431 protein-coding genes, 4 tRNA genes, 1 pseudogene, 1 CRISPR repeat array, 3 riboswitches and 1 other annotated feature (2 of these 441 only partly in view) are annotated in these 461,373 nt (G+C 49.0%); of the genes and pseudogenes, 107 read left to right on the top strand and 329 right to left on the bottom strand.

Annotated features, from left to right (window positions below; translation table 11 throughout):
• From CGC65_RS03360 to CGC65_RS03185, 37 genes are all read right to left on the bottom strand, one after another.
• Positions 1–705: the 5' portion of an ABC transporter substrate-binding protein gene (locus CGC65_RS03360; RefSeq protein WP_002568343.1), read on the bottom strand. 696 nt of this gene lie to the left of the window's left edge; the window shows 705 of its 1,401 coding nt (coding positions 1–705); it begins with the start codon at positions 703–705; its stop codon lies beyond the left edge, outside the window.
• A 274-nt stretch (positions 706–979) separates the two neighbouring features.
• The gene (locus tag CGC65_RS03355) at positions 980–1,570 is read right to left on the bottom strand and encodes a DUF3841 domain-containing protein (protein ID WP_002568344.1); all 591 of its coding nucleotides are present in this window, start codon (positions 1,568–1,570) and stop codon (positions 980–982) included.
• Entirely contained in the window at positions 1,546–2,103 is a 558-nt protein-coding gene (locus CGC65_RS03350) for a DUF3841 domain-containing protein (RefSeq protein ID WP_002568345.1), read from the bottom strand. The genes CGC65_RS03355 and CGC65_RS03350 overlap by 25 nt, the downstream gene beginning before the upstream one ends.
• A gap of 36 nt (positions 2,104–2,139) precedes the next feature.
• Positions 2,140–3,018, bottom strand: a complete 879-nt coding sequence (locus CGC65_RS03345) for a helix-turn-helix domain-containing protein (protein WP_002568346.1) — start codon at positions 3,016–3,018, stop codon at positions 2,140–2,142.
• Positions 3,019–3,261: 243 nt separating this feature from the next.
• On the bottom strand, positions 3,262–4,248 hold the full coding sequence (locus CGC65_RS03340) for a DUF4825 domain-containing protein (protein WP_002568347.1): 987 nt from the start codon (positions 4,246–4,248) through the stop codon (positions 3,262–3,264).
• Positions 4,245–4,724 (bottom strand): RNA polymerase sigma factor, encoded by a 480-nt coding sequence (locus CGC65_RS03335; protein ID WP_002568348.1) that lies wholly within the window; start codon positions 4,722–4,724, stop codon positions 4,245–4,247. The genes CGC65_RS03340 and CGC65_RS03335 overlap by 4 nt, the downstream gene beginning before the upstream one ends.
• A 429-nt stretch (positions 4,725–5,153) precedes the next feature.
• Positions 5,154–6,230, bottom strand: coding sequence for a peptide chain release factor 1 (gene prfA, locus CGC65_RS03330; protein WP_002568349.1), 1,077 nt, complete (start codon positions 6,228–6,230; stop codon positions 5,154–5,156).
• A gap of 142 nt (positions 6,231–6,372) precedes the next feature.
• A complete protein-coding gene (gene prmC / locus CGC65_RS03325; RefSeq protein ID WP_002568350.1) occupies positions 6,373–7,236 on the bottom strand; it encodes a peptide chain release factor N(5)-glutamine methyltransferase in 864 nt (287 codons plus the stop codon).
• Complete coding sequence (locus CGC65_RS03320) at positions 7,190–8,359, bottom strand: DUF1385 domain-containing protein (RefSeq protein WP_002568351.1); 1,170 nt, start codon at positions 8,357–8,359, stop codon at positions 7,190–7,192. Before CGC65_RS03320 ends, prmC begins: the two co-directional genes overlap by 47 nt.
• Before the next feature lie 24 nt (positions 8,360–8,383).
• Positions 8,384–8,590: a 50S ribosomal protein L31 gene (gene rpmE, locus CGC65_RS03315; RefSeq protein WP_002568352.1), complete on the bottom strand. Its 207-nt coding sequence runs from the start codon at positions 8,588–8,590 to the stop codon at positions 8,384–8,386.
• A 288-nt stretch (positions 8,591–8,878) separates the two neighbouring features.
• Positions 8,879–9,451, bottom strand: coding sequence for a peptidylprolyl isomerase (locus CGC65_RS03310; RefSeq protein ID WP_002568353.1), 573 nt, complete (start codon positions 9,449–9,451; stop codon positions 8,879–8,881).
• A gap of 22 nt (positions 9,452–9,473) precedes the next feature.
• Positions 9,474–10,565 (bottom strand): M24 family metallopeptidase, encoded by a 1,092-nt coding sequence (locus tag CGC65_RS03305; protein WP_002568354.1) that lies wholly within the window; start codon positions 10,563–10,565, stop codon positions 9,474–9,476.
• 17 nt (positions 10,566–10,582) lie between these two features.
• On the bottom strand, positions 10,583–11,419 hold the full coding sequence (locus CGC65_RS03300; protein ID WP_002568355.1) for an ABC transporter permease: 837 nt from the start codon (positions 11,417–11,419) through the stop codon (positions 10,583–10,585).
• Positions 11,419–12,438 (bottom strand): ABC transporter permease, encoded by a 1,020-nt coding sequence (locus CGC65_RS03295; protein ID WP_002568356.1) that lies wholly within the window; start codon positions 12,436–12,438, stop codon positions 11,419–11,421. The genes CGC65_RS03300 and CGC65_RS03295 overlap by 1 nt, the downstream gene beginning before the upstream one ends.
• A 242-nt stretch (positions 12,439–12,680) precedes the next feature.
• Complete coding sequence (locus CGC65_RS03290) at positions 12,681–14,315, bottom strand: ABC transporter substrate-binding protein (protein ID WP_002568357.1); 1,635 nt, start codon at positions 14,313–14,315, stop codon at positions 12,681–12,683.
• A 127-nt stretch (positions 14,316–14,442) separates the two neighbouring features.
• The gene (locus CGC65_RS03285) at positions 14,443–15,450 is read right to left on the bottom strand and encodes an ABC transporter ATP-binding protein (RefSeq protein WP_002568358.1); all 1,008 of its coding nucleotides are present in this window, start codon (positions 15,448–15,450) and stop codon (positions 14,443–14,445) included.
• 3 nt (positions 15,451–15,453) lie between these two features.
• Positions 15,454–16,452, bottom strand: a complete 999-nt coding sequence (locus tag CGC65_RS03280) for an ABC transporter ATP-binding protein (protein WP_002568359.1) — start codon at positions 16,450–16,452, stop codon at positions 15,454–15,456.
• A gap of 231 nt (positions 16,453–16,683) precedes the next feature.
• Positions 16,684–17,517 (bottom strand): 4Fe-4S binding protein, encoded by an 834-nt coding sequence (locus tag CGC65_RS03275; protein ID WP_002568360.1) that lies wholly within the window; start codon positions 17,515–17,517, stop codon positions 16,684–16,686.
• A gap of 43 nt (positions 17,518–17,560) precedes the next feature.
• On the bottom strand, positions 17,561–17,710 hold the full coding sequence (locus CGC65_RS31195; RefSeq protein ID WP_002568361.1) for a CD1871A family CXXC motif-containing protein: 150 nt from the start codon (positions 17,708–17,710) through the stop codon (positions 17,561–17,563).
• Positions 17,711–17,728: 18 nt separating this feature from the next.
• Positions 17,729–18,535: a TlpA family protein disulfide reductase gene (locus CGC65_RS03270; protein WP_002568362.1), complete on the bottom strand. Its 807-nt coding sequence runs from the start codon at positions 18,533–18,535 to the stop codon at positions 17,729–17,731.
• 163 nt (positions 18,536–18,698) lie between these two features.
• Positions 18,699–19,382: a V-type ATP synthase subunit D gene (locus CGC65_RS03265; RefSeq protein WP_002568363.1), complete on the bottom strand. Its 684-nt coding sequence runs from the start codon at positions 19,380–19,382 to the stop codon at positions 18,699–18,701.
• A gap of 108 nt (positions 19,383–19,490) precedes the next feature.
• A complete protein-coding gene (locus tag CGC65_RS03260) occupies positions 19,491–20,864 on the bottom strand; it encodes a V-type ATP synthase subunit B (RefSeq protein WP_002568364.1) in 1,374 nt (457 codons plus the stop codon).
• On the bottom strand, positions 20,864–22,639 hold the full coding sequence (locus CGC65_RS03255) for a V-type ATP synthase subunit A (RefSeq protein ID WP_002568365.1): 1,776 nt from the start codon (positions 22,637–22,639) through the stop codon (positions 20,864–20,866). Before CGC65_RS03255 ends, CGC65_RS03260 begins: the two co-directional genes overlap by 1 nt.
• Positions 22,640–22,654: 15 nt before the next feature.
• Positions 22,655–22,975, bottom strand: coding sequence for a V-type ATP synthase subunit F (locus tag CGC65_RS03250; protein ID WP_002568366.1), 321 nt, complete (start codon positions 22,973–22,975; stop codon positions 22,655–22,657).
• Positions 22,968–23,936: a V-type ATPase subunit gene (locus CGC65_RS03245; RefSeq protein ID WP_002568367.1), complete on the bottom strand. Its 969-nt coding sequence runs from the start codon at positions 23,934–23,936 to the stop codon at positions 22,968–22,970. The genes CGC65_RS03250 and CGC65_RS03245 overlap by 8 nt, the downstream gene beginning before the upstream one ends.
• Positions 23,937–23,957: 21 nt before the next feature.
• Positions 23,958–24,551 (bottom strand): V-type ATP synthase subunit E, encoded by a 594-nt coding sequence (locus tag CGC65_RS03240; protein WP_007037626.1) that lies wholly within the window; start codon positions 24,549–24,551, stop codon positions 23,958–23,960.
• 42 nt (positions 24,552–24,593) lie between these two features.
• A complete protein-coding gene (locus CGC65_RS03235) occupies positions 24,594–25,076 on the bottom strand; it encodes a V-type ATP synthase subunit K (protein ID WP_002568369.1) in 483 nt (160 codons plus the stop codon).
• Positions 25,077–25,078: 2 nt separating this feature from the next.
• Entirely contained in the window at positions 25,079–27,094 is a 2,016-nt protein-coding gene (locus CGC65_RS03230; RefSeq protein ID WP_002568370.1) for a V-type ATP synthase subunit I, read from the bottom strand.
• An 18-nt stretch (positions 27,095–27,112) separates the two neighbouring features.
• Complete coding sequence (locus tag CGC65_RS03225; RefSeq protein ID WP_235622263.1) at positions 27,113–27,421, bottom strand: hypothetical protein; 309 nt, start codon at positions 27,419–27,421, stop codon at positions 27,113–27,115.
• A 480-nt stretch (positions 27,422–27,901) separates the two neighbouring features.
• A complete protein-coding gene (locus CGC65_RS03220; RefSeq protein WP_002568372.1) occupies positions 27,902–30,955 on the bottom strand; it encodes an efflux RND transporter permease subunit in 3,054 nt (1,017 codons plus the stop codon).
• A 14-nt stretch (positions 30,956–30,969) separates the two neighbouring features.
• Positions 30,970–32,148 carry an efflux RND transporter periplasmic adaptor subunit gene (locus CGC65_RS03215; protein WP_002568373.1) on the bottom strand — a complete coding sequence of 393 codons (1,179 nt, stop codon included), beginning with the start codon at positions 32,146–32,148 and terminating at the stop codon, positions 30,970–30,972.
• Between the two features lie 231 nt (positions 32,149–32,379).
• Positions 32,380–33,273 carry a LysR family transcriptional regulator gene (locus CGC65_RS03210; RefSeq protein ID WP_002568374.1) on the bottom strand — a complete coding sequence of 298 codons (894 nt, stop codon included), beginning with the start codon at positions 33,271–33,273 and terminating at the stop codon, positions 32,380–32,382.
• Positions 33,274–33,306: 33 nt separating this feature from the next.
• Positions 33,307–34,260, bottom strand: a complete 954-nt coding sequence (locus CGC65_RS03205) for an ABC transporter permease (RefSeq protein ID WP_002568375.1) — start codon at positions 34,258–34,260, stop codon at positions 33,307–33,309.
• A 41-nt stretch (positions 34,261–34,301) separates the two neighbouring features.
• A complete protein-coding gene (locus CGC65_RS03200) occupies positions 34,302–35,249 on the bottom strand; it encodes an ABC transporter permease (protein ID WP_002568376.1) in 948 nt (315 codons plus the stop codon).
• Positions 35,246–36,265, bottom strand: a complete 1,020-nt coding sequence (locus CGC65_RS03195; protein ID WP_007037622.1) for an ABC transporter ATP-binding protein — start codon at positions 36,263–36,265, stop codon at positions 35,246–35,248. The genes CGC65_RS03200 and CGC65_RS03195 overlap by 4 nt, the downstream gene beginning before the upstream one ends.
• Complete coding sequence (locus CGC65_RS03190; protein WP_002568378.1) at positions 36,258–37,238, bottom strand: ABC transporter ATP-binding protein; 981 nt, start codon at positions 37,236–37,238, stop codon at positions 36,258–36,260. Before CGC65_RS03190 ends, CGC65_RS03195 begins: the two co-directional genes overlap by 8 nt.
• Positions 37,239–37,377: 139 nt before the next feature.
• Positions 37,378–39,063: an ABC transporter substrate-binding protein gene (locus CGC65_RS03185; protein ID WP_002568379.1), complete on the bottom strand. Its 1,686-nt coding sequence runs from the start codon at positions 39,061–39,063 to the stop codon at positions 37,378–37,380.
• A gap of 200 nt (positions 39,064–39,263) precedes the next feature.
• On the opposite strand from CGC65_RS03185, the gene citC reads away from it, so the two are divergent.
• Positions 39,264–40,328, top strand: coding sequence for a [citrate (pro-3S)-lyase] ligase (citC, locus tag CGC65_RS03180; RefSeq protein ID WP_002568380.1), 1,065 nt, complete (start codon positions 39,264–39,266; stop codon positions 40,326–40,328).
• Positions 40,329–40,409: 81 nt separating this feature from the next.
• Positions 40,410–40,751 (top strand): cyclic-di-AMP receptor, encoded by a 342-nt coding sequence (locus tag CGC65_RS03175; RefSeq protein ID WP_002568381.1) that lies wholly within the window; start codon positions 40,410–40,412, stop codon positions 40,749–40,751.
• A gap of 110 nt (positions 40,752–40,861) precedes the next feature.
• Here the strand turns inward: CGC65_RS03175 and rpsR are convergent, their stop codons facing one another.
• From rpsR to CGC65_RS03110, 13 genes are all read right to left on the bottom strand, one after another.
• The gene (rpsR, locus tag CGC65_RS03170; RefSeq protein WP_002568382.1) at positions 40,862–41,131 is read right to left on the bottom strand and encodes a 30S ribosomal protein S18; all 270 of its coding nucleotides are present in this window, start codon (positions 41,129–41,131) and stop codon (positions 40,862–40,864) included.
• A gap of 37 nt (positions 41,132–41,168) precedes the next feature.
• Entirely contained in the window at positions 41,169–41,633 is a 465-nt protein-coding gene (locus tag CGC65_RS03165) for a single-stranded DNA-binding protein (protein ID WP_002568383.1), read from the bottom strand.
• 49 nt (positions 41,634–41,682) lie between these two features.
• Positions 41,683–41,970 (bottom strand): 30S ribosomal protein S6, encoded by a 288-nt coding sequence (gene rpsF / locus CGC65_RS03160; protein ID WP_002568384.1) that lies wholly within the window; start codon positions 41,968–41,970, stop codon positions 41,683–41,685.
• A 168-nt stretch (positions 41,971–42,138) separates the two neighbouring features.
• On the bottom strand, positions 42,139–42,342 hold the full coding sequence (locus CGC65_RS03155) for a DUF951 domain-containing protein (RefSeq protein ID WP_002568385.1): 204 nt from the start codon (positions 42,340–42,342) through the stop codon (positions 42,139–42,141).
• Positions 42,343–42,383: 41 nt separating this feature from the next.
• A complete protein-coding gene (locus CGC65_RS03150; protein WP_002568386.1) occupies positions 42,384–43,376 on the bottom strand; it encodes an aldo/keto reductase in 993 nt (330 codons plus the stop codon).
• A gap of 18 nt (positions 43,377–43,394) precedes the next feature.
• A complete protein-coding gene (locus CGC65_RS03145) occupies positions 43,395–44,117 on the bottom strand; it encodes an NAD-dependent protein deacylase (RefSeq protein ID WP_002568387.1) in 723 nt (240 codons plus the stop codon).
• A gap of 88 nt (positions 44,118–44,205) precedes the next feature.
• Positions 44,206–45,333 (bottom strand): GNAT family N-acetyltransferase, encoded by a 1,128-nt coding sequence (locus CGC65_RS03140; RefSeq protein WP_002568388.1) that lies wholly within the window; start codon positions 45,331–45,333, stop codon positions 44,206–44,208.
• Positions 45,330–46,241, bottom strand: a complete 912-nt coding sequence (locus CGC65_RS03135) for a DUF2156 domain-containing protein (RefSeq protein ID WP_002568389.1) — start codon at positions 46,239–46,241, stop codon at positions 45,330–45,332. The genes CGC65_RS03140 and CGC65_RS03135 overlap by 4 nt, the downstream gene beginning before the upstream one ends.
• 174 nt (positions 46,242–46,415) lie before the next feature.
• Positions 46,416–48,029: a DUF3794 and LysM peptidoglycan-binding domain-containing protein gene (locus tag CGC65_RS03130; protein ID WP_002568390.1), complete on the bottom strand. Its 1,614-nt coding sequence runs from the start codon at positions 48,027–48,029 to the stop codon at positions 46,416–46,418.
• Positions 48,030–48,101: 72 nt separating this feature from the next.
• A complete protein-coding gene (locus tag CGC65_RS03125; protein WP_002568391.1) occupies positions 48,102–48,974 on the bottom strand; it encodes a tRNA 2-thiocytidine(32) synthetase TtcA in 873 nt (290 codons plus the stop codon).
• 26 nt (positions 48,975–49,000) lie between these two features.
• Complete coding sequence (gene cysE, locus CGC65_RS03120; RefSeq protein WP_002568392.1) at positions 49,001–49,651, bottom strand: serine O-acetyltransferase; 651 nt, start codon at positions 49,649–49,651, stop codon at positions 49,001–49,003.
• Between the two features lie 179 nt (positions 49,652–49,830).
• Positions 49,831–50,256, bottom strand: coding sequence for a protease complex subunit PrcB family protein (locus CGC65_RS03115; RefSeq protein ID WP_002568393.1), 426 nt, complete (start codon positions 50,254–50,256; stop codon positions 49,831–49,833).
• Between the two features lie 126 nt (positions 50,257–50,382).
• A complete protein-coding gene (locus CGC65_RS03110; RefSeq protein WP_080548717.1) occupies positions 50,383–51,423 on the bottom strand; it encodes a branched-chain amino acid aminotransferase in 1,041 nt (346 codons plus the stop codon).
• 218 nt (positions 51,424–51,641) lie between these two features.
• Here CGC65_RS03110 and CGC65_RS03105 point away from each other — a divergent pair, with 218 nt between their 5' ends.
• Entirely contained in the window at positions 51,642–52,235 is a 594-nt protein-coding gene (locus tag CGC65_RS03105) for a TetR/AcrR family transcriptional regulator (RefSeq protein ID WP_002568395.1), read from the top strand.
• A 233-nt stretch (positions 52,236–52,468) separates the two neighbouring features.
• Positions 52,469–54,004 (top strand): sodium/proline symporter, encoded by a 1,536-nt coding sequence (locus CGC65_RS03100; protein WP_002568396.1) that lies wholly within the window; start codon positions 52,469–52,471, stop codon positions 54,002–54,004.
• Between the two features lie 132 nt (positions 54,005–54,136).
• Here CGC65_RS03100 and spoIIID read toward each other — a convergent pair whose 3' ends face one another.
• From spoIIID to CGC65_RS03035, 13 genes are all read right to left on the bottom strand, one after another.
• Positions 54,137–54,412, bottom strand: a complete 276-nt coding sequence (gene spoIIID / locus CGC65_RS03095; protein WP_002568397.1) for a sporulation transcriptional regulator SpoIIID — start codon at positions 54,410–54,412, stop codon at positions 54,137–54,139.
• A gap of 145 nt (positions 54,413–54,557) precedes the next feature.
• Entirely contained in the window at positions 54,558–56,435 is a 1,878-nt protein-coding gene (gene phnW, locus CGC65_RS32770; RefSeq protein WP_002568398.1) for a 2-aminoethylphosphonate--pyruvate transaminase, read from the bottom strand.
• A gap of 98 nt (positions 56,436–56,533) precedes the next feature.
• Positions 56,534–59,161, bottom strand: coding sequence for an extracellular solute-binding protein (locus CGC65_RS03085; protein WP_002568399.1), 2,628 nt, complete (start codon positions 59,159–59,161; stop codon positions 56,534–56,536).
• A 22-nt stretch (positions 59,162–59,183) separates the two neighbouring features.
• A complete protein-coding gene (locus tag CGC65_RS03080; protein ID WP_002568400.1) occupies positions 59,184–59,969 on the bottom strand; it encodes an ABC transporter ATP-binding protein in 786 nt (261 codons plus the stop codon).
• Positions 59,970–60,198: 229 nt separating this feature from the next.
• Positions 60,199–61,107 (bottom strand): MurR/RpiR family transcriptional regulator, encoded by a 909-nt coding sequence (locus tag CGC65_RS03075; protein ID WP_002568401.1) that lies wholly within the window; start codon positions 61,105–61,107, stop codon positions 60,199–60,201.
• Positions 61,108–61,457: 350 nt separating this feature from the next.
• A complete protein-coding gene (locus CGC65_RS03070; RefSeq protein WP_002568402.1) occupies positions 61,458–62,876 on the bottom strand; it encodes a four-carbon acid sugar kinase family protein in 1,419 nt (472 codons plus the stop codon).
• 18 nt (positions 62,877–62,894) lie between these two features.
• The gene (locus CGC65_RS03065) at positions 62,895–63,707 is read right to left on the bottom strand and encodes a beta-keto acid cleavage family enzyme (RefSeq protein ID WP_002568403.1); all 813 of its coding nucleotides are present in this window, start codon (positions 63,705–63,707) and stop codon (positions 62,895–62,897) included.
• A 32-nt stretch (positions 63,708–63,739) separates the two neighbouring features.
• Positions 63,740–64,093, bottom strand: coding sequence for a cupin domain-containing protein (locus tag CGC65_RS03060; protein WP_002568404.1), 354 nt, complete (start codon positions 64,091–64,093; stop codon positions 63,740–63,742).
• Between the two features lie 100 nt (positions 64,094–64,193).
• On the bottom strand, positions 64,194–64,931 hold the full coding sequence (locus CGC65_RS03055) for a FadR/GntR family transcriptional regulator (protein WP_002568406.1): 738 nt from the start codon (positions 64,929–64,931) through the stop codon (positions 64,194–64,196).
• Between the two features lie 164 nt (positions 64,932–65,095).
• Positions 65,096–66,367: a TRAP transporter large permease gene (locus CGC65_RS03050; protein ID WP_002568407.1), complete on the bottom strand. Its 1,272-nt coding sequence runs from the start codon at positions 66,365–66,367 to the stop codon at positions 65,096–65,098.
• Position 66,368: 1 nt separating this feature from the next.
• Entirely contained in the window at positions 66,369–66,851 is a 483-nt protein-coding gene (locus tag CGC65_RS03045; protein ID WP_002568408.1) for a TRAP transporter small permease, read from the bottom strand.
• Between the two features lie 10 nt (positions 66,852–66,861).
• Positions 66,862–67,881 carry a DctP family TRAP transporter solute-binding subunit gene (locus CGC65_RS03040; protein ID WP_002568409.1) on the bottom strand — a complete coding sequence of 340 codons (1,020 nt, stop codon included), beginning with the start codon at positions 67,879–67,881 and terminating at the stop codon, positions 66,862–66,864.
• Positions 67,882–68,034: 153 nt separating this feature from the next.
• A complete protein-coding gene (locus tag CGC65_RS03035; RefSeq protein ID WP_002568410.1) occupies positions 68,035–68,706 on the bottom strand; it encodes an aspartate/glutamate racemase family protein in 672 nt (223 codons plus the stop codon).
• A 190-nt stretch (positions 68,707–68,896) separates the two neighbouring features.
• On the opposite strand from CGC65_RS03035, the gene CGC65_RS03030 reads away from it, so the two are divergent.
• From CGC65_RS03030 to CGC65_RS03020, 3 genes are all read left to right on the top strand, one after another.
• Entirely contained in the window at positions 68,897–69,148 is a 252-nt protein-coding gene (locus tag CGC65_RS03030; protein ID WP_002568411.1) for a GntR family transcriptional regulator, read from the top strand.
• Between the two features lie 234 nt (positions 69,149–69,382).
• Complete coding sequence (locus CGC65_RS03025; protein ID WP_002568412.1) at positions 69,383–70,351, top strand: SIS domain-containing protein; 969 nt, start codon at positions 69,383–69,385, stop codon at positions 70,349–70,351.
• 72 nt (positions 70,352–70,423) lie between these two features.
• Positions 70,424–71,302, top strand: a complete 879-nt coding sequence (locus tag CGC65_RS03020) for a YitT family protein (RefSeq protein ID WP_002568413.1) — start codon at positions 70,424–70,426, stop codon at positions 71,300–71,302.
• On the opposite strand, the gene CGC65_RS03015 is transcribed toward CGC65_RS03020, so the two are convergent.
• The 17 genes from CGC65_RS03015 to CGC65_RS02935 form a co-directional block, all read right to left on the bottom strand.
• On the bottom strand, positions 71,299–72,108 hold the full coding sequence (locus CGC65_RS03015; RefSeq protein WP_002568414.1) for a histidinol-phosphatase HisJ family protein: 810 nt from the start codon (positions 72,106–72,108) through the stop codon (positions 71,299–71,301). The genes CGC65_RS03020 and CGC65_RS03015 overlap by 4 nt on opposite strands.
• Positions 72,109–72,220: 112 nt before the next feature.
• Positions 72,221–73,045, bottom strand: coding sequence for a carbohydrate ABC transporter permease (locus CGC65_RS03010; protein ID WP_002568415.1), 825 nt, complete (start codon positions 73,043–73,045; stop codon positions 72,221–72,223).
• Positions 73,046–73,058: 13 nt separating this feature from the next.
• Complete coding sequence (locus tag CGC65_RS03005; protein WP_002568416.1) at positions 73,059–73,934, bottom strand: carbohydrate ABC transporter permease; 876 nt, start codon at positions 73,932–73,934, stop codon at positions 73,059–73,061.
• Between the two features lie 61 nt (positions 73,935–73,995).
• The gene (locus CGC65_RS03000) at positions 73,996–75,369 is read right to left on the bottom strand and encodes an ABC transporter substrate-binding protein (RefSeq protein WP_002568417.1); all 1,374 of its coding nucleotides are present in this window, start codon (positions 75,367–75,369) and stop codon (positions 73,996–73,998) included.
• A 44-nt stretch (positions 75,370–75,413) separates the two neighbouring features.
• The gene (locus tag CGC65_RS02995; protein ID WP_002568418.1) at positions 75,414–76,313 is read right to left on the bottom strand and encodes a PfkB family carbohydrate kinase; all 900 of its coding nucleotides are present in this window, start codon (positions 76,311–76,313) and stop codon (positions 75,414–75,416) included.
• 216 nt (positions 76,314–76,529) lie between these two features.
• The gene (locus CGC65_RS02990) at positions 76,530–77,366 is read right to left on the bottom strand and encodes a sugar phosphate isomerase/epimerase family protein (RefSeq protein WP_002568419.1); all 837 of its coding nucleotides are present in this window, start codon (positions 77,364–77,366) and stop codon (positions 76,530–76,532) included.
• A 17-nt stretch (positions 77,367–77,383) separates the two neighbouring features.
• The gene (locus CGC65_RS02985) at positions 77,384–78,106 is read right to left on the bottom strand and encodes a GntR family transcriptional regulator (protein ID WP_002568420.1); all 723 of its coding nucleotides are present in this window, start codon (positions 78,104–78,106) and stop codon (positions 77,384–77,386) included.
• 171 nt (positions 78,107–78,277) lie between these two features.
• Complete coding sequence (locus CGC65_RS02980; RefSeq protein ID WP_002568421.1) at positions 78,278–79,273, bottom strand: SIS domain-containing protein; 996 nt, start codon at positions 79,271–79,273, stop codon at positions 78,278–78,280.
• 205 nt (positions 79,274–79,478) lie between these two features.
• Positions 79,479–80,321, bottom strand: coding sequence for a class II fructose-bisphosphate aldolase (locus CGC65_RS02975; protein WP_002568422.1), 843 nt, complete (start codon positions 80,319–80,321; stop codon positions 79,479–79,481).
• A gap of 12 nt (positions 80,322–80,333) precedes the next feature.
• Positions 80,334–80,654, bottom strand: coding sequence for a hypothetical protein (locus CGC65_RS02970; RefSeq protein WP_002568423.1), 321 nt, complete (start codon positions 80,652–80,654; stop codon positions 80,334–80,336).
• A 72-nt stretch (positions 80,655–80,726) separates the two neighbouring features.
• On the bottom strand, positions 80,727–81,725 hold the full coding sequence (locus CGC65_RS02965) for a dihydroxyacetone kinase subunit DhaK (protein ID WP_002568424.1): 999 nt from the start codon (positions 81,723–81,725) through the stop codon (positions 80,727–80,729).
• A gap of 130 nt (positions 81,726–81,855) precedes the next feature.
• Positions 81,856–82,476: a DAK2 domain-containing protein gene (locus CGC65_RS02960; RefSeq protein WP_002568425.1), complete on the bottom strand. Its 621-nt coding sequence runs from the start codon at positions 82,474–82,476 to the stop codon at positions 81,856–81,858.
• A gap of 173 nt (positions 82,477–82,649) precedes the next feature.
• Entirely contained in the window at positions 82,650–83,579 is a 930-nt protein-coding gene (locus CGC65_RS02955) for a sugar-binding transcriptional regulator (RefSeq protein ID WP_002568426.1), read from the bottom strand.
• Between the two features lie 39 nt (positions 83,580–83,618).
• Positions 83,619–83,792: a hypothetical protein gene (locus CGC65_RS02950; protein WP_002568427.1), complete on the bottom strand. Its 174-nt coding sequence runs from the start codon at positions 83,790–83,792 to the stop codon at positions 83,619–83,621.
• Between the two features lie 22 nt (positions 83,793–83,814).
• Positions 83,815–85,587 (bottom strand): IS1096 element passenger TnpR family protein, encoded by a 1,773-nt coding sequence (locus CGC65_RS02945; RefSeq protein ID WP_002568428.1) that lies wholly within the window; start codon positions 85,585–85,587, stop codon positions 83,815–83,817.
• Positions 85,584–85,970 carry a ribosomal maturation YjgA family protein gene (locus CGC65_RS02940; protein ID WP_002568429.1) on the bottom strand — a complete coding sequence of 129 codons (387 nt, stop codon included), beginning with the start codon at positions 85,968–85,970 and terminating at the stop codon, positions 85,584–85,586. Before CGC65_RS02940 ends, CGC65_RS02945 begins: the two co-directional genes overlap by 4 nt.
• 11 nt (positions 85,971–85,981) lie before the next feature.
• Positions 85,982–87,388, bottom strand: a complete 1,407-nt coding sequence (locus CGC65_RS02935) for a deoxyguanosinetriphosphate triphosphohydrolase (RefSeq protein ID WP_002568430.1) — start codon at positions 87,386–87,388, stop codon at positions 85,982–85,984.
• A gap of 285 nt (positions 87,389–87,673) precedes the next feature.
• Positions 87,674–87,792: riboswitch (FMN riboswitch) on the top strand.
• Between the two features lie 149 nt (positions 87,793–87,941).
• Here CGC65_RS02935 and CGC65_RS02930 point away from each other — a divergent pair.
• Both CGC65_RS02930 and CGC65_RS02925 read left to right on the top strand, forming a co-directional pair.
• Entirely contained in the window at positions 87,942–88,550 is a 609-nt protein-coding gene (locus tag CGC65_RS02930) for an ECF transporter S component (protein WP_002568431.1), read from the top strand.
• Between the two features lie 38 nt (positions 88,551–88,588).
• Entirely contained in the window at positions 88,589–89,392 is an 804-nt protein-coding gene (locus CGC65_RS02925; protein WP_002568432.1) for a creatininase family protein, read from the top strand.
• Between the two features lie 214 nt (positions 89,393–89,606).
• Positions 89,607–90,449: a CRISPR direct-repeat array (repeat unit 33 nt; unit sequence ATTTCAACCCACTCCGCCCGCGAGGACGGAGAC).
• A 210-nt stretch (positions 90,450–90,659) separates the two neighbouring features.
• On the opposite strand, the gene cas2 is transcribed toward CGC65_RS02925, so the two are convergent.
• The 8 genes from cas2 to CGC65_RS02885 all read right to left on the bottom strand — a co-directional run bounded on the left by cas2 (position 90,660) and on the right by CGC65_RS02885 (position 98,543).
• Complete coding sequence (gene cas2, locus CGC65_RS02920) at positions 90,660–90,950, bottom strand: CRISPR-associated endonuclease Cas2 (protein WP_002568434.1); 291 nt, start codon at positions 90,948–90,950, stop codon at positions 90,660–90,662.
• A 38-nt stretch (positions 90,951–90,988) separates the two neighbouring features.
• Positions 90,989–92,020, bottom strand: a complete 1,032-nt coding sequence (gene cas1c / locus CGC65_RS02915; protein ID WP_002568435.1) for a type I-C CRISPR-associated endonuclease Cas1c — start codon at positions 92,018–92,020, stop codon at positions 90,989–90,991.
• On the bottom strand, positions 92,017–92,679 hold the full coding sequence (cas4, locus tag CGC65_RS02910; RefSeq protein WP_002568436.1) for a CRISPR-associated protein Cas4: 663 nt from the start codon (positions 92,677–92,679) through the stop codon (positions 92,017–92,019). The genes cas1c and cas4 overlap by 4 nt, the downstream gene beginning before the upstream one ends.
• Positions 92,679–93,569 (bottom strand): type I-C CRISPR-associated protein Cas7/Csd2, encoded by an 891-nt coding sequence (cas7c, locus tag CGC65_RS02905; RefSeq protein WP_002568437.1) that lies wholly within the window; start codon positions 93,567–93,569, stop codon positions 92,679–92,681. Before cas7c ends, cas4 begins: the two co-directional genes overlap by 1 nt.
• 1 nt (position 93,570) lies before the next feature.
• Positions 93,571–95,346, bottom strand: coding sequence for a type I-C CRISPR-associated protein Cas8c/Csd1 (cas8c, locus tag CGC65_RS02900; protein ID WP_002568438.1), 1,776 nt, complete (start codon positions 95,344–95,346; stop codon positions 93,571–93,573).
• Positions 95,343–96,002, bottom strand: coding sequence for a type I-C CRISPR-associated protein Cas5c (gene cas5c / locus CGC65_RS02895; RefSeq protein WP_002568439.1), 660 nt, complete (start codon positions 96,000–96,002; stop codon positions 95,343–95,345). The genes cas8c and cas5c overlap by 4 nt, the downstream gene beginning before the upstream one ends.
• A gap of 43 nt (positions 96,003–96,045) precedes the next feature.
• On the bottom strand, positions 96,046–98,223 hold the full coding sequence (locus tag CGC65_RS02890) for a CRISPR-associated helicase/endonuclease Cas3 (protein ID WP_002568440.1): 2,178 nt from the start codon (positions 98,221–98,223) through the stop codon (positions 96,046–96,048).
• Positions 98,224–98,363: 140 nt separating this feature from the next.
• Positions 98,364–98,543 carry a hypothetical protein gene (locus CGC65_RS02885; protein ID WP_002568441.1) on the bottom strand — a complete coding sequence of 60 codons (180 nt, stop codon included), beginning with the start codon at positions 98,541–98,543 and terminating at the stop codon, positions 98,364–98,366.
• A 229-nt stretch (positions 98,544–98,772) separates the two neighbouring features.
• Between CGC65_RS02885 and CGC65_RS02880 the strand changes: the two genes are divergently transcribed.
• From CGC65_RS02880 to rpiA, 5 genes are all read left to right on the top strand, one after another.
• The gene (locus tag CGC65_RS02880) at positions 98,773–100,260 is read left to right on the top strand and encodes an aldehyde dehydrogenase family protein (RefSeq protein ID WP_002568442.1); all 1,488 of its coding nucleotides are present in this window, start codon (positions 98,773–98,775) and stop codon (positions 100,258–100,260) included.
• A gap of 308 nt (positions 100,261–100,568) precedes the next feature.
• A complete protein-coding gene (locus tag CGC65_RS02875; RefSeq protein ID WP_002568443.1) occupies positions 100,569–101,663 on the top strand; it encodes a lactonase family protein in 1,095 nt (364 codons plus the stop codon).
• 28 nt (positions 101,664–101,691) lie between these two features.
• Complete coding sequence (gene gndA / locus CGC65_RS02870; protein WP_002568444.1) at positions 101,692–103,116, top strand: NADP-dependent phosphogluconate dehydrogenase; 1,425 nt, start codon at positions 101,692–101,694, stop codon at positions 103,114–103,116.
• On the top strand, positions 103,100–104,494 hold the full coding sequence (gene zwf / locus CGC65_RS02865; RefSeq protein ID WP_002568445.1) for a glucose-6-phosphate dehydrogenase: 1,395 nt from the start codon (positions 103,100–103,102) through the stop codon (positions 104,492–104,494). The genes gndA and zwf overlap by 17 nt, the downstream gene beginning before the upstream one ends.
• 75 nt (positions 104,495–104,569) lie before the next feature.
• Complete coding sequence (gene rpiA / locus CGC65_RS02860; RefSeq protein ID WP_002568446.1) at positions 104,570–105,250, top strand: ribose-5-phosphate isomerase RpiA; 681 nt, start codon at positions 104,570–104,572, stop codon at positions 105,248–105,250.
• Between the two features lie 153 nt (positions 105,251–105,403).
• Here the strand turns inward: rpiA and CGC65_RS02855 are convergent, their stop codons facing one another.
• From CGC65_RS02855 to CGC65_RS02830, 6 genes are all read right to left on the bottom strand, one after another.
• Positions 105,404–106,636 carry a dicarboxylate/amino acid:cation symporter gene (locus tag CGC65_RS02855; RefSeq protein WP_002568447.1) on the bottom strand — a complete coding sequence of 411 codons (1,233 nt, stop codon included), beginning with the start codon at positions 106,634–106,636 and terminating at the stop codon, positions 105,404–105,406.
• A gap of 15 nt (positions 106,637–106,651) precedes the next feature.
• Entirely contained in the window at positions 106,652–107,689 is a 1,038-nt protein-coding gene (locus CGC65_RS02850; RefSeq protein WP_002568448.1) for a threonine aldolase family protein, read from the bottom strand.
• 846 nt (positions 107,690–108,535) lie between these two features.
• Positions 108,536–110,482: a sigma-54-dependent Fis family transcriptional regulator gene (locus CGC65_RS02845; protein WP_002568450.1), complete on the bottom strand. Its 1,947-nt coding sequence runs from the start codon at positions 110,480–110,482 to the stop codon at positions 108,536–108,538.
• A 34-nt stretch (positions 110,483–110,516) separates the two neighbouring features.
• Positions 110,517–110,918, bottom strand: coding sequence for a (deoxy)nucleoside triphosphate pyrophosphohydrolase (locus CGC65_RS02840; protein WP_002578923.1), 402 nt, complete (start codon positions 110,916–110,918; stop codon positions 110,517–110,519).
• Positions 110,919–110,979: 61 nt separating this feature from the next.
• On the bottom strand, positions 110,980–111,204 hold the full coding sequence (locus CGC65_RS02835; protein WP_002568452.1) for a helix-turn-helix domain-containing protein: 225 nt from the start codon (positions 111,202–111,204) through the stop codon (positions 110,980–110,982).
• Positions 111,205–111,458: 254 nt separating this feature from the next.
• Positions 111,459–111,998, bottom strand: a complete 540-nt coding sequence (locus tag CGC65_RS02830) for a flavodoxin family protein (protein ID WP_002568453.1) — start codon at positions 111,996–111,998, stop codon at positions 111,459–111,461.
• A gap of 205 nt (positions 111,999–112,203) precedes the next feature.
• On the opposite strand from CGC65_RS02830, the gene CGC65_RS02825 reads away from it, so the two are divergent.
• Positions 112,204–113,544: an IS30 family transposase gene (locus CGC65_RS02825; protein ID WP_002564285.1), complete on the top strand. Its 1,341-nt coding sequence runs from the start codon at positions 112,204–112,206 to the stop codon at positions 113,542–113,544.
• Between the two features lie 275 nt (positions 113,545–113,819).
• On the opposite strand, the gene CGC65_RS02820 is transcribed toward CGC65_RS02825, so the two are convergent.
• Positions 113,820–114,590 carry an arginase family protein gene (locus CGC65_RS02820; RefSeq protein ID WP_002566102.1) on the bottom strand — a complete coding sequence of 257 codons (771 nt, stop codon included), beginning with the start codon at positions 114,588–114,590 and terminating at the stop codon, positions 113,820–113,822.
• A gap of 273 nt (positions 114,591–114,863) precedes the next feature.
• Between CGC65_RS02820 and CGC65_RS02815 the strand changes: the two genes are divergently transcribed.
• The gene (locus CGC65_RS02815; RefSeq protein ID WP_002566103.1) at positions 114,864–115,493 is read left to right on the top strand and encodes a flavin reductase; all 630 of its coding nucleotides are present in this window, start codon (positions 114,864–114,866) and stop codon (positions 115,491–115,493) included.
• A gap of 107 nt (positions 115,494–115,600) precedes the next feature.
• On the opposite strand, the gene CGC65_RS02810 is transcribed toward CGC65_RS02815, so the two are convergent.
• Both CGC65_RS02810 and CGC65_RS02805 read right to left on the bottom strand, forming a co-directional pair.
• Entirely contained in the window at positions 115,601–116,317 is a 717-nt protein-coding gene (locus tag CGC65_RS02810) for a SanA/YdcF family protein (RefSeq protein WP_002566104.1), read from the bottom strand.
• 104 nt (positions 116,318–116,421) lie between these two features.
• Positions 116,422–116,790, bottom strand: a complete 369-nt coding sequence (locus tag CGC65_RS02805) for a RidA family protein (protein ID WP_002566105.1) — start codon at positions 116,788–116,790, stop codon at positions 116,422–116,424.
• A gap of 377 nt (positions 116,791–117,167) precedes the next feature.
• Here CGC65_RS02805 and CGC65_RS02800 point away from each other — a divergent pair, with 377 nt between their 5' ends.
• Genes CGC65_RS02800 through CGC65_RS02770 form a run of 7 tightly spaced genes read left to right on the top strand, consistent with a single transcriptional unit; the run spans position 117,168 to position 123,055 of the window.
• Positions 117,168–118,328, top strand: a complete 1,161-nt coding sequence (locus CGC65_RS02800) for a MalY/PatB family protein (protein WP_002566106.1) — start codon at positions 117,168–117,170, stop codon at positions 118,326–118,328.
• A gap of 13 nt (positions 118,329–118,341) precedes the next feature.
• Positions 118,342–119,265, top strand: a complete 924-nt coding sequence (locus tag CGC65_RS02795) for a transporter substrate-binding domain-containing protein (RefSeq protein WP_002566107.1) — start codon at positions 118,342–118,344, stop codon at positions 119,263–119,265.
• A gap of 21 nt (positions 119,266–119,286) precedes the next feature.
• A complete protein-coding gene (locus CGC65_RS02790) occupies positions 119,287–119,991 on the top strand; it encodes an amino acid ABC transporter permease (RefSeq protein WP_002566108.1) in 705 nt (234 codons plus the stop codon).
• Between the two features lie 11 nt (positions 119,992–120,002).
• Positions 120,003–120,734, top strand: a complete 732-nt coding sequence (locus CGC65_RS02785; RefSeq protein WP_002566109.1) for an amino acid ABC transporter ATP-binding protein — start codon at positions 120,003–120,005, stop codon at positions 120,732–120,734.
• 13 nt (positions 120,735–120,747) lie between these two features.
• Positions 120,748–121,671 carry a ribokinase gene (locus CGC65_RS02780; protein WP_002566110.1) on the top strand — a complete coding sequence of 308 codons (924 nt, stop codon included), beginning with the start codon at positions 120,748–120,750 and terminating at the stop codon, positions 121,669–121,671.
• A 42-nt stretch (positions 121,672–121,713) separates the two neighbouring features.
• The gene (locus CGC65_RS02775) at positions 121,714–122,223 is read left to right on the top strand and encodes a MarR family winged helix-turn-helix transcriptional regulator (RefSeq protein ID WP_002566111.1); all 510 of its coding nucleotides are present in this window, start codon (positions 121,714–121,716) and stop codon (positions 122,221–122,223) included.
• 7 nt (positions 122,224–122,230) lie between these two features.
• On the top strand, positions 122,231–123,055 hold the full coding sequence (locus CGC65_RS02770; RefSeq protein WP_002566112.1) for a BtpA/SgcQ family protein: 825 nt from the start codon (positions 122,231–122,233) through the stop codon (positions 123,053–123,055).
• A gap of 110 nt (positions 123,056–123,165) precedes the next feature.
• Here the strand turns inward: CGC65_RS02770 and CGC65_RS02765 are convergent, their stop codons facing one another.
• From CGC65_RS02765 to rbsD, 8 genes are all read right to left on the bottom strand, one after another.
• Positions 123,166–124,476 (bottom strand): CCA tRNA nucleotidyltransferase, encoded by a 1,311-nt coding sequence (locus CGC65_RS02765; RefSeq protein ID WP_002566113.1) that lies wholly within the window; start codon positions 124,474–124,476, stop codon positions 123,166–123,168.
• Positions 124,477–124,667: 191 nt separating this feature from the next.
• Positions 124,668–126,107, bottom strand: coding sequence for a proline--tRNA ligase (gene proS / locus CGC65_RS02760; protein WP_002566114.1), 1,440 nt, complete (start codon positions 126,105–126,107; stop codon positions 124,668–124,670).
• Between the two features lie 89 nt (positions 126,108–126,196).
• Positions 126,197–126,415: a binding site (T-box leader), on the bottom strand.
• Between the two features lie 146 nt (positions 126,416–126,561).
• On the bottom strand, positions 126,562–126,798 hold the full coding sequence (locus CGC65_RS02755; protein ID WP_002566115.1) for a hypothetical protein: 237 nt from the start codon (positions 126,796–126,798) through the stop codon (positions 126,562–126,564).
• Between the two features lie 133 nt (positions 126,799–126,931).
• On the bottom strand, positions 126,932–128,041 hold the full coding sequence (locus tag CGC65_RS02750; protein ID WP_002566116.1) for an AI-2E family transporter: 1,110 nt from the start codon (positions 128,039–128,041) through the stop codon (positions 126,932–126,934).
• A 70-nt stretch (positions 128,042–128,111) separates the two neighbouring features.
• Positions 128,112–129,152, bottom strand: a complete 1,041-nt coding sequence (locus CGC65_RS02745) for a substrate-binding domain-containing protein (protein ID WP_002566117.1) — start codon at positions 129,150–129,152, stop codon at positions 128,112–128,114.
• Positions 129,153–129,316: 164 nt separating this feature from the next.
• Positions 129,317–130,303 carry an ABC transporter permease gene (locus tag CGC65_RS02740; RefSeq protein ID WP_002566118.1) on the bottom strand — a complete coding sequence of 329 codons (987 nt, stop codon included), beginning with the start codon at positions 130,301–130,303 and terminating at the stop codon, positions 129,317–129,319.
• Positions 130,272–131,774: a sugar ABC transporter ATP-binding protein gene (locus tag CGC65_RS02735; protein WP_002566119.1), complete on the bottom strand. Its 1,503-nt coding sequence runs from the start codon at positions 131,772–131,774 to the stop codon at positions 130,272–130,274. Before CGC65_RS02735 ends, CGC65_RS02740 begins: the two co-directional genes overlap by 32 nt.
• Before the next feature lie 56 nt (positions 131,775–131,830).
• Positions 131,831–132,229 (bottom strand): D-ribose pyranase, encoded by a 399-nt coding sequence (gene rbsD / locus CGC65_RS02730; RefSeq protein WP_002566120.1) that lies wholly within the window; start codon positions 132,227–132,229, stop codon positions 131,831–131,833.
• Positions 132,230–132,267: 38 nt separating this feature from the next.
• Between rbsD and CGC65_RS30840 the strand changes: the two genes are divergently transcribed.
• Positions 132,268–132,456, top strand: coding sequence for a hypothetical protein (locus tag CGC65_RS30840; RefSeq protein WP_128132581.1), 189 nt, complete (start codon positions 132,268–132,270; stop codon positions 132,454–132,456).
• A 37-nt stretch (positions 132,457–132,493) separates the two neighbouring features.
• On the opposite strand, the gene rbsK is transcribed toward CGC65_RS30840, so the two are convergent.
• The 8 genes from rbsK to CGC65_RS02690 form a co-directional block, all read right to left on the bottom strand.
• Positions 132,494–133,444 (bottom strand): ribokinase, encoded by a 951-nt coding sequence (rbsK, locus tag CGC65_RS02725; protein ID WP_002566121.1) that lies wholly within the window; start codon positions 133,442–133,444, stop codon positions 132,494–132,496.
• A gap of 146 nt (positions 133,445–133,590) precedes the next feature.
• Positions 133,591–134,226, bottom strand: coding sequence for a deoxyribose-phosphate aldolase (gene deoC, locus CGC65_RS02720; RefSeq protein ID WP_002566122.1), 636 nt, complete (start codon positions 134,224–134,226; stop codon positions 133,591–133,593).
• Between the two features lie 155 nt (positions 134,227–134,381).
• Entirely contained in the window at positions 134,382–135,404 is a 1,023-nt protein-coding gene (locus tag CGC65_RS02715; protein ID WP_002566123.1) for a LacI family DNA-binding transcriptional regulator, read from the bottom strand.
• A gap of 381 nt (positions 135,405–135,785) precedes the next feature.
• The gene (locus CGC65_RS02710; protein ID WP_002566124.1) at positions 135,786–137,147 is read right to left on the bottom strand and encodes a GntP family permease; all 1,362 of its coding nucleotides are present in this window, start codon (positions 137,145–137,147) and stop codon (positions 135,786–135,788) included.
• A 134-nt stretch (positions 137,148–137,281) separates the two neighbouring features.
• Positions 137,282–139,003: a dihydroxy-acid dehydratase gene (gene ilvD / locus CGC65_RS02705; protein ID WP_002566125.1), complete on the bottom strand. Its 1,722-nt coding sequence runs from the start codon at positions 139,001–139,003 to the stop codon at positions 137,282–137,284.
• Between the two features lie 520 nt (positions 139,004–139,523).
• Positions 139,524–140,246: a FadR/GntR family transcriptional regulator gene (locus CGC65_RS02700; RefSeq protein WP_002566126.1), complete on the bottom strand. Its 723-nt coding sequence runs from the start codon at positions 140,244–140,246 to the stop codon at positions 139,524–139,526.
• 184 nt (positions 140,247–140,430) lie between these two features.
• A complete protein-coding gene (locus CGC65_RS02695; RefSeq protein ID WP_002566127.1) occupies positions 140,431–140,820 on the bottom strand; it encodes a VOC family protein in 390 nt (129 codons plus the stop codon).
• A 162-nt stretch (positions 140,821–140,982) separates the two neighbouring features.
• Positions 140,983–142,344, bottom strand: a complete 1,362-nt coding sequence (locus CGC65_RS02690) for an alanine/glycine:cation symporter family protein (RefSeq protein WP_002566128.1) — start codon at positions 142,342–142,344, stop codon at positions 140,983–140,985.
• 747 nt (positions 142,345–143,091) lie between these two features.
• On the opposite strand from CGC65_RS02690, the gene CGC65_RS02685 reads away from it, so the two are divergent.
• Complete coding sequence (locus tag CGC65_RS02685; RefSeq protein WP_002566129.1) at positions 143,092–143,472, top strand: TnpV protein; 381 nt, start codon at positions 143,092–143,094, stop codon at positions 143,470–143,472.
• A gap of 96 nt (positions 143,473–143,568) precedes the next feature.
• On the opposite strand, the gene tnpC is transcribed toward CGC65_RS02685, so the two are convergent.
• From tnpC to CGC65_RS02620, 13 genes are all read right to left on the bottom strand, one after another.
• Positions 143,569–145,218 (bottom strand): IS66 family transposase, encoded by a 1,650-nt coding sequence (tnpC, locus tag CGC65_RS02680; RefSeq protein ID WP_002566130.1) that lies wholly within the window; start codon positions 145,216–145,218, stop codon positions 143,569–143,571.
• Positions 145,219–145,285: 67 nt separating this feature from the next.
• The gene (tnpB, locus tag CGC65_RS02675) at positions 145,286–145,645 is read right to left on the bottom strand and encodes an IS66 family insertion sequence element accessory protein TnpB (protein WP_002566131.1); all 360 of its coding nucleotides are present in this window, start codon (positions 145,643–145,645) and stop codon (positions 145,286–145,288) included.
• A complete protein-coding gene (gene tnpA / locus CGC65_RS02670; RefSeq protein ID WP_002566132.1) occupies positions 145,635–145,988 on the bottom strand; it encodes an IS66 family insertion sequence element accessory protein TnpA in 354 nt (117 codons plus the stop codon). Before tnpA ends, tnpB begins: the two co-directional genes overlap by 11 nt.
• A gap of 248 nt (positions 145,989–146,236) precedes the next feature.
• Complete coding sequence (locus CGC65_RS02665; protein ID WP_002566133.1) at positions 146,237–149,383, bottom strand: type III restriction-modification system endonuclease; 3,147 nt, start codon at positions 149,381–149,383, stop codon at positions 146,237–146,239.
• Positions 149,380–150,678, bottom strand: a complete 1,299-nt coding sequence (locus CGC65_RS02660) for an AbiJ-related protein (protein WP_002566134.1) — start codon at positions 150,676–150,678, stop codon at positions 149,380–149,382. Before CGC65_RS02660 ends, CGC65_RS02665 begins: the two co-directional genes overlap by 4 nt.
• The gene (locus CGC65_RS02655) at positions 150,679–152,706 is read right to left on the bottom strand and encodes a site-specific DNA-methyltransferase (RefSeq protein ID WP_002566135.1); all 2,028 of its coding nucleotides are present in this window, start codon (positions 152,704–152,706) and stop codon (positions 150,679–150,681) included.
• Entirely contained in the window at positions 152,699–153,574 is an 876-nt protein-coding gene (locus tag CGC65_RS02650) for a toll/interleukin-1 receptor domain-containing protein (RefSeq protein ID WP_002566136.1), read from the bottom strand. The genes CGC65_RS02655 and CGC65_RS02650 overlap by 8 nt, the downstream gene beginning before the upstream one ends.
• A gap of 18 nt (positions 153,575–153,592) precedes the next feature.
• Entirely contained in the window at positions 153,593–154,192 is a 600-nt protein-coding gene (locus CGC65_RS02645; RefSeq protein ID WP_002566137.1) for a DUF4391 domain-containing protein, read from the bottom strand.
• Positions 154,193–154,213: 21 nt separating this feature from the next.
• Positions 154,214–157,450: a helicase-related protein gene (locus tag CGC65_RS02640; protein ID WP_002566138.1), complete on the bottom strand. Its 3,237-nt coding sequence runs from the start codon at positions 157,448–157,450 to the stop codon at positions 154,214–154,216.
• 64 nt (positions 157,451–157,514) lie between these two features.
• Positions 157,515–157,724: a helix-turn-helix domain-containing protein gene (locus tag CGC65_RS02635; RefSeq protein ID WP_002566139.1), complete on the bottom strand. Its 210-nt coding sequence runs from the start codon at positions 157,722–157,724 to the stop codon at positions 157,515–157,517.
• Between the two features lie 488 nt (positions 157,725–158,212).
• A complete protein-coding gene (locus CGC65_RS02630; RefSeq protein WP_007036141.1) occupies positions 158,213–158,467 on the bottom strand; it encodes a hypothetical protein in 255 nt (84 codons plus the stop codon).
• Positions 158,468–158,560: 93 nt separating this feature from the next.
• Entirely contained in the window at positions 158,561–159,721 is a 1,161-nt protein-coding gene (locus tag CGC65_RS02625; RefSeq protein WP_002566140.1) for a helicase RepA family protein, read from the bottom strand.
• Entirely contained in the window at positions 159,721–159,915 is a 195-nt protein-coding gene (locus CGC65_RS02620; RefSeq protein WP_002566141.1) for a hypothetical protein, read from the bottom strand. The genes CGC65_RS02625 and CGC65_RS02620 overlap by 1 nt, the downstream gene beginning before the upstream one ends.
• A gap of 193 nt (positions 159,916–160,108) precedes the next feature.
• On the opposite strand from CGC65_RS02620, the gene CGC65_RS02615 reads away from it, so the two are divergent.
• The 20 genes from CGC65_RS02615 to CGC65_RS02510 all read left to right on the top strand — a co-directional run bounded on the left by CGC65_RS02615 (position 160,109) and on the right by CGC65_RS02510 (position 178,939).
• Complete coding sequence (locus tag CGC65_RS02615; protein WP_002566142.1) at positions 160,109–160,708, top strand: helix-turn-helix domain-containing protein; 600 nt, start codon at positions 160,109–160,111, stop codon at positions 160,706–160,708.
• A gap of 36 nt (positions 160,709–160,744) precedes the next feature.
• Entirely contained in the window at positions 160,745–161,845 is a 1,101-nt protein-coding gene (locus CGC65_RS02610; RefSeq protein WP_002566143.1) for a tyrosine-type recombinase/integrase, read from the top strand.
• Positions 161,846–162,272: 427 nt separating this feature from the next.
• Positions 162,273–162,587, top strand: a complete 315-nt coding sequence (locus tag CGC65_RS02605; protein WP_002566144.1) for a YdcP family protein — start codon at positions 162,273–162,275, stop codon at positions 162,585–162,587.
• 21 nt (positions 162,588–162,608) lie between these two features.
• Complete coding sequence (locus CGC65_RS02600; RefSeq protein ID WP_002566145.1) at positions 162,609–162,986, top strand: YdcP family protein; 378 nt, start codon at positions 162,609–162,611, stop codon at positions 162,984–162,986.
• Positions 162,987–162,990: 4 nt separating this feature from the next.
• Entirely contained in the window at positions 162,991–163,230 is a 240-nt protein-coding gene (locus tag CGC65_RS02595; RefSeq protein ID WP_002566146.1) for a hypothetical protein, read from the top strand.
• 31 nt (positions 163,231–163,261) lie between these two features.
• Entirely contained in the window at positions 163,262–164,659 is a 1,398-nt protein-coding gene (locus CGC65_RS02590; RefSeq protein WP_002566147.1) for an FtsK/SpoIIIE domain-containing protein, read from the top strand.
• A 151-nt stretch (positions 164,660–164,810) separates the two neighbouring features.
• Positions 164,811–166,034, top strand: coding sequence for a MobT family relaxase (gene mobT / locus CGC65_RS02585; RefSeq protein WP_003524072.1), 1,224 nt, complete (start codon positions 164,811–164,813; stop codon positions 166,032–166,034).
• Between the two features lie 51 nt (positions 166,035–166,085).
• Entirely contained in the window at positions 166,086–166,307 is a 222-nt protein-coding gene (locus CGC65_RS02580; protein ID WP_002566149.1) for a hypothetical protein, read from the top strand.
• 129 nt (positions 166,308–166,436) lie between these two features.
• The gene (locus tag CGC65_RS02575; protein WP_007036144.1) at positions 166,437–166,931 is read left to right on the top strand and encodes an antirestriction protein ArdA; all 495 of its coding nucleotides are present in this window, start codon (positions 166,437–166,439) and stop codon (positions 166,929–166,931) included.
• 25 nt (positions 166,932–166,956) lie between these two features.
• Positions 166,957–167,445: an antirestriction protein ArdA gene (locus tag CGC65_RS02570; RefSeq protein ID WP_038286771.1), complete on the top strand. Its 489-nt coding sequence runs from the start codon at positions 166,957–166,959 to the stop codon at positions 167,443–167,445.
• Positions 167,446–167,534: 89 nt separating this feature from the next.
• Positions 167,535–167,927: a conjugal transfer protein gene (locus CGC65_RS02565; RefSeq protein WP_002566152.1), complete on the top strand. Its 393-nt coding sequence runs from the start codon at positions 167,535–167,537 to the stop codon at positions 167,925–167,927.
• Positions 167,911–170,364 carry a conjugal transfer ATPase TcpF gene (gene tcpF / locus CGC65_RS02560; protein ID WP_002566153.1) on the top strand — a complete coding sequence of 818 codons (2,454 nt, stop codon included), beginning with the start codon at positions 167,911–167,913 and terminating at the stop codon, positions 170,362–170,364. Before CGC65_RS02565 ends, tcpF begins: the two co-directional genes overlap by 17 nt.
• The gene (locus CGC65_RS02555; RefSeq protein WP_007036146.1) at positions 170,361–172,691 is read left to right on the top strand and encodes a CD3337/EF1877 family mobilome membrane protein; all 2,331 of its coding nucleotides are present in this window, start codon (positions 170,361–170,363) and stop codon (positions 172,689–172,691) included. The genes tcpF and CGC65_RS02555 overlap by 4 nt, the downstream gene beginning before the upstream one ends.
• Entirely contained in the window at positions 172,688–173,692 is a 1,005-nt protein-coding gene (locus CGC65_RS02550) for a bifunctional lytic transglycosylase/C40 family peptidase (protein ID WP_002566155.1), read from the top strand. The genes CGC65_RS02555 and CGC65_RS02550 overlap by 4 nt, the downstream gene beginning before the upstream one ends.
• A 15-nt stretch (positions 173,693–173,707) precedes the next feature.
• Positions 173,708–174,631, top strand: a complete 924-nt coding sequence (locus tag CGC65_RS02545; protein ID WP_002566156.1) for a conjugal transfer protein — start codon at positions 173,708–173,710, stop codon at positions 174,629–174,631.
• Between the two features lie 220 nt (positions 174,632–174,851).
• Complete coding sequence (locus CGC65_RS02540; RefSeq protein ID WP_002566157.1) at positions 174,852–175,550, top strand: hypothetical protein; 699 nt, start codon at positions 174,852–174,854, stop codon at positions 175,548–175,550.
• A 744-nt stretch (positions 175,551–176,294) separates the two neighbouring features.
• The gene (locus tag CGC65_RS02530; protein ID WP_002566159.1) at positions 176,295–176,717 is read left to right on the top strand and encodes an RNA polymerase sigma factor; all 423 of its coding nucleotides are present in this window, start codon (positions 176,295–176,297) and stop codon (positions 176,715–176,717) included.
• Entirely contained in the window at positions 176,714–176,953 is a 240-nt protein-coding gene (locus CGC65_RS02525; protein ID WP_002566160.1) for a helix-turn-helix domain-containing protein, read from the top strand. Before CGC65_RS02530 ends, CGC65_RS02525 begins: the two co-directional genes overlap by 4 nt.
• Before the next feature lie 570 nt (positions 176,954–177,523).
• Positions 177,524–177,718: a DUF3173 domain-containing protein gene (locus CGC65_RS02515; RefSeq protein WP_002566161.1), complete on the top strand. Its 195-nt coding sequence runs from the start codon at positions 177,524–177,526 to the stop codon at positions 177,716–177,718.
• Positions 177,719–177,754: 36 nt separating this feature from the next.
• Complete coding sequence (locus tag CGC65_RS02510; protein WP_002566162.1) at positions 177,755–178,939, top strand: site-specific integrase; 1,185 nt, start codon at positions 177,755–177,757, stop codon at positions 178,937–178,939.
• 80 nt (positions 178,940–179,019) lie between these two features.
• Here CGC65_RS02510 and guaA read toward each other — a convergent pair whose 3' ends face one another.
• From guaA to CGC65_RS02475, 7 genes are all read right to left on the bottom strand, one after another.
• Positions 179,020–180,321, bottom strand: a complete 1,302-nt coding sequence (guaA, locus tag CGC65_RS02505; RefSeq protein WP_007035618.1) for a glutamine-hydrolyzing GMP synthase — start codon at positions 180,319–180,321, stop codon at positions 179,020–179,022.
• Between the two features lie 159 nt (positions 180,322–180,480).
• The gene (locus CGC65_RS02500) at positions 180,481–181,077 is read right to left on the bottom strand and encodes a cytidylate kinase-like family protein (protein ID WP_002566192.1); all 597 of its coding nucleotides are present in this window, start codon (positions 181,075–181,077) and stop codon (positions 180,481–180,483) included.
• 226 nt (positions 181,078–181,303) lie between these two features.
• On the bottom strand, positions 181,304–183,913 hold the full coding sequence (locus CGC65_RS02495) for a cation-translocating P-type ATPase (protein WP_002566193.1): 2,610 nt from the start codon (positions 183,911–183,913) through the stop codon (positions 181,304–181,306).
• A 363-nt stretch (positions 183,914–184,276) separates the two neighbouring features.
• Positions 184,277–185,728 (bottom strand): hypothetical protein, encoded by a 1,452-nt coding sequence (locus CGC65_RS31615; RefSeq protein WP_002566194.1) that lies wholly within the window; start codon positions 185,726–185,728, stop codon positions 184,277–184,279.
• A gap of 100 nt (positions 185,729–185,828) precedes the next feature.
• On the bottom strand, positions 185,829–186,269 hold the full coding sequence (locus tag CGC65_RS02485) for a SufE family protein (RefSeq protein WP_002566195.1): 441 nt from the start codon (positions 186,267–186,269) through the stop codon (positions 185,829–185,831).
• A complete protein-coding gene (locus CGC65_RS02480) occupies positions 186,269–187,555 on the bottom strand; it encodes an aminotransferase class V-fold PLP-dependent enzyme (RefSeq protein WP_002566196.1) in 1,287 nt (428 codons plus the stop codon). The genes CGC65_RS02485 and CGC65_RS02480 overlap by 1 nt, the downstream gene beginning before the upstream one ends.
• A gap of 1 nt (position 187,556) precedes the next feature.
• Positions 187,557–187,970: a hypothetical protein gene (locus CGC65_RS02475; RefSeq protein WP_002566197.1), complete on the bottom strand. Its 414-nt coding sequence runs from the start codon at positions 187,968–187,970 to the stop codon at positions 187,557–187,559.
• A 187-nt stretch (positions 187,971–188,157) separates the two neighbouring features.
• Here CGC65_RS02475 and CGC65_RS02470 point away from each other — a divergent pair, with 187 nt between their 5' ends.
• Entirely contained in the window at positions 188,158–189,045 is an 888-nt protein-coding gene (locus tag CGC65_RS02470) for an AraC family transcriptional regulator (protein WP_002566198.1), read from the top strand.
• A 23-nt stretch (positions 189,046–189,068) separates the two neighbouring features.
• Here CGC65_RS02470 and CGC65_RS02465 read toward each other — a convergent pair whose 3' ends face one another.
• From CGC65_RS02465 to CGC65_RS02440, 6 genes are read right to left on the bottom strand one after another with little or no spacing between them, the layout of a single operon-like run.
• Positions 189,069–189,986 carry a class II fructose-bisphosphate aldolase gene (locus CGC65_RS02465; protein ID WP_002566199.1) on the bottom strand — a complete coding sequence of 306 codons (918 nt, stop codon included), beginning with the start codon at positions 189,984–189,986 and terminating at the stop codon, positions 189,069–189,071.
• A gap of 19 nt (positions 189,987–190,005) precedes the next feature.
• Positions 190,006–190,878: a class II fructose-bisphosphate aldolase gene (locus tag CGC65_RS02460; protein ID WP_002566200.1), complete on the bottom strand. Its 873-nt coding sequence runs from the start codon at positions 190,876–190,878 to the stop codon at positions 190,006–190,008.
• A gap of 34 nt (positions 190,879–190,912) precedes the next feature.
• Positions 190,913–192,001 (bottom strand): PTS fructose transporter subunit IIC, encoded by a 1,089-nt coding sequence (locus CGC65_RS02455; protein WP_002566201.1) that lies wholly within the window; start codon positions 191,999–192,001, stop codon positions 190,913–190,915.
• A gap of 4 nt (positions 192,002–192,005) precedes the next feature.
• Positions 192,006–192,335, bottom strand: a complete 330-nt coding sequence (locus CGC65_RS02450) for a PTS fructose transporter subunit IIB (RefSeq protein WP_002566202.1) — start codon at positions 192,333–192,335, stop codon at positions 192,006–192,008.
• A gap of 37 nt (positions 192,336–192,372) precedes the next feature.
• Positions 192,373–192,819 carry a PTS sugar transporter subunit IIA gene (locus CGC65_RS02445; protein ID WP_002566203.1) on the bottom strand — a complete coding sequence of 149 codons (447 nt, stop codon included), beginning with the start codon at positions 192,817–192,819 and terminating at the stop codon, positions 192,373–192,375.
• Positions 192,816–194,819 (bottom strand): BglG family transcription antiterminator, encoded by a 2,004-nt coding sequence (locus CGC65_RS02440; protein WP_235622139.1) that lies wholly within the window; start codon positions 194,817–194,819, stop codon positions 192,816–192,818. Before CGC65_RS02440 ends, CGC65_RS02445 begins: the two co-directional genes overlap by 4 nt.
• 296 nt (positions 194,820–195,115) lie before the next feature.
• Here CGC65_RS02440 and CGC65_RS02435 point away from each other — a divergent pair, with 296 nt between their 5' ends.
• On the top strand, positions 195,116–195,997 hold the full coding sequence (locus tag CGC65_RS02435; RefSeq protein ID WP_227179555.1) for an AraC family transcriptional regulator: 882 nt from the start codon (positions 195,116–195,118) through the stop codon (positions 195,995–195,997).
• Between the two features lie 98 nt (positions 195,998–196,095).
• On the opposite strand, the gene CGC65_RS02430 is transcribed toward CGC65_RS02435, so the two are convergent.
• The 6 genes from CGC65_RS02430 to CGC65_RS02405 are packed head-to-tail and all read right to left on the bottom strand — an operon-like array spanning position 196,096 to position 202,308.
• Positions 196,096–197,013 (bottom strand): class II fructose-bisphosphate aldolase, encoded by a 918-nt coding sequence (locus tag CGC65_RS02430; RefSeq protein WP_002566206.1) that lies wholly within the window; start codon positions 197,011–197,013, stop codon positions 196,096–196,098.
• 20 nt (positions 197,014–197,033) lie between these two features.
• Positions 197,034–198,071: an NAD(P)-dependent alcohol dehydrogenase gene (locus CGC65_RS02425; RefSeq protein ID WP_002566207.1), complete on the bottom strand. Its 1,038-nt coding sequence runs from the start codon at positions 198,069–198,071 to the stop codon at positions 197,034–197,036.
• Between the two features lie 2 nt (positions 198,072–198,073).
• Entirely contained in the window at positions 198,074–198,904 is an 831-nt protein-coding gene (locus CGC65_RS02420; protein ID WP_002566208.1) for a carbohydrate ABC transporter permease, read from the bottom strand.
• Entirely contained in the window at positions 198,891–199,808 is a 918-nt protein-coding gene (locus tag CGC65_RS02415) for a carbohydrate ABC transporter permease (protein WP_002566209.1), read from the bottom strand. The genes CGC65_RS02420 and CGC65_RS02415 overlap by 14 nt, the downstream gene beginning before the upstream one ends.
• A 26-nt stretch (positions 199,809–199,834) precedes the next feature.
• Positions 199,835–201,184, bottom strand: a complete 1,350-nt coding sequence (locus CGC65_RS02410) for an ABC transporter substrate-binding protein (protein ID WP_002566210.1) — start codon at positions 201,182–201,184, stop codon at positions 199,835–199,837.
• Between the two features lie 32 nt (positions 201,185–201,216).
• Positions 201,217–202,308 (bottom strand): carbohydrate kinase family protein, encoded by a 1,092-nt coding sequence (locus CGC65_RS02405; RefSeq protein ID WP_002566211.1) that lies wholly within the window; start codon positions 202,306–202,308, stop codon positions 201,217–201,219.
• 1,140 nt (positions 202,309–203,448) lie between these two features.
• Here CGC65_RS02405 and CGC65_RS02395 point away from each other — a divergent pair.
• Positions 203,449–204,690 (top strand): annotated as a pseudogene (locus CGC65_RS02395) (IS256 family transposase).
• Between the two features lie 206 nt (positions 204,691–204,896).
• Here CGC65_RS02395 and CGC65_RS02390 read toward each other — a convergent pair.
• The 32 genes from CGC65_RS02390 to metG form a co-directional block, all read right to left on the bottom strand.
• Positions 204,897–206,450 carry a response regulator transcription factor gene (locus CGC65_RS02390; protein WP_002566213.1) on the bottom strand — a complete coding sequence of 518 codons (1,554 nt, stop codon included), beginning with the start codon at positions 206,448–206,450 and terminating at the stop codon, positions 204,897–204,899.
• Positions 206,443–208,197, bottom strand: coding sequence for a cache domain-containing sensor histidine kinase (locus CGC65_RS02385; protein ID WP_002578458.1), 1,755 nt, complete (start codon positions 208,195–208,197; stop codon positions 206,443–206,445). The genes CGC65_RS02390 and CGC65_RS02385 overlap by 8 nt, the downstream gene beginning before the upstream one ends.
• Before the next feature lie 102 nt (positions 208,198–208,299).
• Complete coding sequence (locus CGC65_RS02380) at positions 208,300–209,277, bottom strand: family 43 glycosylhydrolase (RefSeq protein ID WP_002566215.1); 978 nt, start codon at positions 209,275–209,277, stop codon at positions 208,300–208,302.
• Positions 209,271–210,248, bottom strand: coding sequence for an ABC transporter permease (locus tag CGC65_RS02375; RefSeq protein ID WP_002566216.1), 978 nt, complete (start codon positions 210,246–210,248; stop codon positions 209,271–209,273). The genes CGC65_RS02380 and CGC65_RS02375 overlap by 7 nt, the downstream gene beginning before the upstream one ends.
• A complete protein-coding gene (locus CGC65_RS02370) occupies positions 210,224–211,204 on the bottom strand; it encodes an ABC transporter permease (protein ID WP_002566217.1) in 981 nt (326 codons plus the stop codon). Before CGC65_RS02370 ends, CGC65_RS02375 begins: the two co-directional genes overlap by 25 nt.
• Positions 211,197–212,732: a sugar ABC transporter ATP-binding protein gene (locus CGC65_RS02365; protein WP_002566218.1), complete on the bottom strand. Its 1,536-nt coding sequence runs from the start codon at positions 212,730–212,732 to the stop codon at positions 211,197–211,199. The genes CGC65_RS02370 and CGC65_RS02365 overlap by 8 nt, the downstream gene beginning before the upstream one ends.
• A 28-nt stretch (positions 212,733–212,760) precedes the next feature.
• Positions 212,761–213,843 (bottom strand): ABC transporter substrate-binding protein, encoded by a 1,083-nt coding sequence (locus tag CGC65_RS02360; RefSeq protein WP_002566219.1) that lies wholly within the window; start codon positions 213,841–213,843, stop codon positions 212,761–212,763.
• A 213-nt stretch (positions 213,844–214,056) separates the two neighbouring features.
• Positions 214,057–214,431: a DUF5655 domain-containing protein gene (locus CGC65_RS02355; RefSeq protein ID WP_002566220.1), complete on the bottom strand. Its 375-nt coding sequence runs from the start codon at positions 214,429–214,431 to the stop codon at positions 214,057–214,059.
• Positions 214,432–214,633: 202 nt separating this feature from the next.
• Entirely contained in the window at positions 214,634–215,407 is a 774-nt protein-coding gene (trpA, locus tag CGC65_RS02350; RefSeq protein WP_002566221.1) for a tryptophan synthase subunit alpha, read from the bottom strand.
• Positions 215,400–216,584 (bottom strand): tryptophan synthase subunit beta, encoded by a 1,185-nt coding sequence (trpB, locus tag CGC65_RS02345; protein WP_002566222.1) that lies wholly within the window; start codon positions 216,582–216,584, stop codon positions 215,400–215,402. The genes trpA and trpB overlap by 8 nt, the downstream gene beginning before the upstream one ends.
• 27 nt (positions 216,585–216,611) lie before the next feature.
• Complete coding sequence (locus CGC65_RS02340; protein ID WP_038282534.1) at positions 216,612–217,232, bottom strand: phosphoribosylanthranilate isomerase; 621 nt, start codon at positions 217,230–217,232, stop codon at positions 216,612–216,614.
• A gap of 86 nt (positions 217,233–217,318) precedes the next feature.
• Positions 217,319–218,149: an indole-3-glycerol phosphate synthase TrpC gene (gene trpC, locus CGC65_RS02335; protein WP_002566224.1), complete on the bottom strand. Its 831-nt coding sequence runs from the start codon at positions 218,147–218,149 to the stop codon at positions 217,319–217,321.
• Complete coding sequence (trpD, locus tag CGC65_RS02330; protein WP_002566225.1) at positions 218,146–219,180, bottom strand: anthranilate phosphoribosyltransferase; 1,035 nt, start codon at positions 219,178–219,180, stop codon at positions 218,146–218,148. The genes trpC and trpD overlap by 4 nt, the downstream gene beginning before the upstream one ends.
• Positions 219,181–219,240: 60 nt before the next feature.
• Positions 219,241–219,873 (bottom strand): anthranilate synthase component II, encoded by a 633-nt coding sequence (locus tag CGC65_RS02325; RefSeq protein ID WP_002566226.1) that lies wholly within the window; start codon positions 219,871–219,873, stop codon positions 219,241–219,243.
• Entirely contained in the window at positions 219,870–221,438 is a 1,569-nt protein-coding gene (locus CGC65_RS02320) for an anthranilate synthase component I (protein WP_002566227.1), read from the bottom strand. Before CGC65_RS02320 ends, CGC65_RS02325 begins: the two co-directional genes overlap by 4 nt.
• Positions 221,439–222,012: 574 nt before the next feature.
• Positions 222,013–222,693: a thiamine phosphate synthase gene (thiE, locus tag CGC65_RS02315; protein ID WP_007035637.1), complete on the bottom strand. Its 681-nt coding sequence runs from the start codon at positions 222,691–222,693 to the stop codon at positions 222,013–222,015.
• Positions 222,680–223,519, bottom strand: a complete 840-nt coding sequence (thiM, locus tag CGC65_RS02310; protein WP_002566229.1) for a hydroxyethylthiazole kinase — start codon at positions 223,517–223,519, stop codon at positions 222,680–222,682. Before thiM ends, thiE begins: the two co-directional genes overlap by 14 nt.
• Before the next feature lie 23 nt (positions 223,520–223,542).
• On the bottom strand, positions 223,543–224,079 hold the full coding sequence (gene thiW / locus CGC65_RS02305; protein WP_002566230.1) for an energy coupling factor transporter S component ThiW: 537 nt from the start codon (positions 224,077–224,079) through the stop codon (positions 223,543–223,545).
• 196 nt (positions 224,080–224,275) lie between these two features.
• Positions 224,276–224,385: riboswitch (TPP riboswitch) on the bottom strand.
• 149 nt (positions 224,386–224,534) lie between these two features.
• Positions 224,535–225,386 carry a Cof-type HAD-IIB family hydrolase gene (locus tag CGC65_RS02300; RefSeq protein WP_002566231.1) on the bottom strand — a complete coding sequence of 284 codons (852 nt, stop codon included), beginning with the start codon at positions 225,384–225,386 and terminating at the stop codon, positions 224,535–224,537.
• 28 nt (positions 225,387–225,414) lie between these two features.
• On the bottom strand, positions 225,415–226,155 hold the full coding sequence (locus tag CGC65_RS02295; protein WP_002566232.1) for a glycerophosphodiester phosphodiesterase: 741 nt from the start codon (positions 226,153–226,155) through the stop codon (positions 225,415–225,417).
• A 28-nt stretch (positions 226,156–226,183) separates the two neighbouring features.
• Positions 226,184–227,629, bottom strand: a complete 1,446-nt coding sequence (locus tag CGC65_RS02290; protein WP_002566233.1) for an ABC transporter substrate-binding protein — start codon at positions 227,627–227,629, stop codon at positions 226,184–226,186.
• Positions 227,630–227,723: 94 nt separating this feature from the next.
• The gene (locus CGC65_RS02285; RefSeq protein ID WP_002566234.1) at positions 227,724–228,635 is read right to left on the bottom strand and encodes a carbohydrate ABC transporter permease; all 912 of its coding nucleotides are present in this window, start codon (positions 228,633–228,635) and stop codon (positions 227,724–227,726) included.
• Positions 228,635–229,501 (bottom strand): carbohydrate ABC transporter permease, encoded by an 867-nt coding sequence (locus CGC65_RS02280; RefSeq protein ID WP_002566235.1) that lies wholly within the window; start codon positions 229,499–229,501, stop codon positions 228,635–228,637. The genes CGC65_RS02285 and CGC65_RS02280 overlap by 1 nt, the downstream gene beginning before the upstream one ends.
• An 8-nt stretch (positions 229,502–229,509) precedes the next feature.
• Complete coding sequence (locus CGC65_RS02275) at positions 229,510–230,649, bottom strand: ABC transporter ATP-binding protein (RefSeq protein WP_002566236.1); 1,140 nt, start codon at positions 230,647–230,649, stop codon at positions 229,510–229,512.
• Between the two features lie 279 nt (positions 230,650–230,928).
• Positions 230,929–231,309, bottom strand: a complete 381-nt coding sequence (locus CGC65_RS02270) for a hypothetical protein (RefSeq protein ID WP_038282530.1) — start codon at positions 231,307–231,309, stop codon at positions 230,929–230,931.
• A gap of 207 nt (positions 231,310–231,516) precedes the next feature.
• Positions 231,517–231,915, bottom strand: coding sequence for a zinc ribbon domain-containing protein (locus tag CGC65_RS02265; RefSeq protein ID WP_002566238.1), 399 nt, complete (start codon positions 231,913–231,915; stop codon positions 231,517–231,519).
• Positions 231,916–232,018: 103 nt separating this feature from the next.
• Positions 232,019–233,803: an oleate hydratase gene (locus CGC65_RS02260; RefSeq protein ID WP_002566239.1), complete on the bottom strand. Its 1,785-nt coding sequence runs from the start codon at positions 233,801–233,803 to the stop codon at positions 232,019–232,021.
• Positions 233,804–233,940: 137 nt separating this feature from the next.
• Entirely contained in the window at positions 233,941–234,819 is an 879-nt protein-coding gene (rsmA, locus tag CGC65_RS02255; protein WP_002566240.1) for a 16S rRNA (adenine(1518)-N(6)/adenine(1519)-N(6))-dimethyltransferase RsmA, read from the bottom strand.
• A gap of 171 nt (positions 234,820–234,990) precedes the next feature.
• On the bottom strand, positions 234,991–235,755 hold the full coding sequence (locus tag CGC65_RS02250; protein ID WP_002566241.1) for a TatD family hydrolase: 765 nt from the start codon (positions 235,753–235,755) through the stop codon (positions 234,991–234,993).
• A 4-nt stretch (positions 235,756–235,759) separates the two neighbouring features.
• Positions 235,760–236,533, bottom strand: coding sequence for a TraX family protein (locus tag CGC65_RS02245; protein ID WP_002566242.1), 774 nt, complete (start codon positions 236,531–236,533; stop codon positions 235,760–235,762).
• A 155-nt stretch (positions 236,534–236,688) separates the two neighbouring features.
• Complete coding sequence (locus CGC65_RS02240) at positions 236,689–238,038, bottom strand: glycosyltransferase family 4 protein (protein ID WP_002566243.1); 1,350 nt, start codon at positions 238,036–238,038, stop codon at positions 236,689–236,691.
• 170 nt (positions 238,039–238,208) lie between these two features.
• A complete protein-coding gene (gene metG, locus CGC65_RS02235) occupies positions 238,209–240,203 on the bottom strand; it encodes a methionine--tRNA ligase (protein ID WP_038282468.1) in 1,995 nt (664 codons plus the stop codon).
• Positions 240,204–240,477: 274 nt separating this feature from the next.
• Between metG and CGC65_RS02230 the strand changes: the two genes are divergently transcribed.
• Entirely contained in the window at positions 240,478–242,352 is a 1,875-nt protein-coding gene (locus CGC65_RS02230) for a DUF885 domain-containing protein (protein ID WP_002566245.1), read from the top strand.
• Positions 242,353–242,488: 136 nt separating this feature from the next.
• Here the strand turns inward: CGC65_RS02230 and CGC65_RS02225 are convergent, their stop codons facing one another.
• The 66 genes from CGC65_RS02225 to CGC65_RS01890 all read right to left on the bottom strand — a co-directional run bounded on the left by CGC65_RS02225 (position 242,489) and on the right by CGC65_RS01890 (position 307,104).
• Complete coding sequence (locus tag CGC65_RS02225; protein WP_002566246.1) at positions 242,489–243,421, bottom strand: cell division protein FtsX; 933 nt, start codon at positions 243,419–243,421, stop codon at positions 242,489–242,491.
• Entirely contained in the window at positions 243,411–244,142 is a 732-nt protein-coding gene (gene ftsE, locus CGC65_RS02220; RefSeq protein ID WP_002566247.1) for a cell division ATP-binding protein FtsE, read from the bottom strand. Before ftsE ends, CGC65_RS02225 begins: the two co-directional genes overlap by 11 nt.
• The gene (flhB, locus tag CGC65_RS02215; RefSeq protein WP_002566248.1) at positions 244,143–245,204 is read right to left on the bottom strand and encodes a flagellar biosynthesis protein FlhB; all 1,062 of its coding nucleotides are present in this window, start codon (positions 245,202–245,204) and stop codon (positions 244,143–244,145) included. It abuts the gene before it with no gap.
• 82 nt (positions 245,205–245,286) lie between these two features.
• Complete coding sequence (locus tag CGC65_RS02210) at positions 245,287–246,066, bottom strand: flagellar biosynthetic protein FliR (protein WP_002566249.1); 780 nt, start codon at positions 246,064–246,066, stop codon at positions 245,287–245,289.
• Positions 246,067–246,081: 15 nt separating this feature from the next.
• A complete protein-coding gene (gene fliQ, locus CGC65_RS02205) occupies positions 246,082–246,345 on the bottom strand; it encodes a flagellar biosynthesis protein FliQ (RefSeq protein ID WP_002566250.1) in 264 nt (87 codons plus the stop codon).
• Positions 246,346–246,363: 18 nt separating this feature from the next.
• Positions 246,364–247,140 carry a flagellar type III secretion system pore protein FliP gene (gene fliP, locus CGC65_RS02200; RefSeq protein ID WP_002566251.1) on the bottom strand — a complete coding sequence of 259 codons (777 nt, stop codon included), beginning with the start codon at positions 247,138–247,140 and terminating at the stop codon, positions 246,364–246,366.
• Complete coding sequence (locus CGC65_RS02195; RefSeq protein ID WP_002566252.1) at positions 247,133–247,510, bottom strand: FliO/MopB family protein; 378 nt, start codon at positions 247,508–247,510, stop codon at positions 247,133–247,135. The genes fliP and CGC65_RS02195 overlap by 8 nt, the downstream gene beginning before the upstream one ends.
• 1 nt (position 247,511) lies before the next feature.
• Positions 247,512–248,483, bottom strand: a complete 972-nt coding sequence (locus tag CGC65_RS02190) for a FliM/FliN family flagellar motor switch protein (protein ID WP_002566253.1) — start codon at positions 248,481–248,483, stop codon at positions 247,512–247,514.
• Positions 248,484–248,498: 15 nt separating this feature from the next.
• On the bottom strand, positions 248,499–249,389 hold the full coding sequence (locus CGC65_RS02185) for a flagellar motor switch protein FliM (RefSeq protein ID WP_002566254.1): 891 nt from the start codon (positions 249,387–249,389) through the stop codon (positions 248,499–248,501).
• On the bottom strand, positions 249,382–250,227 hold the full coding sequence (locus CGC65_RS02180) for an OmpA/MotB family protein (protein WP_002566255.1): 846 nt from the start codon (positions 250,225–250,227) through the stop codon (positions 249,382–249,384). The genes CGC65_RS02185 and CGC65_RS02180 overlap by 8 nt, the downstream gene beginning before the upstream one ends.
• Complete coding sequence (gene flgC, locus CGC65_RS02175; protein ID WP_002566256.1) at positions 250,228–250,662, bottom strand: flagellar basal body rod protein FlgC; 435 nt, start codon at positions 250,660–250,662, stop codon at positions 250,228–250,230.
• 11 nt (positions 250,663–250,673) lie between these two features.
• Positions 250,674–251,030: a flagellar basal body rod protein FlgB gene (gene flgB / locus CGC65_RS02170; RefSeq protein ID WP_002566257.1), complete on the bottom strand. Its 357-nt coding sequence runs from the start codon at positions 251,028–251,030 to the stop codon at positions 250,674–250,676.
• A gap of 21 nt (positions 251,031–251,051) precedes the next feature.
• On the bottom strand, positions 251,052–251,432 hold the full coding sequence (gene fliS, locus CGC65_RS02165; RefSeq protein ID WP_002566258.1) for a flagellar export chaperone FliS: 381 nt from the start codon (positions 251,430–251,432) through the stop codon (positions 251,052–251,054).
• Positions 251,433–251,448: 16 nt separating this feature from the next.
• On the bottom strand, positions 251,449–254,355 hold the full coding sequence (fliD, locus tag CGC65_RS02160) for a flagellar filament capping protein FliD (RefSeq protein WP_002566259.1): 2,907 nt from the start codon (positions 254,353–254,355) through the stop codon (positions 251,449–251,451).
• Between the two features lie 11 nt (positions 254,356–254,366).
• Positions 254,367–254,843 (bottom strand): hypothetical protein, encoded by a 477-nt coding sequence (locus tag CGC65_RS02155; RefSeq protein WP_002566260.1) that lies wholly within the window; start codon positions 254,841–254,843, stop codon positions 254,367–254,369.
• Complete coding sequence (csrA, locus tag CGC65_RS02150) at positions 254,830–255,108, bottom strand: carbon storage regulator CsrA (RefSeq protein WP_002566261.1); 279 nt, start codon at positions 255,106–255,108, stop codon at positions 254,830–254,832. Before csrA ends, CGC65_RS02155 begins: the two co-directional genes overlap by 14 nt.
• Entirely contained in the window at positions 255,102–255,548 is a 447-nt protein-coding gene (fliW, locus tag CGC65_RS02145) for a flagellar assembly protein FliW (protein ID WP_002566262.1), read from the bottom strand. Before fliW ends, csrA begins: the two co-directional genes overlap by 7 nt.
• Positions 255,549–255,597: 49 nt before the next feature.
• The gene (locus CGC65_RS02140; protein ID WP_002566263.1) at positions 255,598–256,197 is read right to left on the bottom strand and encodes a DUF6470 family protein; all 600 of its coding nucleotides are present in this window, start codon (positions 256,195–256,197) and stop codon (positions 255,598–255,600) included.
• A gap of 21 nt (positions 256,198–256,218) precedes the next feature.
• A complete protein-coding gene (locus CGC65_RS02135) occupies positions 256,219–257,202 on the bottom strand; it encodes a flagellin N-terminal helical domain-containing protein (protein ID WP_002566264.1) in 984 nt (327 codons plus the stop codon).
• A gap of 10 nt (positions 257,203–257,212) precedes the next feature.
• A complete protein-coding gene (gene flgK / locus CGC65_RS02130) occupies positions 257,213–258,682 on the bottom strand; it encodes a flagellar hook-associated protein FlgK (RefSeq protein ID WP_002566265.1) in 1,470 nt (489 codons plus the stop codon).
• Positions 258,683–258,709: 27 nt separating this feature from the next.
• Complete coding sequence (gene flgN / locus CGC65_RS02125; RefSeq protein WP_002566266.1) at positions 258,710–259,156, bottom strand: flagellar export chaperone FlgN; 447 nt, start codon at positions 259,154–259,156, stop codon at positions 258,710–258,712.
• Positions 259,157–259,168: 12 nt separating this feature from the next.
• A complete protein-coding gene (gene flgM, locus CGC65_RS02120; RefSeq protein WP_002566267.1) occupies positions 259,169–259,471 on the bottom strand; it encodes a flagellar biosynthesis anti-sigma factor FlgM in 303 nt (100 codons plus the stop codon).
• Between the two features lie 402 nt (positions 259,472–259,873).
• On the bottom strand, positions 259,874–260,392 hold the full coding sequence (locus tag CGC65_RS02115; protein WP_002566268.1) for a late competence development ComFB family protein: 519 nt from the start codon (positions 260,390–260,392) through the stop codon (positions 259,874–259,876).
• A complete protein-coding gene (locus CGC65_RS02110) occupies positions 260,385–261,155 on the bottom strand; it encodes a ParA family protein (protein WP_002566269.1) in 771 nt (256 codons plus the stop codon). Before CGC65_RS02110 ends, CGC65_RS02115 begins: the two co-directional genes overlap by 8 nt.
• Before the next feature lie 219 nt (positions 261,156–261,374).
• Positions 261,375–262,880: a flagellin N-terminal helical domain-containing protein gene (locus CGC65_RS02105; RefSeq protein ID WP_002566270.1), complete on the bottom strand. Its 1,506-nt coding sequence runs from the start codon at positions 262,878–262,880 to the stop codon at positions 261,375–261,377.
• A 207-nt stretch (positions 262,881–263,087) separates the two neighbouring features.
• On the bottom strand, positions 263,088–264,014 hold the full coding sequence (locus CGC65_RS02100) for a M15 family metallopeptidase (RefSeq protein WP_002566271.1): 927 nt from the start codon (positions 264,012–264,014) through the stop codon (positions 263,088–263,090).
• A 44-nt stretch (positions 264,015–264,058) separates the two neighbouring features.
• On the bottom strand, positions 264,059–264,709 hold the full coding sequence (locus CGC65_RS02095) for a flagellar brake protein (protein ID WP_002566272.1): 651 nt from the start codon (positions 264,707–264,709) through the stop codon (positions 264,059–264,061).
• Between the two features lie 18 nt (positions 264,710–264,727).
• A complete protein-coding gene (locus CGC65_RS02090) occupies positions 264,728–265,120 on the bottom strand; it encodes an EscU/YscU/HrcU family type III secretion system export apparatus switch protein (protein ID WP_002566273.1) in 393 nt (130 codons plus the stop codon).
• Positions 265,107–266,507 (bottom strand): hypothetical protein, encoded by a 1,401-nt coding sequence (locus CGC65_RS02085; RefSeq protein ID WP_002566274.1) that lies wholly within the window; start codon positions 266,505–266,507, stop codon positions 265,107–265,109. Before CGC65_RS02085 ends, CGC65_RS02090 begins: the two co-directional genes overlap by 14 nt.
• Positions 266,507–268,267, bottom strand: coding sequence for a DUF342 domain-containing protein (locus CGC65_RS02080; protein ID WP_039896755.1), 1,761 nt, complete (start codon positions 268,265–268,267; stop codon positions 266,507–266,509). The genes CGC65_RS02085 and CGC65_RS02080 overlap by 1 nt, the downstream gene beginning before the upstream one ends.
• 51 nt (positions 268,268–268,318) lie before the next feature.
• On the bottom strand, positions 268,319–269,086 hold the full coding sequence (locus CGC65_RS02075) for a flagellar hook-basal body protein (RefSeq protein ID WP_002566276.1): 768 nt from the start codon (positions 269,084–269,086) through the stop codon (positions 268,319–268,321).
• Between the two features lie 13 nt (positions 269,087–269,099).
• On the bottom strand, positions 269,100–269,840 hold the full coding sequence (locus tag CGC65_RS02070; RefSeq protein ID WP_002566277.1) for a flagellar hook-basal body protein: 741 nt from the start codon (positions 269,838–269,840) through the stop codon (positions 269,100–269,102).
• Positions 269,841–269,844: 4 nt separating this feature from the next.
• Positions 269,845–270,621 (bottom strand): sigma-70 family RNA polymerase sigma factor, encoded by a 777-nt coding sequence (locus CGC65_RS02065; RefSeq protein ID WP_002566278.1) that lies wholly within the window; start codon positions 270,619–270,621, stop codon positions 269,845–269,847.
• Between the two features lie 6 nt (positions 270,622–270,627).
• A complete protein-coding gene (gene flhA / locus CGC65_RS02060; RefSeq protein ID WP_002566279.1) occupies positions 270,628–272,682 on the bottom strand; it encodes a flagellar biosynthesis protein FlhA in 2,055 nt (684 codons plus the stop codon).
• Positions 272,683–272,684: 2 nt separating this feature from the next.
• Positions 272,685–273,791: a flagellar motor switch protein FliN gene (gene fliN / locus CGC65_RS02055; RefSeq protein WP_002566280.1), complete on the bottom strand. Its 1,107-nt coding sequence runs from the start codon at positions 273,789–273,791 to the stop codon at positions 272,685–272,687.
• Positions 273,792–273,803: 12 nt separating this feature from the next.
• Positions 273,804–274,688, bottom strand: a complete 885-nt coding sequence (locus tag CGC65_RS02050) for a motility protein A (RefSeq protein WP_002566281.1) — start codon at positions 274,686–274,688, stop codon at positions 273,804–273,806.
• A 38-nt stretch (positions 274,689–274,726) separates the two neighbouring features.
• A complete protein-coding gene (locus CGC65_RS02045) occupies positions 274,727–274,933 on the bottom strand; it encodes a flagellar FlbD family protein (RefSeq protein ID WP_002566282.1) in 207 nt (68 codons plus the stop codon).
• Positions 274,934–274,953: 20 nt separating this feature from the next.
• Entirely contained in the window at positions 274,954–276,639 is a 1,686-nt protein-coding gene (locus tag CGC65_RS02040) for a flagellar hook protein FlgE (protein ID WP_002566283.1), read from the bottom strand.
• 70 nt (positions 276,640–276,709) lie between these two features.
• Positions 276,710–277,105: a TIGR02530 family flagellar biosynthesis protein gene (locus CGC65_RS02035; RefSeq protein ID WP_002566284.1), complete on the bottom strand. Its 396-nt coding sequence runs from the start codon at positions 277,103–277,105 to the stop codon at positions 276,710–276,712.
• Between the two features lie 82 nt (positions 277,106–277,187).
• A complete protein-coding gene (locus CGC65_RS02030) occupies positions 277,188–277,889 on the bottom strand; it encodes a flagellar hook assembly protein FlgD (protein ID WP_002566285.1) in 702 nt (233 codons plus the stop codon).
• Positions 277,890–277,920: 31 nt separating this feature from the next.
• Positions 277,921–279,345, bottom strand: a complete 1,425-nt coding sequence (locus CGC65_RS02025; protein WP_002566286.1) for a flagellar hook-length control protein FliK — start codon at positions 279,343–279,345, stop codon at positions 277,921–277,923.
• 32 nt (positions 279,346–279,377) lie between these two features.
• The gene (fliJ, locus tag CGC65_RS02020; RefSeq protein WP_002566287.1) at positions 279,378–279,827 is read right to left on the bottom strand and encodes a flagellar export protein FliJ; all 450 of its coding nucleotides are present in this window, start codon (positions 279,825–279,827) and stop codon (positions 279,378–279,380) included.
• A gap of 10 nt (positions 279,828–279,837) precedes the next feature.
• Positions 279,838–281,142: a flagellar protein export ATPase FliI gene (fliI, locus tag CGC65_RS02015; protein WP_002566288.1), complete on the bottom strand. Its 1,305-nt coding sequence runs from the start codon at positions 281,140–281,142 to the stop codon at positions 279,838–279,840.
• A 12-nt stretch (positions 281,143–281,154) separates the two neighbouring features.
• Complete coding sequence (locus CGC65_RS02010) at positions 281,155–281,961, bottom strand: FliH/SctL family protein (protein WP_002566289.1); 807 nt, start codon at positions 281,959–281,961, stop codon at positions 281,155–281,157.
• Complete coding sequence (gene fliG, locus CGC65_RS02005; RefSeq protein WP_002566290.1) at positions 281,954–282,961, bottom strand: flagellar motor switch protein FliG; 1,008 nt, start codon at positions 282,959–282,961, stop codon at positions 281,954–281,956. The genes CGC65_RS02010 and fliG overlap by 8 nt, the downstream gene beginning before the upstream one ends.
• A gap of 1 nt (position 282,962) precedes the next feature.
• Positions 282,963–284,570, bottom strand: coding sequence for a flagellar basal-body MS-ring/collar protein FliF (gene fliF / locus CGC65_RS02000; RefSeq protein WP_002566291.1), 1,608 nt, complete (start codon positions 284,568–284,570; stop codon positions 282,963–282,965).
• A 29-nt stretch (positions 284,571–284,599) separates the two neighbouring features.
• Positions 284,600–284,905 (bottom strand): flagellar hook-basal body complex protein FliE, encoded by a 306-nt coding sequence (locus CGC65_RS01995; protein ID WP_002566292.1) that lies wholly within the window; start codon positions 284,903–284,905, stop codon positions 284,600–284,602.
• Between the two features lie 444 nt (positions 284,906–285,349).
• Positions 285,350–286,558 (bottom strand): N-acetylmuramoyl-L-alanine amidase family protein, encoded by a 1,209-nt coding sequence (locus tag CGC65_RS01985; RefSeq protein WP_002566293.1) that lies wholly within the window; start codon positions 286,556–286,558, stop codon positions 285,350–285,352.
• Between the two features lie 22 nt (positions 286,559–286,580).
• Entirely contained in the window at positions 286,581–287,801 is a 1,221-nt protein-coding gene (locus tag CGC65_RS01980) for an N-acetylmuramoyl-L-alanine amidase family protein (RefSeq protein ID WP_002566294.1), read from the bottom strand.
• A gap of 29 nt (positions 287,802–287,830) precedes the next feature.
• Positions 287,831–289,066: a C40 family peptidase gene (locus CGC65_RS01975; RefSeq protein ID WP_002566295.1), complete on the bottom strand. Its 1,236-nt coding sequence runs from the start codon at positions 289,064–289,066 to the stop codon at positions 287,831–287,833.
• 194 nt (positions 289,067–289,260) lie between these two features.
• Positions 289,261–290,778 carry a xylulokinase gene (xylB, locus tag CGC65_RS01970; protein WP_002566296.1) on the bottom strand — a complete coding sequence of 506 codons (1,518 nt, stop codon included), beginning with the start codon at positions 290,776–290,778 and terminating at the stop codon, positions 289,261–289,263.
• Positions 290,779–290,788: 10 nt separating this feature from the next.
• A complete protein-coding gene (locus CGC65_RS01965; RefSeq protein WP_002566297.1) occupies positions 290,789–291,649 on the bottom strand; it encodes a MurR/RpiR family transcriptional regulator in 861 nt (286 codons plus the stop codon).
• 101 nt (positions 291,650–291,750) lie between these two features.
• Entirely contained in the window at positions 291,751–293,061 is a 1,311-nt protein-coding gene (locus tag CGC65_RS01955) for a glycine/betaine/sarcosine/D-proline family reductase selenoprotein B (protein ID WP_227179513.1), read from the bottom strand.
• An 11-nt stretch (positions 293,062–293,072) separates the two neighbouring features.
• Positions 293,073–294,377, bottom strand: a complete 1,305-nt coding sequence (locus CGC65_RS01950) for a glycine/sarcosine/betaine reductase component B subunit (protein WP_002566300.1) — start codon at positions 294,375–294,377, stop codon at positions 293,073–293,075.
• A gap of 18 nt (positions 294,378–294,395) precedes the next feature.
• Positions 294,396–295,679, bottom strand: a complete 1,284-nt coding sequence (locus tag CGC65_RS01945) for a TRAP transporter large permease (RefSeq protein WP_002566301.1) — start codon at positions 295,677–295,679, stop codon at positions 294,396–294,398.
• Complete coding sequence (locus tag CGC65_RS01940; RefSeq protein WP_002566302.1) at positions 295,680–296,171, bottom strand: TRAP transporter small permease; 492 nt, start codon at positions 296,169–296,171, stop codon at positions 295,680–295,682. It lies immediately after the preceding gene.
• Positions 296,172–296,247: 76 nt separating this feature from the next.
• The gene (locus CGC65_RS01935) at positions 296,248–297,330 is read right to left on the bottom strand and encodes a TRAP transporter substrate-binding protein (RefSeq protein WP_002566303.1); all 1,083 of its coding nucleotides are present in this window, start codon (positions 297,328–297,330) and stop codon (positions 296,248–296,250) included.
• Between the two features lie 49 nt (positions 297,331–297,379).
• Positions 297,380–298,486, bottom strand: coding sequence for a glycerol dehydrogenase (locus tag CGC65_RS01930; RefSeq protein ID WP_002566304.1), 1,107 nt, complete (start codon positions 298,484–298,486; stop codon positions 297,380–297,382).
• Positions 298,487–298,860: 374 nt separating this feature from the next.
• The gene (spoVT, locus tag CGC65_RS01925) at positions 298,861–299,409 is read right to left on the bottom strand and encodes a stage V sporulation protein T (RefSeq protein WP_002566305.1); all 549 of its coding nucleotides are present in this window, start codon (positions 299,407–299,409) and stop codon (positions 298,861–298,863) included.
• A gap of 107 nt (positions 299,410–299,516) precedes the next feature.
• Entirely contained in the window at positions 299,517–300,590 is a 1,074-nt protein-coding gene (gene hydE / locus CGC65_RS01920) for a [FeFe] hydrogenase H-cluster radical SAM maturase HydE (RefSeq protein ID WP_002566306.1), read from the bottom strand.
• On the bottom strand, positions 300,590–301,399 hold the full coding sequence (locus CGC65_RS01915; protein WP_002566307.1) for an ABC transporter ATP-binding protein: 810 nt from the start codon (positions 301,397–301,399) through the stop codon (positions 300,590–300,592). The genes hydE and CGC65_RS01915 overlap by 1 nt, the downstream gene beginning before the upstream one ends.
• Positions 301,396–302,415: a FecCD family ABC transporter permease gene (locus tag CGC65_RS01910; protein ID WP_002566308.1), complete on the bottom strand. Its 1,020-nt coding sequence runs from the start codon at positions 302,413–302,415 to the stop codon at positions 301,396–301,398. The genes CGC65_RS01915 and CGC65_RS01910 overlap by 4 nt, the downstream gene beginning before the upstream one ends.
• Positions 302,416–302,460: 45 nt before the next feature.
• A complete protein-coding gene (locus CGC65_RS01905) occupies positions 302,461–303,693 on the bottom strand; it encodes an ABC transporter substrate-binding protein (RefSeq protein ID WP_002566309.1) in 1,233 nt (410 codons plus the stop codon).
• Between the two features lie 72 nt (positions 303,694–303,765).
• Positions 303,766–305,001, bottom strand: coding sequence for a nitrogenase component 1 (locus tag CGC65_RS01900; protein WP_002566310.1), 1,236 nt, complete (start codon positions 304,999–305,001; stop codon positions 303,766–303,768).
• Positions 304,983–306,332 carry a nitrogenase component 1 gene (locus CGC65_RS01895; protein WP_002566311.1) on the bottom strand — a complete coding sequence of 450 codons (1,350 nt, stop codon included), beginning with the start codon at positions 306,330–306,332 and terminating at the stop codon, positions 304,983–304,985. The genes CGC65_RS01900 and CGC65_RS01895 overlap by 19 nt, the downstream gene beginning before the upstream one ends.
• The gene (locus tag CGC65_RS01890; protein WP_002566312.1) at positions 306,325–307,104 is read right to left on the bottom strand and encodes a nucleotide-binding protein; all 780 of its coding nucleotides are present in this window, start codon (positions 307,102–307,104) and stop codon (positions 306,325–306,327) included. Before CGC65_RS01890 ends, CGC65_RS01895 begins: the two co-directional genes overlap by 8 nt.
• Before the next feature lie 432 nt (positions 307,105–307,536).
• Here CGC65_RS01890 and CGC65_RS01885 point away from each other — a divergent pair, with 432 nt between their 5' ends.
• Together CGC65_RS01885 and CGC65_RS01880 are read left to right on the top strand one after the other, a co-directional pair.
• Entirely contained in the window at positions 307,537–307,788 is a 252-nt protein-coding gene (locus CGC65_RS01885) for a TM1266 family iron-only hydrogenase system putative regulator (RefSeq protein ID WP_002566313.1), read from the top strand.
• 17 nt (positions 307,789–307,805) lie between these two features.
• Positions 307,806–308,123: a DUF1622 domain-containing protein gene (locus tag CGC65_RS01880; RefSeq protein ID WP_002566314.1), complete on the top strand. Its 318-nt coding sequence runs from the start codon at positions 307,806–307,808 to the stop codon at positions 308,121–308,123.
• Between the two features lie 84 nt (positions 308,124–308,207).
• Here CGC65_RS01880 and mfd read toward each other — a convergent pair whose 3' ends face one another.
• From mfd to CGC65_RS01865, 3 genes are all read right to left on the bottom strand, one after another.
• A complete protein-coding gene (gene mfd / locus CGC65_RS01875; RefSeq protein WP_002566315.1) occupies positions 308,208–311,810 on the bottom strand; it encodes a transcription-repair coupling factor in 3,603 nt (1,200 codons plus the stop codon).
• Between the two features lie 19 nt (positions 311,811–311,829).
• Positions 311,830–312,480 (bottom strand): aminoacyl-tRNA hydrolase, encoded by a 651-nt coding sequence (gene pth, locus CGC65_RS01870; RefSeq protein WP_038282527.1) that lies wholly within the window; start codon positions 312,478–312,480, stop codon positions 311,830–311,832.
• Between the two features lie 219 nt (positions 312,481–312,699).
• The gene (locus CGC65_RS01865; protein WP_002566317.1) at positions 312,700–313,413 is read right to left on the bottom strand and encodes a biosynthetic peptidoglycan transglycosylase; all 714 of its coding nucleotides are present in this window, start codon (positions 313,411–313,413) and stop codon (positions 312,700–312,702) included.
• A gap of 284 nt (positions 313,414–313,697) precedes the next feature.
• A riboswitch (purine riboswitch) is annotated at positions 313,698–313,793 on the top strand.
• Positions 313,794–313,851: 58 nt separating this feature from the next.
• Between CGC65_RS01865 and CGC65_RS01860 the strand changes: the two genes are divergently transcribed.
• Positions 313,852–315,264 (top strand): NAD(P)/FAD-dependent oxidoreductase, encoded by a 1,413-nt coding sequence (locus CGC65_RS01860; protein ID WP_002566318.1) that lies wholly within the window; start codon positions 313,852–313,854, stop codon positions 315,262–315,264.
• Positions 315,265–315,331: 67 nt separating this feature from the next.
• On the opposite strand, the gene CGC65_RS01855 is transcribed toward CGC65_RS01860, so the two are convergent.
• Positions 315,332–316,246, bottom strand: a complete 915-nt coding sequence (locus CGC65_RS01855; RefSeq protein WP_002566319.1) for a hypothetical protein — start codon at positions 316,244–316,246, stop codon at positions 315,332–315,334.
• Positions 316,247–316,632: 386 nt separating this feature from the next.
• On the opposite strand from CGC65_RS01855, the gene CGC65_RS01850 reads away from it, so the two are divergent.
• A complete protein-coding gene (locus tag CGC65_RS01850) occupies positions 316,633–317,814 on the top strand; it encodes an ISL3 family transposase (protein WP_002578456.1) in 1,182 nt (393 codons plus the stop codon).
• Between the two features lie 208 nt (positions 317,815–318,022).
• On the opposite strand, the gene spoVG is transcribed toward CGC65_RS01850, so the two are convergent.
• The 3 genes from spoVG to CGC65_RS01830 all read right to left on the bottom strand — a co-directional run bounded on the left by spoVG (position 318,023) and on the right by CGC65_RS01830 (position 320,780).
• Positions 318,023–318,310 (bottom strand): septation regulator SpoVG, encoded by a 288-nt coding sequence (gene spoVG / locus CGC65_RS01840; RefSeq protein ID WP_002566320.1) that lies wholly within the window; start codon positions 318,308–318,310, stop codon positions 318,023–318,025.
• A 77-nt stretch (positions 318,311–318,387) separates the two neighbouring features.
• A complete protein-coding gene (glgD, locus tag CGC65_RS01835; RefSeq protein WP_002566321.1) occupies positions 318,388–319,509 on the bottom strand; it encodes a glucose-1-phosphate adenylyltransferase subunit GlgD in 1,122 nt (373 codons plus the stop codon).
• Positions 319,506–320,780 (bottom strand): glucose-1-phosphate adenylyltransferase, encoded by a 1,275-nt coding sequence (locus CGC65_RS01830; RefSeq protein WP_002566322.1) that lies wholly within the window; start codon positions 320,778–320,780, stop codon positions 319,506–319,508. The genes glgD and CGC65_RS01830 overlap by 4 nt, the downstream gene beginning before the upstream one ends.
• A gap of 585 nt (positions 320,781–321,365) precedes the next feature.
• Here CGC65_RS01830 and asnS point away from each other — a divergent pair.
• The 3 genes from asnS (at position 321,366) to CGC65_RS01815 (ending at position 326,009) form a co-directional block, all read left to right on the top strand.
• The gene (gene asnS / locus CGC65_RS01825) at positions 321,366–322,757 is read left to right on the top strand and encodes an asparagine--tRNA ligase (RefSeq protein WP_002566323.1); all 1,392 of its coding nucleotides are present in this window, start codon (positions 321,366–321,368) and stop codon (positions 322,755–322,757) included.
• Positions 322,758–323,068: 311 nt separating this feature from the next.
• Entirely contained in the window at positions 323,069–324,139 is a 1,071-nt protein-coding gene (locus tag CGC65_RS01820) for a metallophosphoesterase family protein (RefSeq protein WP_002566324.1), read from the top strand.
• A 4-nt stretch (positions 324,140–324,143) separates the two neighbouring features.
• The gene (locus CGC65_RS01815; RefSeq protein WP_002566325.1) at positions 324,144–326,009 is read left to right on the top strand and encodes an ATP-binding protein; all 1,866 of its coding nucleotides are present in this window, start codon (positions 324,144–324,146) and stop codon (positions 326,007–326,009) included.
• Positions 326,010–326,120: 111 nt separating this feature from the next.
• Here the strand turns inward: CGC65_RS01815 and CGC65_RS01810 are convergent, their stop codons facing one another.
• The 6 genes from CGC65_RS01810 to CGC65_RS01785 form a co-directional block, all read right to left on the bottom strand.
• Entirely contained in the window at positions 326,121–326,477 is a 357-nt protein-coding gene (locus tag CGC65_RS01810; RefSeq protein ID WP_002566326.1) for a RidA family protein, read from the bottom strand.
• Between the two features lie 62 nt (positions 326,478–326,539).
• Positions 326,540–328,216 (bottom strand): ABC transporter substrate-binding protein, encoded by a 1,677-nt coding sequence (locus CGC65_RS01805; protein ID WP_002566327.1) that lies wholly within the window; start codon positions 328,214–328,216, stop codon positions 326,540–326,542.
• A gap of 51 nt (positions 328,217–328,267) precedes the next feature.
• Entirely contained in the window at positions 328,268–329,209 is a 942-nt protein-coding gene (locus tag CGC65_RS01800; protein WP_002566328.1) for an ABC transporter ATP-binding protein, read from the bottom strand.
• A complete protein-coding gene (locus CGC65_RS01795; RefSeq protein WP_002566329.1) occupies positions 329,206–330,195 on the bottom strand; it encodes an ABC transporter ATP-binding protein in 990 nt (329 codons plus the stop codon). The genes CGC65_RS01800 and CGC65_RS01795 overlap by 4 nt, the downstream gene beginning before the upstream one ends.
• A gap of 31 nt (positions 330,196–330,226) precedes the next feature.
• Complete coding sequence (locus CGC65_RS01790; protein ID WP_002566330.1) at positions 330,227–331,120, bottom strand: ABC transporter permease; 894 nt, start codon at positions 331,118–331,120, stop codon at positions 330,227–330,229.
• A gap of 41 nt (positions 331,121–331,161) precedes the next feature.
• Complete coding sequence (locus CGC65_RS01785; RefSeq protein WP_002566331.1) at positions 331,162–332,133, bottom strand: ABC transporter permease; 972 nt, start codon at positions 332,131–332,133, stop codon at positions 331,162–331,164.
• Between the two features lie 251 nt (positions 332,134–332,384).
• On the opposite strand from CGC65_RS01785, the gene CGC65_RS01780 reads away from it, so the two are divergent.
• The 6 genes from CGC65_RS01780 (at position 332,385) to CGC65_RS01755 (ending at position 341,473) form a co-directional block, all read left to right on the top strand.
• A complete protein-coding gene (locus tag CGC65_RS01780) occupies positions 332,385–334,220 on the top strand; it encodes a sensor histidine kinase (RefSeq protein WP_002566332.1) in 1,836 nt (611 codons plus the stop codon).
• Positions 334,213–335,325, top strand: a complete 1,113-nt coding sequence (locus CGC65_RS01775) for a response regulator transcription factor (RefSeq protein ID WP_002566333.1) — start codon at positions 334,213–334,215, stop codon at positions 335,323–335,325. The genes CGC65_RS01780 and CGC65_RS01775 overlap by 8 nt, the downstream gene beginning before the upstream one ends.
• A gap of 175 nt (positions 335,326–335,500) precedes the next feature.
• Positions 335,501–336,304, top strand: a complete 804-nt coding sequence (locus tag CGC65_RS01770) for a tetratricopeptide repeat protein (RefSeq protein WP_002566334.1) — start codon at positions 335,501–335,503, stop codon at positions 336,302–336,304.
• Between the two features lie 150 nt (positions 336,305–336,454).
• Complete coding sequence (locus CGC65_RS01765) at positions 336,455–338,419, top strand: S9 family peptidase (RefSeq protein ID WP_002566335.1); 1,965 nt, start codon at positions 336,455–336,457, stop codon at positions 338,417–338,419.
• Entirely contained in the window at positions 338,416–340,251 is a 1,836-nt protein-coding gene (locus CGC65_RS01760; protein ID WP_002566336.1) for a S9 family peptidase, read from the top strand. Before CGC65_RS01765 ends, CGC65_RS01760 begins: the two co-directional genes overlap by 4 nt.
• Before the next feature lie 61 nt (positions 340,252–340,312).
• A complete protein-coding gene (locus CGC65_RS01755; RefSeq protein ID WP_002566337.1) occupies positions 340,313–341,473 on the top strand; it encodes an amidohydrolase in 1,161 nt (386 codons plus the stop codon).
• Between the two features lie 116 nt (positions 341,474–341,589).
• Here CGC65_RS01755 and CGC65_RS01750 read toward each other — a convergent pair whose 3' ends face one another.
• Both CGC65_RS01750 and CGC65_RS01745 read right to left on the bottom strand, forming a co-directional pair.
• On the bottom strand, positions 341,590–342,690 hold the full coding sequence (locus CGC65_RS01750; protein ID WP_002566338.1) for a hypothetical protein: 1,101 nt from the start codon (positions 342,688–342,690) through the stop codon (positions 341,590–341,592).
• Positions 342,691–342,928: 238 nt separating this feature from the next.
• Positions 342,929–344,329 (bottom strand): family 4 glycosyl hydrolase, encoded by a 1,401-nt coding sequence (locus CGC65_RS01745; RefSeq protein ID WP_002566339.1) that lies wholly within the window; start codon positions 344,327–344,329, stop codon positions 342,929–342,931.
• A gap of 238 nt (positions 344,330–344,567) precedes the next feature.
• Here CGC65_RS01745 and CGC65_RS01740 point away from each other — a divergent pair, with 238 nt between their 5' ends.
• Both CGC65_RS01740 and CGC65_RS01735 read left to right on the top strand, forming a co-directional pair.
• Positions 344,568–345,425 (top strand): helix-turn-helix domain-containing protein, encoded by an 858-nt coding sequence (locus tag CGC65_RS01740; protein ID WP_002566340.1) that lies wholly within the window; start codon positions 344,568–344,570, stop codon positions 345,423–345,425.
• Between the two features lie 83 nt (positions 345,426–345,508).
• Positions 345,509–345,775, top strand: coding sequence for a hypothetical protein (locus tag CGC65_RS01735; protein ID WP_002566341.1), 267 nt, complete (start codon positions 345,509–345,511; stop codon positions 345,773–345,775).
• A gap of 25 nt (positions 345,776–345,800) precedes the next feature.
• Here the strand turns inward: CGC65_RS01735 and CGC65_RS01730 are convergent, their stop codons facing one another.
• The 6 genes from CGC65_RS01730 to CGC65_RS01705 all read right to left on the bottom strand — a co-directional run bounded on the left by CGC65_RS01730 (position 345,801) and on the right by CGC65_RS01705 (position 352,745).
• Positions 345,801–346,751 (bottom strand): ABC transporter ATP-binding protein, encoded by a 951-nt coding sequence (locus CGC65_RS01730; protein ID WP_002566342.1) that lies wholly within the window; start codon positions 346,749–346,751, stop codon positions 345,801–345,803.
• Positions 346,748–347,728 carry an ABC transporter ATP-binding protein gene (locus CGC65_RS01725; RefSeq protein ID WP_002566343.1) on the bottom strand — a complete coding sequence of 327 codons (981 nt, stop codon included), beginning with the start codon at positions 347,726–347,728 and terminating at the stop codon, positions 346,748–346,750. The genes CGC65_RS01730 and CGC65_RS01725 overlap by 4 nt, the downstream gene beginning before the upstream one ends.
• Before the next feature lie 62 nt (positions 347,729–347,790).
• Positions 347,791–349,149, bottom strand: a complete 1,359-nt coding sequence (locus tag CGC65_RS01720; RefSeq protein ID WP_002566344.1) for a M20/M25/M40 family metallo-hydrolase — start codon at positions 349,147–349,149, stop codon at positions 347,791–347,793.
• A gap of 30 nt (positions 349,150–349,179) precedes the next feature.
• Complete coding sequence (locus tag CGC65_RS01715; protein WP_002566345.1) at positions 349,180–350,094, bottom strand: ABC transporter permease; 915 nt, start codon at positions 350,092–350,094, stop codon at positions 349,180–349,182.
• Positions 350,095–350,108: 14 nt separating this feature from the next.
• Positions 350,109–351,029, bottom strand: coding sequence for an ABC transporter permease (locus CGC65_RS01710; protein WP_007035986.1), 921 nt, complete (start codon positions 351,027–351,029; stop codon positions 350,109–350,111).
• Between the two features lie 108 nt (positions 351,030–351,137).
• Positions 351,138–352,745, bottom strand: coding sequence for a glutathione ABC transporter substrate-binding protein (locus tag CGC65_RS01705; protein WP_002566347.1), 1,608 nt, complete (start codon positions 352,743–352,745; stop codon positions 351,138–351,140).
• Between the two features lie 242 nt (positions 352,746–352,987).
• Between CGC65_RS01705 and CGC65_RS01700 the strand changes: the two genes are divergently transcribed.
• From CGC65_RS01700 to CGC65_RS01690, 3 genes are all read left to right on the top strand, one after another.
• Positions 352,988–354,907 (top strand): sigma 54-interacting transcriptional regulator, encoded by a 1,920-nt coding sequence (locus CGC65_RS01700; protein WP_002566348.1) that lies wholly within the window; start codon positions 352,988–352,990, stop codon positions 354,905–354,907.
• A gap of 52 nt (positions 354,908–354,959) precedes the next feature.
• Positions 354,960–355,787 carry a MerR family transcriptional regulator gene (locus CGC65_RS01695; protein ID WP_002566349.1) on the top strand — a complete coding sequence of 276 codons (828 nt, stop codon included), beginning with the start codon at positions 354,960–354,962 and terminating at the stop codon, positions 355,785–355,787.
• A gap of 116 nt (positions 355,788–355,903) precedes the next feature.
• Complete coding sequence (locus CGC65_RS01690; RefSeq protein WP_002566350.1) at positions 355,904–357,274, top strand: MATE family efflux transporter; 1,371 nt, start codon at positions 355,904–355,906, stop codon at positions 357,272–357,274.
• 197 nt (positions 357,275–357,471) lie between these two features.
• On the opposite strand, the gene CGC65_RS01685 is transcribed toward CGC65_RS01690, so the two are convergent.
• From CGC65_RS01685 to CGC65_RS01670, 4 genes are all read right to left on the bottom strand, one after another.
• Positions 357,472–358,821, bottom strand: a complete 1,350-nt coding sequence (locus CGC65_RS01685; protein ID WP_002566351.1) for a glucose-6-phosphate isomerase — start codon at positions 358,819–358,821, stop codon at positions 357,472–357,474.
• Positions 358,822–358,976: 155 nt separating this feature from the next.
• Positions 358,977–359,726, bottom strand: coding sequence for a hypothetical protein (locus CGC65_RS01680; protein WP_002566352.1), 750 nt, complete (start codon positions 359,724–359,726; stop codon positions 358,977–358,979).
• Between the two features lie 236 nt (positions 359,727–359,962).
• Positions 359,963–361,135 carry a PLD nuclease N-terminal domain-containing protein gene (locus CGC65_RS01675; RefSeq protein WP_002566353.1) on the bottom strand — a complete coding sequence of 391 codons (1,173 nt, stop codon included), beginning with the start codon at positions 361,133–361,135 and terminating at the stop codon, positions 359,963–359,965.
• Between the two features lie 232 nt (positions 361,136–361,367).
• Positions 361,368–362,060, bottom strand: a complete 693-nt coding sequence (locus tag CGC65_RS01670; protein WP_002566354.1) for a 5'-methylthioadenosine/adenosylhomocysteine nucleosidase — start codon at positions 362,058–362,060, stop codon at positions 361,368–361,370.
• Positions 362,061–362,204: 144 nt separating this feature from the next.
• On the opposite strand from CGC65_RS01670, the gene CGC65_RS01665 reads away from it, so the two are divergent.
• Positions 362,205–362,447, top strand: a complete 243-nt coding sequence (locus CGC65_RS01665; protein WP_002566355.1) for a TIGR03905 family TSCPD domain-containing protein — start codon at positions 362,205–362,207, stop codon at positions 362,445–362,447.
• A 133-nt stretch (positions 362,448–362,580) separates the two neighbouring features.
• Here CGC65_RS01665 and CGC65_RS01660 read toward each other — a convergent pair whose 3' ends face one another.
• On the bottom strand, positions 362,581–363,099 hold the full coding sequence (locus CGC65_RS01660) for a hypothetical protein (RefSeq protein ID WP_002566356.1): 519 nt from the start codon (positions 363,097–363,099) through the stop codon (positions 362,581–362,583).
• 20 nt (positions 363,100–363,119) lie between these two features.
• The gene (locus tag CGC65_RS01655) at positions 363,120–363,890 is read right to left on the bottom strand and encodes a DUF4367 domain-containing protein (protein WP_002566357.1); all 771 of its coding nucleotides are present in this window, start codon (positions 363,888–363,890) and stop codon (positions 363,120–363,122) included.
• 176 nt (positions 363,891–364,066) lie between these two features.
• On the opposite strand from CGC65_RS01655, the gene CGC65_RS01650 reads away from it, so the two are divergent.
• Complete coding sequence (locus tag CGC65_RS01650) at positions 364,067–365,131, top strand: undecaprenyldiphospho-muramoylpentapeptide beta-N-acetylglucosaminyltransferase (protein ID WP_002566358.1); 1,065 nt, start codon at positions 364,067–364,069, stop codon at positions 365,129–365,131.
• A gap of 2 nt (positions 365,132–365,133) precedes the next feature.
• On the opposite strand, the gene CGC65_RS01645 is transcribed toward CGC65_RS01650, so the two are convergent.
• The 14 genes from CGC65_RS01645 to CGC65_RS01580 all read right to left on the bottom strand — a co-directional run bounded on the left by CGC65_RS01645 (position 365,134) and on the right by CGC65_RS01580 (position 377,685).
• Entirely contained in the window at positions 365,134–365,685 is a 552-nt protein-coding gene (locus CGC65_RS01645) for an RNA polymerase sigma factor (RefSeq protein ID WP_002566359.1), read from the bottom strand.
• Between the two features lie 5 nt (positions 365,686–365,690).
• Positions 365,691–366,107 carry an HIT family protein gene (locus CGC65_RS01640; RefSeq protein WP_002566360.1) on the bottom strand — a complete coding sequence of 139 codons (417 nt, stop codon included), beginning with the start codon at positions 366,105–366,107 and terminating at the stop codon, positions 365,691–365,693.
• A 42-nt stretch (positions 366,108–366,149) separates the two neighbouring features.
• Positions 366,150–366,770, bottom strand: a complete 621-nt coding sequence (locus tag CGC65_RS01635) for a rhomboid family intramembrane serine protease (protein ID WP_002566361.1) — start codon at positions 366,768–366,770, stop codon at positions 366,150–366,152.
• 182 nt (positions 366,771–366,952) lie between these two features.
• On the bottom strand, positions 366,953–368,491 hold the full coding sequence (locus tag CGC65_RS01630; RefSeq protein ID WP_002566362.1) for a DUF6382 domain-containing protein: 1,539 nt from the start codon (positions 368,489–368,491) through the stop codon (positions 366,953–366,955).
• Entirely contained in the window at positions 368,481–368,873 is a 393-nt protein-coding gene (locus CGC65_RS01625) for a hypothetical protein (protein ID WP_002566363.1), read from the bottom strand. The genes CGC65_RS01630 and CGC65_RS01625 overlap by 11 nt, the downstream gene beginning before the upstream one ends.
• Positions 368,870–369,421, bottom strand: a complete 552-nt coding sequence (locus CGC65_RS01620; RefSeq protein ID WP_002566364.1) for a hypothetical protein — start codon at positions 369,419–369,421, stop codon at positions 368,870–368,872. The genes CGC65_RS01625 and CGC65_RS01620 overlap by 4 nt, the downstream gene beginning before the upstream one ends.
• A gap of 21 nt (positions 369,422–369,442) precedes the next feature.
• Positions 369,443–370,438, bottom strand: a complete 996-nt coding sequence (locus CGC65_RS01615) for a hypothetical protein (RefSeq protein ID WP_038282457.1) — start codon at positions 370,436–370,438, stop codon at positions 369,443–369,445.
• A gap of 45 nt (positions 370,439–370,483) precedes the next feature.
• Positions 370,484–372,481, bottom strand: coding sequence for a DUF5702 domain-containing protein (locus tag CGC65_RS01610; protein ID WP_002566366.1), 1,998 nt, complete (start codon positions 372,479–372,481; stop codon positions 370,484–370,486).
• Complete coding sequence (locus CGC65_RS01605) at positions 372,481–372,660, bottom strand: Flp1 family type IVb pilin (RefSeq protein ID WP_002566367.1); 180 nt, start codon at positions 372,658–372,660, stop codon at positions 372,481–372,483. The genes CGC65_RS01610 and CGC65_RS01605 overlap by 1 nt, the downstream gene beginning before the upstream one ends.
• Positions 372,661–372,678: 18 nt before the next feature.
• Complete coding sequence (locus CGC65_RS01600; protein WP_007035992.1) at positions 372,679–373,959, bottom strand: hypothetical protein; 1,281 nt, start codon at positions 373,957–373,959, stop codon at positions 372,679–372,681.
• A gap of 7 nt (positions 373,960–373,966) precedes the next feature.
• Positions 373,967–374,704, bottom strand: coding sequence for a type II secretion system F family protein (locus CGC65_RS01595; RefSeq protein ID WP_002566369.1), 738 nt, complete (start codon positions 374,702–374,704; stop codon positions 373,967–373,969).
• Between the two features lie 61 nt (positions 374,705–374,765).
• Complete coding sequence (locus CGC65_RS01590; RefSeq protein ID WP_002566370.1) at positions 374,766–375,962, bottom strand: CpaF family protein; 1,197 nt, start codon at positions 375,960–375,962, stop codon at positions 374,766–374,768.
• A gap of 77 nt (positions 375,963–376,039) precedes the next feature.
• The gene (locus CGC65_RS01585) at positions 376,040–377,044 is read right to left on the bottom strand and encodes a P-loop NTPase family protein (protein WP_002566371.1); all 1,005 of its coding nucleotides are present in this window, start codon (positions 377,042–377,044) and stop codon (positions 376,040–376,042) included.
• 56 nt (positions 377,045–377,100) lie between these two features.
• On the bottom strand, positions 377,101–377,685 hold the full coding sequence (locus CGC65_RS01580; protein ID WP_002566372.1) for a prepilin peptidase: 585 nt from the start codon (positions 377,683–377,685) through the stop codon (positions 377,101–377,103).
• A 295-nt stretch (positions 377,686–377,980) separates the two neighbouring features.
• Between CGC65_RS01580 and CGC65_RS01575 the strand changes: the two genes are divergently transcribed.
• The 5 genes from CGC65_RS01575 (at position 377,981) to CGC65_RS01555 (ending at position 382,933) form a co-directional block, all read left to right on the top strand.
• Positions 377,981–378,334 carry an ArsR/SmtB family transcription factor gene (locus tag CGC65_RS01575; protein WP_002566373.1) on the top strand — a complete coding sequence of 118 codons (354 nt, stop codon included), beginning with the start codon at positions 377,981–377,983 and terminating at the stop codon, positions 378,332–378,334.
• Positions 378,335–378,428: 94 nt separating this feature from the next.
• Positions 378,429–378,683, top strand: coding sequence for a YaaL family protein (locus CGC65_RS01570; RefSeq protein WP_002566374.1), 255 nt, complete (start codon positions 378,429–378,431; stop codon positions 378,681–378,683).
• 68 nt (positions 378,684–378,751) lie between these two features.
• Positions 378,752–380,092, top strand: a complete 1,341-nt coding sequence (locus CGC65_RS01565; protein WP_002566375.1) for an alpha-amylase family glycosyl hydrolase — start codon at positions 378,752–378,754, stop codon at positions 380,090–380,092.
• A 1-nt stretch (position 380,093) separates the two neighbouring features.
• Positions 380,094–382,022: a 1,4-alpha-glucan branching protein GlgB gene (gene glgB, locus CGC65_RS01560; RefSeq protein ID WP_002566376.1), complete on the top strand. Its 1,929-nt coding sequence runs from the start codon at positions 380,094–380,096 to the stop codon at positions 382,020–382,022.
• A gap of 161 nt (positions 382,023–382,183) precedes the next feature.
• On the top strand, positions 382,184–382,933 hold the full coding sequence (locus CGC65_RS01555; protein ID WP_002566377.1) for a phosphotransferase family protein: 750 nt from the start codon (positions 382,184–382,186) through the stop codon (positions 382,931–382,933).
• 183 nt (positions 382,934–383,116) lie between these two features.
• Here the strand turns inward: CGC65_RS01555 and CGC65_RS01550 are convergent, their stop codons facing one another.
• The 7 genes from CGC65_RS01550 to CGC65_RS01520 form a co-directional block, all read right to left on the bottom strand.
• Positions 383,117–385,489: a sensor histidine kinase gene (locus CGC65_RS01550; RefSeq protein ID WP_002566378.1), complete on the bottom strand. Its 2,373-nt coding sequence runs from the start codon at positions 385,487–385,489 to the stop codon at positions 383,117–383,119.
• A gap of 8 nt (positions 385,490–385,497) precedes the next feature.
• Entirely contained in the window at positions 385,498–386,193 is a 696-nt protein-coding gene (locus tag CGC65_RS01545; RefSeq protein WP_002566379.1) for a response regulator transcription factor, read from the bottom strand.
• A 43-nt stretch (positions 386,194–386,236) separates the two neighbouring features.
• Positions 386,237–387,838 (bottom strand): C40 family peptidase, encoded by a 1,602-nt coding sequence (locus tag CGC65_RS01540; RefSeq protein ID WP_002566380.1) that lies wholly within the window; start codon positions 387,836–387,838, stop codon positions 386,237–386,239.
• 228 nt (positions 387,839–388,066) lie between these two features.
• On the bottom strand, positions 388,067–388,735 hold the full coding sequence (locus tag CGC65_RS01535) for a MerR family transcriptional regulator (protein WP_002566381.1): 669 nt from the start codon (positions 388,733–388,735) through the stop codon (positions 388,067–388,069).
• 93 nt (positions 388,736–388,828) lie between these two features.
• Positions 388,829–390,187 carry a replicative DNA helicase gene (gene dnaB / locus CGC65_RS01530; RefSeq protein ID WP_002566382.1) on the bottom strand — a complete coding sequence of 453 codons (1,359 nt, stop codon included), beginning with the start codon at positions 390,185–390,187 and terminating at the stop codon, positions 388,829–388,831.
• Positions 390,188–390,258: 71 nt separating this feature from the next.
• A complete protein-coding gene (rplI, locus tag CGC65_RS01525; protein ID WP_002566383.1) occupies positions 390,259–390,705 on the bottom strand; it encodes a 50S ribosomal protein L9 in 447 nt (148 codons plus the stop codon).
• 44 nt (positions 390,706–390,749) lie between these two features.
• Positions 390,750–392,798, bottom strand: coding sequence for a DHH family phosphoesterase (locus tag CGC65_RS01520; protein ID WP_002566384.1), 2,049 nt, complete (start codon positions 392,796–392,798; stop codon positions 390,750–390,752).
• A 270-nt stretch (positions 392,799–393,068) separates the two neighbouring features.
• Here CGC65_RS01520 and CGC65_RS01515 point away from each other — a divergent pair, with 270 nt between their 5' ends.
• Positions 393,069–393,413 (top strand): DUF4234 domain-containing protein, encoded by a 345-nt coding sequence (locus tag CGC65_RS01515; protein ID WP_002566385.1) that lies wholly within the window; start codon positions 393,069–393,071, stop codon positions 393,411–393,413.
• Positions 393,406–393,801 (top strand): DUF2752 domain-containing protein, encoded by a 396-nt coding sequence (locus CGC65_RS01510; RefSeq protein ID WP_002566386.1) that lies wholly within the window; start codon positions 393,406–393,408, stop codon positions 393,799–393,801. The genes CGC65_RS01515 and CGC65_RS01510 overlap by 8 nt, the downstream gene beginning before the upstream one ends.
• 10 nt (positions 393,802–393,811) lie before the next feature.
• Here CGC65_RS01510 and CGC65_RS01505 read toward each other — a convergent pair whose 3' ends face one another.
• The 5 genes from CGC65_RS01505 to CGC65_RS01485 are packed head-to-tail and all read right to left on the bottom strand — an operon-like array spanning position 393,812 to position 398,727.
• Entirely contained in the window at positions 393,812–394,645 is an 834-nt protein-coding gene (locus CGC65_RS01505; protein WP_002566387.1) for a carbohydrate ABC transporter permease, read from the bottom strand.
• The gene (locus CGC65_RS01500; RefSeq protein ID WP_002566388.1) at positions 394,642–395,535 is read right to left on the bottom strand and encodes a carbohydrate ABC transporter permease; all 894 of its coding nucleotides are present in this window, start codon (positions 395,533–395,535) and stop codon (positions 394,642–394,644) included. The genes CGC65_RS01505 and CGC65_RS01500 overlap by 4 nt, the downstream gene beginning before the upstream one ends.
• Positions 395,536–395,592: 57 nt before the next feature.
• Positions 395,593–396,915 carry an ABC transporter substrate-binding protein gene (locus CGC65_RS01495; RefSeq protein ID WP_002566389.1) on the bottom strand — a complete coding sequence of 441 codons (1,323 nt, stop codon included), beginning with the start codon at positions 396,913–396,915 and terminating at the stop codon, positions 395,593–395,595.
• 21 nt (positions 396,916–396,936) lie between these two features.
• Positions 396,937–397,668, bottom strand: a complete 732-nt coding sequence (locus CGC65_RS01490; protein ID WP_002566390.1) for a 6-phosphogluconolactonase — start codon at positions 397,666–397,668, stop codon at positions 396,937–396,939.
• A 6-nt stretch (positions 397,669–397,674) separates the two neighbouring features.
• Positions 397,675–398,727, bottom strand: coding sequence for a LacI family DNA-binding transcriptional regulator (locus CGC65_RS01485; protein WP_002566391.1), 1,053 nt, complete (start codon positions 398,725–398,727; stop codon positions 397,675–397,677).
• Positions 398,728–399,092: 365 nt separating this feature from the next.
• Here CGC65_RS01485 and CGC65_RS01480 point away from each other — a divergent pair.
• A tRNA-Tyr gene (locus tag CGC65_RS01480) sits at positions 399,093–399,174 on the top strand.
• Positions 399,175–399,276: 102 nt separating this feature from the next.
• A tRNA-Leu gene (locus tag CGC65_RS01475) sits at positions 399,277–399,360 on the top strand.
• A gap of 204 nt (positions 399,361–399,564) precedes the next feature.
• Here the strand turns inward: CGC65_RS01475 and CGC65_RS01470 are convergent.
• The 21 genes from CGC65_RS01470 to CGC65_RS01370 form a co-directional block, all read right to left on the bottom strand.
• Positions 399,565–401,688 carry a glycoside hydrolase family 13 protein gene (locus CGC65_RS01470; protein WP_002566392.1) on the bottom strand — a complete coding sequence of 708 codons (2,124 nt, stop codon included), beginning with the start codon at positions 401,686–401,688 and terminating at the stop codon, positions 399,565–399,567.
• Between the two features lie 399 nt (positions 401,689–402,087).
• The gene (gene ftsH / locus CGC65_RS01465; protein ID WP_002566393.1) at positions 402,088–403,902 is read right to left on the bottom strand and encodes an ATP-dependent zinc metalloprotease FtsH; all 1,815 of its coding nucleotides are present in this window, start codon (positions 403,900–403,902) and stop codon (positions 402,088–402,090) included.
• A gap of 22 nt (positions 403,903–403,924) precedes the next feature.
• Entirely contained in the window at positions 403,925–404,458 is a 534-nt protein-coding gene (gene hpt / locus CGC65_RS01460) for a hypoxanthine phosphoribosyltransferase (protein ID WP_002566394.1), read from the bottom strand.
• 20 nt (positions 404,459–404,478) lie between these two features.
• The gene (gene tilS, locus CGC65_RS01455; protein WP_002566395.1) at positions 404,479–405,918 is read right to left on the bottom strand and encodes a tRNA lysidine(34) synthetase TilS; all 1,440 of its coding nucleotides are present in this window, start codon (positions 405,916–405,918) and stop codon (positions 404,479–404,481) included.
• A 90-nt stretch (positions 405,919–406,008) separates the two neighbouring features.
• A complete protein-coding gene (locus tag CGC65_RS01450) occupies positions 406,009–407,427 on the bottom strand; it encodes a SpoIIE family protein phosphatase (RefSeq protein ID WP_002566396.1) in 1,419 nt (472 codons plus the stop codon).
• 104 nt (positions 407,428–407,531) lie between these two features.
• Positions 407,532–407,849: a septum formation initiator family protein gene (locus CGC65_RS01445; RefSeq protein WP_002571091.1), complete on the bottom strand. Its 318-nt coding sequence runs from the start codon at positions 407,847–407,849 to the stop codon at positions 407,532–407,534.
• Between the two features lie 4 nt (positions 407,850–407,853).
• Positions 407,854–408,234, bottom strand: coding sequence for a spore cortex biosynthesis protein YabQ (gene yabQ / locus CGC65_RS01440; protein ID WP_002566398.1), 381 nt, complete (start codon positions 408,232–408,234; stop codon positions 407,854–407,856).
• An 8-nt stretch (positions 408,235–408,242) separates the two neighbouring features.
• A complete protein-coding gene (gene yabP / locus CGC65_RS01435; protein ID WP_002566399.1) occupies positions 408,243–408,530 on the bottom strand; it encodes a sporulation protein YabP in 288 nt (95 codons plus the stop codon).
• 112 nt (positions 408,531–408,642) lie between these two features.
• Positions 408,643–408,882 carry an RNA-binding S4 domain-containing protein gene (locus tag CGC65_RS01430; protein WP_002566400.1) on the bottom strand — a complete coding sequence of 80 codons (240 nt, stop codon included), beginning with the start codon at positions 408,880–408,882 and terminating at the stop codon, positions 408,643–408,645.
• 3 nt (positions 408,883–408,885) lie between these two features.
• A complete protein-coding gene (locus CGC65_RS01425; protein ID WP_002566401.1) occupies positions 408,886–409,161 on the bottom strand; it encodes an HU family DNA-binding protein in 276 nt (91 codons plus the stop codon).
• A 100-nt stretch (positions 409,162–409,261) separates the two neighbouring features.
• A complete protein-coding gene (locus CGC65_RS01420; protein ID WP_002566402.1) occupies positions 409,262–409,642 on the bottom strand; it encodes a MazG family protein in 381 nt (126 codons plus the stop codon).
• Between the two features lie 9 nt (positions 409,643–409,651).
• Positions 409,652–410,272 carry a V-type ATP synthase subunit D gene (locus tag CGC65_RS01415; protein ID WP_002566403.1) on the bottom strand — a complete coding sequence of 207 codons (621 nt, stop codon included), beginning with the start codon at positions 410,270–410,272 and terminating at the stop codon, positions 409,652–409,654.
• Between the two features lie 5 nt (positions 410,273–410,277).
• Entirely contained in the window at positions 410,278–411,669 is a 1,392-nt protein-coding gene (locus tag CGC65_RS01410) for a V-type ATP synthase subunit B (protein ID WP_002566404.1), read from the bottom strand.
• A gap of 15 nt (positions 411,670–411,684) precedes the next feature.
• Positions 411,685–413,451 (bottom strand): V-type ATP synthase subunit A, encoded by a 1,767-nt coding sequence (locus CGC65_RS01405; protein WP_002566405.1) that lies wholly within the window; start codon positions 413,449–413,451, stop codon positions 411,685–411,687.
• Positions 413,444–414,037, bottom strand: coding sequence for a V-type ATP synthase subunit E (locus tag CGC65_RS01400; RefSeq protein WP_002566406.1), 594 nt, complete (start codon positions 414,035–414,037; stop codon positions 413,444–413,446). Before CGC65_RS01400 ends, CGC65_RS01405 begins: the two co-directional genes overlap by 8 nt.
• A gap of 26 nt (positions 414,038–414,063) precedes the next feature.
• Positions 414,064–414,372 (bottom strand): V-type ATP synthase subunit F, encoded by a 309-nt coding sequence (locus CGC65_RS01395; RefSeq protein WP_002566407.1) that lies wholly within the window; start codon positions 414,370–414,372, stop codon positions 414,064–414,066.
• A gap of 4 nt (positions 414,373–414,376) precedes the next feature.
• Positions 414,377–414,811, bottom strand: a complete 435-nt coding sequence (locus CGC65_RS01390; protein WP_002566408.1) for an ATP synthase subunit C — start codon at positions 414,809–414,811, stop codon at positions 414,377–414,379.
• Between the two features lie 31 nt (positions 414,812–414,842).
• Positions 414,843–416,783, bottom strand: coding sequence for a V-type ATP synthase subunit I (locus tag CGC65_RS01385; protein ID WP_002566409.1), 1,941 nt, complete (start codon positions 416,781–416,783; stop codon positions 414,843–414,845).
• Positions 416,784–416,800: 17 nt separating this feature from the next.
• On the bottom strand, positions 416,801–417,820 hold the full coding sequence (locus CGC65_RS01380; RefSeq protein WP_002566410.1) for a V0D/AC39 family V-type ATPase subunit: 1,020 nt from the start codon (positions 417,818–417,820) through the stop codon (positions 416,801–416,803).
• A gap of 4 nt (positions 417,821–417,824) precedes the next feature.
• Positions 417,825–418,136 carry an SPFH domain-containing protein gene (locus CGC65_RS01375; protein WP_002566411.1) on the bottom strand — a complete coding sequence of 104 codons (312 nt, stop codon included), beginning with the start codon at positions 418,134–418,136 and terminating at the stop codon, positions 417,825–417,827.
• 202 nt (positions 418,137–418,338) lie between these two features.
• Positions 418,339–419,334 carry an SH3 domain-containing protein gene (locus CGC65_RS01370; RefSeq protein ID WP_002566412.1) on the bottom strand — a complete coding sequence of 332 codons (996 nt, stop codon included), beginning with the start codon at positions 419,332–419,334 and terminating at the stop codon, positions 418,339–418,341.
• A gap of 185 nt (positions 419,335–419,519) precedes the next feature.
• On the opposite strand from CGC65_RS01370, the gene trmB reads away from it, so the two are divergent.
• From trmB to CGC65_RS01360, 3 genes are all read left to right on the top strand, one after another.
• Positions 419,520–420,182 (top strand): tRNA (guanosine(46)-N7)-methyltransferase TrmB, encoded by a 663-nt coding sequence (gene trmB / locus CGC65_RS01365; RefSeq protein WP_002566413.1) that lies wholly within the window; start codon positions 419,520–419,522, stop codon positions 420,180–420,182.
• 36 nt (positions 420,183–420,218) lie between these two features.
• The gene (locus tag CGC65_RS31190) at positions 420,219–420,380 is read left to right on the top strand and encodes a hypothetical protein (protein ID WP_002566414.1); all 162 of its coding nucleotides are present in this window, start codon (positions 420,219–420,221) and stop codon (positions 420,378–420,380) included.
• 217 nt (positions 420,381–420,597) lie between these two features.
• Positions 420,598–420,670, top strand: a tRNA-Lys gene (locus tag CGC65_RS01360).
• A 72-nt stretch (positions 420,671–420,742) separates the two neighbouring features.
• Here the strand turns inward: CGC65_RS01360 and CGC65_RS01355 are convergent.
• Positions 420,743–422,395, bottom strand: a complete 1,653-nt coding sequence (locus tag CGC65_RS01355; protein ID WP_002566415.1) for a sigma-54-dependent Fis family transcriptional regulator — start codon at positions 422,393–422,395, stop codon at positions 420,743–420,745.
• A gap of 168 nt (positions 422,396–422,563) precedes the next feature.
• On the opposite strand from CGC65_RS01355, the gene CGC65_RS01350 reads away from it, so the two are divergent.
• From CGC65_RS01350 to CGC65_RS01300, 11 genes are all read left to right on the top strand, one after another.
• Entirely contained in the window at positions 422,564–423,433 is an 870-nt protein-coding gene (locus CGC65_RS01350) for a phosphorylase family protein (RefSeq protein ID WP_002566416.1), read from the top strand.
• A gap of 27 nt (positions 423,434–423,460) precedes the next feature.
• Entirely contained in the window at positions 423,461–424,585 is a 1,125-nt protein-coding gene (locus CGC65_RS01345) for a BMP family lipoprotein (protein ID WP_002566417.1), read from the top strand.
• A gap of 62 nt (positions 424,586–424,647) precedes the next feature.
• Entirely contained in the window at positions 424,648–426,174 is a 1,527-nt protein-coding gene (locus tag CGC65_RS01340; RefSeq protein WP_007036005.1) for an ABC transporter ATP-binding protein, read from the top strand.
• Positions 426,167–427,216 carry an ABC transporter permease gene (locus tag CGC65_RS01335; protein WP_002566419.1) on the top strand — a complete coding sequence of 350 codons (1,050 nt, stop codon included), beginning with the start codon at positions 426,167–426,169 and terminating at the stop codon, positions 427,214–427,216. Before CGC65_RS01340 ends, CGC65_RS01335 begins: the two co-directional genes overlap by 8 nt.
• Entirely contained in the window at positions 427,213–428,133 is a 921-nt protein-coding gene (locus CGC65_RS01330) for an ABC transporter permease (protein WP_002566420.1), read from the top strand. Before CGC65_RS01335 ends, CGC65_RS01330 begins: the two co-directional genes overlap by 4 nt.
• 2 nt (positions 428,134–428,135) lie before the next feature.
• The gene (locus CGC65_RS01325) at positions 428,136–428,681 is read left to right on the top strand and encodes a V4R domain-containing protein (RefSeq protein WP_002566421.1); all 546 of its coding nucleotides are present in this window, start codon (positions 428,136–428,138) and stop codon (positions 428,679–428,681) included.
• Positions 428,682–428,897: 216 nt separating this feature from the next.
• Positions 428,898–428,970, top strand: a tRNA-Lys gene (locus tag CGC65_RS01320).
• Between the two features lie 94 nt (positions 428,971–429,064).
• Positions 429,065–429,760, top strand: coding sequence for a TIGR01906 family membrane protein (locus tag CGC65_RS01315; protein ID WP_002566422.1), 696 nt, complete (start codon positions 429,065–429,067; stop codon positions 429,758–429,760).
• Between the two features lie 101 nt (positions 429,761–429,861).
• Positions 429,862–431,496 carry a D-alanyl-D-alanine carboxypeptidase family protein gene (locus CGC65_RS01310; protein WP_002566423.1) on the top strand — a complete coding sequence of 545 codons (1,635 nt, stop codon included), beginning with the start codon at positions 429,862–429,864 and terminating at the stop codon, positions 431,494–431,496.
• A gap of 85 nt (positions 431,497–431,581) precedes the next feature.
• Positions 431,582–432,691 (top strand): sensor histidine kinase, encoded by a 1,110-nt coding sequence (locus CGC65_RS01305; protein ID WP_002566424.1) that lies wholly within the window; start codon positions 431,582–431,584, stop codon positions 432,689–432,691.
• Between the two features lie 3 nt (positions 432,692–432,694).
• Positions 432,695–433,387 carry a response regulator gene (locus tag CGC65_RS01300; RefSeq protein ID WP_002566425.1) on the top strand — a complete coding sequence of 231 codons (693 nt, stop codon included), beginning with the start codon at positions 432,695–432,697 and terminating at the stop codon, positions 433,385–433,387.
• Positions 433,388–433,454: 67 nt separating this feature from the next.
• Here CGC65_RS01300 and CGC65_RS01295 read toward each other — a convergent pair whose 3' ends face one another.
• From CGC65_RS01295 to CGC65_RS01255, 9 genes are all read right to left on the bottom strand, one after another.
• On the bottom strand, positions 433,455–434,090 hold the full coding sequence (locus CGC65_RS01295) for a dihydroxyacetone kinase subunit L (RefSeq protein ID WP_002566426.1): 636 nt from the start codon (positions 434,088–434,090) through the stop codon (positions 433,455–433,457).
• Positions 434,091–434,128: 38 nt separating this feature from the next.
• Entirely contained in the window at positions 434,129–435,124 is a 996-nt protein-coding gene (locus CGC65_RS01290; protein ID WP_002566427.1) for a dihydroxyacetone kinase subunit DhaK, read from the bottom strand.
• Positions 435,125–435,142: 18 nt separating this feature from the next.
• Positions 435,143–435,796 carry a class II aldolase/adducin family protein gene (locus tag CGC65_RS01285; RefSeq protein WP_002566428.1) on the bottom strand — a complete coding sequence of 218 codons (654 nt, stop codon included), beginning with the start codon at positions 435,794–435,796 and terminating at the stop codon, positions 435,143–435,145.
• Between the two features lie 22 nt (positions 435,797–435,818).
• Entirely contained in the window at positions 435,819–436,262 is a 444-nt protein-coding gene (locus tag CGC65_RS01280; RefSeq protein WP_002566429.1) for an RbsD/FucU family protein, read from the bottom strand.
• A gap of 4 nt (positions 436,263–436,266) precedes the next feature.
• On the bottom strand, positions 436,267–437,367 hold the full coding sequence (gene mtnA, locus CGC65_RS01275) for an S-methyl-5-thioribose-1-phosphate isomerase (protein WP_002566430.1): 1,101 nt from the start codon (positions 437,365–437,367) through the stop codon (positions 436,267–436,269).
• A gap of 60 nt (positions 437,368–437,427) precedes the next feature.
• A complete protein-coding gene (gene mtnK, locus CGC65_RS01270; RefSeq protein ID WP_002566431.1) occupies positions 437,428–438,651 on the bottom strand; it encodes an S-methyl-5-thioribose kinase in 1,224 nt (407 codons plus the stop codon).
• A 17-nt stretch (positions 438,652–438,668) separates the two neighbouring features.
• A complete protein-coding gene (locus CGC65_RS01265) occupies positions 438,669–439,646 on the bottom strand; it encodes an ABC transporter permease (protein WP_002566432.1) in 978 nt (325 codons plus the stop codon).
• Between the two features lie 23 nt (positions 439,647–439,669).
• Complete coding sequence (locus CGC65_RS01260; protein ID WP_002566433.1) at positions 439,670–441,205, bottom strand: sugar ABC transporter ATP-binding protein; 1,536 nt, start codon at positions 441,203–441,205, stop codon at positions 439,670–439,672.
• Between the two features lie 126 nt (positions 441,206–441,331).
• Entirely contained in the window at positions 441,332–442,564 is a 1,233-nt protein-coding gene (locus CGC65_RS01255) for a substrate-binding domain-containing protein (RefSeq protein WP_002566434.1), read from the bottom strand.
• Between the two features lie 315 nt (positions 442,565–442,879).
• Here CGC65_RS01255 and CGC65_RS01250 point away from each other — a divergent pair, with 315 nt between their 5' ends.
• Positions 442,880–443,926, top strand: coding sequence for a LacI family DNA-binding transcriptional regulator (locus CGC65_RS01250; RefSeq protein ID WP_080548675.1), 1,047 nt, complete (start codon positions 442,880–442,882; stop codon positions 443,924–443,926).
• An 80-nt stretch (positions 443,927–444,006) separates the two neighbouring features.
• Here CGC65_RS01250 and CGC65_RS01245 read toward each other — a convergent pair whose 3' ends face one another.
• On the bottom strand, positions 444,007–445,020 hold the full coding sequence (locus tag CGC65_RS01245) for a 3'-5' exonuclease (RefSeq protein ID WP_002566436.1): 1,014 nt from the start codon (positions 445,018–445,020) through the stop codon (positions 444,007–444,009).
• A 299-nt stretch (positions 445,021–445,319) separates the two neighbouring features.
• Between CGC65_RS01245 and CGC65_RS01240 the strand changes: the two genes are divergently transcribed.
• Genes CGC65_RS01240 through CGC65_RS01225 form a run of 4 tightly spaced genes read left to right on the top strand, consistent with a single transcriptional unit; the run spans position 445,320 to position 449,006 of the window.
• Entirely contained in the window at positions 445,320–445,949 is a 630-nt protein-coding gene (locus CGC65_RS01240; RefSeq protein WP_002566437.1) for a hotdog family protein, read from the top strand.
• A gap of 2 nt (positions 445,950–445,951) precedes the next feature.
• Positions 445,952–446,503: a biotin transporter BioY gene (locus CGC65_RS01235; protein WP_002566438.1), complete on the top strand. Its 552-nt coding sequence runs from the start codon at positions 445,952–445,954 to the stop codon at positions 446,501–446,503.
• A 10-nt stretch (positions 446,504–446,513) separates the two neighbouring features.
• Positions 446,514–447,707, top strand: coding sequence for an acetyl-CoA C-acyltransferase (locus CGC65_RS01230; RefSeq protein WP_002566439.1), 1,194 nt, complete (start codon positions 446,514–446,516; stop codon positions 447,705–447,707).
• 45 nt (positions 447,708–447,752) lie between these two features.
• Positions 447,753–449,006, top strand: coding sequence for an AMP-binding protein (locus CGC65_RS01225; protein WP_002566440.1), 1,254 nt, complete (start codon positions 447,753–447,755; stop codon positions 449,004–449,006).
• A 4-nt stretch (positions 449,007–449,010) separates the two neighbouring features.
• On the opposite strand, the gene CGC65_RS01220 is transcribed toward CGC65_RS01225, so the two are convergent.
• Positions 449,011–450,096 (bottom strand): C45 family autoproteolytic acyltransferase/hydolase, encoded by a 1,086-nt coding sequence (locus CGC65_RS01220; RefSeq protein WP_002566441.1) that lies wholly within the window; start codon positions 450,094–450,096, stop codon positions 449,011–449,013.
• A 182-nt stretch (positions 450,097–450,278) separates the two neighbouring features.
• Between CGC65_RS01220 and CGC65_RS01215 the strand changes: the two genes are divergently transcribed.
• The 10 genes from CGC65_RS01215 to CGC65_RS01165 all read left to right on the top strand — a co-directional run.
• Positions 450,279–451,460 carry an ISL3 family transposase gene (locus CGC65_RS01215; protein ID WP_002578311.1) on the top strand — a complete coding sequence of 394 codons (1,182 nt, stop codon included), beginning with the start codon at positions 450,279–450,281 and terminating at the stop codon, positions 451,458–451,460.
• Positions 451,461–451,834: 374 nt separating this feature from the next.
• On the top strand, positions 451,835–453,073 hold the full coding sequence (locus CGC65_RS01205; protein ID WP_022272315.1) for a MarR family transcriptional regulator: 1,239 nt from the start codon (positions 451,835–451,837) through the stop codon (positions 453,071–453,073).
• Positions 453,054–453,587, top strand: a complete 534-nt coding sequence (locus CGC65_RS01200; protein ID WP_007037845.1) for a hypothetical protein — start codon at positions 453,054–453,056, stop codon at positions 453,585–453,587. The genes CGC65_RS01205 and CGC65_RS01200 overlap by 20 nt, the downstream gene beginning before the upstream one ends.
• A gap of 267 nt (positions 453,588–453,854) precedes the next feature.
• Positions 453,855–454,262: a hypothetical protein gene (locus CGC65_RS01195; RefSeq protein ID WP_007037846.1), complete on the top strand. Its 408-nt coding sequence runs from the start codon at positions 453,855–453,857 to the stop codon at positions 454,260–454,262.
• Positions 454,263–454,286: 24 nt separating this feature from the next.
• Positions 454,287–454,997 carry a hypothetical protein gene (locus CGC65_RS01190; RefSeq protein ID WP_007037847.1) on the top strand — a complete coding sequence of 237 codons (711 nt, stop codon included), beginning with the start codon at positions 454,287–454,289 and terminating at the stop codon, positions 454,995–454,997.
• A gap of 9 nt (positions 454,998–455,006) precedes the next feature.
• Positions 455,007–455,921 carry a type 1 periplasmic-binding domain-containing protein gene (locus CGC65_RS01185; RefSeq protein WP_007037848.1) on the top strand — a complete coding sequence of 305 codons (915 nt, stop codon included), beginning with the start codon at positions 455,007–455,009 and terminating at the stop codon, positions 455,919–455,921.
• A complete protein-coding gene (locus CGC65_RS01180; protein WP_007037849.1) occupies positions 455,918–457,054 on the top strand; it encodes a C40 family peptidase in 1,137 nt (378 codons plus the stop codon). Before CGC65_RS01185 ends, CGC65_RS01180 begins: the two co-directional genes overlap by 4 nt.
• Before the next feature lie 53 nt (positions 457,055–457,107).
• Complete coding sequence (locus CGC65_RS01175) at positions 457,108–460,074, top strand: VirB4 family type IV secretion system protein (protein WP_007037850.1); 2,967 nt, start codon at positions 457,108–457,110, stop codon at positions 460,072–460,074.
• A 102-nt stretch (positions 460,075–460,176) separates the two neighbouring features.
• Positions 460,177–460,734: a DUF5697 family protein gene (locus CGC65_RS01170; protein WP_022272113.1), complete on the top strand. Its 558-nt coding sequence runs from the start codon at positions 460,177–460,179 to the stop codon at positions 460,732–460,734.
• On the top strand, positions 460,703–461,373 hold the 5' portion of the coding sequence (locus CGC65_RS01165) for a DUF6100 family protein (protein WP_022272114.1). 7 nt of this gene lie beyond the right edge of the window; the window shows 671 of its 678 coding nt (coding positions 1–671); its start codon is at positions 460,703–460,705; its stop codon lies beyond the right edge, outside the window. The genes CGC65_RS01170 and CGC65_RS01165 overlap by 32 nt, the downstream gene beginning before the upstream one ends.

Raw genomic sequence — 461,373 nt, 5'->3', positions numbered from 1 at the left:
TCTCACATAGAAATCCAGGAAAAAGGTTGCCTGGAAGTCATTTGTCCCGCATGGGAAGGACAGTCCGTAGACGCCGTCCTTTGTAAGGGCCTTGGCTGTGTCGTAAAGCTCGTCCCAGGTCTTTGGAACCTCCAGACCGTTTTTCTCCAGCAGGTCCTTCCTGATCCACATCACATGGGCGTGTCTGTAAAGGGGAACAGAATAGTTATTGCCGTCCATGGTGCCCTCGGATATGGCTGCCTCTGCGAATTTGTCACGGCCGATGTCGTCAATCAGGTCATTGATGGGCGTCAGGGCATCTGCGTTAATCATCTCCGCAACCTGTGCCGGAAGGGCGGTGCTCATATCAGGTACATTGCCGGATGCAAGCCCGGTGGTCCACTTGGTATAAAAGTCATTCCATGAGAATGTCTCAATATTGATTTTCACATCCGGGTTTTCTTCCATAAATTTGTCTGCCGCCTTCTGGATGGTCTCCAGTCTTGGCCCCTGGGTAAATGAATGCCAGAACGTAATCTCACCTGAAAGCGCTCCCTCTGTTCCGCTGCCGCTTCCGTCCTGGCTCCCCGTATCCTGTGCCTGGGACTGGCTTCCTGCTTCTTTGGAACCGGAAGCCTCTGTGGATGAACCGGAACTGCCGCATCCGGCCAACAGTGCTGCTGCAAGTGCTGCCGCAAGAATAAAGCTTACATGACTCTTTTTCATATCATTTCTCCTTTTTCTGAATTATTTCCGTCCGTCATTCTGCTGTTTCTATAGGTATTATATTGATTTTCTTTATGCATTTCAACATTCTGGACAACTTATAATAGCACAAAACAACCACTATACTATTTTTTTATCCAGTTTTGGTTTTGAGCAGGCAGGGACCTGTCCCCGTATCTTTGGGAGACAGGAAAAGGACAGGGCCGGAACCTGATTCCGGATACCTGTCCTTTTGTATCTGATGTTTCTTATCTCTGCTCCCTGCTTCTTATTTTCACTCTCCTGCTGTTTCCGTCACAATCCATTCCTTCTTAATCTGCCACAGGGCCGCCTGGACACTTTTGGCCCCGGATTCCTCCCCTGCCCGAATCTGCTCATGATGACGAAACAGCCTGGGCCAGCTGCCCATGATTTTCTGTTTCAGCTCCGGATAAAAACCAGTGAGAACCGCGTCCATCTCCCTGACCCCCCGCTGCTTTAAATACGCCTGGAAAGCCAGCTCATCCGCCTCATCTTCGCCCAGGTATTTAAGGCACAGAATCTTATTCCAGTCATACATGTCAAAAAACACAGCCTCATTCCTGGGAACACAGAGCGTCAGTGTCCTGGTTCCGGCCGACTGGTCCAGGCTGTACAGGTTCATAAAGGACCAATAGGGAAATTCCGCCCCCTCAGGTTTGGGAACCAGCTTCGCTGCCTCCTTCACGAACCATCTGTAGACAGTCAGGAAAATAGGGCCGCTTTCCCCATATTTTCTGCGCACATACTCCTCACGTGAAAAACAGCGGCCGTCCCTCTCTATGGCCTTTAATACAGCATCTGCCTGTGCCGCGTATAAAATCACCTTATCACCTGTGTCACCCATTCTTTTCTTATCTCCCATATATTTCCATATTTTGAGTCATTCCCTAAAATCACACTGTCATCAAAAAGCCGGTCCCAGCTGGCAATAATTTCCCTCTTAAGATGGGGATAGAACTGGGACATGTATGCCTTGGCATCGCTTACCCCGTACTGCTCCATCATATCCTGATGGCGTCTGGCATCCGCCTTATCCTTTGGTATGTAGGAGTAATTGAGGATGCTTCCCCATTTTTCTATATTGACAGAGGTAATACGGTCCGGTTCCAGGGTCAGCTCCAGTATAACGGCGCCCGGACTGGGAAGCATGACCGCCTCACTGGTAAATGAAACCCATACCGGATACTCCACATCCCCGGGCTTCCTGGCCGCGTCCGGACTGTGCCTTACCAGCCAGTCATATACCTCCAGCACCAGTCCCGCATGCTCCTGCAGGTCACTGCGGATATATTCCCGCCTGGCAATGTACCTGCCATTTTCATTCAGCTCCTTCAGCACATTTTCATGCTGCTTTGTCCATACCTTGATTTGTTCCATCCCGCCATCCATCCTCTCTCTATTGTTTTGTCACCCCTACTCCTGCGACATCTTCCTGTACCGTCCCGGCGTCATCCCAAACGCCTGCCTGAATACCCGTGTAAAATGGTTGGCATCCTCGAACCCCACATCGTGGGCAATACAGTTCACAGGATCATTGGAAACCAGCAGAAGCCTGGCTGCCGTGGTCAGACGCACCTGGCGTATAAACTCTGTGGCGGTCTTCCCTGTGGCCTCCTTAAACAGACGCCGGAAAGTAGTCTCAGCCACTTCCGCCATACCGCTTAATTTATCTGAGGTATATTCCTCTGTGGGATTTAACATGATATAGTCAATAACGGTCTGTATCCTGGGGTCTGTCTGCACCGTGGATTTCTTCACCCTTTTTCGTATCTGCTCCAGGTTGTACTCCAGGCCGTTGATCTCCGCCTTCACATCATCCGGCTCATCGGAGTTCAGAATGTCAATCAGGCTGGCGATCAGAGTGTCAAGGGCTCCTCTTACGTGAAAGGATTTTGACTTTTTGTCCGTGCGCACCCACTTATAGATATCGCTGAAATAAGGTTCGATTCCCTCCCCCACATCCATCACCAGGGGAAAGTTATAGTACTCCCTGAGGAAATTGGCCCCCTCGTAGAACACGGATGTGGTAAAACGGATGCTGTAAAACGCAAACGTATCCTCCAGCGCCTTACATGACAGCCAGCAGCCCTCCGGTATATAGGACACCTGTCCCTTCCTCACAATGACCGTCTCCCCGTCTACCACAAACTCAGCGCTTCCGTCAATGATATAGCGCAGCATATTGTACGGTATGGCGCTCTCCGGGTACGTCCAGGTACGTCCGAAGGAGTATTTATCTATATACAGAAAATTAAACCGGATGGTATTCATGAATGAGGAAAGCGACTGCATGATGTGCACCCCCCTTTTAACAGTATTGCCTTATTACTTCCGGCCCACCGGCACTTCCGGTTTCGTAATCTTAATCTGCCCGCCGTCCGGACCTTTATATTTTGATTGTATCAAATCACGCCCCCAATAGCCAGACCCTTGACAGAAAATTTTATCCGATGGGATTTTATACGCATATTTGTCCACACAGGCCGCCGCATTCCCTTCCTGCCTCTTCCCGGCCTCTTTCCGGCTGTTTGCCTCTCACCGCCCGATTCCCAGCTGTTTAATCAGCTGTTCAATCCCCTCAGGACTGTCCGCAAATGTTTTCACCGGCGCCCCAACCATTTCACCGCACTCCTCCACCGTAATGGTGCCATGGCGCAGGACAGGCCCCTGTTCCAGCTCCACGGTGTAGTTCCAGCTGACCTGTCCCAGGTTATCGGTCAGGGCAATGAGCACACAGGCATATGCTTTCATCCGCTCCTCAAACACAGCTGAATTGGACGTGCTCTCCTCAAAGTTAAGCGTCCAGCCATAGGGCTCACCGGAGGTCTGGAGCTCATTCTTAAAGCTTCCCAATTCTCTTGATATTCCCAATGTGCCTGAGAGCCTTCCGTCTGCCGAGGCATCGCCTATATACGGATTCCTGGCCCTGTACAGTTCATTGGCCAGGCTGCTGATCAGGTCTCCGTTACTCTTAATCGTAATACCCTGGATATTCAAATCCATTCCACCGCCGGGAAGCGCCAGTTCCAGGTTAAATGTGCCGCTTCTGTTCCAGAATGACGGCAGACAGGAATAGATGACCAGCCTCTTTGCCCCGTCCTCCTGCACCAGCTTATATCCCCTGTAAACAGCGGCTGAATCTGCCATGACTCCTCCCACATTCACCTGTTCCCCATTGACATCGGTGTAGGTGAGCACATATGACTCCGTGGGATATCCTATTACAAACAGCTTCATAAAAAGTGCTGCCGCCATAAACAGGAACACCCCTGCTGCCGCCAGAACCACGTTCCTTACATTCTTTCTTCTTACCTTTTTCAGATAATCAATTTCCGGCGGTTCTCCTGCTGTTTGGGAAGCATCCCCTTCCATCTCTGCCTTCATCCGCTCATACATTTCCCTGCAGGTCTCACATTCCTCCAGATGGCTGCGGATTTCCCGGTCCGTTGTTTCAGACGTCAGGCCGTCCGCATACATAGGCATTAAATCCTGAATAATCTCACATGGTATTCTGTGGTTCATAGTTTTCCTGCCTCCTTCACGACTCTCTCTTTCCCGCGGTAATAGGTCACCCTTGCCCAGTTCTCGCTGCGCCCCATGATTTCCCCAATCTGCCCGAAAGTAAGGTTTCCCACCAGCCTGAGGTACATAACCTCCCTCATGGGGTCCTCCAGGCCGTGAACCAGCTTCAGTATCTGCACATTGTCCCATAAACAAAGAGCCCGGGACTCTGCGGATTCCACAGATACCTGTTCAGCCTCATCCAGGGGCACATGGTCTTTCTGCCTTCGCAGATAATCACGCCACAGATTCTTGGCAATTGCGCAGAGCCAGGTGGATATGCTGCTTTCTCCCTTATACCCGCCGATGTGTTTCACAGCCTGGTAAAAGGTCTCCTGGGTCAGTTCCTCTGCCAGGCCGGGGTCCCGGGTCCTGGTTAAGAGAAAACCATATATCATTTTTCCGTGTTTCATATAAATTTCTTCCATGGAATCCATATACGCATTTCCTCCTTCTGTTAATTAGTGTCCCGTACCCAGGATTCGTTACAGAAAAATAATAATAAAACAGACCCGGCCAGAACCAGGAATATAATATCCCGGATATCTGGCTGGGTCCTGATTGCTTTGAGCCCATTGCCCCGTTTTTATGTTCTGAAGCCCTATTGAGGATTTTTCTCTCAGGCCTTGGGTATATCCAGTGTCTGTCCCTCATATATCAGGTTCGGATTCTTCACTGAGCCGGAATTAAGCTGGTAAATAAGCTCCCATTTCAGAGGATCTCCCAGGGCTGCTGTGGTTTTTGCAAAACTGGAATGCCTCGCTGGGGGAAGATGGTTTCTCCACGTCAATCTGATAGTAGAGCGGCTCAAATATTGCTCCGTCCACCCGCACTTCCTCTTGGCTGTCATCCACCAGAAACAGACACTAAACAGCCTCGTTCATCCTTGCCAGCTTTGCAGCCTGGTCTGCCGCAATCAGATTATCCAATAGCTCCTGAATATCCCCGTTCATAATAGAATCAATCTTATACAGTGTCAGCTTGATTCTGTGGTCCGTCACGCGGCCCTGAGGGAAGTTGTAGGTACGTATCTTCTCAGAGCGGTCACCGGTACCGATCTGGCTGCGGCGCTCCTCTGCCTCTGAGCTCTGGCGTTTTTCCAGCTCAATGTCGTACAGCTTGGAACGCAGCAGGCGGAATGCCTTTTCCTTGTTCTGAAGCTGGGATTTCTCTGTCTGGCTGTAAATAACGATTCCCGTAGGCATATGGGTCAGACGAACCGCGGAGTCTGTTGTGTTGACGCACTGTCCGCCGTTGCCCGATGCGCGCATAACGTCGATACGGCAGTCGTTCATGTCAATCTGCACGTCCACTTCCTCGGCCTCAGGCATAACGGCCACAGTGGCAGTGGATGTATGGATGCGGCCGCCGGATTCTGTCTCAGGCACACGCTGGACGCGGTGCACGCCGCTCTCATATTTAAGCTTGGAGTACGCGCCCTTGCCCGTAACCATGGCAACCACTTCCTTGAAACCGCCGATGCCGTTTTCATTAAGGCTGACAATCTCCACCTTCCATCTCTGGCTGTCCGCATAGTTTGAATACATGCGGTAAAGTTCGGCCGCAAACAGAGCTGCCTCGTCTCCGCCTGCGCCTGCCCGGATTTCCAGAATAATGTTCTTGTCATCGTTAGGGTCCTTTGGAAGCAGGAGAATCTTAAGTTCATGCTCCAGGTCCTCAATCCGCTTTCTGGCATCGGACAGCTCTTCCTTGGCCATCTCCCGCATCTCCTCGTCGCTCTCTTCCTCCAGAAGGGCCAGGCTGTCCTCCACATCCTGCTTTGCCTGCTTGTACTGCTTATAGGCCTCCACAATAGGAGCCAGGTCAGCCTGCTCCTTCATGAGCCTGGTAAAACGCTTGGTATCCTGGGTCACATCCGGGTCACCCAGCATAAGCATCAGTTCTTCATAATGAATCAACATATCATCCAGCTTATCAAACATATCTATCTCCTGCTCCTGCGATTATTCCAATTCCAACCACTACATTAACCTGTTACCTGTGTTTCTCCCGGTCCGGCATCCCGGTCCGCGCCAGCCGGGCGTTTATGTCTAAGCGTTTATGTCCGCCCTCTCACCCCCGGCCTCACCGCCTGGCCCTCACCACCCGGTCCTGTCCTGCCAGATCCTGAAATGTCCTCACATCCCTGTATCCCCCGGACCGGAACAATCCTTCCACTGCCTCTGACTGGTCATATCCAATCTCCATATAGATACTTCCGCCCTCCGCCAGATGATTCCGGGCCTCTTCTGCCAGGATTCGATAAAAGGTCAGCCCGTCATCACTTCCGTCCAGGGCAATCCTGGGCTCATGGTCCCTTACCTCCGGAGCAAGGCCCTCTATGACCCGGCTGGGGATATAAGGCGGGTTTGAGACAATGACATCAAAGGTCCTGTCCGTCTCCAGAGCGCTGAACATATTGCTCTCAAACAATTCAAATCCGCCCTCGTATCCGCCCAAAAGCCTGTCACGGTTTCCGGCTGCCACCTTAAGGGCCTCGGCCGACACATCCAGGGCAGCCACATGACGGTATCTGCCCATGAGCGCCAGGCTGATGGCAATGCACCCGGAACCGGTGCACATGTCCAGTACGCGTTTTTCCCTGTCATTCTGTTCCTCCAGGACCAGCTCCACCAGTGTCTCCGTGTCCTGCCTTGGTATCAGCACATGTTCATTTACAAGGAACTCAAATCCCATGAACTCCTGCGTTCCGGTCAGGTGCTGGAGAGGGGTCCGGCCTGCCCTGGCTTCTATGAGCCTCATAAATTCCCGGCATTTTCCCTCTGTCTCCTCATCCTTCCCCAGCTCCCTGGCCTTCAGGGCCAGAAAAGACGCCAGATTCAGATGAAATACCTCCAGAAGCAGATACCTGGCATCCAGCTGCGGATCCGGCACCCCGGCCTTATTCAGTTCCTGAACACCCTGCCACAACAGCTGCTGCATGGTCATGTTTTACTGCTCCTTCACTGTCATTGCCTTTACCATTTCTGCTGACTTTATCATTTTCACTGCTTTCATCATTTCCATTTCCGCCATCATAGTGCCTGCTTTTCTGCCATCCCGGAAAATTCTCATCCAGATAAGCCCGCCAGTCAAACACTGTCTCCACTGCCGCGATAGCCACCTCTATCATGCTGTCATCCGGCTCCGTGGTTGTCAGTCCCTGCATCCACATGCCGGGACGGCTGAGCACATTCACCAGCCGTGAGTCATGGCGTCCCGCAAAACGCAGGAACTCATAGGACACGCCCGCGATCACAGGTATCAGCACAATCCGGCTCACCACACGCAGCCAGACCGTATCCACCCGTATCACCATAAAAAACAGGATGCTGATAACCATGACAATCATAATAAAGCTGGTACCGCACCGTTTATGCTCCTTGGAACTTGCCCTTACATTGTCCACTGTAAGCTCCAGCCCGTGCTCGATACAGTTGATGCACTTATGCTCTGAACCGTGGTACATAAAGGTCCTCCTGATATCCTCCATACGGGATACCAGCTTGATATAGGCTATGAAAATGACGATTCGTATTACGCCCTCCAGTATGGCCATCACTGTGTCGGAATGGATGAATCCTCTGCATATATTGGCGATAAACAGGGGAAGCACCATGAAAATGCCAATTGCCATAACAAAGGAAAATACCATAACCACTGTCATGAGCGCGCTCTCCAGCTTCTCGCCGAAAACCTTATCCAGCCACGCCTCAAATTTACCGGGCTCTGCCTCCTCGTCGTCCTCAAAAAAACTGCAGGACCAGGTGAGGGCCCTCATGCCCACTACCATGGAATCTATAAAACTGAAAATACCTCTTACAAAGGGAAGACCTAATACTTTATGCTTCTTGGTCATACTCAAATAGGTATCCTTTTTCACCTCAATATCCCCGTCCGGCTTGCGGACCGCAATGGCGTAGTCATTGCCGTTCTGCATCATGATGCCCTCGATTACGGCCTGACCACCAATTCCTGAATATTTCATTCCTTTAACCTTTCTGCTGTACGAAAAAGAAACCCTCTTTCCATGATTTCCCATGAATTCAGAAAGGGCTGAGCCTGCTCCCAAGCTCAACCCTCATCTCTTTGCTTATTAGTTAGCATTCATGCCATATTTACGATTGAACTTATCAATACGTCCACGAGCCTGAGCAGCCTTCTGCTGTCCGGTGTAGAATGAATGGCACTTGGAACAAACCTCAACGTGGATGTCCTGCTTTGTTGAACCTGTTACGAACTCATTACCACAGTTGCAGACAACCTTTGCCTGGTAATAGCTTGGATGGATTCCTTCTTTCATGATTTTCACCTCTCTGATATTATTTGCGGTTTCCGACCGCGGCCTGTGTATGCCAATCTGTCTCTGTACATTACAGGCAGCCGGCCGTATGCCGTCACCAGAACGCACAGATATCAGCAATAACTAAGTTAAACGCGCCCTCACCGTAAGGTTCTGACTCACGCGAACGCTAAAACTGCCGTCAATTCAGACAGCTTACATAGTATATCATAGAACCCCGGGACTTGCAAGATATTTTTTTGAAAATGTGGACAAATATCTAACTGGATATGGGGTCAGGATATAGGGTTACTTCCAGCACTCCGGAAGCTCAGGTTCCCGTACCCTCACCGGCTCAGGATAAATCTCACCATGCAGTTCCAGCTCCACCCGCTCAATAATTTCCGGCTTCACCGGACGGTTGACCTCCACACCTTCTATGGGGAAATCCGTCACAGGCACTGTCTCTACCTTTTCCAGCCTGTATAACTCATCCATGCCCTCCAGAACACGGCCGAACACAGGATAAATGCCCCTGTGGTCCGGACAGTCCCTGAGGGGGAAGAAAAACTCGCAGCCTGCCAGTCCTGCCTCACCGTAGCCGCCCATGCACACGGCTCCGGGATGGGAGTCCAGGGGTACCACGTCCGGGTTCAGTTCAAACTCATTGGGAATCAGATACCGGCATTCCTTCTTTCCAAAGGCCGTGTAGCTGACATCCACCCAGTTTCCCGGCACAATCCGCTCAATGGCATGGTGGTCCAGGTATCCCCTGGAGGCTGTATAGATAAAGCTGTTCACTGTATTGGGCGCTGACTCCGGCAAAAGCTCTATGACAATGTTCCTGCCGTTGGCCATATGTAATGTTGCGATTGGATTCATATATCCTCCTATATAACCTCTGTTAGCCGGTTACGGATGAACCGATTATCTCAAATTCCTTGGAATAGTGGTTGAGCACCTCGCATCCATCCTCTGTCACCAGCACCAGATCCTCCACACGGACGCCGGTATCCCCGGGCAGATAGATTCCCGGTTCAATGGAAAATATCATTCCCGGCTCCGCTTTCTGGGTATTCACAGAGGACACGTCTCCGAATTCATGCTCTCCCAGACCGATGAAATGCCCCAGCCTGTGGGTAAAGAAAGGTCCGTATCCCTGTTCAGCGATCAGGTCCCTGGCCGCCCCGTCCAGCTCGCACAGAGGTACGCCCGGACGTATCTTTGAGATAGCTGTCTCATTGGCACTGCGGACAATCTCATAAATACGGCGGTGCTCGTCACTGGCTTTGCGGAAGTAAAAGGTACGGGTCATATCGGAACAGTACCCGTCCTTGATGCAGCCCACGTCAAAAAGCACTGAATCACCCGGCTTTATAACGGTGCCGTCCGGTCCATGATGAGGGTCCGCCGCGTTGGCTCCAAAGGCCACCAGCGGTTCAAAGGAAAAACCGTCCGCCCCCAGGTCCATATATATCTTAAGCATCTGGTCTGCAACCTGACGCTCCGTGACGCCTTCATGAATCAGCGTTTTGAACACTGCCATGGCCTTATCATTGATGTCAGAGGCAGTGCGCATCTTATCCTGCTCCTCCTCATCCTTAACACCCCTTGTCCTGTCCACGGCAATGGAGGAATTTACAAAACCGGCAGCAGCCTCCATCTCCATAAGGGGCAGCAGAAACCGGGCCTTTAAATCCTTATCAACGCCCAGCGGGCTCTCCTTATCCAGATAGCCTGCCACGATTTCCGCCGCCGGGTCTGTATCCGAATACCACACCTTCTCCACACCCACATCCTCAGGCACGGTAAACAGCTTATTCAGAAAATACACATGTTTCCCGTCCTCCCTCAGGTAAAGGGCATAAAACCGTTCAAATGGCTCCACATACACGCCTGTGAGATAGTAAATGGACATGGGGTCCACAATCAGCATCTGTCTCAGCCCCATTTCCTTCAGGGCTTCCATGATACGCTCCGCTCTCTTCTGCTTCATGATAATATCCTCCTCTTCTAAAACTGCTTTCTCAGCTTGGGGTCCAGCAAATCCCGAAGACCGTCGCCGATAAAATTAGCGCCTACAGCCATTGTAAAGATCGCCAGTCCCGGAAAGCCGGCCACCCAGAACTTATTGAAATAGTCAGCTCCATCCGAGACCATCATACCCCACTCCGGCGTTGGCGGTGCAGAGCCCAGTCCCAGAAAGCTTAAGGTGGAGAACATCAGAATCTGGTTTCCGATGTCCGTGGTAGCCATAATCAGAACCGAACTGATGCTGTTGGGTATGACCTCCTTCATCAGGATCCGGATTCTGGAGGCGCCCAGAACCTCGGAAGCCGCCACATATTCATTTTCCTTTACACTCAGCACCACGCTGCGCATCATACGGGCATAGGTGGGCCATGCCACCACAATCAGGGCAAACATGGTGTTAAACAGGTTGGAACCCATAACCGCATTGATAATCATTGCCAGGATCAGGGAGGGGAAGGACAAAATCATCTCTGAAAAACGCATCATCACATTGTCCACCCAGCCGCCCACATAGCCTGCTACGGCTCCATAAAATGTACCGATAAAACCTGCTATGACTACGGTAAGGCAGCCTGCCAGCAGGGAATACCTTCCTCCGTAGAGCACACGGCTGAAAATGTCCCTTCCAAAGTTGTCCGTGCCAAACCAGTGCTCTGAGGACGGAGCCTTTAACCGCTGTCCCAGGTCCTGGACAATCGGGTCATAGGGAGCCAGCGCCGGCGCCAGGATGGCTGCCGCAATCCATGCCAGACAGATAATTACGCCCAGCGTAAACAGGTAATTGGATTTAAATAACCGCTTTATAGACTGTACCATCAGCTGCACCTCACTCTCGGGTCAATGATTCCGTATAATATATCCACCACTGTATTGATGACCATATAATTCAGTGCAATCAGCAGGGCCACCCCGATGATGGACGGGAAATCCACAGAAAGCACGGACTCATAGGCAAACTGCCCCACACCCGGCCAGTTGAAAATGGTTTCCACCAGCACCATGCCGCCTAACAGGTTGCCCAGGCCCAGACCGATGACAGTGAGCACAGGAATCAGGGCGTTTCCAAGGGCGTGGCGGATAATCAGTCCCGGCCTTGACAGGCCCTTGGCCTTTGCCGTACGGATATAGTCTGTAGACATAACGTCCAGAAGATTGGAGCGGGCTGTCCTGGTAATCAGTCCCATGGTAAAGGCCGCAAGCACGGTTCCCGGAAGAATCAGATGGCTGGCAGCGTCCAGTGCCTTGGGGATATTTCCCTCCAGCAGACTGTCAATGACATACATGCCCGTAACCGTGGCCGGCGCCGTAAAGGCGTTGCTCAGGCGGCCCGGACCCGGAAACAGTTTCAGCTTGTAATAGAAGAAATATAATACCAGCAGGGCAAACCAGAAGCTGGGAATGCTTACGCCTGTAACGGATATGGCCCGGACCGTCTGGTCCAGGATGCTGTTGCGCCGGATGGCGGATATAATGCCGAACAGCACCCCTAAAATGGCGGCAATCACAATGGCAAACAAAGCCAGTTCAATGGTGGCCGGGTAACACCTGGCCAGCTCCGACAGCACCGGTTTGTTTGTGCGCATGGAAGTTCCCAGGTCAAACTGTAAAAGATTCTTCATGTACAGGATATACTGCACGGGCAGGGGCTGGTCCAGGCCGTATTTTGCCCGGTAGGCAGCCACGATCTCAGGATCATTTAAGGCTCTCTGGCTCAAGTTAGCCACGGTGGGGTCTCCCGGTATCATTTTCGTCAGTATGAAAACCAGGGTGGCGACACCAAACAGCATGACTACCAGATACACCAGTCTTTTTCCTATAAATTTCAGCTGTTCCATACGATACCTCTCTTTTCTTATGTTTCAATCCATACTATATAAAATTCAATTTTATGTTGTATTCCAGTCTCATACAGATATTCCCGTCAACGGTATCCCCTCCGGGATGGACGTTCACGGCAATACCTGCCGCCGCTTAAACTTCTGACCTGACCGGGGCCGGCGCCAGACAGCACTGTTTACGGAGCCTGCGGGCAGGAAGATATCTGCCTGCCCGCAAAACAGTTCCGTATATAACATTATTACTTCACGTTAATCAGAGTCAGATCCAGGGCATAGGGGTCTGATATGGCCACTCCCTCCAGCCTGGTGTTATAGCCGATATGGGACGGAGCCTGCGCCACCATAATGAAGGGCCCATGCTCGTACATTGCATCCTGGATTTCCTCCAGAACAGCGATACGCGCGTCATTGTCCGTTGCAGACATGGTTTTTTCATACATGGCTGCCAGCTCCGGATCCATGTCGGCGCTCCATCCGGCCCTCTTTCCAACCACTCCGCCCGGAAGGAATTCCAGCTGCACATTGGGGTCGTTATAATCGGTTCCCCAGTACATAACCGTAAAGCCCAGGGTTCCGTCGCGGTAAGCATCGCCGTATCCTGCTGCCCATGGCTGTGAAACAATATTTACATTGATTCCCACCTGTGACAGGTCATCCTTAATCTTCTGGGCCAGGTCTGTCAGGAGAATTCCCTCCATATCCAGGTCTGTCACAGTCAGGTCCACATCAAATCCGTCCGGGTATCCTGCCTCTGCCAGCAACGCCTTTGCTTCCTCCAGATTTGTATAGTCAGCAGGCCTCTCGCCCTTGCTTCCCATGAAACCCACCTGGATGATATCATAAGGAGTGATGGTGCCGCTTCCGCAGATAGTCTGGATACCGGTGTAATCCAGGGCCTTGCGGATGGCATTCTGGACCTGGGGGTTGGACACAGGGCCGCCGTAGGCTTCATCCATGTTCATCATCACAAATCCAACTGTCTTGGTTGCTCCGTTGATAATGGAAATATTCTCAGCGCCTTCCAGCTCGGACATGGTGTCGTCTGTCATGTTCATGGCCACATCAATATCCCCGCCGGACAATGTCATCATCTGTGTGTTGGCATCAGGCTGTATCTTAATAATGAACTTGTCAACATTAGTGGCTTCTCCCCAGTAATTGGGATTCTTTTCCAGAACAACTTCCTGGTCCGGAATATAGCTGGTCATCACATACATGCCGGAACCCGCGCTGGCCGTATCCAGATAAGACTGGGCTGTATCGGCGGATGACGCGTCCTCTGCGTCCGTGCCGCCGTGCTCCTTCACAACCGCGCTGTCCAGAACAGCCGTGGAGCTGTAGGTCAGCTTGGACAGAATAGCGCTGTCAGGCTGGGTCAGATGGAACACCACCGTGTAATCGTCAGGGGCTTCCATGCTCTCAATGGTATCGCAGATAAAGGATGGGTTTCCCTGAAGGTTTTTGCAGCGGTTGATGCTGAAAAGAACATCCGCGCTGGTCATGGAATTGCCGCTGGCAAATGTCACATCCTGTTTCAGCTTAACGGTCAGTGTGAGACCGTCCTCTGAAAATTCATAGGTATCGGCCAGACAAGGCTCCGGCGCGCTGTCATTGCTGTAGAACTTAAACAGGTTCTCGTAACAGGCATTGACAATGAGAGGCGGATACTTCTCATATACATACCCTGGGTCCAGGGTGGAAAATCCGGAGCCCATGGCTACCACAACCGTATTGGAACCGGCTGCCTGTGAAGCCCCCTCAGTGGCGGTGTCTGTCTTGCCGGCCGTTGTGCCGTCTGCGCCATTGCCTCCGCATGCGCTTAAGGCAAATGAAACTGCAAGGCACAGAGCCGCAGTCAATAACTTCTTTTTCATAATAGACCTCCTCTAGGTTTATTGAGATGCCAGTGTTCTGGCAGTGTCTCCATATTACAATCTTTTACTGGTTCCGTGTTTCCTCAGGCCGGTGTCTTCAGACCAGAATCTTCAGGCCGGTGAAGCCCTAATACAGGTGGCAGGCCACAAAATGCCCTTCAGCCACTTCCTTTAACCGGGGCACTTCCTGGCGGCACCTGTCGCAGGCCTTGGGACAGCGTGTATGGAACCGGCAGCCTGAGGGCGGATCCGACGGACTGGGAACCTCCCCCTCCAGATGGATCCGCTCTGTTTTCACACCCTGGTCCACCTGGGGAATGGCTGATAACAGCGCCTCCGTATACGGGTGATAACGCTTTTCATACAGCTTATCATAATCAGCAATCTCCACCATATTACCAAGATACATGACCCCCACCCGGTCGCTGACCTGGTAGACCACGTTCAGATTATGGGAAATGAAGAAATAGGTCAGTCCCAGCTTTTCCTTTAACTCCTGGAGCAGGTTCAGCACCTGGGCCTGAACCGATACATCCAGCGCGGATACTGCCTCATCGCAGATAATGATATCCGGCTCCAGAGCCAGCGCCCTGGCTATGCCGATACGCTGCTTCTGTCCTCCTGACAGCTCATGGGGATACCTGCTCAGACAGTACAAATCCAGTCCCACCAGGTTAAGGAGCTTCATAATGCGGGCCTCCACATCCATCTTCCCCTTCATCCCGTGTATCTCAAAGGGTTCCATCAGAATCTGGCGTACGGTACGCCTGGGATTCAGACAGGCAGAGGGGTCCTGGAATATAATCTGGACTTTCCTGCGCATTTTCTTTAAATCTGCTCCCTTTAGCCCTGCTATGTCCGTTCCGCCCATATAAATGTGGCCCTCCGTTGGTTTCAAGAGGCGGACAAGGGCCCTGCCCAGGGTACTCTTGCCGCAGCCGCTCTCCCCCACCACGCCAAAGGTCTCACCCTTCATGATGTGGAAGCTTACGTCGTCCACCGCCTTCACGGTCCCGGACTTCTTATCCTTTCCCTTAAAATATACCTTTACATGGTCGGCCTTAACCAGCACTTCCCTATTGTTCTTGTCTTCATTTATACTTTCGTTTATGTCTCTGTTCGGATTCTGTGCCATACATTAAGCCTCCTTCCCCGCAGCCTGGTCTTCAAACAGCCAGCAGCGGACCTTCCGCTCCTCTGAAAGCTGCTTCATGGGCGGACTGACTGTCCTGCACCGCTCTGTGGCATGAGGACACCTGGGCCAGAAGCTGCACCCCTTGATCCGCTCCGTGGGGTTGGGCACCATCCCCTCTATGGTGGACAATGGCTTCCTGTCCTTTGTGATGACAGGTATGGCATTCAGCAGCCCAATGGTATATGGATGCTTGGGATCCCGGAACAGTTCCCCGGCCGGCGCCTGCTCCACGATATGGCCCGTATACATGACAATGACCGTATCGCACAGCTCGCTCACCACTCCCAAATCATGGGTAATGAACAAAACCGAGGAGTGAAGCTCCTCGTTCATCTCGCGAATCAAATCCAGAATCTGGGCCTGGATGGTCACATCCAGAGCCGTTGTGGGCTCATCCGCAATCAGTATCTGGGGCTGGCAGGCCAATGCCATGGCAATCATCACACGCTGCCTCATACCTCCCGACATCTGATGGGGATACTCATGGGCCCTTACCTCAGGATTGGCGATTCCCACTGCTTTCATCATGCGGATGGCTTCCTCCATGGCTTCCTTTTTCTTCATGCCCCGGTGCAGACGCAGGGATTCCGCAATCTGTTTACCGCACTTGATAATGGGATTTAAGGAGGTCATTGGTTCCTGGAAAATCATGGAAATTTCATTTCCCCTGATTTTCTGCATATCGCGCTCAGAGGTCTTCACCAAATCCCTTCCAAGGTATAAAATCTCCCCTCCTGTGATCTGTCCCGGAGGGTTGGGAATCAGCTGCATCATTCCCAGAGAAGAAACACTCTTGCCGCTTCCGCTCTCTCCTACGATACCCAGCTTTTCACCCTTATGTAATACATAGCTCAGATGGTCCACCGCCTGAACGGTGCCCTCTGCTGTCCTGAATTCCACACATAAATCTTTTACTTCCAATATGATATCTGTCTGTGTCATTTTATCCGCCCTTTGTTTTATTGCATCAAAGCGTCAATGCGGTGCCAATGTATTCACCCGCAGTTTTCTGCATATATACTCAAAACGATACCACATTTTCGGGGATAATTCAATATATAGATTGACCTGTTTTGCCCGGAAACAGGTCAAAACCAGCATAGAAACGCATAAACAGGACGCTGCCAAGGCTGTTTTAACAGCTTATTTACAGCGTCCTGCTCTTATGCTCTGTTATTTCTTACTCTTCACATCCCAAGGTTTCTTCCAATAAATGGCATCCACATTACATTCTTTCATACATTCGCCGCACTGTATGCATTCCCTGTCTCCCACCTGTCTGACATCCATTTTACAGGTGCGCACACAGCGCCCGCAGTCAACGCAGGTATCCCTGTCAATCCTCACCCCCAGCAAAGCCACAGGGGCAAACAGGGAATAGATGGCCCCCAGAGGACAGAGGATGCGGCAAAAGCTTCTGTACAGAAAACAGGCGCTTACCAGTATGACTGCCAGCACAAGAACCTTCCAGTGAAAGAGGGCCCCTGCCAGACCGCTCAGGGAATCGTCCAGAAGCACCAGGGGAATTCCTCCCTCCAGTGTCCCCGCGGGACATATGTACTTACAAAAGGCAGGAACAGGAAGGCCGGAGGCTGCCTTAAATACCACCGGCAGTATAATGACAAACACTGCCAGGATCACATATTTCACCTTGGACAGCTCCTGTGTGACACGGTTCTTTTTTATCTTGGGAACAGGTATCCTGTAGAGAAGCTCCTGCACCAGGCCAAAGGGACAGAGGAAACCGCATATGGTCCTTCCCATGGTAACCCCAAAGAGCAGGAGAACTCCCAATATATAGAAGGGAAGCTTCCTGTCCATGGCGGACAGGGCATTCTGCAGGGTACCTAAAGGACAGGATCCGACGGCTCCCGGGCATGAATAGCAGTTCAGTCCGGGAACACACAGTCCTTTTGACCTTCCCTTATAGATGGACGCCTCCGCAAATCCCTTCAGGTTCAGATTATATAATAATGCCGCACAAAGCTGTATCAAACGCCGTTTCATTGCTGCTGCCCTCTCATGGTCATAGTCTTCTGCCGCTGCCCTCTTATCCGATTCCGATGCATTCCAGGCACACCCTCACTGCCTTGCGGAAGGCATCCTGGTAACCTCCCTGGGCGGCTCCGGTGCACAGGAATACTATGCCAAGAACAAGAAGGATAACCGCCACCTTATTCTGTCTGCACCAATCCATCATATATCAACGCTCCCTGTCTTACACCCCAAGGGCTTCCTTATATCTCTCATACATCGTGTCCGCATCCAGGGCACCGGTGGATATATGGGTCACCCTGCCCTCCGCGTCCACCACCACTGTATAGGGAATGGAATTCGTGGGATACAGCATGGATATGGAATACTCCTCATCCAGCACTACCGGGAAGGTGTATCCGTTCTCCTCCACAAAATCCTTCACTGTCCCGGCATCATCCCCGCAGTTCACCGCGATAATACCGATTTTGTCCCCAAAATCATCCTTCAGGCGCTCAAAGGCCGGCATCTCCTTGACGCATGGACCGCACCAGGTTGCCCAGAAATTGATGATAACAGGCTTTCCCTGCAGTTCAGACAGCGTAATACTGGTGCCGTCAATAAGCTCCCCTGTAAAATCAGGAGCTTGAACACCCTCCTTAATAGGCATGCCCGGCTTGAACTCAATCACGCCGTCCCCCTGGTCAGCTGCTGCCTCTGCATCTGCCTGGCTGCCGTCTGGGGACGGCTCCCGGCCTGCTTCACCGGCTTCTCCTCCTTCCCGGGTCTTTTCCGGCCCGGATTCATTGTTCCCTGTATCCTTCGGCTTGTCAGTTCCCGTGCCGTTTTTCTCAGTTTCTGCGCTGCTTTCCTCAGCCGCCGTGCCTTCCTTTTCAGTCCCCTGGGCCTGCTCCGTTTTCCGGTCAGCCTTATTCTGGTCTGCCGTCTGGCTGCATCCCGTTATCTGCAAGGCCAGGAAAATGGCCAGCGCCGCGCCTGCAGCACTCCTTTTCACGACCTTTTTATTTCTGTAAAAATGTTCTCTCCTCATGTGTTATTCCTCCCTTTTCAACTATATGGAATAGACAAAGAAACCCAGAGAATGCCACTTGTGCCATTCTCTGGGTTTTACTCTAACATAATTATTATTTTCTGTCCACCCGGCTTTATGGGGTTTGTATGAAAGTTTTATTAAGCTTTCATGAAGATGCCTGCTACACCTCATCTACCACGGGAACCACTTCCCGCTCGCTGTAGTGGTGTGCTTCCTCAAGCATCATATCCTTTACCTTCATAAGCCTTGTCTGGGAGCTTCGCTCATTCTCATCCAGCTTCATGGTGATATAGCGGATGTTTGACTGGGTATCGGGAATCATCACATGCTCCAGCGCGTTTACACGGCGGCGGGTCTTTTCAATCTCCGCTGCCATGAGCTGGCAGGATTTTTCGCACTCAGCCAGACGCAGCATGTCAGGCAGTAAATCTGCCAGACTCTTTACCGCATCATCCAGGTCACTGGAAGTAAATGCAAAGCCGTAGGAATAGATGTCGTTAGGGTCTGAAGTCCTGGTCTTATACTTGAACACAGGAATCTCCACACTCATGACGTTTTTTGTCTCAGTTTCCAGATAGACCTCCTGCTTGGGAGCCATCAGGGCTACGTTCAGGGCCTCATCTGTCATGCCGGAACGTGCCAGCACGAAATTCTGGTTAGCCGCAGCGATGCCTGCCTCCACCTTCTCGCGGAGGGCCTTGTTCTCACGCACCAGGTCCAGGAACTGACGCATCAATTCATCCCGCTTGTCTTTCAGAAGCTTGTGCCCGCGAATGGCTGTTGCCAGCTTTTTCTTAAGGCGGGTAAGCTCCATACGGGTGGGATTTACATGTTTTGCACCCATGTTATGTCAACTTCCTTTCTGCCGGCCGGAAACCTGGGCGCGCATCCATACCGCACATGGCGGCGGGGCTGCACACCCTGGCTGTCCCTGCCGGGCTGTGACTGCCAGTTATTTTGCTTCGTAATACAAATCAAGGAATTTGTCCTTAATACGTTTCAGCTCGCTCCTTGGGAGGATGCGCAGAAGCTTCCAGCCGATTTCCATGGTCTCTTCGATATCACGGTCAGCATAGTAGCCCTGGGATACATACTCCTTCTCGAACTCGTCAGCAAACTTGGCATACAGCTTATCCATATCTGTCAGGGCTGCCTCGCCCAGAATGATCATCAGTTCCTTTGCGTCCTTGCCGCGGGCATAGGCTGCAAAGAGCTGGTTCATGACATCTGCGTGGTCTGCGCGTGTCTTGCCTTCACCGATACCCTTATCCTTAAGACGGGACAGGGATGGCAGTACATCAATAGGAGGTGTTACATTCTTACGGTACAGCTCACGGCTCAGGATAATCTGTCCCTCTGTGATGTAGCCTGTAAGGTCAGGAATCGGATGGGTCTTATCATCCTCAGGCATGGTAAGAATCGGAATCATGGTGATGGAGCCGTTCTTGCCCTTCTGACGTCCGGCTCTCTCATACAGGGAAGCCAGGTCAGTGTACATATATCCCGGATAACCGCGGCGGCCCGGAACTTCCTTACGGGCTGCGGAAATCTCACGCAGAGAGTCTGCGTAGTTGGTAATATCAGTCAGGATAACCAGTACGTGCATGTTCTTTTCAAATGCCAGGTACTCTGCTGCTGTCAGAGCCATACGCGGAGTTGCGATACGCTCTACGGCAGGGTCGTTAGCCAGGTTGATGAACATAACGCTTCGGTCGATAGCGCCTGTCTCGCGGAAGCTCTCCATGAAGAAGTTTGCCTCCTCAAAGGTAATACCCATGGCTGCAAACACAACGGCGAAGGACTCGTCGGTGCCGCGCACCTTTGCCTGACGCGCAATCTGGGCAGCCAGGTTGGCGTGCGGAAGACCGGATGCCGAGAAAATAGGCAGCTTCTGGCCGCGGACCAGGGTGTTCAGACCATCTATGGCGGAAACGCCAGTCTGGATAAACTCCTCAGGATAGCTTCTGGCTGCCGGGTTCATAGGCAGGCCGTTGATATCCATACGCTTCTCAGGCAGGATGTCGGGACCGCCGTCAATGGGCTTGCCCATGCCGTCAAACATACGGCTGAGCATATCCTCAGACACGCCTAACTCCATGGTACGTCCTAAGAAACGCACCTTACTGGAATCCAGGTTGATACCTGTAGACGCCTCGTACAGCTGTACCATGGCATTGCCGCCGTCTATCTCCAATACCTTGCAGCGGCGTCTCTCGCCGTTAACCAGCTCGATTTCTCCCATCTCATCATAGGTTACTCCCTGTACGCCGCGGACCAGCATAATAGGACCTGCTACCTCTTCAATTGTTCTATATTCCTTGGGCATTAGAAGTCCTCCTTTCTGCTCAGCTCACTGTTAATCTCTGACTCCAGGGTCTTGATGACATCCTCGTAAACCTTATCCAGGTCAGCTTCCTCTGTATATTTGAAACGGCCGATAGCCTCGCGCACAGGAAGGCCTACAAGACGCTCGATATTCACGCCCTGTGCCAGAGCCTCCCCTGCCTTGTCATAGTATGCCAGCATCAGCATCATCATCATGTGCTGCTTCTTCAAGGACGTAAATGTATCAATCTCATGGAAGGCGTTCTGGTGAAGGAAGTCCTCACGGATGGAACGGGCTGCTTCCAGTTTTAGGCGGTCAGGTGCGGATAATGCGTCCATACCTACCAGCTGTACGATTTCATTTAACTCAGACTCTTCCTGCAGCAGGCGCATAAGACGGGCGCGCAGCTCGGTCCAGTCGCTCTCCACTTCTGCGTTGAACCATTTTTCCATGGTGTCCACATACAGGGAGTAGCTGGTCAGCCAGTTGATGGCCGGGAAATGTCTCTTATATGCCAGATCCGCATCCAGGGACCAGAATACCTTTACGATACGCAGGGTAGCCTGTGTAACCGGCTCGGAAATATCGCCGCCTGCAGGGGATACTGCTCCGATAACGGAAAGAGCGCCCTCGCGGTTGTCCTGGCCCAGGGAGATAACACGACCGGCACGCTCGTAGAACTGTGCCAGACGGGAACCCAGGTATGCAGGATAACCTTCCTCACCAGGCATCTCCTCCAGACGTCCTGACATCTCTCGAAGAGCCTCGGCCCAACGGGAAGTGGAGTCTGCCATCAGGGCTACGGAATAACCCATGTCGCGGAAATACTCTGCAATGGTGATACCTGTATAGATAGATGCCTCACGGGCAGCAACAGGCATGTCGGAGGTATTGGCAATCAGCACAGTACGCTCCATCAAAGACTTGCCTGTCTTTGGGTCCTTCAGTTCCGGGAACTCGTTCAGAACGTCGGTCATCTCGTTTCCGCGCTCGCCGCAGCCAATGTAAACCACGATATCTGCGTCAGCCCACTTGGCCAGCTGGTGCTGTACAACCGTCTTGCCGGAACCGAAAGGTCCGGGAACAGCCGCAACACCGCCCTTTGCAATTGGGAACAGACAGTCGATAACACGCTGTCCTGTTACAAGAGGCATATCAGGGGACAGCTTTCTCTGATAGGGACGGCCCTTACGTACAGGCCACTTCTGCATCAGTGAAACAGGATGCTCCTGTCCCTTCTCGTCTGTCACAACAGCCACTGTATCAGTAACCGTATACTCTCCGCCGCTGATATAGGTAAGGGTGCCGCTAACGCCAACAGGAATCATGATCTTCTGCTGTACCACATCGGTCTCCTGAACCGTACCGATGATGTCGCCGCCGCCTACCTTGTCGCCCGCATTTGCAGCGGGTACGAAGGTCCACTTCTTCTCACGCTTCAGGGAGGGAACCTCCACGCCGCGGTTTAACAGGTTTCCGCCTGTTTTCTCCATAATGGCATCCAGGGGACGCTGGATACCGTCGTATATACTTCCAATCAGGCCAGGCCCCAGCTCCACGCTCATGGGTACGCCTGTGGATTCCACCGGCTCCCCGGGTCCCAGTCCGGATGTCTCCTCGTATACCTGGACGGAAGCCTTATCGCCATGAATCTCTATAATTTCGCCAATCAGACGCTGTTCGCTGACTCGAACCACGTCGAACATGTTCGCGTCGCGCATGCCTTCTGCGATGACCAGCGGACCGGCTACTTTTTTAATTACGCCTTTGCTCATCTTTTACCTCCATTGTTATTGCCCATTAAATATAATATCCGAGCCAACTGCCTGCTCCACTGACTTCTTAACTGCCAGAATACCTTTTCCCGTATTGCCTGATATGCCGGGAATCAGTATAATGGCCGGAAGGCCAGCCTCACGGTAGCGGTTGATCTCCGGTTCAATCTGAGCGGCCAGGGCCTCTGTAATGTAAATTACTGCATAGCCGCTTTCTGCCAGATCCTTAACCTTCTTTCCTGCCTCCGCCGGGTCTGTCAAAGGAAATGGTTCCAGACCCAGGCTGGCGAAACCGTAGATACTGTCCCGGTCGCCCATAACTGCAATCTTATACATACATCTCCCTTATCCTTTCCCGGATGGACTCCTCGGGAAGATGGTTTAATTTCCCGGAAAGCACAATCCGAACTGATTTAATCTCGTTCTCCCGTGCCAGAATATAAGCTGCCAGCGGACCCAGACCAAAGGCGCTGTACTGCTGGGGCTTAATCTTACGAATCAGCAGATTGTCGCACCACCGCTCAAAAGCTGAAGGTGAACGCCGCAATTCTTCCACTGCATCTGCATAGGCCGTGGTTTCCAGGTATGAACCGATGGAATCCACGCCTTCTATGGCTGCCTGAGCCAGACGGGCAACGTTGATGCTGCCGCATGGTGCCAGCGCCTGTTCCAGGAATGCCCTGTCCTTGCCGGTACGGGATGCCCGCACCGCCGTCTTTATATCTGCCGCCGCAACGGTCAGCTCCGCATAGAGTTCCAGGAACTCATTGCCGGAGGATTTGCCGGCTGCGCAGATTGCATCCAGGGCTGCTTTGTCGATTATGATATCGCAGAGCTGTCCGTCCTGGGTGTGAAGGAGAGCCTTGTAGGCTTCCTCCGCAGGTGTTCTCATGGCCGCTGGAAGATTCTGGAATTCCCTGGTCTGAACTGCTTCACGTATGAGCTTCACATCCACAGTCCCCTGCTCCATAAAGATGCCCGGGTATTCATCACCCATGCGGACCTCCTTGATGGCTGCCTTCAGATTGTGGTAGTCGTTGGCGTACAGGAACACGTCAAATACCGACATATCCTCCACCAGCTCGTTAATCAGCTCCCAGGTCTTCCTCTTCTCAATGGCCAGGATGTCAGCGGCATTTGTCATGCCGTCCTCTCCCCAGCCCTTCTCCATAAGAAGCTGGATACACTCGTCATAGTCTTTTGCAGCCGTCAGCTGCTCTAAAAATGCACCGGATAGCAGGGACAATTCTTTGGAACGGATGCGGGCTACTGCATAAACATACTGTTTGTCTGCCATTTAATTAGTTCCTCCCTACGTTCATGAAAACAGAATCTCCTGCACTTTATCCTGCAATACCTCATGTGCTGCGTCAAAGAGAGCGTCAATGGAACAGTTCTCCTCAATTCCTCCATAAGTAAGCACAAAACCGCCGTCTATATCTCGGGTGTCTCCGGATATGCGCAGCACTGCCCCCTTGTCCTTAAGAGCGGCATTTAACCTGTCCTCAAAGCCTTCGGGCAGGCGTTCCAAGTCCTTCTTTGAGAACAGGAGCTCGCCTTCGCCGGTCTGTGCGGATTTAACTGCAAGTTTCAGAATCATATCAATGTAGGCACCGGTCTCAAGCCCTTTGAGTTCGGCCTTGGCCATCCCAATGGTTGCGCCGATGAGTCTCTGCTTTTCAGCCAGAACAGCACCCCTCTTCTTAAGTTCGGCTGCCGTGCGTCCTCTCTCCAGAATGTTGGCTACCGCCTGTTTGGAGCGCCTCTCAATATCAACGCACTCCCTCTCTGCGTCCGCACGGGCCTGTGCCAGAATCTCATCTGCCTTGGAACGGGCTTCCGCCCTGGTGCGTTCCGCTGCTTTCTGGGACTCTTCTTTAATCTGGCTGATGATCTTATCTAATCCCGCCATGCCATGTTCTCCTTTCCTTAAGTCTCCTATTTGGTATGCTGATTAAATGTTAAGTCCTGCAATACCAAAGATGGAAAGGATGGAGATCAGCAGTGCCAGGATGGCGTAAGTCTCAACCATGGCCGGGAAAATCATAGCTTTACCAAACTGCTCAGGTCTCTTGGCAACCAGGCCGATACTTGCTGCTGCTGCCTTGCCCTGTGATGCGCCGGAAATCCAGCCAACAATACCCATAGGAAGGCATGCTGCCAGGTATAAAGCGCCCTTTACCAAAGAAAGGTCAGCGCTTCCGCCCATAATACCAATCTGTGTCAGTGTGATGAATGCAATCAGCAGACCGTAGATACCCTGTGTACCGGGAAGCAGCTGTAAAACCAGAACCTTACTGAACTTGTTAGGATCCTCTGTAACAACTCCGGCCGCAGCCTGACCTGCAATACCTACTCCAATAGCAGAACCTACTCCTGCAAAAAGTGCTGCGATTGCAGCTCCTAATAATGCTAAAGCAACTCCCATATTTCCCATAACTAAATGTCCTCCTTGACTTTATAATATTTGGTGTGAACGGCAAAGGGCTCAAATTTCCTTCCGCCGCCTTCATAAAACTTTCCAAAAAACTCTACATACTGCAGACGGTTAGTATGGACATATGCGCCCAGGGCATTGATTGCCAGGTTCAGGCTGTGTCCGATTAAGAATACCAGTATGAATATGATTGCTCCGGGAATGGAACCTCCCATCATACTTCCCATCTTGTTAAATACCGTGGATATAACGCTGGTAGCCAGACCCAGGGCCAGAAGTCTGGAATAGGACAGGATGTCGCTCAGGTATGAGCTGACTCCGTATGCCCCGTAAAGACCCTTAAGTATCCTCTTAACCCAGTTTTTGGACTCCCGTCCGCTGGTAAGTACAATACCCACAAAACCAATGGCTGCCGCATAAGCTGCCACGGTGCCAGCAACTGCCGGAAGCGTAAAGGTAAGACCCAGCATCTCGGTAAACATGGACATGGTCAGCAGGTATACAATACCGCCGCCAACCAGCATATACCAGAATATGGCGTCATAAATACCGTCAGCCAGGCTGCCGTTCTTCACACAGGAGTAGAATTTGATTCCAAGTCCAATGAAAAGGTGAAGAATACCAAGTCCGAACGCAAATACCAGAAGCTTCATAGGAAGGCTTACCGGTTCAAACCAGAGAGGAGCAAGCCTGATATCCGGCCGGTTGAAGAATGTGGTCGCGATAACATTAACCGCATCTCCGAAAAAGCTGCCGAACATAAAGCCCCAGAATGTTGTGGAGATACCACAGTACATGAACATCTTCATGAACTTCTTCATTCCGGCTTCCATGTTCTTGAATTTGGTAAGGCAGTATGCGGTACCTGCCACCATGATAAGACCGTAAGCCGCGTCCGAGAGCATGAGCCCGAACTGTACATAGTAGAACAATGCCACTATCATGGACGGGTCAATCTCGCCCTTGGAAGGAACGCTGTAGCTCTCAATAACGCCCTCCACCGGTTCTGCGAACTTATTGTTGTGGAGCAGGATGGGCACATCCTCCTCGTCGCCCGGTTCTGTGTACTCTACAACCACCTCATACTTTTCCTGAAGCAGCTTTTCAAGCTTTGGAGCCGCGTTCTCAGGTACGTATCCGGTTATAAAGAATACGCGTCTTGACTGGGCCAGGCCGTTTAACACACCGTATTTCTCAGCACGCATGGTATAGTAATCCATAACGAACTTTATTAGTTCCCGGTCCGGAGCCATCTCCGCCACAGCCTTTTCCGCTTTCTCAATCTCCGCCTTTTCCTTTGCAAGCTCTTCTTCCAGCTGCTGCTGGCGTTTTGCAGGCACTGCTGAGCTCAGGGGCGGTTTTACAAAATTCATTTTCTTCAGAGCGTCCTCCACTGCTTCCGCATCCGTTTTCGCGCAGACAATGAAAAGACAGGTCTGCTCCTTGGACGCACTTACAATGGTCACGTCAATTGTCTCTGCCTGAGGTGCCAGCTCCCCAAGCTGCTCTGTTACCTGTTCCAGGGTAATTTCATCCTGGATGGAACCGATAAATGCCGCAGTTTTCTTAGTTCCCTTAAAATCAAGGGGCAGGTCAAAGGATCTCCATGGCACCAGTGCTTCCATCTGCTGTTCCAGCTTTGGAACCGCCGCACTGTGCTCGCCTATCTGCTTGGCAAGTTCCTGTAAGCGGTAGGCTTTTTTCATGACCTCGTCGTGTTTGCCTGCATTGGCCTCATATTCGTCCAGGGAAAGCACTTCCCTGCCTTCGAACGAGGATAGCATGCCCTTCTCCTCAGGCGCGTACCTGTCCAGAATATTAATGGCCTGCTCTGCTATATTGGCATTTCGTTCAAATACGGTTTTGGAAGACGTCACGTCCATTCTGCCCAACATGTCATCTTCCTGCAGCACATTGCTGATTTCAAGTACCCCTTGGCGCTGCAGAAGCTCAAGGGTGCCCTTGCGATCCTTTTTCAGACCGCATATCAGCACTTTTTTCATAGGCACTACTGCCAACCTTAAGCGCCTCCCTTCCTATAGCAGTTCTGATAAGATAACTTCAACTGCCTTTTGTTGTTTCTCAGCTACAGCCTTCTGCAATGCTTCCAAATCCTTGCCTTCCTCGGCACCGGCCGCCTGCATCATCCGCTCGCTCTGAGCCTTGGCATCCTCCTCGGCCCCCATGGCGCCTTCTCTGGCAGATTTCGTCATCTCTGCCTTCATCTGCGCCGCCTGAGCCTTTGCCTCTGCCACAATTGCCTCCGCCTCTTTTACTGCTTCCTTCTCGGCTGCTTCCGCGGCCGTTTCTGCCTGACGGATTGCGTCAATCGTCTCCTGGGCCAATCCAAATCCCCCTTTCTGTACCGGAATCCCGTTAGCTATCCTGCCGGAATATATGGTTAGTTTGCGCAGATATGCCTCCGGGAATACGATGGACCATACGTTTGTGTTGCAAAATGACAACTTATCCAGTATTTGTCCATAGCTTTCCTATTTTTTTTGTACAATATGAATAGATTATAACCCATGCATAAAAATTTATCAATCCACTTTCTCAATATTTCATGAAAAAATTTTAGACTTTCTAAATATTTTTGTACAGCATACAAAAAACTTCTATCCATATTTTAATAGCTGCCCCCTTAAACATCACATCCGGCGGGACCTATTTGTTACATTAATAACAAATTTTTTTATTAAAATAGGCTGCAGTCCCAACGCCTTCCATCTGCGTCATAAGCTACAGCCTATTTAATAACATCATATCATTTTATCCTGTTATTTGAAACAGTAATTTTTTAACATCTTTTTAACGCACCCGGACTAATCCGCAATAATCATCCGTTTCTTTCCGCCGCCGTTCATCAGGCTGTAGTATGCAGGAAGCATAAGCAGCGACAGAATGGTGGATGCGGTCAGGCCGCCGATATTAACAAGGGCAAGACCCTGTGTGGTGGAACCGCTGTCGCCCAGAGCAAGGGCCATGGGCACCATGGACACAACCGTGGTCAGGGTGGTCATCAGGATAGGTCTCAGACGGGTAGCGCCCGCTTCCACCAGAGCAGTATTTAAATCCATCTCCCTGCGGTACTGGTTTACCGTATCCACATACAGAATACCGTTATTAACAACCGTACCAACCAGCATCAGGAATCCCAGCAGGGACGTCATGCTGATGGCGCTGTCTGCCAGCCACAAAAGACCAAAGGCACCTATGAGGCAGAACGGAATGGTGGTCATTACCATGATTGAGAACTTGGGCGACTCGAACTGGGCCGCCATGACCACGAATACCAGGAAGATAGCCAGGGCAATGGCCTGGAACAGAGCCGTAAACTCCTCTGTCATGGATTCATCCATCTGGTTCTGGGCAATGGTTACATTTGCATTATCACTTACAGCCGGCTGCACCACCTCGCTTAAAAGCAGGGCCTTTGTGTTTTTATCCGAATTCTCGGTATAGATACCGCTAATAGTGGCGCGGTACTGCTTATCCTGCCTGGTGATGGATGCCGGGCTGTCTGCAAAGTGAATGTCAGCCACATCTGTCAGCGCCACGGAGCTGCCCTTGGGCGTCTGAAGGGTAATTGTCTCAATCTGATCCAGGGTCTTATAGCGCTCCTTAGGATACTCTACCTTTACATCAATATCATTTCCGTCAATATTAAGGGAGGTGGGAGTGGTGCCGCTGAGCATGTTGTTCAGGGTACCGCCAATCTGGGCCGGCGTCAGTCCTGCCGCCCTTGCCTTGATGGGATTCACCGTCACCTTGACAACTGAGGCCGCGTTCTCCAGGTCGGAATGGACCTTGGTCAGCTCCGGACGTTTGCTTAAGTTTTCTGCCAGCTGGTCGCTGACCGCCTTCAGGTCATCGTAATTTGTGCTCTGAAGGTCCACGGAGTATTCATCATCCGAACCCATCATGGCGCTGACCTGTGAGTAGGCTTCCACTGTTATATTGGTATCGGAGATTCCGCCCAGCTGCTGCTTCCAGAGGCGGACCACCTCATCTGTCTCCATCTTTCTGTCCTTCTTAAGGTAAACAGTGATGTTGGGATCCGAGCTCATGCTCAGTCCTGAACTTCCGGCCAGAGTAATATAGGATTCCACATCCCCCTGCTGGGAGATAATATCCTCTATCTGCTTCATGATATGGTCCACTTTATCAATGGTCATACCCGGCTTTACTTCCGCGGTAATGGATATCTGGCCCTGGTCATCCTCAGCCATCATCTCCACACGCAGGAACTTGGCTATGAAGAAGGAGAACAGAAGGAGCGCTACAGATGCCAGCATGACAAGTCCCCTCTTGTTCAGAAGCTTTGTCATGATTCCCCTGTAGGCTTCCTGCATCTTTTCAACAGGTCTGGACAGGGGAGCTGTCTTTTTCTCCACCGGCTTGTAAATCATATAGCACAGAGGCACCACCGTGATAGCCGATATAAGGGATGCCGTCATACAGAACACAATGGTAAAGCCCAGAGGCCGGAACATCTGCCCCGTCATACCACCCAGCATGGCCAGCGGAAGGAATACCACACAGGTGGTCAGCGTGGAACCGATAACTGACTGGTACACCACGCCGGTACCGTTTAAGGCCGCCTTGGAAAATTCCCGGAATCCTGTGTCATCCGTGGCCCTGAAACAGCTCTCAAGCACAACAGTGGAGTTATCCACCATCATACCGACACCCAGCACCAGGGCGCTCAGGGTAATAACATTAAGGCTGAAGCCCATGAGCTGCATCAGTATGAGAGACGACAGGATGGATACGGGTATGGAGCTGCCTACAATCATAGACGCCTTCAGGTCCCCGAAGAACAGCCAAATGATGACCATGGAAATGATAATGGCCAGTACCATTGTCTCGATAACAGAGCTCAGGGACGACATGATGGAATCCTTGTCATCATCTACTATGGTAATCTGCAGGCTTGGATCCTTGGCGGTAAGCTCATTCACCACCCGCTTTACATCTTTTGAGACATTCAGAGTGGCGGCGTCCTGCTGCTTGCTGACAGTCAGGGCCACGATATCCTCGGGAAGTCCGTTCTCAGCCTTATAACGCGCAATACTTTCCACATCATCCGCGCCCATATATACCTTGGCCACATCGCTCAGGTATACGGTCTGGCCACCGGATACGGTCAGCGGAATATCATTGAGACTGTCCATGGTCTCAAAGGGCTGCTCGGTTGACACAGACAGCTTCTGGTCACCCACCTGCGTATCTCCTGCCGGATATGTGATATCCGATCCCGCAATATCGCTGGCAATAGAGCTCATGGATACGCCGTACTGTTTCAGCTTCTCCGGCATCAGCTCCACCTTGATGTATTTCTGGAGTCCGCCGGTGATGGAAACCTCGGCTGCTGTTGACAGCTTCTCAAATTCAGGGACAATCTCATTGTTTACATAATTGTACAGATCGTCGTCCTCACCATGGCTGACCGCCATGATTACATTTGGCTTCAGGCTGGTATTCAGCTCCAGCATGATGGGGTCATCCGCATCCTCAGGAAGCTCTACCTTAGCCAGGTCCATCTGTTTCTTTAAATCATCATACGCATCGTTCATATCCGTGCCGTACTTATATTTCAGCATGACGATGGACATGTTCTCCTTTGACTGGGAGGATATGGTATCCAGACCGCTCAGGGTACTGGCCCTGTCCTCAATCGGTTTGGTGACCAGCTCGCTGACATCGTCAGGGCTGGCGCCGGAGTAAACGGTCATTACAATCATCATGGACATGTTCATATCCGGCATCAGCTCCAGCGGTGATTTCATCACCGAGGATAAGCCGAACACAATCAGACACAGGATTGCGAGAACCGTACTGACCGGCCTTCTTAAGACAAGTTTTGTTAAGCCCATTTTCCTGCCTCCTTCTATTGTGCCTGACTCTGGTCTGCGGCCGGACTTTCAGCTTTGTCTGTCTGATCGGTTTCCTGGATGACCTGCATCTTTATCTGGGCATCGGTTTCCGTTCCATTCATCTCAATGGTTGCCGGCGCCTCGATCTCCAGTGTCACCTTGGTCCCCTCCTTTAATTCGGAGGTCCAGGTGGTGAGGATCTGGTCATCCAGGGTGATTCCTGAAAGCACCGCGATATTCTCACTGTCATAGATACCCACTTCCACGGGTACCTCATGGATGATGCCGTTGTCATATGTATATACGTAGGCATCGCCTGATTTATAATATACACAGTTATTTGGAATCAGAATGGCATTCCTGGCAGATGCAGAAGGCACCCGCAGCTCCACACTGGTTCCGGCCGCCATGGTCTCATTGTCATCCACAGACGCCTTTATCTTGAACAGGCCCACGGATGCCTCAGCCATGTTGCTGACTTCAATGACATTGCCGCCGTATTCGGTTCCTTCCTTGATGACCGTAATGGGATCACCCGGGTTCAGGTGGTTCTTTACCTTCTCAGTCACATAGAAAGTCACATTATTGCCGCTGTCTCCCGCGATAACGCAGAGCTGGTTGGAGTTTCCGACTGTATCATGAACCTCCACATTGAGCTGCTCCACCCGTCCGCTTATAGGGGATGTTACATGGCTGAATTCCATCTGGTTTTCATATGCAATCTTGGCGGACTCATACTGAAGTCTCTTGGCCTCAGCAGCGGTCTGATATCCCTCAAACTCTTTATCAGATACAAAACCTGAGGCATGGAGCGGAGCCATACGGGCCAGGGTAGACTGTGCGTCATCCCATGCCACCTTTGCCGCGTCCATGGAGTTTTTGGATGTGTCCACCTGCTTTGTATCAATCTCCAGCAGCACCTGTCCGGCTGCAACCACATCCCCGGCCTTCACGTTGACAGCTGTCACGTCGCCTCCTGCCTTGGGATATATGTATACAATGTCGGCCGGCTCAATGGTGCCTACCAGGTCTGTTGTCAGTAATATGTCGCCCATATGCGGCGTCTGCACCGTTACCACCGGATCCGGGGTAGGGACAACAGGCTCTTCCTTCTTGAAAACTCGGGCAATCACAATGACTGCTATAATTACAATCACGATTCCCCAGATAATGCGCGTCCTTGCCTTTTTCATCTTCTCCTCTTTCCTTTCATGTCCTTTTTAGTATGAGAATCTGTCATAGCACCGGCGCTGTCCAGTGATGGAATACAGCACCAGAAAAAAACAAGGGAAACGAGCTGCTTTGGTCCACAGCCCTTCCCCAAATTACGGCTTCCTTCTTTTTTACCAACCATCTTGTATTTTAGACAGTTGCCCCCCTTTTTGTCTAACACCAAAATGCGGATAATTAACAACACATTGTTGTTAATTATAATTATTTTTCAAAAATTTAATAAAACTTTCAAGTCTTTTCTCATTTTCTTTACGCCATACAATGATGACGCTGGCATAGGCCTGGTTCCTGGAGTTGGGCATAGGGTGCATAACCAGGCGTTCCCCGTAGTTGTGATAAAATTCTTTAAAGCCGATATGAATCCCTTCATTGGCAATAATTGCCAGCTCCAGGCTGTTGACATTTTCATAATACCGGGCCTTCTGAAGGACGTGCTCCTGCTTGGCAATCAGTTCAAACAGCCGCAGCTCGGCGCCGGCAAAAAAATTCTTGAAGAGACAGAGCATGGTCTCTCCCTTAAAATCCTCCATGACCACATCTTCCTTCTGTGCCAGGGGATTTTTCTTGGACATGACATAGTATAAGGGCAGCTTTTTTATAACCATCAGGCCGCACTTCTCTTTAAGCTGCTCGTAGGAAGGAGTAAAACTTACCGTCATCATCAAATCCGGGTTTCCGTTGGTTATATCTTTTATATTGGTGAATTCATTGATTTCAAATTCCACCTCCGGGTCAAAGGCCATATAATCAGCCAGTATGTTGCCCGCCATCTCTATGATGCCGCTCATGCCCACCACAGACAGATTAATCCTGCGTTTGGCTCTCTCCCCTTCCTCCCTGGCCATATCCACGGAGTCATATATTTCCTTGGGGATATCCTTCCAGCGCCACAAAAGAAGCTCACCGCTGCGGGTCAGCCTCACATCCCTGGTGGTCCTGTCAAAAAGCCGCAGCTCCAGTTCCTTTTCCAGAGATGCTATCTGGCGGCTCAACCCCTGCTGGGATATATACAGATGGTTGGCTGCCTCCGTAAAATTAAGGGTCCTGGCTGCTTCCAGGAAACATTCTATCTGATGGATGGTCATGGATATACTCCTTTTGTGTGCGTTCCAGTATTGTTATAAGCTGTCCGGCGTATCCTGTTTTGCTGCATCCTGTTCTGGCGTATCCTGTTTTGCTCCACCCAGATTCAGAACCGCGGACGGGTCCAGGGCGTCTCTCAGGGCATCGCCCACAAAATTGATGGCAACCACCAGGACCACTATCAGGAGTCCGGGCGGAATCCAGAGCCAGGGCTGCTTTGTCAGCACGGTCAGGGACTGGGCGCTGTTGAGCATATTGCCCAGGCTGGCTGTGGGCGGCTGCACCCCCATGCCCAGAAAGCTTAAGGAAGCCTCATCCAGCATGGACAATGCCATGACCGAGGTGGCGTACACCAGAATGGGCGCAACGGTATTGGGAAGTATCTCTGAAAACAGGATATGTCTGGCAGGCATCCCGGCCACTATGCTGCTCTTGACAAAATTAGTCTCCCGCAGGCTCAGCACATTGCCCCTCACCAGCCGGGCAATGCCGGGCCAGTCCACAAATCCGAGAATCAGTATGATGCTCCAGAGCCCCGGTTCAAAGATGGCTGCCGCCACCAGCACCAGAAGTATATACGGAAAGGACATGACCATGTCTGTAAAACGCATGATGGCTATGTCCAGCCAGCCTCCAAAGTATCCCCCCAGCAGACCCAGGCTGACTCCAATGGCAGTGGATATGGCTGTAGCCAGCACGCCCACCAGCAGAGAAATACGCGTTGCATATAATAAGCGGGAGAACATATCCCGTCCGATCTGGTCTGTTCCCAGCAGGAACCCCGGGCCCGGCGGGGCGCCAAAGGGTCCTGCGATGGCATCCGGGTCATAGGGCGCTATGACAGGCGCCAGGATGGCCGCTGTGCAGATAACTGCCAGCACCACCAGACTGATGCAGGCCAGACGGTGGTGGAGAAACCGCCGCCTGACGGTCTGCCAGTAATTTTCTCTTCCAATGTCCCCATAGGGGTTCTTTCTGTTCATTTTCATTCTATCTATGCTTACTCCTGTCAAGTACTTGCGCCGGTCTGTCAGTCATACTGAATAGCCGGGTTTACAATGGCGTACAGAATATCCGTCACCAGGTTGGCTGCCAGCACCACCACGGCGGAAAGCAGGCAGACGCCCATGATTACCGGGTAATCCCGGTTCAGAATGGCGCTCATGGTCATAAGTCCCAGTCCGGGCCAGGAAAACAGCTGCTCCACAATGACCGCGCCGCCAAACAGCACCGGAATCTGCATGCCGATAACCGTCACAATGGGCACCAGGGCATTGCGCAGGGCGTGCTTATATATGACCATCCTGCGCCCGATTCCCTTGGCCCTGGCTGTGCGCAGATAGTCCTGCTGGAGGATTTCCAGCATGGCGCTGCGGATATACCGGATATTGGTACCTGCCATGGAGACAGACAGCACCAGCACAGGCATCACCATATGGGCCGCCACATCCGCTGCGCCGCCCGCAGTTCCCAGGGTGGTCATGCCTCCGGATGGCAGTATGCCCAGATTCACGGTAAACAGGTACACTAGCAGCAGGGACAGGAAAAATCCCGGTATGCTGCTTCCGAAAAAGGAGGCTGTGACCACAGCGTAATCCCCCTTGGAATACTGGTGGATGGCGCTGTAAATCCCGGCAGGCACCGACATGATAAGACTTACTATCAGCGACACCCCCATCAGAAGGAGGGTTGGTCCCAGATGGCTTCCAATCATGGCGCTGACCGCCTCGTAGGATTTCACGGAGTACCCCATGTTTCCGGATAGAAGCTGCCCAAGCCAGATAAAGTACTGTATATAAAAGGGTTTGTCCAGTCCCATGGCCGCCTCCTTGGCAGCAATGGCTTCCTGGGAAATACGGGCTCCCTGAAGCATTTCCAGGGGACTGCCCGCAAAACACATGATGGCATAGTCAATCATGGTAATGCCAAGCAGGGTGGGAATAGCAATCAGAATACGCTTCAGTATATATTTTGTCATACCTTCCCGTCCTCCTTCTCTAATTCCTTAAACCGGATACAGGCTGTCAGGTGGCTGCTTCCGGGAACCGCCGGCCTCAGCTCCATTTCCCTGCTCATGCACTCCCCCTTACAGTGAGGGCATCTGGGGTGGAAGGGACATCCTGAAGGCGTATTTACATTTGACGCAGTCTCCCCGCCCACAATTCCCTCTGAACGCTTCCTTCGTTTCCTCGGATCAGCGATGGGCACCGCCTCGAACAGAGCCCTGGAATACGGATGAAGAGGGTGGTCAAACAGCTCCTTCCGGTCCGCAATCTCTACCATCTTCCCCAGGTACATGACGGCAATCCGGTCGCTGACATAGTTCACAGCCCCCAGTCCGTGGCCGATAAAGATGCAGGTAAGTCCCAGCTCCTTCTGTAAATCCCTGAGCAGGTTCAGTATCTGGGCCTGGATGGACACATCCAGGGCGCTGACCGGTTCATCGCACACCAGCAGTCTGGGATTCAGGGAAAGGGCCCTGGCAATACCTATGCGCTGCCTCTGTCCGCCGGAGAATTCATGGGGATATCTTCCCAGACAGTTCTTAGGAAGCCCCACCATATCCAGCAGCCTCTCCACATGGGAATACACATCCCCGCGTTTGGCCAGCCCATGATACAGCATGGGCTCTGCCAGTATCTCAAACACATGCTTCCTGGGGTTCAGGGATGAATAGGAATCCTGGAATATCATCTGCAGCTGGGTGCGGAAGGGCTTCATCTGGGCCTGGCTCATATGGCCCAGGTCATGACCGTCGTAGACAACCCGTCCTCCTGTCGGATGTTCCAACCCTACCAGCTGGCGTCCCAGCGTGGATTTACCGCAGCCGGATTCACCCACCAGCCCCAGAGTCTCCCCCTCAAACAGCTGAAAGGAAACCCCGTCCACAGCCCGCACCACACCGGCGGAACGGGAGAACATGCCCGACTTTGCCGTATAATATTTTTTCAGTCCCTCCGCAGAAAGCAGGGGGACCCGGGATGTATCAGCCATCTGCCAGCACCTCCTTCGCCCTGCAGCACCGCACAATGTGGGAGTCCCCCACAGACATCTCCTGCTGCGGCTTCATGCATATCTCTGTCCTGAAGGGACATCTCCTGGCAAAACGGCACCCTCGAATCCGGTCGTAATGCTCCGGCACAATCCCCTCTATGGACTCCAGTCTTCTGTCCTCCTCATCCCTGATGCCGGGTACAGAACGCAGCAATGCTCTGGTATAGGGATGGGCCGGATGGTCAAACAGCTCCAGCACCCGGGCCTGCTCAATGAGCTGCCCCGCATACATCACTAACACCCGGTCTGCCATCTGAGCCACCAGTCCCATGTCATGGGTGATGAGCAGCACCGCCATGCCCATCTCCTCCTTAAGCTCCAGAATCAGGTCCATGATTTGGGCCTGAATCGTCACATCCAGAGCCGTGGTCGGCTCATCGGCAATCAGAAGGGACGGATTACAGGAAAGGGCCATTGCAATCATGACGCGCTGGCGCATGCCTCCCGACAGCAGGTGCGGGTATTTTTTCATCACAGATAGGGTGTCCGGCAGCCCCACCTTCTTAAGAAGGGACAACGCTCTCTCCCGGGCCTCATCTTTTCCCAGCCCCATGTGGGCCCGGATGCTTTCCGTCATCTGGCTCCCGATGGTAAATACTGGGTTCAGGGAAGTGAGAGGGTCCTGGAATATCATGGTCAGCCGGTCTCCCCTGACTCCGTCCAACTCCCGCTCCGTCATGGAGAGCAAATCCCTTCCCTCAAACAGGACCCGGCCGGCCGTCACCTTGCCCCCTTTTCCCAAAAGTCCCATGACAGACAGGGCTGTGACGCTTTTGCCGCAGCCCGACTCCCCTACAATACAGACTATCTCCCCCGAATCCACATGGAATCCCACGTGGTCCACACTGATATTCTTCCCCCCGTCACCGGAAAATTCAACTTCCAGATTTGTGACTTCAAGGATATGTGACATATTGTTTCCTCATTTCTTAATATTAATGGCCCATTTCCCATGAATGAAGATACCCAGAGAGCATATGCCCTCCGGGAATCTGTTCATACGTTCCGATTATGGGGTTGTCCTGCCGGGATACATTCAAATGGAACATATTCTATTGGGATACATCCCACTGCTCCACATGATTGAAGAAGCCATAGACGCTGGGCTTAACCCCGGTCAGGCGCTTATTGGCCGCTGCCATGGTCTTGATAATGTAGGCTGAAAACATGGGTACATCCTCCTGGACGCTCCGGTCTACAATCCCGTACAGCTCCTTCAACTTGTCCTTGTCGTTTGTCAGGGCCACATTTGACAGGGCTTCCTCCACCTCCGGCCTGGTATAGCCGGTCCAGCTGCCCTGGCCGCCTAAGAGCCAGGCAACGTCCGCGTAAGGATCCACCGGAGGATACGTATACTGCACGGACAACACATCAAAATCACCGCTGGAAGCAGTGCTCATCAGCGTATTGATGTCCATGGTCTGGATATCTGCCTTGATGCCCACCGCGGCCCACTGGGCTGCTATAACAGAAGCAGCGTTCACAAAGGTACTGTCGCCTGAGTCAATGCAGAAACGGATGCTTTTGCTCTGGTCCCATCCGCTCTGTGCCAGCAGGCTCTTTGCCTTTTCCGGATCATAGGAAACAGGCACCAGGGTACTGTCAAAATACGGGCTGGCTGATGACAGGAAACCGTCCGCCACTTCTCCGTTTCCCTTTAAGAGCTGCTCCAGAAGCTGGTTCCGGTCCACTGCGTACAGCATGGCCTGACGCACCTTTGTATCGGTGATTCTGGCTGTATTGATGAATACGGACTGGTTGGTAATGGGGTCTCCGTAGGAAACCTCCACGTTCTCCAGCGCCGCCACACTCTCATAGTCCTCCAGGGGAATGGTACTCATGGTGTTCTGGGTAATGTCGATTTCCCCGGACTTAAGCCCGGCATAAAGCTGGCTGCCTTCCACGATTTTTATGTTGAGGCGCTCAATCTTGGGAGCCCCCTTCCAGTAGTCTTTGTTGGCCTCATAAGACACATAGTGGTCCCGATCAAACTCTGTCACCTTATAGGGACCGCTCACCACGTCCGGGCGGCTAAACCATGGGGCTGACGTCAGCGCCTTCTCATCTATATCCCCAATCACATGCTTTGGAAGGGGCATGAGATAGCGGGCATAAGAACTGTTAAAGGTTATGAGCGACATGGGTGCCTTGGTGGTAAAACGCACGGTCTTATCATCCACCCTGGTAATGCCTTCCACATGGTCTGCCCCTTCTTCTACAAACCCGTTGTCGCCCACGCCTTCAAATACATAATACATCATAGCCGGGTTTCCGATGACCGGGCTGCACAGCCTGAGAGCCGTGTACACCACGTCGTCCGCAGTGACCGGAGTCCCGTCGGACCATACGGCCTTATCATCAATGTGCACCAGGAAATTTCTCTCGTCCTCAGCTGTCACGGAATCAGCCAGCATTCCCTCAAATTCCATGTTCTGGTCCAGTTCCACCAGGGGCAGGAACATAAGACCTGTTGCATATTTATTCATCTCCACGCCGTCCATCAGCAGGGGATTCAGCGTATTGAGAGAGCTGGTCACTCCGATATTGACAATCTTCCCGCTGCCAGCGGCCGCTGACTGGGTCTGGCCCGCTGCTGCCTGGCCTGATTCCGCCTGGCCCGACGGCTGGCTGCCGCCTTTGCCCGCACATCCTGCCGATGACAGGACCATGGCCGCAGATAAAGCCAGGGCCAGAAATCTGCCTGCCCTTCTCCCTGCTGTTCCTTTTGTATGTTTCATAAGTTTCCTCCTTAAAACCGGCATCCGTCTCTGCACAGCGCTGCGCCGCGCAGCAAAACCACACTATTCATAGCAAATTAGTATGGTTTTATTTATATCATTACACGCAAAAAATGTCAATAGCTCTGTCCCCCCGGCTTTTAAAATAAAGTGGAAATTTACTCCATACTGCTATAGAATAGGGTTAAAAGGAGTAAGCTATGTCCGACTATTACATATCACAAATCAGACCTGACGACAAGCCAGCCAACCAGCAGCTGGACCTGCTTCTGACATCAGAAGGCATCCGCAGGGACGCCAACCTGGATTACACCTGCGGCATGTTTGATGAGGAAATGAATCTGGTCGCCGCCGGCAGTTGCTTTGGCAATACACTCCGGTGCCTGGCTGTAGGCCGCTGCCACCAGGGTGAAGGTCTCATGAATCAAATCATGACCCATCTTATGGAGATTCAGGTATCCCGCGGTAATACCCATCTGTTTCTGTATACAAAATGCAGCTCTGCCCGGTTCTTTGCAGACCTGGGTTTTTATGAGATTGCCCGGACAGACGGACAGGTTGTTTTTATGGAAAACAGAAAAAACGGATTCTCCTCTTATTTACAGAGACTCTCCAGTGAATCAGGCGAATCAGGAAGGGCATCCTCTCAGGAAAGGTGCGCTGCCCTGGTAATGAACGCAAACCCCTTCACCTTGGGCCATCTGTACCTGACAGAACGGGCCTCAGCGGAAAATGACACGGTCCACCTGTTCATGGTCAGCGAGGACGCAAGCCTAATACCGTTTAAGGTGCGCAGGCGCCTTGTAACAGAGGGAACCTCCCATCTGGACAATATCATATATCATGACAGCGGCCCTTATATTATCAGCAGCGCCACCTTCCCCAGTTACTTCCAAAAGGACATGGACTCTGTCATTGAAAGCCATGCAAAACTGGACCTGGTCATCTTCACGAAAATCGCCCATGCCCTGGGCATTGGCAGGCGCTATGTGGGAGAGGAACCCCACAGCCGGGTAACAGGCATCTATAACCAGATTATGGAAAAAGAGTTGCCAAAAGCCGGAATCCAATGCAGCGTCATCCCCCGCAGGCAGCAGGATGGCGCTGCCATCAGCGCTTCCACGGTCCGCAGGGCCATTAAGGAAAACCATATGGAGCTTCTCCCCTCCCTTGTTCCTCCGTCCACTCTGCGTTACCTGTTAAGCAGAGAGGCTGCTCCTGTCCTTTGTAAAATCCGTGAGGCAAAAGATGTAATACACTACTGATTCTTCTTTTGATCCATGCCTCATTGTGGTACAATGCCTTATTATAGACAAAACTCTCAATGAGGTAACGGAGGTATGCTTATGGATATGAACCTGATGCTGATTATCGTACAGGAGAATGATGCTGAATCACTGGCATCCGCATTTAAGAGAAGCCAGATTCAGGCCACCAGGATAGACGCCAAAGGGCTGGTTTCCAGCAGGAAACTTAATGTATTCCTGGTGGGGACGGAACGGACGGACGAAGTATTGCAGCTGGTGTCTTCCAACTGCAAAGAACGCGCCATGGAGATAGAGGACCAGGAATACAATGGCCATATGTTTGTGGATGTACAGAAAACCATCGTCATTGGCGGCGCTACCATCTTCATCCTGGGGGAGGCCAGGCTGATGAAGGTCAAGGGCGGATGCTGCGGGGATTAAGGGCAGCCGGAAAACATAAGGCAAAAAACACAAACGCAAAAACGGGACTCCATACATCACATATGGAATCCCGTTATCATTTTACCCATCAATCCCTGCTGAACAAAGAATTAATCGCAGGTATATGGCATAAGAGCGATATGACGTGCGCGCTTGATAGCTACAGTCAGGGCTCTCTGGTGCTTTGCACAGTTGCCTGTGATACGGCGGGGAAGGATTTTTCCTCTCTCGGATACGTATCTCTTTAACTTGTTAACATCCTTATAATCAATGGTTCCGTTCTTATCTCCACAGAATACACAAACTTTTTTTCTTCTGCGCATTCCGCCTGGTCTTCTCATCTTAGCGCCATCTGGTCTGTCTGTTTTATTAAATGCCATTGGTGTTGTCCTCCTTTATTATTAACCATGGAACATCCTAGTTAAATGGAAGTCCTTCGTCCTCCACTCCATCAGGAATGTTCATAAACCCATCACCAATCGCACTGGTAGGAGCCGGTCTCTGAGAAGGAGCTGCCTGGGCATATCCTCCCATTTCAGACGCCGCACCCTTACTGTCTGCGAATTCCTGGTCATCCAAAATGACCTCGGTGGTGTATACTTTCTGACCTTCCTTATTTACATAGCTACCTGTCTGGATTCTGCCTGACACAAGCACCCGCATTCCCTGACGGAAATACTTCTCGGCGAACTCGGCAGCGCGGTCAAATGCAACACAGTTGATAAAATCGGCTGTCTGCTGCTCCGCGGAGCTGTCCTGGCCCCTGCGTCCCCTTCTGTCCACTGCAAGGGTGTACCTGGCTATAGCCATGGAACGCTCTCCCTGTGAATATCTGACTTCCGGGTCTCTTGTCAATCTTCCCATTAAGATAACTCTGTTCATACGGTCACACTTCCTTTTTCTCTCCCGCCATAGGCGGTCTGGGTATCCCTTATGCCTCTGCCTTAACGCATAAGTATCTGATCACTGGTTCCATAATACGAATGTGAGCCTCTACTTCATTCGGGCATACAGAATCAGACTCGAACTGGATGAAGTAGTAGTAAGCTTCGTGCATCTTCTGAATTTCATAAGCAAGTCTCTTCTTGCCCCATTCATCTACATTTGTTACAGTGCCGCCGAAACGGGTAATGTAACCCTTTACCTTTTCGATTGCTGCTGCACGCTGCTCGTCTTCCAGCTTCACATTCAGAACAACGGTTAATTCATACTTGTTCATCTTGCTTTACCTCCTTGTGGTCTCTGGCCCCTGCTTTCAGTAACAGGAGCAAGGATATAATATGTCACGGAGTATTATTTTAACAAATTCCCTGGACAAATGCAAGATGTTTTTTTGTTTTCTTTCATTTTTATGACGGATTTCGCGGTATCTCCAGGGGGCGGCTGCTTAGGAATCCTCTTTTGCCTTGGTAAGTCCTCTGGTATTTTTCTCCACCAGCCTGCGGGCAATCATGATTTGATGTCCGCACCCCATGCATCTAAGCCTGAAATCAGCTCCCACCCTGAGGATTTCCCACTGGCTGCTGCCGCAGGGATGGGTCTTTTTGAGCTTTACTATGTCCCCTACTTCATAATTCAACTTTTCATTCATGCCATATCTCCATTTCTGTATATGGGTCTGGCCGCTGCCTGTCACCCTTTCAGTATGCCTTCTATGTCAGCCAGCTCTTCACAGCTGAATGCCGGGCTGTCAAGGGCCTTTGCGTTATCCTCCAGCTGTGCAATACTGCTGGCCCCTATGAGAACGCTGGTGACTTCCTTCCTGCGAAGTACCCAGGCCAGGGCCATCTGGGCCAGGGACTGTCCGCGCTCCCCTGCCATTTTGTTCAGAGCCCTGATTTTTACCAGCTTGTCCTCTGTCAGATATCTGCCGCCCACAGTGGTCCCTTCCTTTGAAGCCCTGGATCCTTCCGGTATCCCATCCAGATATCTGCCCGTCAGGGCGCCCTGTGCCAGGGGGCTGTAGCATATGCAGCCCACGCCCTCACGGTCCAGAAGCTCGAAAAGGCCGTCCTCCGCCCAGCGCTCGAACATATTGTACCGCGGCTGGTGAAGCAGACAGGGGGTTTTGTTCTCCCTCAGTATGCGGATGGCTGCCTCTGCTTCCTCTGCCTGATAATTGGAAATCCCCACATACAGCGCTTTTCCCTGGCGCACCATGTCTGACAGGGCGCCCATGGTCTCCTCCAGGGGTGTCTCAGGGTCAGGACGGTGATGGTAAAATACATCCACATACTCCAGTCCCATACGCTTTAGGCTGGAATCCAGACTGGCCATAAGGTACTTCCTCGATCCCCAGTTGCCGTATGGTCCCGGCCAGAAATCAAACCCTGCCTTTGTGGAGATAAACAGCTCATCCCTGTACCTTCCCAGACCGTCCCGGAGAGCGGAACCAAAATTTTCCTCCGCCTTTCCCACCGCCGGAAATCCATAGTTATTTGCCAGGTCAAAATGGGTGATACCCATATCAAATGCCCTGAAAAGAACAGCCTCCTGTTCCTCCAGGCTCTTTTCCAGTCCAAAATTCTGCCACAGTCCCAGGGATATTCTTGGAAGCAGGACACCGCTTCTGCCGCTGCGTTTATATTCCATGCTGCCGTATCTGTTCTCTGCCGCCTGATACATCTGTGATACCTTCCTTTCCTAATCAACCACAGTCCCAAGGACCTCTCCAATCGGATCGCTGATAACCAGATCCGCCTGGGAATCCCTTGAGGTGGCCGCTTTATTGATGAGCACCAGTTTATGGCCTCTGTAGTAGTCAATCAGTCCTGCCGCAGGATACACCACCAGGGATGTCCCTCCTATGATGAGTATGTCCGCATGTCTGATATAGTCCACGGATTTCTGCAGTGTCCTGTCATCCAGCCCTTCCTCATACAGGACCACGTCGGGTTTAATCACACCGCCGCAGCTGCAATGAGGCACGCCATCGCTCTTTACAACGTAGTCCAGATCATAAAACTGTCCGCATCTGGTACAGTAATTCCTATGTACACTGCCGTGAAGCTCCAGCACCTCCCTGCTTCCCGCCATCTGGTGGAGGCCGTCAATGTTCTGGGTAATGACCGCCTTAAGCTTCCCCCTCTCCTCCAGCCGGGCCAGGGCCTTGTGGGCCTGGTTTGGGACAGCATCGGTAAACAGCATCCTGTCCTTATAAAATCGGTAGAATTCCTCCGGATACCGCATATAAAAGCTATGGCTTATGATGGTCTCAGGCGGGTACTTATACTGCTGGTTATAGAGCCCGTCCACACTGCGGAAATCCGGAATCCCGCTTTCCGTGGATACTCCGGCTCCGCCAAAGAACACAATGTTATCACTGCCGCCAATCCATTCCTTTAACTGCTGCCATTTTTCGTTCATAACATTACCCCTTCCTGCCTCTGCAACCCATGCCTTATCTATAGACTTATCTATAAGCCTTATCTTGCAGCCTTATCTATAGCCTTATCTACACCACCTCATCCAGATACACGCCGTCCAGGACCTGCACATATGCGCACCAGAAGGGCACTCCATTTTGTTCCCCCTCTGCCAGCTCCTCCAGGGCGCTGTATCCAAACAGCCAGGATGCCAGCTGTTCTATGGTAATATCCAAAACCTCCGTGGAAACCAGCGTCCCCGGATAATCCGGCTCCTCTGCGCATTCCCCGGTATGAATCTTTGGCAGGGATACCCCTTTCTTTGTAAGGGAGGATCCGTTTCCGTCAATTTTCCATCTCCACAAACCGCTGTTGCCCGGTATCAGCGGGTCATGGATATTGACCATCACATCCATGGCAGGACAGGGACACCCTTCATCCAGGACAATGGCCTCCATAAAGGAGCGCACATCGGTAATGCGGGCCATGATTGCCGGTCTGGGCGCATGCTGGCCGCTGTCCGGTTCCAGCCATCTGTCCCTGCCCGCATACAGGAACCTCTGCTCCTGCTTCTCACGCCCCCAAAAGGCCTGGAACGCCTGCAATGACCCCGACACATCATACCATCCATATACGCTTCCCGCCTCGCTGTCTAACTCCGACTGAAGCATCTCCATATAATCCCGGTCGCGCAGCGCATAGACCTGGTACCTGGAGGAGAGCCAGTGGTTCATCCATCCGGCCAGCGAGGAACAGAGATTTCCGTCCAGCCGAAGTTCCCGCCTCTGAAGGCATTCCTTTGCCTCAGATCCCAGTCTGTACTGAGGCTGGTCAAATATATACCGGAACCCAAAGGGCCTGTAGATATCCGGCGAGGCCGGCATGAGATAGCAGAAGGGCTTCCTGTCCTGATGCATGTCCCCCAGCATCTTCATGAGCACATCCCTCATATGTCCGCGGTGGCGGCTGTCGGCAGCCGTAGCCACGCCCACGATATAATCCAGCTTCCACATCTTCTTTCCCATATTGATCCTGTATGGGTTCATATGGGCCATGGTGACGATACGGCCTGTGCCGTCCTCCTTCACTAGTACGGAGCTCTGTAGTATTTTTTTATCAAAATAATAGTCTGCAAATTCCCGGGAATCCTCCGGAAACGCTTCCTGCCAAAGGGGCCTGCACGCCCCGAACTCACTTTTCTCCAAATACCGGATCATCGTTCCCTCACCATATATTTTCTTGCAAATCCAATGGGACAATAGCTCATCTTGGCCTTTCTCAGTCCCTCCATGCCCACATCGTCCTCCCTGTTCACCAGTTCAGCCTCAGGAAATTCATTGATTAGGAACTGCTGGTTGATAAACTGGTACAGACCTCTGATTTCAGGGTTGGCCTTCTCAATATGAATGACAGCCATATTCTCACGCACATTCAGGCTTCCAATGGTAAACGCCTCCAGCTGGCCGTCGATATATACCCCGGCCATCCTCACGTAGAGGCTGGAACAATTTTTAAGTATATCGTGGATCCCTGCCACCTCATAATCCAGGGACAGCTCCATGGCGCCCACTTCCTCCTTGTGCTGCCTCCAGCGCTCCATAAACTGCCACACCTCATGACGGTCGGAGCAGCACAGACGCCTGTACTCATACCGGCCTTCATAGGTGCGCTTAAAGCCGTTCAGGTGGTTTCTCTTCTTGACAAACTTCTTTCCCTCCAGCTTTCTCAGCTCCTCGCCGCTGTAGAGGTAGTCCTTTAAATCCACCTGTTCCTCCACCTCAAAAAGGGCCGGATCCAGGTTCAGGCACTGTACCGCTTCCTCATCGGCCAGGGAGATATAAAAAGGCTTGTGAAGCACACCCGAAAAATAATCCACCATCTGCTGAAAAAAGTAAGGCAGGTCCTCCTCCCTGCACAGAGGCATGGCCGTGGAAACCTGGCCGTCCTTTTCCATAAGCCACAAAACAGCTCTTCCCTCGCTCACCGCGCACTGTACATGATAATAGTCCTTCCACAAAAAACTGTCCAGAAACACACTGTCACATGTTTTATTGGGCCTCAGCCCGTAAAAAGGCCGAAGCCTGTCTATATCCCCGGCCACCACCGGCTTAAATTCCAATTCCATAGCATAGCACCTTCTTTTCATTTAACTTCTGATAGTATACCATAAAACCGGGTTCTATAACAGTTTTTTTGCATCACAGGAAAAAGACCTGGAAGCCGTCTTGTTTCCAGATCTCTTTCACTTTCCGGACCTCATTTTTCCAAAGCAGCCGGCCTCTTCCGGCAGGAACCTCCCTTACAGTCCCTGGGCTATCTCTTTCACCAGCAGCAGCCTCTGCCCCGGTTTCACCTGGTCGTCCGCCAGCTCGTTGGTGGATATGATATTGCCCACTGTTGTATGGAATTTTTTTGCGATTTCCCACAGGCTGTCTCCCGGCTGTACGATGTATCCCACGATTCCCGGCAGCTCCTGGAGCTTCTGCAGATCCATGGGATGGATGGCTGCCCCTGTAATCACCGGTTCGCACACCGGCTGCAGAACCAGAAAGTCCAGGGCAATCACTGCCTTCACTTCCACCATGTCCCCGCCCATCATCACGGCGCTGAGCTGTTCCAGCCCTGCATCCAGCTGGTACACGCTGTCCTCCCGGATTCCTCTGGCCTCCGCCACGCAGTGGAAGGGCACCTGCTCCACAGAGGACTGGACCGGTGACGTGTCATCGCTGGTGAGATATAAAAGGGTCACTTCCAGCACACCGTCAATCTCCAGGCAGTCATCCCCGATTTCCACCTCATCCAGTTTGATGGTCCCCTCATTGTGGCAAATCTGGAGAATCCGCTCAGCCTGGGGCAGACTCAGCTTCTCTGCCACCTTGGATTTGCACACATTCCTGGTCAGTATCTGGTCAAAACAGGCGTCTGAACGGTTCAGCTCTATCTCCCGGTTGTTGGAGTACATATCGCTTAAAAGCTCGACCTCCTCCTCCTCGTAGAGCTTGATATCCAGCTCCAGCACCGCGTCCACATCCATTTCCCGCATTTCCCCGTCGTAATCAGGCTTGGCTTCCATGTCCTTATGGGCCAGGCGCACTGTCACCATGGGGATTTGGTCCTCCTTCACATCACCCATTTCCATGTCCCCTGAAAATGGTATGGTCTCCTCCAGCCACTGGACAGGCATATTTTCATCCTCTGCCCCGTAAATAACAAAAACACTGAGTTCGCCGTCCAGATGGAGCCTTCCGTCCAGTGGTTTAGCGGTCACGTCCCGCAGCTTCATTTCCCGCCATAACAGCTGGCCTATGTTGGGCTTGCCTCCGGTAAGGCTCAGTTCCTCCTTAATCCGGTATGTATCCTTGCGCCTGACAGCAATGGCAGCCGCGTTGGCCGTGCGCTTAAGCGTCTCCACCTGCACCTGTCCCGCTCCGTCCGTGTCAGACATGCCGGCCCCTGCGGGACGGCTGTTATTTTCCATGTCCACATCCACAGCAGCTTCCACGTCCCTCAGGGTCTCCACCCGCACCTGAAGGGTAATGATGGCCTGGACTCCCAGCTTCCTGGAATTAATCATATCCGTGTTCAGGTCTTCCAACATCCAGTTAAGCCCCACGTAATCCTTTTCCTCCAGGCCCTGGACATTGACAACCTCCTCAAAGGGAATATTGCCGCCCAGGGTCTGGAGCCCGCCGCTCTCCTTGCGGTACAGCACCTGGAATTCCAGCTTCCCCTTTACCGCCACCTTATCCCCCTGGTTCTTCACTGTCTCAATCTGTATTTCGCCGGTGTCCAGCATGACCTGCTCCATATCATCCAGGGTATCCGGTACAATAAAGTCATCGTCCAGGGTAATCTGCGTGGTCACGTTGCCCTTCCATTGGTTCATATGTATCTGCTTCTTTATCAATTCCATAAAAAACACCTGCCATCTCTCATAGTCTTTTAGAAAAATCTATGCGGACAGCAGGTGATTTATGCTCTTTTTCTATCTTTCATCGTATTCGTCCATAAAGTGGCGGCGCACCCCGTCTTTCACATAGCCAAGGCAGGCATCCAGGTTGATGTTCTCCACGCTTTTCATGATATTGGCGTCTATGAAGGGGCTGGTCTTTCTGAGGGAGCGGATAAGCTCCTTCATCTCCTGGCGCTTGGAGGTGTGCACGATATCAGCCGCCTCCCCTGCCATGCCCCTTGCAGCCTGTTCCTTTGCAATCCGCTCCGTAAACCGGCAGGCACACTGGAGGAAATGCAGACCGTTGTAATCCTTCCAGTCCAGTATATCCTCTTCCTTTACATAGTACAGGGGGCGGATTAACTCCATGCCCTGGAAATTCGTGCTGTGAAGCTTGGGCATCATGGTATTAATCTGGCCTCCGTAAAGGATTCCCATAAGAATAGTCTCAATCACATCGTCAAAATGATGTCCCAGCGCTATCTTATTGCACCCCAGCTCCCTGGCATGGGCGTACAGATACCCTCTTCTCATTCTGGCGCAAAGGTAGCAGGGGGACTGCTCCACGTCCACCACAATGTCAAATATATCCGAGTCAAAGATGCGCACCGGTATATTCATAAGGGCTGCATTATCTTCAATCAGATTCCTGTTGTCCGGATTGTATCCGGGATCCATGACAATGAACTCCAGCTCAAAATCCGTCCGGCTCTGCCGCTTTAACTGCTGGAGGCATTTGGCCAGAAGCATGGAATCCTTTCCGCCGGATATACAGACAGCCACCTTGTCGCCGTCCTTTATCATCTCATAATCCTGAAGCCCCTTCACAAAGGGGCGCCATATTTCCTTGCGGAACTGTTTTATGATACTCCGCTCTATATTTACATGGGGTGCTTCCTGTTTCATTTGCCGTGTATCTTCTCCTGGGTAGGTTATTTTTCAGACCGGGCCTCTTTTAAGGCGCCCTTAAGGAAATCAATCTCCTTCTCCATCTGTTCCATCCGCCGTTTCATTGTCTCGTATTCCTCCAGCGTCAGGCTTTTCTTTTCCTTTGGTATGGTAACCCCATCCTTTTTGATTGGACGGGCAGGTATGCCCACGGCGGTCACATTGTCCTCCAGCGGCTTCAGCAAAACTGCATTGGCTGCAATGGAGCAGTTATCCCCCACCTCAAAGGCGCCCAGAATCTTGGCGCCTGCGCCTACCATCACATTGTTGCCCAGGGTGGGATGGCGTTTGCCCTTCTTGGTTCCCACGCCGCCCAGGGTAACCCCCTGGTAAATGGTGCAGTTATCGCCCACCACTGCGGTCTCTCCGATAACCACTCCGCATCCATGGTCAATCAGGATGCCCCGGCCCAGCCGGGCACCGGGATGAATCTCGATAAGGGTGAAAAAACGGGCAATCTGTGAAATCAGCCTGGCCACAAAAAACATCCTGTGATTATAGAACCAGTGGGCAAACCGGTGCCATATAAGGGCGTGGATTCCCTGGTACAGAAGAAATACCTCCAGGGCGTTGCGGGCAGCGGGGTCACGTTCCTGTACGGCCTTTATGTCAAGCCATATGTCCTTGAATATCATATTTACTCCAGCCTTTCTTTAACAAGTTAATACAACGCTACGGTAATACGACATTTTCCTAAAAAGATTAAATATCGTATAGTATAGCATATGATATTCAAATTAAAAAGAGCTTTTTACAGTTTGCGCCCTGTTTCATACCTCTTTTCAGGCTTTTGCCTCCCCCCGGCCCGGTTATGCTACTGGAATACCACAGGATTTTCCAGATACTCTGTCCTGATTACAATATATGGAAAAGACTGTTCCGCACCGGCATTCTCCCCCTTTTCTGGGCCCTTAAGCTCCGTATTGACCACAATAGAGTTGTCGGTCAGATAGAGCTCATTGACGCTGATGCTGTAGCCGCCTGTGGGCTGTACGCCGTATCCCACCGCTATGTACAGATTCTGTTCATCACTGTATGTGAGCTTAAACGGCTGCTGCTGTTTTTCAGCAATCAGATTCTTAAGCTCATCCGGCACATCCATATCGCCTGCCACTGTGAAATCCAGGTCCCTGACCTTATCCCCGCTGTCCTTTGACGCGGAGCAGCCGGCCAGCCACAGGGTCATGGCAAACAGCATCATGAGCCCAAGGTACACTTTACCCTTAATAGTTCCTTTCATGTTAAAACCTCCCGGAATATATGATACAATTACTATCAATATATTCCGGGAGGCCCTGATTATGCGTTTAAACACATGTTTGCGTATATTCTGACTTTATAATAGTCAAACCGATATTATATGGTGTTATACGATTTTGCGGATCCATCCCTCAGGCGCTTCGATGGTTCCCATCTGAATGCCTGTAAGGGTATCATACAGCTTCTTGGTAACAGGTCCCATGGCGTCCATGCCGCTTGGGAAGCAGATTTCCTTTCCGTGGTCCACAATCCTGCCCACCGGAGAAATGACGGCTGCTGTTCCGCACAGTCCGCACTCTGCGAACTCATCCAGTTCAGAAAGCTTCACAGGCCTCTGGGTTACCTTAAGGCCCAGATAATGCTCTGCCACGTACACAAGAGAGCGTCTTGTGATGGATGGAAGGATGGAATCAGACTTAGGTGTCACCACCTCGCCGTCCTTGGTGACAAACAGGAAATTGGCTCCGCCCGTCTCCTCAATATAGGTTCTGGTACCGGGATCCAGGAACACGTTCTCATCATATCCGGCGGCATGGGCCGTGACAGACGCGTGAAGGCTCATGGCGTAGTTCAGTCCGGCCTTTACGTGGCCTGTACCGTTGGGCGCTGCCCGGTCAAAATCGCTGACGCAAAGAGTCAGAGGTTTGGCTCCGCCCTTAAAGTAAGGGCCTACAGGCGTTCCAAAAAGCCTGAACTGGTACTCCTGGGAGGGCTTAACGCCAATGACAGGGCCTGTGGCAAACATATAGGGCCTGAGGTAGAGGGTGGCTCCGCTTCCGAATGGAGGTACCCAGGCTGCATTGGCCTTCACCACCTGGTCCACTGCCTCCAGGAATCGCTCCTTCGGGAAGGGCGGCATCTCCAGCCTCCTGGCCGAATCCATCATACGCTCCGCGTTCAGATCAGGGCGGAACGTGACAATGCTTCCATCCTCAGTGGTATAAGCCTTAAGTCCTTCAAAAATCTCCTGGCAGTACTGAAGGATGCCCGCGCATTCATTAATCACCACATTGGGGTCAGAGGTCATCCCGCCCTCGTCCCATGCTCCGTCTTTATAATTCGCCACATAGCGCTTGTCCGTCGGCATATAGGAAAATCCGATATTTCCCCAGTCCAGGTCTTTCTTTTCCATAGTCTGTTCCTCCATTCGGGTAGATATAAGATGTATTTTGAACACAATTATAATCGTATTAATCCTCAAAATCAATGGGTTCCTTGCAAATATACTATACAATTCCTGCATATCAGCCATAACCTCAGCCGGAATTCATACATGCAAAAACACTCTCAAGCCGCATTGCGAATCCCGCAAAACTGTGTTAAGTTATAAAATAGGAATAAACCAACACAAGGAGATGTACATACATGGCCAAGAAAAATGCCCGCAACACCCGCGGAAAGATTGTAAATGCAGCATGGCAGCTGTTCTATGAACAGGGCTATGAAGATACCACAGTGGAGGAAATCATAGAACTCTCCCATACATCCAAGGGATCCTTTTACCACTATTTCGACGGAAAGGATGCTCTTTTGAGCACGCTGAGCCTGCTCTTTGATGAAAAATACGAAGAACTCATGGATACCCTTACACCGGAGATGTCGGCCATGGACAAACTTCTCTTTCTAAACAGCGAGCTCTTCGGCATGATTGAAAACAGCATATCCCTGGACCTGCTGGCCCGCCTGCTCTCCACCCAGCTGGTAACCAGCGGTGAAAAGCACCTGCTGGACCACAACCGCACCTACTATAAGCTGCTCCGCAGAATCATCGCCCAGGGCCAGGAATCCGGCGAGCTGAATGCCGAAACCAGTGTCAATGAGATGGTCAAGCTTTACGCCCTGTCGGAACGCGCCCTGTTATACGACTGGTGTCTGTGCGCCGGCGAATACTCCCTGCGCAGGTACAGCGCCTCAGTCATGCCTGCGTTCCTGAGCCATTTCCTGCCGTGGCGGGGATGATTGCAGGGGACCGGAGATGAAGCCTTTATATGTATAAAAAATTTTTCTTATATATTTTTCAATTATCGTCTAGTCTATTTTTATTATAAATACGTTGTTTTATTTATACTTTTTAATAATTAGTCTAGTATGTAGTCTATACTTCGTTCTGTATTGCGTTCCCCTTAACCCCATGCTATAATGTCAGCATTATGTCCGTTTTCCGCAAAGGAACGCATAACAGGAGGGTAAAAATGAGTACTGGACAAATAGGAATCCTGGCAGCCATCATCGTGTATCTGGCAGCCATGGTATATGTAGGTTTTTATTTCAGCAAAAAGGGCGGCGGTGATTCTGCCGACGAATTCTATCTGGGAGGCCGCAAACTTGGGGCGCTGGTAACCGCCATGAGCGCCGAGGCTTCGGATATGAGCAGCTGGCTTCTCATGGGCCTGCCGGGAGTTGCATACCTGACCGGCATCGCGGATGCAGGCTGGACCGCCATTGGTCTGGCTGTTGGTACATATCTCAACTGGCTGATTGTTGCCAAGCGCCTGCGCCGCTATTCCGTAGCGTGCGGGGCCATTACCATACCGGACTTTTTCTCCCGCCGTTACCGGGATGACAGGAACATACTGATGTGTATTGCCGCCATCGTAATTCTGATTTTCTTTATTCCCTACACCGCCTCCGGATTCAAGGCAGTGGGAACCCTGTTCAACAGCCTGTTCGGCGTGAACTATCACGCTGCAATGATAGCAGGCGCAGTGGTTATTATCGGTTACACGGTCATGGGAGGCTTTATGGCAGTATCCACCACGGACCTGATTCAGAGCATCGTCATGAGCATTGCGCTGGTTATCATTGTATTCTTCGGCATCCATGTAGCCGGCGGCTGGGACGCCGTGACAGACAACGCCCGTTCCCTGGCAGGATACCTGAGCATGACCCATGTCCACAACATGGCTGACAACACAGCATCCCCCTATGGCTTCATAACCATACTGTCCACCCTGGCATGGGGATTAGGGTATTTTGGAATGCCCCATATCCTTCTGCGCTTCATGGCCATCAGCCATGAGGATAAGCTTAAGACGTCGCGACGGATTGCGTCCATCTGGGTTGTCATCTCCATGTTTGTGGCCATCCTGATCGGCATCATCGGATACGGCGCCTCTGTGGCAGGCGGGATCCCCATGTTTTCATCCAGCTCTGAATCCGAGACCGTTATCATCCGTCTGGCGGATTTGCTGGGACGCCACGGAATCCTGCTGTCTGTTGTGGCCGGAGTGGTTCTGGCAGGAATCCTGGCCTGTACCATGTCCACGGCTGACTCCCAGCTGCTGACAGCCGCCTCAGGCGTATCCCAGAACCTGCTCCAGGATTTCCTGAAGATTAAAATGGATACAAAAGCGTCCATGACAGCTGCCCGTCTTACCGTAGTGGGCATTGCCCTGGTAGCCATCCTGCTGGCCTGGAATCCGGACAGCTCCGTATTTACCATCGTATCCTTTGCCTGGGCCGGTTTCGGCGCGTCCTTTGGCCCGGTGATGCTCTTTGCCCTGTTCTGGAAACGCAGCAATCTGAACGGCGCCCTGGCAGGCATGATTTGCGGAGGTGTCATGGTATTTGTGTGGAAATACGGCGTGCGCCCCTTAGGCGGCGCCTGGAACATCTATGAACTGCTTCCCGCCTTCATCGTGGCCTGCATTGCCATTGTGGCCGTGTCGCTGATGACAGAAGCGCCATCCAAAGAAATCTGTGATGAATACGATTCTGTGGGAAGATAGGATTGAATGAAATACCAAAACCGCAATTTTCAGATAAGACTGTTTCCATCTGAAAACTGCGGTTTTCTCTTTTCCTATTGCTCTCTCATCTGCGGCTTATCGGCCCGGTGCCGGCTTCTCTCCCGTACTTTCTTAGTCCTCCTGCTTGCTGCAGATTGCCAGCCTGTGCTGGTACTTCTCCCTGGTAGCCAGCCCTCCCCGGATATGGCGCTCTGACTTATTCACATCCAGCACGATTCTGGCCTGGGCCGCCAAGGTGGGATTGATGTGCTCAAGCCTGTCAGTTACATCCTTATGTACCGTGGATTTGCTTATTCCAAACTTCTTCGCCGTCTGCCTTACCGTGGCATTGTGGTCTATGATGTAATTGGCGATGGCTACCGCACGTTCTTCAATATACTCCTTCAAAATGAGTCTCCTGAGGATTTTTTTACATCATATGCAGAAAATCCCGGGATTAGCACACCCTGTACGTTTTCCGGCAGGAATATTTTCCGTCCGCGCATGTCCGCCTCAGGCGGACTGTCCTGTGCCGGCCGGCAGAGTGCAGCTTTTAAATATATTCCAGCACGCCACGTATATCCGTGACCACTGCGTCCGCGCCGGCTTCCAAGTACATCTGCCTTACCTTCCGGCTGCGTTCTTCCTTTTCCTTTGGGGAAAGCGCCTTAAATTCCTCCCTGGACAGTCCCATGGCAGAGCTTCCCTCAATTACTCCAACTGTAAACAGCCCTGCATTTTTACCTTCTCTGATATCTGATACCGTATCGCCCACTTTCATGACCCGTCTTACATCCGTGAGCCCCAGAAACTGCATGTTTCTGAATATCATATAGGGATTGGGTCTGCCCTTGCGGTCCACGGAGTCCGGGCTGAACCAGCAGTCCGGCTTATATCCCTTTGTTGCTGCGGCCGCGGCAACAATCTCCATCATCTCATCGGTATAGCCGGTTGTGGAGCCGATTTTTATTCCCATCCCCCGAAGCGTTTCCACGGTTTCAGTTACATAGGGCTTTACATCTGTAAACCTGGGAACGTTCTCCAGAATTTTCTTCTCGCTTAACTGATACACCTGGTACACATCCTCTTCTGTAAACGGACGGCCGTATATCCGTTCCCACTCCGCTGTAAGGCGCTCCATCTGAAGCATGGTGCGCACATGGTCAATTTTCAGCATTCCCATAGGAGCCCTGACCTCGTCCATGGTGGGAACAATTCCAAATTCCTCAAACGCATCCATGAATGCCTGGACCGGCGCAAAACATCCATAGTCCACCGTGGTGCCTGCCCAGTCAAATATCACCGCATCAAAGGCTGTATGGCTTTTTTCACGCTTTTGTATCTTTTTGTTCAGGAACTCACCAATGATTGCACACAGCCTGCGGATATCTTCCTCGTAGATTTCCCCAATATTGCCGATTCGGAACGTATCCGCATCCGTCACCTTTCCCGGATAAATGGCATATCCCCGCTCCTTGATATAGTGATACATCTCGTCAAAAGAAAACGCATGGTTTTCAGGGTAGAAGAAGGTGGTAATGATTGGTCCCTGATGCCGGCTGTCAATATAAGGACGAATCCCCATCTCAGCCATCAGCTCAATCAGCAGCCTGTTATTGGAAGTATAGCGCTGATGTCTGGCCTCAATTCCGCCCTCTGCTTCCATCTCCCGCATTGCCTGGGCAAATGCCAGAACCACATGGGTTGGGGAGGTAAAACGCCATTTCCCGTCCTTCTCCATTGTCTTCCACTGGTCATATAAATCCAGGGACAGGCTTTTAGCCTTTCCCTCACATGCAGCCAGGCAGTCCCGCCTGCAAATGATAAAGGAAAATCCCGGAACACCCTGGATGCATTTGTTTGCGCTGCTTATGATAAAATCAATTCCCAGCTCTTCCGCCGGGATATCCACGCCGCCGAAGCTGGACATGGCGTCCACGATAAAAGTGCGCCCTGACGCCTTTACCACGCCTGCCACAGAAGCAATGTCATTCAGGATTCCCGATGTGGTCTCACTGTGTACCATGGAAACATGGGTAATCTCCGGATGCTCATTGAGCAGCTTCTGAATTTTATCCGCGGACGGAACCTGGTCATAGGTCTCGCTGTAAAGAATATAAGAAAGACCGGCATGTTCTGCTATATCCGCCATACGTTCTCCATACGCACCGTTTGAGGCAATCAGCAGCCTGTCATCCGCCCCCACAGAGCTGGTAAGCACAGACTCCACCCCAAACGTACCGCTGCCCTGCATCAGCACGCAGGTATAGGTATCTTCAGAAACGCGGGCCAGCTTAAGCAGCCCTGAGCGGATTTCCTGGGTAATCTTTTTGTAATCCTCATCCCAGGTGCAGTGGTCAAACATCATCTCTTTTTTTACAGTGTCCGTAGTGGTCAGCGGACCCGGGGTCAACAGTTTATAATTCGGCATACCTAATTTTCTCCTTGTCTTATCTTTCTCTATTTTTAATGCTTCACTTTATTTCCCGCAGCCTCTCTTAGCAGCCTTTTTGCCGGAGGATTTTTTCCCTATTTGCAGCTTTCAGACAGCTCCTGATGCTTTTTCAGCAAGTCCACGGTCAGCTTTTCCGGAAACACCCTGGGATAAGCGGACTGGTTCTTTGAATTGCTGGTTTCACCCTCATAGATTGGAAGGGGATAGGTGGTCAGCAGCTCCTGACGGCCGTTTTTGATAATACACTCCGCCATTTCCATGGCCAGCTTATTTGTCTTATCTCCCTTGTCAATGACAGCCGCGGACTCAGTCAGAGAAAAATTTCCCTCGGTGGGATCCACATAATCAACAGGAAGCCCTTCTGCCTTATCCGCAACTGCCTGGTGACGCAGGCCGAAACCGACGGCCACCTCGCCGGCACGTACTTTTTTCAGGGGTGCAGAGCCCGAGCTTTCAATATGGGGGCCTGCATTTTGATAGATTCCGCTGAGAACCTCCTTTGCCCCGTCCTCTCCGTATTCGCTGACAATGGCCTGCATTAAAAGCCACGCAGTGGAAGAACTCTTTATATCTGTAACGGAAATCAAATCAGCGTACGCGGGATTTACCAGATCTTTAATACTGGACGGCGTTGGAAGCTGATGTTCCTTCATCATCTCAGTGTTAAGAATAATAGCTCCCTCCTGTCTGGTAACCGGGCTGTAGTAGGCCGGATATTTCTCCAGGGGTTTTGCGTCAAAAGTCAAATCAAGGAACATGTGATTCTGTTCCTGGGCGCTCTCCAGATAGAAGGAACTCATGGTCACCAGGTCAGCCTCGATATCCGTCCCTTCTGCCAGCAATTTGCCTCCCAGCTCCGAGGTGCCAAAGGTCTGGAATAAATATTTTCCCCCGTATCCGTTTCCGTCCAGAGCATGCTTCATTGCCTCCACGGCTTCGTCATCTGCGTTGGAGTAGATAATGACCTGGGCTTCTTTCTTTTGACAGCCGGTTACGGCGGCAGCGGCAGCCAGAACAGCGGCCAGACATCCCATGACAGCAGCTTTTTTCCAATTCTTCATGATTGTTTTTCTCCTTTTGTTTTTGCAGCGGCCTCCTGCCAGATATCCGAACAGTCCCTTTGCCGCCAGGTTCGTTATGAGAATCAGCAGTGACAGCACAAAAATTTCATTAAACTTTGTGTAATACTGCAGTTCCTTAATTTTCGTGGTAATGACCATGGTCCTGGCTCCTGCTATGAAAATAACAGCGCTGACAGTCACCATGGCATTGACAAAATAATAGCCGAACACTTCCAGAAGGGTGCTTACCGCATTGGGCGTCACCACGCGGACAATGGTCTTAAGCCAGCTGTCCCCCATTAAAAGGGCTGTGGTCTCCCAGGACGCATTCATCTTTGCCAGGGAGCTCTTCATCATCAGATAGGGGGTGGAAAAGAAATGCACCACATTACAAATCACTATGATGAAAAAGGTATTCTGAATGGGCGTCCCGGAAAATGTAAGTAAAAACGCAATACCGATTACCATGCCCGGAATGGTGTTCGTGACCAGGGCAATGCTCTCAATAACAGATTTAAGCCGGCTGCTTAACTGGCTGCGTGCCGTGGCCAGCGCAGCTGCGTATGCCACCAGTGAACCGGTGAGCGCCGTAAAAATGGATACCAGGATGGAGTTCTTATACACAGAAAGCAGTCTGGAATCCGTAAACACAGTTTTTATATGCTCCGTGGTAAACTGCCTCCTGTAGGGCCATTCCTCCACCATAGGCACTACGAAAATCACCGCAAATATACACAGTACCGAAGCCAGAATGAGTACGGACGCCGCCCCGCAGCATATGTCGCGGATTCTCCCCTTTCTCAGCTCTATGCCGGAGACCTTGCTGTAGCGTATATTAAACCGTTCCAGAAAATGGAGCAGGGAAATGCTCACCACCGACGGAACCAGCATAAACATAGCCACCACAGCCCCTCTGTTAAAATCCGGTACACTACCCAGCATTTCATTGTAGAGCACTGTTGCCACCACATCATACTGTCCGCCTACAGAAGCCGGTATCCCAAAATCCGTAAAACACAGAAAAAAGCATTGAACGAAGGAAGCGGCCAGGGTGCCGAGCAGAGGCCTGATAACCGTTGCCAAAAAAGTCTTTAACGGACTGTCCCCCATAATCCTTGAGACAATCATGAACTTCTTATCAATAAAACTCATGGTGTTCAGTATCAGCATAAATGAGATAGGCAGCGTGTAGATAACATATCCCAGAAGCAGTCCGCAAAAGCCGTAAATCTCAAACATCTGATGCCCTATCATTCCTGTGATAAACCCCTGCCTGCCAAAGGAATAGATAATGGCAAATCCGTATGTAATGGTGGGAAGAAGCATGGGTACCACTGCCGCCAGGCGTATGAATTTTTTTAGGCCTCCCGGCACATTGGTATAATGTATGGTATAGGCCAGCACAAAAGCCAACGCCGTGGTCAGCACTGCACTGACACAGGATACAAAGATGCTCCGGCCAAAGGCAGCCGCAAATCCCTTTCCTCCCGCCACATCCGCGTAGTGCTCAAGGCTGACGCTGCCTCCTCCTTCAAAGGATTTTCCCAGAAGCAGTACAATGGGAATCAGAAGAAATACCAGGAAAACAATGACTACCATTGCGTAAATCTGTTTGAGCTCCCTCTCTTTAGTCTTTATCATAGATTTCTTTGTCCTCACGCTTTCATGCTGTGCAGCTGATTCTCTGACTGCTGCTCCGTGTCATTTCCCGGCTGAACAGAGTGAAAATATTATTTCTCTTCACCTCAAGCTGATTTAAAATGAAATTCTTAACAAAGCTGTCTGCGGGCTGTCCTATGATTTCCTCCGGCCTGCCGAACTGGGCAATGTTCCCCTCATTGACAATCAGCACCTTGTCCGACAAGGTCAGCGCCTCCTCCGGGTCATGGGTTACAATAATGGTTGTCAGCTTAAACTCCCTGGCAATTTCCTTGATCTTCTCCTTGATAGACTCTTTAATCACACCGTCCAGAGCGCTTAACGGCTCATCTAACAGGAGTATCCTGGGCTTCATCACCATGGTTCTGGCCAGGGCCACACGCTGCTTCTGGCCGCCGGAGAGCTGGTCAATTCCCTTGGCCAGATGTTCCCCCAGCCCCAGAAGATCAATGAGCTCCTGCACCTCCTGTCCGGTGGAAATGTCAGGTTTGTTCCGCAGTCCGTAGGTAATATTTTTATATACATTTAAATTAGGGAACAGTGCGTAATCCTGAAACACAATGTTGAATCCCCGTTCCTCCATGGGAACACGGGTGATGTTGCGGCCTTCAAACCATATTTCACCGCTGTCTGCATCTGTAATACCCAGAATCAGGTTAAGAAGCGTTGTCTTGCCGCAGCCGGATGGTCCCAGAATGGACAGAATTTCTCCACTCTCAATAGACAGGCTGATGTTATCTAAAATTGTAACCCCATCGTAAGATTTCCTGATTTTGTTCAGTTCCAGCATATAATATGCTCCTTTCAAAAATTGCCCCTTGCTGTAATTGTGCCGTTACTCGTTTGTCCCTAACGGACAGTCAAATTAAAACACAACGGCAGACGTAAACTCAACAAAATTCCTGTAATTCTTGTGTAAAGCCCGTGTAAACCCGTTCTGGCGCAAAAAAAGAAGGCTTGTAGATTTTCTACAAACCTTCTGTCCGCCCGGCACTGCCTGATGGAGCAGCAGACCCGCTCTAGTACGTCTGGTTCCGCACAATACGGCTGCTTTCGTCCAGCTTTTTGGTGTATTTTGGATAGTCCCGGAGAATGATCCCCGTGTAAATCATATCTACCACCGCAATCTGGGATGTCCTGGAGAAAATGGCATTGCCGTAGAGCTGCTGCCGGTTGCCGGTGCACAACATGATATCCGCATATTTTCCAATCAGCACATCATCGTAATTCGTCAGCACAATGGTGGAAGCTCCCTTCCGCTTTGCAAGCTTCATCACATCCACTGTGCTCTTTGATGTACCTGAGTACGAAATACCGATTGCCACATCCTGCTCCCCAAGGTTTCCTGCGCTGATCTGCTGAAGATAGACGTCGTTATAGGTCACACAGTTAATCCCCAGATACAGAAGCTTAGTCACCAGGTCATTGGCAACCGTGGCTGAGTTTTCCACATAATATACAGCCACCTGGCCGGCGCTGCAAATCATCCCGGCGGCTTTGATGATTTCCGAAGGTGAAATATGTTTAAGCGCATCGTCCAGATAGGAAATCGTCCTGGTAATCACCTGGCCCGGAACCTCCTCCGGCCTGTCCTCTTCTGATATGCCATAACCGCAGACCAGAGGCGGCGGCACAGCCCCTCCTGACCCGTCCGCCCGGCTGTCCGCCTTTGCATCCGCTTCCATATTGCCTCTGCCGGAGGCTGCCTTCAGCACCGCATACTTAAATTCCCGGAAGCCCCCGAAACCCAGGGCCTTCACAAATCTCATGACCGTGGGCTGGCTGACTCCCGCTGCCTTTGCCATGGGAACCAGGGAAAGCTCCTCCAACTGTCCCGCATATCCCAGATAATAGTCCGCCACCTTCTGTTCCGAAGGCCGTAAATCCGCATATAGCTTCTTTATATTAAATTCAAACGGTTTCGCCATGTCCCATACCTCGGTTTCCAGATTCTCCGGTCTTCAGTTTCAGACTCTTCGGATGCAAATACCAATGCTCTCATGCCATACATACACAGGATATACACGGTACTTTTTCTACAAATATCCGGTTCTGCACGTTTCTGCCAATATGTCAATTCAGCTTCGCACAGATAAAATCCTCTGTCCGGGAAATTGCATTTTTTTCAATACAATGCTGTTCCGGCACGATTTCCCTGCCAAAACAGCATTCTGTTTCTGATATATGAAGTCCTCTGTACTCCCTATTATAGCTTATCTTTGTCTCCCGCACCACAAAAATTGTACTTCAGCCAGGAAACCGGGGGCCAATGCAGGATTTACCCCAACAATATCTCCACCGCCTCCTTAAGCGTCTCCACTTCCCCCACATTACCGGGGAATATGATATAAGGCGTTCCCGGAAAACGGCTCTCCGGACCTGTGCGCCATACCGGTATGCCGGGGCGGATCTGTCCCAGGACCGCTGCACGCTTTACCTGCAAAGCCTTGGTTCCCACATCGCTGGAGGTGATGCCGCCCTTAGCCACCACAAATGCCGGCCTCACCTTCAGCCTGCCCACCAGTGACTGGACTGCGTCGGAAATCCTGACCGACCGCACCAATGCCTCCTCAGGACTGTCATGTTCCAGGGACAGCAGCTTCCTCCTGGTATATACGGCGACCGTCACCCCACGGCCAATCAGCTCCTCTTCCTGGCTTATCACAGAACTGATTTCCTCCTGGAATTTTTCCTCGTCCAGGACCAAATCGGAATTAAACTCAATGAACCTGATTCCCTCAACGGTTTTTAAAGCCTCCAGCTGGCTGGTTGTTTTTTTTGTATGGGATCCCACCACTATGATTCCCCCTGTACCGCAGTTTTCCTGCACCATCTCTTCCCTGGACAGAAGGGGTCTCTCACGGATGGCCCCGAATTCCTTCACAAAGCCTGCGGCTGTGCGGAACATAAACCTGCGCCCCTGGTTCATGGCGTCATAAAGGGCAATGCAGAACACCTTCAGGTCGCAGGCATCCACTGCGTTCACCACGATTTTCCCAAAATCATGGAGCGCCAGCAGTTTATCTGTAATGGAGGCATAATCCAGGCTGCGAAGCTCCTCCAGGGAAACATCCAGCACTTCCCGGGCCGGATATCTTCCCCCTGTCTTTTCCTCCACATATTCCTTTAGATTGGAGCAATGGTACCCAAAGGTCTTATCCTCTGCAAATTCTGTCTCCCCGGCAGGTATCAGCTCATTTCCATACTTTACATAGTGCACATTGCCGATGGTAAAACGCCCGCCCTCCTTAAAATAGGGACAAATGATTTCCCCGTCAACAGCCCGGCCCCTGTGTTTTTCCTCTGCCCGGGCCAGCAGCTCTGTCTCCAAAGGGTAATGTCCCCTCAGTGTGGAATCTCCCCTGCTGACAATCACATAGTCAATTCCTGTTTCCTCCGACACCTTTGCCGCGGTTTCCCCGATTTCCAGGTGGGCCCTGGTGGTCTGTTCCACGGTAAATCCCCTGGAATTCGTCAGTATGTAAAACAGCTTCCCGTCCTCTTCAAAGCCTTTCTTAATACTGTCATAGGACCAATCCGTATACACGGAAACATCATGGACCGTCTGCACGCCGGTGGGATCATCGTCCAGGACTATGATTTTATGTCTGTCCTGCCGGCATTTTTCTTCCAGCAGAGCCTGCACGGCGTCGGTGTCCACCCCGGGATACTGGTCTAATACAGATGCATTCAACATGGTCTGTTCTCCTCTCTCTTATCTTCCGATGCGAAACAGCTCCCTGGCCTCATCCGGCAGCATGGGCTCTTTATCCATGGCCCTGAGAAGCTTCACTGTCTTTTCCACAAGGGGGGCATTGGATGTTACCTGGGTCTGTGCGTCCAGATAATTGCTGTCCTCAAATCCAATTCTTACGGTCCTGGCTCCCATGCCCAGGGCACCGGCCAGCAGCGAAAAATCCTTTCTGTGGGCCTGTGTAATGCCCCACACGGCATTGGAAGGAATCATCTGTATCATGGCAGCCAGGGCCTGGGGCGTTGCCGGGGCTTCTCCCTCATGGCCCAGCACCACACTGAACAGAACCGGATCCGCGAAGTCATACTTCTCCATCAGCCGGGCCATGGTCCAGGTGTGGCCTATTTCAAACGTCTCCACCTCCGGAGTCTTTTTCTGTTTCAGTATTTCCCGGATACAGTACTCCACGTCGTCTATAGGATTGCAGTACACAGCCTTTCCCAGATTAGTGGATCCCACGTTCAAGGAGCAGGCTTCCACCAGCTCAGAATACAGAGGGGCGCAGCGCTCCCGTATGTTCAGGTCCGATACTCCGCCCGTGGACACCTCGATGATGATGTCCGAATCCCGGCGAATCATGGCCAGCGTCTCCTCTAACAGGGACATATCCGGCGTCAGCCGGCCTTCCCTGTCTCTTACATGAAGGTGCACCATGGCAGCCCCTGCCTTATAACACTTATATACATCCTCCGCTATCTTCTCCGGTATGATGACCTTGTCCTCTGCCGATACCGGCGCAACGTTTACCAGAACCTTATTATCCATGTCTGTCATTTATCTAATCTCCCTTTTTACAATTTCTGCATTTACGCAAACAGCACCTGTGCAATCAGCACCAGAGGTTCATCCCCTGTCTGTGCAATCCCATGGCTGTCCCCGGGCTGGGCTGCGATGATGTCCCCTTCCTCCAGATACTGGTCCTGTCCGTTTATAGTGTGAACGGCTTTTCCTCTTACAATAACCATGGTTTCCATTTCCCCCTCATGGGTATGGATGCCGATTGAGACTCCCGGATTCAGCGTATGGCGCACATACGCTCTCCCCTTTCCCATCATTTCCTCCTGGCCTGTGAGAAGCTTCTCCATCCAGACGGTTCCATTTCCGCCCATACAGCCTTCGATCGGCGTTCTTTCCAGCTCATTTTTCATTCTATATATCATAAAAACGCTCCATTCTCTCAAAAAAATAAAGGGGCTGCCGCATCATTGGCTTCAGACATATCATCTGTCCTGTTCCGGTCATCATGCAGCAACCACCTTGCTATTCATCTTTTACTTTTGCCCAGTACTGGTAATGTTCCTCTACAATCGCATAGATGCCGGCCGAATCCCTGTCCTGCAGAAGCTTCACGATTCTGCGGTGCAGGTCCAGGAAGTTTTCCACTTCCCCGTCCAGGAATATCCGGTCTATGGTCACCATACGGGAACGGCGGGTGATTTTGTCCACATAGTTGCAGATGGACTGGAGCATCACATTTTCCGTGATTCCCACAATGGCCATATGGAACTGTACATCCGCCTCATACAGGCTGCGCGCCTGGGGCTTATCCATATGGGCCTGGTACTCCAGCTCCTCCATGGCCTTCTCAATGGCTTCCATCTGAGTCTGCTCCAGGGATTTGGACCTCAGTTTATCCACAGCCAGCTGGAGGAGGCCCACATCAATCACCTTTCTCAGCTCCACAATCTGGCTGGTGGAATCCTTCTGCAGTATGATACCGTAAAGCACCGGATAAATCATCCTGCTGTCATATTCCTGACTCACAAAGGTGCCCTCCGCCCGCTTGATATGTACCACACCATATGCCTCTAACACCTTGATGGCTTCCCGGACCGAATTTCTTCCGGCCCCCATTGACTCCGACAATTCTGCTTCTGTAGGGATTTTGTCCCCTGGGTTTAGCTCTCCATTTATGATAGCATTGGTAATGTTGTCTACAATCTTATTAACAACTGACTGTCCTCCGACAGGTTCCTTTAAAAAACTGGTCTTTTCCATGCTGAACCTCCTTTGCTGCATACACCTGGCAGCCCTGCTTTGGCCGCCTATGTGCAGTGCTTACCGCCTCCGCTCAACCAGACCCGTCAGGGGCCTGGCGTGGCAGTCCACTTATCCATAAGTATACATCATATGTTGGTTCAGCGCAATCTTCTGTTCCCAGGCTAGGAAGGAATCAGGCACAGGGACAATGCCGGTATATATGTAATGCACAGCAGGGCCAGAAGGGACATAAGCAGTAACGGCACCATCTTTCGGCATATTTCCTCAAACTTAACCTTTCCGATATCAGCCGCAACATACAGATTGGGTCCTACCGGCGGCGTTACCTGGCCAATGGACAGGTTCAATACCAGGATGACGCCCAGCTGAATCATGTTGATATCCAGGGCCTTTGCGATAGGCATGATGATGGGAACCAGGATATAGAGGGCGCTTGTATTATCCATAACGCAGCCTGCGCACAGGAATACAATGTTGATGATAACCAGCATGATATACTTGTTATCTGTAAGGGCCAGGGCCATTTCCGTAAGGGAAGCAGCAATCCCCTGCTGAGTCAGTACCCAGGAGAAAATGCCTGCATTCATGATGATGAGAAGAATCATGCCCGTTGTCTTGGCAGTGGAAAACAGTGTCTCCTTAAGCTCCGCCAGGCGCAGCTCCTTATAGATAAAAATTCCCACTATCAGGCTGTAAACAACGGCAACCGCCGCTGCCTCCGTAGGTGTAAAAAGTCCCGAATAAATACCTCCCAGTACAATGACCGGGCTTAAAAGTCCCCATATTGTATCCAGGAACAGCCTGCCGATTTCCTTTAAGGATGCCCTCTGGGTTTCCCCCTTCCATCCGTTCTTCTTGGACTTAATGAACACCATAATACAGAGCATGAAGCCGAATATAAGTCCGGGTATAATACCTGACAGGAACAGGTCTCCAATGGATTCCCCTGTAATCATGCCATAGATAATGAATGTAATACTGGGAGGAATAACCGTTCCCAGGGAGCCCGATATAGCGGAAAGGGCGCTGGAAAATCCTGCGTCATATCCCTGGGCCACCATGGCCGGAATCAGGATGGATCCCATGGCTGCAACGGTTGCTGTGCCGGATCCGGAGATGGCCGCAAAGAACAGGGCTGCCACCACTGCCACATACCCCAGTCCGCCGTGAACCGGTCCGATGATGCTGTCCGCCAGGTTGATAAGGCGTTTGGAAATGCCTCCCTTGTCCATGATTGCGCCTGCAAGGACGAAAAGCGGAATGGTAAGAAGGGAAAATTTCTGAACAGTGGCCTGCATCATGGAAGGAATAACGCCCAGAGGGGCGCCTGAAAATATCAGGGTCAGTGCGCTGGACACGCCCAGCACAATGGCAATGGGAATGCCGAATCCAATCATCACTGCCATGGAACCAAATAGAATCGCTGCCGACATATTAATTTCCCTCCTTTGCTAATCTGATCTCATACTGTACCATACGGGCTATGGAAAAAACCGCTGACAATGGAATGGCGATTCCGATGGTCCACTGAGGCATCTCCAGAACGCCTGTAAGCAGATGATAGTGATACTGCCTGTAAACCATCTGTGCTCCCCATATAATCCAGATTCCATAGTTGGCAGAGCATAAAAGGAGCCTGCAGATACGGTAAACCTTACGTTTAGTTCCGGTGAATTTATCAGTCAGGTAATTAAAGCCCATGTGGGAATCTGTCTTAAACACACTGGCCGCGGCCAGGCAGCAGACCCACACAAACATGGTGGTCACCAGTTCCTGAGTAAATGACATGTTGAACCATGTAATCTTTCTTGAGAACACATTCATAAATGTGACAAAGGTCATAACAAGCAATGCGGCTGAACAGAGATATTCCTCAAAATTCTCCCAGAAGTCCTTTAACAATCCTTTTTCCTTCATAACGCCCCTCCTAATTCTTATAACCGCCGGTAAACAAGTCGATTACATCCTGTCCCACAGATTTTGCATAATCATCATAGATTCCGGCGCAGGCCTTCTGGAACTCCGCCTTCTGCTCCTCTGTCAGCTCTGTGATAACGGTGCCTCCGTCCTTCAGCTTCTGGATAATGACAGCCTCGTTGTCAGCCAGATAATCATTTCCCCAGTCCAGGGCTTCTGCCGCGCACTCCTTTACCAACTCCTGGTCCTCAGGGGACAGCTTGTTCATGGTCTTGCGGCTCATGACCCAGATGGTGGTATCCCTTACCCCGTCCCACAGGGTAACATACTGCTGTACCTCTGCAAATTTAGAAGAGTCAAAAACCGCGATTGGGTTCTCCTGCCCGTCTATGGTCTTCTGCTGAAGGGAGGTGTACACCTCTGAGAAATCCATGGCAGTGGGATTTGCCCCAAAGTAATTCCTGTACAGGTCAATGAAAATATTGGCGCCCGGCACACGGATATTCATGCCCTTCAGGTCCTCAGGCTTTGTGATCTCCTTCTTGCTGTTGGATATCTGTCTGGAACCGGCGTTATTGATGCCCAGCATTTCCATCTCCAGGTCATTGCACCAGCCGTTTACCACCTCATGCACCTTATCGCTGTGGCAGAACGCCAGCAGATCATCTGAATTAGGGAACAGGAACGGCAGCCAGAAGGAATAAAACTTCTTATCATAATTGGCAATGTTTGGCGGTGCGCAGGAGTGGATGTCAATGTTGCCGGCCTGTACCAGCTCGATGGCCTTTGTCAGGTCTCCGCCGGACAGTCCGCAGTTGGAATAAATGCTGACTTCAATCCTTCCGTCACTCCGCTCCTCCACCAGCTTCTTAAACTCCTGGGCAGTCAGGTCGCTGATGGACCCCGGACTCTGTGTATGGGTAAAATGAAGCACTACCTTCTTATCTCCGGCAGAACCGCAGGCCGTCATGGACAAAACCATGGCCGCAGCGCATATGACTGCCGCCGCCTTTTTTAACCTTTTAAACATACTTCCCTCTCCCTTCGTTGCGTGCACCCGGCCTCTGTGCTTTCGCTGCCTGTGCGCGATATGTTCTAACGCAGTACATTTCAAGTAATACATTCTAAGTAATAGATTCTAAGCAATATATTCTAAGCAATACATCCCAAGGAATCCCGTATATTACATTAGTCCCTTCTTAACAAGAGCGTCCTTTAGTGCAGCAGCGCCGAATCTCGGACTGGATAATACTACTTTACCATACTTTTCATGAATATACTCCTCACAGTAGGCCATGGATCCCTGGGCAAAGAGAATTACATCCACCTTGTCCGCAATGGTTCCCGCGTATTCACTCATAAGGGCCTTAAACTGTTCCTGGTCCAGGCCGAAGCCGCCGTCCACCAGCGCGTCCACCAGCTCCACCTGACGGTTCATCTCCCTGGCAACCCTTAAAATAGTGTTCTTTGTGGGATTCAGTGTAGTGGGAAGGGTTGCCATAACCCCGATTCTTTTTCCCTGCCTTACTGCCTCCCGGCACATCTCCTCATCCACACGCACAATGGGGATTCCCGTGTATCTGGCGATATCCTGGGCAGCATCCGCCACCTCGCCTACGGAAGAACAAAGATTTAAAATAGCGTCCGCTCCTTCCGAAACAGCTGTCATATACATGCCCACCAGCCTGGCTGCCGGAGGAGCCGTCACATAACCTGCGTCCCTGACCTCTGCCAGGATGGAAGGATCCTGGTAACTGGCCACCTCAGTCTCCCGGGGAAGGACATCCCCCACTTCCTTTTCTACTAATTCAATCAACTCCGGTGTTGTGCTTGTGTAAACCAATGCTACTTTCATGAATTATCCTCCTGATATACTTCTATTAGAACCAACATCCAACATCCTATGTTTTATGAGATAAATATACTACATCCTACGTTGGTTGTAAATTGTGAAAATGCACATGATTATAACACCTCTTTTATGCAGTTTTACTTATTAAAAATACAAAAAACATGGAAAGAACCTGCAAGTCAGGATCTCTTCCATGTTTTTCATTCTGCATCTCTCCCGCACTCCGGTACGTGAAGCCCTCATTGAACTGAGCAAAGTAGGTTTGGTGGAGATCCAGCCCCAAAGAGGAAGTTGTATCGCAAAGATTGTCTATGAACTGATTGGAGAATCCCGGTTCATGCGCCTGATGCTGGAGAATGCCGTGTTAAAGCTGGCCTGCGAAAGTATTTCACAGGAATATATGGACAAACTAAAAGAATATCTCAGGATGGAGACAATATCCTGAATACTGTGTGAAATAAAGAAGATTTCTCCCCAGGAGATACGGATGAAATATACCGGTATTTCCTGGGGATATTTTTATTTTTTTCCTCCCTTCTATTACATTCAGGTACTGCAAACTATTATAATGTAATAGAACATTATGTTATATTCTTATTGACTATTTTAATATAACGTTATATAATGTATTTATAAGACAAATAAAAACTACATATCTCTCAAAGGAGGCCCTATTTTTATGGAACTAAAAAAAATTATCGAGGAAATCAAAGCAGAGCGCCCGGAAGTCACCTCAGTCATCTTTGTAGGATGCGGCGCATCCCAGGCAGAGCTTTATCCGGCCAAGTACTTCTTAGAGGGCAATGCAAAAAAGCTGAGGACCAGTCTGTACACGGCCAATGAATTTGTACATGCCACTCCTGCGTGCGTGGGCAAAGAAAGTATTATCATTACCTGCTCCCTTGGCGGCAATACCCCCGAGACAGTGGAAGCCTCCAAAAAAGCCATGAATATGGGCGCTAAGGTAATAGCCATCACACATACCCCCGGTTCACCACTGGCTAACAGCGCACACTATGTGGTACTTCACGGATTTGAGAAGAATTATGCGGCCAAACTGGAAAAAATGACCTTCTGTCTGCAGCTGGCAGCTGAAATTCTCAATCAGTATGAAGGGTATGAACATTACCAAGATATGATGACCGGTTTTGCTAAGATCTTTGACTTAATAGAAGACGCAGTTTCCTTCGTAGTCCCTTCCGCAAAAAAGTTTGCAGAAAACTACAAGGATGCTCCTGTTATTTACGTTATGAGCTCCGGAGCTACCCATATGGTGGCCTATTCCTTCTCCATATGCCTTCTGATGGAAATGCAGTGGATCAATTCAGGCTCCTTCCATGACGGCGAATTTTTCCATGGTCCATTTGAAATCGTAGATAAGGATGTGCCCTTCCTTCTCCTGATGAACGACGGCAGTACCAGAGCATTGGATTCCAGAGCCCTGGACTTCCTGAACCGTTTCCAGGCCAAGACCACCCTGATTGATGCAAAGGATTTTGGATTAGGGTCCGTAATACCATCCACGGTCAAAGATTACTTCAACCCGATGCTGATTACCGCAGTGCTGCGGGTTTATGCAGAGCAGCTGGCAATCCTCAGGAATCATCCCTTGACCCAGAGAAGATACATGTGGAAACTGGAATACTAATTATCTTTCACATTCAAAAGGGCTTCCGGCTGCTGATGCTTTGCCGGAAGCCCTTTTTATGGAGGTAGGACTATGTCTAAATTATCCGGAAGGAATACTCTCTTATCCATGGCCGGTGCCACCGCGGGGGTATTCCTTTTTGCATTTTCATTCTGTGTGTTTCTGCGGCCTCTGGGGCTTTACAGCGGAGGTTTCACAGGCATTGCCCAAATCATACATCTGGTCTTTCAGGACATTCTCAAAATCCCGCTTCCCGGAGGAATCGACTGGACCGGAATCATTTTCTGGATGCTTAATATCCCCCTGTTCCTGTTATCCTATGTACTCATCAGCCATAGCTTTTTCTATAAGACAATTGTATGTGTATGCCTGCAGTCCCTCTTCATTGCGTTTATCCCATCGCCGGAGATTCCTGTGTTCACAGATCCACTTGCATCGGTCCTTGTGGGAGGTGCCATATCCGGCTTTGGAGTGGGTCTGACCCTGACCTGCGGCGGTTCAGGCGGCGGTGTGGATATAGTTGGAATCTACTGTACCAAGCGGTTTCCCAGGTTCAGCGTAGGCAGGATATCCATTTTGATTAATGTACTGATTTATCTGTTCTGCGCATTCCGGTACAATCTGGCCACAGCCGCATACTCTGCCCTCTTTGCCATCATTGCAGGGGTAGCCACAGATAAAATTCATTATCAGAACATCAAAGCCTGTGTCACAATCATCTCCCGGCATCCAGACATCCAGAATATAATACTTAACAACCTGCACCGTGGTGTCACAATCTGGAATGCCTCCGGCGGCTATACCGGCCAGTCCACCTATGTCTACATGACTGTCATTTCCAAAAACGAGATAGAACCATTAAGGCAACTGGTCCTCACTGCTGACCATAATGCTTTTATTGCCATCCAGAACAATATAGACGTCACCGGCCACTTTGAGAAGCGTTTTTAGAGAGGCTGGAACAAACACATACGTTTTTCATAGCGGGCGATTCTGTCAAAGCCCGCTTTTTTTACGAGGCCGAGGGCTTCTATGAAACCGCTTCCCACATCTTCCGGGAGATGCGCATCAGAACCAACTGTAATCACAGTGCCTCCAAGCTCTTTGTACAGCTTAAGGCATCTGATTCCAGGCATGGTTTCCCCTGCTCCCTGCCTCAGCCCTGATGTGTTGACCTCAATTCCCTTTCCCCTCTCAATGAGCGCGGTCAATACCTGAACTATCCTGTCCTCATATTTATCATAATCATCCGGAAGTCCCGCTTTCCTGCAATGACGCTTGTACAGATCCAAATGTCCCATACAGTCAAAATCCCCTGTCCGTGCCAGCTTCAGCAGGTGACTGTAATAAGCGTCCGCAATCTGCTGCCCCGTATCCTTCCGAAACTCCATCTGACTTAAGTCAATGTTATCAATCTTGTGCACGGAACCAATGAGATAGTCAAAGGGCCAGCTCTTTATAATGCCGGATGCCTTCTCCGGGTCCAGGTGAAGCTGCCCGAATTCCATAGCGCTGCGGATAATAAGCCGGCCTTCATACATCTGCCTGCATTTATCCAGTTCTTCAAAATAACGGATAAGATATCCCCGGTTAAAATATTTCCCGGTTATCCCGCCTGCGTAAAACTCATAGTGGTCTGTAAATGCGATCTCTTCTATACCCGCAGCCATGGCTGCATTGCACATTTCCTCCATGGTACCCTTGGCATCGGGGGAAATTGTGCTGTGGACGTGATAATCTGCAGTTTTATATTCCATGTTTTTTATTCCCTTTTATATTTAGTGGTCTGTATCATACATGTAATTTCCTGTAACAGTAAACAGGAGGAACCATCCTGTTCCTCCTGCTGATATATGACATTCTAATTATCTATCCCTTGACCGCACCAGAGGTAAGACCCCGGACAAACTGTTTCTGCATACACAGATAAAGTATGATCATTGGAAGGGATGCAATGGTGATGCCTGCCAGCATTACCACATAGTCCGATCTCATATCGCCTTTAAATGTCATCAAACCGATAGGAATGGTCATAATACTCTTACTCTCCAGGAACACATTGGCAAACAGGAACTCGTTCCATACGAAATTCAGGTTCACAATGGCGCAGGATGCAAAAATCGGCTTGCTGATAGGGACTATAATCTTTCTGAATATCTGAAAGCTGTTGTAGCCGTCAATAACTGCCGCTTCCTCCAGTTCCTTTGGTATACACATAAAATAAGCACGCATCAGGAATACGGTAAACGGTATCCTGAATGCCACATAGGGCAGGATAACCGCCCAATATGTATTATACAGGTGTGTGGCCTGAAGTATCTTATACAGAGGAACCAGTGCCACCTGCTCCGAGAGAGCCATGCCTCCTAATGTAATCAGGAATATCAGGTTTCCGAATCTGCTGTTGAATCTGGTTATGCCATAGGCCAGCAGGGAGCTTAGAAACAGAATGGATATAAGTGAAATGGAACTTACAATGACAGAATTTCCAAAGTATTTGTAAAGTCCTTTATTCCATGCTGATATATAGTTGGCAAACTGTACTTTCGCAGGCAGCGCCAGAGAATCGGTAAACAGTTCCACATTGGTCTTCAGCGAATTCATAATCAGCCAGGCTGCCGGCAGTATAATCACAAGCACTAACAGTATGAAGAATATATTCAAAAGTATGGTTACTGCTGTTCGTTTCTTCATATGCCTCTCCTTTCTACACTTCCCCAGACCTGGTGATCTTCATCTGAATCAGCGACAGCACCATGGTTACCATGAATATAAATACGCCGGTTACAGCAGCCATTCCCAAGTCATCGTGAAGGAATGCGTTCTGGTAAAGAAACACCCCCAATACCTGTGTACTGTTTCCTGGCCCTCCTCCTGTGGTGGAATATACCTCGGTAAACAACTTAAACGCTCCGATTACCGTGATGATTGAGCATACCAGAAGCTGCTCCTTTGCAAGAGGCAGTATGATATGGAGTGCACGTTTTACAGGTCCCGCGCCATCAATAGATGCTGCCTCGATATAATCATTGGGCACATTCTGTATGGCCACTACCATGAGAAGAGTGATATATCCGGTAAACTGCCACTGGCTCATGGCTATGATACAGTATATGGCAATCTTGGAATCTCCCAGCCATGAACGAGCCATATCCCCGTGTCCTATAGCTCTCAGAAATGAGTTGAGCATACCCAGGTCCGGCTGATAAATGAATGTAAACAGAATACCAACGGCTGTCAGAGAAATCAGGGCTGGTATATAATATATATTCCTGTACACATTGCGGAAGCGTCCTGTTGCCTTACTCTCAAGAAGAAGCGCGAGCAAAGTTCCGAAACCCACCTGAACAACGAGGGAAATAATACAGTACAGTCCGTTGTTCTTCAGCATGATAGGAAGGGTATCCTTAGTAAAAAAACGGATGTAATTACTGATACCCACAAATTTTGCCGAAGAGGAGTAGGATGACAAGCTGAAAAAGCTGTATACGATATTTGTTATGACCGGTATGTATACAAATACAAGTACCATAATAAGACCGGGAATCATATACAAATAAGGAGTGGATTTCTTCGTTCTCATAGCTTTTACCTACTTTCTTATGTTGCAGGGGGATGTTTCCACATCCCCCTATAGATTACTCTCACTTAGTCTGCCCGGATACAAGACTCTGGGCTTCTTTAGCGACTTTCTGTACTCTTGCCATTGCCTCCGCAGGTGTAATATCTCCATTTGTAAGGTCGGAAGCCGCTGTGAGATATTCATCACATGTTGTTGAATAAAGAGCGTTGTCAAACCATGGTCCCATGATTTTGGCTTCATTTACAACTTTATAACCGTCCAGCAGTTTCGTATCATTGACTCCTTCTGTCACATTTTTTGATGCGTTAAACCAGCCGATGGTCTGTGCCTGCTCCTTGCCCACTTCCGGTCCTAAGAACCATTTCAGAAACTCGATACATTCGTCCGGATACTTTGTTTTGGACGAAACCACAAATCCTTCCGGAACGCCAGTTAATATATCAGGGTTGCCTGGCCCTTCCACTACAGGGAATTTGAACATACCGTAATCCAGATCGGCGTTCAGGTCTGTAATATATGGAATCTCAATGAGTTCTGCATAGTACATAGCGGACTTGCCCATTGCAAAATTAGTTCTGGCCATGTCTGCTGCTGTACCGTTTACTGCATCGTTGCAATAGGGAATCAACTGCTGATAGCATTTTAATGCTTCTTCATAACCAGGATCGGTGAACTCTCCCTGGGCAGGATCAAAATCTTTCTCTCTCACCTCATCGCTTACAAGCATCTGGTTCAAACTGCCAATATAGTGTGCTGCCGGCCACTTTTCCTGATTTCCATAAGATATGGGAGTGACACCAGCCGCTTTCAGCTTATCACACACTTCAATGAGCTCATCCCATGTAGCCGGTGCCTTCAGGCCATTCTCTTCGAATATTTGTGTATTGTAGAAGAAAAGCTTGCAGTCAAGTCTGAATGGAATACCGTATGTAACACCATCCTTCGTATAGTTTACCAGCTGGGACTCCATGAGGGAATCTTTCCACTCCTTATCTGCTTCCAGGTATGGAGTAAGATCCATAATCAGGTTTTCTCTTAAAAACCGCTCCGAAAACTCGCCGCACCAGCTAAAGAAAATATCAGGAGCATCATTACCGCCAACCACTACTTTAATTTTCTCTTTGTATGGATCATTCTGGGCACTCTCAACTACAATGTCAATATCGGGATGCGCTTCCTCATATTCAGCAATCTTGCTTTCAATAAAGCCATTGAACGGTTCATCAGGAAATCTGTGGAAAAACTTTATGGTTTTCTTCGCTCCTGATGTCTGAGCAGCCTGAGTAACACCAGTGTCAGCTCCTGCCTCCGAAGAAGCCGTTGTGTCCTTCTTGTCATTACCGCCGCTGGGGGTAAATCCCGCACAAGCTGTAAGTGACATTGCCATGGTTCCTGCCAACAGGGCAGCCGCCGCTTTCTTAACAAACTTTCTCATAATAAACTCCTTTCGCCTCTTCATAATACTTTTTATATAATGCTTTACTCATTCTGAAACACTTTTCCAAACCCGAAGGATCCATCCTTCTGGCAGTTGCCTGCCGAGTAAACGGCTGCGCGGTACAGACTGGTTCTGACTGCCAAATCCTGATAGTCTGCAGCTGTCACTGTTCCTTTAGTTCCCGATGCTGCCGGGAAGTCCCTGGAGTCCTTCATGGCATCCACATAATTTATCAGGAAGCAGGTAATAAAGGAATCTCCCGCTCCCATGGTATCCACCGCCTCTACCAAACATGGTGACTGTTCATAGAGACGTCCGTCCACCATTACCAGCGCCCCCTTGGCTCCCCTGGTAGCAATAACAATATGTCTGCATCCGAATTTCCGAATCAGAGTCATCTGTTTCTCAATCTCGCTTCTGGGCATATCGCCGCAGGAGATGCTGGCACAGTCAACATATGGCGCACATTGTCTCAAATATTCCTCGTCTGCCCTGTCCGAAAAATCCATGGATACAAAGGATGATGCCTGGCGGAGCAACGGCAGCTCATCTTCTATATAACTGAAGATACTGGTATGTACAATGTCATAGCCGGCTATATAAGCCCTGTCCATTGCAGTCAGTTCCAGAGGATGTTCCCTTGACACTCCGCCTTTGTTTGAGCCGATGAACACCCGGTCCCCGTTGTCCAGACGCACCTCGGCATATCCGTTCTCTCCAGGATAAAAACGGCAGTGGGAGAGCTCCAGCCCAAGACCACGGATCGTATCATATACATGAGCGGCGGCCTCGTCATCTCCGAACACCCCCAGATAACCGGCTTCAATTCCGAACATCTTTGCATAGACTGCAAAATTCAATGCGTTTCCGCCCGGGTACATGGTGCGGATGTGCATATACTTATCCACCACGTTATCGCCCAATCCCAGTACTCTTAACATGTCCTCACCTCTTTGTTGATGTGTTTTAATTATCATGTAATCATTATATGACGTTATGTATATTTTGTAAACATAAAATGTGGTCCCATTCTAATTTTCGTATATTTAGCACATTAATTACGTATATTTTTGTGCTATTTATCCAAAAAAGCGAACTCCAATCGTCTGCACGCAAGGAATCCGCTTTATTAGTATACTTACCACTCACCATGGACTTCAAGTCAATACGTCATATAACCTCTCAACACTTTGTAAAACAGAGGATGTGGGATCCACTCTGTATCTGCCGTCTGTTATCTCCAGAGACAGGTAACCTTTATAAGAATACCGTGAAAACTCTTCCAGATACCCTTTCATATCCAGAACTCCATCCCCCCATGCCAGGTGTCCTCTGGGAGCACCGTCGATAAAATGCACATGGACCAGTTGCTCCCCGAATACCTTCAGGTAATCCTCCGGCCGCTCACCTGCCAATGCCATAGGAATTGTATCAATCATTGCCCCGATTGCCGGATGACTTAAATCCTCCATCATCCTCTTAAGAGTGGGCAGATTGTAGACCAGATTGCTTTCATCCCGGCGCAGCACCTCAAGGGCCAGTTTGATGCCGTAATCCCTGGCCATATCCCCCAGGGACATAAGACCTTCCCTGGCATATTTCCAGGCTTCATTTATATTACTATTATCCAGATATCCCCATCCAGTAGTCACCAGCATCTTATCCGTGCCTAATTCCGCTGCCGCACGCAGATTATCTTCGAAATACTTAAGACTGCGCCGCCTCTGTACCGTTGAGTCTGCCGCTAAATTCACAGGATAAATACATTGTTCGGGGGTATAGCACACCAGTGACAGGCCCCTTTCTTCAATCTGCTTTCTGACACGGCACACATCTGTGTACGTCATATCTTCCAAATGAAAATGCGGAGCTGCTCCCCACAGCTCCACATGCTCTACGCCGGCTCTGGCAGCGTCATCTAAGAATTTCTCCAGTGGATAATAGCCATATTGAATATTCATTACCGATATCTGGGATTTGCTGATTGTTATCATTCTCTATCCGCCTTTTCTCAAGCATTAACCATGACCGTCATCTTATAACGGTCCGGATTAATCACACTTTTACAATTGTGGACAGGATTTCCCTCCCGATCATAGCTGACATCTTTTACATAAAGCAGGGGCTTGTCGAGATCCACGCCCAGATGCTTGTGCTCAATCTCATTGGCCTGGCATATTCCAATCCGCTTAATGCCATTGTCCATAATTGTCCCATTCTCCGCCAATATCTGATAGATGGAGCCTGTGAGATCATGCCCTAAAAGGTATGCGAAACGAGCCGGAAAGTGATTTTCCTCAAGCATAACGGGAATCCCGTCGCAGGTCCGCACCCGCACAATCTTAATAATTTTCTCATGTTCCTGAATCTTCAGTTCCTCTGCGTCCACCATGGTGGCCTCTGCCAGTTCCGCAGACACCAACTGTGCCCCGGCCGTGTTTCCCTCTGCCAGACAGCTCTGAGTAAATCCCATGAAACCATTGATATTACGGCAAAGCTTTTTCTGCGACACAAAAGTTCCTATGCCCTGGCGCTTTACCAATATCTCCTCCTCCACCAATAATTCCACGGCTTTACGCACTGTTATCCTGCTGACGTCATACTCCCTGCTCAACTCTATCTCAGTAGGTATCCTGTCATTTTCTTTTAATTCTCCGTTGAGTATCTGATTCTGGATTACCTCCATCAGCTGCTGATACAAAGGGACGCTTGATTCCTTGTTCAGTTTTCCCATGATTCCGCCTCCATTGATTATGTCTGTATCATTATTATACGATACATGACCATATATAGCTTAAGTATACCATTGGGAAAGTATTCGTGCAACCGTTTCAAACATCCCTTTTCTCCTTGATTTCAATGCATTTTTGGAACTGCCAGCATACATTCTGAAGGGCCTGGTATTTTAGTAATCCAGCCTCCTATAATACCTTCTGATAGCCAAAGGATGCCGCCTGTTATACTCCAAATGCGTGGACACCCTCTGGAACGCAGAGCGCATCATAATCGGGCAGAGCATTCCCCTGAACTCGTCGCTGATCCCCTTAAGCTCAAACTCCTTGCTGTCAAACACAGTCACCTTGGCGCTGATCTTGTGGACAAAATTTTCCACCCTGTCCATAAGCGGACGCGTTTTATCCTCACCCTTAATTAAAATTACAGAGGTATCCCTGTCAATAACCTCCAATGTCCCGTGGAAGAAATTAGAGGCCGATATGGGCCTTGTGCGCATCCACTGCATTTCTTCCATGATACACATGCCATAGCAGACAGCCCAGTCCTCCAGATTGCCGGAACCAACCAGATACTGGATGGGCTCATCCTGATATGCCCTTGCATATTCTGCTGCTTTTTCATCCGCCTTCTTATAAATCTCCACCACATTCTCCGGCATATTCTTAAGTTCCTCAAAAAACTTCTCATACCGTGGAAACTGGCCTGCATGATACATGAAGCGCAGGGTCACGGTATACCAGAAATAATATCCGCCGCCTGTGGTGGTTATAAGATAATCTGATTTTTCATAGAGCGGACTGCCCTCCTTCTCCACATACCCTATAACCGCTGCTCCGATTTCGTGGGCCTTATCCACCGCTGCCACCACTTCCTTTGTATCACCGGAAATACTCTCGATAACTACCACGGAATCTTTGGAAAAATGGGGATTGTCCACCACACAGAAGTCCGCTGCGTTTTCGATGAACAGCGGGATGGTAGAACCTTCTTCCCTTACGATGTGGGCCATCTGGTTGGCATAGAGCACAGTACCCCCGATTCCGATATAGAAGATATTTTTATATCCTCTCTTTACCACCTCATCTACTGCTTTTTCTGTTGCTCCCACAATGCTGAGTCCGTTTTTGTGCTCCTGCAGAACCTTTGCCTCATCAAAATTAAACATAACAGCTCCTCCTTGACGTCATATATTGTTATGTATAACATATCATAACATCATGTAAAATACAAGATGAATTTGCTCATTGTCCATAAAAAATCATTTCAACAGGGCATAATAAAGCATTCATTTGGACATCAAAAAAGAGCTGCCAGCCCTGACACGTCATCACATGACCCGCCGGAACAAAAACAGCTCTCTTATCTCAAACCTACTCTAACGCAAACATAGACATGGCATTCAGCACATCCTGCTCCATTGCATCCACTGCCGCGTTAGCCAAATCATGGAAGTATTTGACTTCCTTCTCCTCCAGCAGTTTCTTCACTGCCTTCACGCCCGCGTTGGACATGTAGGAGAAATAGTTGATTTTACGGATACCGCAGCGGATCGCCCTCTGGGTATCCGCTACGCTGATGCCGGACCCTCCGTGCATAACCAGCGGAAGCCCTGTCAATTCCTTGATTTTCACAATCCGGTCAAAATCCAGCTTTGGCTTGGTTGCATAGAATCCGTGGACGGTTCCCACCGATGCTGCCAGGGCATCTATGCCCGTATCTTTTACATACCTGGCTGCCAGCTCAGGGTCTGTATACGCGTCGCTTACATCATTGATGGCAAAAGTTTTTCCCTCATGTCCCGTGACAATGCCTATCTCAGCCTCCACATCCGCGTTGCAGGCTTTTGCCATGGCCACTACTTCCCTGGTCATTGCCACGTTTTCCTCATAAGCAAGGGAGGAGCCGTCATACATGACAGCGGAAAAACCTAAATCCAGGGCTTTTCTCACATAGTCCAGGTCCTCGCCATGGTCCAGCATAACGCAGACAGGAACCCTGGCCTCCTTCGCCATACGCACCATGATGGGGCCGATGATATGAATGGGCATCTCGCACTCATGAAGCTGCGCGTGCTGGATAATAACTGGTTCTTCACGTTTCTCTGCCGCCCGTATAACCGCCATAAGAATTTCCAGATTCGGCGTGTCAAAGGCACCTATACAGCATTGCTTTTCTTCCGCATACCGCAGAACATGGTTCATATTTACTAACATCCGGCATTCTCCTTACTTTTCCTCATAGAGTTCAACGATGGCATCATCCCAGATTACAAATGCCAGGCGCACGCCAGGGCCGCAGTCAGCCGGCCCGAATATGATCCTCTGAGCCTGGGAGGCATAGTGGTCCAAATCGTCCACCCTGTAAGCCACATGGGGCTGCTTGGAAAGAATCTCCGGGAAGGGTGTTCCCTCCTCGAATTTCAGGTACTCTATCTTAAAATCATAGTCATCCACATTGCTTACCCAGAACTTCATGTCCTCGTTATATGTCATTCCCTCTTTTTTATTTAGGACCGGGATTCCTATATGCATATATTCTGCCGCCATGACCCATATCCTCCTCATCTTTCTCTTAAACTGATTTTTCCTTGTGCCGCCAGTACGTTCATAAACACCCTCTTATTTCTTCATATACGGCGTATTGCACGGTGCATTCCAGTAGTGCAGAAGCTCATCGTCCATCCTTGCCATGAACATCTGGAAGCCGGCCTGCTCCTGTACGGTGAGAAGCTCGCCCACATAATTGGACACAATCTCAATGTTCTTCTCCTTCAGGTAGGATACGCACCTGCGGTAAATGATAAACAGCTCCATCAGTGTGGTGGCGCCGGTTCCGTTGAGAATCAGCATGATTTTCTCGCCTTCCCTGATATCCAGGTCAGCCAGAAGGCCGTCCAGCATGATCTTGGCTGTTTCATCGGCTGACTTCATGGTCTGGCGTCCGCCGCCGCCCTCTCCGTGCTGTCCCATGCCGATTTCCATTTCATCCTCGCCCAGATCCGCGAGCAGGCTTCCGGTTGCCGGATGGGTCGCTCCTGATACAGCTACGGCCAGGGTAGCCATGTTATCTGCAAACCGCTGCGCAATGGCAGCCACTTCCTCCAGGCTCTTTCCCTCGGCAGCCGCTGCTCCTGCTATCTTATAGGTGGGGATACATCCCACCAGGCCTCTCCTGTCATCGGCGTTGGAGCGGGGCGCATTGGCAATATCCTCCTGTGTCACTACCTTGACCACATTTAATCCTTCCTTTGCGCATTTCTTCATGGTCAGGTTGCCGGTAAGCATGTCGCCTGCATGGTTTAAGACTATGTAGAGAACGCCCTTACCCTTGTCTGCCAGCTTTATGGCATCCAGGCAGGCCTGAGGTCCGGGAGCCGCGAAAACATCTCCCACCACGGAGATATCCACCATTCCTTCTCCCACAAATCCGCTGATAGCCGGCTCATGGCCGGATCCGCCCTGAGTCACAATAGTAACCCTGTCGGCTTCAGCCAGCTTATTGTTAATGATCATGCGGTTTTCACCCAGGGTCACCAGCTCCTTGTGTGCCTCGGCAAAGCCTTCTAACAGCTCCGGCGTCAGATTCTCAGGATTGTTTATAAATTTCTTCATCTTCATAATTTTTACCTCTCCCAACTTTATTTTATTGACCGCATCCGTATTCCATTCACTTCCGTATGCCGTCCACTTCCGTTACCTTCTATTTTCGTTACCGTCCACTTCCGTTACCTTCTACTTCTGTAACCGTCTACTTCAGTCCGTCACAAAGTCCTGCAAAAAACAGGGATGTGCTCACCGCACCCGCGTCCGGAGTGCCGATGGTCTTCTCCTTATAGCTTCTCGCCCTGCCATACTTGGACACATACTGTTCGCTTTCCTTTGCGCCCCTGGCCGCTGCCCCCTTGGCCGCCTCCAGCACAGCCATCACATCGTCCTTTGCTTTCTGGGCTGCTTCCACAGCAGGAATCAGGGCATCCATCATGGTCTTGTCCCCCACGCCTGCGTTAGTGATGTCTTCCATGGCCGACAGGCATTCCGTAAACATTTCCTTCAGAGTACCTGCATCAATGGGTTTATTCCCTTCCAGGGGACCTGACAGTCCTCCTATCATGGTTCCGTATAATGGACCTGCGCTTCCTCCTCCGATCTCCATGGTATTGTCTCCCAGGTCCTCCAGAAATGTCTCCACGTCATCGTCATCCCAGCCATCCAGGCTCTTCTCGATCAGACCGGCAATCTTTCCAATGGTAACGCCGTGGTCCCCGTCGCCGAATCTGGAATCAATTTCGCTGAGATAATCCTTGTTCTCATTCCAGACCTGGGCGGCTTTTCTGAACATTTTTGTAATTTCCGGTTTTGAAAGTAACATATGTAACCTCCTCTCATGCATTTTCCCCAAATTACTCATGATTTTAGATTAACATTTGTTAGTTCCTTTGTCAATTATTCATCGCTCCCATCTTTATTTTTTGCCCTAATGCACAAAAAATGCGCAGTCCCTTTAGCAAACTGCGCATTTATGGTTACGTATGTAACCCAATATTATTCTAACGCTTCCCTGACCACATGCTCCGGTGCAATAAAATGTTTCAGGTAACCGGTTTTTAAGGCTGCCCTGAATGCCTTTGGGCTGGTATTGGCAGAACAGATACCCACCACATGCCTTGTCCTGGTCAGAAGCTCCAGTGGAATCTGAATAGCGTAATCCGTATCTGACCGGATGATATGTCCCTGGCTGTCCATAAAATAATTCAGGATCCGCCCCACTGCCTTCTGCCTTATGAGCAGGTCTCCATATCTGGCCTCCGAAGCAAAATCCGGTACCGAAGGAAAATTCCCGATATTGACCAGCGCCACATCCAGTTTTTCCCAGACATGATATATCTCATGGTAGCTGTCCAGCTCTCTGGTCAGTTTCAGCTCCTGCTCAGAAAGCACGCAGGCCGGTGAATAGATAAATCTGGGCTGGGCCCCGCTGTGCTCCGCAATGGAACGCACCAGTTCATTGGAGTGGTAATTCTTAAGCCCCACGCCGCCGTTTCCTATGAGCGGGCAGACAAATGTTCCTATGGGCACCAGCTTCGCCTTCTGCTCCATATGCTTTACAACATCCCCTATGATATGGCCCCATCCAATGCCCAGGCTGGCGCCTCCCAGCTCTGACAGATAAGAGATGGCCGCCTCTGCCACAGCCTCATTGGTAGTCTGGTCATTTGGCCCTCCGGGTACAGCCACACCGTCATAAATCCCAAAGCAGCGTCCCACCAGTTCCATCAGTGACGGCGCGCCGCCGGATTCCCCCTTGGGTGCATTTATCCGGATGGTGACAATGCCCCGGTCCCGCGCTTCCTTCAAAAGCTTGCTGACCATGGGACGGGATATACCGTATCTGTCCGCAATCTCACTCTGGGTCCTGTCCTGCTCATAATACATTCTGGCCACATTGACCAGACGCTCTGTTTTCTTATCCATACTGCCTCTTATTCATATCGCCTGGACCTCTTTGGCATGTCACAAAAGCGTATACTCCAGCATCTCATACGCCAGCCTGCTGCCCTCATTGATATCACCAGGCAGAAGGGCCCTGGCCACGCATTTCTCATCGTCATCTAAAACATCCGTGCGCTTCAGATAAGCGTAATCCCCATCAATCCGTTCCACTCTGTAATCCACACGCTCAAACATGGCTGTATTCCACCTCCGCTTCCTATTTACGGCCGCAGCACTGGCGGTAACGCTTACCGCTGCCGCAGGGACAGGGCGCATCCGGGTCAATGCGGGCTGTCTTGGCGTCCAGCTCCACCCGGTTATAACCACAGCTTCCAACCGTCCTGGTTTCCTTCCATACCTGTTCCATGATTTCATCGAATCCATTCATCTTTTCCTGGGAATCCAGGTTCAGTCCGAAATGCTCCATGATGTCTTCCACTGCTTTTGGCGTTGTCCCCAGCCTTATGTGGTGATGGATGGAGGACGCTGCCTCCTGAGCAGTCTCCTCATCGCAGCCAACCATGGCCAGGAAAAATGCCTTCAGCGGACGGATATGCCTCTTAATCTCCACTGCTCCGGTTCTGGCAATCTCCTTTACCTGGGCGGCAGAAGGTATATAAAACTCCTTGCCCTTCTGATAATTCAAGACATCTTTATAGGCATCTGCCTGAACCAGATCCCAGTCAATCAACCGGCCGTCCCAATAAGCAAAATCAGTCCAGACCCCTTTCATCTCACGGCAAAGGCGGGTGATTTCCCCTGCATCTGCCTCACAGCCAACTGTCTTGCAGATTGTCTCCACCTGACCCGCGTCAGCGGCGCCGTAAAGGTATACTGCCGCCTTACAGCAGGCCCATACCTGGCTGCGGTAATGACGCTCAGACCGGAATTTCTCCGTATTCAGTTCATCATATGCCTCTGCCACATCCGAAGGAACAACTGCTGTGCCCATACTGGTAAACCCGCAGTAACCGCCGTAGTGCAGAAAACGGAGCGCTTCCAGGTCCCCCTGGTATTCCATTCCTCCGGCTGCTGCGGCCTTCTCAAACTCTGCCGCGGTTTCATCGCTTATGGTGCCGAAAAACTGACCCATGCGCCGGGAATCCAGCAGGGCTGCAGCCAGAGCCGGGGCCAGCTTATTCTTTCCCAGCTCATCGCATCCCCCAATATGGTGAACCTTGGCAATGCGCAGAAGCTCGGTCTTTTCAAACCTGGAAAACAGGTCCTCCAGCCTGTGGATTACCCTTGGGGCCGGCCTCTGTGTTTCCGGCTTTTCAGTATCCCGGAGGCCGGTTACCTGCTTGTGGGCTGCATGTTCCCGGGATGCATGTGCCTGTACCAAATGTTCCTGAGCCCCATGTTCCTGAGCCGCGTCCTCCTGTACCCCACGTTCCTGAGCTGCATTTTCCTGCCCGTCTCCCGCTCCGCCTTGTCCGAATGCCGGATGTGCCTTTAAATTGGCATTCACTTTATCCAAATCGTACTCTTCCATTCCCTGCCGGCTGGCCCATTCCTCCATCAAGTCATGCTCCTCAGCTTCAGGGTCAGCCAGCTGGTCCAACAGGTCATAGTAACCGCCTATGCCGCCGCAGTCCTCCGGAATATTGTCTCCCTTATACTTTAACACCTGGGGATAGCTGTATTCATACTCCACTTCCTTTTCCATGAGAATCTGGTGTTCCCATGCATCCCCGAAGTCGTAGGTATATATAAAACGGGGGTTCTCCGTTATGAGCGTTCCAATCTGTGTTCCTTCCTCCAGCACATCGCAGCTGCAAGACTCCATCAGATCGTCTTCCTCTCCCGGATCCCTTATTAGCAGCCCCAGTTTCTTAAACTCAAACTCGTGCAAATGGTAATCATACCAGCCAAAGGCCTCCTGAATCACCTGATGGAGCTGGCAAAACGTAAACTGCTCCGGCACCACCACGCGTCTCCATATAGGCGGTTTACTGCCTTTTATGGTAATTTTCAACTGATAACCTTTCATAAGGCCCTCCTTCGAATTTCAAATATTTGTATAAGCAGGCATCCCGTGCCGTAACAGGCAATATCCTTCCAGTCAAAAACAGAACCCAGGATAATCCTGGCCGCAGTGTTCCCCTGCAGCCCCAGCAGCTCTGCCAGACGGAAATACTGCAGCACCTCTACACATACCGCAAAAAGAAACACATATAACGGCAGCCGCTTCATGCCCCTTGGTACGAACACCCTGACAAAGCAGTACACCAGCACCACCACCAGCATATCCCCTATATAAGGTCTGATAATGCGATCGTGAACATACAGGGCGATAATTAATTCAATTATAAATACAATGATGCTTGCGGCCAGATATCCCCACCTGGCCCTGTATTTTTTCCCGCTATCCATTGGACCTCCATCTACCGTATGCCATTGAGTTCCTGATACATATCCTTGGCAAATGTGTCTGTCATGCCGCAGATATAATCCGTCACCAGCAGCAGACGCAGATACAGCCGTTCCTCCTCATCCCTGTCCCGGGCGCATATAGAATATATCATCTTATAATTGTCAGATATAAGGGAAACCAGCTTTTTCTGCACCTGGGTCATGGGCAGGTCCGTGTCGTAGGGAATCACAGCATCCACAAACCGGTCCAAAAGAAAATCAAATATTGTCTGTGCCGCTATCTCCAGTTTCAGGATGGGTCTGGTGCTGAACGCATACCGCAAAGCAATATCCCCCAGCGCTTCCATCAACAGCTCCACATCCGTACCTGCAAAAAGGTCTCTGGTATAGGTGCCCTCCATAATAGATTCATAGTTGCCGGCAAAACATTCCGTAACGCCTGAAATCATCTGTCCCTGAACGCTGATAATCCAGTTCTGCACCGCATACTGGTCCGGCCTGTCATATCCCTTACCCACGGCCTTCCCATACTTCTCCTCCAGCCATGACACAATCTGGACATAATGGTTTGTCTGGCTGCCGGCCTTATACGCCTTTAACTCAGCCAAAAGGCGTTCATAAGAAATACAGCCCTTCTTAACCGCATCCTCAATGTCCGCCGTCTTATAGGCAATATCATCCGCTGCTTCTAATATAAATGCCAACGGATGCCTTTTTCCCAATGTGCCGGTAGACTCCTGCACATCCTGGAAATTCTCCCTGTCGCCGTGGAAATATCCCATCTTCTTCGTTCGGATATCACCGCTGTCCTTGTCAATCTCCAGGGAAGATACCGGATACTTGATAATAGTTCCCAAGAGAGCTTTTGTCAAGTTCATGCCGTGCTCATCCACCAGGAAATGAAGCCTTGTCACCACCCTGAACGCCTGGGTATTGCCCTCAAAATGGCAGAAGTCCTGTACCATCTGGGGTTCCAGAATCTCCGCCAGGGTTCTCCCCTTAAATGTAAGTCTCTCCAGATTCTTCTTAAACCAATCCTGAATGGCTGTCTCGCCAAAGTGGCCAAAAGGGGGATTCCCGATATCGTGAATCAATCCGGCACACTGAAGAATGTCACACACCGCCGCCTTATGCTCCGGTGTAAAGGTTTCATCCTTGATAATAGTACGGATGCTCTCCGATATGTTCTGTCCCAGGGATTTGGCCAGGGATGAAACCTCCAGGGAGTGAGTCAGCCTGGTACGGATGAAATCACTCCTGTCCAGCGGAAACACCTGGGTCTTATCCTGGAGGCGCCGAAAGGATGCACTGCCGATAATACGGTGATAATCTTTCTCAAACTCTGTCCGCAGGTCCGTGGAGGACTGTTTCTTGTAACTGCGGATGCGGTCGTCGCAAAGCAGTGTCTGCCAATCCATACATACCTCCTTACTGCTTTCCCGCCTGAGTCCTGCCCCTTATAATCCATCAATCCCAGCAATAATACCGGGCCCTGACAGGACAAAACGCGGGATACGTTTCATTCTAGTATATCGGAAGTCGATTCCCCTGTCAAATATGCCTTTTATATGTCAGATTATGCCCTAAACATGCGTCTATATCTATTATCAACAAAATCGTGAAAAAAGCAACAAAAAACTGCATCTTTTGCAGTTGACATCCATTGTTATTTGTGATAGTTTTAAATGAGAAAAGCAAATGAATAGGTTCTTCGGGGCAGGGTGTAATTCCCTACCGGCGGTATAGTCCGCGACCCGCTGCATGCGGCTGATTTGGTGTGATTCCAAAACCGACAGTATAGTCTGGATGAGAGAAGACAATTTTGTTCCTATGAATATTGGGTGTTATCCCTTATTTATATTGACTATGAAGTTAATCTCAGGTTCCCCGGAACCTGAGATTTTTTGTTTCCTGGAACTTCATTCATTGCCGAACCACCGTATCAAAAGCACTTATCAAGGAGGATTTGCTATGAAAACAAAATGGAGTATTCAGAAACTAATTTACACCGGTATGCTGGCCGCAGTTGCCGGCGCCCTCATGTCACTGGAATTTTCCGTTCCAATGATGCCGCCCTTTTACAAGATTGACTTCAGCGATGTTCCGTCCATTATTGCCCTGTTCCTCATGGGGCCTGCTTCAGCTGCCTGGGTGGAAATCATTAAAATCATTATCAAGCTTATCACGGTAGGCACCAATTCCATGTATGTAGGGGAATTTGCCAATCTCATCGGAGTTGCATTGTTTGTAATCCCAATGTGGGCAGTTTACAAAAAAGGCGGGAAGACCCGCCGGGCAGCAATCGCGTCATTGGCTGTCAGCGTCCCCATCCGGACTCTGTTCGCCTGTTTCTGCAATGCATTTATCACCCTACCCCTTTATGCAGCGGCCATGGGACTCCCTCTGAACCAGGTGATTACCATGGTGGCCGCGGTCAATCCGGCCATCAGCGATCTGACCACCTTCATCTTTTTAGCTACCATTCCCTTCAACCTGATTAAGCTTGGACTTAACTGCTTTGTGGGATATCTGCTGTACACCAGACTGCTGGCAGTTTATCCGGCTGTGAGAACCGCGTGAGGAAATGCGGGTTAAAAAACAATCAGGAGGTTATACACATGATACGAAATTATCGGGACTTAACCCGGTTAGAGATGGAGCAGGTCAACAAGGATGAAACCATTGTACTGATTCCCCTGGGCGCGCTGGAGCAGCACGGAAACCAGGCGCCTCTGGGTACGGACGATATCATCGCAGAGGCCATGACAGACTATATACGCAGGGAGTTGGAAGGAGAGCCGTCATCTGAGGATTCAGATTTTCCCATGCTGGTATTTCCGGTCATCCCCGTAGGTCTGAGCACAGAACACAGGAACTTCTGCGGCTCCATTACATTGAAACCCGACACCTATTACCATATGCTGTATGATATCAGCACCAGCCTGGTACACCACGGGTTTAAGAAGCTGGCCTTTCTGGTGTGCCATGGAGGAAATGCCCCTATTGTACAGGTTTTGAGCAGGGAACTTCGCAGTGAGTTCGGCATCTCTCCCTTCATTCTTTCATCCGGGGCCTTTAGCCATCCGGATGTGACGGCCACCATTTCAGAGGGAAATATCTGGGACTTCCATGGAGGCGAGATGGAAACCTCCATGGTCATGGCCGTGGACCCGTCCCTGGTAAAGTTAGATACCTCAGAGGCAGGAATTCCAATTGCATTTAAAGACAATCAGGCACTGAGGCCTTATGGAAACGTATCCATTGGCTGGGTGTCCGAGGACTGGAAAACAGCAGACGGCAAACCCATAGGAATCGGCGGAGACCCGTCAGGCGCCACGGCTGAAAAAGGACGGATTATTCTGGAAACCAGCGCCAAAGTGCTGGTGCCGGGGCTTAGAGAGATTCGGGCATGGAAAGGGTGAGGGAGGCCCGCGTTCTTTATACCCTATAACAGTTTTATGGCAAAGGTGGGTGTTCGCCCACCTTTCTTGTTGCGTGTTGTTAGTTATAGCTAATGTTTATGATTCAAACTATACTGTTTTCTTAGAAAAAGGGGAATGATGTTTTGACTAAACGTAATCCTGAATTTGGCGGATTCTCAGCTTGCTTCGCTGTGAGGACGGAGACTGACCGGAAAGGAAAAGCCACTCCGCCCGCGAGGACGGAGACTGACTGGGCTCAGACTTATACGGCCGCCCTCCACGGATTTCAACCCACTCCGCCCGCGAGGACGGAGACTGGTAGGCGCATTCTGCCAGACGTACGATGTGACGATTTCAACCCACTCCGCCCGCGAGGACGGAGACAGGTGACGGGGTTCCTATTGGTTCCGGCATTGACATTTCAACCCACTCCGCCCGCGAGGACGGAGACATACCGGTTTACCAGAATCCAGACATCCGGTAAATTTCAACCCACTCCGCCCGCGAGGACGGAGACTACTGTTATCCCCTGATACATCAGATAATATAGGATTTCAACCCACTCCGCCCGCGAGGACGGAGACCGGGGGCCGAGGCAGCAAGTAATGAGATATTGGAAATTTCAACCCACTCCGCCCGCGAGGACGGAGACGACTCCACATTCACGATTTTCCGGCCTCTGCGCTATTTCAACCCACTCCGCCCGCGAGGACGGAGACCACGGTCCACCATTGCCTGCAGTGCAAGTTTTGTTATTTCAACCCACTCCGCCCGCGAGGACGGAGACTATATAGCGCCTTTGCCTCTCACTTTCCCTAAAAAGATTTCAACCCACTCCGCCCGCGAGGACGGAGACTGACCTGGCAGGACGTGCGCTGGAGCATTTCAAGATTTCAACCCACTCCGCCCGCGAGGACGGAGACAATGTGACCCTTATTCAATGGGAGCTATGAGGGATTTCAACCCACTCCGCCCGCGAGGACGGAGACTGGATGACCGGTGTCTGCTTGATTGGACAGATAGTATTTCAACCCACTCCGCCCGCGAGGACGGAGACAGCAATACTACACAAAAAAACCAACAATTCTTCATCACATTTCCACAATCAAATCACATCATACTCCCTCAAATCACCGCCAACCTGCCCTGCACACATCCAAAACCGTTCTCACTGTGCAGTTTTTCCGGTGCGAATCCCCCCGTAAATTCATGTTTGCTTCTGGTTCGCACCAAACTATTTGAAACCTCCTTACCGCCCGCAGCCAGGTCAGAATATCAGCGGCTCTTCCACTTTAATCCCTTTACTCACCCCAACATGGTCCACCTTTGTAGTGTGTTTATTTCCCAGGTTGTAAAATCTAAGGCTGTCAGTCTGCTCATCAATGATATCTGTCAGTATGGCTTTTAGCTTTATCATCTGGGTATTATCCAAAATACATTCAAATACAGAATTCTGGACGCGGGTGCCGTAATTAACGCATTGCTTTGCAACCTTTCTCAGCCTGGTCCTGCCTGCAGTGGTTTCCGTATTCACATCATATGTAATCAGTATCAGCATGTACCTTCCTCCTCCGGCCGCAGCTGTCGGATGTCTTTCTATTTCCAGAAAAACGGCGGGTATTCATCAATGTCACCTCTCAGATATCTGGACAGAAGCATGGCCTGAACAAAAGGAATCATTCCCCATTCCACCTTCTCATTCAGATATGGATGGGTGATCATCTCCTTTTTCTTGTTCTGCCATTCTGACAACAAAAGCTTCCGTGCCTCGTCTCTCATGATGACAGCACCGTCTTCTTTCCGGGAAAAATCTTTTTTGTTTACCATCTTACGGTTAATCAGGGTCAGCACAAAACGGTCTGCAAGAACCGGTCTCAGCTCCTCCATTAAGTCCAGAGCCAGGGAAAGGCGGCCTGGCCGGTCCGTATGCATAAATCCCACATAAGGATCCAGGCCAACTGTTTCCAGTGCTGACGCAACGGTATTGGCCAGCAGCGTGTACACAAATGACAGCATGGCATTCACATTATCCAAAGGCGGCCGCCTGTTCCGTCCCTTGAAATAGAAATCCTTTTTCTGCTGTAATATGAGCTGGTCGAAAACTCCAAAATAAATGCCTGCATCCTCACCTTCATACCCCCGCAGCTGGGCCATGTCCCGGCTTTCCTCTATGTGCCTGAGGGATTGTTTCAGAAATCCGGCCGCTTCCTTCACCTTCTCTGTGTCAATCTGAAGTCCATGGTCTCTCACCGCTCTCTCCAGAACCCATCTGGCATTGTATACTTTTCCAAGGATACAGTTTCTGGCTATGGTCAGACTTGCGTCCTGATTCATGGATACCTGGTACTGTTTCCTGCGCAGCAGTACATTTCCCCGCACACGTCCGGTCACGCGTGCCAAAAATCTTCCCTGGGGCGAAAGGACGCAAAGTGATATGTCCCGCTCCGCGCATCCGCCCATGAGGGCAGGGCTCATTCCCCTGTACCCAAAAGAAACAATTGCCTCCAGATTATGGAAAGGTATCCGCCCCAGTTCCGTATCGTTGTCATAGATTACCACATTTTCTCCGTCCAGCGACAGGTAACTGTCAGGAGAGGTAACATACAGGGTATTTAATAACTTCCTCATACATCCTCCTCAATCTTCCCACGGATATAATCTCTGACAGATGATGCTTTTCCCAGTTTCGGCAGGCATATATCTTTCATGGAGCAGGCATTACAGCTCTTTGACCATCTGACCCTTGGTGTGTATCCCTTGTCATAAAGTTCATGCATCTCCTGAAATATATCTCTCACCCGTTTTCGCAGTTCATCTGTGATCTCCACCATATTCCTGCGGTGAATCTCTCCGTAATACAGCGCCCCTGCCTCAATTCTGGCCGACAACATTTCCTCCAGACACATGGCCTGGGCCGTCAGCTGCAGTATATCTGCTTCCGACTCCTTTGGGCTCCCCTTTTTATACTCCACCGGAAATACCCGGAACAGCCCCCTGTGACCATGTAGACCGATTCCATCCTCCGCCCTGTGGAACTCTACAATATCGCATTCCCCGCTGACACCCATACTCCTGGAATACACGGGCAATGCCCTGCTTATCATGACATCGCCCCGCTTTTCTGCCAAATATGGGTCATGGGCTTTTTTGTGGAGCAGTTCTCCTACTATGGTATGCTCGTTCTCCTTCCACTGCTGTTCAATATGTATAAGGGCCCACTGGCGCCTGCAAAAGATAAAATGCTGGATACCGGACAGCATGAGGAAGTCATCCTCCCTGTATTCCATTATATCTTCTCCGATACTTCAACTGTCTCCGGAATCTGATCCCTATGGACGGCAACCGTGTAATCCCCGTATTTTCTGGGATACTCCACATCCTCATTCCTTTTTACTTCCACGGCATCAAAGAGTTTGTACGCAGGACAATCTCCCAGTTCCTTACTGTGTTTAAACACAATGAGCCGGCGTACCGCCATTTTTCCCCTGGCTGCGGAATGGTCAATTTCAAACATATTGATGATGGCATCCCACAAAAGTTCCAAATCCTCTTCTGAAAAGCCCGTGGATTTTCTGGCCAGATTAGCTGATATGTACCCCTCTGCGCGGTACAGGGCGTAGGGAACGATATTTTTTCTTCCCATTTCCGTACTCTTGTTTTCCGCGTCCTTTTCTGTGGTAATGGCCACACGGGTAATGGTCACTTCCTGGCTTACAATGGGATCAATACTCCTGGCAAAGCCTAACTGAACAGGTCCCCGCACCTGGCCGCAGTTTAAAGCAGCCTTTACAAAGGTTGTCATGACCGCTCCAAAGGTCCGGATATCAAAAAAGTTACGGCACATAAAATCACGGATTTTCTGGTCTACCTGAGGGTCTTTCCTTTTTAGTTCCTTGATTCCTTTTTCATCTGTCTTAAGTTCAATGTACGCGGTATTGTCGCTTCTGTTTAAGGGTACATCCTCCCGTATATATATTTTATACCCGGGTTCGTCTTCCTTCAGGGTTTCCACATAATTGCGTATCTTACGTTTTAAGCACACATCCGTCACAATGCCGTATCCGCTCTCCGGGTCAATCCTCGGCAGATTGCCTGCATCCGGATCGCCGTTTGGATTCCCGTTCTCCACGTCAAATAATACCACGAATTCATACCTGTTCTTAATCACCTCTGCCATTTTAAGCCTCCTCCTTTATCTTCTTCTCATATCTCTTCTGAGTCTGATGATAATACCCCAATATGAACATTCCCTGTTCCTCCAGGGTAAGCCTTCTTGGGCAGGCTGCCCTCTGTCCCTCTGCCACCGTCAGCCTTCCCTGTAAATCACACAGCATTTTTTCGTAATATGTCTCTTTTGCCCCATTGTTCATCTTCTTTATGTGGCTGTTTTTCAGCTTAAATAAAATGGGGAAAATTGCCGCCGGTGTGGCGCATGCGGAATTAAAATATTTATCCTTTATGGTGGCGTTGATCCCCGGATTGGCATCCTCCTGGATTGCCTCCAGAACCGCAAATTCCCTTCCCAGGATGTACGCGGTATTATTGCTGTCTTCATTAAGCGCCATGGTTATTTCCTCCCTTATATTTCCATTTTTTAGCAGATATGCCTTGATGATGGCAGCCCTTCCCCTGGTTATCTTATAAATACGGCTGTCCCCGTCGTCCTGCTCCGCCCGTATCCTGCCAAGCACGGCCTGATACAGGGACGCCGGATACCGGCTGCCGGATATAATTGACCTGTACACTGCCCCGGACATACTGGGAACCGGCTTTTTATCCCTGGATTTTTTATTGACCGTCTCCTGGAGCATACGCCATATCCCCAGATACTCCACAGCATCGGCTGCCGGACGGACTATTTCCATTCTGTCATAATGTTCTTTTATATGCTTTAATATGTTTCCAAAGCTGTCCTGATAGAAGAAACGCACGGCCAGCCTGGCTGCGTTGGGTGCCAGCCCCAATATATAAAACCGCTTTTCCATATCCAGACTGTCCTTAACATCCTGGGCCACAACTGCTTTTCCCTCCGCCAGGTTCTTGAATACCCCATCCACTATTTCCTGGTTCTCCATGGTCGGCTCCGACACACAGGCAAATATATTCTGGTACCGTTCGTCCCCTTCCTCGGACCAGTAAACCACGGCCGTGTCGCCGATGGTTGTCCCATGGGACCGGTCCGAAAGGAGGTAATTGAGCGCCGTGGTATAGGCATAGGCCGCGTATGTACCCACCGGCGCGTTAAAGCTCTGTTCCTTGCCGTAAGATTCAAAGGCAGGCGCGTTAAAGGAAACCAGCGCAGCCCCGCTGGACTGGGCTCCCTGAACGCCTTTGATGGTGCTGTGAATCCTGGCGATTTCCTCCCTGCGCCCTGTCACCAGGCAGACGCCCTCAGGTCCTGTACCTGACTGACAGCTGTATTCTTCCCAGCACTGCCTTATATCCGGGTCCTCATGGACATATTCCCCGTCTATCATAAACACCAGATTAGAACCGGATATGATCTCCTCCAGTTCCGGCACCAGGTATGGGTTTTCTGCTGCCCGGTCCGGCGCCCAGCAGTCAAAAAAGCGGCACACCGCCCTGGCTGCGGGACTGCTGATATTCCCCAGAATGTCCTTATGCTTCTTTTTAGCGCACTCAAAACATTCCCTGGATCTCTCCGGTTTTCCCTTATTATCAATTCCCAGCATATAACCGGAATGGTCGCACAGGAAATTGGCAGATACACCGGAAGAACGGGAAACCATCTGGGGTACCGTAAGGTCCTGGGGTACCCAGACTGTCTTTTTGCCGTTCTGCTGCTCTTTCTTAAGGGGGATAACGCCCATAAGCTCCCCCTGCTCTGAAATATCCAGCCCGTACGCTACCCTGGCCCTGCACCAGCCCGGACTGGTTATCTTTTCCTTCCGCTCAAGGGCTTCATAATATTCAACAAGCGCCTGGAGAATCATCGCACCACCTCACAATTCCTTACATCCAGAACACCATCCTTCATGACAGCCCTGAAAAACATGGGTTTAATGTCCTCAGTATCTGAGTAATCCAGATCATACAGCATATATCCCAAATCTCTCTCCGTGCCGTCATATGCAGTGTCTACTTCCTCCTCTTCATAGAGGGCAAACCGGGCAGGGAATTCCCGGCATCCAAAATACGGCTGATGATAACACTCTCCCCTGCGCAGGCGGCGCATGATAATGTCCTTAAACTTACCCTCGTTATCCCCCGGGACTGCCTTGGGGGTCATCTCGAAATGGGCCTCAACCACATATTCCACATCCCGAAGAAGAATGGACGCCCTCTGTACGATTTCCTCTTTGCTGCTTATATACAGCGGTTTTCCTCCCCCGTTTACGGCAGTCAATGCGTTTCCTGCCAATACCTTGCTCTTTACCTCATTTCTTCGGATGCTGGTAAACTGGATGGGTTTTCTCACATAGATTTTGTCAATCACCCACCGCATCCCCGGATGCCAGTAGATCGCCTCCAGCATTCCCCTTGCGGCGGAAGGCGTCATCACATCATAGCTGCACCGTTCCACCTTCATCTCAGGGCGGCTGAAGAGGGCGTAATCGCCCCACAGCCGGACCCGTACTCCTCGGCTCATCACTTCACTCCTTTCCGGCATACGCCATTTTCATAAAAGGGACTTAAAACATAAGGGCATCCCCGCGGCTTACGTCAATCACCAGCCCCCTCTCCCTTGTATACTGCTCCTTATTCCTCAGAACATAAAATTCCCGGTCTATCTGTTCCAGGCGGCCTGCGCCGCTCAGGGCTTCAAAATCATGTTCATAAACATTTACACAGTACTGTCCGGCCTGCCTGATAAGCTCCCTGCTATGCCCGCCCTGCCGGATTTGCATGGCAATCTGCGCTGCCTCCGGCTCTGTATCAATTAAAATGGTCCTGGTATTGCTCTCAATCAGGCGGAACCCGGAAGCTGCTGATGCAAATGGAAACATAAATGAACGGCTTCCCTGCTCGAACTGCTCCACCACATCCTTTGCGTCCAATCCCTCCCCTTTATACCGGTACAGCCTGGTGAAATATTCTCCTATGGCCTCCGGCGACGATATATCTTCATACTTCTGCGCAATCTGTCCGGCTACTGAAATGGGCAGTTTCAATTCCCGCGGTATATGGATATCCTCCTCTTCCTCCAACGTAAATACCTGGGTCATACATTCTTCCGGATCCCTCTTGCCCTCCCGGTTGCACCTTCCGGCAGCCTGGATCACACTGTCAATTCCGGCCAGTTCCCTGTATACGGCTGGAAAATCAAAATCCACGCCTGCTTCCACCAGGCTGGTGGATATAAGCCGACATGGTTCTCCCGACGACAGCCGGCTGCGAATCCCCTTCAAAATCTCCTTCCTGTGTTTTGGATACATCAAGGTAGATAAATGGTACGTCCCCCGGCTATCAATGGAATCGTAGACGCGCTGCACCCGTTTTCTGCTGTTCAGGATACAGAGGACCTGCTGCCGGCCTTCCAGCTCCTTCACCAGATGTTCCTGGGATATCCGCCCTGCCAGCTGTATCTTTGTCCTTTTGAAAAAATCATACTGTCCTTTTACATCCGGACATAGTTCCTCTGCCTTCAGTTCCTGCATCTTTGCAGGAAAAAAGGGCTGCAGGGACGGCTGGGTAGCTGTACAGATAACTGCTGTGCAGTGATAATTGCATATAAGCTCACTGATAGCCCGAATACACGGCATCAGATATTTCACCGGAAGCATTTGCGCCTCATCAAATATGATGACGCTGTTGGCAATATTATGCAGTTTACGGCATTCCGAGCTTCTGCAGGCATAGAGAGATTCAAAAAACCGGACATTTGTAGTGACCACCACCGGCTTGTCCCAGTTTTCTGCGGCCAGCTGCTCCATTTTTAATTCCTTGCCGCTCTCCTTATCCTCATATGTTACATTACAATGGTTTTCCAGGACATTTTTCTTTCCCAGGATTTCCTTAAATACCTGGGCGTTCTGTTCGATGATACTCGTATACGGGATCACATAAATAATCCGTTCAAGACCATGTTCCGCCGCGTGGCGCAGGGCAAACCCAAGGGAGGACACGGTCTTGCCTCCGCCGGTAGGTACCGTGAGCTGGTACAGTCCCTGCCTCCTGCGTCCTGCCTGCAAACAAGCCTTCAGTATAGCCGTCCTTCTTCCATTTACAGATGTCAAATCATCATTGGAAAGCCAGGATTCCACATGGCTTTCCAGACGCCTGAGAAGGACATCCATACAATCATAGTCTCCCCTTCCCGCATCCTGTCCCAGCATGAATTGTTCCGTATCCAGATAATCTCCGTCCACAAGGCATGAAAACAGCATCCTAATAAAAAATGACAGGCCAAAGCCGCCCTTGCCTATCTGTCTCAGCGGCAGCCCGGGAAAATCCGGCATCTCAACTTCATTTTTATACGGACTGTAATCCTCTAACTGCTTTTTAAGCCTTCCCTGAAGCGTGGCCTCCCCTGCCGTGTCTCCGGTCCTTCCCCCGTCCAGAAGGCCTGAATGGTGGCCGCTGATGCAATAAGCGGCGCAGTAAGCAGCCAGAGGATTGGACCCGGCATACAGCCGCATCATCTCCTGGGCTCCCGCCGTGGCGTGGTCCGTAATGGAACCGCCCTCCAGACGTTTTCTAAATCCCTGGGAATATTTTCCGATGTCGTGCAGAACTCCGCATCCGTATCCCCATGCTCCGCACCGGAACGCTTCTGCAAACAGTTCAGAACGCCTGGCGGTCCCTGTGAGATGGTCCTTTACGGTCTGTTTTCGAGTCTTGTCCTCACTGATGTGCGCATAGTATTGCATAGGTTCCCCCCTTCCCCCGATATTGTACAAATTATAACATATATTTGTCTTAAATTAAATAATTTTGGCAAATGTTACCATATTCATTATTTATATAAAGACAAATATTTTCGTTCAATGCGTCATAAATATAGACACACCTACTGCTCTTCCACAAACAGCGGAAATCCATCCTCGGCCCTGCAATCTCCCTCCTGTACCATCTGCGCCTCATCTTCCGGGTACTCAATGCAGCACCCCCTGCCTCTTGCCCGTGCGCACTTGGGATATCTGGGACAGATAAATTGATAACAAACTTTATCTGGACTTTTTTGCTCCATTTTAATTTTCCTCCTTGATTTTTATTTTTTTCTTTCATTATAGCGTGACTTTTTCTTTATTTCAATTATTAATAACTGAAAATTTGTTAAAATAAAAACTATTATGAAAACAATTTAACAAATATTGCTTTTTTTATATGAAAATGATATGGTAGTTAATGTAATCGGAAGCAAGGCTCTATGAGCCTTATTTATAGGAGTGTAACAACACAAAACAAGGAGGTATTACATGAACAAACCAGAACTTCAGAACAGGTACCAGCTTTTTATAGGGGGGCAGTGGCGTGACGCTTCTGACGGTGAATTCTTTACCACAAAGTGTCCTGCCAATGGAGAAAAGCTGGCTGAGTGTGCTCAGGCTACCAAGGAAGACGTGGATGATGCTGTCAGGGAAGCATGGAAAGCATTTGAAACCTGGAAGAAGGTTCCTACCAGTGAACGCGCTGCCATTCTGAATAAAATCGCAGACATCATCGACGCAAATACAGAGCACCTGGCTATGGTAGAATCACTGGACAACGGCAAACCAATCCGCGAAACCATGGCCATCGACATTCCGTTAAGCGCAAAGCACTTCCGCTACTTTGCAGGCTGCATCATGGCCGAGGAAGGCAGCGCCAATATTCTGGATGAGCAGTTCCTCTCCCTGATTTTACGTGAACCAATTGGTGTTGTAGGACAGATTGTCCCCTGGAACTTCCCATTCCTTATGGCCGCATGGAAACTGGCTCCGGTTCTGGCAGCCGGCTGCTGTACAGTATTCAAGCCATCCAGCGACACATCCCTTTCCGTCCTGGAATTTGCCAGATTAGTGCAGGATGTTATTCCAAAGGGCGTATTCAACGTGATTACCGGATCCGGATCCAAGTCAGGCCAGTATATGCTTGACCACAAGGGATTCAGAAAACTGGCATTTACCGGCTCCACCGAGGTAGGACGTCAGGTAGCTCTGGCAGCGGCGGACCGGCTCATCCCGGCCACCCTGGAATTAGGCGGAAAATCCGCTAATATCTTCTTCCCGGACTGCAACTGGGAGCAGGCCATCGACGGCCTCCAACTGGGCATCCTGTTCAATCAGGGCCAGGTATGCTGTGCTGGCTCCCGTGTATTCGTACATGAGGATATTTACGATAAGTTCCTTGAGGACGCTGTAAAGGCATTTAACAATGTAAAGGTAGGTGTATCATGGGATCCTGAGACCCAGATGGGCAGCCAGATTAACGAGCGCCAGCTGGAAAAGATTTTAAGCTATGTGGAAATCGGAAAGCAGGAAGGCGCCCGCCTGATCTGCGGCGGCGAGCGTATCACGGATGGCGAACTGGCAAAGGGCTGCTTCATGCGTCCCACTCTGCTGGCCGACGTGACCAATGATATGCGGGTTGCCCAGGAGGAAATCTTCGGACCGGTTGCCTGTATCCTTAAATTCAGGGATGAGGACGAGGTCATCCGCATGGCCAACGACAATGCCTACGGCCTTGGCGGCGCTGTCTGGACCCGCGACTTAAACCGCGCCATTCGTGTATCCCGCGGCATTGAGACAGGACGTATGTGGGTCAATACATACAACCAGATTCCGGAAGGATCACCCTTCGGCGGCTACAAGGAATCCGGTATTGGCCGCGAGACCCATAAGGTTATTCTGGAGCACTATACTCAGATGAAGAATATTATGATCAATCTCTCTGAAGCTCCCAGCGGATTCTATCCTGCAAAATAAAATCTTATATCCGCTTAGTAAATGTTTGAATCTATATATTACATGATACCATAAAACCGGGAAATTCCTCATGACAGAAGTGCATGGGGAATTTTCCGGTTTTATATTTCTAATTCCATTCATTCCAAACACCCCTGACTGCATCAATCCATAAATATGGCGCATTCTAAAAGCATCCCAAAAACATTTAATGAAACCTACGGGAAAAATATGATCAAATATCACTTGACATATGTTACTGTAACTTTTATAATTACAGATAGTAACTGATATTTATTTGATTACAGTTTGCTCAGAAAGGAATTGTCATGAACAACAGCCTTACCGGATTTCTCGGTACCTATGCCTCGCCTGAAAGCCTGGGCATTTACCGTTTTACCATTGATTTAAGAAACGGGGCAATGTCTTACCCTGAATTATATTATGAAGCCCCTGATTGCAAGTATCTTTCCCTGAGGGATTCCATGCTGGCTTCCCCATTAAAAAGAGAGGGCCGGTCCGGGATATGTCTTTTGGATACAGCCCATAATAAGGAGGAAGCCCTTGCTCAACCGGCAGCGGAATGCTTTGGTGAGTCCTCGCCGGCCTGCTACGCGGCCCAGGATGACCGCTATCTATACACGGCCAACTACCATGAAGGTACCATACTGATATATGAGATAACATATGAGGAAGGTTCCCCCGGACGTAAAAAGCGTCCCTCCCTCCCGCATCTTGAACTGGCTAAAAGAATCCCCATTGCGCCTAAGGCCGGGTGCCATCAGATTTTATTTCACAGCCACTATATGATGGTTCCCTGCCTGCTGCTGGATAAAATGATGGTATTTGACTGCCAAAAGGATTTTACCCTTGTATCAGAACTGGCCTTTGACAAGGGAACCGGCCCCCGCCACGGAATTTTTGACAGGGACCATAAGCAGTTCTTCCTTGTCAGCGAGCTGAGCAACCAGGTTTTTGTGTACAGTCTGACAGAAGACGGGGCCGCAGGGACAGACAGCAGCCATAACAGTATATCCCTTCCTGACTTTTCCATGAAGCTCCTGCAAATCTGCCCCATCCTGCCTTTGGATGCAGTATATGAGGAACCGCCTGCATCGGCAGCCATACGCCTGTCACCGGACCAACGTTTTTTATATGTATCCACCCGATTTGCCGAGGTCATAACGGTCTTTAAAATCAGCCATGGGCGGCTGGAGCAAATCCAGCAAACAGGCTGCGGCGGCATCCATCCCCGCGACATGGTTCTTACGCCTGACGGCCGGTACCTGCTGGTGGCAAACCGCACCCAAGGCGGACTGGTCAGCTTTCAGCTCAACCCGGAAACAGGGGAGCTCCTGGACATATGCTCCCGCGTACCTGCGCCGGAAGCTGTTTCCATTGTTCTTTCCCAGCATACTATTTAACCCATATTTCGCCTGAGGAGGTAGAAGAATGATAAAACTTGATATTGGAATCGTAGGTCTTTCCGTTATGGGAAGAAGTCTTGCCCTGAATATGGCTGATCACGGATTTAAGGTGGGCGGTTATAACCGCAGCGCCGCTGTCACAGAGCAGGTCATGAGGGACCATCCTCATGAGAACCTGATACCCTTTTATGACCTTAAGGACATGACGGACGCCCTTGCCCGTCCCCGGAAGGTAATGCTGATGATCCAGGCAGGCAAACCGGTGGATGCCGTCATAGAACAGCTGGTTCCTCTTCTTGAAAAGGGGGATATGATACTGGACGGAGGCAATTCCTTCTTTGAAGATACCAGAAGGCGGGCAGCCCTGCTGGCAGAAAAGGGAATCCACTATCTGGGGGTAGGCATTTCCGGAGGAGAGGAAGGCGCCCGGTTCGGTCCCTCCGTCATGCCCGGAGGAAATGCCGATGCTTACGAATCAGTACGTCCCATACTGGAAGCCATTGCAGCCAGGGCCATGGATGAGCCCTGCTGCGCCTACATCGGCCCGGACGGCGCCGGACATTATGTAAAAATGGTCCACAACGGCATTGAGTACGCAGATATGCAGCTGATTGCTGAATCCTATCTTCTGTTAAAATATGTGGGCGGATTCAACAATCAGGAGCTGGCTCATATCTTTAAATCCTGGAACGACGGGGAGCTTCACAGCTACCTGATTGGCATTACTGCCGGTATCTTCCGTGAGGCCGACGACCTGGGGGACGGGGAGCTCATTGACCGCATCAAAGACAGCGCAAAACAAAAAGGAACCGGAAGGTGGGCCAGCATAGAAGCCCTGAAGCAAGGCGTGGATATCTCCATGATCACTTCTGCCTGCACGGCCCGTATCATGTCCAATCATCTGGATGAACGGGAAAAGGCATGGCAGCTTATCCATTCACCGGCTGTCGGCCTCTCTCCTGATAAAGAGTCGTTTGCAGCCATGGTCCGCGAAGCCCTGTATACCGGAAAAATCATCGCATATGCCCAGGGCTTCTCCCTGATGCAGGATGCATCCAGGCTGTACGGCTGGAATCTGGACCTGGGAAAAATTGCTTCCATATTCCGCGCCGGATGCATTATCCAGGCTGTTTTCTTAAATGACATCACCCATGCATTTGAAGCGGAACCAAAGCCGGAAAACCTTATATTCGATGGTTTCTTCCTGTCCCGCATCAACGAGCATCAGGACAGCCTGCGCCAGGCCGTATCCACCGGCGTCATGAACGGCCTTCCCATTCCTGCCCTCTGCAACGCAGTGTCCTACCTGGACGAATTCCGCGCAAAGGCGGCAGGCGCCAATCTGATCCAGGCCCAGCGCGACTGCTTTGGAGCCCACACCTATGAGAGAACAGACCGCGAAGGCGTATTCCACCATGAATGGAGGTGGGCTAATGACAATCAGCACTAACCTTACCATCTTCGGCGGCACCGGGGATCTTACCTTCCGCAAGCTTCTTCCTGCACTTTATACCATGGATATCACCGGAAAGCTTCCGGAGGACAGCCGCATCACCATCATTGGCCGCCGGGACTACGACAGCAGCCATTACCGTCAGATTGCCAGGGACTGGGTGGAGAAATTCACCCGGCTCTCCTTTGAGGAAAAAGCATTTAACCGTTTTTCTGAAAAAATAGATTATTACCGGATGGATTTCTCCCGTTTGGAAGCATATCATGGACTGAATCACTATTACAGGGAAAATGATATCCACTCCCACATCTTTTACTTTGCAGTGGCTCCCCGTTTTTTCAGCATCATCACAGAAGGACTCAAACTGGTCCACGGTTCTTCCTCCGGCAAGGTGATACTTGAAAAGCCTTTCGGCGAGAACCTGGCTGCGGCCGCAGCCCTTAACAAAGAGCTGGAAGCGTTCTTTGGCCCGGAGCATATTTACCGCATCGACCACTATCTTGGAAAGGAAATGGTCCGCAATATCCAGGCAATCCGGTTTTCCAATCCCATTTTTACAGACGTATGGAATTCCCGCTATATTGAATCTGTGCAGATTTCCGCCCTGGAGGATATGGGCGTGGAAACCCGCGGCGGATACTATGATGCCAGCGGCGCCCTGAAGGATATGGTGCAAAACCATCTGTTCCAGATTTTGTCCATCATGGCCATGGAACAGCCGGAGGAATTCAGCCCTAAGGGGCTGCACGATGCCCAGCTGGATGTATTCCGCTGTTTACAGCCGGCAGATGAGTCATCCATAGAAAGCACCCTGGTCCTGGGTCAATATGAGGGATACCGCGGCGAACCTCTTGTAAAACCGGATTCACAGACAGAAACCTACGGAGCCCTGCGGCTTTTCATTGACAACCAGCGCTGGAAAGGGACCCCCTTTTACATCCGGACCGGCAAAAAGACAGGGAAACGCGAGATTGAACTGGCTGTCATATTCCGCAGGCCCTATCAGGAAGTAGAGCCCAACATACTAATCATAAAGATTCAGCCCACAGAAGGCGTCTATCTGCAGTTTAATATCAAACGTCCCGGTGATTCTGAGGATATCATACCGGCCAAGATGGATTTCTGCCAGAACTGCAGCCTGATTCATCAGCTCAATACCCCTGAGGCCTATGAACGTCTTATCACTGCCTGTATGGCAGGTGAACGCTCCTGGTTCTCACAATGGGACCAGATAGAGTTTAGCTGGAATTACATCAGCCATCTGAAGGAACTTCACGCCGCAAAGCGGCTGCCGGTGTATCCTTACAGGCCCGGAACCCGTGGACCGGCTGAAGCGGACCGGATGCTGGAACAATATGGGCATAGCTGGCTGTAGGTGTCTGAAAACAGCTGCAGGGGCTTCAGGCGTCTTAGACAGCTTTAAACGGCAGCAGACCACAGGAGGCACAATATGTACAGTAAAGAAGAACAGAAAAAAGCGGCTGCCTGGCAGGCGGCCATGGAGGTAGAGGATAACATGGTGTTGGGCCTCGGAACCGGTTCAACTGTATATTATCTCATGGAAAAACTGTCCGAACGAATCCGCGGCGGACTGTATGTCCATGGGGCAGCCACTTCTCTTGAGACGGAAGGCTTGGCCCGCCGTTTGGGCATCCCCCTTATCTCCCTGGAGGATGCCCGGACCATACACCTGGCTATCGACGGGGTGGACGCTATTGACCCGGATTTCTATTCCATTAAGGGCGGAGGCGGTGCCCTGTTCCGTGAAAAGATCATCGCCTGCAAGGCCCGGCGGGTCTTATGGATTATGGACCAGAGCAAGCTTGTACATTCCCTGAGCGGATGTGTGCTGCCTGTGGAGGTTCCTGCTTTTGCAGTTCCCTATGTGGAGGAACAGGTAAGGGAAGCAGGGTTTATACCGAAGCTGAGGATAAAAAACGGGACAGTATTTGTCACAGACAACGGCAGCCATATCCTGGATCTGACAGGAGGCGTTGAAATGGATTACCCCATGGCAGCGGTTCGTCTCAAATCCATGACCGGCGTCTTGGAAACAGGTCTGTTCGGTGATATCTGCGAAAAAATCATAGTGGGAACGGAAAACGGAACTCAAGAACGCTTCCATAATTGAACTACACAGACAGAAACAAGCGCTCCCAGACACACCAGAAAAATCCCGGACTCTGCATCATACAGAATCCGGGATCTTTTAATATACATATCTGAATAATCTCATCAGCTAATATCCAACAATCATCAATCATCAAACCATTCATCAATCCGTCTATGCCGACTTTGCCCTTGCAGCTGCCTTATCCTCCAGCTTGGATACAAACACCGTGCCTGCAAGATCTCCCAGGCAGTTGTTGGTGGTGGTTCCCATGTCAAACAGGCGGTAGAATGCAGCTATGATTCCTACAATCTCTGTAGGCAGGCCAAAAGCAGTTACCATGACCAGCAGCTTTACGATGCCGCTTCCCGGGATACCGCCGCCGCCAGTGGAAAGAATAGCTGACATCAGTATGATCTTCACCATGGTTCCCAGAGTGACAGGAACACCGATGGTCTGACTGATAAACAGGATGACACAGCCGTACAGGATAACGCTGCCGTCATAGTTCATCTGTGAGCCCAGGGGTACGGTGAAGCCGGAAATAGTCTCCGGAACATTGAATTTCTCCTTGGCCACTTTAATATTAATCGGAATGGCAGCCACACTGGAGCAGGTGGAAATGGTGTATACCCACAGCTCCGCACTGTCCTTTAAAAACTTAAGAGGATTGATTCCTGCGGTCACCCAGATAACTGTGCAGTAAACCAGTACCACATGCACCAGGCAGGCCAGATAATAGGTGCCTACCAGGGTTGCCATGCTGGTAAAGATGCCGGCTCCGTACTTTCCGAAGGAATCTCCCATCAGGAAGAATACGCCGATTGGAGATACCAGCATAATCATGTTAATCAGTGAAAATACCATATCATTGAGCACGTTCATGCCCTTGATAGCCTTCTCCTTGTGCTCCGGATTCTTCATCCTTAAAATCGCCACGCCCAGCAGAATCGCGATGACTACGGTCTGAAGGATATTGCCGTCCGCAAAGGTCTGGATAATATTGGACGAGAACATTCCTGTGAAGAAATCAGCTACCGTGATGTCCGCGCTGCCCGTTACTTCCTTGGATGCCAGTCCTGTAAAATTAGCTATGGTGCCCGGCTTTACAATGGATGTAACCAGGATGCCGATGGCGCAGGCAACCAGTGTGGTGATAACATAATACGCCATAATGCGGAAGCTGATTCTTCCCAGTGTCTTCATATCCTTCTGTGAAACAACACCCGTCACAATAGTAACAAGCACCATTGGCACAACAATCATTTTAATACAATTCAGCCAGATAGTTCCGATAAACCCAACTTTAGTCATTGGTTCCCCGATGACGATTCCCAAAACCGCTCCCAGCAGCATAGCTGCAAATATCTGCGTGGATAAACCTATCTTTTTACCAGCTATCTTCATATGTCAAATCCCCCTTTATCGTAAAGAATCCAGTTCACGTATAATCGCTACCGCTTTTTCCGTATCCTCCCTTGAAATATCTCTGTAAAATACCAGTCTTACCTTATCCTTTAACACCGGCTTGATTAATAACCCCTTTTCGGCCGCCTTGCCGCAGTACTCCCCCGGTGTGAGGCCCAGTCCATTGGCATCCAGGACAATGATATTGCTCATGACCTTCCCATATACCTTTGTGTTCTTTAAATCCTTTAGCTGCTCAGCCGCATAGGCAGCATTGGCGTTATCCTCTGCCAGCCGCTCAATGTTGTGTGTGAGGGCATACATTCCAGGCGCTGCAATCACGCCTGCCTGCCTCATGGCTCCGCCTAAAAGCTTTCTCTTGTCCCTGATCTTCATGGAAAACGCTTCAGAACAGCATACCAGGGAACCGATAGGCGCCCCCAGCCCCTTTGAGATGCAGAACATCACCGAATCCACATATTTGCACATTTCCCGCGCTTCCACGCCCAGGGCCACCACTGCATTGAACATCCTGGCTCCATCCATGTGGACAGGGACCCCAAACTCCTTTGCCAGCTCATGAATCGCTTTCATCCTCTCTAACGGGACACAGGTACCGCCTGAAAAATTGTGAGTATTTTCGATACACAGCAGGGCAATCTCCTGGCTCTCCAAAATGCGGCGCATGTCGTCAAGGTCCGGCAGGTTATCCTGGTCCAATTTATATGTAACCGGTTCAAGCTGCCCGATGGATGGGTCAAATACCACCTTCTCGCTTAAGTAGATATGCTGCATCTCATCTACCATCACCTTCTGGCCGGGCCTGCAATAAGCCAGAATAGCAGATGTGTTGCCCTGTGTTCCTGACGGGAACAATACAGCCGCCTCTTTTCCTGTCATCTCTGCCGCCAGGTCCTCCAGTTCATTGACTGCCAGATCCTCTCCCCTTCCTTTGGAATCCGTCCTTCCGTCATCCCCCAGCTTTGCCTCCAGTATGGTTTCCAGCATTTCCCTGGTTGGCATACTGATAGTGTCACTTCTCAAATCTACCATTTCATTCCCTCCTTAATGGTTATATGGTATTAATAAGCAATATTTATGCCATTTTTCTTCTTTGGTATGGAAAAATACGAAAAAACAGCTATATTCAGAGATATTTTTACTAATATCTGCGAAATATAGCTGTTTTTTTGGGTTTTCTGATTCAATAATTGATAGAGGGATGGAGATATATCCCAGTTTATGTAATTTTTTTCCATTGAACGTTTTCTGTCATGTGTCGCAGATTATATCAAAAGTGTCGCACAGCAACATATAAGACGCTTTCTGCGACACGAGATACGACTTTGTATGCGACATGATATACAGAATTATATGTGGCATAATATACGGCACTATTTACAGCATTATATACGGAACACTATCTACAGCATTATATACGGCACACCATCTATAGCATTATATACAGCACACTATCTACGGCATTATATACGGCACACTATCTACAGCATTATATACAGCACACTATCTACGGCATTATATACAGCACACTATCTACGGCATTATATACGACACACTATCTACGGCATTATATACGGCACACTATCTACAGCATTATATACAGCACACCATCTATAGCATTATATACGGCACACTATCTACAGCATTATATACAGCACACTATCTACGGCATTATATACGGCACACTATCTACAGCATTATATACAGCACACCATCTACAGCATTATATACAGCACACCATCTACAGCATTATATACGGCACACTATCTACAGCATTATATACGACACACTATATACGGCATTATATACAGCATTACCACTGGTACAACATTCACTATGCCTTTCTATACTGTGCGTGCCGCATAAAACCATGGACCGTTACTCCATTCCGAATTTTTTGATATACCTCCAAATCGTACTTCTGTGTATTCCAAGAATCCGGGCGGCTTTTGTTTTATTGCCTCCGGCCTGCTCCATAGCCTGGGCCAAACACTCTTCAGTTATTTCCCTGCTTATATTCTCCTGACCCGGTTCCTCCTGACTTCTGTTTACGCGGCCTTTAGTTGCTTTGTAATTCCCTATTCCATTACTTCCCGGAAAGCCGCTGCTATTTCCCCTCTGCTCCATTTCGCAAGGCGGTTCATAGTTTTGAATCACATAGCCAGCAGCTTCCCCTGATATGACAGAGGAATCGCATATGATACGCACCTTCTCCATAAAATGCCTCAGCTGGCGGGCGTTTCCCGGCCATCCGTAAGAGGTAAGCACCTTCTCTGCCGCAGGGGTAAGGCAGCATTTTCCCCCGCTTTCCCTGAGAAACAGATTGGCCAGATCAGGAATATCCTCAACCCGTTCCCTGAGCGGCGGTATCTTTAGGGTCAGCACATTAAGACGGTAAAATAAGTCCTCCCTGAATTTGTGCTCACCTACCAGCTCCATCAGGTTTTTGTTGGTCGCTGCAAATATCCTGATATTCACGGGAAAAACCCGGTCGCCGCCCAGACGCATGACCTTACGCTCCTGCAAAACACGCAGCAGCCTGCTCTGAAGGGACATGGGCATTTCCCCTATCTCATCCAGGAAAATGGTCCCATTGTGAGCCAGCTCAAAGAGCCCCATCTTTCCGCTGCGCCTGGCGCCGGTAAAGGCACCGTCATCATATCCAAAAAGCTCACTCTCCAGAATTCCCTCGGGAAGAGCCGCACAGTTTACAGCAACAAAAGGACCGTTTCTGCGGCTGCTGGCATTGTGCATGCTCTGGGCAAACATCTCCTTACCGGAACCCGTCTCACCCAGCAAAAGTACAGTCAGGTCCGTATGGGCGTACCTCTTTGCATGCTGGATGCACTGATTCATCTGCTGGCTGCTTCCGCATATATCCTTAAATGAATAGGTGGCCTGAAATCCCTTGATGCCTTTATCCCTGATTTTATGTTCCCCTCTGGTGATGGTTCCCGCATCATTGAAGGTGATAACCGCACCCAATATCTCTCCATTTTTATATGTTAAGGGAATCATATCATAAAGAATATCAGCCCCATTAATGGAACCTGTCTCCTGTATGATTTCCTCTCCTGTTGCCAATACATCATGGACTGCCTCAAAGGCGGGCAGCACCTCTGTTATGGGCGTATCGTAAACCAGCCCGCCCGGATTTGGCAGGTAAGGCTTGGCAACACGGTTCATCCAGGTAATATTTCCTTTTATGTCAACTGCTACATACTTTTCATTGGTGGTATTGAGAATAGTCTTAAGCTCCTCTGCCTTTCTGGTAGCAGCCTTGACCGTGGCAATCAGCTTCTCTGCTTCCTGACACGCATAGGACAATGATTTGTCCGTCAGCTCAATGCGGACTGCGGGCAGTCCCAATTCTCTGGCATAACGTGTCTGGATAAGCCCGCCCACAATCACGTCTACCCCTTCATTTTTAAGCTTCTGGATTTGATGGTACGTATCATCTTCATCCACGGCAAATATCTGCCGTATGCTTACATTCAGAATGGGATTTAAACGCTCCAGACCGCTGAGAAGGTTGTTATAGCCAATGACCCCGATGTTCCTTCCATAGCTGCTGGCCTCAATCAGGGTGTCTGCCATATCCTCAAAGGGGATGGGGATCTCCACCACCGGCAGGTCCACTACCTTGCGTATCCGCAGCGCTGTGGCCCCGCGGCCTAATATAACGCTGACCCCGCGCCTGAGCATCTCCGGAACCAGTTCCGGATCCCATACCGTGACGATTACATCCTTATCCAATTTTTTGAATATTTTCTGTGCCTGCTCCACGAAGTCTTCGCTGAAAGCGGCGTACCAAATCTGGCTCATGGAAAGTCCTCCGATTCTTCACCACATAATCACATCAAGCTAAACCGTCTATATCCATATCTCTGATTCGTTTTACCACATCCAAATCCGCCGGAAGCCACTCTACATCATCGAACTGTTCCCTGTTCATCCAACGGGCTGATTTGTGCTCTTTCAGTTGAATTTTCCCCTCTGCAATCGAGCATAAATAGCAATGCATCATCAGATGGAACTGGGGATAATTACATTCAACTGTCATCAAAAATTGTTCCACGATAGCGTCAATACCCAGTTCCTCTTTTAACTCTCGCAGCAATGCCGCCTGGGGAGACTCCCCTTCTTCAATTTTCCCACCAGGGAATTCCCAACCACCTTCAAACTCTCCATAACCTCTTTGGGTGCCTAAAAATGTTCCATCTTTATGCAGAACCGCGGCTGCCACTTCAATCTTCTTCATCCTAATGACCCCAGCTTTGTAGAATTATATTAATCAAATGAGCCTTTGCTTAAAATTTTATTTATTCAAATGTCTCAAAAAATTCAGCCATAGAACAGTCCAATGCCACTATAATCTTTTCAAGACTCATAATTGATAAATTCCGTTTTCCATTTTCTACAGATGCAATATAGGTCCGGTCCAGACCTGCCTTAAACGCCAAGGATTCTTGACTTAATAATAGTTCTTTTCTTAATTGGCGTATCCTGTTTCCAACTTTTATTCTTATATCACCGGAAAACTCCATCTCCCTCACCTCTTACAGGTAAGCGTAACGAAATGTGACTTATTTAGCAACGGACTATAAGTCACATATATCTTTACTCCATAAATATTTTATACCACACGAAATGAAAAATCGTTAACTATAAGCTCCCCCGCTGCGTTCACATCAACACATTCTTGCGTCAATCCCTTCTTGCATTCATTCCCTGCAATTGCAGCTATCCAAAAAAAAATGCATGACACACCCTCAGGCCCATCATGCATTTTATATTTCAACTATACATTTCTTCCCATCTCATATGCCTGCTTCATAGCCGGCGTACCCTTAATTTCTCCTGCCTGCCAGGCACCTGTTCCATAAATGATTCCCTTTTCCCTGGCTCCTGTCAGACAATCCTGCGTAAATCCCCGGAATCCTTCAATGGTGCGATCCATCATTTTCTGTTCTGTATCCGCAGCAGCCACTATGAAATAGAAATCCTTATTCTGAATTTCGGTATATCTGGGAACTGTGCGGTCAATCAATGTCTTCATCTGTGCATCCATGGTGTAAAAGTACACCGGTGTAGCCAGTACAATGACATCTGCATCCACCATTTTATCCAGTATCTCTGCCATCTCATCCTTTTGAACACACTTATGGGTGGTGTTACAGACACCGCATCCGATACAATATCCAATCTTTCTACTGGCCAGAAAAATCTTCTCCGCCTGATTTCCGGATTCCTGTACCCCACGGATAAACTCATCGCAGAGTGTATCAGAATTTCCGCCTTTCCTTGGGCTTGCTGATATGACTAATACATGTTTACTCATATGTAAATCTCCTCTCATTTTGTTATCTCTCATCATCCTATCATCTGGAGCTAACTTCAAGTCAAGAAGTTTTTATTCCTGCAACCCTAAAATGTAATATTAACTTCTTGTTTCACCAACTAAATTCGTGATTGACGATTTCAGTCTTACACAGAATGTGATATGATTCTCTTGGTAAGTGGATTCCTCCATTAGGAGGATTATTATGCCTAAGAAAAAAGAATATGATCACAAGCACCTTTCAACCAGCCAGCGCATTCACATCGAAAAAGGATTAAATGACGGTTTGTCCTTTGCTGCTATTGCAAGAAAACTAGATAAGCATCCCAGCACCATTGCAAAGGAAGTTAAAAAATACCGGACGCTTCAGCCCCGCGAGAAAGACCCGAAGAAGCCGGCCAGGTGTGCCCTCTTCAAAGAGTGCACCCTGCGTTTCCTTTGCGATAAAAAAGACTGTGTAAAGATGTGTAAGAGCTGCTATGATATAAAGCTGCAGGTTTCAAAATGCAGCTATCTGTGTTCTGAATACCGGGAGCCTCAATGTGCCTCTATATCTAAAGCACCTTTTGTGTGCAATCACTGCGCAAGGCAGCGGACCTGCAATAAGGAAAAAGCCTACTACATTGCCCAGAATGCAGATCAATCCTCTCAGGAGCTGCTTGTATCATGCAGGCAGGGGATTAACCAGGCTCCTGCCGATATCGCAATGCTTGATACGCTTATCTCACCATTGCTTGCCCAGGGACAGTCACTGGCGCACATTTATGCCTTTCACGGACACGAGATTCCTTGTTCCAGAAAGACGCTCTACAATTATATCGATCAGGGTGTTTTTACTGCTAAAAACATCGATTTACGCCGCAAGGTACGTTACAAATGCAAGCCAAGAAAAACTGGTACAAGGGTCAGCCTGGCTGCAAAAGAATTCCGTATAGGACGAACCTACGAGGATTTTCAAAAATTCATTCAGGAAAATCCTGATATTCCAGTTGTCGAACTTGATACCGTAGAAGGCGGCCGGGATAACAGCACGCAGGCTTTCCTTACCATCTTTTTCCGGAACTGTTCCCTTATGCTTATTTTTGTGCTGCAAGAGAAATCACAGGACCAGGTCATAAAAGTTTTCGACTATTTGACAGAAAAACTCGGTATTAAGGTTTTTCAGGAACTGTTCCCTGTAATCTTGACTGATAATGGTGTGGAATTTCAATTTCCAGAACGATTGGAGTGTGATAAAAATGGTGAAATTCGCACCAAAATCTTTTACTGCAATCCGAACTCTTCCTGGCAAAAAGGACGTATCGAGAAAAATCATGAATACATCCGATATGTGATTCCCAAAAGCCAGAGTCTGGATCACTATAAGCAGAGAGATGCCTGCGTACTTATGAATCATATCAACAGTGAAGCCAGAGACAGCCTGAACGGCTGCACTCCATTCAGGCTGTCTAAGATGCTTTTAAATAACAGGTTACACAGACTTTTATGTCTCCAGGAAATACCTGGCGACCAAGTCCACTTAAAACCATCGTTACTTAAAAAATAGAATTAGAATCAAGACGGAATCCACTGCCGAATTTAATCCTACAAAAATTTGGCATGTGGAATTTAGTCTTGCACACTTACCCAGATGCCTGTTTGCCATGCTTGCACACATGAAAACAGGCCCCTGTAAGGTCATTGTAACTCTATTTTTGTCACTCGTAAACCGAAATGAAGCGAATTAGGTGCTGCAAAATCAATGTTTTGTAGAAATCACGAATTCACTCTGTAATTTTACCTTTATTCCTGCAACCGTATTCCTTCAAAATTTTCCTGCTGTCATGGACACAGTACATCGCATATTTCCAGTAATTTACAAATAATTTTCCTATTCGTATTCTGATTCGTTTGGCTGGCCCTATTTCCCTCCTGTTCCTGGTCATCCGGATTCTCCCCACATACATCTACACCTATTATACTGCGGCAGGATGCCGCCTCCTTTATGCAGGCCAACACGTCCTCCAGCTGCGCCTCTCCCTGGTCCCAATTGGTGATTGCACAGGAGCGGGTCAGGATATCCTTATCCAGGGATATATAGAGAGGCAGCCCGGAGTTCTTCAAATGGCGGCTGATACACCCTGGCGTCTTCAGCTCCTCTTCATTGATACCAACTACCCGTTCCCTGTCAGCCTCTGCTTCCATGGAGGGCGGCCCTGCCAGATAAACCCGTTTCAGACGCGTATTTGTATCCAAAGCAGCCTGAATCCAACCGCCGCAGGACAGGATATTCCCAAACATGGGCATCTGCATGTCCGTATGATGGTCAAACACCAGAAGCTCAAATTCCTCCTCTATCTTATCCAGCCATATTTTGCTCACATAATGGTAATTTCCGGAATCCAGGAAGTGGATTCCGGAGGGTTCCATAAGGCTGATTCTCTCCTTGATGGCTGCCTCTGCCTCCTCATCACAGTAACAATTAGTGCCTTGTATATCTCCAAGCTCCAGCCATACAGCGCCCAAATCCTGGTAAAATTCCTGGTTTTCATATACGCCCGTAAAATTCATGATGACAATATTGTTATTCTTAAGCTTTTTATTATTAAGCATACCGATTCGCGGCCTGTCCTTTCTTCATGCTTTTATATATGCTTTAGAATTCTTCCCAAAAACACTTCCTCAAAGACTCTTCCACAATGATTGTATCAGAATAGCCCCAAATAAGAAACCGTCTGAAAATAATATTTTTATAATAATAGTAATTATTATTGATTTTATGGAATTTATATGATACAATACAAATATCTTACATATTATCAATTATACGTGGTAAAATCAAACTATAGCCGAAAAGGCAAAAGAAACACAGGAGGGGTACATTTTATGGATTCAAAAGCATTTTTTAAATTAAGTTACGGTGTTTACATTATTTCCACCAGCGCAGACAACAAGGAAGGCGGCTGTGTCATCAACACACTGACCCAGGTCACATCTTCTCCCGCCAGGTTATCCATTGCTCTCAACAAGGAAAACTATACGCTGAAGCTGATAGAGACATCCGGCACCTTTTCCGCAGCGGTACTTTCCGACGATGTGGAAATGGACCTGATTAGACGTTTCGGCTTTCAGTGCGGCAAGGATGTAAAGAAATATGACGGCATTCCACAGGGACGGGACAGCCTGAATAATCCATATCCCACAGAAGGTGTCTGTGCCCGTTTCACCTGCCGTGTTGTATCCTCCATGGATGTGGGCTCCCATATGATTATAGTGGGCGAGGTAGTGGAAGCAGAAGTCCTGGATTCCCAGACACCGGCGCTCACCTATTCCAATTACCATCTGAAGAAAAACGGGACCACTCCGCCAAAGGCTCCTTCCTATCAGGCAGACACAAAAGAGGTTACGGGATGGCGCTGTTCTGTTTGCGGATATATTCTGGAGTCCGAGACATTGCCGCCTGACTTTATCTGTCCGGTCTGCGGCAAAGATGCCAGCTATTTTGTAAAACTGTAGCCCCCTTATTGTTCCATTATCTGAACCATTGCAAAATACCCCTGAAAACAGCTGATTCATACCCATAAGCTGTTTTCAGGGGTATTTTTATGTCCTTGGGATATATCCTACTTCTGATCGGATTTATTCCTGGCCCGGTTTTCTTCTTTATCATTGGTAACATTGCCGTCCCCGCTGACCGGTATGGCATCTCCCAGATAGGTGGGCTTAGGCATTACAATGGTATAAATCAAATCCTTGGGCCTGGCCAGCAGTTCTCTTAAATCCCTCATTTTCTGGCCGCCGTACTGCCTGGGATCTGACTCTACGCCGTATGCCTCCATCCCCATGGCCTGCGCCACATAAAGAGCCCGGTACATGTGATAGCGCTGCGTAACTATAATAATCTTCTTCACCTGGAAAATATCCCTGGCCCGGTACATGCTCTCATAGGTGGAGAAGCCCGCGTGGTCCATAAAAATATCCCCGGAAGGAATGCCCTCATCAATGGCATACTGCTTCATCCGGTTTACCTCGTCATAGTTCTTGCGCCCATGGTCCCCGCTCATGAGAAGGCGGTCGGACACACCGTCCTCATACAGCTCTATTCCCTTGTCCAGCCTGTCCCGAAGCATGCCGGAAGGCGTACCGTCCGGCCTGACACTGCAGCCCAGAACCATGATACAGTCCACATCTCCAAGAGCTGCCGCATCATCTGAACTGATGATATTCGGCTTTTCTTTCCTGATCATGTACAGATTTATCAGGAACAGGAACAGGCATCCTGCCAGTCCCAATACCAGAAGTATCTTAACCGCTTTTTTCAGAATCGCTTTTTTATCCATTCCACTCTTCCTTCTCTTACGGAGCGCCGACGGGGTCAAAAAAGCCGCTCTTCCCGGCAAAATGCAGAGATTTGCGGCTTTTAATGCGTATGTCAGGTCAATCCTTATTTAACAGCAATTGCCTCGATTTCACACAGAACGCCCTTTGGAAGGGTCTTAACTGCCACACAGCTCCTGGCTGGTTTGGATGTGAAATACTTAGCATATACTTCGTTAAATGTTGCAAAATCGCCCATATCTGCCAGGAAGCAGGTGGTCTTAAATACCTTGTCAAAGCCGCTGCCTGCTGCTTCCAGGATGGCGCCAACGTTCTTGCAGCTCTGCTCAGCCTGTCCTGCAATGTCCTCTGCAACGCTGCCGTCTGCCGGATTTACCGGTATCTGACCAGATGTGTAGATAACTCCATTAACCTCAAATCCCTGGGAGTATGGTCCGATTGCGCCTGGTGCCTTTTCTGTGCTGATTACGTTCATTTTAAATCCTCCTTGTTCTTAGGGGAAATGCCCGTACAATATGTATTCCCCATTATATTGATTTTCATTCTCACGCGACATGCGCGAACCCCAAAGTTATTATATCGGATTATTGGAAATGTTGCAAGGTAAGGCTGGAATTCTTCTTTGTATTTTTTGCAATACTGTTTTTTCCCAAATCAAGCCTGTGATGGAGTTTCTTCAAGAAACAGTACACTGTTTTCAGCACAATGCACAGTTGCAAGCTTATGTTTTGTATATCATATACGAAAAATAATTTAAGTATTGATTTATTTTGTATGATGTGTTTATAATTAATCTAGTTAACAGTTAATCTACTTAACAGTAAATATGCTTAATTTAAAAAGAGGACTATTATGTTATACGATTTTGACACAGTCATCAACAGATGGCACACAGACAGCGAAAAATACGATGGTTTAAAAAAATTTGCCCCCAAAGCCCCTGATAACAGCATTCCTCTCTGGATTGCCGATATGGACTTTAAGACAGCACCGGAAATCATAGCCGCCATGCACAGACGGGTGGAAGAAGGCATCTTTGGTTATACGGATATCTATGATGCATCCTATTATAAGGCGGTTTGCCGCTGGATGGAAAAACGTCACCGCTGGCGCATTACACCGGATGAAATCGTGGTGGATTCAGGCGTGGTGCCCGCTCTGTCTCATGCCCTGTCGCTGATTGCCAGGCCCGGAGACGGCGTCATCATACATACCCCGGCCTATAAACCATTTTTTAATTCCATCAGGAATACAGGCATGATTCCCGTATATTCCAGACTCTGTTACAGCCATGGCCGGTTTACCATTGATTTTGAGGACCTGGAACAGAAAGCTGAGGACGAAAACAATAAAGTTCTCATACTATGCAGTCCCCATAATCCTACCGGGCGTGTCTGGAGTCAGGATGAGCTGAGGCATATTGTGGACATCTGCCAAAAGCATGGCCTGTTCATCATCTGCGACGAGATACACAATGACATACTCCGCCCAGGCATCTGCCATACCCCTATAGCCAGCCTGTATCCGGATACAAAACGCCTCATTACATGCACTGCCCCCAGCAAAACCTTTAACCTGGCAGGAAACCACCTGGCCAACATCATTATACCAGACCCAGATATCCGTGAACGTTGGAACAGCCTTTATCACTACCTGCCTAACCCCATTTCTGTGGCAGCTGCCACCGCAGCCTACGAGGAAGGGGAGCCGTGGCTGGATGAGCTGAATCAATACCTGACGGAAACCTTCCGCCATATGGAGACGTTTTTTAAAGCCAACCTTCCTGTAATTGATTTCCAAACTCCGGAGGCCACCTATCTCGCCTGGATTAACATTGATAGCCTGGGCTCAAACCATAGTGAGATCGAAAACCGCTTCATTGAAAACGGATTGATAATTGAAGGCGGGAACCAGTTCGTGGAAAATGGAGCCGGGTTCATACGTCTGAATGCAGCAGTACCTCATTCCACCATTGATACTTTATTAAACAAAATAAACCATATATTTAACTAAGGAGGACTAATCCATGAAAAAAAGAAATCTAATCCTGACAGCCGCGTTATTTGCCATGACCGCTTCCCTGGCAGCATGCGGAGGGCAGAAGCCCGCACAGACACAACCCGCAGCAGACACTGCCGCAGAGTCAAAGGGTGGGGACAAAAAGGAGGAGGCAAAAGAAGAACCAAAGTCAGAAGAGACTGCCGCTGCTTCCGCTGAAAAAACGCGGTATGAAAAAATCCTTGAAAGCGGTGTCTTAAAGGTAGGTACAGAAGGCACCTATAAGCCGTTTACGTATCACGACGACAACAATGAGCTGTGCGGATATGACGTAGAGGTAGCCAGGGCCATCGGCGAAAAAATGGGGGTTAAAACCGAATTCTCCGAAATCACCTGGGAAGGCCTTCTCACCTCATTGGACACAGGAACGGTTGATTTGGTACTGAACCAGGTAGGTGTAACAGACGAGAGGAAAGAAAAATATGATTTTTCCGACCCTTACCTCTACAGTTACATTGCGCTCATTACCAAAACAGACAACAATGACATCACGGATTGGGACAGTGCCAACGGGAAAAAGACCTCACTAAACGTATCCAGCAACTATGCGTTGATTGCAGAAAAGTATAACATGGACATCACTGCCTCCGATACCTTCAGCAAGGACATCGAATTATTACTGGCAGGAAGGACTGACTGTGTCATCAACAACACCATAGCATTTAACGACTTCCTGACACAGAAACCCGATACTCCAATCAAGATTGCCGCTGTTCAGGAGCAGGCTGACACAGTGGCTGTACCGATTCCCAAGGGAAACGATGATCTTGTGGAGGCCGTCAACAAAGCAATCGCGGAACTTCAGGCAGACGGGACACTTACCGAACTTTCCAACAAATATTTAGGTAAAGACTTCTCAAAAGAACTTACCCTGGAAGAAATCCAGCAGTAGCATATCAGGAGGGTGAATGAAATGGATGCACGTTCAATCGAAATATTAACCTCATCATTTTGGCCTATTTTAAAAGCGGGAATCTCTTTTACGATACCTCTGACATTGATTTCATTCGCCCTTGGAACAACGTTAGCTGTATTCGTAGCCATCATCCGCATATCCAAGGTGCCGGTTTTAAACAAAATCTGTGAGTTATATGTCTGGATTATACGCGGTACCCCTCTGCTTGTGCAGTTGTTCCTTGTATTCTTCGGTCTTCCCAAAGTAGGTGTTGTCATTAATCCAATGCCTTCAGGAATATTGGTTTTTACCTTAAGCATCGGTGCCTACAGTTCAGAAATAATCAGAGCTGCCATCCTGTCCATACCCAAAGGACAGTGGGAAGCCGCCATGTCACTGGGAATGAGCTATCCCCAGCAGCTTTTAAGAATCATACTTCCCCAGGCTTTTAAGATATCTGTGCCGCCTCTCTTTAACAGCTTTATCGCCCTAGTTAAGGACACATCTCTCGCAGCCAACATAACCATTCCGGAGATGTTTCTGACTACCCAGAGGATAACTGCCAGGAATTATGAACCTCTTCTCATGTACATCGAGGTCGGATTTATTTATCTTATATTTTGTACGGTCCTGAATTATGTACAGAACCGGATAGAAAATAAACTTATGCTGACTCCTACGGATAAGAAAAGAATCAAAGAAATTACGGATACGCAGGCCTAGGGAGGTGCCATATGCTGCAGATTAAACATTTAAACAAATATTTTGGAGAAAATCATGTACTGAAGGACATCAGCCTGGAAATCGAATCGCACAAGACCATGGCTATCATAGGTTCCTCCGGCTCAGGAAAATCCACATTGCTTCGATGCATCAATCTTCTGGAAACACCGGATTCAGGAACCATAAGCCTGGATGGAAAAGCGTTGGATTTTTCCAAAAAACTTCCCAAACATCAGAAAGCCGCCTTTACCAAGAAAACAGGCATGGTTTTCCAGAGCTTCAATCTCTTTCCGCACAAAACCGCCCTTGAAAACATCATGGAAGGACCTGTGACTGTGTTGAAAAAAAGCAAGGCCGAGGCCTGCCGGGATGCCATTGAGCTTTTAAAACGGGTAGGTCTGGAAGATAAAAAAGACAGTTATCCCCACCAGCTTTCCGGAGGCCAGCAGCAGAGAATTGCCATTGCAAGGGCCTTAGCTATGAAGCCGGAAATCCTTTTGTTTGACGAACCCACAAGCGCTCTTGACCCAGAACTGGGAGCCGGCGTTCTGAGCCTGATTAAGGAACTGTCACGGGAGGATTATACCATCATTGTCGTGACACATAATATGTCCTTTGCCAGAGAAGTCAGCGAAGAAGTCGTATTCGTGGAAAAAGGAGAAATCCTGGCAAAAGGAAGTTATGACGAGCTGGTAAACCTGCATAATGACAGAATCACACAGTTTTTAAGCTATTTGGATTAGGGAGGCATTCAAGATGAACCGTAAAACTTCAAAGAATATCATCTGCTTTGGCTCGCTTATTATGGACATCTCCATACGCTGCGATAAAATTCCGGCAATGGGCGAAACTGTCTATACCTATGAGGATTATAATGTAAATCCGGGAGGAAAAGGCGGCAACCAGTCGGTTGCCGCTGCCAGGTCCGGGGGCAGCGTGACTCTGATTGGAAGAATTGCGGATGACGATTATGCCCACCAGCTGATTCACAGTTTTCAAAAAGACCATATAGATACCAGCCAGCTTATGGTTGATACGGATTCCAAAACAGGTGTGGCTTTCGTATGGGTGGATATGGAGGGACATAATAAATGTGTCTGTTCCCTTGGTGTCAATGCCAGAGTAACCTCCCAGGATGTACAGTCCTACGCCCATCTGTTTACAGACCGCAGTATAGTTATGACTACCCTGGAACACAGCAGCCAATTACTGGATGAAATCTCCCTTATGGCCCGGCAGAATAACTGCATTTTAATTGTAGATCCGTCCTCCAAAGACTACTCTAAGCTCACGCCTGAAATTGCCGGTCGTATAGATATATTAAAACCCAATGAAGTAGAGACAGAAATGCTGACCGGTATCAGGGTGGAAACAGAAGAAGATGCAGTACAGGCCATACATGTCCTCAAAGATAAGGGGATAAGAATGCCTGTGATTTCCCTGGGCAGCCGTGGTGTTATCTATGAATACAAAGGCAAAGCCACTTCTGTGAAGGGTCTCCGGGTCAATGCCGTTGATACCACCGCGGCAGGTGATACATTCATTGGCAGTATGGCAGCAAAGCTGTCACAGGGATATTCATTTCAGGAGTCTATCGACTATGCCAACCGCGCCGCTGCATACTGCGTGCAGCACAGGGGGGCGCAAATCTCTATTCCTTTTGAGGAAAATGTATTATAATAAAACTATATATTATTTTTACAAGCCAAAGGGAGAGAGAGCATGGATAATAGGAGATATTTAATATATTGTGATATGATGACAGAATTGAAACTGACAAATCAGCTAATGAACGAGTATGACAGTCTCCCCCATGACTATGGAAATGCCGTCCTGTACCAGTCAGAGGCCCATCTGATTCAATGTATAGGCCAGAATGACGGCATTACCGTGACAGAGGCGTCCAAACTGTTAAAAAAAACAAAAAGCGCCTGTTCCCAGATGGTAAAAAAGTTAGTTGGGAAAAACTGGGTCAAGCAGACCCGCAATCAGAAAAACAACAGGGAATATAAACTTCATCTAACGGAGGAAGGTCTCATTATCTACGACCATCATGAAAATTTTGACCGTATGTCTTATGAGCACAACTCGAAAGAGCTATATCATTTCACAGATGAGGAATTACAGCTGTACATAAAAATACAAAAGAGAATGAACGAACTCATCGGACTTGATGTGGAGAGAAGCTACAATTATTTTAAGGCAGATATTTCCTGTATCAACGAAAGGTAATATAATTATGGGTAAATTAAAAGATGTTTTTAAGGTGGATAAACCAATTATCGGCATGGTACATTTAAGACCGCTTCCCGGTTCCCCCAAATATGACCCGGTAAACATGGGAATGGATAAGATAATTTCCATTGCGCTGGAGGAGGCTGCCATGCTGGAGCAGGCCGGCGTGGACGGAGTCCAGGTGGAGAATATGTGGGATATCCCCTATCTCCGCAGCGAGGATATCGGATATGAAACCGCCGCTGCCCTGGCAGTGGGAATCCATGCAGTCCGCAATAAAGTCTCCATCCCGGTGGGAGCTGAATGCCATATGAACGGCGCCGACTGTGCCATGGCCTGCGCGGTAGCCGCCGGAGCAAGCTGGATACGTGTATTCGAATGGTGTAATGCATTTGTATCCCAATCCGGTTTTATCAATGCCATGGGAGCCAATGTATCCCGTATGAGGAGCCGCCTGAAGGCTGACCAGATTTTGGCCTTGTGTGATGTGAATGTCAAACATGGGAGCCATTACATTATCCACGACCGCAGCGTAGCGGAACAGGCCATGGATATCGAATCCCAGGACGGTGACGCGGTCATTGTCACAGGTTTTGATACAGGTACCCCTCCATCTGTGGAAAACATATCTAAATGCAAAAAATCCACTTCGCTTCCCATACTTATAGGCAGCGGCCTTAACAGCAGCAATGTAAACGAACTACTGACAGCAGCGGACGGCGCCATTATCGGCAGCTGGTTTAAGGAAGGAAATAATTGGAAAAATCCTGTGAGCTATGACAGGACAAAGGAATTCATGGATAAGGTAATCGCCTTGAGACAAGCGTAAAAGGGGCATGATACGTCAAATACGCAATGAAAAAAGGAGGGAGCTGCACGCAGCATCCCTCACTTTCTATATTTCTTACTTGGTTCCCGTTCTATTACTTCTTATCCTGCCTATTTTTCAGCACTCTGCCCCAGATGGGCAAGCAAATACTCCTTGGTATTCCTCTGAGGTTCCTCCAATACCATATCTAAAAGCCTGGCCAGCGTATTGCCCACTTCCCTGCCCGGCTTCACCCCTGCTCCCATAATGTCATGTCCCGAGACAGCCAGGGTCTTCAGGCTGATGCAGTCCCTGTTACTGCGGATTTCCTCTGTCAGGTCCCTGACCTGACACAGCCACTGGGATTCCCTGTCATCGGATGCATCCTCAGATAGACACATCTTAAGCGTGAGCAAATCATCAAACAGTTCCGGCTCCATCTGGCTCATGGCACGGCGGATGGATGCCCTGGAGGGCTCCGGCTGCTTTGCGATTTCCTTCATGCCTTCCTCCTTGCCATGCTTTAAGCAGTCTTTCTCCCCATCCTCAGCTCCAACCTTTTTGCCCTGCCACTCCACCAGGGTTCTTACCCTGTAGGAGGTATCGTTGTCCAGCTTTAAATCCTTAAGTATGCCCGCTGCCTGGGAAGCGCTGCACTCCCGCAAAAAGGCGGCCCAGCGCATATGCTTTACAGCCGGAACTCCGGCCGGAATAGACGGCACAGCCCAGTCCCCTGAATCCGCGGCATAAGCCCCGTGAAATTTCTCTGACACAAAGGGACTGATACCCGTCTCATACACCAGCGAGATATAATCCGGATGGGAACTCAGAAGAAGCTTGGTCAGCTCCACCTGAATCCGTTCCTTACTCACATGGACCATGTTAGGCGCAATTACCTTAATAGCCTCATAGGTGCGCTCCTCTATGGAGAATCCCAATTGGGCCGAAAAACGGATAGCCCGGAGGATTCTGAGAGCATCCTCCGTAAAGCGGTCCATGGGTTCCCCCACGCACCGGATGATGCCCTTCTCCAAATCCTCCACACCTCCGAATTTATCCACAAATCCCGTATGACTGTTATAAGCCATTGCATTGATGGTAAAATCCCGGCGTTTTAAATCCTCCACCAAATCCGGAGTGAACTCCACGCTGTTGGGATGGCGTCCGTCAGAGTACTCTCCGTCAATGCGGTAAGTAGTTACTTCATACCCTTCCTTCCCCATCATCACAGTCACGGTGCCGTGCTGTATGCCGGTATCCACAGTGCGCCGGAATACCTCCTTTACCTGCTCCGGCAGAGCGCTGGTGGTAATATCCCAGTCCCCCGGCTCCCTGCCCAAAAGCATATCCCTGACGCATCCGCCTACCACGTATGCCTCGTATCCGTGTTCATTCAGTTTATTAATAATCTCCTCTGCGGGAGCCGGGATTCTGATTTCCATGTCTGTCTGCTTCCTCATACTATATCCGTTTAATGATTGACATTGCCACGGTCTTATTTTATCAGTTTTTCCTGTGCTTTTCCAGAAATATTTTTAACCGCGTATTATAACCATATTAACCATATATTCTTCGTATATAAAAAACGGCAGATACAGGTCCAGTCCCGCATCTGCCGTTTCTATACACATCTTTAGTACGCCTTGCCCCAATAAACCATCTTCTTCGCCGGTTTCCCGCAGCAAACACATTGATCGGACAATTTCTCCTGCTCAAAGGGTATGCATCTGGATGTGGCTCCGGCCACCTCCTTGATTTTCTCCTCACACTCCAGGCAGCCGCACCACATGGCTTTTACAAAGCCGGGCTTGTTGTTGACAGTATCCACGAATTCATCCCAGCCTGCAGCTGTGTAAGTGTGGGCATCCCTGTGCTTCCTTGCCTTCTCCAGCATGGCGTCATGGATGGTATCCAGCATTTCACCTGCTCTTGCCTCCAGCTCATCCAGGGATACAAAGCTCTTCTCATGGTTATCCCTGCGCACCAGCACAGCCTGGTTCTTCTCTATATCCTTTGGCCCTATCTCCACGCGAAGGGGCACGCCGCGCATCTCGCAGTCAGCGAACTTCCAGCCCGGGCTCTTGTCCGTATCATCCACCTTTACAGCGTATCCTGCCTTTGTAAGGCGCTCCTTCAGCTCATATGCCTTATCCAGCACGCCTTCCTTCTGCTGCTGTACCGGCACCACCATAATCTGGACCGGCGCAATTCTCGGAGGCAGCACCAGACCGTTGTCATCGCCGTGCACCATGATGATGGCGCCGATGATACGGGTGCTCACACCCCAGGATGTCTGGTGTACATACTTTAATGTATTATCCTTGTCCGTGAACTGGATGTCAAATGCCTTTGCAAATCCATCGCCAAAGTTATGGCTGGTACCTGACTGCAGGGCTTTTCCGTCGTGCATCAGGGATTCTATGGTGTAGGTTGCCTCTGCTCCGGCAAACTTCTCCTTATCGGTTTTCTGTCCCTTGATGACAGGAATAGCCAGCACCTCCTCACAGAAGTCGGCATACAGGTTCAGCATCTGGATTGTTCTGGCCTCGGCCTCCTCGGCTGACGCATGGGCCGTGTGGCCCTCCTGCCACAGGAATTCCCTGGAGCGTAAAAACGGACGTGTGGTCTTTTCCCAGCGCACAACAGAACACCACTGGTTATAGACTCTGGGAAGGTCGCGGTAGGAATGGATATCCTTTGCGTAAAAATCACAGAACAGGGTCTCAGAGGTAGGCCTTACGCACATACGCTCCTGAAGTTCCTCCAGTCCTCCGTGGGTCACCCATGCCACCTCAGGCGCAAATCCCTCCACATGGTCCTTTTCCTTCTCTAACAGACTCTCCGGTATAAAGATGGGCATGTATACGTTCTGCACCCCTGTCTCCTTAAACCTTCTGTCCATCTCCTTCTGGATGTTTTCCCAGATTGCGTAGCCGGCCGGCTTAATCACCATGCATCCCTTGACGCTGGCATAATCGCAAAGCTCCGCCTTCTTTACCACATCCGTATACCACTGGGCGAAATCCTCATCCATGGATGTGATGGCCTCTACCATTTTCTTGTTGTCTGCCATGATTCTTCTCCTTTTCGTTATTTACATTGACCCTTGCATATCTTTCATTATGAAATAAAAAGAGCCATCCAATCCCCTGTGCCGTGTGCACAAGGGACCGAATGACTCGGCGGTACCACCCTTATTAACCTTCGGGCTTAAGCCGCCCTTATGGTTCTCTCATCATCCGTTAACGCCGGACATACGCTGCATTCATCATACAGGACTCCAGGGTGGGTTCAGCATCTGCCAACCGTAAGGACCTCTCACCTGCGGCCCTCTCTCTGTGACGTGCAATCACGCTTACTGTTCCCTTTCCATGTCATATCTATGAATTGGTCATTTCTTTATGTAAGAATGATTTTACGTCAGTTTCCGGACTTTGTCAACCACAGAATCGCCATATAACGCTTCTGCGGCGGACGGATAACACCTTTCCCCCTTTTTACCTTTAGGAGACAGGAAGTATCTTACCCTAAAATTCAATCAGCATGGGCTGTCCCTTATCAGGACCTTCCAGGGATTTTTTCACCATTTCCCTAACAAAGTCCTCCGCCATTGCCATGGTTGAGTTATTGGCAATGTCAAGCTTTATTCTACTGGCTCCTCTCATTAAATCTACGTTTGCTCCGGTTGTGGAGAGATAACTGCATGCTGTCAGTTCAAAATCTCCATTGGGAAGCTGATTGATGTGTGCTTGTGCCTGAATCATAATTGTGACTCCTTTCTTTCATTTGATGAGCCAACTATATCACTCCCAATCCTTAATTGTTCCTTTTTGGCACAGATGGCATACAATCCGTCATAGATGGCCTATTTCCAGTTTCTATCTGATCCCTATTCCCCTATGTCTCAGTTTCTTCCTCCTTCGTCCACGCCTCCACCATATCCTCAATCAGCAGCAAACCCAGCGGCCCCAGTATAAATCCAAAAAATCCGAATAACTCCAATCCCACATACACAGACGCCAGCGTCTCAAGGGGAGACAGCCCCACCTGTCCGCCCATCATCCGAACCTCCAGAATCTGACGCACAAAATAACACACCAGATAAATGGCTGTGAGTACCAGTGCCTGTTTCCAGTCCCCTACAGCCAGCCGAAAGACAGCCCAGGGTATCAGCACCGTGCCGGTTCCAAATATAGGGAGTGCATCCAGTATACCGATACCAATACCTGCCATGATATAATAAGGATTGCGAATCAGGAACATTCCCCCGATACACAGCCCTGTAGTAATAAAAAGAATGATTCCCTGGCTTCTGAACCAGGCCTTTCCTGTCTGTACCAGGCGGCTTCCTATCATATTGAATTCCTTGCGGAAGGCGGACTGGTCCCGGCGGTCCCGCAGGTCCTCCATTTCCTGCAGGCTTAATATGGCGGCCAGGAACACCACCAGGCTTACGATGGCGGCTTTTGCCAGACAGCTGATGACAGACATGGAGTTAGCCATGAGAAAGGGCATGGCAGCTGTCTTGCATGTATCTACCATATGATAGAGCATGTCCCCGGCCATGTCGGCCACACACCCCGGCCTCAGCCCCATGGCATGCTCCACCCTGTGGCAGTTTCCTGTGAGCCACAAATCAAACTGTTCCAGCCAAACCGGAAGCTGCACCATAAGCAGTTTTCCCTCTGCGCACAATTTCAGGGCGCCTCTGTAGAGCACCGTCCCCAGTACGGACAGCACAGCCAGAAACTCCACGCCGCCTATGACGCCGATGGGCATATGGTACCGTTTTCCCTTTACCGTAACCCTCATCCGGTAGGACAGGAACCTGGCCGACGGCCGCAGCAAAAGGGCCAGGATATAACCCACGAAAAAAGGAGCCACGAGGGGCAGCAGATATTTAAATCCTGCATACACCGCTCCCGTGGTTCCTGTTATAATTAATAATTTCTTCAGTTTCTTACCCGGCTTTTCCATGGACTCACCTGTTTCTGATTCGTACTTCATTTGTACCCTCATAGTATGAGCCGATGACCGGAAAATATTCTGTTTCCTATGTACAAATCATGCCGGTAAATTATTCCTTTGTTACCAGGCTGTCCACTGTATCCTGTGTTACCAGCTGGTTGTCCAGGATTACATAAGGCTCAACCTGCTTGCCTTCCAGATAATCATAGGCAGTGTTAAGGATGGCCTTGCCTAAGAAGAATGGCGGTTCTGCGATGGTTGCGTCAACCTTGCCGGCCTTCATTGCATCCAATGTGTCGTCGATGGCGTCACAGCCGATTTTTACGATTTCATCGGTTCTGCCTGCTGCTTCCATTGCCTCCAATGCGCCTAAAAGCATCTCGTCATTTGCAGCGTAAAGTCCGTCGATTTCAGGATTGGCCTGAAGAATGTTCTCCATAACGCTCATGCCCTTGGCCCTGTCAAAATCAGCCACCTGGCAAGCCACGATTTCCATGTCCGGGTTGTCCTTCATCACTTCGTTGAAGCCCTGGGAACGGTTCTGGGCAACGTTGGTTCCCATGATGCCCTGAATCTCAACAATCTTTCCTTTTCCGCCTAATGTATCAACCAGGTACTGTCCTGCCATGCGGCCTGACTTGATAGCGTCGTAGCCGATGTGTGAAATAACCTCGCCGCCGTTGGCCTCGCGGTCCATGGTAAATACAGGAATTCCTGCCTCGTTGCACGCCTCGATGGAGGATACGATAGCGTCGGAATCACAAGTATCAATAATGATGGCATCTGGCTTCTTTGTAATCAGGTTCTCCACGTCCTTCATCTGGATGGTGGGATCGTCCTGTGCGTCGGTAATATACAGCTCAATACCGTGCTCATCAGCGGCCTTCTGGACACCGTCCTTAACATCCACAAAGAATGGATTGGTCTGCGTGTTCATGGCAAGGCCGATAACATATTTCTTTCCGCTTCCCTCTTCTGAACCGGCATTTTCCGCCTCAGCTGAAGTATCCTTTGCTTCTTCCTTGGACTCTTCCTTTGCCGCCTCGGTGGTGGCTGCTGCGGTAGTTTCTCCTGAACCTGAGCTGCATCCGGCCATCAGTGAACACGCCATTGCCAGTGCCAGTACAGTTGCCCCAATTTGTTTCCTCATAATACAATCTCCTTTTCTTAAAAAAATATTTTGTAACGGTTCCGCCGTTTCATGGATAAACCGGATGAACCGGCAGAACCGCAGGTACCTTATCCTTTTGGCCCGTTTCCGGGTTTTACTGCTCTGTATTTATACTAATTTGTATTAACTCTGTTCTCTAACTGTTATTCTGCCTTAGCCGACAAATCCTTCACCTTCTTGTCCACCAGGACTGCAATCAGTATAACAGCGCCCTTTACAATGTTGGTGGCATGAGGATTTACGTTCATAAGCGTCAGGATATTATCAATAATACCCATAATCATGGCGCCCACCACAGTGGGGAGCACAAAGCCCACGCCACCGCTTAAGGACGTGCCGCCCAGGATAACAGCAGCAATGGCGTCCATCTCAATGCCGGTGCCGCTGGTGGACTGTGCCGAACCAAGCCTTGCTGTCAGAATCACGCCTGCAACGCCGCACATAAGACCGTTAAGGGTATAAGCCATCCACTCTGTAAAACGGACGGAAATGCCGGACAGACGCGCTGCCTCCCGATTGCCTCCAAAGGCATAGATGCTGCGGCCGTAGCTGGTCTGTGTCAGCACATAGTGGGCAATGAGGAAGAGGATGATAAGAATGATGACAGGAACCGGCACTCCGGCCACTGTTCCCTTGCCAAAAAACTTGTAGGCATCCACCTTAATGGGAATAGGGGAACCTTTTGTATATACAAGAATGCATCCGCGAAGAAGGGTCATCATGCCCAGGGTGGAGATAAAGGGAGGGATCTCACACACTGCCACAAAGAAACCATTTACGGCGCCGCATCCTATGCCTACGGCCAAAGCCACCAAAATGGCCGCTCCCGCATTTCCTGTGGATTCCAGGATACCGGAGGCCAGAACGCCTGCCAGTCCCAGAATGGAGCCTACGGAAAGGTCGATTCCCCCGGTGAGAATGACAAAGGTCATTCCGCATCCCACGATACCGGCCACTGTAATCTGCTTAAACACGTTAAACAGGTTGGCCACGCTTAAGAAGCTGGGGGACAATATGGTTGCAAATACGCAGATTACCAGTAAAATCAGCACGGAGCGGTAGATATTGAGCTGGCCGATTAATTTTTTCTTATTTACACTATTCATTTTCACTGACACCTCCAGATGCATGGGCTAAGATAATTTCCTGATTCATCTCTGATTTTGGTATTTCCAGGACCGTATGGCCTTCCCTCATGATGACCACCCGGTCACTCATGCCAATAACCTCCGGCAGGTCCGTGGAAATCAGTATGATGCTTTTTCCGGCCCTGGTGAGCTCATCCATGATTTGATAAATCTCCGCCTTGGCACCCACATCCACGCCGCGGGTTGGCTCGTCCAGAATCAGTATGGACGGGTTTGCTTCCAGAACCTTGGCAAATACCACCTTCTGCTGGTTGCCGCCGCTGAGCTTACCGGCCAGCTGCTGCAGGCTGCTGATTTTAATGTTAAGCCGCTTAACCTGTACGTTAATCTGTTTGGTCTCCAGCTTCTTATCCAGATGAATAAAATGGGTTATCTTATCCAGCGATGACAGGGAAACATTTTCCCTGATATTGCGTATGAGCACCAGCCCTTCCTGTTTCCTGTCGTCGGACACAAATCCGATTCCCGCCTTTAAAGCCTTCTTGGGGCTGGAACAATCTTTCTTTTCCCCGTTTATGTAAATCTCTCCGGAATCCATGGGGAGGGCTCCGTACACGATTTTAGACAGCTCAATGGTGCCTGATCCCAGCAGTCCGGCCACCCCCAGGATTTCACCCTTGTGAAGCCTGATATTCACGTTGTGGACGCCTTTGCCGCAGATATCCTTAAGTTCAAGTACGGTCTCGTCCTGCGTGTAATCCCTCTCAGGATACAGGTTGGTCACGCTGCGTCCAACCATCATGGAAACCACCTCGTCGTAATTGGTGTCGCCTATGTCCTTGGTCGCTATGTATTTTCCGTCTCTGAACACAGTCAGACGATCCGATATCTGGAAAATCTCATCCATTCGGTGGGAAATATACAGAATGGAAATGCCCTCCGCCTTAAGCTCTGCAATGATTTTAAACAGAATACGAATCTCCTCGTCTGTCAGGGCAGCCGTTGGCTCGTCCATGATGATAACCTTTGCGCCTATGGTCAGACACTTTGCAATCTCCGTCATCTGCGATTCCGCCACAGACAGGTTCCGCACCTTTGTGCGGCAGTCAAACTTAAGGCCCAAACGGTCCAGCTCCTCCTGGGCATCCTTGTACAGCTTTTTCCAGTCCACTGCTCCGTAGGGTGTCTTAGGAAGCCTTCCCAGATACATATTCTCCGCCACAGACAGGTCCCGCACCATGTTGAACTCCTGGTATATCATGGCAATACCCTTGCGCTCCGCATCCTTGGTGGAATGGAACACCACTTCCTCCCCATTGACATACATGTGTCCGGAAGTATATCCCTGAGCCCCCGCTATAATTTTCATCAGGGTGGACTTGCCCGCGCCGTTCTCACCGCACAGGGCATGTACCTCGCCCCTCCTCACATCCAGATGGACTCCATCCAGAGCTTTAACTCCCGGAAATGTCTTCACAATCGAATCCATCTGCAATACTAATTTTTCTTCCATGTTACCCCTCCCTTGCTGCTAAGAGTTCCTGAACATGCCCCCTTATGAGAGCAGTATCAGTAAGCGCATCCCGCCGATAAAATCACGTTGGTGTACCCGGTAAATTCACCGGTAAGCACAATGGCCTTTGCATCTTTGCTGCGCTCCTTAAGCTCTGTGTGGGGAATATATTCCACCGGAAGCCCCTGGGGCAGAAGGTCCAGCGCCTTCTTGTGGAAATCCGGCGTCACGGTCAACGCCTCGTCAGCAAACACAGCTCCCTCCACCACGATATATTTGAGTATCTCCTCCAGAACATCCAGATAGGCCGGATCACCGGGCCTCCAGCCCAGGTCCACACGCTCCACTCCCTTTGGAATGGGAAGTCCGGCGTCCCCGATAATAATGGTATCCTTATGCCTCAGCTCCGCCAGCACCCTGGCCAGCTGCGGATGTAATATTCCTGTTTTTAACATGTCTGTCTCCCCTTCTACTGATTATGATTCTACATATTATGATTCTACCGATTATGATTTTCCTGATGATGCTTTTGACAATGGCGCTTCTGATTGCGGCCCTTTTGTCTGCAGCTCCTTTGACCGTGGTCCATCTGACTGTGTTTTTTTTGACCGTGGTCCATTTGACTGTGATTCTTTTGACTTTGGTTCTTTTGTCTGTAGTTCCTCTGGTTGCGGAGCTTTGATTGTGCTTTGACAATACCTATGTTAAGTGTCTGTGCGTCAGCAATCCGCGGTCTGACGATTTGCAGCCATGAATGCGTCAATCTCCTCCCTGACCGGCATGGAGGGCGTAGTACCGATTTTCTGTACAGACAGGGCTGCCAGGGCATTGGCAAAATCAGCTGCCTCCCACAAATTCTTTCCCTCTGCCAGCGCCGCCAGAAGGCCGCCGTTAAATGCATCCCCTGCTCCGGTGGTGTCCACTGCCTCCACCTTATAAGCCGGAATGATTCCCTTCTTCTCTCCCGTGTTTATATATACGCCTCGATGCCCCAGTGTAATCAATACATTCTTTACCCCTTTGGAGAAGAACCAGTCCGCTGCCTTGTCCGCCGCTTCCTCGCTGTCCACCTTAATGCCTGTAAGAATCTCTGCCTCCACCTCATTGGGGGTAATCAGGTCAATTTTGCCTAAAAGCTCATCACTGACAGGCTGCACAGGGGCGGTATTTAAAATGACCTTGACGCCCTTCCTGTATGCGATGTCCACGATGCGCTCCACAGAGGACACATTGGTCTCCAGCTGTGTCAGCAGGTATTCGGACCGGCCCACCAAATCCTCCAGGGAATCCACTTCCTGGTCCGTAATAGTATTGCAGGCCCCGAGTATAACCACGATTTCATTCTGGCTGCTGTTCTCATCCACCATGATCAGAGCGCATCCTGTCTCCGTTGTCTCGGAATACAAAACCCTTCCCGTATCCATGTGAAGCTCATTCATAGTATTGAGGGCAATATCGGCAAACGCGTCCCGGCCAAGCTTTGTCACCATGGTCACATCCGCTCCTGCCTTGTGGGCCGCCACACCCTGGTTGAATCCCTTGCCGCCGGGTCCCATCTTAAACACGGTCCCCTTCACTGTCTCCCCTGCTGCCGGCAGATGCGGTGTCCTGCCCATCAAATCCACCACAAAGCTTCCAAATACTGTTACTTTTTTTCCCATATGCTCCATAATATGTTCTCTCTCCTTAATCCATCTTGCCGGCGCGCTCCGTACACGCTTCATGACAATCCTATGGCCGGCTCCCCATCGGCAATTCTGCGCCGGCAGTTTCCTATCGACATTTTTCCATCAACATATTTCCACCGGCAGTCAATCTAAATCAGTACAATCCCGTTGCCGGCTCCGATTCTGTCCGCCCCTGCCTCAATCATAGCCGCAGCGTCTTCCGGTGTGCGGATGCCGCCGCTGGCTTTTACTCTGGCACTGTCTCCAACGGTTCTGCGCATCAGGGCAACGTCAGCTGCCGTAGCTCCGCCTGTGCTGAATCCGGTGGAAGTTTTCACGAAATCAGCCCCCGCCTTCACTGCCAGCTGGCAGGCCCTTACCTTTTCCTCATCCGTCAGGAGGCAGGTCTCTATGATGACCTTTACCACTGCGCCCGCAGATGCTTTTACCACGGCCCGGATATCCTCCTCCACAAAGGAGTCGTCCCCGTCCTTAAGGGCGCTTATGTTGATAACCATATCCACCTCATCTGCCCCTGCCTTTACAGCCTCAGAAGCCTCAAAGGCCTTTGCGCTGGTAAGCATGGCTCCCAGAGGGAATCCCACCACGCAGCACGTCTTTACACCGCTTCCCTTTAACTGCTCCGCTACCAGCGGCACAAAGCAGGTATTGACACAGACAGAAGCAAATTTGTGTTCCCTTGCCTCACTGCAATATCTTATGATAGTATTCTTACTGGCATCCGCCTTCAGCATCGTGTGGTCAATCATGTGTTCAATTCCCATTTTCATTCTCCTTTTCCGTTTGAAGCTTTTACAGGTTGAAATTGTATTATGTATTTTCTGTAACCGGTTACACATTTCTGTAAAAAAATATGATAGGCTTTGCATTTTTGTGTAACCGGTTACAGATTTGTGCAGAAAACAATCTGACTGGATTGTCAGGTTGTTTTCCTGTGTTCTGAACCCCGCAGGATTACCTTGTAGGGAATGGTAATCCGCTTTCCTCTCTGACGGCTCTTTCCTGAATCTTCAAAGCACTCCTGAAGAAGTCTCATGGCTTCCCGCCCCTGTTCCCTGGCATCCCTGTCCACCACGGATATCCTGTAATCGATCATCCGCAGGGCGTCAATGTCATCGAATCCCATCAGTGAAATGTCCCTTCCTATCTTAACCTTGTGTTCCGTCAGATACTTAAGACATCCCAGAGTGGAAAGGTTGTTGGATGTAAAGATGGCTGTGGGCGCTTGCGCAAGTCCCAAAAGCCGTCCGGTACATTCGTATGCCTTGGCAATCTTAAAATCGCCGCAGGCAACGTATTCCTCAGGAACAGCCAGTCCGCTGTCCTCCATGGCCTGCAGATAGCCCTGGCACCGGTCCTTACCCGGCTTGGAGGTCTCAGGGCCGGTTATAATGGCAATCCTCTCATGGCCTGCCTTTATTAACTCCATCACTCCGTCATAGGATCCCTTCTGGTTGTCCACGAATACGCCGTCAAACTGGGCCCCTTTCACATCACGGTCCACCAGCACCACCGGTATGCCGGACTCCTCCAATCGGAGCAGGTAATCCCTGGTAACCGTATCTGTCTCTGAAATCGGCGTTATGATTACGCCCTTCAGTCTCTGGCTTTCCACGATTTTCAAAAAATCATGTTCCTTGTCCAACGTCTCATTGGTTCCCAGAAAAACAATATTATAATGGTACGATTCAGCCACTTCGCTGATTCCGCTTATAACCTTGGAAAAAAACTCATTCTCAATATCCGGGATGATGGTTCCCACGCTTAAGCTGTCCTGAATGCTCAGGCTTCTGGCGATGGCGCTGGGTACATAATTATACTCCTCCACTGCCCTAAGTACCTTTTGCCTGGTCTCCTCTTTCACGTATCCTGAATTATTGAGAACCCTGGAAATCGTAGCGGAAGAGACGCCTGCCCGGCGTGCAATTTCTTTAATGTTCATGACCCTTCCCCTCTCTTTTTCCTGTAACCATGCCAGCATAATCTGTAACCGGTTACATATATAATACTACCACATAGATTGTTAAATGTAAATAGTTTTTATCATTTTTTCACAATAAAGTCAATAGGAAGTCAGTGGAAATAATTTAAGATGGGTATCCCGGCTAACCCCCTATAGGATACATACAGAAAATCTGCCAAATGGATCGGATGATCTGGCTGTTATACAGCAGTCTATAATGCTTTAAGTCCGCTTATACAGTCAAAGGGAGACAGCCCAAAGACTGTCTCCCCTTTTAATCCCAACTCATGAAATGCTAAATCTATAAAAATATCAATTCACATCTTAATTTGAGTATATAATGACATCACCTAACCGCTGCTATGCAAAGAAGGATATAATAAGAGCCACTACAAATCCCGTGCCGCCCACCAGCGTCTCCATGACAGTCCATGTCTTAAGAGTGGTCTTTTCATCCAACCCCACCAGTGATTTCACAAGCCAGAAGCCGGAATCATTAAAATGAGAGCACACCGTTGCTCCTCCTGCCACTGCCGCTGTGACACAGGCCAGGTACAGAGGGGACAGGGTTGCAATTTCCGGCATGGCCGCGATGATGCCGGCTGCCATGGTCATGGCAACTGTAGCAGACCCAACAGAAATACGCACCAGAGCAGCCACCACAAAAGCCACTACCACAATCGGAAGAGAGGCAGATGACACTGCATTGCCAATCACATCACCCAGACCGGAATTCTGCAGCATGAACCGCAGCACGCCGCCGCAGGCCGTTACCAGAAGAATCAGGCCCGTAGGCTCCAGAGACTTTGTCAGTACCTTTTCCAACTCCTCGTTGCTGTATCCGTGACGGTATCCCAGAAGAAACATAGCCACAACCGTCGCTATGGTGAGAGCCACAAACGGCTCACCCAGGAATCCTAACACCGGCTGTACAGAGGCAAGGGCAGGAACCACCTTTGCAATAGAATTCAGAATAATGAGAACCAGCGGAATCAAAATAATTCCCACGATTGTCCCGAACTTTGGAAGCTTTGATTCGTCAAAATCCTCCTGGTTGGCAATGTGTTCCGGAACCGGTATATCGTACTTGTTTCCGCAGATAGTCCCCCATATGGGACCGGCCACTATCATGGCAAAAATACCGCACACAATACCTACCATAATGACCCAGCCCAGGTCCACGCCCAGCATGGTAGCCACCAGCACGGGCCCCGGTGTGGGCGGAATAAATGCATGGCCTACCGCCAGACCGGCCAGCAGGGGAATGGCATAGAACAGGGAGGAGCGTTTGGTTCTCTTTGCAAGAGAAAAGGCAAGAGGAATCAGAATAATGAGTCCCGCATCGAAGAATACCGGCATGGCTATGACAAGTCCCGTGATTCCCAAAGCCCAGGCAGCCTTCTTGTCGCCGAATTTCTTTACCATGGTGACTGCCAGTGTCTGAGCGCCTCCTGATATCTCCAATATGGAACCGAACATGGAGCCCAGACCCACAAGCAGGGCGATTCCCTTAAGAGTACTTCCAATTCCTTCATTTACAGAGCTTATGATATCCGTAAAGGGCATGCCTGCAATCAGCCCGATGGCCACTGCGCCTACCAGAATGGAAATCATTGCCTGCACCTTAAATTTGATGATTAAAAGCAGCAGAATCACCAACCCTGCCAAGGCCGCGATAATCAGTCTGGTCGGATCCAGAGCTGCAGCTGTTGTTGTTGTCATACTTATTACCCTCCTATAATTTCACACAATATCCCTATTTCCGCTGATACTTCCATCTAATATTTCTCGTTCATGTTTCAACAATAGCTCCGGTCCATACTTCCCACAAATATTTCCCGGCCAGTTTCCGGCAATCAGACCATGTATCCGCCCTTCATGGGTGATACGGCATGCTCGGAATAAATTTTAAGTACGCCCTTTTTATACTTGGCTTCCCTGGGCTTCCAGGCTTTTCTGCGCTCTGCAAGAATACGTTCTACCTCTTCCTTGGGAAGTTCCTCTCCCTTCACGCCTATGATTTCCAGAACACGCTCCGGTATATCAATTCTGATAAGGTCATCCTCTTCCACCAGGGCAATGGGTCCACCGTCCGCTGCCTCAGGTGATACATGTCCGATGGCTGGCCCTTTGGATGCCCCGGAGAACCTGCCGTCCGTAATAAGCGCTATGGTTTTTCCCAGCTCCGGATCAGAGGAGATGGCTTCTGTGGTATAGAACATTTCCGGCATTCCCGATCCCTTAGGTCCTTCATACCGGATAAACACGGCATCTCCCGGCTGTATCTTCCTGGAAATAACTGCCTCAATGGCGTCCTCCTCACAGTCAAAAGGTTTTGCCTTCAGGACTGCCTTAAACATCTCCTCAGGAACAGCAGAATGTTTCACCACAGAACCCTCCGGCGCCAGATTTCCTCTCAATATGGCCACGGTTCCGTCTGTCCCGATGGGTTCCTCAAAGGTCCTGATAACATCGGTGCGCTTCAGCCCCCATTTTTTCAGATATCCGTCGCACTTGTCGTAGAATCCGCCAGCCTTAAGCTCTTCCAGATTTTCTCCCAGGGTCTTTCCGGTAACAGTCATCACATCCAGGTGCAGCATGGACTTTATTTCCTCCATCACAGCGGGAACACCGCCTGCATAGTAGAAGAACTGTGCCGGCCATTTTCCGGCAGGTCTGATATCCAGCAGGTAATGAGCTCCCCTGTGCATACGGTCAAATGTGTCAGCGTCAATCTCCAGTCCCAGCTCATGGGCAATGGCAGGAATATGAAGCAGGGAATTGGTTGAACCGGATATGGCAGCATGCACCATAATGGCATTCTCAAATGATTTCATGGTCACGATATCGCTTACCTTAAGCCCCTTCCTGGCCAGTTCCATGACCTGGAGGCCTGCCTTATACGCCATTTCCTTCAAATCTTCGCAGGTTGCAGGCATCAGCGCTGAGCCGGGAAGCATCAGCCCCAGAGCTTCGGCCATGATCTGCATGGTGGAGGCAGTACCCATAAAGGAACAGGCTCCGCAGGATGGACAGGCATTGTGCTTATAATAGGTAAGCTTTTCTTCGGTAATCTCACCTCTCTGGCACATGGCTGAATAGGCGCCAATCTGTTCCAGGGTCAGCAGGTCGGGGCCAGCATCCATAACGCCGCCGGTCACCACGATAGACGGCATATCAAGTCTTGCCAGTCCCATCAGACAGGCAGGCACGGATTTGTCGCAGCTTGCGATGAACACGCCTCCGTCAAACCCTGTGGAATTGCCGTGAATCTCAATCATATTGGCAATCATATCCCTGTGCGCAAGTGAATAGTTGATACCGTCATGTCCCTGGGCAATGCCGTCGCATATGTCTGTGGTAAAATACCTGGCTCCCTTTCCGCCTGCATCCGCGATTCCCCGCATAGCTTCATTCACAAACTGGTCCAGATGGGCGCTGCCCGGATGGCTGTCGCCAAATGTACTCTCAACCATAATCTGCGGTTTATCCAGGTCTTCCACCTTCCACCCCATACCTATTTTTAAAGGGTCGTTCTCCGGTGCCAGCGCTCTTACTCTTTGACTGTTCAGTTCCATTATAATGCCTCCTCTTTTTGCTTTACATCTGACGTCTGACTTCTTTATGGTTTTATAGTAGCATTTTTGATTTATTCTTTCAAGTCATCAGACTTGTTTTCTACTATATTGTCAAAAAAATTTGATTTATTTATGCACTATATCTAAACCGGTATTATTTTGCTTCCAGAATCCCCCATTTTTCTGCACGTTTAGCTGGTTTCGTTCTGATTCCTTTGCAAAAGTCGTCAGATGTATTTTGGTTTAAAATGAATTAAAACAAAAAACCTATAAGTTTAAGTATTCCCTTTTATTTGCTTCCGGGGTCTGCTAAAACTTATAGGTATAAATATTTATCAGGTCTGTCTTTCTCCCATGTCCGTATTACCACCATACTTCTGCATGGTTTTTATGCTCTCACGTTGCCGTCGCATCCCGCACTGCTGCCACATTCCCGCACTGCTGCTACATTCCCACACTGCTGTCATATACCCGCACCGCCGTCACATTCCCGCACTGCTGTCACACTACCAGCACGCTCCTACGCCTCACGTCCATCCTTCATCAGCTGCCGGATCATATTCCTGTTAAAAGTCATATGCATCATCATGGCGGTTTTGGCACCGATAGGGTCGTGCTCCGCAATAGCCTCGGTCACGGCCCGGTGGGTCATGATGGTCTCGTCGGTCAGCTTTTTGTGGGTCACATTGACAAACATAAGAACTGCTGTATCAATAATAGGGATCAGCTGTTCCACCACCTTATTCTTGGAACATTCAGCCACACAGGTATGGAAGGCGATGTCGTCTTCTATGTAACTGTCTCCAATCTTTATTTTCCGTTCAACGCTGTCACACAGATTCCTCAGCTTCAGAACATCCTCCTGGGTTGCGTTGAGAGCCGCCATCTCTGCGATTCCCGGCTCCAGTATGATGCGTACATTTACCAAATCCAGGGCCAGGGCCATCTTGTCCTCCACCGCCCCCAGGCCCAGAGGGTCCATGTCCACCGGCGTAGTGCTGACCACGTACGTACCAGATCCTCTCCTGACTTCCAGAATTCCTCTGGAAATCAAAAGCTTCACCGCTTCCCGGATGGTACTCCTTCCCACGCTGAACCTGTCTCCCAGTTCAAATTCATTGGGAAGTTTAGCGCCTACGGCTATGGGCGTTTCCAGTATATACTGGTATATCTGCTCCTGAACCTGCTCTGCCAGCAGTTTATTTTTCAGATTGGACAGTTCTCCTTTGTTGGCCTTCTGCATTTTCCTAAAGACATCCTTTCCCGGTTATTGCTGTGTGCTCTAATCCTATACATTCTAACACATTTTAAACCGGTTTACAAATACATGCATGAATGCGCCAACTATCCATCCGGCAGCCGGAATACTTCCATGGCCCGGCTCCGGTATCCGTTTAAAGGGAAGGCCCGGAACCGTACGCGGAAGTTTAATGCACCCTGGCTTCCTCCCTCAGCAAAAACACATTTCCATCCATATCGTAGAACTGAAACATGCTGCCATAAGGCATTTTCATGATGTCTCCGGTTCTGACGCCTCTTTCCTTCATTTCTCTATGGGCGTTCTCCAGGTCGCCGGTGCATAAAATAACAGATGGATGGCCTACATTCACATCGGGATTCTGAGTCTTCATTTTTTCTTTGTCATAAAGAACAAAGGATGTCCCGCCTCCGTATTCCGGTCCCACTTCAAGCCATTTCTGGTCAGCACCCATCTGCTGTTCCAGGCGCACGATGAATCCCATCTTTTCTGTCCAAAAATCCCTGGCCTCATTCTGATTATTCACGTAAAGCGTTATCTTTCCAATGGAGTCTATCATGATTCACATTTCCTCATTTCTGCTTTCTTTTTACTATAAATAATTCCCTCCAATCAAGGTTTTCATTCGGTACAAGGAAGAAAAGAAAAAGCAGCAGCTCCCCCGGATGATATTCCGGAAAAGCTGCCGCTGCTAAACTATTTATTTTTCATACGTCATATGCTATTTATCACTGTACTTATTGCATATCTTTACCACCAGACCGCTTAGGGCAAGCAGGGCCATGGCATTAGGTATAACCATCAGACCATTAAAGAAGTCCGCCAAATCCCATACCAGCTCCAGCTTCAAAGCAGAACCGATTATGATGCAAACCACTACTAATAAGGAGTAAATCTTTGCTGCGCCATCGCCAAACAGATACTTCGCATTGATAAGACCGAAGAAATGCCAGCCCAGAATCGTAGAAAAAGCGAAGAACAAAAGGCATATTGCAACGAATACAATACCGAAGGTACCAAATCCTCTCATGAAAGCTGCCTGTGTAAGAGCGGTACCATTCTTGCCAGACTCAAGAGCGCCTGTAGTCAGTACGGAAAATACAGTCAGGTTAAGGATTACAAACGTATCAATAAATACGCTGATCATAGCGCAAAGTCCCTGCTTATGAGGATTCTCTGCGGTAGCCCTTGCATGTGCATGAGGTGTGGAACCCATACCAGCCTCGTTGGAGAAAAGGCCTCTGGCAACACCGAAACGGATGGCTTCTTTAACTGCAATACCTGCGCCTGCGCCTAAAACTGCCTGAGGATCAAATGCGCCTACAAAAATCATCTTAATAGCTGCAGGAAGATTAGCAATATTCATGATAATAAGAATCAGACTTCCCACAATATACACGCCTGCCATGATAGGTACAACCTTCTCAACAACAGATGCCAGCCTCTGTGTTCCGCCCAGGAAAACAAATGCTGCTACGGCTGCTACGATAACACCAATGACAACCGGAGAGATAGTTATGTTAAATGCCCCAAAAGCCTCTGTAAATGCAGCGCCGATAGAGTTGGCCTGAACCATGTTGCCCATGAATCCCAGCGCAAGCACAATAAAGATTGCAAATAATCCTGCAAGAACCTTGCCCAGAGTGCCCTTAAAAGCTGCCTTTATGTAATAAACAGGACCGCCGGTAACCTCACCATTTACCTCAGTCTTAAAATTCTGGGCCAGAGTTGCCTCTGCGTAAATGGTTGACATACCAAAGAACGCACTTACCCACATCCAGAAGATAGCTCCAGGTCCGCCTCCTAAAAGTGCAGTGGCTGCACCTGCCAGGTTACCGGTACCAACCTGGGCTGCAATTGCGGTTGCAATTGACTGGAACGGTGTCATCTCACCTTTTTCGTGCTTCTCACCATTAAGGCTGAGGTGCCCGAATACCAGTTTCCAGCCTTCACCAAACTTTCTCACCTGGATGAACCTCAGGCGGATCGTGTAATAAATTCCGGTGCCGCACAGAAGAACAATCAACAGAAAACTCCAGAGAAAACTGTTACCTTTTGCTACGAGATTTGTAATAACGTCCATTCCTAATTCCCCCTATACATTTAATTGGCCGCATATAGCGGCATTCATATTTGTGCTGATGTAATCAGCGCTCCAAAGAGCGGGATGTAAACATACAATAGGGACACCCACCAAAGATGGGATAGTATGCCTCCCTTTTGCCTGTGAGCATGGAAGATTTTATGGACGCTTATATCTGTCCTGCGCATTCGCGCCCTCACAGAATCTCCCTGGAGTTTTCCTGATTCCTCCAGCATGGTACTACATTATTCATAAAGAAAAAATCTATACCTGCGCTGGCAGAAAAAGGAATTTTTATAGATTGTTTTTATTTTATCATACTTTACCCATAAATTCAATAATTATTTATTTAGTTTTTAGAGAATTTTAGTTAATTTTATACTTTTTTAAAATTTATCTCATTTTCAGCTTGACAAAATATTATTGGCATATAAATACGAATGGAAAAAGCTGGGTTTCCTGCATTTTAGGATTCCCAGCTTTTATGTTTGTGATTATATGGTTTCTTATGAGAGGCGGCGGGGCTTACTATTCCCACTCGAGCGCCAGACCTTAATTTCTTATGATTTTATGCACTAAAAGTGCGCTTTTTGTCCACACATTCCACATATTTCACGCTATCCGTAGCGTCTTTACGAATTCTGTAGCCATTTTGTAGCCACCGGCTACAATGCAACCTCCGCTGGCTGATTCACCTCAAAGCCACTCGGTACTACTGTAAATAAATTATACACGGAGGTTCACAATATGGAAAAATACATCTACGACAACAGCAACGGTCTTTGGTATGAACTGCATGGAGATTATTATCTGCCGTGTTTGGTCATCCCAGAAGAAGAAATCCACACCATTGGTATCTGGGGCAGAAAGCACCGGCAGTACCTGAAAGAATATCGTCCCATGTTATATAATGATCTTGTTCTTAGCGGTAAGCTATATAGCTATCTTTCTGACATTGAAACACAGGCTCTAAATAAGCTCGACTTGCTTGTAATTCAGCTGGCAGAGAAAGAAGGTATCAATGACCAACTGAAAGAACAGAATCAGCTTGCATGGGTCAGAGCTATGAACAACATCCGCAACCGTGCAGAGGAAATCGTCCTCAAAGAGCTGATTTTTGCTGAGTAAACAACTTCATAGCGTGATAAAAGTAAATGCTCCATAGCCAGTACCTGACTAAAAATAATGCCGCCCTTTATGGACGGCAGATATAAATAAACTTGATCAGCTTTCAGTTTCCTTTTTTTGGTAGCAGCATTTCGGCAATGTCTCGGACCACGGGAGCAGCTCTTCGACATAGGACAGCTCTTCTAATTCTCCATGTTTTGGAAGCTCTTCCAAAAGGTAACGGAAATATTCATAGGGTTTCAACTGATTTGCCTTCGCCGTCTCGGCAATGCTGTAGGCGATCGCACTTGCTTTTGCTCCGCTGACTGTATCGATCTGGAACCAGTTGTTTCTTCCGACTGTAAATGGTCGGATACTCCGTTCTGCGGCATTATTTGTCATCGGTACATAACCATCCGTCAGAAAGACACGCAGGAATGCTTCCTGGTTCAGACAATAGCTGATCGCTTTTCCAGTGGCGGATTTTGGGACAACACTGCCTTCTTTTGATTTAAGATACGCAAAAAAGGCATCTGCCAGTGGCAGTATATGGTGGATACGTGCTTCCAGACGTTCGGCGGGTTCCAGTTTGGCAAACTTCTCTTCACATCGGCTCATGGTCTGTATAAGCTGAAGGCTTTTATAGGCAACTGACTCCCGGATGTTCAGATCCTTCTTTCCGGCGGCTTTTACTACATCGGCAAACCCACGGCGCGCGTGCGACCAGCATCCGGAGATTGTCAGGTCCTCTCGTTCATCCGCAATGGAATGGTATACCTGATAACCATCCGTTACACAGATCCCGCTGAAGTCTTTCAGGAATTCACGGGCATGCTCCTTTTTCCGGGTCTTCTGAAATTCGTAAAGGATGACCGGTTTTGACTCCAGTTCACCGGAATGGTACACCCACATCCGGCTCTCAGCTCCTGCAGGACGTCCATCCTTGCGTACCTCTACCACGGTTTCATCCGCATGCATCACATGATACTCCGGAAGTTTTTGTTTCATTCGGGCGTATACACGGCTCAGGTACCGTTCCGCTCCCATAATCGCCCAGCGGCACAGAGTCTGTGTCGGAAGAAATACATCGCTGCGTTCAAACTCTTTGGAAAGGCGTTCGATCGGTTGCGCATTTACATACTTCAGGTTATAAATACCAGCAACTAGGGACGCAGTAGCCAGACTGTTCCGGAACAGATCAGCTGGACGCTCTGCGCGCGCAAAGTTTCCGCCATCCGCACTTACATATACCTCCACGTGATGTTCAATCACTTCGAAGCTTGCCGGATGGAATTCCAGACGTTTATATACTTCGTCCGGAAGCTTTTTGTACCGGCCATCCGGAAATGCGGTAAGCAGTTCTTCTTCCGACAGGGTATGGATAACCACAGTCACCGGAACATCTTTGATCTCTTCCTGACGTTTTCCTGTTTTCTTTTTTCCACGTTTGTATGGTTTCGGAAAGATATCCTCCAATTCCGGTTCAGGGAATGCCGGATCCAGATCTATGGTCATCTCTGCCTCATTGAAAGCGAAGCAGAGCTGGCTGCATCCGTCTTCCCCGATGGTCAGTCCTTTTTCTGAGGAACGGCCAAACCGGTGCTGGCGAAGGTTTACAACTTCTTCTGTCAGAAGGTTTACGCTTTTCTGGAGCTGTTCGGTAGCCTCAAAGAGTTTCTGGTTGGACTCGGTGGCTGCCACGAGCATTTTGATCAGTGTTTGTTTGTCAAGGTTCGCAAGTTCTTTTTCTTTAAGCAAAAATGCCATCGCAGTATCCCTCCCTTCCGTTTTCTGAGGGATAGTATAGCAGAAAAAGTCGGTTCTGCATAGCCGGTCAGCCGATTTCTGTGCAGTTACATTCCTGAATAGAGGAACGTTCCAGTATCGTCATTCCGGCCAACAGAAGGTGAAGTTCTTCAGGCGAGATCCCTGCAGCTTCTTCCTGACTTCTCGGCCATCGGAGGCGTCCGGCTTCGATCCGCTTATAAAGCAGGCAGAACCCATCGCCTTCCCAGACCAGGCCTTTGAACCGGTCGGTGCGGCATCCACAGAAAAGAAACAGGACATCCTTTTGAAAAGGATCCAGATGGAACTGTTCCTTTACTAACGTTGCTAAACCATCAATCCCTTTGCGAAGATCACATTTTCCACAGTAGATATAGATGGCCTGAAAACCGGTGTTCTCAGAGAGCACGGAACATCACCTCTTTCAAAAAAGAGAGGATGCGGTCCGGTGCATCTCTGCTCACTTCCATAACAGTATCACCACGGCGAATGCGGATTGCTGCATTTGAAGTCTGTACAGTAGAAGCAACTGATATCTGCGCAAATGTGCCAGAAGGATCATGATCCTTTGTAGGATCCGGTGTTTCACAAGCATTCAATGCCATTTTTCTCAACCGGTTTAGCCGGTAATAATAGACTGACTCCTGGATTCCGTTGGCGGCACACCATTCTTTGATGGTCAGACCGCTATCGCTGCGTTGTTTGATCATTGCGGTCCAACTGGCCGCACGAACCTGCATTACTTCATTCATACTTGAAATCTCCTTTGAAACTTAGAAAACTCCAGTCAAAGTTTATGGAGTTTTCTAAGTAGATTTGATGAGATTATCATCACATAAAATCAGTCGCAAGTCAGCCCACGGATTATGGAGCATTTACTGATAAAATTAGGCGACCAATTACACTATTGGCCGCCTAATCTAATATACTTTCTATTCTTCCTCAAGCAAATGATAACTTTTTTTTCGCAAACAGCTATAAATGGTATCTACAAATAAATCTACAAAGACTTCATCACATTCAGTAGATTCTGATAGCTGTCTACGTCATGATATTTCACATTGCTTGTAGACATTTCGTTGAACAACTTTTTAGCGCAAGAAATTTTCGCCTGTTCAATCGGTCTGAGATTCAAGCTATCCATAGTACCCTTTGTTTCGGCAACAAAGAAAATGTGCTTTACAGTCCCCTCATAGAATGCAATCGCCCAGTCTGGAGAATAATTGCCTACCGGAGTTGGAATATGAAATCCTTTCGGAAGTTTCGCATAAACACAAACCTCTTGTGCGGCATCCAAGTCCTCTACAAAACGACGCTCTATACTCTTTTCAGCAGAACCATCTGTAAACACATAATCCTGAATTGCCTTGTTTGCTCGAAATGCCTTATCAAAGGTCTGGGCACTCTTTTCTGCCGTAAAGATTGTGCTGTCATACTCTCCATCAATCTGGTCATAAGAAATATGCTCAACAATCATTGTGGCTTTCTGCTCTTTAATAAGCTTAATCACCTTGGAGATAAACTCTTCCGGATTATTCTTAAACATATAGAGTTTATCTACTCGTAAGCCTTTCAAAATAGCAGCTACCGTTTTACGTGTTAATACTGTGCCTTCAGAAACTTTTCCTATGAGATCGTATTTAATCTGACTCGTCTGAGTATGTTTTAACGTATAAGTTCCAGAGCTTTCTCTTACAAAAGAATCACCACGACCAACCTCATATTCATCCATTTTTGCTTTCTGTCTGCCAACCGTTGTGGTATATTGCAGTTCTGCAACAAATAATTTTTCATTGATATGGTCAATAGACTTACGAATCAGCTCATTGCTGTCAAACTCAACGGTATAAGCATACTTATGATTGATCTGCTTCCACAGTGCCTGGAACTCAGCTCTTGCAAAGTTATCATTCAGCGGATTATCTTTCACCTTTGTCTCGTGACCATCGGTAAACATATCCTTGAGAACACTGTCATCATAAATGGATTGAATCAAGGTATGAATACCTTCTGCCATTGGCTGGATTTCTTCCGGCAGCGGAGCAACAGTTCCCATCTTCATATCGGTACGATACTTGTCTGTAACCTTACGCTTCATATCCACATAACTATTGCTGATCAGATAGAACTCAATGGCATCTGCTGCGTTTTTGTCAATAAGCGTCGGTGTTCCATCCACCTTAACATATTTACCATTAAAGTATTCACTGCTTGCCGTAGTAGGTCTATCATAGAGGACTGTTTTAATATCACTCTGGAGATCGGCAACAAAGCCTTTATAGCTTTCACTGGCAATAACCGTCAACATATTGATGTCATGAACACTGTCACCGCAGCTTTCTGCATCCATACGGTTACCATGCTGGTTTACACAAAGACGCAGACCACGACCAACTTCCTGACGCTTCGCTGTTTGGCTGTCAGAATGTTTCAGCGTACAAATCTGGAAAACATTCGGGTTATCCCAACCTTCACGCAGTGCGGAGTGCGAGAAGATAAAGCGAGTCGGTTCTTCAAAAGAAAGCAAACGCTCTTTATTTTTCAAAATCAGGTCATAGGCAGAGATATCATCCGAAAATTCACTGCCACACTTCAGCTGACTGTCAATGCTGTGACCGGTCTTTTTATCAATACTGAAATAACCTTTGTGTACGGCAGAAACATCACTGCAAGTGGATTTCAGATATTTCTGATAAGGTGTATCAAATACCGTAATGTACTCGTTCATCACATTCAGATATTCCTGCTCAAACATCTGTCCATATTCTCCAAGCACTTCATTACCATCAGCATCATATTGACGATACTTGGCAACCTCATCAATAAAGAATAGAGAAAGTGACTTAATTCCCATGTTGAACAGCTTTTCTTCCTTCTCAAAATGAGAAAGAATAGTCTCACGAATCTGAATTCTACGCATATCTGACTCGGACACATCACCGGAAACCTCACCGGTTTGGATTGTTTCTCCATTGGTAAAGGTAACAGTTCCACGGAACGGGTCAATATCTGAGATTGTATATCCCTTGTACTGCTCCATTTCCTGAGATACATAGTAAAGGTCATCGCCAACACCAAGCATACGGGTCTCACGGTTAATGGACTTGTTATAACCGATTTCCAGCTCAATACGAGCCATTGGCGGTTTCTTAGAAGAAAGAACAATCTGCTCCAGGAATAGATAGATGTCTGTTCCACGGAAGTTTTTCACTTCAAATCCCTTAACTTCAATTTTCTTAACCAAACGCTTGTTGAAAGCATCCAGAGCATCCAATACATAAACGGTGTTATGCTTCACAGCGTGGGTCGCAGAATAGTTCAGGGTAAACAGAGGGTTAAAGTTCTTCAGAGCCTTCTGGGTAACAGCTCCACCCATTTTCTGCGGCTCATCCAGAATAATGATTGGTCTGTTCGCCTTGATAACATCAATCGGACGGCGAGAGCCAAATTCATCACGCTTAGAGTAAATGATACGGGCTTCTTTGCTTCTTCCATCTTCTTTCAGGGAAGACGCAAACGCCTGCGTATTGATAATCATTACATTGATGCCGGCATTGGAAGAAAAGTTATCCAGCTGATTCAAATTAGAGCTGTTGTAGACGAAGAAACGGGCTTTCTTTCCGTAATGCTCCATAAAATGGTCCGCAGTAATTTCAAAAGTCTTTTTGACACCCTCACGAATGGCAATCGAAGGCACCACCACAATGAACTTACTCCAGCCGTACTTCTTGTTCAGCTCGAACATAGTCTTGATATACACATAGGTCTTACCGGTTCCGGTCTCCATTTCGATATCAAGGCTGCATCTGCCCAAATCCTTTACAAGTGATTTGGATTGCTTGATATTGTTCTGGCTTTGAAGCTTTTGAATGTTGATTAACAGCTGTTCATCAGACAGCTCTATCACTTCATTTTTGTACCCAGTATCATCATCCATATCGTAGATATTCAGCTGATGAGATTCTCCCATATCGAGAGAATATTGCTGATCCATATCCACATTCAACCGCATCTGCTGATTTTCCTGCTGTTTGCCAACATCTCGGATATAGCTGATTTTATCGTGATATCCCTGCCCTTGGAATATCTTTACAACCGCATCGACGGCATCGGTTTGGTATTGCTGTATCTTAAAGTTAAATTTCATGCGTTTATTCCTCCCTCCAAATATAGGATAGCGACAGAAACCAACGCAAGACAACGTTTATAAAAATAGTCATATTGTCGATTGTCTGTTATATCAACCTTTGTTGTTTCATGATGACGTATTCTGAAGCTATTTCCAATGCTTGTTAACGCCTTGAATTCGGCTTCATATAATTCTTTGTAGTTCGGTTCAGAATTGCTCATATTATCAATAATTTTATCTGCTGATTGTGCTTTATTAAGTGTAGGAGAATAGTAAGTTTTTAGCCGTTCAAATGCATCCCAAATTTTCTCAACAGCTATTTGTTTATTTTCAGAACGGTAATATGCGTCAGCCTCGCTTAATAATTCCTTCAACCCTTTTTCTGGAATCTTGGCTAAAATTTTAGGGTCAATAGCAATTTCAAGAGTACTGACAATTCGTCCTTGTTCCAGTTTGTACGGTACAGAGTTTAACTTAAAAATCATATTCATCTGGGCAGTATAATCACTGTCGGCATTATACTTCTCATACAGCTCAATAGCATCAAAAACATAGAATGGATAATTGTGCAGAATAAATTCTTCCATACTTGATGTCTCTATGTAATTATTCTTTACGTCAAAGCATTTCGGTTTATAAAACTGTGACATATCACGAAAGACACATTCACTCGTTTTAATATCATACCCCCATCCGGTTTCATCAGTTTCGCGATAAACAGTAGAGTGTTTTTCGATGAGCTTATATATCTGGTTTCGAGTTTTCATATTCAGGGAAAGTTTGAGTTTTTTTTCTTTAATGTCTTGCTCATTTCTCTGAGAAAAAGGGACAAATAAAGAGCTCTCCTCCAGATCATGCTTACGCCATCCATATACATCACGTCCCGAAATTTTGCTTTCGGGATATAGTTCGTAACCATCATTCTGAAGAAGACCATTTACCTCACCCAAAAATTCTTTCCAATATCCGGACTCTGTTCTTACAGCAGGGTGAAATACGGCACATAGAAATTTCAACAATACCTCGTCATCACCGTTTAACAACTCAAAACGGTCATCCTCAAATATCCAACCTTCTTCATAGTCATTGTTGTTTACTGTATGTTGCCAAATATCACCTTCAGCATCATCAAAACGGTCATCAAAGCTTGGCAAAGATTTGAGATCATAAATTCGTTTTAGAAAGTCAAGCTCGCTCAGTCTGCCACAATATCCATATTGGATTCGTTTGTTATCAAAGAATTCCTCTATATCCATGCCATATATGAATAATGAGAATATATCTCTCCGTGTTATTTCGGTAATTTGCTTCAATTACAGCACCTTCCTTACTGTGTCAGGACTGTAGGTTGCAAAAATCTGCTCAAAATTGGTAGCAACACTGTCGCTTGCCAGGGAGCTGTCACGCATTACGAAATAGTAAGGCTGCTTCTGTGCGATTGCCTTGATGGTTTCCTCATTGACATCCTTATCAAAGCAGGCAATCAAGAAACCGTCCGCTACATCAAAGACCTTCTTGCCGGCAATGGTAGTTTCTTCAATCTTGCTGGAAAGTTCAACACCCAAATCCAGCATCACCTGGAACAGCAGAGCCTCCGGGGTTCTGTCCTCCTTGATGTTGTCTGCCATCATATCCAGCAGGTTCATATCGAAATCAGCGGGGCTGTAGTAGACATCCTTCATGTTGGAGGTATCGCACTTGAGGACACGGAAACCACTGTCAAACTTTGCATCGGGATTTTCCTCTGCAATTTTCTTTGCTGCACGGCGAATGCGTTCTTTGCCGATTTCGCAAATCGTTTTATACCCCGCCTTATATGCATCAGATTTATCTTCTGTTTCTTCTGAAATCTGCACCATAATAAAGCGGCGTTTTCCACCATCTTCCGCATTAGCCTGCATTACAGCGTGTGCAGTCGTTGCAGAACCAGAAAAGAAATCTAAAACGATAAACGATTTATCTGCTACAAGTTGAATCAAATACTTTATCATCTCAAGATTTTTGGGGTTACTAAAGACTGCATTTTTCCCTAAGACTGTATTTAGTGTATTTGTACCATCATTTGTTGAAAAGTCCAAAATACTCCTTGAATTTGTCATAGAAGAGGCGGTATACTGCATTTTTCCATCTACCGTCACAATATCTTCTTTTTTTACAAAGGTGCGTTTTCTAACTGCATAAGAACCCGGCTTGCCAGTTATGATTATTTCATCTTTCTGTGCATTAAATTTTTCTAATGCCCATGTCCAACAACCAAGTTTTCCTCTTACACGAGGAGGACGAATAGCAACATAACCTTTACAAAGTAATTCGTTGTCAGTTGTATAAATTTCCCCCTCATCATTAGAGGTTTTTGCTAAAGTTACATTGTAGTCAGCAACTGCAATTTTATCCTTTGTTTCAGGGTTATAGTACACTGTATATCCTAAGTTTGGACGTGCATTTAAGGTTCCACCTTCACCTCTGGTTGTTATTGGATCATTCAGATAATAAAATCTTCCATCATCCTCATACGCATTTCTATAAGTAATTACCTTGCGACTTAAGGTCGCTGCAATGCTTCCATTTATAGAATTACTACTTTTGCGGTACACGAGAATAAACTCATGGTTTTTCTGAATATTCACAGTGTCATTCTTTGCATTCTGTTTATTCTGAATGATTGGTCCAATGCAATTTTCAGCACCGAACACTTCGTCACAAAGTTTAACTAAATTGCATTGTTCATTATCATCAATACTGATGAAAATAACACCATCCTCCGTCAGCAAATCCTTCGCAAGTCTCAAGCGTGGGTACATCATGTTCAGCCAATCGGTATGAAACCTACCGTTGCTTTCTGTATTAGCAACAAGACGATTTCCTGCATCATCAAACTGCCCACTATTAGAAAGATACTCGTTGGAACTTTGAGAAAAATCGTCTTCATATACAAAGTCATGTCCGGTATTATACGGAGGATCGATATAAATCATCTTTATTTTGCCAAGATAAGTTTCCTGCAAAAGTTTCAGCACTTCCAGATTATCGCCCTCAATATAGAGGTTTTCAGTGTTGTCAAAGTCCACACTTTCCTCACGGCAAGGGCGGAGTGTCTTGTTGAGTGGTGCATTGGCAAGCAAAACGGTTTTCTTCTTGTCCGGCCAAGTGAACTGATAGCGTTCCTCATTGCCATCCACCACCGTGCAGGAGATTTCCTGCATCAGCACATCCTTATCAATGGCACGAACCACTTCGCCGTTTTCGTCTATCGTCTCTGTCACAGCATTGGGAAACAACACCGCCAGCTTCTTGAAATTCTCATCCGCCTTGTTGGGCGTGTGCATCTTCAATTTATCCATTGTTTTCGTCCTCCGTATCTTCAGCTGTAAATAATTCCTTCAATTCTGCGGCTATTTCTTCGGGAGTCATTAAAGCCGTAGTCATAGCCTTGCGGTCTGCTATGATAGGGCTGTACTCAACAACCTGCTTTTTCGTCAGGTTGTGCCATATTGGAAGAATGGTTTTTCCATTGACAGTTTCGACTTGAAAAAGTCCATTCAGCTCCGCTTTTGTCCAGTATTTATGTTCGGCAATGTAGTTAGGTGAGAGAATGACGACACCATATCTTGATTTTGCCAGTCCTCTGTCAATTTTCTCACGCATCGAGTCGCCCCATTTGAGCTTGTCCATGTCATACCATACTTTAAGTTCTTGATTTCGCAACGCTTCTACAAACTCGTCAACAAATGATTCTTTATCCTCGTATGCGTGGGACACAAACACATCATATTCTTCATCAGCTGCTATTGGGGTAGTAGTTGTTGTAACTACCGGCTGCAAAAGTTGCTGCTGAAGTTCTTTTATCCGAGCTTCATAGGATGCCTGAATCTGTTGGTTGACTTTATCCTGTTTCTTTTGCTCGTTTTGCTGCTCCTTTTGGAGTCTCAAATAAGCTTCAGCACGCTTCTTTCGTTTTTCGGCAATCTTCTTTCCGAGATCAGCACTATCCTGACTTTTTTTTGCTTGATCAGATTCGTGAATAGCAATCTGCCGCATTTTACTGTTAAGTGTAGATGCAGAAGTATGGCTGTTTATGCTTTTCTTCAAGGTGTTAATTTTGCCTTGGAGATTAGCTACTTCTCTGTCCTTTGCTGCCTTTTTCTTTTCAAGATCAGCAATTTCCTTATCAAGGCTATTTACCGTCCGTTGATATTGCTCACTTGACATATCAAAAACTCCCTTCTTCTATCTCAATTCATCATTGAGCTTTTTTATCTGCTGCGCAAGCTCAAACTTCTTCTTTGGCTGCTTTTCGGCACGAGCTTGCTTTTCCAGCTTAGCAATCTCTTTTTCGATTTTATGTCGGTACTCATCAACCGCAATCTGTTCATCCAGTGTGTTACCCTGTTCCACAGTAATGCCGCCAATCTGAACAATGATGTTCTCCCAAACGGCATCCATGTTTAATCCCTTTAATTCAACAGACAGTTCTTCTTTTCGTTTCCATCCTGTCTGCATCAGCTTAGTATGGTAGGTGGCAAGTTTTGCTTCATCGCCACATTCCAGCACCAGTAACATATTCTGAGGAATCAGTTTTGAAATGGTGATAATCGTTCTATCATCAAAATCTTTCTTTTTCAGCGCCACCAGAAGAACGAAAAATGACTTCACCTGTTCACCCGCAGCAATATGTACCTTGTCTGCGGATACTTCATTGACTATAGTAATTCTTGAAATATCAGCGTCTATCTTTGCTTTCTCTGCTGTGTTCATCTGGAACTTTGCATAGATTGCATTCTTGGGAAGCTGCATGCTTAATTCGGTAGCCTTTGGCAATCCAAGCATGGTCCCACCTCACTTTCTGCGTTATCGCACAACCAGGAAACATATCAGTTCAAAGTCATCCAATCCTTTAATTTCATTTGTAAGAAAACTCATTTGACCTCCGCCTAAAAAGCTGTCAATATCACTTTCTTCTTTGACCTCGATAATAGATGCAATGGCATCGCCCAGTAGTTTGGAGAACACAACCATATTTTTTCCATCACGAGTTTCCTTATTAAACTGGCGATACAGCTCCGGAATAGGTTCCGTTTTTCCTTTACAAAGGAAACGCATCTTGTCCAGCATCTGCTTTGGAGAAAGATGATCACAAATCACTTCGCCCTCATTGCTGATATAAACCATATAAAACGGGTGCAAACGGTTCTGATTATCAATATTCACACTATTGGAGCGATTCTTCAGAACATAGATAACGCCTGCCGGTGTTTCTTCTGAAGCAGCAGCTACAGAGTGAAGTCCAAAGGGAGCTTTATCAATATCCGGGTGATTCTTGATATATTCCAGCAAATCCATGCGAAATTCATTTAAGCCCAAATCCATAATGGAAATACCGGTAGACATATCTTCAATATCCACTACTTCTTCCTGCAATCGTTTCAGCTGGGCTTTGCGGTATTCTAAATCTGTTTTTTCTTCATCGCTCAAAAGATTGTCATCACCCGTTGCTGTCATATCAACGATCTTCATACGTGTCTCGACTTTTGCCTTCAGGTCGATATACTCATCAAGAGTTACATCTGGCCAGAAATTCACAAGCTGAATAAAGGCATTCTTACTGCCAATACGGTCGATACGACCAAATCGCTGGATAATACGAACCGGATTCCAGTGAATGTCATAGTTAATCAGATAATCGCAGTCCTGCAAGTTCTGACCTTCCGAGATACAGTCCGTAGCAATCAGAAAGTCAATTTCTGTACTATCGTTCGGCATAAGTAAATGCTTGTCCTTAGATATTGGAGAAAAGCAGGTCAAAACGGTATTCAGATCACTCTTCAGTCTTGGAACAGTGGTGCGCCCTTCTACAGAACCAGATACCATTGCAGTATTCTGTCCGAAATTATCCTTCACATACTTACTTACATTGTCAAACAGATACTGAGCTGTATCTGCAAAAGCTGTGAAGATAATAATTTTCTTGTTACCCTCGTTGATAGGGTGCTCCAGCTTGTTTTTGATAACTTGAAACAGCTCCTGAAGTTTGGAGTCATACTCAGGCGTAATATCTCCAACCATCAGTGTCAGAAGTTCAAGGGTATCCCGATCTTTTGCAAGGCTGTCTCTCCAGGATTTATAATCCATATCTCCAATATCAATTTTGACCTTCTTACCAAAGGTAAACAGCTCGTCACCGTTCTGATCTTCACTATCAAACTCGTCAATATCAGAAATATCAGTCAGTTCAAGTCTCACAGAGGAAGTCTTATCATAAGTATCAATACTATGGATAGTTGAATCTATCAAACTGTAGATTCGCTTCAGCGTAAGGTTAAAGGAATGAACAGAGCTTTCCATTCGCTTCATCAGGTTGATTGCCGTTAAGCGACGGATACCCTGCTCACGGTTTGCCTGAGTAAAACCGATATTTACTTTATTATCTTCGTACATTTCCGCATACTTCTCCATTTTACTCGGAAGAATAAAATGCGTAGGCGTATAAATAGACAATGACAGTTGCGTCAACTGCTCATAGATTTCATTGTAGTTGATAGCCTTCTTCAAACTGGTAAGAGGAGGTCTAAGGGATATCGGCTTCAATCTGGTAGGGAAAGTGCCAATATCAGAAGTATCATAATATTTCTGAATATGTTTTCTGGAACGTGCAATGGTTACAGAATCCAAAACTTCAAAGAAATCAAAATCCAGCATACGAAGAAGATTTTCTGTTGTTCTGTCTGCCGGGTCCCATTTACTCCAGGTGTTAAATGCTCTCTGGGCATTTTTGAAAATCTCATCAATACTTTTTGTTGTATTCAGTTTATCATCAATCAGATCAGTATTACCCTCGTAGGCAAGAGCAAGCTGATTTTTCAGGTCATTAAAGCGATTATTGACCGGAGTTGCAGATAACATCAAAACCTTTGTTTTCACGCCTTTACGGATAACCTTATTTAACAGCTTCAGGTAACGATTTTCTTTTTCATTATCTTCGCCTGACAGTTTGCCGCCATTTCGGAAGTTATGAGATTCGTCAATTACAACCAGGTCATAATTGCTCCAGTTTAATCTATCTAAATCCAGACCATTGGATTTGCCGTGAGTACGGTTCAAGTCTGTATGATAGAGTACATCGTAACGTAAGCGATCTGATGCAATCGGGTTATTCACATAGTTGTCTTTATAGGTATTCCAGTTGTTTGTCAACTTCTTCGGACAGAGGACGAGCACAGATTTATTTCTATTCTCGTAATATTTAATAACAGCCAAAGCGGTAAAGGTTTTACCAAGACCTACGCTATCAGCAAGAATACAGCCATTGAACTTTTCCAGTTTGCTGATAATAGCAAGAACAGCATCTTTCTGGAAATTATACAGCATAGACCATATCTTGCTTTCTTTAAATCCGGTAGCCTCATTTGGTAAATGATCCTCAGAGACATCTTCCAAAAACTCGCTGAAGATATTATAAAGTGTCACGAAATAAATGAAGTCAGGAGAATTTTCATTATAAGCAGCTGTAATATTCTCAATGACTTCATCAGTAACCTCCTGCAATTTTGAGGTGTCATTCCAAAGGTTATCGAACAAGTCTATATATGCAGTTGAGAATGGTACTTCTGTCTTTTGAACCATGTTGTATGCGTTGTTACCACGCTCACATCCCAGGTCAACCGTAGTAAAACCGTTGATCGGCATATAGTTTTTATCATCCAAATTGATGAAGCCCATCATATTTTCATTGGTTACATTAGATTTAAAAGTAACCTTTTTCCGAATCCATTCGGCACATTCTTTCGCAATCGCCTTTTGCGTAAGCTCATTTCTAAGCTTTACTTCAAATTCTGTTCCATACAAACTGCGTTCTCGACCTAATCTTGGAATATAAAATTCTCTCTTTTCTTTTTTTGCCTTCTCGGTTGTAAAAGTCGGTGATGTAAAAATGAATCTTAATTCGTCAATGCCTTGAAGTTCCTTTTTCAATTCTTGGAAAGCATAGATAGAGAAGCAGGCTGCTGCAACAGAAAGCCTACTGCCTTGTTTTATCTCAACAGCTAAATCATCTCGTAATGTTTTAGTTGTGTTGTTAATTAGTTCCATACCCAATCTCCTGAATTTTACAATACAATAATACTATAGTTGCTGTTCCATAAGCATCACAGCATCATTTTTCATCTGGAACGACTTCCATAATATCCTCGATCCTGCAATTCAATGCCCCGCAGATTTTTACCAATGTGTCCGTATTTACATTTTCGCCTTTATTCATTTTGTTGATTGTATAATTACTGAGATTCGCTTTCTCAGCCAAATCTTTTTTCTTCATATCTCTATCAATCAACAGTTTCCAAAGTCTTTTATAACTAACATCCATAGAGTTACCAATCCTTTCACAGAAAACTTTTATCTAAAAAGTCCCATTATGTTAATTATAGCATTATCGCAAATAAATTCAACGAAAAAGTGAGCGTTCACTTAATTTTAGTTTCTTTTAAATAAATAAAATATCGAAAGCCTGTATAATAAGCCTAATTTGGGGAATAACGGGCATATTCGCTTACGCTCACAAATTGGCAAGCAGTGTGAACCTGCACAGGTTCACTCATTTTCTCGATTTTCCCTCTGGGTCAATCTTCGCAAATTGCTTGTTGGGGAAGCATCCCCAATCCCCTTTGAACGGTATCTGCGATACCGGCTACACGATTTTCCAATCGTTTTGTAAAAACAAATTTTTTCTTTTTTATCTTTACAGCAAAAAAGTGATAATCGCAATAATGTTAAATATGGCATACCCACCTTCAGTGAAATCGATGCAATCATCACTCTCTTATCTGCCGCTAACAGGAGCGTGGCACGCTCCTGTCATCTCTCCCAAGGAGAAGTTGTCCATCGGAAGCTCTGTGGAACTCCACGTTCATCCAGGTAACGCTGACGGGCTGCTTCTCGTTCTTCCGGTGTAGGAGCAGTCTTGTACTTTGCGTACCATTCATGTCTTACCATAGCTTCCAGTTTTTGCTCCAAGCCTTGTTTGATTTCATCTTCATAATCGCCATCCATCATCAGATGATATTGAAGCAAGGCAACAAATAAATCATAAGGGATTTGCACATTTTTCATTTTCAATCCATTCCTTTCCTGTCCGTGTCGGTGGTGACGATGGTGACGGTGTTTTACATACCGCCACCACTGTCAAAATCATCGTCACAACCGTCACGCATCGTCACGCTGCTCTGAAACTCGCTTTAAGATGATCCTTCTTCCTGCGTGAGTGCGAATATTTTCATATTGGGTATGGCACTCATGGAACAATCTGCTCGCATTGACATTCAGGTGTTTTGTCAAAAGATTAGGCTTCAGCTCTAACTTCAACGCTTCTGCAAGCTCTGTCGGTGTTCCACTCCACTCTAAAATATCTTCCGCCAGCAAAGCTGCAACCTTTTCCAGAATCGGATCTGGCGGAATCTGCCACAACTCTGTTTCGGCTTTTTCCAACTCCCAAACAAGATGTTCCATATCCTTTTTCAGAATCAGTCTTTGCTCTGGCTGGTCTCTGCCGGACACTTCCAGTACCGCAGTATTTCCGGTGCGTTTTTCCTTTTGCAGAACAAAAGCTCCGTCGGCAGCGCCGAGCAATCCATTGGTGCCGGAAATCATATCAAACTTATCATCTGCCTGCTGTTTTCGGGTATGATGTACCAACAACAGCGCAATGCCAGTCTGGTCGGCAAAGTGTTTTAGCTGACCAATAATTTCATAATCGCTTGCATAGCTGTATCTGTCTCCGCTGGCTTCTCTGATTTTTTGCAAAGTATCAATGATAATCAGTCGGGTGTCTCTGTGCTCTGATACAAAGCGAGCCAGCTGTTCATACAGCCCTGCACCGAGCTGTTTGGCACAGGTTGCAAAATGCAAAGTATCTGTACCATCCACTCCAAACATACGATACAAACGCTCCTGCAAGCGTCTGTAGTCATCCTCCAACGCAAGGTACAGTACAGTGCCTGCATGAACAGAATAATTCCAGAGCGGAAGTCCTGTGCTGACATGATACGCAATCTGCGCCATCAAGAATGACTTACCAACTTTTGGATCACCTACAAACAGATATGTGCCTGGGTAAAGCAGACCGTCGATAACAGGCAGTCTGCTTTCGTATACAGTGTCATACAACTGGCTCATAGTCATGGTAGCCAGATAGGACGGGTCAGACATTCTCTGCATCTGACGAAGCATCTCCTCCATACTTTCATCTATGGGATTGATTTCTTCGTTGCCAGTTGTTATAATTTCATTTGTTACATAGGAAAGCGACTGTTCCCCATCTGCGCCAACAGATGGAATCGGGACGGTCGTTTTTTCATTTTCCTGCATCAAGCGTTGTCACCTCCAATTTCCAGACCGTAAAATTTCTGCTTAAAGAACTGGATTGGGCATTTGCCTGCAATGGTATGATAGCCCATACTTTTCAGCTCCTTATTCAAATCTCTGATGATTTGATAAGATTTGCTGCGGCTGACATCCAATACCTGCTTAACTTCTTCTGCTGTGATAAACTGTGCTCTCATGGTTACCTCCTGTGTTCAAAAGATGATTTGCGCATTTTTTGTTCGCTCATTTCTTCTGAATTATCTAAATACGCACTTTTAATACATTTACATTATACGAATAAAAGCTGCTTTTGTCAATACTTGCGGAATAAAAATATGTACTTGAAATTCGTATTTCTTTGTGATATGATAAATATGAGGTGAATCAACTATGGACAATTTCGATTATTCCGCAATCGGTCAGCGGATAAAAACACTACGAAAACGCAAAGGACTGAATCAGACACAACTGGCTAACCTTATTGGGAAATCTCTGCGTACCGTACAAAAGTACGAAACCGGAGAAATCGAGGTTTCCATTGATGTCGTAAACGAAATAGCAAAACATCTGGATACAACGCCTACCTTTATCCTTGGCTACGAAACCAATACGGCGCCTATCAGAAGTCTTGCTGACATAATGAGCTTCCTGTTTGAACTAAACAAGGTATCCTCTCTTAAATTTGATGTGGATGTAAAAAAGCCCCCTCGCAGCAACGAGTGGACTTGCTCTATCCGCTTTAATGGAAAAGAGATGGATGCTGACCATAACGCAGATATGTGTTTGTTTTTGGAACAATGGGAAGATATGCGTGAGGATGTGCGCAGCTACAACTGTTCTGCAGCTGCATTACATAGCTGGCAAGAGCAGACCCTTGCGTACTATGCTGGGGCTTCCGTAGAATGTGTGGAACCGGAAGAACTTGACGAGGACGAGCGCTTGGCTCGTCGCAGAGCTTATCTTGAAAAGGAGTTTGGCTCTAAGAAATAATTAAGGTCTGACATTGGGATAGAAAAGGAGAATACAATGTCAGTAACAAGAGATAAGAACACCGGAAAATGGATGTCTCAAATCCGAGTAAAGGATTGGACAGGAAAGGAGATTCACAAAAAGAAAAGAGGCTTCAAAACCAAGAAAGAAGCCTTGCAATGGGAACAGGATTTTATCAGTCAGGCAGATGGCAGCTTGGGCATGAAGTTCAAGGATTTCGTTGCACTCTACATGAAAGATGCCGATCCTCGTCTCAGGGAGACAACTTTAGCCAACAAGCACTATCTGTTTAATAAGAAAGTCCTCCCATATTTCGGTGAGATGCCAATCAACGCCATCAAACCGACCGATATTCGCAACTGGCAAAACGAGCTGATTAACTACCGCCGTCCCAACGGCAGAGGTTATTCACCGACCTATCTGCGAACCATCAACAATCAACTCACCGCAGCCTTCAACTTTGCAGTGAAGTTCTACGGATTGAGAGAAAACCCCTGTCACAAGGCAGGAACCATGGGTAAGAAAAACGCCGATGAAATGCTGTTCTGGACGAACGAAGAATTCAAGGTGTTCATTAAAGCCATGGAGAGCAGACCTGTTGGCTACACCGTTTTCATGGTGATGTACTACACAGGATTGCGTGTTGGCGAACTGCTGGCTCTGACACCGGAGGATATTGATTTCGACCGACACATTATCTCTGTCAACAAAAACTATCAACATCTGAACGGAAAGGACTACATCTATCCGCCCAAAACGGAAGCTGGCTACCGTGAAGTGGTTATGCCAAAGGTACTGGAAAGCTGTCTAAAAGACTATCTGGCAAAACTCTACGATGTACAGCCTACAGACCGCATCTTTCCTTACGACAGGGGCTGGGTCGGCAGACAAATGAAGTATGGCTGTGACCACTCCGGAACGCAGAAGATCAGGGTGCACGATGTACGTCATACCCACGCCAGTTTGCTGATTGACATGGGCTGTACGCCGCTTCTGGTTGCAGAACGCTTAGGACACGAAAGGGTGCAAACCACCATGGAAACCTACAGCCACCTGTACCCGAACAAGCAAAGTGAAGTAGCCAATCAGCTTGATGCGATGGCTGAAAAAGATGACGGCTACAAAAAACTTGGCTGATGTAGCCATTTTGTAGCCAGTAAAAAACAAGAATCCCGAAAAGCCCTGTGTTTTCAAGGTTTTTCGGGACTCGATTACATTTAAATTATTATTCCCACTCCAGACAGACAGTATGCTATATAAGTGAAAATCATTGATTTTAAGGCATTTGCAGGAACTATTAACCAGTAAAATTTATATGAAACCAAATAAAAAATGCAATAAAAATGTAACCGAAGTACAGTCAGATTGATATAGTAAACCTATAAAATCTCAATATGTCCCCTGATAGACGTTCAGCAGTGAGCGTCTATTTTTTTACTCCAAAACCAGAAAGGACGTGATACTACGAAGAAATCACCGCCGCCGGAGCGTTCCCCTCCTCTCCCAGACTGAATCACGAAAACCACTATCAAATACAACATTCAGAAAGGACAGGTAAATCTATATGGAATTAAAATTCGTTATCCCCAACATGGAGAAGACATTCGGCAACTTGGAGTTTGCCGGAGAAGACAAAACAGAGCAGCGGAGAATCAACGGACGCATGGCGGTACTCTCTCGCGGCTTCAACCTTTATTCAGACGTACAGAGGGCAGATGATATTGTGGTTATCCTCCCTGCCGAAGCCGGAGAGAAACATTTTGACTTTGAGGAACGTGTGAAGCTCGTCAATCCCCGTATCACCGCAGAGGGCTATAAAATCGGCACAAGGGGCTTCACCAACTACATTTTACACGCTGACGATATGGTAAAAGTGTAAGGAAAAGGAGGACATCAGACTATGAGATTAGCAAACGGAATCGTGATTGACAAGGAAGCAACATTCGGGACATTGAAATTTTCTGCCCTCCGCCGGGAGGTTCACATCCAGAATGAGGACGGAACTGTGTCGGAAGAAATCAAGGAACGCACCTATGATTTAAAATCCAGAGGGCAGGGGCGTATGATTCAGGTTTCCATCCCTGCCAGCGTGCCGTTAAAGGAGTTCGACTACAACGCAGAAGTGGAAATCATCCATCCGGTGGCGGACACCGTGGCAACGGCTACCTTTCAGGGAGCGGATGTGGACTGGTACATTAAGGCAGAGGATATTATCCTGAAAAAAGGTGTTGCTATGAATCTACAACCGCCAAAGAAAGACCATCCGGCAGAGAAATAAGTCTATGAAATCTATCGCCGGATATGATGAGTATGAGCAGGACTTCCAGCTCCTTGCACTGCCGGAGTACCGCTGGATGGCGGAACAGCTTCTGATAGAAGCATTTGAGGACTACCAGCCCAAGGAGCCATTTCACGTTTACCTGCCGGACTGTTTATGCGGTGAGCCGTCCGGTTATACTTTTTTCTTTGAAGCCTGTACAGAGGGCAGAGGACACTCCCTGCTCTACACGGGCTTTTATTAAAATACTCCCCGGAGAAAGGAGGAATTTCGCCATGAAGCCGTTCCGTTCCCGTGGCAGGCGTATCCGCCCCACGGATAAAGACCTTGTGTTCCATACCGCCCTTGCCGCCTTGCTCCCTGTCTTCCTGCTAATTGTCCTGCTGTTTCATGCAGGGCAGCTTCGCCGGATAGACTGGCAGCATACTTCCCTCTCCCAGATGGTGCAGGGAATAAACCTCCCCTATCTGCTGTTCAGTTTGGGGATAGCCGGGCTTCTCTGTCTGGGGACTGCCTGTGCCAGTTACCATTATTGCAGGGATGGGATAAAACAACTCATCCACCGCCAAAAGCTGGCAAGGATGATACTGGAAAATAAGTGGTATGAAGTGGAGCAGGTACAGGCAGACGGCTTTTTCAAGGACCTGTCTTCCAGCCGTTCCAAAGAGAAGATTACCTGCTTTCCCAAAGTCTACTACCAGCTTAAAAACGGGCTGATTCACATCCGGGCGGAAATCACGCTGGGGAAATACCAGGAGCAGCTCTTAAACCTGGAAAAAAAGCTGGAAAGCGGCCTGTACTGTGAACTGACGGGCAAGGAATTAAAGGATTCCTATGTGGAGTACACCCTGCTCTATGATACCATTGCAGGCCGTATCTCCATTGAGGACGTACAGGCAAAAGACGGCAAGCTCCGGCTCATGAAAAATGTCTGGTGGGAGTATGACAAGCTCCCCCATATGCTCATTGCCGGAGGAACCGGCGGCGGAAAGACCTACTTCATCCTGACCCTCATTGAAGCCCTGCTCCGCACTAACGCTGCCCTGTTCGTGTTAGACCCAAAGAACGCCGACCTTGCGGATTTACAGGCGGTCATGCCTGATGTGTACTACAAAAAGGAGGATATGCTCGCCTGCATTGACCGCTTCTATGGAGAAATGATGAAACGCAGCGAAGACATGAAGCTTATGGAGAATTACAGGACAGGGGAAAACTACGCTTACTTAGGGCTTCCGGCACATTTCCTTATCTTTGATGAATATGTGGCATTTATGGAAATGCTCGGCACAAAGGAAAACGCCGCTGTCCTCAACAAGTTAAAACAAATCGTCATGCTCGGGCGGCAGGCTGGTTTCTTCCTGATTCTCGCCTGCCAGCGTCCAGACGCAAAGTATCTGGGGGACGGAATCCGTGACCAGTTCAATTTCCGTGTGGCTCTGGGGCGGATGTCGGAAATGGGCTATGGGATGATGTTCGGGGAAACCACAAAGGATTTCTTCCTAAAGCAGATAAAAGGGCGTGGCTATGTGGATGTGGGAACCAGCGTTATCTCAGAGTTTTACACGCCCCTTGTGCCAAAAGGACACGATTTCCTCAAAGAAATAAAAAAACTTACAGACAGCAGGCAGGGAGTGCAGGCGGCGTGCGAAGCAAAAGCCGCAGAAACGGACTGACCTGCTGTGGCTGGTGTGCCGTAAGGCACGCCAGCATGAACCCCTCGTATCTAACAGAGGGGTACAAATCGACAGGCAACAACCAAACAACAGGGCAGAATCCCACGGTACACAAGGGATTTTCCCATATCCGGCGTGTGTCAACAAGGCTATGAAAGTTGACATACGCTTTTTTAGACAGGAGGGATTTTCACTGAATGAAGAAACATGGGTACGGGAAATCAAAGAAAAACGGGAAATTTACGGTATCTCACAACAGAAACTTGCGTTAGCTGCCGGAATCACCCGTCCGTATCTGAGCGATATTGAAACGGGCAAGGCTCACCCATCCGAAGCATTACAGGAAGCCATCATGGAAGCTCTGGAACGCTTCAATCCAGACGCTCCTCTTGAACTGCTCTTTGACTATGTGCGGATTCGCTTCCCCACTACGGATGTGAAGCATATCGTGGAAGACGTACTGCGGCTAAAGCTGCCTTGCTTTATCCATGAAGACTACGGCTTCTACTCTTACACGGAGCATTACTATCTGGGTGATGTTTTCGTTCTGGTATCGCCGGAACTGGAAAAAGGGGTGCTGCTGGAACTGAAAGGGCGTGGCTGCCGCCAGTTTGAAAGCTATCTGCTGGCGCAGGAACGGAGCTGGTATGAATTTTTCATGGATGTTCTCATGGAAGACGGCGTGATGAAGCGGCTTGACCTTGCCATCAATGACAAAACGGGAATCCTGAACATTCCCCATCTGACAGAGAAGTGCCGGAATGAGGAATGTATCTCGGTCTTCCGCAGCTTCAAAAGCTACCGCAGCGGTGAACTGGTACGGCGTGGGGAAAAAGAATGTATGGGGAACACCCTGTATATCGGTTCCCTCCAAAGTGAGGTGCACTTCTGCATTTATGAAAAGGACTATGAGCAGTACAAGAAGCATGATATTCCCATTGCAGACGCAGAGGTAAAGAACCGTTTTGAAATCCGGCTGAAAAATGAACGTGCCTTTTACGCCATCCGTGACCTGTTAGAACATGACAATCCAGAACGGACAGCCTTTCAAATCATCAACCGCTATGTCCGTTTTGTGGACAGGGACGATACGAAGCCCCGTTCGGACTGGCGTATCAATGAGGAATGGGCGTGGTTCATAGGGGAACGCAGGGGAAGCCTGAAACTGACAACGAAACCGGAACCCTATTCCTTTGAACGCACCCTGCACTGGCTCTCCCATCAGGTAGCACCCACGTTAAAGTTGGCTCTCCGTCTGGATAAGATGAACCACACCCAGATTGTCCATGACATCATCACCCATGCAAAACTGACGGAAAAGCACGAAAAAATCCTAAAGCAGCAAGCCGCCGCTGCAAAGGAGGTGGTGCTTTAACGGCGTCAATCTTAGAACTTAAGGAATCTTACAGGGTAGAAAGGAGCTTTTATGAATTTCGGACAGAATCTTTACAACTGGTTTTTATCCAATGCCCAGTCCCTTGTGCTGCTGGCAATCGTGGTGATTGGACTGTACCTCGGATTTAAGAGGGAATTTTCCAAACTTATCGGCTTTCTGGTGGTTTCCCTTGTAGCGGTCGGTCTGGTCTTCAACGCGGAGGGCGTAAAGGACATCTTACTGGAACTGTTCAATAAGATTATCGGTGCATAGAAAAAAACATATCACACTTCCGTTATGGAGCAAGCTCTGATTGCTTCATGGCGGAAGTCCACTAGGGGCTTGGGGAGCGTAACTCCCCAAACAACCTAACAGAGAAAGGATGTGTTACCGATTGAAGAAATGAGAATCTACATCCTGAACACCACACGGTTTTACCATGAAGATTTTGAGGAATATCCGGGGGCTTGGTTTTCCTGTCCCGTGGATTTTGAGGAAGTCAGGGAACGTCTTGGGGTTCAGAATGAGGAAGAAATTGAAATTGAAGATTATGAGCTGCCGTTTCCATTGGAGGGCAGCACAAGGCTCTGGGAAATCAACGCCCTTTGCCGGATAGTACAGGAAATGCAGGGAACGCCCCTCTATTATGAAATGGATGTGATACAAAAGCGGTGGTTCCATAGCTTTACGGAATTTATCGACAACAAAGACCACATACGCTGCTATCCAGTGCAGGACGGGGAATCCCTCGCCCGTTATCTGGTGCAGGAAACGCAGATATTTGGGGAAGTACATCCAGACCTGATGAACCATATTGATTATACTGCCATTGGTCGGAAACTGGAAACCAGCGAAAACTACCTGTTTACGGACAATGGTATCTTTTCTTACCGCTAAAGGGAGGTGGAAGAACTTGGAGGAAATGCGGATTTACATTGCCAACTTAGGAAAATACAATGAGGGCGAACTGGTAGGGGCATGGTTCACGCCGCCTGTGGATTTTGAGGAAGTTAGGGAACGTATCGGCTTGAATGATGAGTATGAGGAATACGCCATCCATGATTATGAGCTGCCCTTTGCGATTGATGAATACACCCCCATTGAGGAAGTCAACCGCCTGTGTGAAATGGTGGAGGACTTACCGGAATATATTCAGGAAGAACTATCAGAACTGCAATCCTATTTTGGCAGTATCGAAGAACTCTGTGAGCATGAGGACGATATTATCTTCCATTCCGGCTGTGACGATATGGCGGACGTGGCTCGCTACTATCTGGAAGAAACCGGACAGCTTGGGGAACTTACGGCACACTTACAAAACTATATCGACTATGAAGCCTATGGGCGTGACATGGAATTGGAGGGAACTTTTATCGTCACGAACCACGGCGTATATGAAATCTTACGGTAAACCCGTCTGTATCTCCTTTGGGAAGTGCAGGCGGCTTTTTTATTCAGGGGCGGCTTTTGCTGCCCCATCTTTTAGAAAGGACAGACAACATGAAGAAAATACGAAGCTATACCAGTATCTGGTCGGTGGAAAAGATACTCTATTCCATCAATGATTTTAAGCTTCCATTCCCCATCACGTTCACACAGATGGCGTGGTTCGTGATATCGGTGTTTGCGGTTATGCTCTTGGGGAACCTCCCTCCCCTTTCGTTCATTGGCGGGGCATTTTTAAAATATTTCGGCGTACCCTTTGCCCTCACTTGGTTCATGTGCCAGAAGACCTTTGACGGGAAGAAGCCTTACGGCTTCCTGAAATCCGTACTGGCATATCTGGTACGCCCGAAACTGACGTATGCAGGAAAGCCCGTGAAGCTGGAAAAGGAATATCCGGCACAGCCCATCACGGCAGTTAGGAGTGATATTTATGGCATATCCGATTAAGTATATCGAAAATAACCTTGTGTTCAACCATGACGGGGAGTGCTTCGCTTACTATGAGCTGCTTCCCTACAACTATTCCTTTTTAAGCCCCGAACAGAAATATCAGGTACACGATTCCTTCCGGCAGCTTATCGCCCAGAACAGGGACGGGAAGATTCACGCCCTGCAAATCAGCACTGAATCCAGCATACGGGCGGCACAGGAACGCTCCAAACAGGAAGTGACGGGCAAGTTAAAGGACGTTGCCTGTGCAAAGATTGACGCACAGACCGAAGCCCTGATTTCCATGATAGGGGAAAATCAGGTGGACTACCGCTTTTTTATCGGCTTTAAGCTGCTTGTCAATGAGCAGGAAGTCACCATGAAGCAGTTCCGCAGGGAAGCAAAGACCGCCGTTTCCGATTTCCTCCATGAAGTCAACCACAAACTCATGGGGGATTTTGTTTCCATGAGCAATGAGGAAATCTGGCGGTTTCAGAAGATGGAAAAACTGCTGGAAAATAAAATCTCACGCCGCTTTAAAGTCCGGCGGCTTGACAAGGACGATTTTGGTTATCTGATTGAGCATTTATACGGGCAGACTGGAACCGCCTATGAAGATTATGAGTATTACCTGCCGAAGAAGCGGTTTCAGGAGGAAACGCTGGTGAAATACTATGACCTCATCAAACCCACCCGTTGTCTGATAGAGGAAAACCAGCGGTATCTGAAAATCGAACAGGAAGATGGGACGGTCTATGCCGCCTACTTCACCATCAACAGCATTGTGGGGGAACTGGACTTTCCATCCTCGGAAATCTTTTACTATCAACAGCAGCAATTCACCTTTCCCATTGATACCTCTATGAATGTGGAGATTGTCACAAATCGGAAAGCCCTCTCCACGGTGCGGAACAAGAAAAAAGAGCTGAAAGATTTGGATAACCACGCATGGCAGAATGACAGCGAAACCAGTACAAACGTGGTGGACGCTCTGGACAGCGTAAATGAGCTGGAATCCACCTTAGACCAGAGCAAGGAATCCATGTATAAGCTGTCCTATGTGGTGCGTGTGACGGCTCCCGACTTGGAAGAACTGAAACGCCGTTGCAATGAGGTAAAAGATTTTTATGACGATTTGAACGTGAAGCTGGTCCGCCCCTTTGGGGATATGCTGGGGCTGCATGGGGAATTTCTCCCTGCCAGCAAACGGTATATGAACGATTACATCCAGTATGTCACCAGTGACTTCCTCGCGGGTCTAGGCTTTGGTGCAACCCAGATGTTGGGGGAACCGGAGGGCATTTATATCGGGTATAGCCTTGATACGGGAAGAAACGTGTACTTAAAGCCTGCCCTTGCCAGTCAGGGTGTGAAAGGCTCTGTCACCAATGCCCTTGCTGCCGCTTTTGTCGGCTCCCTCGGCGGTGGAAAATCATTCAGCAACAACATGATTGTCTACTACTGTGTATTGTTTGGGGCACAGGCTCTTATCGTTGACCCGAAAGCGGAACGGGGACGCTGGAAGGAAACCCTGCCGGAAATCGCCCATGAAATCAATATCGTAAACCTGACTTCGGAGGAACAGAACAGGGGCTTACTCGACCCGTATGTGATTATGGAGAACCCAAAGGATTCCGAATCACTGGCAATTGACATCCTGACCTTTTTAACGGGAATTTCCAGCCGTGACGGGGAGAAGTTCCCTGTTCTTCGGAAAGCCATCCGTGCGGTGACAAACAGCGAAGAACGGGGGCTTTTAAAGGTGATTGAGGAACTTCGGGCGGAGGGGACCACCATCAGCACCAGCATAGCCGACCATATCGAATCCTTTACGGACTATGACTTTGCACACCTGCTCTTTTCGGATGGGGATGTCACACAGTCCATCAGCCTTGAAAAGCAGCTCAACATCATTCAGGTGGCGGATTTGGTGCTGCCGGATAAGGAAACCTCGTTTGAAGAATACACCACAATGGAGCTGCTTTCCGTGGCAATGCTCATTGTTATCAGTACCTTTGCCCTCGACTTCATCCACACCGACCGCAGCGTGTTTAAGATTGTGGATTTGGATGAAGCATGGAGCTTCTTGCAGGTGGCACAGGGCAAGACCCTTTCCATGAAGCTGGTCCGTGCCGGACGTGCCATGAACGCAGGTGTTTACTTTGTGACCCAGAACACGGACGATTTGCTGGATGAAAAACTGAAAAACAATCTGGGCTTGAAGTTTGCGTTCCGTTCCACGGACATCAACGAAATCAGGAAGACCCTCACCTTTTTCGGGGTGGATTCCGAAGATGAAAACAACCAGAAACGGCTCCGTGACTTAGAAAACGGACAGTGCCTTATCAGTGATTTGTACGGGCGTGTAGGAGTGATACAGTTCCACCCTATCTTTGAAGACCTGTTCCATGCCTTTGACACCAGACCGCCCGTAAGAAAAGAGGTGGAGGAATGAAGATAAGAAAGCCCATCCAGCAGGGGACAGCCCTTGTCCCTTGCCGGACAAAGGGACAAAACTCTTTAAAAAAAATCGGGAGTATAGCAGGAAAAGTGCTGCTGGCACTCCTGCTCATCCTCCTGCTGCTGGCAGTCTCCGGTACTGCCGCCCACGCTGCCGGACTGGTGGATGATACGGTGGACGCTGCCAACGAATACAGCAAATATCCTCTGGACAACTACCAGCTTGATTTTTATGTGGACAGTGGATGGGACTGGCTCCCGTGGAACTGGCTGGACGGTATCGGAAAACAGGTAATGTACGGGCTGTATGCCATCACAAATTTTATCTGGGCCATCAGCCTGTACCTTTCCAACGCCACGGGGTATTTGATTCAGGAAGCCTACTCACTGGACTTTATTTCCTCTACGGCGGATTCCATTGGGAAAAATATGCAGACCCTTGCAGGCGTTACCACAGGCGGCTTATCCTCGAAGGGATTTTATATCGGGTTCCTGCTGATTCTCATTCTGGTGGTGGGGATTTACGTTGCCTACACAGGGCTTATCAAACGGGAAACTACAAAAGCCATCCATGCCGTTGTCAATTTTGTGGTAGTGTTCGTGCTGTCCTCTGCCTTTATCGCCTACGCTCCTGATTATATCGGGAAAATCAATGAATTTTCCGCAGACATCAGCAATGCCAGCCTGACCCTTGGCACAAAGATTGTGCTGCCCAACTCGGAAAGTCAGGGAAAAGACAGCGTGGATTTGATACGGGACAGCCTGTTTTCCATTCAGGTAAAGCAGCCGTGGCTCCTGCTGCAATACGGCAATTCGGATGTGGAAAGCATTGGAGCAGACCGTGTGGAAAGCCTGCTTTCAACCAGTCCAAATGAAAACAACGGGCAGGACAGGGAAGAAATCGTGGTGGAGGAAATCGAAGACAGGGAAAACACCAACCTTACCATCACAAAGACCATCAACCGATTGGGAACCGTCTTCTTCCTGTTCATGTTCAATATCGGTATCTCTGTTTTTGTATTCCTGCTCACGGGGATAATGATTTTCTCACAGGTGCTTTTTATCATCTACGCCATGTTCCTGCCTGTGAGCTTTCTCCTTAGCATGGTTCCCTCTTTTGAGGGGATGTCAAAACGTGCCATCACGAAACTGTTCAACACCATCCTTACCAGAGCCGGAATCACCCTGATTATCACGGTAGCGTTCAGTATTTCCACCATGCTCTACAACCTGTCTGGGGAATATCCGTTCTTCCTGACGGCGTTCTTGCAGATAGTGACCTTTGCCGGAATTTATTTCAAGCTAGGGGATTTGATGGGGATGTTCTCCTTACAGAGTGGCGATTCCCAAAGCATGGGAAGCCGTATCATGCGAAGACCCCGTATGCTCATGCACGCCCATATGCACCGTTTACAGCATAAGTTAGGGCGTTCTGTGGCGGCTCTTGGGGCTGGAACAGCTGCATACCACGCAGGGAAACAGGCTGGCTCAGACCAGAAAAATGCTTCCAACTCCGGTTCCTCCAAACGGACACAGGCAGACCACAGCAGACCAGACGGACAGACAGCACCGGAAAAGAAATCCGCATGGAAACGGGCTGGTTCTGCTGTGGGTGCGGTGGCAGATACCAAAGATAAAATAGCCGATACTACTGGACAGCTTCGGGAGCAGGCAAAGGATTTGCCCGTCAATGCAAAGTACGCCCTTTACCACGGGAAAAAACAGGTGTCAGAGGGAGTACGGGATTTTACTTCCAGTGTGACCCAGACCCGAACTGCCAGAGCTGAACAGCGGAACGCACAGGCAGAAAGCCGCAGACAGACCATTGCAGAACGCAGGGCGGAACTGGAACAGGCAAAACAGACGCAAAAGACAGCTTCCGAAGCACCCAAAGGGGTGGCTCCCGTCCATGAACGCCCTGCCACTGCAAAGACAAAGCAGCCAGCTTCCCCAGCTATTAGGGAACGGGGGCAGGTTTCTTATGGGGGAACTGTAGCGGAACGGACTTCGGTTCCGGTGGTAAAAGCGGCTTCCATCCACCACGAACAGATACCGCCTGTAAGGACAGAACGCCAGATAGTCCCTCCGGCTTCCCCAGACAAACCAGATGAAAGACAAAAGATAGCTCCTGCTATTACACCTGCTGCTCCCCGTCCGGCAAGACCTGTCCAGAATGATACGGCTCCTGTGATACCGGAAAGAAAACGGGCTGCCCCTGTGGTTAAGGAATCGAACTTTACCATCCGGCGTACCACCGCCAGAAAGGAGTGGACAAAAACGGGAAAAGCGGCTGCCAAACAAAAGAAAGGGGAGAAAACATGAAGTTAAGACACCTTTTCTTTGCCTGTTCCGGCGTGTTCGTGATGATGTTCTCCATGCTCCTCTTGGTGGTGATTGTCTTCTCGGATGAGGAAGACGGCGGAAGTGGCGGAAACCTTATCTATGGGGGCGTGAGCGTATCACAGGAAGTCCTCGCCCATAAACCTATGCTGGAAAAGTATGCAAGGGAATATGGCATAGAGGAATACTTAAATGTGCTGCTCGCCATCATTCAGGTGGAATCCGGCGGCACGCTGGAAGACGTTATGCAGTCCTCGGAATCTCTGGGTATTCCCCCGAACTCCCTTAACACAGAGGAATCCATCAAACAGGGCTGCAAATATTTCTCGGAACTGCTTACAGCAGCAGAAACAAAGGGCTGTGACCTAAACAGTGTGATTCAATCCTACAATTACGGCGGCGGCTTCCTGGACTATGTGGCAGGACACGGGAAAAAGTACACCTTTGAACTGGCAGAGAGCTTCGCAAGGGAAAAATCCGGCGGAAAGAAAGTCACCTACACCAACCCTGTTGCCGTAGAGAAAAACGGGGGCTGGCGGTATTCCTACGGAAATATGTTCTATGTCTTCTTGGTATCGGAATACCTGACCGTGGCACAGTTTGATGATGAAACGGTGCAGGCTATCATGGAGGAAGCCTTAAAGTATGAGGGCTGGACGTATGTGTACGGGGGCGATTCCCCCTCCACTTCCTTTGACTGTTCGGGACTGGTGCAGTGGTGCTATGGCAAGGCAGGAATCGCCCTGCCACGGACAGCACAGGAACAGTACAATGTAACACAGCACATCCCTCTGTCCGAAGCAAAAGCAGGGGATTTGGTCTTTTTCCACTCCACCTATAACGCCGGAACCTATATCACCCATGTGGGGCTATATGTGGGAAATAACCAGATGTACCATGCCGGAAATCCCATTGGTTATGCAGACCTGACAGGCTCCTACTGGCAACAGCACCTTGCCGGAGCCGGACGAATCAAACAATAGAAAGGATGAACCGATATGATTCAGATTAGAAAAGAGGAAAACCAGAAAAAGCAGAAAGAAAAGAAGCTGAAAGTTTACAAAGTCAATACCCACAAAAAAACCGTGATTGCCCTGTGGGTGCTTCTGGCGGTGAGTTTCCTGTTTGCCGTCTATAAGAATTTCACGGCGATAGACATCCACACTGTTCATGAAACCAAAGTGATTGAGGAAAAAATCATTGACACCCACAAGATAGAAAACTTTGTGGAGAATTTCGCAGAAGTCTACTATTCATGGGAACAGTCCGCCGCTTCCATTGATAACCGGACAAATGCTTTAAAAGGGTATCTCACGGGAGAACTGCAAGCCCTGAATGTAGATACCGTCCGAAAGGACATCCCCGTATCGTCTGCCCTGACTGACTTTCAGATATGGGAAATCATAGAAGAAAAGGAGCAGCATTATCAAGTGACCTATACGGTAGAACAGCGTATCACAGAGGGGGAATCCAGTAAAACCGTCCGTTCCGCTTATCAGGTGACAGTCTATGTGGATGGCTCTGGAAACCTGACGATTGTTCAGAATCCTACCATCACCAGCGTTCCCGTAAAATCCGGCTACACTCCAAAAGCAGTACAAAGTGACGGTACAGTGGATTCCATCACTACGGAGGAAATCAACGAATTTCTCACTACCTTTTTCAAGCTGTACCCTACGGCAACCGCAAAGGAGCTGACCTATTATGTGAATGAGGGCGTGCTGAAACCTGTTGGGAAAGAATATATCTTCTCGGAACTGGTGAATCCGGTTTACAACCGAAAAGGGAATCAGGTGACAGCTTCCCTTGCGGTGAAATATCTGGATAACCAGACCATGACAACACAGGTGTCGCAGTTTAAACTTGTATTGGAGAAAGATGAGGGGAAATGGAAGATATTGTGTAGTATGAAAGCTCAGTAATTAGCCAGATGACTATTAATTAGAAAGTGGAAATAAATCAACTTTTCACTTTGGTGAAAAAATATATTAAAACAATGCTTTGTGGGACGATTGACAAAATATTGCACATATGATACTATGAAGTTAGCTATAGCTAACACAAAAGTGCACATGTAAATAGGAGTTATTGATTCTTTGTAAATAATTTTTGAACAAATGCAGAGAAGGGAGAAAAAGGAATATGAAAGGAATATTTAAAAAGATGATTTCTGTAGTTTTAGCAGTTGTCATGTTATTTTCATTGTCAGCGCAATCAGTATTCGCCTCATCTGTAGGAGCTGATACATTAAATGGCATTAAGATTATTGAGCAAAAAGATACAGATACAACAATGTATGCTAAATATTACATGACTATTAACGGAGAAACGACTTTGTATACAGAATATGGAGAAATTCAGAAGGACAGAGTTGTTGTGGATAGTGTTAGCATAAAAGTTGATGAACATATGGTAATCATTCCCTCGACAGAACAAAGGCAGCATTTTGAATATCCAATTACGGCACCTGATTCTAGTAATTCGATATCCAATTCCGATAATTTGACAACAAGAGCAAGTTCGTGCCAATATAAGCCACATACCGAAACATTTAGTTTGAAGATTCACCAATTTACATTATCTGTGGTAAAGGCGGCCATAATTACTTCGCTTGGTTTAGGAGCAGGAGATGCAGGTGTAGTAGCAGGAGCTATGATTGATGTCGTGATTAGTCATGGTGGTTCGTACATTCCTGACAGTATTTATTTTGATGGTAAAAGATGTGTAAGTAAGTCTACTGGAAAAATATACTACAGGTATAAAGGAAATATTTATATGGATTCCTCTAAAACAGAACTTTTAGCCAAAAATGTTTCGTGGTCAAGGCGTTGGGGGCATTAAATTTAAGGGAGTGGACTAAATGGAAGACTGGCTGATGCTATTACCTGATATTTTGGTAGTACTTATTATTATTACGTTAGCGCTAGATATAAGAAAACAAAAAAAGATAGGAAAATATGATGAAAAGGTATCTACTCTATCTCTCATGGCGCTTGCCATACTATATGTTCCGATATTAATTGTAAGCATATATTGTTTAATAACAAGTAATCCGTACTTGAAAACGTGGCGTTTAAGAACCAGCTATATTTCTGCGGCTATTGTACTTATTTGCGTAGTTTTTCGTAGACTGAAAAATAGAAGTTAGAACTGGCTGTAATTAAAAACTAATACTGAAACTTTTTTACGTGGTACACAATTTACAGCGGATTCTGTAAGCGCATTCTTAGCGGCAACAAGCGGAATAGGGTTATCGGCTGCTAAAAATGCCGAATCAGCTCTTATTGGTAGAGATATAGTTTTTAAGTACAAAAACTTTATAAAGAATAAGCGATGTTTATATTTAAAAAAGGGAGTGCATTTTTTGCGCTTCCTTTTTTTGCCTATAAATGCGAACATCATTTTGAATTGTTCTAAAATGCCGTATGACAGATGGCTTTGTACCTATTCTTATTGCTGTGTCATTAGAAATTAGGAAATTTAACAGATAATGCAACAAACAACCCTTTCGTGTCGGGACTAAGCACGAAAGGGGGAAGTCAAGAAATCTTTTACCCTCTTTTAAGGCAAGAAAGGGGGTGAGTAATGATGAAGCCATCTGAATTTCAGACAACCATAGAGAACCAGTTTGATTACATCTGCAAGGTCGCTATGGAGGATGAACGTAAAGACTACCTCAAAGCGTTATCCAGACAGTGTAAACGTGAAACCCTGTTCTGTGATATGGACGATTACACCGTCAACTTGCTTTCTTCCAAAGACACCTATCCATCCCACTTCCATACTTTTGAAATGGACGGGTTTACTGTCCGTATTGAAAACAGCCTGTTAGCAGAAGCGTTGGAAAATCTGGACGGAAAGAAACGTGATGTTATCTTGAGATATTATTTCCTCGGATTTGACGATACGGAAATTTCAAAAATTCTGGAAGTCAACCGTTCTACCATCCAGAGAAGAAGACACGCCGGACTGGAATTTATCAAAAAATTCATGGAGGAAGAAACATGACAGCAAAGCACCCTATGATTCCGTTTCCTGTGATTGTAAAGGCTGCGGACGGCGATATTGAAGCAATCAATCAGATTGTACGCCATTATAGCGGTTTTATTGCCAGCCGTTCCATGCGTCCCATGAAAGATGAATATGGGAATACCCACATGGTTGTAGATGAAACCCTACGCCGCCGGATGGAAACACGTCTGATTGCAAAGATTTTATCTTTTGAAATCAGGGAGCCAAACTAAAATAACGCTCTCCTGTGGAAGCATGGACAAGCCCATGCTTCCCAGACAGAGCTTGCCAGTCTATTAAAGTGCATTATCACCAGTGCATTTTAACAGGCTGACAAAGCCGGATTGTTCCTTGAAAAAGAAAGCGTCTAATCAACGCAGCATAAAGCAGTCGAATACGTTTCGATAGAAAGAGAGCCGTTGGGCTGGCACGCCGTAATCCACCAAAGGAGGGATGAAACCGGATAGCGATTCCTGCCAGCGTTCCATAAGCAGCTTGCCGCAGAGCTGCCGCCATGACCTTTCTATCGTGATAATGATACTTCCGTACAGCCTTAGTCCGTGTGATGATGTAGCACCGCTGGCAAAGGGTACGGCTGGATGAGAACCATGCAGGGGGGATTCCCATGAGCTTTAGCGAAAGCTGTTCGGTTTGCTTAGATACCATTTTGAATGAAAATTTTTCATTCAAAATCAAATAACTATTCGCAGGAAATACAATCTTAATATTACTTTTGCCACAAAATCTGATATAATATAGACAGATATTGAGGGTTCCATATCTGGTCTATGGAAAGGAGGAACATGATTACAGTAACAAAAAAAGATTTAATAGAACTAGGTTATGGGACTTCATTCGCAGCAGACATCATAAGAGAAGCAAAAAGACTTATGATTTCAAAAGGGCATACCTACTATCAGTCACGCAAACTGGACAGGGTTCCCAGAGAAGCTGTGGAAGAATTGTTAGGGATTAATTTTACTGATAAATCAAACTGATTGTACTTCTTGCACATTTATGTAAGGAGTGAAATCATGGCAAAAGACCTTATTAAGAAGGCAGAAAACGGAACCTATTATTTTAGAGCAAACTTAGGTTTCCATCCGATTACCGGAAAACAGATTCAGAAATACAAAAGCGGATTCAAGACAAAAAAAGAAGCTAGAGAAGCATATTCAAAACTTATACTGGCATCCACAGAGGAATTGGCAGAAAAGAAGCAGCAGCTATCCTTTAAGCAGTTCATTGAGGAAACTTACCTGCCTTGGTATAAAACACAGGTAAAGGAAAGCACCTATCTGAACCGCCGTTCTACCATCCAGAAACATTTTTCATACTTTTACAAAATGACGGTGGATGAGATAAAACCCAGTAACGTCCAGAACTGGCAGCTTGAACTCGCAAAAAAATTTAATCCAAACTATATCCGTATTGTACAGGGGATGCTCTCCATTGCCTTTGACAGGGCGATTGTTCTCGGCCTTGCAAAGAAAAACCCGTCACGGATGATAGGGAATATCAAGAGTAAGAAAACAAAAGTGGATTTCTGGACACTGGATGAATTTCAAAAGGTAATTTCCCTGCTCTACAAGGGCGATTATTACGAACATTACCTTTTCATTTCATACTGGCTCCTGTTTATGACCGGAATGAGAATCGGAGAAGCCGCAGCCCTGCAATGGTCGGACATCAACTTTGAAACCGGACTTTTAAGTATAACTAAAACGCTGTACTATAAAACAATGGACGAATACAAATTTGTGGAGCCAAAGACACAAGCCAGTATTCGCACTATCTATATTGACACAGATACCATCAAAGAATTAAAAGCATGGCAGGAAGTACAGCAAAAAGTTTTAAAGGACTGTGACCTTGTACTAAGCTATAATGGGATTCCCACCAGTAAGCACACCCTCCCACGGGCATTAAAAAAACTTGCCGGATTGGCAGGAGTACACCGTATCAAGATTCATGCACTCAGACATTCCCATGCTTCCCTGCTCATCAGCATGGGAGAAAATCCTTTATTGATTAAAGAACGTCTGGGGCATGAAAAGATACAGACCACGTTGGGCACCTACGGACATTTATATCCCAACACCAACGTGGAAGTTGCCAAAAAATTAACTGGCGTTCTCACTTATACTCCGGCAACAACTAGTGTTGCCGCTTACACCAGCAACCAGCATACATCAATCTATCACAGAGCAGTTGAATAAAAAAATGCAATCAAAATGCAATTCTAAAAGGAAAGAGCCGCAAAACCATTGAAAATAAAGGCTTTGCAGCTCTGCTCCAACTATTCCCACTCAATCGTAGCCGTAGGCTTCGGACTCAAATCATAGCACACCCTGTTCACATTCTTAACTTCCTTCAATATACGGTCCGTAATCTTCTGCAGCACGTCATAATCAATGCGCTCAATGGAGGCAGTCATGGCGTCCACTGTATTGACTGCGCGGATGATGACAGGATAATCAAAGCAGCGCGCATTGTCCCTGACTCCAACTGATTTAAAGTCCGGCACAATGGTAAAATACTGCCACACTGTCTTGTCCAGGCCGGCATTTGCAAATTCCTCCCGGAGAATGGCATCTGATTCCCTGACCGCTTCCAGACGTTCTCTGGTTATGGCTCCCAGGCAGCGCACGCCTAATCCGGGACCAGGGAAGGGCTGACGGTATACCATGCTGTGAGGCAGACCCAGCTCCAGTCCGCAGGCGCGTACCTCATCCTTGAACAGCTGGCGCAGCGGCTCTACCAGGGTGAAGTTCAAATCCTCAGGAAGCCCTCCCACATTGTGGTGGGATTTTACTACCTTGGCTGTCTTGGTTCCGCTCTCCACGATGTCAGGGTAAATGGTTCCCTGGGCCAGGAACTCGATTCCCTCCAGCTTTCTGGCCTCCTCCTCAAACACGCGGATGAATTCAGCGCCGATAATCTTACGCTTCTGTTCCGGATCAGCCACTCCGGCCAGCTTTCCGAGGAAACGATCTACAGCATCCACATATACCAGGTTTGCATCCATCTGGTTTTTGAATACATCAATAACACTCTCGGATTCCCCTTTTCTCATAAGACCATGGTTTACATGGACGCAGGTCAGCTGTTTTCCAATGGCTTTGATGAGCAGGGCCGCTACCACGGAGCTGTCCACGCCGCCGGATAAAGCCAGCAGCACTTTCCTGTCTCCTACCTGCTGGCGGATTAATTCCACCTGGTCGGAAATAAAGTTCTTCATATTCCAGTTGGCCTGGGCCTTACATGTATCAAATACAAAGGAACGGAGAATCTGGGCGCTGTCAGCCTCATCCCAGCTATGTATGGAACGCTCACAGGCCGCCGCGCCGTGGCCTGCCGCCATTACCGGGTATCCTGCCTCATACAGTTCCGAACGCACATCAATGGGGGTTCCGTCCACAACATTGTTAGGGCCGCCGTTGATGATGATTCCCTTAACGTTGGGAAGTTCCTTCAGTTCGCTGGCTGTGATATCGTGGGGATAAATCTCACTGTACACCCCCATCTCTCTGATGTCCCTGGCCAGTTTTGTGTTTTCTGTGCTTCCCAGGTCAAGAATTACAATCATATCCTGTTTCATCTTCTGCCTCCTGAAATTATTTGAATTTTGCTTCTTTTGTTAAAATATCCTTCTTGGTTCTTCCTGATTCTTCATTTGACCGAAACGCCTGTACTGCTGCCTGTTCCACAGCCTGTACTGCCGTCCGTTCCGCCTGCCCTGTACCGCCCGTCCCGTGCTTTACTCCGACAGTTCTCCCAGATAAGCCAGCACCGCCCTCAGGCAGCCGTCCACCCCTGTCAGCCCGCTGTCCAGGCATAAGTGGTAGTTCTGGGCCCGGCCCCATGTGTTGCCGGTGTAGTACTGGTAATACTCCTTGCGTTTCCGGTCCACCTCCCGGATACGGCGCTCCATCTCCTTCTCATCAGAACCCGGTTCCAAAATAAGCATACGCTTAATCCGGTCCCTCATCTTGGAGTAGATGAACAGGTTAATGCTGTCATCCAGAATCATGTCTGCACACCGTCCCACAATGACACATGGACCGTGAGCAGCCAGCCTGCGGATGACATTGGACTGGGCCACGAAAATCTGGTCCGACATGGGTACTTTGTAAATGTCAGAAAAGGCATGGTAATACTGCCTGTCTAACGGGTCGTGAATCACGATATGCTCATCGTAGTTTTGGAATGCCTCTTCTGCAATATTGATATCGTCCGCAGCCATGGAGATTAACTCCTTGTCGTAAAATGGGATGTCCAGCTTTTCTGCCAGCTTTACCCCAAGCTCACGGCCTCCGCTTCCGAATTCGCGGCTTACTGTTATGACCTTATCCATTAAGCACCGCCCCTTTCCTTTGGTTGGTTTTGTTTTGGGTAGGATGAGCTTTGAATGGGCTCAGTCAGCAGTGCACATCGCGGCCAAGGCCGCTGGTTCACGGGCTTAGCCCTATAAAAAAAGCGGCAGGCATATATCCTTATGTGAGCAAGCTCCCAACGGATATATGCCCACCACTTTTTTGCACTGCTCATTGCCTACGTGGACATTATACCACAATTCCCCATTATTTCCTATGCTTAATATCTCTTATAATCTTAAACATCTGTATCAGTACCGTGGGTACTGCGGCCAGGAGACAGACATTGATCAGCTGGCTTTGGGTCAGCGGTGTTACGGAAAACAGGTTCTGCATGAACGGAACGAACATGACAATACCTAACAGCACCACACCTGCCGCAAATGCTCCCAGGCTGTACCAGTTGGATGAGAAGCCCAGCTTGAAAATGTTGTGCTTGCTGCGGCAGTTGAATCCGTGGAACAGACGGGCCAGGGTCAGGGTTGCAAACGCCATGGTGCTGGCTGTGGCCGCGCTGCCGGTTCTAAGACCTGTGTGGAAGGCGATCATGGTACAGACAGCTATGATTCCGCCCTGGGTCAGAATAGTGGTCATGAAGTCCTTTGTCAGGATGCCTGTCTTCGGATTTCTGGGCGCCTCCGACAGTAAATCCTTCTCAGCCGGCTCCATGCCGATGGCTATGGCCGGCAGTGAATCGGTCAGAAGGTTGATAAACAGCAGGTGTACCGGGGCAAACGGCACTGGCAGGGCTGCCAGGGATGTGTATAATACCGAAAGAATACCTGCCATGTTGCCTGACAGCAGGAACTTGATGGCATTCTTTATGTTGCGGTATACGTTTCGTCCGTTGGCCACCGCCTTGATGATGGTTGCGAAATTATCGTCTGTCAGTATCATGGCTGCCGCATCCTTGGAAACCTCGGTGCCGGTGATGCCCATAGCCACTCCGATGTCCGCCTTCTTAAGGGCAGGAGCGTCATTGACTCCGTCTCCGGTCATGGCCGTGATGGATCCGCGCCTCTGCCATGCGTCCACAATGCGGATTTTGTTTTCAGGTGAAACCCTGGCGTAGACAGATATCTCCGTGATCTTGCGGTCCAGCTCTTCCTCTGACATGGCGTCCAGTTCACGGCCCGTCATGGCTATATCGCCGTCCTCAAAAATACCAATCTGCTTTGCAATGGCAGTGGCGGTAATCTTGTGATCGCCGGTTATCATGACAGGCTTAATTCCGGCCCGCTTGGCGTCTGCAACTGCTGCCTTTGATTCTTCCCTTGGGGGATCCATCATGGATATCAGGCCCAGGAAAATGAAGTCGTTCTCATTGTCCAGAGACAGGGTATAGTCTTCAGGTACTTCCTTATATCCAAAGGCCAGGACTCTTAATCCCTCCTGGGAAAACTCCAGGTTCTTCTGAAGAATGGCCTCCCTATCCTCCTGGGTTATGTCCCTGATTCCTTCTTCCATACGGATTTTCACGGTGCGGTCTAAAAGTACATCCAATGCTCCCTTGGTAAGTACGGTGGGCACATCGTGAAGTTCGTATTTGGTACTCATGAGCTTCCGGTCTGAGTCAAAGGGTATCTCCTCCAGACGGGGCATCAGCTCTCTGAGCAGGTTTTCGTCCACGGTCGCCTTTCTTCCCATCTCCACCAGCGCAAACTCTGTGGGATCTCCGATGCCTTTTCCGTCAACGATAGATGAATCGTTGGTAAGTATGGCATCGTAGAGAAGATAACGGTGAAGCTGGTTCTTCAGATTCAACTGGTCTATGGTAATGGTCTGCCCATTGGTGTAAATGTTCTGGACCGTCATCTTATTCTGAGTCAGGGTTCCGGTCTTGTCCGAGCAGATGACAGAGACGCAGCCCAGACTCTCCACAGCCTTTAACTCTTTGATAATGGCATGTTCTTTTGCCATTTTCTGGGTGCCCATGGCCTGTACAATGGTTACAATGGAGCTCAGTGCCTCAGGTATGGCCGCCACTGCCAGGGCCACTGCAAACATCAGGGAATCCAGGACAGGCATTTTTCGGTACAGGCTCAGCAGGAATACCAGGGCGCATATGACCATGATTGCCATGGCAAGACGGCTGCCGAACTGGTCCAGGCTGACCTGCAGCGGAGTCTTTTTCTCCTTGGTAGCGTTCATCAGGGCTGCTATCTTGCCAATCTCTGTATCCATACCCGTGGCAGTCACCAGGACCACTGCCCGTCCGTAAGTCACCAGGCCGCTGGAATATACCATATTGGCCCGGTCGGCCAGGGCGCAGTCGCTGTGCAGGGTTCCGTCGCTCTTATCCACATTGGTGGACTCCCCGGTCAGGGAGCTTTCGTTGACCTGAAGGGAATAATTCTCCAGAATCCTTCCGTCAGCCACCACCAGATCGCCTGCTTCCAGGTACAGGATGTCTCCGGGAACCACCTTGGCAGACGGAATCTCCACCTTCTGTCCGTCCCTTAACACCTTTGCGTTGGGGGATGACAGGGATTTAAGGCTGTCCAGGGATTTCTCAGCCTTTGCATGCTGTACCGTGCCCAGGATGGCGTTGAGGATAATAACAGCCAGGATGACTACCGTGCTCTCCACATTGCCTGACACCATGGAAATAAGTGCTGCAATAATCAGGATAACCACCAGCAGGTCGCAGAACTGCTCCAAAAATACCTGCAGGGTACTCTTGCGCTTTCCCTCTTCCAGGACATTCTCTCCCTTCTCAGCCAGGATTTTCTCTGCCTGGGAAGAGGTCAGACCTTGTTCCGTTACCTGAAACTGGCTGAGTATCTCTTCTTTTGTCTGTTGATACCATTCTTTCATGTACTTTCCTCCTCATTATGAGTTCTTAGTCTATTATGCGCGTATCCCTGCGCCAAAATGCCCCGGGCCTGGCAAAAAAAGCTTATCCGCCACGCTCCGGCGCCGGGAAACCCACAAAAAAAGACTTCTATGGATGGCTGCCAGGATATGTAACATATCTGCAAACCACGCATAAAAGTCTTGTAACCATAAAGGCATATATTGCCAGGTTCCGTTGGAACCGAGGTTGTTGACAATATATCTAAACTACTCCCTTTCGAGCTGTTCCGCATTCATTATGAATTTTTATTGAGTTTATCCTCTTTTTGCGGAAATGTCAAGGGGTTTTAAAAATTTAATGATTGGGCCTGATTGGGTTTCTGATTAGTGGAACACCTCCACCTCAAAGCCCACGATTTCGCCCAGCTCCTGTAATTCCTTTACATGATTGCCGTAAATAATGGCCTGGTGATGTCCGTAACCTCCCTTTGCCAATGCCTGCCGGAACTCTCTGGCGCCGCCCTCGACCTCGTAATACACCGCAGGACTGCAGTATACGGGACGGAACTCGCATCCCAGGGTATGGCCTACGGCTACCATCATCCTGGTACCCTGGCGGTTAAAGCGGCCAAAGGTAACCACCTGTCCTTCCTCCTCTGCCATATCCACATGATAATGGGCGCCCCAGCCCTGGGTGGTAAAATGGGCCAGCTCATATTTCTGCTCCGGCTGGTCAAATCCGCGCATCCTGCGCACCGGCACAGCGTGGTGGATTTCCAGTACATCGTGGTCAAATACCTGACCGGGCTGTGTCAGAAGCTTTGGCATTCCCAGCTGTTCCAAGGTCCTGCTTCCGGCAAGCACCAGTACCGGATTGCCCATGAACACGCTCTGGCGGGTCAGGTACATCATCATCATCATGGCCATCCATACAGCCAGATCCTCCTCACATGCTGACGGAATCCTGTCATCTTTATTCAGGGAGTGGGTGATGCAGGGAACACACTTATTCTTCTGGGGAAGGCGGCTGGCACACAGTTCCTTGCACGGGGTGGTGAACGCATTGCAGTCATAGCGCTCCATCATCCTGCGCACCGCGTGGAAATACCGCAGATCGCTGCACAGATACTCCTCTGTGATATCCACTTTGTCCGCCCCTTCCATCAGGGCCCTGGCCTCCTGATGGATTCCCTCGTCTGCCGGTATCTCATCAAAATAGTTGAACACCTGTCTGAAGTCAATACGGTTATGGCGGATGCCGTACCGTGTGAACAGGCTTACCAGATCACAGCAGCTGGTGTTGACCGATGCCGGAGTCTGCTCGGAATTGGACAGGATTAAAATTTTTGTATTTGCGACAGCCTTACGCACCTGGAGGCAGGTCAGAATACGGTTGTATTCTTCATAGTCATGGGCCATATATGCCTCCAGTCCGATGTCCCTGTAATATCCCACAAGGTCGATGGGGGTAGGTCCCAGATTAATCATGGAAACCGGCTTGTTCAAACGCTCGATTCCCGGTACGCGGTATGTAATCAAATACAAATCCACCTGATGATTTTCAGGCATCAGCTTGTCAAATTCAGAATCCCGCATCACAAAACTCTCGTCAAATTCCATGTAAACCGGATCCATCAGATTACAGCGGGTCAGATCCAGGTTGTTCTGTAATTCCTCGTACCAGATTTTAAATTGTTCCTTCCCCACCCTGCGCTCAAATTCAGGCGTGCCCTCTTCCATAGGCCCTACGCGGCACGGGCCTTCCCACCAGTCTGTGTGTACAAGATTGCTGAAAATTGGTTTTAAGTTAACCTTTACATCCATTGCATACTTCATAATTGACCTCTCCTTTTATATCGTTTTTATTTGATATCGTTTTCACTCAACATAGTTTTCATTTAATATGGTTTTCATTGTTGGTATAGATTTTTATATTTCACATATGGGCCAGCATCTGATAACATTTTGACAATCCATTTTCCTTAATCTCAGGGTAAATCACATCGTCAGATATATAATCCAGAAATCTCATGGGATGGGACTTTATGATTTCCGGCGTTCTTGCCTGGTACAGTTCTTCCAGAATGGAAAGCACGCCCCGTACCAGCAGCGAATCACTGTCACTGTAAAAATGTACCATTCCATCCCGGTCCTCTGCCCGGAGCCATATTGCAGTCCTGCATCCTCCAATCCTGTACCGGTCCACACGCAGGGAATCCAACAAAGGCTTTTCCATTCCAAGCATAAGAAGGTATTCACACTGGGCTCCAGGGTCCTGCAACCGGAGCAGACTGTCAATATACTTTTTCTCTGCCCGGCATATATCTGTCCGGCATATGTCCGATTGGCATATGTCTGTCTGGTCTTTTTCATCCATTAGCTTCCCCTCCCGCAGATCCGTTCCAGCCTCTCTGCCATATATTCAATCTCCTGCTTTGTATTGTAAAAAGACAATGATACGCGGCAGAGACTTTCCTTTCCCATACGTTTCATTAGGGGGTAGGCGCAGTGGGAACCGCTTCGGACCGCTATTCCGCTATTGGCCAGCAGAACACCTATGTCATAAGCACCCAGCTTATCTGTCTCGAACAATGCTATGGGCGACACGGACCCGGCAGACTGCGGCTGTGGTACGGACCCGCCAGACTGCGGCTGTGGTTCGGACCTGCCAGATAAGGGCTGCCGCACAGCCGGTTCCCCAATTACATGTACCCCTTTAACTGCTTCCAGGCGTTCCCTCAGATACGCGCCCAGTTCCGCCTCATATTGGATCATCTCCTCAAATCCCCTGCGATTGAGATAGAGCAGAGCTGCCTCCAGTCCAAGCGCTCCGGCTATATCCTGGGTACCGGCTTCGTATTTGGACGGGGATTTCTTATATGAAACTTCTCCCCGGTCTCCTTTCACCACCATATCCCCGCCGTACAGATAGGGAGCCATCTCCTCCAGATACATCTTTCTTCCGTACAGTACCCCGATTCCCATAGGGCCGTATATCTTGTGGCCGGAGAAGCAAAGGAAATCACATTTCATCTGCCTGACGGATATAGCCCGGTGGACAACGGCCTGAGCAGCGTCTATCAGGACCAGTACGCCCCGTTTGTGGGCTTCTCTTATAATACGGTCCACGTCCGGGCAGAAGCCTGTCACGTTGGACATGGCCGTGACGGCAATCAGTCTGGTGCGGCTGTCCATCTGATCCAGCACATCCTCCGCCCTCAGGCTGCCGTCTGTCTGTGCCAATGCCACACGGAATTGCGCGCATTTTTTCTCACATTGATTCTTCCAGGGAAAATAGTTGGAGGAATGTTCCAACTCAGTGACAATCACATTATCTCCCGGGCAGACATATGTCTCAAATACAGCCGCGGCAGCCAGATTGACTGACTCCGTACATCCTTTGGTAAATACGATTTCCTCCCCATACTCCGCATCCACCCATGACCGGACCGTCTCCCTGGCCCTTTCATACATACGGGATGCCTGGCTGCTGAGGGGGTAGCTTCCTCTGTGTATATTGGAATTCTCCATGGAATAGTACCTGCACAGCCGGTCAATAACAGCCTGGGGCTTCTGGGTTGTGGCCCCGTTGTCCAGGTAGACTAACGGCTTTCCTTCCTGGTTCAGAATTGGAAAATCCCTGCGGATTTCAGTTACATCCATATCATTTTCCCCCTTTCAGGTGCCTTATGACAGCGTCAGCCAGTTCATCCAGATTCTCAATGTCCGAGGCCTCATCATCCTCCATGGCAATTCCCAGCTCCCTCTCTATAAACATAAGCAGCAGTACCTTTTTCTGCACCGCCAGGCTGGTCTGGTGGCAGTCGTATTTCTTTATCTCCCTCTGAATCACCTCATCCGGCAGATTTCCCTTCCGCAAATCCTGGCGTTTGATGCTTATAATGACAAGCTTTCTGATATCTGTCTGGGTGTCCTCCTGAATCATAAGCTTCAGGTTAACTGCTTTTCTCAGCAAAGGCAGAATTACTTCTTTTTCTAATCCTTCACAGGGCATGGACTTTATGCGGTCCAGCACAGCTGAGGCTTCCCTTGTGCTTTTTACAATTTCATCAATCATAGCAGCTGTTTCCTTATTTTTTTCTTAGATTCGCTTACATATTTTCCTGTTTTTCTTACATTTCATATTATATCTGATGTGCTGCGGCCTTTTTTTGCAGATTATCCCGGCACTTTGCATTTTCTTCAAACCGTGCTATACTAAAACGTGTTTTAACGTATGACAGATAACCGTTCAGGAGGTTCCCATGGACATCCCGTTTTCACGCTACACGGAAAAGCTGCCGGAGGAATTTTCCGTAAGGCACAAGATAACTGAGACAACTGAAAAAAGGAATTTCCACCTGCACAGGCAGATGGAAATTATATTTGCTCTGTCCGGCAACTTAAAATGCAAGTTTGAAACAGGGGAGATTGATATTCCCAGAAATGGGTTGATTCTGTTTAACCAGATGGATCTGCACTATATCTATCCGGAGGACGGTTCAGGAATCTGCGACCGGTATGTGCTGTATTTTTCCTCCAATTACATATCCCGGTTCTCCACTCCTGAAGTGAATCTGCTGGAATGTTTCCTGTTTCGTCCCGGCAATCAGCCCGTGGTACTCACTGTTCCGGACCGGCAGCTGGACTCCTTTCTCTCCGTGCTCTCCAGGATGGAGGATTACAACAGGCCGGAAAGCGGCTGCTCTGCTTCACCTGTTTACGGTAGAGATCTGCACCTTAAATTTCTGCTGGGCGAATTTCTTCTGCTGACCAACCAGCTCTACACCGAGAGGTTTGGCCCTCTAAACACGGCTGCCTACCAGGAGCATGCCCGGCTGGTATATGATATTTATGAATACATCGGGGGCCATTACAGCGACAATCTGAGCACGGACAGCCTGTCCCGGCTATTTTTAATCAGCAAGACCCAGCTGTATCATGTCTTTAAGGAGATCTCCGGGATGACAGTGAGCGACTATATTACAGAATACCGCATCACCAGGGCAAAGGACTTTCTCATTAATACGGATTACTCCGTGGAAATGATTGGACAGGCCGTGGGATATACCAACCTCAGTTCATTTTCCAGGGTCTTCAAAGAGCAGGCCGGATGCAGCCCAATCCAGTACCGGAGGAAGCATGCGGATTAGGCTTGGTGCTGCAGCGCATATCCCTATTCGCCAATCCCAGTATCAATCTGGCTGATTCCGTGGCAGAATGCATACTTTTTCTTAAATCCGGCTGCCTTCCCCTCAGAACCGGTCAGGCTGATAAAATGCTTTACTGTTTTCTTACATTCCTGTTCCACTTCCATCATAAGGGACATATAATCCAGGTCCGGTTTTTCATCCAGACGGTTTTTTGCGTAATCCCGGCATGCATTGAATATCTCGGTGGCAATGTTCACCTTGTTGATTCCTGCTTCCACTGCTTTCCTGATGTTCTCGTCTCCGGATCCGGATCCGCCGTGAAGCGCCAGAGGCATGTTCACTGCCTGCTTCACACCTTTTATAACATCAAAATTAATGGTGGGGATAAAGCCTTTGGGATAATCCCCATGGGCAGTGCCGCAGGCAATGGCCAGGCTGTCCACCCCGGTCTCCTGCACAAATCGCACGGCTTCCTCCGGCTTTGTGTACAGCGACACGTCGCATCCGTCCAGAGTGGCGGCCTGGCCTACATGACCCAGCTCGCCCTCCACTGCCAGTCCCTGTACATGACACAGCTCCACCGCCTTTTTAGTCCTGGCAATGTTCTCCTCCATGTCATAGGCCGAGGCATCCACCATGATGGAGGAAAATCCCTGCCTGTAAGCCCATGTAATTTTCTCCCAGTCCCTGCCATGGTCCAGAATCAGGGCCACCGGCACATTGGTCTGTTCTGCCAGGGTCTTAATCATGGGAACCATCAGCTCCGGCCTGGCGTGCTTTGTCATCTGGGCCTGGCCCATGAGGATAATGAGCGGCGCCTGCATTTCATCTGCTGCCGCTATAAGTCCCCTGGCCAGCTCCATGTTAAATGCGGATGCCGCCAGAACAGCATAGTTGTTTTTATTTGCATCATCAAGAATTGTTTTGATATCTGTATACATTATGTACTCCCCTTAAATTTTAGTATTTCCTGTAGCAATGCGATTTCCCGGTACTGCCCAGCACCTGCATCTTTGTCCCTGCCACATTTCTAACCTCCTGCACTGCATCCTTAAGGACCCGTGTGGGACTGACCAGGGTTGGATGATTTGTTACAAATTCCCTTACGCTTTGGTAATAGGCATGTTTGAACTCACTGGATATATTTACCTTGTGTATGCCTGTCCTGCAGGCAGCCGCAACCTCATCATGGGGCGTGCCGGAACCTCCGTGAAGAACTAACGGCACCGGCACCGCAGCTGCCAGCTCTTTCAGAAGCCCAAGCTGCAGCTTAGGCACATATCCTTTTGGAAGAATGCCGTGTACCGTGCCAATGGAAACTGCCAGGGCGTCCACGCCGGTGTCCTCTACAAACCGTCTGGCCAGCTCCGGTGATGTATATACCATATCCCGGACCGTGCCGTTTAAATAGTCCTCGGTCTCCCCTATGGTGCCAATCTCCCCTTCCACCGATACGCCGGCCCCATGGGCCGCCTCCACGACCCGGCGTGTACACTCCACATTCTGGTCATACTCCATCTGCGAGCCGTCAAACATGACAGAGGTAAAGCCTGCCTGGATCGCGCGGATGCATCCCTCATAGGATTTGCTGTGGTCATAGTGCAGTACAAAAGGATTCCTGCTGCGCTGCAGGCGGACCGAGAAATACAGGTACAGTTCCCGTTCCGAAAACTGGAATTCATTGGGAGAGACCTGGATAATGGCCGGGGCTTCCCGGTACTGCGCCTCCTCCACAATGGCTTTGAACATGGTACTTTCTGTTACATTAAATCCTCCCACTGCAAAATTATCCTTTACGGCAGGTTCCAGTATTTCCCGCAGATTCAGCAGCATTTTTTATCCTCCTGTAAAAACATACCCGAATGTGTTAAAAGTTCTCAAATGTCATTCCTTCTGTGGTGCTCTCCCCATTTTCCTGTTCCATTCCAAAGTCCATGGAATCGTCTTCCGTCACCACTTTCTTCCACAGGGAGAGTATCACTCCCATGATGACGCCTCCCAGGACCACCATGGCTGCCATCATCATTGGCTTATTGGACAGCGGGATGATAAACCATCCTCCTGCTGTTACATAGTTCTCAATTCCCAGAACCATGGTCAGGCCTCCTGCTATGGAGGTGGCAATCACGGAGGAACCGATTACGCGCAGCGGGTCGTTCATAGCCAGAGGAATCACACCCTCTGTAATCATGCAGATGCCCATTGGGAACGCGGCCTTTACCGCCTCCTTCTCGGCCTTTGTGTACTTGTTTCTGGTAAGGATGTAGGAAAGGGTCACGCCCACAGGAGGAATCATACATGTAACCAGCTTAACTGCCTCCGGTCCGTAGATACCGTCCACCAGAAGACCATTGGCAAACAGGGATGCGGTCTTGCCGATAGGCCCGCCAAAGTCAACACCGCACATACCTCCCACTATGGCTCCCAGGATGAATTTGGATCCCCCCTGAAGTCCTATCAGCCAGTTCTGCAATGCATTGATGACAAAGGCAACCGGTTTCCCTATGACAGCAAACATAAGGGCTCCGCAAATCAGCGTTGTCAGGAAAGGCAGAATAAGTACAGGAACCAGCCCCTGCATGGTCTTAGGCACCTTCAGATATTTTTTCAGGAACAGCACCGTATAGCCCACAAGAAATGCCGCAATAATGCCTCCGATAAATCCTGTATAAATTTCCGATGCAATGGACCCCAGAATCAGTCCAGGGGCAATGGCCGGCCTGTCCGCGATGGAATACGCGATGGCAGCAGTGATCACAGGCACCACAAAGCCCATGCCAATCTTACCGGTTCTCCAGATGTACCATATCAGGGTACCCTCTGCCTCTGATACCTTGGTCCCGCCAATGGCAGTTCCCAGAGCCATACATAAGCCGGCGCCCACAACTATGGGAATCATAAACGATATTCCTGTCATCACATGCTTCTTAATCTCTGATAGTTTTAACCCACCCATAATCTTAATTCCCTCCGTTTTTCTTTTTTGTCAGAGCTTCCTCAATACTCTGAAGCATTGCTCCCGTATTTTTCATGGCCTTCTCCGTGCTCATGCGCACCACTGGTTTACCCTTAAACCGGTTTTCCCCTGATATTTTCACATCAATGGCCAGGATGACCACATCTGCCTCCTGGATTTCCTCCGGTGTCAGCTGCTCCTCGATTCCGATGCTCCCCTGGGTCTCGATTCTGCATGTATATCCCAGCTTCCGTGCTGCCTGCTCCAGCTTTTCCTTGACAATGTATGTATGCGCAATACCCGCAGTACATGCCGTAACCCCTACTATCTTCATCCTTTATTTCCTCCTCGTTCTTAGTGGTGTGGTCTCCCTAGCAAAATGCTTCCAGAATATCTTCCTTTGTGCTGCTTCCCATCAGTTTGCCGCACGTTCCTTCCTGTGCCAGCTTTTTAGCCACGCTGGCCATAAGGCGCAGGAAATAATCATCCTTGTCCTTTTGATTGATGGCAAATATAATGAAAACCTGGGCAGGCAGGCCATCCAGCGTCTCCCACTGAATGGGCTGTTCCAGCTTAAGGACCGATATACAGTTACGCTTCACTGCCAGCGACTTTCCATGGGGAATGGCGATTCCGTCCCCTATGCCTGTTTTTCCCTGGGATTCCCGTATATATAAATCCTGCTTGAACTCTTCCTTGGATGTAATGCTGCCGTCCTTTAAAAGAAGGTCGCACACACATTCAAACACCTCCTCCTTATTCTGCGCCTTTACATTGACGGCCACTGCATTTTCATTGATTACCTCCAGCAGATTCATGCTTTCCTGTCTCCTTTTACTATAGAATTTAAATAGCCTGCTATTTCTTCCTGCCCTCTCAGGCTGTGGAATTCTTCATAGGCCTCCTTGTCGTCCAATAAAGTCACAATGGCGGAATAAAAGCGGATAATCTGCCCTTTTGCCTTAAACCGTTCATCCAGATTCAATGCCAGAAGAAAAATCCGGTCCACTCTCCTGTCCCTGCCCCAATCTACCGGTTCCTCCAATATGGCGGCCGCAATGACCGGGCGGCAGACACAAAACGCAGCTCCATGGGGAATGGCCACCCCAAGTTCCAGCACAGTGGATGTGGTTTCCTCCCTGTCCAGTACAGTCTGCTCATAATCCTTTGTAACATAACCCGCCTCTGCCAGCCTGGCGCACAGGAAGGATATGATTTCCTTCTTATGTGTCCTTTCCGGAAAATGGTATACAAGGGACGGATGAAACAGCTGGTACTCGGAGAGCTCTGTCTTTTCGGCAATCCGTCTCATCTTCTTTTTCCGCACCTGTTTCATCTTATTCTGAATCTGCTGTATATCCCAGGGCTGCAGCACATTTCCAATCTGTACCACATCCCTGCCTGCAAACACATCCCCCACCGGAACAGATGATATAAGAAAATCACACTGGCTCCTCTGAATCTTACATGTATCCCTTGTGGTCAGGACATCCACTACATTAATATTCTGTATGGAGCGCTCAATCTGCTCTTTGAGAATTCTGGATATTCCGATACCATGATTGCACAGGATGCACACCTCCACTCCCACGTTCAGCCGCTCAATGGCACCGCCTATATATAATGCCAGGTACGCCACCTCATCTTCCCCGATTCTCACTTCAAGTTCAGACTCAATGATAAGACTTGCCGACCAGGCAGCGGCATAAATATTGGGATACTTGGACTTCACTACCTCCTTCAGAGGATTTTCCTCCAGGATGCCGCACCGCAGTTTCAAGGTCTTGGATTTCATATACAGAAGGAGGCTGTCAAAAAGGTAATCATCCCTGTCAAGCCCCTGTCCCAGAATATTGCCGGTAATGGAAATCACCTTGTCTGTCACCCGGCAGATGTTTTGGTTGGCCTCCATATAAGTCTGCCTGGACGCCTCGTCTGTAAACTCCTGTATCTCGGCAGCCCCTAAAACTAATACCGTAAACTGCTTTTCTCCTTCCGGGAAGTCGGTATGATAATACTCCTTAAGACTTTCCATACATGTTTCGGCCATACTGAGGTCATATTCCAGGCCCTGCCATTCTGCCCTCTGATGCCCAAAATCCGCAGGAATCTCTGCATACTCCTTTTTCCTGATTCGTATAACACACAGTGACAGGAGAAATGACAGCTGCTGGTACCCGTCGAAGCTGTAGTGTATCCCAAATTTTTTCTCCAGCCCTGCAATGGCCCCTGTTACCCCGGCCATATCAAATCCCCACAGGAACTTTTCTGTCTGGCTTTTCAGGGTCTGGTCCCCAAACTCCTGCCGCTTTCTGGATATATCTGCAAAGAGTTCCCACATGGCCATGCGCCAGTAATACTCGCTGCACTCGATCTGCAATCCCTGGCCTCTCTTACAGGTAACAGCTACATGATGGGCCGTCAGCCATACAGATGCCTGGCTGGCAGCTTTTTCAGCATCCAGCCTGCTAATGAGAAGCCTTTGCTCCAGTTTCATCTTCTGTATGCTTCTCTGCTTCAGCAGGAGTTCCAGTATCTGGAAATGCTTGTCTGTGCCATACAGCTCCATCTGGTTCACATCATTCCATGCCTGCTTTGCCGTGTCCCAGTCCTTGTCCTTTATAAGGCACACGCCTTTGTTGCTCTTAGAGACAACCTTTCCCAGCCCATATTCTTCCAGGAAGCTTCCCAGCTGCTTCAGGTCATTTCTGATAGTCTTAAGGGAACAATTCACATCTGCCGCCAGACGCTCCACAGTCACAAATCCATCTGACCTGTACAGCAGCTTCAGAATTTTATATTGCCGTTCCTGCATCATGTTCCCTCCTGTTTTCTGTTCCATAGCACTGCCAGTCCCTTCGATAATCTTATATTAACAGCTTTCCCCTATTTGCTATTTCCAAAATATTGACAGAACGCTTTTGTTTTGTTCAATAGTTTTTCCAAAATCCATGATGCGCCTTTTATTAAGGTCAAACAAGATATTTTTACTATTCTTTCTGTGTTTTTTGCATTTCTTTTGATGTTTAATGAAACAGTTGCATAAATCCTGGTATGTTATGTACAATAATTGGCATTATGATAATTTGCAAGGGAGGCGACCAGCTCAAAAATATGCCTGCAAAAACACCCATATCCCCCCATTTTTCCGAGGATTTTTCTTTTAAGTACAAAGTGACCTACGGTCCTGAACAGCATGAATATCATACCCATAAACAGTTTGACATTATATTCATGCTGACCCCCAACTCAGTATGTCATGTAAGTGAAAAAAACTGGAAGGTTCCCAAAAACAGTATTATTTTATTCAATAATATGGATTTGCATAAGATTACCCTGAATACTCATGAACGTTTTGAACGGTACACGCTTTCCTTTAAACCGGAATACATTGAATCCTTATCCTCCAAAGAAACGGATTTGCTGGAGTGTTTTTTCTTAAGGCCGTTCTCGAATCCATACATCCTGCCGCTGACCATTCCCCAGGCCGAGGAGTGCCTGACCCAGTTAAAGCGCCTGATTACATGCAATGATGACACCGCCAAACAGGATTATGGATATGACCTTAAAGTCAAATTTCTTTTGGGGGAATTTCTTATTTTTATTAATAACCTGTATCGGAAATACCATAATATTTCATCCGACACCATAACATCATCCTACAGCCTGATTTACTCCGTCATTAACCATATCCATACACACCTGAGTGACGAGCTTTCCCTGGAACTTTTGTCTTCTACCTTTTATATTAATAAATTTTATCTGTGCAATCTCTTTAAGAATGTGACAGGTACCTCTCCAAACCAGTATATCATCAGCTGCCGCATCATGAAGGCAAAGGAGCTTCTATCACAAAATCTTCCCGTAGATTCTGTATGCAGTCTTGTCGGTTATAAAAACCTGTCCCATTTCAGCCGTATCTTTAAACAGCACACCGGTCTCAGTCCTAAACAATATTCTAAATTCAAACAAGCTGAGGATTTTAAACGGAAATAAGGGTGGAAAACCCCGAATATTGGTTCCACCCTTGTCTACTTTCCTTCATTATGATATTTTCGTTTTCTCTTTGGGGCTGCTTTTGTTAATTCTTCCCCCTATTCGCCCCCGTCTGTCTCTGTCTGTGCAAAGCCGTACTGAAAGGCTGACTTTCTCTGGAAATTAGCTGCCTTTCCCTGAGATCCGGTCAGGCATATAAAATGTTTACCAATCTCTTTAGCTGCCTGCTCGGTCCGGGACATCAGGCTTAACAGGTCAATCTCAGGTGTCTGCTCCAGCGTCTTCCTGATTTCATCGCGGACATAGTTAAATATCTCTGTGCAGATATTAACTTTGTTGATGCCTGCTTCCACTGCCTTTTTAATATTTTCATCCCCGGAACCCGAACCGCCATGAAGTGCGATGGGCACATCCGTCACCTTTTTGACAGCCCTTATGATATCAAAACGAATCTCAGGTGTAACCCCCTTGGGGTACTGTCCATGGGCTGTACCGCAGGCAATAGCAAGGCAGTCAGCACGGGTCTGATTCAGGAACTCCGTAACATCCTCAGGCCGTGTATAGCAGGAATCATCGGTCTGATCTCCCAGTGCTGCCTGTCCAACATGTCCCAGTTCTGCTTCCACTGCCACTCCCTGAGGATGGCACATTTCTATGACTTTCTTTGTCCTTCTGATGTTTTCTTCCATCTCATAAGCGGAAGCATCAATCATGATGGAGGAAAAACCGTTTCTGTATGCATGTGTAATGACCTCCCAGTCCCTTCCGTGGTCCAGAATCAGGGCCACAGGAACATTGGTCTCCTCTGCCAGCGTCCTTATGAGAGGCACCATCACATCTGCTCTGGCATGTTTGGTCATCTGCATCTGGCCCATGAGAATGATTAATGGTGACTGGAGTTCGTCTGCGGCTGCAATCAATCCTCTTGCCAATTCCAGATTAATGGCAGACGCAGCCAATACGCCGTAATTATTTCTGGATGCGTCATCCAATATCGTTTTCACATCTGTATACATATATCCCTACCCTCGTCTTTCTACATCCGAATCACGGTTTTAACAGCTTCCTGTTTTTGTGTGATGGCATACTCCATAGCTGCCTGTATCTTCTCAAACTCAAAATAATTGGTCACTATCTTTTTAGGCTCTGCCTGTCCTTCGCTGCAAAGCTCTATGGCTGCCGGATACAGGTTTCGGTAGCGAAATACTCCCAGTATGTCTGCCTCTTTTGAATTTGTCTTGAAAAAGTTAAAAGGTGTTTCCCCGAACACATTCCCTACCATTACAATCTTTCCTCCACGTTTCACCAGATCCGCTGTCAGTGCGGCTGTTTTCTGGCTTCCCGCGGTTTCAAATATTACGTCATATCCTCTGTTGGCTGTTATCTGTGCGGATCGTGATATAATATCCTCTTCTGATGAATTGACCACATGCCTGGCGCCTATGGTACCGGCCATATCAAGCCTGTTTTCATATAAATCTGACATAGTCACATTTGTAATTCCTCTGGCCAGACATGCCTCCAATGTCATCAGGCCAATGCAACCGGCCCCCAGTATCAGCACAGACTGACCTGTCCTGAGATTTGCCCTGTCTACTGCATGCATTCCTACCACAAGTGGTTCCAGAAGCGCCCCCTCCACTGTGTCCATTGCATCAGGCAACCTGAACGTCCATCTGGCGGGATGGCTGACATAACGGCTGAATGCCCCATTCAGCCATGGACGTGCTCCCAGAAACCGTACATCAGGACACAGGTTATACCGGCCGCCCATGCAGAACTCACAACTGCCGCAGGGAACACCTGGTTCCAGAGCAACGCGGTCACCTGGTATGATTCCTTTTACACTTTTTCCAACTGCTGCCACACGTCCGGCACATTCATGGCCCAGCACCACCGGAAGTTTTATATCCTTTACCGCGTAATGCGGATCCTCAAATATATGCATATCACTTCCGCAGATTCCCACATGGGCCACTTCAACCAGCACATCCGTATCCGATACGGACGGCATATCACAATCCATAAGCTCTAATCTCTGTTTATCAACCAAAAATGCTGCTTGATTCTTCATTTTTACCCCTTTACTGAACCGGCAGTCAGACCTGCCACCAGGTTCTTCTGTATGAACATGAACAGGATAACCACAGGAATCATGGCTGCCACTGCTCCTGCTGATATAATGTCCCATCTCAGGTCGTACTCTCCTACCAGGGATGCCAGCGAGACAGGGAGTGTCCTGTTATTGGAAGTGGTGAACATGACCGCAAATAAATATTCATTCCAAGAATTGATGAACACGTAGGTACCTGTAGCGATAAGTCCAGGTTTCAGAAGCGGCATTACCACATAATATAACAGCTGGGGGACATTGGCTCCGTCTATCTTTCCTGCCTCCTCCAGTTCCAGAGGGATGCTCTTCATGTATGAGGTAAGGAGCCATATGCTGAAGGGTATGGTAAATGTACAGTATGAAACTACCAACGCAACAGGAGAACCTATGAGCTTCAATTTATTAAACACCACAAATAGCGGAGTCAGGTACAGGACCGACGGAAACATGTATAACAGCAGGATACCGCTGAGTGCCAGATTCTTTCCCCTAAACCGGTATCTGGCAAAGGCATAGGATGCCATGGATGATACAAGCATGGAGATACAGCTGGTTATGACTGCAATAACGATACTGTGAAACATACTGGCAAGGAAATCCGTACTCGTAAATAGCGTTACATAATTCTGAAAGGTCGTTTCCCTGGGCAGGATTTTTATGTTGGTTGTATACAGTTCATCCGTAGGCTTTATGGACGTCAGGAATGTCCATATATAAGGAAATATCACAAAGCATACAATCAGGAGAAGCGGAATAAGCATTACAAGCTTTTGAATTCTTTTAGTCCTTTTCATCTTCATCCCCCCGCCTCGTCAACTTTAAATATATGGTCATAAAAAGAATCATAAACAAAGTACCATAGATTGCTATGGTGGATCCCTGTCCGAAATCCAGGGATTTCTGCGCCTTGATATAGGCTACAAGGGACACGGTCATGGAACTGTGTCCTGGTCCCCCTCCCGTCATAAGATAAAGTACTTCTACATTATTAAACACCCAGATAATTCTCAGCATGCAGGTAGTTATAATTGTAGGCATCAGCTCCGGCAGTGTTATATACAGGAATTTTTGCCATGAATTGGCCCCGCTTATATCCGCAGCCTCATACAGGTCTGCGGATATGGTCTGCAGTGCTGCCAGTATCATAATGGCAAAGAAGGGAATTCCCTGCCATATCATAGTTACAATCTGGCTGTACAGCGCCGTCTGGGAAGACCCCAGCCAAGGGATGTTTTTGCTTATGATGCCTAAGGATGTCAGACATTTGTTCAGGACACCAAAATTACCGTTATAAATCCAAACCCACATAAGTGCAATCACCACACCCGGAGTAACCCAGGGCATCAGCGTAATAGAACGGATGATGCCCCTGCCCCGGAATGGGACATTCAGGATCATGGCCAGCACCAGTCCAAACAGGAACTGACAGGCCACTGTTATCCCTACCCATTTTACCGTATTTCCCAGGGAAGCCAGAAAGGTCTCATTCCTCCAGACAGATATGTAGTTTTCTAAACCGATAAACTGTCGGTTTACATAATCCGTCAATTTATAATATTGGAAACTGAGTCCAACCGCATAGCAGATTGGATAAATAATAACTCCCACCACCAGCAGAAATGCCGGCATCAACAATATGATGGGAATATAAATGTCTGATTTCCTGCACCTTTTTCCGGCTGCTTTTCCCCGATTCATACGCTCACCCTCTCATGGTCTTAATACTACATTTCTCCGTTCAGACACTTGTCCAGCTGTTCCAGCATCTCCATGCTGCTCAGTTCTCCCATCAGGGCCCTCTGGAATGTCTGTGCCCACATCTCTTCTGTATAAGTAGTAATTTCAGGCCCTACAGGTAATGTATGGGCAGAAAGCATATTATCCATAGATACCTTATACGCCTGATCATTCTTATACTTGTCCAATGCCTGGACGGAAGACATAAACGGTACCTGCTGCAGCTTCTCACACCGCACATCGTGAATCTCAGGTGAAGACGCCCATTTCACAAACTCCTCCGCTGCCTCCAGGTTCTTAGAATTGGGATTAATAGCCCATCCGGTCATCTCCTGACACCCAAATGCCTGACCGCTCTCCCCAGTGGGAACAGGTATCACCTCAAAATCATCACCAAAGGTTTCCTTTATGGTTGTAATGGATGCAATATGATGATACAGCATAGCTGTGACACCTGATTTAAAATTAGTTAGAACTTCACTGAATCCGTCCGTAATTGCTGACGGAGGCACATAACCATTTTGATACAGATCAATGTACTTTTGGTTCATCTCAGCCAGTTTCGCATCAGCCAGTGAAGCCTTGCCCTCTGCATCATAATAATCCTTACCCTTCAATGCGCTGAATACAAAGGATGACCACATGTAATGGCCGCCGTTACCGCCGCGCATACCAAATCCATACTGATCTGTTTTGCCGTCCCCGTCCGTGTCCACAGTCAGTTTCTCACAGGCATCAAAGAATTCATCCACAGTTTTAGGATAATCAATTCCGGCCTTCTCGAACATTGACTTGCGGCAATACAAATACATTACAATGGTGGTCCGGGGATACAAGTACAGCTTATCCAATCCTGCCCTCATTTGCTCCAGCATAAAGTCATCCACTTCATCTGCATACTCCCATCCCTCAAACACGTCTTCCATATTCATCAGACCGCCCATTCCATACAGTTCCGGAGCCCACATTGGTTTACAGATAAACACATCTGGTCCTGTTCCCGTGCTTATGGCCGTTATGAGCTTATCATGGAAACTAGATGACGGTACGGATTCAAAATTCACCTTAATCCGATCTCCTGCATAGGCCTCCCACTTATCTTTAAGCATGTTCTCTATTGTCCCCTGCTCGTCTTCCCAATACCAGTATGTCAGCTCTATGGGTTCCTGTGTTCCCTCCGCTTCACTCTGAATATTTTTATCCGTTACTGCTTCTGCCGCCTTTTCAGCTGCCTTGTCCGTAGTAGCAGAGCCGCCTCCGCCGGAACACCCTGCCAAGGAAATGAGCATTGATACACATAGTCCTATTGCTGTTACTTTTGCCAAACCTTTTTTCATCTTGAAATACCTCCTACTCCTTCTCTTTTGTTTTACAACTCGTTTAATGGGCACAGGCCGCTAATGGTATCATATGATTGAATACAGATAGATGCGGCCCATGCAGCTATTCCCAAAGCTGTCTTTGCATTATCCTCATGCAGGAACGAGGACAAAAAACCTGCTATTGCAATATCGCCGGCTCCCGTTCTGGACAAAATCCGTTTAACCTTTACTGGTTTCTGCCAGATTTTCCTGTCATACCATCCGTTCAGGCTGTTCGGAGCGGCTTTTCCCATATTCCCCCACCTCTCTTTCTCTGCTGTTCTCAAGTACATTCCCTCATGACCACATTTCAGCATAACTATAGTCCCGCCCATTTCCAGAAGCTCATCCGCCAGTTTCTCAGCCATTCCTCTTACATCAATATAATCCAGAAGGTTATTTGCCCCTGCCTTACGCACCATCTCAACATAATCCTCCCTGTGAAGGAAAAAAATGCTCTCTTCCAGGCTGGGTAAAAACAAGTCCACATAGGGCAGTATCCGCTGCAGGATTGGTCTCCAATTCACATGACCCAGAAATGTCTTTAAGTCAGGAAGACTCATGTCAAGGGATATGGTGATTCCCTTAGACTTTACATTTTTTAACAGGTCCTCCAACTCCTCACCTTCATTTTCCACCAGGTACTTCATGCTGGGAGGATAACCAAAGTGGAACAGCTTCACTCCTTCCAGCATCTCGTCCGTAATATCCGCCGCCTTAAAAAGCTGAGATGCCCCTCTGCTGTGAAGTGTCATTTTATCCTTACCTGGCAAAGCGATGGCAACACTGGCCGAGGACTGTTCTCCCATCATTTCAATCAGAGTATAATCTGTGTCATAGCGGTTTAAGATTTCCCTTACAATTTCCCCTACGGAATCATCCCCGATTTTACTGACCAGTCTTACATCACATCCAAGCTTCTTTAACCCCAGACCTGTATTCCCTACTTCCCCACCCAAATATATATGGGTATAAGAACATTCCGTGGTCTTACCCTCGCTCAGGAATATTTCCGGTATTGGCTGTCCCTTCGGAATATATACTTCCGGAATAATATCCAATACAATGGAACCTGCCACTAATATCTTCTTACTCTCCATATATCCCCCATCTTTATATAATTTGTATATTTTTTTGTTATTTTTCTTCTATCTATTAGAAATAATATCATATTCTATGCTGTCTTTTTTTCTGTTTTGTCCTGATTTTTTTGCGTTTCTTGATGTGTTTTTAACTGTGATTATTTTCTTTTTATTTAAATATTCAGATATAATATATATTATTTTCTTTTATACGCAACAATTTTTACCTTGTTTCAATATTTATATCCATATTTTCGATGTTTTTGGTCCCCCTCCCTGTATGATTGCGATTTTTTTACAACATTTGCAAGTTTTTACACCAGTTGCATAAAAAGCAGGGATTAAAAATTACAGTTGAACAAGCCAGTCCATCCGGGCTGGCTTTTGACTGTAGACATGTTCATCTGGTATATGCCTAAGTTTATTAGATATGAATAATTGTGAGGAGGGTTATTGATGAAAATAAAGCGTGAGGAAATTTATAAATCTGTATAAAGAACTTTGATACTTCGGGAAAGGTTTATTTAGATGCCGCTGAGGTTGGCGCAATTAATTACTGGAAAGCAAGTGAAATCAATAAAACTGATAAATGGCACACCACCTAAAAATCGTTTGGTTGTGGTAACTCAAACAGGTACCCAAGAGATACAGATAATAGAGAAGGATCCTGAAGGAGAAACTTGCGAGATAAATGTCGATTTAGAGTTCTTACTTCTATATCATTTCCTATAGTTTCGCTGATTATGGAATTAAGTCCATAAGAGAGCGGGGATTGGATATATGGTTCATTGCTATATGGAAATGATTATTACTCTATAAGGATTCCTTTCGATATGTAGAAAAAACTTTCACCAATAACAAAGAACGATAATGAACCATTCTTTGATACGTCTTTATTGCATTTGATATCAAAAAAACCAAGAAAGGATTCTTTGTGTAGAAAAGGTTTGAAGAGAATGAGGACATCAGATAGCTTGAATTATCTGGTGTCCTGTATTTTTATACACTATATGAATAAACAAATTATAAAAACTGTGTTTGTCTACAATCTAAAGCCAGCATATCCAGGCCGGCTTGGAGTCTGTGAAAGTTTTTCTGTAATTAAAGATTTATAAGGTCTTCTATGATAAAATAAAAATCATAGGAGGCCTTTTTATTATGGCAAGAGAAAAGAAATCTGTACACAAAGTGCAAATGACGGATGGAAAGCGAAACATCATCCGGCAGCTTCTTGAGGAGTATGAGATTGAATCTGCCCAGGACATTCAGGATGCCCTCAAAGATCTACTGGGCGGTACCATCAAAGAGATGATGGAATCCGAGATGGACGAGCATCTTGGCTATCGCAAGTCAGAACGTTCCGATTGCGATGACTATCGCAATGGCTATAAAACCAAACAGGTGAATAGCAGCTATGGAAGCATGAAAGTCGAAGTCCCACAGGACCGTAACTCCACCTTTGAACCACAGGTGGTAAAGAAACGCCAGAAAGATATCTCTGATATCGATCAGAAGATCATATCCATGTACACTAAAGGGATGACAACACGGCAGATCTCGGAAACACTGGAGGATATCTACGGCTTCGAGGCCTCCGAAGGCTTCATTTCGGATGTGACGGATAAGCTTCTGCCCCAGATTGAAGACTGGCAGAACCGCCCCCTTTCCGATGTCTATCCGGTGCTTTATATCGATGCAATCCACTATTCTGTACGGGATAACGGCGTGATCCGTAAGCTGGCGGCCTATGTTGTACTGGGGATTAATTCAGATGGTTTAAAAGAGGTTCTGACCATCGAGGTTGGCGAAAATGAGAGTGCCAAGTACTGGCTTTCCGTTCTGAACGGTTTAAAAAACCGTGGAGTAAAAGACATCCTGCTCCTCTGTGCCGATGGACTGACAGGGATTAAGGAAGCGATAGCCGCTGCCTTTCCAAAGACGGAATACCAGAGGTGCATTGTCCATCAGGTGCGGAATACGTTAAAATACGTATCAGACAAGGACCGTAAGCTCTTTGCGGCAGATCTCAAAACGATTTACCAGGCGCCAACAGAAGAGAAGGCATTAGAAGCCTTGGAGCGGGGCACAAAAAAATGGTCAGAAAAGTACCCGAATTCCATGAAAAGCTGGCACCAGAACTGGGACGCGATCGTCCCCATCTTTAAGTTTTCAACGACTGTACGCAAGGTTATATATACCACGAACGCAATCGAAAGCCTGAACGCCACATACCGGAAGCTGAATCGTCAGAGGAGCGTGTTTCCAAGCGATACAGCCCTTTTTAAAGCGCTGTACTTGTCAACATTTGAAGCAACAAAGTAGTGGACGATGCCAATCCGGAACTGGGGCCAGGTATATGGAGAACTGAGCCTCATGTATGAGGGCCGACTGCCGATGTAAGAGAATCCAGGACCGTTCAAACCAGGCGGGAATCCGCCTAGTCTTGACATATGCAGTATTGTGCGGTATATATAAACCAAGGGCTGAACGCTCATAGAGAAGCTTTCAGCCCTGCCATTATCATAGAAGAGCTGCTTTTACAGAGATTTCTTCACACACTCCCGGCTTGTCCTTATCAGAATCATTCCGTTAATAGCATGTAATATTTATTTTCTAAAGTCCCCTGGCTTCTGTCCCGTATACCGTTTAAATGCCACATTGAACCAGGATGGATTTTGGTATCCCACCAGATCAGCAATCTCATATATTTTCATATGCGTATTTTTCAGCAAGTCCATCGCTTTCTCAATACGGACTTTTGTAAGATAATCCCCAAAGGATATTCCCATTTCCTTACTGAAAACAGAACTGAAATAGCTGGCGTTAATATAAACATATCCAGCCACATCATCCAGCCTCAAATCAGGATTCCAATAATTTTCTTCTATATACTTCCTGGCCTTCTGTACCACTGAATTGGGCCTTAATTTCTCCAGCCTGGAAATATAGACAGACGCACTCAATAATATCTCCCGAAGCTTTCTTGCCATAAGTGCAGGATTGCTTTCATTCAAAACAGCTGTAATGGTATCTGATACTGACAGAAATAAATCCTCCGGTTTACCTCCTGCTGTTCTCAGCGTACGAATTGTCTCCAGTAGAATAGCAGAAACAGCAGTGCGTATAATGACCGGAGATGGCTTTGCCTGATAAACATATGACAAAAAATCATCGGTAAATGTCTTAATTTCACACTCCCCTCCATGCTTCATACTCTTTTCCAGATACCGGTTCCAATCAGGCATATCCTTAAAGGATGACTGTATTTCCTCCCTCACAGTACTGTAACAGATCAGACTTCTGTCCGTAAAAAAACGGTATTCGACCGCTTCCAGGCTCTGGCGGTAAGCAGCCGACAGCTCCCTGACAGATTCTACAATATCACTTATCCCCAGTACGGCTTTTATATAATATCGGGAGTAAATAGTCAGCAGTTTACGAAATTGGATTGTCATATCCCCTTTCTCCATGATACAGAACACTGTCATCCTATCCTGGTTCTGGAACTGTTTTATGTCTGCTGCAACTCCATGCCCGTTCTTCCACTCTTCCAGGTGAATTCCCATCTCCTCCATGAATGATTCTTCGTGGTACCTGGGACTCTCTGTATTTACTGAAGCTACGCAGAATTTTGTGAATTGCCCCAGGTACTGCGTCTCAGCTTCATTCAGAGTATCCACTTTTCCCCCAAGTGCCATCAGCTTAATCTTATTGTCCAGTATTTTTCTCTGGGTCTGCTCCAACACATCCCTGTATGTATTCAATATTTTTTCACCTGATCTGGCCTTCTGTATTTTTAAAACAGCCTCTTTCAGCAGTTGAATCAGTTTATCCGTATCAATAGGTTTCAGAAGATACGCAAAGGCTCCCAGATTAAGGGACTGCTGGGCATATTCAAACTCGTCATAGCTGCTAATCATGATGACCACACAGTCCGGCTTCTGGTCTTTTGCCAGAGCGAGGAGTTCAATTCCACTCATCATGGGCATCTTAACATCTGTTACAATCACTTCCGGAGCCATTATTTTAACCAGCTCCACAGCCTCCCTCCCATTGGATGCCTGCCCCACCAATTCCAAGCCCAAGGCAGGCCAATCTATAAAATTCGACAGTCCCTCCCTAATGATATCCTCATCATCCACAAGAATAGTTTTAATCATATGCCTTCTCCCCTCTCTTGTTGCCATTGATGCTAAATGATACATTGGTACCCTCCCCAAATTGACTCTCAATCCGTAAAGCTGATTCCCTTCCAAAATAATTACGCAGCCTTTGATTCGTATTATACATACCAAATCCTGACACTGCCATTTCCTTTAATCCCTCCTGTAGCCGTTCCAACTGGGCCGGAGTCATTCCAATTCCATCATCAATGACAGATATTCTGATTCTATCTCCTGTTTCATGAACAATCTCAATTGAAATGGCCCCGCCTTCCGGTTTTTCCTGAATGCCGTGATAAATGGCATTTTCCACCAATGGCTGAAGGGTCAGCTTGGGTATGGGATAGTCCAGCATGGAGTCTTCATCTATATGGATGGAAAAATCAATTTTATCCCTGTATCTGGTATTTTGAATCTTAACATATTCCTTAACGTGTTCCAGTTCCTCCCGCAGTGTTATGATATTCCTCCCCCTACTGAGCCCGATGCGGAAAAATTTTGAAAGAGATGTAATCACACTAATTGCCTTCTCATTTTCATTGGAACGTATCAGCCAAATCACAGTTTCAAGCGTATTATACAGAAAATGGGGATTGATCTGCATTTGAAGTGTCTTTAATTCTGCTTCTCTCAGGTTTTCCTGCTCCTTATTATTGACTACAATCAAATGCCTGGTAAAATCCATCATATTATTAAACTTATTTCCCAACACCGCCAGCTCATCCTTATATTTTACATGCATTTGTACTGCAAATTCCTTTTGCTCCGCCTGTTCCATGAGGTCAATTAATTTGTTGATGGGGTTTGTGACTGTGCCAGAAATGACACTGGTGACCTTAACCGCCAACAGTATCATCAAAAATATGACCATACCAAGCCAGACTCCCAGATTGATAATCTTTCCAAGCAGAATAGCTTTAGGGATATAGGACTCCACAGTCCATCCATTATCCATTGTTTCAGCATAATAAAAAACTGAATGGTTCTTGTTCCTGTCCTTTTGGCTTTTTGCTTCTTTGACACCATTTCCAGTGTTGTTTTTCTTAAACAGAATTGTATTATCCCCATCCAGGACCTGAATGACCCCGTTTTCTATATTACCGAATTCCTGGATAATATATTCAATTGTATCTGCCTCTATCTCAACCAATACCACACCTATTCTGCTGCCATTAGCCTTATTTATCACCGGACACCCCATAGCTGCATAGGAGCGGTCAATGGATTTAACGGTCCTGGAATAGACCTGGGGTCCAACCCACACGACTCCATCTGCTTGGTGGATGCGCCGGTACCACTCTTCCTGCCTAAAATCCTTTTCCTGGAATGCAACATTATGAGACTTAAAGTTAAAACCATTATCTCCCAGTACATATAAACCACCGAATTCATTGATTGTATATCCTGCCAGTTGGTACAATTCAAAATCATATTTCAGCTCTGCTGCATATCTCTCCTTTATATCCTGTGGCATCTCTGCATTCAGTATGTTCTGAAAAATTGAATTATTCTCCACAAGACCTGCTAGGTTTTCCGCTTCATTAAAAATATCATTCAGGTTATCCGCCACAGACTGTGCCGACTGATTACTGAAGGAGTATGCCAGTTCCTCCACAATCCGATAGGATGCAATGTAGGATATACTGGCCACCAAAAGCATAGACACGATTACCATAGTGGAAAAGTATATCATCAACCTGGTATGAAGCCTGTAATTCATCATATGAGCGTATATTTTTTTCATAAATCCCTTTAAGCAGGTATAGAGAACGCTCCAGGATTAGCCTGGGGTGTTCTCTTGAACCTGCTGCCTTTCATTGAATTTATTTAAGTAACCACACGTCTATCAACCATTCCAGAAATCCCGTCCGTTGTGGATTGCAATACCTATACGCTCAGTTGTTCCCGTCCTGGCATTGAAGTACATCAGCCATCTGTCCTGGTCTTCATCGAAATATAGGAACGGCTTATAGATGGACTCACAATCCCATGCGCCTGGAAGTCCGGCTGAGATAATAGGGTTCATGGGATGACGTTCCCATCCGCTTACACCGTCCTTTGACCTGGCCAGACAGATTCTGGCTTTAAACAAATCTTCATAACCGATATAAAACATATAATACCAGCCATCCATTTGTATCACCTGACAGCCAGCCACATGGGCCCTTTCCCAAAGGTTCTTCTTATCCGGTGTAAATACCGGGTTCTTTCCACATTTTTCCCATACAATCCCGTCCTTGCTTTCAGCATAGCCAATAGCATCAGGTTCAAACCACCCGCCTCCACAATACCACAGCTTATATATTTCCTTCTTCTGGTCCCACAAAATAGTCGGGCACATCAGAGAACGTTTTTCCCATGTACAATCCGGAACCACTACCGGTTCTTCTAGTCTCTCCCAGAAAATCCCATCACGGCTCCAGGCATATCCTATAACGGATCCTCCTTTATCCTCCTTTGATGCTTCCATATATGAGTCTACCCATTTTCTCTTATTAAAGCCTCCGGTTGTCTGGCTGGAATACCACATATGAAACACCCCATTTCTGTAGTCAATGGCGGGCCTGTTCAAATCCTCCTCCCAGGAAATATCCTGTCTGGGACTTAACACCACATGACGTTCCCCCCAATGAAGCCCGTCCTCGCTTTCAGTGTATGCTATGCTGTAATGTGTTCTCCAGGAAAAATACATCCTCAGCTTGTCTCCTACCTTCAATACATGATTGTCAAAACAGAAATCCCCACTATCCCCAAGAACAGGATTATGTTCATACTTCCTCCAACCAGCCTGACATCCAATGGTACATGGATCATAATTCAACATATGGCTTCCTCCTCACTCTTTTTCATTTTTATCTGTTCCAGACCAGACTGCATAATGACAATAGCCAGAATCATAAATCCCATGATTACATTCTGCCACCAGGTGCTGATATTTCCCTGCATATTAAAAATATTCGTTATCATGCTCATAGTAAATACGCCGAACAGAGTTCCTGGCATATGGCCTACCCCACCGGTCAGAAGCGTACCGCCCAAGACCACTGCTGCAATAACCTGCATCTCATAAAGCTCTCCCGCAGTTGATTGGGCCGCTCCCAGCCTGGAGGCAAGAATCAGACCCGACATGGCTGCGCCAATGCCGCACAACATATAAGATAAGATGATTGTCTTGTCAATCCGTATCCCCATCATCCTGGCTCCCTCCCGGTTTCCTCCTGTGGCATATACGCTCCTGCCAAATCTTGTATATTTAAGGCCGTAGGTCCCAATCACCACAAAGAGAAGAAAAAGGATGCCCGGAACCGGCAGGCCTAATATCTTTCCCCTTCCAATCATCTGAAATGCCGGGGAAACCTTCTCCACATTTACAGAACTTTCATTGGTCATGATATAGGCTATCCCTCTGAGGCACATCATCATTGACAGAGATGTAATCCAGGGCGGCACCTCCAGCTTGGTAACAAAGGTTCCATTAATAATTCCAATAAGCGCTCCCACACACAAAGGTACCAGGATTGCAGCTACAATGTTCACTGTACACATTCGTGCTGCCAGGATACCACACACCGCTACAATGGCACCTACCGATAAATCGATGCATCCTGTTATGATAACAAACGTCATTCCCACAGCAATGACACCTATAATGCTGGACTGTCTGAATAGATTTATCAGGTTGATAGGAGTAAAGAATTGTTTATACCGCAGGGCTGATATCAGAAACAGAAACAAAAATACAACAACTGCACTCTTTTCTTGTATCCAGACTATATATTTTTTTGAATCGCCCATGCATTCACCTCCATCCTCTTCCTGAATCTCACCAATCTCGTAAACTTTCCGTTCTGAGCACAAACCGCAATAATGACAACCAATGTCTTGATAACCAGAGAATAGGAATACGGAACATTATTCATATTCACCATAACCGTTATGAGCTGCATGATAAACACACCGGCCACGGTTCCCGCCAGGTTAGCCTTTCCTCCTGCCATATTAGTGCCGCCGATTGCAGTAGAAGCAATAGCATCTACTTCTATCTGAAGCCCGAAATTAATGGGATCTGCCGCAGACATGCGTAGCGCCTCTACTAAACCCGCTGCTCCCGCAAGAAAACCGCTGAGCATGTAAATAAGTACCATCATACCCGAAATCCTTATTCCAGAAAGCCTGGCCGCCTTTGGATTGTCACCTATAGTTTCTACATAAGCGCCAAAACGTGTCCGCTTGATTAATATGTACATAGCTCCAACTGCAATAATAATGAACAGAACCTGGATTGGTACCACACCAAGCACCTTATAAAACCCAAGATTTGATATGACAGGATGAGAAAAGGAATATGTCCTTCCATCATTGACCAGCTCAGCAAATCCCCGGACCATATTCATCATTCCCAGAGTAACAATCATTGGCTGGATGGAAAATCTGGCAATGATAAACCCATTCATTGCTCCGCAAAGAAGAGCTAACGCCAGCGCACATATAAAAGCACCCATTACCGAAATATCTAACAGTCTGGCAAACACAATAGCGCTTAGAGCCATGACTGGACCGATAGATATATCAATTCCTCCTGAAGCTATGGCAGCTGTCATTCCAAGAGAAACAAACATCACAGTTGTGCTCTGAATCATGATATTCCAGCAGGTATTTAGGCTGAAGAAGTTCCTGGTAACCAGGCTGTTAAACGCTACCATCGCAAAGAGAGCCAGGTATACTCCGTACTTTTTTAACAATTTACTCATATTGCGCCTCTTTTCCGCACTTGCTGAATACTCTATTGTCAGCTATCCTCTTCATGATTTCTTCCTGGTTGATTTCCCCACCAGTAAGTTCGCCCAATTTATGCCCATCCCTCATTACCATTACCCTGTTGCTGTTTCTTACCACCTCGCTGATTTCCGAAGAAATCATGATTACGCTCATTCCCTGCTTTGCCAAATCCCGCACAATCTTTTCGATTTCCGCTTTTGCCCCCACATCGATTCCTCTGGTAGGCTCATCCATAATTACCAGCCTGGGAGATGTGCAGAGCCATCTTGCCAACAATACTTTTTGCTGGTTACCGCCGCTTAAGTTTTTAACTTTCTGTTCCATATCGGGCGTTTTGATACCTAGTTTCTCAATGAACTCTTTCACCACTTTCTCCTGGGAATTTTTTGATATGATCCCCATTTTAGTCAGCTTTGGAAGAAGAACGATGGAAATATTCTCACGTACTGACAGGTTTGGTATGATTCCTTCGGTTCTGCGGTCTTCCGGACAAAGTGCCATTCCCTGTCTGATAGCATCTGACGGCATTTTAAACCTGACCTTCCTTTTATTAATGACAATATTCCCCTTGTAATCAGTATCTTCCCCAAACAATACCTTAATAAGCTCTGTCCTGCCGGAACCAAGCAGCCCTGCAAATCCTAACACTTCTCCTGGATACATTTTAAACGAAACCTCTCTCAACTTTCTATTAGTAATTTTTTCCATTTCGCAGAGAGGCTGGCTAGTACTATGAAAATCGTCATTCTGCAGCCGCGCTTCACTATTCTCCACCTTTTGCCCAATCATTTTGGAAACAAGGGATATCTCATCCAGTTCATTAATGCCATATTCGCCTTCACACACACCGTCCTTCAGAATCGTAACCCTATCACAAATTTCATAAACTTCATTTAAGCGGTGTGATATGAAAATAATAGACACTCCCTGGCTCTTAAGTCTTCGGATGACCTGAAACAAAATCTTAACCTCCTGATTATCCAGAGAAGAAGTAGGTTCATCCATCACTACCAGCTTTGACTGAATGGCAAGCGCTCTTGCAATAGCTACCATCTGTGCCACGGCAGCCCCCTGTAGGCTAAGAGGCTGCTTTACATCATAATCCAGGCCAATACCTGCCAAAAGTTCCCTGGCATTATTCTCAATTTTCTTCCAGTCTATTCCCCATTTTCCCATAGGTTCTCTGCCAATATATATATTTTCACATATACTCAATTCCGGTATAAGGTTCAGCTCCTGATAGATGGTACTAATTCCCAGTTTCTGAGCTTCCAGGGAGGACTGGGGGTGTATTTCCTTTCCATCAAACAGGACTCTGCCACTGTCACTGCTGTAGAGGCCATTCAAAATCTTCATCAAGGTAGATTTTCCAGCCCCATTTTCTCCCATCAATCCATGAACTTCTCCATATCCAACCTTAAAGTCCACCTGTTTGATTGCCTGGACACCCGGGAATCCTTTTGAAATGTTTTGCATCTCTAATAAATACTGATTCTCCATGGCCGCTCCTTCATCCATACAATTCTATTTAGTATGCCAGTTCCATATTTTCCTGTGCATTTCCTGCATCTACCACCACGCCCTCCATGATAGTCTGTTCCGGGACCTCCTGTCCTGCAAGGATCTTTTCTACTGTATCAAAGGTAATCGGCCCATACATAGGGCTGCTGACAACAGTTGCCGACATTTCTCCGGCTATAACAGATTTAAATGAATCCATTTCCCCATCTATTCCTATTACCAGAATATCCTCATTGGGTTTATAACCAGCTGCTTTTATAGCCTGAACTGCTCCCAAAGCCATTTGGTCATTATGGCAGAACACTGCATCCACCTCGCCCCCATGGGCCTGAAGTAAATTCTCCATTACCTTCTGTCCTTCAGACCGTTCAAAGTTTCCTGTCTGGGATGCAATAATCTTCATCCCCTCATTCTGGTCCACAACACCAGCGAACCCTGTAGCCCTGTCCTGGGCAGAAGAGGATCCCACTGTTCCAGTAAGCTCGATGATATTGCAGGTTCCTCCAGTCTTATCCTTAAGCCATTCTCCTGCCGCCTGTCCTTCCCAAACAAAATCAGTGGCAATATACGTGACATAGTCCACACCCGCCTCCCCTTTAGCAAGCCTGTCTACCAGTATAACAGGGACAGAATTCTCTTTCGCTGTCTGAAGTGCCGTTTCCAGTCCCTCAAATTCCCTGGGAGACAGTATAAGCAAATCAATATTCTGGGCAATCAGATCTTCCACGTCAGATACCTGTTTGGCTGTATTGTCCTGAGCATCCGTGACAATCAATTTGAAACCTCTCTTTTCAGCCTCATCCTTCATACTATTGGTCTCAGCTATCCGGTATGTTCCTGTATTAGCCAACTGTGAATACCCAATCAGATAATCAGAAACATTTACTATTTTGTTCCCACCATCCTGGGCAGGTGCCTCTTTTTCGCTACTGGTGTCCGTTTCTTTCTTTACAGTTTCCCCGGTCTGGGCAGCACTACTCTGTTGCCCTACTGTTGTATTACCGGATGGGGATGTATCAGTCGAACATCCTGAACAAAATATTGCTGCTGCCAATAATGTTGCTGCCATACATAAACCTTTTTTCCTCATTTCCTTCCTCCTTCTATGTTCCTTACTGTTTACTGGTATATCCATTATAGATTTTTATTATTTACGGTTAAATTAATTATCTTTTGAAAACTTTTGTTTTCTTTGGGACATACGCCCCCTCTCTTATGCCAAAAACGCAGATATGCGGCTGTCCCCCGCCGGACAAACCGCATATCGCATTCAATCTTCAATTTCCCCTGATTGGCTGTTTCCCTATTTCACCAACGCAAACTCATAAGCCTCCCTGATCCACCCCATCAGCTTATCATCTATCTCATCCGCACTCTGTACAATCACATGATGGGTCCAGCGGTTGGGGTAAGGCTCTGTTGCCGCCTCAATCCGGCTGTCTTCTATGCGATGGCTTACTCCGAACGTTACAACCATATAAACACCCTTTCTGCCCCTGAACCGTCTGGAAGGGTGCCAGATAAAAGCAAACTGGTAACGGTTTGAAAAGGCAATCTGTGATTTCTGGACCTTAACCTGAACGGGTCCCAGCTCCTTAAGCAGACGCTTTGTGAACGCCTCATAAATAGGCAGGGCCTGGGGCATTTTTTCAAAAAACAACAGTACTGATGAATCCATATGACTCCTCCCTTCTGAAAGTGATGTATCCTATTCCGATTATATCACAAGATTAATCCTGAATTATTTATTCTTACCTGCTGTCTGTGAGTATTTTCCATGAACATGTATAAAATATAGTTTTTTCCATCAAAAAGGGGCCCTGCGGCATACTCTGCCGCGGCCCCTTTAGTGCCTGTCAATTAGTACCGGTCCGTACTGTCTATACTCCAACCGCCGCCTTCATCTGCTTTACATAATCGCAGACAGGCTCCACACAGTTTATTCCGTATCTGGCAACCATTTTCACAATGGCACTTCCCACGATAACCCCGTCTGCCTGTGAGGCCATCCTGCTGGCCTGTTCCGGAGTGGAGATGCCGAATCCTATGGCACATGGCACATCCCTGCCCTGCTTTACGGTGTCCACCATTTCCTTAATATTGGTGGTAATCTCGCTTCGGACGCCAGTGACTCCAAGAGATGATACACAGTACACAAATCCGTCGGATTCCCTGGCTATGGCCTGGGCCCGTTCCCTGGATGTGGGAGCCACCAGATATATCAGGGTCATATCGTATTTTTTGCATGCCGGCAGCAGTTCCTCCCGCTCTTCAAAGGGCATATCCGGTACAATCAGGGCATCTATTCCACAATCAGCTGCATTTTTCATAAACTTATCCACACCATATGCAAACACAGGGTTAATATAGGTCATAAATGCCAGCGGCACATCCGTTTTTTGACGTATCCGGCGCACCGTATCAAATATTTTATCTGTGGTGGTTCCGGAGGCCAGGGCCCGAAGGTCAGCCTCCTGGATGACAATTCCCTCCGCCACCGGATCGGAAAATGGTATGCCCAGCTCAATCAAATCCGCTCCTGCCTCTGCCATGGCCGGCACAAGGGCCTCTGTCACGGAAAGGTCCGGGTCGCCTGCTGTTATGAAAGGTATGAATGCCTTCTTATTCTCAAAAACCTGCTGTATCCTATTCATAGAGTTCTACCCCCTTATATCTGGCAATTGCCGCCACATCCTTGTCTCCCCTGCCGGAAAGATTGATAACAATAATCTGGTCTTTATCCATGGAACCAGCTATCTTCCTGGCATAGGCCACCGCGTGCGCGCTCTCCACTGCCGGTATGATTCCTTCCATACGTGACAGATATTCAAAGGAATCCACTGCCTCATCATCTGTCACAGGAACATACTGTGCCCTGCCGCTGTCATGCAGCTGCGCGTGCTCCGGCCCGATACCCGGATAATCCAAACCAGCTGAGATGGAATACACTGGTGCAATCTGTCCATACTCATCCTGGCAGAAATAAGATTTCATGCCGTGGAAAATGCCCAGACGGCCTGTTGCTATGGTAGCTGCGGTCTGCTCTGTCTCCACACCCCGGCCCGCTGCCTCGCAGCCTACCAGCTTCACGTCCTTTTCATCTATAAATTCATAAAAGGCTCCCATTGCATTGCTTCCGCCGCCCACACAGGCAATTACCATATCGGGAAGCTTTCCTTCCTTCTCCATAAGCTGCTCTTTGATTTCCCTGCTGATAACACTCTGGAAATCCCTTACCATCATGGGGAAGGGATGGGGACCCATGACAGAACCTATGACATAATGTGTATCAGAGATACGGTTAGTCCACTCCCTGAGCGTTTCATTGACAGCATCCTTTAATGTCTGGGTTCCGCTGGTCACCGGATGCACCTTGGCCCCTAACAGCTCCATACGGTATACATTAAGTGCCTGGCGGTCCGTATCCTCCTTGCCCATGTAAACCTCGCATTCCAGACCCAACAGGGCTGCTGCGGTGGCAGTGGCCACACCGTGCTGTCCGGCTCCTGTCTCGGCTATAACCCTGGTCTTTCCCATCTTTTTGGCCAGAAGGACCTGCCCCAGTGCGTTGTTGATTTTGTGGGAACCGGTGTGGTTTAAGTCCTCTCGTTTCAGGTAAATCCTGGCCCCGCCCAGGTCCTTTGTCATCTTCTCTGCATAGTAGAGACGTGACGGACGGCCTGTGTATTCCTCCAGCAGATACTTTAACTCAGCCTTAAACTGTGGATCCTTTTTATAATACTCATATGCTTCTTCCAATTCCGTAACAGCGCTCATCAGTGTTTCCGGTATGAACTGGCCGCCATGGATTCCAAATCTTCCTCTTGACATTTCTGTTTCTCCTTTTTAAACGATTTTTTACCGCAGGACCTGGGCTATTTCCTCCATCTTCCTTCTGTCCTTCCTGCCCCCTGTTTCCACCGCGCTGCTGACATCAATGCAGTAGGGTCCATGGGATGCCGCCTGTCTTATGTTGCCCAGATGGATGCCGCCTGCCAGGAAATAAGGCTTTTTTAACTCCGGTATCATATTCCAGTCAAACTGGGTGCCGCTGCCTCCGTACCTGCCCTTTGTATAGGTGTCCAGAAGCAGGTAATCGCAGGACAGCTCCTGGGCTTTTAAAATCTGTTCCCTGCTTCTGACCCGCACCGCCTTGATGACCGGAAGCGGGGTGTGTTTCTTCAGTTGTCTTATGTAAGCCTCATCCTCATCTCCGTGGAGCTGTATCAGGTCAATCACCCTTTCCTTTTCCCGGTGCCCTGCCAGCTCCAGTATCTCCTCCATGGGCGCTTTGACAAATACGCCCACGGCTCTGATTCTCTTATCCAGCTCCCGCCTTAACTGGGCGGCCTTATCAGGCGTAACCCTGCGGCTGCTCTCGGCAAATACAAAGCCGATATAGTCCGGCAGAATGTCATTGGCCGCCAGTATATCTCCAAACCGGCTGAGACCGCATATCTTAAGCCTGCATGTCTTCATCATTCATCTCCCTGCTCTGTTTCCTCTATCTGTTCTGATTCCCTATCTGTCCTGTTTCCTCTATCTGTCCCGGTTCATGTCCGGCCCTACCGTATCCGGGACTTAAGTTCCCTGAGAGCCTGCTTTTTATCTGCCGCCCGCATCAGTGTCTCTCCCACAAGAACCGCATCTACCTGGTTCTCCGCCAAAAGCTCTATATCCTCAGGCGTCCTGATTCCGCTCTCTGCCACAAATATGGTGCCCCGGTCCACCAGCTTCCTGAGCCTCAGGGCGTTTGTGAAGTCTACCTCAAACGTGTCCAGATTGCGGTTATTGATTCCAATGATATCGGCCCCTGCCTCTGCTGCCATAGCCACTTCCCGGTCCGTATGGGCTTCCACCAGGGAGTTAAGGCCCAGTCTGCCGCAGATGCCCATATACCGTTTGAGCTGTTCCATGTCCAAAAGGGAACAGATCAGCAGGACAGCGGAGGCTCCCAGCACCTTTGCCTCATAAATCTGGTATTCGTCCACGGTAAAATCCTTGCGCAGCAGCGGAAGGCCTATCTCACCATGGATTTCCTCCAGGTATCGGTCAGCTCCTAAAAAGAATTCAGGCTCGGTCAATACGGATACGGCATCTGCGCCGGCTTCCTGGTATTGTCTGGCTATTTCCACATAAGGAAAATCAGGAGCAATCAGTCCCTTTGAGGGCGAAGCCTTTTTAACCTCACAGATAAAGGAGACTCCCGGTTTAGACAGCGCCGCCTTAAAAGAATATCCTCCGCCTGTTCCGTCTTCCCCTTTAATATCTTCCCTTTTAATGCCTTCTCTCTCTCTGCATTTAAAAGCTTCCTTCATCACCTGTTCCAGCGGTTTTACCTGCTTCCTTTGCTCCACCCGTTTCCCGGCGGACCGGGCAATGGTATCCAGTATCATGACGCCTTCACCTCTCCTGCTGCTTTTTTGGTTGCCTGGATAAATTCTTCCATCTTAGCCATGGCTGCTCCGGAATCAATCATGTCCTGTGCCGTCTTGACACAGTCCCTCACCGTGCAGTCATCAATTCCCAGATATAAGCTGATGGCCGCGTTCAAAACCACTACATCCCGCTTCGGTCCTTTCAGGCTTCCGGACAGGATATTCCTTGTTATCTGTGCATTCTCCTCTGGTGTTCCTCCGATGAGTTCTTCCAGATTGCATACGGTCAGGCCCAATTCCTCAGGCGTCATATCATAAGCCGTAATTTTCCCGTAACGGATTTCACATACATGGGTGGGGCCGGTAAGTGTCGCTTCATCCAGTCCGTCTCCCCCGCATACCACCATTCCCCTGGTAACTCCCAGGTTAGCCAGCACCTGGGCCAGCGGTTCCACCAAATCCCGGCTGTACACCCCTAACAGCTGCATGGATGCGCCTGCCGGATTGGACAGGGGGCCTAATATGTTAAATATACTTCTGATTCCTATTTCTTTCCTCACAGGAGCCGCATATTTCATAGAAGAATGGTATGCCGGCGCGAACAGGAAGCACATTCCAGTGTCCTCTAAAACAGTTTCAGCCTGTTCCGCCGTCAGAGCCAGCTCTGCCCCCAGTCTTTCCAGCACATCTGCCGCGCCGCTCTTACTGGATACGCTGCGGTTTCCATGTTTTGCCACCCGTATGCCTCCGGCGGCAGCCACAAATGCGCTGGTGGTGGAAATATTAAAGGTTCCCACCTCGTCTCCTCCTGTTCCCACAATGTCCATCACCGGAAAGGGTGGCGACAGCTTTACCGCCTTATCACGCATAACAGTGGCGCAGGCCGTAATCTCATCAATGGTCTCTCCCTTCATCCTCAGGGCTGTGAGAAATGAGGATATCTGCGCCTGGGTGGCGTTTCCGCTCATGATTTCATCCATAACCTCCTTGGTTGTTTCAAAATCCAGATTCTTATTTTCTACCAATTCATGAATTGCTTTCTGTATCATAGTCATTCTCCTTTTTTACAATGCCTGATTTTTATTTCTGTTTTGTTTGTCTCTCACCATTTACATTGCCTGTATCATCCCGATATTAAGGAAGTTTTCCAGTATCTTCCTTCCATCCGGCGTTAATATGGATTCGGGATGGAACTGCAGCCCGTATATGGGATAGTCCCTGTGCGAAACTGCCATGACCTCTCCTTCCATACAGTCCAGGGCCACCACTTCCAGTTCCTCGGGCAGGCTCTCAGGCACTGCGGACAGGGAATGATATCTGGCAGCCGGTATAACGGACGGCAGACCTTCAAATAACCGGCATCCGCATCCCATCTTTTCCGGAAGTCCGGACTTTTCTTCCTTTATATGACTGTCCAGCCTGATATCGCTCTGCTTTCCGTGCATCAGCTTCTTTGCATGGGCAATGGTTCCGCCGAATGCCTCGCATATACCCTGATGTCCCAGGCACACGCCCAGAATGGGCATTTTTCCCTTAAGCTTTATCACTGCTTCCTCCAGTATGCCGGCATCCCGGGGATATCCCGGTCCGGGCGACAGTATCAGGTGGCTTGGTTTCATGCTTTCTATGTCATCCACGGTTACCTGGTCGTTGCGGACTACCTTTATATCCGGCTCAATACTCCCAATCATCTGTACCAGGTTATAGGAAAAGCTGTCATAATTATCAATTAATACGATCATCTGTCGTCTACCTCCCCTGCCTGAAGGATGGCCTGAATGACGGCCTTGGCTTTATTTGCTGATTCCTCGTATTCCAGTTCCGGAACACTGTCCGCCACGATTCCGCCCCCGGCCTGGACCGTAACCTTTCCTGCCTGCTTTACCGCCATGCGTATGGCGATGCATGTGTCCAGGTTTCCGGTAAAATCCAGGTATCCCAGGGCTCCCCCGTAGATTCCGCGGGGAACCGACTCCAGTTTTTCAATAATCTCACACGCCCTTATCTTAGGCGCTCCCGATAGGGTGCCTGCCGGAAGCAGGGCCTCCACCGCCGAACAGCCGTCCAGGCCGGGTTTTATATTTCCTTCCACCTGGGAACAGATATGCATGATTTTGGAATACTTGTGTATCATCTTGTACTCCGTCACCTCCACGGACCCGAACTCAGCGATGCGTCCAATATCATTCCTTCCCAAATCCACCAGCATATTGTGCTCGGAAAGTTCCTTTTCATCTGCCAGAAGTTCTTCCTCCAGCCTTCTGTCCTCCTCGTCCCCGGCTCCCCTGGGCCGGGAACCGGCTACCGGAAAGGTAGTAAGGCGCCCGTTTTCAAGGCGGACCAGTGTTTCCGGGGATGTACTGATGATTTCATCCTGGTCTATGTTCATATAAACCATGTAAGGAGATGGGTTGGTCGTCCTTAAAACCCGGTAGGCGTTCAGCAGACTGCCTTCATAGGAACTGGTAAACTGTCTGGATATAACTGCCTGAAAGATATCCCCGTCCAGAATATACTCCTTTGTCTTTTCCACCGTACCGCAGAACTCTTCTTTGGAAACACTGCATACAAAGGATGGTTTCTCCGGCGAGGACAGCCTCTTAAGAGGTGCCGTGTCACTGATAAGGGAGGCCATTTCCTGTATTTCCTCACAGGCCCTTTTGTACTCCTTCATCAAATATTCCAGACCGCCGGAGGTGTTCCCATTTTCCCGGCCTTCACAACGCTTCCGGCCTTTGCACCGCTCCAGCTCTTCACAAATTCCCCTCTCTGTCCTGCCGGTTTTCATGTTAACCACAATCTGTATCTTCTGTTTCAGGTGGTCATAGGCTATGACCTTGTCAAAGAGCATCAGGTCAAAGTCATTTGCGCCGCCTCTGCTGATATGAAGGGTCGGCTCTGCGTACTCAATCATTGCATATGCAAAGTACCCCACAAATCCACCGGTAAAGGGCGGCTGCCCTTTCAGCCGGGGCGACTTGTACTGTGCCAATATCTCACGAAGCACATCCATGGGATGATCTGTTTGTATTTCCCTGGATGGAAACCGGCTGACATGGCTCTCAATCTTGACCTTCCCGCAGCGGCAGGCAACGCGCATCACCGGGTTATATCCGAGAAAGGAGTAGCGTCCCCATTTTTCGCCGCCCTCTATGCTTTCCAACAGGTAAAAACGGCTGCTCCTCTCCGCTATACGTCTGAGCAGTGTTATGGGTGTCACTACATCCGCGTAAATCTCGCGGCAGATGGGAATTATATCGTATTCCCCCGACAGACTTAATATTTCATTGCAAGCTGGGATTATCATTTACCTTAACTCCTTTCCTTCAAACCGGCTGTTTATTCTGATCCCATCACCATCCCCGGGTCCGGGCATCACATTCATCAAAAAAAGAAGCCCTTATCCCTGCTGACTACATCTGTAATCAGCAGGGACAAAAGCTTCTTCCGGCTTCTGCGGTACCACCCTGGTTGGCGCTTTCCATGTCCTGCACTCTCCCCGCCATTCTCCGGTCTGGGAATTAAAAAAGCATCAAGTTAAAATTAACCTGATGCTGTGTCATCGAACAAAGAAATAAAATACGCCCGCTCTGCAACGCACCATCATGCGTTCTCCCTGGTAACGGTGGGATACCCGTCAGCCCATACTCCCATCAGACATATCTCTATGACCCTGGTTTCCAGCTGCCCTCGCAGGTCCATTCAGACTCTAATCCAATGCTCCCTTACACCGGCCGGAAGCTCTCTGCGCCTGGAATTACAATCTTACTTACTCCTGCTCAACAGTTTTTTATGTTTTGTTGAATGTTGAACTCATTATAATCAGCCCATTTCCAAATGTCAATGGTTTTTTACAAAGTTTTTATATTTTTTCCATTTTCTTACACTGAGCCGGCCCGCAGGTCCTGCCCGGACAGCCGTGTTATCTCCTCCATTGCTTTTACCAGCTTTTCTGTGGTCTCCCGTATATTCGGCGCCCCGAATATGCCTGAAACAATGGCTGCTCCCGCTGCATGGCTGCCGGCCAGATGTCCTATGTTATCCAGACAGATTCCTCCGATGGCCACCACCGGAATGTCCACACAGTCACAGATTGCATTCAGGGTCTCCATTGTCATGGGACGCGCATCTGCTTTTGTGCTGGTGCCGAATATGGCCCCGCTGCCCAGATAATCTGCACCTGCTGCCTGGGCTTTTCTGGCCTGGTCCACTGTTTTTGCCGTAACTCCCAGTATACGGTCAGGCCCCAGAAGCCTTCTGGCCTCAGACGCCTCCATATCGTTTTGGCCCACATGGAGGCCGTCCGCGCGGCAGGCCAGAGCCAGCTCCAGATTGTCGTCAATCATAAGGGGCACATTATAGTCTTCTGTGATTCTGCGGATGTCCCAGGCCGTTCTCAGCACTTCCTCAAAATTTCCTTTATCCAGTTCCTTTTCCCTGAGCTGAACCATGGTTGCGCCGCCTTTTAACGCCTCCTCCACCTGCTCCTTAAGGGATAGCTTACCGATCCATGCCTTGTCGGTTACTGCATAAATCAAAAGCTGTCTTCTATCGAATCTCAATTTTCTTACCTCTCTCCAGTGTCCCGTCATCCAGAAGGCTCATTTTATCCAGCAGATACATGCGGAATGTGCCTGTCCCGCCTCCCCGCTTTGCAGTCTCTGCGGCCGCCAGTTCTCCGCAGAGCCCGTGTGCGCTGAGAGCCGTGACCGCAGCCTCCTCTGTCAGACCGGCCAGTCCCGGTTCCCCATACAGACCGCAGAACGCTCCCATAAGCCCGTCCAGCATACAGCCGCTGCCTGTAATCCTGGCCATCCAGGGATGGCCGTTTCTGACAATAAACTTTTTTTCTTTTCCGGCCACCACATCTTCTACCCCGGTCATAACCACAACCGCGCCTGTAAGGTCCCTCAGGGAACAGGCCGTTTCCATGCGGCTCTCAATGGTGCCAAAGGTTTCCGAATCCACACCGCAGGTGTTGCCCGTCTCATGTCCTCTCAGTTCCTGGTTCAGGGCTCGGATTTCCGCCTCATTTCCCCGGATCACAGAAGGGGATGTCTTCCGGATTATATCAATGGCTGTCTGTCTGCGAAACCGTGATGCAGTGACTCCTACCGGGTCCAGGATAACGGGAAGGCCCAGGCCGGCCGCTTTTCTTCCCGCTGCCTCCATGGCCGGTATGGTCCTTTCTTCCAGGGTCCCCAGGTTAAGGACAAGGCTGCTGCAGATGGAGGTAACATCCTCCACCTCATGCAGCCCCTGGGCCATAACAGGAGAGCCGCCTGCGGCCAGGACCATATTGGCCACGTCCCCTGCCGTAACATAATTGGTTATACAGTGGACTCTGGGAGAGCGCTCCCTTAAGTCCTTCATCCATTGTCTCTGCATTATCTGATTTATCCTTTTTCTTGTTATCTTCCCATGGCTTTGCCGGTCTGTACATCCAGATCCAGCATCCGCCTCATATACTGAAACGCCCCGGACTTATACAGCACGCCAATCAGGAACGCGGCAATGACCGTACCGCACATGGTGCTCATAAGAAATGGGATTACATAGGCAAAAATGGCTGCTTCCTTCCCCATCACCAGTGTGGCTACCGGATAGCAGAGCATTCCGCCCAGTATGCCGGTGCCGAACACCTCCCCAACGTAGGCCAGTGTCAGTCTGCCGAAACGCTGGTACAGATACCCCCCTAAAAATGCGCCCACCATGCTGCCCGGAAATGCCAGCAGACTGCCTGTCCCCATCAGATTCCTGATAAAGGATGTGCAGAACGCCATTCCCACGCCATACCACGGCCCAAGGAAAACACCGGCCAGTACATTGGCAAGGTGCTGAACCGGAAAACATTTGGATGCCCCTATGGGGATGGAAAAGCCGGATAAAGACACGGCCACCGCTGTCAGCATGGCGCTTACCGCCAGTTTTTTAATGTTTACTTTCATAGTCATACCTCCATGTTTTTTACTTGGAGCCCGCCTATCTTCCTGGTAGAGAGGCATATTTTCTGGTACAGCGGCGTATTTCCTGCACAGCGTTAAATCCTGCTTATATCCATACCGCGCAAAAGGCCGGAACTTTTCTCTGATATAAAAAAGCCCATACCGCGCGGGATATGGACTTAAATTATGCATTGAATACACATACATGTCTCATATTTCCCTACGTTGGCATTACCCAAATCAGGTGCGATAGGTCGAAGTTCGATTACTTCCTCTCAGCCTGCTTCACAAGCTCCCTGTTGTCATTTAGCATAGCACCGGACTATTTATTTGTCAATCCGAAATCATTCAAACTCTCACATACCTTCTGAATACAACAAAAAAAGAGCCGGGGCAGAGCCTGCGGACTCTTTGCTTATCACCTGTAAAATTATGCTCCGTCCCCATCACTCAGAGACCTAATACGCCCTGGCCTCCCTGGTTAGAACCAGGGTTTCTATGGCATATGCCACACCATCCTGTATATTGGAGCGGGTCTGGCATCTGGCGATACGTTTAATGCTCTCCATGGCATTTCCCATGGCAACCGTATATTTTATGTCCATGGACAGCATGGAATAGTCATTCTCGCTGTCTCCTATGGCCATGATTTCATCCGGTCTCACGCCCCTGGAGGACGCGTAAAAAGCCAGAGCCCGGCCCTTTTGGGCATAGCTGTGGGTCAGCTCCAGGTTGGTGGCAAAGGAAGACGCAACCGCCAGTTCCGCTATACCGGACAGGCGCTCCTTAATTCTGCCCAGAACCTCCTGCGATTCATGGATGACCGATATTTTATAAAATGCCAGACCCAGCTCAAAGAGCTGTCCTTCCTCCACAAAGGAGAACCGGTCTCTCACTCCCTCATAGGTAAACTCCGCCATGGGAAGCAGCACATTCCGTTCAAAACATGCCCTAAACTGTGCCTCCCCGGCTGTGGTATAGCTGCCTCTGTCTGTCATGAAATCAAAGATAATGTCCTCCTTTTGGCAGCAGTCCAGGATTCCCCTTACCTGTCTCTCAGAAAGCCGTATCTCGTCCATTAGCCTGCCGTCCCAATCATACACAGCGGCTCCGTTCATGCACACCACAGGCGCCCTGAGTCCGGCCTCCTTAAGGGGTTCCAATGCGTCTATATAGCTGCGTCCCGTACAAATCAAAAACTCGGCTCCCATAGCCTTAAGTCCTTTAAGCGCACGCACATTCCTCTCTGAAATATGCCCGTCAGGGCGCAGGAGGGTGCCGTCCATGTCAATTGCAACCAGTCTTATCATATATGCCTGCTTTCTGTCAAATATTCTGTCATAGATCTGTGTACCTGTCAACGACCCGCCTGCACAGGTCCGGCCGGTTAGTAATGATAGCGTCCACTTTCTGCTGCACCAGCATTTCCATATGCGGTTCTTCATTGACCGTCCATACATTCACTGCCAGTCCCTGCCTTCTGGCAGCCGGGATAAGATCCGGATCCTGCATGTGGTACAGGGCCGGATGCAGGGCATCCGCTCCCACTGTATGCCGCCCATAGTCTGCCGCGCCAATCCAGCCGTCCGAGTACAGAAGCCCTGTCTTAAGGCCGCTGTCCAGTTCCTTAAGCCTTACCAGGCTGGGGTGGCAGAAGGATGAATAAATCACCCTGTCCTCCATCCCCATGGAAGCAGTGAGAGCCAGTACCTTTTCCTCAATCTCAGGGTAGAGTATGATGCCGGTCTTAAGCTCCACATTCACTGTCAGCCCCGCAGGCTTTAACAGTTCATAGACTTCCTTAAGCGTGGGAATCCGGGCGTCCTTAAACTTGGGAAACAGCCTGTTAAAGGACAGTTTCTTAAGCTGGGCCAGGGTATAATCCTTTATATACCCTGTGCCGTTACTCACCCTGTCGATGGTCTCATCATGGGCCACCACTAGCTCACCGTCCCTGCTTAACTGGACATCCAGCTCCACCCCGTCGGCTCCCATTTCCGCTGCCAGCCGGAATGCCTCCAGCGTATTTTCCGGCGCGTAAGCCGACGCGCCTCTGTGGGCCCAAACCTGTGTCTTCATACTCAGTATACCCTCCAATCCATGATTATCATTCATTGAGCAGGTTATATTCCCCGATTGCCTTATTAATCTGCTGCGCCATCTCAGATGCAGCCTCCTCCGGGCTGGTTCCGTTGTTAAGCATGTTCTCTATCTCCGTTTCAACCACCTGCCTTGCCTCAGGAAATACGCTGAGCAGGGCGCCTGCTGACTGCGGAGCGGAATCATGAAGCTGGTCAATGGCAGTGCCGAACTGGGGATATTTTTCCAGATTCTCCCTGAATACAGGTTCCTCATGAGCCTTGACAGTCACAGGGAAATATCCTGTCTGGGCGTTCCAGTAAGCCTGGCTCTCCGGTGAAACAAGGAACTTAACAAACTCCCATGTGGCGGCCTTCTTAGCCTCATCCTCATTGTTCAGGGCCCAGAGAGAGGCGCCTCCAATAGACACTCCGCCTTTATCGCTTTCACTGACCATGGGGAAATAAGCGGTTCCCACCTCAAACTTGCCATTTACATCTTCCAGAATCTGCTTTAAGGAGGCAGTGGATCCAAGGGTCATGGCCGACCTGCCGGAGCTGAAATCTGCCAGTCCCGCATCGCCGCCTCTGCCCACATTGGGCGCGTAGCCCTTGTCGTACAGTTCCTTCCAGGCCGCCAGTGTCTTTGCCCCAGCCCCGTTCTGGTCAAATTCAACCGCTGTGGCAGCTGCCTCACGTCCATTTCCGTTGTTTACATAATTCAGTCCCTGCTTGCAGGTAAACTGTTCAAAAAACCAACCGTAAATGCTCAGGGATATAGGTTCTCCTGCCCCGCCCTTGTTCACCAAATCATCGGCAATCCGGCCGATCTCACCAAGGCTTCCAGGCGCCTGTGTAATGCCTGCCTTGTCAAACATATCCTTGTTGTAGTACAGCAAAGGCGTGGATGAGTTAAAGGGCATGGAATATAAGGTGTCACCTACAGTATAATACGCCGCGATGTTAGGTTCAATCTGTGTTTTATCCCATCCGTCCGCGTCGATTAACTCCTGCATGGGCACCACCCACCCGGAATCAATCATGAACCTGGTTCCAATGTCGTAAATCTGTACCAAATCCGCACCCATATTGCCAATCTGGGCGCTTTTCAGTTTATTGATGGCATCGTCATACTCTCCCTGATACTGGGCCTCCACCTGGATTCCCATGGTGTTTTCTGAATTAAACTTATTTACCAGATACTCCAATGCCTCTCCGTTCACTCCGCCCATGGAATGCCAAAAGGTGATGGAAGCGCCCTCTGCGCCTGCACTTTGGGAGGCATCTGTCTGGGATGTGCCTGTCTGGGAAGCGTCTGCCTGGGATGTACCTGACTGGGATGTACCTGGCTGGGATGCACCTGCCTGGGAACCCGGGTCAGCCGCAGTGCCCGTGCCTGCTGCCGGCGCGCCGCACCCTGCCAGCATGGATACTGCCAGTAAGGCTGCAGCATAACCGATTAATCTCTTTTTCATAATTGTTATTCCTCCGTTTATTTTTTATTCTTATTTCATTTTCTTATTTCTTTTTCTTCTTTTATTTACTTCTGTAATCCCTTTCCGGGTGTTCCTAACCCTTCACTGCTCCTGAGAACATCCCACGGATCAGCTGCTTCTGCCCCAATATGAAGATAGAAATGGAGGGCAGGATAATCATGACCACGCCTGCAATCATCAAAGTAATGGACTGGGCGTCCACGCTGTTTAACATGCTGATGCCAATTTGCACGGTTCTCATTTCATTGGATCCGGTCACCAGCAAAGGCCACATATACATGTTCCAGGCATTGATAAAGGTATACACCGCCATGGCTCCTATGGCCGACTTGGTAAGCGGAAGCAGGATGCGGAAAATGAACCTGAGATTTCCGCAGCCGTCAATCTTTGCCGACTCATACAGAGAGATGGGAAATGATTTATAAAACTGCCGGAACAGAAAGATTCCCATTGCTGACGTAAGATAGGGCACAATGAGCACCTGGTAGGAATCCAGCCAGTTCCACCGGCTCACCGTCAGATAATTTGATATGATGGTGGCCTCTCCCGGAATCATCATGGTGGCCATTACCAGCATAAAAAGTGCGTTTTTACCCTTAAACTCCAGGAAGGAGAAGGAAAATGCAGCCAAAGAACAGGAAATAATCTGTCCCGCTGTAATCAGCCCGGCTGTGATAAAGGAGTTGCACACAAACCGCACCAGCGGTATTTTTACCAGGGCCTGCCTGTAATTGTCCCATGTAGGCTGCCTGGGCACCAGATTCATTTCCGTGGTAAACAATTCGCCGGGCGGCATAAACGCCACGCTGACCGCATATAACAGCGGCAGAAGAACGAAGAGGGATACCAGCACATTGGCTGCAATCAGGGCTCCAGTCCTGACTCTCCTTACAGTCATGGCTTTTCTGTTGGCTTTCTCCTGTACTTTAATGATTTCCTCGCGGCTGACTCTTTTGCGTCCCTTTATGGTCATTGTCTGTTCCATTAATAGCTGACTCCTTTCTTCTCTGCCTTAAACATCATAAGCGTCATGACCATGATGATGGCAAACAGTATGACGGACTGTGCCGCCGCGCTGCCAAACCTGTAGTTAAAAAACGCATCCCTGTAAATGGAATACACAATCAGGTTTGTGGATTCCCCCGGTCCGCCCTGGGTCAGAATCTTCACCTGGCCAAAGGACTGGAATGCCTGGATGATATTCACTACGATGGTATAAAACATGATTGGGCTGAGACCCGGCAGTGTCAGCCGGAAAAATTTCTGAATCCCGTTGGCCCCATCCACGGATGCTCTCTCGTAGATAGTCTCATCAATATTGCTGAGTCCGGCGCTGAAATACAGGAAGTTAATTCCGCTGTTAAGCCAGGCTGTCAGCAGGGCCACGCATATGAGCGCGTATTTGGGGTCGTTAATCCAATTGATATCAAGTCCCAGCAGCTTGTTTACAATACCGATAGAAGGATGAAGCATGATTTTAAATATCATGGCTGCGGAACTGGACGCAATGGCCATGGGCAGCGCATAAGCCGTGCTGAATATACGGATTCCCGGAAATGCCTTATTGCACAGGACAGCTGCCAGGAGTCCCAGGGCCATGCTCCCCGCCACCACGATTGCCACGAACAGAAGGGTTACTGCCAGACTGTTATAAAATGATTCCGACTGAAACAGCTCCATATAATTTCCCAGTCCCACAAACAGCTTGGCCTGCCCCATTTTATTTGTCTTATAAAGACTCAGGTAAATGGTCTTGAAAAACGGGTAAAACAGGAATACGGCAAACACCAGGAGAGCCGGTAAAATATATCCATAGGGCCCTGCCTTTTTTAATAATGAATCTGATTTCATACTATCTCCTAATCAAATAAAATATTTTCTTCTGACTGTATATCAAACAGCTTAATCTGAGGCATATCCACGTAAAGGCGCAGGAATTCTCCCGGCTTCACCCGGCAGGACGCCGGCATCCTGGCCGACAGCCGGCCCATATCCCCTGTATTGCCGTGAAGCAGCACCTCGCTTCCCAGCATTTCCCTGACACTTATGTGAACTCCAATCCACCCGCTGTCATTTCCGTTCAAACCGTCGGAACCGTTTTTCCGGCTGCATTCTTCCTGATGAAGGTCTTCCGGCCGGATCCCCAGAGTTACCCGTTTTCCCGCAAACCCTTTTTCTTTTAATTTCCTGGCCTGGTATCCTTCCAGAGGAAGCCGCCATCCCTGTCCCAGAAGCCAGACTGTCCCATCCTCTTCCAGCACATCCACATCCAGAAAATTCATAGTGGGGGAACCAATGAATCCCGCCACAAATTTATTTACAGGATTCCGGTAAAGCTCTGCGGGAGGTGCTACCTGCTGTATCATTCCCTGGTTCATAACAACAATCCGGGTACCCAGAGTCATGGCCTCCACCTGGTCATGGGTCACATATATGATGGTGGCGTTAAGCTGTTTGTGAAGCTTTGCTATTTCCACCCGCATCTGTGCCCTCAGCTTGGCATCCAGATTGGACAGGGGTTCGTCCATAAGATAAGCCTTTGGCTTTCTCACAATCACGCTTCCGATTGCAACCCTCTGCTTCTGTCCTCCTGATAATGCAGCCGGCCTGCGGTCCAGCAGATGGCTGATTTCCAGAATTCGGGCTGCCTCCCTTACTCTGGCATCAATTTCACCGGGCGCGGTCCTGCGTACCCTGAGTCCAAAGGCCATGTTCTCATACACCGTCATATGGGGATATAAGGCATAATTCTGAAATACCATGGACAGATTCCGGTTTTTAGGTTCGACCATGTTCATCAGGCAGTCATCCATCCATAATTCCCCTGAGGAAATATCCTCAAGTCCTGCAATCATTCTCAGTGTAGTGGACTTTCCGCAGCCTGACGGCCCCACAAAAATAATCAGCTCCCGGTCCCTGATATCCAAACTAAAATCCTTGACCGCATTTTGGCCCCCTTTATAGGTTTTACATACATTTACCAGTGAAATATCCGCCATTTCCGTTCCTTTCTCTCTCCCAAATCTACTTATAAATTCTAAATTGTCCAGGTAAAATCCAAAAGCAGGTTCGCGTAAAATAAAGGTAAAAACAGGCAGAGTTTCCTGGTCCTTCCCATACGCGGCTATGGATACAGCTTGTATGGAGGGCCAAAAACGCAAAAAGGATTCTGCAATGCAGCTGGTTACTGCCTTGCAAAATCCTCTCTTGTTTGCTGAAATTGTTATGAAATTTGAACCGTGAAAACTGAACTGCGGCATTCCATACCGGTATCCGTTTTATGCCATATTCAACATACGCTTCATCTTGGTGACCTCGCCATCCAGGTGATTCACTTTTAAATGATACATGGTATTAGGCTGTAATTCCTTTAACGCTTCATTCAGCTTTCGATCCAGGTTCAAATGTCCCTCTGCTATCAGCTGGATATTCCTGTTGGTCTCATTCTCCAGGGTAATCTCTATGTTGGTTACCCTGTCTTTAAGCGTCTGCACATCCTCTTTGAGCGTCTGCACGTCTCCTTTGATTGTCTGCACGTCTCCTTTGATTGTCTGCATGTCTCCCTGCAGCGACCGCACATCTTCTCTTACCGAGGCAAGGCCTCCTTCGATCCCTCCTAACTTCTGAAGGATCAAATCCATCTTCTGATTTTCCATGATTTTCCCATCCTTTCTCTTATGCAATGGCTGCTAACCATTGCAGCATCCGACACCTCTCCAAATATCAGATGCCCGTAAAGGCTGATTCCATTATACTATACCAGAAGAGCCATGGCTAGGTTGAAGTTTAGAAAAATTCTTGGTTCGGTCTCATATCAGCAGGGGCTGCTGATTTCTCTCCTGCTGCCGTCTGCGCACCGCTGTCCGTCACAGTCTCCTGCCGCATTTAGGACAATACTCAAAATCCTCTTCTGTCTCATATCCGCAATTTCCGCATTTTTTCCAGGTCTTATAGGTTCCGCTGTCGTAATAGCCCCTGCGGCGCCCCTCCTGAACCAACGTCAGGTCGGAACTTTTTATATCTGCCTGCTGGCCGTGAAGCAGCGCCTTTCCCATCTCCGGGTCCAGCTCATAGACAGCATCACAGCAGGACATTTTTACATAAAATCTCTTATTCCACTTGAACAGGGGAATAAAGAAAAAGCTGAAATACATATAGGTCATGTAAACCTGGTATCGCCCGTATCCGCCGCACCGGTCACATATGACAGTCTTTACATAATCCAGTATTTTCTGCCCCTGACTGATTCCTCCTATAAATATCATTGGTATTGTCTCCTATCCTGTATGTACTCCGCCTGTATGTATTGCAAAAGTCCGGGCCGGCTTCTGCCGGCCCGATATTTAATCATATGATGGATATGCCCCGCTACAGATATGATTTCTTAAGCGCCTTCAAAAGAATCTTAGGCTGCCTGTTGTAAGGCGTCACCGGGCAAATCTTTTTCTTTACATCCAAAAGGCCGTAAACTGCAATGCGCGCAGCGCGTACCGAATATTCCTCAGTAAATACCATGTCCTCCGGAATCTCCACAAACTGGCTCACCATTGCAAAGTTGGTGGAACCTGCCGGAATCACCGGCGGCCTGTCGCTCATCTTGCGCGGCTCAAACTGTGCATCCACATAAGGCATATAGCAGGGAATCACATTGATAACCGTCTTCATCAGTTCCGCAATCCTGTCCTCCGGAATATGAAGATGATGGAGATATTCATTTAACAGCTCCTGGCCGGTACAATCCTTCATAGGCTTCTTTACATAATCGCCAATGGCCTCTGTATGCAGTCCATATCCCCAGAAAATGGTCTGGTCGGCGGGCTGGTTCACAAAATGAGGCTGAGCCGCAACCACGCTGCTCATAAGCCAGCTGGAATCCTTAAAGGTCATCAGAGCGCCGCTGCCAGGTACATTGCCGGTAAAATTCTCAATGGTCTTTAAAATATCATCGCCTTTGCAGGTAACAGTAAAGCTGAGCCAGTTTGTCTCCTCAGGCTTGGTAAAGAATGGCTCCGGATTTCCCAGACCCGGCTTCTTTCCGGCCACCTTGGCCCAGAGTTCACCGCTGATCGGCTTCTTCTCAGGCGCGGGCGCGGGTTTGTAAAGGCTTCCCAGGGTAGCGCTGTCCGTCATGCACGCATTGGTCATGATACAGATATCGCTCTTATTTAGCTGGACCTCCTCCGTCACATAGGAAGGACCGGCCGGAGCGTCTGATTCCTCACCTGAGTCATCTGTGCTCTCCACCTTCTTTTTCAGATACAGGGTCTTTACCGTAATTCCGGGTCCGTCCGCAAAATCTATATCTGTCACTTCGCAGTTCTCACGGAAGTTGACTCCGGCCTTCCTCAGATAAGTCTCCAGAGGACGAATCACGCTGTCGTACTGGTTTAACGGAGTTCTGGTAACTCCCTCCAGGGTTTCGATACGGCTGAACTCAAAAATCATGCGGTTCATATACCGTCTGAACTCAAACAGGCTGCTGTATTTCTGGAATGCAAAGGTGGTCTGCCACATATACCAGAAATTGGTCTCGAATATATGGGGTGTTTCCTTAAACCAGTCCTGGATGGTCAGGTTGTCCAGCTTTTTCTCATCTGTCATCAGCAGCTTCAGAAGGGCCATCCGGTCAGCCTGGTTAAATCCCATGGATTTCACATCCAGAATGTTGCCGTCCTTATCCACCAGCCTTGCCTTGGCGCAGGTAGGATGGGCATGGTCAAACTCCAGAATTTCTTCCGTAACGCTGCGTCCGGGCTGGCGCAGGGATGGAATGGAACCAAAAAGCTCCCAGAAGTTCTCATAGGTCTCCTCATTGAGCATACGTCCGCCGCGGCATACAAAGCCCTGCTCCGGCGTACCGATACCGTCATTGCTTCCCCCAAGTATGTGCATGCCCTCGTAAACCGTTATCTGGTTGGCAGGGAACCTGCAGTCCCGGATCAGATACGCGGCGGCAGCCAGGGTGGCCAGGCCTCCGCCTACCAGATAAGCTTTCCTGTCGCCATAATCCCGGTTATTCATCACCGCTTCCTCAATGGCGGCAATCCTCTCATCTTCCTTTTCCTTCCGGCTGTCCTGCAGCTTCTTCACTGCCACGCCCACTGCTGCTCCTGCTGCCGCAGCTGTCAGGATTTTACCCACTTTTTTGTTCATCGACTTACCTTCCTTTCTGTTTTATATATAATTTCTCTGATGATTCAGATAATTGTCCTTCCAGGATTATTCCCCTTTATCCCCGTGAAATACACCACGGACCCCGTTTTTGTATTCCTGGCATCATATTGCGAACCTTAAACCCCATTTCCCGCTGTGCGGGTAAAATAATTGGACAAGCCGGCGAACTGCTCCAGCGTCAATGCTTCCCCCCTGACAGAAGCAGGAACACCAAGGCTCTCAATGGCAACCGCTATCTGCTCCTTTGTATACGGAACCTCCGGCGAGTTATTTAATCCGTTCTGCAGCGTCTTCCTGCGCTGATTAAACGAGGCCCTTATAAGCCGGAACATGACACCTGGCTCGTCCACCTGTACCGGCGGTTCCTTATACCTTGTCAGGCGGATAACCGCGGATCCCACATTGGGGCGTGGAATAAAGCAGTTGGGCGGTACATTTGCCACGATATAAGGCTTTGCATAGTACTGCACTGCCAGGGACAAGGCGCCGTAGTCCTTGGAGCCGGGTCCCACCTGCATCCGGTCCGCCACCTCCTTCTGCACCATAACAGTGATATTGTCAATGGGCACATTGCTCTCAAACAATCCCATGATAATGGGCGTGGTGATGTAATATGGGAGGTTGGCCACCACCTTGATAGGCCTTCCATCATTATACTCGTCCACCAGCTGGTTCATGTCTAATTTCAGGATATCACTGTTGATAACCGTCACATTGGAATAGCCCTTTAATGTCTCGTCCAGTATGGGCAGAAGATTGGTGTCAATCTCCACTGCAACCACTTTTCCTGCATGCTCCGCCAGGTACTGGGTCATGGTTCCGATTCCCGGTCCTATTTCCAGCACGCAGTCATCCCCGGTAATCCCTGCGGCACTTATGATTTTGTCCAGCACGTGGGTATCTATGAGAAAATTCTGACCAAATTTTTTTTGGAATGCAAACTGATATTTCTGTATGATTTCAATGGTATTTTTCGGATTACCCAAAGTCGCCATGTATTATAATTTCCTTTCTGCGGACCGGATTCGGCCCTCTTTTAAGAGTAATGGATTCCCGTCCAAAAGTCAATGCCTGGGCAAAAGAACAGTCAAAAAAGAAGCGCTGTATATCGTACACTACAGCGCTTTTTGTCTATTTGTCAACTCTGTTTCCCATAACCGGGCTGCCTACAGCCGGTAGAGCCTTTTTCCATTTTCCCAGGTCACCTTCACAACGGTTTCCGGGTCCACTCCCTTAAGCTGGCTGACAGCCTCCACCACATAGGGAAGATTGAGGGATGAGTTTCTCTTTCCGCGGTTGGGGACCGGCGCCAGATAGGGACAGTCTGTCTCCAATACAATGGACTCCAGAGGTATATACTCCACCACCTCTTTCAGCTTCCTTGCATTGTTGAAGGTAAGGACGCCTCCGATTCCAAGGAAAAATCCCATGTTCAGGTACTCCCTGGCCATTTCCCTGGTGTAGGAAAAGCAGTGGACGACGCCTCCGATATCCCCGGCCTTAGCCGCCTTCATCATATCCAGGGTATCCTTTGCGGCATCCCTGCTGTGGATGATGACTGGAAGCTTAACCTGCCTGGCCAAATCCATCTGTGCCTCAAACCATTTTTTCTGTATATCGTGGGCCGGTTCCTCCCAGTAGTAATCCAGGCCGATTTCGCCCACGGCCTTTATCTTCCGGCGGCCACACTGTTCCTTAATCCACTGTAGGCCCTCCTGGTCCAGCTCCCCTGTCTCACTGGGATGGACTCCCATGGCCCCGTATATCCAGTCATAGGCTTCGGCCAGCTTCAGGGTACTTCGGCAGCTCCCCAGGCTGGCAGCTACATTCATAACCGCACCGACCCCGGCTTCTTTCAAACGTCCCAGAAGTTCCGGCCGGTCCCCGTCAAATGCCTCATCATCATAATGGGCATGTGTGTCAAATATCATGATTTTAAACTCCTTTTGCAATCCACATGCTCACACCGTACAGCACCAGAAAATGTACCGGGTAAAACACGTAGAACATATATTTAAGCTGAAATGCCCCCCGCCTTCCATTATACAATACAATAGGCGCAAAAGACAAGGCTGACACACAATAGCAGCTGATGCTCTCCACTGCGCAGATTGCCACTCCCGCAACCACCTGGGCCGTATCACTGCGGCGGAACCAGTACATGGCAGCTATGAACAGGACTCCCACCACATTATAATCAAACTGCAGCACCCAAGACAGCGCGCATCCCGCTGCCAGAGCCCCTGCCTTCAAACACGGATTCTGGGTGGACTCCATGACAGCCATAACCAGCACCCCGGCAAACAGGGTAAACATCATATTCTGATAGTGGGGATAATACATGGTATGGTACACAGCCAAATCAAAGGGCACTTCAGACAACAGGGCAAACAGGAGCATCCTGACGGCGTACCACCGGCGGTCCCTGGTGCGCACAAATTCCTCTGCCGTGAGATATGCCAGGATAGGAAACCCCAGTCTCCCCACATAACGGCAGACCTGTCCTGCTATCACCCAGTAATGCCCGGAAGGCGTCAGCAGCACTGCATGATAAAGAGCACTGTCTGTTCCATGAAGAATCCCTCCCTGAATCACCACTGCTCCTATATTATCAATTAGAATTGCCACAATTCCCAGAATCTTCAGCTGGTTTCCCGTAAGCCCCTGTCGGCGGCCGCCGTATGGCCCGCGGCTGCGTCCTCTACCCATATCGTACCCTCTTTCGGGCTTTATAGCCCCCTCATGTTTTAATTTCCTTTCATCATACTCCAAAATGGCGAAAATTGCAAGTTTCTCCCACTTTAGGTCGATTTTTCCAGGAAACAGGGTATGGTTCTCCCATTTTCATCCAGATTTTGGGGGATTTATATAAGATTGCAGGATTCTAATATCTTTTTGCTTATGCCTGTCCAGGATATGCGGCTCAAATCAGGCAGCGGGGATGCTATGGACGGACCCGCTGCGGCCAAACTTTCTCCGCCCGGTGTTTCCGGCGGCCTGCTATCCGGTCCCTGCCTGCTGCTATCCACTCCCTGCCTGCTGCCATCCGCTCCCAGGCTTTCAGCTATCGCCTCAGCCAGGCGCCGTTCAAACTGCGGAAGCTCCTGTTCAACTGGCTCATCCGCATTTACAATGGCTGGCAGGGGCACAAATTTCACGGCACATGTTCCGATATTTTCCTCCAGCCAGGGCCTGACCCCCGGCAAGTCTGTGCAGACCACCTGCAGACCGCAGGCCAGAGCCTCTATCACCACAAGAGGCAGACCCTCGTAAAAGGACGGGAGCACGAAAACATCCGCCTGATTCATCCGTTCTGCCAGCTGGGGCTGGTCCAGCCTTCCAAGGAATTTCACCGGGTAAGGGGACTGGTCCGCCAGCTTCTTAATGGTTTCATACTCCAGCTGGTTTCCATATCCCCCGGCCAGCCATACCTCTATTTTCATAGGAGCCGCGGGCTGTCCTATGCCCTGTCCTTGCTGCTCCCCATCCTTTCTTTGCAGCTGTTCCAGATACGTAAGGCTCCGCAGCAGACTCATGACACCTTTCTTCTCAGACAGCTTTCCGGCGTAAATCAGCCGCTTGACCCCATTCTCCTTTTGAACCGGCATATAGCGGAAAATGGAATCATCAAATCCGCTTCCAATCACTTCCAGCCGCTCTCCCGGCACGCCGTATATCCGGCTGATTTCTTCCCTCTGTTCCCTGTGAAGGCAGAACACCTTATCCAATTCCTTTATGTGAGCCAGAATATAGTCCCGTTCAAGGCTGTTCTTCTTTACCTGGCGCAGGCCTGTGCCATGGCATATGGCTGCTGTTTTATATTGGGGAAATGCCTCCCGCACCACTGCCGTAAGCAGATACAGATGATGGCACAGAATCAAATCCGGCCGGAAGCATTCCACTGCCTCCCTTGTTTTCTCCAGAAATGCCCTTTTGAATACGTCCACCATATCCTCTGTCATCCGGCTGTATATGGTGCTCTCATAAGGCATCTCATCCGACATACCCGCGATGGGAAAGGGCAGGCTTTCTGTTTTGTAATATACCGGATAGACCCGGGTCCCTTCGGGAAAATGCATCTCGTCCTCCTCATAGACCCCTGCCACCACGGCCTGTTCATGCCCCAGTGCGGCAAAACCCTTTACCAGGCCGGTAAGATAAACACCGCTCCCCGTGCTGTGGGGTTTCTGGGCTGTTATGCTCAGTATCCTCATAATCCCCTCCATTTCCAGTTAATCATGCAAAATACGCCTGATTTAAAAACAGGAGCAGGTCATCACCGCCCGCTCCTGCCTTCCGGGCAGCCATAAAAAGCACACGCTTTCCACGGTTCCTGTCCGGTATTCATCATATTCTTTTTAATGTCTCACAGCTAACCGAACCATCAGCAGATTTCGGCTCCTGCCGGCATACTTTTCTCCGGCGTCATAAGTGCCAGGCTGCCCTCTGCGTCCTCTGCGCAGAGAATCATACCCTCAGACACCATGCCTGCCAGCTTGGCCGGCTTTAAGTTGGTCACTACCATAACTTTTTTGCCCACCATCTCTTCTGGAGAGTAGTAAGCCTTAATGCCGCTTAAAATCTGACGCACCTGGCTTCCAATCTTTACCTGGGAGCAAAGGAGCTTCTTGGATTTGGGAACTGCCTCGCACTTGATGATTTCCCCCACCTGGAACTGAAGCTTCGCAAAATCATCATAGGTTATCTCCGGCTTGGCCTCCAGGTCAATGCCGCTGTCCTCTGCATTATCAGAGGATCCGTCCTGGCCGCCTGCCTGTTTTTGGTCTGCTGCCTCAGCCCCATGCATGGCTTCCACCTTCTCCAGCACTTCCTTGATGTCCATGCGGGCAAAGAGAATCTCCGGCTTATCCGTCACCTTTTGTCCGTTTGGATATAATCCAAAGGCATCCATCTGGAACAGTTCACGCTTGCCCGTATGAATCTGTGCCAGGATCTTTTCAGCTGTCTCCGGCATAAAGGAGTACAGAAGGGATGCTCCGATGGCAATGGCCTCTGTCAGGTTATAGAGCACGGTGGCAAGCCTGTCCTTCTGGCTCTCATCCTTGGCCAGTGTCCAGGGTGTTGTCTCATCAATATACTTGTTGCATCTTCTGAAGATATTAAAGATTTCCGTCATGGCGTCTGCCACACGCAACTGCTCCATCTTGGCATCAGCCTTCTTCACTTCCTCCAGCACTACCTTCTTAAGATCCTCGTCCGCTTCCCCGCAGACACCCTTGTCACAGACCACGCCGTCAAAATACTTGTTGCTCATGGAGATGGTGCGGTTTACCAGGTTGCCCAGTATATTAGCCAGGTCGGAGTTCATGCGCTCCACCATCAGCTCCCAGGAAATGACGCCGTCATTGTCAAACGGCATCTCATGAAGCACGAAATAGCGCACCGCGTCCACGCCAAAGAAATCCACCAGGGTATCTGCGTAGAGCACGTTGCCCTTGGACTTGCTCATCTTACCGTCGCCCTGCAGCAGCCATGGATGGCCAAATACCTGCTTGGGAAGGGGCACATCCAGGGCCATCAGGAAAATGGGCCAGTAGATGGTGTGGAATCGGATGATATCCTTGCCAATCAGATGAAGGTCAGCGGGCCAGTACTTCTTAAACTGGTCTGTACTGCTGCCGTCACAATCATAACCAATACCGGTGATATAGTTGGTCAGGGCATCCAGCCATACATAGGTCACATGCTTCGGGTCAAAATCAACGGGGATGCCCCAGCTGAAGGTGGTCCTGGACACGCATAAATCCTGAAGTCCCGGAAGAAGGAAGTTGTTCATCATCTCATTCTTCCTGGATACGGGCTGGATGAACTCCGGATGCTCATTGATATACTCGATCAGCCTGGGAGCGTACTTGCTCATGCGGAAGAAATACGCCTCCTCCTTGGCAGGTTTTACCTCGCGTCCGCAGTCCGGACACTTGCCGTCCACCAGCTGGGACTCAGTGAAAAAGGACTCGCAGGGAGTGCAGTACAGCCCCTCGTAATATCCCTTATAGATATCGCCCTGGTCGTAAAGCTTCTTGAAAATCTTCTGCACCTGGGCCTCATGGTCCTGGTCCGTGGTGCGGATAAACTTATCATAGGAAGTGTTCATCAAATCCCAAATCCGCTTTATCTCAGCAGCTGCCTTGTCCACGAACTCCTGGGGAGTAACACCTGCTGCCTCAGCCTTTTCTTCAATCTTCTGTCCATGCTCGTCCGTACCTGTCTGGAAGAACACGTCATATCCCTGCTCCCTCTTATATCTGGCTATGCTGTCAGCCAGAATGATTTCATAGGTATTGCCGATATGCGGCTTGCCGGAAGCATAGGCAATGGCCGTGGTAATATAATATGGCTTTTTACAATCCTGACACATATGATTAATTCCCTCTTTTTCTGAGCGGAAACAAAGAGCCGGGGCAGAGCAGTTCATAAAAATGCTCCGGCGGCCGCAGCGCCCAATCCGCTTATTTTAATAGTTTTAAGTATAAGCGTTTCCCCCATGTTCGTCAAGACGTGCCCCCTGTTTTTTCCCTCTTTGGAAGGCCCTGCCAGTTTTTTCACGGCTCATAAGTTGTAATTTCCGCTCATATACTATATAATGTCGTAATAAAAATGCAGCAGACACCCCAATGGAGGATTTGTTTAGAATGAGACAACGAAAAACAATATTTTTACAATATCTTTTATCCCTGCTTCTGGTTATCTGCCTGACAGCTGGATGCGTGGCGCCTGCGCGTCCTCAGGCATCCGCTCCTCTGGCAAAGGAATCCGCTGCCCAGGAAAGTACCCAGTCCTATGAACAATATGAGAAGAAAACCATTGATGCCCAGGCGTCCTTTGACCAGCTGACCAACGACCTGTTCCTGGACGAAGTTGACAATTCCCTTATCACGCTTCACTACACCCTGGCCAATCCGGCCGCCTACGGCATCACTGACTACGATAAAACCCTGGGAACCGTATCCCTGGAGGACAGTAAACAGGCTCTTAATGATGCAAAATCCCTGAAAGTACAATTAAATGATATAGACAGCCGCCTGCTTCGTGAGGACCAGCTGCTCACATACAACATCCTGTCATCCTATTTAAATACCATGCTGGACAGTGAAGGACTGGAGCTCTACGACCAGCCTCTTTCCTCCTCCCTGGGCATACAGGCGCAGCTTCCCATACTTCTGTCCGAGTATGTATTTTACAGTAAACAGGATGTGGAGGATTACCTTTCCCTCCTGTCCTCCATTGACACCTACTATGACAGCATCATTGCCTTTGAGAAGGAAAAAACCGATGCCGGGCTGGGGCTGTGCGACACGGTCATCGACCGTATCCTCAATTCCTGCAACGCCTATCTTCTGGACGCGGACCACAGCTTCATGGCGGAAACATTTGCGGAGCGTCTGGAGCAGGTGGAGGGACTGACAAAGCAGGAAAAGGAGGATTTCATTGCCAGGAACCATACTGCCATTGACGAACACTTCGTGCCCGCATACCAGAAGCTGATCGAGGGGCTGACTCCCCTAAAAGGCACCGGAACCAATGATAAAGGGCTGTATTACTTCCCCCAGGGCAAGAAATATTACCAGTACCTGGTGAACGCATATACCGGCACTTCCTATCAGGATATTCCTGCCCTGAAAAAAGCCATGAGCGATCAGATGATGGATGACCTGACTGCCATGGATGAGCTGCTGACCGAAAATCCCACCCTGGCAAAAAAACTGTACTCCTACTCCTTCGCCCTCACCGATCCCAACCAGATTCTGGAGGACCTGAGGAAACAGTGCGCAAAGGATTTCCCGGCCATCGAGGATTACACATGCAGCATTAAAAATGTGCCCGCTGCCCTGGAGGCCACCCTGAGCCCGGCCTTCTACCTGACCGTGCCCATTGACCGCCCCCAGGACAATTCCATCTACATCAACAACGGAAGCACCAATACCGCCAGGAACCTGTACTCCACCCTGGCCCATGAGGGTTATCCCGGCCACATGTACCAAACCCTCTATTTCAACAAACATAACACCTGCAACCTGCGCAAGCTCCTGAGCTTCAGCAGCTATTCAGAAGGCTGGGCCACCTATGTGGAATACTATTCCTACAGCCTGAACAACGGATTGGACCCGGACCTGGGAGAGCTGCTTCAGCACAATGCCGCCTTCACCCTTGCCCTGTACGCTATTCTGGATGTGAATATCCACTATGAGGGCTGGGATATCAAGCAGGTGGAGGACTATTTAAACCACTACTTCCGCATCAGCGATTCCTCTGTTATTACCACCATCTATTATGACATTGCGGAGAATCCGGCCAATTACCTGGAGTATTATGTGGGCTACCTGGAAATCCTGGGCATGCAGCGCGAGGCCAAGAAAACCCTTGGCAGCCGCTATACCAACATGGAATTCAACCGTTTCCTTCTGGATATAGGCCCGGCTCCCTTCAGCGTCATTAAACCATATTTTGCGGAGTGGCTGGCGCGGCAGGATGAGGCCGGGAGACAGAATACGGAAAGCCGGAATTGATCCCCGTAATGTCCGCCGCAGCGCAATATCAGCAGGCCCAAATAAAAAGTAATAATAAAGCAGGATTTCCCTCCCTTCCAAAGGGCGGAAATCCTGCTTTATTATATTAAATCCCCATTATATGAAACCGCACACATCAACGCTCTTTCTTCCTGCGCTTCAACTTCCCCATAACAGACAATCCTCCCGCAACCCCTGTAAAAATCCCCAGAAGTACGGATGCACGGATAAGTCCGGGAAATACCTGGGCCTCGGTGAGAAGCCCGGACTCCAGTCCTCTCAGGCTGCCCAGACCATTCAGACCGGAAACGGCAAAGGCAAGTCCCCAACGGTACAGCCACATCAGAAGAATCAGCGGGATAACCACTCCTGCCGCTCCCATAACAACAGCCTCCGCCATAAAAGGAATTTTCACAAAGCCTTCCCGCGCTCCCATAAGGCGCATGACCCTTGTTTTCTCCTTTTGGGCCTCAATGCCCACAGACAGGGTATTGTGAATCAGCAGCACTGATATCAGTACCAGCAGCACCGCGCTTCCCGCAATCAGGCGGGCCGCCCCCTGGCGCAGCTTTAAAAGCGCCATGACCGTATCCGCTGAATGGGTGGTTTTCCTCACGCCTTCAATGCTCTGCACATACTCCACAAAGCCTTCCTGGCTGCCTATCCGGTCAATATATACCTGGTAGTTCCCACTGGAAGCCAGCGGATTATCCGTTTCGAAGATTCCGTCCAATGCCTCCGCATTCTCGTAATATTTCTCTTTAAACCCGCTCCAGGCCTCGTCTGCCGACACATACACGGTCCGCAGCACTTCCGGACGGCTCTGAATCAGGTTTCCTATCTCCTCCACCCGCTCCGGCAGTATTCCCTCATCAAAAAACACAGCCACATAGACTTCCTGCTCTGTCTTTTTTACCATGCTGTCCACATTGGCTGCCGCCAGATAAAACAGGCCGAACAGAAAAATACAGGCCGACATGGTAATGACAGACGCCGCCGTATACACTCTGTGATGCCACAGATTTTTAAGCCCCAGACGGAACAGGTAGAGCAATGTCCTAATACCCATATGCCGCTGCCTCCCTTGCAAGGTCCCTGGCCACCTGTCCTCTGCGCAGCACCACCTGCCTTCTGTGCATGCTCCTTACCAGCTCCTGGTTATGGGAAACCACCAGCACCGTTGTCCCCTGGCCGTTAATCCGCTCCAGCAGGCGCATGATATCCTCTGCGTTCTTCTGGTCCAGATTGCCCGTAGGCTCATCGGCCAGAAGAAGCACCGGCCGGTTCACAATGGCCCTGGCAATGGCGGTACGCTGTTTTTCCCCGCCGGAGAGCTGGTCCGGGTAGTACTTTGCCTTGGAACCAAGCCCCACCTGATTCAGCACTTCCATAACCCTGCGCTTCATGGTTTTGTAATCCGCCTCCACGACCCGCTGGGCAAATGCCACATTCTCATATACCGTAAAATCAGAAAAGAGCCGGAAATCCTGAAATACCATCCCTATATAACGGCGGTACTGGTAAATCTGACGTTCTCTGAGGCCTGCCAGCTCAATCCCATTGACCTGTATATTCCCCTGGGTGGGATCGGTCTCTTTTAAAATCAGCTCCAGCATAGTGGTCTTTCCCGCGCCGCTGTCTCCCTCCAGAAACACAAACTCCCCCCTGCCAACCTTAAGACTCACATTATCCAGGGCCTTTTGCCCGTTTCCGTATATTTTAGTGACCCTGTCAAAGAAAATCATACTGTTATCCACTGCAAACCTCATTTCCAGGAAATTTATCCACAATCACATGTCCTTTTTCTGGAGTTTATAGACAAAGGCAAGTATCTTAGCCACTGTCTGATAATACTCCTCCGGAATCTCCATGTCAACTTCCACCGTATCATAGAGTCCCCTGGCCAGGGGCCTGTCCTCCATGATATACACGCCGCTGGCCTCAGCCACCTCCACTATCTTAAGGGCCAGATGGTCCGCTCCCTTGGCCAGCACCACAGGCGCCCTGTTCTTCCCGGAATCATACCCCAGGGCCACTGCAAAGTGGGTCGGGTTACGGATTACCACATCTGCATTGGGGACATTCTGCATCATGCGCCTGGATGCCATCTGGCGCTGCTTCTCACGGATTTTTCCCTTAATCTGCGGGTCGCCTTCCGTCTGCTTATACTCTTCCTTTATCTCCTGTTTGCTCATGCGCAGATTCTTCTCATATTCCCACCACTGGTAAAGGTAGTCCACGGCTCCCAGGAACACAAAGGCAATTCCCACTGTGTCCACCAGGGAAACCACTGTATTGCCCACATAAATCAAGGCAGAAGCCACTGTGCCCTCCATGAGTCCTGTCAGCTCCGTCAGTCTGCCTTTGAGGAAAAACCACACCACCCATCCCAGCACTGTAATCTTAATCAGGGACTTTAACAGTTCAATCACAGATCTCAGGGAAAACATACGTTTAAAACCCTTAAGGGGGCTGATTCTGTCAAACTTGAATTTGAGCACATCCCATGAAAATGCCATTCTGGTCTGGAAAAAGGTGACGATAACCGCTGTCAGCACCCCGATAAAAAGCAGGGGCAGGGACGCCTTGAAGAACACCAGCACGGCCTTCATGAACAGTCCCTTCCCCCCTTCCTGCCAGAATATATCCGGCGATGAGGCATATGAAAAAAATAGATGCATACACTCCCCAAAGCTCTCATACATCATGGGCGCCAGGGCCTTCAGGGAGTGGAACAGCACCAGCAGCGAGCACACCGCAGCCACGTCATTGCTCTGGAACACATTTCCCTTTTTGCGCTCGTCCTGCCGCCGTTTTGGCGTGGCTTTCTCAGTCTTTTCCTCAGCAGCCACCTGTCACCACTTCCTCTCCCCATGTATTGTTTCAATCCGCGCCCGGTCATTTAACATTAACCGGGGCTATGCCCAGAACCCGTCACCCAAACATCATAAGCAGCTTCTGGGCCTCCGTCATCATGGCCTCTGTATACCGGTCCATAAATGCGCCCATGGGATAGGCAAAGAGCATCATCAGCATGATTCCCAGGAGGATTTTGCACTGTATGTTGATGACAAACACATGAATCTGGGGAATCAGCTTCATAAGCACTCCCATGGTCATCTCCAGAATGAACTCCGCTGCCACAAAAGGCAGAACCAGCTTTATCACCATCAGGAATACAGAACCGAACAGGGTTATGATATACCACAGGATACGCCCTCCCAGTATGGCCCCGGCTCCCACCGGCACCACCTGGTAGCTGTAGGCAAAAAGACGCACCATGGTCAGATGGCAGCCCGTGGCAAAAAAATAGAGGTAAAAAAACACGTTGACAAACTGGCCCAGAATAGAGGTCTGGACTCCGCCTGCCGGGTCCATGACCTTTCCCATGGCCAGTCCGAACACCGTGTCCAGAAAGTCCCCTGCCACATAGAGCATATAAAAAAATATGTGAAACACACAGCCAATCACCAGGCCCAGTATGACTTCTCTTATAAGGGACTCCACCATGTCAAAGGTACTAAAAGCCATGACCTGTCCGGCTCCGCTTCTGACTCCGGGCGCAATCAGGAGACTGAGGGCCAGCACCAGCCCGGTGCGTACCATGGGCGGAACTCCTCTGCGTGAAAACACGGGGTTGATAAAGACCAGTCCTCCCATTCTTGCCAGGACCAAAAGAAAGATATCAAAATACTCAAATACACTGCTGTCCATACCGCACCACTCTCATCAAAGAGCTGCCATAATGGCAAACAGCTCCACTACAAATTCATTCATGACCTTGCTCATCCAGGACCCCAGGGCTAAAAGCACCAGGGCAATGACAATCAGCTTGGGCACAAACGTAAGGGTCTGTTCATGAATCTGGGTGGCCGCCTGGAAAATGGCCACCAGCAGCCCAACCGCTATACTTATGATGAGAAGGGGGCCTGCGATTTCAAATGCAACCAGCATGGCCTCCTTCATGATTTCCATTACCTGTTCAGCGCTCATACAAATTCCTCCTCAGCGTCACCTGAAACTCTGGACCAGGGTCTTAATCACCAGACTCCACCCATCCACCAGCACAAACATCATGATTTTAAAGGGTAGTGCAATCATGGTAGGGGGCAGCATAACCATGCCCATGGACATAAGCGTACTGGACACCACCAGGTCGATAATCAGAAAGGGAATGAATATAAGGAATCCCATGGTAAATGCCTTATTCAGCTCACTGAGAATAAAGGAGGGCACTATGGTGGTAAGCCCCAGCTTCATATACCCTTCCTGTCCCTGGGATATATCCGGCGGCTGTGCTTTGGATATGGACAGAAACAAATCCAGGCTTTTTTTCTCAGTCTGTTTCAGCATAAATTCCTTCATGGGCTCCTGGGCCCGCTCAAAGGCTTGTTCCCTGGTAATCTGCCCTTCCCGGTAAGGCTGGTATGCCTGGGTGTTGACCGAGGCAATTACAGGACTCATGATAAATAAGGTCAGAAACAAGGCAAGCCCTACCAGAATCTGGTTGGGCGGCGACTGCTGTGTGCCCAGAGCATTGCGCAGAAACGACAGCACAATCACAATCCTGGTAAAGCTTGTCATCATAATGATAAGGGAGGGAACCACAGCCAGAAACAGGAATAAAAACATGATATCCAGCATATCCATGGGCTTTCCTGTGCCGGAGGACCCCTGCAGGGTCAGAGACACATCCGTCGCATAGGATGTAACAGCGCCCGGCGCCCACATCCAGGCAAAGGTCCCGGCGCCTATGATTTTCCCTGTCTTTCGCAGTATTTTACTCATGATTCTTTTCTCCTGCCTTTTTATCCTGTCTGTTCCTCTGTCCCTTTTCCTGAAAATGCTCCTTCATATGGGATGACAGAAGGGAAACAAAATCCGGCGCCCCCTCTGTCTCCCCCTTCTTATCGTAGGATTCCAGCTCTTCTACCTTGGATATCCTGCCCGGAGATACCCCTATCAGGAAAATCCTCTCCTGCACCTTTACCACCAGCAGATAGCTGTCACGGCCCAGTGCCATCTGGTCCAGAATCTCCATTCCCCCGGTACCCCGGGTCCGTCCCATGCCCCGCCCCAGCATCCTGGTGGTGTAATAGGCCAGCACCAGTACCGCAATCAGGACAATAAGGTAAAACAGTATCTTTAAAAATGCCATATTATTCCCTCTTGCCCACGACTTCGATGATACGTGCCCCGAATCGGTCCCCGGTTACCAGCACATCCCCTCTGCCAATCAGTTCTCCGTTCACAACCACATCAGCCGGTGAACCTGCCTGCTTGTCCAGTACCAACAGCTGACCCTCCTTAAGGGAAAGTATATCCTTTACACTGCAAACCGTACTGCCAAGCCTGACTGATACATCCAGCGTTATGTCCAGCAGCTTCTTTTTTTCTTCCCCTATCTGTTCTTTGGCATACACGATAGGTGTGTACTTAAATTCCGGAAAGGACACCTCCTGAACGGCAATGGCCTCCTTGTGTTCTGCCGTCTGCATCCCCGCTGCCGGCATCCCCGGGGTCTGCCCCCCTGTCTCCTGACAGGGCATGTCCGCCATATCCGAAATACCCAGCACCTGTTTTAGTGCCTGGGCGGCAACAATATATGCATCTGACTCCACCACCCCGTCAATAACATAGTGCAGCCCCATTAAAAGCACGGAATCCTCCGCATTCCAGCTGCGAATAATATCCTGTATCCTCTCTGTGTTGTCAAATGCCGATATCCTGGTTATTGTGTCCCTCATATCCCTTCCCAGGAAGTCATTGAGTTCATCCATGGCAGCGCCCACACATTGGGAAGCAACTTCCTTCAAGGTGCTGAGGGCAATCTCATCCAGGGGGCTCTGGGCATCCACCGGCACACCCATGATATAGTTGGTAAGCCTTATCATGTCCTCCTTGGCAAAGATGTACAGCTGGTCCGCCGACATGCCCCCCACAGCTTTTCTGCTCTCTATGGCCACATTAAAGTGGGGCAGGCCCTCTGCCAGCGAACCCATGTCTGTCTCCTCCACCTTTGACACCGACATCTTCACGCTTCTGCCCAGCAGGGAGCCTAATATATTGCATATAGGAACCGCTTCCATCTCCGTCAGCTCCTTTATGGCTTCTTTGTCCATTGATAACATGCCTTTTCCTCCCGGCTACAATTCTCTGCTGATTTCCACTGCCTTGCGCATCTTTGTCTGACCCGCCCTGGCCTCAAAACAGGCCACATCCTCCACATAGAGGGATACGGCGCTGTCCACCTTTTTGTTGAGGGGAATCACATCCCCCGGAGCAAGCTGCAGTATATCCTGGGCATCCAGGGTAAATTCGTGAAGTATGGCCCTCAGCTCAACCTCCGATTCCAACAGGTGCTGTTCAATATAGTGCCGTTTGGATTTCTGTTTGTCCTCATCCTGTTTCTTATGGCTGACCGCAAAGGAATAGCCGAACTTGGAAGTGAGCTCCTCCACATTGGGGGCCGGCATCACCATGTTAATTCTGGCTCTCAGTTTCTCAATCACCACCTCCAGCTCCACCTGGATAACCACATCTTCCTGGGCGCTCATCTGAAGCAGGTGGGGGTTGGTCTGAAGCCCTGTCAGGGATGCTTCGATGTCCAGGTACTGTCCCCAAGCTTCCCCTAAAAACTCAGTGATTTTTTTCAGGACATACTGTAAAATAGCCTTCTCAATATCCGTAAAGTCCCTGGATAAATCATACTCTGACCCGACTCCGCCCAAAAGACGTTCAATCATAAAAAACGCCAGCCTGGTATCCACTTCCATGGTCAGAGGCGCCTCATTATAATCTTTATTTGCAGGACTCATGGTAATCATGCCAAAAAGGGAATGATCCTGCACAGAACTGCTGAATTCCTGGTAACGCTTCTCCACTATACCATTAATATTAATCTCGCAAAACGACTGGAGAAGACCTGTGAGATACGGCGCAAGGGCACGGGCGAAGCTGTCATACAGATTCTCCACCGTGCTCATGCGCTCCTTTGTAAATTTCTTTGGTGATTTAAAATCGTAACTCTTAATCACTGGCTGTTCCTTCCTGCATCATAGTCTCATCCCCCGGCATGGTCACCGGAAACAGGGGATCCATTGTCTCCATTCCCTGGACCGTATCCGGCGGTTTATATCCGGTTCCGAGAATAATCATATCCACCCGCCGGTTCTGTTCGCGGCCTTCCCTGGTAGTATTATCCGCAATAGGATAATATTTTCCGTAACCGCGGCATATCAGCTTTTTTGGGGGGATTCCCACCTGTTCCTCCAGGTAAATGGCCACATTATCCGCCCTTTCTGAGGACAGGAGTCTGTCGTTAATCAGGGAATTGGCTGCCTGGGCCGTGTGTCCGTTTATGTAAATGGCCAGGATATTGTCCTGCTTTTCCTTCAGCATGATTCCAACCGCGTCCAGCATGGATTTGCTGGCATCCGTAAGATTTGCGTTGTCAGGCGCAAACAGTAAATCATTCTTAAAACGGATGTACACCGCGTTCTCACTGTTGGTGACAACCGCGTCCAGATTCTCCGAATCAAAATATGTCTGTATATCCCTGGCCATATCAGCCATTTCCCTGGCCGATGCCTGGTACTGCTGCTGTGTCTGCTGCAGCGGCGCCTCCGCGTCTTCCGGCGCCTGGGCGCCTTCCCCTACAACAGGATATTTCAAATCGGAAGGCACGTCCTCAATTTCGGTCTTTGCCTCGATTCCCAGCTGCCTCTGCATGGCAGACGCAACCTCCTCCAGTTTGGTCAGGTTTACATTTGAAATACTGTATAATAATACGAAAAAGGTCAGGACAAGGGTTATCATATCCGCGTAGGTATTTAACCACTCCTGGCCTCCTTCTTCATCCTTCTGCCTTTTCATTTATTTACCAATCTCCAGTGCTTTTAGAGCCATGCTTTTTGCAACATTAAGGGCCGTGACATTCGCCTCATAGGCGCGGGAGGCAGCCATCAGATCCACCATCTCCTCCGCACTGTTCACATTGGGCATCATCACATACCCATCCTCATCCGCATCCGGATGGTCCGGATCATAGACCGGCACCGAAGGATTCTGGCTCTCCACCACTTCCTCCACAAATACGCCGCCATTCTCCGCCTTTGTCATGGCCTTTCCCAGCTCGCTCTTAAAGTTCAGTGTATTTTCCCTGAACACAACCTGCTTCCTCTTGTAGGGACCTCCCTCTGCCGTCCTGGTGGTGTTCTGGTTTGCCAGGTTCTGCATGATGATATCCGTGCGGAACCGCTCTGCTGTGAGAGCGGAACCCGTTATATTAAGAGAATCCAAATACCCCATATCTGTCTCCTTTATTTGCCCGTGTTATTAATTACATACCGCAGCGTGGACAGCTTGCCTGACACACGCCCTGTGAGAGCCGAATACTGGGTATAGGCCTTCCACAGCTCCAGTTCTTCCTTTTCCACCTGGACATTATTGCCGTCCGGCCTGGCCTGGGTGTTTCCGTCCTCTTCCACCACTGGTTTGGATATACGCTCTGTTCCCTGGGCTGTCTCGTAAAGAACATCCCGAAATTCCACCTTCTTCGCCTTATATCCCGGCGTCTCCACGTTTGCAATGTTGTGGCTGGCAATCTGCTGCTTCAGCCACATGCCATCCATCCCTCTTTCCAGAGCTCCCAAAGCCCTGTCATCAAATAACGGCATGTTCCGCCTCCTTGTCTCTCATCAGCCTGTGTGGCCTATACGTACCTGTTTATCCGCCTGGGCAAATGCCTCTTTCAGTTCCTCTATCATGGGAAGAATCTCGTTCACCGTCTCCGGGTTCTTCCTCACATTGGCCTGTATGATCTGGTAATTAAAATACTCATAGAGAGAAGACAATCCCTTGGAAACCGGATACTGGGGATCCAGTGTGGATGCCAGATGGCTGATAATAGCCTGAGCCTTCTTAAAATGGGTATTGGTTGCTTCGCAGTCCCCTGCCTCCAGCCCCGCAAGACCTTTGTTCAGACGGTTGATTGTCTCATCGAACAGAAGGTTAATCATATCTCCCTGGGTCATGGTCATTATGGACTGCTGTTTATATTTTGCATATGGATTCTGCATAGTGATTACTCCTTCATCATGATGAGAACTGCTGGGTAAGCCAGGAACTCTGGCTGTTCATATTCGATATGGCCTGTTCCATGGCATTAAACTGATTCCAGTACCGTGTCTTTTCCAGCTGATACTTGGTATTCAGATTGGAAAGCGTCTCTGAAATGTGCTTCATCTCCTCATAGAGGGTGTTGCTGGTAGTAAGAACATCCTTTGTTCCCGCATAGCGCACCATGGTGCCGGGGCTTCCGCTGCTGACATTGGCTGCGTCCTTAAGGGCATTCTGCATGCCGGTTCCCAGCCCCTGGTCCCTGTCTGTAAACAGCTTGCATATGGCATCAGGGTTGGTGGCGGCCATGGATTTAAGAACATCCTCGTCAATGACCAGCTTGCCGTTATCCCTCCAGTTATCGGATGTCTCAATGCCGATATCATAAAGGGACAGCCCTGCGCCCTCCACACTGCTGTAAAGAACCATTCTCATATCGCCCAGAAAGCTGGTAATGTTGGCGTCATTGTGGAGAAGGCCCTCCTTGGATTTTTCCTCCCAGAGTTCAATCTCCTTGTCGCTCATTTCCTTCTTCTGTTCATCGGTGAGAGGCGCGTATTTCTTATAATTTGCAGTCTCTTTCAGATGTTCATTCAGTTCTTCCACAAGCGCGTTGTAATCTTCTACAAAACTCTTTAAACTGTCTACTATTTTATCAGTATCCCGGGATGTAGTCAAGCGTATTGGGGTGCCTGTATCATGGTATTCCGAGGTTAATTCCATGGTAATTCCATCCAGTTCAAAGGTGTTTGAATTACGCTCAATGACAGTGCCGTCTACTGTGAGGCGGGCGTTCTGGCCGGCGGTTACCTGGGCTGTCATCTGCGACGAAAATGTCATGCCGTCCTGCCCGAACAGACTGTTCATAAGGGCTTTGCCCTCTGTATCAGTTCCCTCTATGTTAAATCCCTTTGATGTTCCCTGAATCTGGATTTTACCATCCGTCGTATAGCTTACTGACACTCCGGCTCCGACTATGCCCTGAATTTCCGCTGCTAAGTCTGCAAAGTTTTTAGGAATGCTTAAATTATTAACATCAATAACCTCTGTGGTCCCATCCTCCAGAGTTAACTTTAAATTTCCTTTTAATATTCTTGTATCAGTAACTGCATTGGAGGTTACTGTTTTAATGTTAGGAACATTCTGTATTGATTTCTTTCCAAACATTATTTCTACGGGATTCTTTTTTATTATGCTGCCATCCGCATCGGTTATATCGCCTTCCACGCCCTCAATTTTTACATTCCCGGTTAGCCCTGTTATATTAAAACGGCCGTCCTTATATTCTACCTTAGGGTTCCCGCCTACGGCATTGGTTATGGCCGTCTGAAGCCTGACAGCCACCTTTTCCAATGTTGTATTGCCAGTAATGTAAACTTCAGTTCCATTGACCTTTATTTTACCAGCCATACCTGCAGCATCCCATGTGGTGTCTTTACCGAGTACATTCGTCTGGTTTTCAGCAAAGCCAAACGCATCTGCTCCGCCGTCATTTACATTAGCTGTCGTAAACAGAATACTATGCTCAGAAGAATTCACTGCCACGAAACTATTTCCTGCAATGTCAGGGTCATCCTCCAGTGAAAAGTTCACCTTCCCGCTGCCAAACTCCCTGGAAAGATTGGAATTAATGGCGTCAATAACAGCCTGCGCGTTCTTATAATTCCCTACGCCGTTTTTTCCTTCCAACTTTACCGTGTAATCTTCTCCATCTACCTGGAATGTAAGGGACTGGTCCCTTCCACTATTAAGATTCTCTACAATGGTATTAAAATCCACGGAATTATCACTGGTAATATTCTGGGAAAACAGCGATGACTGCACACCCGTTGCCTCCACGCCGAACATGGTGGTCAGCAGATTCCCGTAAGTCTGGGACATAGTTATATTGGATATCTCTCCGGTTGAGGATGATTCCATAATAAATTTATCAGCCGCCGAGGAATAGGATACCCTTACCCCTGCGTCGCTGCTGTTGATGGCACTGATTACATCACTGAGCGTGGAATCCCCGGTCAGTCCTTTTATGGTCACGCCGTTTATCTGGAACTCATATCTGTTTCCCTCAAGAGGCGTGGCAAAGTTCATATTTTTCAAGGATGTGCCATAGTCCAGTTTATTGGAAAAACCGCCCGAAAATCCCATGTGCTTAATTGTATCCCGGTTGTCCCCCGCTGATTCTATGATAACCCTTCTGGAAGAGTCTACCGCCTCACTGGTTTCCTTACCATTTTCATTCAGCTTTACCAGCTTCATGACCTTAATGCTGCTGCCGTCCTCAGCCGTGCTGTCCGTTAGGCTCATACCCACCGATGTACCAAAATTACGGTATAATGCCTGGTTAATATTATCAATGGTATCCTGTTCTGTTGCACCCTTTGTAAACGTTATGGTCCTGTTGACCCCATCCAGCGTTATGGAAAAAGAGTTTTCTCCCTCTGCCAATGCATTAAGATCCGCCTCCTGTCCCTTTGGCTCACCGGTCACGTTGCCTGATGATTTTACCGAACAAGCTGTTGCCAGCTGCTGTATCTCGCTTATATTCATGGAGCTGACCGCATTGGATGAGACAGAGCTTATCTTAATGGCACCGGAACTGCTGATTCCGGTCATTGTCTTAAACAGGCTCTGGCTCATGAGATTGGTATCGCCCGAACCATAATAAGAAAAATATTTATCACTAAAGGTATTGATTTTTGTTATCAGGTCCCTGTAAATATCCTGTTTCCATTCAAGCTGCTGCTTTAATCCTGACTGCTTATCTATTTTGGTCTGGGTACCCATCAGAAGACTCTTGACAATACTCTCCGTATCCATGCCGGAAGCAAGACCTGATACGTAATTCTTATTGCCGTTGCCGCTGACTGTATTGATTGATGACATTGTTTGTCCCCCTATCTGCGTTTATCATAGAGCACCCCTTTGCTCCCCTGTCCCATCTGTTTCAGATATCCGGTAAATTTACCGTTTACATTATTCTTTTTTATCTTTTCCTGGAGCTGTTCCTGAATCACTGCCATCTTTCCCGGTATTCCGTCTTCCAGCTCCCGGATTCTGGTCATGATGGCAAATACCTCCTGCCCGACCCGGAATACTGCCTGCTCAGCCTCAGTAAGGCCGGCATAATCGCACTGATTTTTCCCAATATGAAAACAGCGCGCGCCGTAAGCCGATGCTTCCCCGATAGCGGCAATCCTCCGGTCCAGTCCGTTTATCTTATCTATAAGGGCCTGCCGTGCCTGTACTGCATCCACGATATCGTCCACCGCGTCCAGGTCATCCGTATCCAGTCTCAGGGTCTCCTGCTCATACTGTCCGAACAGAATGGCCTTTTCCCTGAGCAGCATCCTCATCTGCTCAAGCACTTCCATTTTTCTCCTCCCTAACTTCCTTTTCATCCTCCTGGGCAAGAGCTTTCAGGTTTCTGGAGAGCTGGAACACCTTAAGCAGATCCACCTTATCCGATGCTTCCTTGTTATTCTCCATGGTAAGATACAGCTCCGTGCGGCATATCTTCATATCGCCGGGCGCTGAAATGCCCAGACGCACCTTGTCGCCTTTAATCTCGGACACAAATATCTCAATATCATCGCCAATTTTAATTGATTCGCCTTTTTTCCTGGATAAAATCAGCATAGGCCGTCCCTCTCTCCCTGGCTGAATATGGACTGCCGTATGGGATAATCCTGGTCCAGTATTACCTGGACAGCCAGATTCGTCTTATGATTAATGATGATAGGGCTTTTCAGGTTTACTGTAGAATTGCGGAACGTCTCTCCGATGACCATGAGAACCCAGCAGTCCAAATCATCCTCAGGAACCGCCTGCAGCAGGATTAATATATCCTGCATCACAACTGGAGCATAATCACGTTTTACTTCCAGAGGATTCAGCATGATAAAGCATATGTCCTTCTGCTCAATGGATTGCAGCCAGCAGATTCCATTTCCCATGTTGGAATCATTTACAAGTACAAACTGCGTATATTCTTCAAATCCGAATATGGGCTGTTTAAATGTTATAATATTTCTTTCTTCTATCTCAAGGATTCCAAAATCCCGCGTCTCTATCTTCAAGCATATCCCCCTATCTCATCCCTGGCCCTGGTGTCATTCATACCGCCTGTTACTGCGGCCCTTCATTTCCGGCCGGATTGGCGCTGGGCGGTACGTATATGGGATCTCCCATATATTCTATTTCTACTTTGGGATACTGTTCCACATTTACGCTGAGCTCGCCCGGCACATACCTGGCCGCCGGCTCCTGCACCTGAGGATCAAACGCAAGCTGGGCAGGCGCAAAGTCAATGGACAGATCAGCGGGCTCCCAGGAAATATCCGGACCTACTGACGGAATAAAGGCAATCCCCGTGACCACATTGGTCTGGGCCATCATCTGATTCTTTATAATGCCGGATACCGTCACCCCGTCCTGAATCTGCATCATCTGGTTGCCCACCCTGGAATACTGGGCAGTGGCATCCGATGCAGCCTTAAGGCCTGCGCTGGCAGCATCCTTCATAAGCCCTCTGGCGGTCTTGAACCCCAGACTGTCCCTGGAACGGGACGTATCAATATCCACCTTGATATGATCTGATTTCATGTTCAGCTTCCCCGGATTGCGGATGATTCCCACCTCAGGGTCCGGCAGCCTGCTCTCAAGCCTGGCGCGCTGGGAGGTCATGGACAGCTTAATGGGGGTAGATGTGATTTTTAGGACGTTCATCCTCAGACACCTCTTTTCAACTTATTTCATAAAGTCAAATATGGACGGCGGTATGATGCTGGATCCCAGCTGAAGGGTAATCATCCAGGCTGTCTCACATGATTTGTTGTTAATAGCCTCCGTCTCAATCTTAACCGACTCCAGGTCTGTCTGGCTCTTCTGTAAATTAATAAGTCCTGTCTCCAGACGGTCCTCTGTGCGGTCCAGAAGTTTTTCTCTTGTTCCTAGCTCAGATGTGGCAATGGAAATATTGCTCTGCTTCTTCTTAAGCTGCGACAGGGTATCCATTGCCCCCTCCTTATCGCCGCCCCTTAACTGCTCCTCCACCTTGCCTATGAGGCTGTAGAGATTGTTGGGAAGCCCGTTCTCGTCCTTTCCGTATCCCAGCACATCCACGCCTGATGTGGAAATCTTAATTCCTGTCTTTGCCGTGTTGGTTCCCGACGCGTATGTACCGAATCCGATATCCAGATAAACCGGCTTATTCTCGTCAAAATACGTGTCCGGATCGTTCTTATCATAGGCATCCACCGGCTTGCCGTTAAACAGCAGATTTCCGTCCCCATCCACGGTGAACGGAGCTTCGCTGTTGGACGAACCGGAAAACAGGAATTTGTCCCCATACTTGGCGTTCATGGTCTGCAGAATCTCCTCCTTAAGACCGCCCAGCTCCTCCGCAATGGCATCCATGGAATCCTGGCTGCTGGCGCCGCCTGCCTTGGTGGCCTTTTCGTATACTGTTTCAAGTATGGAGTTCAGGGTAACAATGTTGGAATCCGCTGTATCCAGCTCTCCCCTTGCGTTCTTCACCACGCTGATATGTTCCTCAGACCTGGCAATCTGGTCCCTGATGGCAAAGGCCTTTGACGCTGTTGCCGGGTCCTCCGATACATGATTATACTGACGCTTGGACGACAGCTTCAGGTTGGAGGACGCCAAATCAGATATATTCCTCTGGAGATTCCTGTTATAGGTAGATGTCATCATATTTTCCGTGATTCTCATATGCTCCTCCTTAACGCCCTACTATGCCCATCTTGTTGATAATCATATCCAGCTGCTCGTCCATGGTGGTCATAAGCCTTCCCAGAGCCTGATAGGCCTTGTTGTATGTCATCATGCTGATTCCTTCTTCATTCAGGGAAACGCCGGACACGCCCATACGCTCCGAATCAGCGCTTTCCGCAATAGCCAGGGAAGCACTCATCCTGGCGCTGTTTGTCTTGATTCCGCTTCCCAGTGTATTGGTGACGCTGGTAATAAATTCGCTGAATGTACCCGTGTATTCCCCTCCAAAATTAAAATCCTGCTCAAACGCCGCCTTCATATCCAGTATATCCTGATTGTCCAGCTCTCCGTCCGGATTCTGTTTGCGGATTATATAGGACACGTCATCGGCCCACTGGTCACTGATGCTGATATTTCCCGCTGTAACCTTGCCGTCAACACCGCCCTGGAGAAGAAACTTGTACTTATCAGGGAAATCAGGGTCATCCGCATGAATTTTATTGTTAAACACATCTGCCAGGGTCTGGGCAAAATTGTCCATCTTATTCTGGTAGTAAGGTATTCCCGCATTGATTGGGTCAGCACCAGTCAGCATATCCGTAAATCCTCTGATGGCCCCTGCTCCCAGATTGGCATTCTGGTTGTTGCTGTTCCAAGTCAGAGTAACGCCGTCGCTGCCTATGTTAAGCTTATCATTGGTGTAGGAAGCCCCCGAAGCGTCCACCACCACTTTCCCATTAATTTTAACCTGAATCTTTCCGTCCTCCAGGTCCGTCACCTGCACATCGCCGTACCGCGACAAATCATCCAGTATAACATTTCTCTGGTCCAGAAGGTCATTGGGCCCATAGTTGACCCCATCATAATCGTTGTTGCTGAATATCTCATGGGCAATGGAGCTGTTCAGTTCAGACAGCTGGTCCAATTTTGTGTTGATATCCTCAACAGCCACCGACAGGTCATTTTTAGTCTGTTCCATCAGGGTCTTTAAATTGGCGTCATACTCATTGAGGACCTGGGTCACACCCTTAAATGCGTTCATGACTATATTGGCATTGGTCTCCTGATAAGGGGACTGGCTGAAATCCGCCAGTGCCTGGGATAAGGTGGTCAATGCTGCCTTGATACCGGTTCCCTCTACCTCCGGATCGCTGATGATTCCCTCTATCTGGTCCATAATGGCTGCCTTCTGGTCGTAATACCCCACATCGCCGTACTGCTGCCTGAACTTGGCATCCAGGTACGGATTGCGGATCTGTGCCACTCCCCTGGCATCCACACCCTGCCCGGCCAGGGGGATGGAACTGTAGTTATACTGGCTGCTTCCATAGGTATGGACACTCACTGTATCCAGACGCTGCCTGGTATACCCTTTTGTTTTGGAATTGCTTATATTATTGCCTACAATATCAATGGCCTTCTGATTAACCTGAATTCCTCTTTTGGCTGTCTCCAGCCCCATAAATGTCGGTCTCACTTTACCACTCTCCTATGTCAGCCTCTGTCAGGCCTTTTTCTCCAGTTTACTGCCCTTGCTGAACGCGGGACGCCCGTAGATGCCGGTGGGATTTCCCACATACCGGGAGTCAATTCCCATCTGTTCCAGCTCCGACTTGGCTAACGCCTCCGCCTTCTGGTTGTAATACTGTATATTGCCAATGGCTCCGTCCATTCTGCGGTACAGGTCCATAAGTTCCTTTCTCTGCTCCGGGCCTGCATCCTCAGCAATCTGCTTTAAGGTCCTGCCCTCAATCCCATAGGAGACAAACAGCTTCCGGCGCCTCTGCTCCATGTTCTCCAGCTTCTTATCCATGGCCTCCTGCATCATGATGGTCTGCTCAACCTTATCCAGTTCCCTGGTCATCAGAAGTCCCAGCTTTTCAATCTGCTTTTGTTCCATGGCCTCCAGTGTTTCTGCATATTCTCCCAAAAAATCAATGATTTCTTCCAATATTTTCCCCTCCTACAGACCGCTCATAAGGCGCCTGGCAATCTGCTCTGCCGGCACCTGGTATGTCCCCTCCTGCACCTGCTGCTTTATGGCGGCAATCCGATCAGCCGGAGCCCCTTCTTCCATGGACCTTGACAGTGCGGCTGAAAATGAGGATGCACCGCTCATTTTCACACCCTCGCTGCTGATGCAGATAGCGTCTCCTCTAGCCTTACCGGCTGCCTGTACGGGAGCGGAAAGGCTTTTTTCCGTATGTTTTGCATTGCTTACTGCCTTCTGATAGGCTGCGTAATTTCTTGATACCTTTATATCCATATGTCCGGCTTCCTTTCCTTACATGCTCTTTGTATGGTGGTCCTGATAAGTGGTTGTGATATTTCTATAGTACTTATCGTACATGGCGGATAAAACTTTACAGTGTGCCAGGGAATTTTTTTTATTTTTTTAATATGATTGCGGCAGGTTTGCCGGGTTAGACAGGGGTGTGGACGGAAGGGGGAAGGGGGAAGGACGTGGTCGGGTCCGGATTATCCAGTAACCGGTCAAGAGACAGGTGGGGTGACAGCAGGCAGGGTGACAGATGGGAGAAATAATTTCAGGGTTAATAAAAACCGCTAACAAGCAGAATCCTGGGATTTTGCCTGTTAACGGCCCATGGTATTTATTTAATTGGCTTCCTATAATTGGCACCATCCAATGTGTATGATCCAATCCCTATCAGTGCCAGGGTGCCTTTTTCACAACCAGGATAGCCTGAACCAGAGCCCCGGTTACCTCGGAACCATTTTCCAGCTCCGCCTTCCTGCGCTTTTCCTGTTCCCCTTCCTTCATCACCACATACCGCGGTTTCAGACGGTTCAGGGCCAGCGCCGCTATGTCCTTCTTACACTTATCACATTTACAGCAGTTAAACCGGTCCAGGGTGGATTCCAGCTTATTGATCACCAGTTCCTCCATAAGGTTTACCAATACCATATTATTTTCTTCCTTAAAAGGAAATGTTACCGGGCTGCGCTTAAGGGTCTTTGCCATGGCAGCAGCCGAAGGCGCTGATAAGGCCGGCATACCCATGGCGCCTTCGCCTCCATTTACACGGTCATAAAGCGCGGTATCTGATTGCCCTGCGCCTGAATTTCCGGTATCTGCCTGCGCCGTCTTTGCATCTCTTTTTGAGGCAGACGGCATAATCTTGCGGTACATTATTTCCTTGTCAATCTCTGTCCTGCTCTTAGACATCTGCCTTAAGCCCCCTTTGAATCAATTCCTGTATCAGCTTCTTATAATCCTGCACCGCATTGCACTCAGGCGCATACTCCAGCACGGAGCGCTGAAGGGACTGGGCTTCCCGAAGCGCAACGCTGTCCCGGATAAATGTGTCCAGAACCGGAACATCCAAATCCTCTGCCACCATGCGCAGGGCGCCTTCCACTTCTTTGCTGAAATTTGTCCTGGGGTTGTGCTTGGTGAGAAATACCCCCAGTATCTGGATCCGGGGATTACAGTAATTCCTGACACGGCATATGGTTTCATCCAACTGGGTTATCCCCTGAAGACTGAATATATCGGAAAGCATGGGCACCAGGACGTAATCAGACGCAGTAAACGCGTTCACGGTCAGCACTCCCAGGGCCGGCGGAGAATCAATGAGAATATAATCATAGGAACTTTTTAGTGATTCCAGCGCCTCCTTCAAAAGAAACTCCCTGCGCGCGCCGGTAAACTCCAGCTCAATGCCGCTGAGAAGGATATTAGAGGGAATGATATCCACCAGGGCTGATTTCTGAACCGCATACCTGGGCTTTAACTCCCCCTTTAACACATCGTATATGGTGGCGCTCTCAGTGTCCGCCCCCATGGCGAAGCTCAGATTACCCTGCGGATCCATATCCACCGCAAGGACTTTATAACCCTTTTCCTTCAGGGCTGTTGACAGCACATAGGCTGACGTGGTTTTCCCAACACCGCCCTTCTGATTGGACAACACAATTGTTAACGACATGGCTACTCCCCCAGGGACCTAATATTTCTCTCACATTATGATATATTATAGCAAGAAATGCCGAAACAGACAATTGTATTTTATTGTATACCCCCATAGCAGGGCTCAAAAAGGCGCTGCTTCATGACTGTGCTGCCACAGCCTTTTTGCAGCGCCTTTTTTATATTATCTGTTTATTGTTTGAAGATATTACACTGTTAACCTGCCCGATTACTGTAATTACTGTAATAACTGTAATACGGACTGTGGCTGCTGATTCGCCTGTGCAAGCATGGCCTGTGCAGACTGAACCAGAACGCTGTTCTTGGTGTAGTTCATCATTTCCTTAGCCATATCTACGTCGCGGATACGGGACTCTGCGGAAGTGATGTTCTCAGTGGTAACACCCAGGTTATTGATGGTATGCTCCAGACGGTTCTGGATAGCGCCCAGTTTGCCGCGGCTGGTGGATACGGTGTTGATGGCGGTTTTGATTTTGCTCATGGCTGCGGAAGCGCCTTCTCTGGTGCTGATGTTAACGCTGTTTAAATCGAGAGCGTTTACGTGCATATCGGCAATGCTTAATTCCAGCTGGTTATAGGAATCATTAGTGTCGCCAATCTGGAGCTTCATGCCACCGCCAGCTGCAAGGCCAGTACCTGCCTTACCATTTTCGCCCAATTTAAGAACATTAGCCGCAACCCCCGACTTAGCACCAGAAATTTCTGTACCCGTTTTGGAACCTTCAAAATCCATTCTTATATCTGAGCCAGCATCTGATAACATTTTATTAATTTCGGTAGCTGTATAAGACTTTGTACCCGTCAAATTTAGTGCTACATTTCCATCTACATCGACAATTGCACCAATTGTACCTGCAGTTTTCGTTGTTAAAGTATGGGTATTCGCTCCTGCTTTAGTAGAAGAAATTGATATACCACTAGCACCTGTGTCTGCGGAAGTTGCCTGCACAGCTTTAGCTGTTACTAATGTAGCGGTACCATCTATAGTGGTTTTAGCATTAATGTTTATATCTCCATCCAATTCAATTTTGATATTCTTTGCAGTTTCTGGAGTACCCGTGGCAGAAGCTAAAGCTTGGTTAATCTGTTCCTGAGTAATTTTATCATTAGCATTAGCACCTGTAATGGTAACGGTTAACTTTCCTCCTAGCCACTCAGCCTTAACCCCAGTTGCAGTTCCAACTGCCGTCTTAAAATCTACGCTGGTATTCTCTCCAGCACCTGAAATAGTTGCATTAAATGCATCTACTTTACCTGCTGTCAAATCCACTTTTCCACTCACGCCAGTTGTTCCAACTCCCATTGTGCCATCCAATAACTTTATCCCATTAAAATCAGTACCATCAGCAATACGGTTAATCTCATCCTTCAAAGCAGAAACTTCATCCTGCAATGCCTTACGGTCAACATCATCCGTATAAGTGCCATTGGCGGACTTGGTAGCCAGCTCAGTCATACGGTTTAACATGGAATGAACTTCCTGTAATCCGCCCTCTGCTGTCTGTACCAGGGAGATAGCGTCCTGGGAGTTGTCGGTAGCTGCTTCCAGGCCTTTAATCTGTGCTCTCATCTTCTCAGAAATAGCCAGTCCTGCGGCGTCATCACCTGCTCGGTTGATTCTAAAACCCGATGATAACTTCTCCAGAGACTTTGATACTGCGCTGTTGTTTACGCCCAACTGCCTGTTGGAATTAAGTGCCATAATATTGTGCTGAATCCTCATACTAATTACCTCCATGTAATTGTTTTATACCGGGACTTCCCTGTCCCTCTTATTTTCTTGTTCTTCCAATGAGCGACGGGCCCTGTCGGACACTGGACCGAGTTTCCGAAACATTCCATCTCTTCCGCTCTGTAATATTTATCGTACGCCCCTCCCATTTTGTTCACCAAAAAAGTGCACAAAAATCACAATTAATTTTCGTGCACTTTAACCATATAAACTCTGTTCAATATAAAACTCTTCCAGGGACAGCTCATTATCCTTCATATAGTTTGCCGCTTCCACCCCTACATAGCGGTAATGCCAGGGCTCATACTGGATTCCGGTAATATCCGTCTTATTCTCCCCATACCGCATGACAAAACCGTAATCCTGGGCATGTTCCACCAGCCATTTACTCTCCGGTGTATCCTCAAAGGCCCTTTCCAGCTTGTGGTATCTTCTGGTATAGAAGTCCACTGCCAATCCCAGGCAGTGCTCTCCTGAACCGGGAATGGATATGGTCTGTCTGGCCAGATTGTAGGACTCCTCCTTGGTATGTCCGGCCTTCACAAAGGACAAGACCTTCCTGTTAAACAGTTTTTCCTGCTTGTCCAGCGTCCTGTAGCCGGAGCACACTATCGGAGACAATCCCTGGTCCTTCATATCGCCAATCATAGTCATCAGCGGCTCATAGATTCTCTTATCCACTGACTGCTCCGTACCGGGAATGGCTTCCAGTTCCACCTCATAGTCTTCCGGCACAGGATACTCTGCGTTGGTAAGTATCAGACACCACATATCCTCCGGCAGAATTTTAAGACCTCCATCTGCGTCCATCTCGCCTCGTTCTTTGTAAACCCGCGCTCCCGGCAACCCTTCTGGCTGTTCCTGTACCGGTTCCTTCGGCTGTCCCCCTGTCTGTCCTCCCACTACTTCCTCCGGCATCCCTCCCGGCCATCCTTCCGCCAGTTCCTTCACCTGTCCCCCCGGCCCTTCCGCCGCCGTCTCCGCCCGCAGCGCCTCCAACTCCCGCTCCTTCTGGACCGTCCTGTGGGCCGATATATAAAACAGGGTCAGGATCAGCAGGAAGGTGTAGATTGCCACCCGCCGGTTCCTGACCACACGCTGGTCCCTGGGTCTCCTCTGAGCCATAATACGCGTTTCCTCCTAACAATCCCTTCTCTCATCTCTCTGACCTACCGTATTCTCCGCAGCTGATCCCCCTGCCGTCTGAGAATATACCGGTACAGCAGGTCCTCCTGCTTTGTGGCCATTTCCACGAATTCGCAGCCATAGCCATAGCCCCCCTCCGGGCGATCCACCCGGCGGCGTATTTCACATATAAACAGCATGGAATCCCCCATGGCCGGTATGACGATATTGAAACGGTCATTGACCTTGAATTCCTCCCTGGTGCAGAACATCAGGCCTCCCAGGCTGATATCCACCAGACGCACCTTCAGGCCGTTGTAATCCTCTGACTCCTCCCCCATGTCCAGGGTGCCATTTCCACGTATGCAGTTATAAATGATTCCCTCGTCCCTGGTACTGATCCGGAAATACTCCCGGCGCTCGTCATTGGTGGCCTCGCTTAATTCCACGATCCGGACCAGCTTGGGAGAGGACAGGTATACCCGGCCCATGAGCACCTTAAATCCAAGCTGTGTGTTGTATATCTCCAGCTTAATAAGCAAATTGTACGGAATTCCCGGCAGCTCATTGCGGGAACTGCCCACATCTATGAAGTTTTTGCCTATACGATGCAGTACCCCCATACTGATCAGGTCGTTGTTCTTAGCCTTTATGACGCAGGACGAACCTACATACCCGTCCAGCAAATCAACCATCTTCCACACCCCCTGTTATCATACTGTCTGTTGACTGTCATCCTTGCTGTGTCTGGATACCAGGTTCCGGCGTAGGCGGCCGGGCTGGCTGGCTTCCTCTTTATGTCCGGCAGATGCGGATTCTGAACGGCTTTTTTCCACTCCCCGTATCTGGGCGGAGGTTTCAATGAGCTTGCAGTAAATGGCTGCAACCACCTCGTACAGCTCCACCGGTATATTGCTACCCACATCCAGCATACACAGCAGGGATGCCGCGCTGTCGTCCTTGAACACCGGAATCCCCTTTTTTTCCGCAATATCAATGATGTGTTCCGCAACCGTTCCATACCCCGAAGCAATCACCACCGGGGATGTGTCCTCATCTACATTGTATCTTAAAGCAACCGCTTTATTTTTCTTATATTTTGACATCTACACCCGTCCTTTTAAACGGCAGATTTTTGAATACTTCCATCAGGGAACGCACATGGTCCATGCGCTCCACCTCTATGCCTGACGCCCTGTATCCGTGTTCCTCCATGATATTGCGGAACTCCGGAACCAGGCTTTCAAATATTCCTATATAGGATTCCGGACAATACAGATGGAATCCCAGTTCCTTTCCCGCCATCATAAACTCCGCTTCCATCTGACCCACCCCCGGCACATCAAAGGTTATGAGCACATGGACATGACCGCCCTCCCTGCTTCCCGGCTCCCCATTCCTGCCTTCGTCCTTGGGATCTATCCACAGTTCGGAAAATGCCTTCATTCCCTGGTAATCCACAGGTATCACAAAGTGCAGGAGGGGCGTGTAGTTGCATGGGGATGACAAAAGACTTGTGATAATTTTCTCTATCTTTTCCCCGTTCAGGCTGTTCATGGGAGTCTCCCTGTCCTGTTTGGCAATGATTTTAGCCAGGGTGTCCATGATGCGGGAACGGTTCATCTGGCGCTCTGGCTCCCTGAAACCGGCGATGTATTCCTTCACCAGTTCCCTGATATGGGCCTTTTCCTCCCTGTCGTTCACATGGATCAGAAGATTCATAAGGGCTTCCTGGAGAAAGGCGTCATTGTCCTGATAGCGGGACATATTGTACAGTATGTTGGGAATGACCCTGGCAGCCTGGGGCGTATAAAGCACGCTCTCCTCCAGCTCCTTTAGAGCCTGCTGCACCTGGGGCTTCAGTTCCTCGAATTCCAGGCTCCCCCGGCTCTCCCTGACACGGGCCGCAAGCTGTGAAAACATACCTGACAAATTCCTGCTGCCTGTCAGCTGCTCAGACAGGTATTCCAGGCTGTTGGCCACAGAGTCCAGCACATCCTGCCTGGATATGCTGGCGTTCACCGCCTTTAAAAGCTCAGCTGTCTCCATACGCAAATCCGGCGTTTTTTCCAGAATTCCCCTCAGCAAATCAAAGAGCTCCCCTTTGAACAGGGTGGACGCGTACTCCTGGTCTACCAGTTCGTCCACGATATGGTCCGGGTCAATGAGAAGGGCGTCAAAGAGCTGGCGGATTTCCTGGGTCACCGTATTGTTGTTCACAGGAAGCAGATTGATGATTTCCTCCAGCATATAAATATTTTTCAGATAGTTGACGGTCACGGCCGGGTCCTTTAACAGGTTCATAAGGGTGGCTGCCCCGGCCTCTCCCTCCAGCACATTGTGATGGCCCAAAAGACCGCTGCCCGACGGGTTCTTTGTAATATGCCTTATCTCCTGCATATCAAAGGGAACCGACGGGTCCTTTAACGCCTTATCCGGCTGTATGATGTTTTTGTTGATAACCGGAGAGGTCACCCGCAGGATATCTGCCATTACCGAATTCCTTTCTTGATTTCCCCGTCAAGATAATAGAAGGTGCAACTATCCTCCTTCTTGGAAATGCTCATCTTACAATCCCCGATATTAATAACGGTTCCGGGGTATACCTCCCTGGCCGTAAGCCTGGACTTGCCCACCTCCCTCAGTTTCCTGGAAAGCTCAGCTCCCTGCTGCTTCAGTTTCTTTTCCTTCAGCGAATTAATGGGGGCCTCCAGCTTTAACTTGGATAACCGTTCCCGCTGGGATGGAGTGATGGTCCCTTCCTTCAGCTTACCGCTCAGATAAGAAATATCTTTGTTCAGCTCCGTCAGCTTTCTGGAGAGCAGTATCATCTCCTTGCCCACTGCCTCCATCTCATCCATAAGCTGGGGCGTCAGGCCCAGGGTCACAGAGGTGGCGATATGGCTGGGCGCTCCCACTGCCTTCACATTCATGCAATTATATACAGAACAGCTTCCGCCGATAAACGCCCCTCTTTTTCCAATTAATGTCAAATCGTGGCCACAGGACACCTCCGAGTTGATGATATATTCTGCCTGGATATTATTTCTGGAAAAGATATTGCAGTCCTCCAGAAACTTGGCCGTGATATCGCCCTCCGCCTCAAGCACGCCGGTTCTCATGCCCCGCATGCCCTTGTGCAGCAGAATATCTCCCCCCGCGCTGAGCCGGGCGCCCTCCACGATTCCCATAACCGTAATATCGCCCTTTGCTTTGACGCTGTATCCCTCCAGAACATCCCCGTGAATCACCACGCTGCCTGTGAAGTTGATGTTTCCCACGGAATTGTCCACATTGCCGGACACGGTAAATACATTCTCCACATGGAAACGGCCGGACCGGAAGGTCAGATTGCCCTCGCAGGCTGCCAGCAGCCTATCCCTGTCTTCAGAATAAACAATGTTCCTGCCCTGGGGAACGGGCGGCATGGTTCCCTTCTTCCCCCGCACAGGCTGGCCAAACACGTCCATACCGTCTCCGGGTTCCGTGGGAAGTGTAATATCGCAGACAACATCACCTTTTTTTACATTATGTATCAGATTGGTGCTTTTAAAGTCGATTCCGCCGTTTCCCTTGGAAGCGTACTTAATCTGGGCCTTCCTGGGGTAATAGTCTTTAATATGGCCGTCCTCCCCGTTCCTGGCAGGCTCGCCCGCAGCTATCATAACCATCTGCATATACTGCTGCCCGCTGACAACCCAGCTTATCTTCTTCTGGTCTATGCCAAAACAGATCCCCTTCTGCTCCAGCACATCATACACCATTTCCTCCGTTATATCACTTCCGCCTCCGGATGGTCCGTAAACCATCATGGACACCGACATCCTGTCATCCGAGACAAGAACCTCCACCCAGGCATCCCGGGTAACTTCTTCTTTCTTTATGCCGTCCTTCTGTGCGCCGCTGCCTTCATAAGCACCGCTGTCCCCGGAAACGGACCGGTCCTCATCATATGACTCCGACTCCTGCGTGGCGCTTTCCGGATGCTCCTGCCCCAGAAGCTCGCGCTCCATCTGCTGGCGCCGCCTCTGTTCGGTTTCATTCCAGTCCTCCACTGTTTCCACCCTGTTGTCATGGTTTCTGTCCGCATGTTCCGTCTCGTCCGCTCTGTCATAGGGCTGCCCCTGGGGCCGTGATTTTTTATCCTGTTCCCGTTCCGGGCTTTCTTTGCCGTCCTCTTCCCGGGGTATCTCATCCTGCCCCTCATCCAGGAACTTGGAAAACAAGCTGTAAATCAGACTCTTTTCGTTCATGGGCATCTCCCCTTTCAGTAAGTTCAGCGCATGTCATTGCCTTGTATGTCATTACCTTAAGTTATTTATCATCTCTTCCATCTGATCCGCGGTTGTGACGATCCGGCTGTTAAGCTGAAACGCACGCTGCGTCTGCATCAGATTGACCATCTCTGTGGACATGTTGCAGTTGGACATCTCCAGGGCATGGCTCATAGCCTTGCTTTTCTCCTGTTCATCGTCCAAATCATCCATGGACAGCCATTCACCGGAGGTTTCTCCTGTGCGGAACAGGTTCATGCCCACATGCTGCAGCCCTTCCGGATTCTCACACACAAACAGCCCGATCCGTTCTACCAGCCCGTCTAAGTCCAGCTCCCCTGCATCATTGTCTCCGCCGTCCTCTGATGTCTTGTATTCCAGCTCTATGGGCTCCCCGTCCTGGTCCAGGACATAGCTTCCGTCGCTGGTGGTCAGGTAATTGCCGTCATCCGTGGAGGATATCTGGAATGCGCCGTCCCTGGTATAAGCCGGTTCTTCCTCGTCCTCGCTGGTCTGGATGGCGAAAAACGCATTGCCCGATATGGCAAAATCCAGTTCCCGGTCCGTCTTGCGGAAAATCCCCTGCTGGAACGTGGTTCCCGGCCCGTCATTGCGGACTCCGTGTCCCACCTGGGCCTGAGGCCGCATGTCCATCTGGGTGTACAATAAATCATTAAAGCTGCTGCGCATGGACTTGTAGCCGTTGGTGCTTATATTGGCCATGTTGTTAGAAGTCACATCCAGGTCCTTCTGGAATGCGTTCATGGCCGATACTGCTGTATAGTACGATATATTCATCTATGGTTCCCCCCTACAGCTTTCCAATCTCGTTGGCTGTTTTCTGATTCATCTGGTCTATGATGGTCAGGGCCTTTCCGCAGGACTGAAACGCCCTCTGCACCTCCATGGCCCTGGTCATCTCATTGTTCAGATTTACTCCTGACTGTTCTAACTTTCCCTGATACACCGTGGGATAAACCTGGCTGAGCTCCACGCCCGCCCCCGCGCCGTAGGTTCCGTTGTCATAGAACTCCAGGCTGTCGTAATTGTCCGGCACCACTATCTGAATCTGGTCCAGGGCGCCGTCCTCATTGTCGTAGATAATTCCATCCGCGCCAACGCGGAATCCCTCCTCATCCACATATACCGGACCGCCGTCTCCCATAAGCTGGCCCACTCCCGGAAGCATGAGATTTCCCTCATCATCCCTGGTAAAATGGCCGTTGCGTGTCAGATACTGGCCGTTTTCTCCCTGTATGACAAAGAACCCGTCTCCATTGATAGCCAAATCATAGGTCTTTCCGGTATCCTCAATAGGCCCCTGTCCATGAGTTGTCATCTCCCTGGTTCCCACCGATATGGTGGACCCCTGGCCCAGTCCTTCTGTCCTTCCGTTCATTTCCCGCACCAGCTGCTGGTCAAAGGTTGTCTTAACCAGCCGTTTCGGTTTGTAACCGCTGGTCTTGACATTGGCTATATTATTGGCAGCCATGTTTAATGATCTCTGATTCATCAGCATGCCGGAAGCGGCTGTATAAAATCCTGAAAACATAGTTTTATCCTCTCATATAATCTTCCAGGCTGGCTTTCAGCTTTTGGATTGCCCTGGTATGTATCTGGCATACCCGGGACTGTCCTATGCCCATAACCTGGGCAATCTCCGAATACTTCAGCTCTTCATAGTAATATAAGGTAATGACCAGCCGTTCCTTTTCCCCCAGCCCGTCTATGGCCGATGTAAGTGTTCCCATCAGTTCCTTGTAAAACAGGTTTTCCTCTGGTTTGCCCTCTATATCACCGGACTCCAGCTCCCCTTTTGCCACTATGGCCGTCATATCCTGCAGCACGGACTCAAAGGAAAGAAGGTTGGCGTGGTTCATATATTTAATGTGGTTTTCCACCTTTTCCACGGGCAGGTCCAGATAATCCGCCACTTCGTTTACATCCGGCTCCCTCATCTGCTTATGGGACAAAATGGAGCATGCTTCTTCTACCTTTTTTTGGAAATTTCTCGCTCTGTGAGGCACCCAGTCCTGGCTGCGTATATAGTCAATCATGGCACCCCTTACCCGCATGAACGCAAATGTCTCAAACCTGGCGCCCCTGTCCGGGTCATACCGTTCCAGACATTCAATCAGCGCCAGCACCCCCTGGTCTATAAGCTCTTCCTGTTCCAGAAGGGATCCGGCCATGGACCGCAGCTGCACTGCCGCGGAACGCACAATGGGAAGATAGTGCATAATCAGCCTGTTTCTCAATTCCTGGCTGCCGTTTTTTCTGTACTCCTCCAGAACCCGAACCATATCCTCACTGTCTGTCTGTTCCATCAGCATATCCTGTTACCTCTGGCTAAGGGAAATATTTCCCAATGCCTGTATCTGTATATTGTTGTCAATCTCACTGAAGGATACCACCGCTACATTGGGGTAAAACTGGTCAATGAGCTTTTTAAAGTAAATCCGCACCACAGGCGAGGTCAGTACAATGGGTACATTGACCAGATCCTTTATCTTATTGATCTCAGCCGTGGCTGACGCCACTATGCTCTGGATGGCCGTGGGCTCTAAGGCCAGATAGGAGCCTGTATCCATCTTCTTCACGGACGACATAATCATGTTCTCAATCCGGTCGTCCAGGCTGATGACCTTCATCTGCCCCGCCTCTGAGAACCGCCGGGATATGGTGCGCTTTAATGCCTGGCGCACATACTCGGTAAGCATATCCGTATCCTTTACCTGGCTGCCGTAATCACCTAATGTCTCTACAATGGTCTCCATATCCCGAATGGGAATCTCCTCACGCAAAAGATTGGCCAGGACCTTCTGAAGGCCTCCCACCGATATAACCGACGGAATGGTGTCCTCCACAATACTGCTGTTGGTCTTTTTAAGGGCCTCCAGCAGGTTGTTGACCTCCTGCCTGTTTAACAGCTCATGGAGGTGTTCCTTTACCACCTCCGACAGGTGGGTGATTACCACGGAAGTGGGGTCTATCAGGGTATAACCGGCCAGCTCGGCCTGTATCTTCCTGTCCCCGCTTATCCATTTTGCCGGTATATGGAAAGCCGGGTCAATGGTATCTATTCCAGGCACATCGTCTGCATCCGTGCCGGGAGGCAGGGCCAGGTAATGGTCCATGAGTATGTCCCCCCTGGCCACCTCCTCCCCTTTAAGGAGGATGCTGTACTGGTTGGGATTGAGCTGTCCGCTGTCCTTGATACGGACAGAGGGAATTACAAATCCCATATCCAGGGCCATCTGTTTGCGGAACATAACCACCCTGTCAATAAAATTCCCGCCGTTGCCTTCATCGGCCAGGGGAATCAGGCTGTAGCCAAACTCCATTTCAATCTGCTCCACGTTCAGCAGACCGTATACATTTTCAATATTCTTATAATAGGACGCCTCGCTGGTAACCTCTGTCTCCACCAGTTCTTCCGCAGTCTCCTCCACCAGGCTCTTCTGGTGCCGGTACAGATAATAACCGCCCCCAACCATGCCTGCGGATATAATCAGTATCTGAAGAACAGGGAAGCCGGGTATAAGGCACAGGCACGCGGCCGCGCCTCCCGCCGTCATAAGCACCCTTGGCTGGGCCAGGAACTGCTTTGTCAGGTCCTCGCTGAGGCTGTTCTCCGAAGCGGACCTGGTCACCACCATACCGGTGGCAACCGATATGAGCAGGGCCGGTATCTGGGACACCAGGCCGTCGCCAATGGTGGATGTGGTGTAAATCTGCATGATATCCTGTATGCTTCCCTGGCTGTTCATGATTCCCACAATAAGGCCGCCCACAAAGTTGATAAAGGTGATGATAATGGAGATAATGGCATCGCCCTTTACAAACTTGGTGGCACCGTCCATGGAGCCGAAGAAGTCAGCTTCCCTCTGGATTTTAGACCGGCGTTCCCTTGCCTGCTGTTCGTCGATAAGGCCGCTGTTTAAATCCGCGTCAATGGCCATCTGTTTGCCGGGCATGGCATCCAGGGTAAACCTTGCGGCAACCTCAGCCACACGCTCGGAACCCTTTGTTATAACGATAAACTGAACCAGCACAATAATCAGGAATATAATAAAACCGATAACCGCGTTTCCGCGGATAACAAACTGACCGAAGGTCTTGACCACCTGTCCCGCGTATCCATTGTCAAACAGGATTTTTCTTGTGGATGATATGTTAAGTCCCAGCCTGAAAAGGGTTGTGATCAGCAGCAGGGAAGGAAACACGGAAAATTCCAGCGTCTCTCTGATATACATGGACATCACAAGAATCAATAAAGACAATGATATGTTCAGTATAAATAAAAAGTCCAGTATGGGCGTGGGAAGGGGTATCAGTATCAGGAATATGATACCGATGATTCCCGCTGTTACAAGGATATTAAACCGTTTCAAATTTATTCACCATTTCCAATAATGCTTCTCGTATTTACTATTTCGCTGATACGCACACCAAAGTTATCATCAATCACAACCACTTCTCCCCGGGCAATGAGCTGTCCGTTGACAATGATGTCCACAGGGGCGTCTGACTGCTTATCCAGCTCCACCACGGTGCCGTTGCTGAAATTCAGCACATCCTTTAACCGGCGCCTTGTCTTGCCGATCTCCACGGACACGTTTAAGGGCACATCCATGATAAGGCTCAGGTTTCCGTTCATGGACTGGTTTTGCAGCGTGGATCCCGGCATTCCCATAAATCTGCCGCCGGAAGCCGTGGTGCCCCGGACAGCGCCTGAATATGCGGATTTCTGCGTTCCTGCATCTGCGGGGCTCTGTCCCCCGCCTGTGCCGGAGGACCTGTCCTGCCCTATGACGGAATTCTGCTCCATGATAAGGGCGCGCTTTTGGGCCTCCTCCTCTTCCTGGCGGGCTTTTTCACAGGCCGCTCTTCTGGCCTGTATCTCCTCTGTCAGACTGTCCATGGCAGTGGACGAGATGCATTCTATAAACTCTGACTCCACCATATCCTTAATCTTCATGGTGTAGCTGACAACCATAACCTTTGCGTCCTTTGGCTCCCCGATGACAAGAGCCAGGTCCTGGCTTCCGTCAGAGAGCACCAGCTGGCAGTCTGACAAATCCATGGTGTCGCCCAGATACTCAGCCATGGACGAGGCGGAGGCATGGGACATCTGGTTCATCAGCTCCCCTGCCGCACTCATGGCCACATCGTCAAAGACAAAGTCCGGATCCGGAAGGTCATCCACACCCATGAGCTCATTTAAGAACACCTGCATATCCCTCTGGCGAAGAACCAGGACAATGTTGCCTGCCACCTGGGAGGTTAGGCAGCTCTTTACAAAGATGGCTGGTTCCAGGATGCCGTACTCCACATCCTTTATTGTCATCTCCTGAAGTCTGGGTGCGCCTATCTCTATGTCTGCCCTCAGGATGGAGGATATGGCCTCCCCTGCCGACTGTGCATGAATCTTTATAAGTTCTTCAAACATCTGCCCGTCTGTCATTGCGGTGACATCCTGGCCTCCCTCTGCCTTTGCCATGGTTTACTCCTTCTATTCCTCAATCTCTTTCTTGTTCCACCTGCGGCGTTTTCCTATGCCCTTCTTTTTGCTGTTCTTTTTGCCGTCGTTATTTCCGTCCTGCTTTTCGCCCTTATCCGCCGGTTTTTTATAGCTGGCCGGAAGAAGCTTGTACAGCTTTTCTTCAATGAACTTGGGATTTTCCCCCTCCTGAATCGCCAGGACTCCCTCCATGACCAGCTGTTTGCACAGAAATTCCTCGTCGTGCCGCGCTTTCAGCTTGCTTGCCATGGGCAGGCAGACCACGTTGGCCAGCAGTGAACCGTATAAAGTGGTTATAAGCGCCACTGCCATGCCCTTTGCCAGAGCGTCCACATCCGACATATTTCCCAGCATGAGAATCAGTCCTACCAGTGTACCAATCATACCAAAGGCAGGCGCAAAGCTGGCCGCCTTCTCATAGAAGCGCCGGTCCAGGGCATGGCGTTCATCCAGCTGTTCCAGCTCAGTCTCCATGGCCTTTCGCACCTTCTCCGAATCCACGGAATCCACCACCAGCATCAGGCTGTTGTGCAGAAAGGGCTCGTCAATCTCGTTCAGCTTATCCTCCAGGGACAGAAGCCCTTTCATGCGGGCCTCTGTGGCCAGATTCACTATCTGGTCCACTGAATCCGTGGGGCTGTACTGATATGGTTTGACAATGATTTTCAGATGGCTTCCAATCTTTTTAAAGGCCCCTGCCGGGAATGAAATCATCATAACCCCAAGAGTACCTCCAATGGTAATGGCCATACTGGGAATATCCAGAAAAGCCTTAAGGTTATGGTACACAATCCTCATAGACTCCTGGTCAAATGTCATACCAAACATCACCAGTCCAACTGCTAATATAAAACCTAAAATTGACAAGACATCCATACCCTTACATCCTTTTCCTCAACTTTTATCTTACTGCATCAGCCTTTAATCTGTTCCAGAATGCCGCGGAAAGCATCTCTGCGGAATTCCACTACCTTCTTTACCACTTCTTCCTTGGACTCCCTGACAATCAGATGCTTTCCGTTGGTCAGGAGTATGGTGGTGTCAGGCGTCTCCATAATGGTTTCGATCAATTCGCTGTTTAACACAAACTCTTCACCGTTCAGCTTTTTAAGGATAATCATGATACCACCCTCCCGTTATCTTATCTCTTAAGGTTTACAAGCTCTTCCAGGATGGAATCCGATACCGTGATGATTCTGGAGTTGGCCTGGAATCCTCTCTGTGTGACTATCATATCCGCAAATTCCGTGGAGATATCCACATTGGACATTTCCAGGGACGAGGTCTTTAATGCGCCTGTGCCGTTCTCTCCTGCCTGGCACAGCTTGGGATCGCCGGAGTTGGCCGTTGTCTTGAAGTAGGAATTGCCCACGCCCTCCAGACCATAGGGGTTATCAAACGTAACCAGATCTATACGCCCTATCTGAATCTTGCCAAGGTCCGGGTGGGTTGCCTCGATGATACCGTTGGAAAGAATGGTCACACCCACGCCTGACAGGGCCACATCCCCGCCCTCGCTGCCGTTTGTCAGGGTAAAGTTCTTGCTCTTAAGCCCCAGGTCATTGGAATTGGTTGCGGCAGTGATGGTGCCTACATCTGTCTTTGTCAGGTCACCAGTTGCAAGATCCTTACACGCATCGTTAATGGCGGCATAACCCGGATGCTTCAGTTCGATGTACTGGCCGGGCTGGTCGTTTAACGGCGTAGTTCCGTCCTCTTTCAGCCATACACTGTTGGCTGAGGTGCTGTTTTCGCTGACCTTGCCTGTAAAATATCTTTTCGATCCGTCATCACTTTCAACCGTAGCCTTGATAATCCATGCAGCAGGTTCAGTATCCGTGGCTGCCTGGAGCGTCATTTCATAGCTCACCTTACCCGAAGCCGTGAATTTAGGTTCTGTACTGGTGCTGGAAGGTTTTAGCCCTCCAAATATGCCGTCCTTGATGTCCGCAGCATCCGTAAATTTCTGGACACCTGCCTTGATTCCGAAGTTCTCGCCTAACAATTCCTCCCCCGTAAGGCTGGTTTTAAATATCTTGTCAGCCGGAACCGCTGTTATTGTGAAATCCCCTGCCGGGTGGGCCTTTCCGTTATTGGCCCGTGTGATGGCGGCGTTCATTTTGCTGTTAAAATCAGATAAACTTGTAAAGATTGCGTTTTTATTCACGCTCACCGTAATACTGGAATCCTTTAACTCCCCTGATTTCACCACTATATCCGCCCCGTCGGGAAGTGTGTCGTCCAGCCGGAATGAAATGGTGACATTGGCTGCGGAAGTAGTGTTCTGGGATGTTATGGTATACTCGATTCCGTTGATGGTCTGGGAGTTAGCGGACTGGGCATTGTTCTTTCCCGGTATGCTTAAATGTATTTTATCAGCTCCTGCAGCCTTTCCAAGGGGATCGCCTGTTACGCCAAGCACCGTATACCCGTTAGCGTCCACCAGATTGCCGCTGTTGTTGTCCAGCTGCAGATTTCCTGCCCTTGTATAGAATATATTTCCGTCAGAATCCATTACCTGGAAAAAACCTTCTCCTGTAATGGCAACATCCATGGGTCTGCCTGTGGACTGGAGGGCTGACCGTCCCATATTAAGGTCAACGCCTGCCAGCTGTGCGCCGTAGCCTACCTGGCTGGCATTGGTACCGCCCTTATTGTTATCACCGCCTGTAGCGCTCTGCAGTGTCTGGTAATATACATCCTGGAAACGTGCCCGGCTTGACTTAAAGCCGTATGTATTAACGTTGGCAATATTATTGCCGATGACATCCAGCTTTGTCTGGTGGGCCTGCATACCGGACACAGCTGAAAATAGTGATCTTAACATATTAAATTCTCCTTTTCTAACCGCTTACCCGTCCGTCATTCGGGGTAAGGATAGCCTCCAAAAGGACCGGCTATATCATTACGGTTCCGTCAATATTCGTGAAAACAGTGCCTTTTAGGCTGTCTTCATTCACGACAGTTACAACTTTATTATTTTTTACATTTACGACAAAGGCAGTGGTCCCCAACAGAATCAGCGGCTCCCTCAGTCCCTTTTCCTCCGCCATGCGGACGCCCTCGTTCAGACGGTCCAGCTTTTCAGAGGAAACATCCACGCCCCGTTCCACCACACGCTCCATGGCATGTTTGGAAAAAGATACCTGGCTTTCTTCCTTCAGTCTCTGCTCCAGCAGTTCCTTAAATGCATTGTCGTTTGTTTTTTCCCGGGGCCTGCTCTTGGGCGGCTCACCCGGAGTCCCCGTATAGATGGGGGTATGAAGCATTTTATTATAAATCATTGAATCCATTGTTCATCCTCCAGTCCCTTATTCTGGTTCATTAACCGGCTGCTCATAAAAACAGCCATCACACGTTACCGCCGGACGGGTTTTACTTATCCGGAGGAGTCTTATCGGGCGGGGTTCCATCAGGCGGGGTTTCATCGGGCGGGGTTTCATTGTTTTCGCCGGAACCTTCTGCTGCCGGTTTGTCCTTGATCTCCATGATTTCATCCATGGAAAAGGCTTCGCCGTCCACGTAAATTACGAATTTTCCGTCCAGCAGGGATATTTTTTCCACCACTCCGTCTGCCTTTTTCAGTTCTCCCGATACCGTAAACTTAGCAGCGGACACATTCTTTCCTACCAGGGAAGCCACATAGGAGCTCTTGGCATTGTAGGCCATTTCCTCCATCTGCTGCATGGTGGATATCTGGGCAAGCTGGGTCACATACTGGGTGTCATCCACCGGATTCATGAAATCCTGGTTTTTCAGCTGCGCCACCATCAGGGTAAGAAAATCATCCATGCTGACTTTCTTGTCATCCCCGTCTCCAAAGACAGCGTCAATCACATTACCGGAGCTGCCTGTACTGTCCGTACTGTTTGTTCCCTCTTTGCTGTTTGTTTTTTCTGAACCGTTTGTCTTATCTGAGCTGTTTGACTTCTCTGTATCTCCGCCATTGTCATCGGAAAGCGCCCTGGCTTTTGACGAAGCGGTTCCCGAAAGTGCGGATCTGGAACCGGCTCCCGGCCCGGATGCAGTGCCTGCGCCCGTTGTGTACGGCGAGCTGTAATTTGACTGTATGGGCATTGTTCTCTCCTATTCTTTCTTTTGAATACAGCTAAATGTAGGCGTAAAGCCTGCTCATGCGGCTCTCTGCCATCATCCGTTTTGCTTCCATCAGAAGTTCCTCCTCTGACCCGCTGTCCTCTGCTGCATGGAAACTGTATCCGGTATGGGACTGCTGTCCCCGGCGCTCCTGCATATGTTGGCTGAATCCTGAAAAATCCATGGCATTCTGGCTGCTGTGGTAAACCTCCTGGACTTCTGTATTCAAAGGCCTCAGCATATCCTTAAGACTCTCCATCTGGCTGGTGACCAGCTTCTCAGTCTCAGGATTGGTCACTCCGATTCGCACCGTCGTCTTGTCCCCGGAGCTTGTCAGGTGGACCACAATATCTCCCAGACCTTCGGGTTTTAAGTGGATGGTCAGCTCCCTGTTTCCTGTCTGGGCGGCCCGTTCCACTCCTGTCTTAAGCTGTTCCAGCACCGGAGTATCTATCTGCTGTTCCCTGGCGTCAGACACCGGCCTTAAGCCGTAATTCATTCTGTTCTGTACTGCCTTGCCGGTCAGGTCAATCCCCCTGGCATCTGCGTTCCGTTTCAGTTCCTCCAGCACCTGGTTGGCATCCTTTGGTTCCTCATCCGCTGTCCCGGTCTGTTCCCGCAGCTGATTCAGAGTCTTGTTCTGCCTGCTGTCCGCACTGAAAAACATATCCTCACCGGACTGCCGGGTTTCCTTGTGTCCCTGAACCACGGCCGTCATATCTGCTTCCATGGTATCTGATTGTACCGGTCGGACCGTATCTGAAGTCTTTCCTGATGGTTCCTGTCCAGCCGCAGATCTGGCAGCTGTTTCCTGAGCCATCTGCTCCCGGACTGCTTCTGCGTATGGCGGCTGAACCAGCTCCTGAGTCTGAAGGGCTGCCGTCTGCTCATAACCCGCTAAAGCTGTGTTGGATAAAAGGGTCTGTTCCGTCTTTCCTGGTTCCGGAACATATTCCGTCAGCATGGCAGCGTCCTGTGCGGCCTGTTTGTCCTGCGCTTCCCCTGCCTGCGCGGGAACCGGCACCTCCTGCATCAGAAGCGACATAGCCTGGAGGTTTATGGCCTCCTCCGCCGCGCCCTCATTATGGCGCTTTCCGGAATCGCTGTCCTTATCCGTATTCTCCACTCCTGACTCTGCCTTTTTACTGTCATCCCGGCATGTTCCGTCTTCAATGGGTTCAGAGGATTCGGATTTTTTTCCCTGGTCAACAGACGCCTGGTTTCTGCCTGTATCTCCCATTTCCTGCGCCTTTGAATCAGCCGCCCCGTCCCTTTTCTTGTCTGCTGCTTTGGTCCCGGTCTTGCGGGCATCCTTTAAATTCTGCGCAAACATGTCCATAAAGCTGACGGTATCATCCTGCTTTTCCCTGGATCCGGCCGTTGGATTTGCCTTATAACGGCTGGCTGTCAGGGCCTGTGTTAATGTTCCTGCATTCATCTTTTTCACCTCCTTTCGCAGATAATATCTATTTAGGAAACGCCATTCCTGACAAATGTTCCTGCAACATGCTCGATAATAAGATCCTGCTGCTCCTTTGCCTCCTCATGGCGGTATTCCTCCATCTGTTTTTCCTTCAGCTTCTCCAGCTTCTTTACTTCCTGGGAAGCCTCCGTCACAACACGCCTCTGCTTCTCCGCCCTGGCCTGTGTCCGGGTCAGCTCTGTCTCGATCTCTTCCAGCCGGATTCTGACTCCCTCCAGCACAGAGTAACAGCCTTTCAGGATAAAAACAGTTGTCCCCTGAATCTGGCGCTGTCCGATATCCTCCTGGATATGACGGATTCTTAACTCCTTATCACGTCTGTCCTCCTCCAGCTTATCCCGCTCAGCCATAATCCTTGCAAGAATGCCCTTTTCCTTTTCCAGGTTCTGTTCCTGGTATGCCAGCATGCGCTCCAGCGTAAATACAAACTTTTTCATGACCCGCCCCTTAATCTGTTGCCTGAATCATCTGAATCACTGACTCGTCCAGTGAAAAACTCTCATCTGTCTTCTGCTGAAGAAACCCATAAATACGGTCGATTCGTTCCAATGCATCGTCCAGTTCCGGATTTGTTCCCTTCTTATAAGCTCCGATGGAGACCAAATCACGGTTGCTCTCATATACGGATAAAAGCCTTCGGAGCTTTCCGGCAGCCGCTTTATGCTCCGGCGTCACAATATCATTCATAAGACGGCTGACACTGGATAATATGTCAATAGCCGGATAATGGTTCCTGGCTGCCACCTTCCGTGACAGCATGATGTGCCCGTCTATGATTCCGCGCACCGTATCTGATATGGGCTCATTGGCATCATCTCCTTCTACCAGCACCGTATAGATACCGGTAATGGATCCTTCCTCAAAATTGCCGGAACGCTCCAGCAGTTTAGGAAGCTCTGAATAAATGGATGGGGTATACCCTCTGGCCACCGGCGGCTCTCCGATACTCAGCCCCACCTCCCTCTGGGCCATGGCAAACCTGGTAAGGGAGTCCATCATAAGAAGCACATCCATGCCCTGGTCCTTGAAATACTCTGCGATGGTGGTAGCTGTCATGGTACACTTGGAACGCATCATGGCGGACTGGTTGGAGGTGGCCACCACCAGGACCGAGCGTCTGAGCCCTTCCTCCCCCAAATCCCTGTGAATGAACTCCACAACCTCCCTGCTTCTCTCCCCAACCAGGGCAATGACGTTGACGTCTGCCTTTACGTTCTTGGCAATCATGCCCATCAGCGTACTTTTTCCAACGCCGCTTCCTGCGAAGATTCCCATTCTCTGGCCTTTGCCAACCGTCATAAGGCCGTCTATGGCCTTTACCCCCATCTGTATGATTGTGTCGATTCTGGGACGGGTCATGGGGTTGGAAGGTCTGCCTGTAATGGAATAGTATGACACATCCTCCACAGGTCCCAAATCATCTATGGGATTACCCATGGCGTCCACGGTCCTGCCGATGAGATGGTTGGACACCGCTATGTGCAGGCGTTCCCCTGTATTGCGGACCGCGCTGCCGTAACCGATTCCCTCTGTCTCCCCATAGGGCATCAGCAGCACCTTATTTTCCCGGAATCCCACCACCTCGGCCATGACAGGAGAACCGCCCTCCACCACATCAATGGTGCATACGTCACCCAGCCTGCAGGCAGGCCCCGTGGATTCCACTGTGGTTCCCACAATTTTGTCTATCTTGCCAAGGTATGTATACAGACCCGCGTTCTCTATTACCCGTTCTATCTGATCCAGTTCCATATATTTACCGCCTTACTCCCGGCTGTTTAAAGCCATCAGCTGTTTTTTCAGGTTATCCAGCTGTACATCCAGCGATGCGTCCACAATGCCTTCTTCTGTCTCTACCTGGACAAATCCCGGTGGCCTGCTTTCTGTCTTAATGCGCAGCACGCCGCCCATTTTATCCCTTAAGGGTTCCAGGCGCTTTTCAAGGGCCTCCACCAGCCCCACAGCGTCCTCCGGAATGTGGACCGTTATATTCTCCTTATCACGCTCCGAGAGCACGGCGCCCGCCACCATGTCGGCCAGCTCGGCCTCGTCATACTCCACTTTTTTCCTGAGTATTTTTTCTGCCATCATAAAGGCCAGTCCCGCCACTCTTTCATTCATCTGGCGCTTGAATTCTTCCAGTCCCTGCCCCAGCCTGTCAACTGCCGCCTGTATGCCGGCCATATCCTGTGAAATGTCCTCCAGGGCCTGGTTTAGTCCCTGGTTATAGCCCTCCGTTTTCGCCTGGTCATGTATCCTTCCGGCTTCGCCCCGGGCCGTGTTCACTATGTTATCCCTCTGGGCATATGCCTCCTCCAATATCCTGGCAGCCGACTGTTCTGCCTGTTTCCTGGCGTGTTCCAGAATTTTACGCTTTTCTTCTGATATGAGGGCATACCGTTTTCCGGCTGTGTCCTGTCCGCCGGCCCCGGCGCTGTCCGCTTCCTGATTCTCTGTCCCGTCTGTGCTTTCCCCGGTACCAGCCTGTCCCGGCATTCCCGGCTCAGGCTGGTACACCCTGACCCTGGCGCTTCCGGTAAAGGTCTGTCCCTGCTTCAATACCTTAGACAATTATCTCATCCTTTCCATCCTTGGAAATCACAATCTCGCCTTCCTCCTCCAGCCGCCTGATAACAGCCACAATCCTCTGCTGGGCTTCCTCCACATCGCTCATACGTATATTATGAAGGTATTCCATATCGCTCTGTATGGATTCGCGCATACGGTTGGACATATTGGAGAATATGGTTGCCGTCACATCCCTGTTGGCAACCTTAAGGGCCACAGACAAATCCTTGGAATCAATCTCACGCAGGAACCGCTGTACGGACAGAGGGTCCAGATAGGCGATGTCCTCGAATACAAACATGAGCTTGCGCACGTCCTCGGCCAGCTGCGGATTTTTCATATTCAGCTCGTCGAATATGTCCCGCTCCGTGCTGCGGTCCACATGGTTCATCACGTCCGCTATGTAATTGAGACCGCCCACCTCCATGGTTTCCTCGGATGAGGAGGAACCGATTTTCTTTTCCAGGACCTCCTCGGCTATCTTGATAGCCATGGGCAGGGCCCGGTCCATGTTGGCGATTCGCTCCACCACATCCACCCTGGTATCCTGGGACAGATTTGCAATGATCTTCGACGCCTGTTCCGGTGTGGCATAGGACAGGATGAGCGCCAGTGTCTGGGGATGCTCATTCTGTATGGCTGCCATCAGGGTCTTATAGTCCACTTTTCTGATAAAACTGAATGCCTTGGTTTTCAGGGCCTTGCTGACCCGGTCCATCAGATTTCTGGCCTGCTGCTGCCCAAACGCCTTTTCCAGGACCTCCTTGGCGTAATCACGTCCGCCCTCGGTTATGACCTTTTCTGTCACGCAGCAGTTATAAAAATCCTTGGCAATATCCTCTAATTCATCTTCAGCCAGACGGGGAAGACGGGTGATTTCCATGGACAGCTGTTCCACCTCATTTTCAGTGAGATACCGGAACACCTCAGATGCCCGTTCGCTTCCCAGTATGGATATAACAGCCGCGGCTTTCTCTGCTGGCCTTCTTTCTTCTGCAGGCATCTTATTTTTTATCCTCCTTCAGCCATGAACTTATCATGGATGCAATGATTTCCGGATTCATCTGTGCAAAGGAACGTACCTGCTCCACCGGGTCCTCCGGATTCACCTGCATGCGGCCCAAATCATTCTGCACCGCTGCCTCCTCCGCCCGCTCTTCCATATCCGCAGACGGCGGCACCTCTCCCTCAAAGGGAGCAAACAGCTCCTGGTCCTCCTTCATCTGTCTCCTGCGCCTGCGGCCAAAAATCAGGAACAGTATCAGGAGAAACAGAAGAATTCCGGCTCCGGCCGCAATGGCTATGGTCCGGTAATCAATTCCCGTGTCCACAGGCGCCTGCACAGGCAGCGCCGGCTTGGCCGGAGCTGTCTCCTTCGGCACTTCGCGGAAGCTGGATACCACGATGTCCTCCGGCGCAATGTTGGCTGCCTTGGACGCCGCGTCAATTAACTGCTGCTTTTTGGACTCTGTCAGGTTATCATCGTTGACCGTAATGGCCACAGTTGCCTTCTGAAGTTTTACATTGTCCTTTTCAATCTGTTTCTTTATGTAGCTTACAAGGTAATCCACATCCCTGTAATAATCCCCGGTCCCCTGGGCGGTACCGCCTGTTCCGGCAGTGCCGTAAGCAGGTATGTCCGTGTTGTTCTCTTCCCCGGCAATACCGCCTGCCCCAATCTGGCCGCCTGCCACGCCTCTGCTTTCCCGGTAGTGGTCCACCACGCCCTGTCCGTTCTCCTGGGGTTCATATTCCAGATTCTCGGTTATCATCTTGTCATAGTCTATGACGACCGTGGCAGATACCCGGATCTTATCCGGAGAGTAGGCCAGTGTCAGCACATTCTTGATTTTGTTCTGCAGGCGTTCCTCCACCTTGGCCTCAAAATCCAGGCGGTTCAGGCCGTAAGCCGTGTTTCCTATGTCGTCCGATACCATCTCCTGCATGGTCTCCGCGTTGACCACAGTCACACGCTCAGGCGCCAGACGCGGTACGCTGTCCGCTACCAGATTCTTGATAGCCGATACCTTCTCCGGCGACAAATCATAGGAAGGCATTAAAGTCAGAGAGACAGAACCTGTACTGCCGGAATCCTCGTCCTCCCATACATAAGCGCTCTCATCCGGCACATTCAATGTGACAATGGCATTCTTAATGCCTGTCATATCCTTCAGAGTGCGTTCCAGACGATCCTGAAGATTCATAAGGAGGTACTGCCGTTTCTCAAACTCTGTGGTAGTAAAACCCATATTATCCGAGAAAATATCAAAAGGAAGCGCCGTTTTCGGATATCCCAGCTCTGACATCTCTATCATGATGTCGCCCAACTGATCCTCCGGAACCGTCACTTCGCCCTCATCATTCCTTTTGGCAGCCACGCCTCTTCCGCCCAGCACTGCCAAAATTTCGTTATTCTCTTCCCTGGATATCCCTGGAAACAATGTTACATAGCTGCCGGCATTTCCTCTGTTTAACATAATGCTGGCTGCCAGGGCTACTACTACTGCCGCTGCTGCCCCAGCCGCCATGGCTTTCTTTCTGCCGCTTCCCAGGATCCGTCCTATGACGCCGTTTCCGCCGGCTCCTGGTTTTATCTTATCCTTTATCCCCATGATTCAATTGTAACATCCTTCATCCAGTATTAGACCTGCATACCCATAATCTGATTATAGGCATTCACTGCCTTTGTAGTAATCTGTGTAGTGAATTCCACTGCTGCTGCTGTCTTTTCCGCCTGTATCAGCGCGGTATGCAGGTTGTCTACCTGTCCTGACGCAAGCTTCATATCCATAATCTGGGTATCCTTAATGGCCTGGTCCGCCTCCCTGACTGCCTCCTTCAGCACACTGTCAAAGCGTTTCTCCGGAACCGCCTTAACTGTGCTGTCCTTTTTTAAGTCAGTTAAGTCTCCTACCCCCTCCATCCTTATCACCGGTATGATAAACATAATCTTCCCCCCGTTTAACCCACGTTATTTACACAATTATCCAATATTTTAAGTATATCCCCATTCAGTCACTCCGTCAACAAAAATAAATGTTTTAGAAACTGTTTTGTAACCATTTTGACTCTGTTTATAGGAAAAACCGGATGTTGGTAATTTTTTCCATATAATGGATAGGGGACAAAAAAGCAGCCTCAGGATGTTTCTTTGTAAACCTGCTGCTGCTCTTTTCTGATTGGGTAACTTAATGTGCTATATTATGCCGTATCTCACTTCTGTTGTATTCTGCTTCTGTTGTATTCTGCTTCTGCTGTATTATGCTTCTGTTGTGTTCTGCTTCTGCTGTATTCTGCTTCTGCCGTATCTGATTTATGCCATATATGATTCCGGTCTTACAAGACCTCTGCCGCAGCTCAGCTGCAGCCCTTCTATGGGTTCTGCCTGTCATTAATTATGCCAAATCCCGGAACCATCCAGGTACCGTCCCTCTATATAAGCATTCTTAACCATGCGCCCATTTTCCGGGCTCATATAATACCAATTGCCGCCGTCCAGCAGCCAGCCCGTATGCATGCTTCCGTCCTGGTCAAAGAAGTACATGCCGTCTCCGGCTGTAAGCCATCCCTTATACATGATTCCATCATTTCCCAGATAATACCATTTCCGGCTGTCCTGAAGCCAGCCTGTCTGCATAATTCCATTCATATCCAGGAAATAGTAATTGCCATCCTTCTGCTGCCAGCCCGTCAGCATATATCCGCTGAAATCAAAGAGATACCACCTGCCGTCAATGTTCTTCCATGTACCGATGGGATAGGTGCCGTCTGTGTTCCTGTACCACCAGCCCTCATCATCCTTAATCCATCCCAGCTGGGAAGGGGTCAGCGCATCAGCCTTGTCCGGACCGCCCACCGCGCCTCCGCTCAGAGTGCAGACCTCATCCGCATCTATATCCAGCTCATCGGAATACACCCAGTCGCTGCTGGTGATGTAAGCTGTCTCCTCCGTGTCCTTGGGTATGGCCCTGACGCGGAACTGATAGGTTCCCGCTGTGGTCATCAGGGGGTAAAAATCATAATTCGTGGCAATCACCTTTGGTATGCCCTGGACCATCTGTCCATTCCGGTAAAGCTTCAGCTCGTAAGCGCCGGCATAGGGCACCTGGGCCCAGGCAGCCTTTCCCGGCGGGTATCCCATCCACTCAGCTGTATCCGGTATCTCCAGTGTGCCGGAAGCAGGAGTCAGCAATACCGTAAGAAGCAGTGTCTCATCATTATTGGTCCTTTTCACCGACTTATAGGTTGCCCCGTCAATCTGGAACTTGCTTGGACCTGTGGTCCTGTTGAAATAGTAGCCGCTTCTGGCATGTATCTCAATCTGCACTTTTGGTTCATCCCCCGGTTCCCAGTAATCCTTATTATTCTTGGCAGCCCATTTATAAGCGCCGATGGTATACAGGCTGCTGTCCGTGGTGGCATACACCGTGGCCTCATTGAGCTCATAATCCGCCTGTACATCGGAACGCACCTTCAGCGATACGCTGGTGATGGGTGTCCTCGTCTCTGTCTTGACTGCTGCTATGGAAACAGCAGGAAATACAGCTGTGAGGACCGCCCAGATTCCCAATGCCGCGGCCGCCTTCTTCCATCCATACATCATCATTTCCTCCTTCTGCCGGCTACGGGACCCATATCCCCGCCTGATTCACATAATGCTGGTCCACGGCTTTATCCCGCACCATCTGCCCGCTTGACGGATCCAGATAGTACCAGCTGCCCTGCCATTGCAGCCACCCGGCAGCCATGCTGCCGTCCGGATTCAGATAATACCAGTCATTCCCCTGCTGCAGCCACTGCCCTGTCAGTTTTCCCTTCTCCGGGTCCAGGTAATACCAAATGCGGTTGAACTGGAGCCAGCCCGTAACCATGTCCCCATTGGATGTCAGGTAGTATTCCCTGTCGTTCTTCCACTGCCAGCCTGTAAGCATGTATCCGTTTATGTCAAAAAGATACCATTTTCCTCCAATCTCCTGCCAGCAGCCCACCGGATAGCTTCCGTCCTGGTTCCTGTACCACCAGCCGTTTCCGTCCTGGGCCCACCCCGGAGCCTGGGCATTGGGGCCGGTTCCGTCCTTCACGCTGACACCGGCGGTTCCCTTTCCCTGGGACACAGCCCGCTTATCCGCTGCCTGGGCATCCTTTCTGGTGATTTGCTGGTTGTCAGACTCCGTCCATCCGCCTGCTTTCAGGTAATCAGACTCAGACTCGGTCTTTGCCACCGCCCTCACCTTGAAATAGTAATCCCCTTCTTCCGTCATATAGGGAAAGAAATCATAGCTGACCGAATTGGTCCTGGGCACATGGTAGACCATGCTTTCGTCGCAGAACAGCTTTACCTCGTAGGAGGAAGCCCCATCTACCTTAGACCACCTGGCTTTTCCCAAAGGCGTTTCTTCCCAATAAGCCTCCTCCACCTGGTCCAGAGTCCCCTTGACCCCTTTTAATTTGGCAGTAATGGTGAGACTGCGCTTTGCGTCGCTTTTCTTGGATGACACATACTCGGCCCCCCGTATATGCGCGTTGGAGGAACTGATGCTTCCGAAATAGTAATCCTCCTCAGCCGCCAGCTCAATGGATATGCGCGGGATTTCCCCCGCCTTCCAGGATGTCTTTCCGTTGATAAACTCGCAGGACACCACATGATACTTGGTGCTGTCCGCCGTGGCAGACACGCTTCCGCTGCCCCCCATCTCCACGGATGAGGTAACGGCTATGGTCACTGACTTGATGGCTTCGTCTGCAAAAGAAGTCATGGCGCAAGACCACCATATTCCCAGCACAAGACATACTCCTGCTCCTGCCCTGACTGCAAAATATATGAACCTGTTCCTAATCCCCATCATAAACCTCCCCTTATCCTTTATCCCCATTACTGCCATGGCCTGCGTATGGATACAATGGTCCGGTAGGCCGGATCATTGCTCACCTTAATGCCTTCTTTTCTGGAACTGGCGTGTACAATGCGGCCTCCTCCGATATACATGGCCACATGGCCGGAATAGCAGACCAGATCACCCGGCTCCATTTCCTCATATGGTATCTCCCTGCCAAATCCCGCCTGTTCCCCCGACGTCCTGGGAATGCTGACGCCGAAATGCCGGTATACCGACTGGGTATAACCGGAACAGTCTGTTCCGCCGGTAAGGCTTGTACCTCCGTATACATAGGGATTGCCTACAAACTGCAGGGCATAGTCTGCCACATTTCTGCCGAATTCAGTGCCGCCTATGCTTTTCACAGGCCGGCCGCCGGCTGTGCCTGCGCCTCCTGATGCCTGTCCTGCGCTTCCTGGCTCCCGCCCTGCGCTTTCCTGCTCCTGCCTGATGCGCTCTTTCTCCTGCCTGATACGATCTTCCTCCTGCCTTGCCCTGAGGATACGTATTTCTTCTGTTTTCCTTATCACTTCCCCGGCAGCCTGGGCTGCACGGGCCTGGGCCGCCTCCAGTTCAAGGGCAAAACTGCTGCTCTCCTTTTGCCTCGCCGCAATGAATCCTTCCAGTTCCTTTTGCTGGGACTCATTTTCCTCTTCCATGACCTCAAGCTGGGATTGTTTCTCCTCCAGCAGCTCCTTTTTCCCGGCAGCTTCCTGCTTTAGCTTCTCATATCTCTGTATAATTTCCTGGTCGTATTCATAAAGCTGCCTGAAATATTCGGTCTGGCTGACTACATCCCCTATGTTCTTTGCCTTTAAAAGGATATCCAGATATGTGATATCCCCCTCCTCATACAGGAACTGAATCCTCTTTTTAAGGATGTCATACTGTCTCTGCCGTTTTTCCTCGGCCTGACGGTAATCCCTGTCTGCCACCTGAATCTGGGTCTTCAGCTCTTCCATATCGGATTCCAGTATATCCTTAAGGGCCAGCAGCCTTACCAATTCTTCCTCCAGGGCCTGTTCTTTCTGTCTGGACTGCCCCAGCTTCTCTTCCAGCTGCTGCGCCTCAGACTCTGCCCTGGACTTCTCCTCCTCTACCCTGCGCCTCTCCTGTTCAGCCCTCGTGACAGGTGATGCCCGGCCCGGCAAAGGCGCCTGGACCGCCAGCACAAGGACTGCCAAAATCAGTATCGCCTTCCTTTGGCGCCCCCGGTTACCATTGATTCCCATACCGTTCTTATGTATACCTATTTACCCTTCCCAAATTACATATCACTTTTTAACAATGCCAGTATAACACAAATGTAACCAGGAAAAAAGCCTGAAAACAGAAACATCCCGGCACAGGGCTGCGATAACGCTCCCCCGTGCCGGGATACCTATACATAACTTTATCAAAGCACACTAAAACCCAGCTTACAGACTTACGCTGAAAACTCTGCCAGTTTTTTCCATACGCTGCCCGACATATCTGCTATTTCCTTATAAATTTTAAATAATTCCATATACTTTTTATGATTTTCCATATCGGGGTAATAAGTCTTTTTCATGCGAATGCATTTTCCTGCCGCTTCTAACTCATCGGCAAATGCCCCCACACCAACACCAGCCAAAAGCGCGCCGCCAAATGAAGATTCCGCATTTTGAGGCATTTTCACCTCCAAGCCAAATATATCGCTGACAATTTGACACCACAGCGGGCTTTTCGCTCCGCCTCCTATAATCACGATATCTTCCATGTTATCCGTAAACTCCTTAAGTACCTGAAGGCAATCATAAAGGCTGAATGCAACGCCCTCCAACAGCGCTCTGGCAAAATGCCCTTTTTTGTGGACCATGCTCACTCCAAAGAAATCGCCTCTGGCATTTGGATTAAAATAGGGGCAGCGTTCACCCAGTAGATAGGGGTGGAACAAAAGTCCCTGACAGCCTAATTCTACTGATGCGGCCTGCTCATCCATTAAAAGATAAACATCTCTTCCCTCCCTGTCACACTGTTCCTTTTCCGCAGGGTAAAGACTGTCTCTCATCCAGCGGTACGCAGATGCGCAGCTGTTGGTAGCCGTAACGGTGTACCATTTTCCTTCCACAGAATAGGGGTATGTAAATGTCTTATCGTGAGGCACCGCCTGGTCTGTAACCAGATTGACATTGCCGGCAGTTGCCAGCTTAATGATAATCTGACCATTTTTTACAGCACCCGCGCTGAAATCCTCTGCTGCTGTATCGGAACAGCCTGCTATAACCGGCAGCCCTCCTGGCAGGCCTGTCTGTTTAGACACTTCCTCCCGTACCGTTCCTACAATCTCCTTTGTCTTTCGAATCTCCGGAAGAACCTCCACCGGCAATCCCACCATATTGCATAGTTCCTCTGACCAGCATTGTTTCCTGGCATCAAAAAGCAGACTGCCCTGAGCATCTACAATATCCGTACAGAAATCTCCTGTAACCCAGGAACGGATATAATCCTTTGTAAACATGAGACGGCGGATTTTCTTATAATTTTCCGGTTCATTCTCTCTAACCCACTGAAGCTGCGGCAGTGTCCATGTAGGAGTCGGCATCTGCATTCCAATTTTAAAAATCTCTTCCCCATGCTTCTCCTTTAAATAACGGCACTGTTCCCCGCTTCTCTGATCATTCCACATAATACAGTGTCTGATTACCTGTCCGTTTCCATCCAGTAAAACTGCATTATGAGTGGAAGCGGTAACTGCCAGACCCAGCATACCATCAAATCCGTCATTCATCTGCGTCCGGCAGGCAGTAACGGTATTGATAAATGCCTCAATCCAAAGGGCCGGGTCCTGTTCGGACCATCCTGGTTTTTTATGTTCAGATGGATATTCCTGAAAAGCTGATGCCAGGATATTCCCCTCTAAGTCAATCACAGTAGCCTTACATCCTCCGGTACCAAAATCTACACCAAATAATTTTTTCATAGGCTCTCCTCTAATATTTTTTTACAACCAGCGCCCGCTCCAGTGCTTCGAAATTAGCGATTGCTTTATCCCCCAGCCGCAGCGCCACGCCGGTATAGATAGTATCAATAATAGTAAGTTCTGCCATACGGGAAGAAATAGCATAGGTACGATATCTAGTCTCCTGAGAATATGTATTCAGGCAAATATCCGCCAGCTTTGAAACAGGCGAACTGCCCTCATTGGTCAGTGAAATCACAGTAGCCCCCTGCTCCTTAGCCTGATGGGCAGCTTCCACTACATTTCTGGAACTGCCGGAATAGGAAATCGCCAGCAGCACATCCTGGTCTGTCATCGAGGACACTGCGATCATCTGCATATGATCATCTGTATAGGCGTGGGCATTCAAATCCAACCGCAAAAACTTATGCTGGGCATCCGCAGCAATAGATGCAGAGTTTCCGTTACCTATAATAATGATGCGTCTGGCCCGGCACAATGCATCTATACTGGCTGCAACTGCCTTAACATTGATGGATTTCTGTGTCATGGACAAGGTTTCTATAGCACTGGAAAATATCTTTTCTATGATAACCTCTGCCGGCGAATCAGCTTCAAGGTTCTCATGTATTTTCTCCTGAGGAGTTGTGAGTTCTCTGGCCACCCCCACTTTTAATGCCTGAAATCCCCTGTATCCCAGTTTCCCACAGACTCTGGTAACAGTAGCCTCACTGCTTCCTGCTCTCTCTGCCAGATCCGTTATAGATGAATAGATTAGCTGTTCCTGATGTGCAGCCATATATTCCGCTGTTTCCAGCTCCTTTTTAGATAAAGATCCACGTTTTTCTTCTACACGGTCATATAAAGTACCATTGCTTATATTTTCTCCCATATCATTTGCCCCCTTTTTATTTCGAAACTTGTGATTAAAATTCATTTTATACGTAAACCATAAGTGTGTCTAGGGCAAATAAGCACTAAATCTCTTTTGTCTTACAGCACGTCCTCCACAGCCCCCCTGGAACCCGGCTTTGTCAGCATGCTCAGCGCTTTCTCCACATAACGGCGCCGTGAAACCTTCTCGTCCGTTTGGCTTAAGGATGGGTTTCCCACCGGACAGGTAATGGCAAATCCACGAAGAATCCGTGAGCTTCCCACAGACTTTGCAATATCCACAACCGCACATATTTGAGTGACTGGAATTCCCACACGCTCGATTTCCTTCACAATCGTTGCTCCGCAGCGAGTGCTGGTACCTCATGTAGAGGTAAGAATGGCGGCAGTAATTCCCTTATCCAACAGTCCTTTGGCAATCTGCTCCCCTTTTACTTTTGCGGCTGCTACAGAAGCACAGTTACCGCAGGTAACATAGACCTGGGGGTCCAGATATCCCAGCTTTTTTTCTTCTATTATCTCCCGCAGCACATCCACAGGTAACAAGCGGTAAGGATTTTCCATTACCCAAGTCCCATCATAACCACTATGGATTACAAAGTATTTATCAGACATCAGGCTATCCCAGTTATAACACCCCACAGTAGTGCTTCCATTTGGTTTCAGCTTATCAGGGTTGCTCTCCGGAATCAAACCGCCGTCAGTCACCAACGCTAAACGGGCTGTTTTTAAATCCTGTACTGGAGGCGCCGGATCCACCACATCAAAGGCAGGCGGCAGAAGCTCACTCTTAAAGGCTTCCCCTCTCATCTTTTTCATAAGCATTTCAATTGAACGTTCCGCCGCATTTAGGGGCTGCTCCTCATTCAGAATGATATCCCGGATAATGTAGCCTTCCTCCTGTGCACCTGCAATGTGTTCTCCTTTTAGCAGACGCAGCCCTATACTGCACATGACAGGAGCCGCCTTTCTCAGGGTGGAGGAAAGAATCTCTGTTTTTACAATATATGTATCTTTACGGAATAAATCAGCTGCTGGATTTTCCGGATACATCCCCGTCACTGTGGGTATCCCCAATTCCCTTCCCACCGCTGCTGCCATATTACCGCAGCTGATCCCATAACGTCCGGCATTATAGGCAGGTCCGGCGATAAAAAGATCCGGCTTCATAGAGCGAACCAGTTCTACCCCCTCAACCACAGCACGCTCAATATTCTCGGCGAAATAATTATCACCGCAGATAATGGTTCCCACTACTTCACAGTCATTTTTCATCAAATTTTGGAAAAGAACCGCCGGGCCTACTGGTTTATCCTCTACACTGAATCCCACGTGAGCCATGTCTTCGCCGCCAATCTGGCCAAAAAACTGATTGACATAGCAGACAACTCTCCATTTTTTTGTCTCCATGCTTCTCCTCCTTAATAATCTACTGCCATTCCATGTGAATAACCAATCTGGCTCATAAGTCCCACCTGTTTCATATAGGTGGAACGCACCTGCCCTTTTGCGGGATCTCCCGTAGCTATTTTATGACCTCCGATTACACCGTCGTCTCCACTGAGATAAAGGGCATCCTGAGGCCCGCCCAACAGAGTTTCCACCGGCGGAAGAGTAAAGTTATGGTAATAAGTACCTGAGCAGACAATGGAATCCACATTTTTTTCACTAATCATACACTCTATCCCCAAATTGCTCTTTCCATTGAGTATTTGTATGACCGGAACCGCCTTTATTCCCAGCTTTTCGGCTTCACTGGCAATAGCTCCAACGCAGAGCGTGGATGCTCCCCCCACCCCTTTTGTTACAATTACACCGTCGGCATGAAATACCTCCTTCAACAGATTGGCAGCCATCTTTGACACCAGATAGCGGTGTTTGGCTTCCACGGATGTCACCGTAATCAGAACGCCCGCGAAATTCAAATCCTTACCATGGCGGCGCATAAGATTTACAATAATCGGATGGTTTTGAATCTCATATGTGGTAATACACCGGAATCCTCCGCACAGGGAAATAGCTCCATCCAATATCTCTGTGGGCTGCATGACTAATGGAAGACTGTCCGGAACCGCATTTCCATATACCATGGGTTCCCGGTAGTTCTGCGTGTCATACTGCTTGGAGTAAATCTGGTAGGAATAAGCCACACTTGGCAGGTCCGGATACTGGGTCTCATTGTCAAATGTCTCCGATGTATTGGCCTTGCATCCCAGCGTAACCTTTGCCAGCAATACACTGGTCTTATACCCTATCCGGCGCAAAGCTTCCCTGTAGTCTCTAAAATCAGCATTTTCCGGTGCCATAGGCTCAATCACAAGTTCCGGCATCTTTGCATAGGGATTCATCGCTGCACATTCACCGCTCATATCGAAGGACCCCCATTTTCTGGACCAATATGTATCATTTTGGCAAAGGACAATTCCTGCCCCTTCCACTGCCCTGGTAACACCGGTTCCTGCAATCTCATACTCTTCGGTGAGAACACCGGGCCAGTCAATATTTCCTGAAACCTTACAGCGGGGCTGTACCACGTCTACCACATTTATAATACGGGTAGAATCACCCGGGTAAGAAATATCGATCTTCAGGGTTTCAAAGCAAGGTTCTGACGCCGCAAAAGCCAGAATATCCTCTTTATTTACATATAGAATACCATCCCGGAAACAGGTTTCTTCTCCGAACTGCAAATCCTGAATCCGAATGGTCTCAACTGTTAATTTCATTAAATAACCTCCTTAAAATCATGTGCCCATTAACAGATGTGGGACAAAGGTAACTAGCGGCGGCCAGATTAACATCAGCACCATAACCGCGAGAATAATCAGTACTACCGGAACCGTATAGCGTATGGCCTCCTTAAACGGAGCCTCTGCAATGCTCATTGACAAGAATAAGTATAAGCCTACCGGAGGCGTCAATGCTCCGACTACGGTAGCGATTGAAAAGAGCACACCGAACATCAGCGGATCTACACCAAGGCTCATCACCAACGGATATACGATTGGAAGTATTACAGCTGTGGCAGCCAGAGTTTCCATAAAACATCCTATTACCAGCATAATTCCAATAATAATCAGAACCACCACAGTGGGATTCGTGGAAACGGAAAGCATAAAGGTCTTAATGGTATCGGCCAGATTCTCCCTGGCAAATATATAAGAGTAGATATTAGAGATTCCCATAATCATCATAAGCATAGCCGATGATGATGTAGCTCTCTTAAATATTCCCAGCAAATCCTTAAGCTTTAAGGTACGGTAGATAAACAAGCCGCAAATCAGAGCGTAAAGGCAGGCGATAATGCCTGACTCCGTGGCGGTAAATATGCCTGACACAACACCGGCAATAATAATGATTGGGGTTATGAGCGCAAAAAACGCATCCTTAAATGACTTCCATACAACGTGCAAATCCAGTGTACTGGTCCCTGCGTCTACGTTATATTTCCTGGCATACCAATAACACATACCCATAAGCGCAAAACCAATCAAAAGGCCTGGAATGATTCCGCCCATAAACAGCTTTCCCACAGAAAATCCGGTAAGTGACGCATAGACAATCATGTTGGTGCTGGGCGGGATAATAGGAGCAAGGGCACCGGAACCGGCTATCATGGAAGCAATAAATGCACGGTCATACCCGGCCTTTTTTAGTTCCGGTACTGTAAGTGTGCTGACTGCGCTCATAGTGGCGGCTCCCGATCCTGATATTCCGGCAAAAATCATATTAGCCATAACCGACACCATGCCAAGACCGCCCCTAAGCTGCGAGATACAGGCCCGGCAAAAGTCCAGTATACGTTTGGAAAGCTTTGCGGCTCCCAGAATTTCACCCGCCAGAATAAATAAAGGACCTGCCATCAGAGAGAACGAATTCATACCGCGGATTGCCTGCTGAACGGCCATAAAGGACGGCACATCGCTGCCCATAACAATTGCCAGGAGTCCTGACAGACCAATGGCAAAGCTGACCGGAACGCCCAGTACCAGAAAAATCAAAAGCGTAATAATAGCTATTGTAATCATCTATTTTTCCCCCTTTGCATATTGTCGGGCCAATTTCGGTATGGCACTGGCATAAGCGCAGAGCATCATGATAATACCGGCCGGCGCCGCCGCATAAATGTAAGAATAGGGAATTCTGATAGCCGCCCCCAGGGAATTGCCACTTTTTTGTACCAGGGTAATGGCTCCCGGAAAAAATGCAATCAAAAATACCACGCATATGAGCCTGGAAACCACAAACAGTCCGGCCCGGATTTTATTATCCTTCAAAAATCCTATGAGAATATCCACAGATACGTGTGCGTCCGCCCTGACAGTCAATGCGGACCCGATAAAGGTAAGATAAATTCCGCAGAACCGCATGGCCTCTTCTGTCCATGGAGGCGCAGAACTCAGAACAAAACGGCCAAAGACCTGTATTGTACCAAAAATGAGAATCATTATAAACATCAGTGCGCAAAACCAGGTCTGAATTGTTTCAATAGCCTGGTCCAGTTTAAGCAATGTCTTCATAATTCACAGAACTCCTTTCTAAGAAAAATGCGCATACATGTCCTAACCCATGTACACGCATCATTGCTTTCCTAAATTAATTATTCAATGCCAGCATGCGGTCGATGAGGTCGCCCAGGTTGTAATTATTTATATATTCATCATAGATGGACTGGCATGCATCCTTCATTCGGCTGCGCTCTTCCTGAGAAATCTCGTTGATTTCAACGCCAGCATCTGCCATAACTTTCTCAGCTGCATCATCTGAAGCCTGACGGCTGGACAACTGTTTTTCCTGGCTTTCCAGAGCACATTCTGATATTATGCCCTGTAAATCCTCCGGTATGGAATTCCACTTGTCTTCATTGATAAATACACAGTAGATTGCGCCTAAATGACCGATTTTAGAGAGATATTTCCCCTGCTCCTGAAGGTTCTGATTCACCAAGCCCGTTACATCTGCTTCCACCGCATCAGCCACTCCCTGCTGAAGAAGGGTGTATGCCTCACTCCAGGCGGATGTAACCGTGCTGGCGCCAAGTGCATTCCAAAGGTTGACATACAGAGGCGTCTCTGCTGTTCTCATTTTAAGCCCCTTTATATCCTCCAGACATGTAATAGGTTTATTTTTTAAAAGAGGCTGCCTGATACCGTTGGAATAGGTCATGAGAAGGCGGGTTCCGGATCCCTCCAGCATTTTAGGTACTTCCTCCGGAATAATAGTGCGGATTAGTTCTGCCTGGGTTGCCAAATCCTTTGTAAGGAACGGCATATTAAATACAGCCAATTCAGGTATATTGAGAGCAGCCGCCCAGTCAGCAGTATCGCAGCATGTCATATCCAGGGTTCCCATCGTAACCTGCTCCATCATTTCACGGGCAGACCCTAATTGGCTGGAGGGATAAATATTGACTGCTACCCGGCCGCCGGACTTTTCTTCCACCAGAGCCTTAAACTCTTCCGGAGCAATGGCCAATGCATGACCGGGATTCTGGATATGCCCAAATTCCAGGGTTATTTCTGCATTTCCTGAGGCAGCCACCTCCGCCACACTTTCCGTTCCTTCGTTCTTTGAAGGAGCTTCACTTACTGCGTTTCCTGAACTGCTTTTGCTGCCACAGCCTGCCAGTAAGCATACGAACATCAATGACGACATAACACGAATCAATCTTTTTTTCATAGTTGCACCCTTCCTTATACATTTAATATTGAAATACACCCTGTCTTTTTTACATACCCCTATATTTCTTACCCAGCTCATCCGCCATCAAAATAGCGTCATATACTATTTTCTCTGTTATGAAAACTGGTTCCTGATGAACCAGAGGTCCATCTGCTGTCTTTTTTGCAATCGCTGTGATATTTTCCTCTATTGGTTCCACATCCAGCTGTTCTAACGTGACGGGCAGGCCGATATCCACCATAAAACGCATTACCTTATCCACAGTCTCTGCAGGTGTGTTTTCCATTACCATCTGGCATACGATGCCAAAGGCCACTTTCTCTCCATGAAGATATTTGTGAGTGGAAGGTATCATGGTCAAACCAGAATGGATGCCATGGGCTGTAGCCAATCCTGTATTCAGAAAACCGAGGCCGCTTAATAGGGTATTCGCCTCAATCACATTCTCCAAGGACTCCGTAATGACTCCCCGTTCTAATGCCGTCAAGGCACTGCGTCCGTCAGAAAAAAGAATATCCCAGCTGGATTTAGCAATAGCCATACCAGCTTTGCAGCGGCGCCGGCCGCCTGCAATATAGTTAGGAGAATCAGAACCTTGGCAGGCTAAGGCTTCCGGATAAGTAGCCAGAGCATCCCCCATACCGGCTACAAACAAACGCTTCGGTGCTTTAACGATAATCTCGCTGTCCACCAGCACTAAATGAGCATTGTGTTTCATCTTTCTTGAACCTATATATTCCCCATCCGCTGTATAGAGCACAGCAATCTCACTGACCGGAGCATCTGTAGAGGCAGATGTGGGAACAATGATAACAGGCAGGTCCACGCTATCGGCACAAAGCTTGGCGGTATCCAGCGTTTTACCTCCGCCTACACCTACAATAAGAGCTGCGCCATTACTTCTGGCAATTTCACAAATCCTTTGCACCTCATCGTCGCAGCATTCTCCTTTAAAACAGATAGAAAAAAACTCCCCCTCACTTTCTCCATATGTATTTTCCAATTTTTGGTTTAACTCTGCATACAAAAAACTATCAATAATCACACATGCCTTTCCATAAGGTTTTGAATACTCCGGCAGGTGATTAAATTCTCCTGGTCCCTGAACGTACTTAAAAGGACTGCCAAAGGCTCTCGTTGTTGAATTAACCATGCTTCTTGAACACACTCCCCAAGCGTGTTCGTCCTCCTTTCAAAATAAAACAACCGCTAAGTTCCAGCAAATCACGACGTCGTTCTTTATCTGGACTCAGTATAATCTATATGAAAATAATTTTCAAGTTTTTTCTGTCCATTATTATATTTTCTACATTATATCTAATTTTTTTGTGTTTTATTGTGTATTATTCCTATTTTATCGCAAATTAATTTAAATCCCCCACGCCTTTTATTAAAATAATTTTCAGAAATGGCTATATATTGCGTAATAACCAAAAAATAAAAGCCTGAAAACAGAAACATCCCGGCACAGGGCTGCGATAACGCTTCCCCGTGCCGGGATACCACTGAAAATTCCATATATAACGGTTAGCCTTCCATCTGCCGTCCCAGAAACCCGGCAGCCGTGGATGCCAGCTTCATCTCGGCGTCCCCGAACTTGGCCCTTGGCTCACGGCTCATGAGAGCCACGGCGCCAATGGCGTCGCCTTCGCAGATAATAGGCGCCACCACCTGGGCGCTGATTCCCTCCAGCTCCTCGTCCACTAACTGGATAAATGCCTTGTCTTCCCTGGCAGCGATGACAGTGCTGCGCTCATTGATTGCCTGTTCCAGCTGACGGCTGATATTTCTCTGGAGCAGGTCCTTTTTGGCCCCTCCTGCCACAGCTATGACCTGGTCCCTGTCCGTGATGCATACGAAAAGGCCGGTGGACTGTGCCATGGCCTCTGCATACTGCACGGCAAATGAGGTGAGCTCCATCATAGGCGAGTATTTTTTAAGGATGATTTCTCCTTCCCTGTCTGTGAATATCTCTAACGGCGTACCTTCCCTGAGCCTCAGGGTCCTCCGAATTTCCTTTGGAATGACCACACGGCCCAGATCATCAATTCTTCTGACTATTCCTGTAGCTTTCATAAACAAAATTCCTCCATTTTACTTTCTGTCATTTATCTTCTTTGTTGCCCGTAAATGTAGTATCTGTCAAACAGAGGAATTTATACTTAAAGTAACCTTCAAAGTAATTATGAGGTTTTAAGGGCAGGAACTTCTTTTATTTTTTTGTGGTCGCCCCGGTCAGTGACCACCTCGTACCCTATGGACGCCATTCTGCGTTTTAATTCTTTAATATTGGCCGCGGCCTCCATGCCTGTGCTGATTTTATTGTCGTAAAGCATGTACTTTTTTCTCACTTCCATGGGCGACAGATTTGGCATTACCACATTGGCCCCTGCCATCACGCCCTGTTCCCTTCCATCCGGCTCTATGGTCCCCAGAGCCGTGGTGGCAGGCAGAAGCACATCCGGCAGCATGAGCCGTACAATGGCCAGCAGCAGAAGGGTCTGGCGCAGGGTGCCGGCAGGCCTGTCCTTAAAGGGGGTATCGTGATGAGGGATAAATGGGCCGATTCCCACCATCTCCGGCTGAAGGCCGTGCATAAATTCCAGGTCCTCCGCTATATGGGCCGTGGTCTGATACGGTGAGCCTGCCATGATTCCGCAGCCTGTCTGGTAGCCAATGGCCTTCAGGTTATGCAGACATTCCTTCCTGTACTCAGAAGACATCTGAGGCGGATGGAGACTGGCATAATGGCACGGATTGGCTGTTTCGTGGCGAAGCAGATAGCGGTCTGCACCCGCATCAAACCAGCGCTTATAGGTATCGTACCCTCTTTCACCCACAGAAAGTGTGACCGCACAATCCGGGTACTGCTTTTTCATGCGCTCCACCAGATAGGCAATCTTCTCATCCGTAAACCACGGATCCTCGCCGCCCTGAAGCACAAAGGTCCGAAATCCCAGCCCATAGCCAATGCTGCAGCACTCCATAATCTGCTCCGGTGACAGCCTGTATCGGGAAGCCTTTTGGTTGCTTCTCCTGATACCGCAATAGTAGCAGTCGTTTTTACAATAATTGCTAAACTCCATAAGCCCCCGGACATATATCTTGTTTCCGTAATTAGCAAGGGCTGCCTCCCTGGCCTTTTCGTACAGATATGAGTCCTCCTCCCCTATGTTATCCAGCAGGAAACTAAATTCCTCCCTGGAAAGCACATGAGACTTGGCCAGTTTATCCACCAGCGTAATCACCCGCTCCATCATGCACCTCTTTCCATTCTTTCTTTCAGTCCCAAAGGCAGGACACAGGTATACGTCCTGTTCCTTAAGGTTAACGGATACAGCCTGACCTCCACCCCAAACGCCTCATTGAGATGTTCCTCGCTCAGTATCTCATCCGTTGGTCCGAACAGGGTGGTCCCATGGGCGGTGAGCAGCAGGGCTTTCTGGGAAATGGACAAAGCGTGTTCCGGATAATGGGTGTTCACAACAGCGGATATATGCTTTTCCCTGCACAGGCGTTCAATGGCCTCCAGCACAATAAGCTGGTTCCTGAAGTCCAGGTTGGATTCCGGCTCATCCAACACCAGAATGGACGGATTTGCAGCCAGCGCCCTGGCAATAAGCACCATCTGCAGTTCTCCGCCGCTGATGTGGCTGCAAAGCTTACCCTTAAGATATCCTATTCCAATCTCTTCCATACAGGCCTCTGCTATTTCCCAGTCCCTCTTTTTAGGCTGTCTGAAGGTGCCCAGATGGGCATTTCTTCCTAAAATCACCATCTCCTGCGTGCTGTAGGCAAAGGCCGACGCCTTTGCCTGGGGTACGTACCCAATCTTCTGCCACAGCTGGTTATACGGGATGTCTTTTATGTTGACGCCGTCCACAAAGGTGCCTCCTGTGTTCCACTCCAGAAGTCCCAGCATACATTTAAGCAAAGTGGTCTTTCCTGCGCCGTTGGCTCCCAGGACAGACAGCACCTGGGGTTCATCCAGGGAGAAGTTTACATTTTTTAATATACATTCATGGGAGGAATAGCCGAATCCTCCGTCCCTTACCTCAAATATCATAAACGGATACCTCCTGTCTTTCTGAGGAGCAGTATGAAACAGGGCGCTCCTATAAGAGATGTCAATATGGATACAGGTATTTCCGTGGCCATGACCGACCTGGCCGCGGTATCAATTATGAGCATAAACAGGGCTCCCGATGCCATACTGGCGGGAACCACTGATCGGTTGTCATTTCCGAATATCATGCGCACCATGTGGGGAATGAGAAGTCCTATCCAGCCAATCTGTCCGCACATGGAGACAACAGCCGCGGTCACCATGGCTGCCCCCAGAATCACCAGGCTGCGGATTCTCTTTACCGGAATGCCCAGAGACTTTGCCTCGTCCTCAGGAAGCGACATGGTATTAAGCTTCCATCTCAAAAGGAACAAAAGCAGGCTTCCTGCAAGGATAAAAGGCGCCCCCATAATAAGAGTGGTCCTGGTGGTGGATGCCATGCTTCCCATAAGCCAGTATGTAATGGAAGGAAGTACGTCCTGGGGATCCGCCGCATACTTCACCAGAGATACCAGGGCGGAAAACAGGGAGCTGACCACCATGCCTGCCAGTATAACCATCAGCGGAGGAATGGTGCCCCTTACCTGGGCCACGCTCCAGGCCATGAGCACGGCCGCAACTCCTGTAATCATGGCAAGGGTCTGTATGCCGAAGGCCGGAAGACCTAACAGAATGCCAAGGACAGCCCCAAAGGAGGCTCCATTGGCAGCTCCCAGTGTATCCGGGGTAGCCAGGGGATTGGCAAATAATCCCTGAAATGCCGCCCCGGCCGCCGCCAGCCCTGCCCCGGACAAAAGGGCCAGCACCACCCTGGGAAAACGGATATTGGATATGACCGTCCTCACCTGTCCCGAAACCTGGACATCCGGGAAGGAACCAGGTATCAGCACAGCCGCCAGCTCCTTGGGAGCAATGGTAAACCGGCCGATTGCCATGGCCGCGGCCGCGGCTGCAAAAATTACTGCCAGGGAACCCAGGGTCCAGTACCGGTTCCAGCTTCGTTTACTTCCATTCATACGTTTATTCCACCCTCATATCATTCCGGCTTTGTGCATTAACGCCTATTTCTTATATCCGGCCGCTGCCTCCCGGCCAGGATGGTACATCCTCTGTACCTGCTCTCCGCTTAAATCCACGCCGTATAGTTCCTTATAATAATCCTTTACCTCCTGGGTCATGTCCACATCCGAAAACAGGTCCGGATATACCTGTTTTGCCATCCACAGAAGCGTCATGGGCGTATCCGTGCTGGGCGTATAACTTCTGTAGGTGCCGAGAGGAAGTTTATATACATTCTTGTCCTGTACCGCCTTTACCGGACTCCAGTCGTCCTGTCCAACCGCATTTTCATAGAGGTCCTCAGGCTGGACCGGGGTAAAATTAGTGATAAAAATAATATCCGGATTCCATTCATAGACCTGTTCCATGTTGATAACCGCATTGGAATTCTCAGCCGCCACACCTTCCGCCACATTGCGGCCTCCCACTGCGTCGCACCAGAACTGGCCGAAAAATTTCTTACCCGAGGTCACCATGGTGGTATCACTGTAATTAAACAGGAACAGGATATCCTTCTTTTCCTCATCCTTTAAACCGGACACCTTATTCTGGATATCCTCATATATGTTCTGGCTGTACCGGGAGACCTGCTCCGCCGTATCACCCTTTTCCGGGAAAATCTGGCTCAGCAGGCTAATCCACTGGTCGTAAGTCTCTATGCTGTCGTAATTCCATTTATTTACAGATACCGCAACTGCCGCAAACCCGGCAGAGCGCAGCGCCTCCCCGATTTCCTTGCTGCCCGCATTATAAAATACCACATCTGGCTCCAGTTTCATGAGCTCTTCCATGTTGATATCACTGCCGTTCATAAAATCCGTGCTGGCATTCAGGATGTCGGGAAACAGCTCTCCCAGAAGCCCTGTCCTGGCGGCGCTCATGCTGGCCGGCGCCATACCCACGATTTTCTCCCCGGATCCCAGGAACACCGTGATGATGGAGGGGAGAGGAAGGATATCCGTTACCACCACACGGTTCACTTCCCTGGGTATTTCCACCTGGCTGCCCGCATGGTCTGTTATAATAACAGTGCCGCCGGATTGGGATGCATCTGGTTCCCCGGCGGAGTCTTCCCGGCTTTTTGTCTCCTCTTTCGGTTCCTTTTCCGCCTGCTGCCGGCCGGTGTCTGCGGCCCGGCTTGACGCAGCCGGTGTTTCTGATGCCCCGGCCTGGCAGCCTGTTAATCCGGCGGCCCCAAGGCACACGCTTAAAATGATTGCTGTTAACTTTTTCATAATACTCTTCCTCTCCTTACAACCCTTTATTTTTACCCTTTGTGTATCACCTGTATTTATACCTGTTTACCCTTAAACCGAATCATCCGGAGCGCACACAAAGGGCCTCATAATACTGTGATACATTCTGCCGGAACATGCCTCATGGGGAAAATCCACAAACACAATATTCCTGTGGGCAGGACACACCTGGCGGTACAGGGGATCCGCCACCACAACCGTACTTTCCGCTATTGCGCGGATAACTTCATCCTCATCCCAGTCAATGATGTCTCCCTCCAGAGCAAGGGCCTTCTCCCCCTCTGTGGGGCAAAGCACGGTTACCTGGTCCGCGCCCCACTCCTCCCGCAGACAGCACCGCAGGGAACCTGCTATGACCTGTTCCCCAATGATAAGAACCTTTCTGCCGGATAAATCCTCAGGCAGACCGGCAAGCCCCAAATCTGGCCGGATGCACGCGTCTGCATCCCATGAGGCCACATACCCGGCACCATCAAACAGGCTTTGGTTTTCACCGGTCCGCGCCGCCTGCCGGATGCATTCTGCCAGACGCCCGGATGTTCTCCTGCCCACAGGTGTTCCCACCACCCAGGGCGTTCCGTACATCTTCTTTAGCTCTGCGGCCGCCGGAAGTCCCACTGCCGATACCACCAGATTTATGTCGGCCAGACCCGCCAGCCGCAGTTCATCCAGGCCGCTTTCCATGGCCCAGCATCCCACGGTCTCCATTCCATGGCTTCTGAGAAAATCCTTTAATCTGGCTGTGTTTCCCGTAAGGGAAAAATCCAGCGGAGTGACTCCCAGTATATTAACTTTCAGGGCTGCCGGCCTGTCCGCCTTAATCCCGGGCGGGCAGAACCGTTTCACAATCCACCTCAGAGCCTCCCCTGCCCCGCGGACATAGGAATGCATTCCATTGGTGGCAATACCAAACGTGGGGATTCCGGTCTTATTTTCAATCATTCTGGCAATCCCCTTAAAGTCAGTTCCCATCATCATGGGAATAGGGGTTCCCCCAATGCATATAAATGCCGGACAAAGATTCAGCGCTGCGTCCACAATATCCCGCACCAGCTTTTCATCGTCCCCCATGACTGCTTCCAGCTCCGACAGGGCTGAGATATACACCATACTGTCCATGGAGTACCACCTTGGCTCATCATGGGTAGTGTAGGTGGAATTGCAGCCTGAGGCATCATGCATCACAGTCATCCCGCCCAGCTCATATAAGGCCGAGCAGATTCCTGATATATCCGCCGCGTATACCGGCAGAATCCGGTTTGTCCGTTTCAACAGCAGCACCCCCATCCCTTTACCTGTATCAGTTTTTCCGTATCCTTTTCTTCCCCGGCAGCTTCTTCCATCATGGCGGCCAGCTCCAGGATACCGCCGTACCCATACAGTCCTCCGTCCTCCACCATATTTACAAAATGAGAAGTCCCTGTAAAGTAGGCTGCCTTCTGCCCGATTGCCAGCACCTTTCCTCCCGCCTCCCGGCACCATGTCCTAGGCAGAACCGCCATCTTGTGGTATACCGTGGGACAGAGCAGCATCCGGGGACATTGCTTCTTAAGCCAGGCAAAGGTATCCTCTTCTTCCGGCGATATGGTATCCGCATAAATACGTTCCACCCGGAAACCGCATTTGACAAGCAGCTTCGCCATGCCAAAGGGCCTGGAAGATGCCGTGTAGTCAATGGCCACAGACCACCCCGCAAGCTCTCCCGCAAGCGTTTCCAGGGCCGTCTCTGCCTTCTGCCATAGCTGGTCCATCTCTACTTCTTTCCAGATGGAGTCAAAATCCAGTTCCAGCAAATCCGACAGACATTTCCAGTGTTCCCTTATCTGTTCCCAGTCATAGCTCACCGGCAGATAGACCCATTCCTGTCCCAGGCGCCCGCAAAGCTCTTTCGCCGCAGGCCGCCCCAGAGGATTCGTCACCAGATTGAGCTTTGATGAGGCCATGGTCTCATATTCCCGGAAATCACGGCAGGTACATATATCCTTAATATTAAATCCGTTTTTTTCCAAGATATTATAAAGCTCTGAACTTTTCCGCAGAGCCAGATTATTGCCGATGACATTTACCTGCTTCGTAAACATATCAGCAGGTTTTAAAAGGGAATACAGCTGTTTTCTCATAAAAGGGTCCGGCGGCATTTTAGTCTTTCTCATAATGGGGTTCATCCAGCACTGCACGAATCCCACCTGGGGAAACCGTGTGTTTAACTCCCCGAATACGATTTTCATATCCGTTCCCAGAAAATGATGGATACAGCTTGTAAACAGCAGCAGGGCCTTTGGCAGCGCAGGCAGTCCCTCCAGAATATGAGTCACTCCCTCAATGATGATCTCCTCGCAGTTTCCCTCCAGCACCGAATCCTCATCCACGGATATGGTAGAAAAACGGCTGCTGTCGCCAAGCTCCGCAGCCGACAGTACCACGCCCCTCAGGCAGCTCTGGGCGCATACGAATACCTGATGGCTCTCAGGCAGCAGCATTCCAATATGGACAATGGTCCATCCTCCCCTGGCCGGGGCGCTGTATTCCAATCCGTATGTAAAAGGTGCCAGGCTGTCCACCTGGGACAGGGCAAGGGCCGTATCCTGCCCCGCAGTGTCATGCAGTCTCTTAAGCATAGGCCTTCTTCACCTCTTCCTCCCCGCAGGCCGCTAAAACAGCGTCCGCCATTTTCCTGTACTGCCCGGCCATATCGCTGTCAGGATAAGCCTCCATGACAGTCTTTCCAAGCTCCTCCGCCTCTCCCACCAGAGGGCTGTAATCCAGGGAGCCTATGATTTCCGTTTCCATGTCCTCTGCCAGCTCCTCCACCTTCTCCTGTTCCCGCTTCACGCCGCGGCGGTTGAGGAGGATGCCTCCCAGGCTGGCATACCCCCTGGCTTCAAAGGACTTTACCGCCGCGGCTATATTGGCAGCCGCATAGATTGCCATATTTTCCCCGGACGTCACGATAAATACCTTGTCCGCATATCCTTCCCGGATAGGCATGGCAAAGCCTCCGCAGACCACGTCGCCCAGCACGTCATAGATGACCACGTCCGGCTTATAGACCTCAAAGGCATTCCTCTCCTCCAGCGCCTCAAAAGCAGTGATAATCCCGCGGCCGGCACATCCCATGCCCGGGGTAGGACCTCCCGCCTCAGCACAGAGCACACCCCCGCTTCCCTCTGTCACCAGTTCATCAAGCCCCGCCTTATCTCCCCTGGCCCTGATGATATCCAGGATAGAGGTCACTGTATGTCCCTGGTGAAGCTGTATGGTAGAGTCCGCCTTGGGATCGCAGCCTATCTGCATCACCTTGTATCCCCGCTCTGAAAGCGCCACTGATAAATTGGATGAAATGGTGGACTTTCCGATTCCGCCTTTTCCGTAAACCGCTATTTTTAACATGTTCTATCCTCCCCCTCTTGTCTTTAAAACACAAAAAACCTCTCTCCGAAATTCAGAGAGAGGATATCATCAGCATACCGAGGCTTCACCAACAGGCACATATACGCGGTTCATGCCAACCGTGCCTGCATACGGCACACACTGGCAAACCACGCAAAACAGCTCCTGCACAGCCAGGACAGTTCCGCTCTCTCTTTATCTCAGGGTTGCTTCGCATCAGAGAAAGGTTCTATTTAGTTATTACCATCATATTCCAGGCGGAAGGAAAAAGCAAGGGTTAAAAAATTATCTTGTCCTGCGCCTTGTTTGGGCTTTACGAAAGGTCAATACCCGTGATATCATAACCACAGATAACCCCGGCCCGGAAAAAAGCATGAATCCAGCTGCTGTAAAAGCCTGCCGGGTAGAAAACAATAAGGGAGGACATACTTTATGGAAGACCGTCTGGCTGTCATCAGCTGCATCATCAGCAATCCTGATTCCGTGGCAACGGTAAATGAAAAATTCCACCTTCAGTCCGGTCTGATTATCGCCCGCCTGGGTGTTCCCTGCCGGGATTACGGGGTATCCGTCATCAGCGTGGTCCTGCACGGAACCCAGAACCAAATCAGTTCCTTTGCCGGAGACCTGGGAAAGGTGGACGGTGTAAAGGTAAAATCCATTCAGGTGCCGGTGAACAAGTAAAAGAAAGGGAACAAACCATGGAACATTTGGAATGGCTGCTGTCTCTGGTAGCAAACACCGCAATCATTATTTTTGAATTTATCGGCGTGGGTATCATCATATACTCAGGTCTCACAAGCTTCCTTAAATTTCTCCGCCGTTCCCCGGACACCAAGATATATCTGGCAAAGGGCCTGGCCATGGGACTGGAATTTAAGATGGGAAGCGAAATCCTGCGCACGGTGGTGGTCCGTGAGTGGAAGGAAATAGGAATCGTGGCCGGAATCATTGCATTAAGGGCCGCCCTTACCTTCCTGATTCACTGGGAAATCAAAGAAGAAGAACGGGCAGAATAAGGTCCTGACACAGAAAGGCCGCGAGAAACAGGGGAATTTTCCTGTTCTCGCGGCCTTCCTGTATCTGGGTGTTATCATAGTATTTTATATGCGTATCCCGCACATACTTTTCAGAATCTCTTCTGCCTTCCCCATCATCTCAAGGCTGTCCTGGTTTTTATTCCTTCTGTCAATATAGTGGAAGGAAGGCACATCCCCGGGCACCAGTTTCAGATCACCCTTATAGGACCTCACCATGTCCGGAATCTTATCCACCTGTAATTTGGCCTTCTGATACATGGTAAGCCTTACTTCCTGGCGGTTAATCACCACCTCTGTCACATAGGCCTGGTGTGCCAGAGCCCTGATGGACGCTATCTTAAGCAGGTTCTCCACACTGCGCGGTATATCCCCAAAGCGGTCCATCAGCTCATCCTGCATATCCATATACTCTTCCTCTGTCTCAATGGCGGAAATACGTTTATAAATATCCAGCTTCTGGTATTCATTCTTGATATAACGTCCCGGAATATATGCGTCAATATCACACTCCACAACGGTATCGTAGGAATCCTCCTCCAAGGTCTCTCCCTTAAGGGCCAGCACGGCCTGATTCAGCATTTTGCAGTACAGATCATACCCCACGGCTTCCATGTGGCCGTGCTGTTCTGCCCCCAGCACATTGCCCGCGCCCCGGATTTCCAGGTCCCGCATGGCAATCTTGATGCCGGATCCCAATTCCGTAAATTCCCGGATGGCCTGGAGGCGCTTCTCAGCCTCCTCCCTCAAAAGCTTATCCCTCTTATACATGAGAAAGGCATAGGAGGTCCTGTTGGAACGCCCTACCCTGCCTCTCAGCTGATACAGCTGGGACAGCCCCATGCGGTCCGCATCATGGATAATCATGGTATTGGCATTGGATATATCCAGGCCGGTCTCAATGATGGTGGTGGACACCAGCACATCAATTTCCCCGTTGATAAAATCCGCCATAATCCGTTCCAGCTCATGCTCCCGCATCTGGCCATGGGCAAATGTGACCACAGCATCCGGCACAAGGGCCTGAACACGGCCAGCCACCTCATCAATATCCGTCACACGATTGTATACATAATACACCTGACCGTTTCTTGCCAGCTCGCGGTTGATTGCCTCACGCACCATCTCCTCATTGTATTCCATCACATAGGTCTGAATGGGAGTCCTGTCCACCGGCGGCTCCTCCAGCACACTCATATCGCGTATGCCTGCCAGGCTCATATGAAGGGTCCTGGGAATAGGCGTGGCTGTCAGGGTGAGTACATCCACATTTTCCTTCAGGTGCTTGATCTTTTCCTTATGGGCAACGCCAAACCGCTGCTCCTCGTCAATAATCAGCAGTCCCAGGTCCTTAAACTGCATATCCTTGGACAGGACCCGGTGGGTGCCGATTACAATGTCCACCATTCCCTTGCGCAGGTCCTCCAGGGTCCTTTTCTGCCTGGCCGGCGTGCAGAACCGGCTCAGCATATCCACCCGCACCGGAAAATCCTTCATCCGCTGCACAAACGTATTATAATGCTGCTGGGCCAGAATCGTGGTTGGCACCAGGTACACCACCTGCTTGCTGTCCTGGACAGCCTTAAATGCAGCCCTCAGGGCCACCTCCGTCTTACCGTACCCCACATCACCGCAAATCAGGCGGTCCATGATTCTCCTGCTCTCCATATCCTTCTTCACCGCGTCAATGGCATCCATCTGGTCATCCGTCTCATCATAGGGGAACAGTTCCTCAAACTCTCTCTGCCACACCGTATCCGTTCCATACTGGAATCCGGCCTTTTCCTGGCGCGCCGCATAAAGCTTCACCAAATCCCTGGCAATCTCCTGGACAGCCCCACGGACCCTGGTCTTGGTTTTATTCCACTCGGTCCCTCCCAGCTTGTTGAGCTTAGGTTTCTTGGCCTCTGCTCCAGCGTATTTCTGGATGCTTTCCAGACGTGTGGCCGGCAGATACAGATTGCCGCCGTCCCCATACTCAATCTTGATATAGTCCTTGATGACCTTATCCCGCTCAACCTTCTCGATGCCCTTATATATACCCAGGCCGTGCTCCTCATGGACCACATAATCCCCCACGGACAGCTCTGTGAAACTCTGTATGGCCTTGCCCTGGTAATTTGTCTTTTTACGGCGCTTTCTTTTTTTCTCCACGCCGAACATATCGCCCTCTGTGATAAATACAAACTTCAAAAGAGGATATTCAAATCCCCTGTGGAGATTGCCGTAGGTGACCAGAATCTCTCCTGGCCGGACCTTGCGGACAGAGGTATTTACAGCGCCCGGATTTCCGGTATCCGCGCTGCCGGCGCCCTCTCCTCCTGCATTTCCGCTTTCCCCTTCCCGCCCATCCGGGCAATAGGCCCTCAGGTCATATTCCCTCAGGTCGCTGGCAAGCCTGCTGGCCCTGGTCCTGGAAGCAGATAAAAGAATAACCCTGTATCCTTCCTTCTTCCACCTGGTCAGGTCCTTAATGAGAATCTCGAAGCTGTTCTGGTATGAGTTCACATTTTTAACATCTATGCTAAATTTCTGATTTACCTTCATGCCTGGAAGCTTCTGGTCCAGCCCTGTAAGCATAACAGCATATGGTTTCTGCATCCTGGCCAGGATCTCGGCCGCTGGATAGAGAAGCTCGGTCTGGCCCGGCAGCAGATACCCCTTTTCCAGCCTGTGCACCATGCTTTCCCTGAATTCCAGCTCCACGGTCTCGCCCTTTTCCTTTAATCTGGCAGGCTCATCCAGAAAGATCACGCTCTCACCCTGGGGAAAATACTCCAGGAAGGAAACCGTATCCGGGCAGAAATACCGGATATAAGCATCCAGCCCGCCAATCCTCCACCCCTCGTCCAGTCCGCTTCGCAGCTCCCCGATAATGGTGTGGATTCGGTGGGCTTCCTCCGGCTTATGCTGCTCCCTTAGTGCCTTCTCATATGTCTTTTCTTCCTTTTCCAGCCTTCTGATTCCGGCAGCCAGCTGGTCTGCTGAGAGCACCACCTCCGCAGCCGGATAAATGGTGATGTTCTCTAACTGCTCCACCGATCGCTGGCTTTCCAGATCAAAGGTACGGATGGAATCCACCTCATCATCCCACAGCTCAATGCGCACCGGCACTTCCTCAGTCAGCGGAAAAATGTCCACGATTCCGCCTCTGATGGAGAACTGGCCCATGCCGTCTACCTGGGCCACCCTCTCATAGCCCATGGCAATCAGGCGTTCCTTCCAGACATCCAAATCAATCACCTGTCCGCTCTCCACCGTGATGGACTGCTCCCTCAGATATTTGAGCGGCAGCAGATGGTCCATAAGGCCGTCCATAGTGGTGACCACCACGCCCTCCCTGTCCTCCATGAGGCGGCGCAGCACAGCAATCCGCTGTCTGGCCATCAGGTTTCCATGAATGTCCGCGCTGTAAAACAGCAGGTCCTTGGCAGGATACAGCCACACCCGGCTGGTAAAGCTGCGTAAATCATCGTAGATTTCCTTGGCCCTGGTGTCATCATACGTGACCACCAGTTTCCAGGAAAATGCGCTTGCCTCTCCCAGCTCGTACATCAGATGTACCTTCTGCGAATCCAGGGTCCCTGTTACCTGCAGCGGTCCCTTTCCGGATTTCAGTGCCTGAACCAGATTGTCATACTCCTGTAATTCTAATAATGGATTTTCCATTTTATCCCTGCACCCCTTATCAGCCCTTATGGCCGTTAAACTGATTCATTGCCGCGTCAGCGCCCTGAGTAATCATCATCTCCACTGCCCCGGCAGCTTCCCTGAACGCATCCTCCATGACAGCCCTGTCCTCTTTGGAGAACCGGCTCAGTACATAGTCAGCCAGGTCCATTTTCTTAGGTTTGTCGCCCACTCCCACCTTAATGCGCGGGAACTCCTGGGTTCCCAGGTGGGAAATGATGTTTTTAATCCCGTTATGGCCCCCTGCGCTGCCTTTTTTCCGGATTCGCAGCTGCCCCACATCCAGGCTGATATCATCATATACAATAATAATATGTTCCGGGTCCACTTTATAGAAATCAGCCGCAGCCCTTACGCTCTCGCCGCTCAGGTTCATGAAGGTCTGGGGCTTTAAAAGCAGCACCTTCTGTCCGCCGATGATGCCTCTTCCGTAACATCCCTTGAACTTTTTCTCCTCCACGGTGGTGCCCAGACGGTCTGCCAGGACATCTATGACCTCAAAACCCACATTATGTCTCGTCTTCTCATACTCCCTGGTGGGATTGCCTAACCCCGCAATGATGTACATTACCCTGTCATCCTCCTTATCACCTTCTGCCTTCCTGCCAAATCCCAGCCGCTCTTTTATTTTCTCCCATATTCCGCTCATTTTTCCTTCACTTTGCCTTCCAGTTTTATAATTTGCCCGCATTTTCCAATATATTCCTATATTTATAACACGCCTTTAAGCGTTAGATACAAACCACATGGGGGTATCTAACGCTTTTTTCCGTTCCATCATTCTATCAGATTACGCTTAAAAAGTAAAGCAGATGGAGGGCTCTTTCCTCCATCTGCCAGCCTCTATCTGTTAATCATATTCCCGTCTTCACCGGCTGCTTCCAACTGCCATGGTTTCCAAAGCCCGTTCCTCTGTAAAATATCCGCATTTCACCAGACGGTCCAGAACCTGCTGCTGGCGTCTGGCTGCCAGTTCCTGGCTCACAGTGGGTGCATAGCAGGATGGGGCGTTGGGAATCCCGGCCAGCAATGTGCTCTCATAATCCGTCATGTCCTCAGGCTCCTTGCCGAAGTAGCCATTGCTTGCATCCCTCACGCAGTAATATCCGTTTCCATAATAAATGGTATTCACATACAGCTCCAGAATCTCATTCTTGCTGTAGTTCCTCTCTAAATCAAATGCCACCAGGACCTCAGCCACCTTGCGGACCAGCTCCTTTTCCTGGCTGAAATACATATTCTTGGCCAGCTGCTGTGTCACCGTGCTTCCGCCTTCCACAAAGGCCCCTGCCTTTATATCATTGAATACAGCCCTTCCAATGGCTATCACGTCGATTCCCGGATGGTTATAGAACCTGTGGTCCTCCACGGACAGCACCGCATCCACATAAATCTCAGGAAGCTGGTCAAAGGTGGTATAGTTTTCCTTGGCACGTATGGACGCCACTTTATCTTCAAGGCTCATACTGTCCACGGCCTCCCGGTACATTCCGTATCCCTTCACAGCCACTGTCACGCTGAAGCACAGCACCACCATAAGCATTATAGCTGCCACCCACTTGATACCTGTACGCACCTTCATCCTTTCACCTGCTTTCTCTTCTGAATCGTATATGTTGGAATCATCTTATCTCATATATGTATCATATCATAAGAGAATACAATAATCTTTGAATTTGCCTTAATATACCGTGACTATTCTCTGACTATTTATGAAATTTTTTCTAAAGGTCTGATTGGTTTTTCTTAAGGTTTTCAGGCCTTTCACCGGGCCTTTCTCCAGGCCTTTACCGGAACCTTTACCGAAGCCTTTTCCATAAGCACTTTACGGCTTTCCGCCCTTGCATAACACCACATACTATGCTAAACTATAACCGTTGTGATGCCTGTATAAGTTCATGATTGGATGAACGTTTCTACCAGCTACCGGAATAGTTGACTACATGCTTCTATTTTGTATACTGGTTTTTTTGTGCCATGAAACCAGGCAAATCAGGCAGTGAAAGAAAGGAGTTTCCCTATGAATCCAACCACAAATTACGACGTAATCATTATTGGCGCAGGTCCCTCCGGCATCTTCTGCGCGTATGAATTAATCCAGAAGAAACCCGGCATGAAAATCCTCATGGTGGAAAAAGGGCGCCCCATCGAAAAGAGAGTCTGCCCAAAACGCACCACCAAGGCATGTGTGGGCTGCAAACCCTGTTCCATCACCACGGGCTTCGCAGGCGCAGGCGCATTTTCTGACGGCAAGCTGTCCCTGTCCCCTGATGTGGGAGGCAATCTTCCGGAAATCCTGGGGTATGATAAAACAGTTGAACTCTTAAAGGAATCTGATAATATTTACTTAAAATTCGGCGCTGATACCAATGTATACGGCATGGACAAACAGAAGGAAATAGAGGAAATCCGCCGCAAGGCCATTGGCGCTAACTTAAAGCTGATTGAATGTCCCATCCGACATCTGGGAACCGAGGAGGGATATAAGATTTATACCCGGCTTCAGGAGCACCTTCTGGCCCAGGGCATTACCATGGAATTCAACACCATGGTCAGAGACATTATCATTGAAGGCGATACCGTAAAGGGCATCATCACAGACAAGGACGAAACCTACTACGCGCCTGAGGTGGTTTCCGCCATCGGACGGGAGGGTTCTGACTGGTTTTCACACATCTGCGGAAACCACGGAATCCAGACCCAGGTAGGCACTGTGGACATAGGCGTACGTGTGGAAGTCCGGGATGAGGTTATGAAGTTCTTAAACGAAAACCTGTATGAAGCCAAGCTGGTATACTATACCCCCACCTTCGACGACAAGGTCCGCACCTTCTGTACCAATCCTTCCGGGGAGGTGGCCACAGAATATTACGAAAACGGCCTTGCAGTGGTAAACGGCCATGCGTACAAATCCCAGGAGTATAAGACAAACAACACCAACTTTGCCCTTCTGGTAAGCAAGAACTTTACCAAACCCTTCAACGAACCCATTGAATACGGCAAGCACATTGCCCAGCTGTCCAACATGCTCTGCGGAGGAAGAATCATGGTTCAGACCTTCGGTGACTTCCAGAGAGGACGCCGGACCACGGAGGAGCGCCTCTGCCGCAACAACCTGATTCCCACCCTGAAGGATGCCGTGCCGGGTGACCTGTCCCTGGTATTCCCCCACCGCATCATGACGGATATCAAGGAAATGCTTCTGGCCCTGGACAAGGTGACTCCCGGCATTGCCAGCGACGAAACTCTGCTCTACGGTGTTGAGGTCAAGTTCTATTCCAATAAGGTGGTGGTCAACGCTGACTTTGAAACCAGCATCAGGGGACTGCGGGCAATCGGAGACGGTGCCTCCGTCACCAGAGGGCTGCAGCAGGCCTCTGCAAATGGCATAAGCGTGGCAAGAAGTATTCTGAAACAGATGGAAACCCTGTAATATCAAAACGTTTGGAATCCCCTTATTTAAGGGGACCCCAAACGTTTTTGTGTTCTTATCCGCACTATTACACCTTATCCCAGGACTCCATATATGCCAATATATGCTCCGCGTCAGAATCTGGATGCAGTCCGATTAAATCATACAGCCTCTGCACCACCTCCGCGGGTTCCATTAAATCCTCAGCAATCCTGGCAGCCGACTGCCCTTTTTCCCGCTTACGCATGACCTGGGTTATTAATTTCGCCATCTTCCCCTGTTCCAAGCCTTTTTCAAGCCCTATGGTCTCCCGCTCCTCCAGCTCATCTGCAAAAAGTTCCCGCAGCGCATCACACATCTTCTCCACCTCCTGACACGTTTCCCAGTTTGCCCGCAATATTAAATCCATGGCTGTCTCATACAGGGGATTCTGTTCCTTCCCCTTATACTCCTTCATCAGTACTTCAATGTCTTCATCCGGCTTCAGTCCGCTTCTCAAACGGCTCAGCCAGATATTGTCCTCCTTTGACAGTTCCCTTATGACGAGAATCTGCAGCGGAAACAAAAGTCCCTTAATGTAATATATCCCCGGGGCTTCCTCCTCCATATGCACTCCATAAGCCTTTTCCAAAAACACATGCAGGCTCCGCGGATAATGTTCCCCTGCCAATGTGACCGTAACCTGGGACGGCAAAATCTCCTGGACCCTCTCCGTATTGGACTGAAGTAAACACGCATATCCTATAGATTTATAAAAATCATTTATACTGATGTAATCCTTTATCCCCTTATATTCCACCACATTATACTGACGGAATATGCGGCCAATGTTCTTTTGTATCACCCGTCCGGTTTCCTTTCTGACCACCAGAACATCAATCTGCAAGGGCTTCCTTGTAAAATTATACTCCGCGTAAAACCGCAGAAACCGCCGTTCTTCCTCCAGTTCAATCTGCAATACTGCAAAAAAACCGGGATGCCATTGAAGCCGTTTTTTATCCATACACACTCTCCCTTTATTATAATAAATTATGTCTCTGTCAGCAATAGCTGTATCTGAAATTCTGTCCTGCCCGGAAAGCTGCACCAACGCTCTATGGCATCACCCGGCTCCTTCTAAACATGCTATTGCAGTATCACAATTTGAATCTATGGCCGAAACGGCCGTCACAGCGCCTGAAGGCGCTAAAGAATGTCTGTCCGACATCTGAAAATATAACTCAACTATAGCACAGGCATATGCAAAAAACGGTTCTATACTGAATGTTGGGGTGTGCTGAAAAGCACACTTCCAACATTCTTTTCGTTGTAATAAAATACATCTATAAGAAGCCTCCTAAACGCATTATCCCGACCAAAGTTTAATGTTACGGAGGTGACCCCTTATAGATGTACCCTAATTATACCAAGGCTTTCCTTAACTTGGAAGGTGTTTTTATTAAAAAAGTGGTTCAGGCAGACTCTTTCATTAAAATTTTCATCCAGTCCCAACCGGTAGAACAGACTTGTCCCTGCTGTGGGGCTAAAACTAAACGGATTCATGATTACCGTTTACAAGAAGTCCAGGACATTCCCTTACTGGGAAAACAAGTAATCCTGCTCCTTCGCAAACGCCGCTACCTCTGCCCATACTGCCGCAAACGGTTCACGGAACCCTATTCGTTCCTCCCCAGCTACCACCGCAGGACCCGCAGACTGGCATTTTACATTGTCTCCCTGCTCCGGCAGACCTTTTCCTTAAAACAGATCGCAGAGCTTACCGGTGTTTCCGTCCAGACGGTCTGCCGCCTTCTGGACACGATTTGCTATCCTCCGCCTGACCAGCTTCCACAAGCGCTTTCCATTGACGAATTCAAAGGCAATGCTTCTACCGGTAAATATCAGTGCATTCTGGTTGATCCGAAAAAGCGCCGGATCCTCGACATTCTCCCGGATCGGACACAGAGCCATCTGGCTGATTATTGGCGGAACATTCCCAGGAAAGAACGCCTGAAGGTAAAGTTCTTCGTCTGCGATATGTGGCGCCCCTACACCGAACTTGCACAGACCTTCTTTCCAAACGCTACAATCATCGTGGATAAATATCATTTCATCCGGCAGGTGACATGGGCGATTGAAAATGTACGCAAACGGCTGCAGCGCTCCATGCCGGTTTCTCTGCGTAAGTATTATAAACGCAGCCGGAAACTCATTCTGACCCGCTATAAAAAGCTGAAGGATGAGAACAAACAGGCCTGTGATTTAATGCTTCACTATAGCGAGGATCTGCGTCTGGCACACCGCATGAAAGAGTGGTTTTATGATATCTGCCAGATGGAAGCGTATCGTCAGCAGCAGAGGGAATTTGATGACTGGATTGCGAATGCACAGAGCTGTGGGATTAAGGAATTTGAGGCCTGTGCTAAGACCTACAGGGCCTGGCGAAAAGAAATCCTGAATGCCTTTAAATACGGATTGACAAATGGTCCCACAGAAGGATTTAACAACAAGATAAAGGTGTTAAAACGGAGCAGCTACGGAATCCGGAATTTCAAACGGTTCCGAACCCGGATACTTCACTGTACATCATAGGATAAAAAGGTCGGTAATGCGGAGGCTTATTTGGCATGCCCAAAATCAGTAAAACCTGGAACTAAACATAAAAAGGGCCCTTTTCATAGAATTGGGGCGGGATTTTAACAAATCCCACCCCAACTATTGACAAAGAGCCCAAAAAACAAGAGCCGTCCCGGTTCATAATGTATCAACCGAAATCAGCTCCTGTTCATCCTTCTGTATCTTATGCCATTCCTTCCTCTGCCGCCTCATTCTCCAGCAAGGTTGTCTCATACTTATTCAAAATGATGGTCTGAATCATATCCCTTGTGTTGGAGTTTATAGGATGGGCAATATCGCGGTACTCTCCGTCCGCTGCCTTGCGGCTTGGCATGGCTATGAATAAACCCTTCTCCCCCTCAATTACCTTGATGTCATGAATGACGAATTCATTGTCCAGTGTGATGGAAACAATTGCTTTCATCTTGCCTTCCTTTTCAACCCGTCTCACTCTCACGTCTGTAACCTGCATGTTTTCTACCCCTTCCGTCTTATCCCGCCGGTCCCCCGCTCTGCGCTCCCCGTGCGCTGCGCGGGGCTATGTGCGTATTATAATGTATACCTTTCGTTTTTCTCCACAACGATTTTGATGTTCTCCGGTGTGCCGATGTGTGTGGTGTTGGCACGGATGGTATCCCTGCTCTCTACGATACAGTTCTCAATTACTGTGTTGTCGCCTATATAGACGTCATTTAAAATAATGGAATTCTTGATTACACAATTGTTGCCCACGTATGCCTTTTTAAAAAGAATGGAGTTTTCAACTGTGCCATTCAGGATACATCCGCTGGATATCAGGCTGTTTCTGACCAGCGCGCCAGGGTTATATTTGGCAGGAGGAAGATCATCAATCTTCGTGTATACATCAGGATACTGTTTGAAGAAGTAATCCCTCACCTCAGGTTTGAGGAAATCCATATTTGTCTTATAATAGGAGTCCACAGAAGCGATATTGCTCCAGTAGCCGTCCAGCTTATAAGCATAAATTCTTTTAAGATTCTTATAGCGCACCAGAATATCATTGACCAGGTCATATCTGTCTTCTGCCGCGCAGCGCTCCAGCAGTTCTATGAGCTGCCTTCTGCGGATGACATAGATTCCGCAGGAAATGGTGGTGGCGTCAGATGCCATGGGCTTCTCCTCGAAGTCCGTGATACGGCCGTCATCATTCAGCTTCACACAGCCGAACCGGGTCACATCCGTGCCATCTTCCATGTCCTTGCAGACAACGGTAATGTCTGCCTTTTTCTCAATGTGATACTCCAGGACCTTATTATAATCCAGCTTATATACACCATCGCCTGCCGCTATGACCACATATGGCTCATGGCTGTTCTTTAAGAATGTAAGGTTCTGGTATAATGCATCTGCTGTTCCCCTGTACCAGTCGCCGTTCTCCGGTGTGATGGATGGGGTGAATACAAAGAGTCCGCCCTGTTTACGTCCGAAATCCCACCACTTAGAGGAACTTAGGTGCAGGTTTAATGACCTGGAATTATACTGTGTAAAAACTGCCACGTTCTGGATGTGGGAGTTTGTCATATTGCTGAGTGCAAAGTCAATGCTGCGGTAGCTTCCTGCAACCGGCATGGCAGCCACTGCCCTCTTATTAGAAAGTTCCCGCATCCTCTTGCTGTTACCACCTGCTAATACGATACCGATTGCTCTCATTTTACGCCACCTGCCTTTATAATGTAATTTCCGCCAGCCAGTAATCCGTCAGGATAATCGCCTACGGTTGTCTCGCCTGCTATGGCAGTGTTCTTGCCTACCTTAACCCCGTCAGGAATCACAGAATTCTCACCAATGGTCACCAGATCGAACTGATATACCTTGGGGTCATATGTACTGGGCGCATACTCTCCTGTTCCCAGTTCCACGCCAGAGCCAATCCTTACATTCTCAGCAATGATGGCCTTGTTCACAACGGTTCCCGCTCCGATGACGGTTCCCTGCATTATAATGGAATCCTTCACCACGGCTCCCTTGGCAACAGTAACGCCTGCTCCAATAACGGAGTTCATTACCTCGCCGTAAATCTCAGTTCCTTCACCGATAATGCTTCTCTCGATATTTGCCTCATTGGAAATAAACTGGGGCGGAATCACATCATTCTTGGTGTAAATCTTCCAATATTCCTCATACAGGTTAAACTCAGGAATGATATCAATGAGCTCCATGTTGGCCTCCCAGTAGGAACCCAGCGTACCTACATCCTTCCAGTAGCCATTATATTCATATGCGAAAATCCTGTCGCCTCTCGCATGGCAGTATGGAATGATATGTTTGCCGAAATCACACCCCGGCTCTTCCTTCATCTTGATCAGTGCTTCCTTTAATACAGGCCAGCTGAATATGTAGATACCCATAGAAGCCAAATTGCTTCTGGGAACAGGAGGCTTCTCCTCGAATTCCGTGATACGGTTAGACTCGTCCGTAATCAGGATGCCAAAACGGCTGGCCTCCTCAATGGGTACTGGCATGGCAGCAATGGTGATATCTGCATTATTGGCTTTGTGATAATCCAACATTACCTCATAATCCATCTTATAAATATGGTCGCCGGATAAAATCAGAACATATTCCGGGTTATATGATTCCATATACTCCAGATTCTGATAAATGGCATTGGCAGTTCCTGTGTACCAATCACTGCCTTTACTGCGCTCATATGGAGGCAAAATGGTTACACCACCAACGTTCCGGTCTAAATCCCATGGTACTCCAATTCCAATATGAGAATTTAAACGTAATGGCTGATACTGTGTCAATACTCCGACTGTGTCAACTCCGGAATTGATACAGTTGCTCAGCGGAAAATCAATGATTCGGTACTTCCCCCCAAAAGATACGGCCGGCTTGGCTACTTTTTGTGTTAGCACGCCAAGGCGGCTTCCCTGTCCGCCTGCTAATAGCATAGCTATCATTTCTTTTTTAATCACGTTATCACCTCTTGCTGTTAAAATTTTTGTAATTTTAATTATACCACAAACTTCGTAAATAGTACATAAATTTTTAAATTTATTTCATCGTTTTTGTGCATTTTTCCGACATTTTTTCCGTTTTTAACCATTTGATGTTGATTTATCTATATCTAGTACCCCTTTCCAAAATTTACCACTAAATAAGTCCCCCTCGCAGGCTGTATATTCACGGACGTTTTTGTCAAAAACAGCTATAAACATAATATCAGATAATAGGTACCCGGTGCATTCCAATTTCTGGAACGCGCAGTTCCGCGGACATCTGACATAAAACGCACACGGCATAATGCAAATGCTGCATAATCCGCATACGGCATAATCCGCTTCAGTTAAGTAACGTACCTTACGGGTATTTTCCCCGATTAAACATTATGATTATGTAATCATATTGAAAATACAGGCTTCACACCCGGCTCCATAGGAAAGTTAAGCCTTGAAACATAGCGTGAAATATCATATAATCACGTATATGTAGTTACCGTCCATTTCCAGGGGAATTGGGGATACTGAATATATAGATAAGAGAAAAGGAGAATATCAGTCATGGATCTGATTACCGTAAGAGAACTTTACAAACATCCGGAGGAATATCTGGACAAGGAGATAAATGTGGGGGGCTGGGTCCGCAGTCTCCGTGATTCCAAAGCATTCGGCTTCATCGTTGTCAGTGATGGAAGCTTTTTCGAAACATTGCAGATTGTATATCACGACACCCTTCCCAACTTTGCAGAAGTTTCTAAATTAAGCGTAGGCACAGCCATCCTTGTAAAGGGAACCCTGGTAAGTACGCCCCAGGCCAAGCAGCCCTTTGAAATTCAGGCCGCAGAGGTAACTGTGGAGGGCACCTCCTCACCGGATTATCCACTTCAGAAAAAGCGCCACTCTCTTGAATACCTGCGCACCATCTCCCATCTGCGTGCCAGAACCAATACCTTCCAGGCTGTATTCCGTGTGCGCTCCCTGGTTGCATACGCTATTCACCAGTATTTCCAGGAGAGGGATTTTGTGTATGTTCACACGCCTCTGATTACAGGCAGCGACTGTGAGGGAGCCGGAGAAATGTTCCAGGTAACCACCATGGACTTAAACAATATCCCAAAGACGGAGGAGGGAAAGGTGGATTTCAGCCAGGACTTTTTCGGCAAGGCCACCAACCTGACCGTTAGCGGACAGCTGAATGCCGAGACCTATGCCATGGCTTTCCGCAACGTATATACCTTCGGCCCCACCTTCCGCGCCGAGAATTCCAATACCACCCGCCATGCTGCGGAGTTCTGGATGATTGAACCAGAGATGGCCTTTGCTGACCTGGATGACGATATGTGTCTGGCAGAAGGCATGCTTAAATATATCATCCGTTTTGTCCTGGAGCATGCGCCTGAGGAGATGAACTTCTTCAACCAGTTTGTGGACAAAGGCCTTCTGGACCGCCTTCACAATGTGTTAAATTCCGAGTTTGGCCGCGTTACCTACACCGAGGCCGTAAAGATACTGGAAGAACACAACGATGAATTTGACTACAAGGTCTCCTGGGGATGCGACCTGCAGACAGAGCATGAACGCTATCTGACAGAGCAGGTATTTAAGAAGCCCGTATTCGTAACCGATTATCCGAAGGAGATCAAAGCCTTCTATATGAAGATGAATCCTGACAATAAAACCGTTGCAGCCGTGGACTGCCTGGTTCCCGGTATCGGTGAAATCATCGGCGGCAGCCAGAGGGAGGACGACTACGGCAGGCTGGTAGCCAGAATGGATGAACTAGGCCTTAAGAAGGAGGACTATGACTTCTATCTGGACTTGAGGAAGTACGGATCCACGCGTCACGCAGGCTTTGGCCTTGGTTTCGAGCGCTGCGTCATGTATCTGACCGGAATGTCCAACATCCGCGACGTAATCCCCTTCCCAAGAACAGTAAACAACTGCGAATTATAAAGAATCTCTGCCCGCCCCGTAGAAGCGGGCAGAGATTCGCTACCCGGACGCAGCAGCGCGGAGTTCGGGGAACCCGTCTCTGCCCGCCCCGTAGAAGCGGGCAGAGATTCGCTACCCGGACGCAGCAGCGCGGAGTTCGGGGAACCCGTCTCTGCCTGCCCCGTAGAAGTGGGCAGAAATTCGCTACCCGGACGCAGCAGCGCGGGGTTCGGGGAACCCGTCTCTGCCTGCCCAGCGCCAGCGGGCAAATATTTGCTGCCCGGACGCAGCAGCGCAGCGTTCGGGAACTCAACATTTGACAGGAGGCAGACATGAAATTCATCCACACCGGGGATATCCACTGGGGTATGTGTCCCGATGCAAACAAGCCCTGGGGCAAGGAACGCGCCCAGGCCATCAAAGATACCTTCCGGATAATCATAGAAAAGACAAAAGAGATGGATGTGGACTGCTTATTCATCAGCGGAGACCTGTTTCACAGGCAGCCGCTGATGAAAGACCTTAAGGAGGTCAATTATCTCTTCTCCACCATTCCGTCTGTAAAGATCATCCTGATAGCAGGCAACCATGACCGCATCAGGGAGAACTCTGCCCTGTTAAGCTTTATCTGGAGTCCCAACGTGACCTTCATAATGGATGAAGACCTGACCTCTGTCTATTTTGAGGATATTAACACGGAGGTCCATGGATTCAGCTATCATACGGCTGAAATCAAGGCGCCCCTGCTGGAGGATATACAGGTTCCCCTGAACAGCCGTATCCAAATCCTCATGGCCCATGGCGGCGACGCCGCCCACCTGCCAATCAATTTCAACAGCCTGGAGCTGTCCCCATTTTCCTACATTGCCCTGGGACATATCCACAAACATCATGTCCTGGCAGACGGAAAGATTGCTTACTGCGGCTCACCTGAACCCCTGGATCTGACCGAGACCGGTTCTCATGGCTTCTATGCAGGAGAGATTCATCCTGTCACCAGAAAACTGATAAACCTTCAGTTCATTCCCGCCGCCAGCCTCCAGTACATACCGCTTGCCGTGAATGTGTCCAAGGACACCACTAACGGAGAACTGTGCGACCGGATATCAAATGAAATTGAAAACCGGGGTTCTCAGCATATTTACCGGTTCCGAATCAGGGGCATGAGGGATCCTGACATTGAATTTGACCTGGAACAGCTCTCAGCCAGATACAGAATTGCGGAAATCATTGATGATTCCGAACCTCAGTATGATTTTTCAGCACTGTTTGCCGAGCACTCCAGCGATATGATTGGATTCTATATCCAGGCCCTTCAAAAAGAAGATATGAGTCCGGTGGAGAAGAAGGCCCTGTATTACGGGGTAAATGCTCTTCTGCATACCACCGATGAAAGGAGCTGAACCCATGAAGATATTAAGTCTGCACATTGAGGGATTCGGTAAATTCCACGATTTGGATATCTCCTTTAAGGACGGGCTGAATGTAGTGTACGGCAAAAATGAGGCCGGCAAATCCACCCTTCATACCTTTATCAGAGGAATGCTCTTTGGCATTGAGAAACAGAGAGGCCGGGCTGCCAGGAATGATGTCTACAGCAAATACGAGCCCTGGAAGGGCAGCGGCACCTACGAGGGATGGATGCGGCTGGAGAGCGAAGGCCAGATATACCGTATCCAGAGAAGGTTTCAGAAGCAGAACAAGGAGCTGACCATTGTCAATGAAACTCAGGGCAGGGAGATGGAGCCCACCAAAGCACTCTTAGACCAGCTCCGCTGCGGCCTGTCAGAAACAGCCTACGACAACACCATCAGCATCGGCCAGTTAAAGTGCGCCACGGACGGGGGCATGGTAGCTGAGCTGCGCAATTATATCGCCAACCTCAATACCTCCGGCAGCATTGCCCTGAATATAACTAAGGCCACCGCATACTTAAAAAGCCAGAGGCGGGAGCTGGAGAATCAGGTGGTTCCTGAGGCAGCGCGCAGTTATACAGCCCTTTTAGGTGATATACGCAAGACGGAGCAGGAAATATCCGCGCCTCAGTATGCCAACCAGTTAATTGAGTACCGCAATAAGAAGAGTGAAATCAAAAAGCAGCTGGAGTGCTGTCAGAAGGAAAAAGAAGGGCTGCTTGAAAAGTCTGCAAAAGGACGCCAGATTCTTTTAAACAGCCAGTTTACAGATCAGGAATCCGTACAAAAATACATGGAGGACACCAGGAAGCTTTACGGTGAGTACCAGAACACCCTGGCTGCCTGCAGTAAAAAATCCAGAACGGTCTGTGCTGTATTCATGTTCCTCATTACCCTGGCCTTCGCAGGAGCCGCCGGGCTGTGCCTGGCCGCGCCGGAGATGGTCCGCTCCCTTGTTCTTCTTCCGTTTCCCCTTACAGCCGCGGCGGGGATATCAGGCGCCATTGCCCTGGCTGCCTGTATAACCGGAATCCTTAAGCTGGGCAAGAACCGCCGTTTTAGAAAGGAACTGGACACCAGCACCCGCCTTCTCCAGGAAATATTCGCCCGTCATCTGGGCGATTCCAGCATCTCCCAGGATGCCATGAATGCCTTGGAGGGAAGGATGGCGGAATTCCTCCGGCTCAGCAAGGCTGTGGAGCAGTCTGAGCAGACCCTGGTGCAGTTATCCCAGGAGATTGGAAAGCTCCAGTCCAGCGAGGACCAGTTTTCCGAGGAGATAGAACAGCAGCAGCGTATCCAGTGGGAGCTGGAACAGAAGCTGGAACATCTGGCTGACTGCAAGACCAGGGCCGAAGCCCTGAAACATGTTCTGGCGGAGAATGAACGCATTCAGGAGGAACTGGACGCCATCGACCTGGCCCAGGACACCATGACCACCCTGTCCACCTCCATCCGCGACTCCTTCGGATTATACCTGAACAGGGAGGCCTCTGATCTTATATCCGGTATTACCGGAGGAATTTACACCAGCATGAGCATTGACGAGAACCTGGATGTATTCATGAACACGCCGTCCAAGCTGGTTCCCATAGAGCAGGTCAGCAGCGGCACCATGGATCAGATTTATCTGGCCCTGCGCCTGGCCGCCGCCAAGCTGGTCCAGAATGGCCGAAGGGATACCATGCCCCTGATTTTTGATGACAGTTTTGTTCTGTACGACGATGAACGTCTGAAGACAGCGTTAAAATGGCTTGTGAAGGCGTATGATAATCAGATTATTGTGTTTACCTGCCATCAGCGGGAGGCACAGCTGCTGACGGCGAATCAGGTGAAGTATCATTTAGTGAGGATATAGAGCAGAACAACGAAAGCGCTGGATAAAAAAATCCGGAGACATTTCCTTTTTGGGAACTGACTCCGGATTTTTTCATGCAGCTTATTCAGGTTATATTCCTTGCACAAGCTGCTAATTGTTGCTGATTTTTGCTGCAGTCAACGTAATTTCAACCAGATATCCGTCGGTCAAAACGGACTGCGCCGTGGTTCTGGCAGGCATGCAGCCAGGATCAAACCATGCATCCCATACAGCATTGAATTCGTCAAACATGGACCAGTCGTGAATGTTAATCTTTGCATATAGGATATGGTTCTTATCGGATCCAAACTGTTCCAGCAGCTCATCCAGGCGGTGGGTCAGGGCAACCATCTGCTCGGTCATGGTGGGCTGTTTTCCTGCAGCGATGTGACCTGTAAAGTACAGAACACCATTATATTCCGTTACTCTTGCAAAGTGTTTACACATATCGTGTCTTATGATTTCCATTATTATCTCTCCTTAAAATTATATTTGCTTCTATAAGTAAATGTCAAAATCTGTACAAAGCGCTATTTAGATTTGACAATTGCCAGACGCGGTAAACTTACTGGGTTTGGTTCAAAGTTGGTCAGTGTGGAACGAACACCAAAAATATTCTCAGAGTTGTGCAGGGGAATCATATAGACTTCTTCACGCAAAATATCAATAACCTTAGCGTAGTCCGCTGCACGCTCCTCTTTATCCAGGCTGCTCTGGGCATTTTCCATCAGCTTGTCGATTTCAGGATTTCTGATTCCCGCATAGTTTCTTCTGAAGGGACCTGTGGAATGCATATAAGGGTAGTAGAACTGGCCGTCCTTACCGGTGGGGGCAAAGGCACAGATGACAACTTCATGGATTCCCTTGCTGTACTCAGCCATCAGCGTCGCGAACTCCATAATGGAGACATCAACCTTGACACCGATAGCGCCCCAGTTATTCTGTAGGATTTCTGCAAGGTCAATACGGTTTTGGTTTTCGTTAGTCCAGAGCTTGATGGTAAAGCCATCAGGGTAACCTGCCTCAGCCAGCAGCTCTTTGGCTTTCTCCGGGTTATACTCCAACAAGGCTTTATCCTTTTCAGGATCAGCAGGGTGGTAGCCTTCATTCTGGGGAGTGAAGAAGCTGTCATGCTTTCTGCCGGTTCCGGAGTAAACAGTGTCAACTATAGTATCCAGGTCAAGGGCATAGGCCAGGGCCTGGCGAACCTGCTTGTTGTCCAGAGGCGCCACCGTACAGTTGAACACAATATTGGCAGTGGTGAAAGTATCGCAGGTCCAGATATCGCAGTTGGGATTCTGGCGCAGAGAGTCCACAGAAGTGGTCAGAGGCTGCATGCAGATATCCACGTCACCTGCCTCAAAAGCCAGGGTTCTGGCAGTGGAGTCGGTAATGATACGGAATACCAGGTTCTTGAACTCAGGCTTTTCGCCCCAGTAATTCTCGTTGCGCTCAAACACAATGCGGTCACCGGCAATCCATTCAACAAACTTGTATGGGCCGGTACCTGCTCCGTTCAGATCCCGGACAAGGGCCTCAGGAGTCGAACTTTCAATTGCCTTCTTGCTCAGAACGCAGTCCGCGGGGTCGCTCATAAAATCTTCCATAGGAGGGAAGGGCTCAAAGGTGACGATATCCAGGGTATAGTCGTCGATGATCTTACACTTCTCCAGATCGTACATATTGTAGAAGGAGCTTTGCAGCGGCAGCTCATTGCCGCGCTGGTACATGTACAAAACGTCCTCGGCCGTCATTTTTTCGCCGTTGTGGAAGTAAACGTCATCTCTCAGATGGAACCGAATCGTTGTGTCGTCCACGTTCTCCCAGGATTTTGCCAGGACACCTTCATATTCCATGGTTGCGTCATTACGCCTCAGCAGGCCCTCACAATGAACCTTTGAAACCAGAGTAGCAGCACTGTCGGACAGCTGAAAAATGTCCAGGGACGGAGGCTCACTGGCCAGAGCAATGGTAAGCGTATCTTCCACAGCAGTTACAGACAGGTTAGCATCGGGAGTATTGTTTGTGTAGGTGGAATTGATCTTATCGCCTGTCTCGATGACGGCGCCAGCCTCTGTTCCGGCAGCCCCGCCGGATACAGCACTTCCCCCCTTCTCAGACGGGGAACCGCCGCTATTGCTGCTGCAGGCGGGTAATGTACCCAGCACCATGAGCATTGCCATAACCAGTGCTAATTTCCTTTTCATAAATGGATCCTCCTTAGATTTGTGTTTGTTTCTCTCACTATGTTGCCTGGATTAAATATGATGGCAGGCGGCGAAATGCCCGCGGCCGTCATCCGCCAATAAGGGGTTTCTTTTGAAACATTCTTCGTCCGCATAAGGGCAGCGGGGAGCAAACCGGCAGCCAGGCCTGGGGTTGACGGGAGATGTCAGCTCTCCCTTCAGAAAAATTCTCTCCCGTTTTACACCTAAGCTGGGAATTGGGATTGCAGAAAGCAGGGCTTTGGTATATGGGTGGCGCGGGTCCTTAAATAAATCATCGGAGCCGCATTTTTCCACAACCTGTCCCAGATACATCACCATAATTTCATCTGAAATATGTTTGACAACCGATAGATCGTGGGTGATGAAAATATATGTCAGCCCCAGCCGCTCCTGCAGATCCTGCATCAGATTCAGGATCTGGGCCTGAATGGAAACATCCAGTGCGGAAACAGGCTCGTCACAGACAATGAACCTGGGGTTAAGAGCCAATGCCCGGGCAATACCGATACGCTGACGGCGTCCGCCGTCCAACTCATGAGGATAGCTTCCTGCCAGCCGGCTGGCCAGGCCTACAAGCTCCATCAACTCATCTACACGCTTATCAATCTCCCTTGCAGATAATCTTTCACAGCAGCGCAGCGGTTCCGCGATAATCTGCTTAACGGTCATACGGGGATTCAGGGAGGAAAAGGGATCCTGAAAGATGATTTGCATGTCCGTGTGCAGTTTCTTCAGTTCCTTTCCTCTGGCGTTTGTGATCCTCTTTCCGTCAAAGCATATTTCTCCTTCTGTGGAGTCCAGAAGGCGTACAATGGTACGGCCCAATGTTGATTTGCCGCAGCCGGACTCTCCCACGATTCCCAGGGTTTTGCCTGCCTCCAGAGAAAAAGACACATCATCCACGGCATGCAGCCAGCCGTCAGGAACATGAAAGTATTTTTTCAGGTTTCTGATTTCTAATAGCACACTCATTTTGATCCCTCCTTTTCCCCGGTGTCACAAAGATGGCACTTGACAATATGGCCCGGAGCAATCTCCAGATCCGCGGGTTTTTCCTTCCGGCAGATCTCCATGCAGTATTCGCAGCGGTCATGGAAGGGGCATCCATCCGGCAGATTCATTGGATCGGGCATCAGTCCTTCAATGGGCTTCAGCCTGTGAACATCCTTGTCAATGTTTGGAATACACCCAAACAGGCCAACGGTGTAAGGGTGCCTGGCATTTTCAAAAATATCTGCCAGATTGCCATACTCCACGATTTCACCGGCATAAATGATGGCCACCATATCGCAGTTCTCCACCACCAAGCCGAGATCGTGGGTAATCAGTATCATCGAGGTCTGTAATTCATTTCTCAGGGTGCGGATCATATCCAGCACCTGGGCCTGAATTGTTACATCCAGTGCAGTAGTGGGTTCATCGGCAATGAGCAGCTCCGGGTTACAGCACAGAGCAATAGCAATGACCACTCTCTGTTTCATACCGCCGGAAAATTGATGGGGGTAGTCGTTGAAACGCTCCTCCCGGATACCGACCATTTCCAGGGTTTCCTGCGCCTTTGCCGCAAGTTCTTCTCTGGAAAGGTTGGGCTCATGAATTTCCAGGGATTCCATGACCTGCTCGCCGATTGTCATGACCGGGTTGAGGGAGGTCATGGGGTCCTGAAAGATCATAGAGACCTTTTTGCCCCGATATTTTTGCAGGGTATCCTTATCCATGGCAAGGACATCCCTGCCTTCAAAGTGGATCTCACCGCTGATGATCCGGGCAGGAGGCTCGGACAAAAGCCGTAGGATTCCCAGGGCGGTAGTGGTTTTCCCAGCGCCGGTCTCGCCCACCAGGCCCAGAGACTGGCCCTTATTCAATACCAGATTCATCCCGTTAACCGCTTCCACGACGCCGCTGTCAGTTTCATAGTGGATCACAAGATCCTTTATTTCTAATAATGTCTCGTTCATAATCTGTTTCAACTCCTTGCTTAACAGCTGCTTACCGTTTCATTCTGGGATCCAGGGCATCCCGCAATCCGTCGCCAAGCAGGTTCAGCGCCAGAATAACCATCATAATTGCCAGCCCGGGAAACAGCGCCATGTACCATTCGTTCAGCAGATACGCTTTACCGGTGTTCAGCATATTACCCCATTCGGGTGTGGGCGGCTGAATACCCAGTCCGATGTAGCTCAGTGACGCACAGGTGAGAATCGCGCTTGCAACGCCTAAAGTAGAGCGCACGATGATGGGTGCCAAACAATTTGGGAGAATATGGCGCAGAACAATCCTCAAATCACTGGCACCCCCGGCCCGCGCGGCTTCTATATATTCCTGATCCTTAACGGTAAGAACCGAGGCACGTACTGTCCTGGCATAGGAGGGAATCGTACCGATTCCTGCCGCAATCATCAGATTGACCAAGCCTGATCCCAGGGCCGCTGCAATAGAAATTGCCAGCAGGGTGCTTGGGATTGCCATAAGAACATCCATGAAGCGCATAAGCACATTGTCCGCTTTACCGCCATAGTAGCCCGCGGCCGCGCCTATCAGGGTACCCGTGATGCAGGCGAAGCCAACAGCTATAAAGCCAACCACTATGGATGTTCTCGCACCGTAGATAATACGGCTGAAAATGTCCCGTCCAAAGTTGTCTGTCCCCATAAGATGCAGCAGATTGGGCCACTGCAGTGCTTCCGCGGGACGCTGCTCATCCAAACCATAGGGAGCCAGAAGGCTGGGTACCAACGCGCAGCACAGCAGAATACATATAATAACCAATCCCATCATAGCCTTCTTGTCCCGCTTCAGACGGATCCAGGCTTCTCCCCACTGAGAGGTTCCGTATTTCTTTGTGGTTTTACGGGGTTTCCCCCCGGTCCTTGCTTTCATCATAAATCAGACCTTCCTTTGCGTGTGTTTTTACCAGAAACCTGTTATGTCTCACTTTTGGCAATAAAGTGTTTAACTTTTCTTTTGGTCTGGTAAATGGATTTCAGTCTGGGATCCACAAAGGTGTATATAATGTCTACCACCAGGTTCAAAAGACTGAACATAACAGCAATTACAACCACAGCTCCCTGAATGGTGGGGTAATCGCGGGCTTTAATGGACTGAATCATCAGCATCCCTATGCCTGGAATCGCAAAGACAGTTTCTGTCACAATTGCTCCGCCCAGCATACTGCCCAGCTGAATGGCAATCGCTGTGATAATTGGGATCATTGAGTTTCTTAATGCATGGGAAATAATGACTTTCCGTTCGGTCTGGCCTTTTGCCCTGGCAGTCCGTATGTAGTCCTGACGGATAACCTCCAGCATACTGGAACGGGTAATCCTGACCAAAGACGCCATAGCGCCGGTGCCGATGGTCAGAACCGGCATGAACCAGTGAGCCGGTGTTGTAAATCCATAGCTTGGAAACCATCCCAGCTTAACGGAGAACAGTATTATGGTCATCAAGCCCTGCCAGAATGCCGGCATTGCCACACCAATCAGAGCCAGTACCATCAGCAGATTGTCGATCCAGGTGTTCTGCTTGATGGCGGAGATAATTCCAATCGGAATGGAGAGAAACACCGCAAATGCCGCGCTGGTTAATGACAAAAGTATGGTTGTAGGCAGCCGATCCATAACTTCATCCAAAACAGGACGTTTTGTCTTGTAGGATGTACCCAGGTCGCCATGGAGTACGAGATTTTTAGTATAATTAAAAAATCGGACCGGCAGCGGCTTGTTCAGTCCCAGATCTTCACGAATCTGCTCCACAACTTCCACGGAAGCTGCGTCGCCGGCAATCATTGCCGCCGGATCGCCGGGAGAAATCTCGTTCATGGTGAACACCAGGAACAAAACACCCAGAAGAACCGGAATCATCATCAAAATACGCTTAAAAATATATTTTAGCACAAATCTTCACCCCCTTTAAGCTGTTAACAATATTGCATTAATGTTCGTATCATTGATGCAACCTAATTGTAAATTATAACAATAACAAGTTAAACTTACGATTTTAAGATTTGGTTGAATATTTTTATTTCCTATTCAAAAAAACATGGATATGATATATAATGTCTAAAAGCAGTTCAGACAACTGAGCGCTGAACGCCAGCAGCTTAAAACGATTGAACAGACTCATACGATAACAGGATGAAGGCTATATGAAAAAGGGGTTTATAAAACAAAAAAGCCGGTCCGTCATGGAACGGCTTATGAATCAAAGTCTGACCGTAAAAATCAGCGTTTTTATTTATTTAATCGTAATCATTCTATTTTTATTTCTCTCTTTATTCCTTTTTGGCATTGTTGGGCGCGCTTCTGAACAGCGGCTGTCTGAGGAGCACTCCAAATTGCTGAGGGTTGCGATTCTTATGATTAACAGCCGCCAGCAGTATATGATTGGCGTAGCAGACTACTATGCTCTGTCTCCTGATATCAAGAATATGATGGATACCAGCAATTCCGGTCTTCCTGTTGCAACCGTCCTGGACGAGTCCAGGTTCAAAACCCCCACAATCATCATTCTCAGCACTGTGTTCTACAATGCCGAAGGCGAGGCTGTCTATTATACTACAAAGGATACCTCCCGGGCGCCAATCAATCAAAAAAATAATGATGCCTTTCAGAAGCTGGCATCAGGACAGGCCACCTATGTATGGGACTATATTGACCACAATAACAGTGATTTTATGAAGTACGATTTTTCTCCCAAGCTGTGTCTGTGGAGAGCAGTCCGGGACAGCAACGATGTCCATATGATCGGAGCCGTAGCTGTTACCATTGACTCCCGTTCCCTGCTTGGCTTCGACGAAACCGCAAAGCAGCTGTCTGAAAACCTGGCAATTGTCAACTCAAGCAACCAGGTGGTCTATAACCGTTCCAATATTGATCTGAATGAGGACGATATCCGTCTGTTATCCAACAACTCCTTTGGCAGCGATGCAGGCCTTTATACGGCTGATTTAAGCAGCGGCAAGTACAGAGTCAGTTACCAGGCCATTCCTTCCACTGATTTTGTGGCGTTTTTCCTCTACCGTCATACTCCGTTTGCTTTTGGGATTGATGTGGTGTACAGCTATATATTAGCCGGATTGTTTCTGTATATTCTCAGTCTGTTCCCATCAATTATACTGGTTTCCAAAATGATCACGAAACCCCTGGTAAGCCTGACAAAATCCATCCAGCAATTTGCAGAGGGGCAGCAGAATGTAAAAGTTCAGTTTAAATATACGGATGAGATTGGCCTTCTGGGAAAAGCTTTTAATGATATGGTTTTGGATAACGAGCGTCTTAGGATATCGGAATATGACTTGCGTTTAAAAAATAAGGATGCAGAGCTTGCCCTGATGCAGGCGCAAATTAATCCACACTTTCTCTACAATATGCTCAATGCGATTCAGTGGCAGGCCCTCAAAAGCGGAAACAAGGAAATCGCTGATATTGCCTATTCCATGGCACAGGTATTCCGGATCAGTCTGAGCCGCGGCAGGAGCATTATTTCAGTGAAGCAGGAACTTGATCTGGTCAGCTACTATTTATCCCTGCAGAAATACCGGCTGGGCAAAAAAATTGACTATCATATTGATTTTGATGAGGATGTCCTTGACCGCCAGATTCCAAAACTGATTCTTCAGCCTCTGGTTGAGAACTCCATCGTTCATGGCATGGCAAAGGATTCTTCCCTCAATCTGGTCATTTCCCTGTCTGTTGCCCTGTCAGAGGATGGAAAATCGTTACACTTTATGATTCAGGATAATGGGTGCGGAATTCCCCCGGAAATTCTCCGGTACTTACCCAGCGAGGTAATCCCGGCTGCGGCGGAACAGGGTCAAAGACCAAATAAAAGCAACCGCTTTGCGGTTAAAAACATTTATGACCGTCTTACACTGGTATATGGAAGCGATTTCACTTTCCGCATTCACAGTGAACAGGGGACATCCATTGAAATTATTCTTCCTGTAAAAGAGATAGATGAAAGGAGTACCTCCAATGCTTAGATTGGCGATTATTGACGATGAAGAGGAAACCCGGCAGATTATGGTCAATTTCATTGACTGGGATACCTATGGAATCACAGTGGTCGGAGAGGCCTCGGATGGTTTCGCCGCCTATGATCTTATCAACTCTTTACGCCCGGATATTGTTTTGATCGATATCCAGATGCCCGGAATGACTGGCCTTGATGTTCTCGAGAAGATCCGTTCAGAGGATTTGATTTCTCCTGCCTTTATTATAATGAGCGGATACGACGACTTTGAATTTGCCAGAAGGGCGGTCAGCCTGGCAGCGGTAGAATATTTATTAAAGCCATTCCGCCCTGACGATGTGATTATGGCAATCCAAAAATCCATCAGGCACCTGGAGCTTATCCGCAGCAGTTACCCGGATACCCCGTCCCCTGACAGTAAAAAAAAGTCACTGGCCGGCAATGCCATTGACTTCTCCCTGCTTCACTACCCTTCCCGCGAAGAACACCGCCTGTTAGAGTGCCTGAAAGTGGGTACAAAAGAAAGTGTTCTAGGGGAGCTTGACTGTTTCTGGAACTGTCTGTGTGAATTAAACGGCGATACTGAAAGCCGTCTGAATTGTGCGATTATCCTTTATGTAGAGGTCTGCCGGTTCCTGCTGGAACGCGGAAGCTGTTTCTCAGCTCCATATTTTGAGAACCGGGATAGCTCTGGCAGTGATAGCTCCCGGGAAATCCACCAGACACTCACATCCATTGTGCTGGATGCTATCTCGCTGCTTGAGTCCGGAGATGTTTCCCGTGTTTATGTAAACAAGGCGATTCAGTATATACAGGCTCACTATAACGAAAATCTGTCTCTGGACAGCGTTGCGAATGAAATTGAGCTCTCGTCCCCCTATCTGAGCAGTCTGTTTTCCAGGATTCTGGGAACCACCTTTGTCAACTATATACAGTCTGTAAGAATCCAGAAGGCTAAGGAGCTTTTATGCGGCACGACCATGAAGGTCTACGAAATCGCCTACTGTATAGGATATGACGACGAGAAATACTTTTCGCAGGTCTTCCGTAAAACGGAAGGAATCACCCCATCCCAATTCAGAGCCCAATCCTCCTCAATTCCCCACCGAATGTAGCACTTCGAAACTGGCACTGTATCTTTCCGGATACAGTGCCAGTTTCTATTTTCAGGTATTTTGTAAAATATTAAACGATACCAAAAGATTTTCCGTTCATCTTCCATAGAACGCAAGGTAAAATATAGTCATGATATTTTATAATTATCAGTTTATCATTAGGAGGATGAATCATATGGTACGCAGTGAGAATCAAGTAGCAAATCCAGTACGAACCAACATTGAACTGTCTGAAAAGGTCCTGGAACTAAACAAGCAGCTGGCTAAGGATCCTGAGAATGCAGAGCTTTGGATCAAACGGGGTCTGGCCTTAGTAGAGCAGAACCTGATGCGGGAAGCGGTTGAATCCTACTCCAAGGCCCTTTGCCTGGATCCATTCAACTGGCTGGGATACCGCAACCGCGCACACCGCCACCTGTCCTGTTGGGAATTCCAGGAAGCCTGCTCTGACTTTATTATGTCTACCCGGCTGGTTCCCAACACGGTTGATATCCACGAAATCTGGGAGGCCTGGTATCTGCTGGCGCTGTCCCATTATCTGCTGGGCGAATATGAAAAGGCGGCGGACGCCTACAAAACCTGCTACAGCCTGGCCCGCGGAGACGACATTATAACGACCACTGGATGGTACTGGTCTACTCTCATGCGCCTGGACCGTAAGGAGGAAGCAGAAGGTATTTTGGCGTTTATCACCAAGGATATGAAATTTGAGGCAAGCCGCGAAGCCTACTTCAGTACGCTTCGTATGTTCAAGGGCTGGGTTTCTCCTGAGGATACCGAGGCTCAGTGTAATATGCCTGACTGCAAGGATAAGTTTACCCGCCTGTATGCCATCTCCAACTATTACTATATTACCGGAGATCTGGATAATTCCAACCGTGTTATTGACCGTATTCTGGATGAAGCCGGGCCTGAATGGTGGATGGTCTTTGGCTACCTGGCTGCAATGGTTGATAAGAAGGCGCGCAGCAACGCTTAATATTATCTTTCTGGTAAGACTTAAGAATCTGCTCCGGCATTGGCCGGGAAACCGCTGTTTTGGGAAATAACACAGCTCTATACCAAAGGTCGGTTTTGATGCCATATATCAAAACCGCCTTTTTCTATTGCGCAATAGAGGAGGTTTTTCATGACTAACAAAACTACTGAAAATCATTCCATTCCTGTAAGGCTTACCGATCTTCTGCATTTTAAAAGCCTTTCCAACCCGTCTCTTTCTCTGGATGGAACACGCGCTGCATTCATGACTCATCAGTGCAGCCGGACCCAGGATGGATATGATTCTAATCTTTGGATATATGATTTAAGCCGCAGCCGTACCATTCAGGTGACCTCCGGCAATAAAAAACAGGTTTTCTGCTGGGCACCGGACGGCTCGCTTCTCTATGCCACGCCCGACGCCGAAACCCACTTTACTAAAGTGAATCCTGAAGGCAGCCTCAGCCCGGCCTTTAGCATACCCATACGGGTCAAGGCTATTCAGCCCGTAACGGATGCTCTATGGCTTGTGGAAGCTGCCAGCTTTGTAAATGAAGAAGCCAAGGGACTGCTGACGGAAAAAATCTGTGTGGTTCTGGAGGAACTTCCTGCCCATTTCAACGGTGTGGGATACACCTCCGGCAGCCGCAACAGCCTGTATTTGTTTAACCAGTTCACTGGCTCTCTCCGGCAGATTACGCCTCCCCGCTTTGAAACAATGGGCTACACTCTGTGCATGAAGGAACAAAAAATTGTATGTCATGGACATGAATATACAGATGTCCGCGGAATCAGAGGAAGCGTCTATCTGTATGACATTCCCGCCGAAACTGGCAGCATTGTTGTGAAGCCCAATATCTACCGGATTTACTATGCCGCCATGACAGGCCAGAATCTGCTGTTTGCCGGTACAAAAGGAAACCATGACAGCAATGAAAATCCCATCTTCTATACACTTAACCTTTCCAGCAATGAAGTTTCTGAGCTTTGCTATCCTGACCATTATATAGGCGGGCTGGGCATCGGCTCCGACTGCCGCTATGGAACCGGCACCACCAGTCTGTGCTCTGGAGACAGCATATACTTCACCTCCGCACATTTTGAATCCAGTCACCTGTTTCAGGTGACATCCGACGGCAGCTTCCGCCAAATCAGCCGCCGGGAAGGATCCATAGACTGCTTTGACATAAAGGGTGATAAAGCTGTTTTCGTAGGAATGCGGGACATGGGCCTGCAGGAGCTGTATACGCTTAATCTGGTCACGGGTCAGGAAACCAGACTTACAAATTTCAACCGGGACTATGCAGACAGCCACAGGATTTGCCCGCCCGTTCCCTGCTACTTTAAAAATCATGATAATATGACCATAACCGGCTGGGTGATTCCCCCTGCCAATTATGATGTAAACCGTACTTACCCTGCTATTCTGGACATCCATGGCGGTCCCAAGGCCTGCTATGGTATGGTTTTCTACCATGAGATGCAGCTCTGGGCCAATGAGGGTTACTTTGTATTCTTCTGTAATCCCAGGGGAAGCGACGGCCACGGGGATGCCTATTCTACAATCTCCGGCATCAACGGAACCCTGGACTATGATGACCTGATGCAATTTACGGACCATGTTTTGGACATATATCCCCAAATTGACCGGACCCGGGTCGGTGTCACCGGCGGCTCCTATGGAGGCTTCCTGACCAATTGGATTGCAGGCCATACAGACCGGTTTGCTGCAGCGGCTAGCCAGCGCAGTATCGGTGACTGGATGGTGCATTATGCTGCCTGTGACAGCGGCTTCTGGGTCACCAGCGAGCAGTTTCCCCCATCACCGCTGTATGACGCCAAAAACGCCTGGGAGCATTCCCCTGGGAAATATGCTATGAACATTAAAACTCCTATGCTCTTTATCCATTCTGATGAAGACCGTCGCTGCCCTCTGAGTGAAATGATGCCGGTTTATACCGGAGCAATACTGGCAGGCATACCCGTGCGTATGTGCCTGTTCCATGGAGAAAACCATGAACTGTCCCGTGCCGGCAAGCCCCGCTGCCGCATGAAACGCCTGGCAGAGATTACAAACTGGATGGACAAATACCTGAAAGGAGAACGTATGGAATGAAGCATCCTGAACTACTAAGTCTGCACAGCGTATCGGATCTGCGGATCTCTCCCGGAACAAGCCGCTGCGCGTTCCTTGTCCACACTCCCTGTGAAGCAGAAAATAATTATGAAACCCATCTGTATGTCAGTGATTTTACCGTGTCTTATCCCATTGGGATGTCCGGCATTACCAGCTTTGCCTGGGTAGATGATGCTGCACTGGCGGTTGGGCGTCCCAGCGCAGATAGTACACAATTCGCGCTTTTGTCCCTGAAGGACGGTTCGGAAGGAACCGTCTGGAACATCCCCTTTGACGCCAGAATTGAAGGATGGGTTTTGGGACAGCTTCTCATCTCAGCCCGCCGCCCAATTACCGAGGAAAAGGCTCAGGAGGATGGATCGTGGACAATCCTGGATGAACTTCCCATTTGGGAGGACGGCGAGGGATACCGTGCCAAAATCCGGCGTCAGCTTTTTCTTTGTTCCTACGGCGGCCAGCCTATACGTATTTCTCCTGAGGAGATGGATGTCCGTATTGTATCAGCACATTCAAACGGTCTGGCCTATGCCGGATATATCCTCGGGAACCATGGGAGGATCGTCAATGAGATCCGCTATTGGGCCGGAGAAGACCGGTTACTCCGCAGGAACTGCGGTGATATCAGACATCTTGCCCTGGGCAGCAATTATGCTTTTATCTATGCTCTTGATATTGAGCGTGAGACAGACTCTGCTCCCGCCCTGATACAGGTTTCCCTGGACACCGGCAAAGCTGATCCCCTGTATGTTTCCGGAATTGCGGTTGGCAATTACATTGTTTCCGATATCGGCCTGCAGGGGAAAATTCTATGCGCAGATGGTGATGCTCTCTATTTTGCCGCCACAAAGGAAGGCTCCTCCCAGATTTATAAACTGTCTGCCTCAGGCGAACCGCTATGCCTGACCCTTGACCCAGGCAGTATTGAACAGCTGGACGTTCGGGCAGGACGGATTGTTTTTGCTGGTTTGCGCAGGGGCTCCTGTCAGGAGGTCTACGTCCTGGAGGATGGGGAACAAATGATTTCACACCTACACGGTAATGACACGCTTCCTTTTTACCCTATGGTGGAAATTCCCTGCCATGGTATTCAGGGCTGGGCTCTTCGGGAAGAAACAGAGGAAAAGACTTGCCCGGCGGTTATATTTCTTCATGATGGTCCTCAGCAGGCATTTGGTAAAGTGTACCACTTTGGTATGCAGCTGCTTGCCCAAAACGGCTATGTTGTGCTGTTTGCCAACCTGCCCGGCAGCATGGGCTATGGCAAAGATTTTTCCATGCTGGACGGACACTTGGGAGACGATGACTGCAACGGTCTTATCCGTTTCCTGGACGCTGCTCTGGATGCCTGCCCTGAGATCGATCCCAGCCGTCTGGCTGTGATTGGCACCGGCTACGGAGCTTATCTGGCTGCGGCTGCCACGGGAAAATGTAACCGCTTCGGAGCCGCAATCTGTGATGGGGTCATTTCCAACTGTGTTTCTATGGTATCCACCAGTGATCATGGCATTGCCTTTGCCGAAAAACAGATGAAAGCCTGTGCTTTTAAGCAAACCGGGGAACTGTGGAAACGTTCTCCTCTCAGCCGCATCGCTTCCATGAAAACGCCCACTTTGCTGCTTCACGGTGAGAACGACCGCAGCAGCCATCTTTCTCAGGGACAGATGCTCTTCACCGCGCTAAAGATTCATGGCGTGCCGGCCAGATTATGTGTATTCCCCGGAGAAAACCACAGCCTTGCAAGCAAGGGAACACCTCTGGCCCGTGACCGTTATCACACCGAAATCCTTCGGTGGCTGAAAATGTATCTATAAAAAAATATCCGGACCACACCGGATAAATTGAATCTTAATTAATAAGAAAGGGCAGGTAAGAATGGCTATGCTGCTGATTAAAAACGGACTTATTCATAATGCGGTCGACCGGAATCCTTTTATCGCTGATATTCTGGTGGATAACAAAAAAATCGTGAAAATTGAGCCGGACATGTTCTGGGATGGTGCAGAAGTATACGATGCGGCAGGATCTGAGATATATCCAGGCTTTGTAGAAGCCCATGCCCATACCGGTTTGTCCGGCTATGGCATTGGCTACGAAGGACATGACTATAATGAACTGGGAGATATTATTTCTCCACAGCTTCGCGCCATTGATGGAATTGAACCCAGGGATGAAACCTTGCTGGAGGCGCGAAATGCAGGTGTAACAACCCTCTGCGTAGGCCCTGGCAGTGCAAATGTTCTGGGCGGTACCTTTGCTGCCATCAAACCCGTTGGGTGCAGGGTGGAGCAGATGTGTCTTAAAAAAGAAGCTGCCATGAAGTGTGCCTTTGGTGAGAATCCAAAGCGTAACTACAAGGAGAAAGGGAACTCCAGCCGCATGACCACTGCTGCCCGCCTGCGTGATGTTCTTTTCAGGGCCAGGGAATATGAGGCAAAACTGGCTAGTGCCGGCGATCATATAGCAGACCGTCCCCCCTTTGATATGAAACTCCAGGCCATGCTGCCGGTGCTCCGGAAAGAAATCCCGCTGAAGGCCCACGCCCACCAGGCAAATGACTTTTTTACCGCTCTTCGTATCGCCAGGGAGTTTGATGTCGATATTACACTGGAACATGTCACGGAAGGGCACCTGGTCGCAGAAGAACTGGCAAAGGAAAACGTAATGCTGGCTGTGGGACCCACGCTGGGCCATGCAAACAAGTTTGAGCTGAGAAACAAAACCTGGGACACGCCTGGCGTACTGGCGGCCCGGGGCTGCCATGTTTCCATCATTACTGATGCTCCCTTTATCCCTCAGCAGTATCTTGCTCTCTGCGCAGGCCTGGCGGTCAAGGCTGGGATGGATGAGTTTGAAGCTCTGAAAGCCATAACCATTCATCCCGCTGAGCATATTGGTGTGGCTCACCGGGTAGGCTCCCTGGAAGCGGGTAAAGATGCGGATATTGTGGTGACCGACGGAAATCCCTTTGATATCCAAACCAATATCCTTTCTGTATTTATTGATGGAAGGCAGGTGTTTTCCTGTAGGAGATAGCATTGCTGTGATACTGTCTTTCCTTCAGGCACAGACATTTCTGCTGCATATAAAAAATCCAGAGACAGTCCTCAAAAGGGGTAACGTCTCTGGATTTCGTTTCTTTAATCTTTTAATCATCTCTCATCCTGCCCGGCATCACGATACACCTTAATGGCCTCCGTAATATTAGACGCTGAACCGTCCTGTATAAATCTGGAAAGCTGTACCAGTTTCTCCGGCTGCAGGAACTCCCTGCCCAGGTACGGGCCGTAGGTATCTGTAATACGTATATTCTGCTCCTTGATACTGCCCTCCAGGCTGCGCAGATCCGCAGAAACCTGGTCCAGTTCCTGCTTAAGCCTGTCCAGATTTTCCTTGTGGCTGGCTATGATTTCATCTGAAATAATGGTTTTGGTCACATTTTCAAAGGTGCTCAAAGCATCCTTTTTTCTGGAAGCGATTTCCGACAGCTCCTGCTCCACACAGGCAATCTCATCGTCATATTTTTCAAGGTCATATATATCCTCGTTGCCGTCTCTTTGAATGGTTTTGGTAATAACCTTTATCTTCTTCTGATTGGACCTCAGGACGTTGCGGATATCCCGTCCCCTCTTGAGAGTGTCCTGGTGACGAAGCCTGGTCTTGTTTCCAATCATCACATAAACCCCGCCGAACAAAAGGACATCCGCAAAATACACAGCCGCCAGATACCAGATAACCCTCTGAGGAATCAGGAAATAGATGCCGCAGGGAATCCCCAAAAAGAAGATTATCAGGGTAAGCAGGAATATCATGGTCTCCTTAAATCCTCTGGGGTAATACAGGGCATAATAAAAAGTAGTCCCACACCAGGCGGGCACCCTGTTCTTCTGGAACAGCGTCCTCAGCTGTACCTTCAAATCCCGGTTATGTTCCCGCAGTTCGCTGGTCTCCTCTGCAATCCGTTCCTTCATTCCCTGACTCTTGGCCTTCTCCCGCTTTGCCCTGGCCTTCTTAAGACGTTCCTGTCCTTTTCCAATCTCCTTATCGTAGCTGGAGTTAATCTCATCCAGACGCTTCCTGATAGTCTGGTTCACGGAGTCAGCCACAGCCTTCCTGGCAGCCTCAAGCTCCCGCTCTTTCCTCTCTTCTTCATCCGCCAGCTGGCCGGCCGTATTCTGGTCACAGTTAAGACGGTACACTGCATCCCTGGCATCTGCCAGGAACTTTACATAATCCGTAATTGCCTGTCCCACCTGCATTTCCTCCTTATGGGAACATTTGTCATTACGTATAGCTTACTACAAATAGTTCCCATGGGCAAGTGATGTTACAAAAAATTCAAATATGGCCGAAATATGACAAATCCAGGCATAAACGTTTTCCCTGTTCTTTATTTTTCTCCAGCGGTATGTACATCTTATGGCTTCATTCCTACACCTTGAAATAATTTTAGATTGTAATGCTGTTTAACAATATTTTTGAACAATTATCTTACTTCCATCCCTTCGGAAGATATTTTTTGGTTCCGTCCAGCATATCCCTTACAAGCTGTCTGATATCCTGTTCTTTACACTTCCTGCCTTTAACCTGGGGATCATTCATAAAAGCCCGGACCACCAGTTCCTCATTACAGGTAAGTGCTGCTTCCAGTATGGCCTCATGGTTCTCCACCGCCGGCATAATAAGTTCCCTCACACACTCAGGCAGAGGCCCGGCCAGAATGGGGCGGATGGCATTTCGCTCAAATACGGCGTTTGTCTCCACCACTGCTTTTGCTGGAAGATTTCCAATCTGCAGGCCTGTATTGGGTATGTTCACGTTGCTGACCACCCGCTCCAAACCGCAGAGCGCTTTGATGAGAAGAATTCCTTCCTCCCCCGAGGGCTCTAAATTAATCTCCTCCTCACCATTTAAAAGCCTGCGGCTCTTTTCAAGCCTGTTTTCCAAATCCTCCTTACGCCAGTCCACAGAAGTCAAGGCAAATTTCCATTTTTCCACTGTCTCAGGATCCTTCAGATATTCATTCCCCGGCATAAACTCAGCCAGATGCCGGTCTCCGGCTGCGGCTATGAGACCATAACGCCTGAACAGGTCAAATTTCACCCTGTGCGCACAGGCAAAGCATGCATTAGCCCAGTTGGTATCACGCTCCGCATAACCCTCCTCAAAATGTTCATCCACATATTTCCTGTACATGGGGAACAGGTCGATTCCCTTGTAAGATGCATAGTCAAACCATGTAAAATGGTTGATACCCAAAACATTTACCTGGATATCCTTCCTGTCAATGTGCTTAAGCCCCAGAACATCCTCTGCAATCCCCTTTAATACCTTCTGGGTGCCGAATACTTCATGACAGCATCCAAATGCCTTAATCTGCGGAAAGACGTGGTACAGCGTCTTTACACACAAGGACATGGGATTGGTATAATTGATAACCCAGGCATCCGGGGCATATTGTCTGATGGCTTCTGCAAATTCTACATATATAGGAATGGTGCGGAGGGCTCTTATCATACCTCCCGGCCCAGCCGTATCACCCACGGACTGGCAGATTCCAAGACGCTCCGGCATATGAACATCCACCGCCATCTCGTCAAAGGTTCCGGGAAGAATGGAGATAACAATAAAATCAGCTCCTGTCAGGGCCTCTTCCATGCTCATGCAGGTCCTGTATATCCATTTACCTACTGTTTCTTTTCTCTGGGACAGGTGGTTTCCAATTGTCTCATTGGCCTTTGCGGCCTCTGTATCAATATCGTACAGCCGTATAGTTCCCCTCATCCTTGGCTCCATAGCCAGGTCTGTCATAAAAGTTCTGGCCCATCCCCGGGAACCGCCTCCTATGTATGCAATCTGCACGTCCCTTACCACATCATTTTCATAAATCATTTCAAATACCTCCCTTTCTTTCATGTCTTTTCATTGTACGCTTTTTTCTTTTCCATCCTTTTCTATACTGGACATTATAAATAAATTTAGTATAATTATCTTATTCTATATTGATTAGTTTCAGCTATATTCAACTTATATTTACTATAATTACAACAATTGCGGCGGACGGACGATTGCCGCGGACGTAATGACATCTTAACGAATAGGTAAATAAATATGTGAGGCCAGGAGAATCATGGAACAGATCTTATATGCTGAAAAAACAGACGGCATAGCCATAGACCGCATCCGCAGGGAGGCAGCCTTTACCATGCCCTGTAAACATCTCCATAATGAATATGAGATATACTATCTGCTGGAGGGACAACGGTATTATTTCATTGACAGAAGGACCTACCATGTCACAGGCGGAAGCCTTGTGTTCATTGACAGAAACCAGATTCATCAGACCAGCCAGGCCGGCCCCGGCAGCCATGAGAGAATCCTTATATCTCTGGACCAGAATCCCTTTTCAGATTTCCTGGCATTTACAGGGGAAATGTCTCTGGAAGGCTTCTTCCGCCGTAATTCCGGCATTCTTAACCTGGACAAGGAGGGACAAAATCTGGCTGAATACCTGCTGGACGGCGCAGCAAAAGAACTGCATGAAAAAAAGCCGGGATTCCGGCATATAACCATGTCTAAGCTGTCCCAGCTGTTTATTCTCGCCCAAAGGCACATGTCAGGTCCTTCCTCCCTGTCTGCGGACCTTCCTCTTTCCACCCAGCCTAAACATAGGAAGGTGGACGAAGTTGCCTCCTATATCATTGACCATTATGATAAAGCCCTGTCCCTGGAGATAATTGCGGCTCATTTTTATGTCAACAAATGTTATCTGAGCCGTATATTCAAGGAAGCATCCGGATTCACTGTCAATGAATATATTAATATGATACGAATTCGCCGGGCCAGAGAACTTTTATCCAACACTTCCATGAGCATCACAGAGGTATCGGAATCTGTTGGATATGAGACCATTACCTATTTTGAACGGGTGTTTCACCAGTACACCCAGACCTCGCCTTCCGGATACAGAAAGCAGTACACGTTTTAAAAATGACTTTTAAAACATCAGAATAGATGTTATACTAAAACATCATAAAACCGATGCAACAGACTCGCCAAAGGAGAAACGCTATGTTCAGAATGTGGGGAAAGATTATGAAAGACAACCATCTGGTCAGGGACACGGTAGCATGCATATCTGACTACTCTTTGTCCAGGACACAGATGGTCTTTGATTCTTTGGATTCCATCTGCTATGAGTTTGATCTGGGGAAACCAATCTGGCTGGATTCTTCTGTTAAAGAATTCCAGCTTCACGACAAGGTCCGTTTTACCCAGGATAATTTCATAGAATCCATTGATTTTGATTTTTTGGAAATACAGGTAATTGAGGAGTAACGTATCTCCTAACATTTCTCTGGTTCTAGTGTTCCGCCATGTGACAGCACACCTGATGGCCAGGCGACACCGTATATACCGGAGGCTCCTGACGCCTGCATATGTCCTGAGCCATCAGGCAGCGGTTTGCAAATTTGCAGCCGGGCTTGGGATTGATTGGGCTGGGTACATCTCCCTCCAATAGAATCCGCTCCCTTTTATATCCATACTTGGCAATGGGAACAGCAGACAGCAGTGCCTTTGTATACGGATGCACGGGATTCCTAAAAAGTTCCCTGGAATCACATATTTCCACCATCTGGCCCAGATACATTACAAGTATCCGGTTGCTGATATGGCGCACCACGCTCAGGTCATGGGATATAAACAGATAGGTTAACCCCATTGTGCTCTGAAGCTCCTGGAGCAGGTTAAGTATCTGGGCCTGTATGGATACATCCAGGGATGACACCGGTTCATCACATATGATAAACTCCGGATTCAGGGCCAGCGCCCTTATGATTCCCACCCGCTGGCGTCTTCCCCCATCTAATTCATGGGGATAGCTGTTAAACAGTTTTCTGCTCACACCGCCCTTGGCCATTAAATCCAATACCCTGTCATTAATCTCCCCTGACGGATATGTCTTATGTATGCGCAGCGGCTCCGCTATGATCTGACCAATGGTCTTTCTGGGATCCAGGCAGGAATACGGATCCTGAAATATGATCTGCATTTTCTTTCTCAAACTCTGCATCTTCCTGTTATCATAGGAAAGTATATCCTCTCCCTGATAAATGACCTGACCATCTGTATGGGGAATCAGGCGCAGGATCACCCTTCCTACCGTTGACTTCCCGCATCCGCTCTCCCCAACAAGCCCTAACGTCTCCCCCTTATCTATATGGAAACTCACATTATCCACTGCATGGAGCGTACCTGCCGGCACCTTAAAATACTTCTTCAAGTTGTGAACCTCTAAAATCGTATCACTCATACCAGTTCTTCCTTTCCGTATAAATGACATTTTACAGTGTGCTCCCCGCCTATGGACATGTCCTTTGGATCTGTTGTCCTGCATATATCCATGGCCTTGTCACATCTCGGACAAAATTTGCATCCTGCGGGCAAATCCATGGGGTCCGGCATAGAACCCCTGATTACGTGAAGCATCGCGGACTCCTCTGACTCAATATCCGGAAGACATCCAAACAGGCCCTGTGTATATGGATGGGACGGCTGTTCAAAAACCTCCTGTATCGTCCCCTTCTCAATAACGCACCCTGCATAGACCACTACCACATAATCTGCAATCTCCGCCACAACCCCCAGTGCGTGGGTTATGAATATTGTGGAAGTCTTATATTTCTCCTTCAAGCCCTTCATTAATTCCAGAATCTGGGCCTGAATGGTCACATCCAAAGCAGTTGTGGGCTCATCCGCAATCAGCAGCTGAGGATTACAGGACAACCCCATAGCGATACATACCCTTTGCTTCATACCTCCTGAAAACTCGTGAGGATAGTTTGTGAGGCGCTCTCTTGGAATACCCACGATTTCCAGCATATCACCGGCCCTCTTCCATGCCTCCTTCTGGTCAACATTCTGATGCTGTTTGATGACATCGCTGATTTGATGCCCCACTGTATAAACCGGATTTAAGGATGTCATGGGATTCTGGAATATCATTCCTATTTTCTTTCCGCGGTACTGGCACATGGCCGACTCATTCAGCTTCAACAGATCCGTGCCCTCAAACAGGATGGAACCAGATGTGATGACACCAGGCGGGTTTGGTACAAGACCCATGACAGACAGGGCCGTGGTCGTCTTACCTGCCCCAGTTTCCCCCACAAGCCCCACGGTCTTTCCCTTGGGCACATCAAACGACATATGGTTGATTGCCTTCACCACTCCGTCATATGTGCGGAATTCAATGCTTAAATCTTTTATCTCAAGCAGGTTTTCGCTCATATCCTTCTCCCCTTTCAGCGGCTCCCTGACAATCACAGGTCAACCGCACAAATCTTTCAGGCTCAAGCCTGTGTCTTTTTTGCCAGATAATATGGCAATGCTGCCGATGTGCGGATTCCTTTAAAAAATCCGTCCAGCACCATACTTTCATTAGGCGCATGGTTCTTCTGATCTGCAGCAGCATAAGGAATCACAATACTGGGTACGCCAAGATGTCCGGTGAACACAAAGTCAGGTGCAACGCCTCCGATTCCCGGGAAAATGACAGGTTCTTCATGGAACCCCTCGCGCAGTGCCTGGGCTGCCACTTCCACATATGGGTGGTCCACTGGTGTCCTGGACGGAGTAACCATACCATAATGTTTAAGCTGGGCATCCTCAAACCCATGGTTGTCCAGATGACGGCGCAATGTCTCGTATATCTTGTCCGGAGTCTGTCCCGGAACAAGACGCATATCAATCTTCACCACCGCCTCCCTCGGCAGCACGGTCTTGGAGCCATTGCCGGTAAAGCCTGAGGATATACCCGCAATATTACAGGTAGGTTCGAATATAAGGTTATAGTAGAAATTATCTGACTTTCTTCCCTTTATAAAATGGTCTACACCATATTGCTTCTTTAAAACTTCGTTGTCTGAAGGGATTTTTGATACTGCGTCTATCTCCAGCTGGTTCAGCGGCCGTACATCATCGTAAAACCCATCAATGGTAATATTGCCCTCTGCATCCCGCATCGTATTCAGAAGCTTAACCATCCTCCAGGCAGGATTCTGTATACAGGTGGCCATCATGGAATGCAGGTCTGTCTCGGCTTCCCTTAATGTAATCTCCACATAACACAGTCCTTTTACACCCAGATTAATCTGGGGCCTCCCGCTCTCATGATAATGGCTGTCCGAATAAAAACATACATCACATTTTAACAGCTCTTTATGGCTTTCTACAAACGGAAGCAAATCCGGGCTTCCGATTTCTTCCTCTCCTTCAAAAAGGTATTTTATATTGACAGGAAGCCTTCCCTTTACTTCCGCCCATGCCTGTGCAGCTTTGATATGAGTGAATAGCTGGGACTTATCATCCGATACTCCTCTGCAGAATATTTTCCCGTCCCGTATGGTTGGTTCAAATGGTTCGCTCTCCCATTCCCCTAAGGGTTCCGGCGGCTGCACATCATAATGGCCGTATACCAGCATGGTGGGAAGGGTTTCGTCTTCTATACGTTCCCCGTATACAATTGGATGCCTGTCCGTGGGATAAATGGATGCCTTGATTTTGCTTTTCTCCATGATTCCGGCAAGAAGCTCTGCACATTCCTTCACCCCTTCATCCCGGGTACTGATGCTTTTACACCTTAAAAATGTAAATAATTCCTCTAAATATGCATCATGATGCTGCTCTATGTACTCGAATATCTCTTTCATTCCATCGCCTCTCATTAAACGTTTGTTTTATCAATCACTCTTAAGCTTGGGATCTAAAATATCCCTTAAGCCGTCACCAAACAGGTTGAGTCCCAATACCAGGAAAAGAATTGCCAAACCAATGATACTGGTCACATGAGGGGCCACCAACAGATATTGACGTCCGCTGGACAGCATTGCACCCCATTCCGGTGTGGGAGGCTGGGCACCGATTCCCAAAAAACCCATCCCTGACGTAGTCAAAACTGCATTTCCGAAATTCAAAGTAGCCAGAACAATTAAAGGCGACATGATGTTTGGCAGGATATGTGACACTATGATACGGAAATTATTGGCTCCCAAGGCTTTCGCCGCCTCAATATACTCACCATTCTTAATGGCCAGTGTTTCACTTCGTGCCATACGGGCAAAATTCGGCACTGTATAGATTGACACGGCCATAACCGCATTGGTCAGATTTGCTCCCAGTACCGCCACAAACAAAATACACAAAAGCAGCTGCGGAAATGCCATCAGGACATCCATAATACGCATCAACATGAAATCCATCTTCCCCCCATAGTAGCCCGATACGATTCCCAGGGGCACTCCTATAAAAAATGCTGCTATAACTACCGTAACGCCAATTCCAATTGAAATCCTGGCCCCATATACCAGTCTGCTCAGGATGTCGCGTCCCAGCTCATCCGTTCCAAGCAAATGCCCTTCTATGGTGCCCGGAGCTTTCAGCATAATACTGAAGTTAGCCTCTTCCGGGTCATATGGGGCAATCCACGGTGCCGCAATTGCTATAGCCACATATAGCAGTACAATCACCAGGCCCAGAACAGCGATTTTTCTCTTTTTAAAATTATGCCAGAAGCGCTTGATCTGATATGATTTGGAAATCTTGATATCTGCCTGTAAAGCGCCTCCCGCTTCTAAATTCTCTGTCTTATCCGGCATTCGTCTCCCTCCCATCAGGACAATTTGATTCTTGGATTGATGACTGCATACAAAAGGTCTACAATCAGATTAACAACCACAAACGATGCGGCAATTACCAGTATGGCTGATTGTACCACCTGAAAATCCCTTGCCTTTATTGATGTCACGATTAAATCCCCCAGACCCGGCCATCCAAATACCTTCTCTGTAATAACTGCACCACCAATTAAAAGGCCAAACTGTAGTCCGGCGACCGTCACAATGGCGTTCATGGCATTCTTTAATGCACATCCGAATATGACTTTTCGTTTGCTGAATCCCTGCGCCCTGGCGGTCTGGATGTAATCCTGCCCTAATATTTCCAGGGTGCTGGACCGTGTCATACGGGCAATGGTCGCCAGGCTTCTGGATGAAAGCGTAACAGTGGGAAGGATCAGACTCAAAGCAGTGGATTGGGGTGTAATGGGAAGCCATTGAAGCTTGACACAGACAACCAGCATAAGCATCAGACCCAGATAAAATGCCGGCGTGGAAAGGCCTATGAGGGCCAGAAACATGCATAGATTATCCCATATGGAAAACCGTTTCACCGCTGACAGCAGTCCAATCCCCACGCCGCCTATGATTGCCACAATGGTAGATGTGGCTGCCAATAAAAGAGTATTGGGATAACGTACTGCCAGTTCTTCCGCCACAGGCCGGCCAGTTCTTGTAGATGTGCCGAAATTCCCCTGAAGGATACCCCCAACATATTTAAAATATTGCACGTACAGAGGCTTATCATATCCGTACGCTACCCGAATTCGCTCCACGTCCTCTGTTGTAGCCTGCTCACCTGCTATCAGCCGGGCCGGATCGCCGGGCATCATATGTACCATGAGAAATACTAATAGGGAGACTACAATAACCACTGGAATCAAAGACAACATTCTTTTAAAAATATATTTTGCCATTGACCGCCCTGTTCCTTTCTTAACCTTCCTCCCCCGAATGCATCCGGGGGAGGAAACCATTTTTTATTACGTTTTCAGATTACATTTTTATATCACGTTTTTATCCCTTTACTTTCTGGCCAGATATGCCAGTTCAATTGTCTCATTTGGATAAATTACCAGACCAGATACATCTGCTCTTGTTCCGAATGTCTGATTCTCATAATACAGTATGATGGATGCCCTGTCCTCATGGATGATATCCTGCATCTTATACAGCAGTTCCTTACGTGCATTTTCGTCTGCTGTGCGCTGCTGCTCTTCACATACCTTGTCGTATTCAGGATTGGAGTAGAAGGTATAGTTCTGAAGCTCACCTGTCCTGTAATTGTACATAAGATCCTGGGCCAGATCTCCGGTTGCGCATCCCTTTCCCAAAAGGAAGATTTCCGTATCTCCGGCAGCAGCTGCCTCTGTATATGCGCCCCAGTCCAGAACGTTGACCTCTGCTGTGATTCCCACCTGTGACAGCATGGCCTGGATAGCTTCCGCAACCTGGCGGTCCATTGCATATCTTCCTTCAGGTGTATTTATTTTTGTGGTAAATCCATCCGGATAACCGGCCTCTGCCAATAACTGCTTTGCTTTCTCAGGATCGTATTTATAATCGTCGCCAATTCCCTGTTTTGCATTCTGAATCGAAGAGGAAATAACTCCTGTAGACGGGTATGTCACATATCCCCCTAAAATACCATTGATGATGGCGTCACGGTCAATTGCATAGTCAATTGCCTCGCGGACCTTCAGATTTGCAAGCTTCTCATCCTGGAAATTCAGCCCCAGATAAATAGTGCGGTAGCCTGGAACCATCTCAATCTCAACATTCGGATCACTTTGAAGCTCGTCTACTAAAACACTTGGAATATTAGCTGCAACATCTGCATCACCGGTCTTAAGCATCATTGCCCTGGCTGAATCCTCTGCAATAATTTTAATGTCAATGGTTTCTGCCGTTGCCGCCTTCCCCCAATAGCTTTCGTTTTTCTCTAAGGACATGGATGTTCCCGGAATCCATTCCTTTAATTTGAGAGGGCCGGTACCTGCTGCATGAGTGCTGTAATCCTTTCCATACTCCTCCAAGGCTTTGGGACTCATCATGCCTGTGCTGTACGTACTGACCATGGCCGGAATCACAGCGCAGGGCTGGTCCAGAATAAATTTAATTTCATAGTCATTTACAATATCAAAATCCGAAATCATGGTCACCAGGGATGACTTGGGGGAGCCTGTCGCAGGGTCCTTAAGGCGCTCAATATTGTATTTCACTGCTTCTGCATTAAAAGGTTCGCCATCGTGAAATGTAACACCCTCCCTTAACTTAAAGGTCCATTCTGTGGCATCCTCGTTGGGAGACCACTCCGTTGCCAGTACTGGCTGGAAATTACCTTCCAAATCTCTTTTCACCAGATTCTCATGGATCTGAACAGAAACACGGCCGGTATTTGCATCACTCATCAAATGGGTATCCATGGTAAGGGGCTCCGTACCTATAACATACGTAAAATGATTGCCGCCCGACGATTGGCCGGTTGACGAGGGGACTGTTGTATCGGTTGTGCCGGCTGCACCGGCTGTCTCCCCTGTACTTGTCTGGTTACTGGCTGTCCCGGAGCATGCGCTCAAAACAAACAGGGACGCGATTGTCATTGCGAAAACCTTTGCTGTTCTTTTTTTCATTGTCATTCCTCCTGTGTATTTTATTTCAGAGCCGGTTAGGGCCTTTCTTGGATACTTATATAACTAGCAAATCACATGCCAACATATCTATAATTACACAATTTGTTATAAATTGCTATAAGCTGCCATTAAATTATGACTTATTGGGTAGAATTATTTTTCAAATCTTTCTTGTATTTTTCGCAACAGTGTTGTAGTATTGAAGCAACGTTGCGTGCATTGCATCATCCAGGAGGCACTTTATGCTGATAAATATTATTTTTATTATCCCTTACCCTGAATTAGAGGAGAAAGTCAACAAAATATTCCAAAACCACCCCCTCCGCGCGCGGCTGAGAAAGAGAATTGAGATGCGCACAGCCGACGAGCTCGAAACATTTTCATTTAATGCCCACAGCGATGTCATCATAGCCCGTGGTTACACGGCCTGCGGCCTGCGAAAGATGACCCCCGAACTTCCCATCATAGAACTTCCTATTACGGCGTATGATCTGATTCGGGCTCTCAATGAGTGTATCACGCTTTACTCACCAAAGAAGGTGGCATTTATTGGAAATTATACGGCTCTGGCTGAGGCGGATGAGCTAGGCAATTTTGTTAATTGTGATATTAAAAGCTACCATTCAGAATCCACGGACGGCATTACCAGGGCAATAGACCAGGCTGTGGCTGATGGTTATACTGCCTTCATTGGAGGATATTCCGTCAATTTAATCTGTTCTCAGCGGAGACTTCCCTCCGTCACCATACGCACGGGCAATGAGGCCATTACCAGGGCGTTGGACGAGGCTGTGCGTACCGTGGATGTGGTCCGCATGGAGCGTGAACGTTCTGCAATGTTCACAACCATCACCCAGACAGCCATGGACGGGGTCCTGTATGTGGATATACAGCAGACCATAAAAATTTGTAATCCCGCTGCCCTGAAGATGTACACAGGACCCAAAAAGAAGCTTCAGGGACTTTCCCTGCAGTCCGCCTTCCCATTCCTCTCAGAACCGGTTTCCACTGTCATAAGCACTGGCACAGAGCTTCCCAATCAACTGATACGCTGGAAGAACTACACCATCAATGCCACCATCCATCCGGTTATCATTAACAGCCGCATCACTGGTATCGTGGTGACCTTCCAGGATGTAACACAGATTCAGCAGGTGGAGATTCAGATACGTAAGAAGATGACCGATAAAGGGCTTAATGCCCATTACCACTTTAATGATATAATTCATGAAAGTCCGGAGATAGATTATGTAATCGAAAAAGCAAAAAAATTTGCATCTGTCTCCTCAAATATCCTTATAGAAGGGGAAACCGGTACCGGAAAAGAGCTGTTTGCCCAAAGCATACATAATGCCAGTACCCGCTGCAACGGTCCCTTTGTGGCAGTCAATTGTGCTGCACTGCCGGAAAACCTGCTGGAAAGTGAATTGTTCGGATATGTGGAGGGGGCGTTTACCGGCACTGCCAAGGGCGGAAAAACCGGTCTCTTTGAGCTGGCCCACAAAGGAACTCTGTTTCTGGATGAAATTTCCGAAATCCCCCTCAGCATTCAGGGAAAACTGCTTCGCGTACTCCAGGAACATGAGGTCCGAAGGGTAGGCGGGGACCGGGTAATCTCTGTAGATGTGCGCATCATCGCTGCCACTAATCACAGCCTAAGCCGTATAACGGAGCAGGGACGATTCCGCCAGGATCTCCTTTACCGCCTGAACGTATTGAAATTATTCCTGCCTCCGCTTCGCAGGCGATGCGGAGATACCAAAATTCTTTTCCTCCATTATTTAAATCTATATTACCGGCAATTGGGCAGAATCATCCCCCATGTGGCCACAGCTGCCATCCAGATGCTGTCTGACTACCACTTTCCAGGGAATATACGTGAACTGAGAAATGTCACGGAACGGCTGGTTGTTATATGCATGGATAAGGAGGAAATTACCGCCGATGATATGCGTGAGGCACTGCACCCCGAAGAACTGCCCGTGAAATTCCAGTCCACGGATATGCCTATTCCGCCGTTCTACCAGGACGGGGAACGGGAATTTCTGATTCGGATATTAGAAGAATCAAATTATAATCAGACACTGACGGCTGAGAAACTTGGAATCAACCGAACAACACTGTGGAGGCGCATGAAAAAACATGGTATACGGCGCCCCTGAGACAGCCGCCAATGCAGCATAAATTATTTTTGTTGACAAGCGGAGGTATGTCGTGAAAAATCTTTTCACAATCGGAGAAATGGCCGACCTGTTCGGCATAAACATACGCACCCTGCGGTATTACGACGAAATCGGTATCCTGCATCCCGAGACAGCGGACCCGGATACCGGATACCGCTATTACTCCACCCGCCAGTTTGAACGCCTGAACACCATCAAGTATCTCCGGGCCCTGGGCGTATCCCTAAAGAAGATCGCATTGTTTTTTGAAAACAGGGATGTGGATATCATGCTTGACCTTCTAAAAGAGCAGAAGGCCGAAACCCAGGCAAAAATCAGCGAACTGACACAGATTGAACAGAAGCTGGAATACCGTCTCAAAGCTCTGGAGGACGCGGTTCATACACAATGCGGTGAGATTAGGACCCTTCATTTTGACCAAAGACAGATTGCGTATCTGAGGAAGGATATCAGGCTGGGAGAGGACCTGGAATTCTCACTTCGCGAGCTGGAACGAGCCAATACCCTGGAACCCGTGATGTTTCTGGGCAAAGTAGGCGTTTCCCTGTCCGCCGCCAATCTGAAAGCCCGGAAATTTGAATCATTTTCAGGTATATTCGTACTTCTTGAGAAGGAGGACCACTTTATGGGGGAGGAACAATATCTTCAGGCCGGGGATTATGTGAGCGTGCGCTTTTCCGGCACTCACCAGGAAGCGTCACAGTACTACATACAGCTTTTGGAGTATATGGACCAGATGGGATATGCCTGCTGCGGGGATTCCGTGGAAATCACACTGATTGATGCGGGTTTTACCAATGATACATCCCGGTATGTGACGGAAATACAGATTCCATACTTAAAATGCATGAAAGAATAAATATTTCTTAATGGAATAAATATTTTTAAATTAAATAAGCGTTTCTTATTGACCCTCCAGTAACTGGAGGGTTTATTTTTATTTTTAACAAATGTTATATTGAGGAGATATTCATCATGAAAAACCACAATCTGCTGACAGAGGGCAATGTATTTCACGTACTGCTGGCCTTCTCCGTTCCATTCCTGATTGCCAATATCATACAGGCCCTTTATGGAGCCGTGGATCTTATGGTCATCGGGTGGTACTGTACGCCTGAGAGTGTGGCCGCAGTGTCCACCGGAACCCAGGTAACCCAAATCATCACCAGCATGGTATCCGGCCTGACTCTGGGCGGCACCATTCTGGTGGGGAAATACACCGGCATGAAAGATGATGAAAGGACCTGCCGCACCATCGGGACCACCCTGTCCGTATTTGCAATTGTGGCATTGGTGCTGACCATTGGAATGCTTATTTTCAGAGACACCATACTGACTGCCTTAAGGACACCGGCCGCCTCCATGGATGAGGCCAGACAGTATGTAACCATATGCTTCTGCGGCATATTCTTCATCTGCGGCTACAATGCCATAAGTGCCATACTGCGGGGATACGGCGATTCCCGCAGGCCCATGTATTTTGTGGCCCTGTCCTGTGTGCTCAACATTGCGGGCGATATTATCTTTGTGAAGTATCTGAAATTAGGAGTAGCCGGCACGGCCCTGGCAACCGTCCTCTCCCAGTCCATCAGCATGATATGCTCCATTGTCTACCTTAACAGGAAGAAGTTCATATTCACCTTTACCCTTAAGAATCTGCGCATTGACAGGGACAGGCTGAAGGAGCTGGCAATGGTGGGAATTCCCATTTCCTCCCAGGAATGCATGGTTCGGCTGTCCTTTCTCTATCTGACCTCAGTCACCAACCGTCTGGGGGTAAACGCAGCCGCCGCAGTGGGTATTGCCAGCAAATACGACGTGTTTGCCATGCTCCCTGCCACTTCCATTGCCAGCGCCCTGGCAGCTATCACGGCCCAGAACTATGGCGCGGGAAGGCCTGAACGGGCACGGCAGTCCCTGGCAGCCGGCATTGGATTTGCGGTATTGGCATCCTCTGTCTTTTTCCTGTGGGCCCAGCTGTCTCCCCATACCATGATTGGTCTCTTTAACACCAATTCTGAAATCATCGAGGCGGGAATTCCCTTCTTCCAGTCCTGCAGCTTTGATTATCTGGCTGTATCCTTTGTATTCTGTCTCAACGGCTTCATGAACGGCCGTTCCAAGACAGTATTTACCATGGTCAGCTGCTGCTTCGGCGCCCTGGTCCTCAGAATGCCTCTCATATGGCTTGCCTACACCTACTGCCCGGACAATCTGTTTGTCATCGGACTAATCGCGCCTGCTGTGTCAGGCTTCATGGCCTTTTATACCCTTCTCTTTGTGATACGGCAGTTAAAACAGGATGGGACAGAACGCCAAAAGGAGCTTACACCCCGCAGAGTCTAAGGAGCTTACACATCGCAGAGTCTGATGTAAACCGGCCCAAACCCGGTGTCCCGGATATTTTAGGCAATCGAAAAGCCGCCCTGCTGACTTACCCCATCAGCAGGACGGCCTTTTCTCTGCGCCGTATCTCTATTTAGCTTTCATCCGACTAAGATTATATAGTATGACTGACCAGCCCCCGCAGGCCCGCCCTGTCATTACAGCCTCTTAAGCAGTTCCTCTCTCTGAGCCTCATATCCAGGCTTACCTAACAGTGCGAACATGTTCTTCTTATAGCTCTCCACACCTGGCTGGTTAAATGGATTCACGCCCAGGATATATCCGCTGACACCGCAGGCGAACTCGAAGAAGTAGAACAGTTCTCCCAGATAGAACTCGTTCTGCTCCGGAATCTTAACCATCAGGTTAGGTACATTGCCATCGGTATGGGCCAGTATGGTTCCATTCATGGCGCTTTTATTTACAAAATCAACACTCTTTCCCGCCAGATAATTCATGCCGTCGGTATCCACGTCTTCTTTATTCAGAAGAATCTCAGCAGGAGATTCCTCAACATTGAGAACTGTCTCAAACATGATACGTGATCCGTCCTGGATGAACTGGCCCATGGAGTGAAGATCTGTGGTCAGATCCACTGCGGCCGGGAAAATGCCTCTCTGGTCCTTACCCTCGCTCTCGCCATAGAGCTGCTTCCACCACTCGGACACATAGTGAAGGCTTGGCTCATAATTGGCTACGATTTCAACCGCCTTGCCCTTGCGGTGCAGAATGTTGCGCACAGCCGCGTACTGAAGGGCTGCGTTGGATTCATATGGTGCATCTAAGGCTTTCTGCCTTCCTGAAGCAGCACCCTCCATTAACTTATCAATATCCGCTCCACTTACTGCAATCGGAAGAAGGCCTACAGCCGTCAATACGGAGAAACGACCGCCCACGTCATCCGGCACAACGAATTCCTCATATCCCTCTTCGTCTGCCAGGTTCTTAAGGGCGCCTTTAGCCTTGTCTGTGGTTGCGTAGATGCGCTTGTTGGCTTCTTCCTTGCCATATTTTTCAATGAGCATTTCCTTAAATACACGGAATGCAATTGCAGGTTCTGTGGTAGTGCCTGACTTGGAAATGATGTTGACGGAGAAATCCTTGCCATCCAGTACCTGCTTTAAGTCATGGATATATTTACTGCTGATGCTGTTTCCAACAAAATAAATCTCAGGTGTCTTACGAACGCTCTTGGGCAGCACGTTATAAAAACTGTGCGACAGAAATTCAATGGCTGCTCTTGCTCCCAGATAGGAGCCGCCAATACCTACCACCAGCAGGACGTCAGAATCATTCTGAATCTTTTCCGCTGCCTTCTTAATCCTTGCAAATTCAGCCTTATCATAATCTACCGGCAAATCGATCCATCCCAGAAAATCATTACCGGCGCCAGTCTTCTCCAGCAAGGTCTCCTTTGCACTCATGACTGTGGTCTTAAAATTGGCCATCTCTTCCGCAGAAACGAATCCTGCTGCCTTGGAATAATCAAACATAACTTCCTTTCCCATAACTCGCGCTCTCCTTTTCTTATGTCCATGGACCATGCGTCCATGATTCTGTCAGTGCTGCGGTAAAGCCGCTTATCTCTTAAATTATATCATAATTTCCCTTATAATACCATTTCTTTCTGACCCTGGTAACAAATTCCTGGAAGTCAGCATATTTAGGAAATAAATTCTTTCAGCAATTCCCCCAACATTCTTTTTTGTTCCGGATTTAAATCCTGAAGCCAGTTATCCTTTGACTTCTCTTCCTGCTTTTCCCTGCTGGCAGCAGTCTGCTCCAGCCCCCTTCTGTTATTACTATTTGAACGGCGGTCTCTTCCTATGGAACGCAGATTAGCCGGCTCTCTGCGGTCCTCCTCGGCTGTAACGGCAGGCACATGCTCCGCTGTGCCTTCCCGGTTCATTCGCGGCCACATCACATTTTCCAGATAGTCCTGGAGGCAGGTAAGGAGCTGCTGTCTCCTGGATTCCAGGTTGACTCCGTAATCCACCAGCATGGTAAACATGCCGGCCAGGATGCCTGTGGTGCCGTACAATACTATATAGTAGTTATCACTTCTAAACCAATAAGAGAGAAATGCTGCTCCGCCGCCTGCCAGGAAGCAGAGAAGTGTCAGCTGCCCCGACAGGTTGTCCAGTCCCTTTACGGACATTCCAAAGGTCCGCAGGCTGTACATCTGGCGCTCCAGATATACACGTGTGTTATTCATTCCCTGATTCATACGATATGTATCTTCTGCATTCTGTTTCAATCCGCGCAGATATTTGTTCTTAGTCAATGCCATATTGGTGCTTTCTTTTATTAATCGTTTGTAGAAGCTTCCTGCCATCAGCCTGGAAAATACTCCAGCCAGGCAGATTGCTGCCAGCACGTACAGTGCCTTTCCTGTTTGTAAAAAGCTCATCATAGTAAAAGCTCCCCTTTCTTCCCGGAATCCATCCCGTTTCTATATAATATTATTTTTTGGCCCGGGCTGCTGGCTGCAGCCGCTGCCTGGTTTGGGAAGCGCCCCTGCAGTCAGGCGTTTCCCGGTAAAATCTATTATAGCAACGGATTTTGATTTGGGAAGTTGAGAGTCCCTAGAATCGTTCGCCAAATTCTCCTAAAAAACGATTCTGAGAGGTAAGATTTTGCTTTAGACAGTTAAGGTATACGCCAGGATCCTCTGTCTGCATCCGGACGCTGTTCCTGGCGGGTTTCCCGGTCTGCACGCTTCTCCGGGCCGGGTTCCTGGTCTGCACGCTTCTTCGGGCCGGGTTCCTGGTCTGCGCGATTCTCCTGGCCGTTTTCCCGGTCTGCACGCTTCTTCGGGTCGTTTTCCCGGTCTGCACGATTCTCAGGACCGGTTTCCTGGTCTGCACGATTCTCAGGGCCGGTTTCCTGGTTTTCATGCTTCCTATGAACAGATTCCCGGTTACCACGCTTCTCCTGGCCAGATTCCCAGTTTCCATGCTTCTTTGTGGCAGCTTCCCGGTCTCCATACTTCTTATGAACAGATTCCCGGTCCAGCCGTTTTTTCATGATCCAGTACACTGCCATACCGGCCGGAAGGAACAGCCGGAACTCCCTGCTGCCATTCTCATATGTAACATACCGGCTAAGCCGGACTGTAGCTGCCGACCAGTTGACCTTAAATTCCCACGTGTTTGGTGTACGAATAGCGGAAAAACCCATAGACAGATAGGCTATTAATATCAATATAATCCATCCCCATTTATATCTCGGATTCTGTCTGTAACATATGATGGCAGTCGCAATGGTAGAGAAAATCATGATAAGTGACAACAGGAACAATCCCCATTGAAATACATTCCAATGACTGATGGAGCGCAGCGTTCCCTGTGGAGCTAAGGATACATTGTCCCTAATGATAAAACTGATGATTCCCTGGTTTCCATCTGACGATTCCATTCTATTAAGGATTGCCGTAAACCGCTGCCCATCCTCTGTTTTTATTCCGTAGCTGCACTCCACAGATTTAGTTTTTACACCGTTTTTAGTACTGGTCCGGATATTTAACCCCTTCTTTTTAAAAGAATCTAACTGACTTTTGCCCCATATATCCACATTTTCCTGTATTTGCCTTTCCATATGTTCTTCCGGTACCGCTCCTGGCATATACAGAGAACGCATGGCATCTCTGTCCCCCTGGGATGCTGCCGACGTCATCTGTTCCAGATACTGGTCTGCAACTATTTCCCTATCAAAAAAGAGAGTCACTCCTTTATATAGGAAAAAAGCTGCAATGCAAAGAAATACTCCCACAACAACAACCGCCGTTCCCCCAAATATCATCCACTTCTTTTTCTTTTCCATACCATCCCCCTCTCTTATAAAACAGACCTCTGAATCTTGTCACATCCAGAGGTCCGATTATTAATGAGTCATGCGTGTATTGTTTATGAGTCTGCTGTTTGTAAGTGTACCATTTATAAGAGTTCTATTTATAAACATTCTATTTATAAACATGTCATCTATGCCATCTATAGAGCTGTTATTCATGAATACAAATAATATAAATCTGGCTATCAATCAACAGTTATCTGAATCAAATAGAGCGTACAATCTCAGTAAGCAGATTAACGCTGTGAATAATGGCCTTAGCCTCAAAAGCAGGGTAATCTACTGTGGCACTGTCATCTGCCTTATCAGAAATCGCCCTCACAATGAGGAATGGGATGGAATTGAGGTAGCAAGCCTGGGCAATGGCTGCCCCTTCCATTTCTGTACAGTACCCTCCAAAGGTATCTGTCAGCCACTTCTTTTTGCCCTTGTCAGAAATAAACTGGTCTCCAGTTACCACTCGTCCTACGAAGGTGTGGATATCTGGATTGACTTTGGAACAACATTCCTCTGCAAGATGTATAAGACCTTCATCTGCCTTAAAAGCCAGGGTCTCCACCCTGGGTATCTGTCCCGGTTCATAGCCAAATCCGGTTGCATCCATATCATGCTGAACTGCATCGCTGGAAAGCACAATGTCCCCAATATCAATCTCTGCCTTCAGGGAACCTGCTATTCCTGTATTTACCACACCTGTTACACCATATATATCTGCCAGAATCTGGGTACACATAGCTGCATTGACCTTACCGATTCCGGAACGGACCACCACTACCTCTTTCCCCTCCAGCTTTCCTTTATAAAAGTCCATGGCAGCTCTTGTCTCCACCTGTACATCCGTTAACTGCGCCTTAATCATAGCCACTTCCTCGTCCATGGCTCCAATAATTCCTAGCATAATTACCTCCTTCTGTCTTGTACTATTCTTCTATTATATAGGAAGCCCGCAGATTTTCAAGTTCAAAGCTTGTTCTCACTTGACATTATCTTTTGCATAAGGCATAATCGGATATACACGAATTTATCACAGGAGGCACTACACATGAGATTTAAAACACAAGGGGTCTGTTCCAGGGAGATATCCTTTGAAGTAAAAGATAATAAACTGACCAATGTCCAGTTTGTAGGCGGCTGCTCCGGCAACACCCAGGGCCTGTCCCGGCTCATCGAGGGCATGGACGTAGATGAGGCCATCCGAAGACTTGACGGAATCCAGTGCGGTCCCAGACCTACGTCTTGTCCGGATCAGTTGGCTCGGGCGTTGAAGCAGTTTAAGGGGCGGTAATATAAAAACAGAATTATATGGTATAAAACGAGCTCTCTGTCACTAAGAGATTTTATCACTTCTTAGTCACAAAGAGCTCTCAATTTTATAGGTTTAATATATAGAACTTTATATAATTATTACAAGCTCCCCATCATTTAACTAAGATACCTGCTGTCGTTGGGCTAAATCCTTCAAAACGTCCATCAAGGACTGCTCCAAATACCCCCCTAAGACGATAATAATATCCCTTAGGCTGATTCTTAAAAATCATATTAACTTCTGGTTCGGTAATTCCATTTGGGTAATCCTTTAAATAAAATTCTGCATCATAAAAAGTTACTTGACGCCATCTTTCCGCATCTTCATCCCACTGATCCAAATATACTGTAATATAAGCTTCATCAACCGGAACCTCCATATATGCTTTTGCAAAAACTCCAACATCACCATTTCCTTCATCAGATATTATTAAATCCGCAGCGGAAAAAAAGACTCCCCTTGGTTTTGGTAATTCTGTCACTCTACTACTTCTTATTTGTGGCGCTAACAACTCCGACTCAATGTTCACTGATGTAAACTTATCAGGATTATACGGTGCTGCCATTGCCGTCATAACTACCATATTCATTACTAGAATTGTACTAATTAGCACCTTAAAAAGTCTTCTCATTACTTACTCTCCCTCTTTTGTCAATATGTCAACCTCTCAACAATTTCCTTAAATTCTTGTATTTCAATCGGTCCCCATAAACGATAGTATTTTCCATCATCAACAAAAGATATTTCGTTTCTAGAGGAACCATCTTCTAATGTTGCTATCTTTATATCAATATCCTTATTTAACCACTTATTTTTTACTGATATGATTTCTTCTCTATCAGATTTATAATCATATGATACCTTCTTATTAAACTTAGATTGGATAAAATAAACAAACTCATCATTATAAGTAAAGCAGAGCCTTGCATACCCATCTTTTATATATACATCTAAAAAGTACATATCGGATGGAATGTATCCCAACTTTAATGGCTGAATCCCCAACTCTTTTTCTATAAGATTATAAGCCTCTTCCTCACCATTCACATCACCTTTATAAAAATCATTAACAAATACTGTTTGTTGTCCATCCCCCAACTCCTTCTCCCGATAAAAATACGACTTCGTCCCCATAGCCACCATACATCCACTCCCTGCCACAAGACAGGCAATTAAACCAATCGCAGCCAACCGCTTCCATCCAAACCTTGGTTTGATAACCTTGGGGTGCTCCGGTTGGTCGGATTCCGGTACATTCTTTGACTCAGCTCTTTCTTCCTGTATCCTTGCCCAGATTTTCTCAAATTCATCTGGGGATGGAGATGGAATGGGAAGGGGGACGGCCATATTCTTGACTGCTTCTAATTCTTTTAACAGTTCTTCATCTGATATATCGTCCGTTCCCCAAATGGGGCAGTCCATAGAATTGTCCTGTTCTGAATCTCTTTTATAATCTCCCACGTGACACCTCTGTTTACCAAATCTCCTAAAGTTCCCTTTGCCTTTAGGGTTGACTTTTTGCGTTTAATGCTTACTATAATAGTAGACGTTTATGAATGCCGGTTTCCCCCGCATATCATATACTTTAGGAGGTTTTTATGAAAAAAATTATTTTAACCGGCGGCGGTACTGCCGGACACGTTACCCCCAATCTGGCCCTGCTCCCTTCGTTAAAGGAAGCTGGTTACGAAATCCGCTATATCGGTTCATACCAGGGCATGGAACGCAAGCTGATTGAAACTGCAGGCATTCCCTATGATGGCATATCCTCTGGCAAGCTGCGCAGATACTTTGATATCAAGAATTTTTCCGACCCATTCCGCGTCGTCAAGGGTTACGCGGAAGCCAGACGGCTCTTAAAACGCCATAAACCGGATGTAATCTTTTCTAAGGGCGGTTTTGTTGCAGTTCCCGTGGTCCTTGCTGCCAAACACTACAAAATCCCTGTCATCATACACGAATCCGATATGACGCCTGGCCTGGCCAATAAAATCTGCATTCCTTCCGCCCTTAAGGTTTGCTGTAACTTCCCGGAGACCCTTAAGTACCTTCCATCCGACAAGGCTGTACTGACAGGCTCCCCTATCCGTGCAGAGCTACTCCAGGGTGACCGGCTGTCCGGGCTCTCGTATGCCCACCTGTCTGCCGGCAGACCTGTACTCCTTGTCATAGGCGGAAGTTTGGGCTCTGTAGCCGTAAATACAGCGGTCCGTAATATCCTCCCCAGGCTTCTGTCCAGCTATCAGGTAATACATATCTGTGGCAAAGGCAATCTGGACGAAAGCCTGATAGGAACAGCCGGATATGTACAGTATGAATACGTTGACGCTCCCTTAAAGCATCTTTTTGCGGCAGCCGACCTTGTCATATCAAGGGCAGGGGCTAATTCTATCTGCGAGCTCCTGGCACTGCGCAAACCGAACCTACTTATTCCTCTGTCAGCCGCGGCCAGCCGCGGAGACCAGATTCTCAATGCTAACTCCTTTGCAAAACAAGGATTCAGCAAAGTTCTGGAAGAAGAAGCATTGTCTGATGACTCCCTGTTTGATGCCATTAACGATTTATACCTAAACCGCAATTCCTATATACAGGCCATGGAGCAGAGCAATCTGAACAATGCTGTTAAAACAGTTGTATCTCTCATTGAATCATGTGTAAAATAACGTTAGGGCCAATTATCACTTTTTAGCAGTTCCTCAAGATATTTCCTGATACGGCTGACTCTGGAATAGCATGCCTTTTCTGTAATATTCAGCATAGCGCATACTTCCCTTGTCGGCCGTCCTTCTATCAATCTGAGCGTCGCGACCTGACGCCAGTTTTCAGGCATCCTCTCGATTTCCTTAAGAAGCGCCTGACATCTCTCTTTGCTGACTACATAATCCGGCAGATTGGCAGCCTTATCGTGTGCCGGATAATCTTCACTGTTATATGCCTCTTCGTCCAATTCCCCATAGCTCCTGTACTTCATTCTTCGGTGAAAGTCCATACACCGGCTCTTCAGAATACGTATCAGCAACGCCCTCTTACTTTCCTCAGACATATCCAGGGAATATTTATAGCGGGCATATGAAACAAATGTATCCTGTACCACATCCTCAATATAATCTACAGGAATATCGTTGACATAAGCTATCCTTCTCAGGTATACCTCATATTCCAGATACATTTCTTCAAACAGTTTTTTATCTTCTGTATCCATCTTCTCAATCTTCATTGCAACTACAGACAGCCTTTGATTTTATCCGCAACCTCTGCCAATTCCTCCGGCGAAGCCTTTCCCGGAGTCCAGCTGACCATGTCTGGACCTCCCTCATATCTTGGAATCACATGCATGTGGAAATGGAAAACAGTCTGCCCGGCTGCTTCTCCATTATTCTGAACCAGATTGAATCCCGCGCATCCAAGAGATTTCTTCATCGCAGAGCCAATCTTGGCACCCAGAGGAAGTACCTTGGCGGCTATATCCCCATCCAGTGCGCATACATCTGCAAAATGCTGTTTTGGAAGGATAAGGGCATGTCCTCTGGACGCTGGTCCCAAATCCAGAATCACGCGAAAATCCTCATCCTCATACAGAGTGGTTGACGGAATCACCCCTCCTGCTATTTTACAAAAAATACAATTGTCATCTGTCATTCTGAAAATCCTCCTTCCGCTGCGGTTAACACAGCCTGCATTCTATCCAGCCATACCGGAAATTCTGGCAGCATCTTTTCTCCTGTAAAGCAGGATACCTAATATGAAGCCGGAAATCAGGCCCCCTATGTGAGCCATATTGTCCACTCCTGCTGAAGTAAACCCATGATAAAGCGTCAGCAGAACCATAAAGCCCAGCTGCCTGTTGGTTAGTCCGTCCAGCTGACCATGATGAATGGCAATCACATAGACCAGACCGCCTACCACACCGAAGATTGCGCCTGAAGCCCCCGCGGACACACTGGCCTGCCCTGTCCGTACCTGGACAGCCAGGGATATACTGTTGGCAGCAACACCGCTGGCAAGGTAAAATATCAAATACTTGATATGACCCAGCGCCCTTTCCATCTTCTCTCCAAGCACCAGAAGCACCAGCATATTATTTGCCAGATGGCTGACTCCAAAGTGCAGGAACATGGCAGTAAACAGCCTGTAATACTCTCCACCAAGGATAACAAAAGGCGCAAATACAGCCCCGTGTTTTACCATGAATACGCCATCCTCCGTGGAGCCGATGGCCTCCAGGTACAGAAATACCAATACGTTGACTGCTGCCAGCGCAATGTTGACATATGGCCTGCTCCTGTTTATGCCCGTAACCATCCGTATTCCTCACATCCTCAATGATATATAATCTTAGCATACTTTAAAGGACTTGTTAAGTGGCTTTGACGCAATAAAGTTATTTTTTATGCCCCCACCCCATTGTTATTTACTATTTCTGCAACCACACTCACACAATTGTCTTTTAAGATAAACGAAACATACTGGGTTACTCTGTGCTGTTAATAAAAAATATATCCGCAGTCAGCTATAAATATCTGGTCTCCCGGCTCCAGCTGCATTGTCTCGTTTGCCTCCAGCAATCGTCCTTTGACCCTGGTACCATTGGTAGAGTTAAGGTCCGTTACAGTATAACTCCCATTGTCCTCGTCTAATCTTATGTGAAAACGGCTGACTGTATCTTTCAAAAGCACATAGTCTGCTAAATCCTTGTGTTTGCCAATCACAAATGGATAATAGGATATTACAATGTCCTCATCCGAACCATTGAGGGCAGATAAACGCCGGACTTCCTCCCCTTGTGCTGGCCGCTCTGATAAAAGCACGGTCTGAAAGCACTCTCCGGCGCTGCTTTCCGGCATTTTCTGCAAATACTCATTTTTATCCCCATTCATATACGCAGTAGATGGCTGATTACCTAAATCCTCGTCTTCGTCATCTTCATCCTCATACAAAATTCTCCATGGGTCCTGCTCATCATCTGAACCTGCCCCATCTGCCTTTGCAGCCCTATGCCCAATGAACAGCCTATACAGATTCATGGCTGACAGCATAAACAGCAAGCCTCCGTCGATTGCTGCCAGCAGCCTCCAGTTGTCAATGACCATTGTCATCCCTCTGAACATCCACAGTGCGGATGGACAAAGTACTGCCGCTGACAGCCATACGATAAACTGCCGTCTGAAAGTGGTTCCTTTCCATTTAGGTTCAGTCCGGCCTGAGCCTTCCTGTTTTATTTCACACCTTTCCAATTTACCCTTTTCTTTTTTTCTTCGCTTCTCCCCCCTGTCACTGTTATGCTCTTTCTCTGTCTCCCCGCTTTTTCCTTTCCACTTCCCTGTAATACAATCTCTATTTTGCTCATTCCCCTGTTCTTTCCCTTGTTCCTTCCCTTGTCCCTTCTCCTTCAGCCCCTTCTCCCAATGATCTGTTTCCTGTAGTCCTCCTTTCTTTATGTAATCTCCCTCCGGTTCGCTCAATAACTCCCGTTTCTTCCCTTTCCGCCGTTCTGACGCAATCAGCCCCAGCAAATCATCCATTCCGCAGTTTTCCTTAAGGCTTTCCTGATATAGTCCATAAGCCAGGACTACGCTCTCCCTGTCTTTATGATTTATCCTCTTCAGTATATATTGCAGGAGGCGGCTCAGTTTACCCTGGAAATCATCCTGAACACCAGGGATCAGGCACAAACCGGTCTGGAATAATTCCGGCTCCACATAAATATATTCCGGTTCCAGCAGGACACCCCCTGCATCTAAAAGATATTCCTCCATACCACTTAGCGCTGCATGTATCTGGATTAATAACTGGCATATCTCTTCTCTGGTTATAAAACGGGTTTCCAGAAGGCGGCTTAACGGTTGTCTGGAGGTAATGTCATAACAATATAAGGGCAGTCCATCCTGGTATGTTATGTACATCCTTAACAGTCCCCTAATCTCGTTGTGGGCCAGCATTCTGGCTTCATATCCAGCTGTGGCGTCTGCCACCCCCGCTACCAGGTAATTGCGTTTTGCTTCTCTCCTGTAGCTAATTTCCATCTTCTTTAACCAGCCCTTCAATTAAAGTAATCTTGCGCAGAAATGTCTCCGGCCGGAACCTTTCCGCCTCAATCTCTCTTTTCCATTTTCCCCCTCTGCCTTCTCCGTATATCCTCTTCCCTTTTTCCTTTATAGCCAGATCGCAGTCAGGAAAGAACATGAGACGGCCTAAATGTTCCTGCACCCCGGACGCAGAGGCTTCCAGCTCTTTTGCACTTCCATGACGGCCCTTTTCCAACGCCTCATGCAGACCCATGGCGGCCTTGGTCTCATCATGAATACGGCATGCCTGCTGGAGCATCACCGCTATGGACAGTAATACCATGGCCATAATCCATGCGGCCTCAACCGTAAGACTTCCCTTAAGCGTTTTTTCCCTCATAGGAACATCACCCCGATTCCTGCCGGGATCAGAAATGGAAGAAGAGGAATGCGCAGCCTCCCCCTGTCTGTTCCCTGTATAATCCCTTTAAATACTAAAACCATAGATAGTAAAAAGCAAATCCCCAAGCCGCCTGCCAGCAAAACCAGATTTTTCAATGCACCCAGATAAATGCCCGATATTAGAAAAAACCATCCATCCCCCTTTCCCACAGCCTCGTTTGTTATCCGGGATAAAAACAGCAATCCCGCTCCTACAGCCATGGCCATGGCTGTATCTATAATCTGGCCCGACACCAAGTCCGAAGGTATCTTATGTCCCGAATCCCGGTATATGATTGCCGCATCCAGCACAATATACATGCATCGCAGAACCGCGCCCGCGGCTGCGGACATCACAATCAGGCTGAGTTTTATTCTGTGATTCCTCATATCCTGCCAGGCTCCAATTGACAGCGTCATAAGAAATCCGCAGCGCAGCAATACTCCGGCTATGTCGTGTCCTGCTGTTAATTGTTCCGTCAAATCCCCATTTAATATGCCCAACAAATAACACCCCCGTCTCCCACATCACTTTCCTCTGCAATAAGAACACTCCCCCAGATATTCCACCTGCGTCAATGGAACCGCCTGAACATACGCAATGATGGACCGGCAGCTTTTAGACACATGGTAGCTTGAACCATATGGCATGACATAAACCGTACCGCTGCTCCCCATACTGCCGCTTCCCGCGCCCCCGCTTCCTGTGCCTCCGCTTCCCCCACCGCATGTCCCACAGGAAGAATACCTTCCTCCTGCCTCATTCCGCAGTTCCCCCACAGCCCCTAAATCCACTGCCTTTAAATCATTGTACAGATAGTGGCAGGTCCTTAAGCGGTGATAGCGGGTGGAGTTTTTTCCAATGTATACTATCTCATCTTCTTCTCCATTCCCATCCCTGTCACCATCCCCAAAACGTCCCCCATCTGCTCCATTCCACATTCTGCGGCTGCATACCTGTTCCACGGGAATGCTGCTGACTCCTAATACGGAAAAGGGAAGACGCATCCTATATCTCATCACGATATGGACCATCTCATCCTCCCCTATGTCCGTCCCCTCAAATGATACGGCTTCCACCCACTCCCTGTTAATCTCTCCCAATATTCTGGCGGAAGCATAAGCTGCTGCCAAAACAGAGGTGGCTGTATCCTCTGCTCTTCCCACATCCACCTCTGCACCTCCTTCCTCTGCGCTACGGAAACAGTATTCCACATAGGCATACTGACTCAGCTCCTCCCCCACGGATTCCATTACAGCCTGTATCTGTCTCTGACGGTCCAGCATCTTCATAGGCATAATCAGACAGAAACAAAAGAACAGGAACAGGGACAGACTGAGAGCAGCCTCTACGGAGAGACTCCCCTGCATCTGGCAGGAGTTCCATGATAATGCCCTTTTTCCATGGAACAGTCGACAGCATTTACGTACTTGGAGAGGTGCGGTTGTATTTATTTTTGCTGTTTTTTTATATGGACAATACGGATTTGATTTTTTATTCTGCACCAGAAAAAAGGGCATCATCATGAACCTCCTTTCCCCATTCCTGAAAATTTACAGTTCCCGTCTTTATGGGCTTTTGTAGTCTTCCAGGTAGCTCCCGGCTACAGCCATACGCGTGTCATATGCGTAACCGTCTTCCCGTCCCCGGCTTTTCCACAATCCATTTGAAAAAAACACATGTTTTCCACTGACAAGAGCTTCTGCATCCACCGTACATACACAGTTTGCCAAAGAAAATCCAGGCTGCTTCACCGCAGTGACAATCTGCATTACATCCATCATCCGGTAAACCAGATCCGTGTCATAAGCGCCGAATATAAGTATCCGCAGATAGCCCTTATAATCAGCTCCGCTTCCATTTCCTCCTTCTTCATCAATCAGGCTTCCGCTCCTTCCCATCTCCAAAAGTCCGGCCAAATCCAGTTTCCAGTCGGATCCAGTCTTAAAGACCGGTACCCTTTTCCCTTCCAGAAGGTACCGCACATCCAGCAGAGCCTCTCCCAGAGCCCATACTGCCATGATAAAAAATGCCACCACTGATACAAGTGGCAAAATCCCGGTCCCTCCCACAATGGTCAGAGCCAGATTCCGCGCTTCCTGGCGTTTTCCGGCATCTGACAGAATATGTACCAGATTGAGTCCCTCTCTAAATGCAACCAGGCGCGCCGCCACACCGCTTAAATTGTCCCTGTCCTTTTCCTTTCCATGAATGATATATTCTAGCTCATAAAATTCCCCCTTCTGCATCTCTTTTTTTAACCTTTTAAAAAAACGAATATCATATTCTCCAATCAACAGGCGCTGTATCAGTGTCCTGACTCCGGTCAAAAAGCCGGTGCTCTTAGAATCTCCATCCTGGTCTGTTTCCTTCCATCCACCGCCGTCTGTTTTCCTCTGGACGGATGGTGTGCCGGAAAGCCTGAGGGCTGTCCCAGAAACAACGGTTCCCTCCGGTAATACTAATTCCAGCATTTCTCTTCCTGCCATATTTCCTACTTGTTCCAGAAAACCTTCCTTTTCCTTATCCCGGACCCCGAATTCCACTCCCAGTGTAAGCATGCCGTACTGGGACCAGCGCGCCCTTACCGGCTGCCATAAGGCATCCTCGTCCAGCTCATCGTCTTCATCCTCCGGCTCCCAGCTGCTGATATACTCCATTACCGCCTCCGCCATATCAATCACATCCCTAATCCACAGTATTCTGTCCCGGCTCAGATTTGTCAGCGCCTCAACCTCCCTGCGGCGCTGTCCATCCTGGGCCGCATATGCCTCATACTGTCTGATTTCCTCCTCCAGGCCAGCCCTCACATCCCCACTCAGGTCACTGGCTTCTTCCAAAAAACGTTCTCTGCTGTCTGCCAATTTCTCATACAATTCATCGGCCCGCTTTTCATAGGAGTTTACCTGGCCCGGAAGCCGTTCCAGCTCCCGTATCAATTTATTGGCCTGGGATACAAATCCTCCCCCATCCAGCTGGTCCAGGCAGCCCTTCCCCTGTTCCCACCGTTCCCTCTGGGCCAGAAGTGTACTGTTGATTATCTCCAGCGCCTTTTCCACCTTTACAGCTTCCCTGGAATGGGCGGCATATAGTTCTGAAACGCGGTTAACACTGTTTCCCTCTTTCCAGACCTCCAACAGCTCTGATGCGCCGGCTTCATCCAGCTCGTCCCAATCTGCATCCAACAGACCATACTTCATATAATCCAGTATTTCCTGTTCAAAATATCTTCCGTCCCCCTGGGTAAGATCCGTCATATCTGTTATCCGAATCTGCTCCGCCTTCATGGGATACCAATTTTCAGCCTCCATATAGGGCCTCATAAATTCCCTGAACTCCTTCTCCAGTGTCTCTGCCTTGTCATACTCAAGCCCCAATATCCGGTACCTATTCCACAGTTCCCGGTGATACTGGGCCATAAGGGAGTCTGCGGATGAATCCACAGCCATCCGCAGATAGCATCTGGCGCCTGCTGTGCGGGCCGATTCCACAATCACACACAGCAGTGCGCAGACACTGAACAGTATCATTGCCAGAAATACCGTAATCTCACCTTTCCTGCACATTAATACACCTCTTTTGACTGGCTGTTTATCTCCTTAAAAATATTTTGGAGTAAGGTGGTTATCTGCTTTTTAAAGATAATGACCAAGCCTATAAGAACCACCAATACCAACACCAGCTCAATCACTCCCACCCCCTGTTCGTCCTTCCAGAACTCCCTGATTTCCTTTCCTAACTTCATTACGCTCCTCCTTATATTTTATTTGAATTCCATCAGTGCCGGAACAGCGATCATGACCATGACCACGGACAAGAGAATGAACAGAGGAAGCAGCAGTTTTGTCCCTGCTTCCTCTCCCAGGCGCCTGGCCTGGTGTTTTCTCTGTTCAAATGCATCTGTCATCTCTGTACGCAGCAGATTCCTGAGATTCTTTGAACCATTTTTACGGTTCTGCTCCAGCAGACCTCCCAGTTTCATATAAGACTGAAGCCCGCACCGCCGTCCAAACTCCTCAAATGCCTTGCCCTCCGGCACTCCCCCCTTCATCTGACAGCTGGTTTCATACATTTCTTCATATACATACCGTTTCCTGCGCCTTCCCTGCTCCACCATCATTTTGTATTCCAGGGCAATCTTATCCCAGGCTGTGCGGATACTCATGCCTGCGCCGAGAAAAATGGTCAGCCTGGACAATACCTCAGGATAATCCAGCGCCAGCTGGCGTTTTCTCTCCTCTGTCCTGTTTTGCTGCCTGGCCTGGTCCCCGAAAAAACATAATACAGCTCCTGCCACCCCCAATCCCATCACAGGAACAAACACAGACTCCTCCGGCAGGCTGTATTTCAGGCTCTGACCCTGATATTCCTCCGGAAGCTTCATATAAGCAGTGTAGGACTGCAATTCATCCTGACTCTTAAGAAATTCCACAAATGCTTCCTCCGTCTGTTCCTGTTGCGTAAGCACCGGCGGCTTTACGCACACAGACAGTTCATACTCCTCCGGCCAGTTTCCCTCTGTCATGCGCACATGCAGGCTGATTTTGATTCCCTGTTCGCCTATCCCCCTCTGTTTCAGCTCCTGCACATGCAGTTCACCGAAGGAATCCAAAAGCTCCGGCTCATCCGATTCCCACCTGAGCCTTATTCCATAGCTGTCCAGATATGTAAGCAGGTTCAGATCCTGCCTTACATCCTCAAGAGACGGATTATTCCCAAGTATGAGCTGCGGAAGCTGGACCATCACAGCCTCATAAGTCTTATGTGCCTCCTGTTTTGTATACATCCTTTCTGACAGGACCATTTCCACAGGAACCTCCTTCTCCCCAAGCCCCTCCACTATCAGGCTGTATGTCTGATCCCCCTGCCCATAATTTCCCCTGGCCAGGGTATCTCCTTCCAAAAGCGCACTGTCTGTACGCTGCCACAACTGAGCCGCCATTCCTATGAAAAGGCCAGCCATAAGACAAAGGATCTGCTTCCGGCCAATCCAGGCATAAAGCCTCTCTGCCGGTCTTTTTCTCACCTTTATCGTCCGCCTCACCTGCCTTTCACACCTCAATGTCCAGTATCTTACCGGCCAGAACCAGCGCACCCGCATAGGCCGCCAGACACATGGTCATCACACTCCGGCCCATCCAGGTACCGTACATCACGCTGAAAAAACCAGGGGATGTAAGGTCAATGTAGAGCACAATCAAGAACGGTATCAGATTCATAATTCTTTGTTCGAAAATCCTGGAGGCAAGCATGGTGTGTATCTCCTCCTTGACCTGTACCTTGTCCCTGATAATTCCCGCTGTCTGCCGGATGATTTCCACCAGCTCGCCTCCGCTTCGTTTAGCCGCTGACAGGACCTGGGCAAAATTGTCCACATCCTCCACTCCGCTGCGCCGGCCAAAATCCATAAACAGCTCCTCTGCCGGACGGTTCATCCGGATTCCATCGGAGAGGATCCGGAATTCTTCTGTAATCATCTCCCTCCTTCCAAACAGTATTTCCAGCTCCTTTATGCTAAGGGTAAGTCCGTTTTCCAATGAATACCCTGCGCTCAGGAAGGAGGACAGAACCTGAATTCCCTCCTTGAACTGCAGTTCCAGCCGCCGGGCCCTCTCCTTCTTCAAATTCGATCTCCTGTATAAAGGATAACAGGCCCCAACAGGCATCAGAATCAGGAACACCACCACACTGCGGTAAAAGACATAGGATGCCAGCCCACAGGCTCCCACCCCCAGAGCTCCGTATAACAGCCACTCTCCGGCAGTAAGTCTGTAGGTACTGTAATCCACCCGGTCGGGAGGCCTGGCCCTGGGAACCTTCTTTTCCGGTTTCCTCCTGGCAATTTCCTGCCTAACCAGGTCCCGCCTGTGTCCTTCCCCCTTTCTGACAAAGCCGGTCCTCCTTACCGTCGTATTCAAACAATGGTTCCAGCTCCACCTCTCCATTCTGCAAACCTCCTATTCTCATAATGGATAAAACTCTTCTTTTCCCATCCTTCAGCCGGCCCAGATGGACCATGATGTCCAGGGCCGACACAATCTGGCTCCTGATTGCTGCCAGCGGAAGGTCCGCCGCCATCAGCACCATGGTTTCCAGTCTGCTTATCATGTCCCGCGGGCTGTTCCCATGACCTGTGGAAAGACTTCCGGGATGGCCTGTGTTCATGGCCTGGAGCATGTCCAAAGCCTCCTTCCCCCTCACTTCGCCCACTACAATGCGATTGGGGTTCATGCGCAGAGCCGCCTTAATCAGCTGGCTCATGGTAATTTCTCCTTCTCCCTCCGTATTGGCGTTTCTTGTCTCCAGACGCACAAGATTTGGAACCTGTGTTATCTGCAATTCAGCAGAATCCTCAATGGTTATTACACGCTCACCGGAGGGTATGAAGGATGACAATGCATTCAGGAATGTGGTTTTTCCAGAGTTTGTCCCTCCGCTGATAAACATATTGCATCCATCCTCCACCAGCTGCTCCAGAAAGCCGGCTGCCTCTGTACTTATGGCTTTGAAACGAATCAGCTTTTCCATGGTAATCGGGTCAGGGAATTTCCTTATAGTAACAACAGGACCATCAAGAGCCACAGGCGGCAGAACCACATGGACCCTGGAACCATCTTCCAGCCTGGCATCCACCATAGGAGAGGACACATTCACCACACGGTTGACCCTGCTTACAATCTGCTGTATGATATCCTCCAGCTGTTCCGGCCTCTCAAAATTCCTGTCCCATAATTCCATTCTTCCGTTTCTCTCCATAAATATCTTTCCTGCTCCATTCACCATGATTTCCGACACGGAGCTGTCGTCAATAAGCTCCTGCAGGATATCCAGACGACGGAAGCTGTCAAAGAGGCTGCCGCGCAGCCAGAGCCGTTCCTTTAAGGGCAGAAATATTTCCTGCCCCATCTCGCCTATGGACCTGTCAATCATTTCCAGCAGTTCTCCGTCGTCCATATGGTGCCTTTCCTGCAGTTCCTCCATAATGCGCTCCCTTATGAGCCACCGCACACCTTCACGGCTCCTCCTTTTACTCTCCCTCTCTTCCATAGCTCAATTTTCCTTCTTTTTCCTTTCCCTGTTCTTTATTCCTGACTCTCCCTTCTCACTCCTCCTCCCTCCATTCCTTATCTCTCCGGCTGCTTTCCGTTTAAAAGCTGCCGCACAAAATCCCCCATCTCCCCCCATATCAGCTGTTCCAGATACCCTTCCTGTTTCGCAATACCTGTATGCCTGGGCAGTCTCAGTTTCTGGATTCTGTCCCTGACCCCGGCATCGTCTGCTTCCTCCAGGTACTCCTCAAACTCCTCTATCTTGGCGGCTGAGATATAGTCCTCCCTGACCGGCATATACACCACATTACACATGGATAGAACGGGAAGAGCCCCCCTTCCCATCTGGCCCACGTCCACCACCAGCCTGTCATAGCCGCTCTCCCTCGCAATCCTGTCTATGAGCTGCGCCATATCCTCCGGCGCCACCTGGCTTAAATCCTCCGCATACCTCACCGGAGGTATAAAATCCATATTCCCCCAGTTGCTGATCATGGACTTTAGCTTCATCCAGTTATACCCTCCCTGCCTGTACAGATACAGAACATCTGATAAATCGGCCTTGTACTCACTGTCAATCAGCCTGGTAAATCCTGAATATTCCTCCAGATTCAGATACAGCACCGACTCCTTTTTCGCCATCACCTGCCCTATGGTCAGGGCCAGCGAGGACTTAAAGCACCGGTTCACAGGGGAATATATTCCTACTACCAGGGCCCTGGACCCCAGAAGGGCCAGCGCCGGCTCCACTGGCCGGCTGCAGTAGGAAGCCAGCACCTCACGCATGATACAATCCCCGGACTGGTACTTGTAGATGGCCGGAAATATATCCGGCCCATCCACCAGCGCCCCGTCACACAGCACCATGACCTGCTCTGCCTTCACATCTCCCACCAGCGCCCGTGAACTCTCATCTACCAGCAGGATTTCTATAGGATGATCTTCCCCATATTCTATAAGCCTGTCCAGGCTGGAAAATGCCATGGCTGTAAACGGAATCTTTTCCTTCTGATTCACATAATCCGCCAGCCGTTCCCCAAAGGCGGGATCAGCGTCATAGACCGCCAGAATCTTTACCATATATTCACTTCTCACCTCGTTTCTTCCTGGCGCATACGCACCTTAACACCCATCACTCATCCCTTCCACAACACTGAAATAAGAGTCCCCGCAAAAAAACAGGCTCCCAATGGAATTACGCACTTATATCCATCCCGCTCCGGGCAGTAGTACGCCTCAATTTCTTTACTCTGAATCAAACGCCTGATATAGGCAGTTAAATACAAGAATCTCTGACATATGCTGCCCTCTCGCAGCATCTTTCCGAGAGCCAGAACAGCTCCCAGACACAAACCAATCACAACGGACCAAAATCCTCTCTCCAGGCCAAAACAGCCTGCCACAAGGGCCATAAATTTAATATCCCCGGCCCCCACCATCCGCAGCAGGAAAAATGGGAAACCGGCTGCGGCCGCCAACATCAGCCGCATTATAAATACAGCAGCGCCCTCAGCTGCAGCCGCCCAAAAACCAGTATCCTGCATCCAAAAGCCTATGCCTGCCGCCCATAACCCAACATTCCCGGCTCCGGACACCCAGGCCTCCACCGAAACAGCCAGCCCTGCAGCAGCTGCCGCCGCCAGGGCCCTGTTAGGTATCCGGTAACGCCTGATATCCATAAAGGCACAATAAGACATGATGCCGTACAAGGCATACGACATAAAACTATGTAAACTGAATACACTACCCCCTCTCTCCGTTCCATCTGTCACTTTTTTCTGAGGAAATTTCTGCCTGAGCCAGACAATACAAAACCATTGACGTAAATAATACCATTGAGATAAATCAGACTGTCATAAAATAGACTGTGTTGAATGTTGTTTTATTATGAAGGATTTTCCAGCAGATGTCAAGGGTGAATTTTATGCATTTCACACCCGATTTCCTTGACCTTCCTCTCTATACATGGTAAAATGAAATTGGTTCAAATTTTTAAACCAAAGGAGGAAACGGCAGATGACAACTGCCCAGGAACTGCAGAAACGTTTTCATGCCTGTATGCCGCTGTTCATTGCCCTGGGCGATGAGATGCGTCTGTCCATCATAGAGGTACTGACAGAGGAAGCCCTTGACAGAAGGCAGACGCCCGGCCCCATCCATTTCGAGCAATACGGCCTCAATGTAAATGAAATTACCCGGCGGACCAGCCTTTCCCGTCCGGCCATATCCCATCACCTTAAAATATTAAAGGATGCGGGTATTGTGGGTGTACGCCAGGAAGGCACGGCCAACTATTATTATCTCACCCTGAGGGAATCCAACCGCCGGCTGATGGAGCTGGGATACAGACTGGAAGAATTCCTGTACTGACAGTCAGCATTAAAATTTAATTCTGCCGGCCCACATGCATAAGATGCCATTTTCCAGATATACTATTTCTATCAATATCTGGGAGATGAAGCATATGTTTGACATCATGAAAGCAGTCAGGGAGACTGCTGCCGCCAGGTCCGCTGTGACCAGGGCGCGGCGCCCCAGACCTGAACTCATCCGCCTGCGCGTGGAAATCGAACGCACAAAATGTGCCATCGAAGCCGCCAGGAACCACTTTGAGCAGGCCGTGGACCCTACCCTGATAGACTGCTATATCTACGAACTGAACGCGGCACAGCTGCGCTACCAGTTCCTGCTGCGTAAATTTAAAAGCCAGGAGGATTAGTACTTACAGTACTATCCCCCTCCGGGCACTGTAACATATGACTACATAAAGATTGCGAGGAAAACAACATGAGCACCTGGTATGAGCGGGGAGTGTTCTATCACATGTATCCCCTGGGGATGACTGGAGCCCCCAAACACAATGATGCAACCGAAGTAACCAACCGTTTTGAAGAATTAGACAAGTGGATTTCCCACATCCGGTCCCTAGGCGCAAACGCCATCTACATAGGCCCGCTTTTTGAATCCACCAGCCATGGATACGATACCAGGGATTATAAACTGGTGGACCGGCGTCTGGGCGATAACGGTTCTTTCAGAAAATTTGTGGACCAATGCCACCAGGAGGGCATAAAGGTTGTTGTGGACGGTGTGTTCAATCACACAGGACGTGAGTTTTTTGCCTTTAAGGACATACAGGAAAAGCGCTGGGATTCCCCTTATAAGGACTGGTATAAGGGAGTGAACTTCGACTGGCAGAGCCCCTGCGGCGATTCCTTTGGATATGAAGCCTGGCAGGGACACTTTGAACTGCCCTGCCTGAACCTCTTTAACCCGGATGTGAGGTCCTATCTCTTTGATGTCATCCGGTTTTGGATTGACGAGTTTGACATTGACGGAATACGCCTGGACTGCGCCAATGTGCTGGACTTTAACTTCATGAAGGAAATGCGCAGCCAGACAGAGGCCATGAAGGAAGATTTCTGGCTTATGGGTGAGGTGATACACGGGGACTACAGCCGCTGGGTTAACAATGAGATGCTTCACTCCGTCACTAATTACGAACTTCACAAAAGCCTTTACTCCGGCTTCAATGACCACAACTTCTTTGAGATTGCCCACAACGTAAGACGGCTGGAGGCCATCGGACGCCAGCTTTACACCTTTGTGGACAATCATGACGAGGATAGGATTGCCACAAAGCTTAAGCTCAGGGAGCACCTGTTCCCCATATACATCTGCCTCTTCACTCTGCCCGGAATTCCATCCATCTATTACGGCGGCGAATGGGGCGTTGAGGGAAAGCGCACCAACACCAGCGATGAAGCGCTGCGTCCCGCCATCTCCATAGAGCAGGAAGGTGAACTTCACTGCGAACTTACAGACCTGATTGCACAGCTGGGACAGATTCACAGCCAGCAGGAGCCGCTTCACACGGGCCGTTACCAGGAACTGCTGCTGACCAACCGCCAGTATGCATTTGCCAGACACGGTGAAGACTCTGTCATCATCACCGCGGTAAACAATGACGATGAGCCGGCCGAACTGGCCATCCCTGTTCCGCTTCAGGCCGGCGAGGCAGTCAATCTTCTGGAACCCGCAGACCGCCTCCCCATTTCAGACGGGAAGGTCCACATAAAACTAAAGGGCAACTGGGGAGCTGTCCTGAAACTCAAGGGAGAGAACTGATATGGTAGCTAAAAAACGCACTGCAGCATCTTCAAAGAAAAAGGCTTCTGCCACAGGTTTCATATCTGATCTGGACTGCTATCTGTTCGGGGCAGGCACACATTATGATATTTACCAGAAATTAGGGGCACATCCCAAGACATACAAGGGAAAGGAAGGTATCTACTTCGCCGTCTGGGCCCCCCACGCAAAAGAGGTCCATCTGGTAGGCGATTTTAACAACTGGAATCCGGAGGCCAGCCCCATGGAACGTATCTCCGAATCCGGTATCTGGGAGATTTTCAATCCGGGCATGAAGCTGGGAGAGCTCTATAAATTCGCCATTACCACCCAGTCCGGCAAGATTCTCTACAAGGCAGATCCCTTTGCCTTCAGCGCGGAATACCGTCCGGGTACAGCCTCTGTCACAGCCGATATCCAGGGCTTTTCCTGGACTGACAGCTCTTGGATCGAAAAGAGGACCCAGGCAGATGTACAGAAGCTGCCCATGAGCATTTACGAAGTGCATCTGGGTTCCTGGCGTAAACGGGACAGGCCTGAAAAGGACGGCTTTTATACATACACAGAGGCAGCCCATGAGCTGGCAGCTTATGTAAAAGAGATGGGCTATACCCATGTGGAGCTGATGGGCATTGCAGAACATCCATTTGACGGTTCCTGGGGATATCAGGTGACGGGATACTTTGCCCCCACCTCCCGCTATGGCACACCGGAACAGTTCATGTATTTCGTAAACTACCTGCATAAAAACGGCATAGGCGTCATACTGGACTGGGTTCCGGCCCACTTTCCCAAGGATGCCCATGGCCTGGCTGACTTTGACGGAGAACCCCTTTTTGAATATGCGGACCCCAGGAAGGGCGAACATCCGGACTGGGGCACCAAGGTATTTGATTACGGTAAAAATGAGGTCAAGGACTTCCTCATCAGCAATGCGCTCTACTGGGTGGAACAGTACCACGTGGACGGCCTCAGGGTGGACGCGGTGGCATCCATGCTGTACCTGGACTACGGACGCCAGGAAGGCCAGTGGGTCCCCAACAAAGACGGAGGCAACCAGAACCTGGAAGCCATCGAGTTCTTTAAGCACCTGAACACAGTAGTCCAGGGGCGCAACCACGGTGCTCTTGTCATTGCCGAGGAATCCACCGCGTGGCCAAAGGTGACGGAGCATCCCGAACAGGACGGGCTGGGCTTTACCTTCAAGTGGAACATGGGATGGATGCATGACTTCCTGGAGTACATGAAGTTAGACCCCTATTTCCGCAAATATAACCATCACCGCATGACCTTCGGACTTACCTACTTTACAAGTGAGAACTATATCCTGGTCCTTTCCCACGATGAGGTGGTTCACCTGAAATGCTCCATGATTAACAAGATGCCCGGCCTGGGCAGGGACAAGTTCTCCAATCTGAAGGCCGGTTACACCTTCATGATGGGCCATCCCGGCAAGAAGCTCCTGTTCATGGGACAGGATTTCGGCCAGCTCCATGAATGGGATGAAAAGGTTTCCCTGGACTGGTACCTCACAGACGAGGATGACCACAGGGAGCTTCAGAACTATGTAAAGGACCTGCTCCATCTGTACAAAAAGTATCCTTCCCTTTACCGCCAGGACAATGACTGGAATGGTTTCCAGTGGATTAATGCCAATGACGGCGACAGAAGTATCTTCAGCTTCATCCGCCGGGATGAGACAGGTAAGAAAAACCTGATGTTCATTATAAACTTTACTCCGGTGGAGAGACCCGATTACCGTGTAGGTGTCCCAAAGCGCGGCAGGTACACCCTGCTCCTGGATAACCACGGAGCTTATAAGGCAGCAGAAGCTCCCTGTTTCTCATCCTCTAAAAGCGAATGCGACGGACAGCCCTATTCCTTCTCCTATCCTCTTCCTGGATACGGAACTGCAATCTTCCGTTTTTAAGAAATGTTATTAAGAAATATGTACTTTTTAATGCCTAAAAGTACGTTAAAAATTTATCAAATTGGGTATGTACTTTTCAGTCATGTTGTAGTAGAATAAAGGCAGTGCGATGGATTACCTGTCGCAGCACCGTTTATAATGTGTGGAAGGAGAGTATAGTTATGGCAAAACAATTAATTTCCAGTAGCGAAACAAAATCCGTTTACCGTGACGGAAGCACTGCCATCAAGGAATTCTGCGAAGGCTTCCCAAAAGCCGAGGTCCTGAATGAAGCCCTGTGCAACGCACGTGTGGAAACCATTGAAGTCCTGAATGTTCCTAAGGTTCTGGGGGTATCTGTAATTGATGGCAAATGGTCTATTACCAGGGAATTTGTGGAGGGCAAGACCCTTCAGCAGCTGATGGAAGAAAATCCCGACAAGACAGGGGAGTATCTGGAGCAGATGGTTGATTTACACCTGTTGATTTTTGCCCAGGCCTGCCCACTGTTAAACAAGCTGAAGGAAAAGACCATCCGCGCCCTTAAATCCGAGGAACAGCTGGATGAAAACCTGCGCTATGAGCTGCTTACAAGGCTGGACGGCATGCCAAAGCACACCAAACTGTGCCACGGAGATTTCTGCCCATCTAATATCATCGTAGGCGACGACGGCAAATGGTATCTGGTTGACTGGGTACATGCTTCCCAGGGCAACGCAAGTGCCGATGTAGCCAGAACCTATCTGCTTCTGAGCCTGAAGGATAAGAAGATAGCTGATATGTACATGGATCTGTTCTGTGATAAAACGGGCACAGAAAAGCGTTATGTACAGGGCTGGCTCCCCATCGTGGCAGCTGCCCAGCTGGCTTACAAACGTCCTGATGAAAAGGAACTGCTGGAAAGCTGGATTAACGTATTTGATTATCAGTAAAATCCGCCTGCACATGGAAAAAGGAGGCGCCGGAAGATATCTTCCGGCGCCTTTTTTCCAAAATCTTCATGGTTATAATGACCAATAAACAAGATTTATTCCACAATATTTTCAAATATTTTACAATTTGTTCGTGAAATATTTATCATAATCCTTCTATCAAATTCCATTTTTTTCCTAAAATTATATTTCTTCCTCGAAGCCAAAATCCTGAGATATGTCTCCGGGTTCCCCAGACGTTTTGTCCGCCTTAAACTCAACTCTCTTTACCGGGAATGACACAACAGCCTTAAACAGATCCCCGTCTATAACCACCTGGAACTCACCGCCCTGAAGCTGGGTCAAATCCTTGGATATGGATAATCCCAGACCGCTTCCCTCCGTGGCCCTGGACACATCTCCCCTGACAAAGCGCTCGGTCAGCTCATCCGGACTGATATTCAGTGATGATTCGGAAACATTCTTGATTGTAAATATGGCCTTGCCGTCCTCGTCCAGCACATCCACATAGACCCGGCTGTGCTCCATTGCATACTTCACTGCATTGGTATAGAGATTTTCCAGGACACGCCACAGGCGGCGTCCGTCAGCCTGAATGATAAGCACCTCATCCGGTATGTTGGAAACCAGCTCCAGCCTGCGCATGGCAAACCGCTCCTCAAACTCACCGTTGGTCTGCTGTACCAGCTCTACCAGGTCAATATCCGATATATCTAACTTCATATTGCCTGAACTGGCCTTGGATGCCTCCACCAGGTCCTCTGTCAGAGTCTTAAGGCGCTGAGACTTCTGGTCCAGCACTTCCAGGTATGCGGCAATCTTGGGATCCTGTATTTTCTCCCGTTTCAGAAGGTCCACATAATTGATAATGGACGTAAGAGGAGTCTTGATGTCATGGGATACATTTGTTATCAGGCTTGCCTTCAGCCGCTCGCTCTTAACCTGCTCCTGAATAGCTGAATCCAGACCGCTGCTGATATTATTGAGATGCTCTGCCATGTCCCGCTCCTTGCCTGACAGGCGGGAGGTATCAATCTGATAGCTGGTATCCCCCTGGGAGATAGTGCTGACAGCCATGTCCAGCACATCCCTCTGCACTGATTTTTTAAACAGCTGATGGTATATCCATCCATCCAGTCCCAGGTACAGCACCACGAATACATAGAACATAATCTGGTAGCTTATCCTGTTCTCCTTATAGAAAAAGAGGAAAATCAGTCCCCACAGCATACCTGCGTTAAATCCTAAAAACAACAGGTAGCAGAACCCGGTGCCCACTGCATAGCTGACTCTACCCACATAGTCCTTTGAAGCTTCCAAAGCCCTTTTTGCGAGGCTGTTGCTCCACAAGGTCCTGGCCTTATACCTGCGCAGCAAATCAAAGCCGCACAATACAACGCTCCCGTACACAATGACCAGTTTAATCATCTTATTCCAGTAATTCCATTGTTCATTGGGAGCAAACAGGCTGAACAGCCGGATACCCACATACCTTCCTATGTAGATAAACACCGCTGTGGCCGCCGCCCAGAGAATCAGGCATAGTTCCGTGTGAATCTCGTCAATAGGGAACAGGCGTATTTCCGTGCTTCCGTCCGTGGTGTGGCCTGACATAAGCATCAGCATGGCCAGTGTAACCACACATCCAAGGCCTCCCAGGATAACGCTTCCCATGCCCAGAATAAACTCGTTTCTGGCTTCCTTATATGCCTTTGCCTCTATGGAATACGCATCCGTATTTGGGTAGCTGGTGTCCACGGACAGGACCATGTAATTCTTATCGTTTTTATAGGGATTCCATATCTCCAGAAGCGTGGCCGCATTGGCAGGAACCGTGGCCATGTTGGTCTCCATACGGATGGTATTTCCCGGCACAAAGAGGTATTTCCCGGTGCCTATTATGTCCTCCATGGTCTTATCCGGCACATTGGTGGATACCTTTGTAACCCCCTTGTTGCTTGTGTACTGGATACGGAAATTCAGGTTGGTGTCGTTCTCTATGTAATTATAATATATGGTGTAATATTCACTCAGATGGACCAGTATATCAAGGGCCAGATCCTCCATGGTCATCCTTGGAGCATCTCCTGCATCCGCATCCACAAAATCCGGATTATAGCTCTGGAAATCCACGGTTATCTCTTCCTCGTCATCGTCCATGGAAATAGGCGACCCGGCCAATTGGAAATTCTCATCCAGATAATATCCCCTGGTCTTGATGTAGCGCACAATCCGGTCCAGAGTCCACTCCGTCCCCTGCTCCCCCGGTCCATTGCTGACCCTTACAATGACCTTGTGCATATCCAGCTTTCCGTCAGTCTCAAACATATCCTTATAACCCACATAGGTAAATATGCGGTCGATATCCTCTGTCAGCTGTTTGTCAAACTGAGGAGAATCCTCGTATGCATCCTCATATATCCACTTTACACCTTTTCCGTAATTGGAATTAAGGTACATGGCACTGATCCCGAATACGGACATAGACACAAAAATAATATGGAACAGGGTCAGGAACAGTTTCCTCCGTCTGAACTTCCTCTTTTCATCTGTCATGCAACCACCTACTGCTTTTCTATCTTATAGCCTACGCCCCATACCACCTTCAGGTACTTTGGCTCCCTTGGGTTAATCTCTATCTTTTCACGGATATGGCGGATGTGCACGGCCACTGTATTATCCGCGCCAATGGCCTCCTCATTCCATATCTGCTCATAAATCTCATCAATGGAAAATACTTTTCCCGCATTCTTCACCAGCAGCAGCAGAATATTGTACTCGATGGGCGTCAGCTTGATGGCATCGCCATCCACGGTCACCTCTTTGTTGTCATCATTAATCTGAAGGCCGCCGCACTTATAAATCTGTCCGTCCGCCTGCTGGTTTAGGTTTCCCAACTGGGTATAACGGCGCATCTGGGACTTGACCCTGGCCACCAGCTCCAGAGGATTAAAGGGCTTTGTAATGTAATCGTCTGCCCCAATGTTAAGTCCCAGAATCTTATCTGCATCCTCGGACTTGGCGGAGAGGATGATGATGGGTATACTGCTGTTCTCCCTGACCTTCAGGGTGGTGCGGATGCCGTCCAGTCCCGGCATCATCACATCCACAATCAATAAATCCACTTCATTTTTATCCAGATACTCCAGCGCCTCATAGCCGTCATAAGCTTTGATTACCTTAAACCCTTCTCCTGTCAAATAGATATCAATGGCCTCCACAATCTGCTTGTCATCATCACATACCAGTATGGTCTGCATCACCAAACGCCCTCCTTTTCATATTCCAGTACCTTTATGTTTGTTAGAAAATCCTCCATGCACAGATAAAGTTGTTGGCCCACCACTGGCTCAGGCTTCTGTGCACCACCCGTCCGTTACTGGAAGAAGCGTCAATCACCGTGCCTCCTCCTGCCGCGATACCTACATGGCCCCTTACCACCACGATATCACCGGCCTGGATGTCATTAAAGTTTGTAATCTTCGTGTAACGGCCCACATTCCTCCAGCCCGAAGAAGTCAGGTAGCTCTGGTTTACGCCCACCTGGTTGAGACACCAGTATATGAAACCGGAACAGTCAAAGGAGTTCGGTCCTTTTGCTCCCCATACATACGGTGACCCGAGTTTGGATGAGGCAACCGATATAAGTGCGGATGCGCCTCCGCTTGCCGGTATGCTCACAGGCGGCGTGGTATTGCCGGAAGGCTTGCCCGTATTGCCGGAACCGCCGTTATTTCCTGTATTGCCGCTGTTTCCTGAATTGTTAGGTCTTGTGGTGGTGCCGGAACCGCTGGAATTAGCCGCCGGACGCCTTACATTGTCGCCGGTCAGCTTGGCCATGGTCTGAACGCCTACCAGACCGTCAGAGGTCAGTCCGTTGCGTGACTGGAAGTTCCTGACAGCGTTCTCCGTGGCTTCACCGTAATATCCGGTCACGTTGCCGGAAACCAGATAACCGTGTTTGTTAAGAAGCTGCTGCACCTTGGTAACCGCGTCGCCGCGCTCACCCAGCATCAGGCCATTGGCCCTGGCGTCCGGGCTGTTTAAAGCAATTCTGGTGGATGGTCCCAGATAGCCGTCCACCACCTGGTCGTTTCTGGCCTGGAACTGCTTCACAGCCACTACCGTGTCCTCACCGTAAGCCCCGTCCGGGGTAGTGGTCAGATATCCCAATTCCTTAAGACGCTCCTGGCAGGCCAGGACCACATCGCTCTTCTCACCGTAAGAAAGGAAATTAGGTTTAATCTCATCGCTGTACAGCAGGTTGATGGTCCTCTGTCCCACCTTTCCATCCTGCTCCAGTCCATTGACCTCCTGGAGCTTTAACACGGCTGCCTCCGTGGAATCACCGAAGTTGCCTGTGACCAAATCAGCGGTTGCCAGGTATCCCAGCTCATAAAGACGCTGCTGGATGCGCTCAATATCATCACCCTGAGTTCCCTTGGAAACCGCATAATACTTGGCATCCGGAGACATAATGGCATCCCAGGTAACATTGCCCACAATACCGTCTGTAGGCAGCTCATTCTGCCTCTGGAAATGCTTGACTGCCTGCTGGGTCATCTCTCCGAAATAATCCGTGGGCTCATCATTGTCCATGAACCCCAGGTCCATGAGACGCTGCTGCAGTCTCTTGATGATCTCATGGCGCACCCCAATTCTCAGGTACTCAGGTGCCGGCTCCGCGTCCGGCAGGTTAATATCGTTCAGTCCCGGCAGCACCTGCCCGTTCAGGCCCAGCTGGGCAATGGTCTCAGGCACAGCCTGTATAACATTGACCTCTGAAGGCGTGGCATCCCCCACCTCTGATGTGGATTTCTTGGTGCAGCCGCCCAGGACAGAGCTGAGGGTCAGCACGCCTACGGCTGCCGTATATGTAACATATTTTCTGTATTTTGAATTCATGAAGAACTTATCCTTCCTGCTTCTTCTTATGTCAAAAAGCTCAAATCAAATTCATTCTAACACATTTCTTAAGGAATAGCGATACAAAAATTAAGGTCGTAAGAAAATTGAAAGTACTATAAAATAACCATTCCCTGTTTATAAAAAAATGGAAAAACAACAGAAAAAGACACCTGCACCATGGTGTTAATCCACTGGTGCAGGTGCCGTCTCCTGCTGTATCTGCAATTACTTTCCATCCCTGAGCTTTTTTCCGCTTCGCCCAAATCTGCGCCGCTTAAAAAAGGGAACCTTGGCCGCTGCCGCCTCTGCCTGTCCGCCCTTCTGGTAGCTTCTGAGCGTCTCGTCCAGCTGGCGGAACCGTTCCTCCTCCTTCTGGTCCGAAGCCTGGAACAAAAACTCCAGTTCCTTGCCCATCTTCTCATTGACCAGACAGCTGATATCCTGGCTCAGTTTTTCATTGTTCACTTCCAGGGCACGTCCAATAATCAGGTTCATGATCTGCTGAAACTGTTCCATCTTCTCTTCCATGGCGACCACGGACACACCATCGCCCTTCACAGTGCTGAGGGACGTTGCGCTGTCTTCCTCTTTAAATTCCTTAAGCGCCGCGCTCATGTCGCGCTCCAGGATTTCATCGGACAGCTCTCCCTGGGCCTTACCGTCCTTTTTCAGGACCTGGTTCAGCGCATGCTTGATTGCCTTCAGCTGATACCCCTTCTCCTTCAGGTTCTTGACCTGCTTGAACAGGCGGATATGTAAATCCGTATAGTACCGGTGCCCCATCTCGTTACGGGGAATATCAAGTTCCAGCTCCTCTTCCCAGTACCTTAATACATGGGCCTCCACATCGACCTTTTTGGACGCATCCGATATCAGATAATGTACTTCATCCATAGCCATTCTCTCCTTCACAAGTTAACAGGCATGTCCTGCCTTACTATTAGTGTATGCATTGAGAATGGATATTATGACATCCTAGAAAAATTTTTATGCGTCCTGTCCGCCGCCCTGAGGTCTGGCAGCATTCACAAACTTGGTGTACTCCGGTTTCCATATCAATGTAACGGTTCCAATGGGGCCGTTACGCTGTTTGGCTATGATTACCTCTGCCTCGTTGGGATGCTCCGTATCCTTATTATAATAATCATCACGGTACAGGAACATAACCACGTCCGCATCCTGCTCAATGGCCCCTGACTCACGAAGGTCAGAGAGCATGGGCCTGTGGTCCTGTCTGGTCTCACAGGCGCGGGACAGCTGTGACAGGGCAATGACAGGGGCATGAAGTTCCCTGGCAAGAGCCTTCAGGGAACGGGAGATATCGGAAATCTCCTGCTGGCGGTTATCGCCTCCGCCCTTCTTGCTGCCGCTCATGAGCTGCAGGTAGTCGATAATTACAACGCTGAGTCCATACTCCAGCTTCATCTTCCTGCACTTGGATCGCAGCTCTGATATGGATATACCGGGGGTGTCATCAATTATCAGCTTGGAATTTCCTATGACGCCGATACCCTCCACCACCGCATCCCAGTCAGAATCCGTCAGGGAGCCGGTACGCAGCTTCTGGGAATCCACATTGGACTCCATGGAAAGCATACGGTTCACCAGCTGCTCCTTGGACATCTCCAGGCTGAACACCATACAGGGCAGGCTCTTGCGCACCGCCACATAGTCCACCACGTTCAGGACAAAGGCCGTCTTACCCATGGAAGGACGGGCTGCTATCAGAATGAAATCCGAAGGCTGAAAACCTGAAAGCTTATAATCCAGGTCAATAAAACCGGAAGGTATACCCGTGACCGTTCCCTGGTTCTTATAGGCATCCTCAATCTTCTCCAGCACGTTGATGGCCACCTGCTTGATGGGCACGAAATCCTGTCCCCCGCGGTTTTGCAGCAGGTTAAAAACGGATTTCTCCGTGTCTGCCAATATGTTCTCCAGGGGCTCCTTTCCGGCGTAACAGGTATTGGCAATCTCCTCCGTGGTTTTAATCAGCCTTCGCAGCACTGCCTTCTCCCCGACAATGGTGGCATAGGACCTTACATTGGCAGACGTAGGCACCATGGTCACGATATCCCGTACAAAATCCAGGCTGCTAACCTCAGGAGGCACATCCTTTTCCTTCAGACGGTCCTGGAGGGTTACCAGGTCCACGGGCTTGCCTTCATTGAACAGCTCTACCATGGCGTCAAACATGATTCCGTACTGCTGCTGGTAAAAATCACTTCCCGTCACAATCTCCGATGCGGCAATCACTGCCTCCCTGTCCATGAGCATGGAACCGATGACTGACTGTTCCGCCTCCAGACTGTGGGGAAGCACCCGCTTAATCAGGGCTTCTTCCATATTACTCGTCTCCTGTATCTGAATCTATGAGACCCGCCTGTTGAGGCGGGTCCTGTGTCTGCGCTATGATTTTATGCTTCCACTACCTTGACAGCCAGTCTGGCAGTCACATCCTTATGGAGCTTAACAGGCACCTCGAAGCTGCCAATGGACTTGATGGGATCGCTCAGCATAATCTTTTTCTTGTCAATATCAATTCCCAGCTGGTCCCCAATGGCCTTGGCGATTTCCTTGGAGGACACGGAGCCGAAGGCTCTTCCGCCCTCTCCCGCCTTGATGGTCAGAGTCACGGAGGAATCATCCAGCTTTGCTCCCAGCTCCTTTGCTGCCGCCAGCTGCTCTGCCGCAATCCTGTCGTCATTGGCCTTCTTAAGCTTTAAATCATTCAGATTCTTGGAATTGGCTTCCACCCCAAGCTTCTTGGGCAGAATAAAATTTCTGGCATAGCCGTCATTTACATTCACAATCTGACCTTTTTTTCCTAATGCCTTCACATCTTCCAGTAATACTACCTGCATGTCTCATACTTCCTTTCTGATTCTGTGTCTATATGCATCCCTTATCAGGATACCTCGCCTTCCTCCATCATCTGGCGGATGACGTCTTTTAACCGTTCCTTTGCCTCTTCCACGGTTACACCCTGCATCTGGGCGCCTGCTATGGTACGGTGTCCGCCGCCTCCCAGCTTCTCCATCATGACCTGGACATTAACCTCGTCAATGGATCTGGCGCTGAAATAAATGGTTCCGTTATAATCCGTAAGCACCACTGAAGCCTTCATGCCGCGGATTTCCAGAAGCTCGTTGGCCGCCTGGGCACCGATGATGGTGGGACTCTCCAGCCCTTCGGCCGAGCACTCACTGATGGCAAAGGCATCCATAAACACCTCCGCCTTCCTGACCGCGTCCGCCTTTGCCTGGTAGTCCTTCATGTTCTCCCTGAAAAGCTTACGCACTCTGGTGATATCAGCTCCGCTTCTTCTTAAAAATGCCGCTGCCTCAAATGTCCTGACACCCGTCTGATTGGTAAAGTTCTGGGTGTCGATGACAATACCGGCATACATGGCATCCGCCTCAGCAGATTTGATTTTAATACCGTCTGCAATATACTGCAATACCTCCGCCACCATCTCACAGGTAGACGAGGCATACGGCTCCACATAGGAAAGCACTGCGTTATCTATGATTTCGCTGCTGGTCCTGTGATGGTCTAAAACCACAACCGTCTTCACCATCTCCAAAAGAGCCGGTTCATCCGTAATGCTGGGCCGGTTCACATCCACGATAACCAGCATGGTCCCCTGGTCCACCAGCTCGGCCGCTTTCGGACCCGTGAGCAGCATATCCTCAGGATATTCAGCATTTCCCGTAAAGCGCTCCATCATAGGACGCACCGAAGAAGTCACCTCGTTGACCACGATATTGGCCTTCTTGTTCATGGACATGGCAATACGGTATATGCCCACTGCCGCGCCAAAGGAATCAATGTCTGCCAGACGGTGTCCCATAATAAGGAGCCGGTCCTTGTTCTCCATCAGCTCCCTGAGGGCATGGGCCTTTACCCTGGCCTTCACCCTGGTTGTCTTCTCCATCTGCTGGGCCTTGCCGCCATAATACTGAATCTTATCAGAATCCTTGACCACTGCCTGGTCGCCGCCCCGTCCCAGGGCCATGTCAATGGACGTCCTGGCATATTCATAATTCTGGCTGTAGCTGTCACCGTTCATACCGATACCGATACTTAAGGTCACTGCCATGTCGTTGCCTATGTTCACTGTCTTTACATCCTCCAGGATGGAAAAACGTTCTTCCTGTATCCTGGCCATGTACTGCTGCTTGATGGCGAAGAAATATTTGTCCTTCTCAATCTTTTTTACAATACCGTTCATGCCGGAGATATACTTGCTTATCTTACGGTCTATGAGGGCGGTCAAAAGGGAGCGCCGGACCTCCTCCACGCTTTCCAGGGCCTCGTCATAGTTATCCAGGTAAATCAGGCCCGCCACCAGCTTCTGGTCATTAATCTGCTGCATGTACTTAAGGGTCTGGGTCTCATCCAGCAGATAGACGGCCGTAACAGATGAGCCCTGGCCTTCAAGCCCCCCTGCGGTCACTGCCGCGTCAAGACTGTCAACCATAACCTGTTTTAAGTCAATCCGGAACTTCCTGTCTCCCAGGCTGCTGTGAATACTCACAACCTCCCCGCCGGTAGCCAGCATTTCCTTTGTAATCTCAGGAAACACGGCTGTAATGTTCTTATATGAATTCTTGTCTTCTTCCAGGATTGCCGTAAACTCCCGGTTCATCCACAACAGATGTCCGGATCCGTCTGTCACCGCATAGGGCATCAGCATCTCTTCCAGCAGGTTCTGCCTGCTCTGGTCATAAGCGGACGAAAACGCGATGAGCCCGGCCAGTATGCCTCTTTTTCTTGAAAAATACAGCCACAGGGCAATCCCTATATAGACAATGGTAAAGACCGATACTATAATGCCGGCTTTAACAGATACCGCTGCCACAACAGCAGTCAGTACGATTAAAAGGACCGACAAAAAGAGCGGCCACTGCAGGTAGACCTTAAAAATCCCCCGCGTCCTTCCTTTATCTCTCATAGTCTGCCTCCATTCGTATCCGAAAATCAGAATACGCCTATCTTAGTCAGTATATCATATCCGGCCCCATTCGTCCATAAAAATGAGTTTTTGCCAGCAATGTGCCAGTACTATGCCAGCAATTTCCCCTGAGCCCAGGACATAATCTGTGTAAAAGGAAGTAAAAAGAGGACAAAAAGATGAACATTGTAACGCTTTTTGTTGATAAACAGTTATGTCTATGATAGAATCTATGCTGTATTGCATGAACATACCAAGGAGGATATACGTATGAAACAGCGCAACATCGTAGTATGTATCCTGCTGAGCCTGGTTACCTGCGGAATTTACGGCATCTATTGGATGATCGTACTGAACGACGAAACCAACGCGCTCTCCGGCAGGCAGGGTACAAGCGGAGGACTGGTTTTCCTGTTCTCACTGATTACATGCGGGATTTATGCCCTGTACTGGATGTACCAGATGGGCAATGCCGTTGAGATGCTCCATGACCAGCACGGAGAGCCAAGGGGAAGCGCACCGGTGGTCTATCTGCTTCTCAGCCTGTTCGGACTGGGCATCGTGGCTTACGCCCTGCTTCAGAATGAGCTGAACAAGTATCTCCCTAATGCATAAACGTATTCAGACACTATGCATAAAAACAGGCGGGCTCCTGGGAGCCGGCCTGTTTTATGCATTTATCTGTATTCTGGCGGGACGTCCCCTGATTCCCTGCCTGTTTCATACGGTTACCGGGCTGTACTGTCCGGGCTGCGGCGTAAGCCGGATGTGCCTGTCCCTTCTCCGTCTGGATTTTGCATCTGCCTTTCAGGCAAATGCAGCCATCTTTCTTCTGCTGCCTCCGGGACTGTTCATGGCTGTCTGGATGGCCGTGCGGTATGTAAGGACCGGAAGCACACGCCTTACACGGGTTCAGGCCTGTGTTTTCTATGTAATGATTGGGGTGCTGCTTGTGTTTGGGGTGCTGCGGAATCTGCCTGGGTTTGGGTGGCTGCGGCCTTGAACTCTTACAATCATCCCTTTACAGCCCCCATGGCAATGCCGTCCACCAGTTGTCTCTGGAATATAATAAATATAATTACCGGAGGTATGATTGTCATTGTTATGACCGCACCCAGTACTCCAAAATTCCAGCTGTCACCCTTTAACAGCGTCAAAGCTACCGCAATGGGCATGGCGCTGTCCTGAGTAGCCAGTGTCTTTCCCATGGTATATTCCCCCCATATATTATAAAAAGAAAATACCAGCACAATTATCATCCCATTCTTAGCCAAAGGCGCCATAACATCTTTCCACGTCCTGAATACGCTGCATCCATCCATTCTTGCCGCCTCCTCTAATTCAATAGGAAGCCCCAGAAAAATTCCACGCATAATAAAAATCGAAAACGGAAGCACATTCATTACATTTGGAAATACTAAACCCATAGTTGTGTTTAAAAGTCCAACATTATATTCCATAATATAAATTGGAATCAAAAGTGCTGCCAAAGGAAAGGTTATGACGAATAGAATAAATGCCATCACTGCGCCGCTCCCTTTAAAAGGAAGCCTTGCAAAGGCATATCCGCTCATTGCACTCAGAATAACGGTTAATATTACCCCAATAAATGTAATCTTCAAGCTATTTACGTAATACCCCAAATACTGTGAGCCATGCTGGAACACATATAAATAATTTTCCAGGGATGGACTGTTGGGGAAAAATGTCATGGTTGTAGATAAAATTTCTTTCTGGCTTTTAAAAGAATTAAATACACTATAAAAAATAGGAATAACAAAAACCACTGCAATCAGGGTCAGCACTGCGAGCATAATCAATCTGGGGATATTTTTCATTACCTTCATTCATTTTCTCCTTTCGAAACCATCAAATTAATCAGTGAAAACAGGAGAATCAATCCACTGAGTACAAAAGCCATGGCTGACGCATAACCCATATCAAAATATTTAAATGCGGTGTTATATATATACATATACAATGTCCTGGTGGCGTTGCCCGGACCTCCTCCGGTCATAACCATGGGTTCCACAAAGACCTTCAAAGCGGTGACGATTCCCCATATACCAGTAATGACAAAGCTTTCCCTTAAATTCGGCAGAACAATATAAAAAATCTTCTTTATTCCTGTTGCGCCGTCAACTACCGCCGCCTCCAGAATATCTGCAGATATAGATTGAAGCCCGGCTAAAAACAGAATGGTTATAAATCCTATATTGTACCATAGATTGGCCGCAATAGTGGTTCCCATGGCCGTATTCCTGGAGGTCAGCCAGGCACGGGTAAACTGCGGAAGTCCAATTTTTACCAGAAAATAATTGATGTATCCGAAATTTTCACTGAACAGCCAGCCAAATATGATACATGCCAGCGATGCAGGGACTACAATAGGAGTGAATACTGCTGTCCTGAAAATACCTGTTCCCTTTTTACAGAAGAAAATAAGCAATGCTATAATCAGTGACAATACCATCAGCAACAGGAAATCTAAAGAAGCAAATACTGCTGTATTCTTCATTGATACAAGGAAATCAGGGTCAGAAAACAGTGACACATAATTCTTTATTCCTACAAAAGAGGGAGTCAAATCATACATAAAGTCATATTCAGACATACTTAGGTACGCTGTATAGCACAGGGGATATGCCACAAATACAGCTATAATCAAAAAACTGGGCAAGACAAATAGTATCCCCCAAAATGCCTTTTGTTTCTTTGCGTTCCACGTCCTCTTCATTTTCTGCCTCCTTGCCAAGAAAGGTGCTACACATGATTTGCATAGCACCTTTGCAAATTACTTATCCAACTTATTTACCATATTTTGAAGCTCCTCAGCTGTGGTATTCACATCTGTTCCGTCCACGAGGCTGGCTTGGAAGATCTCCTGACACTTTATTACAAATTCTCCTAAATCTTTATAAGGAGGATAGGTGACTGCCTTTTCGATGGATCCCTTAATATTCTGCCAATTAGGTGATTCTGTCTTATTGTAATACTCTGTAATTACAGGAATTTTACCATACTGGTTCACTGTACTGGTCTGTGTATATTCACCTAAAAGCTGTTCCTGAACAAACTGTACTGCCAGGTCAGAGCTTGGAGAACACTTGGGAATGATGACGCCATTTACATATCCAACTGATCCATTCTCTTCTCCCCCTGGGATGGGTACAACAGATGCATTGTCCTCTCCAATCGTTGGAATCGCTTCCACCCAGTTGGAACCTGACTGAAGAAGCATGGCAACCTTACCAGCTTTATAACTGTTCTTACCTGCATCGTAGTCGGCAAATGTCTCGGTGGAGAACACCCCCTCCTTAACCCCTTTCTGCCAGATTGCCAGTATATCCTTAAATTCTTGGGACTGGAAGTTAACCGTGATTCCATCCTCCTGATACAGTCCGCCACAGGATGCCTGAAGAATACCTAATACAGTTCCATGTATATCCTTGCTCCACTGAATGGTACATCCCTGCTGCGTAACGACACCATTCTCCGTCTTTGTCAGTTTCTTAGCAAATTCATATACATCATCCCATGTCTTTGGAACAAGTGCATCCCCGTTTTCATCCACAAGGCCTGCATCTTTAAACATCGCTTTATTTATATTAATAGCCGTCACTTCCTGTATGACAGGGATTACATACTGTTTATCGTGAAGTTTCGCCATCTCCAATGCCGCAGGGATGAACTTATCTTTGGAATATGTATCAAAAAACTTTAAATCCTGGTCAAAGTCATATATAAGGTCCTTTGTAACAAACTGTTCTGCAAAGGAGGCTCCATCTATAACCACCAGATCGCAAGGGGTATCTCCTTTTTGCCAGTTAATACTGTAATTGGACACCACCGTAGGATCCGCATAGGTCTGTACCTCAACCGTAACATCCGGATGGTCCTTCATGAATGCTTCAGCTGCTTCATTCAGAAATAGCTTTGTGACCTGCCACGACTCGCCTGCTATACGCAAAGTACGCTTTCCACCACTTTCCTGAGCCGTGGTTCCTGCCGGAGCAGCAGATTCTGCTTCTTTAGATGCCTTTGACGCTGCCGAAGAACACGCACCTAGATTAACAGCCAGAACACCTGCCAACAAAACAGATATCATTTTCCTCATTTTAATTCTCCTCCCTTTACACTAACTGTCAATAAGCGATGATGATTCTTTATCCAAGAACAAATGCCAATCCTTATGTGTCTTAAGTAAGGTAGCCGGAACCATGTTAGTAACTTCATCCGACTTTAATGTATTCCTGACAGCCTCCGCCTTTCTTTCCCCCGGTACACTGGATACAATTGTCTCACACTGCATGATTTGATAAGGAGTCATTGAAACGGCTTTGAACGGGACATCATCAAGTGTTGGGAACCAGCCCTCATTCAGCTGCTGCTTTCTGCAGCGTTCCTCCAATTCCACGATTCTGTATGCTTCCCGCGTCTCAAAATCAGCTGGGGGATCATTAAAAGCAATATGTCCGTTTTCGCCAATACCTATAACACCTATATCTATGATATCTTTACGAATCTCACTGGTCAGCTCCTTCAGATTCTCCTCCACATCTCCTTCCGTGTTTACAAAATGCACCTTAACCGGTACTTTGCTGGTAAAACGCTCTTTCAGATAACGCCTGAAACTTGCCTTGTGGGTTTCCGGCAGTTCCAGGTATTCATCCAAATGAAACATAGTAACCTTTTCCCAATCAACGTTCTTCTCAACCAGATACTTAATTGTCTCAAACTGTGATGCACCTGTGGATAGAATGATTCTTGCCTTCCCTTTTTTTTCTATGGCTTCATTTAACTTTTGAGCAATTAATTCAGCTGCCTTCTCTCCCAATTCTTCGGAATTGTCAAGAATATATACCGCCATCTCTCCTTACCTCCTGATTTTACTATGAACCTTCCTTACAGAATTTCTTTCAACCAAAGTGGGCTGCATTGTGATATTAACTATATTCCTGGACTTACCCTCAATTTTATCAATAAGATATTTAGCGGACCGTTTACCCATCTCTTCTGCCGGTTCATGAATTGTAGTGAGTCTTGGCGTCACCATCTTACTGACAAAAATATCATCCATTCCAACAATGGAAATATCATTGGGAACATGGATTCCGCGATTATGTAATTCATTTATCATCTTAATTGCCAGTGAATCATTAATCGCAACAATACTTTCCGGAAGATATTCCTCCTCAAACATTTTGTCTATAATCTGGATGGCTCCCTGATCATCTCCAATATTATAAATATCATATTTGGAATCATAATTCACAATTCGGCGCTTATTAAAAACAATATCATAATCCAGCAGCGCCTGCTTAAAGCCCCTCAGTATCTCTCTTCTGTTATGTCTTGTAATTGGTCCTGACGCCAATGCCAGGTCTTTATGTCCGCATTCAATCAGATACTCTGCCGCCATATAACCAGCCTTAAAGAAATTAAACAGCACACGGTCTCCTGTATAATTCTCAATTCCCTGATCCACCAGAAGGACAGGCATGTTGAGCCGTTCAATCCGTTTGACAAAAGTCTCCTCATTCTGGATTGTTGTCAGCAATATACCTGCTGCCTGCCTTTCCTCCAGCATTTCCAGATACCAGCTTTCCAATCCTGGATTGGAATTGGAGTTACAGATTATAGGAATGAAATTACGGGATAAACATTCCTCCTCTGACGCTGCCACTTGTGCTGCATAAAACGGATTATTAATTGACGGAACAATAATACCGATCTCAATGCTGGCATCCCCGCGCAGCATCCTGCCGAACAAATTGGGCTTGTATTCCAGCTCGTCCGCAGCGTCAAAAACACGTTTTTTTACGTCCTGGCTGACAGGGTAATCCGTACGCCTCAGTACCCTGGACACAGTAGCAATTGATACGTTTGCCTTTTTAGCAATATCCTTAATCGTTGTTTTCTTATTCATTGGGGCCCCTCAAATATTATATAGAAAACGTTATCTATGAGCTCATATTAGCATGGACATATTTTACTGTCAATGGGGGGCCTTTTTCTTATTCTTCATATTTTTCTATGGATTTTTTTACCTTTTTATGTTATTAATTCATTTTTATAGTTCTTTTCAGACTTTTATAGAAAGTTTTTCTATCTGACAGCAACCAACAGCAAAAAAACTTTTTTTATTTACTGTAAAGAAAATGATCGCCTGCTAATACTTCCAACCATACCAGCCACAAATCTGTGACAATTATGGCTGATAAATGTTCACAAAATGCTTGATTTTTTCCGAAGTCTGTGGTATTATAATCACTGCTTATTAAAGCAAACTCTGGGCGAATTCCCGAGTGGCCAAAGGGGACAGACTGTAAATCTGCTGCTAATAGCTTCGGTGGTTCGAATCCACCTTCGCCCACTAGCGTGCCTAAAATATGGCTTAAGGACATCAGTGCAGTGCATGTAAAGGTCCTGGTTTTCAGCTGGGGCACGTGTTGAAAAGTACCTGCGGGTAACTTATGCGGGTGTGGTGGAATAGGCAGACACAAGGGACTTAAAATCCCTCGGTAGCGATACCGTGCCGGTTCAAGTCCGGCCACCCGCATTATAAATGGAGTGTTGTAAAAGCATTTGAAAATTCTAATGTTTTTACAGCACTCTATTTTTATGATGCTTACTTGGTTGCTCCCAAAAAGAGCACCTCCCCGCCCGCGGAACAATTCTCCGCCTCCGAAAGGTGCTCTTTCCTATATCAGATTCAAAATCCCCCTGTCTTACAACATTTGTCAGTCTTACATCATCCTTCTGCCTACTTCTCCACAGCCGCCCCATCATCCGCGAACCGCGAATCCACCACCGGATAAAATTCATCCGGCTGAGAAACGAATACTGCCGCGCTGTAAGGCGGCATGTTCAGCTTCAGCATGCCATTCTTTATGCGGTAGAGCATGACCCCTGCATTGTACCCTGTCTCAGCGGTCAGGATGGGCCTGCCTAACACCATGTCGTCAGTAACGCCCAGCTGCCATACCGGAATGTCCATGGTCTGGCTGTCCGGGCTGTTGGATATGACCACCACGGCCTGATATTTGCCGTACATACGCCCGTAGGCAATCTTCTGGTATCCGGCCAGAAGGGGCTTTACCGCACCCTTTCTGATCGCCGGTATCTTGCGGTGGATTCCGGTCATATAGCGGTGGAACTCTATAAGCTCTAAATCCTCTTTCCCCCATGGATAGGTACGCCTGCTGTCCGGATCCGTCCATCCGCAGACTCCGGCCTCATCGCCGTAGTAAAGCGTGGGGGCTCCCGGCCAGGTCATCTGAATCACCACTGCCTCCCTGAACACACAGGGCTTTATATTCTGTCCTGCTTTTTCCGGACCAGCTGTCTGGATACGGCCTACCATCTGGTTGGTCCTGGTTAAGAAACGGGAATGGTCATGGTTGGACAGCTGGTTCATGGCCGTCATCACCGTGTTGGTCTGCATACGGCTCATATGGTATCCCATGGCGTTAAAAAAAGCCTCACCATCTCCCCATATGCCCCCGTTATAACTGTCGCTGTGTTTCTCCATGCCGGTCAGAAACCACGTGACCGGTTCCATGAACGCGTCGTAATTCATGATAGAATCCCACTGATCTCCCTCCAGCCAGGAAGCAGGATCCCCGTAGTGCTCCGCCAGAATCAGCGCTTCCGGATTAGCCTCTTTTACGGCCTGGCGGAACCTGCGCCAGAATTCGTGATTGTATTCTGCCGTGTGTCCCAAGTCGGCAGCCACATCCAGACGCCAGCCATCAATGGAATAGGGCGGGGATACCCACTTCCTGGCCACGTTCAGTATATACTCCACCAGTTTTTCAGAATTCTCGTAATTTAACTTGGGCAGGGTGTCATGTCCCCACCATCCGTCATAGGTCCTGTTGTAAGGCCAGGCCCCGTCGCTGTCGTCATGGAACTGGAAAAAGCTGTGATAGGGGCTGCTTTTGCTCTCATAGGCCCCTGCCTCATAGTCGCCGGAATGCTCATAGATTCCCTCTGCGTCCAGCCATTTGTTAAAGGAGCCGCAGTGATTGAACACTCCGTCCAGAATTACCCGCATCCCCCGCTTATGGACTTCCTCCACAAACCGGGCAAAAAATGCATCGCTGGCTTCCAGATTCTCCTTGCCTGCGCTGCGCTGCACGTACCGGTCAGCCTCCTTGTTATCCGTGGCGTCAGGCCTGACCAGACCTCCCCCGTCCTTCTCTATTCTGGTAAAGTGGGGATCAATGTGCTCGTAATCCTGACAGTCATATTTATGGTTGGAGGGGGATACAAATACCGGATTCAGATAGATGGCCTCCACTCCCAGCTTCTTGATGTAGTCCAGCTTATCCCAGATTCCCTGCAGGTCGCCTCCGTAAAAGTACCCCACATCCATGGCGGCCGGGTACCGGTCCCATTCCGTAACCTTCTGTACCGGACGGCCGATATAGACATACTCATATGATTCCACATCATTGCTCTCATCTCCATTGCAGAAACGGTCCACAAAAATCTGGTACATGACCGCACCCTTTGCCCATTCCGGCGTGTGGAATCCCGGGGTAATCTTGAAATCAAAGCATGGCTGGCCATCCTGTGTGGGTCCCAGCCGGTTATAAAGACAGACATCCTGTTCGGATACCACTTTAAAGTGATAAAGCACCTGATCGGTGCCTACTGTAATTTCATATTCATAGTAATCAAACAATTCATCGGACTTGGCCTTGGTCATCTCCACCTCGGCTTTATCCTCCACATAATATACATGATCCACATTGCCCTTAGCTGTCCGCATGCGAAGCAGCACATCGTCATCTGCGTCCGGTTCCATTGGCATGCGGTAATCCTCTGTCTCAGAGGAAAAAAGGGCATCCCTGTTGATACGTCCCTTCAAATTATCTTCCACGTTTTATATCCTTTTCCTAATTTGCTCATAATTACAATCCTGTTCCTTTATTGTATCTGAATTTTCTCAAATATACAAGAAAAATTATACCAGAAAAATCTTGATAACATTACACCTTTTCCATGGCTTTCTCACAAAGTGAAAAGCCTGGCGGGGTAGCCAGGCTTTTCAGGAGAAGGTATTTCGTTTCTTATGGGGTGTAGCAAAAACTATATAATGTATTGGGGGGGTTACGTCTATTATAATAGCATAGGAACGAAAAAAAGTGTGCACAAAGATGCAATATTTTCCAGTGTATTTATGAGCAATATAGACAAAGGAGGGGGCTTTATAGCCTCCCTCCCCTTTTTTATACTATTTTCCATCATTCTCAGCCCAAAACAGAACCGAAATACTATGCTACTGCACCGGTGTAAACAGCGCCTCAAACTCAGACTGGCTGATTTTCTCTTTCTCAATCAGCAAATCAGCGCAGGCATGGAGGACATAGTCATATTGCTTGATGATATCCTTTGCCTTCTGGTAGCACTCGTCAATGATCCGCTTGACCTCACTGTCAATGGTGTCAGCAACCTCATTGCCGTAGGACTTGGTATGGGCCAGGTCCCGTCCGATAAATACCTCATTCTCATCGCCGCCGTACTGAATCATTCCTACCTTCTCAGACATGCCGTACTGGGTCACCATAGCCCTGGCAATCTGGGTGGCCTGCTTGATATCCTGGGATGCGCCGGTGGTGATATCGTCAAATATCAGCTCTTCCGCAATCCGGCCGCCTAAATCCACCATGATATTCTGCTTCATGCGGCCCTTGGTATTGAACATCTCATCCTTTTCAGGCAGGGGCATGGTGTAACCGGCTGCCCCGATTCCCGTGGGGATGATGGACACAGTGTGCACCGGTCCCACGTCCGGAAGCACATGGAACAGGATGGCGTGGCCCGCCTCATGGTAAGCCGTTATCTTCTTATCCTTCTCGGATATTACCTTGCTTCTCTTCTCAGCACCGATTCCCACCTTCACGAAGGCCCGGTCGATATCGCTCTGCTTGATGAACCTGCGGTTTTCCCTGGCGGATATAATGGCTGCCTCATTCATCAGGTTTTCCAGGTCAGCTCCTGTGAAGCCTGACGTGGTCTGGGCCACCCTGTGCAGATCCACATCCTCGCTGAGAGGCTTTTCCTTGGAATGGACCTTAAGGATTTCCTCGCGCCCCTTCACATCGGGACGTCCCACTGCCACCTTTCTGTCAAAACGGCCCGGTCGAAGGATAGCCGGGTCCAGGATATCCACGCGGTTCGTGGCCGCCATGACGATAATGCCTTCATTGACGCCAAAGCCGTCCATCTCTACCAGCAGCTGGTTCAGTGTCTGCTCCCTCTCATCGTGGCCGCCGCCCATACCTGTACCTCTGCGGCGGGCAACCGCGTCAATCTCGTCGATAAACACGATACAGGGAGAGTTCTTCTTGGCCTCCTCGAACAGGTCACGGACGCGGGAAGCGCCCACACCCACAAACATCTCCACGAAATCAGAACCTGATATGGAGAAAAACGGTACTCCCGCCTCTCCTGCCACTGCCTTGGCAAGCAGGGTCTTACCGGTTCCCGGAGGGCCCACCAGCAGAAGGCCCTTTGGTATCCTGGCTCCCACGCTGGTATACTTCTGGGGATTCTTAAGGAAATCCACCACCTCTTCCAGTTCTTCCTTTTCTTCCACAAGACCGGCAACATTGGAAAAATTAACCTTGCTGTCCCGGCTCATCCTGGCCCTGCTCTTGCCAAAGTTCATCATCCTGGCATTGGCACCTCCGCCGCCCGCACTCCGGTTCATGACCATGATGATGATAACCACCACCACAATAGACAGCATGAAGGGAAGGATGATGGTCACCAGATAATTCTCCTGAGGCACATCCATGGTCGTATACGCCATGTCATGGGCTTCCAGAAGCTTCTGTGCGTCCTTAACATCCGAAACATAAAGCCGCTTCACCTGACCGTCCAAAAGGGTCAGTACCACTTCTCCCGTGGGAGTCTGCGGATTCTGGTGGATGCTCACGTCTGCCGCCTGGCCATCCTCCAGTATCTTGATAAAATCCTGATTTGTGACCTTATCCGCCTGCCTTGCGTAAGGGAATCTCACCGCGGTGGCGATTAAGATCAGCATCAGAAGTATGAATATAAATCCTCTAAATGTCTGCTGCTGTCTCACCGAATTGCCTCCTTAGACCTTCTTATTCTGCATCCAATTCTACTACTCCGATGTAAGGCAGGTTACGGTATTTCTGGTCATAATCCAGTCCATATCCCACTACAAATTCATCCGGTATCGTAAAACAGGTATAGTCCACCTTCACCTGCTTCTTCACCCTGCGCTCCGGCTTATCAAGAAGTGTGCACAGATGGATGCTCTTTGGACCTCTCTGCTTCAACACCTCAATCAGATATGCCAGCGTACGGCCGGAGTCTATAATGTCCTCCACAATCAGTACATCCTTGCCTTCCAGGGACTCATCCAGGTCCTTTACAATCCTGACCACGCCGCTGGACACAGTGCCGCCGCCGTAGCTGGACACGGACATAAAGTCCAGGGACACCGGAACCGTCATCCTCTTTGCCAGTTCGCAGGTAAAGAATACTCCGCCCTTTAATATGCATATCATGTGGACCTGCTTTCCTGCATAATCCTCGCTGATTTTTGCCGCTACTTCGTTAATCCTTTTATCGACTTCCTCTTCCGTCAATAAAACACGAATTCTGTCAGCCATTACCTTATCCTCCGTTTCACCTATTCTTTTCTCTCTCCAGTCTGGCCTGCCTCTGCCTGCAGCACCCGGACCGTATCCGGTCCTATCTTGTAATACTCGCTGATGCGGTATCCTATAATCCACATCACATGGCTGCCATCTGCCAGAAGGGGTATCTTATCCCTCATCTGTCTGGGTATCTTCTCATCAATCATAAAACGATTAAGCGCCTTGTGGTTATTGTCCGACAGGACGATAAAATCCCCCGGACGCCTGGTTCTCACCACGGGCGTACCCTTTATTTTATCACAGTCAAACCATTTCGTATACACATTTTTAGGAAATTCCATCCCTTTTTTCCGAGAAAAAACCTCCATATCCACAATAGGCAGGTCTCCCCATTCTTCCTCTGACGCCGGGTCTCCTCTGCCCATCCAGATTCCCTCGTACTCCCTTATGGCTGACAGCCCGTAGGGCAAATCCACCTGTTTTCCCACGGCCCGCCCGGCCAGCTCCATGACCTGGCTCACATGAACCAGCCCCAGGTCCCTGGAGGCTCCTCCCAGCTCCTTAAGGAGCGACATCACCACATAGGACCGCAGTATCTCCGGCTCCTGCAAAAACGCCTCGGCCGGAATGTATGCCCCTGGGTTTTTCCTCACATGGGCCTTAATCCAGGCAGCCGCCTGGCTTTCCAGGTACTCGTCTGCCTGCGCCGCCAGACGCCCCAGACGCAGTATATTGCCCGCGGCTCCCCTGTTTACATACTGCTCAATCTCCGGCAGCAGCTGATTGCGTATCCTGTTGCGCGTGTAGTGAAGGGTATCGTTGGTGGAATCCTGCACATAGGGCAGATCATGGTCCGCCAGCCACTTAAGGATACAGTCCCGGTCCACGTCCAGCAGCGGCCGGATAATCCTGCCTCTCCGGTAGACGATCCCCTTCATTCCAAAAAGACCGCTTCCCCGGAACAGATTGTGGAGAATCGTCTCCACCTGGTCCCCGCTGTGGTGGGCCACCGCGATTTTCACGGGACTGAGACTGCTGCCAGCCAAACCGCCATGTGCCCAATCTCCGTCCTGTCCGCTCCGGGCCCCGCTGGCCCGGTCCTCGCCTTCCCAGTCCAGGGCCTCCTTCTCCAATGCCTCATAGCGCAGAAAACGCCCGGCCTCCTCCTCAGACATGCCCTTTTCAGCCGCCAGGCCGCGCACATCTACCTTTAGGATATGACAGGGGACATGAAGCCCTTCACACAATGACCTGACAAAATCCGCATCCCGATCAGCTTCCTCCCCCCTGAGCCCGTGATGGACATGGAGCGCCCTGATACTGATTCCCCGCGGTTCCCTCCATGCGCATAACAACGCTAAGAGGCAGACGGAATCTGCCCCTCCTGAAACTGCTGCAATAACCCGGTCACCCGGCTCCAGCATATGATATTGTTCCATGGTCTCCCTGACCCTGTGCTCCAGTCCTTCCACCTGTCTCTCCTGTGTCCCATATTGTTTATCTCTGTCTATTTCTTATAATATACCCGCAAACGTCCCTCCTTGCAAGCCTGTCATTGTAAATTATGAGCGTCTTTTCCAGATTCCTGCTGTCAGGACCGTCATATCATCCCTTGGCGCCGGAATAAAGGATACCGCAAAATCCAGTACCTGGTCCGCCAGTTCCTGGGGCCCCATCTCCTCCACGCTCTCCAGATACTGCTGCATGGCCTGCTCCTTATCATCTCCCGGCAATGCATCCAGCACCCCATCGCTGACCATGACAATCCGGTCGCCCTCCCACAGCTTCCTGGACATGAGAACGGGTTCCACCCCGCTCAGTATTCCCATGGGCACTTCTCCGGCTTCCATGATTTCCACTCCCTCTTCTCCTATTATGAAGGTCGGCACTGCTCCCAGCTTCATAGCTTCCAGAACGCCGGTATGCAGGTCGATGCAGCTGAGATCCAGAGTAGCCGGGTGCTGTTCCGGACCAGCCAGCAAAAGCACTGTATTCACCAGCTTAAGGGCGGCTCTTGGGGAAAATCCGGTTTCCAGAAGCTGCTCCGTCAGTTCCACCACCTGCTTGCTCTCCCTGGCCGCTGTCTCCCCGCTTCCCATTCCGTCGGAAAGGCTCATAACCACCTGGTTTCCCGGACTTTCGCAGAAGGTATAATTATCCCCGGAATACTTTTCGCCCTTTTTTGGAATCCTGGATGCTCCATAGAGCATACGGTACCCTCCCTCCTCCAGAAAACGCACGGTTTCATACTGCTTGGTGATAATGCTGCGGCTGTCCTTGGCCGGACTCCACCTTGTCCCATCCATGACCTCTCCCATGATCAGCGCCGCATCCTTGGATGTAATGCAGCGGCCGTTGGTGGTCCTGGCCGTTAAAAAAGCTTCCTTCTGCCCGTTCTCGTACTCCAATAACAGCAGGTTGCCCAGGGCAACATGATAGCGTTTAAAATATTTTTTCAGTATGTATTCATACTCATCCGTAATATCCCTGGCACGGTCAATCTGGTGGGAAAATTCCTCCAGTATCACCGACAGTTCCCTGAACTGGGATATGACCGCGTCCCTGCTCTCCAGGAAACGGTTCTTCCAGGACAGGTTCATGGTAGCCCTTCCCAGGCTCCGGTTCAGCTGGGCAAGATAATCCTCCTTTTTCCGGCACCCGCTCTGAAACATCTGAGGCATGTCCTCAAAATCAATATGTCCCTTCTGCTCAAATGCCCGCAGAAGATAATAGAGGTAATAGCTGTCCTCCTTCTCACTGTCCGCATACAGATTACACCTGCTGCAGTTGTCGCACACCAGGGCAGCGCTGGCCTGCATGGCGGCCAGTCCATCGTCCTTTGTCAGCTGTCCGTTTTTCTCTATACCGTCGTCAAACGCTCTGGCCAGCTGGTTTAAGGACTCTGCCATATCCCCCAGTCTCCTGGCCGTATAATAATTTACATCTGTTCTTCCCTTTACTTCCCGCTCTCTGATAAACACAAAAATCCCTCCTAATCCGCGTAACTTTCAGTATACGCACCCAGGAGGGAAATATATGTCAATTCATGCATGAATTTTTAAAAATCGTTCGCCTGTTTTCGCCATCACTCAGTGGGCTTTAACAAAATCTCATCCGGATTCACTAACCCCAGCTTTTCTTTGGCCACTTCCTCCGCATACTGCTTGGTCTTGACGTAAATCTTGTATTCCTGAAGCTCAGCAGTCCGCTTTTCTTCCTCTTCCTTCTGCTGCTCCAGGTTCTGTTCACGGATGCTGTATTCCAGGTCCGATTTCTTAAGATCTGCGCCTTTTATATTGATTGCCACAGCCAAAAACATGACTACCAGGGTAATACCCATGATGGCCATGCGGTTCGTCCATTTATCGCGTTTTACACGCCTTGATTTACCGTAGGATTTCATCTGCTCAATCACCAGCTCCGTCTTTTTCCGGGCTGCAGACAGCTTTCTGTCTGTGCCTGCTAATAATCATTCTAAGGCATTTGCCGGCCTTTTTCAAGCACTTAAAGAAAATTCTGCTGATAAACCTGTCATACAGAATCATCCCCGCAAATACCCCTCCTATGACATAGGCCCTGAACACGCCGTCATTCTGCTCATAGAGAAGAATAAAGGTCACCAGCCCCGCATAAAGCCAATACAAAAAATCCTCCACCCCTGTCCAGAAGGGGCCGTGGCGGATAACCAGGCGGAACACCCTGAGGGTATCATAGGCCAGCATGAGCCAACCGCCTGTGACCAGGCTGAGCACCATCAGCCAGGCTTCATACTGAATCCTGCTGCTCATGATGCCCCCTACTTAAACAGCCGGGTGAACAGGGATTCCCCCGACTTCCTGAGGGCTTCATTGGAACTGTAGACCATGCTGTCTATGGTTCCCTCTATGTCCACCTCTCCCTTTTCCAGGGTCAGGCGGCTTACATGAAGTTCCTTCCCCTTAATGGTAAGCAGACCCATATCCGTGTCCAGGACAACTGCATTTTCATCAAAAGACACCACATCGCATATGCCGGTTATGTTTCCCTTGCCCCGGTTCTGCAGTATAAGCTTATGCTGACGATTGCTTCCAATCTTTTCTTCCATGCAAAAAACCTCCCCGTATATCTAACCTATGTTAAATATATGGGGAGGTTGGCCATTCTATGCCACTTATCTTAAATATTGCAGCAGTTAAAACATCCAATGCAAACTGCCGCTAAATATAACGGTAAAGTTCCTTAGCCTCATCCTTCTTCACAGTTTCCTGTACGTCCAGAACCTCCACCTTAACAGCCTTGGCTCCGAACTGGATCTCGATGATATCACCTGTTTTTACACTGACGGACGCCTTTGCCGGCTTATCATTTACCAGAACACGTCCGGCGTCGCATGCCTCATTGGCAACGGTCCTGCGCTTGATAAGGCGGGAAACTTTCAGAAACTTGTCCAATCTCATGGATTATTTATTAACCTCATCCTTTAATGCCTTGCCAGCTTTGAACTTTGGAGTCTTGGAAGCCTCGATGGTCATCGTCTTACCAGTCTTGGGATTTCTTCCCTCTCTTGCAGCTCTCTCAGATACTTCAAAGGTTCCGAAGCCTACTAACTGTACTTTTCCGCCTTTAACCAGCTCCTCAGATACAGCGTCTGTGAAAGCCTTAACTGCCTTCTCTGCGTCCTTCTTAGAAAGCTCTGCCTTCTCAGCAACTGCTGCAATTAATTCTGTCTTGTTCATCAATTTTTCCTCCTAGATATTGTCCGGGAAAGGCCCCGGAATCGTTACATTTTAAAGTCATAGTGTACTTAATCATTTATATCTGTTTTACTATGATTTGTCAAGGTTTTTTGGCTTTTTCCTGCATTTTTATCTGATTCCAGAGGGCGGTTCCTTCCTCCACGGAATTCACCTTTACACCGCCAAATACGTGGGGGTGCCTTCGTACCATTTTCCGGCATAATCCGTCAATTACATCGTCAATCGTAAACCTGCCTTCTTCCTTTGCAATCTGGCTGTTCAGGATGACCTGGAGCAGTACGTCCCCCAGCTCCTCGCACAGGTTTTCCATATCCTTGTTGTCTATGGCCTGGAATACTTCCTCGGTCTCATCGGCCAGACATTTTTTCAGGCTCTCAAAGGTCTGCTCCCTGTCCCAGGGACAGCCCTCAGGCGACCGCAGCTTTGCTATTATTCCCACAAGGTCATCAAATGTATACATAAAAACCTCCTACACCTTCTCTTTATTGCGCTTGATTACCTTCAGGCGGGTAAATTCCTCCCTCTCCTTTTCCTCCAGCGCATTGGAGATGGACTTGCTCAGGTCCTCATAATGAGGTATGGTGATGTTTTTAAGGGCATTGGCCCGTTTCTGGGTTTTCTTAATGGAGTTGGCCAGCCGGTAGGCGGAATTCTCCACCATGGAAAGCTTGATGGTCAGCTCCTTTACCTTCTCAAAATGGTATCTGGCCTCATCCAGGGACTCGGTGGTGTTATAAAAACCATAGGTCAGGGCCAAAGGCTGCGATTCATGCTGGACCAGGGGAATTTCCGTACCCATGATGCTTCTGGCCTTGATTTTCACCCGGTCGTCTATGGGCACAGAGGCGCCTATCTCCTGGACATAGTTGATGCCCAGCTCAATATTGGCCTTCTGGAGCGCCGCATAAGCCTCCCGGAAGGTGCTGTCGATCTCTGACTGGATTCCCTTTGCCTCGTCAATCAGCTCCATTAGCTCCCGAATCAGTATATTCCGCTTCTTATCCATGAGTCCGTAGCCCATATAGGCCAGGCCCAGTGAATTCTTTGCCGCTATCAGGTTGCCTTTGGTGGGAAATGTATTTGGATCCATTTACATCACTCCTTCATGGTATCCGCAGGTTTATAATACTGGTCAAGCACCTTGGTGTCGATACGGTCCAGTTCCTCCCTGGGCAGCATTCCCAGAAGTTTCCAGCCTATATCCAGGGTATCCAGGATGGTGCGGTTCTCATGGGGGGCCTGTCCTATGAAATACTCCTCAAAGGCCTTGCCGAACTCCAGGTATTTCTTGTCAATGGGTGAAAGTTCATCCTCGCCGATAACCGATGCCAGGGCTCTGGCATCCCCCACCTTTGCATAACAGGAGAAAAGCTGGTTGGCCACGTCCTGATGATCCGCCCTGGTGTAACCCTCGCCGATGCCGTCCTTCATAAGCCTGGATAAGGAGGGAAGCACGTTGATGGGCGGATAGATATTCTGCCCGTTCAGCTGCCGGTCCAGAACAATCTGGCCCTCTGTAATGTATCCTGTCAGGTCAGGGATAGGATGGGTGATATCATCGTTAGGCATGGTGAGAATCGGTATCTGGGTCACGGAACCAGGCCGTCCCGCCACAATGCCGGCTCTCTCATAGAGGGAAGCCAGGTCGCTGTAGAGATAGCCCGGAAATCCCTTTCTGGACGGAATCTCGCCCTTGGAGGAGGAGACCTCACGCATGGCCTCGGCATAGGAGGTCATGTCCGTCAGTATAACCAGTATATGCATTCCCTTTTCAAAGGCCAGATACTCGGCCAGGGTAAGGGCGATTTTAGGGGTGATAAGCCTCTCCACCACAGGGTCGTTGGCCAGGTTGATAAACATGGCCACATGCTCGGATACGCCGCTCTCCTCAAAGGTACGGCGGAAGAAATCAGCCACATCATATTTAACGCCCATGGCGCCGAACACAATGGCAAATTCCTCATCCGAATTCTCCCCCAGGGAGGCCTGCTGCACAATCTGGGCAGCCAGCTGGTCATGGGGAAGACCGTTTCCCGAAAAGATGGGAAGCTTCTGTCCGCGAATCAGGGTGGTCAGCCCGTCAATGGCTGAAATTCCCGTACGGATATAGTTTCTCGGGTACTCACGGGTCACAGGATTTAAGGGTTTCCCGTTGATATCCAGCTTTATGTCGGATATGATGTCACCCAGACCGTCAATGGGCTGGCCGATGCCGTTAAAGGTACGCCCCAGCATCTCCTCGGAAACCTCTATCTCCATAGGATGGCCCGTAAGCCTGGTATGGGTATTGCGCAGGGCCATGCCGTCCGTGCCCTCAAACACCTGTATGATGGCCTTGTCCCCGTATATTTCAATGATGCGTCCTATCTTGTGGAGATTTCCGGCCACGGTCATTTCCACGATTTCATCATAAGCCGCATTCTGAACGCCCTCCAGGACCACCAGAGGGCCATTGATTTCACTTAAACCTAAATATTCAATTGCCATATGGACCTCCCTCCCTTACGCGTTCCGTTCCACGACCCTGTCGTAGAAACCGTCTATCATCTTCATATAGTCATCAAACATTTCCAGGCGGTCATTGGGCACATCGTATTTAATGGATATGATTTTGTCAAATATGTTCTCCTCCTTCAGCACAGACACAGGCATGCCCATGGACACAAGGGAACGTGATTTTTTATACAGGTAAAGAATGACTTCCATCATCTTAAACTGCTTAATCAAAGGCACAGACGTGTCGTCCTTGTGGAATGCATTCTGCTGCAGGAACCCCAGACGGATCACCTTTGCGATTTCAAGCACCAGCTTCTGGTCATCCGGCAGTACGTCGGCTCCAATCAGCTTTACAATCTCCATCAGGCTGCTCTCCTGCACCAGAAGCGCCATCAGGCGGTTCCGGTCGTCCACAAACCGCTTATCCACATTGTCCATGTACCAGGAGGACAGGTCGTTAATATATTCCGAATAGCTGGTAAGCCAATGGATGGCCGGGAAGTGCCTGGCGTAAGCCAGGGATTTATCCAGTCCCCAGAAACAGCGCACAAAACGCTTGGTATTCATGGTCACAGGCTCGGAGAAATCGCCTCCCTGAGGCGACACCGCGCCGATGATAGTCACGGAACCTTCTGTTCCATTGAGGTTCTGCATCATGCCCGCCCTCTCGTAGAACGCGGAAAGGCGGGATGCCAGGTAAGCCGGGAAACCTTCCTCGGCAGGCATTTCCTCCAGACGGCCTGACAGCTCCCTTAAGGCCTCTGCCCATCTGGAGGTGGAGTCAGCCATAATGGCCACATGGTATCCCATATCCCTGTAATACTCGGCCAGGGTAAGGCCGGAATACAGGCTGGCCTCACGGGCAGCCACCGGCATGTTGGATGTGTTGGCAATCAGGGTCGTCCTGTCCATCAGCGGATTTCCTGTCTTTGGGTCTATGAGCTCTGAGAACTCCTCCAGAACCTGGGTCATCTCGTTGCCGCGCTCACCGCAGCCAATATAGATGATGACATCCGCATCCGACCACTTTGCCACCTGGTGCTGGGTCATGGTTTTGCCAGTGCCGAAGCCTCCGGGAATGGCTGCCGTGCCGCCCTTTGCCAGGGGAAACATGGTGTCCAGAATACGCTGGCCTGTGATCAGGGGCTTCACTGCCGGGAACCGCCTGGCAGACGGCCTGGCCACGCGGATGGGCCATTTCTGGGTCATGGTCAGGGTCCTCTCAGTGCCGTCCATGAGCTGAAGGGTCAGAAGCGGCTCCTCTATGGTGTACCGGCCGTCCGGCACCACTGTAAGGACATAGCCTTCCGCGTCCGGCGGAGCCATGACCTTATGGGTGATAGCCCTTGTCTCCGGCACCTCAGCAATAATGGTGCCGGGCATGATTCTGTCCCCTTCCTTCACCACCATGTGGGTATCCCACTTTTTATCCGTATCCAGACTGTTGACGGATATGCCTCTGCTGATATAATATCCGCTTCCCTTGGCAATCTCGCTTAAGGGACGCTCAATTCCGTCAAATATATTGCTCAGGATTCCCGGCGCCAGTGTAACGGATACAGGAGCGCCTGTACCAGTCACGGTTTCTCCCGGCTTAATTCCGCTGGTCTCCTCATAAACCTGAATGGTGGTCTTCTCTGAGTTCAGTCCGATGACCTCGCCCACCAGCTTCTCCTGGCCCACATGCACCATCTCATTCATCTGGAACCCTGAGTCGCCCAGCAGGGAAACGACAGGACCATTTATACCGTAAATCACACCTGTCTTAGCCACTTTGCCTACCTCCTGTCAAGTCAAATTTAAACTCATGGCGGGCCTCGTTTAACTTAGTCTGGAATGAGTTGTCTATAAGTATATGCTTACCCGGAAGCACAGCCCTGGTGCCTCCGTTAAAGGAATATTCGCTGACCTTGATGGTGGCGTTGTGGTGCATGGCAATGCGCTGCAGCTTATCCACATCCGATGGGTCCATATAGATAATCAGTTCCTCATCCCCTGCAAATTCCTTGGCAGCCTTTACCTGGCGGTCCAGAAGCCGCTGGTAATCCTGTGTCTCCATAAAGTTGGCCAGTTTGTCGCGCAGTTCCACGAACAGCTTATCCTTAAGTTCCTCCTGCTTGTGGCTGGCCTCCCTCTTTAAATCCAGCTGGCCGATGGACAGCCTTTTATTGATTTCACGCTCCAGCTTCTCTGTCTCTGCCTCCACCTGCATGTCGGCCCGCCTCCTGGCGTCAGCCGCATGCTCCTCAAAGGCAGCCTCCAGGGCGTTCATATAGTCATCTAACATCCTGGCGCTGCGCTCTCTGGCATCCGTCATGCAGATATCCTGGAAATGCTTTAGCTTTTCCTCTGTTGTCAAGCTGATTCACCCTCTTTCTATCATTACTACAGTTTCAGTCCGATTGCCTCGTTCACATAAGAGGTGATAAAGTCCGGCTTGCGGCCGGTTCCATGGCGGTCCGGAATCTCCACAATCAGCGGAAGCTTGCGCTCCAGCTTTACATTGTCGATGATCTCCGGAAATTCCCTGCCGAACTTTTCTGTCAGCAGGATGATCCCGATGGTTTTGTCGGCCAGGGCCTTATCCAGTTCTTCCTTCAGTTCTTCCCTCTTATGGACCACAGCCCCCTCGACTCCCGCCAGCCGCATGCCGGTCAGTGTGTCGATGTTGTCGCTGATAAGGTACATCTTCATGGGATTACAGCTTTCCTAAGATCATAAAGGATATGATCAGACCATAGAGACACACACCTTCGGCAAGACCTACGAAGATTAATGATTTACCAAGGATGGAGCTGTCCTCGCTGATAGCTCCCAGTGCTGCGCTGGCTGCTGCGGAAACAGCGATGCCGCCGCCCAGACAGGAAAGTCCTGTGGCCAGTGCTGCCGACAGATAGCCCATGCCTGCCGCGGATGAACCGGCTGCCTGGGCTCCTGTCTCGGCTGCCGCTGCATTGCCGGAGAACATGACCACTGCCGCGAATACCATGGTGCCGAAAAACAGGAATACATTGGCTGCCAGGGCTGTCCTATAGCGTCCCTTTGTCTTTTCCCCTGCTGCAAATGCCCCAAAAGGTACTGCAATGCTTAAAATAAGTGCTGCGCTCAGTGTAATTTTAACTAATAAACTCATATCTCATATCTCCTTTTTGTATTATATATGCTTACTGCTCTCCGGCAGCCTTTCCATACGGTTCAAATGCCCTGCCGCTGCCGCGGTAGAACCGGCTGAACAGCTCATAGTATTCCAGACGCAGTACCTGGATGCCCACAATCAGGCCCTCCATACCGCATACAAACAGGTTGCCGCCAACCACCACGGCCCAGTTGGTATTTCCTCCTGCCTCTGCCCCTGCTAACATCAGGACCACCTGCATCATGGCTGCGTGGCTCACTGCAAACGCACCCACACGGACAAAGGAAAGGGTGTTGGAAAAATAGCTTAACAGCACCTCAAAGAGTTCAAATATGCCCTGGGTGATAAACATTCCCAGGCCGGTTTCCATCCGTTCCGCCTTTTTCTCCAATATGGCTGCCAGCGGTTCCTTAAAGAATATCACCAGAAGCGGAATCAGGAACATGATTACCAGAATCACGGTGGCGGGAAGCGGATTTCCGGTCATATACAGTACAATCACGGATGCCAGGGCAAAATAGAATACCAGCCCGGCCACGCCGTTTGTGTCAAAATACGCCTTCTCCACATCATGGGTTCTCAGGCTGTTGATGATATTGAGAATCATGCATAAAAGGATGATTCCCATTCCAATGGCAACCGCCACCACAAATACCGTGTTCAGCCTGCCGATAAAGGGCAGATCTGTCATGGCCTCCTGGGGCCTGAGCCACACAGCATCTATGATATCCTCAAATCCAAAAACGCTTCCGAAGAGCAGTCCGAATATGGTGGAGAACACGCCGCAGCAGGAAATGATTCCTGCCAGACGTATCTTCTTAAACCGGTACAGCAGAAATCCTCCAATCAGCAGGCACAGTCCCTGCCCGGCGTCCCCGAACATGAAACCAAACAAAATGGAATACGTAATGCCAATCAGTATGGTGGGGTCCAGCTCATTATAGGATGGCAGCCCGTACATCTCCACATACATCTCAAAGGGCCTGAACAGCCCCGGATTCTTCATCTTGGTGGGAGGAGTGCTCATGATGTTGTTGTGGTCGTCCTCAATAATGCAGAAGGTATCGCTGTCGCATTCGATTTCCTTCTGGAACCTCTTTGCATCATTCTCCGTCATCCATCCGCACAGGATGTAAAAGTTATGGGTGTCATGCTTGGTGACGGCAGCCATTTTCCTCACATCAAAGTTGGTTGAAAATGTCCTGATGCGCCTTAAGGCAGCGGCAAACTCGTCCTTCCTGCTGCTCATGGCCTCCACGATATTCCTGTCCGCCTCGTCTATCTCCTTCTGAAGGCTTCCTATCCTGTCGTCCAGCACATGTCCTGCCTCCACCGGAGTACCCTCGTACTCATCCGGAAGGAAACACCGCTCAAAATGCATGGATGCATAGATGGCGTCAATCTTGTCCGCCAGGCTCTCCGGCACAAAGTAGACCACCCATACATAATCCCCCTCCTCCTCGCATTTGAACATAACCGTGTCTATGGTCTCATACACATAGGATGAGAATTTCTCATAATATTCCCTGGAAATACGTCCGAAACGGAACTTCATGAAACGGAACTTAAGTATCTCCTTCACATTGTAGTTAAGCCCTGCAAAGGGTATAACCCTGTCCCTGGAAGCCTTTAACTCGTCCCGCTGGTGCACCAGGACGTTCTTTTGGTCTGTCAGTTCCTTAAGCTGGGTGTCAAGGCTGTTAATAACCTCAACGGCCTCCTCCAGCTTCATGTTCCGGCCCGTCTGGTCCGTTATCAGGTCATGATAGCTTTCCACCAGCCCCTGGGCCTTTTCCAGCACATCCTTATATGGATTCGTTTCAATATAAGGCCTCAGGTCTTTTACTGTCTTAAGCTCCGACAGGGCATTTTCCAGGTGGATCTCATATCTTGACAGATAAGTGTCCACCACCCGGTCAATATCCTCCTTAGGGCCGGTAATACTTAAGAACTTCATCTTCTCAATCACGTCTTAACCCCCTTTAGTCAACTTGCTCCCAGCCCATAACGTATCTTCTCAATAGTAGTGATGATACGCTGGATTTCCCTCTCCTTAAAGTAGAGATAGGAATTCAGTATGGCGATGGAGTATGGGTCTTTTCTGCTTGTCTTCAGGTAAATCCTGTCTATTATATCGTGGGCCAGATGGTCCAGATCCTGATCTTGGTCCAGATGGACCAGGCCAGTCCTGCCGTACCAGCTCGCTCCTATGAGTCCGTATAGTATATCCAGATTCTCCGCCTCCACCATCCGGTTAATCTCTTTTCTGGTCAGATGGAGCTGTATGGGAATCAGCATGGCGTATATCTCCCCTGGCTCCAGCTGGTAAAACTTTTTGGAACGGCAAATCCACTGGAGGTTCAGCATATCCATCCTGGTGCCGAAACACTGGGCGATTATCTTCTGCTCGTTCTTTGACAGGTACTTGTCCTTAATCTTCCACATGGACCTGAAATACAGCATATCCAGGGCTGTCTCACAGGCCGGAAGGGTTACCCTGCCGTTCTGCTGCATCTGGTACAACGGGCCGTAATACACGGACCCCTTCAGATTCCCTATGAACTCTTCCATGCTTTGGGACTGGGAAAGCGTGATCAGGTCAAGGGCGGAATGCCTCTCAAAGAAATCACGGAACATGGAAAGGTCCTGCCTCTGTTCCCTGTGGCCTGCCGCATTTCTCAGACAGGTCTTTAGAATGGTAATCTCATAATGCATGAAGTACAGGTCCAGGAAACGCCTCTGCTTTATATTGGCAAACTGGTAAAGCTTTGCAAAATCCCTGTACTGGGACAGATTCAGATGCTGCTCAATGTTTCCCCTGTGCAGATCCTTGTCCTCCACCTGGCCAAATATCTCGCGGTAAGGCAGAAAGGCACGCAGGTACTGCACTGCATCCGGTACGGTTTCCAGGGCCGCCATCTCAAGGAACTGCTCATCTTTTATACGCCAGCGTTCCATTGCCTTCACCTTGGTGGCAATGCCGCTGTAAGCAATCAGGCTGCCCATAATCTCACCCCTTTATCATCTTCTGGAACAGAGCCTCTGCATATTCTTCATGGTGCCGGTTATAATTATCTTCCAGCTCCTTAAGCAGGGCCTCTGATTCTGCCTTCTGCTTTGCAAGGAGCCCGTTCATGTCCGCCTCCATCTTCTCCTGAATCTCTGCAATCCTGCGGGCCGTTTCCTGTTCCATACTCTTATCAAAGGCAGCCGTCTTTGCGTCCATTTCCTCGGCAAATGCCTTCTTGCGTGCATTCGCTTCTTCCACAATGGCTCCGGCCGCTGCTTCGATTTCCGATAAACGGTTAATCACAGTATCCATAGCTCTCCTCCTTATATATTTTCATATCATTTCATGATACTCCTTTTTTAGAAAAAAACCAGAGGTATTTTAGTTTTAAAATTAATTTTTCACAATTTCCCCACTGCAAAACGCCAAAAAGAGGAAGAACTTTTTAAATTCTTCCTCTTTTTGCATCCAAAATTACCAATTTTTCCTATACAATTTTCACAAATACATGAGCCTAATTGGCTGTCTGGGCCTCGCTGCCCTCAGTCTCCCCCCCGGTTGACGCCACGGGTTCTACCTTTTCAATATATTTGCTGGATACATACGCCTCCTGGCCATCGTAGTTAATGACTGCCCAGTCGTTGTCATACCGCTTCACGTACACCACCTCGGTGCCGCTGCCCAGCTGTACCAGAATCCGGCCGCTGGTAGATGGCTCGCTGCGGACATTTACACTGCTTCCCTTAATCCTGTAGGTCTCTGCAGGCGGCTCTGTCTCAGGCTCTGTCTCAGGTTCCGGCGGCAGCGTAGGTGCAGGCTCTACAGGCGCAGTGGTCACAGTCGGAACTGTGGTGGTCTTATCTGCATCCTTGCCCTTATCCGACGTGAAAACACGGATAACCACAATCAGAAGTATAACCAGCAGCACCGGAATCAGCAGTCTCAGTATGTATGCTGCCGGTGATACCCGTCTGCGCTTCTTCCTGGGTCCGCCCTGGCGGGACGGGCCGCTGCGGGTATTCCTGGCAGGTACCCTCTGGCTGTTCCTGCCGGAAGCGCTCCTGCCTCCGCCGGTTCCCTGCCTGGGCGCCGGGCGCCCTGATGTATTCCTTGCAGCCGAGGACGTTCTGACCGGACGGCCGCCCGAACCTCCTGCAAATTCATTGGCAAACACATACACTTCCTGGGTCAGCAGCTGGAATGCCTGGTTGGCGTCATACGCCGTGTCATCCCCCTCATGAACAGCCTTGTTCCCCAGTATACGGATGGTATGGTAATTGTCCTTGGTGGCCTTGTTAATCCACTGGCCTTCGTACAGCTGGTCTATGGTATCGGACAGATCCCCTTCCACCACACACGCTCTCTCAGCCATGCATCTTACCATATATTCCAGAACCTGTCTGGCTCTGACCATCACAAGATTATATTCCTTGCGCGCAATTAATCGCTCTGCTTCCTTAACGCCCTGCTGAATCTGCTGCCAGCTGGTCGTCCGCTCCACATTCGACATAAGCCTTCCTCCTTAGTATCGCAGATATCCGCCTATTATGTATAGTATACTAGATTTTTGCTAATTTTGCACTATTAATTATAAAAAATCAGAAAAATAAGAAAAAAGTAAATTTTGTTGCAAATGCATCTTTTGAATGTTAAAATAAGGCCTGCAGCAACTATATTCACGAAAGGATGAAACACATGCGATTACGCCACATCCAGGGTGCCGAGGAAACCATTGCCTCCAGCCCATTTGTCATTCAGGAGCCGGAACAGCACCGCGGCACATGGAACCAGGTATTCGGCGGCAGCCATCCCCTTGAAATCGAGGTGGGAATGGGTAAGGGCCGTTTTATTATGGAAAAAGCATCCGCCAACCCGGATATCAACTATATTGGAATTGAGCGCTATTCCAGCGTCCTTCTGCGGGGACTTCAGAAACGCAGCGAAATGGACCTTGAAAATATTTATTTTATGTGCATCGACGCAAAGGACATGGCGGAGATCTTTGCCCCCGGCGAGGTGGACCGGATATACCTGAACTTCTCAGATCCATGGCCAAAGGACCGCCATGCCAAGCGAAGGCTCACATCCCCTGTCTTTATGTCTGTATACGACAAAATTCTGGCGCCCCAGGGTGTTGTTGAATTCAAGACAGATAACCGCGGGCTGTTTGAATATTCCCTGGAATCCATTCCAGATGCCGGCTGGGAGATTACAGAGTATACCTTTGATCTTCACAACAGCCCCATGGCAGAAGGAAATGTGATGACAGAGTATGAGATGAAATTCGCCTCCGAGGGCAAGCCCATCTGCAAGCTCATTGCCCGGCGGACAGGAACCTTCGGCCAGGACCCGGCATAGAATACAGGTAAAGGATACCATCAGGAGGCGGACAGCATGGCACTCCCTCCGGGAATCACCAAAAAACTGCTCCAGGCCACCAGCGATAAGACAGACTTAAACAAACAGGCTCTCCGGTTCAACCGTTCCTTTAAGGAAGTTGGCAAACTCCTGGGCTCCGGTTCAGCCAAGGCCAAAAAGGACAAGGATAAAAAATAACCTCCCAAAAGAGGACACATCCGCAGCTGTCTGTTTCTCACAGGAACAGGCAGCCGCGGACGCAGGGATTCCAAAAGGAGCCACAGCTAAAAACCATGAAACTCCCGGCAAAAAAATTTCCAAAGATTTTTTCTCGAAAAGTGTTGACATTTTGCTTTTTAGGCGATATAATGGCGAACGTGCTGTTGAGACAGCTGCACAACAAAATGAAAAAAATGCGCCTTTAGCTCAGTTGGTAGAGCAGTAGACTCTTAATCTATTTGTCCAGGGTTCGAGTCCCTGAAGGCGCACTAAAAGGTCTGATTTTGCAGATATTGGAAGCTGCGGGGTCGGACTTTTTTGTTGTCCTCCCCCGCTCTGTCCTATGCTTCATCCAGGCGGTATTCCTGTATCTTACGGTATAACGTAGCCTTGCTGATACCCAGGGCATCTGCCGCGGCCTGCTTGCCGTAGGGACCTGTAAAACGCTGCAGCGCTTTCTGTATCAGCTGCCGTTCCTGCTCCTTCAGGTTAAAGGGCCCGTCGTTCTGTTTAAAATCAGGAAGCCGAAGCACGTCCTCTTCCGTGATGATTCCGCTGGTGTTTATGGATATAAGGTAGCTTAAGACCTGTTCCATCTGTTTGAAATTGCCAGGCCACGAATGGTTCTTAAGCATGGTAAGGGCCCTGGAGCTGCAGGCAACCTTCTTTTTCTCAAAATCCTGATAGTAAATCAGATACTTCTGAATATAGTAGTCTATATCCATATCCCTCTCCCTGATTGGCGGAATACACAGGATAGCGGGATAAAACAGGTTAAAGAGACGCTTGGAAAACGCGTTGTGGTCAGCCATCTTAGACAGGTCCTCCAGGGTGGTGGCAATGAGGCGGATGTTGTGGTTTTCCAGCAGGGTAATGTTATCCGCCAGCTTTAGCTGAAGCCAGTAAGGAAGCCTGGGAATCTCCTTTAAGCACACGGTAATATCCCTGCCGCAGAATATGCCGGTCTCCTCGTCAAATACCTGGTTGGCAAAATTCAGGTCCGAAAATGCATTGCAGTCAAAAATCACCAGCTCCTGCTGGGCATAGCGCCCGCTGTTATGTATGGCCTTTACCCACATCTCCTTGCCCAGTCCCCTCTCCCCCTGTATGACCATGTAACGGCTTATTTCCGAAATTTTCATCACGTTCTTTTTCATCTTCGTCAGAACCTCGCTGGTTCCCTCAAAGTAGTCCAGAGACAGATTCCTGCTGGCATCCTGGAAATAGCTCTGCTCCGTCACAAGATTCTGCTCCAGCACAACATACTCCAGCCGTTTTCCCATAAGGAACTCAGAATCAAAAATCTGATGCTTTGCGTGAAGGCGGATACTCCTGTTCTCCGCCCTCATATCCAGCCAGTTGCTGTTCCTTCTCTTAATGACCTTCACCGTTTCCCGGAACAGCTCCTCTCCTATCCCCATTCTCTGCATCTGGATCCGGGCATTCTTGTTGACCTTTGACACCCGCCGGTTCTCTATCAGGACAGCCCCGTCCTCCATGGAATCCACCAGGTCGGAAAGGGCGTGCTCCGTCACATGCAGGGCATCTTCAAGAAGGTATGACTCCGCAATCCTGGTAATGACCTGTCCCACATGAACCGCAAGGTTTTTATAATATTCTGTATGTTCCAGCATATCCTTGTGTATCTTCTCATCATAGCACAGCACGGACAGAGTTCCCAGAAAGGCCTGCCTGATATACAAGGGCACCACCACCTCTGCCTTTCCCGTACAGATGCGGTTGGTGCTGCATTTGCGGCAGATGCTGCTGTTCCTGTTTCTCACAAATACAGGCTTCCTGTCCGTCTTGGCCTGTTCAATGGCGCTGTAGGGCTGGTTTTCATTGGCATAGATAATGGACCTGAAAATGCCTGTGCCCGCAACTCTCATGGTATTCTCATCGTTCACATCGTACTCCAGGCAGGTAAATCCCGCATAAAATTCAATCTCCTTCTGCACAATGGCTGCGCAAGCGCTTAATACGGATCGTTTCATTTCTTTCCCCCATTTATCTCATAATGAGATTATAGTCTCAATATGAGACAGATACAAGGGGCATCTCCATTTTTCTATTCTTTTCGACTCCCCCTCACTTGAATAATCACCTTGGGATTAATAGAATTACGGTAACCTAGGTAAATAAAATATAAGTGAGGGAATGTTATGATTTGCAAAGAAATACCAAAGACCATGTACTGCCACATCGGTGGCTCAGGAACCTGGGGATGCGAATTTCCCGAAGATTTAAATATGGAAGGCATTACCCTGTTAAAACGGGACATGGAATTTGAAACCCCGTTTGGAGTCACCGCCTGCATGAAACTGTACGAAATGGATGCCTCCATCACGGCAGATCACAAAACCCGGCAGGTACTTTATGTGCCTTTCCACGGCTGGAAGGGACTCTCACCTTACAATGACACTCCCAGCGAGCGCATTTTCTGGGCATTGAGGGAAGCCGGCGTGAAATACATACTGGCAGACGGCAGCGGCGGCGGCATCAATCCCCTGCTGGAGCCGGGCGACATCATATGTCCCCAGGATTTCATTGATTATACAAAGCGTGTGTCCTATCTGGGAAAATTCACCCCCTACAGCATGCGCATGAGGGAAATCATATGTCCCGACCTGCACAGGATACTTTTAGAAAAGGCCTCCGGCGTATTCCGCCGTGTGTTCCGCACCGGCATCTACGGCGTTGCGGAAGCCCCCAGATTCGAGTCAGCTGCTGAAATCCAGAAAATGTACGCGGATCACTGCGATGTGTGCGGACAGACCATGATGCCGGAAGCGGCGTTGGCCAGGGCCATCGGCGCCTGCTACGCGGCCCTGTATGTTATCAGCAATTCGGCCGAGGGAATCAATCCCAACTGGGAACGCTCCATTTTTGACATTTATTCGGAATGCGCACCGGTGGTGGGAAAGGTCATGCTGGAAGCCATGGCTGCCATCAATCCTGAGACTATGAACTGCCACTGCGGCGAAAACATTATAGAGATGCCCAAGGCCGTACAGAACCGCCTGGACATGTAGCGGGTATACACAGAGGAGGAAACTATCATGAAACATTTAAAGTTATTTACAGCATTGGCGCTGACAGCCGCCATGACCGTATCATTGGCCGGATGCCAGGGCAAGGCTGCTTCATCACCAGACGCAGGAACCCAGACAGCGGCAGACTCCGGCGAAACGGATTCCAACGGCTCAGCCTCCAAGGAAGCAGACGCAAAAGCTCCGGCTGACGGTCAGACCGTCCCCAGCGGCGGCTCAGAGCCTTTCAAGGTTGCCCTTATGATCGGCATCGGCGGACTGGGAGACGGCGGATTCAATGACAGCATGCTGGCCGGTGTGGAAGCTGCCAAGGCTGATTACGGAATCGAGTATCAGCTGGTGGAGCCCAAGGAAATATCTGAATTTGAAGCCAACTTTACCGACCTCTCCGCATCCGGCAAATACGACCTGATCATCGGCGGCGGCTTTGATGCCGTAGAAGCCCTCCAGAAGGTGGCCTCCGAGTTTCCGGAGCAGAGATACCTGTTCGTGGACGGCGAGGTGACAGGATGTGACAACGTGACCAGCGTCCTGTTTAAGGACAATGAGAAAACATATCTGGTGGGAACTGTTGCGGGCCTTAACACAAAGACCAACAAAATAGGCATGGTGGTTGGCGTGGACAGCCCATCCCAGAATATCTTCGTGGCCGGGTATATGGCCGGCGCCAAAGCTGCCAACCCGGATGTGGAGGTAATTGTCAAATATGTAGGCTCCTTTGCCGATACCACCACTGCCAAGGAACTGGCACTGGCTGAGGCAGACGCAGGCGCCGACGTCATTTTTGCCGCTGCCGGCGGTTCCGGACTGGGCGTGTTCAACGCTGCACAGCAGGGAACCTTTAAGGCCATCGGCGCAGATGTAAACCAGTGTCTCATCGACCCGGACCACATCATGTTATCGGCTATCCGCAAGATTGATGTAGTCATCAAGGACGGCATCAAATCAGCCATAGACGGTACTCTTGAAGGTGGTACCATGGTACCCGGACTTAAGGAGGACGCACTGGGCATCACAAACGAAGGTTCCAAGGTAGAGATTGATCCTGCCAGCCTTGACGCTGCCCAGACCGCAAAGGATAAAATCATCTCCGGCGAGATCACAGTTCCTTCAACCATAGACGAAGTTAAATAACCGGCTGCGAAAGGTGCTGCTTACCACAAGCAACACCTTTCCTTTCACACAGGGAGGTCCCAATGTATGCAATAGAGATGCAGGGTATTACCAAAACCTTTCACGGCTCCTATGCCAATAAGGAGGTATCCCTCAAGGTAGAACAGGGCGAGATACATTCCCTTTTAGGCGAGAACGGCGCCGGCAAAACCACCTTGATGAAAATTTTGTTCGGCCTTTATAAAGCCAACAAGGGACGGATTCTCATTAACGGCAGCCCGGCAGCCATCCGTTCGCCCCATGACGCCATAGATTATGGCATATCCATGGTCCACCAGCATTTTGTTCTGGTAGGCAATCTCACCATCACGGAGAACATCATCCTGGGCCATGAACCGCGCAAAGGCATTTTACTGGATCGCGGCAAAGCCCGCCAAAAGGTGGATGCGCTCATCCGCCGGTATCACTTTGATCTGAATCCTGAAAGCAGGATAGAGAACCTGTCTGTGGGAGAAAAACAGCGGGTGGAGATCCTCAAAGCCCTTTACAACGAATCTTCCATCATACTTTTAGACGAACCCACGGCGGTCCTTACCCCCCAGGAGGTGCAGGAGCTCTTTGCCATGCTCAGGCAGCTAAAGAAGGACGGCAGGACCATCATCATTATTACCCACAAGCTTAAGGAGACCCTGGCCATTGCGGATAACATCACCATACTCCGCAGGGGAGAGAACATCGCCTCCCTTCCGGCAACCCAGGCCACAGAAGACAAGCTGGCTGAGCTCATGGTAGGCCGACCCATATCCTTTGATGTACAGCGGGTTCCCTACGATGGGTCCGGCCCCGTCAAGCTGGGTCTTAAGAATATCTGCCTTAAAAAGAAGGGCCGCCCCGTACTCACTGATATCAGCCTGGAATGCAGGGCAGGCGAGATACTGGGCATTGCAGGCGTGGAGGGAAACGGACAGACCGAACTCATTGAGGTGGTCACAGGGATTGAGAATCATTTTACAGGCCAGGTCTGCTGCGGATCCCAGCCGGTTTCCGCCATCTCTCCCCGCAGGATGCTGGACTATGTGGGCCACATTCCGGAGGAGCGCGGCAAACGCGGCTTTGTAAAGGGATTTTCCAATTGGGAAAACCTCATTCTGGGATACCATTACCGGCCCGAATACGTGAAACACGGCTTTCTGAACATCAGACGCATCAAACAGGTTGCCAGGGACACCATAAAACAGTTTGATGTCAGGACAGACGGCATCGACCAGCTCACCAGTTCCCTGTCAGGGGGCAACCAACAGAAGCTGATCATCGGGCGCACGCTCCTTCACCAGTCCAACATTATTGTGGCTGCCCAGCCCACCAGAGGCGTGGATATCGGAGCAATCGAATACATCCACCAGCATCTCATGCAGATGAGGGACTCAGGTTCCGCCATCCTGCTGATCTCCGCTGACCTGGATGAGGTTATAAAGCTGGCCGACCGCATTGCGGTGCTCTATGAGGGCAGAGTCGTGGCCGAAAAGGAGACCGGCGCATTTACCAAAACAGAACTGGGCTATTATATGCTGGGAGGCAATGCCCGGAAGGAGGCAGCAGACAATGATTAAATATCTGAAAAGCCGTACCATGGCATTTACCTTGATTTCCTTCCTGATCTCCCTGGTATTGGCGGGCATCATCATAGCAGCCGCAGGGTATTCCCCGGTGGAAGCTTACTCCGCCATGCTGGGAGGCGCGTTCGGCAGCACCTATAACCTGGCCCAGACTGCCGGCACAGCCATTCCCCTGATATTTGCAGGACTGGCCATGGCAGTGGCGTCCAAGGCCGGTATCTTCAATATCGGTATAGAAGGGCAGATTCTGGCGGGCGCCCTGCCTGCTGCCCTGGCAGGCACTTATATCACGGGACTGCCCGCCGTCCTGCACATACCTGTATGTATTCTGGTGGCTGCCATCTTCGGCGGCATATGGGCCATGCTGGCGGCTGTGATTAAGAATAAGCTGCAGATAAGCGAAGTCATCATCACCATCATGCTGAACTATGTGGCTTTGTACCTGGTGGAATACCTGGTGAACAATCCCTTTAAATCAGAGGGAATGGTGGTAAGGACAGAGGAGATACAAGACAGCGCAAGGCTGGTATCCCTGGTAGCCCATACCAGGCTGAACACAGGCATCTTCATTGCCCTCCTTGCCGTATTTCTGTTTTGGGTCCTTTTCTACAAGACAAAGCTGGGATATGAGATGCGGGCGACAGGGGACAGCCCATTTGCCGCGGAATCAGCCGGCATCAACAATAAGAAAAACCTGCTGGCAGCCATGTTCATTTCCGGCGCCCTGGCAGGCATTGGCGGCGCCTGCGAAGTTATGGGCGTACAGGGTTATTACATATCCGGCATGACCACAGGATACGGCTTCAGCGGTATCGCCATTGCGGTCATGGGACACAACCAGCCCCTGGGAACCCTGGCCTCGGCCCTGTTGTTCGGAGCCCTTAACGCAGGTGCCTCCAGCATGAACCGTATGACGGACATTCCCGGCGAGTTCATCTCCGTTCTCCAGGCCCTTATCATACTGTTTATCTCCACACCCGGAATCGTAATTGCTATTCAAAATCTGTACAAAAGAAGGAAGGCGGTGACATCATGAGCGGACAGATTCTCTCCCTGTTAGCCGGCATGGTCCGGGTGGCCATACCCATTTCCTTTGCCGCCCTGGCCGGTATGCTGTCAGAGCGGGCCGGAGTCATCAATATGGGGCTGGAGGGCATCATGCTCATCGGAAGCTTCTTCGGAGTGGTGGGCTCCTATGTGACAGGCAGCGCCTGGATGGGCCTTCTCTTTGCCGCCCTCTCCGGTATTCTCATGGGTCTGGTTCTGGTGACTCTGACCGTGGGCTTTAAATGCGAGCATGTATTGGCAGGCGTGGGCATCAACATCTTTGCCTCCGGCATTACCATTGTCCTGCTGGAAATGATATGGGGCACCAAGGGCAAGTCCAGCATGGTGGCGGGACTGGGCATGCTGCGTGTGCCTGTGATTTCAAAAATTCCTGTCATTGGGGATATCATTGGTACCATTTCCCCCCTGTTCTACATCCTGGTTCTCTGCGTCTTTCTTCTCTGGTTCCTCTTATACAGGACGCCGGCCGGTCTGAGAATCCTGGTCATCGGAGAAAACCCCGAGATGGCGGGCACCATGGGAGTCAACGTATATAAAATGCAGTATCTCTGCGTCATGGCCAGCGGCATGCTTGCCGCCATAGGCGGCGCCTACCTGTCCATCGGGGATATCAACATGTTCAGCAAAGACATGGTATCAGGAAGAGGTTATATCGCCCTGTCCATGGTGATACTTGGAAACTGGAAGCCGCTGTGGGTGGCGCTGGGAGGCCTGGTGTACGGATTTGCCCAAAGCCTCCAGTTCAGACTGCAGGGAGTCAACATTCCTCCCCAGCTGGTACAGATGCTTCCCTATATACTAACCCTTGTGGTGCTGCTGTTTGCCAGGAAGAAAAGCTCCGCGCCAGCTGCGTCGGGAAAACATTATTACCAAAAAGGAGAGTAACCGTGGGTAAAATTCAGATAGACACAGAGCACGCCAGAAAGATGGCTGATGATTATTCCTATGTGATGCGTTCCTTTGCGGACGCATACGCAGCCCAGAAAAAGGGGGTGAAAATCCGTCCCCGCCTGGGCGACCATATGCCCTTTAATTATATGAGAGAACGTCAGACCCTTACCTTCCTGTTTTACCCGGAACTGAAGGAGGCTGCCTATGAAATATCCCGTATCATAGGAGAAAGTATCACCTCGGACCAAATCAGGGGAAAGACACTGCCGGAAATCATGGAAAGCAACCAGCCCATTGCCCAGAGGGACGGATACGCCTTTGAGGAAGTAGTGGAAGCTGATGAAACCCACGCAGTCTACAGGCATTATGAATGCGCGGACTGTTACGGCCTTCCCAATATACATTCCAAAATATGCGTGTACGAGGCAGGTACGGCTGCGGGCATGTTCTCCACCGCCCTGGGAAAACCCTGCCGGGTAACAGAGACAAAATGCTGTGCCAACGGCGATCCTTACTGCGAATTCCTGGTCGAAGTGCTGTAATGCTGTATAAACCAGCTGAGGAATCCCTCCCCCAGGCATCACCGGATCCGGTGGTATCTGCGGGGAAGGGGATACCCGGCGATTCCGCCCAGTAAATAATGAACTTTTTCGATAAGCCTTTTTGATAATTAACTTTTTTCGAAAAAAATGTTGACATTTTTCTTAAAACGCATTATAATAGTGGACGTGTCACTTAAAGAAACAAATGAATCGCATGCGCCTTTAGCTCAGTTGGTAGAGCAGTAGACTCTTAATCTATTTGTCCAGGGTTCGAGTCCCTGAAGGCGCACTAAAAGGTCTGACTTTGCAGATACGAAAAGCTGCGGGGTCGGGCTTTTCTTTGTTATATAAAACTTATCCCACACTATCATACAGGAGGAATCATGAAATATTTACACCGAACCGCCGGAATCGTAACCGCATTTTGCCTGATGATTATTCTTTTCATCACTTCCGTGGAGGCAGTGGTATACTGGACGCCCGGTTATTTTGAAAAGGAATACACCAAATACAATGTGCTGGACAGCTTGCCGTCCATGACCATGGACGATCTTCTCCATGTGACGGATGAAATGATGGATTATCTCAGAGGCGGCAGGGAGGACCTCCATGTGACCACCACCATGGGAGGGGAACAGAGGGAGTTCTTCAATGAACGTGAAATCGCCCATATGGAGGATGTGCAGGTCCTTTTCCTGAAGGCCCTGTCCATCCGCAGGATATGCCTGGTCCTTGGAGCCGGCCTTCTCATCCTCATGGCTGCCACCAAAGCCAGGATGGGACGGGTCCTTCCGCCTTCCCTGTGCATGGGGACCGGACTGTTCTTTGCGCTGATTACGGCCCTTGGACTCATCATATCCACTGACTTCACCAAATACTTCATCATGTTCCACCATATCTTCTTCAGCAACGACCTGTGGATTCTGGACCCTGCCACGGACATGCTCATCAACATTGTACCTGAAGGCTTCTTCATGGACACGGCTGCCCGCATTGCCCTGCTCTTTGGCTCCCTGTCCCTGATTCTCTTTGGAGTCTGCCTGCTCCTAACTATAAAAAACCGCAGGAAAGTAAGCTGAATGGACACAGATTCAAAAATAACGCCCCTCTCCAGCCTTTACTTGAAGCCGCAAATCCTTTATACTGTATCTTAGCAAAGAAGTGAATGGAGAATATTAGGATGAAGCGATTCCTTATGTTGTTTATATGCCTCTGCCTGTGTGCAGGACTTTTCCCCATAACAGCAGCGGCAGCCCCCGAATGGCCCTCTGATGTGTCCATCCAGGCTGACGCGGGCATTGTCATGGACTCCGACACCGGGACGGTTCTTTATGGAAAAAACATGGACCAGCCCTATTACCCTGCCAGTATCACCAAGATACTGACAGCCCTGATTGTGCTGGAACAGTGCGATCTGAATGAGATGGTTACATTTTCCCATGACGATGTATACAATGTGGAGGCTGGAAGCAGCAGCGCCGGCATTGATGAAGGGGATGTCCTGACCGTGCGGGACTGCCTTTACGCTCTGATGCTGGCCTCTGCCAATGAGAGCGCCAATGCCCTGGCCTGCCATGTAAGCGGATCCAGGGAGGCATTCGCCCAGCTGATGAACGAGAAGGCCCGGAGCCTGGGCTGCACGGGAAGCCATTTTAACAACCCCAGCGGCCTGAATGACGAAAACCACTACACTACGGCCCATGACATGGCCCTGATAGCCAGAGCCGCCATCCAGAACCCGGAATTTCTCACCATCAACGGCACCCGAAGCTACCAGCTGGCTCCCACCAAGCGGACCCCGGAGGGAGGTTATGTGGCCAACCACCACAAGATGTTAAATAAAAATGAAGCCGTATATTATCCCGGCGCCTTTGCAGGCAAGACAGGATACACCTCCTTAGCGGGAAACACCCTGGTTACCTGTGCCAGGAAAAATGACATGACTCTGATTGCAGTGGTGCTCAACGGCCACCAGTCCCATTACTCTGATACCAAGGCTCTTTTCGATTTTGGTTTCCGCAATTTTCAGTCTCTACGGACTGTTGATTACGAAACCAGGTACAAGTCCCTGGAAAATGACATGACCATTGCCGGCATGACCTCCGGCGACAGCATATCCCTGGAGCTGGACCGGAGCGGCCGCGTGGTGATACCCAGGGACGCCGACTTCACCGACACCCAGTCCGCCCTTACTTATGATTTGGACGGCAGCCATCCCCAGGCAGCCATTGCCTGTATCAGCTATACGTACAATGACAGGCCTGTGGGTTCCGTGTACCTGTGTTCTCCTGGTTTGGAGGGAAGCGCTGCCTCCCTGACATCCCAGGACGCCTCAGGAGCCTCTGCGGTTTCCATAGGCCAGGACGGAGAGGCGGATAATCCCGCTCCTTCGGATCCATCCGGCCGCCCAGACGCCCCCGGCCTCCAGGATACACCGGAAGCACCGTCTAATGCAGAAACTCCCCACGGGCAGACGCCGGCCCCGACCCCGGCCCCCCGCCAGGACATCACTTCAAAGGAAGGGACCGCTGCCAGCATCCGGATTCCGGCCAACACCCTGGCCATTCTGGGAATCGCATTTTCCCTGGCTGTCATCATTGCTATTGTGGCGGCCGTGAAGATTCATGTGCGCAGGAAGGAAGAAGAGGACCTATACCTCAGACGCCAGCGAAGGCTGGAGCGCCTGGAAGACATCGGTTTTTCCTCCTCGGATTTTGAAAAGCTGGTGGCCCAGCGCCGCGTATCCTCCCCTCCTCTGGGAGAAAAGGGAAAAAAAGGCAGGGGACGGAGGCGCAAAAAATCCTTTTTCCGTTGAACTTCCCCCCGGCATACGCTATAATAAAAATTGTTAATTCATCTATGCAGCCGGAATGCATCTAACGCCAACAGGGGAATATGTAATGAAATCATTCCATATAAATAAAACCGACCTTAAGGCTGCTGCCATAAATCTGGTAAGGAATCTGCCCATTACCATTGAATATATGGCTGCAGCCACTTTAGTTTCCACCATATTTTTTCACTTCAGCAACAATGTAACAAATATATCCATCATATACACCCTGGCCATCATCATGATTGCCCGTGCTACCAGCTGCTACGGCGCCGGTATCCTGGCTTCTCTTTTCGGCGTATTCTGGGTGAATTTTGCCTTTACATACCCTTACCTGACTTTAAATTTCACCATGTCCGGTTATCCCATCACCTTCCTGGGCATGGCCCTCATATCCAGCCTGTCCAGCAGCATCTGCATCATGATTACCAAGCAGAATGTCCAGCTTCAGGAAAAAGACCGCATGCTGCTCAATGCGGAAAAGGAAACCATGAGGGCCAACCTGATGCGGGCCATGTCCCACGACCTGCGCACTCCCCTGACCAGCATCATCGGTTCCAGCTCCACCTACCTGGCTCAGGAGGAATATATGTCTCCTGAGGAAAAACGGAAGCTGGTCAGGAACATAGAGGAAGATGCCCAGTGGCTTCTCAATATGGTGGAGAATCTGCTTTCAGTCACCAGAATCCAGGACGAAAAAGGCGTGGCCTCCGTGGTCAAGGCAGACGAATCCCTGGAAGAAGTCATATCCGAATCCGTGCAGCGGTTCAGAAAACGGTTTCCGGATGTCCAGGTGCGGGTCAGCATTCCCGACTCCGTCATCATAATACCCATGGATGCAACCTTGATAGAGCAGGTAATCAATAACCTTCTGGAAAACGCCCTGTTCCATTCCGGTACCAATGGGCCCATTGACCTGGTGGCTGCCTCCGAAAAAAGCGGACTCTCTGTTTCCATCAAAGATTACGGCAAGGGGATTGCTCCCGAACTGCTGGATACGATTTTTGACGGCGGAGGGACATCGGAAAACCATACCGGTGACGGACACAAAGGAATGGGAATCGGCCTGAGCATCTGCAAAACCATAATCAATGCCCACGGAGGCGAAATCCATGCCGGAAATCACCTGCGGGGCGCCCAGTTTACATTTACCTTACCAGATTGGAGGGAATACTAAATCATGAATACCAAAGCCAACATCATCATCATTGAAGACGAGAAGAACATCTGTAACTTCATAGAGACTGTCCTGTCCCCCCAGGGCTACCAGGTTACCTGCGCCAACACCGGAACGGACGGGCTGAAGCTCATCGAATCCCTTAAGCCAGATGTGGTACTTCTGGACCTGGGACTGCCGGACATGGACGGCCTGGAACTCATACAGGAGGTCAGATCCACCAGCGCCCTGCCCATCATCGTGATTTCCGCCAGGACCCTGGAGCGCAGCAAGGTGGCTGCCCTGGACCTGGGAGCAGACGACTACCTCACCAAACCCTTTGGCACGGCTGAGCTGCTGGCCCGCATCCGCACCGCGCTGCGCCACAGCCAGAGAGCGGCCGGCACCCAGAGTCTTAAATATGAAGTAGGCGATCTTCTCATTGACTTTGAACGCCGGCTGGTAAAGGTAAAGGGACAGGATGTCCATTTGACCCAGATCGAATATAAGCTGGTTTCCCTGCTGGCCCAGAATGCCGGCAAGGTCATGACCTATGAGAGTATTATTTCCAAAATATGGGGTCCGTTTGCGGATAGTGACAACCAGATTCTGCGGGTAAACATGGCCCATATCAGAAGGAAGCTGGAGGAAAATCCCGCTGAACCCCAGTACATATTTACGGAAATCGGGGTTGGCTACCGGATGCGCGAGGAATAAAATAAAAAGACGAGCAAAAAGAGGACCGCCCGGACAGAGCGGTCCTCTTTTTATAAAAAGATCCTTTTTATAGAAAATATCTCCCCAATCCTTCCAGAAAATATTGTCCCGCCACAGCGCCCTGGTCCGGTACGCCCTTGGCTTTGGCAGAAAACACAGCCGCCTTTCCATACTTCGGAAGCATATCTTCGGTTGCTTTCACGCCTTCCTTTGCGCCCTCTGCCGCCCGGCGGAGCATGGCCCCCATGTCAGCGCCTTCTGCACAGGCCTCCTGGGCCTTCCTTGCCCCGGCGTCCACAGCATCCAGGATGGTACGGTCTCCCAACTGGCATTTTCCGCGGTGCGCAATCCCTCTGGCAAAACCGGCCAGAAAATCCGCAAGCTCCCCGGGCCCCATCTCTCCTTTTTTGCCAATGGCCTTTCCGCCTTCCATGATTCCGCTGGACATCAGGGTTCCCATGGTGGACGGAACCAGAGCAGCCATTTTCATACCCGCCTTCATGAGCGTTTTTCCAATATCTCCTTCCGCCTCATTATCCCGTATCAGCTGGGGCAAAGCCCCAAACCCTTTCTGCATGGTCAGCCCCAGGTCTCCGTCTCCCATTCTGGCATCCATCTCGCAGAGCTCTTCCTTTTTCTCCCCGAAGATATCCGCCGCACCCTGAAAGAGATCCGGAAGTTCATGGCATGTAATCCGTTCCATTCTATTTCCTCCTTAACCAACCAGATAAGTATTACCGGTTACACCTGGGTGTAAAACGGCGTATGGACAGGCATGTCAATCCACTGCTTCATCTCCTGGTCTGCCATGCGGCAGATGGATATGGAAGCTCCGGCCATCTCCATACTGGTGGCATATTCTCCCACAAAGGTGCGGTACACCTTAATTCCCTTTTCTTCCAGAATACGGTGCACGCTTCCCGACAGAATATACAGCTCCTCCTGGCTGGTTGCTCCCAGGCCATTAATCAGCAGGCAGACCTCCTCACCCGGATTCAGGGGCATATCTCCCAGTATCTCCCCCACGGATTCCTCTGCCAGGTCATTCGCTGTCTTAACCGGGCCGTTCCACACTCCGGGCTCACCGTGGATTCCCATGCCAAAGGCCATCTCGTCCTCTGCCAGGGTAAAGTTGGAATGGCCGATTTCCGGGATGACGCAGGGCGTCAGGGCAAATCCAACGGTTCTGGTATTTTCCTTTGCCTTTTTTGCCGCGTCCAATACTTCCTCCAGCGTTCCCATCCGGGCAGCCATGGCCCCTGCGCATTTATACATGAAGAAGATTCCGGCCACTCCCCGGCGAACCTGGGCGTCCTTATTGGAAAGCACATCATCCGCTCCCACGATGCTGGCCGTCCTGATATCATCCATATCCAGCATCTCAGCCGCCATATCAAAGTTCATAATGTCCCCTGTATAATTCCCATAGAGGAACAGGACTCCTGCCCCGGCCTCCACTTCCTTGGCCACATTGTAAAGCTGTTCCGAAGAAGGCGACTGGAACACACCGCCGACCCCGCAGCCGTCCAGCAGGTTCTCACCCACATATCCAAGGAACAGCGGCAGATGCCCGGTGCCCCCGCCGGTAATGATTGCCACCTTTCCCTGTTTCTTTTTTGCCGTACAGTAGCAGCGGAGGTCATCCTCCACATATTTCAACATATCCGGATGGGCAGCGTAGATCCCGCGCAGCATATCATCCGTATATGCTTCCGGGGCATTTATTATTTTCTTCATAGAACCTCCTAAATCCTTCTAAAGAATGATTTCTTTTGGATAAGCCCACTTCTGCAGTTCCTCCACCGGCAGGGCATGTGGTTCTGCCCCGTTTCCGGCGGCCAGAGTGATATAATACATCTCCGCGATTTCCTCCACGTACTGGGCCTTTAAGAATGCCGCGTCCATGTCCTTATCCGCTGCAATGGCGCCGTGGCTCTCCATGAGACAGCAGTCATACTCCTTCATCACTTCCGCCACCTTCTCAGCCAGGTCCACGGTTCCGGCCCGTCCATAAGGCGCCACGGGAACTGTTCCCGTCTTGCCCAGGTAGGCGCACTCATAAACAATGGGCATAATAGGCTTATTCATGATGGAAAACGCAGTGGAATAGCGGGCGTGTGTATGCACGATTGCCCGGATATCCTTTCTTTCCTTATAAATATACAGGTGCATCATGGCCTCGCTGGAGGGCTTGACCTCTGCCGCCCTCTCAATCACCTTACCGCTAAGGTCCATGACGCAGACGTGTTCCGGCCCCAGCACATCCCTGGCCACACCGCTGGGCGTTATCACCACATATCCCGTCTCCGGGTCATAGATGCTGAAATTGCCTGATTTGTGCCTGCACATGCCCAGGCGCTCCGCCTCCTTTGCAACTGCAACCACCTGCTCCTTTAATATATCAAGCATGTAAAATCCCTCCGCTCTGCCGTTACAGGCATCCTTTCTGTATCATAATGCAGGCATAAAATGCCGTCTCTGAGGTGGATACCACCGCATAGGCATCCTTTGCCGCGTCATAGAACGCGAACCGGTCCAAAAAGCCCACTGCATCCGCGCCGCGTTCGTCATGTTTTGCCACAATATCCGTAAACTCGTCCCAAACAGGGCACTTAAGGTCACGGTGCATTTCCATTTTATCCATGATGGTAACGGGTTTCTCCACAAAGCCGTCCAAAGGCATCAGCTGCAGGATGGCGTCCAGCATGTCTGTGGCCCGGTGCCCGTCGCACCGGATATTAATATGATTCTTCTCTGCCGCAATGGATGCAGCCGGAAAATTGGCATCCCCGATAACCAGGGTATCCCCGTGCCCCATCTCATGCAGAACCTTCAGCAGCTCAGGCGAAATGCTTGCAGGTACTCCACTCAGCATATGCTTACCTCCCTATTCCCAAGGCTTCAAACGCCTTGTCATATGGCGCGCGGCACATCCCCTTCTCCGTAATGATGCCCGTAATCAGGGAGTGGTCGGTCACGTCAAAGGCAGGATTGTATACATTGATTCCTTCCGGAGCCATGCGCTCCTTATACCACATCTCGGTCACCTCATCCGGGCTTCGCATCTCAATGGGAATCTGGTCGCCTGTCAGTGTATCCATATCAATGGTAGAGGTCGGCGCGCACACATAGAATGGGATTCCATAGTGCTTTGCCAGAATGGCCACACCGCTGGTTCCTATCTTATTGGCGGCATCGCCGTTTCTGGCCACCCGGTCGCAGCCCACAAAGATAATGTCAATTTTTCCTGATTTCATCAGTATGGACGCCATGTTGTCGCACTGCAGGGTGGTGGTGATGCCGGCATTGTACAGCTCGAAGGAGGTGAGGCGGGCGCCCTGGAGAAGCGGCCTTGTCTCATCACAGTAAACATGCATATCTGTTCCCGCCCATCCCTTTTCCAGGGCAATATACATGGGCGCTGTAGCTGTCCCGTACTTGGCCGTGGCCAGCGTTCCTGCATTGCAGTGGGTCAGAATACCGATCTCCTTCCCCTCCTTTTTAAGCTCTTTCAGCAGTCCAAAGCCAATCTCCCCGATACCGCGGCTGATTTGGATATCCTCCTCGCGAATCCTATCCGCCTCCTCAAAGAGCAGCTCCTTGATTGCAGCCACGCCCCTTTCCTTGTTGGCAATCACAGCCGCCTCCATACGGTTTAACGCCCAGAACAGATTGACAGCCGTTGGCCTGGACGAAGCCAGATAATCCTTTAATTCCTTAAACCGGCTGTAGAACGCGTCATACTGGTCCTCGGCAATGCCCGATGCCAGCAGGGCAATTCCATAGGCAGCCGCAGCGCCGATTGCAGGAGCGCCGCGCACTCTCAGCTTCTTGATTGCCTCCCATATTTCCTCTTTCGTATTCAGATGAATGCGCTTAATAGTACCCGGAAGAAGCGTCTGGTCTATGATGTCCAGCGAGCTTCTGTCCTCTCTCATTCTGACCGTGATTACCTGGTCAAAAAATTCCTCTACCGTCATGGTTTTTATGCCTCCTTCTCTACTAAACCTGTATAATCCCTTTTTATATCCCAACCGTGCCTAAAGGGTCTTTTGGGCTGCTTCCTTTGCCCTTAACACCGCCGCAACGTAATCGGCGCCGGTCCGGAAGGCTCCCTGGTTCATGATATATTCCTTGCCTGCCAGTATATTGATGCGCTCCGCAAGGAGACGTTTCTTTTCATCCTGGATGGTGGTCACATCCACCACATTGGCCATGCCCACGGTCCTGCGGTGCAGCTCTGTACCTGCATAACCGGCGGTATCCTTAAGGATTCCGTCAAAATACCACTCCTTAAAACCCTTTACCTTAGCCATTGGCTCTGTCACTGCCTCGTCATATTTCCTGCCAAACTTCTCTATAAAGAGGTCCACTGTCTCTTCAATGGTCTTAAGACACCAGTCGCAGAACGGTCCGTCGTCCGTGGAAAGGCCGTTGTCATATGCGAATATAAGGTTAGCCACCACATTTCCCACATCATAACCCATAGGCGCATAGGTTCCGAATTCACAGTCAAATATCTTTGTTGAATCCTGGCGTATAAAGATGGAGCCCGTGTGGAGATCGCCGTGCAGAAGGGCCTGGGCGTCTGTCATAAAACGGAATTTAAGCTTGCTCACCTCCAGGTGGAGCGCCTCGTCCTCATAGAGCTCCTTCTTCACAAAATCCCGGTTAGGCGCATATACATTGTTCCTGTTATACAAATCCATATAAGGTTCCATGAGCACAAGTTTTTCCGTGATATCACACAGGTCCGGCGAGATGAATTTTTTCACCAGCTCCTTCTTCTCCTTGTGGTCCATGACCACATCGCTGCTCAAAAGCAGGGTATTGACCATAAAGGTGGATACGTCCTCAGCAAACCCGGGGAAGGTCTCATGCTTTAACATGGCGTCACGCATGACAGCATAATCAGAGCAGTCCTCCATACCGCAGGCGCACATAACGGTGTCAAAGAAATACACATGAGGCACCATTCCCGGCGCATACTGGTCCTCCAGCATAAGGATTTCGGACTCCAGGCGGTTTCTGTCCCTGGATGGTTTTATATCCTTGGATATCCTGGCCTCGGATCCGGCCTGTTTGATGTAGATGGAATGGCCCTTGCCGTCCCATACACGGTATACATAGTTCAGGTTGCCATGGGAAGGAGGAACCACTGCCTCCATGGAATCGCGGTCCCAGGGAATTTCCGTTGTCTTCTCCAGTGTATACTCAATGACATCCCCCACGTTCATCTGAAAATAATGATCAAATCTTGACATATGTAGTAACCTCCTGATTAATCTTCTTTTTTAGACGCATAAGCTGCAATAAGCGCAAGTGCCAGGACAGCACCCTTTACTGCCGGCAGAACATAGAACGGAACCGCGCAGATGGTAAGTCCGTTCTCCAGTGTGGAAACCAGCATGGCGCCTATCATGGTTCCCAGTGCATTGGGCTTCTCAGCGCCGCCCACGGTACGTCCCACGAAAACAGCTGCCAGTGACGGCATCAAATAGTTATCGCAGCACATAACCTGGGCCGAGCTTCCCCTGGATGCCACCAGAATACCGCCGATGGCGATGAACACTGCTGTAATCATACCGGCCAGATAGCGGTATTTCTTTACATCAATACCAGACAGCTTTGCAGCTTCCTTATTGCCGCCCATAGCGTAGAGATACCGGCCATGCTTGGTAAAGTTAAGGAAAAGATAGGCCACAAGCACACAGCCCAGCATGATAATAATGATCCAAGGAGCGCGTCCGATGGCTGAAAATGATTCCGAAAGCGCGGTACGTGCAGGAGCCGCTCCCCAGGAAGTCTTCATACCGGTGGAGACAGCGCCTCCGCCTATATACCACTGTCCGATTCCCTGATGGACAAACATCAGGGCACAGGTGGCAAGCATATCCGGAATCTTGCACACAAGAATCAGGAACATGGTCAGCTGGTACATAACCAGAGTAGCCAGAATACAGATAAGAATTGACATTCCTAATGACTGTCCCAGCCAGAGATATGCAGATACAAACACATACGCGGAACAGCTGGCCAGTGTTCCGGCCGACATGTCAAAACCATCCGGCGCCATGGTGATGGTGGCCGCTATACCAAACACTGTATTAATGGCCATTGCCCTGAGAATATTCACCATATTGCTTGTTGACATAAAGGAATTGCCCTTATAGGCTGTAAATGCAACAAAGCAAACCATCAATGCCAGGACCGCAGCCCAATCCACTAAAAACCTCTTAATATTTGTACGACTTTTCATCGCTACCGTATCCCTCCTGTCTATTATTTCCCGTTCTTATTGTCTTTCCCGCCAACCGAGTAGTACATGATTTCGTCCTCCGTGGTATTAGCGGTTTCCAGCTCTGCCATGACCGTACCGTTGTACATGACATACATGCGGTCTGTCAAAGACAGCAGCTCCGAGTTTTCACAGGAAGCATAGATAACACAGTTTCCCTGTTTCGCAATTTCATTGATCAAATGGAAAATGTCCTGCTTTGCACCCACATCCACTCCCTTTGTGGGTTCGTCAAATATGTATACATCGCAGTCCGCCGCAAGCCATTTTCCCACGGCTACCTTTTGCTGGTTGCCGCCGGAAAGATTCTTGACCTGCTGCCTCACGCTCGGCGTGGAAATCCCAAGGTCCTTTACAAACCGCTTCGCATTGTCGTCCACTTTCCGCCTGCGGATAAAAGGTCCTGTGCAGAACCGTGAAAGACAGGCCGCCGATAAATTAAAGCTTACATTCTCATTTACCAGAACGCCTTCCTTTCTCCGTTCCTCCGGTACCAGAGCCATCCTGTTCTTTACTGCCCCGGAGGGATTTGCTATCTTTAACTCCCTGTTCTTCAGAAGGACTTTCCCGCCTGTCTTTTTATATGCACCGAAGATGGTCTTGCAAAGCTCGGATTTTCCGGCTCCCACCAGTCCGGCGATTCCTACCACTTCGCCCTTTTTCACCTGTATGGACACGTCCTTTACCTTGCCGCCTGCGCCGGATAAGTGTTCTGTCTGAAACAGCACATCTCCAATCTGGCAGGCTTCCTTTGGGAAGTTCTCTTCGAACTTGCGCCCCAGCATCTTCTCCACGATTTCCTTAGTGGTAGTCTCCCCTGTAACCGGTGTGGTGTCAATCATTTTGCCGTTTCGCATCACCGTATAATTCTCGCAGACCTCCAGGATTTCATTTAACCGGTGGGAAATAAAAAGAATCGCAATATTTTCCGTTTCATGCAAATGCTTGACAATCCGGAACAGTTCCTCTGTCTCGGTATTGCTTAATGGCGCGGTCGGCTCGTCAAGAATCAGGAAATTACATTCCGACCGGATGGCCTTTGCTATAAGCACCATCTGTTTCTGGGCCAGGGACAGGTTCTGAACCAGTTCGTGTTCATCCACCTGGTCGCGGCCGATATGCAGCCGGTCCAGGGCCTCGCGCCCCTGCTTGTATGCTTTTTTCCAGTTTACAATATAGCCGCTCTTTCCCATGACCATATCGTTTTGTACAATGTTCTCCGCAACTGATAAGGTGGGATACAGCGCCATATCCACTTCCTGATACACAATCTGGATTCCAAGTTTCTTGGCATCCACCGGTGTCCTTACCTCCACCTTTTTTCCATTCAGCAGCACTTCTCCGGTATAAGTGGAGTTTGCCCCTGCCAGCACCTTCATCAAAGTTGATTTCCCCGCTCCGTTGGCGCCCACGACTGCCCGGATTTCACCGGTGGTCACCTCAAAATTAATGTCATCAAGTGCTTTGACGCCCGGAAATTCAATGGAAACATGTTTCGTCTCTAATTTAATCCTATCCATGGAGTCCCTCTTTTCAGCGATACAATCTTTTTAAAAAAGGGAAACGCAGGCCAAAACCCGCGCTTCCCAAAAAAACGATTGCCTGTGGTTTTGTGTTCTAAAAAAACCTCGTTTTTTACTGGCCGCTTATTTGTGAATCAAATCCTTTGGCATCCAGTCTGCAGCAGACAGATAATCCAGATTTCCGTAAGTCTCGCCGGCAATATTGCCCAGATTCTCAACGGTGGAATCTGACTTAAGCGCATCCGCCTTGATTGCGGTGCCGGGAACTTCAACTACATCCACGCCGCTCTCGCCGGTTGCAGGGTCAAAAATCTTATCATACTGGTCTGCCAGCTCCAGCATCAGGATACGCATACCAATCTCGCCGTTCATGGTCCAGTCGGTTGTTCCTGCTGCGGTCCAGATGTCAGGACGGGTCTGCATGTTGGTCACGTCAACCGGGTCAATATCAACAGATGCCATGGGAAGTGCGTCGCCGTTCTTGCCGTTAAAGTTGTCATTCTCAGCAATTGCGTTGTAAACGCCCTGGCCGTATAAGTCATAGTATGCAATGACGCCGTCCACATCCGCTCTGTTCACGCCCTGCAGATATGCAGCAGTCACTGTGTTTGCCGAGTCAACAGAATCCTGAAGAGGCTGTACCTCGCCTACAGTCACGATCTTACCGGCTGCCTCATACTCCTGCCAGCCAACCTCGCGGCGGTCAAATGGGCTGTTGTAGTTAGGACCTCTCCAAACCTTAATCAGACGGACACCTTCTCCATACTTTTCAATCATCTGGTCCAAAAGAACGGTAACCAGGGACTTATCCTGCTGGAACATCTGGGTAACGCCCGGAAGCTTCTGATACTCTCCGTCGGAGTAGAACTGTGTGTCAAAGGTAACAATCTTCATATCCGGATACTGCTCTGTGATTTCCTTAAGAAATACATAGGAACCGTCCTGATTGCCGTGGCTGACCAGCAGTCCGTCATATCCTGCGGATGCGCAGGTACGGATGGTATCCTGCCACTTGTTGAAGTCACCGTCACAGAAGAAGAAATCAAACTTTACATCCAGGGCATCGCAAAGAGATGCACAGGAATCTTTCCACATCTGGAAAATAGTTGCGGAAGGCAGAAGCATGATATAGGCCACCTTCTTGCCTGCCACCGGATTCTCTGCTGCAGCCGGCGCCGCTGTGGTATCTGCCGCTGCCTCTGCTGCCGTGGTCTCCGCCGCTGCTGCGGTGGTTTCTGCCGCCTTAGTCTCTGCTGCCGTGGTGGATGAACCTCCCGAGCCTCCGCAGCCTGCCAGCAAGGATGCTGCCATAGCAGCCGCTGCAATTACGCTGACAACTTTTTTCATTTTTCTCATTTACTCTTTCCTCCTTTTTGTTATTGATATTGTTTACTAAACAATATGTGTGCCTCGTTCTTTGTGTTAACTAAATAGTACAACGATTTTTCTTCAATGTCAATATGTCTTTGGTGTTTTTGTTATAATTTTCCATAAATTATTGTTTTTATTGTGCATTTTAATTGTTCAAATCAATAAACGACCCCATTTTAGCCGTTTTTGTATTTATTTTTGTTTAGTAAACATTCAATTTTATATATTGAATTGACCCAGTTTCAACCCTGTGTTATAATTCAAATTATAGTATGATTAGTAAAACACATGGATTGTTCAATTATGTTTAATTTAACGTCTGCAATCCGGAAAGAGAGATTTCATATGACCGTCAGAGAGCTGGCCAAGCAGATTGGCGTTTCACCCGCAACCATTTCCATTGTGTTAAACGGAAAAAAGGGAGTCAGTGAGGATACACGAAAGAAGGTGTTGGATGCGGTAAAAGCCTGCCAGTACATGCCTCCTGCCCGTAAGCCCAAAAGCGGCAAGAACGTGCTCCTGGTAAAATACTATAAAAGCGGTATGCTGGTGGAGGAAAATCAGGGATTCATCTCCATGATTATTGATTCCATCGAGGAACAGCTCCGCGCGGAGCAGCTGGGTATGACCATGACCGTGGTCAAAACCGGTTTAAAGTCAGCCCTTGATTCCATTGATTACAGCAAATACTGCGGGATGTTCCTCATTGCAACCGAGGTAATGCGGGATGAATTTTCAGCCCTTGATTCCATTCCCATCCCCTTTGTGGTGGTGGACAACACCGTCCCCAACCATTACTGTAGCAGTGTATGCATGAACAATGCCGAAAATGTCCACATCGCCCTCCAGTACTGCAAAGAATGCGGACATACCGAATTGGGCTACCTGGGCAGTACCACCGGGGCAGAAAACTTTAATGAACGGCACATAGCCTTTCTCAGATATGTAAAAGAATTGAATTTTCAGTTTGACTCTAAAAATGAGTTTCGTGTAAAACCCACCATGCTGGGTGCCCATGACGATTTTTTCAGAATACTGGATCAGAACCCGGTGCTTCCCTCCTGTTTTTTTGCGGAAAACGACACCATTGCCCTGGGCGCCATGAAGGCTCTGAAGGAAAAGGGGTACAAAATTCCCAATGACGTATCCCTGATTGGCTTTGACGATATTCCCTATTCCTCCATAAGCTCTCCCACCCTGACCACCATTCATGTACAGAGAAAGATAATGGGTAAGCAGTCCGTCATCCAGCTGATGCAGCTCATAGAGGATCCCCGGTTCATGCCCATGAAGACCCAGATTACGGGAAAGCTGGTGGAACGCTCCAGCGTGAAACATCTGGCATAATCAGACAAAAATCTCCCGGTCTCTCAAACTTGAGGGACCGGGAGATTGTAAGTGCAGCCAGGTACTTGCTCCGTTTCTTTCTATGACACCTTATCCGGCTGGTTCTGTTTGCTTTTCCCCTTCAGGGATTTGGAGGCAGCCTTATGGTGGGCCTTGGCACTGCGCTTTTTCCGGCCGTCCTCCTTCTTCTGGGCCAGAAGCTCCACATCCTGGGCATCCGCCATTTTTGCTGTCTTCACAGCATAAAGGCGGTCATCCTCTGACTTTTTTACCCTTATTTTCCCTTTCACATATCCATGCTCAGGACATACGGCCAGACAGAAATAAAATCTCTGTCCATAGGGAAACCACCTGATCTTCTTGCGCAGCATCCTGCTGCATTTCACGCATTTCATATCTGTTATATCCTTATCTTTAAGGATATCTTCCCTAGAGTCAAATTCTCTGGACACATACTTGGAGTATTCCGGAAAATGCAGCCGGTATTCCTCAGCCTTATTCCTGGGAAGTCCGTAATAATCCACCGACACATAGGTTCCAAACGTCTCCATGTCCAGAACCGAAAGGATGCGGCCGGTATAATAGGCATCGTCCAGCGCCCTGTGAAAAGGCCTCTCCTCCTCCATTCCCTGAATCTGTACCGCCATATCAAGGGATACCTTGTTTTTTCCGTCCCCGTACTGAAGGCAGTAAAGCTTCTGGATATCCAGATATAGAAGGGGCCTGGGAAATGGGTTTGGAAGTTTATGATAAGCCATATTCCTCTGAAGCTCGGTCAAATCCATGGAGCCCCAGGTGCAGAAGCAGTACTCCTCTTCCCCGCACCAGGCAAGGAAACGGTTCATAACTACATCAAAGGGTTCTCCCTCCTGACGCAGCTCCGCCATATCCATGTGTGTTACTTCCGATATCTTAAAATGCATCTTTTTATAAACCTTGGGCCGGATCAGCTTGTGGAACGTTCCTGTCTGTTCAAAATTCCCGTTCAGCTTCACTGCTCCGATTTCTATGATTTCAAAGGGAAGATGCTCCACCGAATCTTCCTTCCCATTGGGACTTTGGTTCCATTCCAAATCAAAAACAATGTAATTCATCTTTTCATCCTGTCATTATACAATCTCAATTTACTTACCTATCTTACCATATCGGAAAGGATATGGAAAGGGGCTTTCTATGTCATTGATTCCCAGTATTGTCAATTCTGTCTCTGTTTCCACCGCGCTAATTGCAGCCTCATGCCATTAGCGAACATGTGGCAATGAATACCTTCCAGCAGGTGCCTGCCAATGATACTTTTTAATTGTTAACCAAAATTCTATTTTATGTTGACAATCAGCCACTGACTCTCTATAATAAGTAAAATATAATGACAGATTTCAGAGAGGTATCCAATATGATAAAGCTCATACAAGCTGCCTGCCAATGGGGACAAAAGGATTTTGACGGGTGGGTGATTGGAAAGGCCCGGTATTGTATCCACAGCCATTCGGAACCTGTATCATGCGAATCCATACCCCAAAAGGCTGCTCAGGGATATGTCCTGTTGGAAACTACATCATATGATGCCTGCCGCCAGCCCTGCCAGTCTCTTGAAATCTGTCTGGTGGACATTAAGGTTTTCAGGGATTCCTGGGGGGCCAAAGCCTCTACTTTTCCTGCCAGTCAGGCTGCTTCCCCTGCCACTTCTGGGTGTATGGCATCTGGATGTATGCCAGGTCAGATGACTATGACCTTCCCCCAGAAATGTCTTGATCGCTTCCTGGCTGATTCGGGGGATTCCAACCCGATTCACCATGGGCCAAATGCAGTCATTCCCGGCCTGTGGATTCTCAGCCGGCTGGAGGAAATGTACGGCTCCCACAGACCTGCAGAAACTCTGTCCATACGGTTCCTGCGTCCTGTCCATACAGGCGGTTCTGTCCGTCTGGAACAAAAAAACAATATAGTAACAGGAACCATGGGCAGCGCTACCTGTTTTACCATGACCATTCACACATCAGACCAAACTCAAAAACGGAGGTAATCATGAACCAGAAATTCAACACCGTGGAACTCACCAAAATGGCACTGCTGACTGCATTGATATGCGTTTCCGCTTATATTGTCATCCCCCTTCCATTCACACCGGCCAGCCTTACAGCCCAGACCCTGGTTGTCAACCTTATTGCACTGCTTCTCACTCCCAGGCAGGCAGCATTTACCATGGTCGTGTATATTCTTCTTGGACTGACTGGTCTGCCTGTATTCTCCGGCGCCATGGGCGGTCCCGGAAAACTGTTTGGCCCAACAGGAGGCTATATCATGTCATGGATTCCAGCTGTCATCCTCATGTCAAGGTTAAAGGGAACATATTACAGCTTTAAGCGGTATTGCCTGGTGACCATTCTGGTGGGAATGCCGGTAATCTATCTGGTGGGAAGTGCGTATATGAAATTCATAACCGGAATGGACTGGGCAGCTACCTTTACAGCCGCCGTAATCCCGTTTATTCCCCTTGACATTTTTAAATGCTTTGCTGCCGCCCTGATTGCAAAGCCGGTGCAGATAAGTCTGTCAAACGCCCAGCGGGCACGTTAGGGGGACCTATATGGACAAGGTATTCATACTGGGCGGACTCCGCAGCTATATCGGCGTCAGAAACAGCGCATACCGGCATGTCCCCGCCGAGCATCTGGGGGCGGCTGTGTTAAAGGAACTGACCAACCGGTATCAGCCGTCAAAGATTGATATGATAATCTGCGGCAACTGTGTGGGAGGAGGAGGCAACATTACCCGCCTTATGGCGCTGGAAGCAGGACTTTCAGAATCCATTCCTTCCTTTACAGTGGACCTTCAGTGCGCTTCCTCCCTGGAGGCCGTCATAACAGCCGCCGCCAGGATACAGAGCGGTCTGGCTGATCTGGTAATTGCCGGAGGTTTTGAAAGCAGTTCCACCCAGCCCATGCGCTGCTATAACCCTAACCATCCATACGCTGCTGCCGCCCATGATGATACTCTTTCCGGTAATCCTGCCGGCATTTGCAATGCCCACAGGACGGAGCTTTCCCTGACATACAGCACTGCCAAATTTATTCCCGGCCCTCATCGCGAGGACGTGATGCTGCAGGGTGCGGAAAAGACTATATGCCATTATCATATAACCCCAGAAGAAATGGATGCCTGGGTGCTGGAAAGCCACAGGCGGGCGTACAGAACAGCCCGGGAAGGCCTTCTTGACGGCATTATTGTCCCTGTATATGGCCTTGCCCATGACGAGGGAATCCGCCCCCGCCTGAATCAGCGTCTGCTGGACCGGCTGCCCTGCGTCCTGAAGGATGGCCGGTATCTCAACGCTGCTAATGCCTGTACCATGAATGACGGGGCTGCATTCCTTCTTCTCTGCTCAGAACAGTATCTGAAAAAGCACAAACTCTCCTCCTGTTTCCGCTTTTCTAATGCCTGTACGGTTGGAGCTGACCCTCTTATGAGCCCTGCCTCCGTGCTTCCTGCTGTCAGGGGGCTTTTAGAACGCAGCGGACTCTCAATGGATGACATAGGAGCCATTGAGTGCAACGAGGCGTTTGCTGCCATTGATGTTCTCATCAACCGGGCGTATCCGGATAAGGCATCCCGTTACAATCCGTTGGGCGGCGCCCTGGCCTATGGACATCCCTATGGGGCTTCCGGCGCCATTATCCTTCTCCATCTTATGAGATCCATGGAGCTGTCAAAAAGCTGCCGGGGCATCTGCTGCGCGGCTGCCGCAGGCGGAATCGGAAGCGCCATTCTTTTGGAACGGTAATCAGTATCATCTCCCCAAATGTCATACGTCAAAAGGAGTCCTCCCATGAAACATTCTACGGATTATCTCTCTCTGATTCAGTCAATTCCTCCCCACAGGACAGCCCTGGTCGAAAACGGCCGGTTTTATACATACAGCATGCTTACCAGGGAAGCCTGCCGTATCCGTTCCCTGACCCCGGAACCGTCTGTGCCTTCCGCAGCATGGATCAGGGCAGCGTCTGTGCACGGCCAGCTGGTACAGTTTCTGGCGTTAAGCGGTACATCCCATATTCCTGTCATTGTGCCTGCGGACATGAAATATGTTCCTGAATCCCTTATAACAGAGGGACTCCCTGCCGGAGCCTGTATGGGAGTGCTTACCAGCGGTTCAACGGGTCAGCCCAAACTATGGTTCCGTACCCTGGATAGCTGGGCCTCCTTCTTTCCTACCCAAAATGCAATCTTTGGAATGACTGCCCAAACACGGCTCTTTGCTCATGGCAGCCTGGCATTCACCGGCAATCTGAATCTGTATCTGTCTCTTCTGTCACTAGGGGCATCCATCATCACTGCTTCCCATGTAAATCCTTTTGTCTGGTGCAGGGAAATAGAGCTTCACCATGCGGACGCCCTCTATCTCATCCCCTCCAAGCTCCGGCTCCTGGCAAAATATATCTCCCATCCCAGCCCTGATATCAAGACCATCCTGGCCGGTTCCCAGAGCCTTGGCCACGGGGATATAGTCCTTTTAAAAGCAGCCTATCCCAACAGCTGCTGTTTCCTCTATTATGGGGCCAGTGAACTGAGCTATGTCACCTGGCTGACAGACCAGGAAATGAATGATAATCCTGCCTGTATCGGCAAACCCTTTCCCGGCGTGGATGTAACCCTCCGTAACGGCGAAATCTATGTTGATACTCCCTATTCCGCCATAGGAATCACGGGACCTTACAGCGTTGGCGATATGGGCTATACAGACCATAAAGGTTATCTGTATTTTAATGGCCGTAAAGACAATGTATATAATATTCACGGAAGAAAAGTCTCAGCTGTAAAAATAGAAAATGCCCTGAACTCCCTGACTCAGATACAGGAAGCCGCTGTTATTCTTCAAAACAATGCCCTGCAGGCCCATGTTGTCCTCACAGTGCCCAATCCTTCCGGCCAGGACGCAGTTTCCCTGCGCCGTATTATAAAAAGGGGGCTGAATGATTATCTGGAATCCTGGGAAATTCCCAGAGATATTATATTCCATGAAAACCTTCCAAAAAACAACAGCGGAAAGACAGTCAAGAGACTGCTCTCCGCAAAAGAATAGATTGCTATTTAAGACTGAATTCATGGGCAGGCTTGTCATACTGCCTCCCGGTAACCACACTGGCTGTAAGGTCCGTGCAATTATATACAATGGACCACTGTGTGGCATTAAGACGTCCTGTTGTCTCAGACACATGCCAGTCCTTAGACGCAGCTTCCAACAGGTCCATAGCCTCCTGCTCATCCCTAACAATGCCGGCACATTCTCCCAATGCCTGTTCCAATATCTGATAACGGTCCTGACCATTTCCAAAATTAAATTTCTTCTCTGACAGCAGGAAATTCGTTGCAGCCTGGTAATCTCCTTTTTTTCCGATAACTTCAAATTCATTATCAATATACTCTGCCACCGCACTGTTGCCCAGTGCATCTGCCAGCTGGAAGTGGTAGCAGCTCCCGGCCGACGAGTGCATGTCGTATTGTGCCAGTAGTTCCAGGGCCTCATCCACATTGGCGGCCTTATCCAGCATAAGACGTATAGCCGTGGTGGTGGTAATATCTGTCTTTCCCGTATCCTGGTTTGTAGGCTCATCGCCAATGCGCAGAACAGCCACCGCCAGCCCCTTTTCATTCACACCGTCCAAAGGGGCATAGGGCGCTGCCAGCGTTATAATTTTGCGTTTCAATGTATCCGGCAGCTTGTCCTCTCCAAACCCCAGAAATGCCAAGTTGACTGTTGACATGGAACGATAACCGTTGGCTGGCTCTGTTAATACGAACATGGCCGGCGAATACGTCAGATCAAAATTCCGGCCGAATATGCGGGCCCCGTCCTCTGTCTGTGCGCTGAAGGTAGAGCAGCCTAAGTCAGGAATAGAAAATTCCAGCGGAATTCCCTTTAACAGACGATTCGTCACAAATTCCACCAGCTCACTGTCACTGCTGGCCCCTGTCTCCAGAAATTCATCAAATCCATAATCCCCATCATACTTCATGGTATACAGCACATTGTCATCCACCTTTTTAAGCGAGTGCAACGTCTTTAACTCATGCCGGAACAGGAATGCCCCTCCTGCCGCTGCAATAAGAATCACTGCCGCCAGGCCTGCCAGTATAATTGACAGCCACCTTTTCATCTTCCTTGTCCTCATGGTATTGCCTCTCCCTGCTTTTTGTTTTTAACTAAAATAAAAAGGTTCTATACTGAATGTTGGGGTGTGCTGAAAAGCACACTTCCAACATTCTTTTCGTTGTAATAAAATACATCTATAAGAAGCCTCCTAAACACATTATCCCGACCAAAGTTTAATGTTACGGAGGTGACCCCTTATAGATGTACCCTAATTATACCAAGGCCTTCCTTAACTTGGAAGGTGTTTTTATTAAAAAAGTGGTTCAGGCAGACTCTTTCATTAAAATTTTCATCCAGTCCCAACCGGTAGAACAGACTTGTCCCTGCTGTGGGGCTAAAACTAAACGGATTCATGATTACCGTTTACAAGAAGTCCAGGACATTCCCTTACTGGGAAAACAAGTAATCCTGCTCCTTCGCAAACGCCGCTACCTCTGCCCATACTGCCGCAAACGGTTCACGGAACCCTATTCGTTCCTCCCCAGCTACCACCGCAGGACCCGCAGACTGGCATTTTACATTGTCTCCCTGCTCCGGCAGACCTTTTCCTTAAAACAGATTGCAGAGCTTACCGGTGTTTCCGTCCAGACGGTCTGCCGCCTTCTGGACACGATTTGCTATCCTCCGCCTGACCAGCTTCCACAAGCGCTTTCCATTGACGAATTCAAAGGCAATGCTTCTACCGGTAAATATCAGTGCATTCTGGTTGATCCGAAAAAGCGCCGGATCCTCGACATTCTCCCGGATCGGACCCAGAGCCATCTGGCTGATTATTGGCGGAACATTCCCAGGAAAGAACGCCTGAAGGTAAAGTTCTTCGTCTGCGATATGTGGCGCCCCTACACCGAACTTGCACAGACCTTCTTTCCAAACGCTACAATCATCGTGGATAAATATCATTTCATCCGGCAGATGACATGGGCGATTGAAAATGTACGCAAACGGCTGCAGCGCTCCATGCCGGTTTCTCTGCGTAAGTATTATAAACGCAGCCGGAAACTCATTCTGACCCGCTATAAAAAGCTGAAAGATGAGAACAAACAGGCCTGTGATTTAATGCTTCACTATAGCGAGGATCTGCGTCTGGCACACCGCATGAAAGAGTGGTTTTATGATATCTGCCAGATGGAAGCGTATCGTCAGCAGCAGAGGGAATTTGATGACTGGATTGCGAATGCACAGAGCTGTGGGATCAAGGAATTTGAGGCCTGTGCTAAGACCTACAGGGCCTGGCGAAAAGAAATTCTGAATGCCTTTAAATACGGGTTGACAAATGGTCCCACAGAAGGATTTAACAACAAGATAAAGGTATTAAAACGGAGCAGCTACGGAATCCGGAATTTCAAACGGTTCCGAACCCGGATACTTCACTGTACATCATAGGATAAAAAGGTCGGTAATGCGGAGGCTTATTTGGCATGCCCAAAATCAGTAAAACCTGGAACTAAACATAAAAAGGGCCCTTTTCATAGAATTGGGGCGGGATTTTAACAAATCCCACCCCAACTATTGACAAAGAGCCAATAAAAAGAACCACATATACGTGATTCTTTCTGAGAGGCGACGACCGGAATCGGACCGGTGATAAGGGTGTTGCAGACCACTCCCCTCTACGCTAAGAAGTCTCATATTTACAGGCACTGCAGCCATTTTTCAAATCGTCGTCCACCTTATGCTCCACCTTATTTCAGCTGTCACTATTGTACCCCAGAATCTGATTTATTTCAAACACTTTACCCTACTTATATGGAGGAAACATGGAATATCAATTAGAACTCAAACAAATCGTGGACTACCCACGCTGCCGCATCTACCGTGAATTTGTCCGACGGCTGATGAATGACCCGAACTTCCGCACCCACGGCAGTTCCTACCTATATTACTATATCGTCCTGTGCTCCTACGCCAACTTCCGTTCATCCTACCGGAAAATGGACGGAATTACCTACCTGGTGTCTCCAGGCGAATGGATCTGCACACCACAGGAACTGTCATCCTGGTTCCGAACCAGATTCCAGCACCAGGCCATCAGCATTCTGGACTTTCTGCAGTCCCAGAATTACATCACCTATACCCGCCTGGACCGGAACCGGCTCATCAAATTTCATATATCTGATTGGAAAGCCAATAATACTTCTCTTGAGTACAACTACCCATGCCAGAAGGATGTTGGCTTTTTCTTTTTCCCGGTATCGGTTGTTCATGAACTGGTGAGCATGGGAAAATGCTCGGAAATGGATATTATTCTGGACATGTGGATTCATGCCATCTACAACGATCCACAGGTTCAAGGCTCCGATGTAGGGCCTGTTGTCTATTTCAGAGATCATACGGGCCGCCCACTGATTACCTGCCGGGAGCTTGCCCTCAGATGGGGCCTGTCCAAATCAAGTATCAGCCGCCTGCTCAAGAAACTGGAAAGCCATGAATACCTGACCGTTGTTTCTTTTACCGGAACCCATGGAAGCGTTTTATACCTTCAGGGCTACCTGTCAACGATGTTCAGCATCAGTGATGTAATGGTAGATAAAGAAGAGGTCTCCCTGACATTTCAGCTTCCTGTCACTCTGGATGATGAGGCATCCCGCTGTCTTTCAGAAGCTGATATCGGGAAGTCACTGGCAGACATTCTGCCGGAAACAGAACAGATATACGTTTCAGACAATACAGATAGCGTCCCAGAAACTCACATATTGAAAATAATTCAAAAATCGGCAAAAGTCCTTGCGGCGCAAGGGGTTTTCTGCTGTGAATGCAGCAAAAGCAAGTATAAGTTATATCGATTATCCGCCTGCAGAAGGGATATTTACAGGTATTCTCTGCAGATTGGCTGCAGCGAAAGCAACATTGTCTACCACTTTGAACTGAGTATTCAGCCGATGCTTCAATCGGATCCATCCATAAAATTTGATGATGCCGTCCCTGGTGCATCACCTGTCCAAAAGCAGACTACTAATTCTCATGAGGAGGAGCATTATGAAACAGACAAGCAGTAAAAATCACTCAGTAGACCAGAGTAACCCCGTATACCACGATACCTATCGGCTGCTGAAAAGTTACCGGGATGCTGTGTGGAATCTGGAGTTAGAGGTTCAACACGTAAAAAGAGAGTTTGAGATTGAGTATGAAAGCAGCATTGATGACTTCCTGGAATCCATCTATCTGGCCGGAGCCGATTTAAACGGGAGTAAGCTGGAAAATTATGCGAAGAGTATTGAACGGAGCAACCAAATGCTGTCTCTGCTGAACTCAGCCGTGGAAATTCTTCGTAACAAACACAAATTCGGAGAACAGTATTACTGGATTCTCTATTACACCTATCTTTCTCCACAGCAGCTTCAGAATGCCGACGAGATTATTGATAAGCTGCGCCCTCACATAGCCAATATTTCCTACCGCACTTACTATCGAAAGCGTCCCCAGGCGATTGAAGCTCTCAGTGGAATCCTCTGGGGATACACTGCCAGAAACTGCCTTCATATCGTGAATCAGTTCTTTCCAGATAACTGAAGCCAGCCTTTCCATGCCATAACTCTGCCAGCCGCTCGATATGGCATAAAAATGGCAAAAAACGGGAAATAACTGGCACTGAAATGCAATTTACACTGCATTTTCGCCATGATATAATGTCCATGCTTAAAGCTGTACCCAATCCCAGGAAGACAGCTATGGCAGGAAAGACACCTGTGCATTCAGGTGTTATTTTTTACCCCAAAGATCGGATTGCGGTTCACGCTGCTGTTCGGTCTTTTTCATTTCATCACAAGGAGGTCATACATGAAGAACGAAAAAAAGACAAATTCCCCCATTGCAGGTATCACACCTGCCGGTTCCGCCTGCCGAAAGAAGAAACCAGTTTTAGACTATGCACTCTACGGAGCTGCGGCGGGTCTTTGTATTCTTCTGTTGGATACTCAGACAGTACTGGCTGCTGATATGTGGACACAGGCAGAAACGATTATGAAAGATGTCTACTCCAAAATACTGGGGATATCCACTATTGCCGCTATTGTGACTGCATCGGTGGCACTGCTGCTTATGAACTTTTCCAAATCCGGAAGAACCGTAGATGAATCCCGGGCCTGGCTGAAACGCATTGTAATATCCTGGGCAATTCTCAACGGGCTTGGTTTTATCATGGCCTATATCACTCCCTTCTTCTCCGGCGGACAATGGAATGGATAACCGCGAGGAAAGGAGTGATGAAATATGGGGATTTTAGACGGGATTGTGGAATGGATTGCCGAACAGGTAATGAATGCCCTGGATCTGATTACCACATCTGTTTTGGGTGCTCTGGGCTGTAACATGGACACATTTCTTCGGTACTTTCCCGCAGCAGAGACAATGTACCGGATTTTTGTGGCAACTGCCATCGGGCTGATTCTTCTCAACTGGATCTGGCAGCTTTTTAAAAACTTCGGACTGATTGCAGGCGTAGAGGCAGAAGATCCGTTCAAACTGAGTATCCGCTCTTTTTTATTTATCGGACTGGTTTATTACTGTAAGGATATTACTGATCTGATTCTTGGAGTGGGAGGAACACCCTACAACTGGATTCTCTCTTCGGATCTTCCCGCACTGAATTTTGCAGATTTCAATTCAGTCCTGCTTACAGTCCTTGGGGTATGTGCCAACGGATCAGTAGCTCTGATTGCTCTGACCCTTCTGTTAATCCTGGCCTGGAACTACATCAAGCTGCTCTTTGAGGCTGCAGAACGCTATATTCTGCTGGGGGTACTGATCTTCACGGCTCCTATGGCATTTGCCACCGGTTCTGCCCAAAGTACCTCTAATATCTTTAAAAGCTGGTGCCGGATGTTTGGAGGCCAGCTTTTTTTACTGATTATGAATGCCTGGTGCCTGCGCCTCTTTACTTCCATGGTGGGCAGCTTTATTTCTAACCCACTCTCAATTTAGGAGGTATCCATGAAACGAACGATTCAAAAAATAGCCACCGGCACAGCTCTTACCCTGTCGCTGACGCTGATGCAGATCATGCCAGTTCTGGCTGTCACAGAAGATGAAGTGGCTGCCCACGGAAAGGAAGCTACTGCGGGCAGTATCTTTATCTGGTTTTTGTGTGCCATCGCATTTTTAAAAATCAGTCAGAAGATTGATAGTTTTATGAGCAGTCTTGGAATCAATGTAGGACATACGGGCGGTTCCATGATGGCTGAGTTTATGATTGCCGCAAAGGGGCTGACATCCGCCAAAAACATCTCCACTGGCGGAACTTTTCGCGGCGGCTCTTACAGAGGCGGCTCTACCAGCAACCGCTATGGTATGAATCCGGCTTCCTTTTTGTCCGGCGGACTGGCTGGAGCCGTCAGCCGCCAGTTTTCTCAAAGCGTTATGAATTCTGTTACCGGGCAGTCCGGCAATCCCATCAGCAGAAAAGCCTTTGAATCTTCCCTGAAAAAGGGAGGTGAATTTGCCAACAAGGTAACCGGTGCAGTTGCGCAGGGAAGCATCAGCTATACAGGCTCCATGAAAGGAGCACAAGCTGCCCAGGCGCTGACTTCCTATATGGGACAGACCGGCATTGCCAGTGCCCCGTCCTATTCTGATGTGGAAATCGGAGGAGGACGTATCACCGGAACAGAAACCAGTATAGAGCATCCGAACGGTACATCCTTTGCCATGTACCACACAGACCAGTATATGGCTCCCGAAGGAAATTACGAAACCGTGACAGCAGCGGATCAGACCACATGGTATCGCCAGTATGCTGCCGACACAGTAGAACGAATCCCGTATATGACAGAAAAAGGGCAGATCGCCTACCATGAAAACATTGTCCAGAAGCTGCCCCGTATGCCGCAGCGAAAGGATCGCGTATGAGCCCCGGCAAGGCTTTTGCAGTCATTGCAAAGAGAACCGGCGGTCCTGCAGGAATGGCTGTATCTGCCGTTTGGAAAGGAAGAGACACCCTCGCTAAAATCCTCATTGTAATCATTGCGCTCCTGTTGCTTCCTGTCATGTTTATACTTATGCTGCCTTCTCTGATTTTCGGTAACGAAGGGCTGGATGCGGTTCCCGACAATGTTTTAAATGATAATTCTGTCATCATGGCAAATATCTCTCAGACCGAAACCAGCATTGAAACAATTCTTCGGGAAAAACACAACCTGCTTCTGGATCGTATCCTTGCAGAAGCCGCAAATCTTGGCACCAACTGTGAATACAGCATTACAGATGACTTTTCTGACCAGATTATTTATGAAAGTGCATTGATCATCTCCCAATTTTGTGCCTCTCAGCAGGATTTCAAGGAAGTGCAGTTAAAGAAACTGGAGCAGATTCTGCGGGCAGAAACAGACGGCATTTTTACCTATTCTGTCAATATTACGGAGCGAGAAGAGACCATTGAGGGAACCGACCAAACGGAGACCATTTTCCACTATGAATACATCATCGAATATGCCGGGGATGAATATTTTTCCAATCATGTCTTCCACCTGACTGAAGAACAGGCAGAGACTGCCGGTTTTTATGCCTCCAATTTACACCTGTTCTTATATGACACCATTTATTCTGTGGAAATAAATCCTGATCTTGTTCCGGGAGAAACAGGAAATGCGGCGGTGGATCTGGGGCTGACAAAACTTGGCACACCCTACAGCCAGGAGCTTCGAAACCAGCCTGGGTATTTTGACTGCAGTTCCTTTACTTACTGGGTCTACAACCAGCTGGGTGTATCGCTTCAGTATGACGGTTCCAATACAGCAGCTTCCCAAGGACGTTTTATTGTAGAAAACAATCTGGCTGTTTCCTATGACAGCCTTGCACCCGGAGATCTGATTTTCTATTCCTTTAAAGTCAATAACCGATACATGAATATCGGTCATGTGGCTATTTATGCCGGAGACGGCTATGTGGTAGATGCTTCTTTCTCCAAGAAGAAGGTGGTCTACCGCCCGATTTACAGTGTCAACAATATTGTCCTGTGCGGCAGACCGTATGCCTCGCCTTAACCGGCTGGCAGACAGTCCATTTGCTGCCAGACTACATTTACAGGAGGTGTCCCATGTCCCTGCGACAAGAAGAAACTGATATTTATATCATACCGCCAAACTTTATTGAATCCGGAACCATTATGGGCGGAACCTTAAAGCTGCGGAATGCGGTAGAAGCCTTATGCATTTCCCTGCTGGTTGGTATTCCCGAATTTTACCTGCCATTTTCTCTTACCACTAAAATTATAATTGCCTGTGTTACCGTTCTTCCGCTGGCTCTGTTTGCCATCATCGGAATTAACGGAGAGAGTCTGACATCCTTTGTTATCAACTTTTTTCTTTATCTGAAGCACCGGAGAATTGTCGGCATCTGTCCGGAAGCAGCTGAAGAAGAAAGTGCCTCAGAAAAACAAACCGATACCGTTTCTGGGAAAAAGGCAAAGAAAAAATCCAAACAAAAAAAGAAAGCTTCCGAAGATTTTCCGGATGAATTCGGCAGCTATAAAGAACGCAAAGCTGCAAAAAGAAAGGAAAAGGGCCACCCTGACCGTTCCGGTAACCGTCAGGAACAGACCATTCCTCTGCTGAACCCTGCAGCCGAATATCTGCCGATTCAAAAAATTGAAAATGGTATCATCTATACCAGAGATCACCGGTTTGTGAAAATTGTTGAGATTGTTCCCATCAATTTTCTGCTCCGCAGTGCCAGAGAACAGAAAAATATTATTTATTCGTTCGTGTCCTATCTGAAAATCAGTCCTGTAAAACTTCAGTTCAAGGTTTTAACACGAAGAGCTGATATAAACCGCCATCTGGAAGCGATCCAAGGGGAGATGGCACAGGAAACAGATGAACGCTGTCTGGCTCTTTTAAAGGATTATGAATCTCTGATCCGCAGGATCGGCTCAAAGGAAGCCATAACCCGTCGTTTTTTTATTATTTTTGAATATGAACCATTTAACGGAAGTCGGAACACAGACGAAGGCGATGCCCGCTCTGCCCTGGCAACCGCTGTTCAGACAGCGAAAACCTATCTTCAGCAGTGCGGAAATGAAATCCTGATGCCTGATAACGAAGATGAACTTGCCACGGATGTTCTCTATAACCTGCTGAACCGCCGTACCAGTGCCATAAAACCTCTGCCGACCCGAATCAATGAGGTAATCGGTCAGTATATCAATGCCGGACGCAAAAACGACCTGGATCATATTCCTGCCGGAGAGTTTTTTGCCCCGGAAAGCATTGATTTTACCCATGGAAACTACTGTGTCATGGATGGAGTCTATCACACTTATCTTCTGATCCCTTCCAGCGGCTACCGCACCCAGGTCTGTGCAGGCTGGCTCTCCCTTTTGGTCAATGCCGGAGAAGGAATCGATGTAGACATCTTCTTTGACCGGCAGCCAAAGGATAAAGTACAGCAGAAACTGGGACAACAGCTGCGAATCAACCGCTCCAAAATCAAAGATACTTCCGATACCAACTCAGACTACGATGATCTGGACAGCGCAATCCGGTCTGGATACTTCTTAAAGGATGGACTGGCAAATAATGAGGATTTCTATTATATGAACATTCTCATTACCGTCACAGCCGACAGCCTGGAAGAACTGGAGTGGCGCACCAACGAAATGAAAAAGCTGCTGCTGTCTCAGGACATGGAGGCTGTAACCTGTCATTTTCGGGAAGAGCAGGCGATGCTGTCTGCACTGCCTCTGGTATCTCTGGAGAGAAAGCTGTTCGCCCGTTCCAAACGGAACGTACTGACTACCAGCGTTGCAAGCTGCTATCCCTTCACATCTTTTGAGATGTGCGATGATAACGGAATCCTGCTTGGTGTCAACAAACACAATAACTCTCTGATTATCGTGGATATCTTTAATTCGAGAGTATATAAGAATGCCAACATGGCACTGCTTGGCACATCCGGAGCAGGGAAAACCTTCACAATGCAGCTGATGGCGCTTAGGATGCGCAGAAAAAATATCCAGGTCTTTATTATTGCCCCTCTGAAGGGCCATGAATTTCACCGAGCCTGCAACAATATTGGCGGAGAATTTATCCAGATCTCTCCGGCCTCCAAAAACTGCATCAACATTATGGAAATTCGCAAGGTTGATTCTTCTGCCAACGAACTTCTGGATGGTCCCCAGGCTGACAAATCCGAACTGGCTGCAAAAATCCAACGGCTGCATATCTTCTTTTCTCTGCTGATTCCGGACATGAATCACGAGGAACGGCAGCTTTTAGATGAGGCTCTGATTCAGACCTACAGGAAAAAAGGAATTACTCACAACAATGGCAGCCTGTATGACCCGGAAAATCTCGGACACTATCGAAAGATGCCAGTTCTGGGAGATGTGTACAACATCCTGAAGGAAAATCCGGATACCAGACGTCTTGCCAACATTATGAACCGACTGGTAAATGGCTCTGCCTCCACCTTCAACCAGCAGACCAATGTGAATCTGGACAATAAATACACCGTTTTGGATATCTCTGAACTGACCGGTGATCTGCTGACCGTCGGTATGTTTGTAGCACTGGATTTTGTCTGGGATAAGGCCAAAGAAGATCGTACCGTGGAAAAAGCCATCTTCATTGATGAAACATGGCAACTGATCGGAGCATCTTCCAACCGGCTGGCTGCGGAATTTGTTCTGGAGATTTTCAAAATCATCCGCGGCTATGGCGGTTCTGCCATCTGTGCTACCCAGGATCTGAATGATTTCTTTGCTCTGGACGACGGTAAATATGGTAAGGGTATTATCAATAATTCCAAAACCAAAATTATCCTGAACCTGGAAGACGAAGAGGCGATGCGGGTACAGTCAATTCTGCATCTTTCCGAAGCAGAAACTATGGCTATCACTCATTTTGAACGTGGAAATGCACTGATCTCTACCAATAACAATAATGTAACTGTTGAGTTTAAAGCCTCGGAACTGGAAAAAGAACTGATTACCACGGACAGAGAAGAACTGAAGCGGCTTTTGGAGCGGGAACGCCAGCACCAGGTTATGTCTGAAGCGGTCTAATACACAGGATTACTCACACTTTGAGTATTTACTGCTCGACCGTCAATACTGCCAGCTTACGAATCCTCACAATTACGCATGATTACGCAAAAGGAGGCTTTTATGCTTTATCCAAACCAGACCGGCTCTGTACACAAAGAAATCATCCGGCTTCTTTCCCTGTACCACCGCCTGAAGTTTCGTCAGATGCTGCTGCTCTTCCCTCAGCTTTCTGAGACAGCTTTTCATTCCATATTAAAACAGCTGCAAAAACAGGGCCGGATCTCCTTACAGGAAAGCTCTGTCGTTCATCTGCCGGAAACAGAATGTGCTGATGGGATGGAGGCTGCTTTTGATGTGCTTTTGGACTTCTTACCGGAAGTCACCTACCATGCTCCAGGCGAGTTTCCTGTTACGCTTACCTTCTTTGCCCGTGAAGAATGTTATGAGGTCATCTGGCTGCCGGAAGGCAAAGAACTTCTGGTTTCCCATGCGCTGTCCCTGCAACTGCGGCCTCCTGATAACTATCAGCGTCTGATCGTTCTGTCATCGGAAACTCAGCTGGAACTTGCCGGCCGGCTTCCGGATGTAACCGCATATTGCCTGCCACGAAACGGGAAAATTCATTACTACAAGAAAGGACTGACTTATGGACCGAACCACCCTGAATACCCGGCTTGAGCGGATACAAAATGAAATATCCAAACTCGTCAACACACTGTATGCTCTGAACCTGACTGACAGTGATACTTATCCCCAGAACTATGAGGAGCTGAGCACCGATGCTGCATTGCGGGCTGAGAAAATTGCCTGTACTCTCCGCAACCTGATCTACTCTGCCAATCTGGTACCCAAACCGATTCTGATGCAGAAAGCGGCAGATATACAGGGAATTACCGTGACTCAGATTGACTGTCAGGTTGTTATCACTTTGCCGGGATTGATGCCCAAAAAGAAAAAAGGTTCAAACCCTGCTTTTATCACCGAACCCCTTTATCAGTGTCTGGCGGATTATGCCGGCACCCACCCTCTGCGTCGTTTCGACCAGTGTGTTGTGTGCTTTTCACACCAGTACGACCAAAATCAATCTGCCAGGCGCATCCGGGACTATGACAATCTGGAATGTAAACAGATTTTAGATACTGTAGCCGCCTTTCTGATGAAAGATGATTCCGGCCTTTTATGTGATGTTTATCACTGTACCCAGTTTGGTACCGAAGACTGTACGATTCTTACCATTATGGAAAAATCTTATTTTTCAAAATGGCTGAAAGCGCATGAAAATGCTGCCAAGTACCTGTCGGATTTTCCTTCTGAATC

This window comes from Enterocloster bolteae (genome assembly GCF_002234575.2).
Lineage (GTDB): Bacteria > Bacillota > Clostridia > Lachnospirales > Lachnospiraceae > Enterocloster > Enterocloster bolteae.
Note: the sequence above shows the minus strand (reverse complement) of the source record. Positions and strands in the feature narration are given on the sequence as shown.

Coding starts and splice junctions, on each gene's coding strand:
- CGC65_RS02990 (WP_002568419.1), bottom strand. CDS start 77,366: ATGATAACAATCAGCAAATCCCAGATATCGGTAATGAATATTCAATAT.
- CGC65_RS02115 (WP_002566268.1), bottom strand. CDS start 260,392: ATGTCTAAGAGCAGGACAGAGATTGACAAGGAAATAATGTACCGCAAG.
- CGC65_RS02265 (WP_002566238.1), bottom strand. CDS start 231,915: ATGATATTTATAGGAGGAATCAGTCAGGGGCAGAAAATACTGGATTAT.
- CGC65_RS03335 (WP_002568348.1), bottom strand. CDS start 4,724: ATGGATTCCATGGAAGAAATTTATATGAAACACGGAAAAATGATATAT.
- CGC65_RS01910 (WP_002566308.1), bottom strand. CDS start 302,415: ATGAATGGAAGTAAACGAAGCTGGAACCGGTACTGGACCCTGGGTTCC.
- CGC65_RS03305 (WP_002568354.1), bottom strand. CDS start 10,565: ATGAAGCAGAAGAGAGCGGAGCGTATCATGGAAGCCCTGAAGGAAATG.
- CGC65_RS03280 (WP_002568359.1), bottom strand. CDS start 16,452: ATGACACAGACAGATATCATATTGGAAGTAAAAGATTTATGTGTGGAA.
- cysE (WP_002568392.1), bottom strand. CDS start 49,651: ATGATATTCAAGGACATATGGCTTGACATAAAGGCCGTACAGGAACGT.
- CGC65_RS01855 (WP_002566319.1), bottom strand. CDS start 316,246: ATGGATAAAAAACGGCTTCAATGGCATCCCGGTTTTTTTGCAGTATTG.
- cas8c (WP_002568438.1), bottom strand. CDS start 95,346: ATGATTCTCCAGGCGCTTGTTGAATATTATGAAGCCCTTGAGCGGAAG.
- CGC65_RS02545 (WP_002566156.1), top strand. CDS start 173,708: ATGATTCAGATTAGAAAAGAGGAAAACCAGAAAAAGCAGAAAGAAAAG.
- CGC65_RS01255 (WP_002566434.1), bottom strand. CDS start 442,564: ATGAGAAAAATGAAAAAAGTTGTCAGCGTAATTGCAGCGGCTGCTATG.
- CGC65_RS01170 (WP_022272113.1), top strand. CDS start 460,177: ATGCTTTATCCAAACCAGACCGGCTCTGTACACAAAGAAATCATCCGG.
- asnS (WP_002566323.1), top strand. CDS start 321,366: ATGGATCTGATTACCGTAAGAGAACTTTACAAACATCCGGAGGAATAT.
- CGC65_RS02665 (WP_002566133.1), bottom strand. CDS start 149,383: ATGAAATTTAACTTTAAGATACAGCAATACCAAACCGATGCCGTCGAT.
- CGC65_RS01580 (WP_002566372.1), bottom strand. CDS start 377,685: ATGTCGTATGCCTTGTACGGCATCATGTCTTATTGTGCCTTTATGGAT.
- CGC65_RS01565 (WP_002566375.1), top strand. CDS start 378,752: ATGAGCACCTGGTATGAGCGGGGAGTGTTCTATCACATGTATCCCCTG.
- CGC65_RS03005 (WP_002568416.1), bottom strand. CDS start 73,934: ATGAGAACGAAGAAATCCACTCCTTATTTGTATATGATTCCCGGTCTT.
- CGC65_RS01240 (WP_002566437.1), top strand. CDS start 445,320: ATGATAAAGCTCATACAAGCTGCCTGCCAATGGGGACAAAAGGATTTT.
- trpC (WP_002566224.1), bottom strand. CDS start 218,149: ATGATACTGGATACCATTGCCCGGTCCGCCGGGAAACGGGTGGAGCAA.
- CGC65_RS02880 (WP_002568442.1), top strand. CDS start 98,773: ATGAACAAACCAGAACTTCAGAACAGGTACCAGCTTTTTATAGGGGGG.
- CGC65_RS01995 (WP_002566292.1), bottom strand. CDS start 284,905: ATGTTTATCATACCGGTGATAAGGATGGAGGGGGTAGGAGACTTAACT.
- CGC65_RS02685 (WP_002566129.1), top strand. CDS start 143,092: ATGGAAAAATACATCTACGACAACAGCAACGGTCTTTGGTATGAACTG.
- fliQ (WP_002566250.1), bottom strand. CDS start 246,345: ATGAGCGCTGAACAGGTAATGGAAATCATGAAGGAGGCCATGCTGGTT.
- CGC65_RS02460 (WP_002566200.1), bottom strand. CDS start 190,878: ATGCTGCTGAATCTGCGGGAAATACTGGAACCTGCCGTAAAGGATAAT.
- rbsD (WP_002566120.1), bottom strand. CDS start 132,229: ATGTTAAAAACAGGAATATTACATCCGCAGCTGGCCAGGGTGCTGGCG.
- CGC65_RS01760 (WP_002566336.1), top strand. CDS start 338,416: ATGAAGCATCCTGAACTACTAAGTCTGCACAGCGTATCGGATCTGCGG.
- CGC65_RS01805 (WP_002566327.1), bottom strand. CDS start 328,216: ATGAAAAGGAAATTAGCACTGGTTATGGCAATGCTCATGGTGCTGGGT.
- CGC65_RS02410 (WP_002566210.1), bottom strand. CDS start 201,184: ATGAAAAAAGGTTTGGCAAAAGTAACAGCAATAGGACTATGTGTATCA.
- CGC65_RS01175 (WP_007037850.1), top strand. CDS start 457,108: ATGTCCCTGCGACAAGAAGAAACTGATATTTATATCATACCGCCAAAC.
- CGC65_RS02715 (WP_002566123.1), bottom strand. CDS start 135,404: ATGAACATTAAAGAAATTGCACGCCGGGCAGGCGTCTCTTCCGCTACG.
- tcpF (WP_002566153.1), top strand. CDS start 167,911: ATGGCATATCCGATTAAGTATATCGAAAATAACCTTGTGTTCAACCAT.
- CGC65_RS02825 (WP_002564285.1), top strand. CDS start 112,204: ATGCCTAAGAAAAAAGAATATGATCACAAGCACCTTTCAACCAGCCAG.
- CGC65_RS02480 (WP_002566196.1), bottom strand. CDS start 187,555: ATGGATGTAACTGAAATCCGCAGGGATTTTCCAATTCTGAACCAGGAA.
- CGC65_RS02070 (WP_002566277.1), bottom strand. CDS start 269,840: ATGTTTTCAGGATTTTATACAGCCGCTTCCGGCATGCTGATGAATCAG.
- CGC65_RS02980 (WP_002568421.1), bottom strand. CDS start 79,273: ATGTTTAATTTTGATGAGGCAAAGGTTCTGCAGGAGCACAAAAACGGA.
- CGC65_RS01900 (WP_002566310.1), bottom strand. CDS start 305,001: ATGGGGGTGCTGCTGTTGAAACGGACAAACCGGATTCTGCCGGTATAC.
- CGC65_RS01235 (WP_002566438.1), top strand. CDS start 445,952: ATGAACCAGAAATTCAACACCGTGGAACTCACCAAAATGGCACTGCTG.
- CGC65_RS02025 (WP_002566286.1), bottom strand. CDS start 279,345: ATGAATGCAGGAACATTAACACAGGCCCTGACAGCCAGCCGTTATAAG.
- CGC65_RS01780 (WP_002566332.1), top strand. CDS start 332,385: ATGAAAAAGGGGTTTATAAAACAAAAAAGCCGGTCCGTCATGGAACGG.
- CGC65_RS03130 (WP_002568390.1), bottom strand. CDS start 48,029: ATGGAATTGATAAAGAAGCAGATACATATGAACCAATGGAAGGGCAAC.
- CGC65_RS01335 (WP_002566419.1), top strand. CDS start 426,167: ATGATTAAATATCTGAAAAGCCGTACCATGGCATTTACCTTGATTTCC.
- CGC65_RS02540 (WP_002566157.1), top strand. CDS start 174,852: ATGAAAGGAATATTTAAAAAGATGATTTCTGTAGTTTTAGCAGTTGTC.
- tnpC (WP_002566130.1), bottom strand. CDS start 145,218: ATGGCATTTTTGCTTAAAGAAAAAGAACTTGCGAACCTTGACAAACAA.
- proS (WP_002566114.1), bottom strand. CDS start 126,107: ATGGCAGACAACAAGAAAATGGTAGAGGCCATCACATCCATGGATGAG.
- CGC65_RS03240 (WP_007037626.1), bottom strand. CDS start 24,551: ATGGCGGGATTAGATAAGATCATCAGCCAGATTAAAGAAGAGTCCCAG.
- CGC65_RS02600 (WP_002566145.1), top strand. CDS start 162,609: ATGAGATTAGCAAACGGAATCGTGATTGACAAGGAAGCAACATTCGGG.
- CGC65_RS01415 (WP_002566403.1), bottom strand. CDS start 410,272: ATGGATCCAAATACATTTCCCACCAAAGGCAACCTGATAGCGGCAAAG.
- CGC65_RS03155 (WP_002568385.1), bottom strand. CDS start 42,342: ATGAATGAAAAGTTGAATTATGAAGTAGGGGACATAGTAAAGCTCAAA.
- CGC65_RS01890 (WP_002566312.1), bottom strand. CDS start 307,104: ATGTTAAAAATAGCGGTTTACGGAAAAGGCGGAATCGGAAAGTCCACC.
- CGC65_RS03070 (WP_002568402.1), bottom strand. CDS start 62,876: ATGTTGAATGCATCTGTATTAGACCAGTATCCCGGGGTGGACACCGAC.
- CGC65_RS02135 (WP_002566264.1), bottom strand. CDS start 257,202: ATGAGAATCACGGAAAATATGATGACATCTACCTATAACAGGAATCTC.
- prmC (WP_002568350.1), bottom strand. CDS start 7,236: ATGACCATGCAGCAGCTGTTGTGGCAGGGTGTTCAGGAACTGAATAAG.
- CGC65_RS01725 (WP_002566343.1), bottom strand. CDS start 347,728: ATGAGCGAAAACCTGCTTGAGATAAAAGATTTAAGCATTGAATTCCGC.
- CGC65_RS02095 (WP_002566272.1), bottom strand. CDS start 264,709: ATGGTTGATTTGCTGGACGGGTATGTAGGTTCGTCCTGCGTCATAAAG.
- CGC65_RS02845 (WP_002568450.1), bottom strand. CDS start 110,482: ATGAGCCAGATTTGGTACGCCGCTTTCAGCGAAGACTTCGTGGAGCAG.
- CGC65_RS03065 (WP_002568403.1), bottom strand. CDS start 63,707: ATGACAGACATGGATAATAAGGTTCTGGTAAACGTTGCGCCGGTATCG.
- CGC65_RS01915 (WP_002566307.1), bottom strand. CDS start 301,399: ATGATATTTGAGGTAAGGGACGGAGGATTCGGCTATTCCTCCCATGAA.
- CGC65_RS01200 (WP_007037845.1), top strand. CDS start 453,054: ATGAAACAGACAAGCAGTAAAAATCACTCAGTAGACCAGAGTAACCCC.
- CGC65_RS02230 (WP_002566245.1), top strand. CDS start 240,478: ATGAGACAACGAAAAACAATATTTTTACAATATCTTTTATCCCTGCTT.
- glgD (WP_002566321.1), bottom strand. CDS start 319,509: ATGAGAGCAATCGGTATCGTATTAGCAGGTGGTAACAGCAAGAGGATG.
- CGC65_RS02780 (WP_002566110.1), top strand. CDS start 120,748: ATGAACCGTAAAACTTCAAAGAATATCATCTGCTTTGGCTCGCTTATT.
- CGC65_RS02800 (WP_002566106.1), top strand. CDS start 117,168: ATGTTATACGATTTTGACACAGTCATCAACAGATGGCACACAGACAGC.
- CGC65_RS02360 (WP_002566219.1), bottom strand. CDS start 213,843: ATGAGGAAAAAAGGTTTATGTATGGCAGCAACATTATTGGCAGCAGCA.
- CGC65_RS01195 (WP_007037846.1), top strand. CDS start 453,855: ATGAAGAACGAAAAAAAGACAAATTCCCCCATTGCAGGTATCACACCT.
- CGC65_RS01230 (WP_002566439.1), top strand. CDS start 446,514: ATGGACAAGGTATTCATACTGGGCGGACTCCGCAGCTATATCGGCGTC.
- CGC65_RS01280 (WP_002566429.1), bottom strand. CDS start 436,262: ATGCTGAGTGGAGTACCTGCAAGCATTTCGCCTGAGCTGCTGAAGGTT.
- CGC65_RS02100 (WP_002566271.1), bottom strand. CDS start 264,014: ATGGCTCAGAGGAGACCCAGGGACCAGCGTGTGGTCAGGAACCGGCGG.
- CGC65_RS02835 (WP_002568452.1), bottom strand. CDS start 111,204: ATGGAGTTTTCCGGTGATATAAGAATAAAAGTTGGAAACAGGATACGC.
- CGC65_RS03055 (WP_002568406.1), bottom strand. CDS start 64,931: ATGGAAAAGACCAGTTTTTTAAAGGAACCTGTCGGAGGACAGTCAGTT.
- CGC65_RS01300 (WP_002566425.1), top strand. CDS start 432,695: ATGAATACCAAAGCCAACATCATCATCATTGAAGACGAGAAGAACATC.
- CGC65_RS01665 (WP_002566355.1), top strand. CDS start 362,205: ATGAGATTTAAAACACAAGGGGTCTGTTCCAGGGAGATATCCTTTGAA.
- trpA (WP_002566221.1), bottom strand. CDS start 215,407: ATGAATAGGATACAGCAGGTTTTTGAGAATAAGAAGGCATTCATACCT.
- CGC65_RS01985 (WP_002566293.1), bottom strand. CDS start 286,558: ATGTATGGATGGAAGAAGGCGGCCGCGGCATTGGGAATCTGGGCGGTC.
- CGC65_RS02455 (WP_002566201.1), bottom strand. CDS start 192,001: ATGGGTGGGTTAAAACTATCAGAGATTAAGAAGCATGTGATGACAGGA.
- CGC65_RS01190 (WP_007037847.1), top strand. CDS start 454,287: ATGGGGATTTTAGACGGGATTGTGGAATGGATTGCCGAACAGGTAATG.
- CGC65_RS02830 (WP_002568453.1), bottom strand. CDS start 111,998: ATGAGTAAACATGTATTAGTCATATCAGCAAGCCCAAGGAAAGGCGGA.
- CGC65_RS02450 (WP_002566202.1), bottom strand. CDS start 192,335: ATGAAGATAGTAGGGGTTACGGCATGTACTGCGGGTATTGCGCATACA.
- CGC65_RS01500 (WP_002566388.1), bottom strand. CDS start 395,535: ATGAAGAGGACGTGGAACGCAAAGAAACAAAAGGCATTTTGGGGGATA.
- CGC65_RS02735 (WP_002566119.1), bottom strand. CDS start 131,774: ATGGAAGAAAAATTAGTATTGCAGATGGATTCGATTGTGAAGACATTT.
- CGC65_RS02710 (WP_002566124.1), bottom strand. CDS start 137,147: ATGACAACAACAACAGCTGCAGCTCTGGATCCGACCAGACTGATTATC.
- CGC65_RS02985 (WP_002568420.1), bottom strand. CDS start 78,106: ATGGGAAAACTGAACAAGGAATCAAGCGTCCCTTTGTATCAGCAGCTG.
- CGC65_RS03175 (WP_002568381.1), top strand. CDS start 40,410: ATGGATATGAACCTGATGCTGATTATCGTACAGGAGAATGATGCTGAA.
- CGC65_RS01720 (WP_002566344.1), bottom strand. CDS start 349,149: ATGAAAGAGATATTCGAGTACATAGAGCAGCATCATGATGCATATTTA.
- CGC65_RS01945 (WP_002566301.1), bottom strand. CDS start 295,679: ATGATTACAATAGCTATTATTACGCTTTTGATTTTTCTGGTACTGGGC.
- CGC65_RS02105 (WP_002566270.1), bottom strand. CDS start 262,880: ATGAGGATTCAGCACAATATTATGGCACTTAATTCCAACAGGCAGTTG.
- CGC65_RS02035 (WP_002566284.1), bottom strand. CDS start 277,105: ATGGATTCAATGATTTATAATAAAATGCTTCATACCCCCATCTATACG.
- CGC65_RS01545 (WP_002566379.1), bottom strand. CDS start 386,193: ATGCAGACCATACTGGTATGTGATGATGACAAGCAGATTGTGGAGGCC.
- CGC65_RS01885 (WP_002566313.1), top strand. CDS start 307,537: ATGGAAGACCGTCTGGCTGTCATCAGCTGCATCATCAGCAATCCTGAT.
- CGC65_RS02650 (WP_002566136.1), bottom strand. CDS start 153,574: ATGTCAAGTGAGCAATATCAACGGACGGTAAATAGCCTTGATAAGGAA.
- CGC65_RS01680 (WP_002566352.1), bottom strand. CDS start 359,726: ATGATGAGCTTTTTACAAACAGGAAAGGCACTGTACGTGCTGGCAGCA.
- CGC65_RS01640 (WP_002566360.1), bottom strand. CDS start 366,107: ATGACAGATGACAATTGTATTTTTTGTAAAATAGCAGGAGGGGTGATT.
- CGC65_RS03010 (WP_002568415.1), bottom strand. CDS start 73,045: ATGAAGAAACGAACAGCAGTAACCATACTTTTGAATATATTCTTCATA.
- rpsF (WP_002568384.1), bottom strand. CDS start 41,970: ATGAACAAGTATGAATTAACCGTTGTTCTGAATGTGAAGCTGGAAGAC.
- CGC65_RS01745 (WP_002566339.1), bottom strand. CDS start 344,329: ATGATTTATGAAAATGATGTGGTAAGGGACGTGCAGATTGCATACATA.
- CGC65_RS02515 (WP_002566161.1), top strand. CDS start 177,524: ATGATTACAGTAACAAAAAAAGATTTAATAGAACTAGGTTATGGGACT.
- CGC65_RS03270 (WP_002568362.1), bottom strand. CDS start 18,535: ATGAGGAGAGAACATTTTTACAGAAATAAAAAGGTCGTGAAAAGGAGT.
- CGC65_RS01310 (WP_002566423.1), top strand. CDS start 429,862: ATGAAGCGATTCCTTATGTTGTTTATATGCCTCTGCCTGTGTGCAGGA.
- CGC65_RS02935 (WP_002568430.1), bottom strand. CDS start 87,388: ATGGATTGGCAGACACTGCTTTGCGACGACCGCATCCGCAGTTACAAG.
- CGC65_RS31195 (WP_002568361.1), bottom strand. CDS start 17,710: ATGATGGATTGGTGCAGACAGAATAAGGTGGCGGTTATCCTTCTTGTT.
- CGC65_RS03200 (WP_002568376.1), bottom strand. CDS start 35,249: ATGACAAAATATATACTGAAGCGTATTCTGATTGCTATTCCCACCCTG.
- CGC65_RS01980 (WP_002566294.1), bottom strand. CDS start 287,801: ATGGGGATTAGGAACAGGTTCATATATTTTGCAGTCAGGGCAGGAGCA.
- CGC65_RS01880 (WP_002566314.1), top strand. CDS start 307,806: ATGGAACATTTGGAATGGCTGCTGTCTCTGGTAGCAAACACCGCAATC.
- CGC65_RS01655 (WP_002566357.1), bottom strand. CDS start 363,890: ATGGACTGCCCCATTTGGGGAACGGACGATATATCAGATGAAGAACTG.
- CGC65_RS02755 (WP_002566115.1), bottom strand. CDS start 126,798: ATGATTCAGGCACAAGCACACATCAATCAGCTTCCCAATGGAGATTTT.
- gndA (WP_002568444.1), top strand. CDS start 101,692: ATGATAAAACTTGATATTGGAATCGTAGGTCTTTCCGTTATGGGAAGA.
- CGC65_RS03000 (WP_002568417.1), bottom strand. CDS start 75,369: ATGAGAAAGTTTGTTAAGAAAGCGGCGGCTGCCCTGTTGGCAGGAACC.
- CGC65_RS01775 (WP_002566333.1), top strand. CDS start 334,213: ATGCTTAGATTGGCGATTATTGACGATGAAGAGGAAACCCGGCAGATT.
- CGC65_RS01490 (WP_002566390.1), bottom strand. CDS start 397,668: ATGGCGGTATATATTCTTGACAATTCCGAAGAATTGGGAGAGAAGGCA.
- CGC65_RS02425 (WP_002566207.1), bottom strand. CDS start 198,071: ATGAAGAATCAAGCAGCATTTTTGGTTGATAAACAGAGATTAGAGCTT.
- CGC65_RS02645 (WP_002566137.1), bottom strand. CDS start 154,192: ATGCTTGGATTGCCAAAGGCTACCGAATTAAGCATGCAGCTTCCCAAG.
- fliP (WP_002566251.1), bottom strand. CDS start 247,140: ATGAGTAAAATACTGCGAAAGACAGGGAAAATCATAGGCGCCGGGACC.
- CGC65_RS01670 (WP_002566354.1), bottom strand. CDS start 362,060: ATGCTAGGAATTATTGGAGCCATGGACGAGGAAGTGGCTATGATTAAG.
- deoC (WP_002566122.1), bottom strand. CDS start 134,226: ATGGGAATTGAACACATGATTGACCACACGATGCTGAAGGCGGATGCC.
- CGC65_RS01290 (WP_002566427.1), bottom strand. CDS start 435,124: ATGAAGAAAATAATAAATGCCCCGGAAGCATATACGGATGATATGCTG.
- CGC65_RS02375 (WP_002566216.1), bottom strand. CDS start 210,248: ATGGGCGATTCAAAAAAATATATAGTCTGGATACAAGAAAAGAGTGCA.
- CGC65_RS01610 (WP_002566366.1), bottom strand. CDS start 372,481: ATGTGCAGGAAAGGTGAGATTACGGTATTTCTGGCAATGATACTGTTC.
- CGC65_RS01410 (WP_002566404.1), bottom strand. CDS start 411,669: ATGGCAATTGAATATTTAGGTTTAAGTGAAATCAATGGCCCTCTGGTG.
- CGC65_RS02365 (WP_002566218.1), bottom strand. CDS start 212,732: ATGGAGAATCAGTATTTATTAGAGATGCAAAACATTTCAAAAGGATTC.
- CGC65_RS02355 (WP_002566220.1), bottom strand. CDS start 214,431: ATGGATTCATCAGTACTGTTGTTTTTTGAAAAAATGCCCCAGGCCCTG.
- CGC65_RS02525 (WP_002566160.1), top strand. CDS start 176,714: ATGACAGCAAAGCACCCTATGATTCCGTTTCCTGTGATTGTAAAGGCT.
- CGC65_RS02595 (WP_002566146.1), top strand. CDS start 162,991: ATGAAATCTATCGCCGGATATGATGAGTATGAGCAGGACTTCCAGCTC.
- tnpA (WP_002566132.1), bottom strand. CDS start 145,988: ATGAATGAAGTAATGCAGGTTCGTGCGGCCAGTTGGACCGCAATGATC.
- CGC65_RS02890 (WP_002568440.1), bottom strand. CDS start 98,223: ATGCAATACTATGCGCACATCAGTGAGGACAAGACTCGAAAACAGACC.
- CGC65_RS01260 (WP_002566433.1), bottom strand. CDS start 441,205: ATGGATAGGATTAAATTAGAGACGAAACATGTTTCCATTGAATTTCCG.
- CGC65_RS03260 (WP_002568364.1), bottom strand. CDS start 20,864: ATGCCCAAGGAATATAGAACAATTGAAGAGGTAGCAGGTCCTATTATG.
- CGC65_RS01730 (WP_002566342.1), bottom strand. CDS start 346,751: ATGAGTGATACGATTTTAGAGGTTCACAACTTGAAGAAGTATTTTAAG.
- CGC65_RS03105 (WP_002568395.1), top strand. CDS start 51,642: ATGGCCAAGAAAAATGCCCGCAACACCCGCGGAAAGATTGTAAATGCA.
- CGC65_RS02740 (WP_002566118.1), bottom strand. CDS start 130,303: ATGCATCTGGAGGTGTCAGTGAAAATGAATAGTGTAAATAAGAAAAAA.
- CGC65_RS01505 (WP_002566387.1), bottom strand. CDS start 394,645: ATGAAGGTAATGAAAAATATCCCCAGATTGATTATGCTCGCAGTGCTG.
- fliJ (WP_002566287.1), bottom strand. CDS start 279,827: ATGAAAAAGTTTGTATTTACGCTGGAGCGCATGCTGGCATACCAGGAA.
- CGC65_RS03125 (WP_002568391.1), bottom strand. CDS start 48,974: ATGAAACAGGAAGCACCCCATGTAAATATAGAGCGGAGTATCATAAAA.
- CGC65_RS01550 (WP_002566378.1), bottom strand. CDS start 385,489: ATGACAGATGAAAAGAGGAAGTTCAGACGGAGGAAACTGTTCCTGACC.
- CGC65_RS02445 (WP_002566203.1), bottom strand. CDS start 192,819: ATGAATCTGCTGGAGGTAATCAATGAAAATGCAGTGGCCGTCAATGTA.
- CGC65_RS02390 (WP_002566213.1), bottom strand. CDS start 206,450: ATGATTAAAACTATTCTTGTGGATGATGAGGATATCATTAGGGAGGGA.
- CGC65_RS03255 (WP_002568365.1), bottom strand. CDS start 22,639: ATGAGCAAAGGCGTAATTAAAAAAGTAGCCGGTCCGCTGGTCATCGCA.
- hpt (WP_002566394.1), bottom strand. CDS start 404,458: ATGGCTGACAGAATTCGTGTTTTATTGACGGAAGAGGAAGTCGATAAA.
- CGC65_RS02475 (WP_002566197.1), bottom strand. CDS start 187,970: ATGATTGATGAAATTGTAAAAAGCACAAGGGAAGCCTCAGCTGTGCTG.
- CGC65_RS01685 (WP_002566351.1), bottom strand. CDS start 358,821: ATGGGAAAGGAAGTTATGTTTGATTATTCCAAGGCAGCAGGATTCGTT.
- csrA (WP_002566261.1), bottom strand. CDS start 255,108: ATGCTGATTTTATCCAGGAAAAAAGGCGAATCAATTAAAATTGGCGAT.
- CGC65_RS01795 (WP_002566329.1), bottom strand. CDS start 330,195: ATGAACGAGACATTATTAGAAATAAAGGATCTTGTGATCCACTATGAA.
- CGC65_RS01660 (WP_002566356.1), bottom strand. CDS start 363,099: ATGAGAAGACTTTTTAAGGTGCTAATTAGTACAATTCTAGTAATGAAT.
- CGC65_RS03020 (WP_002568413.1), top strand. CDS start 70,424: ATGTCTAAATTATCCGGAAGGAATACTCTCTTATCCATGGCCGGTGCC.
- CGC65_RS02320 (WP_002566227.1), bottom strand. CDS start 221,438: ATGATAATCCCAGCTTGCAATGAAATATTAAGTCTGTCGGGGGAATAC.
- CGC65_RS01705 (WP_002566347.1), bottom strand. CDS start 352,745: ATGAAAAAAAGAACAGCAAAGGTTTTCGCAATGACAATCGCGTCCCTG.
- CGC65_RS02380 (WP_002566215.1), bottom strand. CDS start 209,277: ATGTTGAATTATGATCCATGTACCATTGGATGTCAGGCTGGTTGGAGG.
- CGC65_RS02615 (WP_002566142.1), top strand. CDS start 160,109: ATGGACAATTTCGATTATTCCGCAATCGGTCAGCGGATAAAAACACTA.
- CGC65_RS03275 (WP_002568360.1), bottom strand. CDS start 17,517: ATGAAACGGCGTTTGATACAGCTTTGTGCGGCATTATTATATAATCTG.
- rpmE (WP_002568352.1), bottom strand. CDS start 8,590: ATGAAAGAAGGAATCCATCCAAGCTATTACCAGGCAAAGGTTGTCTGC.
- CGC65_RS01570 (WP_002566374.1), top strand. CDS start 378,429: ATGTTTGACATCATGAAAGCAGTCAGGGAGACTGCTGCCGCCAGGTCC.
- CGC65_RS01810 (WP_002566326.1), bottom strand. CDS start 326,477: ATGGAAATCATAAGACACGATATGTGTAAACACTTTGCAAGAGTAACG.
- CGC65_RS02245 (WP_002566242.1), bottom strand. CDS start 236,533: ATGGGTAGAGGACGCAGCCGCGGGCCATACGGCGGCCGCCGACAGGGG.
- CGC65_RS02420 (WP_002566208.1), bottom strand. CDS start 198,904: ATGAAAAGGACTAAAAGAATTCAAAAGCTTGTAATGCTTATTCCGCTT.
- CGC65_RS01815 (WP_002566325.1), top strand. CDS start 324,144: ATGAAGATATTAAGTCTGCACATTGAGGGATTCGGTAAATTCCACGAT.
- CGC65_RS02975 (WP_002568422.1), bottom strand. CDS start 80,321: ATGTTAGTAAATATGAACCATGTTCTGCGGTATGCGGAAGAAAAGCAA.
- prfA (WP_002568349.1), bottom strand. CDS start 6,230: ATGTTTGATAAGCTGGATGATATGTTGATTCATTATGAAGAACTGATG.
- CGC65_RS03085 (WP_002568399.1), bottom strand. CDS start 59,161: ATGATAAAGACTAAAGAGAGGGAGCTCAAACAGATTTACGCAATGGTA.
- CGC65_RS02640 (WP_002566138.1), bottom strand. CDS start 157,450: ATGGAACTAATTAACAACACAACTAAAACATTACGAGATGATTTAGCT.
- CGC65_RS01865 (WP_002566317.1), bottom strand. CDS start 313,413: ATGAAGGTGCGTACAGGTATCAAGTGGGTGGCAGCTATAATGCTTATG.
- CGC65_RS01520 (WP_002566384.1), bottom strand. CDS start 392,798: ATGAGAGATAAAGGAAGGACGCGGGGGATTTTTAAGGTCTACCTGCAG.
- CGC65_RS01295 (WP_002566426.1), bottom strand. CDS start 434,090: ATGGAACGGATTACATGCCATGAACTTCCGGATCTCTTTCAGGGTGCG.
- CGC65_RS01420 (WP_002566402.1), bottom strand. CDS start 409,642: ATGTATACATTTGATGACCTTGTGGGAATAATAGCAAAGCTGCGGTCG.
- glgB (WP_002566376.1), top strand. CDS start 380,094: ATGGTAGCTAAAAAACGCACTGCAGCATCTTCAAAGAAAAAGGCTTCT.
- CGC65_RS01950 (WP_002566300.1), bottom strand. CDS start 294,377: ATGAAATTAACAGTTGAGACCATTCGGATTCAGGATTTGCAGTTCGGA.
- CGC65_RS02765 (WP_002566113.1), bottom strand. CDS start 124,476: ATGGAAATCAGAATCCCGGCTCCCGCAGAGGAGATTATTAATAAACTG.
- citC (WP_002568380.1), top strand. CDS start 39,264: ATGTCCGACTATTACATATCACAAATCAGACCTGACGACAAGCCAGCC.
- CGC65_RS02690 (WP_002566128.1), bottom strand. CDS start 142,344: ATGGACGTTATTACAAATCTCGTAGCAAAAGGTAACAGTTTTCTCTGG.
- CGC65_RS02495 (WP_002566193.1), bottom strand. CDS start 183,913: ATGAAAGAATGGTATCAACAGACAAAAGAAGAGATACTCAGCCAGTTT.
- trpD (WP_002566225.1), bottom strand. CDS start 219,180: ATGATACAGAAAGCAATTCATGAATTGGTAGAAAATAAGAATCTGGAT.
- rplI (WP_002566383.1), bottom strand. CDS start 390,705: ATGCAGGTAGTATTACTGGAAGATGTGAAGGCATTAGGAAAAAAAGGT.
- hydE (WP_002566306.1), bottom strand. CDS start 300,590: ATGGAGCGGGTGATTACGCTGGTGGATAAACTGGCCAAGTCTCATGTG.
- trpB (WP_002566222.1), bottom strand. CDS start 216,584: ATGTCAAGAGGAAGATTTGGAATCCATGGCGGCCAGTTCATACCGGAA.
- CGC65_RS02820 (WP_002566102.1), bottom strand. CDS start 114,590: ATGCTTAATAATAAAAAGCTTAAGAATAACAATATTGTCATCATGAAT.
- CGC65_RS02745 (WP_002566117.1), bottom strand. CDS start 129,152: ATGAGGAAACAAATTGGGGCAACTGTACTGGCACTGGCAATGGCGTGT.
- CGC65_RS03340 (WP_002568347.1), bottom strand. CDS start 4,248: ATGAACCACAGAATACCATGTGAGATTATTCAGGATTTAATGCCTATG.
- CGC65_RS01800 (WP_002566328.1), bottom strand. CDS start 329,209: ATGAGTGTGCTATTAGAAATCAGAAACCTGAAAAAATACTTTCATGTT.
- CGC65_RS01485 (WP_002566391.1), bottom strand. CDS start 398,727: ATGAATAAGAAAACAACGATTAAGGATATTGCTAAAAAGGCAAACGTA.
- yabQ (WP_002566398.1), bottom strand. CDS start 408,234: ATGAGCAGCAGGATTCAGTATGAAGCCTGGCTGATGGTGCTCAGCCTG.
- CGC65_RS02875 (WP_002568443.1), top strand. CDS start 100,569: ATGAACAACAGCCTTACCGGATTTCTCGGTACCTATGCCTCGCCTGAA.
- CGC65_RS02605 (WP_002566144.1), top strand. CDS start 162,273: ATGGAATTAAAATTCGTTATCCCCAACATGGAGAAGACATTCGGCAAC.
- ilvD (WP_002566125.1), bottom strand. CDS start 139,003: ATGGAACTGAACAGTCAAAGAGTAAGAGCGCTGGCACCGGAGAACGAC.
- CGC65_RS03060 (WP_002568404.1), bottom strand. CDS start 64,093: ATGATATATAGAATGAAAAATGAGCTGGAAAGAACGCCGATCGAAGGC.
- CGC65_RS02785 (WP_002566109.1), top strand. CDS start 120,003: ATGCTGCAGATTAAACATTTAAACAAATATTTTGGAGAAAATCATGTA.
- CGC65_RS01265 (WP_002566432.1), bottom strand. CDS start 439,646: ATGAAAAGTCGTACAAATATTAAGAGGTTTTTAGTGGATTGGGCTGCG.
- CGC65_RS02300 (WP_002566231.1), bottom strand. CDS start 225,386: ATGATAAGACTGGTTGCAATTGACATGGACGGCACCCTCCTGCGCCCT.
- CGC65_RS31190 (WP_002566414.1), top strand. CDS start 420,219: ATGGCACTCCCTCCGGGAATCACCAAAAAACTGCTCCAGGCCACCAGC.
- CGC65_RS02075 (WP_002566276.1), bottom strand. CDS start 269,086: ATGAATATATCGTACTATACAGCAGTATCGGCCATGAACGCATTCCAG.
- CGC65_RS01700 (WP_002566348.1), top strand. CDS start 352,988: ATGCTGATAAATATTATTTTTATTATCCCTTACCCTGAATTAGAGGAG.
- CGC65_RS02465 (WP_002566199.1), bottom strand. CDS start 189,986: ATGTATACAGATATCAAAACAATTCTTGATGATGCAAATAAAAACAAC.
- CGC65_RS02570 (WP_038286771.1), top strand. CDS start 166,957: ATGCGGATTTACATTGCCAACTTAGGAAAATACAATGAGGGCGAACTG.
- CGC65_RS02555 (WP_007036146.1), top strand. CDS start 170,361: ATGAAGATAAGAAAGCCCATCCAGCAGGGGACAGCCCTTGTCCCTTGC.
- CGC65_RS02195 (WP_002566252.1), bottom strand. CDS start 247,510: ATGGCATTTTTAAAGATACTGTTTTACCTTATTGTCCTGATTGCGGTA.
- CGC65_RS02970 (WP_002568423.1), bottom strand. CDS start 80,654: ATGGCGGCAGAATATATGCATATAGGAATCCCGGTCCTAAATAAAAAA.
- CGC65_RS02810 (WP_002566104.1), bottom strand. CDS start 116,317: ATGGATAAAAAAGCGATTCTGAAAAAAGCGGTTAAGATACTTCTGGTA.
- CGC65_RS02155 (WP_002566260.1), bottom strand. CDS start 254,843: ATGGAAGTGCTTGAGCAGATGAGGATGCTGCTCAGGGAAAAGGCCATT.
- dnaB (WP_002566382.1), bottom strand. CDS start 390,187: ATGGAAGAAGCCCTGATTAAGCGGGTGCTTCCCCACAGTCTGGAGGCG.
- CGC65_RS02955 (WP_002568426.1), bottom strand. CDS start 83,579: ATGGATAAGAAAACAGAGCGTCTGGTCAATGTGGCCAGAATGTATTAT.
- CGC65_RS01740 (WP_002566340.1), top strand. CDS start 344,568: ATGGAACAGATCTTATATGCTGAAAAAACAGACGGCATAGCCATAGAC.
- mobT (WP_003524072.1), top strand. CDS start 164,811: ATGAAAGTTGACATACGCTTTTTTAGACAGGAGGGATTTTCACTGAAT.
- CGC65_RS02620 (WP_002566141.1), bottom strand. CDS start 159,915: ATGAGAGCACAGTTTATCACAGCAGAAGAAGTTAAGCAGGTATTGGAT.
- cas5c (WP_002568439.1), bottom strand. CDS start 96,002: ATGAGCCGAGGAGTACGGGTCCGGCTGTGGGGCGATTACGCCCTCTTC.
- CGC65_RS02285 (WP_002566234.1), bottom strand. CDS start 228,635: ATGGAACAGACAATGACCATAAAGGGACGCAAAAGAGTCAGCCGCGAG.
- CGC65_RS02485 (WP_002566195.1), bottom strand. CDS start 186,269: ATGGATGAAAAAGACCAGACAGACATATGCCAATCGGACATATGCCGG.
- CGC65_RS02500 (WP_002566192.1), bottom strand. CDS start 181,077: ATGGATAAGGTCATAACAGTAAGCCGCGAATTCGGAAGCGGAGGCCGT.
- CGC65_RS03115 (WP_002568393.1), bottom strand. CDS start 50,256: ATGAAAGGAACTATTAAGGGTAAAGTGTACCTTGGGCTCATGATGCTG.
- CGC65_RS02065 (WP_002566278.1), bottom strand. CDS start 270,621: ATGCTGATGGAACAGACAGACAGTGAGGATATGGTTCGGGTTCTGGAG.
- fliS (WP_002566258.1), bottom strand. CDS start 251,432: ATGCAGAATCCATATGCAAAATATAAACAGCAGTCCATAATGACCATG.
- CGC65_RS02045 (WP_002566282.1), bottom strand. CDS start 274,933: ATGATTATCCTTAAAAAGCTGAACGGTGAAGAGTTTGTGTTAAACAGC.
- CGC65_RS31615 (WP_002566194.1), bottom strand. CDS start 185,728: ATGAAGTATGCAATGGATGTAAAGGTTAACTTAAAACCAATTTTCAGC.
- CGC65_RS02610 (WP_002566143.1), top strand. CDS start 160,745: ATGTCAGTAACAAGAGATAAGAACACCGGAAAATGGATGTCTCAAATC.
- CGC65_RS02775 (WP_002566111.1), top strand. CDS start 121,714: ATGGATAATAGGAGATATTTAATATATTGTGATATGATGACAGAATTG.
- CGC65_RS02240 (WP_002566243.1), bottom strand. CDS start 238,038: ATGAGGATACTGAGCATAACAGCCCAGAAACCCCACAGCACGGGGAGC.
- CGC65_RS02930 (WP_002568431.1), top strand. CDS start 87,942: ATGAAAACAAAATGGAGTATTCAGAAACTAATTTACACCGGTATGCTG.
- CGC65_RS02940 (WP_002568429.1), bottom strand. CDS start 85,970: ATGGATAGCGGGAAAAAATACAGGGCCAGGTGGGGATATCTGGCCGCA.
- CGC65_RS03310 (WP_002568353.1), bottom strand. CDS start 9,451: ATGAATCCAATCGCAACATTACATATGGCCAACGGCAGGAACATTGTC.
- mfd (WP_002566315.1), bottom strand. CDS start 311,810: ATGGAAAATCCATTATTAGAATTACAGGAGTATGACAATCTGGTTCAG.
- CGC65_RS01645 (WP_002566359.1), bottom strand. CDS start 365,685: ATGAAGATTGAGAAGATGGATACAGAAGATAAAAAACTGTTTGAAGAA.
- CGC65_RS02180 (WP_002566255.1), bottom strand. CDS start 250,227: ATGAAAAGGCAGAAGGATGAAGAAGGAGGCCAGGAGTGGTTAAATACC.
- CGC65_RS03285 (WP_002568358.1), bottom strand. CDS start 15,450: ATGGCACAGAATCCGAACAGAGACATAAACGAAAGTATAAATGAAGAC.
- CGC65_RS01540 (WP_002566380.1), bottom strand. CDS start 387,838: ATGAATTCAAAATACAGAAAATATGTTACATATACGGCAGCCGTAGGC.
- CGC65_RS02960 (WP_002568425.1), bottom strand. CDS start 82,476: ATGTTACTTTCAAAACCGGAAATTACAAAAATGTTCAGAAAAGCCGCC.
- CGC65_RS02250 (WP_002566241.1), bottom strand. CDS start 235,755: ATGATATTTGACACACATGCCCATTATGATGATGAGGCATTTGACGGG.
- CGC65_RS03250 (WP_002568366.1), bottom strand. CDS start 22,975: ATGTATAAGATTGCAGTTATGGGCGACCGGGACAGTATCTACGGTTTC.
- flgM (WP_002566267.1), bottom strand. CDS start 259,471: ATGGATATAAAGGTATCAAGAAATTACGCAGCCTATCAGAAGGCAGTA.
- CGC65_RS03045 (WP_002568408.1), bottom strand. CDS start 66,851: ATGAAGGAAAAAGGATTGTTAAAGGACTTCTGGGAGAATTTTGAGGAA.
- CGC65_RS01370 (WP_002566412.1), bottom strand. CDS start 419,334: ATGTCGAATGTGGAGCGGACGACCAGCTGGCAGCAGATTCAGCAGGGC.
- CGC65_RS02190 (WP_002566253.1), bottom strand. CDS start 248,483: ATGTTATCAATGGACAAAGAAGCCATAAAGGAGCTGACGGAGATGGAA.
- CGC65_RS02080 (WP_039896755.1), bottom strand. CDS start 268,267: ATGAACGAAAAGAGTCTGATTTACAGCTTGTTTTCCAAGTTCCTGGAT.
- CGC65_RS01445 (WP_002571091.1), bottom strand. CDS start 407,849: ATGAAATCCTACGGTAAATCAAGGCGTGTAAAACGCGATAAATGGACG.
- flgB (WP_002566257.1), bottom strand. CDS start 251,030: ATGCCGTTATTTGATGACAGGGCTTTGGGAGCTCTGGAAAGAGGGATG.
- CGC65_RS02655 (WP_002566135.1), bottom strand. CDS start 152,706: ATGGATAAATTGAAGATGCACACGCCCAACAAGGCGGATGAGAATTTC.
- CGC65_RS01375 (WP_002566411.1), bottom strand. CDS start 418,136: ATGGATACTGTGATTAACCGTTTATCGGAAATCGAAGCAGCGGCCGGA.
- CGC65_RS03210 (WP_002568374.1), bottom strand. CDS start 33,273: ATGACCATCCATCAGATAGAATGTTTCCTGGAAGCAGCCAGGACCCTT.
- CGC65_RS02950 (WP_002568427.1), bottom strand. CDS start 83,792: ATGTTTGAGCGTGTGGATTACAGAGTGGAACGGATTGATGGGGATTAC.
- CGC65_RS02510 (WP_002566162.1), top strand. CDS start 177,755: ATGGCAAAAGACCTTATTAAGAAGGCAGAAAACGGAACCTATTATTTT.
- CGC65_RS01205 (WP_022272315.1), top strand. CDS start 451,835: ATGGAATATCAATTAGAACTCAAACAAATCGTGGACTACCCACGCTGC.
- rpsR (WP_002568382.1), bottom strand. CDS start 41,131: ATGGCATTTAATAAAACAGACAGACCAGATGGCGCTAAGATGAGAAGA.
- CGC65_RS01350 (WP_002566416.1), top strand. CDS start 422,564: ATGATTTGCAAAGAAATACCAAAGACCATGTACTGCCACATCGGTGGC.
- CGC65_RS03290 (WP_002568357.1), bottom strand. CDS start 14,315: ATGAAAAAGAAGTTATTGACTGCGGCTCTGTGCCTTGCAGTTTCATTT.
- CGC65_RS03190 (WP_002568378.1), bottom strand. CDS start 37,238: ATGTCACATATCCTTGAAGTCACAAATCTGGAAGTTGAATTTTCCGGT.
- CGC65_RS01495 (WP_002566389.1), bottom strand. CDS start 396,915: ATGAGGAAAATGATATCTGTTTTGTTGGCAGGTGTTCTGGCTGTTAAT.
- CGC65_RS03015 (WP_002568414.1), bottom strand. CDS start 72,108: ATGGAATATAAAACTGCAGATTATCACGTCCACAGCACAATTTCCCCC.
- CGC65_RS02795 (WP_002566107.1), top strand. CDS start 118,342: ATGAAAAAAAGAAATCTAATCCTGACAGCCGCGTTATTTGCCATGACC.
- CGC65_RS01710 (WP_007035986.1), bottom strand. CDS start 351,029: ATGGCAAAATATATTTTTAAAAGAATGTTGTCTTTGATTCCAGTGGTT.
- CGC65_RS02110 (WP_002566269.1), bottom strand. CDS start 261,155: ATGTCGTTAACAATTGTGTTGTCCAATCAGAAGGGCGGTGTTGGGAAA.
- CGC65_RS01650 (WP_002566358.1), top strand. CDS start 364,067: ATGAAAAAAATTATTTTAACCGGCGGCGGTACTGCCGGACACGTTACC.
- CGC65_RS03025 (WP_002568412.1), top strand. CDS start 69,383: ATGGAACTAAAAAAAATTATCGAGGAAATCAAAGCAGAGCGCCCGGAA.
- CGC65_RS02575 (WP_007036144.1), top strand. CDS start 166,437: ATGAGAATCTACATCCTGAACACCACACGGTTTTACCATGAAGATTTT.
- CGC65_RS02295 (WP_002566232.1), bottom strand. CDS start 226,155: ATGAAGACACAGGTTTGGGCCCACAGAGGCGCGTCGGCTTACGCGCCG.
- CGC65_RS01390 (WP_002566408.1), bottom strand. CDS start 414,811: ATGAGTTTATTAGTTAAAATTACACTGAGCGCAGCACTTATTTTAAGC.
- cas1c (WP_002568435.1), bottom strand. CDS start 92,020: ATGAGGAAGTTATTAAATACCCTGTATGTTACCTCTCCTGACAGTTAC.
- CGC65_RS02770 (WP_002566112.1), top strand. CDS start 122,231: ATGGGTAAATTAAAAGATGTTTTTAAGGTGGATAAACCAATTATCGGC.
- CGC65_RS02210 (WP_002566249.1), bottom strand. CDS start 246,066: ATGGACAGCAGTGTATTTGAGTATTTTGATATCTTTCTTTTGGTCCTG.
- yabP (WP_002566399.1), bottom strand. CDS start 408,530: ATGGAAGAAAAGATTGGAAGCAATCGTCAGCATAAGCTTATACTGCAG.
- CGC65_RS01690 (WP_002566350.1), top strand. CDS start 355,904: ATGAAAAACCACAATCTGCTGACAGAGGGCAATGTATTTCACGTACTG.
- pth (WP_038282527.1), bottom strand. CDS start 312,480: ATGAGCGGAATATGGGAGAAAATAAAAGAGCGGCTGGGATTTGGCAGG.
- CGC65_RS02995 (WP_002568418.1), bottom strand. CDS start 76,313: ATGTTAAGAGTACTGGGATTGGGCGATAACGTGGTGGATAAGTATATG.
- CGC65_RS01395 (WP_002566407.1), bottom strand. CDS start 414,372: ATGAAGATGTACCTTATCAGCGACAACATCGACACACTGACCGGCATG.
- CGC65_RS01510 (WP_002566386.1), top strand. CDS start 393,406: ATGCATAAACGTATTCAGACACTATGCATAAAAACAGGCGGGCTCCTG.
- CGC65_RS02040 (WP_002566283.1), bottom strand. CDS start 276,639: ATGTTAAGATCACTATTTTCAGCTGTGTCCGGTATGCAGGCCCACCAG.
- CGC65_RS01585 (WP_002566371.1), bottom strand. CDS start 377,044: ATGGTAAAGATTCTGGCGGTCTATGACGCTGATCCCGCCTTTGGGGAA.
- CGC65_RS03235 (WP_002568369.1), bottom strand. CDS start 25,076: ATGGGAAATATGGGAGTTGCTTTAGCATTATTAGGAGCTGCAATCGCA.
- CGC65_RS03185 (WP_002568379.1), bottom strand. CDS start 39,063: ATGAAACATACAAAAGGAACAGCAGGGAGAAGGGCAGGCAGATTTCTG.
- CGC65_RS03035 (WP_002568410.1), bottom strand. CDS start 68,706: ATGAAAGTAGCATTGGTTTACACAAGCACAACACCGGAGTTGATTGAA.
- CGC65_RS03030 (WP_002568411.1), top strand. CDS start 68,897: ATGTTTTTCATTCTGCATCTCTCCCGCACTCCGGTACGTGAAGCCCTC.
- CGC65_RS03205 (WP_002568375.1), bottom strand. CDS start 34,260: ATGAAAATGAACAGAAAGAACCCCTATGGGGACATTGGAAGAGAAAAT.
- CGC65_RS01770 (WP_002566334.1), top strand. CDS start 335,501: ATGGTACGCAGTGAGAATCAAGTAGCAAATCCAGTACGAACCAACATT.
- CGC65_RS02885 (WP_002568441.1), bottom strand. CDS start 98,543: ATGGAGCAAAAAAGTCCAGATAAAGTTTGTTATCAATTTATCTGTCCC.
- CGC65_RS02790 (WP_002566108.1), top strand. CDS start 119,287: ATGGATGCACGTTCAATCGAAATATTAACCTCATCATTTTGGCCTATT.
- CGC65_RS03300 (WP_002568355.1), bottom strand. CDS start 11,419: ATGGTACAGTCTATAAAGCGGTTATTTAAATCCAATTACCTGTTTACG.
- CGC65_RS02435 (WP_227179555.1), top strand. CDS start 195,116: ATGCCTGCAAAAACACCCATATCCCCCCATTTTTCCGAGGATTTTTCT.
- zwf (WP_002568445.1), top strand. CDS start 103,100: ATGACAATCAGCACTAACCTTACCATCTTCGGCGGCACCGGGGATCTT.
- CGC65_RS02030 (WP_002566285.1), bottom strand. CDS start 277,889: ATGCCCATACAGTCAAATTACAGCTCGCCGTACACAACGGGCGCAGGC.
- CGC65_RS02430 (WP_002566206.1), bottom strand. CDS start 197,013: ATGTATACAGATGTGAAAACGATATTGGATGACGCATCCAGAAATAAT.
- CGC65_RS03145 (WP_002568387.1), bottom strand. CDS start 44,117: ATGAACGAAAAATGGCAGCAGTTAAAGGAATGGATTGGCGGCAGTGAT.
- CGC65_RS02280 (WP_002566235.1), bottom strand. CDS start 229,501: ATGAAATCAGATTCATTATTAAAAAAGGCAGGGCCCTATGGATATATT.
- CGC65_RS01425 (WP_002566401.1), bottom strand. CDS start 409,161: ATGAACAAGACAGAATTAATTGCAGCAGTTGCTGAGAAGGCAGAGCTT.
- CGC65_RS01850 (WP_002578456.1), top strand. CDS start 316,633: ATGTACCCTAATTATACCAAGGCTTTCCTTAACTTGGAAGGTGTTTTT.
- CGC65_RS01965 (WP_002566297.1), bottom strand. CDS start 291,649: ATGGGAGAAAATATAAGCAATGGTACTTTATATGACCGTGTAGAAGAA.
- CGC65_RS01635 (WP_002566361.1), bottom strand. CDS start 366,770: ATGGTTACGGGCATAAACAGGAGCAGGCCATATGTCAACATTGCGCTG.
- CGC65_RS02625 (WP_002566140.1), bottom strand. CDS start 159,721: ATGCAGGAAAATGAAAAAACGACCGTCCCGATTCCATCTGTTGGCGCA.
- fliF (WP_002566291.1), bottom strand. CDS start 284,570: ATGGGGATAAAGGATAAGATAAAACCAGGAGCCGGCGGAAACGGCGTC.
- CGC65_RS30840 (WP_128132581.1), top strand. CDS start 132,268: ATGATTCTACCGATTATGATTTTCCTGATGATGCTTTTGACAATGGCG.
- CGC65_RS02630 (WP_007036141.1), bottom strand. CDS start 158,467: ATGAAAAATGTGCAAATCCCTTATGATTTATTTGTTGCCTTGCTTCAA.
- CGC65_RS01790 (WP_002566330.1), bottom strand. CDS start 331,120: ATGATGAAAGCAAGGACCGGGGGGAAACCCCGTAAAACCACAAAGAAA.
- CGC65_RS02140 (WP_002566263.1), bottom strand. CDS start 256,197: ATGAACGTCCTAAAAATCACATCTACCCCCATTAAGCTGTCCATGACC.
- CGC65_RS01625 (WP_002566363.1), bottom strand. CDS start 368,873: ATGAGGGAAAAAACGCTTAAGGGAAGTCTTACGGTTGAGGCCGCATGG.
- CGC65_RS03150 (WP_002568386.1), bottom strand. CDS start 43,376: ATGTATCAGGCGGCAGAGAACAGATACGGCAGCATGGAATATAAACGC.
- CGC65_RS02855 (WP_002568447.1), bottom strand. CDS start 106,636: ATGAAGATAGCTGGTAAAAAGATAGGTTTATCCACGCAGATATTTGCA.
- CGC65_RS01305 (WP_002566424.1), top strand. CDS start 431,582: ATGAAATCATTCCATATAAATAAAACCGACCTTAAGGCTGCTGCCATA.
- CGC65_RS02470 (WP_002566198.1), top strand. CDS start 188,158: ATGGACATCCCGTTTTCACGCTACACGGAAAAGCTGCCGGAGGAATTT.
- CGC65_RS02440 (WP_235622139.1), bottom strand. CDS start 194,819: ATGATGCAGGAACGGCAATATAAAATTCTGAAGCTGCTGTACAGGTCA.
- CGC65_RS02090 (WP_002566273.1), bottom strand. CDS start 265,120: ATGTCAAAATATAAGAAAAATAAAGCGGTTGCTTTAAGATACAATGTA.
- metG (WP_038282468.1), bottom strand. CDS start 240,203: ATGTGTCAGGATTGTAAAAAGCCATATTATATTACCACGGCCATTGCC.
- spoVT (WP_002566305.1), bottom strand. CDS start 299,409: ATGAAAGCTACAGGAATAGTCAGAAGAATTGATGATCTGGGCCGTGTG.
- CGC65_RS01380 (WP_002566410.1), bottom strand. CDS start 417,820: ATGGGCAGCCTGATTGCTTACAGCGGCATTGCCACCAAGGTGAAGGCA.
- CGC65_RS02290 (WP_002566233.1), bottom strand. CDS start 227,629: ATGAAAAAGAGATTAATCGGTTATGCTGCAGCCTTACTGGCAGTATCC.
- CGC65_RS02370 (WP_002566217.1), bottom strand. CDS start 211,204: ATGAGTAAATTGTTAAAAAAGTACGGAGTATACCTGGCTCTCTTTGCG.
- CGC65_RS02275 (WP_002566236.1), bottom strand. CDS start 230,649: ATGGCGGATATTTCACTGGTAAATGTATGTAAAACCTATAAAGGGGGC.
- CGC65_RS01340 (WP_007036005.1), top strand. CDS start 424,648: ATGTATGCAATAGAGATGCAGGGTATTACCAAAACCTTTCACGGCTCC.
- CGC65_RS03245 (WP_002568367.1), bottom strand. CDS start 23,936: ATGGCAGACAAACAGTATGTTTATGCAGTAGCCCGCATCCGTTCCAAA.
- CGC65_RS03165 (WP_002568383.1), bottom strand. CDS start 41,633: ATGAACAGAGTTATCTTAATGGGAAGATTGACAAGAGACCCGGAAGTC.
- CGC65_RS03350 (WP_002568345.1), bottom strand. CDS start 2,103: ATGGAACAAATCAAGGTATGGACAAAGCAGCATGAAAATGTGCTGAAG.
- CGC65_RS02530 (WP_002566159.1), top strand. CDS start 176,295: ATGATGAAGCCATCTGAATTTCAGACAACCATAGAGAACCAGTTTGAT.
- CGC65_RS01930 (WP_002566304.1), bottom strand. CDS start 298,486: ATGGTTAATTCAACAACGAGAGCCTTTGGCAGTCCTTTTAAGTACGTT.
- CGC65_RS02750 (WP_002566116.1), bottom strand. CDS start 128,041: ATGAAGTACGAATCAGAAACAGGTGAGTCCATGGAAAAGCCGGGTAAG.
- CGC65_RS01590 (WP_002566370.1), bottom strand. CDS start 375,962: ATGGAAGAGAGGGAGAGTAAAAGGAGGAGCCGTGAAGGTGTGCGGTGG.
- CGC65_RS02695 (WP_002566127.1), bottom strand. CDS start 140,820: ATGATAGACTCCATTGGAAAGATAACGCTTTACGTGAATAATCAGAAT.
- fliI (WP_002566288.1), bottom strand. CDS start 281,142: ATGGAACTGGATCAGATAGAACGGGTAATAGAGAACGCGGGTCTGTAT.
- CGC65_RS01245 (WP_002566436.1), bottom strand. CDS start 445,020: ATGAATTACATTGTTTTTGATTTGGAATGGAACCAAAGTCCCAATGGG.
- CGC65_RS01675 (WP_002566353.1), bottom strand. CDS start 361,135: ATGGAAAAGAAAAAGAAGTGGATGATATTTGGGGGAACGGCGGTTGTT.
- CGC65_RS03080 (WP_002568400.1), bottom strand. CDS start 59,969: ATGCTGGAACTGAACAAAATCAGGAAATCTTACGATGGGGTTACAATT.
- cas7c (WP_002568437.1), bottom strand. CDS start 93,569: ATGGCAGAGGTGATTAAGAACAGGTATGAATTCGTGGTATTATTTGAC.
- CGC65_RS02225 (WP_002566246.1), bottom strand. CDS start 243,421: ATGGGTATTAGGACATTGCTCTACCTGTTCCGTCTGGGGCTTAAAAAT.
- CGC65_RS01215 (WP_002578311.1), top strand. CDS start 450,279: ATGTACCCTAATTATACCAAGGCCTTCCTTAACTTGGAAGGTGTTTTT.
- CGC65_RS02700 (WP_002566126.1), bottom strand. CDS start 140,246: ATGCAGAAGGCCAACAAAGGAGAACTGTCCAATCTGAAAAATAAACTG.
- CGC65_RS01355 (WP_002566415.1), bottom strand. CDS start 422,395: ATGAAACGATCCGTATTAAGCGCTTGCGCAGCCATTGTGCAGAAGGAG.
- CGC65_RS01895 (WP_002566311.1), bottom strand. CDS start 306,332: ATGCTTAAGAGACTGCATGACACTGCGGGGCAGGATACGGCCCTTGCC.
- mtnK (WP_002566431.1), bottom strand. CDS start 438,651: ATGTCAAGATTTGATCATTATTTTCAGATGAACGTGGGGGATGTCATT.
- spoVG (WP_002566320.1), bottom strand. CDS start 318,310: ATGCAGGTTACAGACGTGAGAGTGAGACGGGTTGAAAAGGAAGGCAAG.
- xylB (WP_002566296.1), bottom strand. CDS start 290,778: ATGAAAAAATTATTTGGTGTAGATTTTGGTACCGGAGGATGTAAGGCT.
- CGC65_RS01735 (WP_002566341.1), top strand. CDS start 345,509: ATGTTCAGAATGTGGGGAAAGATTATGAAAGACAACCATCTGGTCAGG.
- CGC65_RS03075 (WP_002568401.1), bottom strand. CDS start 61,107: ATGGCGAAACCGTTTGAATTTAATATAAAGAAGCTATATGCGGATTTA.
- CGC65_RS03345 (WP_002568346.1), bottom strand. CDS start 3,018: ATGCAGTCGCTTTCCTCATTCATGAATACCATCCGGTTTAATTTTCTG.
- rsmA (WP_002566240.1), bottom strand. CDS start 234,819: ATGGCGACTTTGGGTAATCCGAAAAATACCATTGAAATCATACAGAAA.
- CGC65_RS01285 (WP_002566428.1), bottom strand. CDS start 435,796: ATGCTTGATATATTAAAGGAGCAGGTGGTTGCAGTTGCAAAGGAGGCG.
- trmB (WP_002566413.1), top strand. CDS start 419,520: ATGCGATTACGCCACATCCAGGGTGCCGAGGAAACCATTGCCTCCAGC.
- CGC65_RS01515 (WP_002566385.1), top strand. CDS start 393,069: ATGAAACAGCGCAACATCGTAGTATGTATCCTGCTGAGCCTGGTTACC.
- CGC65_RS02565 (WP_002566152.1), top strand. CDS start 167,535: ATGAAGAAAATACGAAGCTATACCAGTATCTGGTCGGTGGAAAAGATA.
- thiM (WP_002566229.1), bottom strand. CDS start 223,519: ATGCAGAGACAATGGATGAAGGACTTAAGGGAGCGCTCTCCCAGAGTC.
- fliN (WP_002566280.1), bottom strand. CDS start 273,791: ATGGCAAAGGCAGAGGGAGGCCAGGATGTCACCGCAATGACAGACGGG.
- CGC65_RS01975 (WP_002566295.1), bottom strand. CDS start 289,066: ATGGGAATCAATGGTAACCGGGGGCGCCAAAGGAAGGCGATACTGATT.
- CGC65_RS03295 (WP_002568356.1), bottom strand. CDS start 12,438: ATGGAACAGCTGAAATTTATAGGAAAAAGACTGGTGTATCTGGTAGTC.
- CGC65_RS02085 (WP_002566274.1), bottom strand. CDS start 266,507: ATGGCAGATATCCTGCGGGTGACCTCTCCGGTTATCAACAAAAACATC.
- CGC65_RS03265 (WP_002568363.1), bottom strand. CDS start 19,382: ATGGGTGCAAAACATGTAAATCCCACCCGTATGGAGCTTACCCGCCTT.
- CGC65_RS02550 (WP_002566155.1), top strand. CDS start 172,688: ATGAAGTTAAGACACCTTTTCTTTGCCTGTTCCGGCGTGTTCGTGATG.
- CGC65_RS02050 (WP_002566281.1), bottom strand. CDS start 274,688: ATGGATGTCTTGTCAATTTTAGGTTTTATATTAGCAGTTGGACTGGTG.
- CGC65_RS02590 (WP_002566147.1), top strand. CDS start 163,262: ATGAAGCCGTTCCGTTCCCGTGGCAGGCGTATCCGCCCCACGGATAAA.
- cas2 (WP_002568434.1), bottom strand. CDS start 90,950: ATGCTGATACTGATTACATATGATGTGAATACGGAAACCACTGCAGGC.
- rpiA (WP_002568446.1), top strand. CDS start 104,570: ATGTACAGTAAAGAAGAACAGAAAAAAGCGGCTGCCTGGCAGGCGGCC.
- CGC65_RS02340 (WP_038282534.1), bottom strand. CDS start 217,232: ATGAAGACATGCAGGCTTAAGATATGCGGTCTCAGCCGGTTTGGAGAT.
- mtnA (WP_002566430.1), bottom strand. CDS start 437,367: ATGACGGTAGAGGAATTTTTTGACCAGGTAATCACGGTCAGAATGAGA.
- CGC65_RS02580 (WP_002566149.1), top strand. CDS start 166,086: ATGAATTTCGGACAGAATCTTTACAACTGGTTTTTATCCAATGCCCAG.
- CGC65_RS03100 (WP_002568396.1), top strand. CDS start 52,469: ATGAGTACTGGACAAATAGGAATCCTGGCAGCCATCATCGTGTATCTG.
- CGC65_RS03355 (WP_002568344.1), bottom strand. CDS start 1,570: ATGGGTGACACAGGTGATAAGGTGATTTTATACGCGGCACAGGCAGAT.
- cas4 (WP_002568436.1), bottom strand. CDS start 92,679: ATGGAATACAGGGAGGATGACTTCCTCATGCTGTCCGGTATCCAGCAT.
- CGC65_RS02850 (WP_002568448.1), bottom strand. CDS start 107,689: ATGGTAGATTTGAGAAGTGACACTATCAGTATGCCAACCAGGGAAATG.
- CGC65_RS03215 (WP_002568373.1), bottom strand. CDS start 32,148: ATGAAAAAGGCAAGGACGCGCATTATCTGGGGAATCGTGATTGTAATT.
- guaA (WP_007035618.1), bottom strand. CDS start 180,321: ATGAAACAGGATATGATTGTAATTCTTGACCTGGGAAGCACAGAAAAC.
- CGC65_RS02815 (WP_002566103.1), top strand. CDS start 114,864: ATGGATTCAAAAGCATTTTTTAAATTAAGTTACGGTGTTTACATTATT.
- CGC65_RS01535 (WP_002566381.1), bottom strand. CDS start 388,735: ATGGATGAAGTACATTATCTGATATCGGATGCGTCCAAAAAGGTCGAT.
- CGC65_RS02635 (WP_002566139.1), bottom strand. CDS start 157,724: ATGGATGTTAGTTATAAAAGACTTTGGAAACTGTTGATTGATAGAGAT.
- CGC65_RS01315 (WP_002566422.1), top strand. CDS start 429,065: ATGAAATATTTACACCGAACCGCCGGAATCGTAACCGCATTTTGCCTG.
- CGC65_RS02840 (WP_002578923.1), bottom strand. CDS start 110,918: ATGAAGAAGATTGAAGTGGCAGCCGCGGTTCTGCATAAAGATGGAACA.
- CGC65_RS03140 (WP_002568388.1), bottom strand. CDS start 45,333: ATGATCCGGTATTTGGAGAAAAGTGAGTTCGGGGCGTGCAGGCCCCTT.
- flgC (WP_002566256.1), bottom strand. CDS start 250,662: ATGGGGTATTTGGATTCTCTTAATATAACGGGTTCCGCTCTCACAGCA.
- CGC65_RS01220 (WP_002566441.1), bottom strand. CDS start 450,096: ATGAGGACAAGGAAGATGAAAAGGTGGCTGTCAATTATACTGGCAGGC.
- CGC65_RS02260 (WP_002566239.1), bottom strand. CDS start 233,803: ATGAACAAAAAAGTGGGTAAAATCCTGACAGCTGCGGCAGCAGGAGCA.
- CGC65_RS01605 (WP_002566367.1), bottom strand. CDS start 372,660: ATGAAGTTAGGAAAGGAAATCAGGGAGTTCTGGAAGGACGAACAGGGG.
- CGC65_RS03220 (WP_002568372.1), bottom strand. CDS start 30,955: ATGGGCTTAACAAAACTTGTCTTAAGAAGGCCGGTCAGTACGGTTCTC.
- CGC65_RS03135 (WP_002568389.1), bottom strand. CDS start 46,241: ATGGAATTGGAATTTAAGCCGGTGGTGGCCGGGGATATAGACAGGCTT.
- CGC65_RS01555 (WP_002566377.1), top strand. CDS start 382,184: ATGGCAAAACAATTAATTTCCAGTAGCGAAACAAAATCCGTTTACCGT.
- CGC65_RS03110 (WP_080548717.1), bottom strand. CDS start 51,423: ATGGAGGAACAGACTATGGAAAAGAAAGACCTGGACTGGGGAAATATC.
- CGC65_RS01630 (WP_002566362.1), bottom strand. CDS start 368,491: ATGGAAATTAGCTACAGGAGAGAAGCAAAACGCAATTACCTGGTAGCG.
- CGC65_RS01860 (WP_002566318.1), top strand. CDS start 313,852: ATGAATCCAACCACAAATTACGACGTAATCATTATTGGCGCAGGTCCC.
- CGC65_RS02325 (WP_002566226.1), bottom strand. CDS start 219,873: ATGATCGTATTAATTGATAATTATGACAGCTTTTCCTATAACCTGGTA.
- fliG (WP_002566290.1), bottom strand. CDS start 282,961: ATGCCTGCAGAAGAAAGAAGGCCAGCAGAGAAAGCCGCGGCTGTTATA.
- CGC65_RS01905 (WP_002566309.1), bottom strand. CDS start 303,693: ATGAAAAAGTTAACAGCAATCATTTTAAGCGTGTGCCTTGGGGCCGCC.
- fliD (WP_002566259.1), bottom strand. CDS start 254,355: ATGTCATCAATCAATACAGTCAGCGGCAACGGCAATAAGAATTACGTA.
- CGC65_RS01180 (WP_007037849.1), top strand. CDS start 455,918: ATGAGCCCCGGCAAGGCTTTTGCAGTCATTGCAAAGAGAACCGGCGGT.
- rbsK (WP_002566121.1), bottom strand. CDS start 133,444: ATGGAGCATATGGGAAAAAAAGTAACAGTATTTGGAAGCTTTGTGGTG.
- CGC65_RS01430 (WP_002566400.1), bottom strand. CDS start 408,882: ATGAGATTGGACAAGTTTCTGAAAGTTTCCCGCCTTATCAAGCGCAGG.
- CGC65_RS01755 (WP_002566337.1), top strand. CDS start 340,313: ATGGCTATGCTGCTGATTAAAAACGGACTTATTCATAATGCGGTCGAC.
- CGC65_RS01765 (WP_002566335.1), top strand. CDS start 336,455: ATGACTAACAAAACTACTGAAAATCATTCCATTCCTGTAAGGCTTACC.
- CGC65_RS02405 (WP_002566211.1), bottom strand. CDS start 202,308: ATGGAGAGTAAGAAGATATTAGTGGCAGGTTCCATTGTATTGGATATT.
- CGC65_RS03050 (WP_002568407.1), bottom strand. CDS start 66,367: ATGTCGGCAGCGATTCTATTTGGTTCCATGGCAGTGATGATTGGATTC.
- CGC65_RS01615 (WP_038282457.1), bottom strand. CDS start 370,438: ATGATGCCCTTTTTTCTGGTGCAGAATAAAAAATCAAATCCGTATTGT.
- CGC65_RS03195 (WP_007037622.1), bottom strand. CDS start 36,265: ATGGCTGATACATCCCGGGTCCCCCTGCTTTCTGCGGAGGGACTGAAA.
- CGC65_RS02925 (WP_002568432.1), top strand. CDS start 88,589: ATGATACGAAATTATCGGGACTTAACCCGGTTAGAGATGGAGCAGGTC.
- CGC65_RS03040 (WP_002568409.1), bottom strand. CDS start 67,881: ATGTTTAAAAGGTTAAAAAAGGCGGCGGCAGTCATATGCGCTGCGGCC.
- CGC65_RS01820 (WP_002566324.1), top strand. CDS start 323,069: ATGAAATTCATCCACACCGGGGATATCCACTGGGGTATGTGTCCCGAT.
- CGC65_RS02805 (WP_002566105.1), bottom strand. CDS start 116,790: ATGAACGTAATCAGCACAGAAAAGGCACCAGGCGCAATCGGACCATAC.
- CGC65_RS01715 (WP_002566345.1), bottom strand. CDS start 350,094: ATGCCGGATAAGACAGAGAATTTAGAAGCGGGAGGCGCTTTACAGGCA.
- CGC65_RS01330 (WP_002566420.1), top strand. CDS start 427,213: ATGAGCGGACAGATTCTCTCCCTGTTAGCCGGCATGGTCCGGGTGGCC.
- phnW (WP_002568398.1), bottom strand. CDS start 56,435: ATGCCGAATTATAAACTGTTGACCCCGGGTCCGCTGACCACTACGGAC.
- CGC65_RS02965 (WP_002568424.1), bottom strand. CDS start 81,725: ATGAAGATGAAGAAATTTATAAACAATCCTGAGAATCTGACGCCGGAG.
- CGC65_RS01940 (WP_002566302.1), bottom strand. CDS start 296,171: ATGAAGACATTGCTTAAACTGGACCAGGCTATTGAAACAATTCAGACC.
- thiW (WP_002566230.1), bottom strand. CDS start 224,079: ATGAAAGTAAACATTAAAAAACTGGCGGTAAGCGCCATGCTGACAGCG.
- CGC65_RS01185 (WP_007037848.1), top strand. CDS start 455,007: ATGAAACGAACGATTCAAAAAATAGCCACCGGCACAGCTCTTACCCTG.
- CGC65_RS01345 (WP_002566417.1), top strand. CDS start 423,461: ATGAAACATTTAAAGTTATTTACAGCATTGGCGCTGACAGCCGCCATG.
- CGC65_RS01225 (WP_002566440.1), top strand. CDS start 447,753: ATGAAACATTCTACGGATTATCTCTCTCTGATTCAGTCAATTCCTCCC.
- CGC65_RS02415 (WP_002566209.1), bottom strand. CDS start 199,808: ATGAATCGGGGAAAAGCAGCCGGAAAAAGGTGCAGGAAATCAGACATT.
- CGC65_RS01935 (WP_002566303.1), bottom strand. CDS start 297,330: ATGAAAAAAAGATTGATTCGTGTTATGTCGTCATTGATGTTCGTATGC.
- CGC65_RS02385 (WP_002578458.1), bottom strand. CDS start 208,197: ATGAAAAAAATATACGCTCATATGATGAATTACAGGCTTCATACCAGG.
- CGC65_RS02945 (WP_002568428.1), bottom strand. CDS start 85,587: ATGAAAGGTTATCAGTTGAAAATTACCATAAAAGGCAGTAAACCGCCT.
- CGC65_RS01575 (WP_002566373.1), top strand. CDS start 377,981: ATGACAACTGCCCAGGAACTGCAGAAACGTTTTCATGCCTGTATGCCG.